The sequence below is a fragment of the Nocardioides sp. NPDC051685 genome (genome assembly GCF_044453405.1).
Taxonomy (GTDB): Bacteria; Actinomycetota; Actinomycetes; order Propionibacteriales; family Nocardioidaceae; genus Nocardioides.
This window is the reverse complement of the sequence record NZ_JBITCR010000005.1, coordinates 189225-532640: the sequence shown is the minus strand read 5'-3', so window position 1 is coordinate 532640 and position 343416 is coordinate 189225. Positions and strand designations below refer to the sequence as shown.

Annotated in this window: 334 protein-coding genes, 1 tRNA gene and 1 riboswitch (1 of these 336 cut by a window edge); of the genes, 100 read left to right on the top strand and 235 right to left on the bottom strand. The window is 69.8% G+C overall.

Features of this window, described 5'->3' with window-relative positions:
• Nucleotides 1-122: 122 nt before the first annotated feature.
• The 5 genes from fadD8 to ACIA03_RS18015 are packed head-to-tail and all read right to left on the bottom strand — an operon-like array spanning nucleotide 123 to nucleotide 5610.
• Entirely contained in the window at nucleotides 123-1718 is a 1596-nt protein-coding gene (gene fadD8 / locus ACIA03_RS18035; RefSeq protein WP_396984893.1) for a fatty-acid--CoA ligase FadD8, read from the bottom strand.
• Nucleotides 1719-1778: 60 nt separating this feature from the next.
• Nucleotides 1779-2495: a PaaI family thioesterase gene (locus tag ACIA03_RS18030; RefSeq protein WP_396984891.1), complete on the bottom strand. Its 717-nt coding sequence runs from the start codon at nucleotides 2493-2495 to the stop codon at nucleotides 1779-1781.
• Nucleotides 2496-3707 (bottom strand): NADH:flavin oxidoreductase, encoded by a 1212-nt coding sequence (locus ACIA03_RS18025; RefSeq protein WP_396984888.1) that lies wholly within the window; start codon nucleotides 3705-3707, stop codon nucleotides 2496-2498.
• Nucleotides 3704-4564, bottom strand: a complete 861-nt coding sequence (locus ACIA03_RS18020) for an SDR family oxidoreductase (RefSeq protein ID WP_396984886.1) — start codon at nucleotides 4562-4564, stop codon at nucleotides 3704-3706. The genes ACIA03_RS18025 and ACIA03_RS18020 overlap by 4 nt, the downstream gene beginning before the upstream one ends.
• Complete coding sequence (locus ACIA03_RS18015; protein WP_396984884.1) at nucleotides 4561-5610, bottom strand: LLM class F420-dependent oxidoreductase; 1050 nt, start codon at nucleotides 5608-5610, stop codon at nucleotides 4561-4563. Before ACIA03_RS18015 ends, ACIA03_RS18020 begins: the two co-directional genes overlap by 4 nt.
• A 166-nt stretch (nucleotides 5611-5776) precedes the next feature.
• Between ACIA03_RS18015 and ACIA03_RS18010 the strand changes: the two genes are divergently transcribed.
• The 3 genes from ACIA03_RS18010 to ACIA03_RS18000 are packed head-to-tail and all read left to right on the top strand — an operon-like array spanning nucleotide 5777 to nucleotide 8956.
• Complete coding sequence (locus ACIA03_RS18010; RefSeq protein WP_396984882.1) at nucleotides 5777-6727, top strand: Zn-ribbon domain-containing OB-fold protein; 951 nt, start codon at nucleotides 5777-5779, stop codon at nucleotides 6725-6727.
• A gap of 10 nt (nucleotides 6728-6737) precedes the next feature.
• Entirely contained in the window at nucleotides 6738-7793 is a 1056-nt protein-coding gene (locus tag ACIA03_RS18005) for a thiolase domain-containing protein (RefSeq protein WP_396984880.1), read from the top strand.
• On the top strand, nucleotides 7793-8956 hold the full coding sequence (locus tag ACIA03_RS18000) for a thiolase domain-containing protein (protein WP_396984878.1): 1164 nt from the start codon (nucleotides 7793-7795) through the stop codon (nucleotides 8954-8956). The genes ACIA03_RS18005 and ACIA03_RS18000 overlap by 1 nt, the downstream gene beginning before the upstream one ends.
• Before the next feature lie 80 nt (nucleotides 8957-9036).
• Here ACIA03_RS18000 and ACIA03_RS17995 read toward each other — a convergent pair whose 3' ends face one another.
• Together ACIA03_RS17995 and ACIA03_RS17990 are read right to left on the bottom strand one after the other, a co-directional pair.
• Nucleotides 9037-10092, bottom strand: coding sequence for an oxygenase MpaB family protein (locus tag ACIA03_RS17995; protein ID WP_396984876.1), 1056 nt, complete (start codon nucleotides 10090-10092; stop codon nucleotides 9037-9039).
• Between the two features lie 22 nt (nucleotides 10093-10114).
• A complete protein-coding gene (locus tag ACIA03_RS17990; RefSeq protein WP_396984874.1) occupies nucleotides 10115-11986 on the bottom strand; it encodes an acyl-CoA dehydrogenase family protein in 1872 nt (623 codons plus the stop codon).
• 100 nt (nucleotides 11987-12086) lie between these two features.
• Between ACIA03_RS17990 and ACIA03_RS17985 the strand changes: the two genes are divergently transcribed.
• Entirely contained in the window at nucleotides 12087-12725 is a 639-nt protein-coding gene (locus tag ACIA03_RS17985) for a TetR/AcrR family transcriptional regulator (protein ID WP_396984872.1), read from the top strand.
• An 8-nt stretch (nucleotides 12726-12733) separates the two neighbouring features.
• Here ACIA03_RS17985 and ACIA03_RS17980 read toward each other — a convergent pair whose 3' ends face one another.
• Genes ACIA03_RS17980 through ACIA03_RS17945 form a run of 8 tightly spaced genes read right to left on the bottom strand, consistent with a single transcriptional unit; the run spans nucleotide 12734 to nucleotide 20625 of the window.
• Nucleotides 12734-13828: an MlaD family protein gene (locus tag ACIA03_RS17980; RefSeq protein WP_396984870.1), complete on the bottom strand. Its 1095-nt coding sequence runs from the start codon at nucleotides 13826-13828 to the stop codon at nucleotides 12734-12736.
• Nucleotides 13828-14889, bottom strand: coding sequence for an MCE family protein (locus tag ACIA03_RS17975; RefSeq protein WP_396984868.1), 1062 nt, complete (start codon nucleotides 14887-14889; stop codon nucleotides 13828-13830). The genes ACIA03_RS17980 and ACIA03_RS17975 overlap by 1 nt, the downstream gene beginning before the upstream one ends.
• Nucleotides 14886-15908, bottom strand: coding sequence for an MCE family protein (locus ACIA03_RS17970; RefSeq protein ID WP_396984865.1), 1023 nt, complete (start codon nucleotides 15906-15908; stop codon nucleotides 14886-14888). Before ACIA03_RS17970 ends, ACIA03_RS17975 begins: the two co-directional genes overlap by 4 nt.
• 29 nt (nucleotides 15909-15937) lie before the next feature.
• Nucleotides 15938-16912 (bottom strand): MCE family protein, encoded by a 975-nt coding sequence (locus tag ACIA03_RS17965; RefSeq protein WP_396984863.1) that lies wholly within the window; start codon nucleotides 16910-16912, stop codon nucleotides 15938-15940.
• Entirely contained in the window at nucleotides 16909-17946 is a 1038-nt protein-coding gene (locus tag ACIA03_RS17960) for an MCE family protein (RefSeq protein WP_396984861.1), read from the bottom strand. The genes ACIA03_RS17965 and ACIA03_RS17960 overlap by 4 nt, the downstream gene beginning before the upstream one ends.
• Nucleotides 17946-18974 (bottom strand): MCE family protein, encoded by a 1029-nt coding sequence (locus ACIA03_RS17955; RefSeq protein ID WP_396984859.1) that lies wholly within the window; start codon nucleotides 18972-18974, stop codon nucleotides 17946-17948. The genes ACIA03_RS17960 and ACIA03_RS17955 overlap by 1 nt, the downstream gene beginning before the upstream one ends.
• Nucleotides 18971-19804, bottom strand: a complete 834-nt coding sequence (locus tag ACIA03_RS17950) for an ABC transporter permease (protein WP_396984857.1) — start codon at nucleotides 19802-19804, stop codon at nucleotides 18971-18973. The genes ACIA03_RS17955 and ACIA03_RS17950 overlap by 4 nt, the downstream gene beginning before the upstream one ends.
• Nucleotides 19804-20625, bottom strand: a complete 822-nt coding sequence (locus tag ACIA03_RS17945) for an ABC transporter permease (protein WP_141793333.1) — start codon at nucleotides 20623-20625, stop codon at nucleotides 19804-19806. The genes ACIA03_RS17950 and ACIA03_RS17945 overlap by 1 nt, the downstream gene beginning before the upstream one ends.
• A gap of 121 nt (nucleotides 20626-20746) precedes the next feature.
• On the opposite strand from ACIA03_RS17945, the gene ACIA03_RS17940 reads away from it, so the two are divergent.
• Entirely contained in the window at nucleotides 20747-21370 is a 624-nt protein-coding gene (locus ACIA03_RS17940) for a TetR/AcrR family transcriptional regulator (protein ID WP_396984854.1), read from the top strand.
• A gap of 9 nt (nucleotides 21371-21379) precedes the next feature.
• On the top strand, nucleotides 21380-21889 hold the full coding sequence (locus tag ACIA03_RS17935) for a GNAT family N-acetyltransferase (protein ID WP_396984852.1): 510 nt from the start codon (nucleotides 21380-21382) through the stop codon (nucleotides 21887-21889).
• Here ACIA03_RS17935 and ACIA03_RS17930 read toward each other — a convergent pair.
• A complete protein-coding gene (locus ACIA03_RS17930; RefSeq protein ID WP_160023311.1) occupies nucleotides 21880-23103 on the bottom strand; it encodes a cytochrome P450 in 1224 nt (407 codons plus the stop codon). The two genes, ACIA03_RS17935 and ACIA03_RS17930, sit on opposite strands and share 10 nt — an antisense overlap.
• Before the next feature lie 199 nt (nucleotides 23104-23302).
• On the opposite strand from ACIA03_RS17930, the gene ACIA03_RS17925 reads away from it, so the two are divergent.
• The 4 genes from ACIA03_RS17925 to ACIA03_RS17910 are packed head-to-tail and all read left to right on the top strand — an operon-like array spanning nucleotide 23303 to nucleotide 28943.
• Entirely contained in the window at nucleotides 23303-24466 is a 1164-nt protein-coding gene (locus ACIA03_RS17925) for a steroid 3-ketoacyl-CoA thiolase (RefSeq protein ID WP_396984849.1), read from the top strand.
• A 3-nt stretch (nucleotides 24467-24469) separates the two neighbouring features.
• The gene (locus tag ACIA03_RS17920; protein WP_396984847.1) at nucleotides 24470-26092 is read left to right on the top strand and encodes a GMC family oxidoreductase; all 1623 of its coding nucleotides are present in this window, start codon (nucleotides 24470-24472) and stop codon (nucleotides 26090-26092) included.
• Between the two features lie 11 nt (nucleotides 26093-26103).
• The gene (locus ACIA03_RS17915) at nucleotides 26104-27702 is read left to right on the top strand and encodes a succinic semialdehyde dehydrogenase (protein WP_396984845.1); all 1599 of its coding nucleotides are present in this window, start codon (nucleotides 26104-26106) and stop codon (nucleotides 27700-27702) included.
• Complete coding sequence (locus ACIA03_RS17910) at nucleotides 27699-28943, top strand: hypothetical protein (protein WP_396984843.1); 1245 nt, start codon at nucleotides 27699-27701, stop codon at nucleotides 28941-28943. The genes ACIA03_RS17915 and ACIA03_RS17910 overlap by 4 nt, the downstream gene beginning before the upstream one ends.
• Nucleotides 28944-28946: 3 nt before the next feature.
• On the opposite strand, the gene ACIA03_RS17905 is transcribed toward ACIA03_RS17910, so the two are convergent.
• From ACIA03_RS17905 to ACIA03_RS17850, 12 genes are all read right to left on the bottom strand, one after another.
• A complete protein-coding gene (locus ACIA03_RS17905) occupies nucleotides 28947-29372 on the bottom strand; it encodes a nitroreductase/quinone reductase family protein (RefSeq protein WP_396984841.1) in 426 nt (141 codons plus the stop codon).
• A gap of 239 nt (nucleotides 29373-29611) precedes the next feature.
• Nucleotides 29612-31222 carry an FAD-dependent oxidoreductase gene (locus ACIA03_RS17900; protein WP_396984839.1) on the bottom strand — a complete coding sequence of 537 codons (1611 nt, stop codon included), beginning with the start codon at nucleotides 31220-31222 and terminating at the stop codon, nucleotides 29612-29614.
• Nucleotides 31219-31629 (bottom strand): carboxymuconolactone decarboxylase family protein, encoded by a 411-nt coding sequence (locus tag ACIA03_RS17895; protein ID WP_396984837.1) that lies wholly within the window; start codon nucleotides 31627-31629, stop codon nucleotides 31219-31221. The genes ACIA03_RS17900 and ACIA03_RS17895 overlap by 4 nt, the downstream gene beginning before the upstream one ends.
• Nucleotides 31630-31652: 23 nt before the next feature.
• Complete coding sequence (locus ACIA03_RS17890; protein WP_396984836.1) at nucleotides 31653-32498, bottom strand: NAD(P)-dependent oxidoreductase; 846 nt, start codon at nucleotides 32496-32498, stop codon at nucleotides 31653-31655.
• Entirely contained in the window at nucleotides 32495-33241 is a 747-nt protein-coding gene (locus ACIA03_RS17885) for an SDR family oxidoreductase (RefSeq protein ID WP_396984833.1), read from the bottom strand. The genes ACIA03_RS17890 and ACIA03_RS17885 overlap by 4 nt, the downstream gene beginning before the upstream one ends.
• A gap of 283 nt (nucleotides 33242-33524) precedes the next feature.
• Complete coding sequence (locus tag ACIA03_RS17880) at nucleotides 33525-35009, bottom strand: aldehyde dehydrogenase (RefSeq protein ID WP_396984831.1); 1485 nt, start codon at nucleotides 35007-35009, stop codon at nucleotides 33525-33527.
• Entirely contained in the window at nucleotides 35006-35605 is a 600-nt protein-coding gene (locus ACIA03_RS17875) for a hypothetical protein (RefSeq protein WP_396984829.1), read from the bottom strand. The genes ACIA03_RS17880 and ACIA03_RS17875 overlap by 4 nt, the downstream gene beginning before the upstream one ends.
• A gap of 1 nt (nucleotide 35606) precedes the next feature.
• Nucleotides 35607-35801: a ferredoxin gene (locus ACIA03_RS17870; RefSeq protein ID WP_396984827.1), complete on the bottom strand. Its 195-nt coding sequence runs from the start codon at nucleotides 35799-35801 to the stop codon at nucleotides 35607-35609.
• Nucleotides 35798-37153, bottom strand: coding sequence for a cytochrome P450 (locus ACIA03_RS17865; protein ID WP_396984825.1), 1356 nt, complete (start codon nucleotides 37151-37153; stop codon nucleotides 35798-35800). Before ACIA03_RS17865 ends, ACIA03_RS17870 begins: the two co-directional genes overlap by 4 nt.
• A complete protein-coding gene (locus ACIA03_RS17860; RefSeq protein ID WP_396984823.1) occupies nucleotides 37150-37926 on the bottom strand; it encodes an SDR family oxidoreductase in 777 nt (258 codons plus the stop codon). Before ACIA03_RS17860 ends, ACIA03_RS17865 begins: the two co-directional genes overlap by 4 nt.
• Nucleotides 37927-38095: 169 nt before the next feature.
• Nucleotides 38096-39328 (bottom strand): cytochrome P450, encoded by a 1233-nt coding sequence (locus tag ACIA03_RS17855; protein ID WP_396984821.1) that lies wholly within the window; start codon nucleotides 39326-39328, stop codon nucleotides 38096-38098.
• 1 nt (nucleotide 39329) lies between these two features.
• Entirely contained in the window at nucleotides 39330-39878 is a 549-nt protein-coding gene (locus ACIA03_RS17850; protein ID WP_396984819.1) for a TetR/AcrR family transcriptional regulator, read from the bottom strand.
• 71 nt (nucleotides 39879-39949) lie between these two features.
• Here ACIA03_RS17850 and ACIA03_RS17845 point away from each other — a divergent pair, with 71 nt between their 5' ends.
• Genes ACIA03_RS17845 through ACIA03_RS17830 form a run of 4 tightly spaced genes read left to right on the top strand, consistent with a single transcriptional unit; the run spans nucleotide 39950 to nucleotide 41773 of the window.
• Nucleotides 39950-40543, top strand: coding sequence for a hypothetical protein (locus ACIA03_RS17845; RefSeq protein ID WP_396984817.1), 594 nt, complete (start codon nucleotides 39950-39952; stop codon nucleotides 40541-40543).
• Nucleotides 40536-41279, top strand: a complete 744-nt coding sequence (locus tag ACIA03_RS17840; RefSeq protein WP_396984815.1) for a metallophosphoesterase — start codon at nucleotides 40536-40538, stop codon at nucleotides 41277-41279. The genes ACIA03_RS17845 and ACIA03_RS17840 overlap by 8 nt, the downstream gene beginning before the upstream one ends.
• Nucleotides 41276-41539: a hypothetical protein gene (locus tag ACIA03_RS17835; RefSeq protein ID WP_396984813.1), complete on the top strand. Its 264-nt coding sequence runs from the start codon at nucleotides 41276-41278 to the stop codon at nucleotides 41537-41539. The genes ACIA03_RS17840 and ACIA03_RS17835 overlap by 4 nt, the downstream gene beginning before the upstream one ends.
• Before the next feature lie 6 nt (nucleotides 41540-41545).
• The gene (locus ACIA03_RS17830) at nucleotides 41546-41773 is read left to right on the top strand and encodes a hypothetical protein (protein WP_396984811.1); all 228 of its coding nucleotides are present in this window, start codon (nucleotides 41546-41548) and stop codon (nucleotides 41771-41773) included.
• Here ACIA03_RS17830 and ACIA03_RS17825 read toward each other — a convergent pair.
• Together ACIA03_RS17825 and ACIA03_RS17820 are read right to left on the bottom strand one after the other, a co-directional pair.
• Complete coding sequence (locus ACIA03_RS17825; RefSeq protein WP_396984809.1) at nucleotides 41748-42536, bottom strand: enoyl-CoA hydratase/isomerase family protein; 789 nt, start codon at nucleotides 42534-42536, stop codon at nucleotides 41748-41750. The two genes, ACIA03_RS17830 and ACIA03_RS17825, sit on opposite strands and share 26 nt — an antisense overlap.
• A 12-nt stretch (nucleotides 42537-42548) precedes the next feature.
• Nucleotides 42549-44156, bottom strand: a complete 1608-nt coding sequence (locus ACIA03_RS17820) for a GMC family oxidoreductase (RefSeq protein WP_396984807.1) — start codon at nucleotides 44154-44156, stop codon at nucleotides 42549-42551.
• 62 nt (nucleotides 44157-44218) lie between these two features.
• Between ACIA03_RS17820 and ACIA03_RS17815 the strand changes: the two genes are divergently transcribed.
• Nucleotides 44219-45058: an LLM class F420-dependent oxidoreductase gene (locus ACIA03_RS17815; protein WP_396984804.1), complete on the top strand. Its 840-nt coding sequence runs from the start codon at nucleotides 44219-44221 to the stop codon at nucleotides 45056-45058.
• A gap of 226 nt (nucleotides 45059-45284) precedes the next feature.
• On the opposite strand, the gene ACIA03_RS17810 is transcribed toward ACIA03_RS17815, so the two are convergent.
• The gene (locus ACIA03_RS17810) at nucleotides 45285-46118 is read right to left on the bottom strand and encodes an alpha/beta hydrolase (protein ID WP_396984927.1); all 834 of its coding nucleotides are present in this window, start codon (nucleotides 46116-46118) and stop codon (nucleotides 45285-45287) included.
• Between the two features lie 121 nt (nucleotides 46119-46239).
• On the opposite strand from ACIA03_RS17810, the gene ACIA03_RS17805 reads away from it, so the two are divergent.
• A complete protein-coding gene (locus tag ACIA03_RS17805) occupies nucleotides 46240-46692 on the top strand; it encodes a nuclear transport factor 2 family protein (protein WP_396984802.1) in 453 nt (150 codons plus the stop codon).
• A gap of 20 nt (nucleotides 46693-46712) precedes the next feature.
• Entirely contained in the window at nucleotides 46713-47126 is a 414-nt protein-coding gene (locus ACIA03_RS17800) for an RpiB/LacA/LacB family sugar-phosphate isomerase (protein WP_396984800.1), read from the top strand.
• Between the two features lie 4 nt (nucleotides 47127-47130).
• Here the strand turns inward: ACIA03_RS17800 and ACIA03_RS17795 are convergent, their stop codons facing one another.
• The 4 genes from ACIA03_RS17795 to hsaA are packed head-to-tail and all read right to left on the bottom strand — an operon-like array spanning nucleotide 47131 to nucleotide 50751.
• Nucleotides 47131-47712 (bottom strand): flavin reductase family protein, encoded by a 582-nt coding sequence (locus ACIA03_RS17795; protein ID WP_396984798.1) that lies wholly within the window; start codon nucleotides 47710-47712, stop codon nucleotides 47131-47133.
• 30 nt (nucleotides 47713-47742) lie between these two features.
• Entirely contained in the window at nucleotides 47743-48639 is an 897-nt protein-coding gene (hsaC, locus tag ACIA03_RS17790) for an iron-dependent extradiol dioxygenase HsaC (protein ID WP_396984796.1), read from the bottom strand.
• Nucleotides 48636-49556: a 4,5:9,10-diseco-3-hydroxy-5,9,17-trioxoandrosta-1(10),2-diene-4-oate hydrolase gene (gene hsaD, locus ACIA03_RS17785; protein ID WP_396984794.1), complete on the bottom strand. Its 921-nt coding sequence runs from the start codon at nucleotides 49554-49556 to the stop codon at nucleotides 48636-48638. The genes hsaC and hsaD overlap by 4 nt, the downstream gene beginning before the upstream one ends.
• Before the next feature lies 1 nt (nucleotide 49557).
• On the bottom strand, nucleotides 49558-50751 hold the full coding sequence (gene hsaA, locus ACIA03_RS17780; RefSeq protein ID WP_396984792.1) for a 3-hydroxy-9,10-secoandrosta-1,3,5(10)-triene-9,17-dione monooxygenase oxygenase subunit: 1194 nt from the start codon (nucleotides 50749-50751) through the stop codon (nucleotides 49558-49560).
• Between the two features lie 191 nt (nucleotides 50752-50942).
• Here hsaA and kstD point away from each other — a divergent pair, with 191 nt between their 5' ends.
• The 3 genes from kstD to ACIA03_RS17765 all read left to right on the top strand — a co-directional run bounded on the left by kstD (nucleotide 50943) and on the right by ACIA03_RS17765 (nucleotide 55166).
• Nucleotides 50943-52637: a 3-oxosteroid 1-dehydrogenase gene (gene kstD / locus ACIA03_RS17775; RefSeq protein ID WP_396984789.1), complete on the top strand. Its 1695-nt coding sequence runs from the start codon at nucleotides 50943-50945 to the stop codon at nucleotides 52635-52637.
• Nucleotides 52637-53521, top strand: a complete 885-nt coding sequence (locus tag ACIA03_RS17770; protein ID WP_396984785.1) for a MaoC/PaaZ C-terminal domain-containing protein — start codon at nucleotides 52637-52639, stop codon at nucleotides 53519-53521. Before kstD ends, ACIA03_RS17770 begins: the two co-directional genes overlap by 1 nt.
• Before the next feature lie 178 nt (nucleotides 53522-53699).
• The gene (locus ACIA03_RS17765; RefSeq protein ID WP_396984783.1) at nucleotides 53700-55166 is read left to right on the top strand and encodes an FAD-binding protein; all 1467 of its coding nucleotides are present in this window, start codon (nucleotides 53700-53702) and stop codon (nucleotides 55164-55166) included.
• 466 nt (nucleotides 55167-55632) lie between these two features.
• Here ACIA03_RS17765 and pulA read toward each other — a convergent pair whose 3' ends face one another.
• Both pulA and ACIA03_RS17755 read right to left on the bottom strand, forming a co-directional pair.
• The gene (pulA, locus tag ACIA03_RS17760) at nucleotides 55633-60954 is read right to left on the bottom strand and encodes a pullulanase-type alpha-1,6-glucosidase (protein ID WP_396984781.1); all 5322 of its coding nucleotides are present in this window, start codon (nucleotides 60952-60954) and stop codon (nucleotides 55633-55635) included.
• Nucleotides 60955-61076: 122 nt separating this feature from the next.
• Nucleotides 61077-62450 carry an alpha-amylase family protein gene (locus tag ACIA03_RS17755; RefSeq protein ID WP_396984779.1) on the bottom strand — a complete coding sequence of 458 codons (1374 nt, stop codon included), beginning with the start codon at nucleotides 62448-62450 and terminating at the stop codon, nucleotides 61077-61079.
• Nucleotides 62451-62748: 298 nt separating this feature from the next.
• Here ACIA03_RS17755 and ACIA03_RS17750 point away from each other — a divergent pair, with 298 nt between their 5' ends.
• On the top strand, nucleotides 62749-63327 hold the full coding sequence (locus ACIA03_RS17750) for a hypothetical protein (RefSeq protein WP_396984777.1): 579 nt from the start codon (nucleotides 62749-62751) through the stop codon (nucleotides 63325-63327).
• Here the strand turns inward: ACIA03_RS17750 and ACIA03_RS17745 are convergent.
• The 8 genes from ACIA03_RS17745 to ACIA03_RS17710 form a co-directional block, all read right to left on the bottom strand.
• Nucleotides 63324-64487: a lipid-transfer protein gene (locus ACIA03_RS17745; RefSeq protein ID WP_396984775.1), complete on the bottom strand. Its 1164-nt coding sequence runs from the start codon at nucleotides 64485-64487 to the stop codon at nucleotides 63324-63326. The two genes, ACIA03_RS17750 and ACIA03_RS17745, sit on opposite strands and share 4 nt — an antisense overlap.
• The gene (locus tag ACIA03_RS17740; RefSeq protein ID WP_350720193.1) at nucleotides 64484-64867 is read right to left on the bottom strand and encodes a MaoC family dehydratase; all 384 of its coding nucleotides are present in this window, start codon (nucleotides 64865-64867) and stop codon (nucleotides 64484-64486) included. Before ACIA03_RS17740 ends, ACIA03_RS17745 begins: the two co-directional genes overlap by 4 nt.
• Entirely contained in the window at nucleotides 64864-65268 is a 405-nt protein-coding gene (locus ACIA03_RS17735) for a Zn-ribbon domain-containing OB-fold protein (RefSeq protein ID WP_396984772.1), read from the bottom strand. Before ACIA03_RS17735 ends, ACIA03_RS17740 begins: the two co-directional genes overlap by 4 nt.
• Nucleotides 65265-65783 (bottom strand): MaoC family dehydratase N-terminal domain-containing protein, encoded by a 519-nt coding sequence (locus ACIA03_RS17730; protein ID WP_396984770.1) that lies wholly within the window; start codon nucleotides 65781-65783, stop codon nucleotides 65265-65267. The genes ACIA03_RS17735 and ACIA03_RS17730 overlap by 4 nt, the downstream gene beginning before the upstream one ends.
• Nucleotides 65780-67960 carry an acyl-CoA dehydrogenase gene (locus ACIA03_RS17725; protein ID WP_396984768.1) on the bottom strand — a complete coding sequence of 727 codons (2181 nt, stop codon included), beginning with the start codon at nucleotides 67958-67960 and terminating at the stop codon, nucleotides 65780-65782. The genes ACIA03_RS17730 and ACIA03_RS17725 overlap by 4 nt, the downstream gene beginning before the upstream one ends.
• 52 nt (nucleotides 67961-68012) lie before the next feature.
• A complete protein-coding gene (locus tag ACIA03_RS17720) occupies nucleotides 68013-68408 on the bottom strand; it encodes a hypothetical protein (protein ID WP_396984766.1) in 396 nt (131 codons plus the stop codon).
• Nucleotides 68392-70104 (bottom strand): right-handed parallel beta-helix repeat-containing protein, encoded by a 1713-nt coding sequence (locus ACIA03_RS17715; protein ID WP_396984764.1) that lies wholly within the window; start codon nucleotides 70102-70104, stop codon nucleotides 68392-68394. The genes ACIA03_RS17720 and ACIA03_RS17715 overlap by 17 nt, the downstream gene beginning before the upstream one ends.
• Nucleotides 70105-70192: 88 nt before the next feature.
• Nucleotides 70193-72316: an acyl-CoA dehydrogenase family protein gene (locus ACIA03_RS17710; protein WP_396984762.1), complete on the bottom strand. Its 2124-nt coding sequence runs from the start codon at nucleotides 72314-72316 to the stop codon at nucleotides 70193-70195.
• Between the two features lie 161 nt (nucleotides 72317-72477).
• Here ACIA03_RS17710 and ACIA03_RS17705 point away from each other — a divergent pair, with 161 nt between their 5' ends.
• A complete protein-coding gene (locus ACIA03_RS17705) occupies nucleotides 72478-73113 on the top strand; it encodes a TetR family transcriptional regulator (RefSeq protein WP_396984760.1) in 636 nt (211 codons plus the stop codon).
• Between the two features lie 3 nt (nucleotides 73114-73116).
• Here ACIA03_RS17705 and ACIA03_RS17700 read toward each other — a convergent pair whose 3' ends face one another.
• From ACIA03_RS17700 to ACIA03_RS17625, 16 genes are all read right to left on the bottom strand, one after another.
• Complete coding sequence (locus ACIA03_RS17700) at nucleotides 73117-74052, bottom strand: hypothetical protein (RefSeq protein WP_396984758.1); 936 nt, start codon at nucleotides 74050-74052, stop codon at nucleotides 73117-73119.
• Complete coding sequence (locus ACIA03_RS17695) at nucleotides 74049-75218, bottom strand: hypothetical protein (protein ID WP_396984756.1); 1170 nt, start codon at nucleotides 75216-75218, stop codon at nucleotides 74049-74051. The genes ACIA03_RS17700 and ACIA03_RS17695 overlap by 4 nt, the downstream gene beginning before the upstream one ends.
• A gap of 219 nt (nucleotides 75219-75437) precedes the next feature.
• Complete coding sequence (locus tag ACIA03_RS17690; protein ID WP_396984754.1) at nucleotides 75438-76226, bottom strand: glucose 1-dehydrogenase; 789 nt, start codon at nucleotides 76224-76226, stop codon at nucleotides 75438-75440.
• The gene (locus ACIA03_RS17685) at nucleotides 76226-77113 is read right to left on the bottom strand and encodes an SDR family oxidoreductase (protein ID WP_396984752.1); all 888 of its coding nucleotides are present in this window, start codon (nucleotides 77111-77113) and stop codon (nucleotides 76226-76228) included. The genes ACIA03_RS17690 and ACIA03_RS17685 overlap by 1 nt, the downstream gene beginning before the upstream one ends.
• 6 nt (nucleotides 77114-77119) lie before the next feature.
• On the bottom strand, nucleotides 77120-77314 hold the full coding sequence (locus ACIA03_RS17680; RefSeq protein WP_160023224.1) for a ferredoxin: 195 nt from the start codon (nucleotides 77312-77314) through the stop codon (nucleotides 77120-77122).
• A 24-nt stretch (nucleotides 77315-77338) separates the two neighbouring features.
• Complete coding sequence (locus ACIA03_RS17675) at nucleotides 77339-77848, bottom strand: pyridoxamine 5'-phosphate oxidase family protein (protein WP_396984749.1); 510 nt, start codon at nucleotides 77846-77848, stop codon at nucleotides 77339-77341.
• Between the two features lie 112 nt (nucleotides 77849-77960).
• Complete coding sequence (locus ACIA03_RS17670; RefSeq protein WP_396984747.1) at nucleotides 77961-78803, bottom strand: hypothetical protein; 843 nt, start codon at nucleotides 78801-78803, stop codon at nucleotides 77961-77963.
• On the bottom strand, nucleotides 78803-79375 hold the full coding sequence (locus tag ACIA03_RS17665; protein WP_396984744.1) for a hypothetical protein: 573 nt from the start codon (nucleotides 79373-79375) through the stop codon (nucleotides 78803-78805). Before ACIA03_RS17665 ends, ACIA03_RS17670 begins: the two co-directional genes overlap by 1 nt.
• Before the next feature lie 29 nt (nucleotides 79376-79404).
• Nucleotides 79405-80682, bottom strand: coding sequence for an MCE family protein (locus ACIA03_RS17660; RefSeq protein ID WP_396984742.1), 1278 nt, complete (start codon nucleotides 80680-80682; stop codon nucleotides 79405-79407).
• Nucleotides 80682-82037, bottom strand: a complete 1356-nt coding sequence (locus ACIA03_RS17655; protein WP_396984740.1) for an MCE family protein — start codon at nucleotides 82035-82037, stop codon at nucleotides 80682-80684. Before ACIA03_RS17655 ends, ACIA03_RS17660 begins: the two co-directional genes overlap by 1 nt.
• Nucleotides 82034-83380: an MCE family protein gene (locus ACIA03_RS17650; protein ID WP_396984738.1), complete on the bottom strand. Its 1347-nt coding sequence runs from the start codon at nucleotides 83378-83380 to the stop codon at nucleotides 82034-82036. The genes ACIA03_RS17655 and ACIA03_RS17650 overlap by 4 nt, the downstream gene beginning before the upstream one ends.
• A 79-nt stretch (nucleotides 83381-83459) precedes the next feature.
• Nucleotides 83460-84449: an MCE family protein gene (locus ACIA03_RS17645; protein WP_396984736.1), complete on the bottom strand. Its 990-nt coding sequence runs from the start codon at nucleotides 84447-84449 to the stop codon at nucleotides 83460-83462.
• The gene (locus tag ACIA03_RS17640; protein ID WP_396984734.1) at nucleotides 84449-85549 is read right to left on the bottom strand and encodes an MCE family protein; all 1101 of its coding nucleotides are present in this window, start codon (nucleotides 85547-85549) and stop codon (nucleotides 84449-84451) included. The genes ACIA03_RS17645 and ACIA03_RS17640 overlap by 1 nt, the downstream gene beginning before the upstream one ends.
• Complete coding sequence (locus tag ACIA03_RS17635) at nucleotides 85546-86688, bottom strand: MCE family protein (RefSeq protein ID WP_396984732.1); 1143 nt, start codon at nucleotides 86686-86688, stop codon at nucleotides 85546-85548. Before ACIA03_RS17635 ends, ACIA03_RS17640 begins: the two co-directional genes overlap by 4 nt.
• Before the next feature lie 7 nt (nucleotides 86689-86695).
• Nucleotides 86696-87538, bottom strand: a complete 843-nt coding sequence (locus ACIA03_RS17630) for an MlaE family ABC transporter permease (RefSeq protein ID WP_396984730.1) — start codon at nucleotides 87536-87538, stop codon at nucleotides 86696-86698.
• A 7-nt stretch (nucleotides 87539-87545) separates the two neighbouring features.
• Nucleotides 87546-88277, bottom strand: coding sequence for an MlaE family ABC transporter permease (locus tag ACIA03_RS17625; protein ID WP_396984925.1), 732 nt, complete (start codon nucleotides 88275-88277; stop codon nucleotides 87546-87548).
• 386 nt (nucleotides 88278-88663) lie between these two features.
• On the opposite strand from ACIA03_RS17625, the gene ACIA03_RS17620 reads away from it, so the two are divergent.
• Nucleotides 88664-89905 (top strand): phosphatidylserine/phosphatidylglycerophosphate/cardiolipin synthase family protein, encoded by a 1242-nt coding sequence (locus ACIA03_RS17620; protein ID WP_396984728.1) that lies wholly within the window; start codon nucleotides 88664-88666, stop codon nucleotides 89903-89905.
• A 106-nt stretch (nucleotides 89906-90011) separates the two neighbouring features.
• On the opposite strand, the gene ACIA03_RS17615 is transcribed toward ACIA03_RS17620, so the two are convergent.
• The 3 genes from ACIA03_RS17615 to ACIA03_RS17605 all read right to left on the bottom strand — a co-directional run bounded on the left by ACIA03_RS17615 (nucleotide 90012) and on the right by ACIA03_RS17605 (nucleotide 92816).
• The gene (locus tag ACIA03_RS17615; protein ID WP_396984726.1) at nucleotides 90012-90917 is read right to left on the bottom strand and encodes a DNA-3-methyladenine glycosylase family protein; all 906 of its coding nucleotides are present in this window, start codon (nucleotides 90915-90917) and stop codon (nucleotides 90012-90014) included.
• Between the two features lie 76 nt (nucleotides 90918-90993).
• On the bottom strand, nucleotides 90994-92382 hold the full coding sequence (locus ACIA03_RS17610; protein WP_396984723.1) for a serine hydrolase domain-containing protein: 1389 nt from the start codon (nucleotides 92380-92382) through the stop codon (nucleotides 90994-90996).
• A 17-nt stretch (nucleotides 92383-92399) separates the two neighbouring features.
• A complete protein-coding gene (locus tag ACIA03_RS17605; protein WP_396984721.1) occupies nucleotides 92400-92816 on the bottom strand; it encodes a MarR family winged helix-turn-helix transcriptional regulator in 417 nt (138 codons plus the stop codon).
• A gap of 52 nt (nucleotides 92817-92868) precedes the next feature.
• Here ACIA03_RS17605 and ACIA03_RS17600 point away from each other — a divergent pair, with 52 nt between their 5' ends.
• The 5 genes from ACIA03_RS17600 to ACIA03_RS17580 all read left to right on the top strand — a co-directional run bounded on the left by ACIA03_RS17600 (nucleotide 92869) and on the right by ACIA03_RS17580 (nucleotide 97581).
• Nucleotides 92869-93453, top strand: a complete 585-nt coding sequence (locus tag ACIA03_RS17600) for a TIGR03086 family metal-binding protein (protein ID WP_396984719.1) — start codon at nucleotides 92869-92871, stop codon at nucleotides 93451-93453.
• Between the two features lie 71 nt (nucleotides 93454-93524).
• Nucleotides 93525-94109, top strand: coding sequence for a TetR/AcrR family transcriptional regulator (locus tag ACIA03_RS17595; protein WP_396984717.1), 585 nt, complete (start codon nucleotides 93525-93527; stop codon nucleotides 94107-94109).
• A complete protein-coding gene (locus tag ACIA03_RS17590) occupies nucleotides 94106-95185 on the top strand; it encodes a glycosyltransferase (protein WP_396984715.1) in 1080 nt (359 codons plus the stop codon). The genes ACIA03_RS17595 and ACIA03_RS17590 overlap by 4 nt, the downstream gene beginning before the upstream one ends.
• 95 nt (nucleotides 95186-95280) lie before the next feature.
• On the top strand, nucleotides 95281-96801 hold the full coding sequence (locus ACIA03_RS17585) for an ATP-dependent DNA ligase (protein WP_396984713.1): 1521 nt from the start codon (nucleotides 95281-95283) through the stop codon (nucleotides 96799-96801).
• A 66-nt stretch (nucleotides 96802-96867) separates the two neighbouring features.
• A complete protein-coding gene (locus ACIA03_RS17580; protein ID WP_396984710.1) occupies nucleotides 96868-97581 on the top strand; it encodes a TetR/AcrR family transcriptional regulator in 714 nt (237 codons plus the stop codon).
• A gap of 186 nt (nucleotides 97582-97767) precedes the next feature.
• On the opposite strand, the gene ACIA03_RS17575 is transcribed toward ACIA03_RS17580, so the two are convergent.
• Nucleotides 97768-99048 (bottom strand): acetyl-CoA C-acetyltransferase, encoded by a 1281-nt coding sequence (locus ACIA03_RS17575; RefSeq protein WP_396984708.1) that lies wholly within the window; start codon nucleotides 99046-99048, stop codon nucleotides 97768-97770.
• Nucleotides 99049-99199: 151 nt separating this feature from the next.
• Here ACIA03_RS17575 and ACIA03_RS17570 point away from each other — a divergent pair, with 151 nt between their 5' ends.
• Nucleotides 99200-100522: a 3-oxoacyl-ACP reductase gene (locus ACIA03_RS17570; protein ID WP_396984706.1), complete on the top strand. Its 1323-nt coding sequence runs from the start codon at nucleotides 99200-99202 to the stop codon at nucleotides 100520-100522.
• The gene (locus tag ACIA03_RS17565; protein WP_396984704.1) at nucleotides 100522-101403 is read left to right on the top strand and encodes a MaoC/PaaZ C-terminal domain-containing protein; all 882 of its coding nucleotides are present in this window, start codon (nucleotides 100522-100524) and stop codon (nucleotides 101401-101403) included. The genes ACIA03_RS17570 and ACIA03_RS17565 overlap by 1 nt, the downstream gene beginning before the upstream one ends.
• A gap of 53 nt (nucleotides 101404-101456) precedes the next feature.
• On the opposite strand, the gene ACIA03_RS17560 is transcribed toward ACIA03_RS17565, so the two are convergent.
• Nucleotides 101457-102872, bottom strand: a complete 1416-nt coding sequence (locus ACIA03_RS17560; RefSeq protein WP_396984702.1) for an MFS transporter — start codon at nucleotides 102870-102872, stop codon at nucleotides 101457-101459.
• 90 nt (nucleotides 102873-102962) lie between these two features.
• Between ACIA03_RS17560 and ACIA03_RS17555 the strand changes: the two genes are divergently transcribed.
• From ACIA03_RS17555 to ACIA03_RS17540, 4 genes are all read left to right on the top strand, one after another.
• Nucleotides 102963-103769, top strand: a complete 807-nt coding sequence (locus tag ACIA03_RS17555) for a MerR family transcriptional regulator (RefSeq protein ID WP_396984700.1) — start codon at nucleotides 102963-102965, stop codon at nucleotides 103767-103769.
• Nucleotides 103770-103877: 108 nt separating this feature from the next.
• Nucleotides 103878-104747, top strand: coding sequence for a GNAT family N-acetyltransferase (locus tag ACIA03_RS17550; protein WP_396984698.1), 870 nt, complete (start codon nucleotides 103878-103880; stop codon nucleotides 104745-104747).
• A 56-nt stretch (nucleotides 104748-104803) separates the two neighbouring features.
• Entirely contained in the window at nucleotides 104804-105022 is a 219-nt protein-coding gene (locus tag ACIA03_RS17545) for a hypothetical protein (RefSeq protein ID WP_141793261.1), read from the top strand.
• The gene (locus tag ACIA03_RS17540) at nucleotides 105013-105426 is read left to right on the top strand and encodes a PIN domain-containing protein (RefSeq protein WP_396984696.1); all 414 of its coding nucleotides are present in this window, start codon (nucleotides 105013-105015) and stop codon (nucleotides 105424-105426) included. The genes ACIA03_RS17545 and ACIA03_RS17540 overlap by 10 nt, the downstream gene beginning before the upstream one ends.
• 6 nt (nucleotides 105427-105432) lie before the next feature.
• Here the strand turns inward: ACIA03_RS17540 and ACIA03_RS17535 are convergent, their stop codons facing one another.
• Complete coding sequence (locus ACIA03_RS17535; protein WP_045547187.1) at nucleotides 105433-105783, bottom strand: ArsC/Spx/MgsR family protein; 351 nt, start codon at nucleotides 105781-105783, stop codon at nucleotides 105433-105435.
• 271 nt (nucleotides 105784-106054) lie between these two features.
• Between ACIA03_RS17535 and ACIA03_RS17530 the strand changes: the two genes are divergently transcribed.
• Nucleotides 106055-106126 (top strand) — tRNA-Cys (locus tag ACIA03_RS17530).
• 17 nt (nucleotides 106127-106143) lie between these two features.
• Complete coding sequence (locus tag ACIA03_RS17525) at nucleotides 106144-106923, top strand: DNA polymerase beta superfamily protein (protein ID WP_396984693.1); 780 nt, start codon at nucleotides 106144-106146, stop codon at nucleotides 106921-106923.
• A 124-nt stretch (nucleotides 106924-107047) separates the two neighbouring features.
• Here ACIA03_RS17525 and ACIA03_RS17520 read toward each other — a convergent pair whose 3' ends face one another.
• From ACIA03_RS17520 to ACIA03_RS17500, 5 genes are all read right to left on the bottom strand, one after another.
• Nucleotides 107048-107461 carry a hypothetical protein gene (locus ACIA03_RS17520; protein ID WP_396984691.1) on the bottom strand — a complete coding sequence of 138 codons (414 nt, stop codon included), beginning with the start codon at nucleotides 107459-107461 and terminating at the stop codon, nucleotides 107048-107050.
• A gap of 244 nt (nucleotides 107462-107705) precedes the next feature.
• Complete coding sequence (locus tag ACIA03_RS17515; protein WP_396984689.1) at nucleotides 107706-110210, bottom strand: polynucleotide kinase-phosphatase; 2505 nt, start codon at nucleotides 110208-110210, stop codon at nucleotides 107706-107708.
• The gene (locus ACIA03_RS17510) at nucleotides 110207-111631 is read right to left on the bottom strand and encodes a 3' terminal RNA ribose 2'-O-methyltransferase Hen1 (RefSeq protein WP_396984687.1); all 1425 of its coding nucleotides are present in this window, start codon (nucleotides 111629-111631) and stop codon (nucleotides 110207-110209) included. Before ACIA03_RS17510 ends, ACIA03_RS17515 begins: the two co-directional genes overlap by 4 nt.
• Nucleotides 111632-111666: 35 nt before the next feature.
• Nucleotides 111667-112545, bottom strand: coding sequence for an acyl-CoA thioesterase (locus ACIA03_RS17505; RefSeq protein ID WP_396984685.1), 879 nt, complete (start codon nucleotides 112543-112545; stop codon nucleotides 111667-111669).
• A 15-nt stretch (nucleotides 112546-112560) separates the two neighbouring features.
• Entirely contained in the window at nucleotides 112561-113517 is a 957-nt protein-coding gene (locus ACIA03_RS17500) for a proteasome assembly chaperone family protein (protein ID WP_396984683.1), read from the bottom strand.
• 279 nt (nucleotides 113518-113796) lie between these two features.
• On the opposite strand from ACIA03_RS17500, the gene ACIA03_RS17495 reads away from it, so the two are divergent.
• Both ACIA03_RS17495 and ACIA03_RS17490 read left to right on the top strand, forming a co-directional pair.
• Complete coding sequence (locus ACIA03_RS17495) at nucleotides 113797-114996, top strand: thiolase family protein (RefSeq protein WP_396984681.1); 1200 nt, start codon at nucleotides 113797-113799, stop codon at nucleotides 114994-114996.
• A 1-nt stretch (nucleotide 114997) separates the two neighbouring features.
• Entirely contained in the window at nucleotides 114998-117091 is a 2094-nt protein-coding gene (locus ACIA03_RS17490) for a 3-hydroxyacyl-CoA dehydrogenase NAD-binding domain-containing protein (protein WP_396984679.1), read from the top strand.
• 97 nt (nucleotides 117092-117188) lie between these two features.
• On the opposite strand, the gene ACIA03_RS17485 is transcribed toward ACIA03_RS17490, so the two are convergent.
• The 4 genes from ACIA03_RS17485 to ACIA03_RS17470 form a co-directional block, all read right to left on the bottom strand.
• The gene (locus ACIA03_RS17485) at nucleotides 117189-117410 is read right to left on the bottom strand and encodes a hypothetical protein (protein WP_396984677.1); all 222 of its coding nucleotides are present in this window, start codon (nucleotides 117408-117410) and stop codon (nucleotides 117189-117191) included.
• 146 nt (nucleotides 117411-117556) lie between these two features.
• Nucleotides 117557-119455: a 1-deoxy-D-xylulose-5-phosphate synthase gene (dxs, locus tag ACIA03_RS17480; protein WP_396984675.1), complete on the bottom strand. Its 1899-nt coding sequence runs from the start codon at nucleotides 119453-119455 to the stop codon at nucleotides 117557-117559.
• Between the two features lie 10 nt (nucleotides 119456-119465).
• The gene (locus tag ACIA03_RS17475) at nucleotides 119466-119918 is read right to left on the bottom strand and encodes an NUDIX hydrolase (RefSeq protein ID WP_396984673.1); all 453 of its coding nucleotides are present in this window, start codon (nucleotides 119916-119918) and stop codon (nucleotides 119466-119468) included.
• Between the two features lie 189 nt (nucleotides 119919-120107).
• Nucleotides 120108-120839, bottom strand: a complete 732-nt coding sequence (locus ACIA03_RS17470; protein ID WP_396984671.1) for a haloacid dehalogenase type II — start codon at nucleotides 120837-120839, stop codon at nucleotides 120108-120110.
• An 86-nt stretch (nucleotides 120840-120925) separates the two neighbouring features.
• Between ACIA03_RS17470 and ACIA03_RS17465 the strand changes: the two genes are divergently transcribed.
• Together ACIA03_RS17465 and ACIA03_RS17460 are read left to right on the top strand one after the other, a co-directional pair.
• A complete protein-coding gene (locus ACIA03_RS17465; protein WP_396984669.1) occupies nucleotides 120926-121522 on the top strand; it encodes a CGNR zinc finger domain-containing protein in 597 nt (198 codons plus the stop codon).
• Between the two features lie 115 nt (nucleotides 121523-121637).
• The gene (locus ACIA03_RS17460; protein WP_396984667.1) at nucleotides 121638-121850 is read left to right on the top strand and encodes a hypothetical protein; all 213 of its coding nucleotides are present in this window, start codon (nucleotides 121638-121640) and stop codon (nucleotides 121848-121850) included.
• On the opposite strand, the gene ACIA03_RS17455 is transcribed toward ACIA03_RS17460, so the two are convergent.
• Complete coding sequence (locus ACIA03_RS17455; protein ID WP_396984665.1) at nucleotides 121847-123082, bottom strand: PucR family transcriptional regulator; 1236 nt, start codon at nucleotides 123080-123082, stop codon at nucleotides 121847-121849. The genes ACIA03_RS17460 and ACIA03_RS17455 overlap by 4 nt on opposite strands.
• Nucleotides 123083-123305: 223 nt before the next feature.
• Here ACIA03_RS17455 and ACIA03_RS17450 point away from each other — a divergent pair, with 223 nt between their 5' ends.
• Both ACIA03_RS17450 and ACIA03_RS17445 read left to right on the top strand, forming a co-directional pair.
• The gene (locus ACIA03_RS17450; RefSeq protein WP_396984663.1) at nucleotides 123306-125627 is read left to right on the top strand and encodes a molybdopterin cofactor-binding domain-containing protein; all 2322 of its coding nucleotides are present in this window, start codon (nucleotides 123306-123308) and stop codon (nucleotides 125625-125627) included.
• 8 nt (nucleotides 125628-125635) lie between these two features.
• A complete protein-coding gene (locus ACIA03_RS17445; protein ID WP_141793249.1) occupies nucleotides 125636-126127 on the top strand; it encodes a (2Fe-2S)-binding protein in 492 nt (163 codons plus the stop codon).
• Between the two features lie 4 nt (nucleotides 126128-126131).
• Here ACIA03_RS17445 and ACIA03_RS17440 read toward each other — a convergent pair whose 3' ends face one another.
• On the bottom strand, nucleotides 126132-126437 hold the full coding sequence (locus tag ACIA03_RS17440; protein WP_396984660.1) for an MTH1187 family thiamine-binding protein: 306 nt from the start codon (nucleotides 126435-126437) through the stop codon (nucleotides 126132-126134).
• 87 nt (nucleotides 126438-126524) lie between these two features.
• Between ACIA03_RS17440 and ACIA03_RS17435 the strand changes: the two genes are divergently transcribed.
• Both ACIA03_RS17435 and ACIA03_RS17430 read left to right on the top strand, forming a co-directional pair.
• Entirely contained in the window at nucleotides 126525-126752 is a 228-nt protein-coding gene (locus ACIA03_RS17435; protein WP_396984658.1) for a hypothetical protein, read from the top strand.
• Nucleotides 126749-127435, top strand: a complete 687-nt coding sequence (locus ACIA03_RS17430; protein ID WP_396984656.1) for a hypothetical protein — start codon at nucleotides 126749-126751, stop codon at nucleotides 127433-127435. Before ACIA03_RS17435 ends, ACIA03_RS17430 begins: the two co-directional genes overlap by 4 nt.
• A 77-nt stretch (nucleotides 127436-127512) precedes the next feature.
• Here the strand turns inward: ACIA03_RS17430 and ACIA03_RS17425 are convergent, their stop codons facing one another.
• Together ACIA03_RS17425 and acnA are read right to left on the bottom strand one after the other, a co-directional pair.
• Entirely contained in the window at nucleotides 127513-128562 is a 1050-nt protein-coding gene (locus ACIA03_RS17425; protein WP_396984654.1) for a hypothetical protein, read from the bottom strand.
• 183 nt (nucleotides 128563-128745) lie between these two features.
• Complete coding sequence (gene acnA, locus ACIA03_RS17420; protein ID WP_396984923.1) at nucleotides 128746-131436, bottom strand: aconitate hydratase AcnA; 2691 nt, start codon at nucleotides 131434-131436, stop codon at nucleotides 128746-128748.
• 285 nt (nucleotides 131437-131721) lie between these two features.
• Between acnA and ACIA03_RS17415 the strand changes: the two genes are divergently transcribed.
• Both ACIA03_RS17415 and ACIA03_RS17410 read left to right on the top strand, forming a co-directional pair.
• Nucleotides 131722-132093, top strand: coding sequence for a hypothetical protein (locus tag ACIA03_RS17415; protein WP_396984652.1), 372 nt, complete (start codon nucleotides 131722-131724; stop codon nucleotides 132091-132093).
• Nucleotides 132080-132505 carry a hypothetical protein gene (locus ACIA03_RS17410; protein ID WP_396984650.1) on the top strand — a complete coding sequence of 142 codons (426 nt, stop codon included), beginning with the start codon at nucleotides 132080-132082 and terminating at the stop codon, nucleotides 132503-132505. The genes ACIA03_RS17415 and ACIA03_RS17410 overlap by 14 nt, the downstream gene beginning before the upstream one ends.
• Here ACIA03_RS17410 and ACIA03_RS17405 read toward each other — a convergent pair.
• The gene (locus ACIA03_RS17405) at nucleotides 132502-133320 is read right to left on the bottom strand and encodes an arylamine N-acetyltransferase (RefSeq protein WP_396984648.1); all 819 of its coding nucleotides are present in this window, start codon (nucleotides 133318-133320) and stop codon (nucleotides 132502-132504) included. The two genes, ACIA03_RS17410 and ACIA03_RS17405, sit on opposite strands and share 4 nt — an antisense overlap.
• An 80-nt stretch (nucleotides 133321-133400) precedes the next feature.
• Nucleotides 133401-133832 carry a DUF6326 family protein gene (locus ACIA03_RS17400; protein ID WP_396984646.1) on the bottom strand — a complete coding sequence of 144 codons (432 nt, stop codon included), beginning with the start codon at nucleotides 133830-133832 and terminating at the stop codon, nucleotides 133401-133403.
• Between the two features lie 162 nt (nucleotides 133833-133994).
• On the opposite strand from ACIA03_RS17400, the gene ACIA03_RS17395 reads away from it, so the two are divergent.
• Both ACIA03_RS17395 and ACIA03_RS17390 read left to right on the top strand, forming a co-directional pair.
• Nucleotides 133995-135134 carry a sensor histidine kinase gene (locus tag ACIA03_RS17395; protein ID WP_396984643.1) on the top strand — a complete coding sequence of 380 codons (1140 nt, stop codon included), beginning with the start codon at nucleotides 133995-133997 and terminating at the stop codon, nucleotides 135132-135134.
• Nucleotides 135131-135787, top strand: a complete 657-nt coding sequence (locus ACIA03_RS17390) for a response regulator (protein ID WP_396984641.1) — start codon at nucleotides 135131-135133, stop codon at nucleotides 135785-135787. The genes ACIA03_RS17395 and ACIA03_RS17390 overlap by 4 nt, the downstream gene beginning before the upstream one ends.
• On the opposite strand, the gene ACIA03_RS17385 is transcribed toward ACIA03_RS17390, so the two are convergent.
• A complete protein-coding gene (locus ACIA03_RS17385; protein WP_396984639.1) occupies nucleotides 135784-136977 on the bottom strand; it encodes a class I SAM-dependent RNA methyltransferase in 1194 nt (397 codons plus the stop codon). The genes ACIA03_RS17390 and ACIA03_RS17385 overlap by 4 nt on opposite strands.
• Nucleotides 136974-138986: an APC family permease gene (locus ACIA03_RS17380; protein ID WP_396984637.1), complete on the bottom strand. Its 2013-nt coding sequence runs from the start codon at nucleotides 138984-138986 to the stop codon at nucleotides 136974-136976. The genes ACIA03_RS17385 and ACIA03_RS17380 overlap by 4 nt, the downstream gene beginning before the upstream one ends.
• A 121-nt stretch (nucleotides 138987-139107) precedes the next feature.
• On the opposite strand from ACIA03_RS17380, the gene ACIA03_RS17375 reads away from it, so the two are divergent.
• From ACIA03_RS17375 to ACIA03_RS17355, 5 genes are all read left to right on the top strand, one after another.
• Entirely contained in the window at nucleotides 139108-139770 is a 663-nt protein-coding gene (locus tag ACIA03_RS17375) for a potassium channel family protein (RefSeq protein WP_396984636.1), read from the top strand.
• A 2-nt stretch (nucleotides 139771-139772) separates the two neighbouring features.
• Nucleotides 139773-140444, top strand: coding sequence for a potassium channel family protein (locus ACIA03_RS17370; RefSeq protein ID WP_396984634.1), 672 nt, complete (start codon nucleotides 139773-139775; stop codon nucleotides 140442-140444).
• A gap of 119 nt (nucleotides 140445-140563) precedes the next feature.
• Nucleotides 140564-142258 (top strand): ABC transporter ATP-binding protein, encoded by a 1695-nt coding sequence (locus tag ACIA03_RS17365; RefSeq protein WP_396984632.1) that lies wholly within the window; start codon nucleotides 140564-140566, stop codon nucleotides 142256-142258.
• A gap of 236 nt (nucleotides 142259-142494) precedes the next feature.
• On the top strand, nucleotides 142495-144261 hold the full coding sequence (locus ACIA03_RS17360; RefSeq protein ID WP_396984630.1) for an ABC transporter ATP-binding protein: 1767 nt from the start codon (nucleotides 142495-142497) through the stop codon (nucleotides 144259-144261).
• Nucleotides 144262-144360: 99 nt separating this feature from the next.
• Entirely contained in the window at nucleotides 144361-144654 is a 294-nt protein-coding gene (locus ACIA03_RS17355) for an HU family DNA-binding protein (RefSeq protein ID WP_256206379.1), read from the top strand.
• Between the two features lie 66 nt (nucleotides 144655-144720).
• Here ACIA03_RS17355 and ACIA03_RS17350 read toward each other — a convergent pair whose 3' ends face one another.
• The 15 genes from ACIA03_RS17350 to ACIA03_RS17280 form a co-directional block, all read right to left on the bottom strand.
• The gene (locus ACIA03_RS17350; protein ID WP_396984628.1) at nucleotides 144721-146121 is read right to left on the bottom strand and encodes an ABC transporter ATP-binding protein; all 1401 of its coding nucleotides are present in this window, start codon (nucleotides 146119-146121) and stop codon (nucleotides 144721-144723) included.
• Nucleotides 146118-146945 (bottom strand): ABC transporter permease, encoded by an 828-nt coding sequence (locus ACIA03_RS17345; RefSeq protein WP_396984625.1) that lies wholly within the window; start codon nucleotides 146943-146945, stop codon nucleotides 146118-146120. The genes ACIA03_RS17350 and ACIA03_RS17345 overlap by 4 nt, the downstream gene beginning before the upstream one ends.
• Complete coding sequence (locus tag ACIA03_RS17340; RefSeq protein ID WP_396984622.1) at nucleotides 146942-147901, bottom strand: ABC transporter permease; 960 nt, start codon at nucleotides 147899-147901, stop codon at nucleotides 146942-146944. Before ACIA03_RS17340 ends, ACIA03_RS17345 begins: the two co-directional genes overlap by 4 nt.
• Entirely contained in the window at nucleotides 147898-149439 is a 1542-nt protein-coding gene (locus ACIA03_RS17335) for an ABC transporter substrate-binding protein (RefSeq protein ID WP_396984620.1), read from the bottom strand. The genes ACIA03_RS17340 and ACIA03_RS17335 overlap by 4 nt, the downstream gene beginning before the upstream one ends.
• Before the next feature lie 119 nt (nucleotides 149440-149558).
• Nucleotides 149559-151031 carry an ABC transporter ATP-binding protein gene (locus tag ACIA03_RS17330; protein WP_396984619.1) on the bottom strand — a complete coding sequence of 491 codons (1473 nt, stop codon included), beginning with the start codon at nucleotides 151029-151031 and terminating at the stop codon, nucleotides 149559-149561.
• On the bottom strand, nucleotides 151031-151828 hold the full coding sequence (locus ACIA03_RS17325) for an ABC transporter permease (protein WP_396984920.1): 798 nt from the start codon (nucleotides 151826-151828) through the stop codon (nucleotides 151031-151033). The genes ACIA03_RS17330 and ACIA03_RS17325 overlap by 1 nt, the downstream gene beginning before the upstream one ends.
• 2 nt (nucleotides 151829-151830) lie before the next feature.
• Nucleotides 151831-152775, bottom strand: a complete 945-nt coding sequence (locus tag ACIA03_RS17320; RefSeq protein ID WP_396984618.1) for an ABC transporter permease — start codon at nucleotides 152773-152775, stop codon at nucleotides 151831-151833.
• Nucleotides 152772-154325 (bottom strand): ABC transporter substrate-binding protein, encoded by a 1554-nt coding sequence (locus tag ACIA03_RS17315; protein WP_396984616.1) that lies wholly within the window; start codon nucleotides 154323-154325, stop codon nucleotides 152772-152774. The genes ACIA03_RS17320 and ACIA03_RS17315 overlap by 4 nt, the downstream gene beginning before the upstream one ends.
• A gap of 14 nt (nucleotides 154326-154339) precedes the next feature.
• Nucleotides 154340-155593 carry an MFS transporter gene (locus ACIA03_RS17310; protein ID WP_396984614.1) on the bottom strand — a complete coding sequence of 418 codons (1254 nt, stop codon included), beginning with the start codon at nucleotides 155591-155593 and terminating at the stop codon, nucleotides 154340-154342.
• Nucleotides 155594-155599: 6 nt separating this feature from the next.
• Nucleotides 155600-155722 carry a type B 50S ribosomal protein L36 gene (gene ykgO / locus ACIA03_RS17305; RefSeq protein ID WP_045547214.1) on the bottom strand — a complete coding sequence of 41 codons (123 nt, stop codon included), beginning with the start codon at nucleotides 155720-155722 and terminating at the stop codon, nucleotides 155600-155602.
• A 5-nt stretch (nucleotides 155723-155727) separates the two neighbouring features.
• Nucleotides 155728-155964 (bottom strand): 30S ribosomal protein S18, encoded by a 237-nt coding sequence (gene rpsR / locus ACIA03_RS17300; protein WP_396984611.1) that lies wholly within the window; start codon nucleotides 155962-155964, stop codon nucleotides 155728-155730.
• A gap of 13 nt (nucleotides 155965-155977) precedes the next feature.
• Nucleotides 155978-156154 (bottom strand): 50S ribosomal protein L32, encoded by a 177-nt coding sequence (gene rpmF / locus ACIA03_RS17295; RefSeq protein ID WP_396984609.1) that lies wholly within the window; start codon nucleotides 156152-156154, stop codon nucleotides 155978-155980.
• 34 nt (nucleotides 156155-156188) lie between these two features.
• A complete protein-coding gene (locus ACIA03_RS17290) occupies nucleotides 156189-157307 on the bottom strand; it encodes a GTP-binding protein (protein WP_396984607.1) in 1119 nt (372 codons plus the stop codon).
• Between the two features lie 79 nt (nucleotides 157308-157386).
• Nucleotides 157387-157650 (bottom strand): type B 50S ribosomal protein L31, encoded by a 264-nt coding sequence (locus tag ACIA03_RS17285; protein ID WP_008356583.1) that lies wholly within the window; start codon nucleotides 157648-157650, stop codon nucleotides 157387-157389.
• 79 nt (nucleotides 157651-157729) lie between these two features.
• A complete protein-coding gene (locus tag ACIA03_RS17280; RefSeq protein ID WP_396984604.1) occupies nucleotides 157730-158287 on the bottom strand; it encodes a helix-turn-helix domain-containing protein in 558 nt (185 codons plus the stop codon).
• A 73-nt stretch (nucleotides 158288-158360) separates the two neighbouring features.
• Here ACIA03_RS17280 and ACIA03_RS17275 point away from each other — a divergent pair, with 73 nt between their 5' ends.
• A complete protein-coding gene (locus ACIA03_RS17275) occupies nucleotides 158361-159926 on the top strand; it encodes an FAD-dependent oxidoreductase (RefSeq protein WP_396984602.1) in 1566 nt (521 codons plus the stop codon).
• A 4-nt stretch (nucleotides 159927-159930) separates the two neighbouring features.
• On the opposite strand, the gene ACIA03_RS17270 is transcribed toward ACIA03_RS17275, so the two are convergent.
• From ACIA03_RS17270 to rpmB, 5 genes are all read right to left on the bottom strand, one after another.
• On the bottom strand, nucleotides 159931-160473 hold the full coding sequence (locus tag ACIA03_RS17270) for a hypothetical protein (RefSeq protein WP_396984600.1): 543 nt from the start codon (nucleotides 160471-160473) through the stop codon (nucleotides 159931-159933).
• A gap of 7 nt (nucleotides 160474-160480) precedes the next feature.
• Nucleotides 160481-161188, bottom strand: a complete 708-nt coding sequence (locus ACIA03_RS17265) for a TIGR03943 family putative permease subunit (RefSeq protein ID WP_396984598.1) — start codon at nucleotides 161186-161188, stop codon at nucleotides 160481-160483.
• A 79-nt stretch (nucleotides 161189-161267) separates the two neighbouring features.
• On the bottom strand, nucleotides 161268-162254 hold the full coding sequence (locus ACIA03_RS17260) for a permease (protein WP_396984596.1): 987 nt from the start codon (nucleotides 162252-162254) through the stop codon (nucleotides 161268-161270).
• Between the two features lie 83 nt (nucleotides 162255-162337).
• Nucleotides 162338-162643 (bottom strand): 30S ribosomal protein S14, encoded by a 306-nt coding sequence (rpsN, locus tag ACIA03_RS17255; protein ID WP_396984594.1) that lies wholly within the window; start codon nucleotides 162641-162643, stop codon nucleotides 162338-162340.
• Complete coding sequence (gene rpmB, locus ACIA03_RS17250; protein WP_396984591.1) at nucleotides 162643-162879, bottom strand: 50S ribosomal protein L28; 237 nt, start codon at nucleotides 162877-162879, stop codon at nucleotides 162643-162645. Before rpmB ends, rpsN begins: the two co-directional genes overlap by 1 nt.
• A gap of 102 nt (nucleotides 162880-162981) precedes the next feature.
• Here rpmB and ACIA03_RS17245 point away from each other — a divergent pair, with 102 nt between their 5' ends.
• On the top strand, nucleotides 162982-163395 hold the full coding sequence (locus ACIA03_RS17245) for a transcriptional repressor (protein ID WP_160023058.1): 414 nt from the start codon (nucleotides 162982-162984) through the stop codon (nucleotides 163393-163395).
• Nucleotide 163396: 1 nt separating this feature from the next.
• On the opposite strand, the gene ACIA03_RS17240 is transcribed toward ACIA03_RS17245, so the two are convergent.
• The 7 genes from ACIA03_RS17240 to dut form a co-directional block, all read right to left on the bottom strand.
• Entirely contained in the window at nucleotides 163397-163732 is a 336-nt protein-coding gene (locus ACIA03_RS17240) for a PepSY domain-containing protein (protein ID WP_396984589.1), read from the bottom strand.
• Nucleotides 163732-164844 (bottom strand): PepSY domain-containing protein, encoded by a 1113-nt coding sequence (locus ACIA03_RS17235; RefSeq protein WP_396984587.1) that lies wholly within the window; start codon nucleotides 164842-164844, stop codon nucleotides 163732-163734. Before ACIA03_RS17235 ends, ACIA03_RS17240 begins: the two co-directional genes overlap by 1 nt.
• 81 nt (nucleotides 164845-164925) lie before the next feature.
• Nucleotides 164926-165450 (bottom strand): cell division protein FtsQ, encoded by a 525-nt coding sequence (locus ACIA03_RS17230; RefSeq protein ID WP_396984585.1) that lies wholly within the window; start codon nucleotides 165448-165450, stop codon nucleotides 164926-164928.
• 21 nt (nucleotides 165451-165471) lie between these two features.
• A complete protein-coding gene (locus ACIA03_RS17225) occupies nucleotides 165472-166224 on the bottom strand; it encodes a DUF3159 domain-containing protein (RefSeq protein WP_396984583.1) in 753 nt (250 codons plus the stop codon).
• Nucleotides 166225-166235: 11 nt separating this feature from the next.
• Complete coding sequence (locus ACIA03_RS17220; RefSeq protein ID WP_396984581.1) at nucleotides 166236-166607, bottom strand: OB-fold nucleic acid binding domain-containing protein; 372 nt, start codon at nucleotides 166605-166607, stop codon at nucleotides 166236-166238.
• Between the two features lie 10 nt (nucleotides 166608-166617).
• Nucleotides 166618-167205, bottom strand: a complete 588-nt coding sequence (locus ACIA03_RS17215; protein ID WP_396984579.1) for a DUF3710 domain-containing protein — start codon at nucleotides 167203-167205, stop codon at nucleotides 166618-166620.
• A gap of 127 nt (nucleotides 167206-167332) precedes the next feature.
• Entirely contained in the window at nucleotides 167333-167785 is a 453-nt protein-coding gene (dut, locus tag ACIA03_RS17210) for a dUTP diphosphatase (protein ID WP_396984577.1), read from the bottom strand.
• Between the two features lie 74 nt (nucleotides 167786-167859).
• Between dut and ACIA03_RS17205 the strand changes: the two genes are divergently transcribed.
• Both ACIA03_RS17205 and ACIA03_RS17200 read left to right on the top strand, forming a co-directional pair.
• Nucleotides 167860-168318, top strand: a complete 459-nt coding sequence (locus ACIA03_RS17205) for a DUF3093 domain-containing protein (RefSeq protein ID WP_396984575.1) — start codon at nucleotides 167860-167862, stop codon at nucleotides 168316-168318.
• Nucleotides 168319-168353: 35 nt separating this feature from the next.
• Complete coding sequence (locus ACIA03_RS17200; protein WP_396984573.1) at nucleotides 168354-168674, top strand: DUF4235 domain-containing protein; 321 nt, start codon at nucleotides 168354-168356, stop codon at nucleotides 168672-168674.
• A 156-nt stretch (nucleotides 168675-168830) separates the two neighbouring features.
• Here the strand turns inward: ACIA03_RS17200 and ACIA03_RS17195 are convergent, their stop codons facing one another.
• The 12 genes from ACIA03_RS17195 to pafA all read right to left on the bottom strand — a co-directional run bounded on the left by ACIA03_RS17195 (nucleotide 168831) and on the right by pafA (nucleotide 181695).
• Entirely contained in the window at nucleotides 168831-169121 is a 291-nt protein-coding gene (locus ACIA03_RS17195; RefSeq protein WP_378725909.1) for a DUF4193 domain-containing protein, read from the bottom strand.
• A gap of 265 nt (nucleotides 169122-169386) precedes the next feature.
• On the bottom strand, nucleotides 169387-170247 hold the full coding sequence (locus ACIA03_RS17190) for an inositol monophosphatase family protein (protein WP_396984571.1): 861 nt from the start codon (nucleotides 170245-170247) through the stop codon (nucleotides 169387-169389).
• Between the two features lie 25 nt (nucleotides 170248-170272).
• Nucleotides 170273-171379: a ferrochelatase gene (locus ACIA03_RS17185; RefSeq protein WP_396984569.1), complete on the bottom strand. Its 1107-nt coding sequence runs from the start codon at nucleotides 171377-171379 to the stop codon at nucleotides 170273-170275.
• A 134-nt stretch (nucleotides 171380-171513) separates the two neighbouring features.
• The gene (locus ACIA03_RS17180) at nucleotides 171514-171957 is read right to left on the bottom strand and encodes a PH domain-containing protein (protein WP_396984567.1); all 444 of its coding nucleotides are present in this window, start codon (nucleotides 171955-171957) and stop codon (nucleotides 171514-171516) included.
• Nucleotides 171958-172089: 132 nt separating this feature from the next.
• A complete protein-coding gene (locus ACIA03_RS17175) occupies nucleotides 172090-174870 on the bottom strand; it encodes a DEAD/DEAH box helicase (RefSeq protein ID WP_396984565.1) in 2781 nt (926 codons plus the stop codon).
• A gap of 30 nt (nucleotides 174871-174900) precedes the next feature.
• Nucleotides 174901-175815 (bottom strand): diacylglycerol/lipid kinase family protein, encoded by a 915-nt coding sequence (locus tag ACIA03_RS17170; RefSeq protein WP_396984563.1) that lies wholly within the window; start codon nucleotides 175813-175815, stop codon nucleotides 174901-174903.
• A gap of 17 nt (nucleotides 175816-175832) precedes the next feature.
• Complete coding sequence (gene tatC / locus ACIA03_RS17165; RefSeq protein WP_396984561.1) at nucleotides 175833-176678, bottom strand: twin-arginine translocase subunit TatC; 846 nt, start codon at nucleotides 176676-176678, stop codon at nucleotides 175833-175835.
• An 8-nt stretch (nucleotides 176679-176686) separates the two neighbouring features.
• The gene (tatA, locus tag ACIA03_RS17160) at nucleotides 176687-176980 is read right to left on the bottom strand and encodes a twin-arginine translocase TatA/TatE family subunit (protein WP_396984560.1); all 294 of its coding nucleotides are present in this window, start codon (nucleotides 176978-176980) and stop codon (nucleotides 176687-176689) included.
• A 38-nt stretch (nucleotides 176981-177018) separates the two neighbouring features.
• Nucleotides 177019-178053 carry a helix-turn-helix transcriptional regulator gene (locus ACIA03_RS17155; protein ID WP_396984558.1) on the bottom strand — a complete coding sequence of 345 codons (1035 nt, stop codon included), beginning with the start codon at nucleotides 178051-178053 and terminating at the stop codon, nucleotides 177019-177021.
• 79 nt (nucleotides 178054-178132) lie between these two features.
• On the bottom strand, nucleotides 178133-179116 hold the full coding sequence (locus tag ACIA03_RS17150; protein WP_396984556.1) for a helix-turn-helix transcriptional regulator: 984 nt from the start codon (nucleotides 179114-179116) through the stop codon (nucleotides 178133-178135).
• A 27-nt stretch (nucleotides 179117-179143) separates the two neighbouring features.
• A complete protein-coding gene (locus tag ACIA03_RS17145) occupies nucleotides 179144-180124 on the bottom strand; it encodes an FKBP-type peptidyl-prolyl cis-trans isomerase (protein WP_396984554.1) in 981 nt (326 codons plus the stop codon).
• Between the two features lie 209 nt (nucleotides 180125-180333).
• On the bottom strand, nucleotides 180334-181695 hold the full coding sequence (gene pafA, locus ACIA03_RS17140; protein ID WP_396984552.1) for a Pup--protein ligase: 1362 nt from the start codon (nucleotides 181693-181695) through the stop codon (nucleotides 180334-180336).
• Nucleotides 181696-181931: 236 nt separating this feature from the next.
• On the opposite strand from pafA, the gene ACIA03_RS17135 reads away from it, so the two are divergent.
• Nucleotides 181932-183386, top strand: coding sequence for a SulP family inorganic anion transporter (locus tag ACIA03_RS17135; RefSeq protein ID WP_396984918.1), 1455 nt, complete (start codon nucleotides 181932-181934; stop codon nucleotides 183384-183386).
• On the opposite strand, the gene ACIA03_RS17130 is transcribed toward ACIA03_RS17135, so the two are convergent.
• Nucleotides 183380-184327 (bottom strand): endonuclease/exonuclease/phosphatase family protein, encoded by a 948-nt coding sequence (locus ACIA03_RS17130; protein WP_396984550.1) that lies wholly within the window; start codon nucleotides 184325-184327, stop codon nucleotides 183380-183382. The two genes, ACIA03_RS17135 and ACIA03_RS17130, sit on opposite strands and share 7 nt — an antisense overlap.
• A 109-nt stretch (nucleotides 184328-184436) precedes the next feature.
• Between ACIA03_RS17130 and ACIA03_RS17125 the strand changes: the two genes are divergently transcribed.
• On the top strand, nucleotides 184437-184877 hold the full coding sequence (locus ACIA03_RS17125; RefSeq protein WP_396984548.1) for a VOC family protein: 441 nt from the start codon (nucleotides 184437-184439) through the stop codon (nucleotides 184875-184877).
• 66 nt (nucleotides 184878-184943) lie between these two features.
• Here the strand turns inward: ACIA03_RS17125 and prcA are convergent, their stop codons facing one another.
• The 4 genes from prcA to dop all read right to left on the bottom strand — a co-directional run bounded on the left by prcA (nucleotide 184944) and on the right by dop (nucleotide 188435).
• Nucleotides 184944-185765 carry a proteasome subunit alpha gene (prcA, locus tag ACIA03_RS17120; protein WP_396984546.1) on the bottom strand — a complete coding sequence of 274 codons (822 nt, stop codon included), beginning with the start codon at nucleotides 185763-185765 and terminating at the stop codon, nucleotides 184944-184946.
• 3 nt (nucleotides 185766-185768) lie between these two features.
• Nucleotides 185769-186599 carry a proteasome subunit beta gene (gene prcB, locus ACIA03_RS17115; RefSeq protein WP_396984544.1) on the bottom strand — a complete coding sequence of 277 codons (831 nt, stop codon included), beginning with the start codon at nucleotides 186597-186599 and terminating at the stop codon, nucleotides 185769-185771.
• 3 nt (nucleotides 186600-186602) lie between these two features.
• Nucleotides 186603-186800: a ubiquitin-like protein Pup gene (locus ACIA03_RS17110; protein ID WP_396984542.1), complete on the bottom strand. Its 198-nt coding sequence runs from the start codon at nucleotides 186798-186800 to the stop codon at nucleotides 186603-186605.
• Nucleotides 186801-186920: 120 nt separating this feature from the next.
• Entirely contained in the window at nucleotides 186921-188435 is a 1515-nt protein-coding gene (dop, locus tag ACIA03_RS17105) for a depupylase/deamidase Dop (protein WP_396984540.1), read from the bottom strand.
• A 223-nt stretch (nucleotides 188436-188658) separates the two neighbouring features.
• Here dop and ACIA03_RS17100 point away from each other — a divergent pair, with 223 nt between their 5' ends.
• Nucleotides 188659-189285, top strand: a complete 627-nt coding sequence (locus ACIA03_RS17100; RefSeq protein WP_396984538.1) for a GNAT family N-acetyltransferase — start codon at nucleotides 188659-188661, stop codon at nucleotides 189283-189285.
• A gap of 306 nt (nucleotides 189286-189591) precedes the next feature.
• Here the strand turns inward: ACIA03_RS17100 and ACIA03_RS17095 are convergent, their stop codons facing one another.
• From ACIA03_RS17095 to ACIA03_RS17085, 3 genes are all read right to left on the bottom strand, one after another.
• Nucleotides 189592-190533: a type IV toxin-antitoxin system AbiEi family antitoxin domain-containing protein gene (locus tag ACIA03_RS17095; RefSeq protein WP_396984536.1), complete on the bottom strand. Its 942-nt coding sequence runs from the start codon at nucleotides 190531-190533 to the stop codon at nucleotides 189592-189594.
• Nucleotides 190534-190773: 240 nt separating this feature from the next.
• On the bottom strand, nucleotides 190774-191115 hold the full coding sequence (locus ACIA03_RS17090; RefSeq protein WP_328530410.1) for a hypothetical protein: 342 nt from the start codon (nucleotides 191113-191115) through the stop codon (nucleotides 190774-190776).
• A 19-nt stretch (nucleotides 191116-191134) separates the two neighbouring features.
• Nucleotides 191135-191341, bottom strand: a complete 207-nt coding sequence (locus tag ACIA03_RS17085) for a hypothetical protein (protein ID WP_396984534.1) — start codon at nucleotides 191339-191341, stop codon at nucleotides 191135-191137.
• A gap of 166 nt (nucleotides 191342-191507) precedes the next feature.
• Between ACIA03_RS17085 and ACIA03_RS17080 the strand changes: the two genes are divergently transcribed.
• The gene (locus tag ACIA03_RS17080) at nucleotides 191508-192677 is read left to right on the top strand and encodes a DUF2157 domain-containing protein (protein ID WP_396984532.1); all 1170 of its coding nucleotides are present in this window, start codon (nucleotides 191508-191510) and stop codon (nucleotides 192675-192677) included.
• Nucleotides 192674-193135 carry a GDYXXLXY domain-containing protein gene (locus ACIA03_RS17075; protein ID WP_396984530.1) on the top strand — a complete coding sequence of 154 codons (462 nt, stop codon included), beginning with the start codon at nucleotides 192674-192676 and terminating at the stop codon, nucleotides 193133-193135. The genes ACIA03_RS17080 and ACIA03_RS17075 overlap by 4 nt, the downstream gene beginning before the upstream one ends.
• Nucleotides 193136-193198: 63 nt before the next feature.
• On the opposite strand, the gene arc is transcribed toward ACIA03_RS17075, so the two are convergent.
• The 3 genes from arc to ACIA03_RS17060 form a co-directional block, all read right to left on the bottom strand.
• Complete coding sequence (gene arc, locus ACIA03_RS17070) at nucleotides 193199-194962, bottom strand: proteasome ATPase (RefSeq protein WP_396984528.1); 1764 nt, start codon at nucleotides 194960-194962, stop codon at nucleotides 193199-193201.
• A 149-nt stretch (nucleotides 194963-195111) separates the two neighbouring features.
• Nucleotides 195112-196113 (bottom strand): tRNA (adenine-N1)-methyltransferase, encoded by a 1002-nt coding sequence (locus ACIA03_RS17065; protein WP_396984526.1) that lies wholly within the window; start codon nucleotides 196111-196113, stop codon nucleotides 195112-195114.
• 55 nt (nucleotides 196114-196168) lie between these two features.
• The gene (locus ACIA03_RS17060; protein WP_396984524.1) at nucleotides 196169-197341 is read right to left on the bottom strand and encodes a site-2 protease family protein; all 1173 of its coding nucleotides are present in this window, start codon (nucleotides 197339-197341) and stop codon (nucleotides 196169-196171) included.
• Nucleotides 197342-197417: 76 nt separating this feature from the next.
• On the opposite strand from ACIA03_RS17060, the gene ACIA03_RS17055 reads away from it, so the two are divergent.
• Complete coding sequence (locus tag ACIA03_RS17055) at nucleotides 197418-198299, top strand: RecB family exonuclease (RefSeq protein ID WP_396984521.1); 882 nt, start codon at nucleotides 197418-197420, stop codon at nucleotides 198297-198299.
• A gap of 95 nt (nucleotides 198300-198394) precedes the next feature.
• The gene (locus tag ACIA03_RS17050; protein ID WP_396984519.1) at nucleotides 198395-200602 is read left to right on the top strand and encodes an acyltransferase family protein; all 2208 of its coding nucleotides are present in this window, start codon (nucleotides 198395-198397) and stop codon (nucleotides 200600-200602) included.
• A 3-nt stretch (nucleotides 200603-200605) separates the two neighbouring features.
• Here ACIA03_RS17050 and ligD read toward each other — a convergent pair whose 3' ends face one another.
• Nucleotides 200606-201571 carry a non-homologous end-joining DNA ligase gene (ligD, locus tag ACIA03_RS17045; protein ID WP_396984517.1) on the bottom strand — a complete coding sequence of 322 codons (966 nt, stop codon included), beginning with the start codon at nucleotides 201569-201571 and terminating at the stop codon, nucleotides 200606-200608.
• Nucleotides 201572-201674: 103 nt separating this feature from the next.
• Here ligD and ACIA03_RS17040 point away from each other — a divergent pair, with 103 nt between their 5' ends.
• Together ACIA03_RS17040 and ACIA03_RS17035 are read left to right on the top strand one after the other, a co-directional pair.
• Nucleotides 201675-202190 carry a SigE family RNA polymerase sigma factor gene (locus ACIA03_RS17040; protein WP_396984515.1) on the top strand — a complete coding sequence of 172 codons (516 nt, stop codon included), beginning with the start codon at nucleotides 201675-201677 and terminating at the stop codon, nucleotides 202188-202190.
• A complete protein-coding gene (locus tag ACIA03_RS17035; protein WP_396984513.1) occupies nucleotides 202187-202987 on the top strand; it encodes a hypothetical protein in 801 nt (266 codons plus the stop codon). Before ACIA03_RS17040 ends, ACIA03_RS17035 begins: the two co-directional genes overlap by 4 nt.
• Before the next feature lie 4 nt (nucleotides 202988-202991).
• Here the strand turns inward: ACIA03_RS17035 and ACIA03_RS17030 are convergent, their stop codons facing one another.
• The 15 genes from ACIA03_RS17030 to ACIA03_RS16960 form a co-directional block, all read right to left on the bottom strand.
• Nucleotides 202992-204338 (bottom strand): RsmB/NOP family class I SAM-dependent RNA methyltransferase, encoded by a 1347-nt coding sequence (locus ACIA03_RS17030; protein WP_396984511.1) that lies wholly within the window; start codon nucleotides 204336-204338, stop codon nucleotides 202992-202994.
• An 85-nt stretch (nucleotides 204339-204423) separates the two neighbouring features.
• Nucleotides 204424-205344, bottom strand: coding sequence for a methionyl-tRNA formyltransferase (gene fmt / locus ACIA03_RS17025; protein WP_396984509.1), 921 nt, complete (start codon nucleotides 205342-205344; stop codon nucleotides 204424-204426).
• Nucleotides 205344-205889, bottom strand: coding sequence for a peptide deformylase (gene def / locus ACIA03_RS17020; RefSeq protein ID WP_396984507.1), 546 nt, complete (start codon nucleotides 205887-205889; stop codon nucleotides 205344-205346). The genes fmt and def (ACIA03_RS17020) overlap by 1 nt, the downstream gene beginning before the upstream one ends.
• A 55-nt stretch (nucleotides 205890-205944) precedes the next feature.
• Nucleotides 205945-208014 carry a primosomal protein N' gene (locus tag ACIA03_RS17015; protein ID WP_396984505.1) on the bottom strand — a complete coding sequence of 690 codons (2070 nt, stop codon included), beginning with the start codon at nucleotides 208012-208014 and terminating at the stop codon, nucleotides 205945-205947.
• A gap of 119 nt (nucleotides 208015-208133) precedes the next feature.
• Nucleotides 208134-209333 (bottom strand): methionine adenosyltransferase, encoded by a 1200-nt coding sequence (metK, locus tag ACIA03_RS17010; RefSeq protein ID WP_396984503.1) that lies wholly within the window; start codon nucleotides 209331-209333, stop codon nucleotides 208134-208136.
• 129 nt (nucleotides 209334-209462) lie between these two features.
• Nucleotides 209463-210674: a bifunctional phosphopantothenoylcysteine decarboxylase/phosphopantothenate--cysteine ligase CoaBC gene (coaBC, locus tag ACIA03_RS17005; protein WP_396984501.1), complete on the bottom strand. Its 1212-nt coding sequence runs from the start codon at nucleotides 210672-210674 to the stop codon at nucleotides 209463-209465.
• A 67-nt stretch (nucleotides 210675-210741) separates the two neighbouring features.
• Complete coding sequence (rpoZ, locus tag ACIA03_RS17000) at nucleotides 210742-211071, bottom strand: DNA-directed RNA polymerase subunit omega (RefSeq protein ID WP_396984499.1); 330 nt, start codon at nucleotides 211069-211071, stop codon at nucleotides 210742-210744.
• Between the two features lie 7 nt (nucleotides 211072-211078).
• Nucleotides 211079-211714 (bottom strand): guanylate kinase, encoded by a 636-nt coding sequence (gmk, locus tag ACIA03_RS16995; protein WP_396984497.1) that lies wholly within the window; start codon nucleotides 211712-211714, stop codon nucleotides 211079-211081.
• The gene (gene mihF / locus ACIA03_RS16990) at nucleotides 211711-212031 is read right to left on the bottom strand and encodes an integration host factor, actinobacterial type (protein WP_008356752.1); all 321 of its coding nucleotides are present in this window, start codon (nucleotides 212029-212031) and stop codon (nucleotides 211711-211713) included. The genes gmk and mihF overlap by 4 nt, the downstream gene beginning before the upstream one ends.
• Before the next feature lie 175 nt (nucleotides 212032-212206).
• Complete coding sequence (locus tag ACIA03_RS16985) at nucleotides 212207-212656, bottom strand: hypothetical protein (protein WP_396984494.1); 450 nt, start codon at nucleotides 212654-212656, stop codon at nucleotides 212207-212209.
• Nucleotides 212657-212782: 126 nt separating this feature from the next.
• Complete coding sequence (pyrF, locus tag ACIA03_RS16980) at nucleotides 212783-213610, bottom strand: orotidine-5'-phosphate decarboxylase (protein WP_396984492.1); 828 nt, start codon at nucleotides 213608-213610, stop codon at nucleotides 212783-212785.
• Nucleotides 213607-214650, bottom strand: coding sequence for a quinone-dependent dihydroorotate dehydrogenase (locus ACIA03_RS16975; protein ID WP_396984490.1), 1044 nt, complete (start codon nucleotides 214648-214650; stop codon nucleotides 213607-213609). The genes pyrF and ACIA03_RS16975 overlap by 4 nt, the downstream gene beginning before the upstream one ends.
• Complete coding sequence (carB, locus tag ACIA03_RS16970; RefSeq protein WP_396984488.1) at nucleotides 214647-217982, bottom strand: carbamoyl-phosphate synthase large subunit; 3336 nt, start codon at nucleotides 217980-217982, stop codon at nucleotides 214647-214649. The genes ACIA03_RS16975 and carB overlap by 4 nt, the downstream gene beginning before the upstream one ends.
• 3 nt (nucleotides 217983-217985) lie before the next feature.
• Nucleotides 217986-219122: a glutamine-hydrolyzing carbamoyl-phosphate synthase small subunit gene (gene carA, locus ACIA03_RS16965; RefSeq protein WP_396984485.1), complete on the bottom strand. Its 1137-nt coding sequence runs from the start codon at nucleotides 219120-219122 to the stop codon at nucleotides 217986-217988.
• 155 nt (nucleotides 219123-219277) lie between these two features.
• Nucleotides 219278-220234: an AIM24 family protein gene (locus tag ACIA03_RS16960; protein ID WP_396984483.1), complete on the bottom strand. Its 957-nt coding sequence runs from the start codon at nucleotides 220232-220234 to the stop codon at nucleotides 219278-219280.
• A 54-nt stretch (nucleotides 220235-220288) separates the two neighbouring features.
• Here ACIA03_RS16960 and ACIA03_RS16955 point away from each other — a divergent pair, with 54 nt between their 5' ends.
• The 3 genes from ACIA03_RS16955 to ACIA03_RS16945 all read left to right on the top strand — a co-directional run bounded on the left by ACIA03_RS16955 (nucleotide 220289) and on the right by ACIA03_RS16945 (nucleotide 221934).
• Nucleotides 220289-220477 carry a hypothetical protein gene (locus ACIA03_RS16955; protein WP_396984481.1) on the top strand — a complete coding sequence of 63 codons (189 nt, stop codon included), beginning with the start codon at nucleotides 220289-220291 and terminating at the stop codon, nucleotides 220475-220477.
• Nucleotides 220478-220643: 166 nt separating this feature from the next.
• Entirely contained in the window at nucleotides 220644-221660 is a 1017-nt protein-coding gene (locus tag ACIA03_RS16950) for a YhcG family protein (protein ID WP_396984479.1), read from the top strand.
• An 82-nt stretch (nucleotides 221661-221742) separates the two neighbouring features.
• Entirely contained in the window at nucleotides 221743-221934 is a 192-nt protein-coding gene (locus tag ACIA03_RS16945) for a type II toxin-antitoxin system VapB family antitoxin (protein WP_008356770.1), read from the top strand.
• On the opposite strand, the gene ACIA03_RS16940 is transcribed toward ACIA03_RS16945, so the two are convergent.
• The 3 genes from ACIA03_RS16940 to ACIA03_RS16930 all read right to left on the bottom strand — a co-directional run bounded on the left by ACIA03_RS16940 (nucleotide 221918) and on the right by ACIA03_RS16930 (nucleotide 224565).
• Entirely contained in the window at nucleotides 221918-222352 is a 435-nt protein-coding gene (locus tag ACIA03_RS16940; RefSeq protein ID WP_396984477.1) for a hypothetical protein, read from the bottom strand. The two genes, ACIA03_RS16945 and ACIA03_RS16940, sit on opposite strands and share 17 nt — an antisense overlap.
• 111 nt (nucleotides 222353-222463) lie before the next feature.
• Complete coding sequence (locus ACIA03_RS16935) at nucleotides 222464-224074, bottom strand: ABC-F family ATP-binding cassette domain-containing protein (RefSeq protein WP_396984475.1); 1611 nt, start codon at nucleotides 224072-224074, stop codon at nucleotides 222464-222466.
• Between the two features lie 140 nt (nucleotides 224075-224214).
• Complete coding sequence (locus ACIA03_RS16930; protein ID WP_396984473.1) at nucleotides 224215-224565, bottom strand: DUF2200 domain-containing protein; 351 nt, start codon at nucleotides 224563-224565, stop codon at nucleotides 224215-224217.
• A 105-nt stretch (nucleotides 224566-224670) separates the two neighbouring features.
• On the opposite strand from ACIA03_RS16930, the gene ACIA03_RS16925 reads away from it, so the two are divergent.
• On the top strand, nucleotides 224671-224811 hold the full coding sequence (locus ACIA03_RS16925; RefSeq protein WP_396984471.1) for a hypothetical protein: 141 nt from the start codon (nucleotides 224671-224673) through the stop codon (nucleotides 224809-224811).
• A gap of 29 nt (nucleotides 224812-224840) precedes the next feature.
• On the opposite strand, the gene ACIA03_RS16920 is transcribed toward ACIA03_RS16925, so the two are convergent.
• The 10 genes from ACIA03_RS16920 to ACIA03_RS16875 form a co-directional block, all read right to left on the bottom strand.
• Entirely contained in the window at nucleotides 224841-225155 is a 315-nt protein-coding gene (locus ACIA03_RS16920; RefSeq protein WP_396984469.1) for a class I SAM-dependent methyltransferase, read from the bottom strand.
• Between the two features lie 11 nt (nucleotides 225156-225166).
• Nucleotides 225167-226456 (bottom strand): dihydroorotase, encoded by a 1290-nt coding sequence (locus ACIA03_RS16915; RefSeq protein WP_396984467.1) that lies wholly within the window; start codon nucleotides 226454-226456, stop codon nucleotides 225167-225169.
• Entirely contained in the window at nucleotides 226453-227394 is a 942-nt protein-coding gene (locus tag ACIA03_RS16910; protein ID WP_396984465.1) for an aspartate carbamoyltransferase catalytic subunit, read from the bottom strand. The genes ACIA03_RS16915 and ACIA03_RS16910 overlap by 4 nt, the downstream gene beginning before the upstream one ends.
• Nucleotides 227391-227954 (bottom strand): bifunctional pyr operon transcriptional regulator/uracil phosphoribosyltransferase PyrR, encoded by a 564-nt coding sequence (pyrR, locus tag ACIA03_RS16905; RefSeq protein WP_396984463.1) that lies wholly within the window; start codon nucleotides 227952-227954, stop codon nucleotides 227391-227393. Before pyrR ends, ACIA03_RS16910 begins: the two co-directional genes overlap by 4 nt.
• Nucleotides 227955-228029: 75 nt before the next feature.
• Nucleotides 228030-229040, bottom strand: coding sequence for an NADPH:quinone reductase (locus ACIA03_RS16900; protein WP_396984461.1), 1011 nt, complete (start codon nucleotides 229038-229040; stop codon nucleotides 228030-228032).
• Between the two features lie 24 nt (nucleotides 229041-229064).
• Complete coding sequence (locus ACIA03_RS16895) at nucleotides 229065-230249, bottom strand: MinD/ParA family protein (protein ID WP_396984459.1); 1185 nt, start codon at nucleotides 230247-230249, stop codon at nucleotides 229065-229067.
• A 173-nt stretch (nucleotides 230250-230422) separates the two neighbouring features.
• Complete coding sequence (gene nusB, locus ACIA03_RS16890) at nucleotides 230423-230836, bottom strand: transcription antitermination factor NusB (RefSeq protein ID WP_396984457.1); 414 nt, start codon at nucleotides 230834-230836, stop codon at nucleotides 230423-230425.
• 3 nt (nucleotides 230837-230839) lie between these two features.
• Complete coding sequence (efp, locus tag ACIA03_RS16885; protein WP_396984455.1) at nucleotides 230840-231406, bottom strand: elongation factor P; 567 nt, start codon at nucleotides 231404-231406, stop codon at nucleotides 230840-230842.
• Between the two features lie 138 nt (nucleotides 231407-231544).
• On the bottom strand, nucleotides 231545-232132 hold the full coding sequence (locus ACIA03_RS16880) for a hypothetical protein (RefSeq protein ID WP_396984453.1): 588 nt from the start codon (nucleotides 232130-232132) through the stop codon (nucleotides 231545-231547).
• Between the two features lie 69 nt (nucleotides 232133-232201).
• Nucleotides 232202-232657, bottom strand: a complete 456-nt coding sequence (locus tag ACIA03_RS16875; RefSeq protein ID WP_396984451.1) for a type II 3-dehydroquinate dehydratase — start codon at nucleotides 232655-232657, stop codon at nucleotides 232202-232204.
• A 71-nt stretch (nucleotides 232658-232728) separates the two neighbouring features.
• Here ACIA03_RS16875 and ACIA03_RS16870 point away from each other — a divergent pair, with 71 nt between their 5' ends.
• The 4 genes from ACIA03_RS16870 to ACIA03_RS16855 all read left to right on the top strand — a co-directional run bounded on the left by ACIA03_RS16870 (nucleotide 232729) and on the right by ACIA03_RS16855 (nucleotide 235613).
• Nucleotides 232729-233334 carry a TetR/AcrR family transcriptional regulator gene (locus ACIA03_RS16870; RefSeq protein WP_396984449.1) on the top strand — a complete coding sequence of 202 codons (606 nt, stop codon included), beginning with the start codon at nucleotides 232729-232731 and terminating at the stop codon, nucleotides 233332-233334.
• 35 nt (nucleotides 233335-233369) lie between these two features.
• The gene (locus ACIA03_RS16865; RefSeq protein WP_396984447.1) at nucleotides 233370-234527 is read left to right on the top strand and encodes an acyl-CoA dehydrogenase family protein; all 1158 of its coding nucleotides are present in this window, start codon (nucleotides 233370-233372) and stop codon (nucleotides 234525-234527) included.
• Between the two features lie 187 nt (nucleotides 234528-234714).
• The gene (locus ACIA03_RS16860; RefSeq protein ID WP_396984445.1) at nucleotides 234715-235104 is read left to right on the top strand and encodes a helix-turn-helix domain-containing protein; all 390 of its coding nucleotides are present in this window, start codon (nucleotides 234715-234717) and stop codon (nucleotides 235102-235104) included.
• Between the two features lie 47 nt (nucleotides 235105-235151).
• The gene (locus ACIA03_RS16855) at nucleotides 235152-235613 is read left to right on the top strand and encodes a VOC family protein (RefSeq protein WP_396984443.1); all 462 of its coding nucleotides are present in this window, start codon (nucleotides 235152-235154) and stop codon (nucleotides 235611-235613) included.
• A gap of 77 nt (nucleotides 235614-235690) precedes the next feature.
• On the opposite strand, the gene aroB is transcribed toward ACIA03_RS16855, so the two are convergent.
• From aroB to ACIA03_RS16745, 22 genes are all read right to left on the bottom strand, one after another.
• Complete coding sequence (gene aroB, locus ACIA03_RS16850; RefSeq protein WP_396984441.1) at nucleotides 235691-236797, bottom strand: 3-dehydroquinate synthase; 1107 nt, start codon at nucleotides 236795-236797, stop codon at nucleotides 235691-235693.
• Nucleotides 236798-236799: 2 nt separating this feature from the next.
• Nucleotides 236800-237315 carry a shikimate kinase gene (locus ACIA03_RS16845; protein ID WP_396984439.1) on the bottom strand — a complete coding sequence of 172 codons (516 nt, stop codon included), beginning with the start codon at nucleotides 237313-237315 and terminating at the stop codon, nucleotides 236800-236802.
• Nucleotides 237315-238493, bottom strand: coding sequence for a chorismate synthase (gene aroC, locus ACIA03_RS16840; protein WP_396984437.1), 1179 nt, complete (start codon nucleotides 238491-238493; stop codon nucleotides 237315-237317). The genes ACIA03_RS16845 and aroC overlap by 1 nt, the downstream gene beginning before the upstream one ends.
• A gap of 45 nt (nucleotides 238494-238538) precedes the next feature.
• Complete coding sequence (locus ACIA03_RS16835; RefSeq protein WP_396984435.1) at nucleotides 238539-239216, bottom strand: prepilin peptidase; 678 nt, start codon at nucleotides 239214-239216, stop codon at nucleotides 238539-238541.
• Nucleotides 239213-240076 carry a shikimate dehydrogenase gene (locus ACIA03_RS16830; RefSeq protein ID WP_396984433.1) on the bottom strand — a complete coding sequence of 288 codons (864 nt, stop codon included), beginning with the start codon at nucleotides 240074-240076 and terminating at the stop codon, nucleotides 239213-239215. Before ACIA03_RS16830 ends, ACIA03_RS16835 begins: the two co-directional genes overlap by 4 nt.
• Nucleotides 240077-240089: 13 nt before the next feature.
• On the bottom strand, nucleotides 240090-241397 hold the full coding sequence (mltG, locus tag ACIA03_RS16825) for an endolytic transglycosylase MltG (RefSeq protein WP_396984432.1): 1308 nt from the start codon (nucleotides 241395-241397) through the stop codon (nucleotides 240090-240092).
• Nucleotides 241398-241597: 200 nt separating this feature from the next.
• Nucleotides 241598-242068, bottom strand: a complete 471-nt coding sequence (ruvX, locus tag ACIA03_RS16820) for a Holliday junction resolvase RuvX (protein WP_160022920.1) — start codon at nucleotides 242066-242068, stop codon at nucleotides 241598-241600.
• Nucleotides 242068-244740: an alanine--tRNA ligase gene (gene alaS, locus ACIA03_RS16815; protein ID WP_396984916.1), complete on the bottom strand. Its 2673-nt coding sequence runs from the start codon at nucleotides 244738-244740 to the stop codon at nucleotides 242068-242070. Before alaS ends, ruvX begins: the two co-directional genes overlap by 1 nt.
• Nucleotides 244741-244748: 8 nt before the next feature.
• Complete coding sequence (locus ACIA03_RS16810) at nucleotides 244749-245141, bottom strand: DUF6167 family protein (protein ID WP_396984429.1); 393 nt, start codon at nucleotides 245139-245141, stop codon at nucleotides 244749-244751.
• Nucleotides 245138-245686 (bottom strand): hypothetical protein, encoded by a 549-nt coding sequence (locus ACIA03_RS16805; RefSeq protein ID WP_396984427.1) that lies wholly within the window; start codon nucleotides 245684-245686, stop codon nucleotides 245138-245140. The genes ACIA03_RS16810 and ACIA03_RS16805 overlap by 4 nt, the downstream gene beginning before the upstream one ends.
• 12 nt (nucleotides 245687-245698) lie before the next feature.
• On the bottom strand, nucleotides 245699-247024 hold the full coding sequence (locus ACIA03_RS16800; protein WP_396984914.1) for a replication-associated recombination protein A: 1326 nt from the start codon (nucleotides 247022-247024) through the stop codon (nucleotides 245699-245701).
• A gap of 50 nt (nucleotides 247025-247074) precedes the next feature.
• Nucleotides 247075-248067 (bottom strand): ABC transporter permease, encoded by a 993-nt coding sequence (locus ACIA03_RS16795; RefSeq protein ID WP_396984425.1) that lies wholly within the window; start codon nucleotides 248065-248067, stop codon nucleotides 247075-247077.
• 102 nt (nucleotides 248068-248169) lie between these two features.
• Nucleotides 248170-249927, bottom strand: coding sequence for an ABC transporter substrate-binding protein (locus ACIA03_RS16790; RefSeq protein WP_396984423.1), 1758 nt, complete (start codon nucleotides 249925-249927; stop codon nucleotides 248170-248172).
• A 47-nt stretch (nucleotides 249928-249974) separates the two neighbouring features.
• Nucleotides 249975-250976 (bottom strand): ABC transporter permease, encoded by a 1002-nt coding sequence (locus ACIA03_RS16785; RefSeq protein ID WP_396984421.1) that lies wholly within the window; start codon nucleotides 250974-250976, stop codon nucleotides 249975-249977.
• Nucleotides 250977-251209: 233 nt separating this feature from the next.
• A complete protein-coding gene (locus tag ACIA03_RS16780; protein WP_396984419.1) occupies nucleotides 251210-252397 on the bottom strand; it encodes an ABC transporter ATP-binding protein in 1188 nt (395 codons plus the stop codon).
• Nucleotides 252397-253482 (bottom strand): ABC transporter ATP-binding protein, encoded by a 1086-nt coding sequence (locus ACIA03_RS16775; RefSeq protein WP_396984417.1) that lies wholly within the window; start codon nucleotides 253480-253482, stop codon nucleotides 252397-252399. The genes ACIA03_RS16780 and ACIA03_RS16775 overlap by 1 nt, the downstream gene beginning before the upstream one ends.
• A gap of 14 nt (nucleotides 253483-253496) precedes the next feature.
• The gene (locus tag ACIA03_RS16770) at nucleotides 253497-254543 is read right to left on the bottom strand and encodes an ABC transporter permease (RefSeq protein WP_396984415.1); all 1047 of its coding nucleotides are present in this window, start codon (nucleotides 254541-254543) and stop codon (nucleotides 253497-253499) included.
• A gap of 177 nt (nucleotides 254544-254720) precedes the next feature.
• Nucleotides 254721-256424 carry an ABC transporter substrate-binding protein gene (locus tag ACIA03_RS16765; protein ID WP_396984413.1) on the bottom strand — a complete coding sequence of 568 codons (1704 nt, stop codon included), beginning with the start codon at nucleotides 256422-256424 and terminating at the stop codon, nucleotides 254721-254723.
• A gap of 93 nt (nucleotides 256425-256517) precedes the next feature.
• Entirely contained in the window at nucleotides 256518-257531 is a 1014-nt protein-coding gene (locus ACIA03_RS16760; protein ID WP_396984411.1) for an ABC transporter permease, read from the bottom strand.
• Between the two features lie 245 nt (nucleotides 257532-257776).
• Entirely contained in the window at nucleotides 257777-259576 is a 1800-nt protein-coding gene (aspS, locus tag ACIA03_RS16755) for an aspartate--tRNA ligase (protein WP_396984409.1), read from the bottom strand.
• Entirely contained in the window at nucleotides 259573-260937 is a 1365-nt protein-coding gene (gene hisS, locus ACIA03_RS16750) for a histidine--tRNA ligase (protein WP_396984407.1), read from the bottom strand. The genes aspS and hisS overlap by 4 nt, the downstream gene beginning before the upstream one ends.
• Entirely contained in the window at nucleotides 260934-261626 is a 693-nt protein-coding gene (locus ACIA03_RS16745; RefSeq protein ID WP_396984405.1) for an MBL fold metallo-hydrolase, read from the bottom strand. The genes hisS and ACIA03_RS16745 overlap by 4 nt, the downstream gene beginning before the upstream one ends.
• 188 nt (nucleotides 261627-261814) lie before the next feature.
• Between ACIA03_RS16745 and ACIA03_RS16740 the strand changes: the two genes are divergently transcribed.
• A complete protein-coding gene (locus ACIA03_RS16740; protein WP_396984403.1) occupies nucleotides 261815-263053 on the top strand; it encodes a DUF349 domain-containing protein in 1239 nt (412 codons plus the stop codon).
• A gap of 157 nt (nucleotides 263054-263210) precedes the next feature.
• On the opposite strand, the gene ACIA03_RS16735 is transcribed toward ACIA03_RS16740, so the two are convergent.
• The 16 genes from ACIA03_RS16735 to xylA all read right to left on the bottom strand — a co-directional run bounded on the left by ACIA03_RS16735 (nucleotide 263211) and on the right by xylA (nucleotide 278857).
• Entirely contained in the window at nucleotides 263211-263366 is a 156-nt protein-coding gene (locus tag ACIA03_RS16735) for a hypothetical protein (protein ID WP_396984401.1), read from the bottom strand.
• A gap of 32 nt (nucleotides 263367-263398) precedes the next feature.
• The gene (locus tag ACIA03_RS16730; protein ID WP_396984399.1) at nucleotides 263399-265714 is read right to left on the bottom strand and encodes a RelA/SpoT family protein; all 2316 of its coding nucleotides are present in this window, start codon (nucleotides 265712-265714) and stop codon (nucleotides 263399-263401) included.
• A gap of 75 nt (nucleotides 265715-265789) precedes the next feature.
• Nucleotides 265790-266356, bottom strand: coding sequence for an adenine phosphoribosyltransferase (locus ACIA03_RS16725; protein ID WP_396984397.1), 567 nt, complete (start codon nucleotides 266354-266356; stop codon nucleotides 265790-265792).
• Nucleotides 266353-267591 carry a protein translocase subunit SecF gene (gene secF, locus ACIA03_RS16720; RefSeq protein ID WP_396984395.1) on the bottom strand — a complete coding sequence of 413 codons (1239 nt, stop codon included), beginning with the start codon at nucleotides 267589-267591 and terminating at the stop codon, nucleotides 266353-266355. The genes ACIA03_RS16725 and secF overlap by 4 nt, the downstream gene beginning before the upstream one ends.
• Nucleotides 267591-269285: a protein translocase subunit SecD gene (gene secD, locus ACIA03_RS16715; RefSeq protein WP_396984393.1), complete on the bottom strand. Its 1695-nt coding sequence runs from the start codon at nucleotides 269283-269285 to the stop codon at nucleotides 267591-267593. Before secD ends, secF begins: the two co-directional genes overlap by 1 nt.
• Before the next feature lie 7 nt (nucleotides 269286-269292).
• Nucleotides 269293-269661, bottom strand: a complete 369-nt coding sequence (gene yajC, locus ACIA03_RS16710; RefSeq protein WP_396984391.1) for a preprotein translocase subunit YajC — start codon at nucleotides 269659-269661, stop codon at nucleotides 269293-269295.
• An 87-nt stretch (nucleotides 269662-269748) separates the two neighbouring features.
• Complete coding sequence (ruvB, locus tag ACIA03_RS16705; protein ID WP_396984389.1) at nucleotides 269749-270831, bottom strand: Holliday junction branch migration DNA helicase RuvB; 1083 nt, start codon at nucleotides 270829-270831, stop codon at nucleotides 269749-269751.
• Nucleotides 270832-270837: 6 nt separating this feature from the next.
• Nucleotides 270838-271440, bottom strand: a complete 603-nt coding sequence (gene ruvA, locus ACIA03_RS16700) for a Holliday junction branch migration protein RuvA (protein WP_396984387.1) — start codon at nucleotides 271438-271440, stop codon at nucleotides 270838-270840.
• Nucleotides 271437-271919 (bottom strand): crossover junction endodeoxyribonuclease RuvC, encoded by a 483-nt coding sequence (gene ruvC, locus ACIA03_RS16695; RefSeq protein ID WP_396984912.1) that lies wholly within the window; start codon nucleotides 271917-271919, stop codon nucleotides 271437-271439. The genes ruvA and ruvC overlap by 4 nt, the downstream gene beginning before the upstream one ends.
• A 128-nt stretch (nucleotides 271920-272047) precedes the next feature.
• Complete coding sequence (locus tag ACIA03_RS16690; protein WP_396984385.1) at nucleotides 272048-272815, bottom strand: YebC/PmpR family DNA-binding transcriptional regulator; 768 nt, start codon at nucleotides 272813-272815, stop codon at nucleotides 272048-272050.
• Nucleotides 272816-272922: 107 nt separating this feature from the next.
• Nucleotides 272923-273495, bottom strand: a complete 573-nt coding sequence (gene pdxT / locus ACIA03_RS16685; RefSeq protein ID WP_396984383.1) for a pyridoxal 5'-phosphate synthase glutaminase subunit PdxT — start codon at nucleotides 273493-273495, stop codon at nucleotides 272923-272925.
• Nucleotides 273492-274388: a pyridoxal 5'-phosphate synthase lyase subunit PdxS gene (pdxS, locus tag ACIA03_RS16680; RefSeq protein ID WP_141793124.1), complete on the bottom strand. Its 897-nt coding sequence runs from the start codon at nucleotides 274386-274388 to the stop codon at nucleotides 273492-273494. The genes pdxT and pdxS overlap by 4 nt, the downstream gene beginning before the upstream one ends.
• A gap of 78 nt (nucleotides 274389-274466) precedes the next feature.
• Complete coding sequence (locus ACIA03_RS16675) at nucleotides 274467-275240, bottom strand: inositol monophosphatase family protein (protein WP_396984381.1); 774 nt, start codon at nucleotides 275238-275240, stop codon at nucleotides 274467-274469.
• Nucleotides 275237-275857 carry a phosphatidylinositol phosphate synthase gene (pgsA, locus tag ACIA03_RS16670; protein WP_165111565.1) on the bottom strand — a complete coding sequence of 207 codons (621 nt, stop codon included), beginning with the start codon at nucleotides 275855-275857 and terminating at the stop codon, nucleotides 275237-275239. Before pgsA ends, ACIA03_RS16675 begins: the two co-directional genes overlap by 4 nt.
• Before the next feature lie 437 nt (nucleotides 275858-276294).
• Entirely contained in the window at nucleotides 276295-277689 is a 1395-nt protein-coding gene (xylB, locus tag ACIA03_RS16665; RefSeq protein ID WP_396984378.1) for a xylulokinase, read from the bottom strand.
• 10 nt (nucleotides 277690-277699) lie between these two features.
• Nucleotides 277700-278857 carry a xylose isomerase gene (gene xylA / locus ACIA03_RS16660; protein ID WP_396984376.1) on the bottom strand — a complete coding sequence of 386 codons (1158 nt, stop codon included), beginning with the start codon at nucleotides 278855-278857 and terminating at the stop codon, nucleotides 277700-277702.
• Between the two features lie 140 nt (nucleotides 278858-278997).
• Here xylA and ACIA03_RS16655 point away from each other — a divergent pair, with 140 nt between their 5' ends.
• Entirely contained in the window at nucleotides 278998-280179 is a 1182-nt protein-coding gene (locus ACIA03_RS16655; RefSeq protein WP_396984374.1) for an ROK family protein, read from the top strand.
• On the opposite strand, the gene ACIA03_RS16650 is transcribed toward ACIA03_RS16655, so the two are convergent.
• Genes ACIA03_RS16650 through ACIA03_RS16635 form a run of 4 tightly spaced genes read right to left on the bottom strand, consistent with a single transcriptional unit; the run spans nucleotide 280176 to nucleotide 285774 of the window.
• A complete protein-coding gene (locus tag ACIA03_RS16650) occupies nucleotides 280176-282578 on the bottom strand; it encodes a glycoside hydrolase family 3 N-terminal domain-containing protein (RefSeq protein ID WP_396984372.1) in 2403 nt (800 codons plus the stop codon). The genes ACIA03_RS16655 and ACIA03_RS16650 overlap by 4 nt on opposite strands.
• Before the next feature lie 26 nt (nucleotides 282579-282604).
• Nucleotides 282605-283429 carry a carbohydrate ABC transporter permease gene (locus tag ACIA03_RS16645; protein ID WP_396984370.1) on the bottom strand — a complete coding sequence of 275 codons (825 nt, stop codon included), beginning with the start codon at nucleotides 283427-283429 and terminating at the stop codon, nucleotides 282605-282607.
• Entirely contained in the window at nucleotides 283429-284463 is a 1035-nt protein-coding gene (locus tag ACIA03_RS16640) for a carbohydrate ABC transporter permease (RefSeq protein WP_396984368.1), read from the bottom strand. The genes ACIA03_RS16645 and ACIA03_RS16640 overlap by 1 nt, the downstream gene beginning before the upstream one ends.
• Nucleotides 284464-284484: 21 nt before the next feature.
• The gene (locus ACIA03_RS16635) at nucleotides 284485-285774 is read right to left on the bottom strand and encodes an ABC transporter substrate-binding protein (RefSeq protein WP_396984365.1); all 1290 of its coding nucleotides are present in this window, start codon (nucleotides 285772-285774) and stop codon (nucleotides 284485-284487) included.
• Between the two features lie 161 nt (nucleotides 285775-285935).
• Here ACIA03_RS16635 and ACIA03_RS16630 point away from each other — a divergent pair, with 161 nt between their 5' ends.
• On the top strand, nucleotides 285936-286964 hold the full coding sequence (locus ACIA03_RS16630; RefSeq protein ID WP_396984363.1) for a LacI family DNA-binding transcriptional regulator: 1029 nt from the start codon (nucleotides 285936-285938) through the stop codon (nucleotides 286962-286964).
• A gap of 124 nt (nucleotides 286965-287088) precedes the next feature.
• Here ACIA03_RS16630 and ACIA03_RS16625 read toward each other — a convergent pair whose 3' ends face one another.
• From ACIA03_RS16625 to ACIA03_RS16615, 3 genes are read right to left on the bottom strand one after another with little or no spacing between them, the layout of a single operon-like run.
• Entirely contained in the window at nucleotides 287089-288357 is a 1269-nt protein-coding gene (locus ACIA03_RS16625) for a sugar ABC transporter permease (protein WP_396984362.1), read from the bottom strand.
• Nucleotides 288354-289103, bottom strand: coding sequence for an ATP-binding cassette domain-containing protein (locus tag ACIA03_RS16620; protein ID WP_396984361.1), 750 nt, complete (start codon nucleotides 289101-289103; stop codon nucleotides 288354-288356). Before ACIA03_RS16620 ends, ACIA03_RS16625 begins: the two co-directional genes overlap by 4 nt.
• Nucleotides 289100-290224 carry a sugar ABC transporter substrate-binding protein gene (locus tag ACIA03_RS16615; protein ID WP_396984359.1) on the bottom strand — a complete coding sequence of 375 codons (1125 nt, stop codon included), beginning with the start codon at nucleotides 290222-290224 and terminating at the stop codon, nucleotides 289100-289102. The genes ACIA03_RS16620 and ACIA03_RS16615 overlap by 4 nt, the downstream gene beginning before the upstream one ends.
• Nucleotides 290225-290414: 190 nt before the next feature.
• On the opposite strand from ACIA03_RS16615, the gene ACIA03_RS16610 reads away from it, so the two are divergent.
• Entirely contained in the window at nucleotides 290415-292574 is a 2160-nt protein-coding gene (locus tag ACIA03_RS16610) for an acyltransferase family protein (RefSeq protein WP_396984357.1), read from the top strand.
• On the opposite strand, the gene ACIA03_RS16605 is transcribed toward ACIA03_RS16610, so the two are convergent.
• Nucleotides 292564-292911 (bottom strand): hypothetical protein, encoded by a 348-nt coding sequence (locus tag ACIA03_RS16605; protein ID WP_396984355.1) that lies wholly within the window; start codon nucleotides 292909-292911, stop codon nucleotides 292564-292566. The two genes, ACIA03_RS16610 and ACIA03_RS16605, sit on opposite strands and share 11 nt — an antisense overlap.
• A gap of 62 nt (nucleotides 292912-292973) precedes the next feature.
• On the opposite strand from ACIA03_RS16605, the gene ACIA03_RS16600 reads away from it, so the two are divergent.
• Entirely contained in the window at nucleotides 292974-293372 is a 399-nt protein-coding gene (locus ACIA03_RS16600; RefSeq protein WP_396984353.1) for a MerR family transcriptional regulator, read from the top strand.
• Between the two features lie 13 nt (nucleotides 293373-293385).
• Here the strand turns inward: ACIA03_RS16600 and ACIA03_RS16595 are convergent, their stop codons facing one another.
• Genes ACIA03_RS16595 through ACIA03_RS16580 form a run of 4 tightly spaced genes read right to left on the bottom strand, consistent with a single transcriptional unit; the run spans nucleotide 293386 to nucleotide 297092 of the window.
• Complete coding sequence (locus ACIA03_RS16595; protein ID WP_396984910.1) at nucleotides 293386-293922, bottom strand: HIT family protein; 537 nt, start codon at nucleotides 293920-293922, stop codon at nucleotides 293386-293388.
• A gap of 40 nt (nucleotides 293923-293962) precedes the next feature.
• A complete protein-coding gene (locus ACIA03_RS16590) occupies nucleotides 293963-295255 on the bottom strand; it encodes an MFS transporter (protein ID WP_396984351.1) in 1293 nt (430 codons plus the stop codon).
• Nucleotides 295252-295980 (bottom strand): polysaccharide deacetylase family protein, encoded by a 729-nt coding sequence (locus ACIA03_RS16585; protein ID WP_396984349.1) that lies wholly within the window; start codon nucleotides 295978-295980, stop codon nucleotides 295252-295254. The genes ACIA03_RS16590 and ACIA03_RS16585 overlap by 4 nt, the downstream gene beginning before the upstream one ends.
• Entirely contained in the window at nucleotides 295977-297092 is a 1116-nt protein-coding gene (locus tag ACIA03_RS16580; RefSeq protein WP_396984347.1) for a galactosyldiacylglycerol synthase, read from the bottom strand. The genes ACIA03_RS16585 and ACIA03_RS16580 overlap by 4 nt, the downstream gene beginning before the upstream one ends.
• Before the next feature lie 64 nt (nucleotides 297093-297156).
• On the opposite strand from ACIA03_RS16580, the gene ACIA03_RS16575 reads away from it, so the two are divergent.
• From ACIA03_RS16575 to ACIA03_RS16550, 6 genes are all read left to right on the top strand, one after another.
• Nucleotides 297157-297639 carry a DUF2127 domain-containing protein gene (locus tag ACIA03_RS16575; RefSeq protein ID WP_396984345.1) on the top strand — a complete coding sequence of 161 codons (483 nt, stop codon included), beginning with the start codon at nucleotides 297157-297159 and terminating at the stop codon, nucleotides 297637-297639.
• 45 nt (nucleotides 297640-297684) lie between these two features.
• Nucleotides 297685-299217 carry a hypothetical protein gene (locus tag ACIA03_RS16570; protein ID WP_396984343.1) on the top strand — a complete coding sequence of 511 codons (1533 nt, stop codon included), beginning with the start codon at nucleotides 297685-297687 and terminating at the stop codon, nucleotides 299215-299217.
• Nucleotides 299214-299900, top strand: a complete 687-nt coding sequence (locus ACIA03_RS16565) for a response regulator transcription factor (RefSeq protein ID WP_396984341.1) — start codon at nucleotides 299214-299216, stop codon at nucleotides 299898-299900. The genes ACIA03_RS16570 and ACIA03_RS16565 overlap by 4 nt, the downstream gene beginning before the upstream one ends.
• Entirely contained in the window at nucleotides 299897-301345 is a 1449-nt protein-coding gene (locus ACIA03_RS16560) for a sensor histidine kinase (RefSeq protein ID WP_396984339.1), read from the top strand. The genes ACIA03_RS16565 and ACIA03_RS16560 overlap by 4 nt, the downstream gene beginning before the upstream one ends.
• Before the next feature lie 36 nt (nucleotides 301346-301381).
• Complete coding sequence (locus tag ACIA03_RS16555; RefSeq protein WP_396984337.1) at nucleotides 301382-302146, top strand: polyprenol monophosphomannose synthase; 765 nt, start codon at nucleotides 301382-301384, stop codon at nucleotides 302144-302146.
• Between the two features lie 76 nt (nucleotides 302147-302222).
• Nucleotides 302223-303767 carry a hypothetical protein gene (locus tag ACIA03_RS16550; protein ID WP_396984335.1) on the top strand — a complete coding sequence of 515 codons (1545 nt, stop codon included), beginning with the start codon at nucleotides 302223-302225 and terminating at the stop codon, nucleotides 303765-303767.
• Between the two features lie 3 nt (nucleotides 303768-303770).
• On the opposite strand, the gene ACIA03_RS16545 is transcribed toward ACIA03_RS16550, so the two are convergent.
• From ACIA03_RS16545 to thrS, 6 genes are all read right to left on the bottom strand, one after another.
• Entirely contained in the window at nucleotides 303771-304823 is a 1053-nt protein-coding gene (locus tag ACIA03_RS16545) for a M36 family metallopeptidase (protein WP_396984333.1), read from the bottom strand.
• A gap of 57 nt (nucleotides 304824-304880) precedes the next feature.
• Entirely contained in the window at nucleotides 304881-305588 is a 708-nt protein-coding gene (locus tag ACIA03_RS16540; protein WP_396984331.1) for a TetR/AcrR family transcriptional regulator, read from the bottom strand.
• 40 nt (nucleotides 305589-305628) lie between these two features.
• The gene (locus ACIA03_RS16535) at nucleotides 305629-307389 is read right to left on the bottom strand and encodes an FAD-dependent oxidoreductase (RefSeq protein ID WP_396984329.1); all 1761 of its coding nucleotides are present in this window, start codon (nucleotides 307387-307389) and stop codon (nucleotides 305629-305631) included.
• Nucleotides 307390-307425: 36 nt separating this feature from the next.
• On the bottom strand, nucleotides 307426-308421 hold the full coding sequence (locus ACIA03_RS16530) for a diiron oxygenase (RefSeq protein WP_141793088.1): 996 nt from the start codon (nucleotides 308419-308421) through the stop codon (nucleotides 307426-307428).
• Between the two features lie 114 nt (nucleotides 308422-308535).
• A complete protein-coding gene (locus tag ACIA03_RS16525) occupies nucleotides 308536-309546 on the bottom strand; it encodes a diiron oxygenase (RefSeq protein ID WP_396984326.1) in 1011 nt (336 codons plus the stop codon).
• 160 nt (nucleotides 309547-309706) lie between these two features.
• Nucleotides 309707-311701, bottom strand: a complete 1995-nt coding sequence (gene thrS / locus ACIA03_RS16520; protein WP_396984324.1) for a threonine--tRNA ligase — start codon at nucleotides 311699-311701, stop codon at nucleotides 309707-309709.
• Nucleotides 311702-311918: 217 nt separating this feature from the next.
• On the opposite strand from thrS, the gene ACIA03_RS16515 reads away from it, so the two are divergent.
• The 4 genes from ACIA03_RS16515 (at nucleotide 311919) to ACIA03_RS16500 (ending at nucleotide 316754) form a co-directional block, all read left to right on the top strand.
• Nucleotides 311919-312917 (top strand): hypothetical protein, encoded by a 999-nt coding sequence (locus ACIA03_RS16515; protein ID WP_396984322.1) that lies wholly within the window; start codon nucleotides 311919-311921, stop codon nucleotides 312915-312917.
• Between the two features lie 26 nt (nucleotides 312918-312943).
• Nucleotides 312944-314098 (top strand): zinc-binding dehydrogenase, encoded by a 1155-nt coding sequence (locus tag ACIA03_RS16510; protein WP_396984320.1) that lies wholly within the window; start codon nucleotides 312944-312946, stop codon nucleotides 314096-314098.
• Nucleotides 314099-314340: 242 nt separating this feature from the next.
• Complete coding sequence (locus tag ACIA03_RS16505) at nucleotides 314341-315639, top strand: DEAD/DEAH box helicase (RefSeq protein WP_396984318.1); 1299 nt, start codon at nucleotides 314341-314343, stop codon at nucleotides 315637-315639.
• Nucleotides 315640-315860: 221 nt separating this feature from the next.
• Nucleotides 315861-316754, top strand: a complete 894-nt coding sequence (locus ACIA03_RS16500; protein ID WP_396984316.1) for an SMP-30/gluconolactonase/LRE family protein — start codon at nucleotides 315861-315863, stop codon at nucleotides 316752-316754.
• Between the two features lie 18 nt (nucleotides 316755-316772).
• Here ACIA03_RS16500 and ACIA03_RS16495 read toward each other — a convergent pair whose 3' ends face one another.
• The 4 genes from ACIA03_RS16495 to ACIA03_RS16480 all read right to left on the bottom strand — a co-directional run bounded on the left by ACIA03_RS16495 (nucleotide 316773) and on the right by ACIA03_RS16480 (nucleotide 320221).
• The gene (locus ACIA03_RS16495) at nucleotides 316773-317732 is read right to left on the bottom strand and encodes a lipid kinase (RefSeq protein WP_396984908.1); all 960 of its coding nucleotides are present in this window, start codon (nucleotides 317730-317732) and stop codon (nucleotides 316773-316775) included.
• 82 nt (nucleotides 317733-317814) lie between these two features.
• Nucleotides 317815-318648 (bottom strand): alpha/beta fold hydrolase, encoded by an 834-nt coding sequence (locus ACIA03_RS16490; protein ID WP_396984314.1) that lies wholly within the window; start codon nucleotides 318646-318648, stop codon nucleotides 317815-317817.
• The gene (locus ACIA03_RS16485) at nucleotides 318645-319418 is read right to left on the bottom strand and encodes an MOSC domain-containing protein (protein ID WP_396984312.1); all 774 of its coding nucleotides are present in this window, start codon (nucleotides 319416-319418) and stop codon (nucleotides 318645-318647) included. Before ACIA03_RS16485 ends, ACIA03_RS16490 begins: the two co-directional genes overlap by 4 nt.
• Nucleotides 319419-319426: 8 nt before the next feature.
• Nucleotides 319427-320221 carry an isocitrate lyase/phosphoenolpyruvate mutase family protein gene (locus ACIA03_RS16480; protein WP_396984310.1) on the bottom strand — a complete coding sequence of 265 codons (795 nt, stop codon included), beginning with the start codon at nucleotides 320219-320221 and terminating at the stop codon, nucleotides 319427-319429.
• A 64-nt stretch (nucleotides 320222-320285) separates the two neighbouring features.
• Between ACIA03_RS16480 and ACIA03_RS16475 the strand changes: the two genes are divergently transcribed.
• The gene (locus ACIA03_RS16475) at nucleotides 320286-321191 is read left to right on the top strand and encodes a cation diffusion facilitator family transporter (protein WP_396984308.1); all 906 of its coding nucleotides are present in this window, start codon (nucleotides 320286-320288) and stop codon (nucleotides 321189-321191) included.
• Nucleotides 321192-321199: 8 nt separating this feature from the next.
• Here the strand turns inward: ACIA03_RS16475 and ACIA03_RS16470 are convergent, their stop codons facing one another.
• Together ACIA03_RS16470 and ACIA03_RS16465 are read right to left on the bottom strand one after the other, a co-directional pair.
• Nucleotides 321200-321862, bottom strand: a complete 663-nt coding sequence (locus tag ACIA03_RS16470) for a helix-turn-helix domain-containing protein (protein WP_396984306.1) — start codon at nucleotides 321860-321862, stop codon at nucleotides 321200-321202.
• Nucleotides 321859-323331, bottom strand: coding sequence for an APC family permease (locus tag ACIA03_RS16465; RefSeq protein WP_396984304.1), 1473 nt, complete (start codon nucleotides 323329-323331; stop codon nucleotides 321859-321861). Before ACIA03_RS16465 ends, ACIA03_RS16470 begins: the two co-directional genes overlap by 4 nt.
• Before the next feature lie 209 nt (nucleotides 323332-323540).
• On the opposite strand from ACIA03_RS16465, the gene ACIA03_RS16460 reads away from it, so the two are divergent.
• The 3 genes from ACIA03_RS16460 to ACIA03_RS16450 are packed head-to-tail and all read left to right on the top strand — an operon-like array spanning nucleotide 323541 to nucleotide 327539.
• Nucleotides 323541-325022 (top strand): APC family permease, encoded by a 1482-nt coding sequence (locus ACIA03_RS16460; protein ID WP_396984302.1) that lies wholly within the window; start codon nucleotides 323541-323543, stop codon nucleotides 325020-325022.
• Between the two features lie 8 nt (nucleotides 325023-325030).
• Nucleotides 325031-327019, top strand: a complete 1989-nt coding sequence (locus ACIA03_RS16455; protein ID WP_396984300.1) for a primary-amine oxidase — start codon at nucleotides 325031-325033, stop codon at nucleotides 327017-327019.
• Between the two features lies 1 nt (nucleotide 327020).
• Nucleotides 327021-327539, top strand: a complete 519-nt coding sequence (locus ACIA03_RS16450) for a hypothetical protein (protein WP_396984298.1) — start codon at nucleotides 327021-327023, stop codon at nucleotides 327537-327539.
• A 24-nt stretch (nucleotides 327540-327563) separates the two neighbouring features.
• Here the strand turns inward: ACIA03_RS16450 and ACIA03_RS16445 are convergent, their stop codons facing one another.
• Together ACIA03_RS16445 and ACIA03_RS16440 are read right to left on the bottom strand one after the other, a co-directional pair.
• Nucleotides 327564-328247 carry a TetR/AcrR family transcriptional regulator gene (locus ACIA03_RS16445; protein WP_396984296.1) on the bottom strand — a complete coding sequence of 228 codons (684 nt, stop codon included), beginning with the start codon at nucleotides 328245-328247 and terminating at the stop codon, nucleotides 327564-327566.
• 108 nt (nucleotides 328248-328355) lie between these two features.
• Complete coding sequence (locus ACIA03_RS16440) at nucleotides 328356-328670, bottom strand: DMT family transporter (protein ID WP_396984294.1); 315 nt, start codon at nucleotides 328668-328670, stop codon at nucleotides 328356-328358.
• A 10-nt stretch (nucleotides 328671-328680) separates the two neighbouring features.
• Nucleotides 328681-328744: riboswitch (guanidine-III (ykkC-III) riboswitch) on the bottom strand.
• A gap of 103 nt (nucleotides 328745-328847) precedes the next feature.
• Here ACIA03_RS16440 and ACIA03_RS16435 point away from each other — a divergent pair.
• The 4 genes from ACIA03_RS16435 to galK all read left to right on the top strand — a co-directional run bounded on the left by ACIA03_RS16435 (nucleotide 328848) and on the right by galK (nucleotide 333247).
• Nucleotides 328848-329423 (top strand): LysR family substrate-binding domain-containing protein, encoded by a 576-nt coding sequence (locus ACIA03_RS16435; RefSeq protein WP_396984292.1) that lies wholly within the window; start codon nucleotides 328848-328850, stop codon nucleotides 329421-329423.
• Between the two features lie 119 nt (nucleotides 329424-329542).
• Nucleotides 329543-331225: a VWA domain-containing protein gene (locus ACIA03_RS16430; protein ID WP_396984290.1), complete on the top strand. Its 1683-nt coding sequence runs from the start codon at nucleotides 329543-329545 to the stop codon at nucleotides 331223-331225.
• Nucleotides 331212-332042: a hypothetical protein gene (locus ACIA03_RS16425; protein ID WP_396984288.1), complete on the top strand. Its 831-nt coding sequence runs from the start codon at nucleotides 331212-331214 to the stop codon at nucleotides 332040-332042. Before ACIA03_RS16430 ends, ACIA03_RS16425 begins: the two co-directional genes overlap by 14 nt.
• 44 nt (nucleotides 332043-332086) lie before the next feature.
• Nucleotides 332087-333247 carry a galactokinase gene (galK, locus tag ACIA03_RS16420; RefSeq protein WP_396984286.1) on the top strand — a complete coding sequence of 387 codons (1161 nt, stop codon included), beginning with the start codon at nucleotides 332087-332089 and terminating at the stop codon, nucleotides 333245-333247.
• A gap of 108 nt (nucleotides 333248-333355) precedes the next feature.
• On the opposite strand, the gene ACIA03_RS16415 is transcribed toward galK, so the two are convergent.
• The 4 genes from ACIA03_RS16415 to ACIA03_RS16400 form a co-directional block, all read right to left on the bottom strand.
• A complete protein-coding gene (locus tag ACIA03_RS16415) occupies nucleotides 333356-334285 on the bottom strand; it encodes a patatin-like phospholipase family protein (RefSeq protein ID WP_396984283.1) in 930 nt (309 codons plus the stop codon).
• 74 nt (nucleotides 334286-334359) lie between these two features.
• Nucleotides 334360-334896, bottom strand: a complete 537-nt coding sequence (locus tag ACIA03_RS16410) for a nucleosidase (RefSeq protein ID WP_396984281.1) — start codon at nucleotides 334894-334896, stop codon at nucleotides 334360-334362.
• Nucleotides 334897-334915: 19 nt separating this feature from the next.
• On the bottom strand, nucleotides 334916-336130 hold the full coding sequence (locus ACIA03_RS16405; RefSeq protein WP_396984279.1) for an acyl-CoA dehydrogenase family protein: 1215 nt from the start codon (nucleotides 336128-336130) through the stop codon (nucleotides 334916-334918).
• Nucleotides 336130-337494 carry an acyl-CoA dehydrogenase family protein gene (locus tag ACIA03_RS16400; protein ID WP_396984277.1) on the bottom strand — a complete coding sequence of 455 codons (1365 nt, stop codon included), beginning with the start codon at nucleotides 337492-337494 and terminating at the stop codon, nucleotides 336130-336132. Before ACIA03_RS16400 ends, ACIA03_RS16405 begins: the two co-directional genes overlap by 1 nt.
• A 95-nt stretch (nucleotides 337495-337589) precedes the next feature.
• On the opposite strand from ACIA03_RS16400, the gene def (ACIA03_RS16395) reads away from it, so the two are divergent.
• A complete protein-coding gene (gene def / locus ACIA03_RS16395) occupies nucleotides 337590-338204 on the top strand; it encodes a peptide deformylase (RefSeq protein ID WP_396984275.1) in 615 nt (204 codons plus the stop codon).
• On the opposite strand, the gene lhgO is transcribed toward def (ACIA03_RS16395), so the two are convergent.
• The 3 genes from lhgO to ACIA03_RS16380 all read right to left on the bottom strand — a co-directional run bounded on the left by lhgO (nucleotide 338201) and on the right by ACIA03_RS16380 (nucleotide 340745).
• Nucleotides 338201-339385: an L-2-hydroxyglutarate oxidase gene (gene lhgO, locus ACIA03_RS16390; RefSeq protein WP_396984273.1), complete on the bottom strand. Its 1185-nt coding sequence runs from the start codon at nucleotides 339383-339385 to the stop codon at nucleotides 338201-338203. The two genes, def (ACIA03_RS16395) and lhgO, sit on opposite strands and share 4 nt — an antisense overlap.
• Nucleotides 339382-339729: a YciI family protein gene (locus ACIA03_RS16385; protein WP_396984270.1), complete on the bottom strand. Its 348-nt coding sequence runs from the start codon at nucleotides 339727-339729 to the stop codon at nucleotides 339382-339384. The genes lhgO and ACIA03_RS16385 overlap by 4 nt, the downstream gene beginning before the upstream one ends.
• Nucleotides 339730-339839: 110 nt before the next feature.
• Entirely contained in the window at nucleotides 339840-340745 is a 906-nt protein-coding gene (locus ACIA03_RS16380) for a patatin-like phospholipase family protein (protein ID WP_396984268.1), read from the bottom strand.
• Nucleotides 340746-340970: 225 nt separating this feature from the next.
• Here ACIA03_RS16380 and ACIA03_RS16375 point away from each other — a divergent pair, with 225 nt between their 5' ends.
• Together ACIA03_RS16375 and ACIA03_RS16370 are read left to right on the top strand one after the other, a co-directional pair.
• The gene (locus tag ACIA03_RS16375; protein WP_396984266.1) at nucleotides 340971-341660 is read left to right on the top strand and encodes a Pr6Pr family membrane protein; all 690 of its coding nucleotides are present in this window, start codon (nucleotides 340971-340973) and stop codon (nucleotides 341658-341660) included.
• Between the two features lie 127 nt (nucleotides 341661-341787).
• Nucleotides 341788-342741, top strand: a complete 954-nt coding sequence (locus tag ACIA03_RS16370; RefSeq protein WP_396984264.1) for a hypothetical protein — start codon at nucleotides 341788-341790, stop codon at nucleotides 342739-342741.
• 42 nt (nucleotides 342742-342783) lie between these two features.
• Here ACIA03_RS16370 and ACIA03_RS16365 read toward each other — a convergent pair whose 3' ends face one another.
• Nucleotides 342784-343416: the 3' portion of a GNAT family N-acetyltransferase gene (locus ACIA03_RS16365; RefSeq protein WP_396984262.1), read on the bottom strand. 339 nt of this gene lie beyond the right edge of the window; 633 of the gene's 972 nt are visible here — the last part of the coding sequence; its start codon lies beyond the right edge, outside the window — the gene reads right to left on this strand; it ends in the stop codon at nucleotides 342784-342786.

Genomic DNA, 343416 nt, shown 5'->3' with positions numbered 1-343416 from the left:
CGGCTCGGCCGACGTAGGTGACGGCTCGGCCGACGTAGGTGACGGCTCGGCCGACGTAGGTGACGGCTCGGCCGACGTAGGTGACGGCTCGGCCGACGTAGGTGACGGCTCGGCCGGCGGGGTCAGGCGAAGCGGGCCCGGAGGGCCTTCTTGTCGGGCTTGCCGAGGGCGGTCATCGGGATCTCGTCGACCTCGATCACCGACTTGGGCGCCTGCACGGAGCCCTTCCGCTCCTTGACCAGGGCCTGGATCTCGGCGACGACCGCGTCGTCGAGAGCCGCTCCGGGGCGTACGACGACGACGGCTGTCACGGCCTCGCCGAACTTCTCGTGCGGGGTGCCGATGACGGCGACCTGGGCGACAGCGGGGTGGGTCGCGATGACGTCCTCGACCTCGCGGGGGAAGACGTTGAAGCCGCCGGTGACGATCATGTCCTTGGTGCGGTCGACGATGTACCAGAAACCGTCCTCGTCCTCGCGCGCGACGTCGCCGGTGTGCATCCAGCCGTCCCGGAAGGTCTCCGCGGTGACCTCCGGCAGCTGCCAGTAGCCACCGGAGAGCAGGGGGCCAGCGACGCAGATCTCGCCCGGCTCGCCGGGAGCGACCGGGGCGCCGTCGGGGCCGATCAGGGCAGTGCGGACCAGCGCGGAGGGGCGCCCACAGGAGGTGAGCCGATGAGTGAGCGGCTTGCCGTCTTCGTCGACGTGGTCGGTCTTGGCGAAGTAGGTGATCGCCATCGGCGCCTCGGACTGGCCGTAGTACTGCGCGAAGATCGGCCCGAACCGGTCGATCGCCTCGGCCAGGCGCACCGGGTTGATCGCGGAGGCGCCGTAGTAGACGGTCTCCAGCGAGGACAGGTCGCGGGTGCGGGAGTCGGGGTGGTCGAGGAGCGCGTAGAGCATCGTCGGCACCACCATGAGCGAGGAGATCCGCTCGCGCTCGATGGTCTCCAGGACCTCCGCCGGGTCGAACCTCGGCAGCACGAACAGAGTCCCGCCCTTGATCACGACGGGCACGAAGAAGGCGGCACCTGCGTGCGAGAGCGGAGTGCACATCAGGAAGCGGGGCGCCTCGGGCCACTCCCACTCCGAGAGCTGCACCTGCGTCATGGTCGCGAACGACCCGGCCAGCCCGATCACGCCCTTCGGCTTCCCGGTCGTCCCGCCGGTGTAGGTGATCGAGGTGACGTGGTCCGACGGGAGCAACCGCGCGCTCAACGGCTCGACCGGATACGTCGCCGCGGCGGCGACCAGGTCGACCCCGACCTCGGCCAGCTGCGGCGGGACCGGCCCGATGGTGAGCACCCGCTTCAGCCCCGGACACATCTGGAGCAGCTCGACGGCGCGGTCGGCGAAGTAGGGATCGATGATCAGGCCGGTGATCCCGGCGTCGTTGATCACGTACGCCTGGTCCTCGGCGCTCCCGAGCGGATGCAGCGAGGTGCGCTGGAATCCCTGGGTCTGGCCGGCGCCGAGGATGAAGAGCACCTCGGGGCGGTTGAGCGCGAGGAGCGCGGTCGCCGAGCCGGTGCCGGCGCCGAGTGCCTCGAAGGCCTGGACGTACTGGCTGATCCGGGCCGAGACCTCCGCCCCGGTCAGACTCACCGGAGCTTCGGATGTCGAGCCTGTCGAGACCATCATGATCGGACGGTTCTTGTGGCGCTCCAGCGCCGAGACCATCAGATGACCGTTGTGGGGACCGATGCGGCTGGTATCCATGCCCGCACCCTACCGCGAAACTAGAACGTGTTCTAGCCCTCGGGATCGAGCGCGGTCGCCTCAGGCGTCGCCGACGTGCTCCCGATCGCCCTGGTCCACCGGCTGCCTGGCCCATCGGGGCAGGATGAAGATGCCCTCGGCCTCGACGCACAGGGTCGGCTCGGAGCCGTCGCCCGGCCGGGTGAGCAGCCGGCCGCGTACGATCGCCTTCACTCCCTCGGTCGACTCGATCCGCGCCTCGCCGCGCAGCGGGCCCAGCGGGGTGCCGTGCTTGTAGACGATCGTCAGGGTGCCGGTCATCCCCGGGCGGCCGCCCGCGGAGGCGGCCTCCCCGAGCAGCTGGTCCAGGATCAGCGCCGAGACGCCACCGTGGACCAGCCCTGGCGGGCCCTCGTAGGCCGGCCCGAGCGAGAAGTCGGCCCAGACGTCCTCGCCGTCACGCTGCACCGCCAGCGGCGGGGCGAAGGCGTTGCCCTTGCCGACCACCGGGTTGCCGTAGTTGCGGAAGCCACCGTCGGAGCCGAACCGGACGCCGTGCGGGCCGGGCAGCGCCTCGGCGAGCAGCTCAGCGGTCAGCGCCTCGACCCTGCTGCGTACGTCGTTGAGGACCGCGTCCGGGACCTGGGTGCGCACCACGGCGTCGACGAGGCCGCGCACCGAGTCGGTGAGGGGGACCAGGACCGCCTCGCGCTCCTTGATCTCGGCGTCGGTCATGTCGTCGTGGACGTATCCCGGAGCCGCTTGCGGGTGGTGGGCACGTCCGTAGTGCATCGACATCTAGGTCCTCGTCTCCTGGATCGGGTGAGCCTCACCGTAGACGTGCTCGTCGTCGAGGTGGCAGTGGGTCCCCGGGTAGATGGTCGACATGCACAGGTTGCAGTGGATGCACCTCGACACGGTCTCGGGATCGCGCCGCAGGCGGTTGACCAGGTCCGGCTCGCGCAGCAGCGCACGGGCCATCGCGACGTACTCGAAGCCCTCGTCCATCGCGGTCCGCATCCCGGTGAGGTCGGTGACCCCGCCGAGGAGCACGAGCGGCATGGTGAGCGCGCGGCGGAACTCACGGGCGTTGTCGAGGAAGTAGAGCGGCTTGTAGGGGTACTCCTTGAAGAAGCCCTTCCCCACCATCCGCATGCCCATCCTGATCACCGGGTGCAGCGGCATGTTGGCGGCCATCTCGCGGTAGGGGGCGTCGCCACGGAAGAGATACATCGGGTTCATGAACGAGGAGCCGCCGGTGAGCTCGAGCGCGTCGAGGTGCCCGTCGGACTCCAGCAGACGCGCGAACTCGACCGACTCGGGCATGTCGAACCCGCCGCGGTAGCCGTCGCGCATGTTCATCTTGGCGAGCACGGCGACCTGGCCGCCCACTGCCTCCCGCACGGCAGCCACGATCCGGCGCGGGAACGAGGCTCGGTTGGCCAGCGATCCGCCGAACTCGTCGGTGCGCGGGTTGAGGCGCGGGCTGAGGAACGAGCTGGGCAGGTAGTTGTGGCCGAGGTGGACCTCGATCGCGTCGAATCCGGCCTCGACCGCCATCCGGGCCGCGGCGCCATGCTGCTCGACGACCCGGGCGAGGTCCGCTGCGGTCGCGGCGCGGTTGAACGCCATCCCGAGAGCGTTGAACGACCGCGTCGGCGCCAGCGAGGGCACTCCGTTGGACTTCGCGTTCGACACCGGCCCGGCGTGGCCGATCTGGGCCGAGACCTTGGCGCCGGTCTTGTGGATCTCCTCGGTCAGTCTGCTCAGTCCGGGCAGGGCCTGCGGTCGCCAGTAGATGCAGTCGGCGTGCGTACGTCCCTCCGGGGCCACCGCGAGATAGGCGACCGTGGTCATCCCGACGCCGCCCTCGGCGACGGCGAGGTGGTAGTCGATCAGCCGGTCCGAGACCAGCGCCCCGGGTGTGGCGCCCTCGAAGGTCGCCGCCTTGATCACCCGGTTGCGCAGCGTCACCGGGCCCAGCGTCGCGGGAGCGAGCGGGTCGGTCATCGACGTTCCTTCCTGAACTCGCGCATCCGGCGCAGATAGCCGCGCAGCCGCCGGCCGGGCACCGGCCGCGGCCAGTCGTCGGCCCGGAACCAGGCGTCGCTGCCGCCGTCGACCACGACCACGCTGCCGACCATGAAGTCCGCGGCCGGGCTCAGCATCTGGATCACCCAGTCGGCGAGCAGACCCGGGTCGCCGTAGCCGCCGGCAGGCACAGGGAAGGACTTGATCGCCTTAGCCTCGCCCGGCGTCGCCAGCTGCCGCTCCAGCAGCGGCGTCAGCACCGCGCCCGGCGCGATCGCGTTGAGCCGGATCCCGGCGCCGACCCAGTCCGGCTCGACCGCGCGCCGACGCACCCAGCGGGTCACCGCCACCTTCGAGCCGCCGTAGGCCATCGCCGGGGCGCCCTTCCCGAAGAGCCGGTACGCCTTCACCGCCCGCTCCGCGTCGCCCCCGAGCAGCGCGGCGACCGCGCGGCCCGGGACCAGCGGCATCGTCGTGGTCGAGTTGCTGGAGAAGACCACGACCTTCGCGTTCCCGGTCGCGGCGAGCGCCTCGCGCCAGCCTTCGAGCAGCTCGACGACGCCGAAGTAGTTGACCTGGGTGATCATGGCCGGTCGGTCACGTCCCGGCGCTGGCCCGAGACCGGCCGCGAGGACGGCGCCGGCGAGCCGGCCGCCGGATGCGGCGAGCACCTTCTCGGTGGCGTCGCGGCGACCCTCCGGCGTCGACAGGTCTGCAACCACATCGGCCTCGGCGATGTCCACAGTGATGACCCGGTGTCCGGCGGCGGTGAGCCGCTCGACCACGGCGGCGCCCATGCCCGAGGCCGACCCGGTGACGGCATAGACCGCCGTCACCCGAGCACCTCGGCGATGCGATGGACGTCGGCGGCCGAGCCGAGGCTCAGCAGCAGCGTGGTCACGCCGGTCTCCTCCCACTGGGCCACCTTGTCGCGTACCTCGGCCTCGGTGCCGATGATGTGCAGGTCGTCGACGAGCTCGTCGGGGATGAGGGCGGTGGCCTTCTCCTTCTCACCGGTCAGGTAGAGCGCCTGGACCTGCCCGGCGAGCTCGGCGTAGCCCATCCGCTCGAAGACCTGGTTGTGGAAGTTCTGCTCCTTCGCGCCCATCCCGCCCATGTAGAGGGCCGCGAACGGCTTCATCGCCTCGAGCGCGGCCTTCTTCTCGTCCGCGTCCGCGACGACCTGGAGGTGGCAGGTCGCGGCGATCTCGAAGTCGTCGGCGGTACGCCGCGCGCCGGGGCGCGCGAAGCCCTCGGCCAGCCAGTCGGCGTACATCGGGGCGGACCGGGGCGTGTAGAAGATCGGGATCCAGCCGTCGGCGATCTCGGCGGTCTGGGCGACGTTCTTGGGGCCCTCCGCGCCGAGCCAGATCGGGATGTCGGAGCGCAGCGGGTGCACGATCGGCTTGAGCGGCTTGCCGAGCCCGACCGAGCCCTCGCCAGTGAACGGCAGCGGGTAGTGCGGCCCGTCGTTGGTCACCGGCGCCTCCCGGGCGAGCACCTTCCGGATGATCGAGACGACCTCACGTGTGCGGGCCAGCGGCTTGCCGAACGGCTGGCCGTACCACCCCTCGACCACCTGCGGGCCGCTCACGCCGAGCCCCAGGATGAACCGGCCGCCGGAGAGGTGGTCGAGCGTCAGCGCGTGCATGGCGATCGAGGTCGGCGTGCGTCCGGACATCTGCACGATCGAGGTGCCGAGACGCACCCGGGAGGTCTCCCGGCCCCACCAGGCCAGCGGCGTGAACGCGTCGCTCCCCCAGGCCTCGGCGGTGAAGATCGCGTCGAACCCGGCCTCCTCCGCGGCGCCGACGAGCTCGCCGACGCCGGTCGGTGGCTGTGCTCCCCAGTAGCCCAACTGTAGCCCCAACTTCACTCTCATCGACTCCTTCGTCCGAGGCTCCGCCGCCGATCGGCAGGGCGTACGGGTTGTGGCCAATACTAGAACGTGTTTCACTTTCTGTCATGAACGAGCGCCAGCGAGTGACCATCAAAGCCCTCTTGCCGCCAGCTCCGTATCCTGGCGCCTGCGCTACGGAGGTGGCGGCATGAGTCGCACCCTTCAGGCACCCGTGACGGTCGCCTTCGACTACACCAGATCCACAGGGCCGGTGATCGGCCGCTTCCTCACCGGGCTCCGAGACACCACCATCGTCGGCGGACGCCTCGGCGACGGTCGAGTCGCCGTCCCACCACCTGAGTTCGACCCGGTGAGCCACCAGGCCGTGACCGAGTTCGTCGAGCTGCCCGACACCGGCACGGTCACCTCCTGGACCTGGGTCAGCGAACCCGTCGCCGGCCAGCCGTTCGAGAGGCCGTTCGCGTACGCCCTGATCACCATCGACGGCGCCGACACCCCGTGGCTGCACGCGGTCGACGTCGCCTCCCCCGACGACATCGAGACCGGGATGCGAGTCCGTGCCCGCTGGGCCGAGGAGCGCACCGGCTCAGTCACCGACCTCGTCTTCGAGGCCGACGGCGGCGACCCAGCAGGCGCCCCGGCGCAAGCCGGAGGCGAGGACGTCAGCATGGTCGTCACCCCGGTCAGCCTCGACTACCACTACGCGGCCTCGCCGGAGGAGTCCTCGTTCTTCCGCGGCCTGGCCGAGGGCCGGATCCTGGGCCAGCGCTGCCCGAAGTGCCGCAAGGTCTACGTCCCGCCGCGGGGCGCCTGCCCGACCGACGGCGTGCCGACCGCGGAGGAGATCGAGCTCTCCCACGTCGGCACGGTGACCACCTTCTGCGTCGTGAACGTCCCGTTCCTGGGGCAGAAGATCAAGCCGCCGTACGTCTCCGCGTACGTCCTCCTCGACGGCGCCGACATCGCGCTGCAGCACCTGATCCTGGAGATCCCGGCCGAGGAGGTCCGGATGGGGATGCGGGTCAAGGCGGTCTGGAAGCCGCGTGACGAGTGGGGCACCAGCATCGAGAACATCAGCCACTTCGCGCCGACCGGCGAGCCGGACGCGGACTTCGACAGCTACAAGCACCACCTGTGAGGAGCGCTCAGTGAGAGACGTTGCCGTCGTCGGGTTCGCCCAGCGACAGATGAAGGACTTCGACGGGTCGCCGAGCATGGCGGAGCTGCTCGTGCCGATCCTGGCCGAGTGCTACGACCAGACCGGATGGACCAGATCAGACATCGGGTTCTGGTGCTCCGGCTCCTCGGACTACCTGGCCGGCCGGTCGTTCTCGTTCGTGAGCGCGATCGACGCGATCGGGGTGCTGCCGCCGGTCAACGAGTCGCACGTCGAGATGGACGCCGCCTGGGCGCTCTACGAGGCCTGGTTGAAGATCCAGACCGGCGAGGTCGACACCGCGCTGGTCTTCGGCTTCGGCAAGGCGTCGGCGGGAGTGCTGCGCCGGACGCTGACGCTGCAGCTCGACCCCTACACGATGACGCCGCTGTGGCCCGACACCGTCTCCCTGGCCGCGCTCCAGGCGCGCCTCGGGCTCGACGCCGGGCTCTGGGACGAGGCCGCACTGGCCGAGGTCGTCAACAGGTCGCTGACGGATGCGGAGAAGAACGAGTACGCCGTCCGTGCCGGCGGCTCCTCGGTGAGCGAGCTGCTCGCCCGGCCGATGTTCGCCGACCCGCTGCGCAAGCACGACTGCGCGCCGGTGACCGACGGCGCGGCGGCGATCGTGCTCGCCGCCGGCGACCGGGCGCGTGAGGTCCAGCAGCGTCCTGCCTGGATCACCGGCATCGCGCACAGCTCCGACGGCCTCGACCTCGGCACCCGAGACCTGACGGCGTCGGGCTCGGCGCAGCGGGCCGCGGCGGCCGTGGGCGGCACCGAAGGCGTCCAGGTCGCCGAGCTGCACGCGCCGTTCAGCCACCAGGAGCTCGTCCTGCGCTCCGCGCTCGGGCTGGGTGGTGACGTACAGATCAGTCCTTCGGGTGGGGCGCTCGCCGCCAACCCGATGTTCAGCGCCGGCGCGATCCGGATCGGCGAGGCCGCCAGGAAGATCTGGGACGGCTCGGCCGACAAGGTGCTCGGCCACGCGACCAGCGGGCCGGCACTGCAGCAGAACCTCGTGTGCGTGATGGAAGGACGAAACTGATGGGCAAGACCCCAGCCGCAGTGGTCGGGATCGGCCAGACCCACCACCGCGCCAAGCGCGAGGACGTCTCGATGGCCGGGCTCTGCCGGGAGGCGATGGACCGGGCCCTCGAGGACGCCGGGCTGACCCTCGACGAGGTCGACGCCATCGTCATCGGCAAGGCGCCGGACCTGTTCGAGGGCGTGATGATGCCCGAGCTCTATCTCGCCGAGGCGCTGGGCGCCGCCGGCAAGCCGCTGCTGCGGGTGCACACCGCCGGCTCGGTGGGCGGCTCGACCGCCATCGTCGCCTCCTCGCTGGTGCAGGCCGGCGTCCACAAGCGCGTCCTCACCGTCGCCTTCGAGAAGCAGTCGGAGTCGAACGCGATGTGGGCGCTGTCGGTGCCGGTGCCGTTCGTGATGCCGGTCCACGCCGGCGCCGGCGGCTACTTCGCTCCCCACGTACGCTCCTACATCCGCCGCTCCGAGGCGCCCTCGCACATCGGTGCCATCGTCGCGGCCAAGGACCGCAACAACGCGCTCAAGAACCCCTTCGCCCACCTGCACAACGAGGGCACCACGGTGGAATCCGTGCTGGCGAGCCAGATGCTGTGGGACCCCATCCACTACGACGAGACCTGCCCGTCCTCCGACGGGGCCTGCGCGATGGTGATCGCCGCCGAGGACGTCGCCAAGACGTACGACGCACCCGCCTGGATCCACGGCACCGTGATGCGTTCGGAGCCCACCTCGGCCGCCGAGCGCGACCAGGTCAACCCGCAGGCGGGCCGCGAGGCCGCGGCGGCGCTGTGGAAGGCGACCGGGATCACCGACCCGGCCCGCGAGATCGACTGTGCCGAGATCTACGTGCCGTTCGCCTGGTTCGAGCCGATGTGGCTCGAGAACCTCGGCTTCGCGCCGGAGGGCGAGGGCTGGAAGCTCACCGAGGCCGGCGAGACCGCCATCGGCGGCAGCCTGCCGGTCAACATGAGCGGCGGCGTGCTCTCCTCCAACCCCATCGGCGCCTCCGGCATGCTCCGCTTCGCCGAGGCCGCCCTGCAGGTCAGGGGGCGCGCCGGCGAGCACCAGGTCGACGGTGCCCGCCGGGCGCTCGGGCACGCCTACGGCGGCGGGTCGCAGTTCTTCTCGATGTGGGTCGTGGGGTCCGAGCAGCCGGCGAACTAGCCCTCGGTCCCCTGACGAACGCCTGGCTCCCGGTCGGTCCCCTGTGACCGACCGGGAGCCTCAGCGATCCGCGGCAGCCGTCAGCCCAGGGTTCCGAGCATGGGCTGGGACTCGATCAGACCCTCGTCGCTGGGCGCCTGGTGATCGTCGAAGACGCGTGCCCGCTGCCGGGCACGCAGCTCGAGATGAGCCAGGGCGGGTTGGACGTACCCGTAGCGTTCCCGCGCTTCTGCGGGCGTGAGCACGACCGGGTTCGCCGGCGGGATGCCTTGCCAAGAAGGCTCCACGATCGACAGGGCCTTCGGCGCGATGATGCCGAAGATCCATCGCTTCAGCGGATGACTCCGGTCGACGGCCGCCATCAGCACCTTCATGATCGAGATCACCACCACGTCCGTCGCCCGCGACTGGCGAATATCGGCGAGCCGACGCATGTGACGCGGCAGGGTGGCGATCGTCGCCCTACAGATCAACGCGTTCGCGACCGGGCGCATCACGCCCAGCAGCCCCCTGCGGGGAAGGACCGCGTCGGCGCCGTTCAGCAGGTGGTGCATCATCCGCTGGGTGGCTTCGCTCGCCGCGAGCCTGGGCCGCCACGCCTCGAAGTACGCGCGCACCTCCTCGCGCGAGCGGGGAACCGCCCGAGGGTCGCAGGTCTGGAACTCCGCGGCGATCGCACACTCGGCCCAGAACTGCTCGACCTCGGCATCGGAGAGCTTGCCGGGTCCGAACGTCTCATAGGCGGTGAGGACGGAGTGCCAGCCCGTGATCAGGATCCAGAGCTGGGAGTCGGGGTCGTTGGCGTCGTACCGGTTGCCGCTGACCGGCTCGATGCCGATCGCCTTGGAGTGGATCTTGACCAGCACGTCGGCCATCTTGGTGACCGTTCGGCTGTCGGCGAACGCCACCGCGGCGAAGTACTGGACCGTCCTCGCATAGCGGGTGTCGAGCCGGTCGTAGTTCGCACCGGTGTCGTGCACGGCGGCGAGGAGGTTGGGATCGAGCTCCTCGATCGTCACCGCTCGTACGATGCCCATCAGCGGGACCGCGGGATGGCCCCACACCTTCTGGGTGATCGAGTCCGGGCCGAAGAACCCGTAGTCCTCGTGCGGCGTGATCTCGCGGGTCTTCTTCATCGCTTGCTCCTTGCTGGTCGGTTCACGGGTTCATCACGTAGGTGCCGGCGGTGGCGCGCGCGTCCGCCCACACCCGGGCCGTGCGCTCGGCGTCGAAGGCGGGACGGCGCTGGATCGCGGTGGCGGCCTTCGCCTGGGCGCCGGTCAGCGACGGCTTGCGCGTCAGCGTCACGGCATGGGCGGAGATGTCGCCGACCAGGACCTCGAAGATGCTCTCGACGAGATCGTCGTCGATGCCCCAGATCGTGGCCTGCTGCAGGATGAGGTCGCCGTAGGCGACCGTGGTGAAGATGTCGCCGACGACCAGAAGCAGATCCAGGTCGCGCATCTGGGTCTTGGTCAGTGGTGTGGCTCCGAGCAGCGCCTGGAAGGCGTCGACCTGCTCCAGCAGGAGCTTCATGTTCGGCAGGTGGGCCCACTCGGCGTACACCGCACGCCAGTCATGGAAGGCCACCTTGCCCAGTCCCTGGGCCGGGCCCTGGGCGAAGAGGAAGGTGTCGTCCACCGGGTCGCGCCGGCGCGGCGGCAGGGCCGGCGCCTTGACGGACGGGAGTCTCGACCCGACCAGCGGCGCAGCAGCGCGGATGGCCGCGCGCGAGGCCTTGAACGCGCGCGCGAAGGCCGCGTCCGGCACCCGGCTCGGCCCGCCCGGCTTCCGGGCCGCGAGCAGTGCCAGGCTCGGGTCCGTCGGGCTGAAGAGGTAGCTCTGCAGGAACTTCAGCGCCAGGGCCATGTTCACGTGGACCGTGCCCTCGAGCCGAGGCAGACCCATCATGGCCACCGCGCCGACCGGGTAGTACATGTCGTTCTCGAAGCCGCGGGCTGCGATGCAGTCGGCGATCAGGTCGTAGACCTTCGCCCCCTGGCGGCTCACGCTCATCTTCTCGATCGCGTCGAAGAGCAGGTAGCGGCGGTCATCTGCGTTGCCCGAGCGCATGTAGTCGATGGCGCGCTCCCCGAAAAGCTCCATCGCGGCGAGCCGGACCCAGCTCTCGACGAACAGCGCCCGGACCTGCGGGAAGTCGGTGACCCTGGTGTCGAAGAGAACGCGGCTGTCGGCATGGGTGATGCCCTCGTGCCAGACGTGCTGGACGGCGCCGAGCGATCCGAATCCGATGTTGAACTTGCCGACGTTGACGGTGTTGATGGCAGCGTCGAACGCCTCCGACCCGACATGGATGATGTCCTCCTCGCGGATCGGGTAGTCCTCGAGGTCGAAGGCCGCGACGTACATCTGCGAGTTCACGACGTTCTTGCGAAGCTTGTACGCCTCGTGCTGGCTGTCGACGACGAAGAAGACGTAGCCGTCCTGGGTCTTGGGTCCGGTCGGCAACCCCTCGACGCGGCCGAAGACCGAGACCATGCCGGCCTTGTTGCCGTTGCCGATGTAGTACTTGCCGCCGTTGGCCAGGTAGCCGCCGTTCCCGTCGGGGGTCAGGACCATGTCGGAGGTGTAGACGTCCGCGCCGTGCTCGCGCTCCGAGAGGCCGAAGGCGAAGATCGCGCCCTCGTCCAGGAGCCGCGCAGCCCTGCGCTTCACCGCCTCGTTGTCGGACTGCCAGATCGGGCCGAGGCCGAGGATCGTGACCTGCCAGACATACCAGTAGGACATCCCGTAGAAGCCGAGGATCTGGCTGTACTTGGTGATGCGGGCCTCGTCCCAGCGCTTGTTCGGGTCGCCGTCGGCCTGGGCTGCCGGGGTCAGCAGCGTCGCGAAGACCCGCTCCCGCTTCTGGAAGGCGAGGAACTCCTCGTACCAGACGCGGTCGCGGTCCTGCTGAAGCAGCCACTCCTTGCCCTTGCCCTCGAAGAAGTCGATGGTCGCCTCGAAGATCCGGCGGGTCTCGTCATCGAACTCGCTGAAGTCGGGTTTGTGAGGGTTGAACAGCTGCATGTGCACGCTCCGTGTCGAGGGACTTCGCACAGATTAATACACTCGTGTAGGAAATTGCTACAGCGATGCAGGAACTGGCCGGATCCCCTACGCTTGGGGCATGTCTTCGACCGCAGCCGACCATGCGCAGCGCCGGCGCGCCCCACACCTGGGCCCGGAGCGCCGACGCCCCCAAGTGCTCGACGCTGCCAGGGCGATCGCGGTCGCGGACGGGATCGGTGCGGTGACCATCGGGGCCGTCGCCTCTGCGATGGGAGTGACTCGCCCCGTCGTGTACGCCTGCTTCGCGGACCGGGTCGAGCTGGTCGAGGCTCTCCTCGACCGGGAGTCGGCCGACCTGCTCGAGGCGATCCTCACCGCACTCCACAGCTCCGCGAACCCCGACGATCCCGAACGGGCCTTCGTCGACGGCTTCCGTGCGCTCCTCAACGCGGCGGCCGCTGCGCCGGAGACCTGGCGACTCGTCTTCTCCGGCGAGCCGGACCCGGCCATCGCCGAGCGCTTCCGCGCTGCCAAGGCCCGAGTCCAGACGGAGGCGACCGAGTGGATCAGACCCGCCATGGAGCGCTGGTGGCAGACCGCCGACCTGGAGCGAAAGCTCCCTGTCCTGATCGACCTCTTCCTCTCGGCCTGTGAGTCGGCGGTGCGGTCGCTCCTCGACTCGAGCAACGACTGGGGTCCCGACGACCTCGGCGCCTTCATGGGCAGGGCGCTCCACCGCGCGTTCAAGGACGCCTGAGAGTCCGCCTATCCGGTCGAGCCGGGTGCGTTCTCGGCTCCGCGCACGACCCTGTCGGGCGGCGCGGAGCAGTGGCCGTCCTTGTAGAGCGGCTCGGGGGTGGTGTCGGTGGCCGGATGCTTGGGGCCGCCGTAGTCGCACTGGTAGTCGTTCTGCAGGACGAGGCCGCCGTGGATCGCGCCGTCGTACATCGCATCCGCCAGCGAGCGGATGGCGTCGGGATACTCCGCCAGCAGCTCACGCAGGTGCGGGTCGCGCACGACGAGGATGTCGGTGAGGGCAGTGGTGCGGTCCACGGTCGGTGGCAGCGTACGGTCCAGGACGCCGACCAGACGGACGAGGTCGGCGAACTGCTCGGGGCCGCGGTCGAAGGCGCGGCGCAGCTCGGGGTCGGCCTTCTTCAGCTCGGCGGTGAGCAGGGCGAGGTCGTGCGCGGTGGCGCGTACGTCAGAGGCATGTCGATCGCTGATGCGGAGCAGGGACTCTGAGTTGACCAGTACGTGCGAGATGGTGGGCCACTCCTCGTCGAGGGTGACCAGCAGGACCTGGCTGCCCTCGACCAGGTCACCGAGCTCGTCCTCGCGACCGGCGAAGGTCGCGCGCAGCCCCGCGATCACGGCGTGCAGCTGCTCGGGGTCGACCTGGTCCATCAGCTTCTCGAGGCTGACCACCGTGCTGGCCAGGGTGGTGGGCAGGTCGACCGCCTCGGCTCGGACCCGGCTGCCGTCGTGCAGGTAGGGCCCGGAGGCGGTGGTCGGCTGGAAGTCGAGGTACTGCTCCCCCACCGGCGACAGGCTGCGCACCTCGGCCGGGGAGTCCTGAGGGATCCGGACGTCGGGCTCCAGCCTGATCCGCGCCCGGGCTCCGCCGTCGGTGGTCAGCTCGATCGTCTCCACCACCCCGGCCTTCGCGCCGCGGTAGGTCACCGACGAGCCTTCGTACAGGCCGCCGGTGCGCTCCAGGTCGACGGTGACCGTGGCCGGCCGGGACAGGAGCGGGATCTGCAGCGTGACCAGGAGGAGATACGCCGTCACCGCGACGAACACGACCATGGCCGCCCCGAAGCCGACGAAGAGGCGCCGGTCGGTCTCGCGCAGCGCCATCAGCCCACCCCTCCGAGCGGGCCGCCGTCGCCGAGGAGGTCGCCGAGGTCCCACCCGGGTTGCTGTGGCAGGACCGGTGACTCCAGGAGCGGCGGCAGCGGGTTCAGCGGATCCTGTTCGACGGAGTCGCCGACGTCGACGCGGAGCTGGATCGGCAGGTGGTCGGCGGGGATCACCTCGAGCAGCTGGTTGATCGCCGTGCTGAACGTGTCCAGACCCGGGCCGAGATCGCCACTGATCCGGCGGACCTGGGCGAGGATCGCCCCGGCGTCGCGGACCACGGCGACGGTGTCGTCGTCCATCCGGTCGAGCACCCCGTTGGCGTCGCGGGAGAGTCTCACCAGCCGGTTGAGCAGGGTGATGATCTGCTTCGTCTGCTGTCGAACCGTGCGGGCCGCCGGCCCGATCGCCGCCAGCGCCTCGGTGATGGTCTCCTTCTCCTGGGCCAGGGTCGCCGAGACGGCGTCGAGCGAGGTGAGGGCGCGGTCGATCTCGGCGGTGGTGCGGTTGGCCTCGGTGAGGAAGGTGGCGCTCCGGTCGAGCACCTGGGACAGATCGGTGCCGTCGCCGACGGCCCGGTTGAGCTCGTCGACGATCCGCCCGAGGTCGCCGATGCCGCCGCCGTTGATGAGCAGGGACGCCGAGGCGAGCGCGTCCTCGACGGTCGGTGCCGTCGTCGACCGCGCCGGATCCAGGCGTCCTCCCTCGGGGATCGTCCGGCCGCCCTCGGGTGTGGTCACATCGACGTAGACCTCGCCGAGCGGGGTGTCGTAGCGCAGCCTCGCCGCGGAACGATCGGTGACGCGTACGCCGTCGTGGAGGCTCATCTCGGCCACCGCCGAGTAGCCGTCGGTGGACAGGGCGGTGACCCGGCCGGCGTCGACGCCGTTGACACTCACCTTCGAGCCGACGCCGAGGTTGAGGGCATCGTCGAAGGCGGCCTCAACCGTGGTCGCGTCGTCCCCGGCGCGGGTGCCGGGCAGGGGCAGCGTACGGGCGTCGATGCCGCACCCGGTCAGCAGCAGGCCCGCGGCCGCGGACGTCAGGACGGCCCGCCTCATGGCCGACCACCCGTGTTCAGTGGGTCGGTCCCGACGATGTCGCACACGTCCGAGAGGGCCTCGCGGCACCGGCCGGCGAGCTCCTCGCTGAGCGCGTCGGTGAGCGGCACGCGCAGCATCACGCCTCCGGGGGCCCGCGCCTGCTCGACGTTCTGCAGGGCCAACGGGAGCACCTCGACGAACTCCTCGATGTCGTCGGTGTGCGCCAGGATCAGGTCGAGCACGGCGTCGACCTGCGTCAGCGCCGCCTGGAGATCCTTGTCGTTGGCCTGGGTGAACCTGGCGAGCGCGTCGATCGCCTCCCGGGTCGTACGCAGCGTGGCGGTGAACTCCGTGCGCTGCTCCGCGAGCAGATCGGAGGTCGCGGCGACGTTCTCGATGAACAGCTCGATCAGCGCGTCGTGGGCGACCATCGCGCTGGTCAGCTCGTCGGTCTCGTGCAGCGCGGTGACAGCGGAGTCGGTGTGGCCGTTGATCTCGCTCAGGGCGGCGGCGAGATCGGCCAGCGCGGCGCCCGCCCGCTGCCCGTTCGGCCCCAGGGTCGCCGACCCTGCCTGGAGGAACCGGCCGACGCTCTTCCCGTCGCCTCCGGCGATCCCGCTGCTGAACCGGTCCAGCGCGTCCAGGATGGCGTCGAAGTCGGCCGGGGTGCGGGTGTGTTCGCTGGCGATCAGGTCGCCGTCGGCGAGGACCGGCCCGCCGTCGTAGCGCGGGGTGAGCTCGACGTAGCGGTCGTTGGCGACCGAGCGGGAGACGATCAGCGCCTGGGCGTCGGCGGGCACGGTGACGCCCCGGTCGAGCTCGAGGTCCACCTCGACGCCTGCGCCTGCCGGGGTGATCCGCCTGACCTCGCCGATCTTGACGCCGAGCACGCCGACGTCGTTGCCGACGAAGAGGCCGGCGGTGTCGGCGAAGGTGACGGTCACCGAGTAGGTGCCGGCCAGCGGGATCGCCGCCGCACCCGCGCCGACGGCGGCGACCACGGCCACGGCCACCAGGATCGCGACATACCTGCCCATGTTTCTGCCCAGCTTCGACGCCATCGACATCAGCACAGTCCCCTCACCCGGCAGGTCAGCCCGTCGGGCAGCGCGCGGTCGTCGGGCCGGATGTCGATCCACGGGCCGTTGCCGGTGGCGTTGGCCAGGTAGCGCGCCGACGGACCGAGGACGTCGAGAGCGGCGCTGAGCTCCCTCTCCTGTGCGCGCAGCCCCTTGACGACCACGGCCAGCTTGGTCAGCGCGACCTCGAGGTCCTGCCGGTTCTCGGAGACGACCCGTTTCAGGGTGGTGGTGAGCCGCTGGGCGTCGGCCAGCAGCCGGCGGATCGCGCCGCGTCGGCTCTGCAGCTCGGCCATCACCGCGTTGGACTGCTTCATCAGCGAGACGATCTCGGTGCTGTTGGCGTTGAGCCGGCTCGTCACGTCGGTGGCCGCGCTGACCAGGGCGTCGGCCTGGTCAGCGCGGGTGAGCACGACCTCGGAGACCGCGGAGATGCCGTCGAGGGCGGCGGCGAGGTCGGGCTGGGAGCTGGCCATGGTGCGGCCGACCTCGTCGAGGGTGCCGGAGAGGAGCTCGGGGTCGAGCTGGTCGAGGGAGGCGCTGCCGCGGTCGACGATGTCCTGGAGGTTGTAGGGAACCCTCGTCGCCGAGAGGGCGATGGTGTCGTCGGCCAGCTCTCCCCCACCGACCGGCGTGACGGCGAGCAGGTGCGTGCCGAGCAGCGTGGCGACTTCGATCTCGGCCCGGGTGCGAGCCCCGAGCCGGATGTGGTCCTCGACGGTGAACTCCACGATCACGTCGTGGGCGCCGAGCGAGATCGAGCGCACCTCGCCGACCCGCGCGCCGGCCACGGTCACGTCCTCGCCGACCCGGAGTCCCGCGGTGTGCTCGAAGTGGGCCACGCAGACCCGCTCGCCGAAGCCGAGCGCCCCGGCACGGAAGACGAAGACGACCGCCAGCGCAGCGAGCACGACGGCGACGATCCCGACCTTGAGCGGGTCCATGGTTCGCAGTGGAGTCATCCGGAGCACACCTCGGAGTAGCGGTCGTCGGTCGGTGGCAGCGCCAGCACGAGCTCGTCGACGGAGAAGTCGTAGCGGCAGACGTAGATGTTGAGCGCGTTGCGGTAGGAGGTGATCCTGCCCAGCGTCTCGACCAGCTGGGCGAAGGCGACCACGGCACCCTCGAAGCTGGTCAGGTTGGCCGCGAAGGCGGTCACCGAGATCCGCAGGTTGCGGCTCAGCGTGCGTGCGGGAGCCTCGATCCGCGTACCGAAGTCTGCGCCGGTGGCCAGCAGCCCGGACAGCTCCTCGACGGAGGCGCCCAGGGCGTCGCGCTGCTCGGCCAGGCCCTTCATCAGCCTCTCCAGCTCGTGCACTGTGGTCTCGAACTCGTCCCCCTGGGCGGCCAGGTCTGCCAGGAAGGGAGTCAGGTTGGTCAGCACCCGGTCGAAGACCTGGTCGCGGGTGGCCACGAACCTGGTCAGCTCGGCGGTCTGCTCCAGCAGCACCGGGATGCTGCCGCCCTCGTCCTGGAGGACCTTCAAGATGGTGGCGGCGAGCTGGTTGACCTCGTCAGGCTCGAGTACGTCGAAGAGCGGCCGGAACCCGTTGAGCAGCTCGGTCAGGTCGAACCCGGCGCTGGTCCGGCTCGCCGGGATCCGCGCCCCTGCGGCCAGTGGCCTCCCGGACCCTCGGGTCTGCTCGATCCCGAGGAACCGCTGCCCGGCGATGTTCTGGTAGCGGACCGAGAGCCGTGCGCTGTCCAGGACCGGCTGCTTGCGGGACACGCTGAGCTCGACCCTCGCCCTCCCGGCGGCGGTGACCGTGATGTCGGTGACCTTGCCGACGCTGACCCCCGCGATGCGTACGGCATCGTCCTCGTGCAGGCCGTTCACGTCGGCGAACTCGGCGGTGTAGGTGGTCAGGTCGCCGGCGACCGGCGCCTTCAGCGTGCCGAGGACGAGCGCGAAGGCGAGCCCGGCGACGAGGGTGAAGGCGCCGAGCTTGAGGTAGGTCGCGGTCGGGCGTCCCGAGGAGCCGCGCAGTCCGGACATCAGCACTCTCCCCTCGTGCTGCCGTAGGTCGGGCAGTCGCGCTCGCGGGTGTAGTAGGGCGGCGCCACCCGGTGCAGGATCAGGTCGAGCACCGCCCGCCCGTCGTCGATCACGGTCGGGACCTCCCGGCCGATCTCGCGGTTGGCCCGGAAGCCCTCCACCACCGCGTCCTCCCGGTTGTCGGCGACGGCATCGGCGACCACCGCTGCCTGGTCCATCGCCTCGACCAGCTCGGCGCCGTGCTCGTCGAGGAACCTCTGCGCGTCCGTGGTCAGGGTGAGCCCGCCCGAGAGCAGCGCGGCGAGCTGCTCGCGCTTGGCCGCGATCGTCTCGGCGGTCGCGGTGCCGGACTCCAGGGCGGCGAACAGGTCGTTGGCGGAGGCCTGCAGGGTCTCCAGGTTGACCGCCAGCAGGGCCGCCGTGGACCGGATCGTGGGCAGGTCGGCCTCGGCCTGCTCCAGCACCCTCGCGGCGAGCTCGAGGGTCCGGTGGATGTCGTCGCCGCGGCCGTCGAGGCCGGCGGCCACCGCGGACAGCGCGGCGTTGAGGTCGGCCGGGCCGACCGCCTTGACCAGCTCGTCGATGCTGTCGAGGGCCTGCTGCAGCTCAACCGTGCCCTGGCGCAGGTCCTGCGGGATCGTGCCACCCGCCCACCTCCCCGACCGGGAACCGGTCGAGACCAGGTCGACGTACGCCGTGCCGAAGACGGTCGCCGGCAGCGCCCGCGCCGCCACGTCTGCCGGGAGCCGGTCCGCCGCGTCACCTTTCAGGCGGATCGCGACCGATGCCTTCGAGGAGTCGGATCCCCGGGAGATGCCGGTGACCGTGCCGATGATGACGCCGCCCATCTTCACGTCCGACCCGGTACGCAGCGAGGCACCCACGTCGACCATGGCGGCCCGGGTCGCGACGTCGTCGGAGAACGGGCGCCCGGCGAGCACGATCATCCCGGCGGCGAGCAGGCCGCAGGCCACCACACCGGCGGCGCCGCGTACGGCCAGGGTCTGGGGTCTGGTGGCGCGGCTCATCCGGAGATCCTGAACCCCGGGTCGCCACCCCACATGGCGACGGTGAACAGCATGTTGAGCACGACGATGACCACGAAGCTGGCCCGGATCGATCGGCCGGTGGCCTCGCCGACGTTGAGCGATCCGGCCGAGACCGATAGCCCGTACCAGCAGTGGATCAGCACCACGATCGCGGCGAAGATCAAGATCTTGACCAGCGAGAACCCGATGTCGCGCATCGTCAGGAACTCCAGGAAGTAGTGGTCGAACTGGCCCGGCGACTGGCCGAAGAGCATCACGACGGTCGACTCCGAGGCGATGTAGGAGCCGAGCAGGCCGATCACGTAGAGCGGCACGATGGCGATCATGGTGGCGACCAGGCGGGTGGCGACCAGATAGTTGACCGGCCGCACCGACATGACCTCGAGCGCGTCGACCTCCTCGTTGACCTGCATCGCGCCGAGCTGCGCGGTGAAGCGGCAGCCGACCTGCGCGCCCAGGGCCAGCGCGGCGACCAGCGGCCCGAGCTCCCTGGTGTTGGCGGTGGCCGAGATGAACCCGACCAGCGGCGCCAGGCCGACCAGCTCGAGCCCGTTGAAGCCCTCGATGCCGAGCGAGGTGCCGACCGAGACCGAGAGCAGCACCATCACCCCGATCGTGCCGCCGCCGACGATGATCGCGCCCTTGCCCCAGCAGATGTCGGAGAAGTGCTCCAGGCAGGTGCGCCAGTGGTGCACCAGCGTGGCCGGCACCGCCAGCAGGACCGACGCGCTGAAGGTGAGGAAGGAACCGAACGGCACCAGCGGGCTCCACCAGCCGGTCGCCGGGCCGTCGGTCTCGACCGCGGCCATCACGCACCACCGCCCGGGGCGAGGGCCAGGTAGCCCTGGGTGACGACCGCGTTCACCACGGCGAGCACGATCACGTTCAGCACGACGGTCTGGTTGACCGCGTCGGCCACGCCCTGCGGTCCACCGGTCGCCCCCAGCCCCTTGTGCGCTGCGACCGTGGTGCCGATCAGCCCGAACAGCACCGCCTTCCCCTCGGCCAGCCACAGGTCGGCGCTCTGGCTGAAGTTGGTGAACGCGTCCAGATAGGTGCCGGCCCCGACCACGCCGCGGCCGACGTTCATCACGTAGCCGGTCGCGATCGCGGCCACCGCGACGATCGCGGTCAGCATCACCGACAGGAAGACGGCGGCCACGATCCTGGGCGCGACCATCCGCTGGACCGGGTTGGTGCCCATCACCTCCAGGGCCGCGATCTCGTCGCGGATCGCGCGCATCCCCAGATCGGAGCAGATCGCCGAACCGACCACGCACGCGATGATCAGCGAGGTGACCAGTGGCGCGGCCTGGCGCAGCACCCCGACGCCGTTGACGGCGCCGCTGAAGGAGGAGGCGCCGATGCTGTTGGCCACCGCGCCGACCTGGATGGAGGTCACCACCCCGAACGGGATCGCGACCAGGATCGTCGGCAGCAGCGAGACCCGGGCCATGAACCAGGCCTGGTCCGCCGCCTGGGCCCAGTCGAACCGCCCGGTGAGGATGTCGACCACGGCGTGGGCACACGCCTCGGCGCCAAGGGCGATCGTCTCTCCCACCGTCCGGAGCCCGTCGGCCGTGCGGCGCCAGACCCCGGTGGCCAGCCGCTCGGGCAAGGTCGCAGTCACCCGGAACTCCTCCTCGTCGACAGCTATCGCCAATTACTACACGGGTGTAGATTCGCACACTGTGTGGCCTGTGTCACCCCCTTCGTCCGCTCGACCACGAGCCCTTTACCCTTCGGAACTGATGCCCACCGACCGACCTGCCGCCCGGCGGCGCTACGCCACCCGGATGCCCCTCGAGGAGCGCCGCGAGGAGCTCCTCGACGCGGCGCTGCGCGTGCTCGCCCGCGACGGCTACGGCCAGCTCACCATCAGCGCGATCGCCGCCGAGGCAGGCGTGACCCGACCGGTGGTCTACGACGCGTACGGCGGGATCGACCCTCTTCTGCACGCCCTGCTCGACCGCACCCAGCAGCGCGCGACCGCCGCGGCGCTGGCCCTCATCCCGGCCGGCGGGACCCCGGTCGAGCTCGACCGGTGGCTGCTCGAGGCGGCGGACGGACTGCTCCAGGCCGTCGAGGCCGACCCGGAGACCTGGCGCCCGGTCCTCGGCCTGACCGATGGCGCACCGCCCGCCGTGCGTGAGCGGATCGAGAGCACCCTGGTCCTGCTGCGCGGGTTCGTCGCCGACGTGCTCCGCACCAACCTCGACCCCGGGACCGAGCTCGACGTCGAGGTGGTCGCCCACTCGCTCGTCGCACTGGTGCAGGAGTTCGCGCGGCTGCTCCTGGAGAAGCCGGAGGAGTACCCGAAGGAGCGGCTGCTCGACGCGTACGCCGGGATGCTGGCGCTGCGTCGCCGAACGTAGCCTTCGGGCATGAGCTACGCAGGACTGAGCAAGCTGCTGGCCGTCCCCGACGGGTTCGAGGCGCCCCGGGTGCTCACCCACGGCGACCTGACGGCGCGGCCGCTGTCGCGCGACTGCCTGGCCGATGACGTACGCGCCATCAACGCCGACATGGACCTCATCAACGCGACCCGGGGCGGCGGCTGGCCGACGGGTCCGACGTCGGAGGAGGAGGACTACATCGACCTCGTCTGGCACGAGGGCGAGTGGAAGGAGAACAAGTCGTTCTCCTACGTCCTGGAGACCTCAGCGCTCGGCTACGTCGGGTGCGCCTATCTCTACCCGCTGGGCGTCCGGCAGGAGCTCAGCGAGGAGCTGGCGGCGTACGACGTCGATGTCAGCTGGTGGGTGACCACCGAGGCCTATGAGCAGGGGCTCTACGAGGTGGTCTACGAAGCGCTGAAGAGGTGGGTGCCGGCGAGCTATCCGTTCCGCCGGCCCCACTTCTCCAATGTCGTCGTGCCTGAGGCTCAGGCGTAGGTGACCGGCAGCTCCTTGATGCCGTTGATCCAGGCGTGACGCAGCCGGCGCGGGGCGCCGTTGGGCTTCAGGTCGGGCATCCGGTCGGCGATCACGTCGAACATGATCCGCACCTCCATCCGGGCCAGGTTGGCGCCGATGCAGTAGTGGGCACCGTGGCCGCCGAAGGCGAGGTGGGGGTTGTGCTCGCGGGTGATGTCGAAGGTGTCGGGGTCGTCGAAGACGTCCTCGTCGTGGTTGCCCGAGGCGTAGTAGAGTCCGACGCGCTGCCCGGCCTTGACGAGCTGGCCACCGACCTCTACGTCGTTGATCGCGGTGCGGTGGAAGACGGTCACCGGGGTTGCCCAGCGAATCACCTCGTCGACCATCGTGTCGGGGCGCTCGTTCTTCCACAGCTCCCACTGGTCGGGGTTCTCGAAGAAGGCCTGCATGCCGTGGGAGATCGCGTTGCGGGTGGTCTCGTTGCCGGCGACGGCGAGCAGGATGACGAAGAAGCCGAACTCGTCATCACCCAGCGCGCCGCCCTCCAGCTCGGCGTTGACGAGCTTGGAGATGATGTCGTCCTTGGGGTCCGCCTTGCGCTCGGCAGCCAGCGTCATGGCGTACGTCAGGATCTCGATGGAGGCGGCCTCGGGGTCCGCGTTGTAGTCCGGGTCGTCGTAGGCAAGCATCTGGTTGGACCAGTCGAAGAGCTTGCGCCGGTCCTCCTGCGGGACGCCGAGAAGCTCGGCGATCGCCTGGAGCGGGAGCTCGGCGGCGACCTCGGCGACGAAGTCGCCCTCCCCCTTGGCCAGCGCATCGTCGACGATGCTGTTGGCCCGCTCGACCAGACGGTCCTTGAGAGCGTTGATCGCACGCGGGGTGAAGCCGCGGCTGATGATCTGGCGCAGCTTGGTGTGGTCGGGAGCGTCATGGTGGATCAGCATCGCGCGCTGCAGCTCGACCTGCTCGCGGGTCATGTCCGGCGCGAACCTGATGATGACGCCGTTCTCGTTGGTGCTGAAGTTCTCGCTGTCCTTGGAGACGGCGAGGATGTCCTCGTGCTTGCTGACCGCCCAGAAGCCGGTGTCGAGGAACCCTGCTCGCGCCTCGGGCTTCTGCTCGATCCAGAAGACCGGAGCCGTACGCCGCAGCTCCATGAACTCCTGGAGCGGGACGCGCTCCTCGTTGAGCACGGGATCAGTCGGATCGAAATCCACGGGGAGAGCGGTCACGGGTGTGCTCCTTCGAGGTCTTTTCTGTAACACGTTCTAGTTTATGTTCACACAGCGCCCAGGATCACACAAGGGTTGCGCCAAACGAGAACACGTTCTACTTTGGACCAATCGAGTGTAACCGGTGTCACGTCATCAGGCGTGACGGTGCGCGCCCGCGCACCAGCGACTTGTCGAAACCCCCGAAGAGCGAGGTTCCATGGGCACGCCCGTCATCGTCGAAGCCGTCCGTACCCCCATCGGCAAGCGCAAGGGCTGGCTCGCCGGCCTGCACCCGGGCGTCCTGCTCGGGGCCGCCCAGGTGGAGGTGCTCAAGCGCGCCGGAGTCGACCCTGACCTGGTGGATCAGGTCATCGGCGGCTGCGTCTCCCAGGCCGGCGAGCAGTCCAACAACATGGTCCGCCGCGCCTGGCTGCACGCCGGGCTGCCGATCCACACCGGCTCCACGGTCATCGACGCGCAGTGCTCCTCGGCCCAGCAGGCCACGCATCTGATCAACGCGATGATCGCCTCGGACCAGATCAAGGTCGGCATCGCCTGCGGCATCGAGTCGATGTCGCGCATCCCGCTGGGCGCCAATGTCCCGAAGGGCGCCGGCGATCCGCGTCCCGCTGACTGGAACATCGATCTGCCCAACCAGTTCGAGGGCGCCGACCGGATCGTGAAGAACCGCGGCTTCTCCCGCAACGAGGTCGACGAGTTCGGGCTGTGGTCGCAAGTCAAGGCGCGTCACGCGCGCGACGCCGGACACTTCAAGAGCCAGATCTTCGCCGTCGAGGCCCCCATGCTCGACGACGAGGGCAACCCCACCGGCGAGGTGCGTACCGTCACCGAGGACCAGGGCATCCGCGACACCTCGCTGGAGAAGCTGGCCGGGCTGAGCCCGGTGCTCGAGGGCGGCACCCACACGGCCGGCACGTCCTCGCAGATCTCCGACGGCGCCTCGGCGCTGCTGCTCATGGACTCCGCGGTCGCCGCCTCGCTGGGGCTGAAGGCTCGGGCGCGGATCGTGACGTCCAACCTGGTCGGCTCGGATCCCTACTACCACCTCGACGGCCCGGTCCAGGCGACCGAGAAGGCGCTCAAGGACAGCGGGATGACGATCGGCGACATCGACATCGCCGAGGTCAACGAGGCCTTCGCCGGCGTGGTCATGTCCTGGGCCAAGGTGCACCAGGTCCCCGAGGAGAAGATCAACGTCAACGGCGGCGCGATCGCGCTCGGCCACCCGGTCGGCTCGACCGGCACCCGCCTGCTCACCGCGGCGCTCCACGAGCTCGAGCGCCGCGACGCCAGCACCGCCCTGGTCTCGATGTGTGCCGGCGGCGCGCAAGCCACCGCGACGATCATCGAGAGGATCTGAGCGATGTCGCGAACGTCCAAGGTCACCGAGGCCGAGTACGTCGTCGTCGGCGCCGGCTCGGCCGGCTGTGCCGTCGCCGGCCGCCTGGCCGCGGCCGGGAAGTCGGTTATCCTCCTCGAGGCGGGGAAGAACGACAAGCACAACTACCTGGTCACCAAGCCAGGCATGATCGGCCCGATGCACGCCGAGCCGCGGCTGAAGAAGCTCGTCGACTGGGGCTACCACACCGTCCCCCAGCAGCACGCCCGCAACCGCGAGCTCCCCCAGCCCCGCGGCAAGGTGCTCGGTGGCTCCTCCTCCATCAACGGCCTGCTGTGGGTCCGGGGCAACCGGGCCAACTACGACGCCTGGGCGGCCGAGGGCAACACCGGCTGGGACGCGGACTCGGTCAACGAGGCGTACCGGCGGGTCGAGGACTACGAGGGCGGTGGCTCCGACTACCGCGGCACGGGCGGGCCGATCAAGGTCATGAAGCACCCACGGCCGACCGAGGCGTCGCTCTCCTTCCAGCGCGCCGCCGCGGAGACCCTCGACGTGAAGGTGCTCGACGACTACAACGGCGCCGAGCAGGAGGGCGTCTCGACCTTCCAGCAGAGCGCGATCGACGGGCTGCGCTACTCCGCCTCGCGCGGCTACCTCCACGACCAGGAGCTGCCCAGCCTCACCACGCTCACCCGTGTGCACGTGTCCCGGATCGTCATCGAGAACGGGCGCGCCATGGGCGTCGAGATCCTCACCAAGCAGGGTCCGCAGACGATCTCGGCCACCGCCGAGGTGATCGTGTCGGCCGGCGTCTTCGGCTCGGCGCAGCTGCTGATGCTCTCCGGAATCGGTCATTCCGCCCACCTCGCCGAACACGGCATCCAGACCGTCCACGAGCTGCCGGTCGGCGACAACCTGCACGACCACATGTTCGTGCCGACCACCTGGGAGATGCCGACCGCCCTGCACCACGGCACGGCCGGCTACTTCGGCAAGGCGGTCCTCAAGGAGCAGACCGTCGGCCGGTCGATCCTCGGTCACACCGTCTTCGAGACGGTCGGGTTCGTCCGCACCTCGCTGGCCACCGACGTACCCGACCTGCAGCTGCACGTCCTCCCCTGGGCCTACCCCTCCCCCAACCAGGACGCGCCGATCCGGCACGAGGTCGACCCGCGGGCCGCGCTGACGGTGATGTCGTCGCTCATCTACCCGCGCTCGCGCGGGACGCTGCGGCTGCGCAGCGCCGACCCGACCGCCGAGCCGCTGATCGACTTCAACTACCTCGCCGAGCCCGATGACAAGCGCGTCCTGCTCGAGGGCGTGGAGATGATCCGGGAGATCATGGCCTCTCCCGCCTTCGGCGACCAGGTCAAGTCGGAGATCCACCCCGGCAAGGCGATCGACGCCGAGGCGATGAAGGACGAGGTCACCAACCGGGCGACCTCGATCTACCACGGTGTCGGCTCCTGCCGGATGGGCGTCGACGAGCGGGCCGTGGTCGACCCGCGGCTTCGCGTACGCGGCATCGACGGTCTCCGCGTCGCCGACGCCTCGATCATGCCGTCGATCATCGGCGGCAACACCAACGCTCCCGCGGTCATGATCGGTGACCGTTGTGCGACCTTCATTCTCGAGAACAGCTGATCGGAGCAGACATGAGCGCCGGACATTTGAGCCCTGACACCGCGAAGACAGCAGGCGTACGCCGCCCCGACTGGATCACCGAGGAGCTGCTGGGCGACCTGGTCTCGCGGGTCCCGTCCTCGACGGGTGCGTCCTGGAAGCTGACCGAGGTCTACACCGGTGAGGTGCTGGTGGCGCTGCCGCAGTCCTCACCGGAGGACGTGGAGCGGGCCGCCGCGGCCGGCCGGGCGGCCCAGCACGAGTGGGCCGCGACCCCGCTGCCGCAGCGGCTGGCCGTGTTCAAGCGTGCCCACGAGCTGATCCTGCGCAACCAGCACAAGATCGCCGACCTCATCCAGGCCGAGTCGGGCAAGGCCCGCCGGATCGCGTTCGAGGAGGTGTGCGACCCGCCGATGGTGATCTCGCACTACCTCAAGCGGGCGCCGAAGCTGCTCAAGGACAAGAAGCGCCCAGGGGTGATGCCGGTGCTGTCGAGCTCGATCGAGCGCCACCCGCCGCGTGGCCTGGTCGGGATCATCGCGCCGTGGAACTTCCCGTTCGCGACCGGTCTCTCCGACGCGATCCCGGCGCTCATGGCCGGCAACGCCGTGCTGCTGAAGCCTGACAACAAGACCGCGCTCTCGCCGCTGTTCGGGATCTCGCTGCTCGAGGAGGCGGGCCTGCCGAAGGGCCTCTTCCAGGTCGTCTGCGGCGAGGGCCCCGACGTCGGCCCGACGATGCTCGACAACGTCGACTACGCGATGTTCACCGGATCCACCGCCACCGGTCGCGTCATCGGCGAGCAGGCCGGGCGCAACCTGATCGGTGCCTGCCTCGAGCTCGGCGGCAAGAACCCGATGATCGTCCTCGACGACGCCGACATCGACGAGACCGTGGAAGGCTCGATGTTCGCCGTCTTCGGCAACACCGGCCAGATCTGCATGCACATCGAGCGGATCTACATCCCGGAGGCGAGGTACGAGGAGTTCCGCGACAAGTTCGTCGCCGCCGTCGAAGGGATGCGGATCGAGGCGGCGTACGCCTTCGGGCCCGACCTCGGAGCGCTGGTCTCCCCCGACCACCTGGCGCGGGTGCAGTCGCACGTCGAGGACGCGGTCGCCAAGGGAGCCACCGTGCTGACCGGCGGCAAGGCGCGCCCCGACATCGGGCCGACCTTCTTCGAGCCGACCATCCTGGAGGGCACCACGAAGGAGATGCTCCATGGGGTGACCGAGACGTTCGGGCCGGTGGTCTCGCTCCACCGCTACTCCACGCTGGAGGAGGCGATCGAGCTGGCCAACGACACCGACTACGGTCTCAACGCCTCGGTGTGGACGACGAACTTCAAGCGCGCTCAGGCGATCGCCGCGCGGATCGAGTCCGGCAACGTCAACATCAACGACGGCCTGGCCACCGCCTACGCCTCCAAGTCGACCCCGTCGGGCGGGATGAAGCAGTCCGGTGTCGGTGCCCGCCACGGCGACCAGGGGCTGCTGAAGTACACCGAGACCCAGAACGTCGCGACCCTGAAGAAGCAGGTCATGGGGCCGCAGGGCAAGCAGACCTTCGACGACTACGCCAAGCAGATGCAGATGTCGCTGCGGTGGATGCGGAAGCTCCACATCCGTTGACGCCCGTCTCCCGCTATGCCCAGCTGACCCGGGAGGAGCTCGCCGAGGTCGTCCGCGAGCTCCTCCTGATCGGCCAGCTGATCGACCGCGCGGGGATGGCGTGGTGCATCTCCGCCTTCGGGCGCGAGGAGATGCTGCGGATCGCGATCGTCGAGTGGGCCGCGGCCTCGCCGATCTACACCCGGCGGATGCAGAACGCGCTCGGCTATTCGCCGGTGGTGGCCGGGCAGGGTGACGTGCCGACCATCTTCAAGGGCCTCCAGCTCGACATCGGCGCGCCGCCGCAGTTCATGGACTTCCGCTACACCGTCCACGACGCCCGCCACGGCGAGTTCCACCTCGACCACTGCGGCGCGCTGATGGACGTGGAGCCGATGGGCGAGGAGTACGTCCGCGGGATGTGCCACGACATCGAGGATCCGACGTTCGACGCCACCGCCATCGCGACCCACCCCCGGGCCCAGGTGCGCCCGGTCCACCGGCCGCCGCGGACCCCGGCTGGCCGGACGCCGCACTGTCGCTGGACGGTGACCATCGACGATGCGCATCCCGAGGCGGTGGCGGTCCCGGAGCTGGCCGTCAACGAGCGCTCCCGCGCGGCCGGGCTCGAGCTCGCGCCGATCGATCCGTCAGAGGACGGCGCGGCCGACTACGCCGGGCCGCTGGTCTCCGACCTCGACCTCGCTGCGTTCTCCCACTCCGCACTGGCGCGGATCGCCGACGAGGTCTGTCTTCAGATGGCCCTGCTCGACCGTGGCTTCACGCTCGCGCTGGAGCCCCGGGTGACCTCGGCCGAGCAGCTCCTCGACATCCGTCGCAAGCAGCTGGTCGGGGTCGCCGGGATCGCGGGGGCCCGCCTCGCCCGTGCTCTCTCGCTGCCGGCGGACACCGAGGGCGCGCTGCGGATGCTCGCGCTCCACCCGATGCTCAACCCCGCGGCGTACGTCTCGGTCGAGGTCGGCTCCGACGCCCTGGCCGTCCGGCCCTCGGCCGCCGACGAGGACGGGGCCTGGGTCTCGCTGATCGGGCCGGAATGGTTCGTTCCGCTCCAGGTCGCGGTGCAGGCGCTCGACCCTCACCTCGACGTCGAGGTCGGTGCCGTCGAAGGCGGCTGGCGGGTCGAGGTCGTCTGCCGCCCCGAGCCCGCCCCCGAGGCGTCCGAGGTCGCGGTGGTGAGGTTCAGCACCGGCGCGGACTTCGCCTTCGAGCCGCGCCGGTCGCTGCCGATCACCCCGGTCTGACGCTCACCGGCGACACAGCGCGAGGACCGGGATGACCCGGTCGGTCTTCGCCTCGTACTCGCCGAACCCGGGGCTCATCGCCTTGAACCGCTCCCAGGCCGCGTCGCGCTCGGCGCCCTTCAGCTCGCTGACCTCGACCTCGACGACGCCCTCGTCGGGGGTCTCGATCTTGGTCACCGGGTGGGCCAGGAGGTTGTGGTACCAGGCCGGGTTCTCCGGCGCGCCGGCCTTGGAAGCGGCGATCAGCCAGGTGTCGGCGTCCGGATGGAGGTTGGCCACCGGGGAGACCCGCTCCTTGCCGGTCTTGGCGCCGGTGTGGTGCACGAGCACGAGCCCGCGCCCGAACGGCACCGAGGTCACGTTGCCGTCGTTCGAGCGGAACTCGTCGATGATCGACTGGTTCCAGTCCTTGTAGTCGCTGCCTGACATGGAGTGCCTTTCCCCGAGGATCGGTTTTCACCCACTCTTGCAGACCTCCCCAACGCCCACCGGACAAACGCCCACTCGGCGCAACTGCCCCGCTCCACAACGTCCACTCGGCGCAACTGTCCCAAGCGCTGCTCGGTGTCGGCTGGGACAGTCACGCCGACTCGACACCGAAATCCGGGGCAGTTGCGCCGACTCGACACCAAAATCCGGGACAGTCGCGCCGGGTCGGCGTGGAGTGGTCAGACGCGGGCCAGAGCCGCGATGCGGACCTGCTCCTCCCGGTCGGTCACCTTCGCGCGTGGCCGGCCGACCTCCTTGCCGGACTCGCGCTCGTGGGTGTCGAGGGTGTTCCAGCCGGTCTGGTCGACGACGATCACGCCGCGTGATGAGAGGAGGTCGTCGAGGGACTCGCCGGTGGGCTCGCGCAGGGCGCCGGCGGCGTGGTCGTCCAGGAGGGTGCGTACGGTCTCGGCGGCGCAGGCCCGGTTGGTGCCGATGACACCGCTGGGACCACGCTTGGCCCAGCCCGCGGTATAGGTCGCCTCGGCGCCGATCACGCGGCCCGCCTCGTGCGGGAAGCGGCCGGTGCCCTCCTCGCTGGGGACGCCGGCGACGCCGGCGGATCGGTAGCCGGTGGCTCGGACGACCAGCCCGGCCTCGATCTCCTCGCCGGTGTCGAAGCGCACCCCGGCGACGGTGTCGGCGCCGAGGATCTCGGTCGGGGTCAGGCCGAAGCGGAGGACGAGCCGCTTCGCGGCGTCCGTACGCGGCCGGGCGGCCAGGTCGCGGAGCAGATCGGCCTTCTGGAGTGTCGCGAAGGAGCCGGCGTTGCGCTCGGTCAGGTCCGGCTCGGTCGGCAGCCCGGCGAGGTCGGCCTCGTCGACCACGACGTCGATGCCGGGGTCGTCGGCGAGCGCCCGCAGCTCGGGGCTGGTGAAGGCCGCGTGCTCGGCGCCCCGACGGGCGGTGACGACGACCTCGCGGATGCCGCTGGCCGCCAGGGCCGAGAGCGCGCCCGGGGCCAGGTCGGAGACCGTCAGCGCCTCCTCGTCTGCCAGCAGCAGCCGGGCCAGGTCGAGGGCCACATTGCCGTTGCCGATGACGACGGCGCGCTCGTGGGCGAGCGGGAAGGTCATCGCGGCCCGGTCGGGATGACCGTTGTACCAGCCGACGAGCTCGGCCGCGGAGGTCGAGCCGGGCAGCTCCTCCCCCGGCAGGCCGAGGCTGCGGCCCTCGCCAGCGCCGGTGGTATAGACCACCGCGTGGTGGGAGCCGAGGAGCTCCTCGTGGGTGACGTCGCGCCCGATCTCGAGGTTGTAGCGGGTGCGCACCCGGCGGTGGCGGGCCGTCTTCGCGAACCCGGAGACGATCTCCTTGGTGTCCAGATGGTCGGGCGCGACGCCGTAGCGGACCAGGCCATAAGGAGTCGCCAGCCGGTCTATGACGGTGATCTCGACGTCGCAGCGGCGGGTGGCGGCGAGCTCCTCGGCGACGTACCAACCGGCCGGACCGGCACCCACCACGGCCACCTTGAGCGGGCCTCCGGGGATCTTGGCGCCCAGGGGCGGCAGCGGCGCGGGCTCCTCCTGCTCGCCGGTGAACTCGAAGAAGGCGGCGTTGATGTCGACATAGGGCGCGAACGCGTCCGGAACCTCGTAGTCCGGGAAGATCGCATTGACCGGGCAGGCGTCCTCGCAAGCACCGCAGTCGATGCACTCGTCGGGGTGGATGTAGAGCATCTCGGCGGCGCCGAACCCCGGCTCGTCGGGGCCGGGATGGATGCAGTCGACCGGGCAGACCTCCACGCAGGAGGCGTCGTTGCAGCAAGACTGGGTGATGACGTACGTCATGAGCGCTGAGCCTTCCGCCGGGCCTTCCGCTGGGCCTTTCCGATCGTCTCCTCGACGACCATGTTCATCCTGGCACCGTTCGGCCATCCGGCGTAGTGACTCAGGAAGACCACGATCTCGCGCAGCTCGTCCTCGGAGAGCTCGCCGTTGGCGTACGCCGCGGGGATCTGGATCCCGAGCACATCCGCGGCGCCCTGGCCGGCGAGCAGCCCGATCAGCAGGAGCCGGCGGTCGCGGGTGGTCAGGCCCGGACGCTGCCAGATGTCGCCGAAGAGATGATCGGCGGTGTAGCGGAAGAAGTCGCCCTCGCCATCGGCCATGTCGAAGCCGTAGACCTCCTCCATCTTGCGCAGTCCGCGGGCTCGGGCCGCAGGGAGGTCGGCGAACTTGTCGGTGTCGTCGTTCATGGTTCCGTGTTCCTCGTTCAGTCCTAGGGGAGCCCGAGCCCGGGTGCCAGCCGGTCGAGGGCGAGTCGGGCGAGCGGCACGTCGACGCCGAGCTCCTCGGCGAGCTCGATCGCGAAGCCGAGGTCCTTCTCCCCCAGCGCCACGACGTGGCTGAAGACGCCGTGCCAGAAGTCGTCGGGGGCGATCGGGGCGGTGGTGTCGCGGTAGAGGATCGCGCCGGGGCCGCCGGTGATCGCGTCGGTGTGGCGTACGACGTCGCCGAGCGCCACCAGGTCGAGCCCGGCCGCCTCGGCGAGCCGCTGGGCCTCGGTGGCCGCCGTGAACGAGGCGAAGTGGAGCAGGTTGCGGGCCAGCTTCAGCTTCGTCCCGGCGCCGATCTCACCGGCATGGACCACCTTGGTGCCCATCGCCGCCAGGACCGGGCCGGCCGCTGCGTACGCCTCCGGGCTGCCGCCCACGAGGATGGCCAGGGTGCCTTCGGCGGCTCCCATCGGGCCGCCGGAGACGGGCGCGTCGAGCACGTTCACGCCGTGCGGCTCGGCAGTCGCGGCCAGCTCGGCAGGCGTCTCCGGGGCGACCGTGGAGTGGACCAGCACCGTCAGCGGTCCCTGCTCCGCGCGGTCGGCGGCGAGTACCTCCGAGAGGACCTGGCGCACCTGGTCGTCGTCGCGCACCATCACGCTCAGCACATCGACGGCTGCCGCCAGCTCGGCGACCGAGACGGCCGCCTTCGCCCCGGCCGTGATCAGCTCCGCGACCGGCTCCTCTGCGATGTCGTGGACCCACAGCTCGATCCCGTCGGCCCCGGCGAGCCGGAGCGCCATCGGCCTGCCGATGTTGCCCAGCCCCACAAACCCTGTGCGTGTCACAGCCGGAACGTCCCTCCGCCGTCGACGGCGATGATCTGGCCGGAGATCCACGAGGACTCCTCGGAGAGGAGGAACTTCGCGGTCCCGACCATGTCCTCGGTGGTGCCGAGGCGCTTGATCGCCATGCCTTTCGTCATCTCCCGCGCCGCGTCGCCGGCCTGGGTGCGGGTCGCCTCGGTGTCGGTCGGCCCCGGCGCGATCGCGTTGACCCGGATGTTCATCCCGCCCAGCTCGTGGGCGAGCTGCTGGGTCAGCCCGTTGATGCCGACCTTGGCCAGGCCGTAGAAACCGGAGTAGAGGTAGGCGGCGGTCGAGGACTGGTTGACGATCGCGCCGCCGCCCCGCTTCTGCATCGCCGGGTAGACGGCCCGGGTCATCACCAGCGCGCCGTTGAGGTTCACGCTCATGAACTTCTCGTAGTAGTCCCAGTCGACGGTGACCAGCAGGTCGAAGGCCATGTCGCCGTAGATCGCGGCGTTGTTGATCAGCCCGTCGATCCCGCCGTACGCCTCGGTCGTCTCGGCGACCAGCGCGGCCGCCGAGGCGTGGTCGGAGACGTCGCAGCGAACGAACCGGGCGACCCCACCGGCCGCCTCGATCTCCTTGGCGACCTGCTGACCCTTCTCCTCGTTCAGGTCGGCGACGACGACCGCGGCTCCCTCGGCGGCCAGCCCTTTGGCGTACGCCTCGCCGATCCCCTGTGCCGCCCCGGTGACGACGACGACCTTGTCCTCGAACCTCATGTCCGACTCCTCTCCCCCGCCGACCCGGCGGGACTGTCCCGGACTTCCGTGCCGACTCGGCACATCTGACCCAGCTCCGCACGCCGACCCGGCGTGTCTGTCCCAGAATTTCCCGCCGAGTCGGCGCATCTGTCCCACTGCACCCAGGGACCCACAGACGGCCTGGGACATTGGCGCCGACTCGACAGCTCTAGACGGGGCAGTTGCGCCGAGTGGGGATAGATCAGCGGGACAGTTGCGCCGACTCGGGGCTTGACCGCGGGGCAGATGCGCCGAGTCGGCTTCATGCGGGCTCCGCGATCAGCTTGGTCTCGAGGTACTCCTCGAAGCCTTCGACGCCCATCTCCCGGCCGAGGCCGGACTGCTTGTAGCCGCCGAAGGGCGCGTCAGGGCCGAACCACTGGCCGCCGTTGACGCCGATGGTGCCGGTGCGGATCCGGGCGGCCACGGACTTCGCCCGCTCCAGCGACCCGGACTCGACCGAGCCGGAGAGGCCGTAGGGCGAGTCGTTGGCGATGCGTACGGCATCGTCGTCGCCGTCGTGCGGGATCACCGTGAGCACCGGGCCGAAGATCTCCTCGCGGGCGACGCGGGCGGAGTTGTCGAGGCAGGCCACGACGGTGGGCTGGATCCAGAAGCCCTCAGCCAGGTCGCCGTCCTGGACCGCTACGGTCCCACCGGTGGCGAAGCGGCCACCCTCCTCCTGCGCGAGCGCCAGATAGCCGAGGATCCGGTCGCGCTGGACCGCGGAGATCACCGGGCCGCAGATCGTGCCGGCATCGGCCGGGTCGCCCGCGCCGAGCGAGGCCATCGTCGCGGCGGCCGCCTCGACGGCAGCGTCGTAGGCGCCACGGGGTACCAGGAGGCGAGTGGTCAGCGCACAGCCCTGACCTGCGTGGACGGCCACCGAGAAGGCCGCCATCGAGGCGGCCGAGGCGACGTCGGCGTCGTCGAGGACGATCGCCGCGGACTTGCCGCCGAGCTCGAGGAAGACCTTCTTCAGGCTGGGCGCCGCGGCCGCCATGATCGCCCGGCCGGTGGCCGTCGATCCGGTGAAGGAGACCAGGTCGACCCGCGGGTCCTCGGCCAGCATCGCGGCCACCCGGTTGTCGCGCGGGGTGACGACGTTGAAGACGCCCGGCGGGAGATCGGTGTGGTCGGCCGCCAGCCGGCCCAGCTCCGCCGCCAGCCATGGCGTGTCCGGGGCGGGCTTGAGGATCACGGTGTTGCCCGCCGCCAGCGCCGGGCCGATCTTGGCCAGGTTGATCTGGTTGGGGAAGTTCCACGGCGTGATCGCCGCGACGACACCGACGGCCTCGCGCCGCACCGTACGCCGCGAGGAGATGCCCATCGTCACCCCGACGCCGAGGTCGCGTTCCCACTCGAAGGACTCGGCCAGGTCGATCGTCCACTTCAAGGTCTCGACCGGGGTGTCGAACTGCGGCCCCGCCACCAGGAACGCGGGCGCGCCGACCTCGGCGGTCGTCAGCTCGCGCAGCGCCTCGGCGTTGTCGAGGATCGCCTGGTGCAGCTGGCGCAGGCAACGGACCCGGAACGCCACATCGGTCGACCAGTCGGTCTCGTCGAAGGCCCGGCGCGCGGCGGCGATGGCGGCGTCCATGTCCCGGGCCGTCGAGTCGGGCGCGCGCCCGATCTCCTGCCCCGTGGCCGGGTTGAGGATGGCGTACGTCTCGCCGGATGCGGCCGCGCCGAGCTTGCCGTCGACGAGCTGCTGAGCGGGCGGGTTGGTGGGGTTTCTCGTCGTCACACGGACTCCTGGGTCACGAAGTTCCCGGCCGCGACAGGGGGCGGCCAGACGGTCGAGGGCAGGTCGGCGAGGCGGTAGTGGCCAGGCTGCTCCATGCCGTTCAGCGACATCCGCTCCAGCAGCCCGGCGGTGGCCTTCTTGGCTTTGACGATGTCGAGGAAGGTGGTCGCGGTGGACCCGAGGTCGAACCAGTCGCGCTGCCAGGCGAACTCCAGCACGTCGCCGTCGGGACGCGGCGCGACGCCGAACCAGGAGCCGCCGATCCCACAGATCTCGTACTCCTCGCCGGTCGCGTCGTCGACGATCCCCGCCCGCTGCCGCCAGAAACCGATCACCATGGCGTTGACGTCGTCGATCACCGTCGCCTGGTAGTCGTAGTGCCAGCCCTCGAGCCCGGCCATCTCGGTGCCGAGCGCCCACTCCCGGATCTGCTCGCGGCCGACGGCCATGAAGTGCTCGTCGGGGGTGTACATCCAGCCGTACGTCGCGTCCTCGGCGTACACGTCGGCCAGCGGCGCCCAATCACCCTCAGCCTCTGCTTTACGGTTAAGGTCGAGCCAGCGGGCCCAGAAGCCTTCGATCTCGGCGCGGTCCATCTCAGTCCTCCAGAATGAGTGCGAAAGCGGGGCAGTACTTGACGGCCGCACGCGCGGCATCGAGCTGACCGCCGGACGGTTCGGTGATGCGTACGACGACCTGATAGCTGTCGTCGTCGAAGTCGAAGAGCTCCGGCGCCTCGGCGAGGCACTCCTGATGCCCCTGGCAGAGCCCGAGGTCGGCTGTCAGCTTCATGACGACCGCCGCCGGTAGCGGACGCGGCAGGGCTGCTGGAGCTGGATCACCATCTTGGTGAAGTCGTCGGCGTAGGAGTGGACCGGCTGCGCCGCCTCGAAGGTGAAGTCGCGCAGGATGACCGAGAAGATCGCCTTCATCTGCATCATCGCGAACGCGTTGCCGACGCAGCGGTGCTTGCCGGCGCCGAACGGGATCCAGGTCCAGCGGTTCTGCATGTCCTCCTGGCGCGGGTCGAGATAGCGGCTCGGGTCGAACAGCTCGGCCTTCGGGAAGTCACCCTCGATCCGGTTCGAGACCCGCGGCGAGGCGGCGAGCAGGGTGCCGGCCGGGATGGTCTCGCCGAGCAGCTCGAAGTCCTCCCGCACCAGCCGCATCAGGATGATCAGCGGCGGGTGCAACCGCAGGGTCTCCTTCAGCGCCGCCTCCAGCACCGGGATCGAGCGCAGCGCCTGGAAGGAGACCTCCGAGCCGTCCGCGTAGAGGTCGTCGAGCTCGCCGACGACCTCGGCCATCACCGACGGGTTGCGCAGCAGCTCGATCATCGCCCACGACGCGGTGCCCGAGGAGGTGTGGTGGCCGGCGAACATCATCGAGATGAAGATCCCTGTGATGGTGTCGGTGTCCATGTCGATCGAGATCAGTACGTCGAGCAGGTCGCGCTCCTCGCGAGCGACCTTGCCCCGGGCGATCCGCTTGTCGACGATCGCCTGGACGAGGTCGACCAGCCTCTCCCTGGCGGCGTCGCGCATCCGGAAGTTCTCGATGTCGGCGTAGGCGTCGACGTACGCGATCGCGTCGGTGCCGTGCTCCAGCTCGTGGTAGTGCTGGGCGAACCCGGAGTCCAGCTCCTCGCGGAACGGCTTCCCGACGAGGCAGGCCGAGGTCGTGTAGATGGTCAGCTCGGCGAAGAAGTCGAGCAGGTCGATCTCGCCCTCATCGCCCCAGCCGGCGATCATCCGGCGGATCTCGGCCTCGATCGTCTGCGCGTGCCCGCGCATCATGTCGCCGCGCAGCGCCTGGTTCTTCAGCATCTGCTGGCGCTCCTCCGGCGAGGCGTCGAAGACGACGCCCTTGCCGAAGATCGGCGTCATGAACGGGTACGCAGCCGCCTGGTCGAGCACGTCGTCGGGTGCCCGGAAGAACGCCTCGTTGGCCTCGGCCCCGGTGACCAGGACGACGTCCTTGTCAGCGAGGCGAAAGCGGCCGAGGTCGCCGCACTCCTCGCGGACGCGGGTGAACAGCGAGATCGGGTCGACCCGCATCTCGGGCAGGTGGCCGGTGCCGCGGATGATCTCGGGGACGCTCGGGTCCTGGTCATCCAGGACGGTGGAGACGGTCGGGATCGTCATCGTGCCTCCTGCACAGGGGCTTCGGGGTTGACGTCGATGGTGCTGATGTGGACTCCTCGCTTGGCGGTCACGACCGACGTGATCGCGTCGGCCAGAGCCCGGGCCTTGAGGAAGTGCGGATGGCGGGCGAGGCCCCACCTGACCCACTGCTCCAGCACGAACCCGCCGAGCTCCGCGGGCCACTCGTTGCCGATGTCGGAGTGGGTGGGACCGGGTCGCACGATCGAGGCCCGGACCCCTGTGCCCTCGAGCTCCATCTGGAGCGCGTTGACCATGCCTTCCAGGCCCCACTTGGAGGCTGCGTACGCCCCCATGAACGGTCGCGGCTTCACCGCCACGTCGGAGGAGAGGAAGACCAGGTCGCCGCGCCGCCGCTCGATCATCGCCGGCCCGAAGGCACGCAGGACACGGTGGGCGCCGAGCAGGTTGACGTCGACCTGACCGGCGAACGTCTCGGTCGGGACGTCGACGGTCGCGCCCGGGTAGGTGACGCCGGCGTTGCTGACCAGGACCTCGACGTCGCCCAGGTCCGCGGCCGCCTTGGCAGCGAACTCGGCCACCGAGTCGTCGGACGTCACATCGAGCGGGTGCGCGACCGCCTCTCCCCCGTCGGCCCGGATCGCCGCAGCGACCTCCTCGACGCGGTCGACCCGCCGGGCGCCGAGCGCGACCGGGAAGCCGGCCGTCGCCAGCGACCTCGCGGTCTCCGCTCCGATCCCGGAGGAGGCGCCGGTGATCACCGCTGGGCGGCGGTCGGGCTGTGCGTACTTCATGCGTCCTCCCTGGATGCTGACCGAGGTAACTCGGCGAGTGCCCACTGACTTCGCGGAACTCCACGAAGTCGGTGACTGCCGACCGAGTTACCCTTCGACAGGCTCAGGACACCGCCTCGGTGGGCATACGTCGTGCTCACCGAGGTAACTCGGTCTGCATCCGCCCCACTCACCGCACCCTCCAGGCGAACGAGACGGGCAGCTCGGCGAACCCACGCACACTCGTGGAGTGCACGCGGACAGCGCGGCTGGCGTGGACCTCGAACCCCGACGTACGCCGCACCAGCTCCGCCAGCACGACCCGGGCCTCGAGCCGAGCGAGGTTGGCGCCGAGGCAGAAGTGCCGGCCGACGCCGAAGCTCATGATCCGGCCGAGCTCGTCGGGCGAGCGGTGGATGTCGAAGACGTCCGGCGCGGTGAAGACCCGCTCGTCGCGGTTGGCCGAGCCGAGCAGCACGAGCAGCTTCGACCCGGCCGGGACGACCTGGCCGTGAAGCGAGACGTCCTCGGCGACATAGCGGGCCAGCATCTGGCTCGAGGTGTCGTGGCGCAGGGTCTCCTCGATCCACGGGCCCACCAGCGTGGCGTCCCCGGGGTCGGCGAACACCTCGGCCTGCTGGGAAGCGTGCGCGCCGAGGTGGAACAGCGCGTTGCCGAGCAGCTTGGTCGTGGTCTCGTTGCCGGCCACGACCATCAGGAACAGGAACGCGATCACCTCGTGGTCGAGCAGCCGGTCGCCGTCGACCTCGGCCTCGACGAGCGCCGAGGTGAGGTCCTCGCTCGGCTGCCTGCGCCGCCGGGCGACCATCTCGGCGTAGTAGCCGATCAGCTCCAGCGCGGCGGTCATCCCGGCCTCGGGCACGTCGCGCACGCCGTCCTCCCGGTGCACCACCAGGTCGGCCAGCCGCCGCACCTCGTCGCGGTCGGCGGCGGGGACGCCCATCATCTCCGAGATGACGTCCATCGGGAGCTTGCCGGCGAGCTCGGCGATCCAGTCGGCCTCCCCTTCCTCCGCGGACAGCGCGGCCAGCGCGTCGAGGTAGTGGTCGGCGAGCGCCTGGATCTGCGGGGTCAGGCCGCGTACGCGACGGGGTGTGAACCCCGCCGAGACCAGCTTGCGCAACCGGGTCTGCGCGGCCCCGTCCAGCGCCAGGAACGACATCACCCGGTGGGCGTCGGCGTTCCAGGCGCTGGCGTCGAGCGAGACCCCCATCCGGTTGGAGAAGGTGACGTCGTCCTTCACCGCGGCGTGCACGTCGGCGTGCCGGGAGAGTGCCCAGAAGTCGTCGGCGGCGTTGTAGTAGAGCGGCGCCTCGTCCCGCAGCCGGGCATAGACCGGGTAGGGGTCCTCGTGGAAGTCGTAGTCGTAGGGGTCGAAGATCTCGGTGGTGGTGCTCGTCATCTCACTCCTCGCCGACGATCACGGCGACGACCGGGGCGAGCCGGTCGGCCATCTCGTCGTAGGTCATCAGGCCCATGCCCGCCTGCAGCAGCGCGCCCGAGAAGGCGAGCAGCAGGGCTTCGCGCACCGCCTCCCCGGCACCGTCGCCGAGCGCCGCCTCGAACCGGGCGGCGAACTCGGCCCCGATCCGCAACCGCAGCCGTTCGACGCCGGAATCGCTGCCCAGCAGCGCCGGGGTCACCGCCGCCGCGAGCTCCGGCTCCTCCGCGATCCGGGTCGTCAGGCTGCGTACGGCCTCCTGCACCCGTCCCGCGCGAGACCCGGTCGCCTCGGCCACCGGCGCCGCGCTCAGATGGCGCCAGAAGAGCTTGACGAAGAGGTGGTTCCTGGAGGCCAGGTAGGTGTACGCCGTCGCCGAGGAGACCCCGGCCCGCACCGCGACCGAGCGGATCGTCAGCGCCTCGTGCCCGACCTCGCGCAGCTCCGCCATGGCCGCGGCGAACAGTCGCTCGACCGTATCTGCCTGACGGGTGCTCGTTGCACTGGACACGTGTCCAGATTAGAACACGTTCTCGTTTCCGGCAAGGGCTGATCGGCACGGGTTCGGGGTACCGCACCCACATGCCGAGAACTGATGTGCTGGGCGAGGAGCTCCAGCGACAACGCGACGTCCTCAAGCTGGTCGGAGCGACGCTGAAGGCTGCCGAGATCCCGTTCGCGCTGGCCGGCGGGTACGCGGTCTGGACCCGGGGCGGTCCGGAGAGCACCCACGATGTCGACTTCGTCCTTCCCGAGGAGTGCATCGAGGACGCCGTGCGCGCACTGGTCCTGAACGGGATGGATCCGGTCGCCGCCCCCGAGGACTGGCTGGTCAAGGTCGGGAGGGAGACCGTGGTCGTCGACCTGATCCACCGGCTCCCGACAGGGCCCGTCGACGAGGAGCTGCTAGTGCGGTGCACCGACCTGCCGGTCGACTCCGTCACCATGCCCGTCATGTCGGCGACAGACCTGATCATCTCGCGCATGCTCGCCCTCAGCGAGCACGCCTGCGACCTCTCGCCGATCCTCGGCTGCGCCCGCGCGCTGCGCGAGCAGGTCGACTGGCGTCTGGTCCGGCAGGAGGCGAAGCGGAGCCCGTTCGCGCTGGCCGCGCTGGGCCTGCTCGATGCGCTCGACGTCATGGAAGGAAGCGGTATGGGAGGCGGCGATGCCTGACCCGATTCGTGTGGCAGCCGTGGGTGACGTACATCTGGCCGACGACCTGCGAGGACGCTACGCACCACTGCTCGAGGGCATCTCCGGCGAGGCCGACGCGCTGCTGGTGGCCGGTGACCTCACCCAGCACGGCACGGTCGAGGAGGCGCAGGCGTTCGCCGACGAGTTCGACGCCGCCGACGTCCCCGTCCTCGTCGTGCTCGGCAACCACGACTACCACTCCGGCGCCGAGCGCGACATCGCCCAGCTGCTGGAGGACCGCGGGATCACCGTCCTCGAGGGCACCTCGACCACCATCGAGACGGACGCCGGCCGCCTCGGCGTCGCCGGCGTCAAGGGCTTCTGCCTGGGCTTCGTCGGGCGCTGCGCGGCCGACTTCGGCGAGCCCGAGATGAAGGCCTTCACGGGGCACGGGATCGAGACCGCCTCCGTCCTGCGCGAGAGCCTCGACGGCCTCGCCGGCGAGGACCCGGACGTCACCGTCGCCCTCTCCCACTTCGCCCCCGTCGACGACACGCTGATCGGCGAGCCGAAGGAGATCTGGCCCTTCCTCGGCAACTACCTGCTCGGCGAGGCGATCGACGAGACCGGCGTCGATCTCGCCGTCCACGGTCATGCCCACGCCGGCCGCGAGAAGGGTCTCACCCCAACCGGGGTGCCCGTACGCAACGTCGCCCAGCCCGTCATCCAGGCAGCGTTCCGTGTCTATGACGTTGTCCCCAGGAGGTCGGCATGAACGAGCAGCTGGCACGAGATCTCGAGCGCGAGATCGCGACCGATCCGCGCACCCACGAGCTGGGAATCCGGCTCCAGGTACGCGGCGAGCACCTCGTCGTCTCCGGCGAGGTGGCCTCCGAGGAGCGCCGGGCCACGGTCCTCGAGGTCGTCAGGGAGCACGACACCGGGCTCGAGATCGTCGACCACATCATGCTCAGCGCCGAGCCGGGTCCGGGCGGACCCGCCCACGAGCAGATCGACCCACCACAGAGGAGCTGATCACCGATGAACAGCGCAGTCATCGCGGTCACGATCGGGATGATCGCGTTCTGGACCGTCCTGATGCTGATCGCCGCGTTCCTCGACCGGCGGCGCGGCCGCCAGATCGAGCACGACCTGACCGAGATGGAGCGCAAGCACCATCTCGACGGCAGGGACCGGTACGGGAGCTTCGACCACCGGCCCACTGAGCACCGGCCGATCCCGGTCAGGCGCCCGGTGGAAGCTTCGTGAAGTCGGGCTCCCGCCCCTCGGCGAAGGCGAGGAGCGCCTCGATATTGGCCGGCCCGCCGAGCAGCTCTGCGAACTTGGCGTTCTCGAGCTCACGAGCCGCCTCGATCCCGGGCCGCAGCGACGCGGTCATCGTCTCCTTGACCGCGATCAGGCTGCTGATCGGCCGCGCGGCGAGCGTGGCGGCATGCTCCCAGGCGGTGTCGAGGAGCTCGTCGGGCCCGGTGACCCGCCACACGAGCCCCATCTCGTGAGCCTCCTCCGCGCTGAACCACTCCCCCGACAGCAGCATCCAGGCGGCGTTCTGGCGCCCGATCAGCCGTGGGAACAGGAAGCTGGAGGCCGCCTCCGGGGCGACCCCGAGCGTCGTGAACGGCGTCTTGAACCTCGCCTTCGTCGAGGCGAGGACGAGGTCGGCGAAGCCGAGCAGCGTCACGCCGATGCCAAGCCCGAGACCGTTGACGGCCACGACCAGCGGCTTCGAGAACGCCGCCAGGGCGTCGACGAGGCCGATGAACCCGTGCGAGGTGCCGTCGTCGGCTCCCGCGGCGGTCTCCTTCATCTCCACGAGGTCGGTGCCGGCGGAGAAGGCCCGCCCGGACCCGGTCAGCAGCACGACGGCGACCTCCGGGTCGTCGTCGGCCTCGCGCAGCGCCTCGGCGAGGGCGACGTAGAGCGCCTGACTGAAGGCGTTGAGCTGGTCGGGACGGTTGAGGGTCAGCGTGCGGACGCGGTCACGGTCCTCGCTCAGGAGCAGGTCGGACATGTGCGGGTCCTCCTAGGCGCCCAGGATCAGGTCGGCGGCGCGCTCCCCGATCATGATCGAGGGCGCGTTGGTGTTGCCTCCGGTGATCGAGGGCATCACGCTCGCATCGGCGACGCGTAGACTGTCGATGCCCTTCACCCGCAGTGACGGGTCGACGACCGCACGCTCGTCCGAGCCCATCCGGCAGGTGCCGACGCCGTGGTAGACGCTGTGCACGATGTTGGGCAGCAGCTCGCGGGTCGCCCGGGCGTCGGCGTAGTCGGGCCCCGGCGTGATCTCGCCCTGGTTGTCGCCGAGGCCGACCATCATCTCGCGCACCTTCGCGATCCCGTCCAGGAGCACCTCGGTGTCCTTGCCCGACGTCAGGTAGGCCGGGTCGAGCAGCGGGTGCGCGAACGGGTCGGCGCTGGCCAGACGTACGGTGCCACGGCTCTCGGGATAGATCAGCGTCGGCAGGATGCACAGGCCGGGTTTGTTCGTCGGCGGCCGGATCGCCTTGGCGGCGTCCTGGTTCGGGAACGGGTAGACCCAGTAGAGGACGTGCAGCTGCAGGTCGGGGACCTGGCCGGCCAGGGCGCTGCGTACGAAGCCGAAGGCCTCGAACTGCGAGCCGGCCGCCCAGCCCTTGCGGGTGAGCCGCGACTTGGCGAAACCGGCGGCGAAGTACGCAGCCGTGGGCCGCCGCAGCGCCGAGTCCATCCGGAAGGAGACCGGCACGAAGAGGTGGTCGTGGAAGTTGTCGCCGACCGGGAGGTCGGCGTGGACCTGGATGCCGTGGTCGCGGAGGTGGTCGGAATGACCGATTCCGGAGAGCATCAGCAGGTGCGGCGAGCCGTAGACACCGGCCGACACGATGACCTCGCGGGTCGCCCGGATCGTCTGCTTGTCGCCGTCGGCGCCGACCACCTCGACGCCGGTCGCGCGCGAGCCCTCGATGCGTACGCGGGTGACCTGCGCCTTGGTCAGGACCAGCAGGTTGTCCAGCGGGTCTTCGCGCAGGTAGGCCTTCGACGCAGAGTATCTGCGTCCCTCGGACGCAGAAAGCTGGACGACGCCGACGCCCTCCTGCTCCTTGCCGTTGTAGTCGTCGAGCGCGCTGACCCCGAGCCGCTTGGGCGCCTCGTCGAGCCATGCCTGCGCGGCCGGGGTGAGGTCCTTCTGGTAGCGCACCTTGACCGGTCCGCCCTGACCGCGGAACTCGTCCGCGCCGCCCTCGAAGTCCTCCATCCGCTTGAAGGCCGGCAGCACGTCGTCGTAGGACCATCCGGTGGCCCCGTCGGCCGCCCAGTCGTCGAAGTTCTGCTTGTTGCCGCGCACCCAGAGCATGCCGTTGATCGAGGACGAGCCGCCCAGCACCTTTCCCCGCGTCATCGGGATGACCCGGTCGAGGGCGGCGCTCTGCGGGACCGACTTGTAACCCCAGTCGACCAGCTTCTTCAGCTGCGGCGTCGACAGCATCGCGGCCACCGCGCCGGGGAGCTCGAGGAGGTTCTTGATCCCGAAGGCGGTGTCCTTGGTGCCCGCCTCGATGACGATCACGCTGGCACCGCTCTCGGCCAGCCGGCGGGCGGTGGCACAGCCCGCGCTCCCGGCTCCTACGACGATGTAGTCGGCTTCCATCTTCACTTCTCTCTCCCGGCGATCCCTTCCGCAAAGACTAGAACACGTTCTACTGTTGTGTCATGCGCCACGGCATCGTCCTGTTCACCTCGGACCGCGGCATCGCGCCCGCCGAGCTCGCCGCCGCCGCCGAGGAGCGCGGCTTCGACACCTTCTACGTGCCCGAGCACACCCACATCCCGGTGCGCCGCGACGCCCTGCACCCCACCGGCGGCACCGAGCTCCCCGACGATCGCTACCTGCGTACGCTCGACCCCTGGGTCACGCTCGGGACCTGCGCCGCGGTGACCTCTCGGATCGGGCTGTCGACCGCGGTCGCCCTGCCGGTCGAGTCCGACCCGATCACGCTCGCCAAGACGATCGCGACCCTCGACCACCTCTCCGGCGGCCGGGTCTCGCTGGGCGTCGGCTTCGGCTGGAACACCGACGAGCTCGCCGACCACGGCATCCCGGGCGACCGCCGACGCACCGCGCTCAAGGAGTATCTCGAGGCGATGCGGGCGCTGTGGACCGAGGAGGAGGCCTCCTACCGCGGCGAGTTCGTCGACTTCGGCCCCTCCTGGGCCTACCCGAAGCCTCCGCAGGGCCGGATCCCCACGATCGTCGGCGCCGGCGGCGGCCCCCAGACGCTGCGCTGGATCGCCCGCAACGCCGAGGGCTGGATGTCGACCCCCACCGAGGCCGGGATCGGCGACAAGGTCAAGACGCTCCAGGACGAGTGGGAGTCGGCCGGCCGCGAGGGCAAGCCCGAGGTCCGGATCCTCGTCGCCAAGCGCCCCACGCCCGACGACCTGGCCGAGTGGTCCGTCGCCGACGAGCTGATCTGGGGCGTCCCCGACACCGAGCCCGCCGCCGTCCTCACCCACCTCGACAAGCTCGCCAGCCGCCTGGATCTGCCCTGACCCAGATCTGCCGAGTCGGCGCTGATGCCCCATCAGACATCGTCGAGTCGGCGCAACTGTCCCAGATGACGGCGCCCACTCGGCGCTCATGTCCCGAATCCATGGAACAGACGCGCCGACTCGACGCTCTCACGCGGGGCAGACGCGCCGACTCGGCATCCTCACGTGAGACAGATGCGCCGACTCGACGCTCTCATGCGGGGCAGACGAGCCGAGTGGACGAGTCTCAGGGGGATGCCAGTGCGTTCTCGAGGAAGCGAACGACGGCGGCCAGACCAGCCCGCGAGGCCGGCGAGATGCCCGGCAGGGTCATGTAGGCATGGGTCGCCAGAGCAGGTCGATGGAGAGCGACCTCCACCCCGGCCGTACGAAGCGCACCGGCGTATCGCTCGGCCTGCGGGCGCAGCGGGTCGAACCGGGCGGTCAGGATGAGGGCAGGCGGCAGATCAGCATGAGAACCGGCGCGGAGCGGTGAGACCTGCCACTCCCCGGCCCGCGACTCCTCGCCACCGAGGTAGTGCTCCACGATCCCACCCAGCCCCGGACCGCGCAGGCCGACGAGGTCGACGAGCGGGTAGATGAGCACCTGGCCGCGGATCACGGGCCCGCCCTCGTCACGGGCACGCAGGGCAACGACGGCCGCCAGGGTCCCGCCGGCGCTGTCGCCCAGCACCGCGATCCGCGCGGGGTCGGCGCCGAGGTCGTCGGCGTGCGCCACGGCCCACCTCAGCGCGCGCCAGCAGTCCTCGACCGCCGCCGGGTAGGGATCCTCCGGCGCCAACCGGTAGGCGGGCGCGACCACGACGGCGCCCATTCGGGCCGCGATCCGGCCGGCCATCCAGCGGGACTGCTCAGGCGAGCCCCAGCACCAGCCACCGCCGTGGTACGCCAGCACGAGCGGCCGGCCCGGCACAGCACCTCCGAGCGGGACATGGAGCCGCAGTCGGATCCCGTCGACCCAGATCTCGCGCGTCTCCACCCCGGGGTCGTCCGCCCCGAAGACCCGGGTCAGCCAGCGGTTCGCCAGCAGTGCTGCGCGCCGCCGGCGCAGGTCGACCATCCCGTCCACGCCGCGATCCTGCACCGTGTCGACGGTCTTCGTCGTGACGTACAGCTGACCGGTGGTGGAACGTCACCGCACAGCCGCCCATTTATAGAACACGTTCTACTATGATCGGGTCATGAGTGACATCAGCGAGATCGAGCAGCTCAAGTTCCGCTACGTACGCCTCCTCGACACCAAGCAGTGGGACGAGTTCGCCACCTGCTTCAGCGATGACGCCACCGCCGACTACGCCGGGCTCTCGTTCGCCTCACCCGGCGAGCTGGTCGGCTACATGCGCACCAACCTGCCTGCCGAGATCATCACGATGCACCACCTCCACCACCCCGAGATCACGGTCGACGGCGAGGAGGCCACCGGCCGCTGGTACCTCCACGACAAGGTCTTCGCCCCGGCCTTCGAGTTCGCCCTCGAGGGCGCCGCCTTCTACGAGGACCGCTACGTCCGTACGCCGCAGGGCTGGCGCATCGCCCACACCGGCTACCAGCGCACCTGGGAGCTCACCACGAGCCTGAAGGACCAGCCCAGCGCGAGGTTCGTCGGTCCCGGCGGACCAGCGACGCACGCCTGAGCACCGGTAGATTCACGGGCATGCGGATCGCCTTCGGAGCCGATGACGAGAACGAGACGACCCGAGCCGTGCTCGCGGAGCTGCGGGAGCGCGGTGAGGTCGAGGTCGTCGACACCGACTCCTGGCCCGACCTCGGCGCGGGCATCGGCCGCGCGGTCGTCGAGGGTCGCGCCGACGTCGGCGTGGTGATGTGCTGGACCGGCACCGGCACGGCGATCGCCGCCAACAAGGTCCCCGGCGTCCGCGCCGCCCTCGCCTGGGAGCCCTGGATCGCCCGCGGCGCCCGGCTGTGGAACGACGCCAACGTACTGGCGATGAGCCTCAAACGGCTGGCCCCCGACGTCGCCGTCGAGGTGACCCGGGCGTTCCTCGACGAGCCCACGCCAGACCCCGACGAGGCCGACGCCATCCGCCGCCTCGACGAGCTCCCCTGAGGCCTCAGCCCAGCTCGCGGTAGTTGCTGCGGAAGAAGAGCAGGGGCTCGGTGGCGCTGCCCTCCTCGAGGTCGAGGACGCGGCCGACGACGAGGTAGTGGTCGCCCTCCTCGTGGACCGAGTGGACGGCGCAGTCGAGATAGCCGACCGCACCGGACAGGTGCGGGTCGCCGTGATGGGCCGACGGGCTCCAGGAGATGTCGGCGTACTTGTCGGCGGCCCGCGAGGCGAACTGGTTCGAGACCGCCTCCTGGCCGGCGGCGAGGATGTTGACCGAGAAGTGCCCGGCACGCCGGATCCGGGCCCAGGCACGCGAAGACTTCGTCGGCGCGAACAGGATCAGCGGCGGCCGCAGCGACACCGACGAGAACGACTGGCAGGTCATCCCGACGGGCCCCTCCGCGGTCTGCGCCGTGATCACGGTGACCCCGGAGGCGAACCGGCCCAGCACCGTACGGAACCGGGCGTCCGCCTCCGCGTCGGCAGGGGTCTCCGGAGGAGACGGTGGCGCCTCGAAGTCGAAGCGACCGTGGAAGGACTCGATCAGCTCCGGATGCGGCCAGCTCTCGGCGGCATCGGGAGACATCCCGTCAGGCACCTCTATACGCATACCCGATCACTGACCTACGCCGAAGTCGTGGCCCCAGTACGAGACGGCCGTGGACTCGCGGGCGACCCACTTCTGGTCGTCGACCTGCAGTCCCTCCGTGCCGAACTCGATGTCGAAGCCACCCGGCGACTTCACGTAGAAGGAGACCATCTCGTCGTTCATGTGCCGCCCGAGGGTGGCAGACAGCTTCGCGCCGTACTTCTTCACCCGCTCCAGCGCCCGGCCGACGTCGTCGAGCTTGTCGACCTCCAGCATGATGTGGACGCACTTGGAGTCGTTGGGGAACGGCAGGAACGCCAGCGAGTGGTGGCGCGGGTTGATCCCGAGGAAGCGCAGCCAGATCTTGGTGCCGGGCTCCTTGCCGGCGAACTCGCCGGGCATGCTCATCGAGTCGCGCAGCCGGAAGCCGAGCGTGTCGCGGTAGAACTCCAGCGCCTGTACGTCGTCGGAGACCGGGATCACCACGTGGCCCATCCCCTGGTCGCCGGTCACGAAGGTGTGGCCGTAGGGCGAGACCGCGGGGCGGCGCTCGTAGGTGATGCCGTGGAAGAGCTCGAAGACGTTGTCGAAGGGGTCGCGGAAGCGCAGCAGCTCCTGCACCCGCCGCTCGGCGAGCTCCTCGGGCGTGCCCTCCTCCACCTGGACCCCGGACTTCTCCAGATGCTCGCGGGCCTGCGCCAGCGCGGTGTGGTCGGCAACCTCCCAGCCGACGCAGGCGAGCTGGTCGACCTCGCCGGGCTCGATCACGAGCCGGGCCGAGACCTCGTCGATGCGGTAGTAGAGGTTCTCCGGGTTCGGCCCCTTGGCCGTCACCAGACCGAGGACCTTCTCCGCGAAGGTACGCCACGCCTCCAGTTCGGTGCTGGTGACGCGTACGTAGCCCATGGACTTGATGTCGATCACTTCGTACGCTCCTTGTGCCGCTTCAGGCTGTGCCTTTTTAGAAACGTGACCGCGATCTCGCGGAACTCGTCGGCCGCCTCGATCTGTGCCCAGTGCCCACAGCGCGGGAAGACATGCAGCTGCGCCTTGGGGATCAGCTTCAGGGCGGGGAAGGCACCGTCGAGGGGGTTGACCCGGTCCTCGCGGCCCCAGGTGAGCAGGGTGTGGTGCTTGAGCTGGTGCGCCTCGCGCCACAGCATCCCGTCCTCGGCGGTCTCGGGGTTGTAGAACGACCACCCCATCGAGGCCATCGCCTCCCGCGCGCCGGGCGCGGTCGCGTCCGCGAATCGCTCCTCGACCAGCTCGTCGGTGACCAGCTTCTGGTTGACGACCATGGTCGAGATGAACGCCCTCAACGCCTCACGCGTGGGGTCGCCGGAGAAGTCCATCAGGCGTTGTACGCCCTCGGTCGGGTCGGCATGGAAGAGGTTGAGCGAGAGCCCGCCCGGCCCCATCAGCACCAGCCGGCCCACCCGGTCCGGGTAGGTCAGCGCGATCCGCATCGCCGTCCCGCCGCCGAGCGAGTTGCCCAGCAGATGTACCTTCTGCAGGCCCAGCTCGTCGAGGAGCGCGATCACGGCGTCGCCGGCGAAGCGGTAGTAGTTGCCCACCACCTCGGGCTTGTCGGAGGCACCGAAGCCGGGCTGGTCGACGAGGATCGTGCGGAAGTCGGCCGCGAAGCCCTCCAGCGCCGAGCCGAAGTTGGACCACGACGAGGCCCCGGGACCCCCGCCGTGAAGCATGACGAGGGGCAGTCGGTCATCGCCGACCGTGCCCTCTTCCTGGGGCGCCAGGTCGTAGCAGCGCAGCGAGATCTCCCCGGCCGCGGCGGTCTTGATACGGACGTCGCGGGCGACGTCCTCCTTCACCAGAGCCATCTCAGTACATCCCCGGGTCGACCTTGTGCCCGAACTCGGAGGCGCCGTACATCTGCAGCGCCCGCTCGGGATCGTTGGCGGCGTGGACACGGCCCGCGTGGGCGTCGCGCCAGGCGCGCTGGAGCGGGGTGCCGTTGGCCAGCGCCCGGCCGCCGGAGGCCTCGAAGAGCAGGTCGATCGCGTCGATCGCCCGCTGCGTACCGAGGACCTGGTCGCGGCGGATGCGCAGTCGCTGGGCGATCGGGATCTTCTCGCCGCGGGCGACGTAGGCCTGCTGCTCACGGATGTTGCCCATCAGCAGCGCCCAGGCGGCATCGATGTCGGAGGAGGCGGTGGCCACGCGCACCGCGGCGAACGGGTCCAAGGACGCCTTCTCCCCGAAGGAGGCGCGCACCCGGTTCTGCTGCATGGTCACGTGCTCCTCATACGCACCACGGGCCATGCCGATGATCGGCGTGGTGATCGTGGTGGTGAACAGCGAGTGGAACTGCAGCTTGTAGAGGTCGCCGGTGTTGACCGCCTGGCCCGGGCCCTTGCACCGCCCGGTCTCGGCCATCGAGAGCGTGAAATTCTCCGGGACGAAGACGTCCTCGACCACGATGTCGTTCGAGCCGGTGCCGGCCAGGCCGACGACGTTCCAGACGTCGACGATCTCGTAGCGCTCGCGCGGCACCAGGAACGTACGGAAGTCGACCACCTGGCCGTCGTCGTTGAAGACCAGGCCGCCGAGCAGCACCCAGGTGGCGTGCGCACAACCCGAGGAGAACGACCAGCGTCCGGAGAGCTGGAAGCCGCCCTCGGTCAGCGACGCCTTGCCCATCGGCGCATAGGACGAGGACACGCGCGTGTCGGGATCCGACCCCCAGACCGCCTGCTGGGCCTCGTCGTCGAAGAGCGCGATCTGCCAGGGGTGCACGCCCAGTACGCTGGAGACCCAGCCGGTCGAGCCGCACGCCGAGGCGATGTCGCGTACGCAGGTGTAGAAGTCGACCGGGTCGGCCTCGAGTCCGCCGAAACGGGCCGGCTGGAGCAGCTTGAAGAAGCCGACCTCCTCGAGCTCCTTCACGCTCGACTCGGGCACGACCCGGAGACGCTCGGTCTCCTCGGCGCGCTCCCTGATGGTGGGCAGCAGGTCCTGCACCCCGTCCCTGACGGTCTGTGCGTCCTTGTGGGGGCGCTGTGTCGGTTCGCTCACCGCTCTGCCTTCCTGCATGGTGTCCCAGATGTCCTCGGGCGGCGCGGTTCGTGCGCTGCCGATGGATCAATACTAGAACACGTTTCAGTTTTGTCGAGTCCCCGGGCGTGTTTCGTCGACTGTCATCTATGGTAGAACGTGTTTCAGTTCTTAGATAGCACCGGCTGATCGCACGAGGTTGAGGGAGCACCATGGGACGAACCGACGAGGAGACCTACGACGTCGTGGTCGTGGGCGCCGGAGGCGCCGGGATGACCGCGGCGCTCGCAGCCGCCCGCCGCCACGGGCTCGAGACCGTCGTCATCGAGAAGAGCGCCTACTTCGGCGGGTCGACGTCACGCTCCGGCGGAGGGGTCTGGATCCCCCGCAACCACGCCCTGCAGGCGGCCCACCAGCAGGACTCCCCCGAGGCCGCCAGCCTCTACCTCGAGTCGATCGTCGGCGACGTCGTGCCGGCCGAGCGCCGCGAGACGTTCCTGGGTCGCGGCCCGGAGGTGCTCTCGTTCGTCTGCGACAAGACCCCGGTGCGGTTCAGCTGGGTGCCCGACTACGCCGACTACCACCCCGAGGCCCCCGGCGGCCGCGGAGCGGGCCGCTCCGTCGAGCCGGTCCCCCTCGACGCCCGGATCATCGGCGACGAGCTCGACCGGCTGCACCCGCCCTACACGAAGTCTCCGGCCAACATGGTCGTCACCCAGGCGGACTTCCGGAAGATCAGCCTGGGCATGCGCACGATCAAGGGCCCGATCACGATGGTCAAGATCGCCGTCGCGCGGATCCTCGCGGGCCTGCTCGGCAGGAAGATGTACGCCATGGGCGCGGCCCTCGCGATCGGGCTGCGCAAGGGGCTGATCGACGCCGGCGTCCCGATCCGCTACGAGACCGAGCTCGTCGGCCTGGTCACCGAGGGCGGCCGGGTGGCGGGCGTCGAGGTACGCCGCGGCGAGGACGGTCCGACGACGGTGATCCGGGCCCGGCGCGGCGTGATCCTCGGCTCGGGCGGGTTCGAGCGCAACCTGGAGATGCGGGAGAAGTACCTGCCCGCCCCGACCTCGGTCGAGTGGACCACCGGCGCGTTCTCCAACACCGGCGGCGGGATCCTGGCCGGGATCGCGGCCGGTGCCGACACCGACCTGATGGACGAGTCCTGGTGGGGTCCGACGATCCCGTTCCCCGGGCGGCCGTGGTTCGCGCTCGCCGAGCGCAACCTGCCCGGCTCGATCATCGTGAACGGCGCGGGCAAGCGGTTCATGAACGAGGCGCTCCCCTATGTCGAGGCAGTCCACGAGATCTATCGCGGTCAAGAGACCGGCATCTCGCATGTCCCGGCCTGGCTGGTCTTCGACCAGCGCTACCGCAACCGCTACATCTTCGCCGGACTCGGCCCGAAGCAGCCCTTCCCGGGCCGCTGGCTCAAGAGCGGCGTCGTCGTGAAGGCGTCGACGGTCGAGGCGCTGGCCGAGAAGATCGAGGTGCCGGTCGACGGTCTGCGCGAGACCCTGGCCCGGTTCAACGCCTTCGCCGAGTCCGGCGTCGACGAGGACTTCCACCGCGGCGAGTCGACCTACGACAAGTACTACTCCGATCCCACCGTCAAGCCGAACTGCTCGCTCAACGTCATCGACCAGGCGCCGTTCTACGCGGTCAAGATGGCCCCCGGCGACCTCGGCACCAAGGGCGGCCTGGTGACCGACAAGCGGGCCCGCGTCCTGCGCCCCGACGGCTCCGCCATCGAGGGCCTGTACGCCGCCGGCAACGTCTCCTCGGCCGTCATGGGCCGCACCTATGCCGGCCCCGGCGCCACCATCGGCCCCGCCCTGGTCTTCGGCTATCTGGCCGCCGAGGACTGCGCTCTGAAGGCTGTCTCACCCGAGGAGGGCAACTGATGCCCATCGACCCCACCAAGGCCATCGGCGCCTCGCTGCCGTCGCAGTCGTTCTCGTGGACATCGTCCGACGTGCTGCTCTACCACCTCGGCATCGGCGCCGGCTCGCGTCCCGGCGACGCGACCGACCCGGCGGCCCTGCGCTACACGCTGGACTCCGACGCGCTCACCGTGCTGCCCTCCTTCGGGGTCGTGGCGCCGACCTTCCACGTGACCGAGCCGCCCTCGCTCGACCTGCCCGGCTGCGACATCGACCTGGCCTCGGTGCTCCACGGCTCCCAGGAGATCCACGTCGACGGCCCCATCCCCACCTTCGGCGACGCGGTCGTCTCGACCCGGATCGCCGAGGTCTGGGACAAGGGCAAGGCCGCCGTCATCGTCCAGGAGGGCGTCGCCACCACCCCGGACGGCGATGCGCTGTGGACGGTGAGGAGCTCGATCTTCGTACGCGGCGAGGGCGGCTTCGGCGGTGAGCGCGGACCTTCCACGTCGCTGCCCGTTCCTGACCGCGCGCCGGATGCGGTGGCTGCGTACGAGGTCACGGAGCAGCAGGCGCTGCTCTACCGGCTGTGCGGGGACCGCAACCCGCTGCACGCCGACCCCACCTTCGCCGCGAAGGCCGGCTTCCCCAAGCCGATCCTGCACGGGCTGTGCTCCTACGGGATCGTGCTGCGCGAGGCGACGGGGCTGCTGCTCGACGGTGACGCCACCAGGGTCGCAGGGTTCGGCGCCCGGTTCGCCGGGATCGTCTTCCCCGGCGAGACGATCTCGATCGAGGCGTGGGACGAGAAGCCGAGGATCCTGGTCCGAGCCACGATCTCCTCGGCGGATCCGGCCAGGGACGGTGCCCCGGTCCTTGCCGACTGCTACCTGGAGGTGCGATGAGCCACGCGACCTGCGCGCTTCGCGCGCTCACTCCCTCGCTCGGCGCGAGCGGACGAGCAAGCTCGCCGCTCGACCTCGCTCCGGTCGTCTGTAACACGCTGTTCGTAGGACTACTCGCCCTATCAGAACGACCGGATAGTCCTACGAACGACGTGTTACACGCGAAGGAGCGGGCAGCATGAGCGGCACAGCACTCCCCGACGTACTCACCCCCGCCGACGTCGAGGAGCGCTTCGGCGGCTGGTCGGAGGAGACCGACGTGATCGTGGTCGGCTTCGGCGTGGCCGGGGGTGCCGCGGCGCTGGAGGCGGCCAGGGCCGGGGCCCAGACGATCCTCCTGGAGCGCGCCGCGGAGCCCGGCGGCACCTCGGCGATGGCCGGTGGCCACTTCTACCTCGGCGGCGGCACCGCGGTGCAGAAGGCGGCCGGGATCGAGGACTCCGCCGAGGAGATGTTCAACTACATCCGCGCCGTCTCCAAGGACCCCGAGGAGGACAAGATCCGGGCCTACTGCGACGACTCGCCTCTGCACTTCGACTGGCTCGAGGCGCTGGGCTTCGAGTTCGAGCGCACCTTCTGGCCGGGCAAGGCGGTGATCCAGCCCGGCACCGAGGGGCTGATGTACACCGGCAACGAGAAGGTCCATCCCTTCCGCGACCTCGCCGTCCCGGCGCCGCGCGGCCACAAGGTGCCGGTCCCGGGCGACACCGGCGGCGCCAAGCTGGTCGTCGACCGGATGGCCGACCGGCTGGCCGAGACGAACGCCGTGATCCGCTACGAGACCGGCGCCACCAACCTGGTGGTCGAGGACGGCCGGGTCGTCGGCCTGGCCTGGCGCCGGTTCGACGAGCGCGGTGCGATCCGGGCCAAGGCGGTGATCCTCGCCGCCGGCGGCTTCGTCGGCAACGCCGACATGGTCGCCGAGCACACTCCCCGGCTCGGCGAGAAGCTCTTCCCGCTCGCCTCCACCTACGACGACGGCCTCGGGCTGCGCCTGGGCGCCTCGGCGGGCGGCAGCTGGCGGTTCATGGACGAGCCGTTCCAGACCGCGCCGTTCTACCCGCCCTCGATCCTGCTGACCGGGATCATCGTCAACAAGCTCGGCAAGCGGTTCGTCCCGGAGGACTCCTACCACGCCCGGACCGCGGCTTTCGTGATGGAGCAGCCGGACTCCGCCGCGTTCCTGATCGTCGACTCGGCGCACATCGAGCACCCGAAGATGCCACTGTGCCCGTTCATCGACGGGTGGGAGACCGTCGAGGAGATGGCGGCCGGCCTGGGCGTACCCTTCGACGCCCTGAACGCCACCCTGACCGCCTACAACACCCACGCTGCCAACGGCGAGGACCCGGAGCTCCACAAGGCGCAGGAGTGGACGCAGCCGCAGGACACCGGCCCCTGGGGCGCCTACGACCTCTCGCTCGGCAAGGCGATGTACGCCGGGTTCACCATGGGCGGTCTGGCGACCACGGTCGAAGGAGAGGTACGCCGTGAGGACGGCTCCGCGATCGCGGGCCTCTACGCCGCCGGTGCCTGTGCGGCCAACCTCGCCCAGGATGCCAAGGGCTACGCCTCCGGCATGCAGCTCGGTGACGGCTCGTACTTCGGCCGGCGCGCCGGCAGGCACGCCGCCGGATTGAGGTGACCGGCCTCACAACGCGGGCAGCTCCGGCGATCCCCGGATCGGCGGGACCGATGCCGGCCAGCTAGTCTGACCAGACGTCCACCAGGCGAACTGTTGCCATATCACATAATGCGTCGGACGTGAACGGCTTCGGTAAAGATCGGGACCTTCGACCCTACGCGCATCGTTACGCTGCCTGGTTACGTATACGCGACGCCACGGGCATCGCCGGTGTCTTGGCTCTCCCGACGCGTCCGCAGGCCATCGCTCCCCACTCGACGCCTGTCGCCGAACTAGCCGAGAGGAATCCCCATGTTCGACTTCCGGAGCCCGGCCGGCCTGATGATCATCGCCGCCCTGGTCGTCATCGCGCTCGTGGTGATCGGCGCTGTCGCCGGCAACAGCCCCTCCTGACCTGACGCCGAGCTTCCCGCCGAAGAAGCCGCAGGCCCCGGCTCGATGAGCCGGGGCCGCGTCTGTTCTGCGGTCAGCGGGTGAAGACCGCGACCGTCCGGGCCGGCACGGTGAACGTGCCCGAGCCCGGCTCGAACGAGGACGACTTCACGACCTCGTCCGAGCCGCCGGCCTGGGTCGGGTGCAGGCGGTAGCCCGCGCCCTCGGCGGCTCTCACCGTCTGCTGCTGCGTCGTCGTGGTCGCGTTGAAGACGACCATCAGCTCGCCCAGGCGCATGGTGATGACGCCGGGCGTCTCCTCCTTCCCCGAGAGCGGGAACCCGAGCTTCTCCTGGACCTGTCCGGCGGTGGCCAGGTGGAAGGCCGGCTCGTCCGTACGGATCTTCAGCAGGTCCTGGTAGGCGGCCGAGGCGCCCTCGATGTCCGCGCAGCCCGGGGTGGGCGCCGAGGCCAGCAGCGGCTTGGCATAGGGCCATTTGTCCTTGTTGTCGGTGGCCGGCGGCAGACCTCGACCGAAGCCGTTGCCGTCCGCGCAGTCCCAGTGGATGGCGTTGAACCAGTCGCCGGAGTCGTAGGAGTTGCGGTCCAGCGACTTCGAGCGCAGCAGATCGGTGCCGGCCTGGGAGAGCGCCGGACCCTGCGACAGCGCGGCCGTCGCCATGGCGAGCACCTGCATCCGGGAACGGTCGGCGGCGCTCGTCGAGGCGGGCAGCTTGAAGGTGAGCGCGTCGTAGAGCGACTCGTTGTCGTGGGCGTCGGCGTAGGCGAGCGCGTCCCCCGGCGCAGCCGCATAGCCGGCCGGTGCGCCGTTGTAGTCGACCTGGGCCCCCTTCACCTCGCGACCGTCGGTGTCGGTGAACGCGTAGTCGGCGAGGTTGCCGGACAGCCCGACCTTGATCAGGTCCTGGTAGTGCAGCAGCCGGGCCCGCTGCTCCGCCTCGGTGCCGTTGGCGGCCGAGGAGTTCGGGTCGGTGTAGAGACCGCTCGCGAAGCCCTGGACACCCGGGTCCGCGTCGAACGGGCCGCCGCCGCGTACGGCGTCTCGGGCGCGGTCGCTGAAGGTGGCGATGCCGGTGCCGGCCATGTTCTTCTGGGTGGCTTGCACGAAGCGGGCGTCGTCTGCGATCTCGCCGAAGTTCCAGCCCTCGCCGTAGAGGATGATGCTCCTGCCGTCGACGCCGTCCTTCTCGAGGGTGAGGGCGTCCAGAGCCTTGCGGACGGCCAGGATGTTGGCCTTGGGGTGGTGCCCCATCAGGTCGAAGCGGAAGCCGTCGACCTTGTAGCCCCTGGCCCAGGTCACGATCGAGTCGACGACCAGCTTGCCCATCATCGCGTTCTCGGGCGCGGTGTTGGCGCAGCAGGTGGAGTTGGCGACGGAGCCGTCGGCGAGGAGCCGCTGGTAGTAGCCGGGCACGATCTTGTCGAGCACCGACGTCTTCGCCTGGCCGCTGCTGGTGGTGTGGTTGTAGACCACGTCCATCACGACCCGCAGGCCGTCCTCGTTGAGCGCCTTCACCATCTGCCGGAACTCGACGGTCCGGTCGGTGCCGCCTGCGCCATCAGGGTCGGAGGCGTAGGAGCCCTCCGGGACCGTGTAGTGGTAGGGGTCGTAGCCCCAGTTGTACGCATCCTTGGCAGCCGCCGCGGCGACGCACTCCTGCTGCTTGTCGCTGTCCGCCTCGTAGGACGCGAGGTCGCAGTCCGGAGTCGTCTGGTCGGCCTTCTTCTCCGGGATCGTCGCGATGTCGAAGGCGGGCAGGAGGTGGACGTACGAGGTGCCGGACTCGGCCAGGTCGCGCAGGTGTCTCACTCCGTCGCTGTCCTTGTCGGCGAAGGCGAGATAGCCGCCCGGGTGGTCGCTGGTCTCGTCCTCGACGGAGAAGTCGCGGATGTGCAGCTCCTGGATCTGGGCGTCCTTCATCGCCGCTGCCTTCGGCTTCCTCAGCCTCGACCAGCCCTTGGGGGCGAGCGAGCTGTCGGCGAGGTCGGCGACGAGGCTGCGCTCGGAGTCGGCGGTGAGCGCGACCGAGTAGGGGTCGGTGACCGTGTTGGTGACGACCTTCTGCACGCTCGGCGCCCATACCTTCACGAGGTAGCGGTACTCCTTGCCGCGCCAGGCCGAGGCGGAGCCGGTCGCCGACCAGACGCCGCTGGCGTCGTCTCGGCGCATCGGCACCTTCTTCGTGCCGAGCTCGAGCTTCACCTCGTGGGCGGTCGGCGCCCACACCGACAGGGTGACCTTGTCGCCCTTGAACACCGGTCCGAGCGAGGCCTTCTCGGCCTTCGCGGCGTAGAGGTCGTCGAGGATGCCCTGGGTCTGCACGCCGGTGCCGGTGACCAGGGCGCCGTTGCCGATCCGCTGGGTGAGCACGACCTGGCCGGCGAGCGCCTCCCGGATCCGGTCACGGTCGCGGGTGTCGACGGTGAAGGCGGCGTACTCCTTCAGGTGCGGGAACTCCGCCTTCTGCTCGTCGGTGAGCGACGCGGGCTGGAGCCGCAGCCAGCGGCCCTCATCGGTGAGCGCACCGTCCTCGACCTCGATGCCACCGTCACGGTCGTAGACCAGCTGCGTCGACAGCGCCGAGCCGCTGGCCATCTCCTTCGGCAGCACGACCGTGTTCCGGTCGATCCACTGTGCGTGCGCCTTGGTCAGGTCGAGCTCGGGAGCCGAGCCGACCGACGGCAGCAGATAGCCGGTGTCGCCGGAGTTGAGCCACACCTCGTGCCCGTACGTCGTCAGGTCGAGCGAGCGGTCGTTGGGGACGTCCTTCTCGTCGCCCTTGTGGACGATGTAGCTGAGCGAGGTCGCGCCGTCGACCAGCGGCACCTCGAAGGTGACGCCGTAGGCGTCCTTCCCGGTGGGCTGGAGCGGCTTGGACCACTCGGTCGGGCTGGCGGCGCCGGTCCAGGTGTGCAGGCCCCAGCCGTCGTAGTCGCCGTCGGCGCGGTGCAGGTGGATGACCGCCTTGGACGTGTCGGGCGCCGGGTAGACGCCGTCGGGTCTGGTCGACTCCTGGCCGTCGCTGCCGGCCTCGACCCAGACCTCGCCGGTCTCGGCGAGATCGATCGTCCGCTCGCCGCCGTCGGCGCTGCCGTCCTTCTCGACCGTGTACGTCACCGAGGACGCACCGTCGGGCAGCTTGACCCAGGCGAAGGCACCGTAGGCGTCGCGGCCGCTGAACTCGCCGCCCAGATCCCCGGCCCGCAGGGTCCAGCCGGTGTAGTCGCCGTCTGCGCGGCGGTAGTGCACCACCGCGTAGTCACGGTCGACCGCGCTCGGTGTCTCGGCCTCAGGCGCCTGTCCGGCCGTGGTCTCGGCGAGGTCGCTCGCGGTGCGTCCGTCGCGGTCGACGACCACGGCCTTGTAGCGCAGAGCGGTGCCTTCGGCGACGGTCGCGGGGACGTACTGGGTGATCTTGTAGGGGGCGTGGTCGACCGAGCCCAGGGTGCGCCACTTCCCGTTGCCGATCTGGGCGGCGAAGACGACGCGGGCGCCCGAGGTCTCCCCCGGGTCGGCGGAGAGGGCGACCGTGCCGGTCGCACCGGCATCGGGAGCGGTCAGCGAGAGCGTGGGCTTCGCGGTGGCTGCCGGGAGCTCGGCCTCGGCACGTAGGACGACCGAAGAGAGCGCCGGAACGGTCAGCTCGGCCTTGCCGCCGGCGACGGTCACGGTGCCCGAACCGCCGTAGATCGTCTCGAACGCGGCCGACGCCACGGGCAGCGTGACGGTCTTCGCCTCGGCGGCGTTGTTGACCGCGACCACGTACTCGCGGTCCTCCCCGGTGCGCGAGAACGCGTAGACGGAGTCGGCGGCGTAGAGCTCCTTCTGGGTGCCGTCGGTCAGCGCGGGGTGGTCCTTGCGGAGCTTCGCCAGCGCGGCGATGGCGGCGTAGAGCGGGTGGCTGGTGTCATACGCATCCTGGGCATGGGTGCGGTCGGTGCCGATCTGGTCGTCGTCGAGGTAGTCGGCGACCTCGGAGCCGAACAGCGTCTGGCGGGCGTCCTTGTCGCCGCCGGCGCCGGTGAAGCCCTGCTCGTCGCCGTAGTAGACGACCGGATTGCCGCGGGAGAGGAACATCAGCTCGTTGGCGAGCCGGGCTCGCCGGACGAGCTCGGCGTCGGTCGCCCCGGGGTGGTCGGCCGCGAGGAAGGAGCCGATCCGGCCCATGTCGTGGTTGCCGAGGAAGGTGACCTGCTCGTAGGCGTTGGCCTTGTCGGAGGCGTACTTGTAGTCGTCGGCGAAGACCTTCGCCAGCCGGTCGGCCGGGGCGCCGAGCGAGGCGTAGGCGCGGGCGGCGTCCTGGAACGGGAAGTCCAGAGTCGCGTCGAGACGGCCGCGGGTGACGTACGGCGCGGTGACGTCGGTGTCGGCGGAGTAGACCTCGCCGAACATGAAGAAGTCCTCGCGACCCTGCTGGGCGGCGTAGGCGTCCAGAGCGGTCGCCCACTCGGTCCAGAAGTCGAGGTCGACGTGTTTGACGGTGTCGATACGGAAGCCGTCGATGTCGAAGTCGCGGACCCAGCGCTGATAGATCTTCGTCATCCCCTCGACCACCTCGGGACGCTCGGTCCACAGGTCGTCCAGACCGCTGAAGTCGCCGTACGTGGTCGACTCGCCTTCCCAGGTGGAGTCGCCGCGGTTGTGGTAGAGCGTCGGGTCGTTGAGCCAGGACGGCACCATCTCGCCGGTGTCGACCGGGGTGTAGGGGAACGAGTCCTCGTCGACCTTCACCTCGTCCGAGGACGGGTCGGCGTCGTCGAAGGGCCGGCCCTCCGTGTCCAGGTAGGGGAAGGCGCCCTTGGGGCGGTAGCCGTACTTCTTCTCGGCATAGTCGACGGTGTCGGCGGTGTGGTTGGTGATGACGTCGAAGAAGACCTTCATGCCCTTGGCGTGGGCCGCGTCGACGAGGGTCTCGAGGTCCTCGTTGGTGCCGAAGTGGGGGTCGACCTGGGTGAAGTCGGTGATCCAGTAGCCGTGGTAGCCGGCCGAGGCGTTCGCGCCCTCGCCCTGGACGGGCTTGTTCTTGAAGATCGGTGCCATCCAGATCGCGGTGGTGCCGAGGCCCTTGATGGTGGTGCCGAGGCCCTTGATGTAGTCGAGGCGCTCGGTCAGACCCTGCAGGTCACCGCCCTGGTAGAAGCCCTTGTCGGTCGGGTCGAACCCCGTCGACGTCCGCGAGCCCGTCAGGCCGCCCTTGTCGTTGGAGGCGTCGCCGTTGGCGAACCGATCGGGCAGGACGAAGTAGAACTGCTCCTTCGTCGCGTCGTGACGGGCCGGCTCGGCGGCCAGCTGGGCGTCCGACGGCGGCTTGGGCGCGGCGGCGGCCGCGGTCTCCGGCGTGGCCGTCTGCAGCGCCGTGGCCAGCAGTGCGGTCGCGATCACGGTCGCGGCCATCCGGGGCGCGCCGTGTGCGCCACTTCTTCGATTCACCGTTGAAGGCCTCTCTGGTTGTGCGGGGTGGGGTGACCGGCCGTCCGGCGCCCATGGGGGTCGACGCCGGACGGCCGGAAGCGGGATCAGCTGCAGCTCGTCGCGCCGACGTGCAGCGCGAGGGCGGTGTTGGCCCCGAGGGTGGCGGTGAACTGGCCGGAGCCGTTCACGCTGACGCTCCTGCCGCTCTGTACGTCGCAGTAGGTGCCCGCCGCCAGCGACGTCTGGAAGGTGCGGGTGAGCGAGAAGGCCTCGTGGTTGATCGCGACGTACGCCTTGCTGCCGCGCCCGAAGGCGATGGCGTCGGCGCCGTTGTCCCACCAGTCTGTGACGGCCTGGCCTCGGGCGGTGTTGCGGAAGGCGACCATCTTCTTGATCTCCGGCCAGGCGTGCTGGCACTTCCAGCCGTCCTGCCAGCAGGCGGTGACCGCACCACCGTTGGGCGGGCCGGCGTCCTTGTCGCTCCACTCGTAGCCGGAGTTGATGTCCGGGGAGCCGTAGGGCCAGGCCAGCATGAAGACGTTGGCCAGCGTGTAGTTGGCGCCGTCCTTGTAGTTGAGGGTGTCGCCGCCGCGCTCGGTGTCGTGGTTGTCGACGAAGACGCCCGAGCTGCCCGAGGCCATGTAGCCCCAGCCCTCCCCGTAGTTCTTCAGGTAGGCGAGGTTCTCGTTGTTGAAGACGCGCTTCAGGTCGCGGGCGTAGCGGAACTCCTGGACGTCGCCGTTGCCGAGGTACTCACTCGGCGAGACCGCCTCGCCCGCGCCGTAGATGGCCTCCTGCTTCCAGTAGACGTTCGGGTTGCTGAGCCGCGACTTGATGTTGGCCAGGTCGGAGGCGGCCATGTGCTTGGCGGCGTCGATCCGGAAGCCGTCGACGCCGAGCGAGAGCAGGTCGTTGAGGTAGCCGGCGGTCCTGCCGCGTACGTAGTCCTCGCCGGTGTCGAGGTCGGCGAGGCCGACGAGCTCGCACTCCTGGACGTTGAAGCGGTCCTGGTAGTTGCTGATCGTGGCCGTGCAGTTGTCGAGGTCGTAGCTCGAGTAGAGACCGGGGTAGTCGTACTTGCTGTAGGACGAGCCGCCGGTGCCGGTGCCGGAGCCCGCGGACATGTGGTTGATGACGGAGTCGGCGACCACCTTCACGCCGGCGGCGTGACAGGTGTCGACCATGTTCTTGAAGGCGGTGCGGTCGCCCAGACGGCCCGCGATCTTGTAGCTGACGGGCTGGTAGGACGTCCACCACTGGGACCCCTGGATGTGCTCCTGGGGCGGGGACACCTGGACGTAGCCGTAGCCGGCCGGCCCCAGAGTGCTGGTGCACTCCTTGGCCACCGAGGCGAAGTTCCACTCGAACATCACCGCGGTGACGTCCTTGTCCCCCGGCGGCGCGGCCTGCGCCGGGGCCGAGACCGGGATCGTGAGCGCGACAGCAGCTCCCGCCGAGAGGGCAAGTGCGGCAGCCATGGCCCTGCTGGAAGTGGAGGGTCTGACCATGGTTCCTCCTGCGTAGGGGATATGAATCTTGCTGCAAGATCTTGCAGAAAGACCGTAGGGTGATCGTCGTCACACGTCAACCCGCTGGTCCCTGTCGCTGCAAGAGCTTGCGCAAAATTTCAGTGCGGTCGGGCGACTGGCCAGCACCACTGAATCGTCAATTTGGCGTATCGACGGGGTCGCCAGCGAGACCTAACTTGGAAAGAACTCACGACACGCCCAGGAATGTCCCCGGCGCATGACCCGTGAAGAACGGGGAGGTGGCGCCATGCGCCGGATTCTCATGGCTCTGGCCCTCTGCGTCGGCCTGCTGGCCGCCGGCATCTCACCTGCCTCGGCGGTCCCCACCGACCTGGACTCCTGCCCGACCGACAGGCCGACGCTGTACGACGTGACCATCGGCAACACGAACGTGGCGGACATCGCCAGCGACGGCCACGTCTGGGCCCTCGACTCCTACCTCCAGCATGTCCAGGTGTGGAGGCTTGGGCAGAAGCACTACTGCTTCCGCATCGAGTACGACGGCACCTGGACCAGCTTCGCGGGAGTCAGCCCGGGCGGCACCGGAACGATCAGCGACGGCCTCACCGGCACCTTCTACGGCCTGCGCATCCTCCGGTTGACCGGCGAGTTCAACCCCCAGTATCCGCTCAGCGGCCACGTCGCGGACTTCGACTGGCAGTGCAACGCCGACGGCACCTGCACCGGGCCGCGGCCATCACCCGGCATGTACTTCTCGCCGATCACCAACGTCAACAGCACGTGGAGCGAGTTCCACGCCACCAGTGCGGCCAACGGCACCTGGCACGACACGACGTACGGCTATTCCGGCGACATCACCGACTAGCTGGAGAGCACCAGCCCGCTCGTGGGTACGCCGGTGCCCGCGGTGACGAGCACATGGGCGGCGCCGGCGACCTGGTTCACCGAGGTGCCGCGCACCTGGCGTACGCCCTCGGCGATGCCGTTCATGCCGTGCAGGTAGGCCTCGCCGAGCTGGCCGCCATGGGTGTTGACGGGCAGGCGCCCGCCGAGCTCGATGGCCCCGTCACGTACGAAGTCCTTCGCCTCTCCCCTGCCGCAGAAGCCGAGCTCCTCGAGCTGCATGAGTACGTAGGGGGTGAAGTGGTCGTAGAGGACGGCGGTGTCGATGTCGGCCGGGGCGAGGCCGGACTGGCGCCAGAGGTCCTTGGCGACGACGCCCATCTCGGGGATGCCGATCTCGTCGCGGTAGTAGGAGGTCATCACGTACTGGTCGGCGGCGCTGCCCTGGGCGGCCGCGGCGATGGTGACCGGCGGATTCGGCAGGTCGCGGGCCCGCTCGGGGCTGGTGACGACGATCGCGACGGCGCCGTCGGACTCCTGGCAGCAGTCGAGCAGATGCAGCGGGTCGGCGATCATTCGGGACGCCTGGTGGTCCTCGAGGGTGATCGGCTTCTGATAGAAGAACGCGGCGGGGTTGGTCGCGGCGTGGCGCCGGTCGGCGACGGCCACGGCACCGAAGTCTTCGCTGGTCACGCCGTAGTCGTGCATGTAGCGCCGCGCCTGCATGGCGACCGTCGCCGCAGGGGTCGAGAGACCGAGCGGGTAGGTCCAGGCGTTGTCGATGCCGTTGGTGTTGACCTGCTGGGCGGCCCAGGGCTGTACCTGGCCGAACCGCTGGCCCGAGCGCTCGTTGAAGCCACGGTAGGCGACCACGACGTCGGCGACGCCGGTCGCGACCGCCATCGCGGCCTGCTGGATCGTCGCGCAGGCCGCGCCGCCGCCGTAGTTGATCCGCGAGAAGAACCTCAGGTCGCCCAGGCCGAGCTCGCGGGCCAGCGCGATCTCGGAGCTGGTGTCCATGGTGAACGTGGTCAGCCCGTCGACGTCGCCCGGGGTGAGCCCGGCGTCCTCCAGCGCGGACCGGGTCGCCTCGACGCTCAGCTGGAGCTCGGAACGGCCGGACTCCTTGGAGAACTCGGTCGCGCCGATGCCGACGATCGCCGCCTTCCCGCTCAGGCTCATGCGGCGACCCTCACGGTCCCGGTCACATGGGCACCGAGGGAGACCGATCCGGTGACCTTGATGGTGGCGACGCCGTCCGCCACCTCGGTGACCTCGCCGGAGAACGACAGCGTGTCGTAGGGGTAGGCCGGGGCGCCCAGCCGGATCGCGATGCCCTTGATCTGCACGTCGGTGCCCGCCCAGTCGGTCACGTAGCGCTCGCACAGCGCCGTCGAGGTCAGGATGTTCATGAAGATGTCCTTCGAGCCGGCCGCCTGGGCACGGTCGCGGTCGTGGTGCACGTCTTGGAAGTCTCTGGTCGCCAACGCGGTCGAGACGACCAGTGTCGGGGTGATCGGAAGCTCCCAGGCGGGCAGCTTCTCTCCGGTCCGCAACGTCACGGTCGCCTCCAGATCGGGAGCGTCAGCTCCTCGTCGATGATGTTCCAGTCCACGACCAGGCGTTCGCCGATCCGCAGGCTCTTATCGCCCTCAGGTGGCACGCCGGTCACCTCCGCCACGAGGCGTACGCCCTCGGGCAGGTCCAGCAGGGCGACCACCAGCGGGAGCTCCTTGCCGGGCAGCTTCGGCGCGTGGATGACGGTGAACGAGTAGACCGTCCCCTCGCCGGCGGCCACGACATGACCACGGTCGTACGCGTCGCACTCGTGGCACGCCGGGCCGGGCGGGTGCCGCAGCGCCCCGCAGGCGTTGCAGCTCTGGATCCGGAGCTCCTGCTTGGCGGTGCCCTCGAAGAAGTACGCGTTGTCCCGGCCGATCACCGGGCGCACCGGGCCGCTCACGGCTTCCCCTTGGGGACGAACTTGAGGACGCGGAACAGCATCGTCGCGACCCGCTCGTCGCCCACGTACCAGGTGCTTCTCGAGGTCACGAAGTAGCCGACGCCCATCCCGGTGCCCTTCGGGCCGACTACGGAGTCGAGAGCCGTGGTGACCCGGACCTGCTCACCGACGCGGAGGTAGCGGTCGTAGCTCTGCTCGGAGTTGGTGCCAAGGACGCCGTGGAAGCCGGCGTCGGTGAGCACGTTCATCATCGCGTGGAGCGGATCGCGGTCGGGATGCTTCCCGCCCTGGCCGTACATCGTCCACACCTGGGCCATCGACGGCGGCGCCTCGCCCCGGTGGAACCGCTCGGACTCCAGGCCCATCGCCTCGAGCCAGTTGTTGATCGTGGGCTGGTTGACCAGGTCGCGGGCGTCGCGCTCGGCGGCCTCGCCCCACGCCGTGATCTCCTCGGCGGCGGCCATGATCTTCTCGTGGACCGCCTCGTCGACCAGCGTCTGCTTCTCCGCGCTCATCGGGGCACCCTCGGCATCCCGAGGCCGAACATCGCGATCAGCTCGCGCTGGACCTCCTGGACGCCACCGCCGAAGGTGAGCACCAGGTTCCGCTTCGCCTGGGCGTCGAGATAGTCGAGCAGGCTCTTCGTGTCCGGATCCCCGGGATCGCCGTGCCGGTGGACGAGAGCGATCAGGTCGGCGAGCAGGTGCTGGACCTGGTCGGCGGCGAAGACCTTCGACGAGGACGCGTCGGCGACCTCGATCTCCCCCGCTTCCGCGGCCTTGGCGACCTCCCAGTTGAGCAGCTCGTTGACGCGGAAGACGGCGGTGGTCTTCCCGATCAGTGCGCGTACGTCCGGACTGTCGGTGACACCCTGGGCGCTCGCCCAGCGCAGGACCCGGTCGCGCAGACCCTCGATCCGGCCGGCGGGGCCGAGCATGACACGCTCGTGGTTGAGCTGGGTGGTGATCAGCTTCCAGCCCTGGTTCTCCTCCCCCACCAGCATGTCGGCCGGGACGCGCACGTCGTTGAAGTAGGTCGCGTTGACGTGGTGCGAGCCGTCGGCGGTGATGATGGGCGTCCAGGAGAAGCCCGGGTCGGTCGTGTCGACGATCAGGATCGAGATGCCCCAGTGCTTCGGGGCGTCCGGGTCGGTGCGGACCGCGAGCCAGATGTAGTCAGCGGCGTGGCCGCCGGTGGTCCACAGCTTCTGGCCGTTGACGACGTAGTGGTCGCCGTCGCGCCTCGCGGTGGTGCGGAGACTCGCCAGGTCCGTGCCGGCCTCGGGCTCGGAGTAGCCGATCGCGAAGTGCACCTCACCGGCCAGGATCCGGTTGAGGAACAGCTTCTTCTGCTTGTCGGTGCCGTAGCGGATCAGCGTCGGCCCGACGGTCTGCAGGGTCACGGCCGGCAGGTGCACATCGGCGTACTGCGCCTCGTTGGCGAAGATCGTCTGCTCGACCTCGCCGAGGCCGTGGCCGCCGTACTCCTTCGGCCAGCCGACGCCCATCCAGCCGTCGTCGCCGAGCTGCTTGATGAGCTTCTGGTAGGTCGGCCCGTGCCGGTCCCAGGAGCCCTCGGGGCCGGGGTCGCCCGGCTCACCGTCGTGGGCGAGACCCGCGAAATAGGCTCTGACCTCGGCCTTCAGCGAACGCTGTGCCTCGGTGAGCTCGAGGTTCTTGGCATCGCCGGTCTCGACCGGGACGGCCGCGGCCGGGGTGTCGAGCAGGTGGGCGATGTCGGTGCCCCAGGTGGTGAACCCGAGCAGCGGGTAGGTCACGTCCACACCCATGCCGCCATGCAGGTGGTGGCAGGTGCGGAAGGCGTACGGCGCGACCTGGCTGGCCCAGTAGGCGGCGACCCTCAGGTCGGTCGGCGTCGAGCGGGCGGCATCGGTCGCGGCCACCGCGTTGTCGGCGGCGAGGTCGAGCGTGCGGGAGGCGACGTAGACGTCGGCCATCTGCAGCGCGACCGCCTGGAACTCCGCGAGCGCCCGGCCGAACTGCCGCCGGTTGCTGACGTAGCCGGCAGTCAGGTCGCGCGCGCCGGCGAGCACTCCTGCGGCCGTCGCGGCCAGCCCCGCGGTCGCGAGTCCGGTCAGGGCTTCGAAGGCACCGTCACCCAGCAGCTCGGCCGGGGCATCGTCGAGCACGACGGTGTGCTGTGCGACCTCGCCCGACGTGCTCGCGGGGGCCAGCGTCACTCCCGGACCGCCCGGGTCGACGAGCGCCACGACGGGCGCCCCGGTCTCGGCCGCGGTCGCGGTGACCAGGAGGCGCGAGCTCTCGGCGGCGTACGTCACCCCGTTCTTGCGACCGCTCACGGTGCCGTCGCGATAGGTCGCCGTCGGGGTCTCGGGTCGTCCCGGCTCCAGCCACGCCGGCGTCAGCAGCGTCTCGCCGCTCACCACCCCGGGCAGGATCGCGTCCTGCTGCTCGGGCGTCCCGTGGCCGGCGACCGTCAGCGCACCGACCGCGAGGGTCTCCCAGACCGGCACCCGGACCGAATGGCGACCGGTCTCTCGCAACAGCACCGCGATCTCGGTCAGACCGAACCCCTCACCACCCTGCGCCTCCGGCACGGGCAGTGCGGTCAGGCCGGCGCTCGCCCAGGCCGACCAGTCACCCCGGTCGGACTCGCGGGCAAGGACCTCGGCCACCACGCTGCGTACGGCATCGAGCGTCTCGTCTCCCATGCCGAAACTGTAACGTGTTCTACTTCCTCGCGCGAGGGTCGGCCCATAGATTTCAGATGATCAGGCTGCCCAGGTCGTGAACGATCTGCCGGCCGATCTCGGCGGCCCCTTGACCGGCTCCGGTGGCCACGCCGGCCGCGATCCCCGCGGCCGCACCCTTGAGGTAGTTGATGCCGCGGCGTACGACCGTGCGGTCGGGCTCGTCCTTGGCCACCTCTGCCAGGACCGCCTCACCTTCGACCACGGCCTCCCTCAGATCCTCCTCGGGCAACCCGAGGCCCTCGAGACTCTTCAGCACCTCGGCGACCACCTTCGCGATGTCCGCCTTGCTCGCCGGGTTGACCTGATATTGGACGCTCTCCCGGTTGCCCATCGACATCTGGCCGTTGAAGTCCCTGAAGAACATCGGGTTGTTGTGGATGTTCGTCTCGTCATGGCTGTCGCTCATCGACTTCCCCTTCTCGCTGCTGGACCTGCTCCACGGAACCGTTGCCGACGGCGACCTGCCCGGACACCGGCCCGATGAAGATCGGCGTGTTGTAGATGTTCGTGACGTGCGCGACGACCGCGTCCTGGGCGCTCACCGAGCTCGTCGTGATCGTCCGGAGCGCGGAGGTGAGCCCGATGACGCGTACGAAGTCGTTCTTGGTCACCGCGAGCCCGGCGGCCGCGGTCACGGCGCACCCGAGGATCTGACCGCTGCACTTGTCGAGGACCCGGAAACCGATGTCTGCCGCGTCCGTCACCGTGGTGTCCCTGACCTCGAGGAACGCATCGTGGATCCCGATGACACCGATGGCCCCGGGCCGCAGCAGACTGCTGTCCTCGACCACCAGCGTGCCGGTTCCCATGGCGATCAGGCCGAACGACTCCAGGTCCCGCAGCTCGGAGCGCTTCAGCACCAGGCTCGCCGTGCCCTGGACACCGCCACCGCAGCCGGCGTCCGCGATGACGCTCTGCGCGATCACGATCCGGGCCTCGTCCACGGCCGACAGCGCGAGCGCGCTGCACCCGATGACCGTCGCACCCGTGAAGGTCCCCGTCGACTTGCCGCGAGCGTCGAGGCCGACCGGCGTGTCGGAGACGCGCACGGCGTCGAAGGTCGCTGCGGCGTCGGCGAGAAGCCTGATCCCGGCGAAGCGCAGCCGATTCAGTCGGACGTCGCGGAACCGGGCCTCAGCGCCCTCGACAGCGATCCCCACCGCCGACCGCTCGACCGTGCAGCCACTGACATCGACCGCGCCCCACTGGCCGGCCTCGGCTCCGTCGCCTTTCACGAAGACACCGATCGCCTCGGCGTCCTGGATGACGCACTCCCGGAAGGTCCCGGCACCCCGCTCGGAGACGTTGATGCCGGTCTCCACGCAGCCCACGACGGCGCAACCACTCACCGTCGGGTTCGCCCCTGACCGCGACGAGAACCCATGCCGGGCCTGGCGGACCGTCACGTCGCGTACGGTGCCGGTGGCTCCCTCGGCGAAGCCGATCGCCGTGCCCGTGTCCTCGATGATCGTCGCCTCGATGTCGGCGCGTGCCCCGGCGCCGAGGACCGCCACCATCGTCTGGGCGCACGAGGAGAAGCGGCCAGCGGTGATCGTCACCGACGACCCGGCCTCGACCTTCACCGCGCTGAACCGCGGCCGCTCGATGCGGCACTCCCGCACTCCCACGCGGGCACCGTCGATCACCGCGATCGCGTTGTCCGGGCAGTCCACGAGCTCACAGTTCTCGATGGTCCCCGAGGCGTTCGAGTAGAGCACTCGGCCCCCGCGGAAGATGGAGCTCCGCGCCTCGACCCTGGCGCCCGGCGCGGCCCAGAGGGTGACGGGGCCGCGGGTCTCGACGTCGATCTCCCTCGCCTCGAGCGACCCTCCCCGGCAGACGACGCCTTCGCCGACGTCCGCGATCAAGCGCAGCGCCACCAGGCTGACGGTGCCGTCGCTGTCGAGCAGCGGGCCGGCCTCCGAGCGGATCGTCACCGATCCGGGCTCCTTGGCGACCAACGAGACGTTTCCGCGAACGACCAGCTGCTCGACGTACGTCCCCGGCGCGATCAGGATCCTGGTCTCGCCGAACGATCGGGCCGCCTCGTCGAGCGCCGACTGAATGGTGGGGTGGCCACGACGACCTGCCCTGCCCGTCACCCGCATCGTCCTGACCGACAAGGCGCCGCCTCCCTGGGTAAAGGTTGGACCCGAGCAGCCTAGCGGCTCGCGCCTGCGACGGCAGGAGCTATCGGGGCAGGCCGAGGATCTGCTCGGCCGCGACGTTGCGGAGCACCTGGGTGGTGCCGCCCGCGATCGAGAGACAGCGGGTGAGCTGCGACTGGTGCAGATCCTCGCGCACCTGGGGGTCGTCGGTGAGCGCCAGCGGACCGAGCAGGTCGACGACGAGCTCGGAGGCGTCCTGGCGGTTGCGTACGGTCAGCAGCTTGGCCACCGAGGACTCCGCGCCGGGGCCGCGACCCGCGAGCGCCTTGAGGGTGGAGCGGACGCCGAGCAGCGCGCAGACCGTGGAGAGCGCGACCGCGTGGCCGACCCGGGCCAGCTCGGCCCCACCACGGCCCTTGGCGAGCGCGACGGCGCGTTCGACGCTGCCGCCGAGGTTGGTCGAGGCCATCGCGACCCGCTCGTTGGCCAGCGTGGTGCGGGCCAGGCGCCAGCCACCGTCGACCTCGCCGACGACGAGCTCGTCCGGCACGAAGACGCCGTCGAGGAAGACCTCGTTGAAGAGCGCGTCCCCGGTCAGCTCGCGCAGCGGTCGGACATCGATCCCCTCGCTGCGCATGTCGACCAGGAAGTAGGTGATGCCCTTGTGCTTGGGGACGTCCGGGTTCGTACGCGCCAGGCAGATCGCCCAGTCGGCCTCGGCCGCGAGCGAGGTCCACACCTTCTGGCCGGTCAGCCGCCAGCCACCCTCGACCCGCTCCGCTCGGGTGGCCAGCGAGGCCAGGTCGGAGCCGGCACCGGGCTCGCTGAAGAGCTGGCACCAGACGATGCCGCCGCGCAGCGACGCCTCGACGAACCGCTCGCGCTGGGCGTCGGTGCCGTGCTTCAGGATCGTCGGCACCGCCCACCCGGCGATCTTGATGTCAGGACGGGCCACCCCGGCCGCGGCGAGCTCCTCGTCGATGACGAGCTGCTCGACAGGACCGGCACCGAGGCCGTACGGAGCGGGCCAGTGCGGCGCCAGGTAGGCCGCGTCGACGAGGGCATCTCGGCGCTCCGCCTCGGGAAGAGCGGCGATGGCGGCAACGGCTTCCTGCACTCGGGGACGGATCGCGTCGTCCCTGCCGTCGAGGTCGACACGGACCGAACGGCGGATGCCGGCCACAGCGCGCTCCGCCAGCGCGACCGCGTGGGCGTCGCCACCACCGAGGAGGCTGCGCAGGGCGACCGCGCGGCGCAGGTAGAGGTGAGCGTCGTGCTCGAAGGTGAAGCCGATGCCGCCGAGGACCTGGATGCAGTCCTGGGCAGCTCTGACCGCTCCGTCGAGCGCGATGACACCGGCGGCCTCGGCCGCGAAGGCCCACTGGTCGACATCGTCCTCGGCCGACGCGGCCGCGTCCCAGGCGGCAGCGGCCACCGCCTCGGCGGTCTCCAGCATCTGGGCGCACAGGTGCTTGATCGCCTGGAACGACCCGATCGGCGCCCCGAACTGCTCACGCACCTTGGCATACTCGACGGCCGTCGTCAGGCACCACTGCGCGATCCCGGACGCGTCGGCGGCGGCGAGCGTGAGGGCCGTACGCCGCACCGCCTCGCCGCGCAGGCCCGGGACCTCGACCGCCTCGCCGGCCTCGATGTCGACCCGCACCTCGGCGACCCGCCTGGTCAGATCGGGGCCCACTTGGGGACGTACGTCCACCTGCTCCGCGGCGAGGAGGAACCAGTGCTCCTCGCCGTCGGCGCCGCGGGCGCCCAGCAGCAGCCGGGCGGCTCCGCCGCCGTCGTAGACGACCGGAACCGTTCCACGGAGGCGCTCGTCGAGCTCGAGGGCCGGGTCGAGTGCGATCCCACAGCCACCGGTGGTGACGGCTCCGGCAAGGTCGTCGAGCCCGGCCGCTCCCGCGTGGAACGCAGCGACCGAGGTGCCGAGGAGCGGGCCCGGGACCAGCTCATGGGCGCACGCCTCGAGCGCGACCGCCGCGTCCAGCAGCGTCCCGCCGCCACCGTTCGGCTCGGGCGCCGCGATGCCGGCGACGCCGTACTCCTCGACGCCCCGCCACACCTCGTCGAAGTCCGCGGCGGCAAGGCCCTCGGCAGCACGCGCCAGCGCGATGCCACCCAGGCCCTTCGCCCAGTCGCGCAGGCTCTCGCTGAGGGCTTGGTGGTCGTCGGTGATGCCGATCGGCACTGGAACCTCCTACTATTTCCGCGGCCTTCTGGAATAGAGACTGATGTAGAACGTGTTACAAGTCTAGACTCACGGAGGAACGTGTTTCACTCTCGGGCGCCGATGCGGTTAGCCTGAGATCAGCAGATCGAGATCCGGTCATAGTTCTAGGGGGACAACCAGTGACGTCCGTCAGCACGGAGCCACGCGACACCAACGGCCCCGCCCCGGCCACCGCGCCCACCGGCGGGTCCGCGGCTCAGCGAGAGCGCCGTCGGCGAATCCTCGACGCCACGATCACGCTCGCCGCCGAGGGCGGCTTCGACGCCGTGCAGATGCGCGCCGTCGCCGAGCAGGCCGAGGTCGCGCTCGGCACCCTCTACCGCTACTTCCCCTCGAAGATCCACCTGCTGGTCTCCGCCCTGGCGCGCGAGTTCACCAAGGACGTCGAGCGCTCCGCCGTCCGCGCGACGCCGGGCGACACCGCCCACGAGCGGATCATGTACGTCCTCAACCGCCGCACCCGCGCCCTGCAGAAGCAGCCCAAGCTGACCGAGGCTCTGGTGCGCGCCTTCATGTTCGCCGACCAGTCGGTGACCGGCGAGATCCACGAGGTCGGCACCAGCCTGACCACCGTCATCGCCCGCGCCATGCACGGCACCCCCGACCACGGGGAGGTGACCGAGGAGGAGGCCGCCATCATCCGGATCATCTCCGACGTATGGCTCTCCGCCCTCATCTCCTGGGTCACCGGCCGCATGGACAGCGAGGACGTCGAGAAGTCGATCGACGTCGCTGTACGCCTCCTGCTGCGCTGAGGGTCACCTCGGGCAGTAGTCCCGGTCCTTCTTGCGTTCAGCCCAGTCCTCGGGTCTCATCGCCTGCTGGCACTCATGGATCCAGGTGAGCTGATAGGGGTGCCCCTCAGGGATGCCCGTGATCCCGAACTCGCGGCCGCCAGGAGCCTTGATAGTCATGAGCTCGCGCTTGCCATGGTCGACGTAGTCGACCTCGAGCACCCAGCGGCAGGTCGGCCCCGAGCTCGTCGCCGTGATCGGGATGACCACCGTCTCGCCCTTGGAGAGGGTCACCGTCCGGCTGGCGAAGTAAGGCGAACCGTCCTCCACTGAGGACAGCGTCGGTGCGGACACGTCCAGGTCCGTCTGCAGCAGGATCTTGTTCCCCCCTCCGCCCTGGCGAACGTCCTCCACGACCGTGCCCTCGCGCAGGATCGAGGTGCACGGTCCGGAGCGCTTGGGCCGCAGATCGGTGATCACCACGTCCTCGCTGTGCCGGCCGACCAGGGTGACCTCCCAGGTCACGTTTCCCACGGCGTACCACTCGTGCGTCGCCTGCCAGTCGAGATCGTTGACCGCGCGCAGCGCATGGTCGAAGTCCTTGAACGGCGCCGCGCGCGAACCGTCGGGGATCAGCACCGGCCCGCTCATCGCCTGCCTGCGTACGTCCACCAGCTGGATGCCGTTGCCCGGATCGCTCCATCCTTCGGGCAGGAGCCCGGTGAAGAGATTCTGCAGGCCGGAGCCGAACGTCGCTCCCAGCGAGACCAGGACCACGCCGACGACCCACGCGGTCGGCTTCTTCAGCAGCGACACCGTCCACGGCACGACACCCCGGCGGCGTACGTCGCCGGCCGGCGTCGGCGCCTCCGCCGCTGCCTCCGTCGCGGCCTCGTTCGGGGCCTCCGTCGCGACCTCCTTCGCGGCCTTCTCGGGCCCCTCGGGTCTCTGCCTGGTCATCGGTCCATGCTCCCCTCGGGTACGGGCTCAGCAGTCTCCGGCTCGGTCACGGTTCCGCCGGACAGTCGAAGCGCGAGCGCGACGGCGACCCCGGTCGCCCAGCCGAAGAAGACAGCAAAGCGCAGCGCGTCGGCGACGTTGTCGAACGCGCGGATATAGGCCGGCGGGTTGTAGGCCGGCGGGGCGAGCTCGGGGACCGGGAAGACAGCTCCTTCGACCAGCCCCACGACCACGGCGAGCACCGCGACCATGCCCCAGCACAGCATGACGACGCCGAGCATGCTCGGCTCCCCGTCGCGCTGCCAACGAGCCACCACCAGACGGATCGCGAGCCAGATGAGTGCCACCAGGACGACCGAGCTCAGCGTGCGCGGCAGCCAGATCAACGTGTCGAAGGTGCCGCCGAGCGAGTAGGGATCATCGGGCGCCGCAAGGCTGGCGTGGGCGAACCAGACCACGTGCACCCAGCCCTGGCGCGCATCGACGGCGGCATCGGAGTAGACGTCGGGACCGTAGTCCCACACGAAGCCACCGCCGAGCGCGAGAGCCAGGGTCGGGAGCACACCCCAGGTCGCGCCCCGAACGGCGCGCACCCGTCCCTGCGCACGGTTCAGCTTCGGCACCTTCGCCGAGGAAGGCGAGTCCTCGCGTTCGGCACGTGCCGAAACGGCGGCCGCGAGCTGGACCAACGTCACCACGTGCGCCGCCACCACGCCGCCGACCACTCCGAGGCTGAGGGCCAGCCAGATCCCGTCGTCAGGACGCGACCACGCCATCGCCGACAGCTGCGCGGCTCCGAAGGGAGACGCTACGACGTCCTCCACGATGACGCAGAGGTTCGTGAGTCCGCCGGCGAGGAGGGACGCGCCCAGCACCCGGCCGGCGACGGCGTAGGCGCCGTCACCTCCGGTTCGGATGCTCGCATAGACCAACCCGGAAAGGAGGACGACGAAGACCAGCGCAGGCCACGCGGACTCGGGCGCCGGGGCGTACTCGTACCTGACCACCGATCCCCAGAGGAACGACAGACCGTCGAGCACCCGGGCCAGGAAAGCCCCGAACCACGCGTGCCCGCGCGCCTGCCAGAGCGAGGAGACGCTGCCGGTGTCGACCGGGACGGCCAGAGCGAACGAGTAGAACCAGGCAAAGACGGCGACCACGGCCATGGTGGCGAGCGCACTGCGTCGTCGAGACAAGTTCTGTTGGCTTTCGGTTCGTCCCCGGTGACTGAAAACTGCGCATCGCAGTATGCCGGAGTCGAGCCTCCCGCGTGGCCGACTCACCCATGCCGAGGCGTCACCTCCGTCGGCCGAGACGGCACCGCGGCGACCTCTCGGCCGACGTATGTGACGTCTCGTCCGTCCTGGCCGACGCCTCGGCAGGGATCAGCCGCCGAACGCGTGGGTGGCGGTGGCGCCGCCGTCGATGGCGATCTCGGCGCCGGTGACGAAGCCGGACTCGTCCGAGGCGAGGTAGACGTACAGCGGCGCGATGTCCTCGGGGTGGCCGACACGCTTGAGGGCCACCTTGGACGCGCCGAACTCCATGGCGGCATCGTCGGCGCCGACACCGCGGGTCATCGACGTGTCGATCATGCCGGGGTGCACGGAGTTGACCCGGATACCGCTGGGGCCGAGCTCGAGCGCGGCGGCCTTGGTCATGCCGCGGATGGCGAACTTGGTGGAGGTGTAGCCGGCCACGAAAGCCATCCCCGCCAGCCCCTCGATCGAGGAGGCGTTGATGATCGAGCCGCCGCCGTGCTCCTTCATCGTCGCGATCACCGAGCGCATCCCGAGGAAGCAGCCGAGGGTGTTGACCCGCCACAGCAGCTCGAACTCCTCGACCGGCTGGGTGAGGATCTCACCGAAGCGGAGGATGCCGGCGTTGTTGGCGAGGACGTTGACCGGGCCGTACGTCTCGGCGGTCTGCGCCACCAACGCGGTCCAGGACTCCTCCGAGCTCACGTCGTGGTGCGCGAAGAGCGCCGACTCACCCAGCGAGTCGGCGAGCAGCTTGCCGGGCTCGTCGGCCACGTCGGCGATGACCACCTTGGCGCCCTCGGCCACGAAGGCCCGCGCGATGGCGGCCCCCTGCCCCTGCGCGCCACCGGTGACGATCGCGATCTTCCCGTCGAGGCGGAGCCCTCGACATCCAGCATCGTCGAGACGTGCCATCACTGCTCCTTGTCGTCCTTCAGCTTGAGCTGCATGATCGAGTCGGCCGAGAACCCGGCCGCGGGGTCACGGTCGGCGAACCAGCCGCCGACCTCCTTGTCGAGCGAGTCCAGGTCCCAGGCGGCGTTGTCGAACCGCTCGGCCACCGTGGGTGGCGCGAGGACCGCGATCATCCCGCCGTAGACGACGAAGACCTGCCCGGTGATCGCGGCCGCGGCCGGCGAGGCGAGGTAGGTGACCAGCGGCGCCACGTGCTCCGGACCGTAGGAGTCACCCGAGAGCACGCCCTCGGTCATCGCGGTCGCCGCCCGCGGGCAGATCGCGTTGGCGCGTACGCCGGAACGGCCCATCGAGCGCGCCGTCGACATCGTCAGCGCGGTGATCCCGGCCTTCGCGGCGCCGTAGTTGGCTTGTCCGGGAGGCCCGGACAGGAACGCCTCCGAGGAGGTGTTCACGATCGCCGCGTCGACCGGCGCGCCGGTCGACTTCGCCACCGACCGCCAGTGGGCCGAGGCGTTGCGGGTCAGCAGGAAGTGGCCGCGCAGGTGGATGCGTACGACGAGGTCGAACTCCTCGTCGGACATGTTGAAGAGCATCTTGTCGCGGGTGATGCCCGCGTTGTTGACCACGATGTCGAGGCCGCCGAAGCCGTCGACGGCGGCGGCGAGCATCGCATCGGCCGTGGCGCGCTCGCTCACGTCGCCGGCCGCGATCACCGCCTCGCCGCCGAACCCGCGGATCTCTTCGGCCGCCTCCTCGGCGGAGCCGGGCAGGTCGTTGAGCACCACCCGGGCCCCGGCCCGGGCGAGGGCGACCGCCTCGGCCCGTCCGAGCCCCGCTCCGGCGCCGGTGACGATGGCGATCTTGCCGCTCAGGTCAACGCTCACGTGGTGCTACTCCTCGATTCTCAGGGCCGCCTTGGGGCAGCCGGCCACGGCCTGCTCGACGCGGCCGCGGTTCTCGTCGGTCACCGTCGGGTCCTCGATCTGCAGGTAGTCGTCGTCATCGATCTCGAACACGTCGGGCGCGAACGCCTCGCACATCCCGTTGGACTCGCACAGGTCGAAGTCCGCGATCACCTTTGCCATCTCCGTCTCCTTTGTTCGTCGCCGTCATCCGGCAGAGCCCTGACCGGGCAGAGCGCCCAGCTTGCGATGGTCCCAGCTTGCGACCTTGTCGGGCTCGATGACGATGCCGACGCGCTTGTGGGCCTGCTTCGAGACCAGGTCCTCGCCGAGCTCGCCCAGGCGGTGTCCTGAGCTTGTCGAAGGGTCGGCACCGCCGGCCATCCGAGCCATCACCCGCAATCCGATGGCCTTGATCTCGTCGTAGTCCTCGACGAGTCGTGCCTTGCCGGTGATGCTCACCCCGCGCAGCTCGAAGTAGTCCTGGCCGTCCTCGACCAGGCAGGTGACCCGCGGGTCGCGCCGCAGGTTGCGGACCTTCTGGGAGGACCCGTACGTCCAGAAGACGATCTTCCCGTCGACGAGCACGTAGAACAGCGTCGTCAGGTGCGGCGCACCGTCGGCGCCGACGGTCGCGACCTGCACCTTCATCTGCGAGTCGAGGAAGTCCTCGATCTCGGTGTCGGTCAGCTGTACGGACTGGCGGGAGCCGGCCATGTGCCCTCCTCGAGCAGCGAAACTAGAACACGTTCTACCATATCAGGGACAGCGATGCCCCACGAAGGGACCTCATGCTGAGACCTGCCCATTGTCTCGGGCTCCGCTTCGACTAGGACGCGGCCTTCATCTCGGAGATGAGCCAGCCGCCGTCGTCCTTGACCAGCGTCAGCACCTCCCAGGTCGGACTGACCACGGTGTTCTTCGTCTTCGGCGCGGTCGCGCTCTGGTTGACGAAGAGCAGCACCTTCGCGGACTCCTCCGTCGCCGAGATGATCGAGGCGGCGCAGTCCTCGTCGATGCAGGCCTTGCCCTTCTCGGCCGACTTGGCACCCTCCTCGGAGAGCGGCGCCACATCGGCGTCGACCTTGATGCCGAGGTCGGCCTGCTCCTTGCGCTTGTCCTCGCCGGGCAGCGTCTTCTCGTAGTCCTTCTGCATCGCCGACGTCATCAGCTTCTTCGCCGCCGCGATGTCCTTCTCCGCACTGGCGGCCCGGTAGGACATCACGGTCTGGGCGAGTCCGACCGAGTGCTCCATGATGGCCGCCCGGGAACCGGCCGCGGTCAGCTCGCCGCCCGGTGCCACATCGTCCTTCGACGCCAGTTCCACGGCCAGCCAGAGCACGCCGCCGGCCACCAGGACGAGTACGCCGAGAACGGCCGTCAGCACGCGGCTACCGTCGCCCAGCCACCGCTCGGCGAACCCGGCGCGCTCCCCGGTCTCACCCTCACCCTCATCCTCAGGTTGAGACTCTGTTTCGGCCTCGGCCCCCGCCGGAGCAGCGTCCTCGTCGCGTACGTCGTGGTCCTCCTGGTCCTCCGGCTCCTCGGCCGGAGGCAGCAGGTCGGACCCGCAGTAACGGCACTTGATCGCGGCGGCCTTGATCGTCTCCGCGCAGAAGGGGCACTCCTTCTGGCCGGTGGAGACCGATCCGTTCGCTCGTACGCCTGTCATCAGTTGACTCCTGCCAGGTCGGACATGCGCCATCCGACCTTCGTCTTGGCCAGCGACACCTTGAAGCGGTACTTCGAGCACCGCGCTCCGTCGTAGGGGCAGGTGTCGCTCTTCTTCAGCTCAGTGGTCTGGCTGCTGGTCACGACCGAGTCCACGGCGACCAGCACGACCGCCTTCTTCGACCCGATCGCGCGGATGCCGACCTGCCTGACCTTGCCCTTGGAGATGGTCTGGGCGGGGATCGCCGCCTGCCGGATCTGCTCGGCGATGGCGGTGTACTCCTTGCCGAAGGTGCCGGTCGAGATCTCCTTGACCGCCTGGATCCGGGGATCCATGTCGCGGTAGTCGACGTCGAGGAAGGCGATCACGCCGTCCTCGGCGACCGACTTCACCTCGTCGTAGTCGGCTGCCGCGGCCTCGGCGGGCGTCGTCCAGGGCAGCACCCGGGCGCCACCGATGAAGACGGCCGCCGCCAGCACGACCAGGAGCACCACCACCGCCGCGAGCACGGTGTTGAGCCGCCCCAGTCTGGCGAGGGAGACCTTGACCTCGAGGGGATTGTCGGCACTCACTTCGACAGGCTCAGTACGTCGCATCGGATTCACTCCTCCCCCAGGATCATCGATCGCCAGGAGTCGTCGGACAGGGCGGAGACGAGGCCTCCGTCATCGGTCGGGGCGGACATCGTGACCGTCTTTCCGTCGGGAAGCTCGGTGCGCCCGGTCTTCGGGTCGTAGGTCGTGACGTACTTCCCCACCCCCTCGGGCTTCGGCACCATGTTGACGCCGCGCTGCATGATCGGGTGGTCGCCCTGATAGCCGGGCTGGGCGCGCTCGTCGGTGCACTTGGCCGGATAGAGCGGCTGGTCCTCCATCACGGTGCCGGGGATCCACTGGTCGGCGGGCTTGTAGCCCTTCTGGCACGGCGGGGTGGTGTAGACGTAGCCCATCGACAGGTGACCGTAGCCGTCGCCGGGCGAGCCGGTCCACCCTGTCGCCACGACACGAGGGAAGGTCACCAGCGTCTGCTCGATCGCCGGCAACCGGGCGGTGAGCACCTCGTTGACCGTGCTGAGGTTGGCCAGAAAGACCGGCAGCAGCGGCTGCAGCCCGTCGAGCAGCGACTGCACCTGGACCGCGGTCGCCTCGCCGCCCTGCAGGATCTCGCGCAGTTCCGGGTCCCGCTTGTCCAGGGTCGCGGTGACCTCCTCGAGCCCCTTGGCGAACTCGCGGATGTCGCCGCTGTGCTCCTTCTGCGTCTGGAGCACCGTCTGACTGGTGTTCAGCAGCCGGACGGTCTCCTTCTGGTGCGCCGTGGCCTCGTCGACCAGCGTGGAGCCCGAGTCGAGCAACGTACGCAGGTTCTCGGCGTTGCCGCGGAACAGCGTGCCCAGCTCGGCGACGACGGTGCTCAGGTCGTCTCCGTTGATCGAGGTGGTGAAGCTGTTGAGCTCGGTGAGCAGCTGGTCGGTGGTGCCGGGCATCGACTCGGGCCCGGCGGTCACGACGTCGCCCTCGGCGAGGTAGGGACCGGCGGCGGAGTCGGGGATGAAGTTGATGTACTGCTCCCCCACCGCCGAGAGGTTGTGGACCTCGACCTTGGCGTCCCGGGGCACCTCGGTGCCGGGGTCGAGCTCGAGCCCGGCGCGTACGCCCTCGTCGGTGACGGTCATCGAGGCGACCCGGCCGATGCTGATGCCGCGGTAGTTGACCTCGCTGCCCTCGTAGAGACCACCGGAGGCCGGCAGGTCGACCGAGACGTCCACGTGCCGACCCAGGACCCGGTCGACGACACCGAGGTAGGCGGCCGAGACGTAGAAGATCCCGACCGCGGCGAGCACGAGGAAGACGACCAGCTTGTTGCGTACGCTCCGGGTCATCAGCTGCCACCTCCGAGCAGTCCGAGGAGGCCGGCCAGGCCTCCGGTGGTCGGCTCGGCCGTGGGCGAGTCGGTGTCCGTCGGCGCCGAGAGACCCTCGGCGATCTCCGGGACCAGACCGTCGAGCCCCGGCGTCTTGGTCGAGGCCGAGCTCTTGGGCAGCAGGTCGGTGATGTCGGGCAGCTCGGGCGTCTTCTCGCCGGGCTTCGCCGCGGTGTCCTCCTTGCCGACCACCGAGCAGACGATCTGCATGTTCGTCAGGTCGCACAGCGCCTTGGCCAGCGGCTGGATCGCCTCGCACCCCTTGGAGTAGGACAGGCAGATCTGGAAGACCTGGGGCAGCAGGCCGGGCGACTTGCCGTTGGTGAGGCTGCCGACCAGCTTGCCGAGGTCGAGGTCCATGTGGAACAGCGCGTTGGAGTAGTCACCCATCGCCAGCCCGGCGGCGTTCTCGGGGAACGGGAAGCTGGCCGCCATCATCAGGCCCCTCGGCAGCGAGTCGCCCGCGTCGGCGAGCTCACGCAGTGTCGGGGCCAGCTCGTCGAGCGCCGTGGTCAGGTTGGCCCCGCTCTGGTTGATCACCCGGGTCGCGACCACCCCGAGCCGGTCGAGCGCCTTCATCATCTTCAACAGGTCGGCGTGCTGCTGGCGGAGCACCTCCAGCGCCGGCCCGAAGGAGTCGATGGCGGCCTCGATCTTCTCGGACTCCTTGTTGAGGGTGCGGGTCAGCCGGTCGACCTGCTCCATCGCCTTGATGATCGAGCCCTTCTGCTGGTTGAGCGAGGCGACCGTGGTCTCGAGGTTGCCCAGCAGCGCCCGCATGTCACCGGTGCGCCCGTCCATCATGGTGTTGAGCTCGTCGCTGATCGTCTTCAGCTGCCCGACGCCCCCGCCCGCCAGCAGGAAGGAGAGCGCGCCGAGCACCTCCTCGACCTCGGGGTTGCGGTTGGTGCGGTCGAGCCCGATGGTGGCGCCGTCGCCGAGCTTGCCGGCACTCGCGACGGTGGACCCCTCGGGCGCCACCAGGGCGATGTACTTCTCCCCCAGCAGGCTGGTCTGGCGTACGTTGGCCAGCGCGTCGGCCGGAAGCTCGATGTTCTTGCGGATGGTCATCGTGACCTTGGCGTGCCAGCCCTCACGCTCGACCTTGTCGACCTGGCCGACCGGGACGTCGTTGGCCATCACCTTGGTGCGCGGCACCACGTCGACGACGTCGTTGAACTCCGCGGTCACGACGTAGCCGTCGCCCTCGCCCACCTCTTTGCCGGGCAACGGCAGGTCATAGGCCTGTACGCCGCATCCGCTCGCCACGGCGACGACGCCGAGCATCGCCGCGGCGGCCCACAGACGTCTCATTTCTTTCCTCCCGACATCAGGTCCTGGAGCGACCCGCTGAGCTCGGTGATGCCGCCCTGGGTGACCACTTCGGGCTCGACCTCGGGCTGCTTGGCCTGGGTGCCGGTGTCGAGCGGCAGCCCGGTGCCGGTGTCGCGGTCGGTGGGCGCGCTGCCCTCGGTGAGCGCCTCACCGACCTGCGCGGTGGACCCGGTCGGCAGCAGCGCCTTGAACAGTGCACAGATCTCCTTGGCCCCCGGGATCTGGTCGTTCTCGACGACCATGCAGAGGATGTTGGACAGGTCGGAGCCGATCGGCCCGACCTGCAGCCGGAAGCCGACCGAACCGGAGGCAGGGTCGAAGGACTCGGCCAGGTTGCCGATCCCGAGCGGCGCCAGGTCGATGACGGTGCCGAGGGTCTCCTTCTCCTTGGCCAGGATGTTGAGCGTCTTGTTGAGCTCCTTGACGTCGCCGACCAGGGCGTCGGAGTTGTTCTCCACGAAGGACTTGGTCACCTTGACCGCCTGCGCGATCGCCACGAGCGCCTGGTCGAGCTCGTCGCTCTCCCCGGCCAGCTGGCCGGAGACGGTCGAGAGGTCGGTCAGGAACTTCTCGGTCGTGTCGTCGTTCTTCGCCAGCGTCCTGGTGACCTCGGAGAGCTGGGAGAGAGTGCTGAAGAGCTGCTCGGAGTTGCCGCCGAGCACCTGGGCCGCCTCCGACATGTCGGCGATCGCCTGATTGCCGATCTTGCCGTTGCCCTCCAGGGCGTCCGCCCCCTCGCGCAGAACGTCACTGAGGGCGCCGTTCTTGTTCGCCCCGTTGGGTCCCAGCGCCGTGGTCAGCTCGGAGAGGCTGGCGTAGATGCGGTCGAGCTCGACCGGGACCGCGGTGCGCTCGATCGGGATCTGACCACCGTCGGCCAGGGCCGGCCCGCCGGTATAGGCCGGGGTCAGCTGCACGAACCGGTCCGCGACCAGCGTCGGGGTGACGATCGCGGCCTTCACGTCCTTGGGCAGCTTGTAGTCGCTCTCGTACTCGATCACCGCGTCCACGTGGTCGCCCTTCGGCTCCAGCGAGGCGACCTTGCCGACCTTGACGCCCATGATCACCACGTCGGAGCCCTCGTAGATGCTCACCGCCTGCGGGAAGCTCGCGGTCACCAGCTTGGTGTCGGGCGCGGCCACCTCGGAGACGAGCAGCAGCCCGCACATCAGCACCAGCGCGACCGGCAGCGCCGCCCACTTGGACCTCAGGCTGGGACCCGAGGGCCGCTCCGTGCCCGCGGCCGGGACGTACGGCGCACCACGCCGTCGCGCGGCGATGCGCCGCGGCGAGTCGGTCAGTCGTTCGATGATGCTGGTCATCGCACCGCCTCCGTAGCGCAAGCGCCAGGATACGGACGCGGCCCGATGAAAGATCCCACTGTTCGCTCGCTTCGCTCGTTCATTGCACGATCCCTGGTCGTCGTCCGGGCACGAACTCACCGCTCACGATGCCGGTCAGGTTGGCGAGGTAGGCGTCGAACCAGGGGCCGGTGCCGATGATGTTGATCAGGATCGACGCGTACGGACCGTAGTTCTGGATGGTCTTGGTCAGGTCCTCGTCGCGGGCGTTGAGGAACTTCAGCGCCGTGTTGAGGGCATCGAGGGCGGGACCGATCTGCTTCTGGTTCTCCTTCACCAGGGCCTGCAGCTGCTCGGCCAGAGCGGTGGCGTTGACCAGCAGCTGGTGGATCGCCTGGCGGCGCTGGATCAGCTCGGCGAAGACCTGGTCGCCGTTGTCCATCACGCTGATGATGTCCTGCTTGCGCTGGTTGACGAGCTGGACGACCCTCTCCGCGTCCTGCAGCAGCGACTCCAGCTCGTCGCCGCGGGCGGCGATCGTCTGGGAGAGCGCGGCGATGCCCTGGAAGGCGCCCTGCACCTCGGGGCCGGCCTTGTCGAGCGTGCCCGACATGGTGGTCAGCGCCTTGGCGAGCTGCTGGGTGTCGATCGCCTCGGTCGTCTCGGCGAGGTCGCCGAAGGTGCCGACGATGTCGCTGCCGGCGCTGGTGCGGGCCAGCGGGATCGTCGAGCCGGCCTCGAGCGTGTGGCCGCCCTGTGGGGTGATGTCGAGGTACTTCTCCCCCAGCAGGTTGAGCACCCCGATCTTCGCCTCGCTGCGGTGGCCGATCTCGGTGCCCTCGACCGAGAAGGAGACGACCACCTTGGCGCCCTCGATCTCGATGTCGCTGACCCGGCCCACCCGGATCCCCGCGATCTCCACCCGGTTGCCGACGTGCAGGCCGCTGGTGTCGGAGAACTCGGCCTGGTAGGTGGTGCCGGCGAACCAGGGCAGCTTGCGCAGGTTGAACGCCGCGGTGAGCGCCAGCGCGATGACGACGATCGTGATCACGCCGGTGCGCTTGAGCTGGGTGTCGGAGTGGTGCGCCATCAGAGCTTGCACCTCTCGGCCCGGCTGTAGAACGCCACGTTGTCGAGCTGCTTCTGGATCGCCTTGACGGCCGGCGAGTTGTCGAGCAGCTCACCGAGCGAGGGCAGCTTGATCGAGAAGTCGAGGTCGCAGAGGTAGTAGTTGTACCAGGAGCCGTAGCTGCCGATCCGCGCCTGCGACTCCAGGGTCTCCGGGAGCCGCTCGAGGGTCTTGTCGAGGAGCTTTTGGTTGCCCGGCTTGTTGAGGATGTCCACCACGCGCTCGAGCTGCTTGATGTCCTCCTTCACGAACGGGCGTACGTCGGTGAGCAGCCCGGCCAGCTCGTCGGTGAGGTCGCCGATCGAGGAGATCGAGTCGCCGATCGCCTCCTTGTCGCGCGCCAGGTCCTTCATCCAGCCGCTGAGCTGCTGGATCAGCTCGGCCAGCTCGGTGTGATGCTCGTTGACCGTGTTGAGCGTCTTGGACAGGTTGGTGATCACGTCGCCGATCAGCTGGTCGCGCTCGGCCAGGGCGCTGGTCAGGTCGGCCGTCTCGGAGAGCAGGCTCGCGACCGTGCCGCCCTCGCCCTGCAGCACCCGGATCAGGTTGAGCGAGAGCTTGTTGACGTCCTTGGGCTGCAGCGCCTGGAAGAGCGGCTGGAACCCGTTGAAGAGCTCGGTCAGGTCGAGGGCCGGGGTGGTGTTGGCCATCGCGATGGTCTGGCCCTGCCGCAGCGGGGTGCCTTCCGATACCGGCTCCTGCTGGCCGGCGTCCTGGGTCAGCGCCAGGTAGCGGTCGCCGACCAGGTTCAGGTAGCGCACCTGGGCGCCGCTGGCGGTCGTCAGCGGCACCGTCTTGTCGACCCGGAAGGTGACCATCGCGTGGTCGCCGCCCTCGATCTCGACGGAGAGCACCTCCCCCACGGTGATGCCGGCGACGCGTACGTCGTCTCCCTCGCTCAGGCCCGAGGCGGTCGTGAACTCGGCACGGTAGGGCACCCGGTCCCCGAACCCGACGTTGCCCATGATCGAGGCCAGGGTGCCGGTGACCATGATCGAGAGGACGGTGAAGATGACCAGCTTCGTCCCGGCGACAGTGGTCTTCAGATCGCGCTTGTTCACTGAAGACCCCCGTTCCCGGGTGCCCACGGGACGTCCTCGGTGCCGTTCTTCAGCTCCATCGGGTCGGCCGGAACCTTCGGGTTCGGCAGCCCGTCGCACCACGGCCCGTGGCCGATCTCGCCCCACTCGGGACGGTCGTCACGGCCGTACGCCGGCTTCTGGGTGCCGTCGAGGACCATGGTCTGGCGCACGCGGTTCTGCTGGAAGACGGTCGCCAGCAGCTCGGTGTAGTCGTCGAGACCCCGGAGCAGGCAGGTGTACTCCGGGGAGTAGTCGGCGAGCAGCTTGAGGAGCGGTACGGCCAGCTCGGTCTCGTACCTGATCGCCTTCTCGTTCTCGGCGAGCAGGTCCTTCGAGGTCTCGGCGACGCCGGTGACGGAGGTGAGCAGGCCGCCGAGGCGCTCGCGCTGGGCGGAGACGGTCTTGGCGGTGGTCGTGGTGTTCTCGAGGACCTTGACCAGGTCGGGCGCGGCCATGGAGTAGGTCTCGGCGACGTCGGCCATGTCCTCGAGATCGCGTTCGAGTGTCGGGAGGTGGACGTTCATCTCTTCGAGGTAGTCGTTGAGCTGGACGAGGGTCTCGCCGAGCTTCTCCCCGTTGCCGGAGAGCGCGGTGGCGAGGGCGTGCAGGGTGCTGTTGAGGTCCTGGGGGCGGATCGACTTCAGCAGCGGGAAGAGCCGGGCCAGGATCACGTCGAGCTCGACGCTGGTGCGGACCCGGTCGGCGGGGATCACGGTGCCGTTCTCCAGGGCGCCGGTGCGCTTCCCCGCGGGGTCGATGAACTCGACGTACTTCTGTCCGAACAGCGTCGTCGGCTTGATCGCGACGCTGACGTTGGCGGGGATCTGCTCGGCCTGCTCGGGCTCGAGGCCGAGCTCGATGACCGCCTTCTTGCCGTCCTGGTGGATCTCGCGGACCTGGCCGACGATGACGCCGTGCATGCGGACGTCGCCGTAGCGCGGCAGCTGCAGGCCCGCCCGGTCGGCCTCGACGCTGACCGTGGTGAACTGCACGAAGGCCTTCTGGTAGATCGCCACGCAGAGCGTGATCAGCAGGGCGAGCGTCACCGTGAAGGCGATCCCGGAGACGAAGAGCTTGGTGTGCTCGGCGCGAGTGTCGCGCTGGATTCCCATCAACATCCGGCGCTCACCCCGTGATCCTGACCGTGGTCGTCGAGCCCCAGATCGCGAAGCTCAGGAAGAAGTCGGCGACGACGACGGTGACGATGGACGTACGGATCGCCTTGCCGACCGCGATGCCGACACCGGCCGGGCCGCCGGAGGCGGTGTAGCCGTAGTAGCAGTGGATCAGGATGATCGCGACCGCGAGGATGATCAGCTTGAGGAAGCTGTAGAGGATGTCGATCGGCGGCAGGAACGCCAGGAAGTAGTGGTCGTACGTCCCGCCCGACTGCCCGTACATCAGCGTCGTGATCAGCCGCGGACTGAGGTAGGAGGCGCACAGGGCGACGACGTAGAGCGGGATGACGGCCAGAAAGCCGGCGATCATCCGGGTGGTGACCAGGTAGGGCAGGCTCGGCACGCCCATCGCCTCGAGCGCGTCGATCTCCTCGCTGATGCGCATGGCGCCGAGGCGGGCCGTGTAGCCGCAGCCGACCGTCGCGGCCAGCGCGATCGAGGAGATCAGCGGCGCGACCTCGCGGGTGTTGAAGAACGCCGAGATGAACGCGGAGAACTTCGCGACGCCGATCTGACTCAGGCTGGCGTAGCCCTGGATGCCGACCTCGGAGCCGGCGAAGAAGGCCATGAACGCGATCACGCCGACGGTGCCGGCGATCATGGTCAGGCCACCGGCGCCGAAGGCGACCTCGGCCAGGATGTTGAGCACCTCCCGCTTGTAGCGGCGGATGGTGCGGGGCGCCCAGGCCAGGGCCTTGGCGTAGAAGATCAGCTGGTCGCCATAGCCCTCGACGGCCTGGCGCTGCTCCCTGACGATCTGGTTGCCCACCTGGGCGAGCGTGTTGGACACCGGTGGATCACAACCCGTCCTGAGGAACGATCTGGAAGTAGACCGCGGTCATGATGGAGTTGAGGACGAACAGCATCATGAACGCGATGATCACGGCCTCGTTGACCGCTCGGCCGACGCCGCTGGGGCCACCCTGAGCGTTGAGGCCGTTGTAGGCGCCGATGATCGCCGCCAGGAAGCCGAACACGGCCGACTTGACCATCGAGATGTAGAGGTCCGGCAGGCTCGCCAGCGCGGTGAAGCTCGACAGGAACGCGCCGGCCGAACCACCTTGGACGATCACGGTGAAGAAGTAGCCGCCGCCGATCCCCGTCGCGATCACGATCCCGTTGATCATCACCGAGACGAACAGGCAGGCGAGAACTCGCGGGATCACCAGCCGGATCACCGGGTCGATGCCCAGCACCTCCATCGCGTCGATCTCCTCACGGATCTTTCTCGAGCCCATGTCCGAGCAGATCGCCGACCCGGCGGCCCCGGCGATGATCAGCGCTGCCGCCATCGGCGCCGCCTCCCTGACCACCGCGAGCACGGCCGTCGCACCGGCGAACGACTGCGCCCCGAGCTGGCCGGCGAGGTTGCCGACCTGGAGGGAGATGACCGCTCCGAACGGGATCGAGACGAGGATCGCGGGCATCATCGTGACGCTGGTGATGAACCAGGCCTGCTCGAGGAACTCCCTCATCTGGAACTTGGTCGTGAACGTCCCCTTGACGACTTCTCCGGTCATCAAGCCCATCCCGCCGACGCCTCGGACAAGCGAGGCGAACTGCACTGCCATCCTTCACCTTCCGCGAGGTCTTGTGACTCGGCTCACGTTTCAAGCCTGTAGTAGAACACGTTTCAGTTCCGAGGGCAACGACCATCCCTGACGTGTCCGCGAACAGGGTGGGAGGTATTTTGCTCCAACGACTTACCAGCCAGTAGGTGACGGGAGTCACAGGATCCTCCACGCGCTGACAAGGCCTGTGAAGGGCGTTCTCGCATGCTGGTCCGGGGGCGTTCGGGCCCGCCGGGATCATCGGCATGGGGTATCGGTGGCGGCCAGCGCGGTGCACCGGTGTGTCTCGGCGCGATGAGCCGGTTAGATTGGGAACTGTGATGAGACTGTCGCCGGGGGGCGTCATGAGGTTCCTACGCCGCCTGCTCCTCGCCGTCTTCGGCCTGCCGTTCGCGCTGGCCGTTGTGATGAGCCTCGTCGACGGCTACCGCAGCCGCGGGAAGCGCGCCAAGCCGTTCCCCGTCACCCCGCCGCGCACCAACAGCGTCGGCGACGGCACGGTGACGACCTACACGTTCGGCAACGACCTCTACGAGGACATGATCGCCGCCATCGACGGCGCCAAGAAGCAGATCTTCCTCGAGACCTACATCTGGAAGGGCGACGAGGTCGGCCACCGGTTCAAGCAGGCGCTGGCCGACGCGACCGAGCGGGGCGTCGAGGTCTACTGCATCTACGACGAGCTCGCCAACCTCGTGGTGCCGGCCCGCTTCAAGCGGTTCCCCGAGAGCATGCACGTGCTGCGCTACCCCACCTACGCCGCGGGCTGGCGCTTCTTCGACCTCTCCCGCTACGGCCGCGACCACCGCAAGATCCTGGTCGTCGACGACACGGTCGGGTTCGTCGGCGGCTACAACATCGGCACCGCGTACGCCACCGAGTGGCGCGACACCCACGTGCGGATCACCGGGCCCGGCGTCTGGGACCTGCGCAGGGCATTCGCCGACTTCTGGAACCTCAACCGGCGGCGGCCGCACCCGTTGACCCACCCGACCGGCACCGAGGGCCCGTTGCTGATCGAGACCGCGCCCTCGTGGGACCCCGATCTCCGGTTCCACCGCAACGTGCCCCGGCTGTGGATGTTCCCGATCCGCTCGATGTATCTGGAGGCGATCAACCGGGCCTCCCGCAACATCTACCTGACCACCGCCTACTTCGTCCCCGACGAGGACTTCGTCGCCGCACTCAAGGCCGCGGCACAGCGCGGGGTCGACGTACGCATCCTGCTGCCGCTGAAGTCGAACCACGTCGTGGTCGACTGGATCTCACGCGGCTACTTCTCCCAGCTGCTCGACTCGGGAGTGCGGATCCTGCGGTTCAAGGACGCGATGATCCACGCCAAGACGGCCACCGTCGACGGCTTCTGGTCGACCGTCGGCACCGCCAACATCGACCGGCTCTCGCTGACCGGCAACTACGAGATCAACCTGGAGATCTTCGACCGCGACGTCGCCAAGCAGATGGAGGAGATCTTCTCCCGCGACGAGTCCAACGCGCTCGAGCTGACCTCGGCCGAGTGGGCCGCCCGCGACATCCACCGCAAGTTCACCGAGCTGGTCCTCACCCCGTTGCGCCCCCTGCTCTGAGCATCTGCCCCGAGGCCTGCCGAGTCGGCGGATCTGTCCCCGTGTCTCGCGAAGCGAAGCGAGCGAGAGGGGACAGATGCGCCGACTCGGCAGTAAAACCAGGAGATCAAGAAGGCAGATGCGTCCGAGGCGACATCTTCGGCCCCCGCCGAGGCCTCTTCCCAGCCCCCCGATAGATCAGCGCAACCACGCGAGCCCGATGCGGCCGAAACCGCTCCAGGTAGTCCCGCAGCCGGTCGTCGTCCCAGGCCGCGTTGGTCAGCGCCCAGCCGACATCCTTGGCGAGGTGGTAGTCGCCGAAGCTGACCGCATCGGGATCACCCAGCGCACGCTGGCGCACCTCGGCGACGGTCCACTCGCCGATGCCAGGAATGGTGGTGAGCCGCCGCTCGACCTCCTCGCCGGGAAGGCCTGCGGTGCGCTCGACCGCGGCTGCGACCCGGGCCGCGTGCAGGACGGCCTTGGAGCGGGCCGGGTCGACCGGCAGGCGCAGCCAGTCCCAGCTCGGGATCGTACGGAGCGTCTCCGGTGACGGCTGCAGGCGCAGTCCGTGGTCGGCGCCCGGGCCGGGCGCGACCTCGCCGAAGCGCCTGACCAGGTTGCCGAAGCCGCGGAACGCCTCGTTGTTGGTCACCTTCTGCTCGATGATCGAGGGCACCAGCGCCTCCATCACCAGCCCGGTGCGCCCGAAACGGGGCACCTCGAAGCGCTCCAGCAGCGTCACGAGCAGCGGGTCGTCGGTGCGGAACTCCTCGGGGCGGTCCTCGGCCCCGAGCAGGGCCGGCAGCTGCTCCAGCGCCCACTCGGCGCCCTCGCCCCACGCCTCGGACTCCACCTCGGCGTCGCGCTGGCGCAGCCTCAGTGTGGCGGGTCCGTGCGGCGTACGGACGGCTCGCCAGTGGTCGTCGCCGAGGATCTTGTACGTCGGGTCCCCGAGCCCGCGCCGAAGCGGCCGCAGCATCGAGGCGAGGCCGACGGCGTAGCCGGGACGGACCGTCCGCTGCGCACTCATGCCGCCACGTCCGTAGCGCAAGCGCCAGAATACGGACGTGGCGGCCTGAGGCCCGTTGTCGCTCGCTGGCGCTCGCTCATGCCTCGAGGTTAGCCCGCGGAATGACCCGACTCGTGGTCAGATGGGTCGCCCGGCCGGACCGGTCGCGGCCGGTGAACCCGAAGACGTGGTGGGCGCCGTGCAGGGCGTCGACGGTGACGACCTGGTCGGTGGCGTACGGCAGGACCTCGTAGGTCTGCGACTCGTCGCCGACGGCGGCGGCCTCGGGGCCGGGGATCTCCTCGACCCACAGCCGGCCGTCGGGGTTCCGGTGCAGCGTCCAGTCGACGATCCGGGCTCGGTAGGTGCCCAGCAGCCGGGCGGCGTCGAAGCCGGCCGGCGGCTGCTGCGGTGGCACGGGATCCGGGGCGATACGTACGCCGGCGAGGTCGTGGAGCAGGTGGCCGACGACGTCGTGGTAGAGCCCGTGGGTGTCGCCGCCGTTGGTCAGCAGCGCGACCGCCAAGCCGTGCTCGGGCACCATCCGGAAGAACGCTGACTGCCCGATCGTCTGGCCGTCGTGCCCCACGATCCCCTGACGGATGTCGTCGAGGGACCAGCCCAGGCCCCGACCGTCGGACCGGGTGGAGGCAGGATGGTCGACCTGCCAGGTGAGGACATCGACACAGGAGGCCGCTGAGACGACGCGGGTGCCATCGGCGGCCACGCCGCCGGCGAGATGCATGGCAGCGAAGCCGAGCAGGTCGCGTACGCGCATGGAGAGCATCGCGCCCACCGGGCCGCTGGCGCGGGCCATCCCCCAGGCCGGGCCCGGGCGCAGGATGTGGTCGGGAGCGGGGTCGATGTGGCCCATCGCGGTGCGGAACCTGATCGCGTCGTAGGCCGTCGTGGCGACATGGGTGAGGCCGAGCGGGGCGGCGAGGTGCTCGTGGAGGGCACGGTCCCAGGTGGTGCCGCGCACGACCTCGACCAGGCGGCCGAGCACGGCGAAACCCGCGTTGGAGTAGGAGAACCGCTCCCCCGGGGCGAAGATCTGCGGCAGGTCGCCCATCGAGGCGACGAACCGCTCGACCGCGTCGTCGCCGGGTCCGTGGTCGGTGAAGACGTCGCCCTCGAAGCCGGCGGTGTGGGAGAGCAGCTGGCGGACGGTGATCGTCCGGGTCGCCTCCTCGTCGGCGACCCGGAACGTCGGCAGGTGGCGGCTGATCTCGTCGTCGAGGCCGATCCTGCCCTCGTCGACCAGCTGCATCACCAGGTCGGTGGTCCACAGCTTCGTGATCGAGCCGACCTGGAACAGCGAGTCGGCGGTCGCCTCCACGCCGGTGTCGAGGTTGAGGATGCCGCTCGCGTGGTCGACGAGCTGGCCGTCCTGGAACACTCCGACGGCTGCCGCCGGCACGCGATGACGGGCCAGCAGGGCAGGCAGCTCGGACTCGATCCAGGTGCGGGCGGCGACGAGCGACATGGGGCGAGGATAGGCGCTCAGCGGTCGGCCTCGGCGAGAGCTGCCAGCGCCCGCTCGAACCCGGCCCGGTCGGTCGGCTCGAGATCGGCCAGCAGCTCGGTCTCCATCGCCCCGATGGCCTCGCGGCAACGGCGGAGGACCCGGGAGCCGGCGGGGGTCAACGACACGATCCGGTTGCGACGGTCGACCGGATCGGGCTCGCGCCGGACCAGGCCCTCGGCCTCGAGCCGGTCCAGGTTGCCGATCAGCCGGGTCTTGTCACGGCCCGTCGCCGCGGCGAGCTGTGCCTGCGTGGGCGCGTCCGACTCGGCCAGCGCGGTCAGCACCGCGTAGTCCCACATCTCCAGCCCCGCGGCGTCGAGGATCGGCTTCTCGCGAGCCATCACCTCGCGTAGCAGTCGGGACAGCAGGAAGCCGAGCTCGGGTCGATCCACCGCAGGATCTTAACCGTTCGACATATGATCTACCTCTGCTTACGATCAACTGGTGCTTACTTTTCAGGAGATGCTCACGGAGTACGACCAGGCCCTCGACGAGACCGGCTCGCTCGCTTCCCGGGTCGACGATCTGACCGTTCCCACCCCGTGCGCGGGCTGGGACCTCGCCGATCTGTTCGGCCACATGGTCGGCCAGAACCTCGGCTTCGCGGCTGCGGTCACCGACGGCGACGCACCGGTCGCTGCGTACGCGTCCGTGCCGATCACGCTCGAGAACCTCTCCCACAGGTGGCAGGAGTCGGCCACCCGCGTCCGGGACGCGTTCGGCGCAGCCGACCCGGAGGCGACGATCCATCTCGCCGAGTTCGGCTTCCGGCCGACGGTCACCGTCGCACTCGGGATGCAGCTGCTCGACGCCGCCGTGCACGCCTGGGACGTCGCGACGGCCCTCGGGCGCGACTACCGGCCACCGGGGGCCACCGTCACCGTGGTCCTCGACATGGCCCGGAAGATCGCGGCGAGGCCGGGCGGGACGCCCGTCTTCGCCGCGCCGCTCGACGAGCGCGGCGAGGACCCGTGGGGCGACGCGTTGCGCCTCCTCGGGCGCGACCCGGACGGACTGCGGTCCGCCTAGGGCTGCGCCGGCGTATTTGACGTCAGCGCCTATTGACATCAAACCCAATATTGACGTCAACTGTTCGTGACATGAAATCCAAGCGCGCGTACACGATGACCCGCCGAGCCGAGGCCGCGGAGCAGACTCGGCTGCGGATCCAGGACGCCGTGATCGCGTATGCCGAAGAGCGGCTGCTCCGGGACGTCTCGCTCGACGACGTGGCCCGGAGAGCGGACGTGAGCGTGCAGACCGTGCTGCGTCACTTCGGCAGCAAGGCGGGGCTGGTGACGGCCGCGACCGACTACATGAGCCGGCAGGTGCAGGTCGAGCGAGCGGCGCCGACCGGCGACCTCGACTCGGCCGTACACACGCTCCTCGACCACTACGAGCGGCGCGGCCGGCTGTCGCTGCTCCTGCTTGCCCAGGAGGACACCGACGAGCAGGTGCGGTCGATCACCTCCATCGGTAAGCGGATGCACCGCGAATGGGTTCGGGCGGTACTGGTCCCCGAAGGCGCCGACGACGAGCTCGTAGACCTGCTGGTGGTGGCCACCGACGTCTACACGTGGAAGCTGCTGCGCCGAGACAGGCAGCTGTCTCGACCACAGACCGAGCAGCGCATCAAGAAGCTGGTGGCCGCAGTCCTCGCCACTGCTGGGTCGGAGATCCGATGAGCACCATCTTGTTCGCCACCTGGGACGGAGGCGGCAACCTGTCGCCCGCGCTCGCGATCGCGTCGGAGCTACGCGATCGCGGCCACGACGTGCGGTTCCTCGGCCATGCCGGTCAGGCCGCACGAGTGAGAGAGGCCGGCCTGGGGTTCACGGCGTACGCCACCGCCCGACCGTTCACCTCCCAGAACCCCGGCACCAAGCTGCGCCTGATGGCGACACTCGGGGACCGCGCGATGGGACGCGACGTCGTCGCCGATCTCGCGGCGCACCCCGCCGACCTGGTCGTGGTCGACGCGCTCCTGTTCGCAGTGATGCAGGCGCTGCGTGACAGCGCACACCCTTACACAGTGCTGGAGCACTGCTTCGACGGCTTCCTACGCCGCGCGGCCCGGGGCCCGATGGGGATGGCGCTGCGACTGCGCGGTCTCGGTCCCCTCGACCTCATCGACGCGGGCCAGGCCCGGATCGTGACCACGCTCGAAGAGCTCGATGCCGGGCACGGCGACGTCACTCACGTCGGCGGGACCGTTCGGGGCGTGCCCGCCGAGCCGCGCGAGAGGCTCGTGCTGATCAGCCTGAGCACGTTCTCCTTCCCGGGCCTGACCAAGACCTGGCAGCGGCTGCTCGACGCCGTCGAGGGGCTTCCGGCACGCGTGGTGGCAACCACCGGGCCGGCCGTCGACCCCGACCGTCTCCACGCGCCTGCGAACGTCGAGGTGCACCGGTGGCTCCCGCACGCAGAGATCCTGCCGCGGGCCTCCCTCGTGGTCGGCCACGGCGGCCTCGGCACCACGACGGCGGCACTGGCCCACGACGTACCGCTGCTCGTGCTGCCGTTGGACATCGCCTCCGACCAGCCACTGGTGGGCCGAGCCGTCGAAGACGCCGGCGCAGGGCTCTCCCTGAGCCGCCGGTCCTCGCCCGCCCGCCTCCGAGCAGCGATCGAGGAACTGCTCGCGGAGGACCCGTACCGAAGCGCTGCCGCGGACCTCGGTGCCCGCATCCGGGAACAGGACGGCCGGAAGCGTGGCGCCGACGCACTGGAGTCACTGCTCAGCGACTCATCTCGGCGCTGAGCCCGGACACCACGTCATCACGCCGCGCCACGGTGCGGAGTCGGGGCGCGGGGCACTGGTGAGCAGGGAAGTCACCCGACGTTGTCGGTGCCGTGATGTTCACTGGACACATGCTGCTCGCCGACATCGTCTCCACCTCGAACGCCGTCGCGGCTACCCGGTCACGGAAGGCGAAGGTCGCCGCGCTGGCCGAGTGCCTCGGCGCGGCCACGCGCAACGAGCTGCCGGTGGTGACGGCCTATCTCAGCGGGTCGCTACTGCAGCGGCGTACGGGACTGGGGTGGCGTTCGCTCACCACGCTCCCGTCCCCCGCCACCGAGGCGTCGCTGACGGTGAGCGACGTGCACGAGGCGTTCGAGCGGATGTCCCTGCTGTCGGGATCGGGCTCACAGGTCGCCCGGGCGGCCGAGGCCGACGCGCTCTTCGGCGCCGCGACCGCGGCCGAGCAGGTGTGGCTGCGGGGCGTGGTCACCGGAGAGGTGCGCCAAGGAGCGCTCGACTCGCTGGTCCAGGAGGCACTGGCCGTCGCCGCCGAGGTGCCGTTGCCTGCCGTACGCCGCGCCGCGATGCTCGCCGGCTCGACCGTGGTGGTCGCCGGGCCGGCCTTCGACGGCGAGGAGGCGCTCACCGATGTCGGCCTGGTGGTGGGCCGACCCGTGCTACCGATGCTCGCATCGTCGGCCGGCTCGGTCGAGGAGGCCATGACCAAGCTCGGCGAGCCGGTCGTGGTCGACACCAAGCTCGACGGCATCAGGATCCAGGCCCACAAGTCCGGCTCGGAGGTACGCATCGCCACGCGCACCCTCGAGGACATCACCGCACGACTGCCCGAGGTGGCCGAGATCGTCGCCTCCTTCCCTGCCGAGACGCTCGTGCTGGACGGTGAGGCGATGACCCTCGGCCCGGACGGGCGGCCCCGGCCGTTCCAGGAGACCGCCTCGCGCACCGCGACCCGGTCGGCCGCCGAGGCGGTCGTGGCGCCGTACTTCTTCGACATCCTCCACGTCGACGGCCGCGATCTCATCGACGTCGCGCTCGACCAGCGTCTGACCGAGCTCGACCGGATCGTCCCCGAGCGGCATCGCTCCCCTCGGCTGGTCACCGTGGACACCGAGGAGGCCGCGCGGTTCGCGACCGACGCGCTCTCCGCCGGCCACGAGGGCGTCGTCGTCAAGGGGGTCGGGCTGCCCTGGGAGGCGGGGCGGCGCGGCTCGGGGTGGATCAAGGTCAAGCCAGTCCACACCCTCGACCTGGTCGTCATCGGCATCGAGTGGGGCTCGGGCCGCCGCAAGGGCTGGCTCTCCAACATCCACCTCGGGGCGCGCGGACCGGACGGGTTCGTGATGATCGGCAAGACGTTCAAGGGGATGACCGACCAGATGCTGGCCTGGCAGACCGAGCGGTTCACCGAGCTCGCCGTGACCGACCCGCACAGCGACTGGGCGGTCGAGGTCAGACCCGAGCAGGTGGTCGAGATCGCCTTCGACGGGGTGCAGCGCTCGACCCGCTATCCGGGTGGTGTCGCGCTCCGGTTCGCCCGTGTGGTGCGCTATCGCGACGACAAGACCGCGGCCGAGGCGGACACGATCGAGGAGGTGCGGAGGTTCCTCACCTGACCGGGGCGATGGGAGGCGCCACACGGATGGTGCAACTCCGAGTTGCACACCGCGTACAGTGTGCTCGTGAGCACCCGACCATCCACCTCCCGGTCCTCGTCGGCGCGCGGCGCCGAGTCCGACGGCCGCCGATCGGCCGCCGCGGCCCGGCGTCGCGCCCGCGAGGCAGACATCGTCGCGGCCACCCGCAGGCTCTTCGATGAGCGCGGGGTGAGCGACGCGCAGATCGAGGACATCGCCAAGGCCGTCGGCATCAACCGCGCGATCGTCTACCGGCACTTCACCGGCAAGGACGAGATCTTCGCGCTGACGCTGGTCGGCTATCTCGACGAGCTCCGCGAGCGGATGCTGATCGCGACCGAGGGCGACAGCGCACCCACCGACGTCGTCCGCGACGTCGTCGGCACCTTCGTCGACTACGGGATCGAGCATCCCGCTTTCGTCGACTGCGCCCAGACCCTGATGCGCCGCAGCGGCTCCGACCTGCTCGACGAGCTCTCCGAGAGCGCGCTGTTCCGCCTCGGCCGCGCCATGAACGGCTGCCTCACCATCCTCACCACGGTCTTCGAGGACGGCGCCGCCTCCGGCGAGCTCCACGTCAAGGACGCCAACCTGCTCGCCAACACGCTCTACGCCTCCGGCCTGGGCGCCCTCCAGCTCGCCCGCGTCGGCATCCTGGTCTCCGAGTCCGCCCCCGGCGTACCCACCGTCGGCTCCGTCTCCCCCGACCAGGTCCGCGACTTCCTCGTCACCTCTGCCCTGGCCCTCACCGCCAAGTAGCCCCCGCCGAGGCGTCAGGTACGTCGGCCGAGACGTCACGTACGTCCGCCGAAGCGTCACTCCCGTCGCCTGAGCAGTCACGTACGTCGGCCAAGGTGGCAGTCAGATGCCAACTCGGCCGACGGGAGTGACGCCTCGGCCGACCGGCGTGACGTCTCGGCCGACGCGGGTGACGCCTCGGGAGGGTTACTTCTCCAGGATGGCGACGACGCCCTGGCCGCCGGCGGCGCAGATGGAGATCAGGCCGCGGCCCGAGCCCTTCTCGTCGAGCAGCTTGGCGAGGTTGTTGATGATCCGGCCGCCGGTGGCGGCGAAGGGGTGACCGGCGGCGAGCGAGGAGCCCTTGACGTTGAGCTTCTCGCGCGGGACGGTGCCGAGCGGGGCGTCGAGGCCGAGCTTGTCCTTGCAGAAGTCCGGGGACTCCCAGGCAGCCAGGGTGGAGAGGACCTGCGACGCGAACGCCTCGTGGATCTCGAAGAAGTCGAAGTCGTCGAAGGTGAGGCCGTTGCGGGCGAGAAGGCGCGGGACGGCGTACGCGGGAGCCATCAGGAGGCCCTCGCCACCGGCGACGTAGTCGACAGCGGCGACCTCGGAGTCGACGAAGTAGGCCAGGACCGGGAGGTTCTTGGCAGCAGCCCACTCCTCGCTCGCGAACAGCACCGCCGAGGCGCCGTCGGTCAGCGGCGTCGAGTTGCCGGCCGTCATGGTCGGGTTCTCGCCCTTGACCCCGAAGACGGGCTTGAGGGTCGCGAGCTTCTCCACGGTCGAGCCGGGGCGGAGGTTGTTGTCCTTCTCCAGGCCGCGGAACGGGGTGATCTGGTCCTCGAACCAGCCGGCCTCGTACGCGGCGCCCAGCTTCTGGTGGGACGCCGCGGCCAGCTCGTCCTGGGCCTCACGAGTGATGCCCCACTCCTGCGCGGTCAGCGCGGCGTGCTCGCCCATGGAGAGCTTGGTGCGCGGCTCGACGTTGGCCGGGATGTTGGGGATGACGTCGGCCGGGCGGAGCTTGGCGAAGGCCTTGATCCGGTCGACGTTGGTCTTGGCGCGGTTGGCCTCGAGCAGGACCTTGCGGAGCTTCTCGCCCAGCGCGATCGGCGCGTCAGAGGTCGTGTCGGTGCCGCCGGCGATGCCGGAGTCGATCTGGCCGAGCGCGATCTTGTTGGCGATGTAGGTCGCCGCCTGGAGGCCGGTGCCGCAGGCCTGCTGCAGGTCGACGGCGGCCGTCTCCGGAGCGAGCCTGGAGCCGAGGACCGACTCCCGGGTCAGGTTGAAGTCACGGGAGTGCTTGAGCACCGCACCGGCGGCGACCTCGCCGATGCGCTCGCCCTCCAGGCCGAAGCGGGCGGCCAGGCCGTCGAGGACGGCGGTGAACATCTCCTGGTTGGACGCGGTCGCGTACGCACCGTTGGAGCGGGCGAAGGGAATGCGGTTGCCGCCCACGATGGCGACACGACGAGTGGTGGTCATGAGTTCATCCTTGTCTGATGAAGCGCTTTGGAGAAGGGTATGTCAGGGAGATCACGAAAAGTGGACACCGAGTTACACCTGTAGTTACAACTGGCCAGTAACATACCAACGTACGCCTCAGAGACCACGTCCAGAAGGATCAGAGCAGACCATGAGCGACAAGTACCAGAGCTTCACCCAGTCGGCTATCGGCAAGGTCCTCGTCAAGAACCTCGGGCTGCCGAGCCCCGCCAAGCTCGAGCGGTACGCAGCCGGTGCCCCGCTCGTGAAGGGCACCGTCCTCACCGGCGGCCGTGGTCGTCTGGCCGAGTCGCTGAGCGGGCTCCTCGGCGAGCTGGACATCGCCTCGACCGACACCGCGGCAACCGGCGCGAGGTTCAAGGGCCTCGTCTTCGACGCCACCGGCCTCACCTCGACATCCGACCTGGTCGCGCTCCAGGAGTTCTTCACCCCGGTGCTGCGCAGCCTGGAGAACAACCCGCGCGTGGTCGTGATCGGCACTCCGCCCGAGCAGGTCAAGGGCGGCGAGCGTGTCACCCAGCGTGCGCTGGAGGGCTTCACCCGCAGCCTCGGCAAGGAGATCGGCAAGGGCGGCACCGTGCAGCTCGTCTACGTCGCCGAGGGCTTCGAGGGCTCGCTGCTCTCCACCCTGGCCTTCCTGCTCTCCCCGAAGAGCGCCTACGTCTCCGGCCAGGTCGTCCGGATCGGCACCAAGAACGCCTCCCCCGCCGCCGAGCAGGTCGACCCGACGAAGCCGCTGACCGGCAAGGTCGCTCTCGTCACCGGCGCCGCACGCGGCATCGGCGAGGAGATCGCCAAGGTGCTGCAGCGCGACGGCGCGACCGTGGTCGGTCTCGACATCCCGCCGGCCGAGGACGACCTGAAGAAGGTCACCCCCGACTACATCACCGCCGACATCACCGCCGAGGACGCCCCGGCCACCATCGCCGCCTACCTCCAGGAGAAGTTCGGCGGCGTCGACATCGTCGTCCACAACGCCGGCGTCACGCTAGACAAGAAGCTCGCCAACCAGAAGCCCGACCGCTTCGGCAAGGTCCTCGACATCAACATCACCGCGCCGGAGCGGATCACCGCCGAGCTCCTCGAGCAGAAGCTGGTGCGCCCCAACGGCCGCATCATCGGCGTCTCCTCGATCGCCGGCATCGCGGGCAACCTGGGCCAGACCTCCTACGGCGCCTCGAAGGCCGCCGTCATCGGCTTCGTCGACTCGCTGGCCGAGGAGCTCCCCGACGGCATCACCATCAACGCGGTCGCCCCGGGCTTCATCATCACCCAGATGACCGCCGCGGTTCCGTTCGCGACGCGTGAGGTCGGCCAGCGGCTCAACGCGATGGCCCAGGGCGGCCTGCCGGTCGACGTCGCCGAGACCATCGCCTGGTACGCCTCCCCGGCCTCCACCGGCGTCAACGGCAACGTCGTGCGCGTGTGCGGCCAGATGATGCTGGGTGCCTGATGAGTGACATCTTCACCGGTAGGTCCGGTCCCGGATTGCTCATCAGGGCGGCGCTGCCCGCCATCCCGGGCGTCAACGCGCTCCCCGGGATCAAGAAGACGGGCGTCGCCTACGAGGAGCTCAGCCTCACCCGCGAGCCGGTCGTCCTCGAGCGGGACGCGGTCGACGCCTACGCCGAGCTGTGCGGCTTCCCGATCAAGGACACCGTTCCGCTCCCCTACCCGCACATGCTGGCCTTCCCGCTGCACATGGCGCTGATGTCCTCGCCGGACTTCCCCTCGCCCGCGATGGGGATGGTCCACATCGAGAACTCGATCAGCGGCTACCGCCCGATCGCGGTCGGCGAGGCCGTCGCGGTCACCGCGACCGTGGGTCAGCCCGAGCCGCACCCGGTCGGGAAGGCCTACCGGTTCCTCACCGTCGCCACCGTCGAGGGCGAGGTCGTGTGGGAGTCCACGTCGACGTACCTCGTCCGCGGGAAGCGCAACCCCGACGCCCCCTGGCTGGGTCCGACTCAGGGGCCAGACCTGATCGAGGTCGACCCCTCCGGGCCGGTCTTCCCACTGAAGGCCGACCTGGGCCGGCGCTACGCCAAGGTCGCGGGCGACTACAACCCGATCCACCTCTACCCGCTGACCGCGAAGGCGCTGGGCTTCAAGCGGCAGATCGCGCACGGGATGTGGACCAAGGCGCGCTGCATCGCGGCACTCGAGAACCGGCTCCCGGGCTCGGTGCGCGTGGACGTGGCGTTCAAGAAGCCGGTCTTCCTGCCCTCCTCGGTGGCCTTCGGGTCGCTGAAGCACCTGGACGGCTACGACTTCTCGCTCCACAAGCGCGGCTCCGACACGCTCCACCTGGTCGGACGCACCACCGCGCTCTGACCCGCAGCGTGATGCCCGGAGCGCAACTCCGGGCATCACACGGGCGCGGGGAGTCAGTGACGAGCCGACCGGCCGAGGCGGACGGCCACCACGGCCAGGGCGACGGTCCCGCCGACGAGCCAGGCCAAGCTGTGCGCGAAGGCCACGTCGATCCGGTGCTCGCCGAAGAAGACGAGGCCGATCAGCGCCACCCCGAGCGCGTTGCCGAGCTGCTGGACGGTCGAGAGCGAGCCGCTGACAGCGGCGGCGTGGATCGGTTCGACGCCGGCCATGACCGTGGCGACGAGGGAGCTGAGGCAGACGCCCATCCCGAGACCCGAGACCGCAAGGCCGGGGGTCAGCCACAGCACCGATCCGGTGGTGCCGATGTGCTCGACGGCGACGTACGTGAGCACGTGCCCGACTGCGAAGGCGACCGCGGCGACGGGCAGCACCCGGCGGCCGAACCTCGCGACGAGGGCGGCGGCGCGGCGGGTACCGACCATGTAGGTCGCCGCCATCACCGTGAAGACCAGGCCGGAGGCGAGCGGGCCGAGTCCGTGGCCGACCTGGAGGTAGAGGCCGAGCACGAGGAAGTATGACGCCATGCCGCAGAAGAGCAGGGCCTGGGCGAGGAGGCCGTCGCGTACGGCACTGCCGCGGAAGGCCGCCGGTTCGACGAGCGGGTGCCCGCCGCGAGCGGCGAGGGAACGAGTGCGGTGTACGAGCCAGGTCGCGAGCACGACGCCGGTGACGAGGCTGACCCAGGTCCATACCGGCCAGCCGAGGCGACGACCCTCGAGCAGCGGCAGCAGGACGGCCGTCGAGCTGACCACCACGAGCATCAGGCTGACCAGGTCGAGCGGGGCCTTGGTACGCGTGCGCGCGGCGGGCAGCAGCCGCGGAGCGGCCACGAGTATCGCCAGTCCGACCGGGACGTTGACGAGGAAGACGGCACGCCACCCGAGTCCGGCCACATCGGCCCGGATCAGCGCACCGCCGATCAGCTGACCGAGCGCAGCGGCAAGGCCCATGACCGTGGCGTACCCGCTCATCGCGTGGACCCGCTGCGCCCCGTCGTAGAGGTCGCCGATGAGGGCGAGCACCATCGGGGCGAGCATCGCGGCGCCGACGCCCTGGAGCAGGCGGCCGGCGATCAGGCTGGCGGTGTCGGGAGCGACGCCGCAGAGCACCGAGGCGACGACGAAGACGACCACGCCGGCGACGTACATCCGCCGTCGGCCCCAGCGCTCGCTCACCGGTCCGACCGCCATGAGCAGCCCACCGAAGGTGAGTCCGTAGCCGGCCACCAGCCATTCCAGGGCCGAGGGTCCGGCGCCGAGGTCGCCCTGGATCGACGGGAGCGCGACGTTGACGATGAAGAAGTCGAGCACCACCAGGAAGGTGCCGCTCAGCAGGGCCGCCAGCGGCAGCCAACTCATGGGCGCCGACCCGGCGGTCGAGCGCGAAGATGTCTGGAGAGAGGTCATGTGACCTTTCTCCAACCTCCCGTGAGGGGAGAGTCAACAGCAAGATATCTGGTTGACCCTCCAGCAGCGGGAGGGTGGAGACTGGCCGCCATGAACGGGCTGCTGAGCATCGGCGACTTCTCGCGAATGACGTTCCTGTCGGTGAAGACCCTGCGGCACTACCACGATGTCGGGCTGCTCGAGCCGGCCCTGGTCGATGACCGCAGCGGTTACCGCTACTACCGCCTCGACCAGGTGGGCACGGCCCAGCTGATCCGCCGGTTCAGGTCGCTCGACCTGCCGGTCGACGAGGTACGCGCAGTGCTCACCGCGCCGGACGAGAGCGCACGCGATGCGGTCATCGTCAGCCATCTCGAGCGGATGAGCGCCCAGCTCCGCGAGACCCAGGCGACCGTGGAGTCGCTGCAGAGGATGCTCACCACACCCGCTCAGCTCACCGTCACCTACCGCGACGAGCCGGCCGTCACCGCGCTCGCGATCGTCGAGCCCGTCGACGCCTCCGAGTGGATACCGTGGTGGCTGGGAGCTTTCAAGGAGCTGCACGCCGTTCTCCGGGCGAGTGGACTCAGCCGTTCCGGGCCGGATGGCGCGCTCTTCCCCACCGAGGTGTTCACCGACGAGCACGGCGAGCTCACCGTGTACGTCCCGATCCCGGCATCGTCCAGCCCGACCCTCTCCGGGCGGGCCCAGCTCGTCACCGTGCCGGCCGCGCGGGTCGCGGTGACCACGTACGACGGGCCGCTGGTCGACCTCGACCATGCCTACAGCGCCGTCGGCGCGTGGGTGTGGGAGCAGGCACGCGGGGGCGACGGACCGGTGCGCGAGCGCTACCTGCCGACCGGTGACGAGGACGACCTGCTCGCTCACGTCACCGAGGTCTGCTGGCCGGTCGCGTGATCGCCTGACGTCGGCTGCCTTAACCCGTGGCGGTCGGCGTCTCGCAGGTGAGACCGTGCTCCTGTGCCTGCCTCACTTCAGCTCCCTCCGCGTTATGCCGAGCGGCCCTTGTCCCTCGCTGACGCCGGCGCCGTGACCCGCGTGATGGCGGCGAACGAGCTGGCCACCATCGGCGAGGTCTTCATCGAGGAGGCCGACATCGTCGCCGACTGGCAGCGGCCCTCCTTCGACGTCGCTGCGGCCACCGTCGGTGTCCTCGGACCCGACGGCGAGGTCGTCGCCTATGCGGAGTGCTCCGGCGGAGCCCGCGCCGACGCGGCCGTCCACCCCGACCACTGGGGCCGCGGGATCGGCACCGCGCTGGCCGGCTGGATCAGCGCCCGCGCGGCGGAGCTCGGCGAGCCGGTCATCGGCATGCCGGTCCCCCAGGGCTCACCCGGCGACCGGCTGCTGGGGTCGCTGGGCTGGTTCCCACGCTGGGAGTCCTGGGTCCTGGCGCTGCCCGAGGACACAGCGATCCCCGTGCGCGAGCTGCCCGATGCGTACGCCATCCGGGCCGCCACCGCGCAGGACCACGAGCAGGTGTGGACCGTGATCGAGGACGCCTTCCTGGAATGGTCCGAGCGCGAGCGGGAGCCCTTCGCCGACTGGGTCGCCACCACCATCGAGCGTCCCGGCGCCGAGCCGTGGAACATCCGCGTGGTCACCGGGCCGGACGGCGACGTGGTCGCCACGGCGGTGCTGGTGATGACCGAGGACGGCCGGGAGGGGTACGTCAGCAAGCTGGCCACCCGCAAGGACCAGCGGAACCGGGGTCTGGCCCAGGCGCTCCTCGCCGACGCGTTCGGTGCCGCTCGGGCCCACGGAGCGACGCGCGCGACGTTGTCGACGGACTCTCGCACCGGCGCCCTCGATCTCTACCGCCACGTCGGCATGGAGGTCGAGTCCACCTGGATCCACCGCGCGACCCGCCCCTGATCCCACCTCGAGGGACTGCTCTCGGCTACCATCTTCCGTCCAGGAGGTGGACAGACATGTCCGACGTACTGATCCGAGGCCTCTCGGATGACGAGCTCACGCGCATCGACACCGAGGCGACGCGGCTCGGACTCACCCGCAACGAGTATCTCCGCCGGTGGTTCACACCCGACGCGCTGCGTCCGCTGCCACCGGCGCGACCCGTGGCCGGTGCCGACTTCGCGAAGTTCGCTCCGCTGGCCGACCGGGGTCTGATGCGTGACGCATGGTCGTAGTTCGACCCTGGCTGGTGCACCGGTCGGCGCTCGCCCGGATGTCTTCCAGCCCCGACGCTGAGAAGTGGTCCCGGCTGATCGAGCTGGGACAAGTACGCATCACCACCACGACCCTGCTCGAGATCGGCCACCTGGCCCGCTCGGAACGCGAATGGTCCGACCTCGTCGAGGACGTACCGGTGATCCACATGCCGCTCGCGACCCTCACCCCGCGTGCCGAGGCGCGGGCGCTGGAGATCCAGCGCATCGTGCTGCGCGAGGGTCGTCACCGGGCACCGTCGGTGCCCGACCTGCTCGTCGCGGCGGTCGCGGAGGAGGCCGATCTCACCGTGCTCCACGCCGACAACGACGTCGACCTCATCACCCGCACCACCGGTCAGCCGGTCGAGCGGCTGCGCGGCTGAGGCCGCTCAGAACAGCTCGCGCACCTTCTCGATCGGCCGGGCCAGTACGCCGCGGTCGCCCTTCAGCACGATCGGGCGCTGCATCAGCTCAGGGTGCTTCACCATCAGGTCGACCAGCTCGTCCTCGGAGAGGTCGCGGTTGCCGAGGTCGAGCTCCTTGTAGACCGGCTCGCGCTTGCGCAGCACGTCACGAGCGCTCAGACCGGTCTTCGCCAGGATGTCCTTGACCTCCTCGGCCCGCAGGCCGAGCACGTGGTAGTCGACCTTCTCGAAGTCGATGCCCTCCTCCTTGAGGAGGACGAACAGGTTCCGACACGTCGTGCAGGTCGGCTTCTCGTACACCGTGATCTGATCCACGCCCGCTACCTTAGCCCGCTCGGCTGGTGCGTTATCGCGGCAGCCGACCGGGCTGTGCGATATCGAAGCACGCTAGGCCGAGCGGCGGCGTCGAGGCATGGATAACCCGTTGGGCGCGCCGGTGGCCGCTCGATAGCCTGTCGGCCATGAGCACCCAGTCGATCTCCAAGCGCCGCTTTACCGGCCGCGTGCTGGATGCTGCGCTCGTCTGTTGCCACCCAGCGCGCTGATCTCTCCGAATCAGCCGGACACCGGCTGTCCAACCAGCCACGCGCCCGTGGCCGAGCGGCTCAGGCGGCGGACTGCAGATCCGCATACCCCGGTTCGAATCCGGGCGGGCGTTCTTATCGAGGAGCACACATGAACAACGTCGAGTACGGCGACCGAGACGCCGCCCTCAGCGGCGAGATCCTCCGCACCGTCGTCGGGAGCGGGGTCCACGGGATCGCCATCCCCGGCACCGACGACCACGACGAGCTGGGCGTCTACATCGAGCCCCCGGCGTACGTCCTGGGCGTCGGCAGCCACCGCGAGGACTACATCTGGCGGACTCAACCCGAGGGGGTACGCAGCGGCCACGGCGACACCGACCTGGTGCTCTACAGCCTGCGGAAATACCTCCGGCTGGCGCTCAAGGGGAACCCGACCGTGCTGCTGCCGCTCTTCGCACCCGAGGAGTCTCTGGTCACGGTCACCCCGCTCGGCGAGGAACTGCGAAGCCTGCGCGACGCATTTCTCTCGAGGCTGGCCGCGGAGCGGTTCCTCGGCTACATGAACGGCCAGCACGAGCGGATGCTCGGGCAGTCGCGCCGCAACGTACCCAACCGCCCCGAGCTGATCGAGCGCTACGGATGGGACGTGAAGTACGGCAGTCACGCGCTGCGGCTGGCGTTCCAGGGGCGTGAGCTCGCCGCCGAGGCTCGGCTCACTCTGCCCATGCCCGGCATCGAGCGCGAGCGTGTGCTGGCGGTCAAGCGCGGCGAGGTCCCGCGTGAGGAGGTCTCCGCCCAGATCACGCAGCTCGAGGCCGAGGTGCGCGGTCTGCTCGACTCCGGCCGCACGCCGCTGCCGCTCGACCCCGATCTGGCGCGCATCGACGCGTGGGCGGTCTCCGCCCAGCGCCGCCACTGGGGTTGGTAGCCCGACGTGGGAGTGCCGGTGTCTGCCAATGACACCGGCACTCCCGGGTCGGCAGCAGCCGTCCCTCCCACTCCGGCCCAGCGGCCATCGCCCTGCGAATCCGCACACTGATTGGGCGACTGAGTCACCGCGCACGGGCCGCTATGAAGAACTCGTCGCCCGATGCGTCACCCAGATCGAGCGCGAAGCGATCTCGCAGGTCTTCGACCATCGACCACGCGATCTCGAACTCGCCGTCGAGATCCTGATCCCCGAGGCGCGAGCGCAGCCAATGCTCATCGAGCCCGGGTAACCGCCAAGCCCCCGTGAGGGTGCCGCCGCCCTCACCGAACGCGGTCAGTTCCCAGACGACCGGGCATGTCCACGGAGTGGTCCGACCGGACGATCCCTCGACTGGAACATGGCGCGCACCTCGCCAGGCCTCGCGACGCGACGACGAATCCGCGCTCTTGCAGCGTGTGCGTCGGAGCCGCCGCAGATCGGCGTAGCGCGCGTCAACTGAAAAGTATTGGCGGTCCCCAAACTCCAGTTCGATCAAGACAACGCACCGCCACACCCTGTTGCACACGTCTTGCCCGAAGACTTCTGCCTCGATCCGTCTGATCTCGTTCGCATGCTCACGAACCCAGTTCGGTCGACCTGTTGCGCTGTACCTACCAGCCGCAGAGGTCATCAGCGCCTGCAGGACTGGCAAGTCCAACACATAGACGCTTCCTTTCAACCTGTTCCTCCGCCACCCGCCTCTCCAACCGGTGAAACCAACGCCCTTCAAAATGACCGCCTCATAGCCTCGGGTCGACCGGCTCCGACTCGAGCGCGAGGAGGGCGAAGACGGACTGGTGGACCTTCCACAGCGGGCCGTTGTCGACGAAAGTCGTGAGCGCCTCGAGGCCCAGACCGTGTTCGCGCTCGGCGAGATGGCGCTTCCGGCCGAGCGGGCGGTTGCGGAACAGGTCGAGGGAGCCGGTGTAGTCGGGGCCGTAGATGATCCGCAGGTACTCCCGCCCACGGACCTTGAGCCCGGGCTGCATCGCGCGCTCGGGCAGGTGGGCGGGCTTGACGACCATGCCCTCGCCACCCTCGGCGGTCAGGTCGAGCCACCAGCGCACGGCCTCGGCACGCTGATCTGCGGAGGCCAGGTCGACGAAGCGATGCCGGGTCGGCGTGATCAGGTCGCCCTCGAGCTTGGCCAGCTCGGCCAGGTGCCACTCGTGCGACTCGGTCAGCGCCAGCGCTCGGCCTTCGGCGGCCAGGATCTGGAACGGCGCCACCGTGACCGGCGCGTCGGCGGGCCGGACGTAGGAGCCGTACGCCGCGCGGTAGCGGCGCAGGTCGGCCTCTCGGTCCTGGATGCGGGTCAGCAGGTCGCCGACCTCCTGGCCACGTGCCGCCGCCTGCTCGAGCAGCGCGGATGCGGCAGGCAGGGAGGAGAGGCCGGCGGCTGCCGCGGAGGCGTACTGGTCCCGGATCAGGCCGCCGGCCTTCGCCGACCAGGGCAGCAGCTCGCAGTCGAGCGCGACCCAGTCGGTGGCCAGCGAGTCGAACAGCGGCTCCGCCGCCTCTCGAAGGCCGGCGACCAGATTGTCGGTGTCGTCGAAGAAGGAGCGCCCCGTTCGGGTGTAGATCGCCCCGGTCGAGCCGTCGGTGACGCCGAACCGGCGCGCCGCAACCTCCGCGGACCGGGCCAGGACCGCGATGGCGCGCGAGCCCATGTGCTTCTCCTCGCAGACCACGCGCGTGACACCCCACTCGGCGTACTCCTCGAAGGCCTTCTCGGGGTGCTCCAGGAAGCCGTCGACCGACGAGGTCTTCGCAGGTGACATGGTGGGTGGCAGGTAGATCAGCCAGCGCGGGTCGACGGCGAAGCGGCTCATCACCTCGAGCGCCGCGGCGGCGTTCTCCTCGGGGATCTTGACCTTGCCGGCGTGCTCGGTGGCCAGCCACATCGCTCCGCCTTCGGGCGGCATCACGTCGGTGATCCGCAGCGCGAAGCCGTCACGGGTCTCCTCGGGCAGCAGCGGGCGGACCGGCTCGTACCACTGCTGCTCGGCCGGCACCGAGACGAGCTCTCGCTCCGGGTAGCGCAGCGCGGTCAGCGAGCCTCCGAAGACGACGCCGGTGTCGAGGCAAATCGTGTTGTTGACCCATTCCGCGGTCGGCACCGGGGTGTGCCCGTAGACGACCATCGCCTTGCCGCGATAGTCCTCTGCCCAGGGGTAGCGCACCGGAAGGCCGTACGCGTCGGTCTCGCCGGTCGTGTCGCCGTAGAGCGCGAAGCTTCGGACCCGTCCTGACGTACGCCCGTGGTAGGCCTCCTTCAGGCCGGCGTGAGCGACCACGAGGCGACCCTCGTCGAGGACGTAGTGGGCGATCAACGAGTCCATGAAATCAAGCGCTGACTTGCGGAAACCCTCCTCGGTCGCGGCCAGCTGGTCGAGCGACTCGGCCAGGCCGTGGGCGACCTTGACCTTCGCTCCGCGCAGTGCCCGGACGAGCTTGGCCTCGTGGTTCCCGCTGACGCACAGCGCGGTCCCGTCCGCGACCATCCCCATCACGAGCCGGAGCACGCCCGGTGTGTCCGGGCCACGGTCGACGAGGTCGCCGACGAAGACGGCGGTGCGACCCTCGGGATGTGCCGCCGAGACCGCGGCGCCGTCGGCGTAGCTGATCTCGTAGCCCAGCTCTGTCAGCAGGGAGCGGAGCTCGGAAGCGCAGCCGTGGACGTCACCGACGATGTCGAACGGTCCGCGCAGATCGGACCGGTCGTTCCAGGGCGCCTCGCGGCGGATCGAGACGGCGTCGATCTCGTCGACGCCGTGCAGCACATGGACGCGGCGGAAGCCCTCCCTGCGGAGCCCGCCCAGGCCGCGCCTGAGCTCGCGCCTCTGCCGGCGCACGACATGGGGCCCGAAGTCCCGGTCGGGCCGGGTCGCGTTGCGCTCATGGGCGACGGGCTCGGGTACGTCGAGGACGATCGCGTCCACCAGCACGTCGTGGTCCTTGGCGAGCCTGACCAGCTGGGCCCGGTCCTTGGGCTGCACCGACGTCGCGTCGACGACGGTCAGCAGACCGCGCCGCAGCCGGGTGCCGACGATGTAGTGCAGGACATCGAAGGCGTCGCCGGTCGCGCTCTGCTCGTTCTCGTCGTCGGCGACCAGGCCGCGGCAGAAGTCGCTGGAGACGACCTCGGTCGGCAGGAAGTGCCGTGCGGCGAAGGTCGACTTGCCGCTGCCGGAGACGCCCACCAGCACGACCAGCCCGTTGCGGGGGACGTTGATCTCGCTCATCGGGTGAATACCGCCATCTGGGTCGGAGTGCCGTGGGTGTCGTCGACGTCGCCTATCCCGCGACGCTCTGCGCGATAGCCGTACGCCCCGGCGACCGCCTCGGTCCAGTCCGTGAACTCGGCGCGGGTCCACTCGAAGCGGTGGTCGGAATGACGCGTTCCGGCCAGCTCGTAGAGCTGGTTGTACTCCACGTTCGGAGTGGTCACCAGCACCGCCTTCGGGCGCGCGACGCCGAAGACCACCCGCTCCAGCGCGGCGAGCCGCGGAAGGTCGACGTGCTCGATGACCTCCATCAGCACAGCGGCGTCGTAGCCGACCATCCGCTCGTCCTCGTACGTCAGAGCGCTCTGGAACAGCGAGACCCGCTCGGCCTGCCGCTCGGAGAGGCGGTCGAGATGGAGGCGACGAGCCGCGGAGCGCAACGACCGGCTCGAGACATCGCAGCCGGCGACCTTCGAGAAGGACGCGTCGCGGACCAGTCGATCGAGGAACTGGCCGGGCCCGCAGCCCAGGTCGATCACGGTGCGCGCGCCGAGGTCGCGCAGAGCGGCGTGGACGGCCTCATGACGCTGCGTGTTGAGCGGCTTGCGTCGCTCCTCCGGCTGAGCGGTCTCCTCCTCGGCCGGCGGGTCCTCGGATCCGTCGGATCCGTCGGATCCGTCGGATCCGTCGGATCCGTCGGTCCCGTCGAGCTCGGCCAGCCGGGTGAGCGCGACCCGGGTCAGGCCGGCTCCACGACCGAGGTAGCGCCGGGTGATGAGCGCACGATCGGGATGGGCCGCCAGCCACCCCTCCCCGGAGCGGAGCAGCTTGTCGACCTCGTCGGGTCCCTGCCAGTAGTGCTTGGACTCGTCGAGGACCGGGAGAAGCACGTAGAGCTGCGAGAGCGCGTCCGCGAGCCGCAGCTCGCCGCTCAGGGTCAGATCGAGATAGCGCGACTCGCCCCATTCCGGATAGTCCGGGTCCAGGGCGATCGGCACGGCCGACACGGCCCAGCCGAGCGGCTCGAAGACCCGCCGGGCGATCTCGACCCCGCCGCGGCACGGCATGGCCGGGATCCGGATCTCCAGCGGGATCGCCGAGTCCGCGAGCTCGGGACGGGCCTTGCACACGCCCGCCCGTGCGGTCGAGAAGACGTCGGCCATCGCCACCGCGAGCAGCGACGACGCGGCGTAGGACCGGTCGTTGACGTACTGGCCCAGGGAGAAGTCGGGCACCCGCTTGCCGCGCGAGCGCGCGAGTGCCACCGGGTCGATCTCGAGCGTCACCGCCGCCGTCGTACGCTCCTCCGACGCCTCGGGGTAGAAGACCGTCGCCGTGCCGAACGCCTGCCGGAACGCCTGCACCCGATCCGGGTGCTTGTGGAGCAGGTATCCCAGATCGGTGGCAGGCGAATGGGTCGTCGAGACGGTCAGGATCACCCGACCAGTCTCCCTACGACCGCAACCGGTTTACCTCAGGCGCGAGGCGGGCGGATGAGGCCCTCCTGGGCCACCGTGGCGGCCAGGATGCCGTCGGCGGTGAAGACGCGGCCGATCGACAGGCCGCGGCCGCCGTGGGCCGAGGGGCTCTCCTGGTCGTAGAGCCACCACTCGTCGGCCCGGAAGGGGCGGTGGAACCAGATGGTGTGGTCGAGCGAGGCCATCTGGATGCCCTTGTTGTCGAGCGAGTGGGCCGCCAGGGAGGCGCCGAGCAACGAGATGTCGGAGGCCCAGGTGAAGGCCCCGCGCTGGATGTCGGGATCGTCGGGAAGCGAGGCACCCAGCCGGATCCACAGGCGCTGCTGCGCGGGACGGGCCGGGTCGGGCTCGAGGCCGAGCAGGGAGGTACCCACCGCGCGGATCTCCACCGACTCCCACTCACGTGCCAGCGAGACCGCGTCAGGGCTGCCCGAGTCGGCCATCAGCTTGAGGAAGTCGAGGCACTTCTCCGGCGGCGGGACCGACGGCATCGCGTCCTGGTGCTCGAACCCGGTCTCCTCACGCTGGAAGTTGGCGGTGAGGTAGTAGATGTCGCGCCCCTTCTGGCGCGCCCGGACCCGCCGGGTCTCGAAGGAGCGCCCGTCGCGGATCCGCTCGACGTCGTAGACGATCGGGTAGGACGGGTCGCCCGGCAGCAGGAAGTAGGAGTGCATCGAGTGCACCGTGAAGGCCGGGTCGGCGGAGCGCACGGCGGCCATCAGCGCCTGCGCGGCCACCTGGCCGCCGTAGGCGCGCCCGCGCGAGTTGCGGGTCGTGGTGGCACCGTGGAAGAGGTCCTTGTCGATCTCGACCAGGTCGAGAACGCCCACCAGCTCCGCCACTGCCTGATCCGCCGCTACGGCGTCGGTCGTCATGGGAGTGAGTGTCTCTCAGTCCTTCTCAGAGCCCTCATCCGGGTCGGGACCGTTGAGCCCGGCCAGGAACTGCTCGAACTGCTCGCCGAGCTCGTCACCGGTCGGCAGCGGCTCGTCGGGCGCCAGCAGCGAGCGACCGGACTCCTCGCCACGCTGGAAGGTGTCGTACTGCTGCTCGAGCGCGGCCACGACCTCCCGCACCTCGGCATTGTCCTCGATGTAGGAGGCGATCTCCTCGTCGCGGCGCTGCGCCTCGGCCTCCAGGTCGGAGACCGGGATCGTCAGCCGGGCCGCGCGCTCGAGCTCCTCGACGAGCACGACCGCCGCGGCCGGGTAGTCGCTCTGGGCGAGGTAGTGCGGCATGTGCACCACATAGCCGCCCGCCGGCAGGCCCCACTCCCCCAGCCGGATCTCCAGCATGGCCTGGGCCGAGGCCGGGATCCGGATCTCGCCCTTCCACGGGCTCTCCCAGACCTGGCCGGAGAGCTCCTGCGCCGCGTCGTTGGCGTGCCGTGTCGTGGTCAACGGCCGGGTGTGCGGCACCGCCATCGGCACCGAGGTCAGCGAGATGACCTCGGTCACGCCGAGGCGCTCGATGACCTCGCGTACGGCACCGGCGAAGGCCTCCCAGCGGTTGTCGGGCTCGGGACCGTGCAGCAGGAGGTAGGGCGTGTCGCCGGTGTCCTTGAGCAGCCGGACGACCAGCCGCGGTGCGTCGAAGGACTCGTAGTGGTCGCTGACGAACGAGATCGCCGGGCGGCGGGCCCGGTAGTCGTGGAGCTCGTCGACGTCGAAGGTCGCCACCACCGGCGCTCGCCTCGAGGTCTGGATCAGGTGGGCCGCGGCCCGCTCGGAGGCCTTGCCCGCGTCGAGGAATCCGTCCAGGACCACCACCAGCGGCAGCTGGTCGCCTCCCGCCTGGATGATCTCCTCGGGCAGGTCGTCCACGATGTGCACCAGTCGTGACGCCATCGGTGCCTCCTCCCGTTGCGTACGGACCTCGGGGGTCCCGCCGTCAATTGCCTCGCCCGGGGTCTCGACCCTGGGGCTCAACCTTCTCAATACACGCTTCCACATGACGACAGCGCAGCATCCTGGACGCCCAGGATATTCCCAAGCCGACTCGCGGAGGTCGGCGACCACGTCCGACCCGCCGATGTGACCTCCCCCTCGGTGCACCCGTTGTTACTAGCGGGTAATGTAGGCCGCGGGCACCATCCGTGCCCGCATCAACCGACATGGAGTGACACGGTGACCCGACAGCTGCGAGAAGTCGTCTTCGTCGACGGCGTACGCACACCTTTCGGCAAGGCCAAGGGCCAGTACGCCGAGACCCGCGCCGACGACCTGGTCGTCAAGCTCATCCGTGAGCTCACGCGCCGCAACCCCGAGCTTCCCCCCGAGCGGATCGACGAGGTCGCCATCGCCGCGACCACCCAGATCGGCGACCAGGGCCTGACCATCGGCCGCACCGCGGGCCTCCTGGCCGGACTCCCCCAGTCCGTGCCCGGCTACGCGATCGACCGGATGTGCGCCGGCGCGATGACCGCGGTCACCACGACCGCCGGTGGCATCGCCTTCGGTGCCTACGACGTCGCCATCGCCGGCGGTGTCGAGCACATGGGCCGCCACCCGATGGGCGAGGGCGTCGACCCCAACCCCCGGATCATCTCCGAGAAGCTTGTCGACCCCTCGGCGCTCGTCATGGGCAACACCGCCGAGAACGTCCACGACCGCTACCCGGCGATCACCAAGGAGCGCACCGACGCCTTCGCCGTCCGCTCCCAGGAGCTGGCGGCCAAGGCGTACGCCGACGGCAAGATCCAGCCCGACCTGGTTCCCGTCGCCACCCGCTCGGCCGAGAACGGCTGGGGCCTGGCCACCACCGACGAGCCGATGCGTCCCGGCACCACTCCTGCGGACCTGGCCAAGCTGAAGACCCCGTTCCGCCCGCACGGTCGCGTCACCGCGGGCAACGCGGCCGGCATCAACGACGGCGCGACCGCCTCCCTGCTGGCCTCCGAGGAGGTCGCCAAGGAGCTCGGCCTGCCGATCAAGATGCGGCTGGTGTCGTACGCCTTCGCCGGCGTCGCCCCCGAGGTCATGGCCGTCGGCCCGATCCCGTCGACCGAGAAGGCGCTGGCCAAGGCCGGTCTCACGATCGACGACATCGAGGCGTTCGAGATCAACGAGGCGTTCGCGATCCAGGTGCTCGCGTTCCTGGACCACTTCGGCATCGCCGAGGACGACTCGCGGGTCAACCCCTACGGCGGCGCGATCGCGTTCGGTCACCCGCTGGCCTCCTCCGGCGTGCGGCTGATGATCCAGCTCGCCCGGCAGTTCGAGGAGCGCCCCGAGGTCCGCTACGGCCTCACCACCATGTGCATCGGCCTGGGTATGGGCGGCACGGTCATCTGGGAGAACCCGAACTGGAACGGCAAGGAGGCCTGACATGACTGACATCAACACGCTCCTCGCCGACGTGGAGAAGCTCTACTCCGACGACGAGGTCGTCACCAAGGCGAAGCTGCAGAAGGTCAACCTGCCCTCCGGCAAGGTCCTCGGCCTGGTCACCCTCGACAACGGCCACGACCACACCCGCCCGAACACCTTCGGGCCGAAATCGCTGGTCGAGCTCAACACCGCCTACGACGCGGCGCTGACCGACCCGGAGATCGACGCGATCGCGGTGACCGGCAAGCCGTTCATCCTCGCGGCCGGTGCCGACCTGACCTCGCTGCAGGCCGGCGGCCCCGACGGGATCCGTACGATCGCCGAGCTCGGTCACGCGGTCTTCCGCAAGCTGGGCGACGGCGACGGCACGACGAAGAAGCCGTCGTTCGGCTTCATCAACGGGCTCGCGCTCGGTGGCGGCCTCGAGGTCGCGTTGCACGCCGACTACCGCACGATCCAGGACTCGGTGCCGGCCGTCGGCCTGCCCGAGGTCATGCTCGGCCTGATCCCGGGCTGGGGCGGTGGCTACCTGCTGCCGAACCTGATCGGTCCGGCCAAGGCCGCCAAGGTCTTCATCGAGAACCCGCTCAACAACGGCAAGGTGCTCAAGGGCACCGAGGCCAACGACTTGGGCATCGCGGACGCGATCTTCGGCGGTGCCGACTACCTCGAGCAGTCGCTGCTGTGGGCCGACAAGGTCCTCACCGGTGACGTGCAGGTCGAGCGTGAGGAGATCGACCGCGGCGAGGCCTGGGACGAGGCCGCCAAGAACGCCGGCTTCTTCGCCTGGGCCAAGACCGGCGACGCCTCCCCGGCTGCCAAGAAGGCCGTCGAGCTGCTCACCCTGGCCAAGACGGCGACGCGCGACGAGGGCTTCGCGGCCGAGGACGACGCTCTCGTGGCGATGTCCAAGACCCCGCAGCTGCTCGCCTCGCTCTACTCCTTCGACCTGGTGCAGAAGCGCGCCAAGCGTCCCGCCGGTGCGCCCGACAAGGCGCTCGCGCAGAAGGTCACCAAGGTCGGCATCATCGGTGCCGGCCTGATGGCCTCGCAGTTCGCGCTGCTCTTCGTCCAGCGCCTCAAGGTGCCGGTCGTCATGGTCGACCTCGACCAGGAGCGCGCCGACAAGGGCGTGGCGTACGTTCACGCCGAGCTGGACAAGAAGCTCGCCAAGGGCCGTGCCAGCCAGGACTCGACCAACCGTCTCAAGGCGCTGGTGACCGCTTCGGTCGACTACGCGGAGGCCTTCTCCGACGCGGACTTCATCATCGAGGCCGTCTTCGAGGAGATGGGCGTCAAGAAGACCGTCTTCGCCAACGCCGAGGCCGTCGCGCCGGAGACCGCTGTCTTCGCCACGAACACCTCGAGCCTCTCGATCACCGAGATGGCGGCCGACCTGAAGAACCCCGAGCGGGTCGTGGGCTTCCACTTCTTCAACCCGGTCGCGGTCATGCCGCTGCTGGAGATCATCAGCGGCGAGAAGACCTCGGATGCCGCGCTGGCCACGGCCTTCGCCACCTCCAAGTCGCTGAAGAAGACCTCGATCCTGGTCAAGGACAGCCCGTCCTTCATCGTCAACCGGCTCCTCGGCCGGTTCATGGGCGAGATCGCCAAGATCGCGGACGAGGGCACCCCGATCGACGTGGTCGAGTCCGCGTTCGCGGGCGTCACGCCGATGTCTCCCTACCAGCTGATCGGGCTGGTCGGGCCGGCGATCGCGTACCACAACAACGAGACCCTGGCGAAGGCCTTCCCCGAGCGCTTCTACCTCTCGGAGAACCTCCACAAGGTCGTCGAGGCCAAGAAGGCGTCGTTCTTCGGCGCCGACGGCCGCACGCTCGACCCGGAGGTCGAGGCGCTCCTCACCGTCGGCGACGTCGTCAAGACCGCCGAGGAGGTACGCCAGCAGACCCTCGAGGCGATCGCCGACGAGATCGGCCGGATGCTCGACGAGGGTGTCGCCCAGGCCGCCGAGGACATCGACCTCGGCATGATCACCGGTGCCGGCTTCCAGTTCTGGAACGGTGGCATCACCCAGCTCCTCGACCGCGAGGGCATCTCTGAGAAGGTCACCGGCAAGAAGTTCCACTGACCGACGACAGACCGCCCCCGACCGATCGAATCGGTCGGGGGCGGTCTGGTCTCCGCTGCCGAGAACCCAGGCGGCGAGAGGTCAGTCCTCGACGGGCTCAGGCCTTGTCGGTGGCGATCTTGCCGCCCGGGGTGGCCGGCGCCGAGGCACCCATGGTCTGCCGCACGCGAGCGGCCTGCTGGCGACCCGCGGACTGCACTGAGCCGCGGCGGCTCTCGATCCTCTTGCGGATCACCTCATCCGCCGCCCTGAGGTCGAACGGCGCAGACATCTGCTCAGGTGACCAACGGAACTCGGCCACGATGTCGTCATAGAGCATTTGAATCCCCCGAGTGCTTGTGGTGACGTACCGAGGGCCCTCGTCGCCCTCGACGGAGCCCACTCTAGGCCAGAACCGACCGAACTCCGCCACAGGCCCGGCCGGAGAGACCGATCCCGAGGGTCAAAATTCGACCTCTCGGCGGGTCAGAGACTGACGTCTCGGGGAAGCGCGGTGGAGGTCATGGCACCCAGGCGTTCGATCGTGTCCAGAGCGATCGACTGGGAGGTCAGGCCGATGCTCTCCAGGATCTTGGGGCGCTTGGCGTGGTCGAGGAACTCCTGCGGGATGCCGTGGATCTTCACCGGCGTGCGTACGTCGGCAGCGGTCATTGCCTGCAGGAAGGTGGCACCCACGCCGCCGGTGACACCGTTGTCCTCGATGGTGACGACGAGGCCGTGGTCGGCGGCCGCCTCGACGAGGGCCGGGTCGACCGGCTTGACCCAGCGCGGGTCGACGACGGTGACGCCGATGCCCTGGGCGATCAGCCGGTCCGCGACGCCGACGGCGACCTCGGCCATGGATCCGACGCCGATCACCAAGACGTCCTTGGTGCCGTTGCGGACCAGCACATCGGCCTCGCCGAGCTTGGCGATCGTGGGGATGTCCTCGGGCGGCGGGCCCTTCGGGAAACGTACGACGGTCGGCGCGTCGTCGACGTCGACGGCCTCGTCGAGCAGCTCGTTGAGGCGGGCGATGTCGCGCGGTGCGGCCAGGCGGAGGCCGGGAACGACCTGGAGGAGCGACATGTCCCACATCCCGTTGTGGGAGGCCCCGTCGTCGCCGGTGACCCCGGACCGGTCGAGGACGAACGTCACGCCGGCCCGGTGGAGCGCACAGTCCATCAGCACCTGGTCGAAGGCCCGGTTGAGGAAGGTGGCGTAGACGGCGAAGACCGGGTGCAGCCCGCCCATCGCCAGGCCCGCGGCCGAGGTGGCGGCGTGCTGCTCGGCGATGCCGACGTCGAAGGTGCGCTCCGGGAAGCGCGCCTGGAACCTGTCGAGACCGACCGGGTGCATCATCGCGGCGGTGATCGCGACGATGTCCTGGCGGCTCTCACCCAGTCGCACGATGGCGTCGGAGAAGTGGTCGGTCCAGATCCGGCCCTTCGGCTTCTCGGCGCCGGTCTGGACGTCGAAGGGACCCGGCGAGTGGAACTGGTCGGCCTCGTGGCGCTCGGCCGGGTCGTAGCCGTAGCCCTTGCGGGTGATCGCGTGCACGATCACCGGGCCACCGAACTTCTTGGCCGAGGCCAGCGCCTGCTCGACGGCGTGCCGGTCGTGGCCGTCGACGGGGCCGACGTACTTCAGGCCGAGATCCTCGAAGAGCCCCTGGGGCGCGACCGCGTCCTTGAGCCCCTTCTTCACCGCATGCAGCGCGTCGTAGGCCATCGCACCGATCCCCGGCACCGCGTTGAGGCGCCGCTTGACCATGTCGAGAAGGACCTCGTAGCGGGGATTGGTGCGCAGCGAGGTCAGCGCCGTGGCCAGGCCACCGATCGTCGGGGTGTAGGAGCGGCCGTTGTCGTTGACCACGATGACCAGCTTGGAGTCGTGCTGGATCGCGATGTTGTTGAGCGCCTCCCAGGCCATCCCGCCGGTCAGCGCGCCGTCACCGATCACGGCGACCACGTGGCGGTCCTCGCCGCGGATCGTGAAGGCCTTGGCCAGCCCGTCGGCGTAGGAGAGCGCGGTGGAGGCGTGGGAGTTCTCGACCACGTCGTGGTCGGACTCGGACTGGCTCGGGTAGCCGCTCATCCCGCCCTCGCGGCGCAGCGTGCCGAAGTCGCCGGCCCGGCCGGTGACGAGCTTGTGGACGTAGGACTGGTGGCCGGTGTCGAAGACGATCTTGTCGCTCGGGCTGTCGAAGACCCGGTGCATGGCCAGCGTCAGCTCGACGACACCGAGGTTCGGCCCCAGGTGGCCGGTGTTGGTGGCCACGGTCCGGATCATCAGGTCCCGGATCTCGCTCGCGAGGAGCTCCAGCTGGTCATCGGAGAGATCACGAAGATCCTGCGGCGCGGCGATGCGTTCGAGGAGACCCATGGCCCGGATTCTACGTCTCGACCCTGAGCGCCGCCGATCCGGATAGCGCCGCGTGCTGGGGCGATCCGAGGAAGGGCGTCAGCCCGATCCGGGCCGAGTCGCTGAGGTCCAGGTCAGGGACGGTGGCGGGGTCGACGAAGACGATCTGGCGGCCTTCGTGGCACACGATGTCGGCGTCGGTGAGGTCGACGCCGGCGGCGTACAGGTGGAGCTTGTCGTCGGACCCGGTCTCGGAATGGTGCACGTCGTGGACGGCGACCAGGTGCAGGTCCTCGGGGCTCAGCCGGACCTCGGTCTCCTCCTCGAGCTCGCGGACCGCGCCGGTCAGCGGGTCCTCCCCCGGCTCCAGATGGCCGCCGCTGAACGCCCACTTCTCCGGCGCGATCCGGGGGTGCTCGTCACGCTCCTGGAGCATCACCCACCCACGACGGTCGACAAGGATCACGGCGGCGAACTCGGTCATGAGGAGCGAGCCTAGTCGGCCCCGGGACACACCGACGCGCGCGGCCTCCGCACCTCGCTCGTCAGTACGTCACCGACCCGGTCGAGCCCGACGGGCTCCTCGACCAGCTCCGCCCACGGACGCGTCGACGCCGCCAGGAAGGCGACCTGCTCCCTTCCACCGCCGACCTGCCGAGCCTGCTGTAGATGGTCAACTGACGACGTGATGGGTCGACGGGCAGGCCTCTTCGGGTGCTGGGCAAAGCTTGTCGACCAGGTCGCCGAGGCTGTCCGCGTGAAGGTCGAAGCGGTCTGAGGGTCCGGGCGGGTTCCCCGCGGGCCGCGCGACGTAGGCCGCGCGCATGCTGTGCGCCTGGGCTCCCCGTAGGTCCCAGGCGTGGGCTGCCACCATGAGCACGCGCTCCGGCGCGCATCCGGCGGTGTCGATGGCCAGCCGGTACACCTCCGGCGCCGGCTTGTAGGCACCGACAGTCTCACCGGACAACACCTGGTGCCAGCGCAGCCCGGCTCCCGCGCTGAGCCGCAGCAGCGAGGCGCGGCTGGCGTTGGAGAGGGCCAGCACCGGGACACACCGCGCGAGCCGGTCGAGACTGGCCACGGAGTCGTCCCATGGCGGCAGACGCTGCCCGGCCGTAGCGATACGCGCGACGGTCGCCGGGTCCGTGCCGCCCACATGGTCGGCCACCCGAACGGCTGCTTCCCAGTCGATGACGTCGGTATTGACGTAAGCGCGGTCGCCGTGCGCGATGCGCTGCTGCTCGCGCTCGACGTGCTGTTCCCACACCGAGAGAAGCTCGCTGAGGAGGTCCTCGTCCGCTGCCGGCACCGCGCTGCGGAGCGCCGCCCGCAGGCCGCCCGGTTGGTCGACCAACGTTCCGAGAACGTCGAAGACGACGACATCGATGTCACTTATCCCCAGCATGTGCTCGCTCCTGCCCGTGCGGTCGTCACTGGTTCAACAGGTGACGAACGTTGCCAAGCAGGCGCGTCACCTGTCAAGCTGGTGACGTGGATTTCACGTTCGTGAGCGGCGACCCCGCGCTTGATCTGACTGGGACCGTCGGGTCCCGCCGGGACGAGGCAGTCGACCTCCTGCGCTCGCCTGCGGACCTCGAACGATGGGTGGCCGAGTGCCCCGGGCTCCCCGACGACGTCTCTGCCGATGAGGCCGGCTTCAGGTTGGCTCTCTCGCTGCGCGAGGCGATCTATCGGCTCGCCCTCGACCGCGTGCTGGATCGGCCGTTTGACCCAGTGAGCCTCCGGATCGTCAACGACACGGCCGCCGGCTCTCCGCCCGTGATCAAGCTGAGTGACTCGGGGCTGTGCGTGTCGGGAGATCTCCCTGAAGTGCTTTCCGAGTTGGCCAGGTGCGCCGTCGCGTTACTCGCAGACGCCCGCTCCTGCCTCAAGGAGTGCGGCCGCACCGACTGCACCCGCATCTATCTCGACCGGTCACGCGGTTCCCGGCGCACCTGGTGCGGGATGGAGGAGTGCGGCAACCGGGTCAAGGCCGCCGCCTATCGAGCACGCAGACTCGCGTCGGCAGCAGCCGGGCCGGAGCTCGGTAGCGGTCAGCGGCCCGGCCGACGTCAGCGTGAAAGGTGACGTCTGTCGATCCACAGGCCTTGACCATTGCTCCCCCGGCGACCGCGGAGCTGCCGACACTCCTGTGAGGCGTACGTTCCTTGACTGAGCACAAACCAAGGCAAAGACTGGCGTCATGGCACTGACCAAGAAGCAGAAGAAGGCGATCATCACCACCGGCGCGCTCGCGGCCCAGGCGGCGGTGGCGCCGGTCATCCTGCGCGACCTGCAGAAGCGCTCCGACGACGAGATCCGCGGACCGCGCCTTCTGTGGCGGCTGTGGGGCAGCACCAACCTGCTCGGTGCGGCGGTCTACTGGTTCTACGGCCGCAAGCCGGAGGCTGCCTAGGTCCTCGCCACGCCCCGAGGCTCGGTGAGGAGCCGGATCGCGAAGATCAGCTCCTCGACGTCGGCGAAGCGGCGCAGGTCGCACCCGGTGCGCTCGGCTATGCGCTCGAGGCGGTGGTAGGCGGTGTTGACGTGGACGTGGAGACGCTCGGCGGCCAGCTTGGCGTTGAGGTCGCAGGCGACGTACGCCAGCATGGTCTCGATCATCACCCGGTCGCGCGCGAGGTCCTCCTCGACGAACTGGCGCAGCGCCGGGCGCACCAGGCGGCGAGCGGTGGGATCCTCACGCAGCACCAGGTAGTCGATGGTCGAGATCATCGGCAGGGCCACGACTCCGGAGTCCGCACCGAGGACGTCGCGCGCGATCCCGGCCTCCGCGAACGCGGCGGGCGCGGCGTCCAGCCCCACGTGCACCGTGCTGGCACCGACAGCCAGCTCGAACCCCTCCCGCGCGAGCTGCCGGTAGATCCGCCGCAGGTCGGGCACGATCGTCCTGACGTCGTCGGTGGCGACGGGCAGGATCCCGACCAGCTGCTCCTGACGGATGACCGTGACCCCCTCGCGCGCCGGGCCCAGCTCGGTGCGTATGTGCCGAAGCGCCTCCCGCAGGCTCCGCCCGGGACGTAGCGGCCGCACCGGCACCGCGACCACGACGATGATCCGGTCGTCCGGCTCCAGCCCGCACCTGCGGGCCACCTCGAGCATGGGGCCCGGCCGTATGCCTCGTCCGGCGAGCAGGTCCTCGACGAGGTCCCGACGGATCCGGTCGCCCTCGGCGAGCTCGACCTGATGGGCAGCGAGGTAGGCCTCGGCCGCGACCGTGCTGCCGACCTCGATCACCTGCATCACGTGGGCTGCCACCGGGAGCGCCGCACGGCTGGTCTCCGGGTCCTCGGCGGCGATCTCGGCGATGCGCTCCCACAGCGCCACCTGACCGATGCGGAAGGCCTGCAGGAAGTCCGCGAGCGCGACCCCCTGGCGGACCCGGTGGGTCGCCTGGTCCACGGTGAACTGGAAGTCGTCGCGTACGGCGGCGCGTCCCTCCTCCAACGTGGTGAGCACGGCCAGGAAGACGGCTTCGGCGTGGTCGCCGACCTCCTTGCGCAGCTCGGGGTCGGGGCTGACGGCGTAGGCGGGGACCTGGTCCCAGTTGTGCTTCAGGAACAGCTCGACGATGTGCGGGAGGTCCTCCCTGATGCCCGCGACGATGCGTTTGATCGGATCCGTGCTCATCGCGCTCCCTCGTGTTGTCGCTGGCGGTTGCGGCGTCAACCAGAACAACGCACGAGTGTGGCGTCCGTCACGCCTCAGCGGGCTGTGATCTGTCTCCATCCGGCATGTCGGGGCCTCACACATTTCCCGACGCGCCCTTCCCAACCGAGATCTGCCTGGTGAATGGTGCTATGTGTCGGGGGTCACAAAACTCGGACCCTGCCCACGCCAGGAGTGATTACACATGGGGACGCACAACTCGGAGGGCCCTGCTCGGGTCTCCAGACGCTCGTTCGTCGGATACGTCGTAGGCGGCGCCACGCTGATCGCCGCCGCCGATCTGGGCCTGACGCCATCGGCCGCCCAGGCGGCGCCGATCCCGTCGGTGCCTCAGGTCCCCGAGCTCTACGACCTCAACGACTTCCTGACCCACTGTGCGACGCCGACCTCGAACCTGATCGCGATCGAGGTCGACGACAAGGGCCACGCCCACTTCGCGCTGCCGCGGATGGAGGTGGGCCAGGGCATCACCACGGCCGTCGCCATGCTCATCGCCGAGGAGCTGGAGCTTCCGGTCGACCACGTGCACGTCACGCTGGCGCCGGCCCGTCCTGAGCTGCTCTTCAACCAGCTCACCGGTGGCTCCAACACGATCATCTCGGTCTACACCCCGGTGCGCGTGGCGGCCGCCATCGCCCGCAAGGCGCTCCTCGATGCCGCCGCGATCCTGCTCGGCACGACCGTGGCTCAGCTGGTCGCCAAGGGCGGCGTGATCAGTGCCCCGGGTGGCTCCTCGGTGACCTACGGCGAGGCGGCCGCCAAGGCGGCGAAGCCCACCACGGAGAAGGTCGAGGTCGAGCTCAAGGAGACCTCGGAGCACACCATCGTCGGCAAGCCCCACCGGCGCGTAGACGCGCGCGACGCCGTCACCGGCAAGAAGAAGTTCGCGATGGATCTCGACATCCCGGACGCGCTGCCCACGATGGTCTGCCGGGCGCCCGAGCTCAACGGCACCCCGGATTCGATCAGGAACAAGGGCGAGGTCGAGAAGATGCCCGGCGTCACCCACGTCGCGATCATCCCCACCGGCGTCGCGGTCCGGGCCAAGACCTTCGGTCAGTGCATCGACGCCGTACGCGCACTGGACGTCACCTGGAACTCCGGCACCGTGACCACGATGTCAGCCAAGGACATCAAAGCCGAGCTCAAGGCCGGGCAGATCCCGCTGGCCGTTCCGAAGGTCGGCGCCACCGCCGTCGACGGCGAGTTCACCTTCAACTTCCGCAGCGGCTCGGCGCTGGAGCCGAACTGCGCGGTCGCCGACGTACGCGACGGGGAGGCCACCGTCTGGGGCGGCCTGAAGTCACCGATCGACGCTCAGGGCAGGATCGCGAAGGCGCTCGGCATCCCGCAGACCAGCGTGACGGTCAACGTCGTCCAGGGCGGCGGTTCCTTCGGCCGCAAGCTGTTCAGCGACGCGGCGGTCGAGGCCGCGCACGCCTCCAAGGCGTTCGGGGCGCCGGTCAAGCTGATGTGGCACCGCGCCGACGAGCCGCGCCAGGGCCGGGTGCACCCGATGGCGGTCTCCCAGGTCCGGGCGACGGTGCTGGCCGGCAGCGTGCTCACCTTCGAGCAGCGCCACGCCAGCGTGGCCTGCGACTTCACCCACGGTCTCGGGGAGCGACTCACGGCCGAGGCGGCGGCGCTGCCCTCGGGTCTGTCGAACCTGAGCTTCTCGGAGTCGATCTTCCTGCTCGCCACCGAGCTGCCCTACAACTTCGGCGTGGTCACCCAGCTGCTCAACGAGCCGAAGCCCGCGGTCGACCGGTTCAACACCAGCTCGGTGCGCAACATCTACTCCCCCGACGTCGCCACGGCCAGCGAGCTGATGGTCGACCAGCTGGCCAAGAAGCTGAAGCAGGACCCGGTCGCCTTCCGGCGCAGCTATCTCAAGAGCGACACCGTCAAGCGGGTGCTCGACCGTGCCGCCGAGCTCGGCGACTGGGGCCGCTCGATGCCCGCCGGCACGGCGCAGGGCATCGCCATCCACAAGGAGTACAAGGGCGCCACCGCCGTCTTCGTCGAGATCGACTGCCGCCCCGAGACGGTCAACCGCGAGGTGCGCGACGCGGTCACCGGGCCTCGGGTCACCAAGGCCGTCGTGGTCGCCGATGTCGGCCTGGTGATCAACCCGGCCGGGGTGAAGGCCCAGATGATGGGTGGCTTCTCCGACGGGATGTGCCAGGCGCTGACCTACAGCAACCACCTGGTCGACGGTCAGTTCCTGGAGGCCAGCTGGGACAACTCGGCCTACACCCGGCAGTGGAACGTGCCCTTCGAGTTCGAGTGCGAGGTGATGGAGTCGCACGGCGGCCAGCCGGGCGGTGTCGGTGAGGCCGGTGTGGCCGCCTCGATGGCCGCCGTCGCCTGCGCCTACACCCGCGCGACGGGCGAGATGCCGACGGAGTTCCCGATCAACTTCCACGAGCCGCTCCACTTCGAGCCCAAGTCCTTCATCCCGTCCGTCCCCGAGTCGCCGACCGACGGCCTCGCCTACACGTTCTGAGGTCTCCGATGCCTTCTCACACCTTCCAGCTCAACGGCGAGACCGTCACCGTCGACGTCGAGGACGACGTACGCATCCTGTGGGTGCTGCGCGACGTCCTCGGTGTCACCGGGCCCAAGTACGGCTGCGGCATCAACGTCTGCAAGGCCTGCACCTCGCACATCAACGGCAAGGCGTTCAACCCCTGCTCGGTGCGGGTAGCCGACATCGGCGCCGACGACGAGATCACCACCATCGAGGGTCTCGCCGACACCGCTCCGGGCGACGGCCTCCACCCGATGCAGGAGGCCTGGCTCGAGCACGACGTCGCCCAGTGCGGCTACTGCCAGCCCGGTCAGATCATGGCCGCGGTCGCCCTCGTCAACAAGGTCCGAGCCGAGGGCCGGGCCATCAACGAGGCCGACCTCGACACGATCCGCAACGTCTGCCGCTGCGGCACCTACTCCCGGATCCGGGAGGCCATCAAGACCGGACAGGACGCGATGGCCCGCGGTCTCTGACCGGTCAGTCCCCGGAGAGCTCCTGCTCGATCCGCTCGACCTTCGCGCTGAGCTGGCCGGTGTAACCGGGCCGGATGTCGGCCTTGAGCACCAGCCCGACCCGCGGGGAGACGGCGGCGACCGCGTCGACGCACTGCTTGATGACAGCCATGACCTCGTCCCACTCACCCTCCAGGTTGGTGAACATGGCGTTGGTCTCGTTGGGCAGTCCGGACCCGCGGACGATGCGGATCGCCTCCGCGACCGAGGCGGCCACCGAACCATCGGGGTCGTCGGTCGTTGTCGGGGCGATCGAGAAGGCGACAAGCATGTCGAAACACTATCCAAACGCCGAGTCGGCCTGCCTATAGTGGCGCCGCCGGGGGCCGAAGGTGTCACTGCCGGTAGGAAGGAACCGATGAGTGAGGGACTCGACCGGCTCGCCGCCACCCTGGGCGTGCCGGCCACGCGGCTCGCGCCGCTGGAGGCGTACGACGACCAGCAGCTGGGCAGGTTCGACGACCTGACCCGCAGCGCGATGACCGCGGAGGACAAGGCCTTCGAGGCCTCCCTCGACGAGGCGCTGAAGCTGGTGCCGAAGATGCTGCGCGGGGTGGTCCAGAAGATGCTCGGAGGTGGCCGATGACCGCACTGACCAGCGCGCTGGAGATCACCAAGCTCGCCCACGAGATGCACATCGACGAGGCCGAGCTCGCCTTCCTCACCACCACCTCCGCCGACGACCTCCGCGACCTGCGCGGGATCGTCTCGCACGCGATGTTCAGCCGCCACGAGTCTCGCGTGAAGGGGCTGGCCGCGGTCAGCAAGAAGCTCCCCGCGGCCGTCACCGCAAAGATCGCCGAGTTCGCGATGGGCCCGATGCTCAGCGCCCGGGTGGCCGCGGTGATGGACGCGTCCGACGCAGCGAAGCTGGCCGGCCACCTGAAGCCGGAGTTCCTCGCCGAGCTCTCCGTCCACCTCGACCCGAGCCGGGTGGCGGGCATCATCGCCAAGCTCGACCGGGCCCTGGTCGTCGACGTCGGCCGCCGGCTCCTCGCCGACGGTCACGTCCTGACCCTGGCCAGGTTCACCGGCGTCGTCGGCCCCGAGACCTCGCTCCAGGTGATGGACGGCGCCACCGGCCCCGAGATCCTGCAGGTGGCGCTCTTCCTCGACGACACCTCGGTGCTCGACCCGATCCTCGCCGGCCTGTCTGACGAGACCCTGGCCGAGGTGGTTGCCGCCATCGACGACCACGGCGAGGCGGCCGAGTCGCTCCTGGCCACCCTCAGTGAGGACAGCCGCGCCAGGATCGCGTCCCTGGCCTGAGGCGGATACGACGGGGAGTTCAGCATGGGTTACTCGGCGGTAATCCATGTCGATCTCCCCGTCGTATCCGACTCGAGTCACCCAGCTCGCCGGTGGAGCATCCTCGATCGCTGCTCGGATGTCAGGGCACGTCGTTCCTCGACCGTTGTAGTTGGTACCCACCAGGCCGGCGGCGTCACCGTCCAACGACCCGTTCGGTCTCGGCCTGCCCGCCGGCATGCGTCCCGGGTACGCCGCAGAAAGTCGGAAGGGTCGCGGCGATCGGCGGCGACCATGGTCACGTACTCCAGGCCCAGGCGACGGAAGGCTCCCTCGCGGCGGATGTCCTTGGCTCGCTGTCGTCCCTCGAGGTGGAGCGACCCGTCGTACTCGCCGACCACGCCGTGGTCCAGGTCGAGCAGGTCCGGCGTACCGATGTGGTTGCCAGCCTCGTCGAACACCGGATGGTTGCTGACCAGGTTCAGCAGGCCGATGCCCCGCCACAACAGCCGCATCTCGGTCTCCATCCGCGACCACGTGTTCTCGTCGCCGAGCGCGATCGCCTCGCGGCATCGGCCCACCCCGGTCCAGCCCGACAGGCGCAGGACGTACGCGTCGGCCTCCTCCTTCGAGACCATGTCCGACTGTGCGGCGAGGTCGAAGATCTTGACCGCCTCGACCAGCGTCGGAGCGAACCTCATCTCGAAGCAGACCGACCGCAGCGGGTGCGTGACCGACAGGCCGTCGACGACCCGCCGATCATCGCGCTGGCGCCGTTCGGCCGTGATGAACGCACCCGGAGGCGCGTCGACGCGGTGGTCGTCCACCAGGAGCGGGACCGGCAGCTCGCGGCCGAGGTGGACGCCCTCGAACTCGCCCGCGCCGAGCCAGCGCAGCGCCGCCCACCCGGTCACCGCATCATCCGGACCGAGCGCCACTGCGGCCTCGACGATCCGCTGCTCCGGAGTGTCAGCGGTGAACCGCGCAGGGAGGTAGTAGCCGTGACTCGTCCTCCGCCACCCTTTGCCGGCCACCTGACCACGCGTCGGCCCGACCTTCCCGGCGCGATCAATGCGCACAGGACGTACGAGCTCTGGCCGGCGTACGTCAAACACCGGAGGCTCGAAGGTCTCAGCAGGAACGGGCACGCCGGAATCATCACCCACCCCGAAATTCCCCGCAGAAGTTATCCACAGCCTCTACCACCGTCAGGTACGTCGGGGAGTTTTGCAGGGGCTACGCGCGGGTAACCCCTGCAGAACTCCCCGTCGTACCGGCAGATGCGCGAACGGCCCGCCACCCTTGCGGGTGGCGGGCCGTTCTCAGTCGGCTCAGGCGTTGACCAGGCTGCGCAGGACGTACTGCAGGATGCCGCCGTTGCGGTAGTAGTTGGCCTCACCGGGGGTGTCGATGCGGACGACCGCGTCGAACTCGACACCGGTGTCGGTGGTGACCTTGACCGTCTTCGGGGTGACGCCCTCGTTGAGCGCGGTGATGCCGGAGATCGAGAAGGTCTCCTCACCGGTCAGGCCGAGGCTGTCGGCGTTCTGGCCCTTCGGGAACTGCAGCGGGATGACACCCATACCGATCAGGTTGGAGCGGTGGATACGCTCGAACGACTCGGTGATGACGGCCTTGACGCCCAGCAGCGACGTGCCCTTGGCGGCCCAGTCGCGCGAGGAGCCCGAACCGTACTCCTTGCCGCCGAGGACGACCAGCGGGGTGCCGGCCGCGGCGTAGTTCTGCGCCGCGTCGTAGATGAAGCTGACCGGAGCGTCGGGCTGGGTGAAGTCGCGGGTGTAACCACCCTCGGTGCCCGGGGCGACCTGGTTCTTGATCCGGATGTTGGCGAAGGTGCCGCGGATCATGATCTCGTGGTTGCCTCGGCGCGAGCCGTAGGAGTTGAAGTCACGCTGCTCGACACCGTGCTCGATGAGGTACTTGCCGGCAGGCGAGTCCTTCTTGATGTTGCCCGCGGGGCTGATGTGGTCGGTGGTGACCGAGTCGCCCAGCTTCAGCAGCACGCGGGCACCCTCGATGTCGGTGACCGGCGACGGAGTCTTGGCCATGCCGTCGAAGTAGGGAGCCTTGCGGACGTAGGTCGACTCCTCGTCCCAGGTGAAGGTGTCACCGGTCGGGGTCGGCAGGTTCTTCCAGCGCTCGTCGCCCGCGAAGACGTCGGCGTAGTCCTTGGTGAACATGTCCGAGGAGATCGCGGTGGCGATGGTCTCCTCGACCTCGGCCGGGGTCGGCCAGATGTCCTTGAGGAAGACGTCGTTGCCGTCCTGGTCCTGGCCCAGCGGGTCCTCGAACAGGTTCAGGTTCATGTTGCCGGCCAGGGCGTAGGCGATGACCAGCGGCGGCGACGCGAGGTAGTTCATCTTCACGTCGGGGTTGATGCGACCCTCGAAGTTGCGGTTGCCGGAGAGGACCGAGACGACGGCGAGGTCGTGCTCGTTCACCGCGGCGGAGACCTCGGGGATGATCGGGCCCGAGTTGCCAATGCAGGTCACGCAGCCGTAGCCGACCAGGTTGAAGCCGACCTTCTCCAGGTAGGGCGTGAGGCCCGACTTGTCGTAGTAGTCGGTGACGACCTTCGAGCCCGGCGCGAGGGTGGTCTTGACCCACGGCTTGCGGGTCAGGCCCTTCTCGACGGCCTTCTTGGCCAGCAGCGCCGCGCCGATCATGACCGACGGGTTGGAGGTGTTGGTGCAGGAGGTGATCGAGGCGATCGTGACCGCGCCGTTCTCCAGCTCGAACTGCTGACCGTCGGCCAGGGTGACCGGGATCTTCGCGTCGGTCGCCTTGGAGGTGTACGTCGGCAGGTGACCCTCGAAGGAGGTCTTGGCGTCGGTGAGCGAGACGCGGTCCTGCGGGCGCTTCGGGCCGGCGATCGAGGGGACGACCGTGGAGAGGTCGAGCTCGAGCTTCTCCGAGAAGCGCGGCTCGGCGGCCGGGTCGTGCCAGAGGCCCTGCTCCTTGGCGTACTTCTCCACCAGCGCCAGCTGCTCCTCGGAGCGGCCGGTGAGCTTGAGGTAGTTGATGGTCTCCTCGTCGACCGGGAAGATCGCGATGGTGGAGCCGAACTCGGGCGACATGTTGCCGATGGTGGCGCGGTTGGCCAGCGGCAGCGCGGTCACGCCGGCGCCGTAGAACTCGACGAACTTGCCGACCACACCGTGCTTGCGCAGCATCTCGGTGATGGTGAGCACCAGGTCGGTGGCGGTCGAGCCCTCGGGCAGGTCGCCGTGGAGCTTGAAGCCGACGACGCGCGGGATCAGCATGGAGACCGGCTGGCCCAGCAGCGCGGCCTCGGCCTCGATGCCGCCGACGCCGAAGCCGAGGACGCCCAGGCCGTTGACCATGGTGGTGTGGGAGTCGGTGCCGACGCAGGTGTCGGGGTAGGCCTGCAGCTCGCCGTCGACCTCACGGGTGAAGACGGTGCGGGCGAGGTGCTCGATGTTGACCTGGTGGACGATGCCGGTGCCCGGCGGGACGACCTTGAAGTCCTCGAAGGCGGTCTGGCCCCAGCGCAGGAACTGGTAGCGCTCGCGGTTGCGCTCGTACTCGATCTCGACGTTGCGCTCGAAGGCCTCCGGGGTGCCGAAGACCTCGGCGATCACGGAGTGGTCGATGACCATCTCGGCGGGCGAGAGCGGGTTGATCTTGGTCGGGTCGCCGCCGAGCTCGGCCGCGGCCTCACGCAGCGTCGCCAGGTCGACGATGCACGGCACGCCGGTGAAGTCCTGCATGATCACGCGCGCCGGCGTGTACTGGATCTCCTTGTCGGGCTCGGCGGTCTCGTCCCAGCCCGCCAGCGCCTTGATGTCGTCGGCGGTGATGTTCGCGCCGTCCTCGGTGCGCAGGAGGTTCTCCAGCAGCACCTTCAGCGAGAAGGGCAGCGACGCGACGTCGAGGCCCTCACCCTTGACCGCATCCAGGCGGAAGATCTCATAGGACTTACCGTCCACGTCCAGGGTGCTCTTGGCACCGAAGCTGTCCTTGCTGGCCAACGCGTTCATCTCCTTGCTCGCGTCCACAGTGACGTACGTTCTCAAGTCTTTGAGGCCCATCCTGCCCCGGCTACCTACGCCGGGAAAACAAAGGCTCACCTAACCTTTTGCGGCAGACTCGCCGCCGATCTCTTGATATCAAGATACATGATGTCGAACGACAATTCGAATCACCCGGCGCGCCGTGTTGTGACGACCGCCGCTGACAGCGATCCTCGGATGCTCCATGATTGGTCCGACCGGGCCACCCGTCGGGCCGCAACTCGTCGGGCACGAAGTGATACGAGGAGAGCCTTGAGCACCCTGATCGCCGTCGTGGCGCTGGTGATCGCCCTGGCCGCCGGCGCTGTCGCCTGGCGCCTGCGGCGCGCCAACAAGGCGCTGCGTGCCGAGACCATCGGTCTGCTGTGGCGCCTGGAGCAGGCCGACCTCTCGGCCCCGCGCACCGCCTACGCCGAGCTCCCGCCCGAGGACCGGCTGCTGAGCATCCGCATCCTCAACCCCCTCGAGCTGGCCTCCGCACAGACCAAGGCCGCGACGATGCTGCACAAGGTGCGCCCGGCGCTGCTCTCGAAGATGGTCTACGACCAGGCCGCCGAGTCGCTGCGTGAACGGCTCGCCGACGAGGGCGTCGTGGCCGAGGTCAAGGTCCATGCTGGTCGCTAGCCTCACGCTGATCGCCGCTCTCGGCTCCGCCGTCGTCGTCGGCCTCGCCTTCGCCGAGCAGCGTCGCCTGGAGCAGGCCCTGGAGGACGTACGCCTCGGGGACCTCAAGGCGCGCACCTCCCGTGCCGAGGCGGAACGTGCCGCCGACTGGCTCGGTCCGATCACCGACCCGATCACGGCCCCGTTCGCCGAGGCCACCCGGTCGGTGGCCGGTGCGCTGGCTCGAGTGGTCCCCTACTCCGGCCGGCGCGGTCCACGCGTGCTCAACGCGATGCCGCCCACGACGACCGGTGAGCTGCTGGGCACCCTCGGCCCTCACCTCGACGAGGCCGTCCTGGATCGCCGGCAGCTGATCACCGACCTCTCCGACGACCCGACGATGGCGCTGCAGATCATCGTCGACGAGCGCTAGTCGAGAGCCTTCAGCCGCTCGCGCAGGCGGTCCCGCTCGTCGTCGGTGAGCGGCACCTCGAGCTCCTCGAGGTAGCCCATCACCTCGTCGAGCCCGATCTCGCGGTGCTCGGTCTCCTCGCCCTCGCGACGGATGGTGACGGTGTTGTGGGTGAGGCTGAGGTGTCGGTCCCGGAGGAGCTTGGTCGTGATCAGCCGGTGCCGGAAGTGCACCGTCGGGAAGGTGCTGGTGTAGTGGTGGCCGAGCGCGACGTCGCTGGGCACGACCAGCGCCTCGTCGTGGGTGTGCATCAGCTCCCACCCGTCGTCCTTGGCCCGCTCCAGCGCCCAGCCGTGCTCGCCCCACCGCACCCGGTGCCGGATGCCCCGGACCTCGTCGACCGCGCCGTCGACCAGCGGGATCGGCCGCCACACGCTCAGCCCGAACCCGGGATCGGCCAGCAGCCGCTCGCCGTCGAGGTCGACAACGACCACCAGATGCGTACGTCCGGCCGCGGTCGGGTCGGGACCGACCCGTGCCAGCCGCCGCTCGACGGCGAAGCCGAGCCGGTCCAGCACCGCCGCGAGCAGCGTGCCGTGCTCGAAGCAGTAGCCGCCTCTCCCCCGGCCCGCGAACTTCGCCTGCACGTCGGGCAGGTCGACGCCGGGATGCTGGTCGAGCAGCACATCGATGTTGTCGAAGGTGAAGGCACGCAGGTGCGCGTCGTAGATCTCCTCGAGCGCCTCCCTGGACGGGCCGGGTGGCTCGGCGACCCCGATCCGGTCCAGGTATGCCGTCAGATCGAGCCGGTCGGTGCCCCACAGGTCGTCGCTCACGGCAGCATCTCAACGCCGATGGCCGTGACGCGCAACCGATATCGGCTGGGCCGTCTTGCTTCGGGCTCTGCCTCGGCGCGTCAGGAGGCGGTGCGGGGCCAGGTCAAAGCGCACCGCACGATGATCGCGAGAAGGGTCAGCTCCAGCACGATGCCGAGGCCGTAGAAGTACAGCCAGGACGCGCCCACGATGTTGAACACCGTGACGGGAACGTAGAGCGAGGCCACGACGAGGTTGGTGTTGCGGGCAGCACGGGCGGGCAGCGTCGTCGACAGCACGACCATGAGGATCGGGATGGCCACGAGGATCAGCGCCGCGGTCGAGAAGGTCTGGGAGAGGTCGAACTCGAAGACCCTGCCGTCGAGGATGTCTTCGACGACGCCCGGTGTGAAGAAGTTGAGGATGTCCACGTAGGCGTAGAGGAACATGAAGCTGGTCCATGCCGCGGCGAGCTTGGCTCTCACCGGGATCGGCCGGTCGTCCAGTGTGGTGGTGGGTCGGGGTGTGCTCATCATGGGCTCCGTTCGTGTGCTGAGGATCGGTGGGTCCACGATCGCCGGGTCCGGCGGTGGGCACCTCCGCCCGGAGGTTGGAGCTCACCTGACCGATGGCATGATCTGTCTCTCGTACTTTCGGCCGGTACGCCGAGGCGCGCCGATCCCTACGCTGGAGCCGTGACACCTATCCGGCGCTCCATCTGGCACGAGCCGCGGCCCGGCGACGCCCCGCCGGTCGGTCGCCTCGACTGGCTGCTGGTGGGCGTGTTCGCGGCCGCCGCCGTGGTCGAGGGCATCGTCCGGCCGGGCTTGGTGTGGCGGCCCCTGGTCACGGTGCTGGCCCTGGCGCTGGTGCCTGCCCTGCTCTGGCGACGGGACCGCCCACTGATCGCGGCTCTGATCGGGTGGGGCGTCGCCGGGCTGCTCTCGGTCCTCCAGGTGGCTGTGCACTCCGACGACCTCGGCCTCTACTCGATGATGGCCGACCTGATCCTGCTCTACTCCCTGGCGCGGTGGGGATCGGGGCGGGAGATGGTCGCCGGGGCGGCGTTCGTGACCGTCGTCGTCGCGCTGGGGATGTACGCCTCCTCCGCGGGCTGGGCCGATCTCTTCGGCGGGAGCGTCCTCCTGCTGCTGATCGTCGCCCTGGCAGCGGTGTTCCGCTACCGCGCGGACCTCTGGCATCGCCAACGGCGCGAGATCCGCAATCAGGAGCGGGTCGCGCTGGCCCGCGAGCTGCACGACACCGTGGCCCACCACGTCTCGGCCATCGCGGTGCAGGCACAGGCCGGCAGCGTGGTCGCCGGCATCGCGCCTGAGAAGGCTGCCGAGGTCCTGGCTGCGATCGAGTCCGAAGCGACACGAACGCTGGCGGAGATGAGAGCCATGGTGCGGGTGCTGCGTGAGGAGGAGGCCGTCGCCTACTCACCGCAGCTGGGCGTGGCGGACCTGCATGAGCTCGCGCGCACCGACACGACGCCCACCGTCGAGGTCTCGCTGACCGGTTCGTTGAGCCCGCTCGCACGACCCGTGGACGCCGCGCTCTACCGGCTCGCTCAGGAGTCGCTGACCAATGCCGTACGGCATGCCCGGAGCGCGACCCGAGTCGGGATCGACGTACGCCGGGAGGGCGGCGCCGTGAGGCTGACGGTCAGCGACGACGGACAGGCCGCGCCGGGGCCGGTCCCGGCGCCCGGGTTCGGCCTGCTGGGCATGGCCGAACGCGCCCAGCTCCTCGGCGGATCGCTCTCCGCGGGGCCGGGTCCCGAGGGTGGCTGGGTCGTCGAGGCCGTGCTGCCGGTGGAGGCGTCGGCATGAGCATCCGTGTCGTCGTGGCCGACGATCAGGATCTGGTACGGACCGGGCTGGTGATGATCCTCGGCGCGCAACCCGGAATCGAGGTCGTGGGAGAGGCCGCAGACGGGCTCGCCGCGCTCGACCTGGCGACCCGGCTGCGTCCCGATGTCCTCCTCGTCGACATCCGGATGCCCGGGCTCGATGGCGTCGAGGTGACCCGGCGGCTGGCCGGGCCAGAGGTCGCTGACCCGATGGCGGTGGTCGTGATCACCACCTTCGACCTCGATGAGTACGTCCTCGGCGCCCTCCGCGCCGGCGCCCGCGGCTTCCTGCTCAAGGACGCCGGGCCGGCCCTCCTCGCGCAGGCCATCCACGCGGCGGCCGCCGGGGACGCCCTGATCGCGCCCAACGTCACCCGCCGGCTGCTGGCGACCTTCGCCGACCAGGCGCCGGCAGCGCCGGTCCAGCCCGTCGACCCGCTCACCGAGCGCGAGGAGGAGGTGCTCGCCCTGGTGGCGCGGGGCCGGACCAACGCCGAGATCGCCACCGAGCTCTTCGTCGGGCTGAGCACGGTCAAGACCCACGTCGCGTCCTTGATGACCAAGCTGGGCGCCCGCAACCGTGTCGAGATCGCGATGTGGGCCTACGACACCAGGCGTGTGAGAGCCGACTAGCGGGATCCGGCCCGCTCCAGCAGGGCGACCGCCTCGACGTGATGCGTCATCGGGAACAGGTCGAAGGCACGCACCGTACGCAGCCGGTAGCCGTGCTCGGCGAAGATGGCCACGTCACGAGCCAGCGCGGCGGGGTCGCAGGCGACGTAGGCGACCTTGCGAGGCGAACGGGCGACGACGGCCTCGACGACCGGACGGCGGGCGCCCTCGCGGGGCGGGTCGAGGACGACGAGGTCGAAGGGGCCCTCCTCGAGACGGCCCAGGACGGTGGCGACGTCGCCGGCGGTGACCTCGGCGGTGGGGACGTTGCCGACCGAGAGCGCGGAGGCGGTCGGGTCGCCCTCGACGGCGACGACGCGGCCGGTGGGACCGACCCGGTCGGCGAGGAAGGCGGAGAAGAGACCGACGCCGGCGTAGAGGTCCAGGACGCTCTCGCCCGGGGCCGGCGCGAGCGCGGACAGCACCGCCGAGACCAAGGCCGCGGGCGCGCCCGGGTGGACCTGCCAGAAGCCGTCGGCGGACACCTCGAACGAATGCTCCGCTCCCCCGACCTCCACCGTCTCGACGACCGTCCCCGCGCCCGGCTCACGGGCGTCGACGGTGGCGATCAGGCAGTCGTCGACGGGGATGACGTCGTGGGAGCGGTACTTCCGCATGCCTCGGCCGCCGCCCGGGGCGGTGGTGTAGCGCTGACGAGTCCGCCAGCGCAGCCCGTCCTCGTCGCCGGGGGCGGCTTCGACGACCAGGTCGGCGACCAGCGGGTCCTCGGCGGACAGGCCACCCAGACGGACCAGCTGCTCGCGCACCACCGTCGCCTTCAGCTCGCGCTGAGCGGGCACCGAGACGTGCTGGAAGTCGCAGCCGCCACACAGGCCCGGGCCGGCGTAGGGGCAGGGCGGAACGACCCGTTCCGGTGCTGCCGAGACCACCGAGACCGCGTCCCCGCGCCAGAACCGGTCACCGGCGGTTCCCTCGGTGATCTCGATGATCACGCGCTCACCGGGCAGGGCGTGGCGTACGAAGACCACGCGGGAAGCATCCTCGAAGGGCACCCGCGCCACGAAGTGACCGCCGTGCGCGACCGGGCCGACCTCGACCTCGAAGCGCCGCCCGACGTACGACTCGCCCTTGGACGCCTTCGGACGGGGCCGCCGCCCGCGCAGCGGCGCGGATCGCCGGGGACGGCTCATCGCCGGCCGCTTCCGCGGCGCAGGCCCGGCGCGAGCCAGTATTCCTCGCGCAGCTCCTCGGCGCGCTCCTTGCCGGAGGCGAGCTGGTAGGGCACCGAGATGACCATGACGCCCGGGGTGAAGAGCAGCCGGCCCTTGAGCCGCAGCGCGGTCTGGTTGTGGAGGAACTGCTCCCACCAGCGGCCCACGACGTACTCGGGGATGTAGACGGCCACGACGCCACGCGGGTTGGCGTCGCGGATGGCCGAGGCGTACTCGACGACGGGGCGGATCAGCTCGCGGTAGGGCGAGTGGAGCACCTTCAGCGGCATCGGCAGGTTGCGCTCGTCCCACTGCTTGAGCAGCTCGGCGGTGTCGGAGTCGGTGGTCGAGACGGTCACCGCCTCGAGCGCGTTGGGGCGCGTCGCCTGGGCGAAGGCGAGCGCACGCAAGGTGGGCTTGTGGAGCTTGGAGACCAGGACGATCGCGTGGACCCGGGTCGGCATGACCTTGTCCTGCTCGTCGGCGGCCAGCTCGCGGGCCACGTTGTCGTAGTGGCGCCGGATGCCGCGCATCCCCAGGTAGAAGACCAGCATCGCCAGGATCGTGATCCACGCGCCGGCGAGGAACTTCGTGATCAGCACGATGACCAGCACCGCCGCGGTGAAGCAGAGCCCGACCGTGTTGATCACCCGCGAGCGGACCATCCGGCGCCGCACCAGCGGGTCGCGCTCGGTCGTCAGCTCGCGGGTCCAGTGACGGATCATCCCGAGCTGGCTGAGGTTGAAGGAGACGAAGACGCCGACGATGTAGAGCTGGATCAGCCGTGTCGTCTCTGCCTCGAAGGCGACGATCAGCACGATCGCCATGATCGCCAGGAACCCGATGCCGTTGGAGTAGGCCAGCCGGTCGCCGCGCGCGCCCAGCGCCCGAGGTGCGTAGCCGTCCTTGGCCAGGATCGAGCCGAGCACCGGGAACCCGTTGAAGGCCGTGTTCGCGGCCAGGACCAGGATCAGCCCGGTCACCGCGACCACGACGTAGAACATCGGCGGGAAGAAGTCGAAGACGGCGTGGGCGACCTGGGCGATGGCCGCGTCCTGGTCGTGGGCGTCGTTCAGCGGCACCCCGTCGAGCAGCAGCCGGTGCTGCTCCCCCGGGTCGACCAGCTTGATCCCCATCAGGTTGGCCAGGATGATCACGCTCAGCATCATCGTGATCGCGATCAGCCCGAGGAAGCCGAGCGTCGTGGCGGCGTTCTTCGACTTGGGCTTCCGGAAGGCCGGTACGCCGTTGGAGATCGCCTCCACACCGGTCAGTGCCGCGGAGCCGGAGGAGAAGGCGCGGGCGAGCAGGAAGGCCAGCGCGAGCGCTCCCAGCGGCTCGGCCATCCCGGGCTCGGGGGCGATCTCGTACCTCGCGCTCTCCACCTGGGGCAGGTCGCCCATCGCAAGCCGGATGAAGCCGGTGACGGCCATGGCCGCGATCGCCAGCATGAAGAGGTAGGTCGGCACCGCGAAGGCGGAGCCGGCCTCCCGGATCCCGCGCAGGTTCATGGCGGCGAGCAGGACGACGAGCGTGACGGCGATGACGACCTCGTGCCCGCGTAGGACGGGGATGGCGCTCGCGGCGTAGTTGGCACCCGAGGAGATGGACACCGCCACCGTCAGGACGTAGTCGACGAGCAGGGCGCTGGCCACCGTCGTACCGGCCTTGGCGCCCAGGTTGACCGTCGCCACCTCGTAGTCGCCGCCGCCCGAGGGATAGGCGTGCACCGTCTGCCGGTAGGAGGCGATCACCGCGATCATCACGCAGACGACGACCAGCGCGATCTTCCAGGACCACACGTACGCCGAGGCCCCGGCGACCGAGAGCATGATGAAGACCTCGTCGGGCGCGTAGGCCACCGACGAGAGCGCGTCGCTGGCGAAAACCGGTAGCGCAATACGCTTCGGCAGCAGCGTCTCGCCCAGCTGAGAGCTTCGAAGCTTGCGACCGATCAGGATTCGCTTGGAGACATCACCGACACCCACAACCGCAGACGCTACGGCACATCGCGAGATCCGCGCGCTTCCGGATCACCGCGCGCGCCCGAACACGCCACTTTGGAGGGCGTAGGCGACGCACGGGCCGGGCGAATGCAATCATGACACGGTGCACGTAGTGATCATGGGCTGTGGCCGCGTCGGCTCGACCCTGGCCAGGGGCCTCGAGGACCGCAACCACACGGTGTCGGTCATCGACCAGAACCCGGAGGCGTTCCGACGGCTCGGGCCGAGCTTCAACGGCGATAAGGTCGCCGGGATGGGTTTCGACCGCGAGGTCCTGCTCAAGGCCGGGATCAAGCGCGCCGAGGCCTTCGCGGCGGTCTCCAGCGGCGACAACTCCAACATCATCTCCGCCCGGGTGGCGCGCGAGGAGTTCGGCATCCAGCAGGTCGTGGCCCGCATCTACGACCCCGGCCGCGCCGAGGTCTACCAGCGCCTCGGGATCAGCACCGTCGCGACCGTGAAGTGGACCGCCGACCAGGTGCTCCGCCGCCTCCTCCCCGCCGGCGCCGAGCCCGACTTCCGTGACATGTCGGGCAACATCCGCATCGACCAGGTGATCATGCCGGAGTCCTGGGTGGGCCAGCGCACCATCAAGTTCCAGCGCCAGTCCGGCAGCCGCATCGCCTGGATCGACCGGCTCGGCGAGGGCATCATCCCGGTCCGCGAGAGCGTGATCCAGGAGGGCGACGTGCTCCACATCGTGATGCGCGAGGAGAACACCGCGCAGGCGTACAAGACGATCAAGAACGGCCCCGAGGAAGATTGACGATGAGAGTTGCTATCGCCGGAGCCGGGGCCGTCGGCCGGTCCATCGCCAGCGAGCTGATCACCAACGGCCACGAGGTGCTCCTCATCGACAAGAACCCGGGCTCGATCAAGCCCGAGCGGGTCGCCGACGCGGAGTGGCTGCTCGCCGACGCGTGCGAGCTCTCCTCCCTGGAGGAGGCCAGGCTCGACAACTGCGACGTGGTGATCGCGGCGACCGGTGACGACAAGGCCAACCTGGTCTGCTCGCTGCTGGCCAAGACCGAGTTCGGCGTGCCGCGCACCGTGGGCCGGGTCAACCACCCCAACAACGAGTGGCTCTTCACCGAGGCCTGGGGCGTCGACGTCAACGTCTCCACCCCGCGGATCATGTCCGCGCTGGTCGAGGAGGCCGTCACCGTCGGTGACCTGGTGCGGCTGTTCACCTTCCGGCAGGGCCAGGCCAACCTGGTCGAGATCACCCTGCCCGCCGACTCGCCCTACGTCGGCCAGCCCACCGGGCTGGTGCCGTTCCCGGAGAACTGCGCGCTGGTCACGCTCCTTCGCGACGGTCAGGTCTACGTACCCACCCCCGAGCAGCCTCTCGAGCAGGGCGACGAGCTCCTCTTCGTCGTGCCCACCGAGAAGGAGGACGAGCTCGAGCGTCTTCTCGCCCCGACCGCCCACGGCGGCTGACCTCCGGATCTCGTACGTCGCAACCCCTCGATCTCGGCAGGACCCCTGATTTGCCCGCTTCTCCCCTCCTCCAGACGCTTCGTCCTGTCCGGGGAAGGCTGGTCGGCAGCCTGCTGCTGATGGTCGTCTCGACCGTCGCCGGGCTGGTGCCGCTCGTCGGGATCGTCGAGCTCGCCCGGATCCTGCTGCCCTCCGGTGCATCCGCCGATGCCGGTCGCGCCTGGCTCGTGGTCTGGCTGAGCCTCGCAGCGCTGCTGGTGCGGCTGGCGACGGTGCTGGGATCCTCCTGGCTCTCCCACGTCGCCGACCTCGACCTCTCGATCCATCTGCGGCGGCTGCTGGTCGCCCGGCTCGGCCGGGTGCCGCTGGCGTGGTTCACCGAGCGCAACTCCGGCACGGTCAAGAAGGCGGTGCAGGACGACGTCGCCGCGCTGCACCACCTCGTCGCCCACTCGGTCATGGAGCTCACCGCGGCGATCACGCTTCCTGTCGTCGTCGCGGTCTATCTGTTCGTGGTCTCCCCGCCGCTCGCCCTGGTCACCCTGGTGCCGCTCGCGCTCGGGCTGGTCGGGTTCCGGATCTCGATGCGGGGCGCCGGTGCGCTCTACCGCGACTACGACGCCGGGCTGGCCGAGCTCGCCGCGGCGACCGTCGAGAACACCGGCGGCATCGCGGAGATCAAGACGTTCGGCGCGACCGGCCAGGCCCACCGGCGGCTGGCCGAGGTCGCCACCCGGTTCGGCGGGTTCAACCGGGCCTGGATGCGCCACTCGGCCCTCGGGATGCTGCTGATGGAGCTCGCGCTGACGCCGGCGCTGACCCTGGTGCTCGTCCTCGGCGCCGGTGTCTGGATGCTCCGGGCGGGCTGGGTCACCGGTCCTGACCTGGTGCCGTTCCTCGTCCTCGGGCTGGCGATGACCGCGCCGGTCACCGTCGCCGGCTACGCCGCGCGCGAGCTGCGCGAGGCGACCGAGGCCTCCCGGCGGATCCAGCGGCTGCTCGCCGAACCGGAGCTGCCGCAGCCGTCTTCCCCTTCGCCGGTCCCGGCGTCGTCCCGCGTCGAGATGTACGCAGTCTCCTTCGCCTACTCCCCCGGCGCGCCGCCGGTCCTCCACGACATCGACCTGGTCCTCGAGCCGGGCACCGTGACCGCGCTCGTCGGCCACTCCGGCTCGGGCAAGTCGACGCTGGCCAAGCTGCTGCCGCGCTTCGCCGACCCCACCGCGGGCCGGATCACCATCGCCGGGACCGACCTGCAGGAGATGACCAGCGCTCAGCTCTACGAGCAGGTCTCCTTCGTCTTCCAGGACACCGGGCTGCTGCGTACCTCGATCCGGGACAACATCCGGCTCGCCCATCCGGAAGCGGCCGACGAGGACGTACGCCGCGCGGCGGAGGCGGCGCAGATCGCCGGCCGCATCGACGAGCTCCCGCGGGGCTATGACTCGGTGGTCGGTGAGGACGGCCAGCTCTCGGGCGGCGAGCGGCAGCGGGTCGCGATCGCCCGCGCCCTCCTCTCCGACACCCCGATCCTGGTGCTCGATGAGGCCACCGCGGCCGCGGACCCCGAGTCGGAGGCGCTCGTCCAGCGGGCGCTGTCACGCCTCGTCGCCGGACGTACGCTGCTGGTGATCGCCCACCGCCTCTCCACGGTCACCGCGGCCGACCAGATCGTCGTCCTCGACGAGGGCCGGGTCGCCGAGCGCGGCACCCACGAAGAGCTCCTCGCCCGGGGCGGGCGCTACGCGCGGCTCTGGGCCGCCGACCAGCGCGCCCACCCGGCGGGCGGCTGGGCCCAGGAGGAGCCGGCATGAGCGAGCGTCAGCGAGCGACAACAGGCATTAGGCCGCCGCTTCCGTACTCTCGCGCTTGCGCTACGGAGGCGGCGGCATGAGCGAGCGTCAGCGAGCGACAACAGGCATCAGGCCGCCGCTTCCGTTCTCTCGCGCTTGCGCTACGGAGGCGGCGGCATGAGCGAGCGTCAGCGAGCGACAACAGGCATCAGGCCGCCGCTTCCGTACTCTCGCGCTTGCGCTACGGAGGCGGCGGCATGATCACCATCGTCCGTCTGCTCGCCGACCTCGTCGATCACCCGCACCGGCGCCAGCTCGCCCGGGTGGTCGCGATGTTCGTCACCACCGGGGTGCTCCAGGGTCTGGCGTTCGCCTGTGTCGTCCCGGTCCTGGACGCCGCGCTGCGCCAGGACTGGGACGCCGCGACCACCTGGCTGGGTGTGCTCGCCGGCCTCTTCGTGGCCCATCACGTAGCCCTGACCGTCGGCAACCTGGACGGCTACGACCTGGCCTGCGACCTGCTCGACATCACCCTGGCCCGGCTCGGCGACCACACCGTGCGGCTGCCGCTGGGCTGGTACGACCAGGACCGCACCGGGCAGCTCTCCCGGATGGCGTCCAAGGGCGCGACCGACATCGCCTCGGTGCCGGGGCATCTGCTGCGGCCGCTGATCGCCGCCGTGGTCAGCCCGGTCACGGTGGTGGTCGCGATGGCGTTCCTGGAGTGGCGCCTGGCGCTCGCGCTCCTCGTCGGCGTCGTGGCCGTGCTGGCAACCACCCGGCTCCTCGCGGTGATCGTGGGCCGTGGCGAGGGCGCCTACGACGCCGCGATGGCGGAGGGCTCGGCGCGCGTGGTCGAGTTCGCGCTCAACCAGCCGGCGCTACGGGTCTTCGGGCGCACCGTCCACGGCAACGAGCTGGTCGAGGACGCGCTGCGCGAGCAGAAGCGGGCCTCCCGACGGCTGCTGGTCACCGGGTTCGGCGGCCTGGGGATCCAGCTGCTCTCCATCCAGGCGCTGCTCACCGTGGTGATCGCGCTGGCCGTCCATCTCAGTCTCGGCGGCACCCTCGACCCGGCCACGGCGATCGGGCTCCTCGTCCTCACCGTGCGGTTCGTGGAGTCGCTCATCGACTACGGCGAGCTCTCCAGCGCCCTGCGGATCGCCGAGGGGTCGTTGCGACGTGTCCTCGACGTGCTGGCCCTCGAACCGCTCCCCGAGCCGGCCACCCCTGGTGAGCCGGCCGACAGCGGCATCGAGCTGCGCGACGTGGCCTTCTCCTACGACGCCAGCTCCTGTGAGCACAGCACCCGGGTGCTCGACCAGGTCTCCCTCACCGCGGCGCCGCGCTCGCTTACCGCCGTGGTCGGGCCCTCCGGCTCCGGGAAGAGCACCCTGCTGCGTCTGGTCGCCCGGTTCCACGACGTGACGGCGGGCTCGGTGATGCTCGGTGGGGTCGACGTACGCGACCTGGGGACCGAGGCGCTGATGCGGCGCGTCTCGATCGTCTTTCAGGACGTCTACCTCTTCGAGGGCACCCTGCGGGACAACGTGATGATGTCGCGGCCCGACGCCACCGACGAGGAACTGAGGGAGGCCGCGCGGCTGGCCCGCGTCGACGACATCGTCGAGCGGCTCCCGCACGGCTGGCAGACCCGGATCGGCGAGGCCGGCTCCACGCTCTCCGGCGGCGAGAAGCAGCGGGTCTCGATCGCCCGCGCCCTGCTGAAGGACGCCCCCGTCGTGCTCCTCGACGAGGCCACCGCCGCCCTCGACGCCGAGAACGAGGCCGCGGTCCAGGAGGCGCTCACCGCGCTCTCGGCGGACCGCACGGTCATCGTCATCGCCCACCGTCTCCAGACCGTCGTCGCCGCCGACCAGATCGTCGTCCTCGACGGGGGCCGGATCGTCGAGCGCGGCTCCCACGCCGAGCTGCTGGCACACGGCGGCCGCTACCTCGACTTCTGGCGCGAACGTACGCAAGCCGAGGGGTGGCGGCTCCTCGAGGCCCCGCAGAGCCCGTAACCACGCGGGACACGCGGCGCGTGAACGTTGAACATCCCCAGGTCTGGCCTACGCTGGCGACGAGCCGCACCTCGTCAACCTCTGCGGCTCGGATCAACGATTAAAGGAGATCGCATGAACCGCACCGACCTGGTGAGCGAAATCGCCAAGCAGGCCGAGATCACCCAGACGCAGGCCTCCGCCGCCCTGGGTGCCGCCATCGAGGCGATCAGCGCGGCCGTCGCTGACGGCGACAAGGTCACGCTGCCCGGCTTCGGTACGTTCGAGTCGCGCGAGCGCTCGGCTCGCACCGGCCGCAACCCGCAGACCGGCGCCGAGATCAAGATCCCGGCCTCGAAGGGTCCGGCGTTCAAGGCCGGCTCCGCGTTCAAGGAGCGGGTCGCCAAGGGCTGAGTCCCTGGACACCTGAGAAGGGCCGGGTCGTCATCGACCCGGCCCTTCCTGTGTCTGCTCACCGTCTCAGAGCGCGATCTCCCGGTCGGCGACCGCAGCCGACAGGTCGGTGTCGTGGGTGACCAGCAGCAGCGCGGCCCCGCTCTCGTCGATCTCGCTCATCAGCGCATCGACGGTCTGCTCTTGGGTGACCAGGTCGAGCCGCGAGGTGGCCTCGTCGGCGAAGACGAGCGCAGGACGCGTCAGCATCGCCCGCACGACGGCGATCCGCTGCAGCTCACCGCCGGAGACCTGCCCCGGTCGGCGGCGCAGGATCTCGTAGGGCAGACCGAGCCGCTCCAGCGAGCCACGCACCTCGGCCTCGCCCACACCATGGCGCCGCATCACATCACCGAGCGCCTTCTCCAGGCTCACCTGCGGCGGGAAGGAGAGCGCCGGGTCCTGGTAGAGCTTCTGCAGCCTCCCCCGACCCACCCCTTCTCCGTACGTCACCGACCCCGCGTCGAGCCTGGTCAGCCCGAGCAGCGCGTTGCCGAGCGTCGTCTTGCCCGCGCCGCTGGGCCCGGTGATCGCGACCCGCTCACCGGCCCTGATCTCGAGGTCGAGGCCGTCGAAGACCGGCCCGTGGGCGTAGGACTTCGACAGACCCGAGGCACCGAGGAGGAGCTCGCTTCCGCCGGGCGCCTGCGAACGCATCCAGGGGTGGTGCCAGCGAGCCGGCTCGGCGGCCAGCAGCTTTCGCGTGTAGTCGCCCGCGGGCGTGGTCAGCACCTCCTCGGCCGGTCCGGACTCGACCACGGCCGCCTCGCGCATCACCATCACCTCTCCCCCGAGCCGGCGGGCCAGGCGCAGGTCGTGGGTGATGGTGAGCAGCAGGCCACCCTCGTCGAGGTGGCCTAGCAGCAGGTCGGCGAGCTGGTCGACCGACACCCGGTCGAGGCCCTTGGACGGCTCGTCGAGAATGAGCAGCCTGGCCCCACCGATGGTCGCCGCGGCGTACGCGACGCGCTGGGCCATGCCACCTGAGAGGGTGTGCGGGTAGGCCCCGCCCGCGCCGGCCAGCCCGACCTGGCCCAGCCGGTGATCAGCCGCCCGGGCCGCGGAGACGCTGCGTGGCGACCAGCCCGGTGCGCCTTCGGCGACCTGGGCGCGCACCCGCATCGTGGGATCGAGCGCGAGCGCAGGTTCCTGCGGAAGCAGGGCGACCCCGCGGCCCCACAGCCTCCGCCGGCCACCCCGGCCACCCCTGTCGGCGAGGTCGAAGGACTCGTCCCCGACCGTCAGCGACCCGACGGCTGCCAGCTCGGCCGGCAGCGTACCCATCAGCGCGTGGGCGAGCACCGACTTGCCAGACCCGCTCTCGCCGACGATCGAGAGTGCACGCCCGGTCTCGATCCGCACCTCGGGTACGTCGGCGAGGACGAGCGACCCGATGCGTACGACCACTCCGGTGGCTTTCAGGTTCATCGCCCCTCCTCCGGGGATCGCAGCCCGAGCAGGCAGACGGTGAGCAGGAACAGGACCCCGACCGGGGCCAGGGGCATCCACTGCGCCGCGTCGTAGAACGGGAACGACTCGGTGATCATCAGTCCCAGCTCCGCGCGTGGCGGCTGGAGGCCGACCTTGACGAAGCCGAGCGTCGACATCGCCAGGATCGAGGTGACCATGCCGAGCGACGCCAGCGTCACGAGCAGCGGACGCAGTGCCGGCCACAGGTGGCGACGGACGACATGGGTCCAGCCGAGCCGCAGCAGCCCGGCCGCCTCGACGGCGGGTGAGCCGAGCACCAGGGCGCTGCGTGCCCGCACCACCCGGAAGAACTCCACCCACTGCACCAGCGCGAGGCCGACGTAGAGCGCCACCATGCTCCCGGGCGCGGCCAGCGCCGAGACCAGCAGCACCACGAGCAGGGCCGGGATCGCCACGAAGGCCTCCGAGACCGAGCGCAGCAGCGCGTCGACCCAGCCACCGAACCAGGCCGAAGCGACCCCGGCGAGGCAGCCGAGGATCAGCGCGGTCGCCACACACACCAGTGCGAGCAGCAGCGAGACCCGGGTGGCGTGCGCGACCCGGGAGGCGACGCTACGCCCGTAGTCGTCGGTCCCGAGCGGGTCCGACAGCGACGGCGGCTGCAGGTAGCGACCCAGGTCCTGGCTCGCCGGGTCGGGCAGCACCAGCGGCCCGACCAGCGCGAACGCGGCGATCAGGACCAGTCCGCCGACCGCGGCAGTCCGGCTCCACGACCGCTGCGGCCGGGACCCCAGCGTCTGTTCCAGCATCAACATGCTCATGCCACCACCGCCCGTCCCCGCGGCCGCGGGTCGAGCCACGCGACGGCCAGGTCGACCAGCGTGTTGACCAGCACGATCAGCAGCGCCAGCACCAGCGCGGACGCCTGCAGCACCGGGATGTCCCGCCAGAAGACGGCGTGGACCAGCGAGTGGCCGAGCCCGTCCCAGGCGAAGAGGCTCTCCACGACGACGACTCCTTCGATCAGCACGACGAACTGCACCCCGAGGTACGGCACCAGCACGACCGCCGCGTTGCGCAGTACGTGTCTGACCAGCACCCACCTCTCGGCCAGCCCCTTGGTCTGGGCGAACTCCACGTACGCCGACCCGCGGACCTCCACCACGGCGTCCCTGGTCACCCGCGCGATGAGCCCGGAGAGCCCGAGCCCCAGCGTCAGCGCCGGCAGCACGATGCTCCCGCCGCCGTGCCCGACCGCCGGGAAGAGCCCCAGCTGCGCGGAGAGCACGATCATCAGCAGCAGCCCCAGCAGGAACGGCGGCACGGCCCGTACGCCGGCGACCCACAGCGACGCGAACCGGTCGGCGATCCCGCCGGCCCGGCGGGCGGCCGCGACGCCGATCCCGGCGCCCAGGACGACCGCGATGACGATCGCGAGCCCGGCGAGCTGCAGCGTGCCCGCCAGGTAGAACCCGACCTCCTCGAGCACCGGCTGGGAGGTGACCAGCGACCGGCCCAGGTCGAGCTGGAGGAGGTCGACGATCCACGCGCCGAGCTGCGCCCACAGGGGCTGGTCGAGTCCCAGCTCGTCGCGCACCTGAGCGGCCGCGGCCGCGTCGACCATGTCGTAGCCGTAGCGCCCCGCCGCGATCCGGTAGGCGATGTCCCCCGGCAGCCGCTGGGTGATCACGAAGCAGAGCGCCGAGACCCCGATCGCCACCGTGAGAGCCTGCGCCGCCCGCCGGACGATGACGCCCGCTACACCTCGGCTCCTCACGACGCGAGCTCGACGTCGGTGATCCGCCAGGTGGTCTCGAGGGAGTCCAGGACGAATCCGTCGACGCGGTCGCCGACCGCAGCGTTCATCCGGTACCACGCGACCGGCACCAGCGGAAGCTGCTCCTGGGCCGCGCGCACGATCGTCTCGCGGTGCGCGTCGCCGTCGGCGCCTTCGGCTCCCGTCGTCAGCGCGGCCACGGCCTCCGCGACGGCGGGGTCGCTCCAGCCCATGGCGCCCCAGTCGGACCCACCCTCACCGAAGGTGTCGGCGACGGTCGGCAGCGGGTCGGTGACCAACGCGAAGAACTGGGCGACGAGCGCCATCTGAAGAGTGCCATCGGCGTGCTTGGCCGGGATCTCGCTGGAGTTGGAGACCTCGACGTCCACCTGCACGCCGACCTTGGCGAGCTCGGCCTGGATGGCGGTCGCCAGCGCCGGCAGCTCGGGCCGGTCGGGGTACGTCAGCAGCTCGAGCCGCAGCGGCCGGCCGCCCTTGACAAGGGTGCCGTCGGCACCGGCCCTCCAGCCCGCCTCCGCGAGCAGCTCCTTGGCGCCGTCTGCATCGTAGGCCAGCGGCTCGAGATCCGCGTCCCATTCCTTCAGCGTCGGCGGCATCAGCTGGGTCGCGGCGAGCTCCTTCTCCCGCAAGACGGCCTCGGCGATCGCCTCCCGGTCGAGTGCCAGGCTGATCGCCTGCCGGACGCGTACGTCCTCCAGAGCCGGGTCACCGGCGTTCATCTTCATGTGGATCGTGCGCGGCTGCAAGGTCGAAACCATGTCCACGCCCTCGGTCTTCTCGACCCGCTCACGACCGGCCGGCTCCAGCCCGAAGACCACGTCGGCCTGGTCGCTGGTGGCCATCACCGCGCGGCTCTCGGCGCGCCCGACGGCCTGGAAGGAGACCTTCTCGACATCGGGCTCCTCACCACGCCAGCCGGCGACACGTACGGTCTCGATGCGGGAGGGCATCTGGACCGTCTCGATCCGATAAGGCCCGGTGCCGATGACGTCCTCGACCTTCCCGTCCTCGTCGTAGGCCGAGGGAGCCAGGATCGCGGTGCTGTAGTGGCTGAGCACCGCGGGCAGGGAGACGTAGGAGTCGGCGAGCTCGATCACGACCGAGCCGCCCTCCGCACGGATCGCCTCGACGCCGACGTCGGCCAGCGGGCTGGCGGCCTCGGCAGCAGCCTTGTCGAGCACGGCGACGACGCTCTCGGCGGTCATCGGCTCGCCGTCGTGGAACCTCGCGTCCTTCACCAGCTCGAAGGTCCAGGTCTTGTTGGCGTCGTCGGCCGACCACGTCGTGGCCAGGCCCGGGACGAGGGTCCCGTCCACGTCAGCTGTCACCAGCGTCTCGGTGACCTGGAGCCGGGTGAAGAAGTAGCCGTCCGCGGAGGACTCGAGGCTGTGCAGCTCGAACGGCCCTGCGATACGCAGGGTGTCCGAGGCGGTAGCCGGTCGTGAGCCGCATGCGGTCATGGCGAGACCGAGCGCGGCCACGGCCGCGACGACACGCACGTGGGGGCGGGTGAACATCTGATGTTGCCTTCCGGTTGGGTGGGCTAAATCTAAATGAGAACGATTCCCATTCACAGCGTGATTGCCCTCGTGAGACGTTTCTCACCGGGGAGACCGATCACCATCGCGCTCAGCTCCTAGACGATCCGGCCGTCGTCCACGACCACGACACGATCGGCGAGCCGAGCGGCCACGGCGGGGTCGTGGGTGATGACCATCAGGGCGCAAGCGGTCTCCCGCTGGATCCGATTCAGCAAGTCGAGCACGTCCGCCTGGGTCACCGCGTCCAGGCCGGAGGTGATCTCGTCACAGATCAGCAGATCGGGGTCGGCGAGCAGGGCCCGCACGAGCGCTGCCCGCTGCAGCTCGCCACCCGAGAGCGAGCCAGGGCGCCGGGCCGCCACCTCCGACGACACACCCAGATCTCCCAGCACCTCCAACGCTCGGGCTCGAGCGTCCGCGACATCCAGCCCGCGCAGCCGCTCGGCGGTGCGGGCAACCTGGGTGAGCACAGGGGTGAACTCGCTGAACGAGGCGCGGGCGTCCTGGAAGACGTACTGAATCCGGGCCAGGTCGGCGAGGGAGCGTCGACGGAGCAACGGGGAGAGCGCGGAACCGTCGAGGAGCACCTGTCCGGCTCGGAACGGCTGCAACCCCGCCACGCAACGCGCCAGCGTGGTCTTGCCGCTGCCGGAGCGTCCCATGACGGCGAGCCGCTCCCCTGCACCGATGTCCAGCGAGACGTCTTCCAGCGTGCTGTGCGGCCCGCGTGCGCTTCGATGGACCACCCACAGGGCACGCACCGACACCAGCGGGTCGCCGTCGGCGACGCCGGTCGGGCCAGTGGCCACCGGCCCTCCGTGGGCGGCGACCAACCGGCGCGTGTAGGCGGCCCGTGGCCGCTCGAGGACGTCCTCGACGCGACCGTCCTCGACGATCCGTCCGCGATGCATGACGAAGACGGCGTCAGCGATCATCCGTACGAGGTCGAGGTCATGGGTCAGTACGAGCACCGCGGCGCCGTTCTCCGCCACCGTCTTGAGCTCGTCGGCGACCTCCCCGCGCGTCACCGCGTCCTGCCCCGTCGTCGGTTCGTCGGCGACCAGCACCCGGGGGTTCCCGACGAGCGCCTGAGCGAGCACGAGGCGCTGCTGCTGACCGCCCGAGAGCTGGTGGGAATGGCGCCGCAGGAACGCCGCGTCAGTGGGCAACTGCGCCCGGCGCAGGGCCTCCCGGACGCGTTGGTCGACGAGCCGCGACCGCTCCCGGCGCGTGGAGGCGCGCACATGGACGCGGGCGATGTCGCGTAGCACGACACCGATCCGGCGCACCGGGTTCAGCACTGCCGAGGGGTGCTGAGGGACGTACCCGACGGACCCCGGCTCCACCGGCCGGTCGAGCGCGACCGCCTGGCCGCCGACCTCGACCACACCGGTGACCCGGCCCCGCTCGGGCACCTCGCCGAGCAGGGTCAGCGCCAGTGTCGTCTTGCCGCTGCCAGACTCCCCGACAAGGGCGGTGATCCGCCCGCCCGCGACCGTGAGCGAGGCCCCTGAGACGATCTCGCGCTCGCCGATGCGCACACTGAGGTCATGGACCCGTGCCGACATCACACCACCTCCGGGGCAACAGGACGACGCCGTAACCAGCGGTCGAACACGAGGTTCACCCCGACGCACAGCATCACGATCAGGATCGCCGGAGCCACCACGGCCCACGGCTGGACGAAGAGCCCGGCGCGGTTGCGGTCGACCATCGCCGCCCAGTCACTGACCTGGGGCGAGATCCCGACCCCGAGGAAGCTGGCCGAGGCGACCAGGTAGATTGCGCCCGCGAACCTCACCCCGAGATCGGCCGCAAGCGTACGCCGCATCGAGCGCGCCACGTGGGTGAGCCCGATCCGTGCCCGGCTCTCGCCCTGCAGCCTCATCGCCTCGACCGCCGGTCCCGCGGAGACGGAGAGCGCCGAGGTGCGGCAGATCCGGACCACGTCGGGCAGGTTGATCAGCACGACGACGCCGACCAGAACCCACCACACGCCCGGTGCGGTAGAGGCCAGCAGGAGCAGCACGAGCATCGAGGGGACCGCGAGCAGCAGGTCGAGGGGCCGCATGATGCTTTCGTCGAGCAGCCGGTTCGTGGTCATGCCGGCCACGAGACCCAGCGGCACCGCGAGTACGTAGGTGCCGGTGGTCGCCACCAGGGCGGCGACCACCAGCGAGCGGCCGCCAAGGAGCACCTCGTTCCACACATCCCGACCGGCATGGTCGGTGCCGAGCCAGTGCCCTCCGCCGAGCGTGAGCGCGATGTCCTTGCCGGTGTCGCCGGAGGCGAAGAACGGCCCCAGCAGCGCGAGCAGCACCGGCACGGCGACGAGCAGCCCCGGGACGGCGTACGTCCTCAGCATCCTCACCTCCCCACCTCCGCGGCGGGCGCCAGCGCATGGGCTGCCAGGTCGGCCAGCAGGTTCACAGTCACGGTCGTGAGCGCGAAGACCAGGGCGAGGCCCTGGATCACCGGGATGTCCCGGGCCGAGACGGCGTCGACGAGGGTGGTCCCCAGACCGGGGAGCACGAAGATGGCCTCGATGACGATGACGCCACCCAGCAGCCAGTCGGTCGTACGCGCGAGCTGCTGGACCGCCGGCGCGACCGCGTTCGGCAGGGTGTGCCCGATCCGGATCCGTGCGGGCGAGATGCCCAGGCGGCGGGCGTGGGTGGCGTACGCCGAGGACTTGGCGTCGATCATCCCCGCCCGCACCAGCCGGCTCAACGAGCAGAGCGGGCGGAGCAGGAGCACGAGGACCGGCAGCACGAGCACCGCCGGGTCGTCGAGCGGCGAGACGCCCACCCCGGTGGGCGGGAACCAGCCGAGCCGGACCGCGAGCACCGTGACCACGAGGATCCCCATCGCGAACTCGGGCGCCGAGTAGAGGCCGATCGTCACGCTGGTGATGACCCGGTCCACCCGACCGCCCTCGTGGTGGGCGGCCGTGATGCCGAGGAGCAGCGAGAGCGGGACCAGCAGCACCAGGGCCAGGAGAGCCAGCAGCACCGTCGGCCCGGCCGCGGTGACGACGATCTCCGACACCGACCGCGGACCCACGAGCGAGGTGCCGAGATCACCTCGCAGCACGGCGAGCATCCAGTCGCCCAGCCGCTCCCAGAACGGACGGTCGAGGCCGAGCCGCTCCCGCAGCGCCGCGATCACCGCCGGGTCGGGCTGGTCGCCCGCGATCGTGACCGCGGCGTCACCCGGCAGCGCCTCGGTCAGCGCGAACACGCCGACCGCGACCAGCCCGACCTGGACGACGGCCAGCAGCACCCGGCGCAGGAGGTAGCGCCGGCTGCTCACGCCAGCCAGACCCTGTCGAAGCGTGCCCAGTCGAGCGTGCTCGCCGGAGCGCTCTCCTCGATGCCGCCCACCGACTGTGCCGAGGCGACGACCCAGTCCGAGACACCCCACCACAGGAAGCCGCCCTCCTCGAAGAGCTTCTCCTGCATCTGCAGGTAGATCGCGGCACGCTCCTTCTCATCGGCCGCCGACTGCGCCTTCTCGTAGAGCGCGTCGAACTCCGGAAGCTTCCACATCGTGTTGTTGGTCGTCGAGGTGGTGAGCAGACGCTGGGAGATGTGGGACTCCAGCGGCATCGGGCCGGATCGATAGCTGGCGAGCACGCCGTTGGTCGCGATGTCGCTCCAGTAGGTGTCCTTGTCGCCGAGGCGTACGCGAAGGTCGAGACCGATCTTGGCCGCCTGGTCGCTGATGGCGAGCGCGGCCTCCTTCATCCCGGGTGAGGAGTCGGAGGTGTCGAAGTCGATCGTCATCCCTTCGGCACCCGCCTTCTTGAGCAGGTCGGCTGCCCGGTCCAGGTCCTGCCGGCGCTGCGGGATCTCGTCGGCGTAGTAGGTGAAGCCCTTGCCGAACAGGTCGTTGCAGAGCTCGCCCGACCCCTCGAAGACCGAGCGGACCAGCTCCTCGCGGTCGACCAGGTGGAACAGCGCCTGTCGCAGGTCGGGGTTGTCGAACGGGGGCCGGTCGACCTTCATCGCGACACCGTGGAAGTTGCTCCGCGGCAGCCGATGGATCTGGATCCGGGCATCACTCTCGTAGGTACGCGCGCTGGTGGGGCTCAACTCGTGGGCGTACTCCACCTGCCCGCCGACCAGCGCGTTCACCCGCGCGGACTCGTCGTTGCTGATCACGATCTCGAGCTCGTCCAGATACGGAGCCTGCTCCCAGTAGTCGTCGTTGCGGGCCGCCCGGAAGCTTCTCCCCGGCTCGAAGGAGACGAACCGGAACGGCCCGGTCCCGACCGGTTTCTCGAAGGAGGTCGTCCCCTCGGGGACGATGTAGGTGCCGAGGGCTGCCAGCGCGTTCGGGAGCTCCGCATACGGGCGCTTGAGCCTGAACTCGATGGTGCGATCGTCGATCTCGCGACTGTTGCGCAGGTCGATGACGCCCAGGCTGGCCTTGGCGCGCAGCGTGCTGTCGGGGGCCGCGATGCGCGCATAGCTGGACAGCACGTCGGCGGCACGCAGCGGCCTGCCGTCGTGGAAGAGCGCCTCGCGCAGCGTGATCCGCCAGGTGCGCAGGTCCTCGCTCGGCTCCCAGCCCGTGGCCAGCCGCGGTGTGGGTGCCATGTCGGAGTCGAAGTCGGCGAGCTTGTCGAACATGGCCTTGGCGCGAGCGATCTCGACGTAGAGGCCGGTCTCGTGCGGGTCGAGGACCTCGGCAGTGCCCTCACCGACGAATGCCGCCCGCAGCCGGCCACCGCGAACGGGCTCGCCGGGCGCACCGCCGGTTCGGTCCTCCGGGCCGCAGCCGACCAGCGGGACGGCCATGGCTGCGACGCCCAGGCCGAGGAAGGTGCGTCGTGGGAGGGTGTGGGGGAAATCAATCATAATGGGAATTATTATCATTCGGACTGGACCGGCAAGCCCTTTTCCACATGCTGGCGAGACACCCCGAGAACGGCAGCCGCCGATCCCAGCCCGATCAGCGCGCAGACCAGCGCGGGCACCCACGCCCAGCGATCGCCCCACACATCGATGGCGGCGCCGATGAGCGCGTTCGCACCCGCCCCGGCCACACCCGCGGCCAGGTAGTAGACGCCGAAGTAGGTGCCGGCCAGCCGCTCGCCGGCGAGCTCACCCACGATCTCGTACGCGAAGGGCTGGGCGAGCATCACCCCGATCGCGAGCGCGAGCACCGTGATCAGCACCGGCACCAGCCTCAGCACCCCCTCCCCGAGGTCGTGCGGGCGGCCGGCGGGAATGATCGCGGCCGCCACGCTGGTGGCCAGGAACCCCAGGCCCATCACCGCCAACCCGACCGCGATGCTCTGCTCGCGGCGAAGTCGCGCCCGGGCCACCCGGGTGATCCGCAGCTGCAGGAGCAGCGTGGCGACGGTCGAGACCAGAAACAGCGACGCGACCGTCGAGGAGGTCCCGGTGAATCTCTCGGCATGGATCGGGAGCACCAGATAGAGCTGGGTCTCCAGCGCGAACAGCCCTGCGACGGCGGCCGCGAAGCCGACGAAGCGGCGGTCGGTGAAGACGAGCCGCCAGTCGGCGAGCACCGAGCTACCCGACGGCTCCACCGGCCGGTGCGGCAGCACCGCCGCCTGCGCGAGCGTCAGCACCACGAAGATCCCCGCCGCCACCAGCGCCGCCACCCGGAAGTCGACCAGGAGCAGCGCGCTCCCGATCAGCGGGCCCGCGAGCGAGCCCGCTGTCGCGAACATGTTGAACAGCGAGAACGCCTCCGCCTTCCGCTCCCCCGCCTCGACGGCGATGTAGGCACGCACGGCGGGGTTGAACAGAGCGCCGGCCAGTCCGCTGAGCACCGAGCCGGCCAGCAGCAGCGGGAGCGAGGCACCCAGGGCGAAGATCCCGAATCCCACCGCCCGCAACCCGCAGCCGGTGATGATGACCGTGCGCGGCCCGATCCGGTCCGAGGCGGTCCCACCGACCAGGAACAGCCCCTGCTGGCTCAGGGTCCGCACCCCGAGGACGATGCCCACCGCCGACGCGGACATGCCCAGGTCGCCGCCCAGGTGCGTGGCGAGATAGGGGATCAGCAGGTAGAAGGCGGTGTTGACGCCGAACTGGTTGACCAGCAGCAGGCGGACGGCGATCGGGTAGGACCAGATGAGTCGCGCCGTGCTCACCCGCGCTCAGCCCTGGCGGGCCTTGAGCCGCGGGTTGAGCTTGTTGATCACGTAGACCCGGCCGCGGCGCCGTACGACCTGGGAGCCGGGCTGGTTCTTCAGCGACCGGATGGAGTTGACGACCTTCACGGGATCTATCCCTTCGTGCTCGTGTAGGGCAGCAGCGCGACCTCGCGGGCGTTCTTGATCGCCTTGGTGACGGCGCGCTGTTGCTGCGGGGAGATTCCGGTGACGCGGCGGGACCGGATCTTGCCGCGGTCGGAGATGAACGTACGCAGCAGCTGCACGTCCTTGTAGTCGACGTAGGTCACGTCCGGTGCCAGCAGCGGCTTGCGTCGCTTGCGGACGGGAGACGGCGGTCGTTTGGGCATCTGATCGTTCCTCTCAGCGGAGCTTGGCGGGGTCGACGTAGCCACGCTCGACGGCGCGGACCAGGCGGCGGGGCACGTCGTAGGTCTCTCCGTCGACGGTGACGGGCACGAGCGCGACCGGGGTCACCTTCCAGCTCGAGCGGCGGTGGCGGGTGTTGCTGCGCGACATCTTGCGCTTGGGTACGGCCATGGCGGCCTCCTTCGGTGGTTGATGCAGGTCCGGATCAGGCGGCGCGACCGATGGGGCCGAGCCAGTCCTCGAGGCCGTCCCAGGACTCCTCCCAGATCTGGCCGCGCTGAGCGATCTCCTGGTCGGTGAGCAGTGCGCGCTCGAAGGCGGCCGGGATCTGGTCGGCCTCGTCGTCGATGCCGACCACGACGATCCGGGTGAGCCGGTCGGTACGACCCCACTTCTGGGTCGAGCCCACGCTCGCCTGGCCACCGGCCCCGTCCCAGACACAGATGTCGTCGGGTCGCGTCGGCACCCAGAAGCAACCGCGCGAGCGGCGCGGGCCGCCGCCCAGGATCTCCAGCTCCTCCTGGAAGCGGACCGGGTGGATCGGGCGCTCCGAGCGCAGGTCGAGCCGCCAGGCTCCGCCCTCGGGCAGCGGTGGCAGCGGGTTGCGCCGCACCTCCGCCACCCAGGCCTCCACCGCGTGGTGGTGGTGCACACCGGCGACCAGGCCGGCGGCGTCCAGGAGCGAGGGGTCGGTCACCACCGGCGTACGCGGGCGGGCGAGGGTCGCGACCAGCGACTCCTCCTCGGGCTCGGGGGTCTCGGTGATGCAGACGACGTCGGCGTACTCCACGATCGCGCTGGCGACCTCGGCGACGCCGCGGCGGTCGTCCTCGGAGGTGGCCAGGCCGCGCTCGTCGAGGAGGTCGGGACCGAGCAGGTCCTCGGCGACCGTGGTCCCATCGAGCGCCGCCACGACGGCGGAGATGCCGATGTGCGGCGCCATCCGCGGCGCCCAGGCGAGCACCCGGCAGACCTGGACCGCCTCGGCGGCCACCGGGAGACAGGCGACGATGCTGCCCCAGCGCCCCTGGGCGGCGAGGCGCTCGAGGGTCGGCACGATGTCCTCGCGGATCGCGCAGGCGACGCAGGCGTGGGCGAGGTTGATCTCCTCGTGCTCGATCACCCCGGTCACGTCGCTGACGACACGGGTGAGCAGCTGGCGCTCGGGGTCGATGATGTGGCGGACGGTGACCGCATCAGGGAGTCCGAACTGGAGCGAGATGGTCGCCGAGAGCATCGCGCCCTCCTCGACCCCGCTCACCAGGATCACCGGCGTCTTGGGGCGGGAGAGGTTGCGCGGTGACCGCGGGCGGGGCCCGCTCATCGCGCCACCTCCGTAGCGCAAGCGACAGGATACGGACGCGGCGCGCTGAGAATCTCGACGGTCGCTCGCTGACGCTCGCTCATCGATCGCGCCCGTAGCGACGCTTGAACCGCTCGACCCGTCCCTCGGTGTCGACCACACGGCCGCGGCCGGTCCAGAACGGGTGGCTGGCGCTGGAGACGTCGACGTCGACGACCGGATAGGTCTCACCGTTCTCCCACGTGACCCGCTCGTGGTCGTCGGCGAGACGCTCGACGAGCGTCGACCGCATCAGGAAGAGCTTGTCCGCCGAGCGGTCGCGGAAGACGACCGGCCCGGAGACGGGGTGGATGCCTTGCTTCATGGGGACCTCCGCTGTGGTTAATGATAACGATTCTCATCTTAACCACATTGTGTCCCCTTCGCTCACATCGGGGCCAACATCACTCCTCGGCGGTATGGGTGTGCATGCGTACGCCGTCTCTGTTGAAGATGCTCAGCACCTGCGCCGGGCGGGACCCGGTCGCGAACATCGCGTGCGGCACCCGGGTGTCGAACTCGGCAGCCTCACCGCGGCTCAGCACCAGGTCACGATCGCCCAGCAGGAGCCGCAGCTTGCCGGAGATGACGTAGAGCCATTCGTAGCCGTCGTGGACCCGCGGCTCCGGCACCTCGGTCACCGGCTCGTAGGTGATCTTGAAGGTGCTCACCGGCGACCCTTCAGGAGTCAGGGGCGCGATCTCCATGCCGTCACGGCGGATCACCGGCCGGCGCACGCGCGGGTCCGGGACCGACGGCGTCACCAGGCTGTCGAGGCCGACACCGAGATGGCGGGTCAGCGGGATCAGCAGCTCCAGGCTCGCCTGCCGCTTGCCCGACTCGAGCCGGGACAGCGTGCTCGGCGACATCTCCGCCATCGCGGCCAGCTGCTCCAGGGTCCATCCCAAGCTGCGCCGGATCGCCCTGATCCGCGGGCCGACCTGCTTGAGCTCGTCGATCATGTGCTCCATCTCCCATTTGCCATTTCAGCAAGAACCCTTGCTGTTCTTTCATTGTGGCACTGAACTGGATGACATGAACACACACCCAGAACCCCTCGACGTGATCGTCATCGGCGGCGGTGCCGCCGGCCTCTCCGCAGCCCTCATGCTGGGCCGATCCCGCCGCCGGACCCTCGTGGTCGACTCCGGCCTCCCCCGCAACCGCTTCACGACGCACATGCACGGCGTCCTCGGCCACGAGGGCATCGACCCCGCCGAGCTCCTGCGCAGGGGGCGCGAGGAGCTGGCTGCGTACGACGTCGCGATCCGCCCAGGCCGTGTCGCTCGCCTCGACGAGACCGAGCACGAGGACGGGCACAGCGTGAGCGTCCTCCTCGAGGACGGCGAGCGGCTCACCGCCCGCGCCGCGATCGTCGCGACGGGCGTCACCGACGAGCTCCCCGACATCCCCGGCCTGGCCGAGCGCTGGGGCGCCACCGTGCTGCACTGCCCCTACTGCCACGGCTGGGAGGTCCGCGACCGGCGGATCGGCGTACTGACCACCTCACCGCTCGGCATGCACCAGGCGCAGCTGATCCGGCAGTGGAGCGACGACGTCGTCGTCTTCACCGCCGGGCTCGGCGAGGTCGGCGAGGCCGAGGAGCAGCGGCTGCTGGCGCGCGGGATCACGCTCGTCCCGGCCCCCGTCGTCGAGGTCGTCGGCGAGGGCGACCAGGTGACCGCGGTGCGCACCGCGGACGGGGCGACCACCGAGGTCGGCGCCATCTTCACCGCCGGCACCCTGCGTCCGCACGACGACTTCCTGGCCCACCTCGGCCTCGAGCGCACCGACACCCCGGCCGGCAGCTTCCTCGCCGTCGACGCGACCGGCAAGACCAGCAGCGACCGGATCTGGGCGGTCGGCAACGTCTCCAACCCGATGGCCAACGTCCCGATCAGCATGAGCGCCGGCACCATGGCCGGCAGCTTCGTGAACATGACCCTGGTGACCGACGACTTCGACCGCGCCGTCGCCGGGCCCACCGCGGTGGGCTTCTGGCAGGACAAGTACGCCGGCAGCGACCGGATCTGGTCCGGCAAGGTCAACACCGTGCTCGGCGACATCGCCGCCGGGCTCCGGCCCGGGACGGCCCTCGACCTGGGCTCCGGCGAGGGCGCCGACGTCGTCTGGCTGGCGCAGCAGGGCTGGCGGGCCACCGGCATCGACATCTCCGAGAACGCCGTCGCCCGCGGCCGGGTGGCCGCCGCGGCCGCCGGCCTCACCGAGGAGCGGGCGAGGTTCATCGTCTCCGACCTCTCCTCGCTGACCGACCTCGGCGGCGGCTACGACCTGGTCACCGCGAGCTTCTTCCACTCCCCCGTCGAGCTGCCCCGCACCGACATCCTGCGCCGGGCGGCCGAGCTGGTGAACCCCGACGGTCACCTGCTGGTGACCTCGCACGCCGCCGCGCCGCCGTGGGCCGACACCTCCGCGCACGCGCACCGGTTCCTCGACGCCAAGGAGGAGCTCGAGGCGCTCGACCTGCCCGAGGACACCTGGGAGACGATCGTCCTGGAGCACCGGCACCGTGCCGTGACCAGCCCGTCCGGGGAGCCGGCCACGCTCGAGGACTCGGTCGTCCTGCTACGGCGCCGCTGACCCGTCAGCTCGCCGCGCCGCAGCTCTCGGTGAGGAACTCACCGAGGCGCTCGTAGGCGATGTTCTGGGCCTCGCTGCGCTCGAGCGGGTCCTGGCCGCGGCCGGTGCGCAGAGCGTCCTCGATCATCATCCGGACACCCTCGGCAGCGGCCGCCGGCGTACCTTCCGGGACGCCCATCGACTGCAGGCTCGTCGCGGCCAGGCCCAGCGCGGTCTCGTTCTCGTCGTTCGGGGTGGACATCTGGGTCGCATGGGCGTTCGCCATGGTCTGTACGGCGCCGCAGAACTCCTCCAGAGACGCCACCGGTCCCGCCGCCACCGAAGCAGTCGAGGACGCGGCGCCCGACGAGCCGGACGCCGCCGGGGCATCGGAGCCTGCGAGGTCCCGGGTCAGCACGGCCACGCCGATCGCGACCGCGATCAGCACACCGGCGATGAGCGCACGCGGCGGGTGCGGGAGACGGTCGTGCCAGGTGGGCACCCCCTGCGCCTGTGCCCGCCGGGCGGGGTTGCCGGATCGCTTCGGATCACCGGCGGGACGACTCACCGGGCGCTCACTGGTAGGTGTTCGCGGGCGCCTCGCGCGGCTCGACGGAGGCGGCCTCGATGGCCGTCTCCGACTTCCCGCCCGGTGCGGTGCCCTCGACCCAGCGACCGGTGACCGCGACCCAGGAGTCGCGCTCCGGAGCGTCGTCGTAGTCCTCCACCCGCACCCGCGACGCGGTCGCGTCGGCAGCACAGCAGGCGATGGCGATGCGGGTGACGTACCAGTTGCCGTTCTCGTCGGTGCTGACGAAGCCGGTCAGGCGTACGTCGCGGTCCTTGATCGTCGAGCCGTCCTCGACGCCGGCACGCCACATGAACTCGGCGACCTCGACGTCGACCGGCCCGTCCGAGGCGGGCAGCGGGAGGATCTTCGCGTCGGGAGCGGCCGCGACCGGGTCGTCGGCACGCCTCTCTGCCAGGTAGGCGCCCAGGGACGGCGGGCTGGCCACGAAGACGATCACGCCGGGGACGATCGCCAGCCAGGTCATCGCCGGGACCTTGTGGTCATGGGCATCATGGTCGTGCTCGTCGCCCTCTTCTTCGGGGGCAGGGCGCAGCAGCATCCACACGGTCAGCCCGAGCAGCACCACGCCGGTGGCGACCAGGGGCCACTTCATCCAGCTGGTGACGTACCTCAGATAGCCGTCGCCGAGCGAGAGCCGCAGCAGCACGGCGCCGAGGAAGCCGACGACCAGGGCCTGAGTAGTACGTGTCACGCGGCCACCTCCGTAGCGCGAGCGCCATTGTACGGACGCGGCCGCGTGTTGATTGGATGGATCACTCGCTTGCGCTCGTTCACAGCAGCCACCATCCGATGCCGACGGCGGAGGCGACCGCCGTGATGATCACCAAGGGTACGAAGCGGAGCGCGAAGCCCATGCCGAACTGGCCGGCCTCCATCGAGGCGAGCTTGATGTCCATCGCCGGGCCGACCACGAGGAAGACCAGCTTCGCGGTGTCGGAGAACGCGGTGAACGAGGCCGCGACGAAGGCGTCGGACTCCGAGCAGAGCGCCACGATGAACGCGAACAGCGCCAGCGTGGCGATCCCCAGCACGGCCTGACCTGCGACGGTGTTGACCACCGAGCGGGGTACGAAGGTGTTGACCGCCGCGGCCAGCATCGCGCCCAGCACCAGGAACCCGGAGGCGTGCAGGAAGTCGTGGCTGACGTTGCCGAGGAAGGAGCGCTCGTGGGCGTGCTGGTCGCGTCCGACCTGGGTGAGCCGCTCGAGCAGCAGCCTGCCGCGGGCGAGCATGATCCAGCCGACCGCCACCGCGGTGATCAGGCTCGCCAGGAACCTGGCCAGCACCATCATCGGCTGGCCCGGGAAGGCGACCGCGGTCGAGACGAGCACGGCCGGGTTGACCGCGGGAGCCGCCAGCAGGAACGTCAGCGCGACCGCGGGCGTGACGCCCCGGCGGATCAGCGAGTTGGTCACGGGCACCGCGGCGCACTCGCAGCCCGGCAGCCCGATCCCGGCCAGGCCGGCGACCGGAACCCCGAGCACCGGGCTCCTCGGCACGATCCTGCTCAGCGCCTTCTCGGAGAGGAACGTCGAGATGACGGCGCTGAGCAGCACGCCACCGAGCAGGAACGGAGCCGACTGCACCACGATGGCTACGAAGATGGTGCCCCAGGTGTTGAACAGGTCGTGGTCCAGGAGCGGCAGCAGCCACCGCTGGGAGAGCAGGATGATCAGCAGGACGATCGCGACGACCTCGGTCTGCCCGAGCCTGAACCCAGACTTCTCGGCTGCCCGCACTGGGGTCTTCGTACTCATGGAGCGAGTGTTTAGCACAGCCCGATGACGGCGGGGTTGCGCCTCGCCGACTCGGAATGGTTTCGGTTAGGCTTTTGCCGAGGTCACCAGCTCGACTTGGTGATGCCCGGCAGATGGCCCTTGTGCGCGAGCTCGCGGAACCGGATCCGGGACACCCCGGCCTTGCGCAGGTAGCCCCGCGGCCGGCCGTCGACCTGGTCGCGGTTGCGCAGGCGTACAGGCGAGGAGTCGCGCGGCAGGCGGGACAGGGCGCGGACGGCCTCGGCCCGCTCGGCCGAGCCCGGCTCGGCGGCGCGGATCTCCTCCTTGAGCGCGGCTCGGCGCTCGGCGTACCTCTCGACGATCTGGCGACGCCTGGCCTCGGCCGCGATCTTCGACTTCTTGGCCATCAGACGTTCTCCCCTCGGGCGCGCATCTCGGCGACGACGGCGTCGATGCCGCGTACGTCGATCCGCTTGATCGCGTTGGTGCTGAGGCGCAGCGTGACCTTCCGGCCCAGCGTCGGGACGTAGTAGGTCTTCTTCTGCAGGTTCACCTCCCAGCGTCGCCGGGTCGCCTTCTTGGACCAGGGGCGGTTGTTGCCGAAGCCCGGGCGGGCGCCGGTGACCTGACACGTGCGTGACATGGCAGCCTTTCGTCTTATTGGGAATCGTTCCCATTATGACACATGGCGTCGGCGCGCCGCACTGGCCACGGGATCCATACCGATACCGACTAGCATGTGGCCATGGCACCAACCCAGCAGGTCAAGCGGCGCGCAACCAACCAGGGCGCCGCGGTGAAGGAGGCTCTCGCCGCGGAGGACACCTTCCGCAGCGCCCAGGACGTCTACGCCACGCTGCGGGCCAACGGCGAGAAGATCGGCCTCTCCACGGTCTACCGCCACCTGCAGATCTTCGTCGACGACGGCCTCGCCGACGTGATCCACAAGCCCGACGGTGAGTCCACCTACCGGCTGTGCGGCGACGCCTCCACGACCCATCACCACCACCTGGTGTGCCGCAGCTGCGGCAAGGCCGTGGAGATCGAGGGCCCAGCCGTGGAGACGTGGGCCGACAAGGTGGCGGCGCAGAACGGCTTCACCGACGTCAACCACACCGTGGAGATCTTCGGTCTCTGCGCAGCCTGCGCCGCCTCCTGACTCAGCTGCGGCTGCGCGCGGCGCCGATCACGGCGTCGACCACGAGGAACCCGACGAGGGTCACGCCCAGCATCGGGACGAACCACCCGACCACCACGGTGACCGCGACGACGGCGACCATGGCCTGCCAGGGCAGACGCCGCCAGGAGCCGCGCGGTGCGGGCCGGCCGAACCTCAGGCCACGTGCGTCGCGGGGCCGTCGCAGCCACCACATCCGGTAGCCGAGCAGGGTGGCGACGATCAGCCCGAGCGCCAGCGCCGCCAGCGCCAGCTGGTTGAGGACGCCGAACAGGATGCCCATGTGCGCGCCGATCACCCAGTCGGTCACCTTGGCCATCAGCGGCCAGTCGGCGAAGTCGACCCGGTCCAGCAGCTCGCCGGTCGCGGGGTCGACGCTGATGGCGTCGTAGCGGGTGGGCCAGTCACGCTTGTTCTCGGCCGCGGTCCAGGCGCTGCCCGGGTCGGCCGGAGGCACCAGGTAGAGCGGGTCCCCAGGCCGGCGTCCCGCGCGGTGTCGAGTACGCCGTCGATGCCCGCACCCGCGGAGAAGACCGCGTCCGGGTCGTCGGTGGCGGCGGCGGACGAGCCGTGATGGGTGTGCTCGGCAGCCGTCCCGTCGCCGTGCAGCGACGTCGCGGGTGTGGGTTCGGTCCACGACAGCGCCGTACGCACCTCGCCGATGTTCGTGCCGGCGAAGCGGGACCAGGTCAACCCGGAGACCGAGAGGGCCAGGACGCCCACCAGGAGCCACACTCCGATGACCGCGTGCCACGACATCGTCCGGGAACGGCCGGTGGCCTCGAGGTCGGGCGTCACCAGCCGCCGGACCCGCCGGTCACGGCGACGGCGGCCGAGCCACAGCATCAGTCCGCCCAGGGCGACCACCCACAGCCAGCTGGCCGCGAGCTCGCTGTAGTGACGGCCGAGGGCACCCAGGTGGAGGTTGCGGTGGAGCTCGTCGAGCCAGGCCCGGAAGCCGAGCCACTGCCCGTAGCTGCGTACCTGGCCCTCAACCTGGCCGGTGTAGGGGTTCACGAACACGGACATGGCGTAGTCGGCCGGGACGGTCTCGTCGGCGAAGACCACCCGGGTGCTGCGGTCGGCGGCCTCCGGGACGTCGACCCGGATCACGGCGCCCTCGGGGTGGGTGGCCCGGGCGGCGGCGACCTGCTCGGCGAGCGGGACCGTCCCGCGCGCCGGGGTGACGTGGGTGATGTCGTGGTAGGCGATCTGCTCGACCTGCGGGGCGATCGTGTAGAGCAGCCCGGTCACCGAGGCGACCAGGATGAACGGGGCGACCAGCACCCCGGCGTAGAAGTGCATCCGCAGCACGAGCGGGCGGATCAGGGGCCACCAGCCGACCCGGGACTGCGCCTGCGGCTGGAGCGGTGAACCAGCAGGCTCAGCCGGGTCGGTCAGCTCGGTGTGGAAATGGGTGGGAACGGACATGTGAGGCTTCTCTTCTCGCGAGTCTTTTCGGGTACGCAAGACAGCCACCGGGACTCACCCGGTGGTGCTCGCAGAGGGATCTCAGAGGCCGGCCGGCCTCGGCGGTCCCCTTCGCGGAGAGACATGGGCCCACAGGGCCGATCGCGGCACGAACGTCCGTGCCTCGGCGAGCAGGCGGCCGACGACCGCGGGTCGCGGCATCGGGAGGCTGCGTACGGCGACGGCGAGGGCCCTGCGGTGCAGCACCCAGACGACGACGGAGAGCACCGCAGCGCAGGCGTGGGCCAGGAGCATCGCGCCGCCGTCGCCCGTGCCGAGCGAGCCGTTCATGGTGTGCTGATGGGCGCTGCCGGGCGCCGCGGAGAACGCCGCGAAGACCTCATGGAGACCCAGCTGGGACAGCCCGGCAGCGGCCGCACCGCCCAGGATCCCGACCCGGCGCTGCAGCACCATGAGGCCCGCTCCGAAGACGGCTACGGCCGCTGCCGCGAGCCAGCCGGCGCTCGGCAGCGTGCCGCCGGCGGCCAGGTGGGCCAGGACCGCGCCGGTCATGATCTCGAGCGTCGCGAGCAGGGAGAGCCACACGCTTCCGCGTGTCGGTCTCACCACTCGCAGCTGCATCCCGACTCAGGCCTCCTGGGGGCGCTTGACGGGCGTGTGGTTGCGGGCGAGGAGCCAGATCATGGTGCCGTAGCAGGCGATCCGCAGCGCCCAGCCGAGGCCGGTGCGGAGGATGCCGAGGGCGAGGATCGCCCAGTCGCGGTCGATCGCGCCGCTCCAGGCCAGGAACCAGATCGGACCCTGGATGGCCGCTCCGATCGCGCCGGGCGCCAGGAAGAGCCAGGTCAGCCGCGTGCACAGCTTCACGATCTGCTTGTCCTGGTGCCACTCGAGCGGGTCGCCGCTGGCGACGCCGATGAAGAAGCCGAAGATCGGCCAGCCGATCAGGCACAGGCCGCCGACCACGACGGTGTAGCCGATGCTGATCAGGATGCCGGGCAGGAAGTAGGCGAGCGCCTGCTCCTCGGCCGTGCCGCCCATCGACTGGGCCAGCCGCACCACGGCGAAGCCGATGAGGATGCCGAAGATGGCGTTGCCGACGTACTGCAGGCTCGAGCGCTGCACCAGCCGAACCGCCAGGAAGACCGCCGCGGTCGCCGCCGAGGCGATCAGCGCGACCTTGAGGTCCTTGACCACCAGCCAGGCGATGGTGAAGACGAGGCCGGGCACGCCGGCCTCGAGCATCCCGCGCACACCGCCCAGCCCGGCCGACATCTGGCGGCGTACGACCGCCTCGACGGTGTCGACCGTCGGATGGTTGTGGTCGTGGTGCTCGTCGGCAGAGCCGTCGTCGCCAGGCGTCTCAGAGGTGGGGCTCACGTGTGGTTGGCTCACTCGTTGGGGTCCGGAATCAGCTCGTAGCGTGGATTGAACATGATGCGCTGGCCATCGGTACGGCCGATGCGGCCCTGCACCTGCAGGGACCGCCCCGGGCTGATCCCGGCGATGTGCCGACGGCCCAGCCAGATGATCGTCAAGGTGCCGGAGCCGTCGAACAGCTCCGCCTCCAGCGCCGGGACGCCACCGCGCGGCCGCAGCGTGATCGTACGCAACGTGCCCCGCAACCGCACCGTCTCACGGTCCGGCGCGTCGGCGATGGAGGCGACATCCTTGGCGACGTAGGCGGCCCGGATCTCGCTCGCGTCGATCGAGGCGGTGTTGGCCCACTCGCTGAGCTTCGCCCGCAGCCGTCCCTTGGACATCGCTAGCCGCTCACTTCTCGACGCGGCGTGCGTTGGGCGGCAGCTTCACCTCGAGAGCCTCGCCCTTCGGCTTGGCCTCCTCGCCACGGCGCACCACGACCTGCTCGAGGAGCTTCTCCCACTCCTTGCCGGCGGTCGGCTCCATCGCCGGCCGGCCGAGCATGGTGGCGCGGAGCATCCAGCGCGGGCCGTTGACGCCGATGATGCGGGTCTGCTGGACCGCCGGCTGGCCGTCGGCCAGCTTGACCTTCATCTGGGTGATCAGCTCGGTGCCCCACGGACCCTGCAGGTCGGCGGTCGCCCCGCCGCGCTGCTGGACGTCGTCGCGCAGCATCGGCAGCGACTCGGTCCACAGGTCACCGTTGCGGGGTGCGGCGAAGGCGCGCAGCTCCATGGCTCCGTCCTCGGCGGTCAGCATCACGGCCGCGATCTGGCCGGACTTCTCGTCGACCTGGAGGCGCAGCTCCTTGCCGGGCGCCGGGGCGAGCATCATCGACCCGAGGTCCACCCAGTCGCCGGTGATCAGCCCGTCGGGTGCCGAGTCGATGTCGAACGGCCCGATCTCGGGAGCGGCCGGAACCGGCCGCTCGTCGGCCACGGGCCGATCGTCGACGGATGCAGACGGCTCTCCCCGATGGGAGGGCGTGGACTTGCGACGGAACTTCACGACCATCTGCTTTCAGGTTGCGGTGAGTCTTGGAGGAGACTTATCTAACACGGATCCTTCAGCGGTTGGAGAAGCCCCCTGTAGAACCGTATCCCCCAGCGCCACGGACGGACTCCGGCAATTCGGCGACCTCCACGAAACTGGCCTGCTCGACACGCTGGATCACCAGCTGGGCGACCCGGTCGCCGCGGCGCAGCTCGATGGCCTCGACGGGGTCGAGGTTGATCAGCGCCACCTTCACCTCGCCGCGGTAACCGGCGTCGACCGTGCCGGGGGCGTTGACGATGGAGAGCCCGTGCTTGGCCGCCAGGCCCGAGCGCGGGTGGACCAGGCCGACATATCCCTGCGGCAGGGCGATCGCGATCCCGGTCGGCACCAGGGCGCGCTCGCCCGGTTTCAGGGTCACGTCCACGGTCGTGCGCAGGTCGGCACCGGCATCCCCCGGGTGCGCGTACGCAGGGGGCGGCAGCTCCGCGTCGAGACGCACCAGGGCTACTTCGAGATCAGACACAACCCGCACCTTAGATGCTCCCGAGGCTCACCCGATTCGTGACTGGCTTGACCGGCGTGAAAAACTCACGATTCGTGAGCACCCCGGCGTACGACGAGCGACTGACCGTGCCGCTGAGGTGGTGGGTCCAGGGCGTCATGTTCCTGGCGACCCTGTGGATCGCGGTCATCCTGTGGGTTCCGGCCGCGCTCGCCTGGGGCATCACCGCGGCGACCGTCAACCTGTTCGCGCTTGCCATGATCGTCTACGGCAACGCCAAGATCACGATCGCCGACGGCATCCTGCGTGCCGGGCCCGCCCGGATCGAGGCGCGCTTCCTCGGCGAGGCGATCGCGCTCGACGAGACCGAGGCACACCACCTGGCGGGGCGTGACGCCGATGCCAGGGCGTACCTGCTCCTGCGTCCCTACCTCAAGCGCGCGGTGCGGGTCACCATCGACGACCCGGCCGACCCGACGCCCTACTGGCTGCTCTTCACCCGCCACCCGGTGGCGCTCGCGAAGACGGTCAACGCGCTCCGAGCGAGTCTCTGAGGGCCTTCCTCGAGCCGATGGCCTAGGCTCGAGACATGTCCAAGTCCAAGAGTGCTGGGCCCAATTCTGGAGCGAAGGGCGACAAGGTCTGGGCGATCATGGCCCTCGTCAGCGGAATCGGGGCCGCCAAGGTCACCAACAAGGTCCTCTCCTCCGGCTGGAAGGCGTCCACCGGACGCAAACCACCGGCCAACCCCGCCGACCCCGACGTACGCCTCGTGGAGGCCGTGCTCTGGTCGGCCGCCACCGGCGCCACCGTCGCGCTCGCGCGGATGTTCGCCCAGCGTCGTGCGGCCAACTACTACGTGAAGTCGGTCGGTCGGTTGCCGAAGCAGCTGGAGAAGGACGGATCCTGATCGCCTGAGAGGCAGAAAGGCCGCACGGCTTGCCGTGCGGCCTTTGCTTTCAACCTGGCTTGCGCCGGGCTTTCCGCCGAGTCGGCGCGTTTGTACAAAGCGCTTGCTAGCGCAAGCTATACAAACGCGCCGACTCGGCGGCTTTTCAACTGCACATCACGCACAGTCAAAACAGATCATTCTCTTCTCGTCAGCCAGCTGGCTGCGGTGGTGGACCAGGAAGCAGCTCATACAGGTGAACTCGTCCTCCTGCTTCGGCTTGACCTCGACCGCGAGCTCCTCGTGGCTGAGGTCGGCTCCCGGAAGCTCAAACGACTCGGCCGCCTCGGCCTCGTCCTCGTCGACCTTGCCCGAGTTCTTGTCATGACGACGAGCCTTGAGCTCTTCGATGCTCTCCTCGGACTGGTCTTCTTCATTTTTACGCGGTGCGTCGTAGTCCGTCGCCATATGCGCCACTCCCCTTCTCACTCATCTTCAGTCCCCCCGCGCGCCCCCGAGGGCAGCGGCACGGCCCGTGATTGTGCACCATTAACGCGGATTTCGCACACTCAACCGGATCCGCGTCGCCGAAACGTTCTGTCATCTGGCGGTATTCCCTATCACGGGTATAGATGAGCAGCGAGTTTCGGGTGGGTGAACGCGGCTGTACCGACGGGGCTCCGGGACCTTCCCGGCCCCCGGCCGGTCATAGATCTACATCAACCGGCGGCTTTCAGTCGGGTACGACACCCGGCAGCGAGTCAACTGGCAGAAAACCAGCCTGAACAGCCGCTTTCCGTAGTTCATCGTACCCGTGGGCTGGTGCGACGATGACGAACCGGCGACCACCGATGCCGGTGGTCGCCTCCCAGCGAGCGCCGGCGGCTTCTGCGACCAGGCCGGCCGCGGCGTGGTCCCACAGGTGCAGGCCCTCCTCGAGGTAGCCGTCGAGGGTTCCCTCGGCGACCCCGCAGATGTCCAGGGCCGCCGAGCCGATGCGACGAACGTCACGTACGACCGGGAGCAGCCGGACCAGCGCTTCGGCCTGGACGCGGCGGAGACCGGCGTCGTAGGAGAAGCCGGTGGCGATGAGCCGCTGCGCGAGCTCGGTCGGCGGGCGCACCGTGATCGGCTCGCCGTCCTTGACCGCGGCGACCGATCCGTCGGGCTGCCGGAAGGCGGCGTAGAGGGTGCCCGCGGGCACGTCGATGACGGCGCCCGCGACGACCTCACCGGCGTATTCGGCGGCGATCGAGACGGCGTAGCGCGGCAGGCCGTAGAGGAAGTTGACGGTGCCGTCGATCGGGTCGACGATCCAGCGGACGCCGCTGGTGCCCGTCGTCTCCTCGCCTTCCTCACCGAAAAAAGCGTCCTCGGGACGCTGTTGGGAGATCAGCTGTCGGATGAGCGCCTCGGTATCCCGGTCGGCCTCGGTGACGACGTCGGTCGCGGTGGACTTGGTGGCCGCCACCTCGACCACACCGGCGGCCCGCTCGCGGACGAGATCGGCGGCCGCGCGGGCGGTCGCCACGGCGATCGCGAGCAGGTCTCCGGGCTTGGGTGCGAGCTGGGCCGGCGCTGGATGGTCTGTCATGGAGCCGACCCTATGCCGCCCGTGATCACCCCGAGTACTGGGGCGAGTCCTCACCGGACAGGGTAGGCAGCTGGGAACGCTGGTTGAAGCAGCAGCCCGCCGGGCAGCGGTCGGGTCCGGGGCCCAGGTCGCCGACCGTGGGCCGCTCAGGGGCCTCTCCGCGCTCCACGGCGGCGCGCTCGAGGAGCAGGTCGCGTACGGCGGCCACGAAGCGCGGGTCCTCCCCCGCTGTCGGGCTACGACGCGCGTGGATCCCGAGCTTCTCAGCGGTCGCCAGGGCCTCGGTGTCGAGGTCGTAGACGACCTCCATGTGGTCGGAGACGAAGCCGACCGGGCACATCACCACGGCCTTCGTGTTCTTCTCCGCCAATGCCTCGAGATGGTCGTTCACGTCCGGCTCGAGCCACGGGATGTGCGGGGCGCCGGAGCGGCTGCAGTAGACGAGGTCCCACTCGTGGGTGACCCCACGCCTCTGGGCCACCTGCTCGGCGATCACCGCGGCGACGTCGAGGTGCTGGGCGACGTACGCGTTGCCGTCGGGGCCGGCGTTGTCGTTCATCGAGGTCGGGATCGAGTGGGTCACGAACAGGATCCGGGCGCCGTCGCGCTCCGCCTCAGGAAGGTCCTCGATCGAGGCGATCACGCCGTCGACGACCGGGGCCACGAAGCCCGGGTGGTTGTAGTAGCGCCGCAGCTTGTCCAGCACCGGGGCGCTCTCGGCGCCGCCGGTCGTGTCGCACGCCTCGAAGAGGTTCTCGCGGTATTGGCGGCACGAGGAGTAGGAGGAGTAGGCGCTGGTCGCGAAGACCGCCGCCCGCTTGATCCCGTCGGCCCGCATCTGGGCGACCGTGTCGCTCAGGTAGGGGTCCCAGTTGCGGTTGCCCCAGTAGACCGGCAGGTCGATCCCGTGCTCCGCGAGGTCGCTGCGCAGCGCCGCCAGGAAGGCCCGGTTCTGGTCGTTGATCGGCGACTTCCCGCCCCGGTCGAAGTAGTGCTGCCCGACCTCGACCAGCCGCTCCCGCGGGATCCCCCGCCCCCGGGTCACGTTCTCCAGGAACGGCACCACGTCCTCGGTCTTCTCCGGCCCCCCGAAAGAGACGAACAACAGGGCATCGTAGGGAGAGGCATCCACCCGCCCATGATATTTCCCAGCCCCGCAGAGTCGAAATCTCGCGCCGAGAAGTCAGTTTTTGAGGCCGAGAGGTCAGGATCTGATCCCGAGGTCGAGGTCGCCCCTCCAGGCCCGGCCGCCCGAGGTGATCCACATCATCGCGAACGGCTCTCGGTCCACAGCAAGGTCGCCAACGCCTCGTTGTCGCGCCGGATGCGCCCGTTGGTACGAGGAAGCCAAGCAGCAGCGGTCAGGATGACCGCGATCCGTCCCTCGGAGTCACGGCACCTCACCCAAGTACGCCTGAACACCATGTCGACAACCGCGATGTCATCCCATTGGATCGTTCGGCTCCGGAATGGCCCGGTGAGCACCATCCCATCACTCGTGACGTTCATCCGGCGACGGAATCCGAGCAGCAGGCCTGTCGAGGCGATCGCGACGACAACGACTGCCGTCATATAGGCAGCTCCGACCAGCACCTGCTGGTAGACGGCGAACCCGACACCCCAGATGCCGAACCCCATCAGCAGGCTAACCGCCAAGACCGCGACCCATGTCCTGCCGACGAACGCTGTGACCAGACCACCGCTCTTCACGATGAGCAACATAGCGGCGGCGAGACCGCTCTGCGGCGGATCTACGCAACCTGCGGCGACCGAGCAACTCCCCGCGAGACACCGAACTGACATCTCGCCGTCAGAAATCGACGCCTCGCGGGCAGAAAGTGACTACTCGACCACGGAGGAGTAGGCCACGACGCCACGCTTGAGGAGGTCCATGGTCTGGCGGGCCGTGCGCCGAAGCGGGACGTCGCCGGCGGCGTCGGCGACCTGGCCGCACAGGTCGATGAGCTGCTTGACCCAGCGGACGAAGTCACCGGCGGCGAGCTCGACCTCGCTGAGGACGTCGTCGAGCTCGTCACCCTCGGCCCACCGGTAGGCGGCCCAGGCGAAGCCGAGGTCGGGCTGGCGGAGGAAGTCGAGCTTGTGGTCGCGCTCGAGGGCGTCGAGCTGGCCCCAGAGGCGTACGGTCTCGGCGATGACGTCCTTGACCCGGCCGCCGGGGAGGCGGGGCGGGGTGGCGTCGTCGGCCCGACGGGCCTCGTAGACCAGCACCGAGAGAGCGGCGGCGAGCTCGGAGGGGGTCAGGTCGTCCCAGAGACCCTCGCGGAGCGCCTCGGCGGCGACCAGGTCCATCTCGGAGTAGAGCCGCATCAGGTGGGTGCCACGCTCGGTGACGGTCTCGCCCTCGAGGTAGTCGAGCGCGACGAGCACGTCGCAGACCCGGTCGAAGGTGCGCGCGACGGTGTTGGTGCGCGCCTCCACCCGGCGCCGCAGCGTGTCGGTGTCGCGCGACAGCTTGAACCAGCGCTCGGCCCAGCGGGCGTGGTCCTCGCGGTCGGGGCAGTCGTGGCAGGGATGCATCTTCAGCTCGCGGCGCAGCTCGGAGATCTGGGTCTCCACCGAGCTCTTCCGCTCCTTGCGGGCGGTCGGCGACGCCTCGTAGGGCACCGGACGCAGATCGCGGGTCTTCTCCCGCAGCCGGGAGGCCATGTCGCGGCGCATCTGCGGGTTGCGGCCGTTGAACGACTTCGGCACCCGCAGCCGGGTCTGGGCGGCGATCGGCACGTTGAAGTCCATCATCGCCAGGCGCCGGGCCTGCCGGTCCTGGGTGATGACGTAGGGGCGCGGCCCGTCGGGGTCGAAGCCCGGGTCGACGATGACGGCATAGCCGGCGAACTTGCCCGTCGGCACGTCGATCACGTCGCCGATCTTCAGCTTGGAGAGCGACTCGATGATCTCCTCGCGGCGGTCGGCGCGCCGCTCACGGGAGGAGGACTTCTCGATGTCGGAGATCTTGCGGCGGATCGCGGCGTACGCCATGAAGTCGCCGCGATCGCACGTCGCCGCCTCCTGGTAGCCCTCGAGCGCGTCCTCCGCCTTGCGCACCTGGCGGGCCAGCCCGACGACCGCCTTGTCGGCCTGGAACTGGGCAAAGGACTGCTCCAGCAGCTCGCGCGAGCGCGCCCGGCCGAACTGGTGCACCAGGTTGACCGCCATGTTGTAGGACGGCTTGAAGCTGGAGCGCAGCGGATACGTACGCGTCGAGGCGAGGCCCGCGAGCTCGCGCGGGTTGAGGCCCTGCTGCCAGAGCACGACGCCGTGACCCTCGACGTCGAGGCCGCGGCGGCCGGCGCGGCCGACGAGCTGGGTGTATTCCCCCGGCGAGAGGTTGACGTGGGCCTCGCCGTTCCACTTCGAGAGCTTCTCGATGACCACCGTGCGGGCAGGCATGTTGATGCCGAGCGCCAGCGTCTCGGTGGCGAACACCGCCTTCACGAGGCCGCGCAGGAACAGCTCCTCGACGACCTGCTTGAAGGCCGGCAGCAGCCCGGCGTGGTGAGCGGCGACGCCGCGGGTGAGCCCGTCGACCCAGTCGTGGTAGCCGAGCACGTGCCGGTCCTCGTCGGGCAGGTCGGCGCAGGCCTCCTCGACGTAGGCGAAGATCTCGTCGCGCTCGTCAGGAGTGGTCAGCCGCAGGTTGGCCTGGATGCACTGTCCCACCGCGGCGTCGCAGCCGACCCGGGAGAAGACGAAGTCGATCGCGGGCAGCAGGTTGTCGCGCTGCAGCGCGGTGATGACTTCCACGCGCGACGGGATCCAGACGCGCCGCCCGTTGCCCACGCGACGGTTTCCGTTGCCCTTGCGCTTGTCCTTGGGCGTACGCCGGTCCGTCATCCGTCCGGCAGCCCAGTCGTCGCGCGCCAGCTTCATCAGCTCGCCGTTGACCGGGGCGCCCTCCTTGACGAACCCGGCCGCGGCGTCGACGTCGGAGGAGGCGAACAGGTCCATGATCCGGCGCCCGGCCATCACGTGCTGGTAGAGCGGCACCGGCCGCTTCTCCTCGATGATCGTGGTGGTCTCGCCGCGCACCGTGGTGAGCCATTCGCCGAACTCCTCGGCGTTGGACACGGTCGCCGACAGGGACACCACGGACACCGACTCCGGCAGGTGGATGATGACCTCCTCCCACACCGCGCCGCGGGAGCGGTCGGCGAGGTAGTGGACCTCGTCCATGACCACGAACCCGAGCCCCATCAGGGTGTGCGACCCCGCGTAGAGCATGTTGCGCAGCACCTCGGTGGTCATCACCACGACCGGCGCCTCGCCGTTGACGACGTTGTCGCCAGTCAGCAGACCGACCTTGTCGGAGCCGTAGCGCTTGACCAGGTCGTTGTACTTCTGGTTGGAGAGCGCCTTGATCGGCGTGGTGTAGAACGCCTTGCGGCCGGTGGCGAGCGCCAGGTGGATGGCGAACTCGCCCACGATCGTCTTGCCCGACCCGGTCGGCGCGGCGACCAGGACGCCCTTGCCGTCCTCGATCTCCCTGCACGCCTCGACCTGGAAGTCGTCGAGCCCGAAGTCGTAGAGCGCGGCAAAGTCCCGGAAGACGGGGTAGCCCTTGTCACGCTGGAAAGCGGCGTACTTCTCCGCTGGCGAGGCGTCCATGGTCCCGAGCCTATCGAGCGACACCGACACTCAGACGCTCGGCGGCACCAGTACGCCGAGAGCGGAAGGCACGCACTCGACATCGAGCGGCAGCGACCCCAGACGCTCCCCGTCGCTGTAGGCGACCACACCGGGGGCCGAGGCGGTGATCCGGCGGGCCCGGATGCGTTCGAAGGCCGGGTGGGTGAGGTGCTTGGCCTGGCGTACGCCCGGGAAGACGCGCAGGAACTCCAGCCGCGAGACCGGCTTGATGAGGATGGCGTCGAGCAGGCCGTCAGCGGGGTCGCACTCCGCCGCGATCCGCAGGCCACCGCCGTAGGACTCGGTGTTGGCGATCGCCAGCAGCATCGCCTCCTGCTCGCGCACGACACCGTCGATCTCGAGCCGGTAGGGCACCGGCTTCCAGCTGCGGATCACCGACAGCGCGGCGAGCGTGTAGCGGAGGTCTCCGTGCGGCCAGCGCATCGCGTTGGCCCGCTCGTTGACCGCCGCGTCGAACCCGGCGGCCAGCACCGTCGCGAACCAGGTCGCGCTGGCCGCTGCGGAGCCCGAGGCCGGTTGCACGGCACGCCCGAGGTCGATGCGCCGGGGCTCGTTGCGTACGACGACGTCGGCTGCCGCCAGCGGATCACCGGTCGGGATCCCGAGCGCCCGCGCGAAGTCGTTGCCGGTGCCGAGGGGGACGACGCCGAGACTGACCTCGGTGTCGGCCAGCGCCTGGACCGCGACGTGGACCATGCCGTCGCCGCCGAGGGTCACGACCGTGTCGACGCCGTCGGCAGCGGCCTTCCGGGCCAGTTCGAGGGCGTGGTCGGCGTCGTCGCCGATCAGGTGCTCGACGACGGCCCCCGAGGCCACGAGCCTCGCGGTGACCGCGTCGAGGATCTGGTCGGCGTTGCCGCGGCCGGCGGTCGGGTTGGCGAGCAGGGCGATCTGGCGCGTCACCTGCCGCATCGTAGTGGTCAGATCACCGACGGGACGTCAGGATCCCCGATCAGGTCCTTGCGCTTTCCGGCCTTGCGCTTGTCGTGGGAGCGGGTGATGACCTCGGAGATCCCGAAGAGCAGGACCATCGGGATGGCCATGATGCTCATCGTGAAGGGGTCACCCGACGGGGTCGCGACCGCGGCGAAGACGAAGGAGCCGACGATGATCCAGGCGCGATACTTCCCGAGCGCGGCACCGGGCAGGACCCCGATCCGGTTGAGCAGGATGCAGAACACGGGGATCTCGAAGGCGATGCCGAAGACCAGCAGCGTACGGCTCAGGAAGCTCAGGTATTCGCTGAACTCGACGATGTTCGTCAGGCCGTCGGGGACGAAGGCGAACAGGATCTCCAGGCCCTTGGGCAAGGTGACGTAACCGAGCACGATACCGGCCAGGAAGAGCGGCCCGGCCACGGCCACGAAGATGCGCGACATCTTCTTCTCGTGGGCGTGCAGCCCGGGCATCAGGAACGCCCAGATCTGATAGAGCCAGATCGGGCTGGTGCCGATGAACGCGGCCAGACCACACAGCTTGAGGTAGAGCATGAACCCGCCCGCGGCGCCGTTCACCGAGCTCAGCGAGGCGGCTCCGCTGTCCTTGTCCATCATCTTGACGGCCTGGGTGTAGGGGTCCATGACCAAATCGAAGAGCTGCTCGAAGAAGAACAGCGAGACGATGAAACCGACGATCAGGGCCAGGGACGCCTTGATCACCCGCGCGCGGAGCTCACGCAGGTGGTCGGAGAGCGCCATCCGGCCGTCGTCGCCGATGGGATGCTTGGGGGTGCCGCGCAGCAGCGCGACAACACCGGCGATGGACAATGTCGGCCTCAGTTGCCGGAGAGTCGCTCGCGCTCGGCCTTGATCTCGGCCTCACGACGCTCGAGCTCGGCGATGCGCTCCTGCTCGGAGGCGGTCAGCTCGGCCGGCTTCTCGGCCTTCTCGCCCTTCTCCTTCTCGTCCTCGTCGCGCAGGCCCTTGGTCTCGGTCTTGAAGATGCGCAGCGCCTGGCCGGTGCCTCGCGCGAGCTCGGGGAGCTTGGCGGCACCGAAGACGAGGATCACGATCGCCAGGATGATGAGCCACTCGGCGCCCTGCGGCATACCGATCATTGGAGTGAACATGAACTACCTCATCTACGACTAGGGGGAACGTCAGAAGTCTACGCGCCCGAACGGTACAGGCCGAGGGCCTGCCGTGCAGTCGCGGCAAACGATTCAGTGAACTCTGTGTCTGTCTGCGCCATCGGGCCGTCCTCGGTCTCGACGATTTCAGCATAGGGAGCCAACCGAAGCAGCAACCGGGTGAGCCAGCGCTGGTCGTAGACCCGCAGCCCCACCTCGAGCCCGCCGTCCGGCAGCTCCGCGGGGTCGATGACGGCATAGTATTCGCCGACCCAGCGCGCCTCCGGCGCCAGTCGCACCCGGACGACGGTGCCGGAGTCCGTACGCAGCAACGACTCGCCCTCACCATCGAGATTCGCGCCGTCGCCGGTCTCCGGCGCGACCACGATCGGCGTGTCCAGCACCTCGGCACCCCGGATCCGGTCGAGGCGGAAGCTGCGCGGCGCCTCGGCCCGGTGGCACCAGGCGTCGAGATACTCGATGTCGCGGATCGAGACCAGCGCACGCGGGTCGACGACCCGGGAGGACTCCTCGTCGCGCGCCGGGACCCAGTAGTCGATGCGGATCTGCCGACCCTGGTCGATCGCGGTCGCGATCGCGGCATGGATCTGGACGAGCGAGGTGTCGATCGGCTCCTCGCCCGGGTCGACGCTGCCGGCAGCGCCCTCGGCGGCCGCCTGCTCGAGCTTGGCCAGGGTGCGGTCGACGACCTCCTTGGTCTCCACACTCACCGCCCCACCCCTCAGCGCGCGCAACGCGACGATCACGGCGGTGGCCTCGATCGGGGTCAGCCGCAGCTGCCGGTCGAGGTAGTCGGCGTTGGAGATCCGGATGACCCGGTCGCCGTCGGGCTCGGTCAGCGCGTCGATGTCGACGTCGATCAGGTCGTCGGGGTAGCCGCCCGGCAGACCGCACATGAAGAGCACCTGCAGGTCCTTGACCAGCTGCTTCTCCTCGACACCGAGGTCGGCGGCAGCCTTGTCGAGGCGTACGTCGTCGTCCTGGGAGTAGAGGTAGGGCACCAGCGTCAGCAGCCGCCCGACCTGCCCCTTGGCACCGGTGTTTGCACTCACGCCACCACCTCCGTAGCGCACGCGCCAGAATACGGACGCGCTGGCGTGTTGATTGTCCGGTTCGCTCGCTGACGCTCGCTCACTGCGAGGCTCCGTCCAGGCGCGCGACCAGCCGCTCCAGCCGGGCGGCGACCTCGCGACGCAGGTCATCGGGCTCCTCGACATAGGCGTCGGGGCCGTGACCCAGCACCGCACCCACCAGATCGGCGGGCACCCGAGTCAGCACGACCCGGTCCCAGCCGTCGGAGCCGTCGGGGCCGGTCACCCCGGGCTCGATCGAGTCGGCGGCCCTCCGGAGGGTGTAGCCGCTCCCCTGCCGCAGCAGCAGGACGGCCTTGCCCGTGGGCGGGGCCGGCGCCAGGGTTCGTGCAATATCGCGTACGTCGACCTCGGCCGGCACCTCGAAGGCATCGAACTCGCCGACCGCCCGGGCCTCCCCCAGGACGCGGGAGAGCCGGAAGATGCGGGTGTCGTCGCGGTCGACGTCATGCCCGACCGCGTACCAACGGCCCGAGTAGCGCACCACGCCCCACGGCTGCAGCCGCCGGTGGGAGGGCTCGGCGGCGCGCGACCCGCGGTAGTCGAACTCGACGACCTGGCGGTCCTGGGTCGCGGCCACGAAGACGTCGAAGGAGCCCTCCTCCGCGGCCAGGCGGGGCTGCACGATCTCCAGCGCCGAGACATCGGTCTCGAGCCCGGCGGCGTTGAGCTTGCGTACGGCCTCGGTGGTCGCCTCCGCCATCGAGGCGTTCTCCCAGACCCTGGTGGCCAGCGCGACCACGGCGAGCTCGTCGGCCTCGAGGGTGATCGGCGGCAGCGCGAACTGCTCAGGGCTGACCCGGTAGCCGATCTCGTCCTCGAAGAAGGAGTCGATCACCCCGGTCTCGATCGGGACACCGAGACTGCGCAGCTCCTCCTTGTCGCGCTCGAACATCTTCTCGAACGCCTCACCGGCCGACGACGGGTAGAGGACCTCGCGGATCCGCTCCTTCGACACGTTGTCACGCTGCACGAGCAGCATGATGAGCAGGTTCATCAACCGCTCGGTCTTACCCGCCGCCACGGTGTGCTTCTCCCCCTAGAGACTCTTCTACTGCGGCGCCGGGGTGGCTTCGGCCTTGACGACGTCGATGACGAAGTAGAGCGTGCTGTTGGCCGGGATCCCCGGCGTGCCGCCCTGGCCCGGCTTCTCCTCTGCACCGTAGCCCAGCTCCGGCGGGATCTGCAGCAGAACACGACTGCCGACCTTGACGCCCTCCAGGCCGTTGGTCCAACCCGCGACCACCTGGTTGAGGGCGAACGGAACAGCCTTCTTGCTGAAGCTCTCGTCGAAGGGCTTCTTGGCGCCGTAGGTCATACCGAGGTAGTTGGCGGTGACCGTCTGGTCGGTGGTGATCTCCTCGCCGTCGCCCTCGGTGAGGATGACGCGCTTGAGCACGTCGTCGGCCTTCGGCTTGGCGATGCCGGTGAAGTCGAAGCCGGTCGGCTTGCCGTTCTTCTCGACGAGCTTCGGGAGCTCGCTGGCGTCGACGTCGTGCGGCGTCTTGTCGGCGGCGGCCTTGACCACGTCGACTACGACCAGCAGCGTGTCGTGGTTGCCGATGCCCATCTGCGGGTTGCCGCCCTCGCCGAGCAGGTCGGCCGAGCCGACGATCGCCTCGATCCGGTCACCGACCTTCGCGCCCTTCAGGATGGTGCTCCACGGCTTGGCCGCCGGGAGCTCCTCACCCTCGGGGGCCTGGCTCTCGTAGGACCACTTCTTGTCCAGGGTGGTCGCGTTGCCGATGTAGATCTTCGCGAACACGCCGCGGTCCTTCGGGATCTCCTCGCCGTCGCCCTCGGTCAGCGTCTTGACCTTGGGGTCCTTCGGGTAGGAGATCGCGGACTTCCACTTCAGCGTGGGCGCCTTGTCGACCGCGGTCGAGACCGTGACACCGTCGAAGCCGGAGACGGTCTCGTCGCCGTAACCCGTCTTCTTCTCGCCGCCACAGGCGACCAGAGCCGGGATGAGCAGGGTGACGGCCAGCGCGCTCAGCGCGTGACGCAGACGAAGCCGAGGAGCAGTGGGCACAGTGCAAACCTTCGTGGTCAAGGAAATAGACGACAGCGGAGCACACCATATCCGCACGGTGGTTGCCCCGCAGCGAAGCCACCCCGGCTCAGCCCTTGGACATCTCGACACGCCCGTCGCTTCCGGGTCGCTCCGCTCCCCGGAAGCGGGGCTGCTCGATCTAAATCGCCAACGCCGACAGTTCGCTTCGCTCGCTGTCGACTGGCGATTTACATCCCGTCGATGAGCCTCTGGACCCGCTCGTCGTAGGCGCGCAGCGGGTCCTTGCAGAGCACGGTGCGCTGGGCCTGGTCGTTGAGCTTGAGGTGGACCCAGTCGACGGTGAAGTCGCGGCGGCGCTCCTGCGCCTTCTTGATGAACTCACCGCGCAGCCGGGCACGCGTGGTCTGCGGGGGCACCGACTTGGCCTCGAAGATCTTCAGGTCGGTGGTCGCTCGCTTGACCGCGCCCTTCTTCTCCAGCAGGTAGTAGAGGCCGCGGTTTCGGTGGATGTCGTGGTAGGCGAGGTCGAGCTGCGCGACGCGCGCGTGGCCCAGCGGAAGGCCGTGCTTGGCGCGGTAGCGCTCGATCAGCTTCCACTTGATCACCCAGTCGATCTCGCGGTCGACCAGGTCGAGGTCGTCGGAGTCGATCGCCTTCAGGCCGCGCTCCCACAGGTCGAGCGCCGCCATCATGGTCGGGTCGGTGATCTCGCGGCGGTCGACGAACTCGCGCGCCTTGGTCAGGTATTCGTTCTGGATGTCCAGCGCGCTGGCCTCGCGGCCGTTGGCCAGCCGCACCTTGCGGCGGCCGGTGAGGTCGTGGGCGATCTCGCGAATGGCCCGGATCGGGTTCTCCATCGTCATGTCCCGCAGGACGACGCCCTCCTCGATCATCCGCAGCACCAGGTGGCAGCTCGCGATCTTGAGCATCGTGGTGGTCTCGGACATGTTCGAGTCGCCGACGATGACGTGGAGCCGCCGGTACTTCTCGGCGTCCGCGTGCGGCTCGTCGCGGGTGTTGATGATCGGCCGCGACCTGGTCGTCGCCGACGAGACGCCCTCCCAGATGTGCTCGGCACGCTGGGAGACCGCGAACCCCGCGCCTCGCGGGGTGTGGGTGACCTTGCCCGCGCCGACGATCAACTGGCGGGTGACCAGGAACGGGATGAGCACGTCGGCGAGCTTGCTGAACTCACCGGCGCGGCTGACCATGTAGTTCTCGTGGCAACCGTAGGAGTTGCCGGCCGAGTCGGTGTTGTTCTTGAACAGGTAGATGTCGCCGGCGATGCCCTCGTCGTGCAGCCGCTGCTCGGCGTCGAGGAGCAGGCCCTCCAGGATCCGCTCGCCGGCCTTGTCGTGCGTGACGGTCGAGATCACGTCGTCACACTCGGGCGTGGCGTACTCGGGGTGGGAGCCGACGTCGAGGTAGAGCCTCGCGCCGTTGCGGAGGAACACGTTCGAGCTGCGGCCCCAGCTCACCACCTTCCGGAAGAGGTAGCGGGCCACCTCGTCCGGGCTCAGCCGCCGCTGGCCGCGGAACGTGCAGGTCACGCCGTACTCGTTCTCGATGCCGAAGATGCGCCTGTCCATACTGAAACCCTAGACGGTCGGCGGTCACTCCGGAGGCGTTCGGACGTACGACACGACGAGCCGCGCCGCCCACCGGCACGCCGGCCCGCACGCCGGCCCGCACCGGGCGCCGGACGGGGCGAATCTCACATCGCTCACGAAGCCGGGGCCGTGGCGGCCCGGCCATAGGATTGCGGCCCGTGCCATCGCCCCCGCCCTCGTCCTCCTCGGCCACCGAGCCGGGCGTCCTCGCCGCCCTGCGCTCACCGAGGCTGCTGCGTACGGAGGTGCTGGCGGGTCTCGTCGTCGCGCTCGCGCTGATCCCAGAGGCGATCTCGTTCTCGATCATCACCGGGGTCGACCCACGGGTCGGGCTCTTCACCTCGTTCACCATGGCGGTGGCCATCTCGTTCCTCGGCGGGAGGACGGCGATGATCTCGGCCGCCACCGGCGCGGTCGCGCTCGTGATCGCCCCGGTGATGCGGGACCACGGTTACGACTACCTGATCGCGACCGTGCTGCTGGGCGGGCTGATCCAGATCGCGCTCTCGCTGGCCGGGGTGGCCCGGCTGATGCGCTTCCTCCCCCGCTCGGTGATGGTCGGTTTCGTCAACGCGCTCGCGATCCTCGTCCTCGACGCACAGTTCGTCCACATGATCGACGTGCCCTGGCCGGTCTATCCGATGATCGCCGTCGGCATCGCCGTCATCGTCGGCTTCCCACGGATCAACAAGGTCGTCCCCGCCCCGCTGGTGGCGGTCGTCGCACTCACCGCCTTCACCGTCGTCAGCGGGGTCGACGTACCGAACGTCGGCGACCAGGGCACGCTGCCCGACAGCCTGCCCAGCTGGTTCCTGCCCGACGTACCGCTCACTCTCGACACGCTGCGGATCATCGCTCCCCACGCCCTCGGCATGGCGCTGGTCGGCCTGCTCGAGTCGCTGATGACCGCCAAGCTCGTCGACGACATCACCGACACCCGCTCCGACAAGACCCGCGAGGCTCGTGCTCAGGGCCTCGCGAACCTGATCACCGGCCTCTTCGGCGGCATGGGCGGATGCGCGGTGGTCGGTCAGACGATGATCAACGTGAAGGTCTCCGGCGCCCGTACGCGCCTGTCCACCTTCCTCGCCGGCGTCTTCCTGCTCGTGCTGGTCGTCGGGTTCGGCCACATCGTCGCGCTGATCCCGATGGCCGCCCTGGTCGCGGTGATGATCATGGTCTCGGTCAGCGCCTTCGACTGGCACTCGATCCGCCCGGCGACCCTGCGGCGGATGCCACGCTCGGAGACGACGGTGATGCTCACGACCGTCGTGGTCACCGTCGCGACCCACAACCTCGCGATCGGTGTCATCGCCGGGGTCCTGGTCGCGATGACCCTCTTCGCCCGCCGCGTCGCCCATCTGACCGCAACGCACCGCGAGCTCGTCGACGGCCCCGACGGTCGCACGACCGCGGTCTACCGGGTCACCGGCGAGCTCTTCTTCGCCTCCAGCAACGACCTCTACACCCAGTTCGAGTACGCCGTGGACCCCGACGAGATCGTCATCGACCTCTCCGCCTCACACATCTGGGACGCCTCGACGGTCGCGGCACTCGACGCGATCACCCACAAGTACGAGACCAAGAACAAGTCCGTACGCATCGTCGGCCTGAACCGGTCCAGCGCCGACCGGCACGAGCGGCTGACCGGTCGGCTCGGCGGTCACTGACCGCCGCGCAGCGACACGTGGGCGGCCACCGGGCGGTGGTCGCTGCCGGACCGCGGCAGGACCTTCAGATCCGTCACGTCCGCACCACGCGCGAGGACATGGTCGAGCTGCACGACCGGGAACGCCGAGGGGAAGGAGAGCCGGAACCCGTGCTCCTTGCGCGAGACCTGCTCGGTGACCGGCTCCAGGCCCGGGTCGAGCAGGTTGCCGTTGAGGTCGCCGGCCAGCAGCACCCTCGGCGCCGGATCCGCGGCGATCGCCTCGCCGAGCAGCTCCGCGCTCCGGTTCCGGCTGCTCGCCGCGAGCCCACGGGGCCCCAGCCGGACCGAGGGCAGGTGTGCCACGTAGACCGCCATGTCGCCGTCCGGTGTGCGGACGACGGTGCGCAGGCAGCGGTCCCAGGACGCGTGGATCCCGGTGGGGCGGATGTCGACACGGGTGTGCTCGGTGATCGGGTAGCGCGACCACAGCCCGACGGTGCCCTGGGTCGCGTGATGCTCGAACGTCGGCCCCAGGGCCGCTTCGTACTGCGGAAGACGCTCGGAGGTGAGCTCCTCGAGCGCGACGATGTCGGGCTCCGCGGCGAGCAGGAGCTCGACGGTTCGGCCGACGTCCGGGTTGTCGTCAGCGACGTTGTGCTGCACCACCGTGAGGTCGTACGCCGCGGACCCGGCGGGCATCAGCTGCGGGCCGAACACGCCCGCCCAGGCGATGGTCGGGGCCAGCGCGAGCAGCGCCGCGAGGGCGGAGCGCCGCACGACCGCGCCCAGGAACAGCAGCGGGACGGCCAGGCCGAGCCACGGCAGCGACGTGGCGACCAGCGAACCCAGGTTGCCCCACCGGTTCGGCACCAGGTCGTGGAGCCCGATCACCACCGCGATCAGCGCGGCGGTGAGCGCGAGCAGCCTTCCCCGCCGCCACGGCGACCTGTCCACGTCCACGTTCAGCGACCCTAGCCAACCGGTCATGACCATGCAGAGCCCGTGTAGAGAAGCGCGTGCCGGCTCCGTTCCCAGGCAGAGACACCCGACCTACACGAGGATGAGAGTCATGACACACCAGCTGCGCTTCGACCACATCGGCGTCACCGTCGCCGACATCGACACCGCCACCACGTTCTTCGTCGGCCTCGGCCTGGAGGTCGAGGGCCGCACGTTCGTGGAGGGCGAGTTCATCGACACCGTCTGCGGGATCCCCGGTGCTCGCTGCGAGGTGGTGATGCTGCGCCCGCCGGGCGGCGGCACGGCGCTCGAGCTGGCTCGGTTCGTCCGGCCCGACCACACCCCCGGCTCACCCACGGCGATGGCCAACGAGCTGGGCCTTCGCAACGTCTGCTTCGAGGTCGACGACCTGGACGCGGAGCTGGAGCGCCTGGCCGAGGACGGCTACGGGCTCGTCGGAGGAGTCGGCGTGCACGAGAACATCGTGCGGATGGCGTACGTCCGCGGCCCGGAGGGCATCGTCGTCTCGCTCTGCGACCGGATCGGCTGAGGTCGGAGATGGAACGTGGGAGTGCTGAGGTCAGCTGGTGACCCCGGCACTCCCACGTCCGCGAGCTCAGTCGAGCGGCGGGGCGATCGGCGGCTCGCCGTCGTCGTCGGCCGGCGGGGCCAGGGGGGCCTCGTCGACCGGCTTCTCGGCGGCCGCCGGCTTGGCGGCCTCGACCTCCGCCGGCTTGGCGGTGACCGAGCCGAGGATCTCGACCAGCGTCGCCGGCCGGATCCTGCGGAACTTGCGCGGCTGGGTGCGGGTGCGGTCGAGGACCGCGACCTCGAGGTCCTTGGCGGCGATCTCGCGGTCGTCGGTGTCGGTGTGGCCGAGCGCGGCGACGGCCAGCTTGATCGCGTCCTCGAGCGTGGCGCCCTCGGAGTAGCGCTCCTTGAGGTAGCCACCGACCGCCTCGGCCGCACCGCCGATGGCGGCGAAACCGTGCTCGTCGACGACCTGACCGTCGTAGGTCAGCCGGTAGAGCTGGTCGTCCTCCGCGCTGTCACCGATCTCGCCGACGAACAGCTCGACCTCGTAGGGCTTCTCCCCGCCTGAGGAGAAGATGGTGCCGAGGGTCTGGGCGTAGGCGTTGGCCAGGCCGCGGCCGGTGACGTCGCGCCGGTCGTAGGCGTAGCCGCGCATGTCGGCGAGCCGCACCCCGGCGATGCGGAGGTTCTCGAACTCGTTGTAGCGCCCGACCGCGGCGAAGGCGATCCGGTCGTAGATCTCGCTGACCTTGTGCAGCGCCGCCGAGGGGTTCTCGGAGGCGAACACGATGCCGTCAGCGTACTGCAGCGAGACCAGGGCCCGGCCCCGGGCGATGCCCTTGCGCGCGAAGTCCGCACGGTCGCGCATCAGCTGCTCTGGTGAGACGTAGAAAGGGGTGCTCATCGATCAGGCCTCCAGCTCGGCGAAGGGACCGTCGGGCCGCTGGAGCCTCCCGGCGATGACAGCCTCCGCGACCGCGGCGACCTCGGCGTCGGGCAGGGTGTGCCCGCCGTCGGCGGTGATCACGTGGACCAGCGGGAACAGCTTGCGGGACAGGTCGGGTCCACCGGTGGCCGAGTCGTCGTCGGCCGCGTCGTAGAGCGCCTGGACCAGGACGGCGACCAGGGTGCCCTCGTCGAGATCGGCCCGGTAGAGCTTCTTCAGGGCGCCCTTGGCGAACAGCGAGCCCGAGCCGACGCCGGCGTATCCGGTCTGCTCGTAGCGGCCGCCGGTCGGGTCGTACCCATAGATCTTCCCCACCCCCGCGTCGGGGTCGAACCCGACGAAGAGCGGCACGACGACCAGGCCCTGCATGGCCATCGCGAGGTTGCCGCGGACGAGCGCGGAGAGCCGGCTGGCCTTGCCCTCGATGGAGAGCGTGGTGCCCTCGATCTTCTCGTAGTGCTCCAGCTCGGTCTGGAAGAGCTTGACCAGCTCGACCGCGAGCCCCGCGGAGCCGGCGATGCCGACCGCGGAGTATTCGTCGGCCGGGAAGACCTTGCGCATGTCGCGCTCGGCGATCAGGTTGCCCTGGGTCGCCCGCCGGTCACCGGCGATGATCACGCCACCGGGGAAGGTGGCCGCCACGATCGTGGTGCCGTGCGGGGCGATGTCGCCCAGGTTGCCCGGGACCGGGTGGCGGCCCGGGAGCAGCTCTGGGGACTGCGCGGTCAGGAAATCGGCAAAGGACGAGGTGCCCGGCGTCATGTAGGCCGCCGGGATGCGGGACTCCGACATCTGTTACTGCCCGCCCTTCTGGATGAAGGACTTCACGAAGTCCTCGGCGTTGGTCTCCAGGACGTCGTCGATCTCGTCCAGGATGTCGTCGACGTCGGAGTCCAGCGCTTCCTTGCGCTCGTTGACGTCGGACTCGGGCGCGGTCTCGACGGCCTCCTCGGTCTCGGAGGACTTCTTCGGCTGCTTCTGCTCCTGTGCCATGGCTCCAACCTATCCACTAGGACCGACAAACCTGAGGCAAGATTGCACGATTTCGCTGAGGGAGGAAGACGAAGTCGTACGTTGGGCCGCTCTGTGGCATGACGAGCCCCGCAAACGGGCTCAGCTACCGCCGGTCAGACGCTCGAAAAGATCCTGCGCGGTGTCGGATGCGTCGAGCAGACCACCGACATGCTTCTTCGTCCCGCGCAGCGGGTCGATCGTCGGCACCCGCTGCAGCGACTCGCGCCCAGGGAGGTCGAAGATGACCGAGTCCCAGCTGGCCGCGGCGACGTTCTCGGAGTATTTCTCCAGGCAGCGCCCACGGAAGTAGGCCCGGGTGTCGGTCGGCGGCTCGTGCATCGCCTTCTCCACCAGGTCGTCGGTCAGCAGCCGCTCGATCCGCCCGGCGCGGACCAGGCGGTGGTAGAGACCCTTCTCGGGGCGGATGTCGGCGTACTGCAGGTCGATCAGGTGGAGCTTGGGGTCGTCCCACTCCAGGCCGTCGCGGTCGCGGTAGCCGAGCAGGAGCTTGTACTTCGCGACCCAGTCGAGCTCGTTCGCGCACTCCATCGGGTCACGCTCGAGCCGGTCGAGCACCGACTCCCAGCGCTCCAGGACGTCCTTGGTCTGGTAGTCCGCATCAGAGCCGTAGCGCTCCTCGACGAACTTCTTGGCCAGGTCCAGATACTCCATCTGAAGCTGGACACCGGTCAGCTTGCGACCGTCCTTGAGCGTGATCAGCGTCTTCAGCGTCGGGTCGTGGGAGACCGCGCGCAGCGAGGAGACCGGACCGTCGACGCTGAGATCGCGGGTGATGTAGCCGTCCTCGATCATGGCGAGCACCAGCGACGTACTGCCGACCTTGAGGTAGGTCGAGACCTCGGCCAGGTTGGCGTCGCCGAGGATCACGTGGAGGCGGCGGTATTTCTCCGGGTCGGCGTGGGGCTCGTCGCGGGTGTTGATGATCGGCCGCTTGAGCGTGGTCTCCAGGCCGACCTCGACCTCGAAGAAGTCGGCGCGCTGGGAGATCTGGAAGCCGTGCTTGGGACGCTCCTGGCCGATGCCGACCCGCCCGGCGCCGGCGAAGACCTGCCGAGAGACGAAGAACGGGGTCAGGTGCTTGACGATGTCGGCGAACGCGGTGCTCCGGCGCATGAGGTAGTTCTCGTGCGCGCCGTAGGAGACGCCCTTGTTGTCGGTGTTGTTCTTGTAGAGATGGATCTGCGGGTTGCCCGGCAGCCGCGCCGCCGCGCGGGAGGCGTCGAGCATCACCTGCTCACCGGCCTTGTCCCAGCGCACGGCGTCGAGCGGGTTGGTCACCTCGGGGCATGAGAACTCCGGGTGGGCGTGGTCGACGTAGAGCCGGGCGCCGTTGGTGAGGATGACGTTGGCGAGCCCGAGATCCTCGTCGGTCAGCTGGCTCGGATCGGCCACCTGCCGCGACATGTCGAAGCCGCGCGCGTCGCGCAGCGGCGACTCCTCCTCGAAGTCCCAGCGCGCTCTCCTCGCCCTCAGGGTCGAGGATGCGTACGCATTGACGACCTGGCTCGAGGCCACCATCGGGTTGGCCTGGGGCTGTCCGGCCACGGAAATTCCGTATTCGACCTCCGTGCCCATCACCCGTCGTACGCTCATCCCGCCACCTCCGTAGCGCAAGCGCAAAAATACGGACGTGGCGGCATGAGGCCGACTGTCGCTCGCTGACGCTCGCTCATGCCTGCAAGGCTACCGGCCACGTGCACGACTGCACGTGAGCATCCATACGCCACGCTGAGGTTGCCCCCGGTTGTTCGGCTGGGCGGCACCGGGAGGAGACCTGGTGAAGGGAGTGTGGCAGCGGTCATGGTGAGGTTGGTCCATGGGCACTCCTGAGATCCGGCGCGCCACCGCCGACGACCTCGACGATCTCTTCTCGATCTGTCTGCTGACCGGGGCATCGGGCGAGGACGCCAGCGAGTTCTACGACGACCCGCGGCTGCCGGGAAACATCTACGCCGCTCCCTACATCGTGCTGCGTCTCGGGCTCGGGTTCGTCGCGGTCGACGCCGAGGGCGTCGTCGGCTATGTCGTCGGCACGCCGTTCACCCGCGCCTTCGAGAAGGAGTGCGAGGAGGACTGGTGGCCCGCGCTGCGCGTGGTCAACCCCGACCCGGGGCCCGACCACGACCGCGACGACTGGAACGCTCGCATGCGCTCCCACATCCATCGCCCGCCCCGGACGCCCAGCGAGCTGCTCAACGACTTCCCGGCCCACCTGCACATCAACCTGCTCCCCCGCGCCCAGGGGCAGGGGGTCGGCAAGGAGCTGATCGGGATGATGCTCGGCGCGTTCCACGTCGCGGGCGTACGCGGCGCGCACCTCGGCGTCAGCACCGCCAACACCCGTGCCATCGGGTTCTACCGTCGTGTCGGCTTCACCCCGCTCGTCGAGGGCGAGGACGCGATGATCCTCGGCGTCCAGTGGACCGGCGAGATGGAGGAGTGAGCCGCCATGGGACTCTGAGAGGCGCGTGTGGTGCCCCACATCGTGGACCGCACCTGTGGCGTCGCTCAGCTCGACCCGATCCGGGAGCAGGCCTGTGACGGTCTCCGCGGCCGGTCGTCGAGATCGTCGCCGTCGAGCCCTCCGACGTCGCCTGGCAGCTCTCGGTCGGGCAGGCGGTTCCTTCGTCAAGGTATGCAGGCCAAGGCACACATCCCTAGCGGAGGTCCGCACGGGATGTGTTACTTCGTCTGCATACCTTGACGAAGGAACACGACAACGCTCGGGCCGAACGGTCCTGCCGTCGGCTCAGCTTGCCCGTCGGAGCGCACGGCGTATGCGTGCCGCAGTGACAGCGGGGTTGGCGAAATCGCTCCAGATCAGACGGATCATCCAGAAGCCGGTGAGCTCGCGCAGCTCGTCCTCACGCCTCTTCTCCTCGAAGACGACATCGCCGGGATCCTGGCCCGGCTTGAGCAGGCGGCCGTACTTGACCCGTCCGTCGAACTCGCCCAGCAGTCCGAACTCGGGCCAGGCCCAGTCGGTCACTCCCGCGATGGAGCCGTCAGCTCGGCGCACCTCGTACTGGAGCTCGGGCTGCGGTAGGCCGAACGAGCGGAACAGGTGCTTGCCACGAGATTCTCCGATCGATCCCGACCGTCCATCGGCGAACGGAACCAGACCTCCCACGCGGTGCATGAACGGCCAGTGCTCGACGATCTCGTACGCCGCCTTCAGGCGGTCTCGATCGAACCTCCCGCTCCGCAGGCCGGCGTCCAGCAGGCACCAGGCGGTCTCCATGTCGACGCGAGATGCCGCTTCGAGCACGCATCGCTCAGGGAGAACCGCCTTCATCCCGTCGGCCGCCACCACTTCGTGGTCCAGGCTGAAGCCCTCGTGGTGGACGACGTCACCTTCGATCCGGCCGGCTCCGCCATCGAGACGAGTCACGTGCACCCGGTCCAGCGGCAGGTTCCAGATGTCGATGCCATGGGCGACAACGGCGGACGTATGGCTCAACGCCACGGCGTCGCCCAGCGACCGCATCACCGCCCGAGACCTGACCCGATGTCGCGCGACCTCGTCGAGCTCGAGCCAGGTGGCTCCCGCCGCGTACGCACCGCGACGGATGCGGTGCCACTCGCCCGAGCGCGTCATGCGAGTGATGTCCCGTTTCGCGTACCCCACCTCCAATGCCATCTGGGTGGTGAAGAAGCCGTCTCGCTCGATGTAGTACTCAAGTGCGTCCATGTACGCAACCCTCAGGCTGCGGCCGGGGCAAAGAAACCCCGATCCCCCGCCCTGTGGATAACTCGCGACCGAATCGGTGTGTGGATGGCAGATGGCCCGGCGTACGTCGTGTTCCTTCGTCAAGGCGGTGTCCTGAGCCTGTCGAAGGGTATGCAGGTCAAGGCACACATCCCCAGTGGAGGTCCGCACGGGATGTGTTACTTCGTCTGCATACCTTGACGAAGTAACCGCCGGCCCACCTCAGCGCTTGCGCGTACGCAGCGCGTGAGCGACGTTGACGCCGACGAGGCCGACCCAGGAGATCACCAGGGCGCCGAGGTTGTCGGTGACGCCGAGGGTGATGCTGATCGGGATGCCCGCGACGGCCGAGCCGGCGCCGAGGACGAACTGGAAGACCGAGGTGCGCGACTCGTTGCGCTCGGCGAGGGTGCGGGCGGCGGCGGTGGCACCGACCCGCTCCTGGACGGTCTTCTCGATGCGGTCGGCGAAGCCGGCGACCAGCTCGGCGTCGAACGCGTCCCCCAGCTCATGGCGGGTCTCCAACCCGGCCTCGATGTCCTTGCGCCCCATGTCGTCTGCCACGTCGTTCAACCTTAGAGGATCAGATGCCGGAGCCCGGGTTCCCGAAGTTGTTCTGGAGGTTGGTTCGCTCGCTCTGACCACGTGCGCCCTGGACGCCGGGGTCGTTGTTCGGGTTGATCACGCCACCCGGCTTGGCACGGCCGGAGAGCACCCAGACCAGGGCGACGACGGCGACCACGACGACAAGTGCCGCTGCTCCGAGCAGGATCAGCATCAACGCTGCCATACGCTCCCCATCCACTCCGCGCGAGCAATTCCCGCGACTACCCGAAGGTTAACGCCGCGACCCGGCCCGCGCAGCCGAAATGGCGTCAGGCGTCGAGGACGCAAGCGCCATGAGTTGAGTACGTAGGCTCACGCGCCGCGCCCCCGCGAGCCGCTGCAATGGTCCTATGGACACAGAAGTACGACCAGTCGCGCCGAGGCGGCTCGACTGGCTGAACAACGAGACCGCCCGCTGGGTGAGCGACGGCATCCTCACCGCGGACACCGCGGAGACGATCAAGGGGCAGTACGTCGCCTCCCACGCCGCCTCGTTGACGCGAGTCATCTCCTATCTCGGTGGCACGTTCCTGGGAGTGGGGCTGGTGTGGCTCGTGGCGACCAACCTCGACGCACTCTCCCCGCTGGTGCGGTTCCTCGGGATCGTCGTCATCTGGCTCGCGTTCACCGCCGCCGCGGAGACCCTCCCTCTCCCCCGGCCCCTGCGCGGCGCGTTCCGCGGCATCGCGGCGATGAGCTTCGGCGGCGTCGTCTTCCAGGCCGCGCAGAGCCTCCAGGTGCCCGCGTACGAGCCCTCCCTGGTCGGGCTCTGGGGACTCGGGGCGCTCGGCTACGCCTACGCGAGCACCGGCCTGGCGCCGCTGGTCGTCGGCATCGTGACCACGATGGTCTGGTTCGACTGGCAGGTGGTGGCGAGCAGCGAGAGCACGTTCGCCGGCGTCCTCGCGGTGCTGGTCGCGGGCGTGGTCGCCACTGCCATGGCCGCGCTGCACGATCGGGGCCGGGAGAACTTCGCCCAGGTGTGGCGGCTGGCGGGCGGCGTACTCGTTCTGGGTGGTCTCTTCGTCGCCGCCGTCCCGCAGATCGGCGACCACGACCTGGCATGGAGCCCGACGCTTCTCGTGGCGTTGGTGATCGCAGCGCTCCTCGTCGCGGCGGCGGTGGGTCTCACGGACGGGCTGTCGCGGTGGGAGGTGCTGGCCTCGGCGCTCATCGTGCCGATCGGGCTCGCGTTGGTCGCCTGGGACCCGCGGGTGGACGACGTCGGCTCCGTGTCCGGCGAGGCGTGGCTGTCCGCCTTCGTCAGCATCGCGGTGTACGTCGTCGCCGCCGGTGCGGTCGCCGTCGACGGCTCCGTGCGCGACCAGACGCTGCTGGTCGTGCTCGCCACCGGCGCCCTGGTCGTCTTCACGACCATGCAGAGCTTCGCCGTCTTCGCGCCGATCATGTCCGGCGCCACCCTGTTCCTCATGCTGGGCGTGCTCCTGCTCGCCACCGGCTTCGTCTTCGACCGCGCCCGCCGGGGCGTGGCCGCCAACCTCGGTGAGGCCCTCTCATGAACACACGCACCCGGGTGGCGCTCGTCTGCGTCCTCAACCTCGGCCTCGTCGGCATCGCCGTCGCCGGCCAGCTCTCGGCCCGCATCACCGGCGAGGAGATCCGGCTCCGCGTCGAGCCGGTCGATCCGATCGACCCGTTCCGGGGCGCCTACGTCGACCTCTCCTACACCGACATCAGCAGGCGTACGACCAAGGAGACCGGAGACGCGTACGTCTCGCTGACGCGACGTGGGCCGGTCTGGGAGGCGACCAGCGTCTCGACCGATCCCCCTGCCGAGGGGCCGTTCCTGAAGTGCCACGACGACGGCTGGCGGCTCAGCTGCGGCATCGAGAGCCTCTTCCTCCCGCAGGACCGGGCCCGGCAGATCGAGGCCGAGGTCAACGGCGGCGACGCCGTCGCGGTGGTGAAGGTCGACTCGCGCGGCAACGCGGCGCTGGTCTCGGTCCAGGCACGCTGAAAGCACATCCACACGGCGCAGGGCCCGCTCCCGGACGGGAGCGGGCCCTGCGTACAGGCTCTGCTACAGGTACTGACCCGTGTTGGAGACCTGCTCGATCGAACGGCCGGGCTCGGTGCCCTGCTTGCCGGTGATGAGCGTGCGGATGAAGACGATGCGCTCGCCCTTCTTGCCGGAGATGCGGGCCCAGTCGTCGGGGTTGGTGGTGTTGGGGAGGTCCTCGTTCTCCTTGAACTCGTCCACGCAGGCCTGGAGCAGGTGCTGCACCCGCAGGCCCTTCTGGGCGGCGTCCTCACCGGAGTCCAGGAAGGACTTGATGGCCATCTTCTTGGCCCGGTCGACGATGTTCTGGATCATCGCGCCGGAGTTGAAGTCCTTGAAGTAGAGGATCTCCTTGTCACCGTTGGCGTAGGTGACCTCCAGGAAGCGGTTCTCCTCGGACTCGGTGTACATCCGCTCCACGGTGGTGCGGATGAGCTCGTCGACCGTCGCCTGCTTGTCGCCGTTGAACTCGCCCACGTCGGTCGGGTGCAGCGGCAGCTCGGGGACCAGGTACTTCGAGAAGATGTCCCGAGCACCCTCGGCGTCGGGACGCTCGATCTTGATCTTCACGTCCAGACGGCCCGGACGCAGGATCGCCGGGTCGATCATGTCCTCACGGTTGGAGGCACCGATGACCAGCACGTTCTCCAGCGCCTCGACACCGTCGATCTCGGAGAGCAGCTGCGGGACGATGGTGTTCTCCACGTCGGAGGAGACGCCGGTGCCGCGCGTACGGAACAGCGAGTCCATCTCGTCGAAGAAGACGATCACCGGGGTGCCGGCCGCGGCCTTCTCACGAGCACGCTGGAAGACCAGGCGGATGTGGCGCTCGGTCTCACCAACGTACTTGTTGAGGAGCTCGGGGCCCTTGATGTTGAGGAAGTAGGACTTGCCGTCCGCCCCCGTCTTCGCGGCGACCTTCTTCGCCAGGGAGTTGGCGACGGCCTTCGCGATCAGGGTCTTGCCACAACCCGGAGGACCGTAGAGCAGCACGCCCTTGGGCGGCTTGAGCTGGTGCTCGATGAAGAGCTCCGGGTAGAGGTAGGGCAGCTCGACCGCGTCCTGGATCTGCTCGATCTGGCCGGCGAGGCCACCGATCGACTCGTAGGAGATGTCGGGCACCTCCTCCAGGACGAGCTCCTCGACCTCGGACTTGGGCACCTTCTCGTACACATATCCGCTGCGAGGCTCGAGCAGCAGCGAGTCGCCAGCACGGATGGTGTCGCTCAGCAACGGCTCCGCGAGGCGTACGACCCGTTCCTCGTCGGCGTTGGCGATGACCAGGGCGCGCTCACCGTCGGCGAGCAGCTCCTTGAACATCACCACCTCGCCGACCTTCTCGAACTCCATCGCGGCGACGACGTTGAGCGCCTCGTTGAGCATGACCTCCTGGCCATAGCGCAGCTCGTCGAGATCGACGTTGGGCGATGCGGTCACCCGGAGCTTGCGCCCGCCGGTGAAGACATCGATCGAGTCGTCCTCGTTGCGCTCGATGAAGGTGCCGAAGCCCGCTGGCGGCTGTGCCAGCCGGTCGACCTCCTCCTTGAGCTTGATGATCTGGTCTCGGGCATCCCGAAGCGTCACGGTGAGTCGCTCGTTCTGCGACGTCAAGGCGGCCAGGGAGCGCTGCGCGTCTGCGAGCCGCGCCTCCAGGCCACGCGAAGATCCGGGCATCTCGGTCAGTCTGTGCCGCAGGTCGGTCACCTCAGCTTCGAGGAAACGGACATGACTCTCGAGCTCCTCGGGGCTGCGCCCCTCGGAATGGAATCCATCGGATGTCGACATCAGCACACCTCCTCTACTCCCTCGACCCTACAAGGCAGAGGGGTAGGAGAGGAGAAGGATTTACAGGTGTTGGACACTATTCGGTGGACTTCGGCCGAGTTCGTGTCGACCCGTGGCACGTCGGAAACACGGACGACCTCCGAGCGGACTCAGTCCACCTCGGCGCCGTCCTCCGGCGTAACGCCCGGAACGACGTCCGCGACGGGCTCGGGAGCCGGCATGTCAGCCGGCCGCGGACCCGTGTAGTCGGACCCGTACGCCCCGGGCGCAGGTCGCCGCGTCTTGCGGGGCGCACGCTGGCCCGGTGCCAGCTTCCTGGCCGTGACGAGGAAGGCGGTGTGGCCGATCATCTTGTGACCCGGACGGACCGCAAGCCCCTCGACGTGCCAGTCGCGCACCAGCGACTCCCACGCCTGCGGCTCGGTGAACCCGCCGTGGGCACGGACCGTCTCGACGAAGCGGGACAGCTGGGTGGTGGTCGCGACGTAGGCGCAGACCATGCCACCGGGGTAGAGCGACTCGGCGGCCGCGTCGACGCACTCCCAGGGAGCGAGCATGTCGAGGATCAGCCGGTCGCAGCGGATCTGCTGGCGCGGGAGCTCCTCCTGGAGGTCGCCGAGGTTGAGCGACCAGTTGGGGTGGGACTCCCCTGCCGGGGTGCCGAAGAACTGGTCGACGTTCTTGCGGGCGACCTCGGCGAACTCCTCGCGGCGCTCGAAGGAGGTGACCTTCCCGAACGGGCCGACCGCGCGCAGCAGCGAGCAGGTCAGGGCGCCGGAGCCGACCCCGGCCTCCACCACGGAGGCGCCGGGGAAGATGTCGGCCATGGCGACGATCTGGGCGGCGTCCTTGGGGTAGACGACGGCGGCGCCGCGGGGCATGGAGACGACGAACTCCGACAGGAGCGGGCGGAAGACCAGGTATTCACCGCCGGTGGAGGCGGTGACTGTGAAGCCCTCCTCGCGGCCGATCAGCTCGTCGTGGTCGATGTGGCCCTTGTTGGAGAAGAAGCGCTTGCCCGCGACGAGCTCGAAGTTGTGGCGGCGACCCTTGGTGTCGGTCAGCCGCACCCACTCGCCCTCGCGGAGCGGCCCGCGGTGCACGCCCGCTCGGGCCTCGGCCGGAATGTCTGGGATATCAGCGCTTGACACCCGCTGAGGCTACCCGTTCCCCCGGTCAACCAGGCAAACCGCGACTCCGCCTGACTCAGGCTCCCGCACGGAAGGCGGCGTCGACGTCGGAGGTGACCAGGACGCCGTAGATCGAGCCGTCGGGCTCGACCAGGAGGTATTCGGGCGCCGGGGTCTTCGAGATCGCCTGGATCAGAGCCTCGCCGTCGATGTCGGCAGGCAGGGTGAGGCCGTCCTCGAGCCGGCGGGTGACCGTCGAGGTGGCCATCCACGGGCGGCGGTCCTCCGGAGTGGCCAGCAGCGCGCCCTCGTGGACGAGGCCGATCGGCTCGCCGCCGCTGGTCACGGTGACGATGCTGCCGGCCTCGGCCTCCTGGGCGCGGCGTACGGCCTCCGCCAGGGGGAGGTCGGCGGGCACGGCCAGGGTGCGGCGGGCGAGGTCGCGGGCGACGAGGAGCGGGAGGCGGAGGCGTACCTTCGCGGAGTTGATCGCCGCGGAGGCACCGCTCCAGAGGAAAACGCCGATGATGACGGCGAGGACGTAGCGGGTGAGATCGGGCTGGATGCCGATGATCTGACCCTGGATGAAGGGCCCCAGCAGCACGATGATCGCCAGCACCCGACCGGCCCAGCCGGCGACGATGCTGCCGCGGTTGATGTTGCCGGTCACGCCCCACACGCCGGCCTTGAGCACCCGGCCGCCGTCGAGCGGCAGGCCGGGGACGAGGTTGAGCACGCCGACGAAGAGGTTGGTGACCCACAGCCCCGCGACGATCAGCCCGATCAGGCCGTCGGGGGTGAGGAAGGAGACCCCGAAACCGACCGCGGCGACGGCCAGCGAGACCAGCGGTCCCACCACTGCGATCCAGAACTCGTCGCGCGGCCGCCTCGCCTCCTTCTCGACGGCGGTCGCGCCGCCGAGGAAGTGGAGCATGATCACGCCGACGGGGTAGCCCAGCCGTTTGGCGACGATCGCGTGGGCCGCCTCGTGCAGCAGCACCGCGCCGTAGAGGACGATCGCGAACGCGAAGCCGGCGACGTACGTCAACCAGCCCAGACCGGGCTCCACGGCATCGATCTGCGGGGCCATCAGCCAGGCGATCAGCGCCGCGATGAGGAACCAGGACGGCGTCACCAGGACGTCGCTGCCCGCGATGGAGCCGACCTTGATCGTGCCCGGGACTCGGGAGGTGGGCGCCGCCTCTTCGACCGGCTTGTCGCCGCCGGGGCGTGGGTCAGGGTCTGCCACATCCCGAGCGTACTGTAAAGACGGTTGCCAGGCCGGTTCGACCCGGTTGTCGGTGCTTGCGCATAGTGTCGGTGGCATGAGCACCTCACCAGCCGACGCGCGGTCGACACCGGTCGACGGCGTCACCGTGCTGGGATCGCTCTCGCCGAGCCGCGCGAGCGACTTCACCTCGTGCCCGCTGCTCTATCGGTTCCGCACCATCGACCAGCTCCCCGAGCCGCCCTCGGAGGCGGCCGTGCGCGGGACCGTGGTGCACAAGGTGCTCGAGGACCTCTTCGACCTGCCCGCTCCCGAGCGCACGCCCCGGCAGGCGAGGTCGATGGTGGAGCAGGCATGGGAGGACGTACGCAGCCTCGACCCGGCCCTGGCGACGCTGTTCACCTCGGGTGCCGACGGCGCCGAGGAGGGCTGGCTGGAGTCCTGCCGCGAGGTGCTGCGCCGCTACTTCGACCTGGAGGACCCGCGCCGGCTGGAGCCCGCCGAGCGCGAGCACTACGTCGAGGCACTGCTCGACTCCAAGCTGCTGCTGCGGGGGTTCATCGACCGTGTCGATGTCGCCGCCGACGGCCGGATCCGCGTGGTGGACTACAAATCGGGAAGGGTGCCCAGCGAGGCCTACGAGGCGAAGGCGCTGTTCCAGCTGAAGTTCTACGCCCTGGTGATCTGGCGCACCCGGGGCGTGGTGCCGGCGATGCTGCAGCTGATCTATCTCGGCTCCGGTGACATCCTGCGCTACGTGCCCGACGAGGCCGACCTGCTGGCGACCGAGCGCAAGGCCGAGGCGATCTGGCGGGCCATCCGCACCGCCCAGGAGACCGGCGAGTGGCTGCCGAGCCCGGGAAAGCTGTGCGGCTGGTGCGCCCACAAGTCGCTGTGCCCCGCCTTCGGTGGCACTCCTCCCCCGCTCCCGGCCACTCCAGGGCCTGTCACCGCGGGCGATGACCTCGATCTCGACTAGGGCCCTAGGCGCGTCTACCAGGATCGGCAGGTTGCGGGAGTTATCGTCGCGACGAATGTGACGGATGCGCTTGGCTGAGGGAGGTGCGGCTGCCCGTGAGCTCGACTACCGGGAGCGCGACCTCATCTCGGCAACGGCTCGACATCCAGGGTCTGCGCGCGATCGCGGTGCTCGCGGTCGTCGCGCTGCACGTCGGATTCGGGTCGTTGACCGGCGGATTCGTCGGCGTCGACGTCTTCTTCGCGATCTCCGGCTTCCTGATCACCCAGCAACTCATGCGCCAGGTACGCACCGAGGGCCGGGTGAGCCTGCTCGGCTTCTACGCGCGCCGGGCGCGCCGGATCCTGCCCGCGGCGACCCTGGTGCTGCTCGCCACGGTCGTCTACGCATCCGTCTTCCTTGGTTTCGTGCGCACCCGGGTGATCGCCGTCGACGCGCTGTGGTCGGCGGCGTTCGCCGCCAACTTCCGGTTCTCGGCGCTGGAGACCGACTACTTCTCGGCAGCCCTGCCGCCCTCGCCGCTGCAGCACTTCTGGTCGCTCGCGGTCGAGGAGCAGTTCTACCTGGTCTGGCCGCTGGTGATCCTGGGGTGCCTGTGGGCGATGCGGCGGCGCAGCCAGAACGCCGAGCCCGACCAGCGCGGGCGTCGGCGGGTGCTGGTCATCGCGCTCGGCGTCGGCATCGTGGCCTCGTTGCTGGTCTCGGCGGTGCTGACCCGGACCAGCCCGGAGGCGGCGTACTTCTCGCCCTTCACCCGGGCCTGGGAGCTCGGCCTGGGCGCGATCGCGGCGATCGCGTTCCGTGACGACGGTCCGCAGGACGCGACCGCGCGCTGGCGGGCACAGGTGCTCTCCGCGTTCGGGATGTTCTTCATCGTGTGCGCCTGCCTGCAGTTCAACGACGCGACCCCGTTCCCGGGCACGCCGGCGCTCGTGCCGGTCCTCGGCAGCGTGTTCATCATCGTCGCCGGCACGCTGTGGCACGGCCCGACGGTGGTCGGCCGGCTGCTGTCGGTGCGGCCGCTGCAGGTGATCGGCAACTGGTCCTACTCGCTCTACCTGTGGCACTTCCCGGTGCTGGTCCTGGCCGAGCTGCAGCTCGGCCGCGAGCTGCGCTGGTGGGAGCAGGTGCTCCTCGTGGCGCTGGCGTTCGGCCTGGCGGGGCTCTGCTACCGCTACGTCGAGGAGCCGTTCCGGCGCGGCACGCTGTGGCACCGTCCGGCGTTCGGTCGAGCGGCCACGCTGGGCCCGGTGGCGCTCTACCCGCTGAGCCTCACCCTGGTCGCGGTGACCTGTTTCGGGGCCAACGCCTACGCCACCGGCTCGGCCCGCGACGGCTACCAGCCGGCCATCACGCTGGCCGAGTCCGATGCCTCCGCGGGGCCGGAGAAGTCCAACCAGCCCGAACGACCCTCGTCGAGCGCCGCGCCGCCCGCCGCCGAGGCGCAGGAGCCCGACCCGCTCCCGGCGCTGGTGAAGGCCTCTGTGCTGGCGGCGCGCAAGAACCAGGCGATCCCCACCAACCTGAAGCCGGGACTCACCAACCTCTCCGACGACGTGGAGGAGGTCGGCGAGTGCAACTACTACTCGACGAACGTCCGCAAGCTGTGCCCGCGCGGTGACACCGACGCCGAGAAGACGATCGTGATCATCGGCGACTCCCACGCCCGCCACTGGACGCCGGCTCTGGAGGAGATCGCCGAGCGGTCCGGCTACCGCGCCTATGTGCTGGCGATGCCGCAGTGCACCGTCTCCCTGGTCACGCCCGACAAGATCGACAGCACCGACCCGATGACCTCGTGCGACGACTTCCACGACTTCATGCTCTCCTCGGTCAAGAAGCTCCGGCCCGACCTGCTGCTGATCTCCTCACGGCCGATCAGCGCCGCCTACCACGACTCCTCGGGCCGGCACACCGACCGTGAGGTCGTACGCCGTGCCGTCTACCGCGGCTACGAGCGGCTCCTGGCCCAGGTGAAGCCGGTCGCCAAGCGCACCGTGTGGCTGCGCGACGTACCTGCCCTCGAGTTCGACCCGGCCACCTGCCTGAGCAGCAACAAGACGCTCTCGCCCTGCACCTACAAGCCGCTCGAGAGCCAGCAGGACGGCGCCGACCTGCAGATGCAGGCGGCCAAGGCCGCCCGGGTCGAGACCGTCGACCTCGACGACATGTTCTGCGACTCCGTCGGCATCTGCACCACGGTCGTCGGCGACAAGATCACCCACCGCGACAGCCATCACCTGACCGCGACCTACTCCAAGGAGCTCGCCCGCACCCTCGGGGAGCGGCTCAAGGTCTGGTGACGGTCACCCGGCGTCGGGCTCGGGCGGTGTTTCGGCACCGTCGCGCTCGTCGCGGTCGGCCCATTCGAGCAGCGGCTCGATCGAGAACGGATGGTCGTCGATGTCGGCGTGCAGGTCGCCGATCTCCGCGAACCGTGCCGGCACCGTACGCATCGTGAAGTCACGCGGGTCGACGTCCTTGGTCTCCTCCCAGGTGATCGGGGTGGAGACCCTGCCATCCGCGACGCCGCGGATCGAGTAGGCACAAGCGATCGTGTGATCTCGAGTATTTTGATTGAAGTCGACGAACAGCTGCGCCGGGTCGCGATCCTTGCGCCACCACGCGGTGGTGACCAGCTTCGGTGCGCGGCGCTCGACCTCGCGGGCGAAGGCGTGCGCGGCGCGGCGTACGTCGGCGAAGCCGTGCTCCGCCGGGATCCGCACGTAGACATGCATCCCGGAGCCGCCGCTCGTCTTCGGGTAGCCGACGGCACCGAGCTCGTCGAGGATCTCGCGGACGACCCCGGCGACGGTCTGCACGGTCGAGAACGGGCAGTCCGGGCCCGGATCGAGGTCGATACGCCACTCGTCGGGCTTCTCGGTGTCCTCACGGCGGCTGTTCCAGGGATGGAACTCGACCGTCGACATCTGGACCGCCCAGATCACCGCGCCGAGCTCGGTCACGCAGAGCTCGTCGGCGGTCCGTCCCCAGCGCGGGAAGTAGAGACGTACGGTCTCGATCCAGTCCGGAGCCCCCTGCGGAAGCCGCTTCTGATGGACCTTCGGGCCCGCCAGCCCCTTGGGGAACCTGTGCAGCATGCACGGGCGCTCCCACAGCGCGTTGACGATCCCCGGACCGACGGCGAGGTAGTACTGCGCCACATCGAGCTTCGTCGCACCAGTCTCCGGGAAGTAGACCCGATCAGGGTTGGAGATCCTGACGACGCGGTTGTCCACCTCGATCTCCACCGACGGCGATGCCTTGGCCATGCTCGCCAGCGTAGGCGCTGCGATGATGTGGTGAGCCGAAAGTCGCTCATCCGGATCAGGACGGGGGTGTCACGTGAACCTCTGGCCGAGGCGTCAGGAGGGTGTGAGCACATCGACCGCGAGGCCACCCACCGAGGAGTTCGCCGACTTCGTCCACGCGACGGGCGGTGCCCTCTTCCGCACCGCACTGCTGCTGACGGGTGACCATCACCTCGCCGAGGACCTGACCCAGACGACGTACGCCCGGGTCTTCGCGTCCTGGCGCCGGGTCAGCAGGGCGGACAACCCGGCGGCCTACGCACGACGTGTGCTCCTCAACGGATTCATCTCCCATCGACGGCTCCGGCGCAACGCCGAGATGCCGACCTCCACGCTGCCGGAGGACCCCGGCAGCGATGGCGACCCCAGCGCCCGGATCGACCTGCTTGCCGCCCTCCAGCGGCTGTCGCCGACCGACCGGGCCGTGCTCGTCGCACGCTACTGGGAGGACCGATCCGTGTCCCAGACCGCTGCCGACCTCGGACTGACCGAGACGGCGGTCCGCACCCGCTCGAAGCGTGCCCTGGAACGGCTGCGCCCGCTGGTCGCGGACATCTTCCCGGAGAGGACCACCCGATGAACGAGCCAGAGACCAGCTTCCGTACGGCACTGCACGAACGTGTCGGCGACCAGCATCCCGACTACGCCCGGATCTCGGCCGGCGCCATCAGTGCGGGCTCACGCATCCGGCGACGCCGGCGCGTCGCCGTGACCGTCGGGGCGGCCGCGGCCGTCGGCGCCTTCACCGCGGGTGGAATCGGCCTCTCCCAGCTGCTGGCCACCACCGCGGTCGACGAGGCGCCTCTCGGCGCCGCCGGCGCACCGTCGGCCTCCCCGTCGGCGGCACCGCTCGCCGCAGGACAGAGCCTCGACCTCGGCGAAGGTGTCATCGGACAGGTCGTCACCAACGACGAGGCGAAGACGATGGACATCACCATCCGGACCGCCAGTGCTCGTTCGGGTGCCGGAACCGGGTTCACCATCGTCCTGACCGGGCAGGCCGGCGAGGTCGAGCAGGTGTGGAGCAACGGCACGCTGCTCGAGGACTACCCCGGGGTCACGCTCGCCACCGACGGCCTGCGCCAGGGGCTGGTCGAGGCGGCTCCCGTCGAGCAGCCGGCCGGTTGGAACTGCGAGTGGTATCTGACCGACGACAAAGCCACCTGCACCGCTGAGGACGGTGGTGTGGCCGGCCTGGTGATCCGCCCTGCGAAGGACTACCCGGACTGGAGCAAGAGCGCCGACAAGGCCGGCCCCGGCTCGGGGTCCTACATCACCCCGCTCCACGGCGACATCTTCATCAGCGTCCAGAGCGGGGAGGGCACCACCGACGCCGAGCTCGAGGCGCTCGCGAGCTCGCTCAGGTGGACCGACTGAGCCGCTACGGGGTGCGCCGCAGCAGGGCCAGGAACATCGCGTCGGTGCCATGCCGGTGCGGCCACAGCTGCACGGTGCCTGCCAGCGGCCCGGCGCTGTCAGGCACCGTGCCGAGGGTGGCGCCGATCGGCTCGAGGACGACATCGGATCGGTCCTCGAGCACCCTCCGCACCACACCCTCGGTCTCGGCCAGAACCGGCGAGCAGGTCGCGTAGAGCACCACACCGCCCGGCCGGGTCAGATCGATCGCCCGGTCGAGCAGGGAGCGCTGCAGGTCGACGAGTACGTCGAGGTCCGCCGTCGCCCGTCGCCACCGTGCCTCCGGGCGACGGCGCAGCGCCCCCAGACCGGTGCACGGGGCATCGACGAGGACCCGGTCGAACGTCGCGTCCTTGAACGGCGGCCTGGTCCCGTCGCCGGCCACGACCCCGGCGGACCCGTCCACGTGCGTGCCGGATGACCGGTCGGTCAGATTGGAGAGGACGAGTCCGGCACGGTGCGGCTGGCGCTCGTTGGCGACCAGCACAGCATCCTGCTGCGCCGCCAGGGCGGCCAGCAGGGCCGACTTGCCGCCCGGTCCGGCGCACAGGTCCAGCCAGGTCTCCACCCGGTCCTGGGGCCGGTCGAGGTCGGCCTCGGCCAGGGCGATGGCCACGAGCTGCGATCCCTCGTCCTGCACTCCCGCACGTCGCTCGGCGACGGCGGCGACCCCGGCCGGTGAGCCGGAGTCGAGCGTGACCCCGAAGGGCGAGTAGGGGGTCGGCGTGCCGCCGAGCTCGGCGACCGTGGCTCGCCCGGGACGGGCGACCAGGGTGACCGACGGCGGCACGTTGTCGGCCTCGAGCAGCGCGTCGACCTGGTCGCGACCGACCGCCTCGGCGAGCCGCTCGACCACCCAGCGCGGGTGGCTGAAGGCGACCGTGGCCCAGCCGTCGTGATCCTGGTCGCGGGCCGGCGCGACCTCGGCGACCCACTCGTCGAGAGACTTGCGGGTGACCTTGCGCAGCACGGCGTTGACGAATCCCGCCGGCCCCTGACCGACCTTCGACCGGGTCAGGTCGACGCTGGTCGAGATCGCGGCATGGTCGGGCACCCGCATGGAGAGCACCTGATGGGCACCCAGGCGCAGCACGTCGAGCACCTTCGCCTCGACCTTGGCCAGCGGCCGGTCGATGCACGCGGCCAGCACCGCGTCGTACGTCCCCTGCTGCCGCAGCGTCCCTGAGGCCAGCTCGGTGGCGAAGGCCGCGTCACGGCCATCCAGCCCGAGGCGGCCGAGGACGTGGGGCAGCACCAGGTTGGCGTACGCCTCGTCGACCCGCACCGCCTTGAGCACCTCGAACGCCGCCAACCGAGCCGGATCGGCGGGCTTGCTGCTGCCGCGCGCCTTTCCCGGCGGTCGCCGACCGGCCCCGGGACTCCTACCCGGCTGTGCTTTATTCGAAGGCGACACCGGACTCCAGACGTACGCCGCGGGCCCAGTCGGCCGCCGGCATCTCCTTCTTGCCGAAGGCCTTCACCCGGCCCAGACGCACGGCTGTGGTCCCGGTGCCGACGAGCACCTCGTTCTTGCGGACGACCAGCTCCCCAGGGGCAGCCTCGTCGTCGGTCATGGTGATCGGGCCGAGCTTGAACCGCTCGCCGTCGAGCAGCGTCCAGGCCCCCGGCGCCGGGGTGCAGGCGCGAACCTGCCGGTCGATGGCCACGGCGTTCCGGGTCCAGTCGACCTGGGCGTCCTCGACGGTGATCTTGTCGGCGTAGGAGACGCCGTCGGCCGGCTGCTCGCGCGCCTCCAGGGAGCCGTCCTCGATCCCATCGAGCGTGGACACCAGCAGCGTGGCGCCACCGGCGGTGAGCTTCTCGAAGAGCGACCCGGAGGTCTCGTCGGGCGCGAGCGCCTGGGTCATGGTGCCGAAGACGGGACCGGCGTCCATCGCCTTCACGATCCGGAAGGTGGTGGCGCCGGAGATCTCCTCGCCGGCCCAGACCGCGCGCTGCACCGGGGCGGCGCCCCGGTAGGCCGGAAGGAGCGAGAAGTGGAGGTTGACCCAGCCGTGCAGTGGGATGTCCAGCGCCGACTGCGGCAGCATCGCGCCATAGGCGACCACCGGGCAGCAGTCGGGCTCCAGCGCCTTCAGGGCCGCCTGGAACTCCGGCTCGCGGGGATGCTCCGGCTTGAGCACCGGAACCCCGAGCTCCTCGGCGCGCTGCGCCACCGGCGAGGGCACCAGCCGCTTGCTGCGTCCCTGGGCGGCGTCGGGCCGGGTGACGACACCGACCAGCTCGTGGCGGGAGGCGGCGATCGCGTCCAGGGAGGGGACGGCGACCTCGGGCGTACCTGCGAAGACGACCCTCATCAGAACCCGAACCCGTTCGTCGCGTGCGGCGAGATCTTCACGGTCGGCTTCTCCAGGCCGAACCACTCCGACTCCCGGATCTGCTTCATCGCCGCCTTGCGCGCGGCCTCGTCGAGCCGGTCGATGAACAGGATGCCGTCGAGGTGGTCGGTCTCGTGCTGGATCGCCCGGGCCAGCAGCTCGGAGCCCTCGATGGTGACCGGCTCACCGTGCATGTTGAAGCCCTTCGCGACCACCGACAGCGCGCGGCGGCAGTCGAAGGTGATGTCGGGCAGCGACAGGCAGCCCTCGCCCCCGTCCTGCGTCTCCTCCGACAGGGTGAGGTCCGGGTTGATCAGGTGACCCACCTGACCGTCGACGTACCAGGTGAAGACCCGCAGGCTCACTCCGATCTGCGGAGCGGCCAGTCCGGCGCCGGGCGCCTCGAGCATGGTGTCGGTCAGGTCGGCAACGAGCTTGCGCAGCTCCTTGTCGAAGTCGACGACCTCGATCGCTGGCTTGCGCAGCACGGGGTCGCCGAAGAGTCGGATGGGCTGGACTGCCACTGTTCTCCTAGATGGTCGAGCGTGTCGGGACCACTTTACGCGGCGCGGCGCCGGCTCAGAGGGTCGGCGGATCGACCTGGACCCGGACCGGGTCGAGCTTGCGCGCCGACCGCACCCGCTGCAGCTCCCCGAGCGCCTCGGTGAGCCTGCCGCCGAGCGATCGCGGCACGCGTACGACGGCGCGAAGCCGTGGCTCTCCGGTGGAGGTCGGCTCGGCGGGAACCGGCCCCAGCACCTCCGCGCCCGGCGGGAGCGCCAGCAGGGTGAGCGCGTCGTCGAGCGCCCCGGGTGTGCCGGTGATGGTGGCCAGCCGCGACGCCGGCGGGAGGTGGGCCTCCTGCCGCGCGGCCGCCTCCCGCCGGGCGAAGCCCGGCTGGTCCCAGCGCACCAGCGCCTGCAGCACCGGCAACGCCGGGTCGCCGACGACCAGCACCCGCCCACCGGGCCGCACCAGCCCGGCGGCGTTGCTCCAGCGTCGCAGCGCCTCCTCGTCCGTACGCAGGTCCGGCCGCCCCAGCAGGAGCCAGGTGTCGAGCAGCAGCACCGCGGCATAGCCTCCGTCGGCGACGGGCTCGGCGCCGATCGTCGCGACCACGATCGCGGGGGTCCCCGGAACCGTCTGCTTGACCGCCCCCGCCGAGGAGGTCACCACCCGCACCCCGGCGAAGGAGCGCCCCATCTCCTCGGCCGTACGCGCCTCGCCGATGATCGGCGCCCGCAGCCCGAAGCCTCCGCAGGCGCCGCACGCCCAGGCCGTCTCGACGTGACCGCACCAGCCACAGGTCGGCGGCGCGGCCGGTCCGCCGAGCTGCAGGGGTCCTTGGCAGGCCGAGCACCTGGCCGGCGTACGGCATCGGTCGCAGGCCAGCGAGGCCGCATATCCACGTCGCGGGGTCTGCAGCAAAACAGGGCCGGTGGTGAGCGCGGCCCGGACGATCTCGTGGGCCTCGCGGGGCACCCGCGAGGCGCGGGTGAGTGGGTCCTTCTCGAGGTCGAAGTCGGTGTCGCCGGTGATCTCGATGCTCACCCGCTCGCGGGCCAGCGCCCGGGTCGGGCGGATCTCCTGCGCCCAACCGGTCTCGGCCAGGAATCCGGCCTCCACGGTCCGGGCGAAGCCCCCCACGAGCGCGGCCGCCTGCTCCTGCTCGGCCCTCAACAGCAGTACGTCACGCGCGTGCGGGTAGGGCGAGCGCTGCTCGGCGAGCAGGTCGTCGCCGTCGTCCCAGACCACCACGAGCCCGAGGTCGCGCACCGGCGCGAAGGCGGCGGCGCGGGTGCCGATCGCCACCTTCACCGCGCCCCGGGCGACCCGCAGGAACTCCCGGTAGCGCGGCGCCGGCCCGGCGTCGGCGGCCAGCACGGCATGCTGCCCCTCCCCCAGCACCTTCGTCATCGCGGTGTCGAGCCGGGCGAGGTCCTTCCAGTCGGGCACCACGACCAGCGCGCCGCGGCCCGAGGCCAGCGTCGCCGCGGTGGCGTGAGCGATCAGATCGGCGTGGTCGGTGCCGGCCGCGGCGTGCCAGACCGCCCGCGGCGCTCCGCCGGAGGCCAGGTGCCGCAGGAACGCAGCCGCCGGCTCGTGACCGGCCCACGCTTCCGCTGCGGCAGCGGCGTCGAAGGGCCGATCCGCCGGGACAACCGCGGACGGCTCCTTCTCGGTCGAGGCGTGGCGGGGAGGGATCGCGAGCCGGAGCACGTCCGCCCGGGGACCGGCGTAGCGCCGGGCGACCGACTCGCTCAGCGCGGCCACCTGCGGCGTCAGCACCACCTCGGGGCTGACGACCCGCTTGAGCGGCTGCAGCTTCGCGTGCTCGGAGGCCTCCGCCCGGGCCACCACGAACCCGTCGACGTCCTTCGGCCCGAACCGCACCTTCACCCGCACGCCGGGCCGCGCCTCCTCGGCCATCGAGGCCGGGACTGCATAGTCGAAGGGCCGGTCCAGGTGGGCCATCGGCAGTTCGACCAGCACCTTGGCGACCGGATCGATCTCGGCGGTCTCCGCCTCGGCGGCTTTGCGCGCACGCGTGGCCGCTGCCTTCGCCCGCCCCTCCTTGACCCGGTCGCGGACCAGCCCGGGCAGCTCCAGCTCGGCTGCCCCGGCTGCCTCCTGCGGTCCCCGGCTCACAACCGTTATTCCTATCAGCCTGCGCCGACACACCGCCGAGTCGGCGCGTCCTGACCGAAAACCCAGCCGAGTCGGCGCGTCAGAACGCGCCGACTCGGCAAATTAGCGGGTGCGGTCGGTCAGGCGCCGGCAGCAGCCTTGAGGGCGTCGGCGCGGTCGGTGCGCTCCCAGGTGAACTCGGGGAGCTCGCGGCCGAAGTGACCGTAGGCAGCGGTCTTGGCGTAGATCGGGCGGAGCAGGTCGAGGTCACGCACGATCGCGGCCGGGCGGAGGTCGAAGACCTCCAGGACAGCCTTCTGGATGTTGGCCTCGGGCACGGTGTGGGTGCCGAAGGTCTCCACGAAGACACCGACGGGCTGGGCCTTGCCGATGGCGTAGGCGACCTGGACCTCGGCACGACGGGCCAGGCCCGCGGCGACGATGTTCTTGGCCACCCAGCGCATGGCGTACGCAGCCGACCGGTCGACCTTCGACGGGTCCTTGCCCGAGAAGGCGCCGCCACCGTGACGGGCCATGCCGCCGTAGGTGTCGACGATGATCTTGCGGCCGGTCAGGCCGGCGTCACCCATCGGGCCACCGACGACGAAGCGGCCGGTCGGGTTGATGTGGAGCTTGTAGCCGTCGAAGGGAACCGCCGACTTGAACTGCTCGAGCACCGGCTCGATGACGTACTTCTTGATGTCGGCGTGCAGCTGCTCCTGGGTGGTCTCCTCGGAGTGCTGCGTCGAGAGGACGACGGTGTCCACGCGGACGGCCTTGTTCTCGTCGTCGTACTCGATGGTGACCTGGGTCTTGCCGTCGGGACGCAGGTAGTCCAGCGTGCCGTCCTTGCGGACCGCGGTCAGCTTCTCGGCCAGCGTCTGCGCCATCTTGATGGGCAGCGGGAACAGCTCGGGCGTGTCGTCGCAGGCGTAGCCGAACATCAGGCCCTGGTCACCGGCACCCTGCAGGTCGAGCTCGTCGACCGAGCTGTCCAGGCGGTGCTCCTCGGCGGTGTCGACGCCCTGGGCGATGTCCTGGCTCTGGGCGCCGATGGCGACCTGAACACCGCAGGAGTGGCCGTCGAAGCCCTTGAGGGAAGAGTCGTAGCCGATGTCAAGGATCTTCTGGCGCACGAGCTGGGCGACCGGCGCGTAGGCGTCGGTGGTCACCTCGCCGGCGACGACGACCAGGCCGGTGGTGAGCAGGGTCTCGACGGCCACCCGGCTCTTGGGGTCGTGCTCGAGCAGGTAGTCGAGCACGGTGTCGCTGATCTGGTCGGCGATCTTGTCCGGGTGCCCCTCGGTCACCGACTCCGACGTGAAGAGACGTCCGGTCACGTGTAGCTCCGTTTCACAGGTTCGTGTGGGTTGTTCGGGTGGATAAACGTCAATCGTTCTGGTCGACAAACATAGACCCCGAACCCCAAGACCGCAGGCCCGGTCCTCATCGTGGCGCGTGGCGTGTCGTCAGTTTGCGGGTTGTTCATCCAGGCGTAAGGCGATCTGGTCCCAGATGACCTCTGCCAGAGCGGATTTCGCCCCTTCGGCCACGTCGACGTGGCCTCCGTCGGCACCCAGGATGACCGCCTTGTTGACCTCGCTGCCGAAGACCGCTCCCCCGCTGACGTCGTTGACGACGAGCAGGTCGCAGCCCTTCCGCTTCAGCTTGGCCGTGGCGAGCTCGATCACCGATCCGGTCTCGTCGCCGGTCTCGGCCGCGAAACCCACCACCACCTGACCGGGCTTGGTCCGGTGGTGGGAGATCTCGGCCAGGATGTCGGGGTTCTGCATCAGCTCGATGGTCGGCGCCGAACCATCGGCGGCCTTCTTGATCTTGGCCTCGCTCACCCCGGTCGGACGGAAGTCGGCGGGAGCGGCGGCCATGACCACCGCGTCCGCACCCTCGGCCGCGGAGACGACGGCGTCGCGCAGCTCGGCGGTGGTGCCGACACGTACGACCTTCAGGCCGGCCGGGTCGGGCAGCGTCACGTTCGCCGCGACCAGGGTCACCTCGGCACCGCGGGCGGCCGCGGCACGGGCGATGGCATAGCCCTGGAGGCCCGAGGATCGGTTGCCGAGGTAGCGGACCGGGTCCAGATACTCCCGGGTGCCACCGGCGGAGACGACGACGCGACGACCGGCCAGGTCCGCGCGCCCGCCATGAGCGAGTACGGCGCGGGCCAGCTCGAAGATCTCGGCCGGCTCGGGCAGACGGCCCTTGCCGGTGTCCTTGCCGGTCAGCCGGCCCTCAGCGGGCTCGATGACGATGTTGCCGCGCTCGCGCAGGGTGGCGACGTTGGCCTGGGTGGCCGGGTGCTCCCACATCTCGGTGTGCATCGCCGGCGCGAACACGACCGGGCAGCGCGCCGTGAGCAGTACGTTGCTCAGCAGGTCGTCCGCGAGGCCGTGGGCCGCGCGGGCGAGCGTGTTGGCGGTCGCGGGCGCGACCACGACGAGGTCCGCCTGCTGCCCGATGCGTACGTGCGGGACCTCGGTGATGTTCTCGAAGACGCCGGTGGCGATCTCCTTGCCCGACAGCGCCGCCCAGGTGGGGGCGCCGACGAACTCGAGGGCGGAGGCCGTGGGGACCACGGTCACGTCATGGCCGGACTCGGTGAACCGGCGAAGCAGCTCGGCCGCCTTGTAGGCGGCGATGCCGCCGGCGACCCCTAAGACCACTTTCGGCCGCCGCTCGTCGAGAGCGGCGGCCGGAGTGATGCTGTTGGTGGACAGCGGAAGACCTGGATCAGACGTCGGCGGCGGGCGCCTCGGCGGCAGCGGCCTGAGCAGCTGCGGCCTGGGCGGCCAGCTCGGCCGGGTCGATGTCCTCGCAGGTCAGCAGGTCCTCGTTGATCTCGCGCAGCGCGATCGAGAGGGGCTTCTCCTGGACGTGGGTGTCGACCAGGGGGCCGACGTACTCCAGGAGGCCTTCGCCGAGCTGGGAGTAGTAGGCGTTGATCTGGCGAGCCCGCTGGGCGCTGTAGAGAACCAGCTTGTACTTGCTGTCGGTCTTCGTCAGCAGGTCGTCGATCGAGGGGTTGGTCACGCCCTGGGCGTCGATCTGAGGGGCAGCCACGTGAGCCTCACTTGTCGGCTTGGTCGGATTTCTTGCTCGGGAGCCCGAGCGTCATCAAGGTTACCAACTCATCGGCTGCCTGATGAACTTCATGGTTGACGATGGTGACGTCGAACTCCTTCTCCGCCGCCAGCTCGACCCGCGCGGTCTCCAGGCGTCGCTCGCGCTCGGCCTCGGTCTCGGTGCCTCGACCGACCAGGCGGCGTACGAGCTCTTCCCAGCTCGGCGGGGCCAGGAACACGAAGATCGCCTCGGGCATCGTCTCGCGCACGAGCCGAGCGCCCTGCAGGTCGATCTCGAGCATCGCCGGGCGGCCCTCGGCCAGCGCCTTCTCCACGGGACCACGAGGGGTGCCGTAGCGCGCCATGTTGTGGACGGTGGCCCACTCCAGCAGCTCGCCGCCGGCGATCATCGCGTCGAACTCCTCGTCGGAGACGAAGAGGTAGTGCACCCCGTGGACCTCGCCCTCGCGAGGCTTCCGGGTCGTCGCCGAGACGGACAAGAAGACCTCGGGGTGGTCGTCGCGGACCGCCGCGGAGACGGTGCCCTTGCCGACCGCGGTCGGACCGGCCAGGACGACCAGTCGCTTCTCGTGGCCCTCGCCGGCACCGGCCGTGGTCTTCTCGTCCGCCATCAGACTCATCGGCGAGCGAACTCCTCGACCAACGCGGCCACCTGCTTGGGGCCGAGGCCCTGCACACGGCGGCTCATCGCGATGCCGAGGCGCTCCATCATCTGGGTTGCCCGCACCTCGCCGAGGCCGGGGTGGGAGGTCAGCAGGTCGATGACCTTCATCTTGCCGACGACCTCGTTCTTCTTCCCCTCCTCGATGACCTCGATGACGGACATGCCGCCAGTGCGGACCTTGTTCTTGACAGCAGCCCGCTCCTGGCGCGAGGCCGCGGCTTTCGCCAGCGCGGCAGCGCGCTGTTCAGGGGTGATGTCCGGAGGCAGAGCCACGAAGACTCCCTTTCACGATCAATATGTAGTCAACAGGGCAACCGGGTCGCGCGGTACAGGGATCGTGCCCCCCGGCTGAGCGCTGAAAGTAAGCGCTCGCGCCAATCTAGCCATTACGTTGCCGGGGCGGCAATCGGGGTCGCCTATCTGGTGTCCATCCGGTTCACTTCCAGGCTCACAGGGTCAACGACGTGTGACAGACGTCCCGGGCCTGCTGCTGGACGTGCACGGACGCCTCTTGGGTCTTCGTGCTGCTCACCTTCGTCGCCGCGTCGGCGATCTTCTTCGCCTCGGCGTCACTGACACCCTCGGGCGGCTCGCCGTTCTCGAAGTCGTCGACCGAGACGCCGGCGTCCTCCAGAGCGGTGCTGAGCCCGGAGATCGCGGTGGTGAGCGTCTTCCAGTCCTTCGCGATGTCGTCGGGCGCGTTGCGCTCGAGATCCTCGAAGACCGGCAGGGCGGCGATCAGTCCACCCGTGCCACCCTCCCCCAGCGTCTTGGTCAGCTCCTCCTGGTGCCCCTTCAGGGACTCGCAGTAGTCGTCGATCGGATCACCGCACGAGGTCAGGCCCGTGGCGAGGAGCGGCAGGACGAGGAGCTGGGCGGCCATCCGGAGACTGGTCATCGGGCCAGTCTCGCAGGCGTCGGGGTGGTTCCTTCATCAAGGTATGCAGGAAAAGGGACACATCCCGTGCGGAGTTCCGCGAGGGATGTGTCCCTTCGGCTGCATACCTAGACCAAGGAGCAGACGTCAGCCGAGCTCGTCGCGCAGCCGCAGCGCCTCGTCGCGCAGCGCGGCCACGTCGGGACCCTTGCGCAGCAGACCACGGCTGGTGCTGGCGACCACGTTGGCGTTGGCGGGACCGAAGATCCGGGCGAGGTCGCCCGGGGTGCCGCCCTGCTCACCGAAGCCCGGCGCCAGGATGGGGCCGTTGAACCCGAAGTCGTACGCCACGCCAGCACCGTCCGCGCCGTCGATCGTCGCACCGACGACCGCGCCGAAGGAACCCAGCGGTGTCTCGGCGTCGTTGAGCCGGCGCAGGTGGTCGAGCATGACCCGGCCGACGCTGCGGCCGTCCTCCACCGTCGCGTGCTGCACCTCGGGGCCCTCCTTGTTGGAGGTGAGGGCGAGCACGAACAGCCCGGCGTCGAACTTCGTCGCCGTCTCGACGAACGGCGTCAGCGACCCGAACCCCAGGTAGGGGCTCACCGTCACCGCGTCGGAGCCCAGCGGGCTCGCGGGATCGAGGTAGGCGTCGGCGTACGCCTGGCTGGTGGAGCCGATGTCGCCGCGCTTGATGTCGAGGAGCACAAGCGCACCGGCGGCCTTCGACTCGGCGATGACCCGCTCCAGCACGGCGACGCCACGGGAGCCGAAGCGCTCGTAGAAGGCGCTCTGCGGCTTGACCACGGGGACGTGGGGGGCCAGGCCCTCGACCGCGGTCAGGGCGAACCTCTCCAGGCCGGCGAGGTCGTCGTTCAGCCCCCAGTCGAGGAGCAGCGAGGCGTGCGGGTCGATCCCGGCACAGAGCCGTCCACGCTCGGCGAGGGCGGCGACATAGCGGGCACCAAAGCTCATCGGGCCACCCCGTTCGCGATCCGGCGGGCGTAGAACGGGCCCTCGTAGATGAACCCGGTGTAGCCCTGGAGCAGGTCGGCACCGGCCGCCAGGCGCTCACGCGCGTCCGCGGCCGTGGTGATGCCACCGACGCCGATAAGCGTCATCTCGGGGCTGACCCGGCTGCGGAGCAGCCGCAGCACGTCGAGCGCCCGCGCCTTGAGCGGGGCACCCGAGAGGCCACCGGCACCGGCCGCGGTGATCTCGGCGGGCGGCGAGACGAGGTGCTCGCGGCCGATGGTGGTGTTGGTCGCGATGATTCCGTCCAGACCGATCGCGGTGGCAAGGTCGGCGACCTCGACCACGTCGGAGTCGGCCAGGTCGGGTGCGATCTTGACCAGCAGCGGGACCCGGTGCTTGGTGACCTGGTCGGCGATGGAGCGGACGTGCTCCAGCAGCGGTTGCAGCTTCTCGACCGACTGCAGGCTGCGCAGCCCCGGCGTGTTGGGCGAGGAGACGTTGACGACCAGGTAGTCGGCGTAGGGGGCCAGCAGCCGCGCCGACTTGGCGTAGTCGGCCTCGACGGCCGCCTGGTCGTCCTCGGGGACGAGCTTCGTCTTGCCGATGTTGATGCCGAGGATCGGCCCGCCGCCGGCCGTGCCACGCCGCTCCAGGCGGCTGGCGAGCCTGGCGGCGACCGCCTCGGCACCGTCGTTGTTGAAGCCCATCCGGTTGATCACCGCGCGGTCGGCGGGCAGCCGGAAGAGCCGTGGCGCCGGGTTGCCCGGCTGGCCCTCACCGGTGACCGTGCCGATCTCGACGTGGCCGAAACCCAGCCCGCCCAGCGCGTCGATCCCGACCGCGTTCTTGTCGAAGCCCGCGGCCAGGCCGATCACGTTCGGGAAGGTGAGTCCCATCGCGTGCACGGGGGAACCCGGCGTACGCGTCCTGGACAGCGCCGGGCCGGCGGCCCGGATGGCAGCGAATGCCTGCTGGTGGGCGCGCTCCGGATCCGTCTTCGTCAGTACCTTGTCGAACAGGGTCCGGTAGGCCCTCGTCACTTGGCCGACACCCCACCATCGTGGTGGCCGACGACGTCGCGCCACTCCTGCAGGCTGCGTACGTCGATCTCACCGCGCCGCAGCGCCTCGATGCCCTGCACGGCGGCGCCGAGGCCCTGGACGGTGGTGATGCAGGCGATGTTCGCCATCACCGCGGCGGTGCGGATCTCGTAGCCGTCCATCCGGGCCGACTTGGCGTTGGAGGTGCCGTTGGGCGTGTTGATGACCAGATCGACCTCGCCGTCGAGGATCCGCTGAACGGTGGTCTTCTCGCCGTCGGGCCCGGTGCCCTCGGAGTGCTTGCGCATCAGCCGCGAGGGCACGCCGTTGCGGCGCAGCACCTCAGCGGTGCCCTCGGTCGCGAAGATCTCGAAGCCGTGGTCGGCGAGCACCTTGATCGGGAAGATCATGGTGCGCTTGTCGCGGTTGGCCATGCTGACGAAGATCCGTCCGGACGTCGGCAGCGGGCCGAACGCGCCGGCCTGGCTTTTGGCGAAGGCGCGGCCGAAGTCGGAGTCGAGCCCCATGACCTCGCCGGTCGACTTCATCTCCGGGCCGAGCACGGTGTCGACCTGCTGGCCCTCCGGCGTGCGGAACCGGTTGAACGGCATGACCGCTTCCTTGACCGCGATCGGCTGGTTGGGCGGCAGCGCCCCGCCGTCGCCCGTCGTCGGGAGCACCCCGGCCGCCCGCAGCTCCGCGATCGACTCGCCGAGCATGACCCGCGCCGCGGCCTTGGCCAGCGGGGTCGCGGTCGCCTTGGAGACGAACGGGACGGTGCGGGAGGCACGCGGGTTGGCCTCGATGACGTAGAGCACGTCGGAGCCGAGGGCGTACTGGATGTTGAGCAGGCCGCGTACGCCCACGCCCTCGGCGATCGCCCGGGTGGCGGTGCGGATCCGCTCGACCTCGGCGGCACCGAGGGTGATCGGCGGCAGCGCGCAGGAGGAGTCGCCGGAGTGGATCCCGGCCTCCTCGATGTGCTCCATGACGCCGCCCAGGAACAGGTCGGTGCCGTCGTAGAGGGCGTCGACGTCGATCTCGACCGCGTCGTCGACGAACTTGTCGACCATCACCGGCTTGTCCGGGGTGACCTCGGTCGCGGCCTCGATGTAGGAGCGAAGCGCCTCGTCGTCGTAGACGATCTGCATGCCGCGGCCGCCGAGGACGTAGGAGGGACGCACCAGGACCGGGTAGCCGATCTCGGCCGCGATCTCGCGGGCCTCGTTGAACGTGGTGGCCATGCCGTGCTTCGGCGCGACCAGGCCGGCCTTGTGGAGCACCCGGCCGAAGGCGCCGCGCTCCTCGGCGAGATGGATCGCCTCGGGGCTGGTCCCCACGATCGGCACGCCGTTGTCCTTGAGCGCCTGGGCGAGACCCAGCGGGGTCTGGCCACCGAGCTGGCAGATCACGCCGACGACCGGTCCGGCCTGCTGCTCGGCGTGGACGATCTCGAGCACGTCCTCCAAGGTGAGCGGCTCGAAGTAGAGCCGGTCGGAGGTGTCATAGTCGGTCGACACGGTCTCGGGGTTGCAGTTGACCATGACGGTCTCGTACCCGACCTCGCTCAGCGCGAGGGAGGCGTGCACGCAGGAGTAGTCGAACTCGATGCCCTGGCCGATCCGGTTGGGACCGGAGCCCAGGATGATCACGGCCTCCTTCTCCCGCGGCGCGACCTCGGTCTCCTCGTCGTAGGAGGAGTAGTGGTAGGGCGTACGCGCCGCGAACTCGGCCGCGCAGGTGTCGACCGTCTTGTAGACCGGGCGGATGTTCAGCGCGTGGCGTACGCCTCGAACGACGTCGGCCGTCATGCCGCGCATCTTGCCGAGCTGGTAGTCGGAGAAGCCGTGGCGCTTGGCGTAGCGGAGCACGTCGGAGGTCAGCTCCGGCGCCGCGATGATCTCCTGGGCGATCTCGTTGATCAAGAAGAGCTGGTCGACGAACCAGGGGTCGATCTTGGTCGACTCGAAGATCTCCTCCGGCGTCGCACCGGCGCGGATCGCGTCCATGACGCGCTTGAGCCGGCCGTCGGTCGGGGTCTTGATCTCCTCGAGCAGCGCCGGCTTGTCGAGCTCGACGACCTCCTGGGTCCAGTCGAAGACCGCCTCGGGCTTCTCCAGGGACCGCAGGGCCTTCTGGAGCGCCTCGGTGAAGTTGCGGCCGATCGCCATCGCCTCGCCCACGCTCTTCATGTGAGTGGTCAGGGTGGTGTCGGCGCCCGGGAACTTCTCGAAGGCGAAGCGCGGCACCTTGACCACGACGTAGTCGAGCGCGGGCTCGAAGCTCGCCGCGGTGGAGCCGTTCGGCCCGGCGGTGATGTCGTTCTCGATCTCGTCGAGGGTGTAGCCGATCGCGACCTTGGCGGCGATCTTGGCGATCGGGTAGCCGGTCGCCTTGGAGGCCAGCGCCGAGGACCGCGAGACGCGCGGGTTCATCTCGATGACGATGATCCGGCCGTCGGCCGGGTTGACGGCGTACTGGATGTTGCAGCCGCCGGTGTCCACGCCGACGGCGCGGATGATGCCGATCGCCAGGTCGCGGAGCTTCTGGTACTCACGGTCGGTCAGCGTCATCGCCGGGGCGACGGTGATCGAGTCGCCGGTGTGCACGCCCATCGGGTCGAGGTTCTCGATCGAGCAGACGATGACCGAGTTGTCCTTGCGGTCGCGCATGACCTCGAGCTCGTACTCCTTCCAGCCGAGGATCGACTCCTCCAGGAGCACCTCGGTGGTCGGGCTGGCCGCGAGGCCCGCGCCGCCCAGGCGGCGCAGGTCCTCCTCGTTGAACGCGAACCCGGAGCCGGAGCCGCCCATGGTGAAGCTCGGCCTGATGACCAGCGGGTAGCCGAGCACCTCGGCGCCCGCGATCAGGTCGTCGATGCTGTGGCAGATGACCGACTTGGCGCTCTCGCCGCCGAGCTCGGCGACGATCTTCTTGAACTCCTCGCGGTTCTCACCGCGCTGGATCGCGTCGATGCTCGCGCCGATCAGCTCGACGTCGTACTTCTCCAGGATCCCGCGCTCGTCGAGCGCCACCGCGCAGTTGAGCGCGGTCTGGCCGCCGAGGGTGGCCAGGAGCGCGTCGGGGCGCTCCTTGGCGATGACCTTCTCGACGAACTCCGGGGTGATCGGCTCGACGTAGGTCGCGTCGGCGAACTCCGGGTCGGTCATGATCGTGGCCGGGTTGGAGTTGACCAGGACGACCCGGATGCCCTCCTCGCGCAGCACGCGGCAGGCCTGGGTTCCGGAGTAGTCGAACTCGCAGGCCTGGCCGATGACGATCGGGCCGGAGCCGATCACGAGCACGGACTTGATGTCTTCGCGCTTGGGCATCGCTCAGACCTCCTTCGCCATGAGAGAGATGAACCGGTCGAAGAGGTAGGCGGCATCGTGCGGGCCCGCCGCTGCCTCCGGGTGGTACTGGACCGAGAAGCCCTTGAGCTTCCCGGTCTCGGCGTCCTTGAGCTCGAGGCCCTCGACGCAGTCGTCGTTGAGGTTGACGTGGGAGACGGTCGCGATGCCGTATTCGGTCTTCGTCTCCTCACCGATCGGCGCGTCGACGGCGAAGCCGTGGTTGTGGGCGGTCACCTCGACCTTGCGGGTGGTGAGGTCCATGACCGGCTGGTTGATCCCGCGGTGACCGTACTTGAGCTTGTACGTCCCGAAGCCGAGCGCGCGGCCGAAGAGCTGGTTGCCGAAGCAGATGCCGAAGTAGGGAAGGCCCTCGGCCAGCGCCGCCTTGAGCAGCTCCACCTGGCCGGTGGTCGCGGCCGGGTCGCCGGGGCCGTTGGAGTAGAAGAGCCCATCGGGGTTGGTCGCGAGGACGTCCTCGAGGGTCGCGGTCGCCGGAAGCACGTGCACCTCGATGCCACGCTCGGCCATCCGCTCCGGGGTCATCTCCTTGATGCCCAGGTCGAGGGCCGCGACGGTGAACCGCTTCTCACCCTTCGCCGGGACGACGTACGCCTCGGTGGTGCTGACCGCGTCCGAGAGGTTCGCGCCGCTCATCTCGGCGGAGGCGAGCACCTTCTTCAGCAGGGCCTCGGGGTCGGTCTCGACCGTCGAGATCCCGACGCGCATCGCACCGCGCTCGCGCAGGTGGCGGGTCAGGGCGCGGGTGTCGATCCCGCTGATGCCGACCACGGACTGGTCGCGGAGGTCGTCGTCGAGGGTGCGCTGGGCGCGCCAGTTCGAGGAGACCCGGGCAGGGTCGCGGACGACGTATCCGGCGACCCAGATCCGGCGGGACTCGGGGTCCTCGTCGTTCACGCCGGTGTTCCCGACGTGGGGCGCGGTCATCACGACCACCTGCTGGTGGTAGCTCGGGTCGGTCAGCGTCTCCTGATAGCCCGTCATGCCGGTGGAGAAGACCGCCTCGCCGAAGGTCTCACCCTCGGCGCCGAACGACTCTCCCCTGAACGTTCGACCATCCTCGAGTACGAGGAGTGCTTCTTTGTGGGCATGCAGCGGCACGCCGTACCTCCTTCTCCGCCTCACGGGACGGTGCTTAAAGGATGTCGGTCAACTTGTTGGTGACAGTATCAAGCAGATGCCGGTTGACGGCAGTTGGCGGCCGCCGCGTACGCCAGCATGTGACGTACGCGGCAGTCGCATCAGCTCGGACGCGCTCAGTTGTGCGAGTGGGGCGGCACGACCGCGCCCTCGGACGGCTGCACGATGACGAAGCCGGCGCCGTGGAAGGCGACCTGGAACGCCTCGCCGCTGCCGCGGCCGATGAGCGCGCCGGCGGTGAACGACTTCTGCAGGCTGGTCTGCAGACCGAGCGACCAGCCGACCACGGCGTTGGTGTCGGCGAACGTGGGCGCCTCGCCGGCGTTGAGGACGACCGGCTCACCCTCGGTGGTGACCGCGATCCAGCCGGTGCCGCGCAGCGTCGTGTTGAAGAGGCCGCCGGTGAGCATCCCGGCACCCTGGACCCGCTCGATGTTCCACTGCAGGCTGTTGGAGAAAGCGAGCACGTGGTCGCCGTTGATCGAGATGCCGGAGTTGTTCAGGTGGAGGATGTGGACCTCCTTGGCCGCGTCAGCCAGGAAGACGTCGCCCTGACCCTCGACACCCATCAGGCTGAGGCCCTCACCGGTCACGGCCCGCTTGAGGAACTTCCCCACGCCGCCGCCCTGGTACTTGAACTGCACGTTGCCCTGGTAGGCCACCATCGAGCCCTGGCGCGCCTGGAACGGCTCCCCGACGCGTACGCGCAGGAGCTTCTTGTTCTGCAGCACCGCGCCGCTGCCCTCGATCTCGGCGAAGCGACCGTCGATCAGGTCACCCGAGATCCCCGCGAACGGGTCGCCCGCGGGCTGGGCCTGGGCGGCCTGCTGCCCGTACTGCACCGACGCAGCCTGGGCCGGCTGCGCCTGGGCGCTGTCGCCGTACGCCGCCTGGGCGGCCGCCACCGAACCGACCTGCGTCGGCGCCTCCTGCTCCACCGTGGCCTGAGGGGGCGCCAGAGGCGCCGTCGACTGCTGCCCGCCCGTCGACACGTGCTCGGTCCACTGGCTCCCGTCGTAGTAGCGAAGCTCCGCCTGTCCGGTCGGGTCCGGGTACCACGCTGCGTCCGTCATCTCTAACCCTTGCGTTCACGGACCCACATCGGTCCTTCTCGCCTCCATCCTGGCATGCGCCTGATGCGCGACTCACCGGTGATCCACACGCTCGCCCGATTCTGTGACCGTGGCGACCAGGTTCGGGCGGCCGACGCCCACGACCCGCTATCCGGTGGGGGGCATGCCACGCTCGTGGTCGGCGGCGAAGCCGACCTCGGGCCCGGCGCGCCTGCTGAATCCGGGCCGGCGCAGATGATCTGATCGAGGCAACTCAGGCGATCACTCCGAAGTACCGGGCCAGCCAGGTCTGCGAGAAGGGGCCGCCAGTCGCGAGGGTAAGTAATAGCACCACAGGTGCCTCCAGTAGCGGCGAACATCCCGCCTGCAATCGCAGGCGGTGATTCGCACGCCTCAAAGGAGAACACCCATGTCCGATTCTGTCTCGCTGCCCGACGGCTATGCCACCTGGCTCAGCGACCTCAAGACTCACATCCGCAGCGCGCAGCAACAGGCATCAGTCGCACTCAATGCGGCCATGACCCTCCTCTACTGGGAAATCGGGCACGAGATCGTCGTCAAGCAGGAAGCCGAAGGCTGGGGTAGCAAGATCGTCGAGCGACTCGCAGGCGATCTGCGACGGGCCCTTCCGGGAATGACCGGTCTCTCACGCGCAAACCTGATGTACATGCGCTCGTTCGCGGCCGCCTGGCCGCGGGAGGCAATTGTCCAACGGCCGTTGGACAATTTGTCCTGGGGCCACAACATCGAACTGCTCAGCAAGCTGAAGAACACCGAAGAGCGTCTGGCGTACGCCGCCGCGGCCGTCGAACACGGCTGGTCGAGGAACATGCTCGTCCATCACATCAGCCTCCGATCCCTCGAGCGCTCGGGACGATCGATCAGCAACTTCGAACTGACACTCCCGCCCGCGACCTCTGATCTCGCCCGCGAGATCGTCAAGGACCCCTACAACTTCGAGTTTCTCGGCGTCGGCAACGAGGCGCGCGAACGGGTCATCGAACAGGCACTCGTCGACCACGTCACCCAGTTCCTGGTCGAGCTCGGCGTGGGATTCGCGTACGTCGGGCGTCAGGTGCCGCTCGAGGTCGGTGGGGAGGACTTCTTCATCGACCTGCTCTTCTATCACCTGAAGCTGCGCTGCTACGTCGTCATCGAGCTCAAGGCCGGGAAGTTCAGGCCCGAGCACCTCGGACAGCTCAACTTCTATCTGGCGGCGGTCGACGGGGAGATGGCGCACGCCGACGATGCCCCGACGATCGGGATCCTGCTGTGCCAGAGCCGCAACCAGGTCGTCGCCGAATACTCTCTGCGCGGTTCGACGCACCCCCTCGGCATCGCCGAGTATCAGCTGCAGGCCAGCCTGCCGAGCGTCGAGCGACTCCAGCAGGAGCTGAGCGGGCCGGGTGTGTGCGACACGATGTGACGGTTGTCGCAGGTCATTGCGTTGCATGGTGGGCACCGCTAGCGTTTCGATGTTTCATCCAGATTTCGTGCGGGGGTACGCCATGACCGAGACGTCGATCAGCATCGACAAGGAGCTGTTGGCCGAGGCGAGGAAGATCGCCGGGACGACAACCAACCAGGCTGCGATCGACCACGCGCTGCGTGACCTGGTCGAGCGCGAGGCCGCCTCCGCGGAGTTCGACCGCATCGTCGAGCGCGAGCTGGGCGACACGAAGGTCACGCTGGAGTTCTGATCTCACCGAGGGCGTCCAGCGGGATCGGCCAGAAGTCATGGTCGGTCGCGAGATGGACGACATCGAGCGGCACCCCGGCCACGGCGCAGGCCCCGTAGAGCTCGGCGGCGTTCTTCCTGTCCGAGCGGTTCGGTGGGCCACCGCCCGGCCGGCACAGCAGGAGCTCGACCCGGTCGAAGCCGTGTGCTTCGACCAGGTCGTGAAGCATCGTGGCGAGGTTGGCAGCGCCGTCGTCGGCGATCTCCACCGGCAACCCCTCGATCTGGCACAGCTGTGGGAACGGGACACCGTCGGGTTCGACCAACATGAACCACAGCCGTGGCTCGGGCCAGCCGAGGGGGTTGATCAGGTGTCGCCAGGCGGCCTCGACGTCGGCCTGGGTGCGGAGGGCTGGAGCGTACGGAGTCTTGTCGGTCATGGGTCTACGGCACCATGGCCTGCCGTGGAGGACAACGACGATCCGGGACCCTGTGGATAACTCGGTTCATCCACAGGGTTTCGCCCGGAAGTGGCCCGCCCGAGACCGGTTTCAGGGCACGAGCCGGTGCTCCGGCCCCGACCAGCGCCGGCGCAGCCAGCGGTCGTGGGAGGCGACCACGATGGTGCCCGGCGTGACCCCGATCGCCTCCTCCAGCTCGCCCGCCAGGGTCAGCGAGATGTGGTTGGTGGGCTCGTCGAGCAGCAGCAGGTCCGGGCCGGTGGCGATGGCGATCGCAAGATCCAGCCGGCGACGCTGACCGACGCTCAGCGCCCCGACGGGCCGGTTGAGATCCCGCGGGTGGACCAGGCCCAGGTCGCGCAGCGGCACCTCGGTGGCCAACATCTCCCCCACGGACTCCAGATAGACGTCGGCGACCTTACGACGCAGATCTCCGAACTGCGGGTCCTGGGTGAGCTCCTCGACGTGCCGGGCACTGACCTGAACCTCCCCCGAGGTCGGTTTGACGCGTCCGGAGATCACCCCCAGCAGCGTGGACTTGCCACTGCCGTTGGGCCCGGTGATCAGCAGGTGCTCCCCCGCCGTGACGTCGAGGATCGGCAGGCTGACCCGCTGCTCGACCACCAGGTCGCGTACGACGACCATCCGTCCGCTCGCACCGGCGGCCGACAGCGCGGCATTGAGCCGCAGCGGCGGAGGCGGCTTGCGTACCTGCGCCTCCTCGGCCTCCTCCAACCGGCGGTTGGCGTCCTTCTTGCGGCGGGCGACGGTGCGCTCGACGTTGCTGCCCTTGAACTTGTAGATGAACTTGTCGTTGTCGGTCGGGCCGCGGTTGTGGGCGATCGCGTCGTTGCCGATCTTCGTCGCGGTGCGCAGGCGCTTGAGCTCCTCCTGCTGCTCCGCGTACGTCTGCTCCCACCGCTCGCGCGCGGCCTCCCGCGCCTCCTCATAGGCGCTCCAGCCGCCTCCGAAGAGCCGACCACCGGCACCATCGGTGCCGAAGGCGGTCGGGTCGAGGTCGAAGAGCCCGGTGGCGACCTCGTCGAGGAACACGCGGTCGTGGGAGGCCATCAGCACGACGCCCGGGAGGTCACGCAGGAACTCCCCCAGCACCGCGACCGCCTCGTCGTCGAGGTGGTTGGTCGGCTCGTCGAGCAGCAGCGCGTCGGGCCGGCGGGTGATCGCGGTCGCCAGCGCCAGCCTGGTCCGCTGCCCGCCGGAGAGCGTGCTGATCGGCCGCTCCCGGTCCAGGCCGCTGAGGCCGAGACGCTCGGCGGCCAGGATGGCTCGCCGGTCGGCGTCCCAGGCGTCGTGGGCGACCGCGAAGTCGAGGGCGTTCGCGTACGTCTCGGCGACCTCGGGGTCGTCGAGCCGGTCGGCGAGCGTCTCGACCGTGGCGACGGCCTCACGCAGCGGGCGCAGGGTGGTGGCGAGCACGTCCTCGATGCTCGCGACGTCACGGAACGGCGGCTCCTGGGGCAGCCAGACGAGGTCGTCCGGTGCCTCGAGCGTGCCCGTGCGTTGGGCACTGGCCGGGAGCTGGCGTGCGATAGCGCGGAGCAGTGTGGACTTGCCGGCGCCGTTCTCCCCCACGAGCGCGATCCGCTCGCCCGGGGAGACGGTGAGGTCTATCCCGGTGAGAACGGAGCCGTTGCGGAAGGAGACGGAGAGGTCGCGGACGACGATCGGGTTCGTAGACACGAGAGCGCTGGCCTTCGGGTTCGAGGACGACCCGCCGGGCATGTGCCGCGGCCGCGGGTCGGGGTCAGCGCGAGATCTTCATGATGAGTAAAGCGTACGCGGCGGACGCCTGCGCCGTCCAACCGATTAACCGAACACGACTATGCGCGCAGGATCTTCTCCATGGCCTTGCCCTTGGCGAGCTCGTCGACCAGCTTGTCGAGATAGCGCACCTGGCGCATGACCGGGTCCTCGATGTCTTGGACCCGCACTCCACACACCACACCGGTGATCAGCTCCGAGCCCGGGTTGAGGTCGGCGGCGGCGAAGAACTCCTCGAAGCTCGTCCCTGCCTCGATGTGCTTGGTGATCGCCTCGTCGTCGAAGCCGGTCAGCCAGGTGATCACCTGGTGCAGCTCGGCCGCGGTGCGACCCTTCCTCTCCACCTTCGTCACGTAGTGCGGGTAGACGGAGCCGAAGGGCATCTTGTAGACGCGCTCGAGGTTATCCACCCTGCCGAGCCTAACCCGGGCGTTCAGCGACGAGCTGGTACGTCCCGGCGATGCGTACGAACGGCTCCTGGTCGCACAGCGCGAGCTCGAGCTCGAGGAGGCTCGGTGAGCGCAGCCTCGGGACCACCCGTGACCAGCTGGCGCAAGACCATGGCGGCGGGGTTGGCCTCCATCACCGAGAGCCGCCCGCCGGGGCGTACGGAAGCCGCCAGGCGGCGTACGTCCTCGGCGTCAGCGGGCCGGTAGCGCAGCACGAAATGGCACAGGACAAGGTCTCACTCGCCCTCGGGCAGGTCATCGACGCCACCGACGAGCGTGGTGAGCGAGGCGCCTGCCTCCGTCGCCCGCCGCTTCGCCTCGGCCAGCCACGACTCGGACGGGTCGAGGATCGTGACCTCGTGCCCGGCCAGCGCCAGCGGTAGCGCGTCCATCCCCTCACCGCCGCCGACGTCGAGGATCCGGAGCCCCTCCCCCAGCTCCGCGCACTGGCGCCGCAGGATCTCCTCGACCACGGTGTAGCGGATCCGGCCCCACGGGGTCGCGGTGTAGGCGCTCCACCGCGCGAGCTTGTCGGAGAAGACGTCGGTCACGGCGGTGGAGCCTAACCGGCGTAGGTCTGCTTCCCCCGCAGGTAGGTGGAGACGACACGACCGGTGAGCTTGCGGTCGTGCCAGGGGTTGTTGCGGGAGAGCGAGAGCGAGCGGTCGCGGTCCACGACGTAGGTCGCGGCCGGGTCGACGAGAGCCAGGTTGGCCGGCTCGCCGGCCGCGATCGGGCGGCCGTGGCCCTCGAGACCGGCGATGCGTGCCGGGTTCGTGGACATGACCCGGGCGACGCCGGCCCAGTCCAGGAGCCCCGCGGAGACCATGACGGTCGAGACGACCGAGAGCGCCTCCTCGAGCCCGAGCATCCCGAAGGCGGCGTCGACGAAGGCGTGCTCCTTGTCCTGGCGCGCGTGCGGGGCGTGGTCGGTGGCGACCGCGTCGATGGTGCCGTCGGCCAGAGCCGCGCGCAGGGCCTCGACGTCCTCGGCAGGACGCAGCGGCGGGTTGACCTTGAAGGTCGGGTCGTAGCCGGCGAGCAGGTCGGTGGTGAGCAGCAGGTGGTGCGGGGTGACCTCCGCGGTGACCGCCCAGCTGCCGTCCTTCTCGGCCTGCGCCTTCGCCCAGCGCAGCACCTCGACCGTGCCGGCCGTGGAGGCGTGGGCGACGTGGACGCGCGAGCCGGTGTGGCGGGCGAGCATCACGTCGCGGGCGACGATGACCTCCTCGGCGACTCCGGGCCAGCCGGGCAGACCGAGCCGCCCGGAGAGCTCACCCTCGTGGCAGCAGGCCGAGCCGTAGGGCGCCAGCGAGGGGTCCTGGGAGTGCTGAGAGATCACGCCGCCGAACGCCTTGACGTACTCCAGCGCCCGCCGCATCACCCGCGGATCGGAGACACAGCGGCCGTCGTCGGAGAAGACCGTGACCCCGGCGCGCGAGCGGTTCATCAACGCGAGCTCGGCCAGCTCCTCGCCGCCCAGACCCTTCGTCACCGCTCCGACCGGGAACACGTCGGCCATCCCTGCCTCGCGGCCGAGCTCCCATACCGAGACCGCGGCCTCGGCGGTGTCGGTGACCGGGGAGGTGTTGGCCATCGCGAGCACGGCGGTGTAACCGCCGGCGGCCGCCGCGGCGGCACCGGAGGCGACCGTCTCGGCGTCCTCGCGGCCCGGCTGGCGCAGGTGGGTGTGCAGGTCGACGAGCCCGGGGAGCAGGACCAGGCCGGAGGCGTCGACGACCTCGTCCGCGGTCGCGGAGACCGTGCCGATCTCCCGGATCACTCCCCCGTCGACGTAGACGTCGGTCGGCTCGGCCCCGAGGACGGAGGCACCCTTGATCAACAGACTCATGCGGACTCCTCGCCGGCGAGCAGGTGGTAGAGGACGGACATCCGGATCGCGACCCCGGCCGAGACCTGGTCGAGGATCCGTGAGGAGGCGGCGTCGGCGGCCTCGGGAGAGATCTCCAGGCCACGGTTCATCGGGCCGGGGTGCAGGATCGGCACGCCCTCGCGCAGCAGTCCGAGCCGCTGGCGGGTGAGCCCGTAGCCGACGGTGTACTCCCGTGAGGTCGGGAAGTAGCCGCCGCTCATCCGCTCCCGCTGGACGCGCAGCATCATCACCGCGTCGACCTCCGGCAGCACGTCGTCCAGCGAGTAGGAGGTGACGAAGCCGTCGGCCTTGGCCCACTCGGCGATGCCGGAGGGCATCAGCGTGGGCGGGGCGACGGCGACCACGGAGGCACCGAGCTTGCCCAGCGACTTCACGTTGGACCGGAACACCCGCGAATGGGTCAGGTCGCCGACGATCGCGATCCGCTTGCTCTCCAGGGAGCCGGGTCCACCGAGCTGGCGCTGCAGCGTGTAGCCGTCGAGCAGCGCCTGGGTCGGGTGCTCGTGCATCCCGTCGCCGGCGTTGATCACGGGGATGTCGAGCCAGCCCGCGACCTGATGGGCCGCGCCGGAGGCCGAGTGGCGCATCACCAGGCCGTCGACGCCCATCGCGGTCACCGTCAGCACGGTGTCGCGCAGCGACTCGCCCTTCGAGGCCGAGGAGCCCTTCGCCGACAGGTTGATCACATCGGCCGAGAGCCACTTGCCGGCGATCTCGAAGGAGGACCGGGTGCGGGTCGAGTCCTCGAAGAAGAGGTTGATCACGGTGCGCCCGCGAAGCGCGGGCAGCTTCTTGACCTCGCGCTTCTGGACGTCGTGCATCTCAGCGGCGGTCGTGAAGAGCTGCTGGATCTCCTCCGCACTCACGTCGTCGATGGACAGCAGATGGCGGGTCATGCCGGAACCCCCTCGAGCTCCACGATGCGTACCTCGTCGATGCCGTCGGTCTCCTCCAGGCGCAGCCCGACCCGCTCGGAGCGCGCCGTGGGGAGGTTCTTGCCGACGTGGTCGGCCCGGATGGGCAGCTGCCGGTGGCCGCGGTCGACGAGAACGGCCAGACGTACGACGGCGGGGCGGCCGTAGTCGGCCAGCGCGTCGAGCGCGGCCCGGACGGTGCGGCCCGAGAAGAGCACGTCGTCGACCAGCACCACGGTCTTGCCGTCGATGCCGCCGGGCGGGATCTCGGTGTGGTGCGGGGCGCGGGTGGGATGGGTGCGCAGGTCGTCGCGGTACATCGTCACGTCGAGTGCGCCGTGGGCGACCGGATGGCCCTCGGCGGCCTCGATCCGCGCGGCGATCCGCTTGGCCAGCGGCACCCCACGGGTGTGCAGGCCGAGCAGCACCAGATCTTCGGCATCTCGGTTGCGCTCCAGGATCTCGTGGGAGATCCGGGTCAGCGCCCGGGAGATGTCGCGGGCATCGAGCACGACACGACCATCGGTCGACGGCTCAGGCACTTGGACAGACAAGGGTCGATAGCTCCTTCTCCGCCTCACGGGACGGCTCGTTAAAGGATCAGCCCAACCCTATCCTCACTCCAGGTCGATCAGCACTTTCCCGACCGCACCCGCCTCGACCGCGTCGTGGGCGGCGGCGGTCTCCTCGAGCCGATAGTGGTGCAGGGGTACGCCGGCCTCCGGTCCCACACGCAGCGCCCCCGCCGCCACGGCGGCGGCGACGTCGTCGGCCGCGGCCTGGATCTGCTGCTCCTCGATGCCGTAGAGCTGGATGAACTGATAGCGCAGGTTGAGCGAGAAGGTCGCCCGCAGCGGCATGGTGAGCTCGTCGCCGCCGTTGTTGGCGTAGATCGCGATCGTGCCGCGCTTGGCAATCACGGCGCGGTCCAGGTCGTTGTTGACCGCCGGGGCGACCTCGACGATCTGGTCGACGCCGTCGGGCGCGATCTCCCGGATCGCCGCGGCCGGGTCGCCCTCGCGGTAGTTGACGATGTGGTGTGCTCCGGCGGCCTTCGCCAGCGCCGCCTTCTCCGGCGAGCTGACGGTGGTGATGACCTTCGCTCCCGCCCAGACCGCGAGCTGGATGGCGGCGTTCCCGACCGCGCCGGCGCCGCCGTGGACCAGGATGGTGAGGCCGTCGAACGACCCCGCGGCCACCCGCTCCACCGCACCGGAGGTGAGAGCGCGGTGGGCGGTCATCGCCGGGACGCCGAGCGAGGCGCCGAGGTCGTAGGAGGCTCCGACGGGGAGCTCGACGGCCTTGTGGGCCGGGACCGTGACGTACTCCGCCGCGGTGCCCCAGGCCTGACCGTGCTGGACCATGAAGAGCCAGACCTGCTGGCCGACGATATGGGTGGTGACGCCCTCGCCGATCTCCTCGATCACGCCCGCGCCGTCCTGGCCCGGCGTCGCCTCGGGAGTCGTGAGGGTCGCGCTCAGGCCGGCGCGTACCTTCCAGTCGGTGGGGTTGACCCCCGCCCGCACCAGTCTCACCAGGACCTCACCGGAACCCGGCTTCGGCACCGGGCGCTCGGTCAGACGCATGGCGGAGGAGGGACCGTTCTCGGAGTAGACGACTGCGCGCATGACTCCGACGTTAGCGGCCCATGGCTAGAGCGCGTGCGCCATCCCGGCGCAGGCCTTCAGCCACGACATCTTGGTGTCCTCCGAGAGCTGGGAGTACTGGATCGTGGACCCCGCGACGAGCATCGGGTCGAACGGGACCCGGTAGACCCCGCGGGTGCGCTGCTGGTAGACCTCGGTGAGGTCGCGGGCCAGGTTGGTGTCGACCTTCGGGGACGGGTCGGAGAGCACGGTGATCGTCTTCAGCTTGAGGTCGGCGTAGCCCGACTCCTGGAGCGCGTCGAGCATCCACAGGCCGCTGTAGCCGGTGTCCTCGCGCACCGTCGAGGTCACCACCAGCAGGTCGGCGGTGTCGGCGGCGGCCAGCCAGTTCTCGGCCCGCATGTTGTTGCCGGTGTCGACCAGGATCACCTTGTAGAAGCGCTCCAGCAGCTGGTGCACCTGCCCGAAGTCGTCGGCGTGGATCTGGCCGGTCACGTCCGGGCGCTCGTCGGAGGCGAGCACGTCGAAGTGGGCGTCGCCCTGGGAGCGTACGAAGGCACCCAGGTCACCGATGCGGGACTGGTAGACGTTGTTGAACGCGGCCAGGTTGTCGAGCAACTCGCGGGTGGTGTTGCGGTGGGTGCTCCGCATGCCGCGGATGCCGAGGGTGCCGCGGGTCTCGTTGTTGTCCCAGGCCACGATCCCGCCACCGCGTACGGTGCCGAAGGTGTAGCCGGCCGCGAGCACGCCGGTGGTCTTGGCGGCGCCGCCCTTGGGGTTGATGAAGACGATCGTGCGCGGTCCGTCGAAGTCGCGCTGGATCATCGCCCGGTCCTGCTCGTAGGCGACCTCGGCCGCGCCCATCCGCGGGCTGATCAGCCCGCCGGACATCTTGCGGATCGCGCCTCGCCAGCCCCAGGTCGCGGGACCGAACCCGGCCGACTCCGCGCGCCGGTCGAGGAAGTCGGTCGCGCTGGGGACCTCCAGCCCGTGGCCGCCGGGTGCTGGCGGCGTCACCGCCACCGCCGGCGGGGGCGGGGCGGGTGTCGTGGTGACCTGTGGGTTGGTGATGCGAGTCGCCTCCTGACTCGGGTCGGGACGGGGCTGGACAGGGGGCGTCGGCGGCCGGCCCGCCGTGTTCGGCGGAGGCGGCGTCACCCAGTGTGAGGGTGCTCCGGCCGGCCGGGTGCGCGAGTCCGGCTCGTCGTAGGGGTTGTTCTCCTGCGTCATGCGCTCTCCGAATACGGGTGCTGGTTTATGGCCGCCATCTCAGCCTCGAGTCCAAACATACGGTCCCGACCGAAGCAATCGTCGATAACCGGAAAACACACGCTTCGTGCCGCACCCTGAAATGACATCACGCCTGCCCGGAACGGTCCGGACAGGCGTACGTCACATGCCGGTCAGCGCTTCGCGACATCCTTCGCGACCGCGGCGAGCACGCCGTTGACGAAGGACGGCGAGTCGTCGGTGGACAGCTCGGTCACCAGGGCGGTCGCCTCGCTGATCGCGACCTCGGCGGCGACATCGCCGTCGAGGAGCTCCCAGACGCCGATCCGGAGCACGTTGCGGTCCACCGCGGGCATCCGGGTCAGGGTCCAGTCCCGGGCGTTGGCCGAGATCAGGGCGTCGATCCGCTCGGACTCGGCGACCACGCCACGGACGAGCTTGACCGTGAACGGGTTGTTGGGCACCTCGCCCTCGCGGATCTGCTGGTCGAGCAGGTCACCGGCGGAGAGCCCGCGGGCCTCGGCGGCGAAGAGCAGGTCGAGAGCACGCTTGCGGGCCTTGGTGCGGGCGGTGGCGACGTGAGCCACAGGTCAGCCCTTGACGCGGGAGAGGTAGGAACCGCCCTCGCGGGTGTCGACCTTGATCTTCTCGCCCTGCTCGATGAAGAGCGGCACCTGGATCTCGGCGCCGGTCTCCAGGGTGGCGGGCTTGGTGCGGCCGGTGGCCGAGTCACCCATGACGCCGGGCTCGGTGTAGGAGATGACGAGCTCGACCGACGGCGGGAGCTCGACGAAGAGCACGCGGCCCTCGTTGGTGGCCAGGATGACCTCCTGGTTCTCCAGGAGGAAGCCGGCGCTGTCGCCGATGATCTCCGGGCCGACCTCGACCTGGTCGAAGTCGGCGACGTCCATGAAGACGAAGTTGGAGCCGTCGTTGTAGAGGTACTGGAACGTACGACGGTCGACGGTGGCGGTCTCGACCTTGGTGCCGGCGTTGAAGGTCTTGTCGACGTTCTTGCCCGACTCGACGTTCTTCAGCTTGGTGCGGACGAAGGCCGGACCCTTGCCGGGCTTCACGTGCTGGAACTCGACCACCTGCCAGAGCTGGCCCTCGATCTTCAGCACCATGCCGTTCTTGAGGTCGTTCGTCGTCGCCATAACCGTCAGTCAGCCTTCGTCTCTTTGACCTGCACCGATGCAGGCTTCGTTGTCAATGTTCGTACACGTTCGCAGGGCCCCGAAGGACCTCGGAGAATCCTATCCGCGAGTCCGCACAGGGCCGAATCAAGCGCAGGGTCACACGAGGGCCGCGGTCTTCCCGACGAGATCCACCAACGACAGTACGCCGACCGCCAGCGCCACCGCGCGCAGCACCCACAGCGTGGCGTTCCCCACCGCGCCCGTCTCGGGCGGGACCGGCCAGCAGGCCAGGATCCGCCGCTCCGCGACCACGGTCAGCGCGGCCCCGTAGGCCGCGGGCACCGCCACGAACGCCAGCACCGAGACCAGAGCCGGTTGGAGCAGGCTGAAGTCGATGCCGTCGGTGTGGACGAGGAGGTTGCCCACCCCCACGCCGGCGGCGAGCGTGACGCTGAGGACCCGGAACCACCAGGGCCCGAACAGCAGCCACCGGACGAGCAGGTAGAGCACCGCACCGACGACACCGAGGATCGTGCAGATGGCGAGGAGGTTCAGCGAGCCGCTGAGGGTGAACCGCCCCATCTCGAACCCGTCGTCGCTGGTCACGCCGTCGGCCGCCGGACTGAGCCGGATGAGCAGGAACATCACGAGCCGTCCGCCGACGCCGCCGATCAGTGCCCCGAGCACCCCGCCGGCGAGCAGGACGCCCAGGACCCGTGCGAGACCCACCAGCAGCCGACCCATGGACCCACGGTGACCCCCGGAGCGGCACGTGTCGCGAGCCCGGAACGGCGATCGCCAATATGGGTCAGGTCAGGCGTCGCCGAGCTTCGCGGCGATGACCTCGAGCGCCTCCCGATAGCCGTCGATGCCCTTGCCCGCCACGACCGCGGTGGCGTGGGGAGTGATCACGCTGGTGTGCCGGAAGACCTCGGGCCGCTCGAGCGGCTCGGAGATGTGCACCTCGACAAGCGGGGCGGTCAGCTGCGCGCAGGCGTCGTAGATGGCGTAGGAGTAGTGGGTCCAGGCCGCGGCGTTGAGCGCGACCGGGATGCCCTTGTCGGCCGCGGCGTTGAGCCAGTCGACCATGTCGCCCTCATGGTTGGTCTGACGTACGTCCACGGCGAAGCCGAGCGCATGGCCCCAGTCGACGCACAGTGCGGCGAGCTCGTCGTGGGTGGTGTGCCCGTAGATCTCGGGCTGGCGCTTCCCGAGGCGTCCGAGGTTGGGTCCGTTGAGGACCAGGACTTTCTTCAACGCATTGCTCACGCCCCGAATCCTCGCACGATTTTCCGGAGCCGAATCTAAGCGCTCACTTACCTTTGTGCCAGACTGATCGCATGAACGAGCTCCGCACCAGCACCCAGGCACGCGGCGACCGCAGCCGTGCCCGTCTGCTCGACGCGGCGGTCCAGGCATTCTCCGCCAAGGGGTTCCACGGCACCAGCACCCGCGACATCGCCACCGCGGCCGGGCTGAGCCCGGCCGCGGTCTACGTGCACCACCGCTCCAAGGAGGAGCTCCTGCACGCGATCGCGGTCCGTGGCCACGAGGTGATCCTCGAGGCGGTCACCGAGGCGACCCGCGCCGACGCCACGCCCGCCGAGCGGGTCGCCGCGGCCGTACGCACCTATGTCCTCTTCCATGCCCGGTCCCACACCACCGCCCGGGTGATCAACTACGAGCTCGCGGCGCTGACCGAGGAGCACTTCCGCGAGATCGCGGGGCTGCGCCGCGCCATCGACACCGTCATGCGGGAGGTCGTCGAGGAAGGCGTACGCAGCGGCGACTTCGACACCCCCGACCCAGCCAAGGCCGCCACCGCCCTGCTCTCGCTCGGCATCGACCTGGCCCGGTGGTACCGCGACGACGGCTCCTGGACGCCCGAGGCCCTCGCCGACTTCTACGCCGACCTCGCGCTCCGCGTCGTCGGCGCCCGACCCTGACCCCTACAAGTTGCACCCGAGGAGATAGCACCGTCATGCGCCGCACCATCTACACCGAGGACCACCAGTCCTTCCGCGAGACCATCCGCTCGTTCATCGAGAAGGAGGTCACCCCCGTCTACGACGAGTGGTACGCGGCCGGGATCGTCCCCCACGACTTCTACCTCAAGCTCGGCGAGCTCGGCGTATGGGGCATCCAGGTGCCCGAGGAGTACGGCGGCGCCGGCATCGAGTCGTTCAAGTACTCCGCCGTCATCACCGAGGAGCTCGCCCGCGCCGGCGTCTCCTTCGGCGGTTCGAGCACCCACGTCGGCCTCTGCCTGCCCTACCTCCTCAAGCTCGCCACCGAGGACCAGATGGAGCGCTGGATGCCCGGCTTCGTCTCCGGCGAGGAGATGTGGGCGATCGCGATGACCGAGCCCGGCACCGGCTCGGACCTGGCCGGGATGACCACCAACGCCAAGCTCACCGAGGACGGCAAGCACTACGTCCTCAACGGCGCCAAGACCTTCATCACCGGCGGCGTCAACGCCGACCGGGTGATCGTCTGCGCCCGTACCGCCCCGGCCACCCCGGAGGACCGCCGCGGCGGGATCACCCTGCTCGCCGTCGACACCAAGCTGCCGGGCTATGAGGTCGGCCGCAAGCTCGACAAGCTCGGCCTCAAGGTCTCCGACACCGCCGAGCTCTCCTTCACCGACGTGCAGGTCCCGGTCGAGGACGTCCTCGGCGAGGTCGGCAAGGGCTTCTCCTACCTCGGCCAGAACCTCCCGGTCGAGCGTCTCGGCATCGCCGTCGGCGCCTACGCCCAGGCCGCGGCCGCCGTCGAGTTCGCCAAGGCCTACGTCCACGATCGCAAGGTCTTCGGCACCGCCGTCGCCTCCTTCCAGAACACCAAGTTCGAGCTGGCCGCGTGCAAGGCCGAGGTCGACGCCGCCGAGGCCGTGGTCGACCGGGCCATCGAGGCCGAGGATGCCGGCACGCTGACCGCTGCCGAGGCCGCCTCGGCCAAGCTGTTCTGCACCGAGGTCGCCCACCGGGTCATCGACCGCTGCCTCCAGCTCCACGGCGGCTACGGCTACATGAACGAGTACCCCATCGCCCGCCTCTACGCCGACAACCGCGTCAACCGCATCTACGGTGGCACCTCCGAGGTCATGAAGCTCATCATCGCCAAGGACATGGGTCTGTGACCTCGCCCGCCGCCGCTCGGCGTCCCTGACGTTCTGCAGGCCGATGCCGCGTGTCGTGCACCGAATCGTCAGGGGCGCGGGCCGCTCGCTCGCGCCCCTGACCGTTTGTAGATCCTCATGGCGTGTCGCGCATACAAACGTCAGGGACGCCGAGCGCTTGACCCGTGCAAGCACGTACGCTCGAGACATGACCCCGGGCGAGGACGAGAACCGTCGCCTGCTGCGGGCTCGCGACGTGATGGACCGGCACTACGCCGAGCCACTCGACGTCCCGGCGATCGCCCGGGTCGCCCATGTGTCTCCCGCGCACTTCAGCCGCCGGTTCAAGGCGGTCTTCGGGGAGACGCCGCACCGCTACCTGCAGCGCCGGCGGATCGAGCGGTCGATGGCGTTGCTGCGCGACACCGCGACGCCGGTCACCGAGGTCGCGCTCACGGTCGGCTTCACCAGCCTCGGCACCTTCAGCCGTACGTTCCGCGACATCGTCGGCACCTCCCCCAGCGACTACCGCGCCCGCGCCGAGAGCCTCGCCGTGCCCGGATGCGTGGCCCGCGCCTGGATGCGGCCGGCGAGCTGAGCAGTTTCGGAGAAGCGTACGGCGTCGGCGGGACGCAGACTGGTCGCATGCTGACCAACATCAACATCACCGGAATCTACGTGCTCGACCAGGACGAGGCGCTCGACTTCTACGTCGGCAAGCTCGGCCTCGAGGTCGGCAGCGACGTCGACATGGGCTTCATGCGCTGGCTCACCGTCCACCTCCCCGGTGACCCCGACCACGAGCTGCTGCTCGAGGTGCCCGACGGCTCCCCGGCCCACAGCGCCGAGACCGCCGCGCAGCTGCGCGACCTGGTCACCAAGGGCGCGATGGGCGCCGTGGTCATCTTCAACACCGACGACTGCGAGAAGCTCTACGAGGAGCTCTCCGCCAAGGGCGTCGAGTTCACACAGGAACCCGTCCGGCAGCCCTACGGCGTCGACTGCGCCTTCCGCGACCCCTTCGGCAACCACATCCGTGCCACCCAGCGTGTCGAAGGCCCGGTCGAGGTCACCGACGAGGACATCGCCCGCTGGTCCGGGAAGTGACCCGAACCTAGGATCTCGGTACGCCGCCTGCAGATCGCGCGGTCGCCGATCCGCTCGGCCTCCAGCAGAGGCGCGTCCTAGCCACCTACCACCGAGTACGCCTCCCGCAGCTGCTCCTCGCTGGGCCCGGTGAGGATGCGCGGGGTGGCGATGTCATGGAGGACGAGGAAGCGGAGGACGGAGCCGCGAGCCTTCTTGTCGACCCGCATGGCGCCGATGAGGTCGTCGAAGCCGGCCTCGATGCCGAGCTCCTTGACGGTGGTCGGGAGGCCGACCTTGGCGAACGTCGGCGCGTGCCGGGCGGCGACGTCGTCGGCGAGGACTCCGGCGAGACGGGCGAGCTCGGCGGCGTAGACGCAGCCGACGGCGACCGCGTCACCGTGGCGGATCGAGAAGCCGGAGTGCTTCTCGAGCGCGTGCGCGAGGGTGTGGCCGTAGTTGAGGGTCTCGCGGCCGGGGTGGCCGTCGGCGCCGCCGGTCTCCTTCAGGTCGGCTGCGACGACCTCGGCCTTGACTCGGATCGCGCGCTCGACGAGCTCGGCGAGAACCGGCGAGGAGGCGGTGATCTTGTCGGTCTCCTCGACCAGACGCAGGATCTCGGGGTCGGCGATGAAGCCGCACTTGACGACCTCGCCGAGCCCGGCGATCAGGTCGGCCTCCGGCAGCGTCGCGAGCAGCGCGAGGTCGCACAGCACGCCGGCGGGCTCATGGAACGCTCCCACGAGGTTCTTCCCGGCGCCGGTGTTGACCCCGGTCTTGCCGCCGACCGCGGCGTCGACCATGGCGAGCACCGTGGTCGGCACGTGCACGACGCGTACGCCGCGCAGCCATCCGGCGGCGACGAACCCACCCAGGTCCGTGGTGGCACCGCCGCCGAAGGTGACGACCGCGTCGGAGCGGGTGAAGCCCCGCTCCCCCAGCGCCTCCCAGCAGTCGTTGGCGACCGCGACGGTCTTCTGGTCCTCGCCGCTGGGCAGCCCGAGGCCGAGCACGTCGTAGTGCTTGAGCAGCTCCTCGAGCACCGGCTCGGCGTACTCGGCCAGCTCGGCGGCGTAGAGGAACGCCACCCGCTCGACGCTCTCGCCCAGGAGCCCCTGGAGCCGGCCGGCGAGGCCGGAGCCGATGACGACGTCGTACGCCGCGGCGCTCTCGACCCTGATGACGGTGCTTGCGGGCTCGGTCACTTCTACTCCGTGGTGTTCAGCGCGGTCAGGGCGGAGGCGAGCTCGGCGGCGACGTCGTCGGCCGAGCGGCCGTCGGTGTCGACGACGATCGTCGCGACCGACTCATAGATCGGGGCGCGCTCCTCCAGGAGCGCCTTGATGCGGCCGCGTACGTTGCCGAGGAGCATCGGACGGCCCGAGCCGAGACCGACCCGCTTGACCGCATCGGCCACCCCGACCCGCAGGTAGACGACGGTGTGCTCCTTGAGCAGGATCTGGGTCTGCTCGGCCAGGACCGAGCCACCGCCGAGGGAGACCACGCCGTCGTGCTCGGCGAGCGCCGCCGCGACCGCAGAGGCCTCGACCGCACGGAAGTGGGTCTCGCCCTCGTCGACGAAGATGTCCTGGACGCTCTTGCCGGCGGCGGCCGCGATGTCCTCGTCGGTGTCGCGCAGCGCGACCCCGAGCCGGGAGGCGAGCAGCGCCCCGACCGTCGACTTCCCGGCGCCCATCGGGCCGACGAGCACGACAGCCGGCATCACGAGTACCTCAGGTTCTCGAGGTAGGCCTTCGCGTTGCGGGCCGTCTCGGCGACCGAGTCGCCACCGAACTTCTCCAGCGCCGCCTCGGCCAGCACGAGCGCGACCATCGCCTCGGCGACGACGCCGGCGGCGGGCACCGCGCAGACGTCTGAGCGCTGGTGGTGGGCGACGGCCTCCTCACCGGTGGCGACGTCGACGGTGCGCAGCGCGCGGGGCACGGTCGCGATCGGCTTCATCGCCGCGCGAACGCGCAGGATCTCGCCGGTCGACATGCCGCCCTCGGTGCCGCCCGAGCGACCGGAGGCGCGGCGGATCCCGTCGGCGGAGGGAACGATCTCGTCATGGGCCTTGGACCCGGGGGTCGCGGCGAGCTCGAACCCGTCGCCGACCTCGACACCCTTGATCGCCTGGATGCCCATCAGCGCGCCGGCCAGGCGCGCGTCGAGGCGCCGGTCCCAGTGCACGTGGGAGCCGAGACCCGGCGGCAGCCCGTGGACGACCACCTCGACGACGCCACCGAGGGTGTCGCCGTCCTTGTGGGCCTCGTCGATCCGGGCGACCATCTGCTTGGAGCCGTCGGGGTCGAGCACCCGCACCGGGTCCTCGTCCAGGCGCGCGACATCCTCGGGCGTGGGGACCTCGCGGGTCGGCGTACGCACCCCGCCGATCTCGATGACGTGCGACACCAGCCGGACGCCGAGCGCCTGCTCGAGGAAGGCCGAGGCGACCGCGCCGAGCGCGACCCGGGCCGCGGTCTCACGGGCCGAGGCGCGCTCCAGGATCGGACGGGCGTCGTCGAAGTCGTACTTCTGCATCCCGACCAGGTCGGCGTGACCGGGCCGCGGCCGGGTCAGCGGAGCGTTGCGGGCCTGCTTCTCGAGCACCTCAGGAGCGACCGGGTCGGAGGCCATCACGGTCTCCCACTTGGGCCACTCGGTGTTGCCGACCTCGATCGCGACGGGACCGCCCTGCGACTCCCCGTGGCGTACGCCGCCGGTGATCCGCACCTGGTCCTTCTCGAACTTCATCCGGGCGCCGCGGCCATAGCCGAGCCGGCGCCGGGCCAGGGCATCAGCGATGTCGTCAGAGGTGATCCGGACGTGGGCGGGCAGACCCTCCATCACGGCCGTCAGGGACGGACCATGGGACTCGCCCGCAGTGAGCCAACGCAACATGACGCCAGTCTTTCATCCCGGTCATGCAACCCCGTGCACCCGGCCTCAAAGCGAGACGGCGAACACCCCGACGAGCATGCCCAGCAGCATGAAGGGCCCGTACGCCAACGGCTCGCGCATCGCCGTGCGCGAGCGTTGCGCGACCGCGCGTCCGATGCCCCAGACACCGAAGATCGCCAGCCCGGCCCACAGCCCGACGGCCAGCTGCTCCCAGCCGAGGCGACCGAGGACCAGGCCGACGAGCGCCGCCAGGCGTACGTCGCCGAAGCCCATCGCGTGCGGCACCAGCCGCCACAGCAGCCAGAACCCCGAGCGGGCGATCACCAGTCCGGCGAGAGCGCCAAGGGCTGTTGCGGTCTCGCGTGTCCAGAGCCACTCGGCGCCGAGCAGGCCGAGCCCGGCCGCGGTGGCCACCAGGATCGGCGCCTTCGGCAGCCGCTGGACGCGCCAGTCGACGTAGCCGAGCAGCACGCAGATCGGCGTGAGTGGCACCAGCACCACCATCAACCGCGACGGCTCGACCTGCCAGGCGAGCAGGCCGGCGACCACCGCGGAGAGGGCCACCGCGACCGGCAGGAGCGGTGACCAGCCGGCGACGGCGGCGTAGGAGACCACCGGCGGGTCGTCGGCAGGTTCGGGGAGCCTCCGAAGCAGTGCCGGCAGCCCGAGAGCGAGCAGACCGGCGACGGCCGCACTCACCAGCACGACCGCCCCTTGGCTCATGCCGGCGCCGGCTCCGTGCTGAGCTCCCTGCTGGCCAGCGCCTTCTCCCCCGCCGCCCGCATCGCGTCGAGCGGGGCGGTGCGGCCGGTGAAGAGCTCGAACTGCAGCACCGCCTGGTGCACGAGCAGGTCCAGGCCGCTGACCGCCACACCGGGCGCCACCGCCAGCAGCGGCGATGGCCACGGGTCGTAGACGACGTCGAAGACGACCGGCGTTGCGGCCCAGCGGTCGATGAGCTCCGGGGTCTGCGCCTTCGCCGGGACGGTGGAGACGACCACGTCGACACCACTGGTAACCGATTCCTGGGCGGCCGAGTCCAGCGGCAGCACCGAGACGACGGGCTTGCTCCGATGACGCGAGATCATCTCGATCGTCTCTCCCGCCGCGCCGGGGTTGCGGGCCAGCAGCGTGATCCGCGAGGCGCCCAGCTCGGCGAGCGCGAGCCCGGTCGAGGCAGCCGTGGCACCGGCACCCAGGACCACACCGTGGGAACACGAGAAGCCGTCGCCGGCCCGCTCCCGGATCGCCGCGACCGCGCCGGGCAGGTCGGTGTTGTCCCCCACCCAGCCGTGCGAGGAGCGCACCAGCGTGTTGACCGCACCCACCAGCCGCGCCCGGGGCGAGACCGAACGCGCCAGCTCGAACGCCTCACGCTTGAGCGGCATCGTCACCGACAGCCCACGCCAGCGGCTCGGCGGCCAGTCGCCGCCGAGGTCGGCGACGTACTTCGCCAGGCCACCAGCCTGCACACGCGTGGACGTGTAGGACCAGTCGGACATGTCCAGCTCGGCGTACGCGGCCTGGTGGAGAGCCGGGGAGAGCGAGTGACCGATCGGGTCACCCAGAACAGCGCACTTCACTCAGGTCTTCTCCTCAGCAGCTCTTCGACTCGGTTTCGCAGTAGTGCTTGTATTCCGCCTTGAACTTCAGGAACTGGTCGTAGTTCTTGGCGAACTTCGTCTCACCGGTCTTCAGGTTGACGGTCACGTAGTAGTACCAGGAACCATCCGCCGGGTTGAGCGCGGCCTGGATCGCGTCGTCGCCCGGTGCGCCGATCGGCCCCGGCGGCAGGCCCTTGTTGGTGTAGGTGTTGTAGGGCGAGTCGACCGACTGCACGTTCACCCCACCGAGCTCGGTGCTGCCGGACTTCCCGAGCGCGTAGTTGACCGTGGCGTCGATCTGCAGGAAACCAGCCTGCCCGGCCGTGCCGGGATTCTCGACCCGGTTGTAGATCACCCGGGCGATCTTGGCCTTGTCGTCGCCGCGACCCTCGGCCTCGACCAGCGAGGCCACGGTCATGATCTGCTCGGGGGTGCAGGCCTTGCCGCCGCCGCACTTCAGCTGCTTGGCGCGCGCCTCGATGTCGTTGTCGCCCAGCGCCTGCTCCCACCGGTCGACCATCATCGCCAGCATCTCGGTGGGTGTGGCGTCGGGCGGGAAGGCGTACGTCGCCGGGAAGAGGTAGCCCTCGACGTTGCCCTTGGCATAGTCGGGCAGTCCGATCGCCTCGGTGTCCTCGGCGGCCTTCTTGAAATCGGCCGGCTTCTTCTTCGTCTTCTCGGCGAGCACCTTGTAGATCGCCTTGGCGCGCGAACCTTCGGTGATGGTGACGTTGATCGTGTCGATGTTGTCCGGGTTGGCAAGGATCTCGACGACGTCGGCGGCCTTCATCTGCTTCTTCAGCGGATAGAAGCCGACCTGGACGGTCAGCCCTTCGGTGTTGGCCGCGTCGATGAAGGCATCGACCGACTCCACCACGCCGATCTCCTTCAGGTTGCGACCGACGGCCGAGACCGAGTCGCCCTCGTGCACCTCGAACGAGACCGGGTCGGTCCCGGGGCCCGGATAGTCCGCCGGCGGCGCGACCAGATCCTTGACGTAGTCGATGGCGCGATCGCCCACGACGTAGAACCCACCGAGCACGACGGCCATGGCCACCAGCACGGCCAGACAGCCGCCGAAGCGCCGCTTGCGCCGGGGCGGCGGCTCGTCGTCGAAGTATGGGTCGTGGTCCGTCGGACCGTCGTCGAAGAAGCTGGGGTGCTGCTGATAGGTCGGCCCGCCGTAGCCACCGGGCCGCTGCGGGGGCTCCTGCCGGCCGTAGCCCGGCGGGGGCGTGCCGGCACTGGGCATGGGACGCGGCCCCGGGCGGCGACCCGGCTGGCCCTGCTGGGGAGGCATCAGACCGGGGATCTGGCCGGGAATCTGACCGGGCCGCTGCGGCGGCATCCGGCGGGGGTCTCGGGGAGCCTGCCGAGGATCTTGGCGGGGATCCTGTGGCGGCTGCTGCCGGGGCGGGTAGCCACCGCGCGGATCGCGACCATATGACCCCGGACCAGGGCGACGCGGGTCGCGCGGGTCCGGGGGGTAATAGCGCTCACTCAATGACCGACCTCAACGATCTCTCCAGGCGCGGTCCCCGAAGCGCGCTCACTGTCCAATGCGTGTTGCAGGATCACAACCGCTGCGGCCATGTCCACGACTGCCCGGCGGTCCTGACCCTTGCGACCCCGGTCTCGGAGCATAGCCTCCGCGGAAACTGTGGTGAGCCGCTCGTCGACGAGACGAACCGGGACCGGAGCCACTCGCCGCGCCAAGGACGCGGCGAAGTCCCGGACCTTAGCAGTCGCCGGGTTCTCGCCTCCCTTGAGGGACCGGGGCAGCCCGACGACGACCTCGAGCATCGTCGACTCCTCGGCGATCTCGGCGACGATCGCCTGCAGCCGCGCGAGGTCCCCGCGACCCTTCTTGACCGTCTCGAGCGGCGTCGCCAGGAACCCCGTGGGGTCGCTCCTGGCGACGCCGATCCGGGCGTCGCCAGGATCGAGACCGAGGCGTACGCCGTGACGCATCAGGCTCCGGCCACCAGCGACTTGACCTTGGCGACGGCCTCGTCGATCTTGCCGACCTCGGTGCCTCCACCCTGGGCGAAGTCGGGCTTGCCGCCGCCGCGACCGCCGATGATCGGAGCGAGCTCCTTGATCAGGTCGCCGGCCTTGACGCCCTTGGCGATGCCCGCCGGGTTGACCGCGGCCACGACGGCGACCTTGTCGTCAGCGTCGCCGAAGAGCACGACGGCAGCCGGCGCGTCACCGAGCCGGGAGCGTACGTCCTGGGCGAGCGTGCGCGCGTCGCCGCCGCCCACACCCGGCACCCGCTGGGCGACGAGCCGGACGCCGTCGACGTCGACCGCGGAGGCCGCGATCGAGCCGCCGGAGGCGAGCAGCTGTGCCGTACGCGCCCGGGCGATCTCCTTCTCGGCGGCCTTGAGCCGCTCCATCAGGTCGGAGACCCGGCCGACGACGTCGTCGGACTTCGACTTGAGCAGCAGGTTGAGCTCGGAGACGACGTCGCGCTCACGGGCGAGGTAGTTGAAGCCCTCGACGCCCGTGTAGGCCTCGATGCGCCGGTTGCCGGAGCCGACCGAGGCCTCCGAGGTGACCACGATCGTGCCGATCTGGGCGGAGTGGTCCACGTGGGTGCCACCGCACAGCTCACGCGACCAGGGGCCGCCGATCTCGACGACGCGCACCTTGGAGTCGTCGTAGGTCTCACCGAAGAGCGCGATCGCGCCCCACTCCTTGGCGTCGGAGAGGGTCATGTAGTCCCAGGAGACCGGCAGGTCGGCACGCAGCGCGTTGTTGGAGACCTCCTCGATCTCGTGCATCTGCGCAGGCGTCAGGCCCTTGGTCCAGCCGTAGTCGAGACGCAGGTAGCCGGGGCGGTTGAAGGAACCCGACTGCAGCGCGGTCGGGCCGAGCACCTCGCGCAGCGCCGCGTGCACCACGTGGGTGCCGGAGTGGGCCTGGCGAGCACCGATGCGCCACTCCTTGTCGACCTGGGCGTGCACGAGCCCGTTGCCGTGGAACTCGCCGTCGACGACCCGGACCTGGTGGACCACGAGGCCCTTGACGGGGCGCTGCACGTCGACGACCTCGAGCCGGCCACCGTCGAACTCGATGATGCCCGCGTCGGCGGACTGACCACCGGACTCGGCGTAGAACGGGGTGCGGTCGAGGACGATCTCGCCGATCTCGTCGGGGCCGAGCACGTCGACCGCCTTGCCCTCCTTGAGGAGAGCCAGCGGCTTCGACTCGGTCTCGAGGGTCGTGTAGGCCTGCCAGTCGGTCGGCCCGTTGGTGTCGAGGATGCCGCGGTAGACCGACAGGTCGGCGTGCTGACCCTTCTTGGCCCGCGCGTCGGCCTTGGCCCGCTCGCGCTGCTCGGTCATCAGGCCACGGAAGCCCGCCTCGTCGACCTCGAGACCCGCCTCGGCGGCCATCTCGAGGGTCAGGTCGATCGGGAACCCGTACGTGTCGTGGAGCTGGAACGCCTTGGCACCGGTGAACGTGGTGGATCCGCTCGACTTCACCTCGGTCGCGGCCAGGTCGAAGATCTGGGTGCCGGCCGCGAGGGTCTTGCGGAAGGCCTCCTCCTCGGAGTCGGCGACGCGCTTGATCCGGTCCCAGCCGGAGAGCAGCTCGGTGTAGGTCTCCCCCATCTTGTCGCGGGAGACCGGGAGCAGCTCGGGCATCGCCGGGTCCTCGTAGCCGAGCAGGCGCATGTTGCGGATCGCGCGGCGCATCAGCCGGCGCAGGACGTAGCCGCGGCCCTCGTTGCCGGGGGTGACGCCGTCGCTGATCAGCATCAGCGAGGAGCGCACGTGGTCGGCGACGACCCGGAAACGGACGTCGTCCTCGTAGGAGGCGCCGTACTTCTTCCCGGTCAGCTCCATCGCCTTCTCGATGACCGGGAAGACCACGTCGGTCTCATACATGTTGGACTTGCCCTGCATGAGGTAGGCGACGCGCTCGAGACCGAGACCGGTGTCGATACCGGTCTGGGCGAGCGGGCCGTCGATGTCGACGTCGTACTTGGACCGCGCCGCGACGACGTTGTCCTGCATGAAGACGAGGTTCCAGAACTCCAGGTAGCGGTCGCCGGCGTCCCAGTCACGGTCGGCGCCGAACTCGGGACCGCGGTCGATCAGGATCTCCGAGCACGGGCCACCCGGTCCGGGCACGCCCATCGACCAGTAGTTCTCGCTCGGCGGCAGCCGGACGATGCGGTCGTCGGGCAGGCCGGAGATCTTCTTCCAGAGCGCGACCGCCTCCTCGTCACCGTTGAGCACGGACGGGTAGAGGACCGACTCGTCGAAGCCGAAGCCACCGTCGGCGACCGACTTCGTGACCAGCTCCCAGGCGAGCGTGATCGCGCCCTCCTTGAAGTAGTCGCCGAAGGAGAAGTTGCCGCACATCTCGAAAAACGTGCCGTGCCGGGTGGTCTTGCCGACCTCCTCGATGTCGGGCGTGCGGATGCACTTCTGCACCGACGTCGCCCGCTGGTAGGGAGGAGTGGCCTGGCCGAGGAAGTAGGGCTTGAAGGGCACCATGCCTGCGTTGACGAAGAGCAGGTTGGGGTCATCGAGCAGGAGCGATGCCGACGGCACCACCGTGTGCTCGCCGATCTCGGTGTTCTCGGCGAAATGCGCCGTGAAACGGCGGCGGATCTCCGCCGTGCTCAACCACTCCATCAGGGGTTACTGCCTTCCATGTTCTGCCTCGGGTCCTCGGTTGGCCCGTTCAATCCAAGTCTCTGCTGCTCGGCACCCGCGGCGCCAATCTGTTTAGGTCCCGCCGTGCGGGCCTCCGCGCTGCGCGCGGTCACTCCCTCGCTCGGCGCGGGCGGACGAGCAAGCTCGCCGCCCGACCTCGCTCGGGTCGTCTCGATCCACTCGCGGAGCTCGAGCTCCTTCTCGGCCTTGCCGGTGGCCAGCTCCTCGCGGAAGATCCGCGCGCCGACGCCGATCGCCTGGGCCCGGTCGCGCAGGCCGTCGGCGGTGAAGGCCTCCGCGGCCCGCCGCCCCTTGACCATCGCGTACACGCCCGCACCCGCACCGACCACGAACCAGATCGCGCCCCTCATGCTGTCTCCTTCTCATCGCGCACCTGGGCGCGCTGGCGCGCACGGTATTCGCGCAGCGCCTCGCGCATCTCGCTCTTCCGGTCCTTGCGTGCCCGCTTGACCTCGCGGTGCATCTCGTAGCGGATCTTGAACCGCACCTCGGGCGAGAGCGCCCGGCGCACCCCGTGGACCAGCGCGGCCCCGTGCACGATGGTCTCCCGGAACACCGCGTCCGCGAAGGCCGGTGCGGTCAACGTACGCTGCACCACCTGCTCCACCTCGGCAGGCTCGCCGTCCTCCCCGAGGGAGGTGATCACATACTCCTTCTCGGCAGCCTTCTCGTCGCGCCGCCGGCGCCTGACCTCGGGCTGCGTCAATCGCCTCTCCAGCGCCTCGAGCCGCTCGCGCAGCTCGGCCTCGCTGGCCTCGGCCTCCTCGAGCCGGTGCCGCGCACGGCGGCGCGCTCCGAGCGCGAGCAGCACGACCGACACCGAGATGAGGACCAGGACCCCCACTGCGGTCAGCGTCGCCACCAGCGCCCACCCGGGCGTGCTCGAGTTCGTCATGGTGCGCCTACCCTATCCATCCTGTCCGCGCACGATTTTCCGGACACGCTCCCAACGTTCCTTCACTCCGGCTTCGGCTCCGTGGGTGGTCGGCCGGTAGTACTCCGCGTCGGCGACCGTCTCCGGTGCGTACTGCTGCGTCGCGATGCCGAACGGCTCGTCGTGGGCGTACTTGTACGCCTCCCCGTGGCCGATCTTCTTGGCCCCCTCGTAGTGGGCGTCGCGCAGGTGTGGCGGGACGTTGCCGATCTTCCCGGCCGCGACGTCGGCGCGCGCGGCGAAGATGGCGTTGGTCACCGCGTTGGACTTCGGCGCGACGGCGAGCGCGATCGTGGCGTGGGCCAGGGTGAGCTGGGCCTCCGGCATCCCGATCAGCTGCACGGTCTGCGCCGCGGCGACCGCGGTCTGCAGCGCGGTGGAGTCGGCCAGGCCGATGTCCTCGGAGGCGAGGATCATCAGCCGGCGGGCGATGAACCGGGGGTCCTCCCCCGCCTCGATCATCCGCGCCAAGTAGTGCAGCGCCGCGTCGGCGTCCGACCCCCGCACGGACTTGATGAAGGCGCTGACCACGTCGTAGTGCTGGTCTCCCTGGCGGTCGTAGCGCACCGCCGCCTGGTCCACCGCGCGCTCGGCGGCCTCGAGGGTGATCTCCCCCTCGGACGCGGCACCCGCGGCCGCCTCCAGGTAGGTCAGCGACCTGCGCGCGTCACCGCCGGCGAGGCGTACGAGATGGTCGAGCGCCTCGTCGGTGATCGTCACCGACCCACCGAGCCCGCGCTCGTCCCCCAGGGCCCGCACGAGTACGCCACGGATGTCGTCGTCGGTCAGCGACTCCAGCCGGAGCAGCAGGGAGCGGGACAGCAGCGGCGAGATCACCGAGAAGAAGGGGTTCTCCGTGGTGGCGGCGACCAGCGTGACCCAGCGGTTCTCCACGCCCGGCAGCAGCGCGTCCTGCTGCGCCTTGCTGAACCGGTGCACCTCGTCGACGAAGAGCACCGTCTCCTTGCCGGTCGCGACCAGCTCGGCGCGGGCCGCGTCGATCGCCGCCCGGACCTCCTTGACCCCGGCCGAGACCGCGGAGACCTCGACGAACCTCCGGTCTGTGGAGCGGCTCACGATGGAGGCGATGGTCGTCTTCCCGGTGCCCGGCGGTCCCCACAGCAGCAGCGAGAGCGACTGCCCGCCCTCGACCACCTGGTGCAGCGGCGACCCGGCCGCCTTGAGCGAGCTCTGGCCCACGAGCTCCTCGAGCGTACGCGGCCGCATCCGCACCGCCAGGGGCGCGGCCGCATGGTCGCTGTGGCTCAGCGACCCGCCGCGCGAGGCGGCGGCCCCCATCTCAAACAACCCATCCACACGCCAACCCTAGTGGCCGCCACCGACAGGACTCAGGACAGGCGTACGCGGGGATCCAGGACGCTGTAGAAGACGTCGACCGCGAGGTTGGTGAGCACGATGATCAGGGCGGAGATCAACGTGGTCGCCTCGATGACCGGAAAGTCGCTCTGGCCGACAGCATCGAGGGCGCGAAGCCCCAGCCCGTTGATACCGAAGATCTTCTCGGTGAAGATGGTGCCGGTCAGCAGGGCACCGAAGTCGAGGCCGAAGATCGTCACGATCGGGACGACCGCAGCACGCAGGGCGTGCTTGTTGACGATCGTCCGCTCCGGCAGCCCCTTGGACCGCGCAGTGCGGATGTAGTCCTCGTTGAACGCCTCGATCATCGAGCCACGGGTGAACCGGGCGTACTTGGACGAGTTCACCAGGCCGAGCGCGAGCCACGGCAACAACAGTGCCCAGGCCCACTTCAACGGCGAATCAGCGATCGAGTGGTAGCCGTCCTGTGGAAAGAGCCCTGCGCCGACCGCGAGATAGAGGAAGGCAAGCAGGACGAACAGGTAGTAGGGGATCGACTCGATGACCAGCGTGGCCCCGATGACGGCCTTGTCCGCCGAGGTCCCCCGACGTCTCGCCGCGAACATTCCGATCGGCACACCGATGAGCAGGATCGTGACACCGGCCCCGACGGCGACCGAGACCGTCGGGGCGACCCGGTCCTTGATGTCGTCCCAGACATTGACTCGGTAGATGAAGCTGACCCCGAAGCACGGGGCATCGCAGTCGTACGCCTCGGATCCGAACGCGATCTCGCGGCCGGTGACGATCCCGGACATGTATTCGCCGTACTGCACATAGATCGGCGCCTCGAGATTGAGCGCCTCCCGGATCGCGTCCTGACGCTCAGCGGTGCACTTCGGCTCGGGACACATCGCGTTCGCCGGGTCGCTCGGACCATAGGTGAAGAGCGCGACGACCGCCACCGAGATCACGAACAGCACAAGCAGTGCCGAGATCAACCGTCGTACGACAAAACCGATCATGGGACGGAGGTCTCGCTTCCTGGAAGATGTTCACGGGCGTAGGCCCACAGTTGCTGTGCTGGTCCGGCCGGCGTGGGGATCGCCCACGCCGGCCGGATCACGTCACTTGAGGTACATGATGGAGAAGGCGGGCATGCCCTTGACCGGGTCGTTCACGACCCCGCCGACCTTCGAGCCCTTGATGAAGGCGTTGCCGTCGTAGCCGGCGTTGATCTCGACCATGTAGGTCTCCTGCATCCACTTGTCGAACTCGCCCCAGCCGGCCGGCACCTTGTCCGGCTCCATCTTCAGGATCTCGGCCTGCTTCGCGTCGGCGGCGGCCTCGTTGAAGTTGGTCGGGTTCGGCATACCCTCCTGGTTGGCGTTCGGGCCATACCACTGAGCAGGGAACCACGAGCCGCCCGAAGGCCAGTCGGAGCACCATCCGCCGTAGCGGAGGTTGATGGGCGCCTTCAGGTTGCTCTGGTCGTCACGGTAGGTCTCGTCGGTCGAGGCAACCGGGGTCGCCTTGAAGCCGGCTGCCTCGAACCCCTTGACCATCTGGTCCTTCTTCGCGACCGAGAGCTCGTCGTCACGCTCGTAGTACCACTTCAGCTCGAAGCCCTCGGCCCCGGCCTCCTTCAGCAGCGCTTTGGCCTTCTCCGGGTCGGTGGTCTGACCGTCCTGGCCCTTCGGGTACTGATACTCGACACGGCCGGCCGTGCCCGGGGGCAGCAGCGAGGTGCCGGGCTGGATCGTAACGCCGACGATCTCGCCGGCGGCCTTCCAGGCTGCCTGATAGGGGAAGGCCCAACTGATCGCCTCGCGGATCTTCTTGTCCTTGATCTTGGTCTGATCCGGCCGGTACATGAAGGTGCACGGCGAGGTGCCCTCGATCAGGTTCTCCGGCGCGTTCTCCTTGATGGACTTGTACGTCGGCGGGGTGACGTCGTCGTACGTCATCATCGACTGCGCAGCACCCTTATCGCCCGCGATCTGGTTCTCGAGCTTGGCGGTGTCCTGGCCGAAGCTGAAGTCGAAGGCGTCAGCGGCCTGGAACCGGCCGGGGTCGGTGTCGGGGTCCCACTGGTCGTTCTTGACCAGCTTCAGCGAGCTGCCGGGCTTGTAGGACTCGAACTTGTAAGGGCCGGTCGCCATCGGGTGACTCTCGTAGGCCAGCGGGTCCTTGTCCTTGGCCTTCGGAATCGGCGAGAAGACCGGGAACGAGGCGTAGTAGTCGAGCTCGGGGAACGGCTTCTCGAGGTGGATGACGATCTTGTTGCCGTCGCTCTCGACACCGTCGTAGGGCTTGGCGCCCTTGGCGAAGGGTCCCTTGTAGTCGCGACCGCCCTTGAAGAAGTCGAGGTGGTACGTCGGTCCGTCGGTCAGCACGTCCTGGGCGAAGGCCCGCTCGATACCGTATTCGACGTCGGCCGCGGTGACGTCGGTGCCGTCCTCGTACTTGATCCCGTCCTTGAGCGTGAACGTCCAAGTCAGGCGGTCCTCGGAGACCTGACCGAGATCGGTGGCGAGGTCCGGGACGAGGACCTCGTCCTGGGTCTTCTCGTCGTACTTGTACTGCGTCAGCGAACGAGTCACCAGCCCGGACATGATCGCACCGGAGTCGGTGTAATAGGTCCGAGTCGGGTCGAGGGTCGAAGGCGCCGCGTTGCTGAGAACCGTGATCGTGCCACCCTTCTTGGCATCGTCCGGGATCGGCAGTGGGCCCTCCGCGGTGGCATCCTTGCCGGAACCGGCAGCGCCACCTTCCTTGAACTCGCCGGTCTTGTCCGTGCCGCCGCCACCACCGCCGCCACAAGCCGCGGTGAGCGTCAGCGCAGCGATCGCACTGGCGGCGATCACTGTTCTCTTCAATCGCATCGTGGGTCTCCACCTTCCATAGTTGATGCCTCTCTCCGACGACGTGCTCACCGGAAAGACTTGGGGTCGAAGGCGTCGCGGATGGCGTCTCCGAGCAGGTTGAGCGCGAAAACCAGGACCACGATCCCGACGATCGGCGCGTAGAGGAACAAGGGGTACTCGTCGAACCAGTTCTGCGCCCGCAGGATCGTCTGGCCCCACGACGGCCTGCCGACGACGCCGACACCGAGGTAGGCCAACGTGGCCTCCGCGGCGATGATCGAGGGCAGTGTGAGCGAGAACGAGATCACGATCGGGGCCACGAGGTTCGGCAGCAGCTCCTTGAAGAGGATTCGATGTGTCGGCATCCCGAGCACGTGGGCGGCCTCGATGAACTCGCGCTCCCGCAGGGAGATCACCTCACCACGGATCAACCTGGCCAGGCCCATCCAGCCGAAGGCCGAGAGGATCACGATCAGCGCGATCAGGGATACGTTTTCAAGCATCGCCGGGTTCTCCCTCCACCGCGCCACGAGCATCGGCGCGATGGCGATCGCGACCAGCAGGAACGGCAAGGTCAGGAAGAGGTCGGTCACGAAGGTGATCACCCGGTCGCCCCAGCCCCTGCTGTATCCCGCGATCAGGCCGAGCACCACGCCCGCGACCGTCGAGACGATGGTGGTCACCGTTGCGACAAGCATGGATGTGCGAGCGCCGTAGAACCACTCCGCGAGCAGGTCGTTACCCGAGTTCGGCTCCAGGCCGAGCGGCGCCTCCCAGGTGAACCCGTAATTGGGCGGACCGATGACCGGGTAGTTGAACGAGTCGGTGTCGGCGACCGGATCCCCGGCACGCACCTCGACGCCGAAGAGCCGGCACAGCAGCGGCGCGAAGATCGCGATCAGGACGTAGAGCAGCACGATCCCGGCGCAGACCATCGCGACCTTGTCGGCGCGCAGCCGGTCCATCGCGATCCGCATCGGTGAGCGGCCGGCGACCTCGCCGGTGCTCGCTTCCGGATCGATCTCGGGCTCGGGGCTGCCCTGGATCAGCACTTCGGACACAGTCATACGCTCGGATCTCCGTTCGAACGCCTTGGGCTCGGTTCGCCCAAGACCCGATCACTCGGCGCAGTCCCCCACCAGCGCGCGGCCTCAAGTTATGCCAAGTTCGAGGGGCTCGGGCAGTGCTACAGATAACGGTTCGATACCGACGGTGACGTGTGACATATCCGTAACAAAGATGGTCCGCAGCCAAAGGCTGCGGACCATCTTTCGTAATCCTGATGAGATGCAGGAGATCCTCAGGCGCGACCTCGCGAGTTGTTCGCCAGGTCGTACCAGGTGTCGGCGTACCCAGGACCGTCGCCCGGGACCTCGGCCGGGCTGGCGCCCGGGTCCGGGGCACCGAACTCGTCGACGCCCAGGAGGGGCGCGGTGATCGGCTTCTCCGGGTGCTGGTGGATCTCGCCCGGGAAGTGGCAGGCCACCTTGTGCTTCTTGCCGATCTGCAGCAGCGGCGGCTCGACCACGGAGCAGATGTCCTTGGCGAGGGAGCAGCGGGTGCGGAAGTGGCAGCCCGAGGGCGGGTTGATCGGCGAAGGTACGTCGCCCTCCAGCCGGATCCGCTCACGACGGCCGCCGATCGCGGCCTGCTTCACGTCAGGCACGGCCGAGAGCAGCGCCTGGGTGTAGGGGTGGTGAGCGTGCTCGTAGATCGACTCGCGGTCACCGATCTCCACGATCTTGCCGAGGTACATCACCGCGACCTCAGGGCAGAAGTGGCGGACGATGGCGAGGTCATGTGCGATGAACAGGTAGGAGATGTCGAACTCCCGCTGCAGATCCTGGAGCAGATTGATCACCTGGGCTTGGATCGACACGTCCAGCGCGGAGACCGGCTCATCGGCCACCAGCACCTTCGGCTGCAGGGTCATCGCTCGAGCGATGCCGATGCGCTGGCGCTGGCCACCGGAGAACTCGTGCGGGTAGCGGTTGTAGTGCTCCGGGTTGAGACCGACGATCTCGAGCAGCTCCTGGACCCGGCCAAGCACCTTGTCCTTCGGCACGATCTTGTGGATCCGCAGCGGCGCGCCGATGATCGAGCCGACCGTGTGACGCGGGTTCAGCGAGGTCGACGGGTCCTGGAAGATCATCTGGATCTCCCGGCGCATCGGGTGCAGCTGCCTACCGGTGTAGTTGGCGATGTCGGTGCCCTCGAAGTTGATCTTGCCTTCGGTGGGCTTGTAGAGCCGCGTCACCATCCGCCCGGTCGTGGACTTGCCACAGCCGGACTCGCCGACGAGGCCCAGGGCGCTGCCCTTGGCCACCTCGAAGGAGACCCCGTCGACGGCCTTGACGTGCCCGACCGTACGCCGGATCACGCCACTGCCCTTGACCGGGAAGTGCATCTTCAGGTTCTCGACCGAGAGCACCGTCTCCGTGCTCGCCGGCGCCACCGAGGCCGCGGTGGCAGTCGTGGTCTCGCTCATCAGTCCTCCACCAGGTCAGGGGCGATCTCGGGCAGGATCTCTGCGGCGTAGATCTCGTCGGCGTTCTTGATGTGGCAACGCTTGGTGTGGTTGCCACCGGTGTTGGCCGGGGTGAGCTCGGGCAGAGTCGTCCGGCACAGGTCGCCACCGACCTTCGCGACGTGGTCGCACCGCGGCTCGAAGGCGCATCCCGGCGGCGCGTTGAGCAGCGAGGGCGGGTTGCCCCGGATCGGGATCAGCTTCGCCTCGGTCGACGCGGTCAGGTCCGGCACGCTGGAGAGCAGGCCCCAGGTGTAGGGCATCTCCGGGTGGGTGAGGATCTCCTTGCACGGGCCGTACTCGACCGCACGCCCGGCGTACATCACGAGTACGTCATCTGCCATCTCGGCCACGACACCGAGGTCGTGGGTGATGATGATGACGGCCGCGTCGAAGTCGCGCTGCAGGTCCTGGAGCAGGTCGAGGATCTGCGCCTGGACGGTCACGTCGAGCGCGGTGGTCGGCTCGTCGGCGATGAGCAGGCTGGGGTTGTTGATCAGCCCCATAGCGATCATCGCGCGCTGGCGCATACCGCCGGAGAACTGGTGCGGGTAGTCGTCCACGCGACGGTCGGGCTGCGGGATGCCGACGCGGTCGAGCATCTCGATGGCGCGCTTGCGCGCCTCCTTCTTGGTCACGTTGTTGTGGACCTGGTAGGCCTCCATGATCTGGTTGCCCACCGTGTAGTAGGGGTGCATCGCGGAGAGCGGGTCCTGGAAGATCATCGCCACGTCGCGGCCGCGACGCTTGCGCATCTCCTCGTTGCTCACCTTGAGCAGGTCCACCCCGTCGAGCAGGATCTCGCCGCTGAGGATCGCGTTGGTGCCGCGGTGCAGCCCCATGATCGCCGAGCTGGAGACCGACTTGCCGGAGCCGGACTCGCCGACGATGCCGAGCGTCGAGCCGCGCTCGAGCTCGAAGGAGAGGCCGTCGGTCGCCTTGACGATGCCGTCGGAGGTGGAGAAGTGGACCTTCAGGTCCCGCACCGAGAGGAACGCGCCGCCCTCGGTCGGCCTCGTCTGGGGAGTGTTGGAAAGATCAGTCATGGTTCAGTCCCTCCTCAGGCGACGCGTACGCGCGGGTCGATGAAGGCGTACAGGATGTCGACGATGATGTTCGCGATGATCACGAGCGCTCCGAGAAGGAGGACCAGCCCGACCACGGTGGGCAGGTCGAAGTCGCGGTTGGCGGTGACCGCCAGCTTGCCGAGGCCGTAGTAGTTGAAGACGCTCTCGGTGATGATCGCCCCGCCCAGGACGCTGGCGAAGTCGAGACCGGCCATCGTGACCAACGGTGTCAGGGCGGCCCGCAGCGCGTGCTTGAAGAGCACCTTGGGACCCTTGAGGCCCTTCGACCGAGCGGTGCGGATGTAGTCCTCACTCAGCGACTCGAGCACGAAGGCACGCGTCATACGTACGTAGCCGGCCATGTAGACGACCGCGAGGGTGAAGCCAGGAAGAATGAGCTGCACGAACCACTGCCAGACGCCGCCCTCGGCGATCGGGACATAGCCCGGCGCCGGGAACAACCCGAACTTGACGGCCACATAGTTCAGTAGCAGCGCACCGATGAAGAAGGTGGGGAATGCATACAGGACCAAGGTCGCACCGACGACGCCTCGATCGACCAGACTGCCCTTGGTGACCGCGGCCAAGACGCCGAACAGGATGCCGAAGACCATCCAGATGACGATGGCCACCATGGCGATCGAGATCGAGATCGGCGCCGCTTCGGCGATCTCGGCATTGACGGTGGTCTGGTTGTTCTGCGAGTAGCCCAGGCACGGAGCGGGGCACTCGGTGACCAGATCGGGAGCCGCCTTGCGCAGCTCCTCGTTCACCGGGTATTCACGCCCGACCACGACACCCTGCAGGAAACCGCCCCACACCTTGACCGTCGCGGCGGCCTTGTCGATCGGGGGAAGAGCAGGATCCGGATATCCCAGAGCCTCGCGCGTCTCGGCGATGCGGTCCGGCGGGCAGTTCCTCCCACACGCGAACTTGGCGGCATCAACCGGGCTCGCGAAGAAGAGCCCGATAACCACCGCGCTCATCGCGACGAGCATGAGAACGCCGACGATGACGCGGCGGATGATGTAGGCGACCATCAGTAGGTCTCACCTTCGTTGGATCGGCCCGCACACGCGCCATCGCTGACGCCGTCCGGGGAATCTTGAGACGTTCATAGGACAGAGGCGGGGCTCACCAGGGAACCCCGCCTCCGAGAGTCGGAGCGTCGCGCGTTCGTCACGACGCTCCGACCGGTACTTCGGAGTTTCGAGGAATCAGTCCTCGATGTCGATGCTGCCCAGCTCGGCGAACGAGCTCGAGGCAGTCGTGGTGGTGAAGTTCTTCACCTTCGAGCCGTACACCCAGTTGAAGGTCGCGATCTCGAGCGGGATGTAGGCGGTGTCCTCACCCATCGTCGCGTCGGCCTCCTGGAGGTACTTGTTCTGCTCCTCGATGGTGGCCGCCGAGCCCGCCTTGTCGAAGAGAGCGTCGACCTTCTCGTTCTTGTAGTTGCCGTAGTTCTGGCCGTTGGTCGACTTCTCGATCTGACGGCTGTCGAACAGGGCCGCGGTGACGGTCATCGCGGAGGGCCAGTCGGCACCCCAACCGCCCCACATCACGTCAGCCTCGTTGGACGGCTTCTGGATCTCGGTGTAGTAGACGTCGCCCAGCGGGTCGAGGGTGACCTTGAACCCAGCAGCCTCCCAGGTCTCCACCAGCGCTGCGGCCTGCTTGTCAGCGGTGTCGCTCTGCGGGTAGGTGAAGGTGATCGGGTAGGGCGTCTTCACGCCGGCCTCGGCGAGGAGCTTCTTGGCGCCCTCGACGTCACCGGCCAGGTTGCGGTCCTTGAACGACGGGTTCGGGACGTAGCCACCGACGGCCGGGTTCACGATCGAGTCGGCCGGGGTGTAGGCCTTCTCGCCACCGCCGGCGGCGATCCACGCCTCGACGTTGGTCGCAAGCGCCAGCGCGCGACGGACCTTCGGGTCCTTCATCTGGTTCTGGTTGGGGACCAGGTAGTCGACGTAGGGCGACTTGACCTGGACGTAGCGGTCCTTCACGCCGGCCTCGGTGAGGCGGGAGTAGAACTCCGGTGGCACCCGGCTCTGCTTGGGAACGATGTACTGCGAGTCAGGGCTGTCGGAGAACAGCTTCTCGTAGAGAGTCTCCGGCTTCTCGCCGTACTTGAACTCGATCTTGTCGGGCAGGGCCTCGCGCAGCGACTTGTCGTCGGTCTTGGGGTCGTACTCGTCGTTGCGAATCAGCGTGCCGCCCTTGGTGGCACTCCACTTGTCGACCTTGTAGGGGCCGTTCGAGAAGATGACGTCGTCGTTCTTGGCACCCTTGTCGAAGGACTTCTTGTAGGGGTCCATCATGTGCAGGGACGCGATCGCCAGCGGGAAGTCAGGCCACGGGGTCTTGAACTTGTAGGTGATCGTCTTGCCGTCGCAGGTGACAGCCTGGTCGAAGTCGGCCTGCTGCTCCGGAGTCGCGGTGTACGGACCGGGGTACTCACCCTTGAGGGCGAGCTTCGCGGTCAGGTAGAAGCCGGGACCGCCGGTGAGCTCGTCGGCCGCGAAGTTACGGGAGGCGCCGTAGGCGAAGTCCTCACACGTGATCTCGGAGCCGTCCTGCCACTTCACGCCGTCCTTGACCGTGAAGGACCAGACCTTGCCGCCCTCGGTCGAGGTGCCGGTGTCGGTCGCAAGGTCCGGGGTCGGGGTGCCAGAGACCTTCGGGTCCGTCGACGACGGGAAGGCCAGCAGCTGCCGGTAGACCAAACGCGTCGTGTCGGCGATGTCAACGCCCACGTAGATGCGCTGGGGGTCGAGGTGCTCAATGGCGTCCTCGCTGACCATCAGCAGCGCCTTGCTGCTCGACTCCCCGCTGTCCCCGCCACCGCATGCGGCAAGGCCCAGCGAGAGACCCAGCACGCCGGCAGCGCTGACTGCCACGTACTTTGCTCGCTTCTTGAGCATTCGTTTCTCCTTGGTGTTGTCACCGCCACGACGTGGCGCTGATATCGGTGGCCTCGGGGGCACACCCGCTTGTGTGTTACGGAGCCCCGAGGCTCACCTGTTTCCCTTAGGGTCGAGGGCGTCGCGCAACCCATCACCGAGAAGGTTGAACGAAACCACGATCAGTGCGATCAAGAACGCCGGCGCGAAGAAGTAGAAGAAGTCCGTCTGTGCGTACTTCAACGAGTCGGCCAGCACGTTTCCGAGCGTCGGCGTCGGGGGCTTCACGCTCACCTGCAGGTAGCTCAGTGCCGCCTCCGCAGAGATGTAGGCAGGCATCATCAGAGTCGCCAGCACCAGCAGCGGCGCCCACAGGTTCGGCAGGATCTCCTTGAAGTAGATCCGCATCCTGCCTGCACCCAGCACGACCGCCGCTTCCACGAACTCGCGCTGTTTGATCGAGAGCACCTGTCCCCTGATCACACGGGCCGTTCCGGTCCATCCGAACAACGCCAGCACGACGATGCAGTAGATCGCCTGGACCGTGGGCCCGTTCGGCAGCCCGGTCAGGTTCTGCACGATCACCAGTCCTAGCGAAGACAGCGCCAGGAGCATGAGCGTGGACGGGAAGGAGAGGGTCAGGTCGGTGACCCGGCCCAGGATGGCGTCGACCCAGCCACCGCTGAACCCGGAGATGATGCCGATGACCGCGCCGATGACCACCGAGAGGATGGCCGCGGTGAGCGCGATCACGAGCGAGAAGGTGACGCCGTACCAGAATCGGGAGAGCGCGTCGCGCCCGGTGCCCGGCTCGACGCCCAGGGGGTGGTCCAGGCTGGCACCACTCCATCCCCCGACGGGGAGCGTGTTCTCGTCAAGGAGGTTCTGGTTGAAACCGAAGGGGTCGAGGACCCCCGCCTTGACCAGGATCGGAGCCGAGATCGCGGCAAGGACGACGAGCACCACGATGACCAGTGACACCATCGTCAGCTTGTCCTTGCGGAGCCGCATCATCGCCAGCTTCATCGGCGACTTGCCGGCGATCACCTTCGCCTCTCCGGGAGAGACGGGAGGTGTCGATCCACCCGAGAGTTCTTCACCTTCGAACACGGTGGCCGATTCGCTCATGGTTCCTCTGTCTAGTCGTCATTTGTGGGTGCCGCCCTCGCATGGCAGCGTCCGACCCACGAGGTCGACGGATGGAACTCTATGTGATCCCTTTGCCCTGATGGACCCTCGACCGGTAACGATCCGATTTCAACCAGTGATACGGCAGATCGGGAGGCTTTGTTGGTATTCCCCGTGGAATGCCAAGAGTCTCCGGGACCGATGGACCGGTCCCGGAGACTCTGTTGGATTTTGCTGAGGTGACCTCAGTTCGCGGATTCGCCCTCGCCGGCGGCCTTCGCAGCTGCCGAAGGAATCGGGCGCGGCGCGTCGACGCCGGCCTCCTTGCGCTGCTCGGGGGTGATCGGCGCCGGGGCGGCGGTGAGCGGGTCGTAGCCGGCACCGGTCTTCGGGAAGGCGATGACGTCACGGATCGAGTCGGTGCCGGCGAGCAGGGCGACGACACGGTCCCAGCCAAAGGCGATGCCGCCGTGGGGCGGGGCGCCGAACTTGAACGCCTCGAGCAGGAAGCCGAACTTCTCCTCGGCCGCCTCCTCGCCGATCCCCATCAGGTCGAAGACCCGCTTCTGGACGTCCTCGCGGTGGATACGGATCGAGCCACCGCCGATCTCGTTGCCGTTGCAGACGATGTCGTAGGCCCAGGCGAGCGCGTTGCCGGGGTCCTTGTCGAAGGCCTCGACGTCCTGCGGGCTGGTGAAGGCGTGGTGGACCGCGGTCCACTCCCCCGCGCCGACCGCGACGTCACCGGACTCGACCGCCTCGGAGGCCGGCTCGAGCAGCGGCGCGTCGACGACCCACAGGAAGCTCCAGTCGCCGTCCTTGCGCAGGTCGAGGCGGTTGCCGATCTCCAGGCGGGCCGCGCCGAGCAGGGCGCGGCTCGACTTGGGTGTGCCGGCGGCGAAGAAGATGCAGTCGCCAGGGTTGGCACCGACGTGGGCGGCCAGGCCGGCGGCCTCGGTCTCGGAGAGGTTCTTGGCCACCGGACCGGTCAGCGAGCCGTCCTCCTGGACCAGGACGTACGCCAGACCCTTGGCGCCACGCTGCTTGGCCCAGTCCTGCCAGCCGTCCAGCTGACGCCGCGGCTGGCTCGCGCCACCGGGCATCACCACAGCGCCGACGTAGGGCGCCTGGAAGACGCGGAAGGTCGTCTCGGAGAAGTAGTCGGTGCACTCGGTGATCTCGATGCCGAAGCGAAGGTCAGGCTTGTCGGAGCCGTACTTGGCCATCGCGTCGGCGTAGGTCATCCGCGGCAGCGGGAGCGGGACGTCGTAGCCGATCAGCTTCCACAGCGCCGCGATGATCTCCTCGCCGAGCGCGATCACGTCGTCCTGCTCGACGAAGCTCATCTCGATGTCGAGCTGGGTGAACTCCGGCTGCCGGTCGGCGCGGAAGTCCTCGTCACGGTAGGCGCGGGCGAGCTGGTAGTAGCGCTCCATGCCGCCGACCATGAGCAGCTGCTTGAACAGCTGCGGCGACTGCGGCAGGGCGTACCACGAGCCCGGCTGCAGGCGGGCCGGGACCAGGAAGTCGCGGGCGCCCTCGGGGGTGCTGCGGGTGAGCGTCGGGGTCTCGATCTCGACGAAGTCGTGGCCGGCGAGCACCTCGCGGGCGGCCTGGTTGGCCTTCGAGCGCAGCCGGATGGCGTTGCCGGGCGCGGTGCGGCGCAGGTCGAGGTAGCGGTGCTTGAAGCGTACGTCCTCGCCGACCTCGACGTGCTCGTCGATCGGGAACGGGAGGGCTGCCGACGCGGAGAGGACCTCGAGGTCCTTGGCGACGACCTCGATCTCGCCGGTGACGAGGTGGGGGTTGCGGTTCTCCTCGGTGCGGGCGACGACCTCGCCGGTGACCTTGATGCAGTATTCGTTGCGCAGGTGGTGGGCGATCTCCTCGTCGCGGACGACGACCTGGACCACGCCGCTGGCCTCACGCAGATCGAGGAACGCGACCCCGCCGTGATCGCGTCGGCGGCCTACCCAGCCGGCGAGGGTCACGGTCTGGCCGACGTGCTCGGCACGCAGGGTGCCGGCGTCGTGGGTGCGGATCACTTCTTCTCCTCGTTGTTCGCGACGACCTGGGGCTTCAGGTCGCTCTCGTTCTGGGGCGTCCAGGTGGCCGGGTCGGCCGGGACCTGGTCACCGGTGCGGATGTCCTTGATCTCGTAGCCGACTCCACCGTCTTCCCGGGGAGTGGCGAAGAGGACGTACGGGATGCCGCGGCGCTCCGCGAAGCGGATCTGCTTGCCGAACTTGGCGGCGTTCGGCGAGACCTCGCAGGCAACATTGTGAGCGCGCAGTGCCTGGGCCGCCTCATCGGCGCTCGCGCGGCTCTCCTCGTCGGCGACCGCGACCAGCACGGTGCTCGGCACCTTGCGGTCCCCGTCGAGCACGCCCTTCTGCACGAGCGGCACCAGGACGCGGCTGACGCCGAGCGAGATCCCGACACCCGGGTAGGTCGTCCTGCCGTCGCTGGCGAGCGCGTCGTAACGGCCACCCGAGCAGATGCTGCCCAAGGACTCGTAGCCATCGAGGCGGGTCTCGAAGACGGTGCCGGTGTAGTAGTCGAGGCCCCGGGCAATGGAGAGATCGGCCACGACGCGTACGGACTCGGTGTTGAGCGGCGCGGTGGCGTTGATCAGCGTGGCCAGCTCGGCCAGGCCCTCGTCGAGCAGCTCGCTCTCGACGCCGAGGCCACGGACCTTCTCCACGAAGGAGTCGTCGGTGGCGGTGATCGTGGCGAGCTCGAGGCACTTGGCGGCCTGCTCGTCGCTCAGCCCGGCCTCGGAGACCAGCAGCTTGCCGACCTCCTCAGCCGGCATCTTGTCGAGCTTGTCGATGAGCCGCATGGTCTCCTCGACGTCGGGGGCGCCGAGACCGGCGTAGAAGCCCTGGATCAGCTTGCGGTTGTTGACCTGGAGCGTGAACCCGGGCAGGAACGTCAGCTTGCCGAGCGCCTCGAGCATGACCCGGGCGACCTCGACGTCGTGGTGGAACGGCAGCGTGTCGCGACCGACGATGTCGATGTCGGCCTGCGCGAACTCCCGGAACCGGCCCTCCTGCGGGCGCTCACCGCGCCAGACCTTCTGGATCTGGTAGCGGCGGAAGGGGAACTCCAGCTTGCCGGCGTTCTCGAGCACGTAGCGGGCGAACGGGACGGTCAGGTCGAAGTGGAGCCCCATGCCTTTGTCACGGCTGCTGTCGTCCTCCTGCAGCCGACGCAGGACGTAGACCTCCTTGGAGGTGTCGCCCTTGCGCAGCAGCTGGTCCATCGGCTCGACGGCGCGGGTCTCGATGTTGCCGAAGCCGTGCAGCTCGAAGGTGCGGCTCAGGGTCTCGATGACCTCGCGCTCGACGACGCGCTGGCTGGGGAGGAACTCCGGGAATCCGGAGAGGGGTGTTGGCTTGCTCATGCGGTGATCAGGTCCTGAAGAAACGGGTTGGTGGCGCGCTCGCGCCCGATGGAGGTCTGTTCGCCATGGCCGGGGAGCACCACGATGTCGTCGGCGAGGGGCAGCACCTTGGTGGTCAGGGACTGCAGCATCGTGGCGTGGTCACCGCCGGGGAGGTCCGTACGCCCGATGCTGCCCGCGAAGAGCAGGTCGCCGGAGAACATCACGTCACTGACCTCGGCGTGGTCGGGGTAGGGAGTCCGGAAGGTGATCGACCCCTCGGTATGCCCGGGCGTATGGTCGATCAGGAAGCGCATCCCGGCCAGGTCGATGGCCTGCCCGTCGCTCAGCTCGCGGACGTCGTCCGGCTCCACGAAGTCATAGGTCCCCTCCGGCATGCCGAGCAGCATCCGCGCCGACTCCGGCGAGATGCCCTGGAGCGGGTCGGCCAGGAGGTGACGGTCGTTGGGGTGGATCCAGGCGGTGGCGTCGTACGTCTTGGAAACCGGGGTCACGGACCACATGTGGTCGACGTGGCCGTGGGTGAGGAGCACGGCGACCGGCTTGAGGCGCTGCTCGCGAACGATCTCCTCGATCCCCTTCGCGGCGTCCTTCCCGGGGTCGATCACGACACACTCGGTGCCAGGACCGGTGGCGGCGACATAGCAGTTGGTGCCCCACGGACCGGCGGGAAAGCCTGCGATCAACACGAGAAACACCCTATCCAGCGGTACAGTGCAGCGCCGCATCGTGGCGTCTGACTACGATGGGCATCCCGAGGTGTGTCGGGACACCACGGGGACCTGCAAGTTGAGCCGACCGGGACTGTGACGAGCACGGTGTCCGGCGGGGGAGATTTCATAAGAGGTTAGCGCCTCATGCGAAGAGTAGGGACATTGTGACCAGCGAGCAGTGGGGTCGGGTCGAGGAAGACGGAACGGTCTACGTGAAGACCGCAGATGGCGAGCGTTCCGTGGGGCAATACCCGGAAGGCACGCCGGAGGAGGCTCTCGCCTTCTTCACCAACCGGTTCGACCAGCTCGCCTTCGAGGTCGAGCAGCTCGAGCGGCGCGTGCATGCGGGCAAGACGTCGCCCGACGAGGCGACCGGGGCGGTGAAGACCGTCGTCGAGAAGGTGACCGACGCCAACGCGGTCGGCGACCTGGCCTCGCTGGTGGCACGGCTGGAGGCGCTGGGCCCGGTCATCGCCACCCAGCGCGAGGCCCGCAAGGCGGAGCGGGCCGCGAAGGCGGCCGAGGCGAAGGTCGCCAAGGAGGCCCTCGTCGCCGAGGCCGAGAAGCTGGCCCAGAGCAACGACTGGCGCAACGGCGCCAACCGGCTGCGCGAGCTCCTCGACCAGTGGAAGGCGCTGCCCCGCATCGACCGCGGCTCCGACGACGCGCTGTGGCGACGCTTCTCGACGGCCCGCACCGCCTACACGCGGCGACGCAAGGCGCACTTCGCCGAGCTCAACGCCCGGCGCGAGGACGCCAAGTTGATCAAGGAGCGGATCATCGCCGAGGCCGAGCAGCTCTCCGCCTCGACCGACTGGGGTCCCACCGCCGGGCGCTACCGCGACCTGATGCGCGACTGGAAGGCCGCCGGCCCGGCCCCCAAGGACGTCGACGACAAGCTCTGGAAGCAGTTCCGGGCCGCCCAGGACGTCTTCTTCGGTGCCCGTGACGCCGCCAACGCGGCGCTCGACGCCGAGTTCGCCCAGAACGCCGTGGTCAAGGAGGGGCTGCTCGCCGAGGCGCAGGAGCTGCTCCCGCTGCTGGAGAAGGGCGACGACCTCGACGCCGTCAAGCGCTCCTTCCGCGACATCGCCGACCGCTGGGACGAGGCCGGCAAGGTCCCCCGCGACCGGATCAAGGAGCTCGAGGGCGCGATGCGCAAGGTCGAGCAGGCCATCAAGTCCGCCGAGGACGACCAGTGGCGCAAGTCCGACCCGGAGAAGTCCGCGCGAGCCGACGACATGATCGCCAAGCTCGAGGAGGCCATCGCCCAGGTCGAGAGCGACCTCGCCAAGGCCCAGGCCTCGGGCGACGCCCGGAAGATCAAGAGCCTCGAGGAGAACCTCGAGTCGCGTCGTCAGTTCCTGGAGATGGCCAAGCGCGCCAGCGCCGACTTCTCCTGACCCTCAAGCCGAGTCGGCGCAACTGCTCCAGAAAATCACGCCGAGTCGGCGCATCTGTCCCAGAGGTTTGGGACAGATGCGCCGACTCGGCGTCTTTATGCGGGGCAGACGCGCCGAGTCGGCTTCTGAATCTGGGGCAGACGCGCCGAGTCGGCGGTCACAGGCCTCCGAAGTAGTCGCCCTTGGCGACGTTGCCCTTCTGGGTCTGGCGCACGTCTTCGTGGTCGATGGGCTTCCCGCCCTTGCCCAGCGCGGTCCAGACGATGCCCGCGAGGAGGAGTACGCCTCCGATGATGAGGATCCAGGTGAACATGCCGAGCTCCTTCGCTGGGGATCACAGGACGATCACTGGGTGACGCGGTAGGCGTCGAACACACCGGGGACGGTGCGTACCTGCTTCAAGACGGTGTCAAGATGCTTGGAGTCGGCCATCTCGAAGGAGAACCGGGACTTCGCGACGCGGTCGCGGGTCGTGGTGAGCTGGGCGCTGAGGATGTTCACGTGGGCATCCGAGAGCGCCATGGTGATGTCGGAGAGGAGCCGGGCCCGGTCGAGGGCCTCGACCTGGATGTTGACCAGGAAGACCGAGTTGGAGGTGGAGCCCCACTCGACCTCGAGCAGACGCTCGGGGTGGGAACGGAGCTCGGCGGCGTTGGTGCAGTCGGTGCGGTGGACGGAGACACCCCCGCCCTTGGTCACGAAGCCGAGGATGTCGTCGCCGGGGACCGGGGTGCAGCACTTGGCGAGCTTGACCCAGACGTCCGGGGAGCCCTTGACGATCACCCCGGCGTCGGAGTTGGCGGTGGAGACCTTGCCGTGGCGCCTACGGCCGACGTTGATGGCTTCGGCGAGGTCCTCGGCGGCACCGTCGTCGCCACCGTGGTCCTCGATGACGCGGCGTACCACTGCCTGGGCGGAGAGGTGGCTCTCGCCGACCGCGGCGTAGAGCGCGTCGACGTCGGCGAGGTCGAAGTGGTCGGCCGCGAGCATCAGCGACTCGCGCGACATCAGCCGCTTGAGGGGCAGGCCCTCCTTGCGCATGAGCCGCGCGATCGCGTCCTGGCCCTTCTCGATCGCCTCGTCGCGGCGCTCACGGGTGTGCCACTGCCGGATCTTCGCCTTGGCCCGGTTGGACTTGACGAAGGAGGCCCAGTCCTTCGACGGGCCGGCGTTGGGCGACTTGGAGGTGAAGACCTCGACGACGTCGCCGCTCTCCAGCGTCGACTCCAGCGGCACCAGACGCCCGTTGACCCGGGCGCCGATGGTCTTGTTGCCGACCTCGGTGTGGACGGCGTACGCGAAGTCGACCGGGGTCGCGTCGGCGGGCAGCGCGATCACGTCGCCCTTGGGCGTGAAGACGTAGACCTCGGTGCGTTTCATCTCGAAGCGCAGCGACTCCAGGAACTCGCCCGGGTCGTTGACCTCCGACTGCCAGTCCATGAGCTGCTTGACCCAGCTCATGTCGTTGTCCATCGGCCGGTCGGTGTCGACACCGTTGCGGCCGTCCTCCTTGTATTTCCAGTGCGCAGCCACACCGAACTCGGCCCGGCGGTGCATCGCGAAGGTGCGGATCTGCAGCTCGACCGGCTTGCCCTGCGGGCCGATGACGGTGGTGTGCAGCGACTGGTACATGTTGAACTTCGGCATCGCGATGTAGTCCTTGAACCGCCCCAGGACGGGGTTCCATCGCGAGTGCAGGATGCCGAGGACGGAGTAGCAGTCGCGCTCGTCCTCGACCAGGATCCGGATGCCGACCAGGTCGTTGATGTCGGAGAAGTCCTTACCGCCGACGATCATCTTCTGGTAGATCGAGTAGTAGTGCTTCGGTCGGCCGGTGACGGTCGCCTTGATCCGGGCCTCGTGGAGGTCGCGCTCGACCTGGTCGATGACCTGGGCCAGGAACTTCTCCCGCGACGGGTTGCGGTCGGCGACGAGGCGGACGAGCTCGTCGTACATCTTCGGGTAGAGGGTCGCGAAGGCGAGGTCCTCGAGCTCGAACTTGATGGTGTTCATGCCGAGCCGGTGGGCCAGCGGCGCGTAGATGTCGAGCGTCTCGCGCGCGCTTCGCTCCTGGCTCTTCTGCGGGACGTAGCGCAGCGTACGCATGTTGTGCAGGCGGTCGGCCAGCTTGATCACCAGGACCCGGATGTCGCGCGACATCGCCACGACCATCTTGCGGATCGTCTCGGCCTGCGCCGAGTCGCCGTAGGTGACCTTGTCGAGCTTGGTGACGCCGTCGACGAGGTGGGCGACCTCCTCACCGAAGTCCCGGGTGAGCTCCTTGAGCGTGTAGGGCGTGTCCTCGACGGTGTCGTGCAGCAGCGCGGCCACCAGGGTCGGCTCGGTCATGCCGAGCTCGGCGAGGATCGTGGTCACCGCGAGGGGGTGCGTGATGTAGGGGTCGCCGCTCTTGCGCATCTGCGTGCCATGCAGACGCTCGGCGGTGACGTAGGCGCGCTCCAGCAGCGCCAGGTCGGCCTTCGGGTGGTTGGAGCGGACCGCCCTGAAGAGCGGCTCCAGCACAGGATTGCCCGGCGCACCCCGGCCGCCGATCCGGGCCAGACGCGCACGGACGCTGCGGCCCGACGGGGCCGGGCCACTGCTCTCCCGCGCCTCGATGTTGTGCGCACGAGGCTGCGCGACGATGCGATCCTCTGCCATAGCCAGAGTCTACCGGCCCGACCCGGAACGTTGGCTAGGTCGACACTTGCGGGTTGGACACGTGTGGACCGTCTGCTAGCTGGTGAGCAGGGCGTGGACCGGCGTGTTCGGCAGCTTGCTGCGCGGGTCGAGGAAGCCGAGCTCGAGCAGAACCGAGACGCCCGCGACGACGCCGCCGCAGCGCTCGACGAGCTCGATCGTGGCCGCCGCGGTGCCACCGGTCGCGAGGACGTCGTCGATGACCAGCACCCGCTCCCCCGGCGCGACCGCGTCGGTGTGGATCTCCAGGGTGGCCTCGCCGTATTCGAGCGAGTAGGAGACCGCGTGGGTCTCACGCGGCAGCTTGCCGGCCTTGCGTACGGGCACGAAGCCGACGCCGAGGTGCAGGGCCGCGGGGGCGCCGAGGATGAACCCGCGCGACTCCATGCCGAGCACCTTGGTGACGGTCACGGCACCGTCGGCGTCGCGCGCCGGAGCGGCGAGCGCCTCGACCACCTGGGCGAACCCGGCGTGGTCGGCCAGCAGCGGGGTGATGTCCTTGAACCCGACACCCGGCTCGGGGAAGTCGGGTACGTCGGCGACCAGCCGCTCGAGGGTCTCCTCAAGCGACCGGCCACCTGCGGCCGTCTCGGAGACCGTCACTTGCGCTTCGACCTCGACTCGCGCTTGGGCTGCGGGCGCCCGGCGGCGCCGCTGTCGGTGACCGCGCGGTGCTGGTCGGGTACGTTGCGGCCCCGGCCGGTCGCGGAGCTGTTGGGGCTGGTGCCCCGGCTCACGCCGGCCTCGTGGAGGTCTGCGGAGGACGACTCGCGCAGCTCGTCCGGCTCACCGTCGGGGACTGCCAAGCCCTCGTCGAAGACCGGCACCGCGGCGTACTTGTCGGCTTCCTTCATCCGCGCGGCAGCCCGCTTCTCGGCGTCGACGACGTCCTTCTCCTTCGACTTCAGGTGCACCAGCAGCGGGGTGGCGATGAAGATCGAGGAGTAGGTGCCGACGGCCATACCGATGAAGAGGACCAGCGAGATGTCCTTCAGCGAGGAGGTGCCGAGCTGGACGGTGCTGACGTAGAGGATCGCGACGACGGGCAGCAGACCGATGATCGAGGTGTTGATCGAGCGGACCAGGGTCTGGTTGATCGCCAGGTTGGCCGCGGCGGCATAGGTCTGCTTCTTCTGCGACAGGTTGCGGGTGTTCTCCTTCACCTTGTCGAAGACCACGACGGTGTCGTAGAGCGAGTAGCCGAGGATCGTCAGGAAGCCGGTGACCGTAGCCGGGGTCACCTCGAAGCCGACGATCGCGTAGACGCCGACCGTGATCACCACGTCATGGGCCAGGGCGACGACGGCCGCGACCGACATCTTCCATTCCCGGAAGTAGATCCAGATGAACAGGACCACGCCGACCAGGAAGATGCCGAGCGCGAGACCCGCCTTGGAGGCGACCCGCTGACCCCAGCTGGGGCCGATGCCGGTGCGGCTGACGTCGTCCCCGGCCACGTCGGCGGTCTTGGTGATCGCCTCCATGATCGAGTCGTCGGCCTCGGAGTTGTCGGCGATCGCCTTGGTCTCGATGACGATCGACTTGCTGCCGGAGGTGCGCACCGTGGCGCCGTCGGCGGCCTCGACCGCGGTGTCACCCACGGCCGCGCGCAGGTCGTCGGCGAGCTTCTGGTCGGCCTGCGCGACGGTGACCGTGTAGCGCGTGCCGCCGGTGAAGTCGATGCCGAGGTTGATGCCCTGGAGCCAGACCCCGAGGATCACGGCGACGAGCACGACCGCGGAGACCGCGTAGAAGAGCATCCGGCGACCGACGAAGTCGAAGGACTTCTCGCCGGTGTAGAGCTCCTTGCCGAGCCGGGAGAAGGAGAACTTGCTCATCAGGCCTTGCCTCCGACCAGAGTGGTGCCCTTGGGGGCGTCGACGGTGCCGATTGCGCGCTTGTCCATGCCGGAGAGCACGTGGCCCTTGTTGAAGAAGCCCCAGCCGGCCATCAGCTTGGTCATCGGGTGGGTGAACCAGAAGAACACCAGCACGTCGATGAGCGTGGTCAGGCCGAGCATGAACGCGAAGCCTTTGACCTCGTTGGTCGCGAAGACGTAGAGCACGAACGCGGCCAGGAACGAGACGCCGTCGGAGGCCAGGCAGGTGTTGCGGGCCCGGACCCAGGCGGTGTCGACGGCCACCCGCATCGAGCGGCCCTCACGCATGTCGTCACGCATCCTCTCGTAGAGGATGATGAAGGAGTCGGCGGTGATGCCGATACCGACGATCAGACCGGCCACGCCCGGCAGGTCCAGGGTGACGCCGGCGGTCTCGCTGAGCAGCAGGATCATCCCGTACGTCCCGGCACCCGCCACGAGCAGCGAGCCGATCACCACGATGCTCATCGCCCGGTAGTAGAGCACCGAGAAGAGCACCACGAGGATCATGCCGATCAGGCCGGCCCAGAGTCCGGCGCTGAGCTGGTTGCCGGCGAGGCTCGGACCGATGACCCGGGTCTGGATGCCGTCCTCGGGGAAGTCGAGCGGCAGCGAGCCGTACTTCAGGTTGTTGGCCAGCGCAGCGGCGGTCGCCTGGGTGAAGTCGCCGCTGATCTGGGCGCCGCCACTGATCCGCGAGTCGGCGGTCGGGGCGGAGATGACCTTGCCGTCCAGGACGATCGCGAACTGCTCGCCGCTGCCGGCGATCGCGCCGGTGGTGTCGGCGAAGGCCTTGTTGCCCTTCGACTTGAAGTCCAGGGTCACCACGTAGTTGGCCTGCTGCTGCGGGATGCCGTAGGCGGCCTCGTCGACCTCGGTGCCCTCGATGACCGCCGGGGTCAGCAGGTAGGGGACGCCGTCCTCGTCACAGGTCAGCAGCGGCTTGCCGGGGATGTCCTCGGCCGGCTCGGCACCCGGGGCGGGGCAGGTGAAGGCGCTGTAGGCGGTCGCCCACTCCTGCGGCACGTTGCGCATGAACTCGACCGCGTCATCGACCTTGACGACCGCGTTGTCGTTCTGCTTCGCGGGCTTGGCGCTCGCCGAGGGGCTCGCGCTCGGGTCGGCGCTCTCGGACGTCTTGTCCGAAGCGCTCGCCGTCTCCGACGGGCTGGCGGTCTCGCCACCGAACGCCGCGCGAGGCGAGGTGCCGGGGACGGCGCCGGTCGAGGGGTCCTGCACCATCGAGCCGGAGGCGTCGGCCGCGCCGCACTGCTTCTGCGGGCTGCAGGCGACCAGGCGGAAGCGGAGCTTCGCGGTCTGGCGGACGCGCTCGGCGGTCTCCTGCTGCACCTTGCCGGTGCCAGGGATGGAGACCTTGATGACGTCGTTGCCCTCGGTGGTCACCCGGCCGCCGGTGATGCCGGAGCCGTTGACGCGCTGGTCGATGATCGACTTGGCCTCGTCGAGGCTCTCCTTCGGGACCGAACCGCCCTCGGAGTTCTTGGCGGTCATCGAGATCTCGGTGCCGCCGCGCAGGTCGAGGCCCAGCTCGGGCTTCCAGGTGCCGGCGAACGCGATGCCGCCGAACATGATCGCGATCGCCAGGAAGAGCAGAGCGAGCGTACGCCCGGGGCGCGCGGTCTTGCGTGCCATGAGTTGGTCAGTCCTTCTTGTCGAGGTCCACGATGACGTTCTCGGCATCGGTAGAGGTCTCGTCGGCCGCGGCCTCGACCTCGGTCTCGCCGCCGGGCTCCTCGTCGGGCTCGTCCGCAGGCGCCTCGGTGACCTTCTGGGCCACCGCCTGGCGCACCACCTGGATGACGACGCCGTCGGCGATCTCGACCTTGATGTTCGTCGTGGTCTCCTCGACCTCGGTCACGGTGCCGAAGAGCCCTGCGGTCAGCATCACGCGGTCACCCGGCTGGAGGTTGAGCTGGAGCTCACGAGCCTGCTTCGCACGCTTCTGCTGCGGCCTGATCAACAGGAAGTAGAACAGGACGATGATGACGATAAAGGGAAGGAATTCCACGGGGGTTCGGCTCCGACAGTCTGAGTGGTCGCCGGCAGGCGCACGGCGACGTGCAAGTCTAACCAGGCACCTGGTTGGGACTGTGAATCAGGCCTCATCCCAGAGCGTGTCCCTCGACCAGGCAGCAGCCTCGGCGCTGGCCGGCACCGGCAGCCCCAGATGTTCCCATGCTGCCGGGGTCGCGACACGGCCCCGCGGCGTACGGGCCAGGAAGCCGGTGCGCACCAGGAACGGCTCGGCCACCTCCTCGACCGTCTCGCGCTCCTCCCCCACCGCCACGGCGAGGGTGGAGATGCCCACGGGACCGCCGCCGAAGCGGCGGCACAGGGCGTCGAGGACGGCCAGGTCGAGGCGGTCCAGGCCGAGCGGGTCGACCTCGTAGAGGTCCAGCGCCTTCTGGGCCACCTGCTGGGTGACCGTGCCGTCGGCCTTGACCTGGGCATAGTCGCGTACGCGGCGCAGCAGCCGGTTCGCGATCCGGGGGGTGCCGCGGGAACGGCCGGCGATCTCGGCGGCGCCGTCGTCCCTGAGGGTGACCTCGAGCAGCCCCGCGGAGCGGCGCACGATCAGCTCGAGGTCTTCTGGGTCGTAGAGCTCCAGATGGCCGGTGAAGCCGAACCTGTCCCTGAGCGGGCCGGGGAGGAGACCGGCGCGGGTGGTCGCGCCGACCAGGGTGAACGGCGGCAGGTCGATCGGGATCGCGGTCGCGCCGGGCCCCTTGCCGATGACGACGTCGACGCGGAAGTCCTCCATCGCGAGGTAGAGCATCTCCTCGGCCGGGCGGCTCATCCGGTGGATCTCGTCGACGAAGAGCACCTCGCCCTCGTTGAGGCCGCTCAGGATCGCGGCCAGGTCGCCGGCGTGGGTGATCGCGGGGCCGGACGTGATTCTCAGCGGCGCCGACATCTCGGCGGCGATGATCATCGCGAGGGTGGTCTTGCCGAGGCCCGGCGGCCCGGACAGGAGTACGTGGTCGGGGGCTCGCTCGCGTTGCCGCGCCGCCTCCAGGACGAGACTGAGCTGCTCGCGGACGCGCTGCTGGCCGATCAGCTCGTCGAGGCTCTTGGGGCGCAGCGCCGCCTCGACGGCCCGGTCGTCACCGTCCGCCTCGGCGATGGTGAGCGACGAGAAGTAGTCCTCCTCGGCTGCGGTCAGGTCGTCCTCGTGCATCGATCCTTATGCCTTCGAAAGAGTCCGCAGCGCTGCCCGGAGCAGCAGCGAGATGTTGGCCTGGTCGCCGGCCTCCGGCTCGATGGCGGTGACCGCCTTGTCGGCGTCGCGGGCGTTGTAGCCCAGGCCGATGAGAGCCTCGGTGACCTGGTCGCGCCACGGGGCGGCGCCCTGCTGCGCGGCTGCGGGCGCGGAGGCGGTGCCCGACGGCGTACCGATTCTGTCCTTGAGCTCCAGGATCACCCGCTGGGCGCCCTTCTGGCCGATGCCGGGGACCTTGGTGAGGGTCTTGGCGTCCTCGCCTGCGATCGCCAGGCGGATGCCGTCGGGCGAGAGGACCGCGAGCATCGCCTGGGCGAGCTTGGGGCCGACGCCGGAGGCGGTCTGGAGCAGCTCGAAGAGGGTGCGCTCGTCGGTGTCGGTGAAGCCGAAGAGGGTCAGCGAGTCCTCACGGACGACCAGGCTGGTCGGCAGGTGGGCCTCCTCGCCGGTGCGGAGCGTGGCCAGCGTGTTGGGGGTGCAGAGCAGCTCGATGCCGATGCCGCCGACCTCGACGACGGCGGTGGAGAGGCTGACGGCGGCGACCTTGCCGCGCACGGACGCGATCACTTCTTTGTCCTTCCGGCGGCGGCGAGCGCCGCCTCGATGCGGTTCTGGGCGCCTCCGCGCCACTGGTGGGTGATGGCCAGCGCCAGCGCGTCGGCGGCATCGGCGGGCTTCGGCGGGGTCGGGAGCCGCAGGATGCGGGTCACCATGGCAGTCACCTGAGCCTTGTCGGCCCGGCCGTTGCCGGAGACGGCGGCCTTGACCTCCGAGGGCGTGTGCAGCGCGACCGGGAGACCGCGCCGCGCGGCGCAGACCATCGCCAGACCGCTGGCCTGGGCCGTACCCATGATCGTGGAGACGTTCGAGCGCGCGAAGATCCGCTCGATCGCGACCGCGTCGGGCCGGTGCTCCTCGATCCAGGCATCGATCCCCTTCTCGATGGTCACCAGACGCTCCCAGACGGGAAGATCGGCGGACGTACGGATCACTCCGACGTCCACCATCGACAGCGGCCGGCCCAGCGAGCCGTCGACCACGCCCATCCCGCACCGGGTCAGGCCGGGGTCGATCCCAAGCACCCGCACGCCGTCACTCCCTCTGTCCTGATCGAACGCCTGTTCGTAGCGTACAGACTAGGGCTCGTCTCGCGTGCCCCTGACACGCCTCGACGTCAGGCGTCGACGGTCTCCATGACCTCGTCGGGGATGTCGGCGTTGGAGAAGACGTTCTGGACGTCGTCGAGGTCGTCGACGGCGTCGATGAGCTTGAAGACCTTCTCGGCGGACGAGGCGTCGGCGACCGGGATGTCCATGCTCGCGACGAACTGGACCTCGGCGGAGTCGTAGTCGATGCCGGCGTCCTGCAGGGCCGTGCGGACCGCGACCACGTCGGAGGGGTCGGAGACGATCTCGAAGGACTCACCGAGGTCGTTGACGTCCTCGGCGCCGGCGTCGAGGGTGGCCTCGAGGAGGTCGTCCTCGGAGACCTCCTTGCCCTCCTGCGCCTTGGCCACGACGACGACGCCCTTGCGGTCGAAGAGCCGGCTCACCGAGCCCGGGTCGGCCATGGTGCCGCCGTTACGGGTGACCGCGGTGCGGACCTCCATGGCCGCCCGGTTGCGGTTGTCGGTCAGACACTCGATGAGGAGCGCGACACCCTGGGGGCCGTAGACCTCGTACATGATCGTGTCGTAGCTGACCCCACCGCCGTCGAGCCCACCACCGCGCTTGACCGCGCGGTCGATGTTGTCGTTGGGAACCGACTGCTTCTTGGCCTTCTGGATGGCGTCGTAGAGGGTCGGGTTGCCGGCCGGATCAGGACCGCCGGTCTTGGCCGCGATCTCGATCGTCTTGATGAGCTTGGCGAAGAGCTTGCCGCGCTTGGCGTCGATCGCCGCCTTCTTGTGCTTGGTCGTTGCCCACTTTGAGTGGCCGCTCATCGTTGAACCGTCCTTTGCCCCACGTCGTCGTCTCTGCTTGTCGAGCCGCCTCCGGAGTCGTCACAGGGCAGCAGGTGCCCATTGTAACTACGTGGCGTGCTGCACCGTCAGCAGCAGGTGTCCAGGAAGAGCCGGTGCAGCCGGTCGTCGGCGTTGACCTCGGGATGGAAGCTCGTGGCCATCAGCTGGTTCTGGCGTGCGGCGACGGGGTGACCCTCGACGCTCGCCAGCACCTCGACGCCGTCACCGATCTCCTCGACCCACGGCGCCCGGATGAAGACGCCGTGGACCGTTCCCTCGAGGCCGGTGACCTCGAGATCGGTCTCGAAGGACTCGGTCTGCCGCCCGAAGGCGTTGCGCCGGACCGTGATGTCCAGCCCGCCGATGGTCTCCTGGCCTTCCGCCCCGTCGAGGAGGCGGTCGGCCAGGAGCACCATGCCGGCGCAGGTGCCGAGCGCCGGCATCCCGGTGCGGACGCGGTCGCGGAGGGGGTCGAGCAGCTCGAACGTACGGGCCAGGCGCCACATCGCCGTCGACTCACCGCCGGGGAGGACGAGGGCGTCGCACGCGTCGAGCTCCTCCCGACGGCGTACGGACGTCCCTTTCACCCCCAGGCGGTCGAGGGCGGCGAGGTGCTCGCGGACGTCGCCCTGGAGGGCGAGTACGCCGACGGTGGTCACCAGCCGCGCTCCGCGAACTGGATCGACCGGGCCGGCTCGTCGACGTTGATGCCGACCATGGCCTCGCCGAGGCCGCGGGAGACCTTGGCGATCACGTCGGGGTCGTCGTGGAAGGTGGTCGCCTTGACGATCGCCTCGGCACGCTGGGCCGGGTTGCCGGACTTGAAGATGCCGGAGCCGACGAAGACGCCCTCGGCGCCGAGCTGCATCATCATCGCCGCGTCGGCCGGGGTGGCGATGCCACCGGCGGTGAAGAGAACGACCGGGAGCTTGCCCTCCTTGGCGACCTCCTTGACGAGCTCGTAGGGCGCCTGCAGCTCCTTGGCCGCGACGTAGAGCTCGTCGTCGGCGAGCGCGCCGAGGCGGCGGATCTCGCGACGGATCGTACGCATGTGGGTGACCGCGTTGGACACGTCACCGGTGCCGGCCTCGCCCTTGGAGCGGATCATCGCCGCACCCTCGGTGATGCGGCGCAGGGCCTCGCCGAGGTTGGTCGCGCCGCACACGAACGGCACCGTGTAGGCCCACTTGTCGATGTGGTTCTCGTAGTCGGCCGGGGTCAGCACCTCGGACTCGTCGATGTAGTCGACGCCCAGGGACTGCAGCACCTGCGCCTCGGCGAAGTGGCCGATGCGGGCCTTGGCCATGACCGGGATGGAGACGGCCTCGATGATGCCGTCGATCATGTCGGGGTCGGACATGCGGCTCACGCCACCCTGGGCGCGGATGTCCGCGGGGACGCGCTCGAGCGCCATCACCGCCACCGCGCCGGCGTCCTCGGCGATCTTCGCCTGCTCAGGGGTGACCACGTCCATGATCACGCCGCCCTTGAGCATCTCCGCCATTCCTCGCTTGACGCGCGAGGTTCCCGTCTCATTCGTGCTTGTTGCCATGAGGCGATCGTAGGTCGGGATCGGACGTACGCCACCCTCGGAAAGGCCTGCTCAGGCCACTGTTGCCAAAGTGGACTGCTAGGAGGCCAGTGCTTCCACGGCCTCGGCCACCGCGGCCGGCGCGCCCGCCAGGGACCAGAGGACCCCGCCGGCCTCGACCTGAGCGGTCGTGCCGCCGACGCCAAGGACGAGGGCTGCACCCGGGAGGCGGTCCCAGTCGGGGACGGAGTGCTGGCAGAAGAGGTGGAGCTTGCCCTGGGCGATCGCGGTGAGGTCCATCGAGCCGGAGCCGAGGATCCGGATGGAGGCGGCCTGGCTGGCGACGCGGACGTAGGCCTCACCCACCGGGTGCCTCAGCTGGGCGGGGTGGAGGTAGGTCGTCAGGCAGGCCAGGGCGAGCGGAGTGTCCAGCACCGGGTCGAGGCGGACGCCGTTGCGGGTGGTGGGCAGCTCGGGCCCGCCGACATAGACGGCGTCCTCGGCCGGCGAGTAGATCGCACCCAGGACGAGGTCGTCGCCGTCGGTCAGTGCCAGCGCCGAGCACCACCATTCGAGGCCGCGGACGAAGTTGTAGGTGCCGTCGACCGGGTCGATGGTCCATACCCGGCCGGTCGCCGACTCCCGGGTGGAGCCCTCCTCCCCGAGGATGCCGTCGCCGGGGTGCTCGGCGGCGAGGCGGTCGACGATCGCCTTCTCGGCGGCCTTGTCGGCGGCGGTCACCACGTCGGAGACCGAGGTCTTGGTCTCGATCGAGTCGCCGATGCCCGCGTGGCGCATCTTCGCGGCGAGCGAGCCGGCGCCGCGGACGAGCTCTGCGGCCAGACGTACGTCTGCCTCGGTCGGCCTGGTCACGACGCCGCCTCCTCAGCGAGGGCCTGGCGGCGGACGGTCCAGACGCGCTGTCCGACGGTGACGGTCGAGGCGACGGCCAGGATCCACAGTGCGATGTAGATGAGCAGGTCGAGGTCGAAGATGCCGGCGAAGCCGGTCATCACCAGGACCAGGACGAGACGGTCGGCGCGCTCGGCGATGCCGACGTTGGCGGTGAAGCCCAGCGACTCGGCGCGGGCGCGGGCGTAGGAGGTGACCGCGCCCATCACCACGCACCACAGGGTGAGCGCGAGGTAGAGGTCGGAGTCGCCCGGACCGGCGAAGTAGAGCGCCAGGCCACCGAAGACGGCGCCGTCGCCGATGCGGTCGAGGGTGGAGTCCCAGAAGGCGCCGAACTTGCTCGTGCGGCCGACGGCACGCGCCATCGCGCCGTCGATCAGGTCGCTGAAGACGAAGCAGGTGATGAAGATCGTGCCGGCCAGCAGTTCGCCGCGGGGGTAGAACGCCAGCGCCCCGACCGCTACTCCGATGGTGCCGACGAGCGTCACGGCGTCGGGGCTGATCTTCAGCGCCACGAACAGCCGGACGATGGGCGCGAGGACGACTCCCTGGACGAAGCCTTTGATGTGATCCAACATGGCGCGGCCACGCTATCGGAAACTGCCGAGGCGTCACTGGCGCGCGCCGAAACGTCACTCACAATCTGCCGAGGCGTCGCTCACGTCGGGCGCGTCGGGCGCGTCGGGCGAAGCGTCGGGCGCGTCGGGCGCGTCGGGCGAAGCGTCGGCCGCGTCGGGCGAAGCGTCGGCCGCGTCGGGCGAAGCGTCACTCCCGTCGGGCGAGAAGTCAGTGGGTGACGTCTCGGCCGACCGAAGTGACGTCTCGGCCGACGTACGTGACATCTCGACCGACCGAAGTGACGCCTCGGCCGACGTACATGACGCCTCGACCGACGTACGCGACCCCTCGATCGACCCAGCCGACGCCTCGGCCGACCCAGCCGACGCCTCGGCCGACCCAGCCGACGCCTCGGCCGACCCAGCCGACGGCTCGGCCGACCGGGGCGACGGCTCGGCTAGACGCCTTCGGTCAGATCGCGGACCTCGGCGTAGCGGGAGCGGACGGCGGGGTCGGGGTCGGCCTCGTACGTCTCGGTGCCGGCCAACTCCCAGGAAGGGGGCTCCTCGCCGCCGACGAGGGTCCAGGCGGCCTGGCGGGCGGCGCCGTCGGCGACGTACTCCCCCGGCTCGGGGACGAGGACGGGGTGGCCGAGGACGACGGGGGCGAGGCGGCGTACGGCCTCGGAGCGGGCACCGCCGCCGACGAGGAGTACGCGGTTGACCGCGACGCCCTGGGCCTTCAGGGCATCGATGCCGTCGGCGAGACCGCAGAGCAGTCCCTCGACGGCGGCGCGTGCCAGGTGGGCGGGCTCGGCGGTGGCGAGGGTCAGTCCGTGGATCACGCCGCGGGCCGACGGGCGGTCGGGGGTGCGCTCGCCCTCGAGGTAGGGCACCAGGACGAGGCCACCAGACCCCGAAGGAGCCGAGAGCGCCAGCCGGGAGAGCTCCTCGTGGCTCACCCGGAGCAGCCGGGTGGTGGCGTCGAGGACGCGCGCGGCGTTGAGGGTGGCGACCAGCGGCAGGTAGCGGCCGGTGGCGTCGGCGAAGCCGGCCACGGTCCCCGACGCGTCCGAGGTCGGTGTCTCCGAGACCGCGCAGGCGACGCCGGAGGTGCCGATGGACACGACCACGTCGCCGGGCCGGGCACCCACACCGAGAGCCGCGCCGGCGTTGTCGCCGCAGCCTGGGCCGAGCAGAGCCTCGGAGGACGTACGTCCCGCCGCCGCCGACGGCGCGAGGACCTCCGGCAGCACGACATCGTCGCGCCCGAGGGCGCGCTTGAGCAGGTCACGGCGGTATTCGCCGGTCACCGCGGAGTAGTAGCCGGTGCCACTGGCGTCACTCCGGTCCGTACGCAGCGCCGCCAGCCCCGGCGCGCCGGCGAGCTTCCAGGTCAGCCAGTCATGGGGCAGGCAGACCGCCGCGACCCGGGCGGCGGCGTCGGGCTCGTGCTCGGCCAGCCAGCGCAGCTTGGTGGCCGTGAAGCTGGCCACCTGCACCGAGCCGACCGCCTCGGCCCAGGCCGCAGCGCCGAGCTCGGAATTGAGCGCGGCGGCCGCGGCGGCCGAGCGGGTGTCGTTCCACAGCAGCGCGGGACGTACGACCTCTCCGGCCTCGTCCAGACACACCATCCCGTGCTGCTGCCCGCCGACGGAGACCGCGGCGACGTCGTCGAGCCCGCCGGCCGCCTCGGCGGCCGACTCGAGCGCGGTCCACCACGCCGCCGGGTCCACCTCCGTCCCCTCGGGGTGGGGCGCGGCACCGGAGCGCACCAGCGCCCCGGTCTCCGCATCACGGACGACGACCTTGCAGGACTGGGTCGAGGAGTCGACCCCGGCGACGAGCGACATGCGTGGCAACCTAACGAAGCCCGAGCAGGTGGTCCATGGCGAGCTGGTCGAGATGCTCGAAGCCGAACCCGTGCGTGGCCATCGCGTCGATGTCGTAGGTCTCCTCTCGAAGCGTCGCCAGCGACTCGCCCTCGGCCAGGGTCGGCGTGGCCAGCTCCGAGAGCCCCGACGCCTCGAGAGCCGAAGCGACCTCGGGGTCGGAGCGGAAGGCGGCCGACTTCGCCTTCAGCGCCAGGTAGTTGCGCATGCAGCCCGCGGCGGAGGCCCAGACACCGGCCTCGTCCTCGGTGCGCGGCGGCTTGAAGTCGAAGTGGCGCGGGCCCTCGTAACCGTGGGTCTCCAGCAGGTCCACGAGCGCGAAGGCACCGCGGAGGTTGCCGGCACCGAAGCGCAGGTCCTGGTCGAAGCGGGGCCCGTGCTGGCCGTTGAGGTCGATGTGGAAGAGCTTGCCCGCCCACAGCGCCTGCGCGACCCCCGCCGCCATCGACATGCCGGCCATCTCCTCGTGGCCGACCTCGGGGTTCACGCCGACCATCTCGGGGTGCTCGAGGGTCTCGATGAAGGCGAGCGCGTGGCCGATGGTCGGCAGCAGGATGTCGCCGCGCGGCTCGTTCGGCTTGGGCTCGATGGCGAAGCGCATCTCATAGCCCTGGGAGATGACGTAGTCGCAGAGCAGGTTCACGCCCTCCTGGTAGCGGTCCAAGGCGGAGCCGATGTCCTTGGCGAACGCCGACTCGGCGCCCTCGCGCCCGCCCCACATCACGAACGTCTCCGCGCCCAGCTCGGCGGCCAGGTCGATGTTGCGGGCGGCCTTGGCCAGGGCGAAGCGACGTACGGAGCGGTCGTTGGAGGTGAACGCACCGTCCTTGAAGACGGGGTGGCCGAACAGGTTGGTGGTCACCATCGGGGTGACCAGGCCGGTATCGGCCAGCGCCTTGCGGAAGCTGGTCAGCGCGGCGTCCCGCTCGGCGTCGGTGGCCTCGAAGGCGAAGACGTCGTTGTCGTGGAACGTCACGCCCCAGGCGCCGAGCTCGGCGAGCTTGTGGACGGCGTGGGCCGGGTCCATCGGCGGCCGCGTGCCGGGGCCGAACACGTCGACGCCCTGCCAGCCGACGGTCCACAGACCGAAGGTGAACTTGTCGTCCGGGGTGGGGGTGTACTCCGTCATAGCCTTGCTTCCTCACTTTAGTTCACGACTCGGACTATCTAATCCAGATCAAACGCGATGGACGTCACATTGTCAACCGCTCCCACGCCTGAAAGCCCGGTCGGTTGACCTCAAGTTCAGAACTTGGTCTAATCCCATCCATGACGGTCCGAACCGAGCCTTCCCAGCATGCCGGGATGCGGGCGAGCAACCTCGCGCTCGTGCTCGGCGAGGTCGCCCGCACCGGCCCGGTCTCCCGAGCCCGGGTCGCCGTGCACACCGGTCTGACGAAGTCGTCGGTGTCCGGGCTGGTGACGGATCTGATCTCCGCCGGCCTGATCGGGGAGAGCGGTCCGGCCTCGACCGAGCGTGGCCGGCCGGCCACGGCGCTCACCCTCGCCCCTGGAGGCGCCGCCGGCCTCGGCCTGGAGATCAACGTCGACTACCTGGCCGCCATGGTCACCGACCTGACCGGCGCGCCGCGCTACCACCAGGTCGTACGCCGCGACAACCGCGACCGCGAGGTCGGCGACGTGGTCGCCGACCTCATCGAGGTGGCCAACACGGCCGCCGGCAGCGCGGCCGCCCAGGGTCTCCCCCTGGCCGCGGCATGCGTGGCGGTGCCTGGGCTGACCGTCGACGGCACGGTCGTGCGTACGCCCAACCTGGGCTGGACCCAGGTCGATCTCGCCGCCGCGATCCAGGAGGGCACCGGGCTCGAGGTCGACCTGGAGAACGAGGCCAACCTCGCGGCCCTCGGTGAGATGTGGTTCGGCGGCCATGAGCACGAGGGCGCGCCGCTGCGCGACTTCGTGCACGTCTCCGGTGAGATCGGTATCGGCGGTGGCATCGTCGTCGGGGGCGAGGTCTTCCGTGGGGCCCACGCCGGTGCCGGCGAGCTCGGCCATGTCGTGGTCGCCCCCGGCGGCCCGCGGTGCGGCTGCGGCGGCCACGGCTGCCTGGAGCGGATGGCCGGCCAGCAGGAGATCCTCGCCCGAGCCCAGCAGGCGACGATGGCCGACCTCACCCAGGCCTGCGCGGCGGGCGACCAGGCCGCACTCGATGCCGTCGCCGACGCCGGCCGTCACCTCGGGGTCGCGCTCTCCTCGGTGCTCACCCTCCTCGACCCCGCCGCGATCGTCCTCGGTGGCGCCTTCGCGACCCTCGCGTCCTGGCTCACCACGGCGACCGCGGCCTCGATCAGCCACCACACCGGTGCCGCCGAGCAGCCCAGGCTGCTGGTCTCCGGCCTGGGCAGCGACGCTGCCGTGCGCGGGGCGGCCGGGACCGTCGTACGCCGCGTCATCGCCGATCCCGCCGCCCACCTCGCCCGGCGCCCCTAGGACGTGACCGTCGCCGTGGTGATCCGCCGGTCGGCGGGGCCGACACGGTGGACCTCGCCGGTGATGGTGACCAGCGCCTTGTCGCTGCCGGACCCACCGGCGGCCGAGGCGGCCTCGACGCCGGAGAGCTCGGCGATGCCCTCGGCGACCGCGGTGGCGACCTTCTCCCCGGCCGAGGCGGCCACCCACACCTCCACGTCGCCGGGCTCGACGACGCGGGTGAGGCTGCGGTCGGTGAAGGCCAGCCGGGTCGTGGGCACCTCGAAGCGCACCGTCGCCGACTCGCCGGGACCCAGCGCGACCCGCTGGTAGCCGAGCAGCTGGGTGACCGGTCGCACCACGGAGGCCAGCAGGTCGCGCCCGTAGAGCTGCACCACGTCCACGCCCGCGACCTCACCGAGGTTGGTGACGGTCACCTCGACAGCGAAGGTGCCACCGGCCACGACCGATCGGTCGGCGGAGAGCCCGCTGTAGCCGAAGGTGGTGTAGGAGAGCCCGAAGCCGAACGGGCGCGCCGGGGTCGGGTCGGTGCTGGTGACCTCGGAAGGACCGCCCAGCAGCGGCTGCAGGTAGCTGTAGGGCTGGGTGCCGGAGACCCGCGGCATCGAGACCGGCAGCCGCCCCGACGGGTTGACCGCACCGGAGATGACGCGCGCCAGCGCCGGTCCGCCCTCCTCGCCGGGGAAGAACGCCTGCAGCACCGCGGCCGGACGGGTCTCCTCGTCGAGCGCCCAGCCGATGGCGTACGGCCTGCCGGTGACGACCACGAGCACGACCGGTGTCCCCGTCGCGACGATCTCGGAGACCAGCTCGCGCTGGACACCGGGGAGCTCGAGCGACTCGGAGTCGTTGCCCTCCCCCACCGTGCCACGGCCGAAGAGCCCGGCCTGATCGCCCACGACGACGACCGCCACATCGGCCGCGGAGGCCGCCGCGACCGCGGCCGGGAAACCGGAGCGGTCCGAGCCCTCGACCTCACATCCCGCGACGACCTCGTAGGAGGATGCCCCGAGCTCGGCCCGAAGCGCCTCGGCGATCGTGGGCAGCTCGATGCCGAGCGGCTCGTCGGGATAGCTCGCCATCACGTGGTTGACGAAGGAGTAGCAGCCCATCAGCGCCTCGGACCGGTCGGCGTTGGGGCCGATGATCGCCACCTTGGCCGGCGTCTCCCGCAACGGCAGCAGACCGTCGTTGCTGAGCAGTACCACCGACTCCTCGGCCAGCCGGCGCGCCAGCGCTCGGTGGGCCAGGGAGTCCAGGTCGACCGATGCCGGCGGCCCGTCCGAGAGACCGGCGACGAAGGACTCGTCCAGCAACCCGAGCGACTCCTTCTGCGCGAGCGCGCGGAGCACGGCCCGGTCGACGAGCGACTCGGAGACCTCGCCGGAGCGGATCAGCGCGGTGAGCGGCTCGAGGTAGGCATCTCCCGACGGCAGCTCCACGTCGACACCGGCCTCCAGGGCCAGCGCCGCGGCCCGCCCGCGGTCGGCGGCGACGGCGTGCATCACCGCGAGGAACGCCACCCCGAAGTAGTCGGCGACCACGACCCCGTCGAAACCCCAGGTCTGGCGCAGCAGCGTGGTGAGATGTTCGACCGAGGAGTGCTGCGGCACCCCGTCGATGTCGTTGTAGGACGCCATCACCGACCTCGCGCCGCCGTCCAGCACCGCCATCTCGAAGGGCGGCAGATAGATGTCGGCGACCTCGCGGGGCCCCGCGGAGACGGGCGCGTGGTTGCGGCCGGCGCGCGAGCCCGAGTAGCCGACGAAGTGCTTCAGCGTGGCGTGCACGCCGGCGGACTGCAGCCCCCGGACGTACGCCGTCGCGACCGTCCCGACGAGATAGGGATCCTCGCCGATGGCCTCCTCGCAGCGGCCCCAGCGCGCGTCGCGGATCACGTCGAGCACCGGGGCGAGCCCCTGGTGCACGCCGAGGGCACGCATGTCGGCGCCGATCATCGTGGCCATCTCCTCGACGACCTCGGGATCGAAGCTGGCGCCCCAGGCCAGCGGCGTCGGGAAGGTCGCGGCCTGCCAGACCGCCAGCCCGGTGAGGCACTCCTCGTGGACCAGGGCCGGGATCCCCAGCCGGGTCTGCGAGACCAGGCGTCGCTGCTCGGTCCACAGCCACGCGGCGCGCTCGGCAGGGTCGACCGGCCGGGTGCCGTACACGCGGGTGTAGTGGCCCAGGCCGTGGGCGGTGAGCTCCGAGAGGCGGCGGTCCTCGCCGCCCTCGATGTCGCGAGTCATCTCGTTGGCCATCGGCGCGACCACGTCGCCGCCGCGGTCGAGCCAGTAGCCCACGATCTGGGCGAGCTTCTCCGCCAAGGTCATCCGCGCGTGCAGGTCGCGCACGCGCTCGGAGACCTGCGGCCAGGCAGGCAGCGGTGCGTCGGTCATCGGTTCAGTCACAGGGGGTGTCCGTTCTAGCCCTTGACCGCACCCTGCAGGCCGCTGACGAGGCGGCGCTGGAAGGCGAGGAAGAGCACCAGGGCGGGGATCATCGCGAGCGTGGTGAACGCGAGGACCCCGGCGGTGTCGGCGGAGTGCTCGGTGGAGAAGTCGGCGACGCCGAGCGGGAGCGTGCGCATCTGGTCCTGGAGCAGCAGGAGCGGAAGCAGGTAGGCGTTCCACGAGGTGACGAAGGCCAGCACCCCGACGGTGATCATCCCGGGTGCCGACAGCGGCATCAGGACCCGCCAGAAGATGCCGATCCGTCCGGCACCGTCGATCAGCGCCGCCTCCTCCAGCTCCTTGGGCAGCGCCATCAGGAACGGCCGGAGGATGACCACCGTCATCGGCAGCGCGAACGCCGCCTGCGGGAGGGCCACTCCCCACCAGGTGTTCGCCATGTGCAGGTTGCGGGTGATGATGATGAACAGCGGGATGATCGCCACGGCCGCCGGGAAGAGCAGGCCGAGCACGAAGACCATGAACAGCGCCTCGCGCCCCCGGAACTGGTAGCGAGCCAAGGGGTACGCCGCCATCAGCCCGAACACGACGGTCACCGCCGTGGTGATGATCGCGATCATCGTCGAGTTGAGTGCGTACTGCCAGAACGAGGGGTTCGACAGCACGCCGGCGTAGTTGCTCCACACCCACGGGTCGGGCAGCCCGGCCGGCTTGTCGGCGAGCTGGGCGTTGGTGCGGAAGCCGCCCATCGCCCCGTAGAGGACCGGGCCGAGGGTGATCGCGACCACGATCAGCGCGATCAGGTAGACCCACAGGTTGCCGCGGATGGCTCGGGACATCACGCCACCGCCTTTCGCTTCGTACGAGGGGCGTCGTCGGAGACGTCACGACGCAGGATGAGGACCTGGTAGGCGAGAGCCATCGCGAACGCGATGACGAACAGGATCACCGAGGCCGCACCCGCGATGCCGTAGTTGTGCCGCTTGGTGCCCTCGTCGATGAGGTACGTCGCCATGGTGGCGGTCGCGTCCGCGGGACCGCCCTGGGTGAGCACCCAGATCATGTCGAAGCACTGGATGGAGCCGATCATGGACAGGAAGGCCCAGGTACGCATGGTGGGGCCGAGCAGCGGGATCGTGATCTGCCGCTGGGTCTGCCACCAGGACGCACCGTCGAGCTGGGCGGCCTCGTAGAGCTCCTCGGCGATGCCCTGCATCCCCGCCAGGAAGAGCAGCACGGCCAGGCCGAGATACTTCCAGGTCAGCACCAGGAGCACGATCCACAGGGCGTACTCCGGGGTCCCGAGCCAGCCCTGCTCGGGTGGGGTGAGCCCGATCTGCGCGGTGAACGCGTCGATGAAGCCGTACTGCGGCTGCAGCAGCTGCAGCCAGACCACCGCGGCGATGACCTCGGCGAGGACGTACGGCACGAAGATGACGGTCCGGAGCAGGCCCTGGCCGGCCATCCTGCGGTTGAGCAGCAGCGCGATCGCCACCCCCAGCGGGAGCTGGAGCAGGATCGAGCCCACCACGATGACCAGGTTGTGGCCGACCGCGCTGCGGAAGACCTCGTCGCCGAGGACCTCGGCGTAGTTCTCGAGACCGACGAAGTCGGTCAGGTCGCCGAAGCCCTTCCAGTCGTAGACCGAGAAGCGCACCGCGGTGACGATCGGCCAGGCTACGAAGAGGGCGATGAGGGCGAGCGCTGGGGTGACGAAGACAAGGATCTCCAGGCGTTTGCGCCAGGCGTCACCACGCCAGGTCGGATCGGCAGAGCCGGTCCCCCCGGGACCGCCGGGCGCCCGGCGTACAGCTCCTGTACGCCGGGCGTCCGATGTGGCGTGCCCTGGCGCCGCCGTCGCGGGTTCGGTCACGTCGGATGTCACAGGGTCAGCTCACTTTTCCTTGTCGGCGGCGGCCTGGGTGGCCTTGACGATGTCGGCGGCCGAGCCCTTTCCGGCGAACACGTTGACGATGGCGTCGTTCATCGCGCCACCGACGGACTGCCCGAAGGCGGTGTCGAAGTAGAGCTGGACGTACGGAGCGCTGTCTCGCACCTTGATCAGGTCGGCCAGCGCCGGGTCGGTCAGCGCGCCGGTCGCGTCGGGGTTGGTCGGCAGGCCCATCCCGTTCTTCGCGAAGCCCGTCTGGACCTCGGTGGAGAGGAGGTACTTCACGAAGTCGACCGAGGCGTCGGGGGCACCCTCGGAGACCGCCCAGGCGTCACCGCCACCCATCTGCGCGGCCGGGTCACCCTGGCCGCTCTCGATCTGCGGGAACGCGAACCAGCCGGTCTTGTCCCCCAACCCCTTCTTGTCCTCCGTGATCCCCTGCATCACTCCGGGCTCCCAGTGGCCGGCGAGCTCCATGGCGACCTTGCCGGTCGCGAGAAGGCCGGAGGCCGAGGTCGGGCCCTCCTGGGCACCGGTGGAGAGGAAGCCGTTGTTGAACGGCTTGTGGGCCACGATGTCGGCGAGGTCGTCGCCGGCCTTCTCGAAGCAGGCGTCGGCGAAGTCGAGGCTCTTGACCGCCGAGGTGAGGATGTCCTCAGAGCACTCCCGGACCGCGGTCCAGTAGTAGTAGTGCGCGGCCGGCCAGGCGTCCTTGGCGCCGACCGAGACCGGCTGGATCCCCGCCGCCTCGAGCTTGTCGACGGCGGCGTAGAAGTCCGCCATCGTCGTCGGCGCGGCGGTGATGCCGGCCTTGGCGAAGAGGTCCTTGTTGTACCAGAACCCGACGACGCCGATGGAGAACGGCAGCGCGTACGTCTTGTCGTCGACCTGCCAGCCGGCGACGGAGCCGCCGATCATGTCGATCTCGTCGCTCGCGTCCTCGGACAGGTCCTTGGTCAGGCCCGCCTCGACGTGGTCGGCGAGCTCGCCACCGCCACGCTCCATGTAGACGTCCGGGATCTGCTCGGGGTCACCGCTCTGGAAGGCGGCGTCGAGCTTGGTGAGCATGTCCTCGTGGGCGAAGGCCTGCACCTTGACGTCGACGCCGGGGTTGGCCAACTCGTAGTCCTTGGCGACCTGCTCGTAGTAGCCCTTACCGGGATCGTTGTTGGAGTTGTGCCACCAGATGATGGTGTTGTCGTCGCCACCGGAGTCGCCCGAGCCGCCACAACCGGTGGCGGCAATCATCAATCCGGCGCACAGCGCGGCGAGCGCTTGTGTCTTCCTCGACATCTTGGGACCTCTTCGTCACAGCTCTGGATGTATGGGTGATGTGACTGCCGCCACATTGTCGGGGTCGAGCATGGCGGGTCGAGGACGGTGGTGTCAATCGTTGTCGATAACGTTTTCGTAGATGGTTATCAACATGCCCCAAGTGGGCTACTGTCAGGGGCATGAGCACGCTCGACCAGCCCCGCCCCCGCCGGGTGACGATCACCGACGTCGCCCGCGAAGCAGGGGTCTCGGTGGCCACCGTCTCGAAGGTGATCAACGAGCGCTACGGAGTCAGCGAGGCGACGAGCGAGAAGGTCCTCGCGGTGATCGACCAGCTGGGCTACCAGTCCTCGCTGATCGCCTCGAGCCTGCGCCGCAAGTCCACCGGCGTCATCGGCGTGCTCGTCGCCGAGTTCGAGCCCTACTCGGCCGAGCTCCTCAAGGGCATCTCGGCGGCCCTGGACGGCACCGGCTACGAGCTCCTGGCACACGCCGGCCGCACCGGCGCCCACAACCACACCGGTTGGGAGCGCCGGTCACTATCCCGCCTGGGCCACACCCTGATCGACGGCGCGATCGTGGTCACGCCGTCGATGATCATCACCGACGAGACCACCATCCCGGTCGTCGCGATCGACCCTCACACCGGACCCGACGGCCCGATGACCGTCGACGCCGACAACATCACCGGTGCCCGGCTCGCCGTCGACCATCTGATCGGGCTCGGTCACCGGCGCATCGGGTTCCTCGGCGGCCGTCCCGATCTCCGCTCGGCGGCCCTGCGCGAGCAGGGTTACCGCGAGGCCCTCTACGACGCCGGCCTGAGCGTCTCCCCCGACCTGATCCGGGTGGGCGGCTACCACCCCGAGGTCGCCGAGGCACCGGCCCGCGAGCTGCTCTCGCTCCCGGCCGGCGAGCGACCCACCGCCATCTTCGCCGCCAACGACATCTCCGCGATCAAGGTCATCGAGGTCGCCGGCTCGCTCGGCCTGCGCGTGCCCGAGGACCTCTCGGTGATCGGCTTCGACAACGTACCCGAGGCCCGCGACGCCACTCCGCCGCTCACCACCGTCGCCCAGCCGCTCCACGAGATGGGCCGGGCCGCCCTCGGGCTCCTGCTCGAGCTGCTCGAGGGCAAGCAGACCGAGCGTCATCTGCGGCTGCCCGCCGAGCTGGTCGTGCGCAGCAGCACCGCGCCGCCGGCCTGAGCCTTCGTCAAGGCGGTGTCCTGAGCCTGTCGAAGGGTATGCAGCGAAAGGCGCACATCCCGCGCGGAACTCCGCTGGGGATGTGCGCCTTCGCCTGCATACCTTGACGAAGGAACGCGGGCCGCTACACGTGCCCCGTAGCCGACGCCCGCCTCCGGGAGAGCGCGTCGACACTGGCCGCGACCAGGAGCACCACGCCGGTGACCATCCAGACGGTGCCCTGCGGCTGGTCGAGCAGGCCCATGCCGTTGTCGATGACGGCCACCACGGTGCCACCGATGACGGCGTCGACGACGCGACCCTTGCCGCCGAAGAGCGAGGTGCCGCCGATGACGGCGGCGCCCACGGCGTAGAGCAGGGTGGTCTCGCCACCGGTGTTGGGGTTCACCGAGTTGGTCCGGCTGGCGATCATGATGCCGGCCATCGCCGCCATGGTGGAGCAGAGGACGAAGCACGACAGCCGCACCCGGAACACGTTGATCCCGGCCCTACGCGCCGCCTCGGCGTTGCCGCCGACCGCGTAGACGTGCCGGCCCCAGGCGGTGCGGGTCAGCATGAAGGTGAGCACGATCAGCAGGCCGACGATCACCAGCAGCGAGACGGGCACCCCCTTGAGCGAGGTCAGCGCCGGGTTGCGGCTGCGCTCGCCGGAGAGATAGCCGACCACCGCGAGCACGACGACCGTCAGCAGCGCGGTCTTCAGGGCCCACTGCAGGATAGGCTGCACGGTGAGGTTCTTGGCCCGGCGACGCGCATCGGCGACGTACGTCGTGGCCGCATAGCCCACGATGCAGGCGATGCCGAGCGCCCAGCCGAGCCAGACCGGCAGGTTGGAGTTGTTGAGGCCGTTGATGAAGTCGTTGCGGTAGGGAATCGTCCCGCCCTCACCGATCATCGTCAGCAGCACGCCCTGCAGGCCGAGGAACGCGGCCAGGGTGACCACGAACGACGGGATCCCGAGCCTGGCCACCAGCAGCCCGATGAGCAGGCCGATCACCGATCCGGCGATCAGCGCCGCCAGCAGCGCCAGGATCAGCGGCCACTCCTGCCGGGTCAGGAACACCCCGAGCACCCCGGCACAGGTGCCGCCCGCGAACCCCGCCGACAGGTCGATCTCGCCCAGCAGCAGCACGAAGACCAGGCCCATCGCGAGCACGGTGACGCCCGCCGACTGGCCGATCAGGTTGGCGAAGTTGAACGAGTTGGTGAACTGCTCAGGACGCAGCACGGAGAAGACCACGACCAGCGCGACCAGACCCAGCACGGCCGGCAGCGAGCCGACCTCACCACCTCTGAGCTTGGCCAGGTAGGCCCGGACGATCCCACCCAGCGAGTTGTCGGGCTCCGGATCCGGTGCCGCAGCGAGCGTCGGGTCATCGGTTTCGATACTCATGCCGCGCCTCCTTCGGGAACGACGCCGGTGGTGATCGCCTCCACGACCCGTCCGCGGGTCGTGGAGGTGGCCTCGATCTGGCCGACCATGCGACCCAGATAGAGGATGGCGATGTCGTCGGCGACCTCGAAGACGTCGTTGAGGTTGTGGCTGATCAGCAGGACGCCGAGGCCCCGGTCGGCCAGGCGACGCACCAGCCGGAGCACCTGCTCTGTCTGCGCCACCCCGAGAGCCGCGGTCGGCTCGTCGAGGATGACCATCTTCGAGTTCCACAGCACGGCCCGGGCGATCGCCACGGTCTGGCGCTGGCCGCCGGAGAGGGACGCGACCGGCGTACGCACCGACTTCAGCGTACGCACCGAGAGACCGTCGAGCGTCTCGCGAGCGCGCTGCTCCATGTTGTCCTCGTCGACCAGCCGCAGCCGTCTCATCTCCCGGCCGAGGAACATGTTGTGGACGACGTCGAGGTTGTCGCACAGCGCGAGGTCCTGGTAGACGACCTCGATCCCGAGCGCGGCGGCGTCCTTCGGGCTGGTCACCTTCACCGGCTCACCCTCGAAGAGGTAGTCACCGGCGTCGAAGAGGTGGATGCCGGCCACCCCCTTGACCAGGGTGCTCTTGCCGGCGCCGTTGTCGCCGACGAGCGCGGTGACCCGGCCGGCCTGCACCGTGAGGTCCACTCCGCGCAGGACCTGCACGGCGCCGAAGGACTTCTCGACGCCGCGCAGCTCCAGCAGCGGACTCACTGAGGCACGCCGTTCTCGGTGCACAGGTCCGCGATCGCGCCGGCGCACACCTCGGCGGAATCGGCCTGACCGTCCTTGATCACGGTCCCGACCGACTCCTTGGTGACCCAGACGGGCTCGGCGAGCACCGAGGGCACGTCCTTGCCGGCCTCGGTGTCCTTCACGGACCCGGTGGCCAGCGCCGAGGCGGCGTCCTTGTCGCCGCTGATCAGCGCGATCGCCAGGTCGGCGGCGGCCTTGGCCTCGAGCGCGGTGTTCTTGTAGACGGTGCCGCACTGGAAGCCCTGCAGGATGTTCTGCAGGCCCTCGACCGAGGCGTCCTGGCCGGTCACCGGGATCTTGCCCTGCACCTTGTTGGCCTTGAGCCGGGCGATGATGCCCCCGGCCATGGTGTCGTTGGCGGAGATCACGCCGTCGATCTTCCCGCCGTTGGAGGTGTACATCTGGTCGAAGACCTGCCCGGCCTTGGTCGCGTCCCACTCCCCCGACTGGTCGCCGACCAGCTTGTAGGTGCCGTCGTCGATCTTCGGCTTGAGCGCCTTCTCGTAGCCCGACTTGAACAGCGCCGCGTTGTTGTCGGTGGCCGCGCCGTTGACGTAGACGATGTTGCCGCCGGACTTGCCCGCGGCGGTGATGCACTCGTCCAGGCCCGCGCCCATCAGCTCGCCGACCTTCACGTTGTCGAAGGAGACGTAGTAGGAGGCACCACCGTTGAGCGTCAGCCGGTCGTAGTCGATGCTCGTCACGCCCGCGTCGGCGGCCTTCTTCAGACAGGCGGTGCCGGACTCGGAGTCGAGGTTGGTGATGATGATGACCTTGACGCCCTCGTTGATCATGCTGTCGCAGAGCTGGCCGAACTTGGCCGTGTTGCCCTGGGCGTTCTGGATCGTGGCCTTGAGGTCGGCGTCCTTGAACGCCTTCTCGAGGTTGGGCCGGTCCTGGGACTCCCATCGGGGAGACGTGGTCGCGTCGGGCAGGATCACCCCGACGTCGGTGCCGCCCGAGCCGCCCGAGCCGCCGTCACCTTCATCCGAGCCTCCGCCACATGCCACGAGCGATGCGGTCGACAGGGTCGCGACCGCGGCGACCGCGAAAAAGCGGCCGATCTTGTGCGTGTTCATCGTCGAACTCCTCAGTCCTGGGTGTGATCTAAGTCACGTCGGGTGCAACCTATCTCCTTCAGTGGTGATGTGAAGCGGTTCTGAGGAGATCTCGACGGCGGATTGATAACGGCCGTATGCCTTCACGTCACCACTGCTCGTTACGGTGCGACGGCCACCACCCCACCGACTCCACCAGAACAGCGATCACGTGACCGTCATCTCGGATTTCCGCACTCCCCCGACCACCCGAGCCGACAGCGAACCCAAGAGCCCCAAATCTGGGCAGACCTCGGGACACATCAGCGAGATCCACGGCCTGCGCGGCATCGCCCTGGCGCTGGTGGTCGCCTTCCATCTCTTCGGCAACGGCCGGGTCTCGGGCGGCATCGACGTCTTCCTGGTGATCTCCGGGTTCCTCGCCACCCGGTCGCTGGTGGGCAAGGCCGAGCGCGGCCAGGTGAAGCTGGGCGAGCACTACGGACGTACGTTCGCCCGGCTCGCCGCACCGGCCCTGATCGTGCTGGCCGCCACGGCCGTGCTGATGGTGGTCTTCATCCCGCAGACGCTGTGGACCCAGACCACCCGCGAGATCATCGCGTCCGCGACCTACCTGCTCAACTGGGAGCTCATCTCCAGCCAGCTCTCCTACGGCGCGGCGGGGCCGTCCTCCACCCCGGTGCAGCACTTCTGGTCGCTCGCGGTGCAGGGACAGTTCTTCCTGGTGTGGCCGCTGGTGGTCGTCGGCCTCGCCTTCGTGCTCCGTGTGGCCCGCGGACGGCTCGGCCTCGCCCGGGTGCTGTTCGTGCTGACCGCGGCCGCGTTCGCGGTCTCCTTCTTCTACGCGATCAAGGTCTCCGGGTCCGACCAGGCCGCTGCGTACTTCAACTCATTCACCCGCTTCTGGGAGATCGGCGCCGCCGCCCTGACCGCGCTCGCACTGCGCCGCGTGAGCCTGCCCGAGAGGATCAAGCCGTACGCCGCATGGACCGGTCTCGCCCTGGTCGGGAGCTGCGGATTCGTGATGGACGGCGCCGACCACTTCCCGGGGCCGCTGGCCCTGTGGCCGGTCACCGGAGCACTGCTGGTGATGGCCGGCTCGACCCCGTCGACACGAGGGCCCCGGCGCCTGCTGGAGGCCCGGCCGCTACGGTTCGTCGCCGACATCTCCTACGAGCTCTACCTGTGGCACTGGCCGCTGCTCATCGCCTGGCTCTACTACGCCGGCGACGAGCGGCTCACCCTCGCCTCCGCCGCGGGCGTGCTGGTCGTCTCGACCCTGCTCGCCTGGGCGACCAACCGGCTGGTGACCCGGCAGGTCCAGACGTACGTCATCAGGCCCGGCGGTCCACGGGCCCTGGTCGCCACCCTGGCTGCTCTCGTGGTCGCGGTCGGGGCCGGCTGGGGCGGCCTGGTCGCGATCGACCGCTCCGAGGACCGGGCGATCGCGGCGGCGGCCAGGCTCGCCACCGCCGACCCCTACACGACCGAGTGCCTCGGCGCGGCGTCGCTGGCGGCGAGCTCCGCAGGAGACGTCTGCCGCAACCCCGAGCTGCGTGGCGAGCTGATCCCGGCGGTGGCCGTGATCGGCGAGGACGATGACAACCGCAGCCAGTGCTGGTCCTTCGAGGAGCGGCCGGTGAGGTTCAGCGCCTGCCCGAACGGTGCCGTCGAGGGCTACGAGAAGCGCCTGCTGATGATCGGCGACTCCCACGCCGTCGCCCCGGTCGGCGCGCTCGACCTGATCGGCAAGCAGCGCAACTGGCGCATCGACGTCGCCGCCCGCGCCGCCTGCCACTGGAACGCCCGGCCGCTCGGCCGCAACGTCGCCGACAACCGCCCCGCCTGTGCGGAGTGGAACCGGCAGCTCGAGGCCTACCTGCGGGCACCTGAGCAGCAGGACCTCGACGCGATCATCGTCACCCACTCGGCCCGCAAGACGACCCAGCCGCTGGGCGGGGAGACGCCCTACGAGTCCACCGTCAACGGCCTGGTCGAGGCCTGGAGCCACCGTCCCTCGACCGACGTCCCGGTGATCGCGCTGGTCGACAACCCGATGTTCGAGCCCGACAACGCCGCCTATCTCCGCACCACGCTGGGCTGCATCCAGCGGCACTCCCCCGAGACCGCCGGCGAGGCGTGCGGGCGGCCGCGCGCGGACGTACTCGTCAAGGATCCGCATCGCGACGCCGTCGCCCGCGACCCCAACGCTCATCTGGTCGACATGACCGACCTCTTCTGCGAGGACAGGGTCTGCCCGGCGGTGATCGGCAACGTGATCGTCTACCGCGACGGCAACCACATCACCTCGCGCTACGCCCGCACGCTGGCGCCCTATCTCGGCCAGGAGCTGGCCGAGATCATCGGCTAGGGCCGATGGTCAGGAGCTCATCCAGGATGGCGATGTCGGTGGCACCGATGCCGGCGGTGCGCCACTCGATCTGCTCGCCCTCGGCGTCGACCTCATAGGAGAGGAACGGGCAGCAGGCCGCTTCGCGGCGAACCAGGTCGAGCACCCAGGCGCGTACGTCGGTTCGGTCGGCGAACCGGAAGGTCGTGGAGGTCTCGTCGGACTCGCGGGCCAGCAGTGCCTGGTCGAAGAGGCGGCGGTACTCGGCGAGACGCTCCGCGAGCGAGTCTTCGGCCGCGGTCATGTCGCAGGCCACAGGGGCGTTCGGGGTGGCTGAGATCGAGAGCAACGTGGTCATGCCCGTGACCGTAAACTCTGGACCATGGTCCAGAGTCAACCCTCGACGGAGAGTGGTGTGCGATGAGCGAGTCGCGGATGCGCATCGGGGAGTTCTCCCAGCGGGCGGGAGTCTCTGTCGACGCGGTGCGGTTCTACGAACGCCGCGGGGTGCTGCCTCCTGCGCCGCGGACCGATGGCGGCTATCGGACGTTCGACGACCACGACCTGGAGCGGGTGCGGCTGACCAAGCAGCTCCAGCAGCTCGGCCTGACCGTGGGTGAGGTCGTCGATGCCCTCACCTTCCACGGCGCCGAGGGCGAGGCGTGCGCAACGGAGCGCTGGCGCCTCGAGCAGGTCGAGGTCCGGATCGCGGCGCAGCTGGCCGAGCTCCGTCGCACCCGCCGCCTCATCCGGGAGACACTCGCGGCCTGCGAGGCCGGGCACTGCCTCCTCGCCGGCGGGGAGGGCACCGAGGGGTAGCGAGCGCAGCCGGCTACGCCCACGCCTGCGCGAGCAGCTCGCGGGTGTCGGTGAGCAGCTGCGGCAGGGTCTTGGTGCGGCCGATGATCGGCATGAAGTTCTGGTCGCCGATCCAGCGGGGCACGATGTGCTGGTGCAAGTGGGCGGCGATGCCGGCACCGCCGGCGGTGCCCTGGTTCATGCCGATGTTGAACCCCTCGGCCCGCGAGACGCCGGCGAGGGTGCGTACGGCCTGCTTGGTCAGCACCGCCATCTCGGCGGCCTCCTCGTCGGTGGTCTCGACGTAGCCGGCGATGTGACGGTAGGGGCAGACCATCATGTGGCCCGGGGCGTACGGGTAGAGGTTGAGCACCACGAAGCAGGTCTCGCCGCGGTGGACGACCAGGCCCTCGGCGTCATCGAGGGTCGGCACGCGGCAGAACGGGCACTTCGTCTCCGACGGGTCGCTGGGCTTGTTCTCCCCGCGGATGTAGGCCATCCGGTAGGGCGTCCACAATCGCTCCAGCCCGTCGCCCTCGCCGATGCCGTCCTGGGTGAGCACCCCGTCCATCTCCGTCACGCGGCACAGACTACTTAACCCCCTCACAGGGTCATGCGGGTGCTTCCCCGCCCCGCACCGCGCCCCGACGACGGGTGACGTGGAGGAGCAGCGCGAAGGCGGCGACCTGCAGCCCACCGATCACCCCGGCCAGGACCGGGACGTGACCGGTGACCAGCGCACCTGCCAGCCCGCCGCCGGCGAGCGCGCCGAGACCCTGGACTGCGGCGAAGACACCGTAGGCGGTGGCTCGCCGAGAGGCGGGGACGAGATCGGCGACATACGCCTTGACCGTCGAGTCCTGGATGCCGTAGGCCACGCCCCACACCACGACGCCGGCCAGCACCAGCCAGAGCTGGGAGGCGAAGACACACATCGGCACCAGCGCGACGAGGACGGGGACGACCAGGAGCACCCGGCTGCCCCGGCGGTCGAAGAGGTGGCCGGTGCCGAGCGCCGCGACGGCCTCGACCGCCATCGCGAGCGCATAGACGAGGGGGACGGCGGCCGCGAGGAGGAGACCGTCGTCGACCATCCGGAAGGAGATGACGCCGAACGTCATCAGACCGGCGGTCATCAGCGCGGCGGCCAGCGAGAAGAGGTGGAACGTACGCGGCAGGTCGCTGCCCGTCACGGCTCTGCCGAGCGCCGCGAGCGCGCTCGACGCCGGGGCGGCCGCGCCGAGGCCGTCGGCCGGGTCGGCCTCCGGCTCGGTCACGATCGGCGCCCGGCGGCGCAGCTGGGCCAGCAGAACGAGCGAGAGCGCACCGGGGACGGCGAGGAGGGCGAAGCCCGGCCAGATCAGCCCGGTCGCGGCGGCGACGCCGGCGAGCAGGAGCGGCCCGGAGAAGGCCCCGACCTGGTCCATCGCCTTGTGGACGGCGAACCCCTTGCCGCGGCCGGTGGAGGTGGCCATCCGAGCCAGCAGGGCCGACTTCGCCGGGCTCCGGACGGCCTTCCCGGTGCGCTCGAGCAGGATCAGGGTCGCGGCGACCGCGAGCCCGGCACCGCCGAGGAACGGCGCGACCGCGAGCAGCGGGACACAGACTGCGGTCATGGCGTAGCCGAGCACGGTCAGCCGCCAGTGGTTGTGACTGCGGTCGGCCCACACGCCGGTGGCCAGCCGCAGCACGAGCGCGATCCCCTCACCTGCGCCGGTGATCAGGCCGACGGTCAGAGCGGAGGCGCCGAGACTGCCCAGAAAGGGACCCGCCATCGCCCGCATGCCCTCGTAGACCATGTCGGCGCAGAGGCTGACGAGACCGAACGCGAAGACCGCGCGCCACGGCGTCCAGATCCGGGGCCCGCGCGTGGATGTCTCGTCGGAGGGCGATGTCTGCTTCACATGGACCTGTTCTCGCTGGGGACGTCACGCCAGTGGTCACCGAGAGGGCCGATGCTCGCCGAGGCCAGCGGGCCGGCCAGGAGCTGCTCGGTCGCGTCCAGCGTACGCCGCCAGTCTCCGTGCGGCGCACGCCGATCGGTGTCGTGGAGCAGGATCGTCCCACCGGGTCGCAGCGTGCGCAACACGGTGGCGACGACCGTCGCCGCGGTGGCCCCACGCTCCCACTCCCGGCCCCAGGTCGTCCACAGCACGGGTCTCAGGTCGAGGGCACGGCACGCGAGAACGGCCTCCCCGCTGAGCACCCCGTACGGCGGCCGGAACCAGGTGAGCACGGTTCCGCCGATGTCCTCGAGAGCGTCGCGCGCATCGCGGAGGTCGCGGACGAGCCGGGTGGGTGGCGCTGCCAGGGTGCAGCGGTGGGTCCAGCCGTGGATGGCCAGCTCGTGTCCTTCCTGCCGGATCCGCCGGATCAGGTCAGGGTGGGCGACCGCCTGCTCGCCGAGCACGAAGAAGGTCGCGTGCCGCTCGTGCGCGGCGAGGAGGTCGAGGAAGGCCGGTGTGCTGGCCGGGTCGGGACCGTCGTCGAAGGTGAGCGCGATGTGCTCTCGGCTGCTGACTCCCGACAGCCTCGGGTTCCACCGGCGGCGCAGCGGGCCGACCGCGGTGAGCGCGGGCCCGGCCGTGGCAATGGCGGCCCCCACACCGACCGCGGTGAGGGGGTTCATGCCGCCACGCTCGCGGGTACCCGCCCCAGCAGCAGGTCGACGACCTCCGGGGCGTCCTGCGGAAGGCGGTTGTGGCGGTCGGCCGGGCTGGCGCCCGCCAGCAGCCTCGACAGCTCCTGCGGCGTACGTGCCCAGGGGATCAGCCCCGCCGCCTCGAGGTTGACCGAGTTGGCGACGCCGTGGCCGGGCAGCGGCCGGTAGGTCACCACGGGCGCGCCGGAGGCCAGCGCCTCCAACGAGGTGAACCCGCCGGCGTTCTGCACGACGTGGTCGCAGGCGCGCATCAGGTCCGGGATGTCGTCACGCCAACCCAGCGCGACCACGCCCGGGATCCGGCCCAGGCGTCGTCGCAGCCGGGCGTCGGTGCCGCACAGGACCACCGGCGTCATCGGGCTGTGGGCGAGCAGGTCACGGGCAGTGGCCTCCAGCTGACCCATGCCCAGGGAACCGCCGGTCACCAGGGCCCAGGGGCCCTCGATGTCGCCGGGGAACGGTTCGCAACGGAGCGTCACCGATGACGGCTGACGCTCCGGGATGAGCGGCCGCACCACCTCCGTACGCCCGCCCCATGCGCGCGCCTCGGCCGCGGCGATCTCGTGGATGGCGAGGTTGAGGTCGACCCCTGGATGGATCCACAGCGCGTGCACGGAAGTGTCGGTGAGGTAGGTGGCCACCGGCACGTCCAGCGCGCCGCTCAGGCGGGCGTGTCCGAGCGCCTGCGCTCCGAAGGGATGGGTGGTGACCACGAGGTCGCACCCTCGCGTCGTCTCGATGACGCGGGTGGCCAGACACCCGAGCAGCCAGGTCACCAGCCGGTGGGCCGGTCGGCCCGGTTCGAGCAGGCGCAGGGTGCTGCCCCAGGAGCGTGGGCTGCAGCGCAGCTGCGCGTAGTAGACGGCGCGCAGGATCGGTCCGAGCCGCCACGGCAGCAGGGTCACGATGTCGTGGGTCTCGACCTCGCAGCCGGCGGCCGTCAGGACACGAGCGATCTCCCGGGCCGCGGCGTCGTGGCCGGCGCCGTAGCTGCCGGTGATCACCGCGACCCGGGGCGCCGCCGTGCCCGAGCTGAGAGCGAGCAGCGGGGCGGCGGGGAGGGGAATGGTCTGGGTCATGCCCGGAGGATGACTCCCGCCGGATGAAGGCCGGATGAAGACCGGAGCGTGGTACGACTTGTGCGTGTTCCATCCCACGGACCGCCTCGGTCGCCTCTTCGAGGTGACCATCATCGCCAAGGGCCTCACCGGCGTCGTCGAGCTGATCGGCGGCGTCCTGCTGCTCCTGGTCTCGCCGTCGATGATCGACCACTGGGTGGTCGCCCTGACCCGTGCCGAGCTGTCCGAGGACCCGAGCGACTTCGTCGCCAGATACCTGCTCCGGACCGCCGACGGCCTGACCGGCCATGCCGTCCTCTTCGGCGCTGCGTACCTGCTGGCACACGGAGCGGTGAAGGTCGTGCTGATCGTCGCGATCCTGCTCAACAAGCAGTGGGCCTACCCATGGATGCTCGTCGTGCTGGTCGTCTTCGTGGTCTACCAGCTCTACCGGATCATGCTGAGCCCGAGCGCCGGGATGATCGCTCTGACCGCCTTCGACCTCCTGATCATCGCGCTGACCTGGCGCGAGTGGCGTCACCGGCGAAGACAGGCTGCACAGCCCTAGCCCGTCTTAACGCTCTCTTCATGCACGTCTTCCTAGCGTGCTGGCATGACCACAGCTGTCGGCGATCCGGCCACCGCCCCGGCGACTGCCGCCCCAGCGAGGGTCCGGCGTCCGGAGATCGTCGTGGTCGTGCTGCTGGCTGTGGTGGCGATGGCTGCGTGGCTGCCGTTCCTGCACCGGCCGCTGACCGCGGACGAGAGCGGGTTCCTGCTGATCGCGCGACAGTGGCGAGGAGGCCACTCGCTCTATGGCGACCTCTGGGTCGACCGGCCGCCGCTGCTGATCTGGCTGTTCGCCGTGGCAGCACACCTCGGGCCGAGCGGTGCGACCACGGCCGGTTTCGTGGCACCCGGTGTCAGGATCCTCGGCGCGGTCGCCGCCGGGGTGTCGGTGGGACTGGCCGGCGTCCTGTCCGGCCTGATCGCACCTGCGGGCCGGGGCCGGCGTACGAGTGTCGTGCTGGCTGCCGCGTTGCTGTCCAGCCCGCTGCTCGCGATGCCGGAGGTCGACGGCGAGCTGCTCGCCGTGCCGTTCGTCCTGCTCGGTCTGGTGTGCGTGGTCGCCGCGCTGCGCGGGCCGTGGGGGTGGCGTACCGCTGCGCTCGCCGTCACGGCCGGCGCCGCCGGGACGGCCGCGGCCTTGGTGAAGCAGAACGTCATCGACGTCTTCGTGTTCGCGGCGGTCCTCGCCGTGGTCTCGCACGGGCGGGCGGACCGGCTCGGCCGCCGCGCAGCCGTCTTCATGGGCGGTGCTGCCGCCGTCCTCGGCGCGGCGCTCGCCGGAGCCTGGGCCCTGGGCACCTCGGCGAGCGGGCTGTGGGAAGCGGTCGTGGTCTTCCGAGGTCAGGCCGCCGAGGTGATCGACTCCTCGGCCTCCTCCGCCAACCTCGTACGCGGTGCCCAGATCGGCGCCGCGGCGCTGGGCAGCGGCATCGTGCTCGTGCTCGTCGTCGCGGTGGTGGCGGCGCTCAGGCGCCGGACGGCTCTGGTCTGGCCAGCGCTCGCCATGACCGCCTGGGAGACCTTCGCGATCGCAGCCGGCGGCAGCTACTGGCTGCACTACCTGACCGGGATCGTTCCTGGGCTCGTCCTGCTGGTGGCCATGGTTCGGCCGGGTCCACGCGCCAGCCGCATGCTGAGGCATGCGGTGGTCTATGCCGTCGCGGCGACCCTGACGGTGTGGACCTACCAGCTGATCGCCCCGGAGCCGGTGTCCCCGGAGGCGCGGGTGTCGACCTACCTGCGCGAGCACGCACACCGTGCTGACGGAGTCGTCGTCGGGTTCGGGCACGCCGAGATCGTCGCCGCCAGTGGCCTGAGCAGCCCATACGAGTACCTGTGGAGCCTGCCGGTGCGGGTCCGCGACCCACACCTCACCCGGTTGCGCGGCGTGCTGGCCGGACCGACGGCTCCGCGGTGGGTCGTCGTCGACGGAGAGAGCCTCGACACCTGGGGCCTGGAGGTCGACAACGCGCAGCAGTACCTGGTTCGGCACTACGTTGAACGGGTGACCTACGACAACTGGCACGTCTGGCAGCGCCGGAGTGCCGAGGGAACGAGCACGGAGGCGAGGCGATGAGGATCCTGGTCGCCGAGGACGACGTACGCCTGGCCGGCCTGCTCGAGGAGTCGCTGGTCGAGGCCGGCTGGGCGGTCGATGTCACCCACAACGGCCGGGATGCCTACGACCTCCTGCTCAGGGACGCCGGCATCGACGTGGCCCTCCTGGACTGGATGCTGCCGGGTCTCGACGGCGTCACCGTCGCCCGGCGGCTGCGCGACCTCGGGCTGGCGACGCCGATCCTGATGCTCACCGCCCGCGGCGACGTACGCGACCGGATCAACGGGCTCGACGCCGGAGCCGACGACTACCTGCCCAAGCCGTTCGACCTCGACGAGCTGCTGGCCCGCCTGCGCGCTCTCTACCGTCGTGGTGGCTTCAGCGGCGAGGCGCCCGCCCAGATCGGCGACCTGGTGGTGGATCCCGGGTCACGCCGGGTCACCCGTGGCGGGGTCGAGATCACCCTGTCCACCCGCGAGTTCGACATCCTCTATCTGCTGGCCTCGCACGCCGGACAGGTGGTCACCCGGCTGCGGATCCTCGACGAGGTCTGGGACGGCGAGACCGACCTGCGCAGCAACGTCATCGACGTCCACGTCGCGGCCATCCGCGGCAAGATCGACAAGCCGTTCGGAACCGACACGATCACCACCCTGCGGGGAGCGGGCTACCGGCTCGAGACCACGCCGGCGACACGATGAGCGCGCTGAGGGCACGTGTCTCCCGGCTGCCGCTGCGGGTTCGTCTCGTCGCTGGCTTCTCCCTCGCGAGCCTGGTCGTCCTCGTCGCGGCGGGGATCTTCGTCTACTGGCGCGTCGACTACGCCTTGGACCGCGGGCTCGACACCGAGCTCACCCAGGCCCGCCGTGCACTGGTGCCCCTGGTCGGACCCGACGGCCTGATCGGCAGCCGGTCCACGGCCGACGCCACCGGCGTCCCCTGGCAGGTCCTGAACGAGGACGGCACCGTCATCGACCGCGGCGGACCCGCCGGAACCACTCCTCTGATCAAGGAGCGGCAGCTGGACCGGGTGACCACGACACCGCGCACCTTCAACGTGGGTGACTTCCTGCCGGTCTCCGCGAAGCCCTACCGGCTGCAGGTGGTCCGGCTCGCGGGATCGCCGACGCACCACCTCCTGGTCGGGGTACGCCGCGACCACCGCGACGAGGCGCTGCGTGAGCTTCTCCTCCAGCTCAGCCTGGCCGGGATCGGCGCCCTGTGCGTCACCGCCCTGGTCGGCGACCGGCTGGCCCGCGCCGCCCTGCGCCCGGTCGAGCGCTATCGGCGCCAGGCCGCCGCGATCACCGCCGGCAACACCAGCCTCCGGCTCGAGGTTCCGCCCCAGCGCGACGACGAGATCACCCGCCTCGGCGAAACCTTCAACGACATGCTCACCAGCCTCGAGGCCGCGCTCGACCGCGAGCGCCAGTTCGTCACCGAGGCCAGTCACGAGCTGCGTACGCCGATCACGCTGCTGACCAGCCGGATCCAGCTCGCCCTGCGGCGACCACGAACCGCGGCCGAGCACGAGCGCATCCTCGCCGAGCTCACCGTCGACCTGGACCGGCTCGCCACGCTCTCGGAGCAGCTGCTGCAGCTCGGCCGCGCCGAGGGCAGCCACCCGGCCGGGCACGGCGACCTGGTGACCGTCACGACGCGTACGGTCAACCAGCGGCGTCTCGCCGATCCCGACCATGCCACCGCTCTCACCGTCGCGGTCCCCGAAGGGCCCGTGCCCGTACCGATGGCCGACTTCGAGCTCGAGCGGGTGGTCACCAACCTCCTCGACAACGCGGTCGTCCACGGTGCCCCGCCCGTCCAGGTGAGCGTCGACGAACCCGTCACCGGATGGGCTCGCCTGCTGGTCGCCGACGCCGGCCCCGGGATGCCCTCCGGGCTGCTGACCACGGCGACCCAGCGCTTCGCCCGCGCCGAGGAGGCGCGCTCGCGTCCCGGGTCGGGCCTGGGGCTGTCTCTGGTCAGCACCCTGGTCACCCGGGCCGGCGGCGAGCTGAGGCTGTGCCACGACGGCCGGCACACCACGCACGGCTCGCCCACGCCGGTCGCGTGTGCTCACGGGCCGGGGATGACGGTCACCGTGCTGCTGCCCACGGCCCCGATCCAACCTGACGGGCCCGCTTAATCCTGCCTTCATCCGTCCCCGCCTACGGTGCGGACCATGCGCTGCCTGATCCTGATCCCGACCTACAACGAGGCCGCCACGCTCCCGGCCCTGCTCTCGACGCTCTCCGGTCTCCGGCCGCTGGTCGAGAGCTCGGCCCTCGACGTCCTGATCGTCGACGACAACAGCCCCGACGGCACCGCGGACCTGGTACGTGCCCACGACGGATTCGGGGACTGGCTCTCCGTGCTCGTCCGCACGGCGAAGGACGGACTCGGGTCGGCGTACCGGGCCGGCTTCTCGGCCGCCCTCGCCCAGGGCTACGACGCGGTCGTGCAACTGGACGCGGACGGTTCCCATCCCGCCGCCGAGATCCCGGCCATGCTGGCGCTACTACGCACCCACGACGTCGTGATCGGGTCCAGGTACGTCCGCGGAGGCGCAACCGTGAACTGGCCCCTGCGCCGGCGCGTCCTGTCCTGGTGCGCCAACGCCTACGCGCGTCGCCTGCTCGGACTGTCCACGCGTGACACCACGGCGGGCTTCCGGGCCTGGCGCGCCCAGGCGCTCATCGACGCCGGAGTCGTCCGTACGACCTCCAACGGCTACGCCTTCCAGGTCGAGAACACCTGGCGCTGCGAACGACTCGGCCTGCGTGTTGCCGAGCATCCGATCACGTTCACCGAGCGCACCGCCGGCGTGTCCAAGATGAGCCCCGCGGTCGCTGCCGAGGCCGCAGCACTCGTGCTGCGGTGGCGCGTCAGCGAGCGCACGATGCCCAGACCGGCCCGATCCAAGGCGCTGCTTGGACAGCGGTCATAGTGTGGCTGTAACCCCACAACACTGGCGCGCACGCGGCTCCGCCGCGCCTTCGTCCAGACTTTCCCAGCGTGCCCTTGTGACCACTTCCGTCAATGACCGAACCTCTGCGTCGGCTCCCATGAGGGCCGGCGGCACCGGCGCACTCGACTCCGGCGGAGGCTGGGCGAACATCGCCGTCGTCCTCGCCGCCCTGATGGCGATGGCTGCGTGGCTGCCCTTCCTCCACCGACCGCTCACCCCGGACGAGAGCGGGTTCCTGCTGATCGCTCAGCAGTGGAGACCCGGCCACTCGTTGTACGGCGACTACTGGGTCGATCGGCCACCGCTGCTGATCTGGCTGTTCACCCTCGCTGACCACCTCGGGGCTGTCCACCTCACGGCTGCCGGAGCCGCCACGGCTCCCGTTCTCAAGCTGATCGGCGCCGTGGCCAGTGGGACGTCGGTGGCGCTGTCCGGTGTCCTGGCGGGCCTGGTGTCTCCGAGCCACCGTTCGGTGAGGATCATGACCGTCCTGGTGGCGGCGGCGTTGCTGTCGAGCCCGCTCCTCGGGATGCCCGGGGTCAACGGTGAGCTGCTCGCGCTGCCCTTCGTCCTCCTCGGCCTGGTGTGCGCGGTCGCGGCGATGCGCGGATCATGGGGGTGGCGTACGGCCGCGCTCGCTGCCGGCGTGGGGGCCTGCGGCATGGCTGCTGCGCTGATGAAGCAGAACGTCATCGACGTCTTCGTGTTCACGCTCGTCCTGCTCGCGGTCTCCCATCGTCAGGTACCCCGATGGCGGGGACGGGCCGCCGCGGTCGTGGTGGGCGCCGCGCTGCCGCTCAGCACGGTCATCCTCACCGCCTGGGCGCAAGGCACCTCGGCGCCGGGACTGTGGGACGCGGTCGTGGTCTTCCGGACCCACGCCTCGGAGATGATCGACGCCTCCGCCTCCTCCGCGACAGCCGTACGGGGCGCCCTGCTCGTCGCGGCGTTCTTGGGCAGCGGCGCGGCCGTCATGCTCGTGACGGCAGTTGCCGCGATCCTCGCCCGCAGGACGCCCCTGGCCTGGCCCGCACTCGCCATGACCGGCTGGGAGGTGTTCGCGATCGCCATGGGTGGCAGCTACTGGCTGCACTACCTGACCGGCATCGTCCCCGGCCTGGTGCTGTTGGTGGCCATCGTCCGACCCGGTCACGGGTCCAGGTTGGCGCTGAGGTGGGCCGTGGCCTACACGGTCGCAGCCGCCCTCGCAGTCTGGACGTTCCATGTTGTCATCCCTCCCCAGGTCACCCCGGAGGACCAGGTCTCGTCCTACCTGCGTGAGCACGCCGGCCCGGCCGACGGCGTCGTCGTCGGTTTCGGGCACCCCGAGATCGTCGCCGCCAGCGGTCTGCACAGTCCGTACGAGCACCTGTGGAGCCTTCCGGTGCGGGTCCGCGACCCGCATCTGGCCGGCTTGCGCGATGTGCTGGCCGGAGCCTCGGCACCGCGATGGATCGTCGTCGACGGCGACAGTCTCGACACCTGGGGGCTCGACGCCGGCAACGTGGAGCAGTATCTCCTCCGCCACTACGAGGAACGCGTCAGCTTCGACAGCTGGCACATCTGGCAGCGCCGAGGCCTCGAGGGGACGCGGCGCTGAGGGTCAGAAGGTGATCCCCCGCGCGGCGAACCGGTCGCGAACCAGGTCGGCGGCCGCCTGACCGTCGCGAGCGGCCGCAGCAGCGTACGTCTCTGCCGCGGCGGCCTGGAAGCTGGTGTCCGGCGCGTAGGAGAACTGCGAGTAGATCAGGGTGGTGTCCCAGGCGCGGGTGGAGAGGCCGAGGGCCTGGTAGCCCTCGCGGATCTCCCACAGCGCCTGGCTCCAGATCTGGCCGTCGTAGTGGACCTGGTTGCGGCGGTCCTCGAGGGTCAGGCCGGTGTGGAAGCTGCGGATGCAGTGCGGGGCGTCGGTGTAGGAGGTCGAGTCCCAGTCCATCGGGCACGACGGGTCGGCGGCGACCGGCCAGCCGAACTCCCCGGCGGCGTCGAGGCCGACCGTCACAGCGAGGTAGTCGCCGAACGACTCCCCGATCGAGCCCGCGTCGAGGCTGCTGCCGTAGCCGGGCACCTGGCTGGCGTGGACGGCGTGGCCGTACTCGTGGACGATCACCTCGGCGTCCTCGGCGTCGTCGACACCGCCCTTGCCCAGCCGGATCCGGAAGGGCTTGTCGGTCTGGTAGGAGTTGTCGCCGCCGTACTGGTTGATCTTGACCGAGAACGGCTCGTTCAGGACGCTCGGGAGCGTCTCGCCGAAGCCGAGGGTGTGCAGGTAGGTCTGCGCGCGGGTCACCCAGAAGTAGCCCATGACCTGCTCGAACTGGTCCTGGTGACGGTCGTAGGAGTAGCTGTTGGTGGTGGAGTACGCCGGTGTGCCGGTGCTCGACTCGACGACCGCGTAGTCACCGCGGAGGTAGCCCGAGCCGTCCAGGTGGGTGAGGGGCACCTCGGCGTAGGCGCTGTCCGGCACGGCGCTCGCGGCGTCCTTCTGGTCGGTCAGGTCCTGGTTGCCGCTGGACTGGACCGGGTTGACCATGAAGACGCGGGCGGTGCCCTCGGAGGAGCCGCTGCCCGGGGCCGCGGTGGCCTGGCCGAGCGGGACGGCGAGCCCGGCGGTGGCCGCCAGGCCCGCGGTGACGGCGATCGAGAGTCTGCGCATGTGGGGCATGGTCTTCTCCTGGAATGAACGGCCGCATGGCCGGGTGATACCGGGAGGTTATACCGCGAGGATGTCTTTGGACAGGAGTTCTTCCAGAGGAAGATCGGGGTCGAGCTCGATCCCGAAGCCGCGCGCGTGACCGTCGATGACGAACCAGATGGACTGGGCGGTGAGCCGCTCCAGCGTCTCGGCGGGCAGGCGTTCCCCGGTGCGGGTCAGCCAGCGGCGTACGGCACCGAAGACCGCGCCGACGAGACCGTAGATCAGCGGGTCGAGGGCCTCGGCCTCCTCCTCGGTGGGGTTGCCGCCGAGAGCGAGGACGGCGGTGCCGACGATGGTCGAGATCCGGCCGGCGAGCTGCTCCATCCCCTGCTGGAGGGGGCCGTCGTCGCCGCCTTCGATGTCGTGGTCGGCGGCGAGGTGGAGCGCGGGATGCGCCCGGGCCCAGTGGATGTAGGTGCCGATGATCCGCTCGATGATCTGCGGCACCGTGCCGTCGAGGGTGATCCCGGGCATCAGGTCGGACCAGAGCCCGTCGAGGATCGCCTGCTGCACGGCCCGGTCGAGGTCGGCGCGGTCCTCGAAGTGACGGTAGATGACCGTGCGGGACAGCCCGGCGCGCACCGCGATCTGCTGCACCTGGACGTCCGCACCCGGCTCACCGGCCTCGATCACCGCGATGGCGGCATCGATGATCTGCTGGCGGCGCTGCTCGTTGTGCTTGCTCCACCGTTCCTGCCGACCATCGCGCTTCTCACCGGCCACCCGCGTCTCCCCCTGCTCTCGTGCTCGTGTCGAGAGCGTCTCAGCGCTGCCTTCGACGTCCCAGAGCGTATCGGGGTTTCCGCTCCTTCGCGGCGATGCCCCTCATCTCCTCGACATCGGTGATCTTCACCCGTGGACGGCCGGACTCGGCGCCGCGCCGCTTCTCCTCACGGTCGATCGCCTGCCATCCGGCCAGGTCGACCATCCCGGGCTGGCGACTGCGTACGACCGCGGTGATCTCCCGGGTGTCCCCGACCGGAGCCGGGATCCGGTCCGCGTCGAGGTCGTCGAGCAGCTGCTCGACCGTCTCCTCGGCATCGGACTTGTTGGTGCCGATGAAGCCGTTCGGGCCGCGCTTGACCCAGCCCGCCACGTAGACGCCGGGGAGCACCCGGCCGCGCTCGTTGGGGACGGTGCCGGTCGCGGCGTCGTAGGGAAGATCGGCCACGGGCAGGCCCTTGTAGCCGACCGCGCGCAGCAGCATCCCCGTCTCCAGGACCTCGGTCTCGCCGGTCGGGACCGCCCGGACCACGCCGTTCTCGTCGCGCCGGAGTCGGTTGCGACCCACCTCGACCCCGGTGACCCGGTCCTCGCCCAGCACGCGCACCGGCGAGCTGAGGAAGCGGAGCACGATCGTACGCAGCTCCGGACGCACCTCGCGGCCGGCGATCTCCCTCAGCAGCCGGGCGGTGGTCTCCGCGCTTCGCGCGGTTACTCCCTCGCTCGGCACGAACGGACGAGCAAGCTCGCCGCTCGACCTCGCTCCGGTCGTCTCGCCGCCGGCCAGCGCCTCCTCGATCGGAAGGTCACCAGTGTCCACGACGACGTTGACGCCGGTGTGACCCATCAACCCGACCAGCTCCGGCACGGTGAACGCCGCCTCCCCGGGCCCCCTGCGCCCGAGGACGACGACCTCCCGCACCGCGCTGTCGCGCAGCACCGCCAGCGGCCCCGCGGCGATGTCGGTGCCCGCCAGCCGCTCGGGATCCTCGGCGAGGATCCGGGCGCAGTCGAGCGCCACGTTGCCGTTGCCGACGAGGACGACCCGCTCCGAGGGAATGGAACCGGCGTCGAGGTGGACGGGCAGGTCCTGCTTGTCCGGGTGACCGTTGTACCACCCGACGAAGTCCGTCGCGCTGAGTGAGCCGGGCAGGTCGTCACCGTCGATCCCGAGGGACCGGTCGCTCGCCGCGCCGACGGTGTAGACGACGGCGTGGTAGCGGGCGGTCAGCTCGGCGTGGGAGACGTCCTTGCCGACCTCGACACCCAGGAAGTAGCGGAACCCGGGCTGCGACTCGATCTGCGCGAAGAGCTTCTCGACCTGCTTGGTGCTCTGGTGGTCGGGCGCGACACCGGCCCGGACCAGGCCGTACGGCGTCGGCAGCCGGTCGAAGACGTCGACGGTGATCTCGGGGTGCTTGAGCAGCTCGTCGGCGGCGTACATCCCTGCCGGGCCGGCGCCGACCACCGCGACCCGGAACGGTCCGGTGCGGGTCAGCCGGCGCTGGGGGTGGACCAGGGCGAGCGGGGTGCGGTCCTTGTGCGGGAAGACCTCGAAGTACTCCGCGTTGATCGCCAGGAACGGCTGCTGCGCGGCCGTCAGGGTCGTGTGCGGCACGATCGCGTCGGCCGGGCAGGCCGTGACGCAGGCTCCGCAGTCGACGCAGCTCTTGGCGTCGACGTAGAGCATCTCGGCCTCGCCGAAGCCGGGCTCGCCGGGGGCCGGGTGGATGCAGTTGACCGGGCAGGCGACGACGCACGAGGCGTCCGCACAGCACGACTGGGTGACGACGTGAGGCACTGGTGACTACCGTTCTGGGACCACGGGCTCAGGGGATCAGTAGGACGCCGCGCGCGGCTCGGCACGGAAGCGCGAGGCGCGTCCGTCGATACCGGTCAGCTTCCACAGCAGCTTGGCGGGACCCTTGCGGATGCCCAGGTTGTCGGCCAGGAGGCGTACGTCACCGAAGAGGTCACGCAGCAGCTTCTCGGACTCCTCCGACTTCCACCAGATCTCGCGGGCGACCTCGTCCGGGATGCCCATGTCGTAGCGGGCCTGCTTGCTCGGGACCATGATCACGTCGCAGAGCAGGCGCATGATGATCGGGAAGACGTAGGCCAGCAGGGTCTTCTTCACCCGGCCGAGCTCGGGCACGTGCTGCTCGAGGTACTGGTGGGCGAAGCCGATGTGGCGAGCCTCCTCGGCGATGTGGATCTGCATGATCCGGTTGGCCGCGGGGTGGCTGCCGCCGGAGCGCATGGCGCCCTTCTGCAGGTGGTCGATCGGCTCCTCGCCGGCGAGGATGCCGGTGAAGAACGCCTCCGGGAACCAGGCGCCCGCCGAGGCCATGAGCGGCACGAGGACCTTGAAGTAGGTCGGCGCGCCCGCCACGTCGGGGTTCACCCGGTTGACGAACTCCTGGAACATCTGGGTGTGGTGGGTCTCCTCGGTCACCTCGTGAGTCGCGTAGCGGAACTCCGGGTTGTTGTTCTCCGACCAGACCAGGTGGTTCATGACGCCGCCGATGAGCAGCTGCTCGAACTGCAGGCCGACCTTCGCGACCTGGGCCCAGCGGTACATCCCGATCTCGATCTGGCGCTGCTTGGGCAGCGCCTTGTACCACGGGTGGGCGCCGATCTCGTCGGCGTCGTTGAGGATCCAGCGCTCGTCGTCGGGCAGCACCGCGAGCTCGTCGGAGTCCCAGTCGATGTCCTTGAACGGGTCGAAGTGCACCTCCACCGAGGCCTCGGACAGCGTACGAAGCGTGTCGAGGTAGGCCTGCTTGCCCTGGCGGACGTATCCGGTGGACTTCTCATCCTGAACGGCGGTCATGACGATCGCTCCTTCACCGTTGAGTTCTACGTTGAGCTGCTAACGACGTGACCCACGTTACCCGGACACGTGTCCCGATAACAAGAGTACGCGCGACATTGCGTCACAATTAGTTTAGGAACGCGCGGAGACGAGCGCGCTGCGGTGGCGCGAGGAGCCGCCGTCGATGCCCATCAGCCGCCACACCAGCCGCGCAGGCCCCTTCCGGATGCCCATGTTGTCAGCGAGCATGCGTACGTCACCGAACATGTCGCGCCGGGTCTTCGCGGACTCCTCCGAGCCCCACCAGATCTCCTTGGCGACCTCCTCGGGGATGCCCATGTCGGCCTGCGCCTGCTTGCTCGGGACCATGATGATGTCGCAGAGCGCGCGCATGATGACCGGGAACAGCGCCGCGAGGACCTGGCGCTTCGCGAAGCCCAGCTGCGGCCAGTGGTGCTCGAGGTACTGGTGGGCGAAGCCGATGTGGCGCGCCTCCTCGGCGATGTGGATCTGCATGATCCGGTCGATCAGCGGGTGGCTGCCACCCGAGCGCATGATGCTCTTCTGCAGATGGTCGATCGGCTCCTCACCAGCGAGGATGCCCACGAAGAAGAGCTCGGGGAAGTAGGACCCGACCATCGTGAAGACGGGGGCGAAGTTCTTCCAGAACCTCGACATCCCCGAGATCTCGTCGATGCCCGCCCAGGCCGTGTAGCAGTTGACCGCCTCCTGGAACATCTGGATGTGATGGGTCTCCTCGGTCACCTCGTGCATGGCGTAGCGGAACTCGGGGTTCCGGTCCTCCATCTTGATGAGGTGGTGGGCGACGCCGGCAATCAGGATCTGCTCGAACTGCCGCCCGACCTTCGAGATCTGCGCGTAGCGGTAGGCGCCGACCTGGATCTGGCGTTCCCGCGGCAGCGACTTGTACCACGCGTGCGCGCCGATCTCGTCGGCCTCGGTGAGGATGAGGCGGTCATCGTCCTCGACCCACCCGTTGGCCGGGTCGTCCCAGTCGATGTCGACGAACGCCTCGAAATGCTGGTCGAGAGAGGCCTGCGACAGCGTACGGAGCGTGTCGTAGTAGGCCTGGTCGCCCTGGCGCCGGTATCCAGCGGACTGCTCTTCCTTGGCTACGGTCATGGCGAGAGGTTAATAGGACATGAGTCCCAGATACAAGAGTACGCGCGACACCGTGTCGCGATGTTCTGCGCAGGCTGATCTCGACGCCCGACGGACCCTCCGCAGATGCCGTGAGGGCGGTGCGTGACACGTCACGCACCGCCCTCGCGGATCTGTCAGGTCAGACCTGCTCGTGGGACTCCACGGCATCGACGATCCGCTCGATCGCCTCGTCGACCGGGATGCCGTTCTCCTGGCGGCCGTCGCGGTAGCGGAAGCTGACCGCGCCCTTCTCGACGTCCTCGCCACCGGCGATCAGCATGAACGGGATCTTCTGGAGCTGGGCGTTGCGGATCTTCTTCTGGAACCGGTCGTCGGACTCGTCGACCTCGACCCGGATGCCCTTGGCCTTCAGCTTGCCGGCGACCTCGTAGAGGTAGTCGGCGAAGGCGTCAGCGACGGGAATACCGACGACCTGGACCGGCGCGAGCCACGGCGGCATCGCCCCGGCGTAGTGCTCGACGAGCACACCGAGGAACCGCTCGATGGAGCCGAACTTGGCCGAGTGGATCATCACCGGCTCCTGCCGGGTGCCGTCGGCTGCCTGGTACTCCAGCCCGAAGCGGGAGGGCTGGTTGAAGTCGTACTGGATCGTCGACATCTGCCAGGTGCGGCCGATCGCGTCGCGGGCCTGGACGGAGATCTTCGGGCCGTAGAAGGCAGCGCCGCCCGGGTCGGCGACCAGCTCGAGACCGGACGCGGTGGCGACGTCCTCGAGGATCTTGGTCGCGGTCTCCCACTGCTCGTCGGAGCCGATGAACTTGGCGTTGTCCGCGTCGCGGGTCGACAGCTCGAGGTAGAAGTCGTCGAGGCCGAAGTCCTTCAGGACGCCGAGCACGAAGTCGAGCAGGTGCTTGATCTCAGCGGGCGCCTGCTCCTTGGTGACGTAGGAGTGGGAGTCGTCCTGGGTCAGGCCGCGCACGCGGGTCAGGCCGTGGACCACGCCGGACTTCTCGTAGCGGTAGACCGTGCCGAACTCGAACAGGCGCAGCGGCAGCTCACGGTAGGAGCGGCCCTTGGCCTTGTAGATCAGGTTGTGCATCGGGCACGACATGGCCTTCAGCTGGTATTTCGCGCCCTCGAGCTCCATCGGCGGGAACATCGTGTCGGCGTAGTAGGGCAGGTGGCCGGAGGTGTGGAACAGGCCGTCCTTGGAGATGTGCGGGGTGCCGACGTAGGAGAAGCCCTCCTCGATGTGCCGGCGGCGGACGTAGTCCTCCATCTCCCGCTTGATCACCCCGCCCTTGGGGTGGAAGACCGGCAGGCCGGAGCCGAGCTCGTCGGGGAAGGAGTAGAGGTCGAGCTCGCGGCCGAGCTTGCGGTGGTCGCGGCGCTCGGCCTCCTCGATCCGGGCCAGGTGGGCGTCGAGCGCCTCCTTGGACTCCCAGGCGGTGCCGTAGATGCGCTGGAGCTGCTTGTTCTTCTCGTCGCCGCGCCAGTACGCCGCCGCGCTGCGCATCAGCTTGAAGGCGGGGATCCGCTTGGTGGTCGGCAGGTGCGGGCCTCGGCAGAGGTCCTTCCAGGCGATCTCGCCGTTGCGATCGAGGTTGTCGTAGATGGTCAGCTCGCCGCCGCCGACCTCTGCGCTGGCGCCTTCGGCGGCGTCGGCCGCGGAGCCCTTGAGGCCGATCAGCTCGAGCTTGTAGGGCTCGTCGGCCAGCTCGACGCGGGCGTCGTCGTCGGTGGTGACCCGGCGGGAGAACTTCTGGTTGGCCTTGATGATCTTCTTCATCCGGGACTCGATCTTGACGAGGTCATCCGGGTGGAACGGGGTCTCGACGTCGAAGTCGTAGTAGAACCCGTCGGTGATCGGCGGCCCGATGCCGAGCTTGGCCTCGGGGAAGATCTCCTGCACCGCCTGCGCCATCACGTGCGCGGTCGAGTGACGCAGGATGTCGTGGCCGTCCTTGGAGTCGATCAGGACGCCTTCGACGTCGTCGCCGTCGGCGAGCTCGTAGGAGAGGTCCTTGAGGCTGGGCTCGTCGGCGCCGGCGGCGACCCGCGCGGCGATCACGTCGGGATCGTCCGCGAAGAGCTCCCACGCCTTCGTGCCCGTAGTGACCGTCCGTTCCTCGCGCCCGTCGGGGGTGAGTACGGCGATCTTGATCTCGGACACGGATGCTCCTGTGGGTTCCAATGGCGTGTGGACCGCGACGCTCGCGCGGCGCTCCGATCGTATCCGTCGCCGGCGGCGTACTGCGAATGGGTGAACCCGTGTCAGATACGGTCGGAGAGCAGCTTCGGCTCCTCCCGCGGGAACCCGTGGGGGCATACGACTAGACTCTCCGACGCCTCAACCGGCGTCCCTCCCAGCCTCTGACGCGAAAGGCCACGTGCTTCCCACCACCGGCCCCAAGTCCCGTCTCGTCGACCCGTCCCGCCGGGTCCTCCGCCTCCAGCGACGTACGTCGATGGCGACCGTCCTGATCACCCTCGGCCTCGGCGCGCTGGCGATGCTGTTCCCGGCCACCGTCGTGGCGCAGCAGGCCGCCGACCGGTGGAGCAGCGGGCAGTGGGCGAAGGTGAGCGTGGTGGAGCGGTGCGAGTTCGACGGCGGCACCGGCGAGATCACCTCCTGCCGGGGCCGGTGGCGCGTCGACGGCGAGCAGGTCACCGGACGGATCCACGGCACCCTGCGCGACATCGGCCGCGACCCCGACCCCTCGAGTGCGACCTTCCGGATGTGGGTGGTCGGCACCGACGCCTACGGTGAGCATGCGATCAACCCCTGGCCGGCGCGCATCCTCGGGCTCGGTCGCGACCCGGTGCTCTGGGGCGGGATCGCGCTCACCCTGCTGGGACTGGTCGTGCTGCCGACGCGGCGGGCGTGGCTGCGTACGCCGGGCGAGGAGACGCTCACCGAGGACCTCGGCATCCGGCTGAGCACCCACCCGGCGCACGGGCGGGCGTGGCTGACGCCCGCCGGGCTGGTCCTCGGCCCGGCGATCATCGCGCTTGGCGCCTGGGTCGCCACGCGGCCCCATCTGCCGACGGTGCTCGTGCTGGCCGGGGGCCTGGTGGCGCTCACCGGGCTGATCCTCGGGCTCCGGCTGACCTGGCTCGGGCTGCAGCGCCCGGTGGCGGTGGACCTCGGGCTCTACGAGGGCGGCCTGGTCCTCGAGCATGCCCGGCACACCGACGTCATCCTCTGGGAGGACGTGACCTGGATCGACACCGGTGTTCTCGACGAGCGCCGGGCCAACCCGCGCATCGACATCACCCTGCACCTGGTCACCGGCGCCACGCTTCGGCTGCCGCGCGTCGACCACCAGCACTCGCTCACCGCTCACCTGCACCGGATCACCTCCGCCGGAACGCTGCCGACGGACTGAGTCGGAGTGAGGTAGCGTCGGCGCCGATGAACCAGATGCGCGCAACCGTGGTCCACAACGGCGAGCTCTCGGTGCGGTCGGTCCCGCGTCCCGAGCCCGGTCCGGGTCAGGTGCTGATCAAGGTGCTCCGCGCCGGGATCTGCGGCTCCGACCTGCACGTCCGGGAACACAGCGACGAGCTCAACAAGGTGGTCACCGAGATCGGCTACACCACCGCGATGACTCCTGAGCAGGAGATCGTCCTGGGGCACGAGATCCTCGGCGAGGTCGTCGCCTACGGCCCGGAGACGCGCGGTCGCTGGGAGGCGGGCACCGCGGTGGCGGCGCTGCCGGTGCTGCGTACGGACGGGGCGATCCACATGGTCGGCTTCGACATCGACTCCCCCGGCGGGTTCGCGGAGTACTGCGTCGTCCAGGAGGCGTTCACCTTCCCCGTCCCTGACGGCGTGGAACCGGACCGGGCCGTCTTCACCGAGCCCCTGGCCGTCGCCTTCCATGCCGTACGCCGCGGAGCGGTCTCCGCGCGACGCCCGGCCGTGGTCATCGGCTGCGGCCCGATCGGCCTGGCCGTCATCCTCATGCTCAAGGCGCAGGGGGTGAAGAAGGTGGTCGCCTCCGACCTCTCCCCCGCGCGTCGCGCGCTGGCGGTGGAGTGCGGGGCCGACGTGGTCGTCGACCCGCGCGAGTCCTCACCCTGGGACGCCTACAAGCAGCGTGGACCGGTGAACTCGCTGACCGACTACCTGGGCTTCGGGATCGACGCGATGCAGGTCGTCCGCCGCATCCCGCTGCTCCCCTGGGAGACCGTGCTGCTCAACGCCGACCGCCTCGGCCAGTCACCGACCGGCCCGGTGGTCTTCGAGTGTGTCGGCGTGCCCGGGATGCTGGAGCAGATCATGACCGCCGCGCCGCTGCACACCCGCGTCGTGGTGGTCGGGGTGTGCATGGAGCCGGACACGATCCGGCCGGCGATCGCGATCCACAAGGAGATCGACCTGCGGTTCGTCTTCGGCTACGACCCGGCGGAGTTCGCGCGCACGCTGGAGCTGATCGCCGGCGGCAAGGTGGACCCTTCGCCGCTGCACACCGGCACCGTCGGTCTGGACGGCGTCGCCCAGGCCTTCTCGGATCTCGCCGACCCGGAGACGCACGCGAAGATCCTCGTCGACCCGTGGGCGTGACCGTCCTGGTGAAGCCGAGTCGGCGCAACTGCATGCCTTGGAGCGAAGCGAAGCGAGCGAGGCGAGCGGTTGCGCCGACTCGGCGCGTGATCATCTAGACCCCGCGAGCGGACCGAGGATTCTGGTAGACGGGTCACCTACCAGTAGTATCTGATCCAACAGCGGCCCGTTCCGGTCTTGCCCCCGGCCGCTCTCGGTATCAACTCATTATGGCGAGACACCTCGCTTGAAAAGTTGACTCCTTGTCTCAGCAGAGCTTCAGCGCGCTCGGCGTGCCCGCAGACCTCACCGCCGTCCTCGATCACCACGGCATCACCTCCCCCACCCCGATCCAGGCCGCGACCCTGCCGGACTCCCTCGCCGGCCGCGACGTGCTCGGTCGCGGGCGGACCGGGTCGGGCAAGACGTACGCCTTCCTCCTTCCGCTCGTCGCCCGCCTCGCGGGTGGCCCGAAGGCGAAGGCGGGCAAGCCGCGGGCGCTGGTGCTCGCGCCGACCCGTGAGCTGGTCCGCCAGATCGAGGAGTCGCTGCGGCCGCTCGCCACGGAGGCCGGGCTGAGCGTGCAGACCGTCTTCGGTGGCGTCGGGCAGAACCCGCAGGTCATCGGCCTGCGCAAGGGCGCCGACGTCGTCCTGGCCTGCCCCGGCCGGCTCGAGGACCTGATCGCCCAGCGTCACGCCGACCTGTCCTCGATCGAGATCACCGTGCTCGACGAGGCCGACCACATGGCCGACCTCGGCTTCCTGCCCGCCGTGCGGCGCCTGCTCGCGATGACGCCGAAGGGCAGCCAGCGCCTCCTCTTCAGCGCCACGCTCGACAAGGGCGTCAACGTGCTGGTCAAGCAGTTCCTGCAGCAGCCGGTCGTCCACGAGGCCGACTCCGCGCAGTCCCCGGTCGCCGAGATGGAGCACCACGTCCTCCACCTCTCCGCCCGCGAGCACCGCATCCCTGTGCTCGCGGACCTGGCCGCCGCTCCGGGCCGCACGGTCGTCTTCACCCGCACCAAGCACGGCGCCAAGGGCGTCGCCCGCCAGCTCGGCCGCGCCGGCATCCCGGCCGTCGAGCTCCACGGCGACCTCTCCCAGAACGCCCGGGTGCGCAACCTGGAGGCCTTCCACTCCGGCCGGGCGACCACCCTGGTGGCCACCGACATCGCCGCCCGCGGCATCCACGTCGACGACGTCACCCTCGTCGTCCACGCCGACCCGCCCGCCGAGCACAAGGCCTACCTGCACCGCTCCGGTCGTACGGCCCGCGCCGGCGCCTCCGGCACCGTGGTCACGCTGATGCTGCCCGACCAGGTCAAGGACGTACGCACCCTGACGCGGGCCGCCGGGATCAAGCCGACGACCACGCGCATCGACGGTCCGAGCCACCCGATCCTCGTCGAGCTGGCTCCGGGCGAGCGCAGCCGCCCCGGCCCGTTCGTCCCGGTCGTGACCCAGCCCCCGCGCCGCCCGGCCGGCGAGGGCACCGGCAACCGGAAGAGCCGCCCCGGCTCGCGCGCCCGCAAGCGTCAGCGCGCCACCGGCTCCCGCTGATTCTCCCCCGCTGGTCGAGCCGTCCCCCACCGGCCGAGGCGTCAGCCCCGTCGGCCGAGACGTCGCGTACGTCGGCCGAGAGGTCACCTCGATGCCGTCTCGGCCGACGTAGGTGACTTCTCGGGCGACGGGGGTGACTTCTCGGGCGACGGGGGTGACTTCTCGGGCGACGGGGGTGACTTCTCGGCATGATGGGGTCAGTCGATCAGAGGAGATCTACCGTGGCCCGAGAGATCAGCACCGTTGTGGAGGACCTGCACTTCCTGGAGTGCCCACGATGGCACGAGGACCGGATCTGGTTCGTGGACTTCTACTCCTACAAGGTCTACTCGGCCCGGGAGGATGGGTCGGACCTGAAGGTCGAGGCGGAGGTGCCGGGGCAGCCGTCGGGGCTGGGCTGGCTCCCCGACGGCCACCTGCTGGTGGTGTCGATGAACGACCGCCGGATCCTGCGACGTGAGTCCGACGGCTCGCTGGTGACCCATGCCGACCTCAGCGGCCACGTCAGCCACCATCTCAACGACATGGTGGTGGACGAGCAGGGCCGGGCGTACGTCGGGAACTTCGGTTTCGACATCATGGCGGGCGCCGACGTGGCATCGACGGTGCTCCTGCGGGTCGACCCGGACGGGACGGTGACCGAGGTCGCCGACGACCTGTGGTTCCCCAACGGCAGCGTGATCACCGACGACGGCACGCTCATCGTCGACGAGACCTGTGGCAACCGGATCAGCGCCTTCGACATCGCCGAGGACGGGTCGCTGACCAACCGGCGTACGTGGGCGAAGTTCGGCGAGCTCACCACTCACACCGCGTTCGCGGACGCGATGGGCGACGCCGTCCTGGCGCCCGACGGCTGCTGCCTGGACGCCGAGGGCGCGGTGTGGACCGCCGACGCGGTCTTCGGCCGGCTGGTCAGGGTCGCCGAGGGCGGTGAGATCCTCGAGCAGATCGAGCCGGGCGGTGGCGTCTTCGCGTGCATGCTGGGCGGCAGCGACGGGAAGACGCTCTACGCCTGCGCCGCGCCCGACTTCTTCGAGGAGCCCCGCAAGGCCAACGCCGAGGCGCGGCTGCTGGCCATCCGGGTCGACGTGCCCCGGGCGGGACGCCCCTAGCCCCTGGCCCCTGGAGCCTCAGCTCTGGACGTCCGGCGGCGGCCCGTCGAGGCGGCCGGCGCGACTGCGGATCGGGACGGCCACGTGGAGCGCGTTGCTCTCGAGCGTGAAGTCTGTCGGCGTCTCGGTGACGATCTCGCCGTCGAGGTTGACCGGCATCGCCTCGTCGGTGGTGATCCGCACCGCGGTGGTGGTCACGTGGTGCACCTGCTCGTGCTCGATGAAGTGGCCGCTCTTGAGCAGCCGCGCGATCGAGACGTGGTCGCGCAGCCGCCCGCGGACGATCGCATAGACGTCGAGCAGGTCGTCGTCCACCGAGGCCGTGGGCGAGACGGTGTTGCCGCCGCCGTAGTGGCGACCGTTGCCGACCGCGACCTGGAGCAGGTCGTCGAGCTCCATCGTGTCGTGGTCGCCCTCGGGGAACTCCAGCCGCGCGGTGAACGGCTTGTGGTGGCGGTAGGCCCGCAGGGTCGCCACCGGGTAGGCCGCCGGCCCGATCAGCTTCTTCAGACGAGGATCCAGGGCCTCGGTCACCGCGACGGAGAGCCCGAAGGAGGCGACGTTGAGATAGGCGTGACCGTTGGCCCGGCCGATGTCGACGTTGATGATCTTCCCCTCGAGCATCTGCCGGACCGCGGTCTCCGGGTCCTGGTCGAGCTCGAGCGTGCGGGCGAAGTCGTTGGCCGTGCCGAGCGGCAGCACCGCGAGCACGACGTCGGTGCCGGCGATCCGGGCCGCCGCGGCGCCCACCGAGCCGTCGCCGCCGCCGATGACGAGCAGGTCGGGCTTCTCGGCGGCGACCTTGTCGAGCGTGGCCTCCAGCTCCTCCCCCGAGTGGACTGCGTAGGAGTGCACGTCCTCGATCCCCGCTGACCTGAGCATCTCCTCGGAGGACGCCAACGCGTCCTGTCCCCGGCGCGAGCCGGCGTTGACGACGAGGGCGACCCTCACGGAGTCGCGGGACAACAGCGATTGCATATCCACATCAGGAGCGTACGCAGCGCACCTGAGCCCGACCCGTCGCGTTCCTGTGCTGCGCCTGTGCACGTCGGTGAGCCCCTTAGGCCCGGCTCTGCCGCAGCAGCCACTCGGTGATTCCGGCAGCGAGCGCGGGCGGCTGGTCGAGGTGGACGAGGTGGCCGGCATCGGCGATGACCGTGAGCTCGGCACCGGGGATCATCTCGGCGAGTCGGTGCGCGCGGTCGACAGGGATCCAGGCGTCGTCGGCACCCCACACCACCAGAGTGGGAACCGCGATCCCCGGGTAGAGCGACTCGATCTCATCGGTGTAGCGCTCGTCGGCCTGGACGATCTGCCGGTAGAACGCCGCCTGGCCGACCTCGCCCAGCCAGGGCGTGATCAGGGCATCGAGCTGCCACGCGGCCAGCGGACGGTGGGCAGCGGTCTGGACGTACTCCGCCAACGCCCCACGGTGGATGTCGGCCGGCAGCCGGGTGAGGACGTCAGCACTCTCCTGCACCAGTCCGAAGAACGGTGACCCCCATGGCCTCAGCGCCACCACGTCGACCAGCGCCAGCGAGGAGGCCTCGAGACCGTGCAGCAGATGGGCACGCAGCGCCGTGGCGCCGCCGAAGTCGTGGGCGACCAGGTGTGGCCGGTCGAGCCGCCAGTGACGAACGAGCTCGGCGAGCACCTCGCCCTGAACCGCGAGCGAGACGTCGTGCTCGGCGTGCTTCGAGGAGGTTCCGTAGCCCGGCATGTCCCACAGGTAGACGGTGAACCAGCGCGCGAGCGCCTCGGCGAACGGCGCCCACAGCCACGACGACCAGGGGGTGCCATGGCAGAAGACCACTGCCGGGCCGGAGCCTGCGCTCCCCCACCGGACGTCTCGGCCCCGCCAGTTGAACGTCTCGGTCAGCTCCGTCGCGGTCACGACCTCGACGCTACCGCCACGCTACCGGGCGTCAACACCTCCGCGAAGACGCCGAACGCCGGCTCACCGGCCCGGTTGAGCGGGCGGTGCGCGGCAAGAGTCTTGAGAAGGCGTACGTCCTTCACCCCTGTCGCCGGATCGATGTCGATCACGGCGCAGCGCGGGATGGGGACCCCGATCCGCAGGGTCGCCTCCCCGACCCGGACCTCCCGGCCGACCCAGGCGTCCTCGGCGTAGGGCTCGTCGGTCTCGACCACCAGGGTCGCCCGGAACCGCGCCGCATCGACTGCCTCCTGGTCCACCTGCCGGGCGAGGTCGCGCAGCGACGCCGTGGTCACGACGGTGACCACGGCGGCGAAGACGACGTCGCCCCGGCGGGCACGGGCCAGCCGTACCGGCCGGCCGAGCCAGCTCGAGAAGAGCTCGGAGTGCGGGCCGCCGACCAGGTCCAGCTCGACCTCGCGGCCCCAGTAGTCGCAGGTGATGCGCTCCCCCGTCGCCTCCGGCTCGGCCGAGGCGGTCTCCCCGCCGGGCAGCTCGACGTCGAGCCGGTCGCCGACCAGCTCCGCGCGCACCGCGACCAGCGACGGGTTCTGGACGGTGCGCAGCACCCGGCCGCGAGCCGGATCCCCGGGATCGACCGAGATCAGGGCGAACCCACGGTCGCCCACCGGCCCCTGGGCGTCGAGCACCACCCGGTCGTGGGCCAGGTCCCTGGTCCCCTTGATCGGCGCGAACCCCGCGCGCACCACCCTCAGCTCATCGGTCACGGCCCCAGTCAACCAGCGTTGCGAAAAGCCTTCGCACCCTCGGACGCCAGCTCGGTGTAGCCGGTCGTGCCGGTGGCGAGCAGCTCCTCCGCGGCACGCTTGGCCGCACCGAGCGCGGCGAAGGCGAACGCGCCACCGACCGAAATCCGCGCCGCACCCGCCTCGGCCAGCTCCGGGACCGAGGGTCCTCCGCCCGGGAGCAGCAGCACGTTGACCGGGCGGTCGACCGCGTCGACCAGGCGGCGTACGTCCTCGACGGCGATGACGCCGGGCGCGAAGAGCACGTCGGCGCCGGCCTCCTGGTAGGCCTGGAGGCGAGCGATGGTGTCGTCGAGATCGTCGCGGCCGCGGATGTGGTTCTCGGCGCGGGCGGTGAGAACGAAATCGTCGCCGGCGGCCCCGGCCGCAGCGGCGACGCGCTCGGCGGCCTCCTCGACGGAGTAGATGGTGTCCTTCTCGACCCCGGTGTAGTCCTCGATCGACCCGCCCGCCAGCCCGGCGGCCGCGGCGAGCCGGAAGGTCTCCTCGACCTCGGCGGTGGTCGCCGCGAAGCCGGCCTCCAGGTCGGCCGAGACGGGCACCTCGACCGCCTCGACCAGCGCGGTCGCGTGGGCGATCACCTCGTCGCGGGTGACGTGGCCGTCGAGGCGGCCCAGGGTCGCGGCGTACCCGCTGCTGGTCGTGGCCAGCGCCGAGAAGCCCAGCGAGGCCAGGAGCTTCGCCGAGCCGGCGTCCCAGGCGTTGGGCATCAGCAGCGGGCGTCCGGGAAGGTGCAGCGACAGGAAATTCTCGGCGAGCGACATGCCGGCCACCCTGCCACGGGACGGTGCAACCGAGAACCGGATTTCCCGCCTAGGATCAATCGACATGGGCCACGATCACGACCACATCTCCCCCGCGGCGGACCGGCGCTACCTGATCGCCGCGATGGCGCTGCTGAGCGTGTTCCTGCTCGGCGAGGTGACGGTCGCGATCCTCGCCGACTCGCTCGCGCTGCTGGCCGACGCGGGTCACATGCTCACCGATGTCGGCGCGATCGCGGCGGCGCTGTGGGCGATGCGGCTGGCCGCGCGGCCGGCCCAGGGCCAGTGGACCTACGGCTGGAAGCGCGCCGAGATCCTCTCCGCCGCGCTCAACGGGATCACCCTGCTGGTCTTCGCCGCGGTCGTGGGCGTCGAGGCGATCCGGCGCCTGATCCACCCGCCCGACGCGGAGGGCTGGCCGATGTTCGTGGTCGCGCTCGTCGGCTGCGCGGTCAACATCCTCGCGGCCGCGCTGATGGCCCGCGCCAACCGCACCTCGCTCAACGTCGAGGGCGCCTACCAGCACGTCCTCTCCGACCTCTACGGCTTCATCGGCACCCTCGTCGCCGCCGTCGTCATCCTCCTGACCGGCTGGACCCGGGCCGACCCGGTGGCCTCGCTCGTGGTCGTCGCGCTGATGACGTACGCCGGTGTCCGTCTGCTCCGCGACAGCGGCCGGATCCTGCTCGAAGGTGCGCCGGCGGAGGTGGTCGTCGAGGACCTGCGCCAGCATCTGCTCGAGGTCGAGGATGTGGTCGAGGTGCACGACCTGCACGCCTGGACGGTCACGTCGGGTCTGCCGACGGTCTCGGCCCACCTGACCCTGCGTCCGGAGTGCTTCGTCAACGGCAGTGCGCCGAAGGTCCTCGACCGGGTCCAGGCCTGCCTGGCCGGTCACTTCGACGTCGAGCACTCCACCTTCCAGCTCGAGCCCGAGACCCACCTGGCCCACGAGCCAGGGATGCACTGAGCGGTGCCTCAGGGACGGGTCAGCACTGCCCGCAACCGGTCGACGTCCTCGCGAACCAGCGTGTACAGTCCGGCGGCGTCCTCGAGGCGAGGCGCCGGGACCGCGAGCGCGACACCGGCGACGAGCACGCCGGCGTCGTCCCGGACCGCGGCCGCCAGGGAGCCGTAACCGAGCTGCCCGTCGCAGACGACGTACGCCTCGGAGATGTCCGCCGCCGGTAGCAGCCCGAGCGCCGCGGCGCCCGGCTCGGTGGCGATGCGCGACGGGTCCGCCAGCGAGGCGGGGGTCAGCGGGAAGTCAGGGTCGACGTCGACCAGCTGCATCCGGCCTTCGCGGAAGGACGCCAGGTGTACGCCTGCCCGGATCCGGGCCCGCATCCCCGCCAGGATCTCCCCGGTCTCACGTTCGCGGTTCGGCGCAGCGTTCGACGCGAGCATCGCCACCCGGTGGCCCAGCGCGAACCCGGACAGGTCGGGCAGCCGGACGAGGTACTCGTCCTGGACGAGGAGGTTGACGATCCGGTAGGTCGTCGCCCGCGGGATACCGAGCGCCGCAGAGATCTGCTGCGCGGTGACGCCCGGACCCGCCCGCGCGATCTCCTCGAGCACGGAGAGCGCGCTCCGTACGGCATGCGGCTGGCGCCCGCTCAGATCGGCACCTCCCGCGTTCACTGGCCACCCAGCAGGTCGTCGGTGGTCGGCTCGTCGAAGAGCCCCATCCGGGCAAACTCCTCTCGTCTACGCACCCGCACGTGCAGATAGCCCAGTGCACCGGCAACGACGACAACACCCAGCAGGGCGAGGGCCAGCGGCTCGGTGCCGGCGACGACCGCGACGTAGACCATCAGCACACCGGCCAGCGCCACCGCCACCACGCCACAGGCCCAGACCACCGAGCGGGTCAGCTCACCGATCCGGCGCAGGAAGACCGGCGCGGCGATCGTGACCAGGCCATAGGCGACGATGTAGCCGACCGCGGAGACCACGATCAGGACGCTCATCGCCCGCCACGGCGAGAACCCGACCGCGAGCAGCACCAGCGGCAGTGCCACCGTGGCGGGGACGACGACCGCGAGGGCACCCAGCGGCGTACTCCGCAGCGGGTCGGTCAACCCGACCGCCCGCGGCAGGACACCTTCGCGGCCGAGGCTGAAGACCACCCGCGCCAGCGCGGTCGACGAGGCGATGGCGCAGGCCAGGAACGAGGCGGCCAGCCCGAGGTCGAGCATCCGGCCGAGCAGTGGCACCCCTGCCCCGTCGGAGAGCACGTTGAGTGCGATGTCGTTGTCGGCCACATGCAGGCCGAAGGAGACGCCGGCCGCCTCCTGAGCATAGGCGGAGAGCAGGTAGGTCAGCCCCACCACGATCAGGGTCCAGCGCATCGTGCGAGGGACGGTGAGGAACGGGCGTGCCGCCTCGCACCCCAGGGACGCCGCCGTCTCGAACCCGACAAAGGCGGTGATCGCGACCGCGGTCCCGGCCACCAGTCCGCCCGGGCCGGGCAGCCCGGTGCGGAACGGCGCGGTCAGCGCATCGGCGCCGACCCGAGACAGGACGGTCACCAACAGCACCAGCAACGCCGCGACCGAGACGGTCTCGACGACCAGGGTGACCCGCACCGAGATCCGGATACCTCGGCGCAGCACCACGAAGCAGACGAGACCGAGGACAACCACGCCTACGGCGGTCACCATCGGCGAGGAGGCGGCGACGCCGGCCGAGCCGAGGAAGGTCTGCACCGACAGCGCAGCCCCGACCAGCCCGAACATGGCCACGAACGCGTACCCCACGACCTGCCCGAGCGCGGTCACGTACCCGGCGCTCGGCCCCAGCCCCTTGGTGACGAACGTGTAGAGCGACCCGGGTGCCGCCATCCGGCGAGTGAACTGACCGACAGCATGGCCCACGCCCGCCACCAGCGCCCAGGCCAGCACGACGCAGACCAGCAGCGAGTGTCCGGACCGAACCGCGATCAGAGCCGGCATCGTCGCGGCCGCGGCGACCGGAGCGGTGGCCCCGACCGACTGGGCGAACACGTCGACGAACCCGACCGTACGCCGCTCCAGGCCGGCCATCGGCGACCTCTCGCCCACCTCAGGGACCTGCGGTGGGTCGATGATCGCCCTGTCGAGTGCGTTCATCGCTGCCTGCTTTCCATGTGACCGAGGGTTCGGATCAGGCTAAGTGCCCGGCAGTTTCACCCTGGTTACGCAGACGTCACACCGGGCGGCATCCCGGATGAGACCAGGAATCCCGTTCAGGCGGACCAGAGTGTTTGCGTCGGCGTGATGGGGGCGAAAGACCGGTCGGTGACGGTTGAACCACCTGCCCCCGACCCAGGGAGATCCACATGTCCACCGCAGACCCCGCCACACTCCCGGCGGCCGCCCCACCAGCCACCAAGCGACTGTCCGGGCAGCTCGGTGCCGGCTCGATCGTCTTCATGGTCGTCGCCGCCGCCGCACCGCTGACCGTCATCGGCGGTGGATTCCCGATCGCTGCCCTGCTCGGCAACGGGGCCGGCGTTCCGGCCATGTTCGCCATCGGCGGAGTGATCCTGCTCCTCTTCGCCGTCGGGCTGTCCACGATGAGCAGGTACGTCAACCGGCCCGGAGCGTTCTTCACCTACGTCGGCTACGGCCTGGGCCGACCAGCCGGCCTCGCGGCGGCGTGGCTGGCGATGCTGACGTACACGACGATCCAGATCGCTGTCTACGGCTTCCTCGGGCTCACGCTGCGCGGTTGGGTCGAGCAACAGACCGGGTTGGCGCTGCCTTGGTGGGCCTGGGCCCTGGCTCTTGTCGCTGTCGTCGGCGTGCTCGGCTACCGTCACGTGGAGCTGTCCGCGAAGGTGCTCGGGGTGCTGCTGGTCGCCGAGGTCGGGATCGTCCTGGTGCTCTCCGCCGTGATCCTGGTCCAGGGTGGGGCAGACGGAATCAGTGGCTCCTCCTTCACTCCGTCGGTGATGATGTCCGGCACGCCGGCGCTGGCGCTGATGTTCTGCATGGCCGGGTTCATCGGGTTCGAGTCGACCGCGATCTTCCGCGACGAGGCGCGCGACCCGGAACGGACAATTCCGCTGGCGACGTACGCCGCGGTCGCGATCATCGCCGTCTTCTACACGTTCACGTCATGGGCGCTGGTGCAGGGCTGGGGCGATGGGTTCACCGAGGAGATCCAGACCGACTATGAGGGCTTCATCGGCACCACCGCCGCACGCTACCTCGGTGGCGCGGGCGCGGAGATCGTCACCGTTCTGCTGATGACCAGCCTGTTCGCGTGCGTGCTCTCCTTCCACAACGTCATCACCCGTTACCAGCACTCGATGGCGCACGCGTCGCTGATGCCGGGGGCGCTCGGGCGGGTGCATGCCAGCCACGAGTCGCCGCACACCTCCTCCCTCGTGCAGACGGGCACCGCCGGTCTCTTCATGGTCGCCTTCGCCGTGCTCGGTCTGGACCCCTACCTCGAGGTGTTCACCTGGTTCTCCGGGGTGGCCACGTTCGCGATCGTGATCCTGATGGCGCTGACCTGCCTCGCAGTGATCGTCTACCTGGTCCGCGGCAGGATCAGCGCCGGGATCTGGCGGACCTGGGTCGCACCTGGGCTCGGGCTTCTCGGCCTGGTCGCGATCACCGTGATCCTGTTCATCAACTTCCCGATGCTTCTGGGCGACGTCGACGCCGCGGGAGCCCCACGCTTCGGCGCCCTCACGATCGCCTTCCTGGTCGTGATCGCCGCCTTCCCTGTGCTCGGGCTCGTCCAGGCGTACGTCCTGCGGCGCAGGCGCCCCGAGGCGTACGCGAACGTCATCGACAACATCTCCGAATGAGGACCCCCATGACTCTGCAGATCTCACCCACGGTCACGACGAACCCGGTCTCCTCCCTGAACGCCGCCGAGATCACCGCGGCCAGCAAGCTGCTGCACGAGGCGGGGCACGTGAGCGAGAAGACCAGATTCGCCTACGTAGGACTCGACGAGCCCCCGAAGGCGGATGTGCTCGCGGCGCTCGCCGACACCGGGCCGGTCCCGCCCCGCTGCGTACGCGCGCTGCTCCTCGACACCGCGACCGGGGTCGGACTGGACACGCGCATCGACCTCACCACCGGGACGGTCACTGCGACCGAGGTGGACAACACCCGAGGTCAGCTGCCGATCCTCGTCGAGGAGTTCACGGCGATCGACGCGATCGTCCAGGCCTCCCCCGAGTGGGCCTCCGCACTCGAGAAGCGCGGCTACGCGGTCACCGACGTGGTCACGGCGCCGCTGTCGCCCGGCTACTACGAGAACCCCGGCGAGGAGGGAAAGCGGATCATCCGGGTCTTCCCGTTCGGCTTCGCCGATCCCACCGACCACCCCTGGGCGCACCCGATCGACGGCCTGTGCGCCTACGTCGACATCGTGGCGGGTGAGGTCATCGAGCTGATCGACAACGAGGTGCTCCCGGTGCCCGTCGAGCCTTCGCAGTTCCACCTGGAATCGGGTCGCCCAGCGCCTCTGGAGGGTCTCAAGCCGATCGAGATCACCCAGCCCGAAGGCCCGTCGTTCCAGGTGAGCGGCGATGCCGTGACCTGGGCCAACTGGAGCTTCACCCTCGGCTTCGACGCCCGCGAGGGCCTGGTGCTGCACAACCTCGCCTACGCGGACCCGGACAAGGGCGGCGAGATCCGTCCGGTGGTCTACCGAGCGTCGATCGCGGAGATGGTCGTGCCGTACGCCGACCCTTCGCCGACCCGGTTCTGGCAGAACTACTTCGACACCGGCGAGTACATCTTCGGCCGCTTCGCGAACTCGCTGAAGCTGGGCTGTGACTGCCTCGGCGAGATCCGCTACTTCGACGCGACGCTGGCCGACGAGTTCGGCAACCCTCAGACGATCGAGAACGCCATCTGCATGCACGAGGAGGACTTCGGCACGCTGTGGAAGCACACCGACCTCTTCGTCGAAGGCGTCTCCGAGGTGCGTCGCCAGCGCCGCCTGGTGATCTCGTTCTTCACCACCGTCGGCAACTACGACTACGGCTTCTACTGGTATCTCTACCTCGACGGGAAGATCGAGTGCGAGGCGAAGCTCACCGGCATCCTGTTCCCGTCCTCCTACAAGGGCATGGAGACGTGGCCGTACGCCACCGAGGTCGCCCCCGGGGTCGGCGCACCGTTCCACCAGCATCTGTTCAGCGCCCGCCTCGACATGATGGTCGACGGGGTCGCCAACGCCGTCGAGGAGGTGGAGGCGGTCCGGCTGCCCGTCTCCGAGACGAACCCGTACGGCAACGCGTTCACCTACTCCTCCACCCGGCTCGCCTCGGAGGCAGAAGGCGCGCGGTCGGCCGACTCTGCGGTGGGTCGCACCTGGCACGTGGTCTCCACCGATCGCAGGAACGCCTACGGCCGACCCACCGGTTACGCGCTGCACGCCGAGCAGAACCCGACCCTGCTGGCCGACCCGTCATCCTCGATCGCGGCAAGGGCGGCGTTCACCACCAAGGAGCTCTTCGTCACCGCGTATTCCCCGTCCGAGCGCTACCCGGCCGGCGACCTGGTCAACCAGAACCCGGGCGGTGACGGGCTCCCCGCCTACATGGCGGCCGACCGGCCACTGGACGGAGCCGACCTCGTGCTGTGGCACACCTTCGGGCTCACCCACTTCCCGCGGCCGGAGGACTGGCCGGTGATGCCGGTCGACTATGCGGGCTTCAAGCTGGTGCCGTACGGCTTCTTCGACCGCAACCCGACGCTCAACGTGCCGGCAAGCGACGCAGCGCACTGCGGGTCGTCCTGCGGATGTGACGGCCCGGGCGATCAGCACTGTCACGCCGGAGACTGACGTGACTGCCCTGGCGGTGCTGACCCTGGTGCCTGCCGTGGTCGGTGTCGGTTGCTGCGCAGCCGGCACCGACCGGGGCGCTCGCCCGGTCGACGTCAGCGCCCTGGGCGCGATGGTGCTGATGCTGGTCGCGATGACCGACACGATGCTGCTCGGGATGAGGTGGGGTGACCCGGTGCTCGCGCCCGTGTGCTGGGCGCTCGTGCTCGGTGTGCTGGGCGCCACTCTCGTCGGCACGCGCGCTGTCCACGCGGACCGCCTTTCCCGCGGCCTGCATCTGATCGCGATGGCCGCCCTCACCGCGACGATGGGGCCACCCGCCGGGACGCATCACCTGCACCACCAGGCCGCTGCCGTTCCCGGGCTCGTCGTGCAGGCTGTCGCGGTGAGTGTGGTCGCCGGCTTCGTCGCGTACGCAGTGATCGAGTGTCGCCGTGCCAGGACGCCGGCTCTCGGCCGCCTCGAGCTCGGCAGCTCAACGGTCTCTCTCGCCGCGATGGCCGCCATGACCCTGCTCTGAGCCTCGAGGCCGGCTCCTTCGAGGTCAGGGTCGGGCCAGCGCGGCGAGCGCCGCCTCGCGGGCCTGCTCGATCGTGTCCTCGGCGACCCCGCACAGCCGCAGGCAAGCCGCGGCGATCGTGGCGACGGTCGAGGTGCCGACCCGGTCGTCGCGACGCAGGCTGACCACGCTCTCGACCATCTGCACGAGCAGCTCGCCGAGCCCGGGCTCGCCGGTGCTCGCCGAGACCCGCTCTCCGGCGACACGCTGCGCGACCCGCCCGTAGCGGGCGACCAGATCACCACGGAGGTGGCCGTAGCGGTCGTAGACGGGTGAGGCGATGACGTCGGGGAGCCGGTAGAGCATGCCGATGTTGTAGGGCATCGCGACCAGGGCGCTCATGTCGCTGACGGCGAGGGCGTAGAGACCGACGTCGGGCGTGACCGACCCCATCCCGGCCTCGATCTTCCCGGCCTGCTCGACCCGGTCCTGGACCGAGCGCTCGAGCAGCACCGCGAGGATCTCCTCCTTGCTGCCGAAGTGGTAGTAGATGGAGGCCTGTCTCAGCCCGGCACCCTCCGCGATCTCGCGGGTGGTGGTGCCGGCATAGCCGCGGCTCACGAAGAGCTCTGCGGCGGCAGCGAGGATCTGATCTCGGGGGTTCGCCGCAATCTTGCCGGGGAGCAGCCGTGGACGGCCGCGACCCGGACGCGGCGAGATCTGTGACACCGTGGCATCGCCTTTTTCTGTCATACGATAGATAACCTGGGAGAGGGCAAGTTTCGCACTCATATCGAAAGAGTCAAGCGCCGAGCGACGTGTCCGACCGCAAACCTGTCAGTGCGTGAGCTTGAGGCCGACGACACAGCCCACGAGCGCGACGATCAGCACGACGCGTACGGGACTGATCGCCTCCTCCCCCGCCAGCATCGAGTAGCCGACGGTGAGCGCGGCACCGATGCCGACCCAGACCGCGTAGGCGGTGCCGATCGACAGCGTGCGCATGGCCACCGCGAGCCCCACCAGGCTGCCGATCAGGGCAACGCCGAAGACGATCGACGGGACCAGCCGCGAGAACCCCTCGGTCCGGCCCAGGGCGAGTGCCCAGACGGCCTCGAGAACGCCGGAACCAACAAGAAAAAGCCAGGACATGACCACTCCAGACGGCCGTCTTGTCGCGCCTCCGGGTACGGCTCCCTCGTCCGGCAGCCGGTCTCGGCTGACGTCGTCGACCTTAGCAAACCTGTCACTCGATAGAAACTTGGCGATGGTAACGAACGGCGCGTTCTTCATCACGGGATCGGGACCGGGTGATGAGAGGATGCGCTGGTGACCTTCACCGTCGGCTTCGTCACCGGAGCCACCCCCGACAAGTGGGCCCGGATCTGGCGTGATCGCAGCCGCGAGCGGCTCGAGCTGGTCCCGGTCACCGAGGAGGACCAGGAGCGGCTGCTGCGCGAGGGCGAGCTCGACATGTGTCTCGTCCGCCTCCCCGTGGACCGCGACGGCCTCCACTGCATCCCGCTCTATGAGGAGCAGCCGGTCGCGGTGATGGGCCACGAGCACCTGCTCTCCCTGCTGGAGGAGGTCACCCTCGACGACCTTGCCGAGGAGCAGCTGGTCATCCCCGAGCGCGGGGGCTGGACGCCGTCCGCGGAGCAGATGAAGTGGCCTGCGATGAGCGAGAAGGACGCCGTCGAGACGGTCGCCGCCGGCACCGGCGTCGCGATCGTGCCGATGTCGATCGCCCGGCTCTACCACCGCAAGGACGCCGTCTTCCGGCCCGTGGTCGGCCTCGAGCCCACCACCGTCGGCCTGGCCTGGCTGATCGACAACGACGACGAGCGGGTGCAGACCTTCATCGGCATCGTCCGCGGCCGCTCGCGGAACTCCTCACGGGGCTGAGGGAGCGAATGCCGGGTGAACGCCCGGCGACATCTGCCTCGCCCGGTCCGATTCCCCGGAGAGCGGTCCGTACTCGTCCCTAGACTCTGCCGGACACTGGCAGAAGGCAGGCTCTACAGGTGAACCGCACGGGGTGGACGACCGTCGTCGCAGGAAGTCTGGGGCTGGTCCTGCTCGCGTGGTTCGTGGTCGCGAACGTGCTCCCCCGCGGGACCGGCCCCGACAAGCTGCCCGACCCGGTGACCCTGAAGGTCGCCGCCGGCTCCGAGCTCGACGACGTCCTGTGCGCCGGCGGCACCAGCAAGGCCGAGGAGTCGACCGGCACCCCGGTACGCTGCCGGCCCAGCGATCTGGTGAAGCGGCTGAAGAAGGAGACGAACGTCGAGCTCCAGCCGGAGCTCATCGGCACCCTCGAGGCCGCCGACGCGATCGTCGCCGACCCGGACCGCTACGACGCCGCCTGGTTCGCCTCCGACGACTACCTGCGCCTGGCGCTGGCCGCCAAGGGCACCGACGACCTGACCTCCTCGGCCCCGATCATGCGCTCGCCGGTCGTGCTCGGGGTGCACCACGACGTCGCGACCCGGCTGGGCTGGACCGGTGACACCCCGGTCTCGTGGGAGGAGATCGCCCGCCGCGCCGCCGACGGCGAGCTCGGGTTCCTGATGACCAGCCCGGCCTCCTCCAACTCCGGCCTGTCCACGCTCGCCGGCGTGGCCACCGCCTTCGACGCCGAACCGCCGCTGCAGAGCGAGGACGTCGGCGTCGTCCAGCACGACGTACGCCAGCTCTTCAGCGGGCAGCTCGGCCGCGCGGCCAGCTCCGGGTGGCTCTCGGACATGTTCCGCGAGAACCCGTCCGCCTACGACGCGATCTTCAACTACGAGTCGGAGCTGCTGGCGCTCTCCGAGCAGGTCGACGATCTCGACATCGTCTACCCCAGCGACGGCACCACCGAGGCCACCTACCCGCTCACGCTCATCGACGACAAGAAGCAGAAGGCGTACGAGGCGGCGGTCGCGTGGCTGCGTACGGCCGAGGTCCAGGAGGTGCTGAGCGCGACCAGCGGGCGCCGCCCGGGTCGCACGAGCGTGGCGCCCTCCCCCGGCGTACCGGACAACGACGTCAAGACCCTCCCGCTGCCCGACGATCTCGGCACCATCGACGAGCTGATCTTCACCTACTTCGACGAGTTCGCGCCCAAGACGCGGACGACCTATCTGCTCGACACCTCCGCGTCGATGGACGAGATCAAGCTGAACCAGCTGCGGCGTGCCTTCGAGGGGCTGGCCGGCGACGACACCTCGATCAGCGGCCAGTTCAAGCGCTTCCGCAAGGGCGAGCGGCTCTCGGTCTTCACCTACGCCGACGAGGCGAGGCCGCTCGGCTCCGTCGTCGTCCGGGACCAGCCCTCGCGGGACGAGGCGCTCGACGACCTCATCGACCGCGTCGGCGAGCTGGCCGGCCACGGCGGCACCGCCTACTACGACGCGATCGATGCCGCCTACGCCGACATCAAGGCCTCGCCCGAGGAGGGCGCGACCACCTCGATCGTGCTGATGACCGACGGCGAGCAGAACGGCGGGCAGTCCTACGCCCAGCTCGTCAGGAAGTACGAGTCGGCCTACCGCGATCTCGGGGTGCCGCTCTACGTGGTGCTCGTCGGCGAGGCCGCCACCTCGGACGACGCCAGCATCGACCAGCTGGTCGGCCTCGCCGAGCACACCGGCGGCCGCGAGGTCGTCGCCGAGGACGCCGCCGACCTCCGCAAGATCTTCCAGGAGATCCGTGACTACCAGTAGGCCAGGATCGAGGCTCGCCACGATCATCAACTCCGGCTGGGCCACCGCCGGAGCGGTCCTCGCCGTGCCGCTGGCCGGCGCAGCCGTCGCGACGAGCGCCTGGGGCTGGGCCGTCGGCGCGGTCGGCGCGCTCGCGATCGGCGCCGGCACCGCTGCCGCCCGCGCCAACCGTCGCGAGCGGCCTGGGCACCGACCGCCGCCACCCCGTGGGATCGAGGGGCGACCGATCCACACCTACTACTTCCTCTCCGAGACCCGCATCGCGATGCTGCACGCCCAGCTCTTCCGCGGCGAGGTCGGAACCGTCCTCCGCGAGGTCGTGCGGAGCTCCTCCGGCAGCGCGGAGGCCGGGATCGACGTACCGCCGGTCAAAGCGGTGACCAAGTACGTCCGTGACGTCGCGAGGAAGTACGCCCAGGAGGCACGGCCCACCAGGGAAACCCTGGTCGGCGACGTGCTGGCCGAGCTGCAGCAGCGAGGGCTGCTGCACGAGCCCGACGGCGAGCTCGACCGGGTGGCCGGACTGGTCGCGCAGACCGCTTCCGACGATCAGTTCCTCCAGTTCACCGTCGCCGGGCCGGATGTGCGGCAGGCGATCCTCGCCGTCCCGACGCCTGCGACCGACGGACGTGACAACACCGGAACGCTGGAGCAGAAGAGCCACGGACTCACCATCACGATGCACGTCGGCAGCCGCGGGAAGCAGGAGGACTTCGACGAGCTGGAGCACCGCGACAACGTCGTCGTGGTCGGCGTGCTCCGCAACCTCAGCACCACCGCCCGGACCGCGACCGTCCGGGTGATCGCCGTCTACTGAGACCCGGCGCGAGGCGAGCCGTGCCCACCCGGCAGACTTGCCCCATGCTCGAACCGACCGACCTCACCAGGCACGCGACCGAGGCGCTGCGTACCAACTTCGGCACCGAGGCCACGGTGGTCGGGAAGGCGCCGGGACGGGTCAACCTGATCGGCGAGCACACCGACTACAACGCCGGGCTGGTGCTGCCGGTGGCGCTCCCCCACGCGACGTACGCCGCGGCCGCGCCGCGCACCGACGGCGTCATCCGGATCGCCACGGCCCACGACCCGGAGCCGTTCATCAGCCACATCGACCAGCTCGGACCGGAGATCGACGGCTGGGCCGCGTACGTCGCCGGGGTGCTGTGGACCCTGCGCGAGGCCGGCCTTGCGACCGGTGGCCTGGATCTTCGGCTGGAGTCCTCGGTGCCCTTCGGCGCCGGACTGTCGTCCTCGGCCTCGGTCGAGTGCGCCACCGCGGCCGCGGCTCTCGGCATCGCCGGCCGGGCGTTGGACGCGGATGTGCGGCGGGCAGTCGTCGCGGCCGGGATGCGGGCCGAGACCGAGGTCGCCAAGGCGCCGACCGGCGGCATGGACCAGTCGGTCGTCACATTTGCCGAAGAGGGCGGCGCGCTGCTGATCGACTTCGACTCGGGCGAGCACCGTAACGTCCCGCTGGCCCTGGGCGAGCGCACCATCCTGGTCACCGACACCCGGGTCGAGCACCAGCTGACCGACGGCGGCTACGCCTCCCGGCGCGCCCAGTGCGAGAAGGCCGCCGCCGACCTCGGCCTGCGCTCGCTGCGCGAGGCCACCCTGGATCAGGTCGAGACCCTCGGTGACGACGTCGTACGCCGCCGGGCCCGCCACATCGTCACCGAGATCGCCCGCGTCGAGCCGACGGTCGACGCCCTGGGTGGCGGCGACTGGGCAGCGATCGGCGAGCTCTTCGCCGCCTCGCACGCCTCGATGCGCGACGACTTCGAGATCTCGGTCCCCGAGCTCGACCTGGCCGTGGCGACCGCGGTCGGCGCCGGTGCCGACGGCGCTCGGATGACCGGCGGCGGCTTCGGCGGCTCGATCGTCTCGATCCTCCCCACCGCCGCCGTCGAGGCGGTCACCGCGGCGATCGACAAGGCCTTCGCCGAGGCCGGCCACGGTGCACCCGGCCACCTGATCGCCAGCCCGTCCGCAGGCGCGATGTTCACCGAGGCGATGTCCTGAGCTTGTCGAAGGGTAACTCGGTGAGCGCGCACTGACTTCGTGGAGTTCCACGAGGTCAGTGGCCGCTGACCGAGTTACCTCGGTCAGCATCCCGCCCCTCCCAGCGCCTCAGACCAGGCCCACCTCGGCGAGCATCCGGGTCGCGGTGGCGACCGCGGCCTCCCGTGCGGCCCGCAACAGGTCGACGTGGGTCTCGGTGCGACCCGGGATCGGGTCGTCCGCGCCGGGCGCGAACGTCAGCGTGTGCACGCCGGCATGGCTGCCGGCCCTCATCTCCGCGACCGTGCTGCGGTAGCGCTCCGGGCGGGTCCGGTAGAGCTCGCCGAGTTCCGTGTTCACCCGGCGCAGGTAGCGCTCGATGACCCGGTCGGCCGGACCGTAGCTGGGCGCCGTGCCGAGCGGGCGGGTCACCAGCACGATCGCGTGCGTCGCCCCGAGCGCCGCCGCCGAGGCGACCGGCACCGCTTCGATCAGCCCGCCGTCGAGCCAGCGGCGGCCGCGTACGGTCACCGGCAGGCCGCCGGCCAGCGGCAGCTGGCTGGAGGCGATCACCGAGTCGGCGAGGTCGGTGGGATCGGTGAAGTCCGTGAGCGGGACCGCCTTCGCGGTGACCACGTCGGTGGCGACCGCGGCCAGCCGCGGCGCGCCGTCCCGCAGCGCCAGCGACCACTCGAACAGCTCCGAGGACCGGGTGGTGATCCCCCGGGTGTCCACCATCGACTTGCGCCGCAGCATCCGGCCGGCACCGATGTATTCGGGCGAGGCGAACACCGAGGCGTACGACTCGCTGAAGGCACCGATCGTCCCGGCCGCCACCGCGGTCGCGTTGGCCGCGCCGGCGGAGGTGCCGACCACCAGGTCGACCGCATCCACGAGGCCGTGGTCGGCGAGCACGGAGGCCATCGTCGCCGACAGCATCCCGCGCATCCCGCCACCCTCGATCACGAGGGCCAGGGTCGCCCCGTCACCGTTGTTCCCACTGTTCCCGCCCAGGCGGGACCGCAGCAGCTCCACCACTCCCGATTGCAATGCGTCCACACCGGGATTGTGGTGCTACCGGTGAGTAGGTCCTGGCATCGGGTCGCTCCGACACGCCGGGACAGGGGCGCACGTCACACGTTCGCGGCGAGCCAGGCCCCGAGGTCGCGGGCCGAGCGGTCGACGACCTTGGCCCAGTCGAGGGCGGTCTCGTCGGCGTTGTCCGAGACGTGCTTGACGATGCGCGCCGGAACACCGGCCTCCCGGGAGGCCCAGGCGACGGCGAAGGCCTCCATGTCGACCAGGTGGGCCCGCCGGGCGAGCTCGGCGCGTACGACCGTGTCGGTGACGAAGAGGTCGCCGGTGGCGCAGACGATGTCCGACTCACCCACCTCCAGCTCGTCCTCGACCTGGTAACCCAGCGCCCGGATGGCGGCGGACGAGAAGTCGTGGTTGAGCACGGTCCCGACCTCGTAGATCCCGATGTGGCCGTCGCGCAGCGCACCGCAGGACCCGATGTTGACGACCTGCCGGATGGTCCTGTCGGCCGCCAGCACACGCGAGACGGCCGAGGCGGCCGCCACCTTCCCGATTCCGGTGATCACCACCTTGAGCCCGGAAGGGACATGGGCCGCCTCGGCCTTGGTCGCTGACACCACGAGAACACTCATGGCCGCAGACCTTAATGCGTCACTTGAGCTCCGCCGAAGAGAGCCCGAGGACTCGTCGCGCCACGATCAGCTGCTGGATCTGCTGGGTGCCCTCGAAGATGTCGAGGATCTTCGAGTCGCGGGCCCACTTCTCCAGCAGCTCACCCTCGGAGTAGCCGATGGTGCCGGCCAGCTCGACGCAGGACAGGGTCACGTCGGAGCCCATCCGGCCGGCCTTGGCCTTGGCCATCGAGGCCTCCTTGGAGTTCGGCTGGCGGTTGTCGGCCATCCAGGCGGCCTGGAGCATCAGCAGGTAGGCGCCCTCGTAGTCCGACTCCAGCTGGATGAACTTCGCCGCGGCCGCCGACTGCAGGTGAGCCGGACGGTCGTAGTCGATCTCGACGCCGGCCTTCTCGAGCAGGTCGCGGGTGTAGTCGAGCGCCGCGCGGGCGCAGCCGACCGCCATCGAGGCGACAAGAGGACGGGTGTTGTCGAAGGTGGCCATCGCGCCGGCGAAGCCCTCCTTGACGTTGATCTCAGGCGAGCCGAGAAGGTTCTCGGCAGGCACCCGGCAGTCGGTGAAGGTGATCGTGGCGGTGTCGGAGGCCTTGATCCCGAGCTTGTGCTCGAGACGCTCGACCTTCATCCCGGGCGTGCCCTTCTCGACCACGAACGACTTGATCGCCGCCTTGCCGAGCTCCTTGTCGAGCGTCGCCCACACCACGACCGCGTCGGAGCGGTCACCGGAGGTGACGAAGATCTTCTCGCCGTTGAGCACGTAGTGGTCGCCGTCGAGCGTCGCGGTGGTCTTGATGTTGGCCGAGTCGGAGCCGGTGCCGGGCTCGGTGATCGCCATCGACGCCCAGACGCCGTCGAAGCGCTCGTGCTGCTCGTCGTTGGCGACCGAGGCGATGGCCGAGTTGCCCAGGCCCTGGCGCGGCATCGCCAGCGTCAGCCCGACGTCGCCCCAGCACATCTCCGAGACGGAGAGGACCGAGGACATGTTGGCCCCGTTCTTGACCTTGCCGTCGTCGGGCTTGGAGTCCCGGCGTACGCCGGTGGCGCCGGCGCCCTCGCCCTGACCGGACTCCGAGAGACCGTCGGCCATGGCGGCGAGCATGTCGAGCTCGGTGGGGTATTCGTGCTCGGCCTTGTCGTACTTGCGCGAGATCGGTCGCAGCATGTTCATCGCGACCTGGTGGACCTGCTCGCGCAGCGGCTTGAGCTTCTTGGGGTCTTCCAGATTGATGGCCATCAGACCAGCACCGTGCCTTCCATGATCCCGATCGCACGCAGGTCGCGGTACCACCGCTCCACCGGGTGCTCCTTGACGAAGCCGTGGCCACCGAGCAGCTGGACGCCGTCGAGGCCGATCTGCATGCCCTTGTCGGCACACAGCTTGCGGGCGAGCGCGATCTCCCGGGACGCGTCGATGCCCTGCGCCACCCGGCTGGCAGCCTTGTAGGTCACCAGGCGCATCGCCTGCAGCTCGATCGCGATGTTGGCGACCATGAACGCCACCGACTGACGGTGGGCGATCGGCTCGCCGAAGGCCTCGCGCTCCTTGACGTAGGGCGTCACGTAGTCGAGGACGGCCTGGCCGACACCGATCGACAGCGCGCACCAGGCGAGCCGGGAGAGCCGCACAGCCTCGGTGTACGTCGAGCCGTCGGTCTCGCCCAGGACCGCGGTCGCCGGGACCTTGACGTCGGTCAGGGTGAGCTTGGTCAGGGAGGCGGCGCGGACACCCATCGCCGGCTCGGACTCGATGCTCAGCCCGTCGGTCGAGGACTCGATGAGGAACAGGACCGGCTTGCCCTCGAGAGCGGCACCGACCACGAAGAGCTCGGCCTCGGCGCCACGGGCCACCAGCGACTTGGCGCCGTTGATCGTGTAGCCGTCGGCGGTCCGGGTGGCGGTGGTGGCCGGGGACAGCACGTCGAAGAGGACCTTGTCCTCGTTGAGCGCGAACGCGGCGGCGGGCACCGATCCCTCGGTGAAGGCCGGCAGGTAGGTCTGCTGCTGCTCGTCGGTGCCCCACAGGCCCAGCGCGGTCGCGACCGAGCCGGGCGCGAGCGCGGCGACGGCCAGGCCGAGGTCACCCTTGGCGAGCGCCTCGGCGACCAGGGTGCCGGCGACCGCGGAGCGGGTCTCGGAGATGCCGCCGAGCTCCTCGGGGACGCCTAGGATCGGCAGCCCGATCTCCAGGCTCGACTTGAGCAGCTCGTCGGGCGCGGCGCAGGCCTCGTCGGCCTCGGCCGCGGCGGGACGTACGACCTCGGCGGCGAACTCGGTGACCACGTCGACGAGCATCTGCTCGTCCTCGGTCGGGGTCAGGTCGAAGACGCCGTGGGGGATGGCGTTGGGCACGCGCACGCCCGGCGCGCCCTGCTTGCCCTTCTTCTTGAACGCGCGGCTGGTCGCCGCCATCGTCTTGAACCCGCTGCGGGTCACCGTGAAGACGACCTGCTCGGTCTGCTTGCGGACGCCGAGCCGGTCGAGCGCAGGACTCTGCGAGAGCTTGCGCAGACCGGCCACGGCGAACCCGATCGGATCACGCGACTCGCCGGACGGGACGCCGTTCGCGTTCCCGCCACGTAGGCCTTGGAGGATACTCATGGGTAGAACTGTAACTGGGAGTTACAACGCGGTCTACACTTGCCGGTGGTGATGGCGGTAACAAAGGACGTACGTCTTGTTTATAGGCTTGGCACATGGCCGACTCCTCGCTCGAATCCGCTGCCCCGCTCGCGCCCCACGGCGCCCTGCCCGAGGGCGGGAAGGTGCGGCCGATGACGCGTTGGGGCACCCCGGTCATGCACCGGCCGAAGAAGCAGGTCGAGGTCTTCGACGCGGCGCTGGCCGAGCTGGCCGCCGACATGGTCGCGACCATGTACGCCGCCGAGGGCGTCGGGCTGGCGGCCGACCAGATCGGCGAGGACGTCGCCCTCTTCGTCTTCGACTGCCCCGACGCCACGGGGCAGCGCACCGTCGGCGTGGTCTGCAACCCCGTGCTGACCCTGCCCGAGGGCGACGACCGCCACCTCGACGTCGACCTGGAGGGCTGCCTCTCCTTCCCCGGCGCCTTCATCGACTGCGGCCGACCCGACTGGGCCGCCGTCGACGGCCTCGGCCTCGACGGCCGGCCGGTCCACTTCGAGGGCAACGGCCTGCTCGCCCGCTGCCTCCAGCACGAGACCGACCACACCAACGGCACCGTCTTCGGCGACCGCATCTCCGCCAAGGCCCGCAAGAAGCTCACCAAGGAGCACGACCGCGTCGCCAACGACTACCCCGCCGACTGGCCCGTCGGCGAGACCGTCGGCTAGGAGATCCGGTCCACGACGTACTCGGCGATCGCCAGGCTCGAGGTCGCCGCCGGACTCGGCGCGTTGCGCACCGAGGTGACGCCGTCGGCATGGTGGATGACGAAGTCGTCGACCAGCGAGCCGTCGCGCTCGACGGCCTGGGCCCGCAGCCCCAGGCCCGCCCGCTCGACGTCGGCGGCGCCGATCTCGGGCACGTAGCGCTGGGCCTCGCGCATGTAGGCCTGCTTGGACAGTACGCCGCGAAGCTCGGTGAACCCGGTGCGCCAATGCTCGGCGGCGAACCGCCAGAAACCCGGCCAGGCCAGCGTGTCGACGACGTCGCGCGGCGTCAGTGACGTCCGGCCGTAGCGCCGGCGGCTGAGGGCCAGGAAGGCGTTCGGCCCGACCTCGAGGCCACCGCTCACCCGGCGGGTGAAGTGCACGCCGAGGAACGGGTAGCGCGGGTCGGGAACCGGATAGACCATGCCCCGGACGAGATCCTGCTTCGCCTCGCTGACCTGCATGTACTCGCCCCGGAACGGGATGATCCGGGGCGCCTTCGGACCGCCGGTCAGCTCGCCGAGGCGGTCGGACTCCAGGCCACCGCAGACGACCAGCTGATCGACCCGCGTGCGGCCCGCGGGCGTCTCGACCTCAGTCCCGCCGGTGACGCGGTGGATGCCGGAGACCTCCTGGCCGAGGCGTACCTCTCCCCCGGCCTCGCGGATGCCCCGGCCCAGCGCCTCGGCCACGGCCACGTAGTCGATGATCGCGGTCCGCGGCGAGTGCAGCGCGGCCAGCCCGGCGGCGTACGGCTCGATCTCCTTGATCTCCTCGGGGCCGACACGCCTCAGGCCCGGCACGCCGTTCGCGGTGGCCGTCTTCTCCAGCGCGTCGAAACGGCCCAGCTCGGACTCCTCGACCGCGACGACGAGCTTGCCGCACTCCTCGAAGGGGATCCGGTGCTCGGTGGCGAACTCCTTGAGCAGATCGCGGCCGCGCGTGCAGAGCCGGGCCTTGAGGCTGCCGGGCCGGTAGTAGATCCCGGCGTGGACCACGCCGGAGTTGTGGCCGGTCTGGTGGGCGCCGAGCGTAGCCTCCTTCTCGAAGACGACCACCGTCTCGGCAGGTCGGCGGCGCAGGATCTCCCGCGCCACCGCCAGCCCGACGATCCCGCCGCCGACGACCCCGGTCGTGGTCAACGCGCCTCAGCCCCGGGGAGCAGCTCGCGGACCTCCATGGTGGCCCGGCAGGCCGAGGCGCACTTGCCCGCCCACATCAGCGCCTCCTCGAGGGTGTCGACGTCGACGACGACGAAGCCACCGAGATGCTCCTTGCTCTCCGGGTAGGGACCGTCGGTGACCACTCCGGACTCGTCGACCGTCCAGGCGTCGTCGTGACCACCCTTGATCCCGCCGCCGAAGACGAACGCGCCGGCCGCGATGGCCTCCCGGGTCATCTCGGAGGCCGCCGCGGCGATGTCGGCCACCTCCTCCTCGCGGTAGTCCATCGCCTCGTCGCGGAACGAGATCAGATACCTGCTCATCTGCACCCTCCTGCCTTCGGGCAGCGCTCGTCGCCACCCCTCACTCGCTCCACGAACGGGCCCGGCCGCTTTCGACAGGTCCTCGGGAAGAACGTACGCCGCGGCTGCCCTCATCGCCTCCAGAACTCGGCGATCTTCTCGGCAGCGCGAAGGCCCTGGCGATGACCCGCCCGAGCCGCGGGCGGTCGGGTCGCCGGGTTCATCATGTTGTCGCCGAATGCCTCTCGCGAGCCGGCGTCGGGGAGGATCACCTCCACCCTGCTGCCGCCCGCGCACAGCTCGTCGAGCTGTGCGGAGAGGTCGCTGTGCCATCCCTCCGGATGCCGGGTCCGGCCGCCCAGAGGCGAGAGCACGAGCACGCTCTCGTACCCCGCCGCCAGGTCGGCGTTCTCGCTCGAGCGCCGGTAGCCGCCGTCGATGTAGCGGCGTCCGCCGATCGCGTACGCCGGGCCGCCTGCGCAGCTGGCTGCCACGGCGTCGACCAGGTCGACGCCGCTGTCGCGGTCGAGCTCGACGGGCTCACCAGTGTCGGCGTCCACAACGGTGAGGAGGATGTTGCTCTCCGGCCAGTGCGGGCGCGGCAGCCGGGCCGCGACGGTCTCGCGCCAGCGCTCCCGCCCGGCCGCGCCCGCGGTCGCGGCGAGCTCGATCGCGTCCGCGCCGATCCGGCGCCGCATGTCGGGCAGGTCGGCCGATGCCGCGATGATGGCGTCGGTCCGCTCGAGGTGGGCCCAGGAGATGGGGCCGCGCGGTCCTGACGGGGCCTGGGGAATCGGTGTCGAGAGGACGGCGGCGAGCAGGTCGGCGGGGCTCGCGCCGCTGATCTGGGCCGCGGCCGTCGCGCCGGCGGAGGTGCCGATGACCAGATCTGCCTCGGTCACGTCCAGCCCGCCCTCGAGCAGGCCGGCGATGACGCCGATCAGCCAGGCGTTGCCCGCCGATCCGCCACCGCCGAGGACCAGTGCGCGTTCGCCGGTGGGCCGGGGGCGTGTTGTCGTGTTCGTCGTCGTGTTCATGGGAGTCGCCTTTCGGGAGTTCTTCAGGCGCTCCCGGCGACTCCGCCCGGAACTGGGCTCAGCCGCGCGATCGTGGACGGCGGGGAGCACCCGCGGTGGATGTTGCGTACACGGGACTCACCTCCTGCTGTCGGATCACGATCGCGACGACGCTAGCACGGGACACGACGCCGCTCATCGCGAATTAGCGCCGTGGTCGGGTGTCCGTGGCTTTACGGTGAGCGGGTGACGAAGACCTGGTCGATCCTGCGCCTGGCGATGGCGGCGCTCATCCTCGCGGCCGTGCTGGCCGAGTTCCGCAACGCAATCAGCACTGGTCCGGCGGAAGGCTCCAGCACCGCGACGATCCTGGTGAACTTCTTCAGCTACTTCACGATCGAGTCGAACCTCTTCGCGCTGGCTGCCCTGGTCGCCGGCGCAGTGTGGGCGCTGACCCGCAGGACCCGCGAGCCGGAGTGGATCGCGGTGCTCTTCGCAGCCGCCACGACGTTCATGGCCATCACCGGGATCGTCTACAACCTGCTACTGCGCGGGCTCGCGCTCGCCACGACGCCGTGGGCCAACGAGGTGCTGCATCTGATCGGCCCGTTGTTCATCGTCGTCGACCTGTTCTTCGCTCCCCCGCACCGCCGGCTGCCCTGGCGTGCCGTGGCGGCCGTCATCGCGTTCCCGATCGTGTGGGTGATCTACACCCTGATCCGCGGCGAGTACGTCGTCTCCCCGCTCACCGGAGACGGCTGGTGGTATCCGTACCCATTCCTCAACCCGCACCTGCAGGACGGCTACCTGGTGGTCTCCTTCTACGTCGCCGGCATCGCGGCGACGTTCACCCTCGTCGCCTGGGGCGTCGTCTCCATCGGGCGACGGCGCGACACGACGCCGGCCGACCAGCCCATCGTGGACGCCGTGTCCTGAGCCCGGCGGGGCCCAGCCCTCCCGGATCATCCAGCGCTCGGGCGCGGGTGCCCCGAATAGGGGATTCAAATCACCGCTCGCGGGGCGCATCGTGAAGACGAGGTCTTCCTGCGATCGGAGCTCAACCATGCGTCTCCTCAACCCACTGCTGTCAGTAGCAGTCGTCCCGCTTCTCGTCGCGCTTCTCATCGCGCCCGCCGTGGCAGTGCCGCGACCGTCCTCGATCCCGCTTCCCGACGACTTCCAGCCCGAGGGCATCGCGATCGGCGAGGGCAACACCTTCTACGTCGGCTCGCTGCGGGACGGCGACATCTACCGCGGCGACCTCCGCAGCGGTGAGGGCTCGACCTTCATCGACCTCGAACCCGAGGACGGCCGGGTGGCGGTCGGCATGCGGGTCGACAAGGCACGCCACTGGCTCGTCGTGGCCGGCGGTCCGACCGGCCGTGCATGGGTCTACGACACCCGGGACGGGTCGACCGTCGACGAGCTCGAGCTCGGCCCGGCCGCGACCACCTTCAGCAACGACGTCGCGATCACCAGGGACGCGCTGTACTTCACCGACACGTTCGCGGCCCTGATCTACCGGGTCCCGATCCTTCCGGACGGATCGTTCGGCGCGACGGAACCGATCGAGGTGACCGGCGATGCCGCTCAGACCGGCGGGTTCGGGCTCAACGGCATCGACTCGACCCACCGAGGGTGGTTGATCGTCAACCACACCGCGCTCGGCATCCTCGCGCTGGTCGACCCGGAGACCGGCGTGAGCCAGGAGATCCCGCTGTCCGGCCCCCCTCTGGTTCCGGGCACCCTCGACGGGCTGCAGCTCGAGGGCCGCACCGCCTGGGTGGTGCAGAACTTCGCCAACTCCGTGGCCCGCGTGCAGCTCTCGCCGGACCTCACCAGCGGCGAGGTCGTCGAGGTGATCGAGTCCGACCTGTTCCGGGTGCCGACCACGGTCGACGTCCACGGCAGCACGCTCGCCCTGGTCAACGGCCGGTTCGACCTCGGCTTCCCGCCGCCGTTCGGTCCTGGAGCACCTCCCGGCACCGAGTTCGACGTGGTGCAGATCCGCCCGTGACATCCGTGGCCTCGACCGTCGCCGTGGCCAGTCGCAGGGGGCTCAGCCCTCCCGGATCATCCAGCGCTCGGGCGCGGGCAGCGGCTCCCAGCCGTACTTCGCGTAGAGCTCGTGGGCGTCCTCGGTGGCCAGCAGGGTCCGCCGGATCCGGTAGGGCTCGAGGTCGGCGACGACGCCCTCGATCAGCAGCTTGCCGACCCCCTGGCCGCGTACGCCCGGGTCGACGATCACGTCGCACAGCCAGGCGAAGGCGGCGAAGTCGCTGACCACCCGGGCGAAGGCGATCTGGTTGCCCGCCGCGTCGTAGACGCCGTAGCAGCGCGACCCCTTGTTGGCCGCGTCCTGCACCTCTCGCGTGCGGTCGCTCGCCCAGTAGGACTGCGCGATCATCCGGTGCACCCAGTCGGGGTCGATCCGGCTCTGGTCGGCGGAGAAGGAGTACGCCGCGGGCTTCTCGCTCGTCGCCGGCTCCGCGCTCAGCAGGCCGAGCAGGTCGTCCGGCTCGGGCTCGGGTCGCACGACCTGGGGCGCGACCGCGGGCGCCTCGACGGCCCCCGCGAAACCGGGACCGGGGTCCGGCGTACGACCCTCCTGGTAGGCCAGGGCGGCGCCGTTCGCGAGCTTGTCGGCAGCCTCGTTGAGCGGGTGCCCGGAGTGGCCCTTGATCCACTCGAA

What these genes read in the sequence shown, in the direction of transcription:
- fadD8 (WP_396984893.1), bottom strand. Translation starts at nt 1,718, where the DNA reads ATGGATACCAGCCGCATCGGTCCCCACAACGGTCATCTGATGGTCTCG.
- ACIA03_RS18030 (WP_396984891.1), bottom strand. Translation starts at nt 2,495, where the DNA reads ATGTCGATGCACTACGGACGTGCCCACCACCCGCAAGCGGCTCCGGGA.
- ACIA03_RS18025 (WP_396984888.1), bottom strand. Translation starts at nt 3,707, where the DNA reads ATGACCGACCCGCTCGCTCCCGCGACGCTGGGCCCGGTGACGCTGCGC.
- ACIA03_RS18015 (WP_396984884.1), bottom strand. Translation starts at nt 5,610, where the DNA reads ATGAGAGTGAAGTTGGGGCTACAGTTGGGCTACTGGGGAGCACAGCCA.
- ACIA03_RS18010 (WP_396984882.1), top strand. Translation starts at nt 5,777, where the DNA reads ATGAGTCGCACCCTTCAGGCACCCGTGACGGTCGCCTTCGACTACACC.
- ACIA03_RS18000 (WP_396984878.1), top strand. Translation starts at nt 7,793, where the DNA reads ATGGGCAAGACCCCAGCCGCAGTGGTCGGGATCGGCCAGACCCACCAC.
- ACIA03_RS17995 (WP_396984876.1), bottom strand. Translation starts at nt 10,092, where the DNA reads ATGAAGAAGACCCGCGAGATCACGCCGCACGAGGACTACGGGTTCTTC.
- ACIA03_RS17990 (WP_396984874.1), bottom strand. Translation starts at nt 11,986, where the DNA reads ATGCAGCTGTTCAACCCTCACAAACCCGACTTCAGCGAGTTCGATGAC.
- ACIA03_RS17985 (WP_396984872.1), top strand. Translation starts at nt 12,087, where the DNA reads ATGTCTTCGACCGCAGCCGACCATGCGCAGCGCCGGCGCGCCCCACAC.
- ACIA03_RS17980 (WP_396984870.1), bottom strand. Translation starts at nt 13,828, where the DNA reads ATGGCGCTGCGCGAGACCGACCGGCGCCTCTTCGTCGGCTTCGGGGCG.
- ACIA03_RS17975 (WP_396984868.1), bottom strand. Translation starts at nt 14,889, where the DNA reads ATGAGGCGGGCCGTCCTGACGTCCGCGGCCGCGGGCCTGCTGCTGACC.
- ACIA03_RS17970 (WP_396984865.1), bottom strand. Translation starts at nt 15,908, where the DNA reads ATGGGCAGGTATGTCGCGATCCTGGTGGCCGTGGCCGTGGTCGCCGCC.
- ACIA03_RS17965 (WP_396984863.1), bottom strand. Translation starts at nt 16,912, where the DNA reads ATGACTCCACTGCGAACCATGGACCCGCTCAAGGTCGGGATCGTCGCC.
- ACIA03_RS17960 (WP_396984861.1), bottom strand. Translation starts at nt 17,946, where the DNA reads ATGTCCGGACTGCGCGGCTCCTCGGGACGCCCGACCGCGACCTACCTC.
- ACIA03_RS17955 (WP_396984859.1), bottom strand. Translation starts at nt 18,974, where the DNA reads ATGAGCCGCGCCACCAGACCCCAGACCCTGGCCGTACGCGGCGCCGCC.
- ACIA03_RS17950 (WP_396984857.1), bottom strand. Translation starts at nt 19,804, where the DNA reads ATGGCCGCGGTCGAGACCGACGGCCCGGCGACCGGCTGGTGGAGCCCG.
- ACIA03_RS17940 (WP_396984854.1), top strand. Translation starts at nt 20,747, where the DNA reads ATGCCCACCGACCGACCTGCCGCCCGGCGGCGCTACGCCACCCGGATG.
- ACIA03_RS17935 (WP_396984852.1), top strand. Translation starts at nt 21,380, where the DNA reads ATGAGCTACGCAGGACTGAGCAAGCTGCTGGCCGTCCCCGACGGGTTC.
- ACIA03_RS17925 (WP_396984849.1), top strand. Translation starts at nt 23,303, where the DNA reads ATGGGCACGCCCGTCATCGTCGAAGCCGTCCGTACCCCCATCGGCAAG.
- ACIA03_RS17920 (WP_396984847.1), top strand. Translation starts at nt 24,470, where the DNA reads ATGTCGCGAACGTCCAAGGTCACCGAGGCCGAGTACGTCGTCGTCGGC.
- ACIA03_RS17915 (WP_396984845.1), top strand. Translation starts at nt 26,104, where the DNA reads ATGAGCGCCGGACATTTGAGCCCTGACACCGCGAAGACAGCAGGCGTA.
- ACIA03_RS17905 (WP_396984841.1), bottom strand. Translation starts at nt 29,372, where the DNA reads ATGTCAGGCAGCGACTACAAGGACTGGAACCAGTCGATCATCGACGAG.
- ACIA03_RS17900 (WP_396984839.1), bottom strand. Translation starts at nt 31,222, where the DNA reads ATGACGTACGTCATCACCCAGTCTTGCTGCAACGACGCCTCCTGCGTG.
- ACIA03_RS17895 (WP_396984837.1), bottom strand. Translation starts at nt 31,629, where the DNA reads ATGAACGACGACACCGACAAGTTCGCCGACCTCCCTGCGGCCCGAGCC.
- ACIA03_RS17885 (WP_396984833.1), bottom strand. Translation starts at nt 33,241, where the DNA reads ATGAGGTTCGAGGACAAGGTCGTCGTCGTCACCGGGGCGGCACAGGGG.
- ACIA03_RS17875 (WP_396984829.1), bottom strand. Translation starts at nt 35,605, where the DNA reads ATGGACCGCGCCGAGATCGAAGGCTTCTGGGCCCGCTGGCTCGACCTT.
- ACIA03_RS17870 (WP_396984827.1), bottom strand. Translation starts at nt 35,801, where the DNA reads ATGAAGCTGACAGCCGACCTCGGGCTCTGCCAGGGGCATCAGGAGTGC.
- ACIA03_RS17865 (WP_396984825.1), bottom strand. Translation starts at nt 37,153, where the DNA reads ATGACGATCCCGACCGTCTCCACCGTCCTGGATGACCAGGACCCGAGC.
- ACIA03_RS17860 (WP_396984823.1), bottom strand. Translation starts at nt 37,926, where the DNA reads ATGAAGTACGCACAGCCCGACCGCCGCCCAGCGGTGATCACCGGCGCC.
- ACIA03_RS17855 (WP_396984821.1), bottom strand. Translation starts at nt 39,328, where the DNA reads ATGACGAGCACCACCACCGAGATCTTCGACCCCTACGACTACGACTTC.
- ACIA03_RS17845 (WP_396984817.1), top strand. Translation starts at nt 39,950, where the DNA reads ATGCCGAGAACTGATGTGCTGGGCGAGGAGCTCCAGCGACAACGCGAC.
- ACIA03_RS17840 (WP_396984815.1), top strand. Translation starts at nt 40,536, where the DNA reads ATGCCTGACCCGATTCGTGTGGCAGCCGTGGGTGACGTACATCTGGCC.
- ACIA03_RS17835 (WP_396984813.1), top strand. Translation starts at nt 41,276, where the DNA reads ATGAACGAGCAGCTGGCACGAGATCTCGAGCGCGAGATCGCGACCGAT.
- ACIA03_RS17830 (WP_396984811.1), top strand. Translation starts at nt 41,546, where the DNA reads ATGAACAGCGCAGTCATCGCGGTCACGATCGGGATGATCGCGTTCTGG.
- ACIA03_RS17825 (WP_396984809.1), bottom strand. Translation starts at nt 42,536, where the DNA reads ATGTCCGACCTGCTCCTGAGCGAGGACCGTGACCGCGTCCGCACGCTG.
- ACIA03_RS17820 (WP_396984807.1), bottom strand. Translation starts at nt 44,156, where the DNA reads ATGGAAGCCGACTACATCGTCGTAGGAGCCGGGAGCGCGGGCTGTGCC.
- ACIA03_RS17815 (WP_396984804.1), top strand. Translation starts at nt 44,219, where the DNA reads ATGCGCCACGGCATCGTCCTGTTCACCTCGGACCGCGGCATCGCGCCC.
- ACIA03_RS17810 (WP_396984927.1), bottom strand. Translation starts at nt 46,118, where the DNA reads ATGGTCGACCTGCGCCGGCGGCGCGCAGCACTGCTGGCGAACCGCTGG.
- ACIA03_RS17805 (WP_396984802.1), top strand. Translation starts at nt 46,240, where the DNA reads ATGAGTGACATCAGCGAGATCGAGCAGCTCAAGTTCCGCTACGTACGC.
- ACIA03_RS17800 (WP_396984800.1), top strand. Translation starts at nt 46,713, where the DNA reads ATGCGGATCGCCTTCGGAGCCGATGACGAGAACGAGACGACCCGAGCC.
- ACIA03_RS17795 (WP_396984798.1), bottom strand. Translation starts at nt 47,712, where the DNA reads ATGTCTCCCGATGCCGCCGAGAGCTGGCCGCATCCGGAGCTGATCGAG.
- hsaD (WP_396984794.1), bottom strand. Translation starts at nt 49,556, where the DNA reads ATGGCTCTGGTGAAGGAGGACGTCGCCCGCGACGTCCGTATCAAGACC.
- kstD (WP_396984789.1), top strand. Translation starts at nt 50,943, where the DNA reads ATGGGACGAACCGACGAGGAGACCTACGACGTCGTGGTCGTGGGCGCC.
- ACIA03_RS17770 (WP_396984785.1), top strand. Translation starts at nt 52,637, where the DNA reads ATGCCCATCGACCCCACCAAGGCCATCGGCGCCTCGCTGCCGTCGCAG.
- ACIA03_RS17765 (WP_396984783.1), top strand. Translation starts at nt 53,700, where the DNA reads ATGAGCGGCACAGCACTCCCCGACGTACTCACCCCCGCCGACGTCGAG.
- pulA (WP_396984781.1), bottom strand. Translation starts at nt 60,954, where the DNA reads ATGGCCGCGACCGTGATCGCGACCGCACTGCTGGCCACGGCGCTGCAG.
- ACIA03_RS17755 (WP_396984779.1), bottom strand. Translation starts at nt 62,450, where the DNA reads ATGGCTGCCGCACTTGCCCTCTCGGCGGGAGCTGCTGTCGCGCTCACG.
- ACIA03_RS17750 (WP_396984777.1), top strand. Translation starts at nt 62,749, where the DNA reads ATGCGCCGGATTCTCATGGCTCTGGCCCTCTGCGTCGGCCTGCTGGCC.
- ACIA03_RS17745 (WP_396984775.1), bottom strand. Translation starts at nt 64,487, where the DNA reads ATGAGCCTGAGCGGGAAGGCGGCGATCGTCGGCATCGGCGCGACCGAG.
- ACIA03_RS17730 (WP_396984770.1), bottom strand. Translation starts at nt 65,783, where the DNA reads ATGAGCGCGGAGAAGCAGACGCTGGTCGACGAGGCGGTCCACGAGAAG.
- ACIA03_RS17725 (WP_396984768.1), bottom strand. Translation starts at nt 67,960, where the DNA reads ATGGGAGACGAGACGCTCGATGCCGTACGCAGCGTGGTGGCCGAGGTC.
- ACIA03_RS17720 (WP_396984766.1), bottom strand. Translation starts at nt 68,408, where the DNA reads ATGAGCGACAGCCATGACGAGACGAACATCCACAACAACCCGATGTTC.
- ACIA03_RS17700 (WP_396984758.1), bottom strand. Translation starts at nt 74,052, where the DNA reads ATGACCAGGCAGAGACCCGAGGGGCCCGAGAAGGCCGCGAAGGAGGTC.
- ACIA03_RS17695 (WP_396984756.1), bottom strand. Translation starts at nt 75,218, where the DNA reads ATGGCCGTGGTCGCCGTCTTTGCCTGGTTCTACTCGTTCGCTCTGGCC.
- ACIA03_RS17690 (WP_396984754.1), bottom strand. Translation starts at nt 76,226, where the DNA reads ATGGCACGTCTCGACGATGCTGGATGTCGAGGGCTCCGCCTCGACGGG.
- ACIA03_RS17680 (WP_160023224.1), bottom strand. Translation starts at nt 77,314, where the DNA reads ATGGCAAAGGTGATCGCGGACTTCGACCTGTGCGAGTCCAACGGGATG.
- ACIA03_RS17675 (WP_396984749.1), bottom strand. Translation starts at nt 77,848, where the DNA reads ATGGCCGGCTCCCGCCAGTCCGTACAGCTGACCGACACCGAGATCGAG.
- ACIA03_RS17670 (WP_396984747.1), bottom strand. Translation starts at nt 78,803, where the DNA reads ATGACAGGCGTACGAGCGAACGGATCGGTCTCCACCGGCCAGAAGGAG.
- ACIA03_RS17660 (WP_396984742.1), bottom strand. Translation starts at nt 80,682, where the DNA reads ATGACCCGGAGCGTACGCAACAAGCTGGTCGTCTTCCTCGTGCTCGCC.
- ACIA03_RS17655 (WP_396984740.1), bottom strand. Translation starts at nt 82,037, where the DNA reads ATGAGACGTCTGTGGGCCGCCGCGGCGATGCTCGGCGTCGTCGCCGTG.
- ACIA03_RS17650 (WP_396984738.1), bottom strand. Translation starts at nt 83,380, where the DNA reads ATGACCAGCATCATCGAACGACTGACCGACTCGCCGCGGCGCATCGCC.
- ACIA03_RS17645 (WP_396984736.1), bottom strand. Translation starts at nt 84,449, where the DNA reads ATGGCGCACCACTCCGACACCCAGCTCAAGCGCACCGGCGTGATCACG.
- ACIA03_RS17635 (WP_396984732.1), bottom strand. Translation starts at nt 86,688, where the DNA reads ATGTTGATGGGAATCCAGCGCGACACTCGCGCCGAGCACACCAAGCTC.
- ACIA03_RS17625 (WP_396984925.1), bottom strand. Translation starts at nt 88,277, where the DNA reads ATGGGCTTGATGACCGGAGAAGTCGTCAAGGGGACGTTCACGACCAAG.
- ACIA03_RS17620 (WP_396984728.1), top strand. Translation starts at nt 88,664, where the DNA reads ATGAGGTTCCTACGCCGCCTGCTCCTCGCCGTCTTCGGCCTGCCGTTC.
- ACIA03_RS17615 (WP_396984726.1), bottom strand. Translation starts at nt 90,917, where the DNA reads ATGAGTGCGCAGCGGACGGTCCGTCCCGGCTACGCCGTCGGCCTCGCC.
- ACIA03_RS17610 (WP_396984723.1), bottom strand. Translation starts at nt 92,382, where the DNA reads ATGTCGCTCGTCGCCGCCCGCACCTGGATCGAGTCCGAGCTGCCTGCC.
- ACIA03_RS17595 (WP_396984717.1), top strand. Translation starts at nt 93,525, where the DNA reads ATGAAATCCAAGCGCGCGTACACGATGACCCGCCGAGCCGAGGCCGCG.
- ACIA03_RS17590 (WP_396984715.1), top strand. Translation starts at nt 94,106, where the DNA reads ATGAGCACCATCTTGTTCGCCACCTGGGACGGAGGCGGCAACCTGTCG.
- ACIA03_RS17585 (WP_396984713.1), top strand. Translation starts at nt 95,281, where the DNA reads ATGTTCACTGGACACATGCTGCTCGCCGACATCGTCTCCACCTCGAAC.
- ACIA03_RS17575 (WP_396984708.1), bottom strand. Translation starts at nt 99,048, where the DNA reads ATGACCACCACTCGTCGTGTCGCCATCGTGGGCGGCAACCGCATTCCC.
- ACIA03_RS17570 (WP_396984706.1), top strand. Translation starts at nt 99,200, where the DNA reads ATGAGCGACAAGTACCAGAGCTTCACCCAGTCGGCTATCGGCAAGGTC.
- ACIA03_RS17565 (WP_396984704.1), top strand. Translation starts at nt 100,522, where the DNA reads ATGAGTGACATCTTCACCGGTAGGTCCGGTCCCGGATTGCTCATCAGG.
- ACIA03_RS17560 (WP_396984702.1), bottom strand. Translation starts at nt 102,872, where the DNA reads ATGACCTCTCTCCAGACATCTTCGCGCTCGACCGCCGGGTCGGCGCCC.
- ACIA03_RS17555 (WP_396984700.1), top strand. Translation starts at nt 102,963, where the DNA reads ATGAACGGGCTGCTGAGCATCGGCGACTTCTCGCGAATGACGTTCCTG.
- ACIA03_RS17545 (WP_141793261.1), top strand. Translation starts at nt 104,804, where the DNA reads ATGTCCGACGTACTGATCCGAGGCCTCTCGGATGACGAGCTCACGCGC.
- ACIA03_RS17540 (WP_396984696.1), top strand. Translation starts at nt 105,013, where the DNA reads ATGGTCGTAGTTCGACCCTGGCTGGTGCACCGGTCGGCGCTCGCCCGG.
- ACIA03_RS17525 (WP_396984693.1), top strand. Translation starts at nt 106,144, where the DNA reads ATGAACAACGTCGAGTACGGCGACCGAGACGCCGCCCTCAGCGGCGAG.
- ACIA03_RS17515 (WP_396984689.1), bottom strand. Translation starts at nt 110,210, where the DNA reads ATGAGCGAGATCAACGTCCCCCGCAACGGGCTGGTCGTGCTGGTGGGC.
- ACIA03_RS17505 (WP_396984685.1), bottom strand. Translation starts at nt 112,545, where the DNA reads ATGACGACCGACGCCGTAGCGGCGGATCAGGCAGTGGCGGAGCTGGTG.
- ACIA03_RS17500 (WP_396984683.1), bottom strand. Translation starts at nt 113,517, where the DNA reads ATGGCGTCACGACTGGTGCACATCGTGGACGACCTGCCCGAGGAGATC.
- ACIA03_RS17490 (WP_396984679.1), top strand. Translation starts at nt 114,998, where the DNA reads ATGACTGACATCAACACGCTCCTCGCCGACGTGGAGAAGCTCTACTCC.
- ACIA03_RS17485 (WP_396984677.1), bottom strand. Translation starts at nt 117,410, where the DNA reads ATGCTCTATGACGACATCGTGGCCGAGTTCCGTTGGTCACCTGAGCAG.
- dxs (WP_396984675.1), bottom strand. Translation starts at nt 119,455, where the DNA reads ATGGGTCTCCTCGAACGCATCGCCGCGCCGCAGGATCTTCGTGATCTC.
- ACIA03_RS17475 (WP_396984673.1), bottom strand. Translation starts at nt 119,918, where the DNA reads ATGACCGAGTTCGCCGCCGTGATCCTTGTCGACCGTCGTGGGTGGGTG.
- ACIA03_RS17470 (WP_396984671.1), bottom strand. Translation starts at nt 120,839, where the DNA reads ATGCTGGGGATAAGTGACATCGATGTCGTCGTCTTCGACGTTCTCGGA.
- ACIA03_RS17460 (WP_396984667.1), top strand. Translation starts at nt 121,638, where the DNA reads ATGGCACTGACCAAGAAGCAGAAGAAGGCGATCATCACCACCGGCGCG.
- ACIA03_RS17455 (WP_396984665.1), bottom strand. Translation starts at nt 123,082, where the DNA reads ATGAGCACGGATCCGATCAAACGCATCGTCGCGGGCATCAGGGAGGAC.
- ACIA03_RS17450 (WP_396984663.1), top strand. Translation starts at nt 123,306, where the DNA reads ATGGGGACGCACAACTCGGAGGGCCCTGCTCGGGTCTCCAGACGCTCG.
- ACIA03_RS17445 (WP_141793249.1), top strand. Translation starts at nt 125,636, where the DNA reads ATGCCTTCTCACACCTTCCAGCTCAACGGCGAGACCGTCACCGTCGAC.
- ACIA03_RS17440 (WP_396984660.1), bottom strand. Translation starts at nt 126,437, where the DNA reads ATGCTTGTCGCCTTCTCGATCGCCCCGACAACGACCGACGACCCCGAT.
- ACIA03_RS17435 (WP_396984658.1), top strand. Translation starts at nt 126,525, where the DNA reads ATGAGTGAGGGACTCGACCGGCTCGCCGCCACCCTGGGCGTGCCGGCC.
- ACIA03_RS17430 (WP_396984656.1), top strand. Translation starts at nt 126,749, where the DNA reads ATGACCGCACTGACCAGCGCGCTGGAGATCACCAAGCTCGCCCACGAG.
- acnA (WP_396984923.1), bottom strand. Translation starts at nt 131,436, where the DNA reads ATGAACGCGTTGGCCAGCAAGGACAGCTTCGGTGCCAAGAGCACCCTG.
- ACIA03_RS17410 (WP_396984650.1), top strand. Translation starts at nt 132,080, where the DNA reads ATGCTGGTCGCTAGCCTCACGCTGATCGCCGCTCTCGGCTCCGCCGTC.
- ACIA03_RS17400 (WP_396984646.1), bottom strand. Translation starts at nt 133,832, where the DNA reads ATGAGCACACCCCGACCCACCACCACACTGGACGACCGGCCGATCCCG.
- ACIA03_RS17390 (WP_396984641.1), top strand. Translation starts at nt 135,131, where the DNA reads ATGAGCATCCGTGTCGTCGTGGCCGACGATCAGGATCTGGTACGGACC.
- ACIA03_RS17385 (WP_396984639.1), bottom strand. Translation starts at nt 136,977, where the DNA reads ATGAGCCGTCCCCGGCGATCCGCGCCGCTGCGCGGGCGGCGGCCCCGT.
- ACIA03_RS17370 (WP_396984634.1), top strand. Translation starts at nt 139,773, where the DNA reads ATGAGAGTTGCTATCGCCGGAGCCGGGGCCGTCGGCCGGTCCATCGCC.
- ACIA03_RS17365 (WP_396984632.1), top strand. Translation starts at nt 140,564, where the DNA reads ATGGTCGTCTCGACCGTCGCCGGGCTGGTGCCGCTCGTCGGGATCGTC.
- ACIA03_RS17360 (WP_396984630.1), top strand. Translation starts at nt 142,495, where the DNA reads ATGATCACCATCGTCCGTCTGCTCGCCGACCTCGTCGATCACCCGCAC.
- ACIA03_RS17350 (WP_396984628.1), bottom strand. Translation starts at nt 146,121, where the DNA reads ATGAACCTGAAAGCCACCGGAGTGGTCGTACGCATCGGGTCGCTCGTC.
- ACIA03_RS17345 (WP_396984625.1), bottom strand. Translation starts at nt 146,945, where the DNA reads ATGAGCATGTTGATGCTGGAACAGACGCTGGGGTCCCGGCCGCAGCGG.
- ACIA03_RS17335 (WP_396984620.1), bottom strand. Translation starts at nt 149,439, where the DNA reads ATGTTCACCCGCCCCCACGTGCGTGTCGTCGCGGCCGTGGCCGCGCTC.
- ACIA03_RS17330 (WP_396984619.1), bottom strand. Translation starts at nt 151,031, where the DNA reads ATGTCGGCACGGGTCCATGACCTCAGTGTGCGCATCGGCGAGCGCGAG.
- ACIA03_RS17325 (WP_396984920.1), bottom strand. Translation starts at nt 151,828, where the DNA reads ATGCTGAGGACGTACGCCGTCCCGGGGCTGCTCGTCGCCGTGCCGGTG.
- ACIA03_RS17315 (WP_396984616.1), bottom strand. Translation starts at nt 154,325, where the DNA reads ATGATTGATTTCCCCCACACCCTCCCACGACGCACCTTCCTCGGCCTG.
- rpsR (WP_396984611.1), bottom strand. Translation starts at nt 155,964, where the DNA reads ATGCCCAAACGACCGCCGTCTCCCGTCCGCAAGCGACGCAAGCCGCTG.
- rpmF (WP_396984609.1), bottom strand. Translation starts at nt 156,154, where the DNA reads ATGGCCGTACCCAAGCGCAAGATGTCGCGCAGCAACACCCGCCACCGC.
- ACIA03_RS17290 (WP_396984607.1), bottom strand. Translation starts at nt 157,307, where the DNA reads ATGAGCGGGCCCCGCCCGCGGTCACCGCGCAACCTCTCCCGCCCCAAG.
- ACIA03_RS17285 (WP_008356583.1), bottom strand. Translation starts at nt 157,650, where the DNA reads ATGAAGCAAGGCATCCACCCCGTCTCCGGGCCGGTCGTCTTCCGCGAC.
- ACIA03_RS17280 (WP_396984604.1), bottom strand. Translation starts at nt 158,287, where the DNA reads ATGATCGACGAGCTCAAGCAGGTCGGCCCGCGGATCAGGGCGATCCGG.
- ACIA03_RS17275 (WP_396984602.1), top strand. Translation starts at nt 158,361, where the DNA reads ATGAACACACACCCAGAACCCCTCGACGTGATCGTCATCGGCGGCGGT.
- ACIA03_RS17260 (WP_396984596.1), bottom strand. Translation starts at nt 162,254, where the DNA reads ATGAGTACGAAGACCCCAGTGCGGGCAGCCGAGAAGTCTGGGTTCAGG.
- rpsN (WP_396984594.1), bottom strand. Translation starts at nt 162,643, where the DNA reads ATGGCCAAGAAGTCGAAGATCGCGGCCGAGGCCAGGCGTCGCCAGATC.
- rpmB (WP_396984591.1), bottom strand. Translation starts at nt 162,879, where the DNA reads ATGTCACGCACGTGTCAGGTCACCGGCGCCCGCCCGGGCTTCGGCAAC.
- ACIA03_RS17245 (WP_160023058.1), top strand. Translation starts at nt 162,982, where the DNA reads ATGGCACCAACCCAGCAGGTCAAGCGGCGCGCAACCAACCAGGGCGCC.
- ACIA03_RS17240 (WP_396984589.1), bottom strand. Translation starts at nt 163,732, where the DNA reads ATGGCCAAGGTGACCGACTGGGTGATCGGCGCGCACATGGGCATCCTG.
- ACIA03_RS17235 (WP_396984587.1), bottom strand. Translation starts at nt 164,844, where the DNA reads ATGTCCGTTCCCACCCATTTCCACACCGAGCTGACCGACCCGGCTGAG.
- ACIA03_RS17220 (WP_396984581.1), bottom strand. Translation starts at nt 166,607, where the DNA reads ATGTCCAAGGGACGGCTGCGGGCGAAGCTCAGCGAGTGGGCCAACACC.
- ACIA03_RS17200 (WP_396984573.1), top strand. Translation starts at nt 168,354, where the DNA reads ATGTCCAAGTCCAAGAGTGCTGGGCCCAATTCTGGAGCGAAGGGCGAC.
- ACIA03_RS17195 (WP_378725909.1), bottom strand. Translation starts at nt 169,121, where the DNA reads ATGGCGACGGACTACGACGCACCGCGTAAAAATGAAGAAGACCAGTCC.
- ACIA03_RS17190 (WP_396984571.1), bottom strand. Translation starts at nt 170,247, where the DNA reads ATGACAGACCATCCAGCGCCGGCCCAGCTCGCACCCAAGCCCGGAGAC.
- ACIA03_RS17175 (WP_396984565.1), bottom strand. Translation starts at nt 174,870, where the DNA reads ATGGACGCCTCGCCAGCGGAGAAGTACGCCGCTTTCCAGCGTGACAAG.
- tatA (WP_396984560.1), bottom strand. Translation starts at nt 176,980, where the DNA reads ATGTTCACTCCAATGATCGGTATGCCGCAGGGCGCCGAGTGGCTCATC.
- pafA (WP_396984552.1), bottom strand. Translation starts at nt 181,695, where the DNA reads ATGGACAGGCGCATCTTCGGCATCGAGAACGAGTACGGCGTGACCTGC.
- ACIA03_RS17125 (WP_396984548.1), top strand. Translation starts at nt 184,437, where the DNA reads ATGACACACCAGCTGCGCTTCGACCACATCGGCGTCACCGTCGCCGAC.
- prcA (WP_396984546.1), bottom strand. Translation starts at nt 185,765, where the DNA reads ATGAGCACCCCTTTCTACGTCTCACCAGAGCAGCTGATGCGCGACCGT.
- prcB (WP_396984544.1), bottom strand. Translation starts at nt 186,599, where the DNA reads ATGTCGGAGTCCCGCATCCCGGCGGCCTACATGACGCCGGGCACCTCG.
- ACIA03_RS17110 (WP_396984542.1), bottom strand. Translation starts at nt 186,800, where the DNA reads ATGGCACAGGAGCAGAAGCAGCCGAAGAAGTCCTCCGAGACCGAGGAG.
- dop (WP_396984540.1), bottom strand. Translation starts at nt 188,435, where the DNA reads ATGAGCGTACGACGGGTGATGGGCACGGAGGTCGAATACGGAATTTCC.
- ACIA03_RS17100 (WP_396984538.1), top strand. Translation starts at nt 188,659, where the DNA reads ATGGGCACTCCTGAGATCCGGCGCGCCACCGCCGACGACCTCGACGAT.
- ACIA03_RS17095 (WP_396984536.1), bottom strand. Translation starts at nt 190,533, where the DNA reads ATGGACGCACTTGAGTACTACATCGAGCGAGACGGCTTCTTCACCACC.
- ACIA03_RS17085 (WP_396984534.1), bottom strand. Translation starts at nt 191,341, where the DNA reads ATGGCAGCGTTGATGCTGATCCTGCTCGGAGCAGCGGCACTTGTCGTC.
- ACIA03_RS17080 (WP_396984532.1), top strand. Translation starts at nt 191,508, where the DNA reads ATGGACACAGAAGTACGACCAGTCGCGCCGAGGCGGCTCGACTGGCTG.
- ACIA03_RS17075 (WP_396984530.1), top strand. Translation starts at nt 192,674, where the DNA reads ATGAACACACGCACCCGGGTGGCGCTCGTCTGCGTCCTCAACCTCGGC.
- arc (WP_396984528.1), bottom strand. Translation starts at nt 194,962, where the DNA reads ATGTCGACATCCGATGGATTCCATTCCGAGGGGCGCAGCCCCGAGGAG.
- ACIA03_RS17055 (WP_396984521.1), top strand. Translation starts at nt 197,418, where the DNA reads ATGAGCACCTCACCAGCCGACGCGCGGTCGACACCGGTCGACGGCGTC.
- ligD (WP_396984517.1), bottom strand. Translation starts at nt 201,571, where the DNA reads ATGGCCAAGGCATCGCCGTCGGTGGAGATCGAGGTGGACAACCGCGTC.
- ACIA03_RS17035 (WP_396984513.1), top strand. Translation starts at nt 202,187, where the DNA reads ATGAACGAGCCAGAGACCAGCTTCCGTACGGCACTGCACGAACGTGTC.
- fmt (WP_396984509.1), bottom strand. Translation starts at nt 205,344, where the DNA reads ATGAGGGTCGTCTTCGCAGGTACGCCCGAGGTCGCCGTCCCCTCCCTG.
- gmk (WP_396984497.1), bottom strand. Translation starts at nt 211,714, where the DNA reads ATGAGTCTGATGGCGGACGAGAAGACCACGGCCGGTGCCGGCGAGGGC.
- ACIA03_RS16985 (WP_396984494.1), bottom strand. Translation starts at nt 212,656, where the DNA reads ATGACCAGTCTCCGGATGGCCGCCCAGCTCCTCGTCCTGCCGCTCCTC.
- pyrF (WP_396984492.1), bottom strand. Translation starts at nt 213,610, where the DNA reads ATGAGCTTTGGTGCCCGCTATGTCGCCGCCCTCGCCGAGCGTGGACGG.
- carB (WP_396984488.1), bottom strand. Translation starts at nt 217,982, where the DNA reads ATGCCCAAGCGCGAAGACATCAAGTCCGTGCTCGTGATCGGCTCCGGC.
- ACIA03_RS16960 (WP_396984483.1), bottom strand. Translation starts at nt 220,234, where the DNA reads ATGACGGACGCAGCGTGGTACCCGGACCCGACCGGACAGGCGGAGCTT.
- ACIA03_RS16955 (WP_396984481.1), top strand. Translation starts at nt 220,289, where the DNA reads ATGCGCCTGATGCGCGACTCACCGGTGATCCACACGCTCGCCCGATTC.
- ACIA03_RS16950 (WP_396984479.1), top strand. Translation starts at nt 220,644, where the DNA reads ATGTCCGATTCTGTCTCGCTGCCCGACGGCTATGCCACCTGGCTCAGC.
- ACIA03_RS16945 (WP_008356770.1), top strand. Translation starts at nt 221,743, where the DNA reads ATGACCGAGACGTCGATCAGCATCGACAAGGAGCTGTTGGCCGAGGCG.
- ACIA03_RS16940 (WP_396984477.1), bottom strand. Translation starts at nt 222,352, where the DNA reads ATGACCGACAAGACTCCGTACGCTCCAGCCCTCCGCACCCAGGCCGAC.
- ACIA03_RS16915 (WP_396984467.1), bottom strand. Translation starts at nt 226,456, where the DNA reads ATGAGTCTGTTGATCAAGGGTGCCTCCGTCCTCGGGGCCGAGCCGACC.
- ACIA03_RS16910 (WP_396984465.1), bottom strand. Translation starts at nt 227,394, where the DNA reads ATGACCCGCCATCTGCTGTCCATCGACGACGTGAGTGCGGAGGAGATC.
- ACIA03_RS16900 (WP_396984461.1), bottom strand. Translation starts at nt 229,040, where the DNA reads ATGCGCGCAGTCGTCTACTCCGAGAACGGTCCCTCCTCCGCCATGCGT.
- ACIA03_RS16895 (WP_396984459.1), bottom strand. Translation starts at nt 230,249, where the DNA reads ATGACGCAGGAGAACAACCCCTACGACGAGCCGGACTCGCGCACCCGG.
- efp (WP_396984455.1), bottom strand. Translation starts at nt 231,406, where the DNA reads ATGGCGACGACGAACGACCTCAAGAACGGCATGGTGCTGAAGATCGAG.
- ACIA03_RS16880 (WP_396984453.1), bottom strand. Translation starts at nt 232,132, where the DNA reads ATGGGTCGGCTGCTGGTGGGTCTCGCACGGGTCCTGGGCGTCCTGCTC.
- ACIA03_RS16870 (WP_396984449.1), top strand. Translation starts at nt 232,729, where the DNA reads ATGAACGAGCTCCGCACCAGCACCCAGGCACGCGGCGACCGCAGCCGT.
- ACIA03_RS16865 (WP_396984447.1), top strand. Translation starts at nt 233,370, where the DNA reads ATGCGCCGCACCATCTACACCGAGGACCACCAGTCCTTCCGCGAGACC.
- ACIA03_RS16860 (WP_396984445.1), top strand. Translation starts at nt 234,715, where the DNA reads ATGACCCCGGGCGAGGACGAGAACCGTCGCCTGCTGCGGGCTCGCGAC.
- ACIA03_RS16855 (WP_396984443.1), top strand. Translation starts at nt 235,152, where the DNA reads ATGCTGACCAACATCAACATCACCGGAATCTACGTGCTCGACCAGGAC.
- ACIA03_RS16845 (WP_396984439.1), bottom strand. Translation starts at nt 237,315, where the DNA reads ATGCCGGCTGTCGTGCTCGTCGGCCCGATGGGCGCCGGGAAGTCGACG.
- aroC (WP_396984437.1), bottom strand. Translation starts at nt 238,493, where the DNA reads ATGTTGCGTTGGCTCACTGCGGGCGAGTCCCATGGTCCGTCCCTGACG.
- ACIA03_RS16835 (WP_396984435.1), bottom strand. Translation starts at nt 239,216, where the DNA reads ATGAGCCAAGGGGCGGTCGTGCTGGTGAGTGCGGCCGTCGCCGGTCTG.
- mltG (WP_396984432.1), bottom strand. Translation starts at nt 241,397, where the DNA reads ATGCCTCCCCAGCAGGGCCAGCCGGGTCGCCGCCCGGGGCCGCGTCCC.
- ruvX (WP_160022920.1), bottom strand. Translation starts at nt 242,068, where the DNA reads ATGCGTCACGGCGTACGCCTCGGTCTCGATCCTGGCGACGCCCGGATC.
- ACIA03_RS16810 (WP_396984429.1), bottom strand. Translation starts at nt 245,141, where the DNA reads ATGAGGGGCGCGATCTGGTTCGTGGTCGGTGCGGGTGCGGGCGTGTAC.
- ACIA03_RS16805 (WP_396984427.1), bottom strand. Translation starts at nt 245,686, where the DNA reads ATGACGAACTCGAGCACGCCCGGGTGGGCGCTGGTGGCGACGCTGACC.
- ACIA03_RS16800 (WP_396984914.1), bottom strand. Translation starts at nt 247,024, where the DNA reads ATGGGGGCCGCCGCCTCGCGCGGCGGGTCGCTGAGCCACAGCGACCAT.
- ACIA03_RS16795 (WP_396984425.1), bottom strand. Translation starts at nt 248,067, where the DNA reads ATGATCGGTTTTGTCGTACGACGGTTGATCTCGGCACTGCTTGTGCTG.
- ACIA03_RS16790 (WP_396984423.1), bottom strand. Translation starts at nt 249,927, where the DNA reads ATGCGATTGAAGAGAACAGTGATCGCCGCCAGTGCGATCGCTGCGCTG.
- ACIA03_RS16785 (WP_396984421.1), bottom strand. Translation starts at nt 250,976, where the DNA reads ATGACTGTGTCCGAAGTGCTGATCCAGGGCAGCCCCGAGCCCGAGATC.
- ACIA03_RS16780 (WP_396984419.1), bottom strand. Translation starts at nt 252,397, where the DNA reads ATGAGCGAGACCACGACTGCCACCGCGGCCTCGGTGGCGCCGGCGAGC.
- ACIA03_RS16775 (WP_396984417.1), bottom strand. Translation starts at nt 253,482, where the DNA reads ATGACTGATCTTTCCAACACTCCCCAGACGAGGCCGACCGAGGGCGGC.
- ACIA03_RS16770 (WP_396984415.1), bottom strand. Translation starts at nt 254,543, where the DNA reads ATGGTCGCCTACATCATCCGCCGCGTCATCGTCGGCGTTCTCATGCTC.
- ACIA03_RS16765 (WP_396984413.1), bottom strand. Translation starts at nt 256,424, where the DNA reads ATGCTCAAGAAGCGAGCAAAGTACGTGGCAGTCAGCGCTGCCGGCGTG.
- ACIA03_RS16760 (WP_396984411.1), bottom strand. Translation starts at nt 257,531, where the DNA reads ATGAGCGAATCGGCCACCGTGTTCGAAGGTGAAGAACTCTCGGGTGGA.
- hisS (WP_396984407.1), bottom strand. Translation starts at nt 260,937, where the DNA reads ATGAGCAAGCCAACACCCCTCTCCGGATTCCCGGAGTTCCTCCCCAGC.
- ACIA03_RS16735 (WP_396984401.1), bottom strand. Translation starts at nt 263,366, where the DNA reads ATGTTCACCTGGATCCTCATCATCGGAGGCGTACTCCTCCTCGCGGGC.
- ACIA03_RS16730 (WP_396984399.1), bottom strand. Translation starts at nt 265,714, where the DNA reads ATGGCAGAGGATCGCATCGTCGCGCAGCCTCGTGCGCACAACATCGAG.
- secF (WP_396984395.1), bottom strand. Translation starts at nt 267,591, where the DNA reads ATGAGCAAGTTCTCCTTCTCCCGGCTCGGCAAGGAGCTCTACACCGGC.
- secD (WP_396984393.1), bottom strand. Translation starts at nt 269,285, where the DNA reads ATGGCACGCAAGACCGCGCGCCCCGGGCGTACGCTCGCTCTGCTCTTC.
- ruvB (WP_396984389.1), bottom strand. Translation starts at nt 270,831, where the DNA reads ATGCACGAGGACGACCTGACCGCAGCCGAGGAGGACTACTTCTCGTCG.
- ruvC (WP_396984912.1), bottom strand. Translation starts at nt 271,919, where the DNA reads ATGGGCGTGGTCGACGGCTCGCTGGGCCGGCCGCTGTCGATGGTGGAC.
- ACIA03_RS16690 (WP_396984385.1), bottom strand. Translation starts at nt 272,815, where the DNA reads ATGAGCGGCCACTCAAAGTGGGCAACGACCAAGCACAAGAAGGCGGCG.
- pdxS (WP_141793124.1), bottom strand. Translation starts at nt 274,388, where the DNA reads ATGGCAACAAGCACGAATGAGACGGGAACCTCGCGCGTCAAGCGAGGA.
- pgsA (WP_165111565.1), bottom strand. Translation starts at nt 275,857, where the DNA reads ATGTTGGATCACATCAAAGGCTTCGTCCAGGGAGTCGTCCTCGCGCCC.
- xylB (WP_396984378.1), bottom strand. Translation starts at nt 277,689, where the DNA reads ATGTCGCTCGTCGCCGGGGTCGACTCCTCGACCCAGTCCTGCAAGGTC.
- xylA (WP_396984376.1), bottom strand. Translation starts at nt 278,857, where the DNA reads ATGACGGAGTACACCCCCACCCCGGACGACAAGTTCACCTTCGGTCTG.
- ACIA03_RS16655 (WP_396984374.1), top strand. Translation starts at nt 278,998, where the DNA reads ATGACGGTCCGAACCGAGCCTTCCCAGCATGCCGGGATGCGGGCGAGC.
- ACIA03_RS16650 (WP_396984372.1), bottom strand. Translation starts at nt 282,578, where the DNA reads ATGACCGACGCACCGCTGCCTGCCTGGCCGCAGGTCTCCGAGCGCGTG.
- ACIA03_RS16645 (WP_396984370.1), bottom strand. Translation starts at nt 283,429, where the DNA reads ATGTCCCGAGCCATCCGCGGCAACCTGTGGGTCTACCTGATCGCGCTG.
- ACIA03_RS16635 (WP_396984365.1), bottom strand. Translation starts at nt 285,774, where the DNA reads ATGTCGAGGAAGACACAAGCGCTCGCCGCGCTGTGCGCCGGATTGATG.
- ACIA03_RS16630 (WP_396984363.1), top strand. Translation starts at nt 285,936, where the DNA reads ATGAGCACGCTCGACCAGCCCCGCCCCCGCCGGGTGACGATCACCGAC.
- ACIA03_RS16625 (WP_396984362.1), bottom strand. Translation starts at nt 288,357, where the DNA reads ATGAGTATCGAAACCGATGACCCGACGCTCGCTGCGGCACCGGATCCG.
- ACIA03_RS16615 (WP_396984359.1), bottom strand. Translation starts at nt 290,224, where the DNA reads ATGAACACGCACAAGATCGGCCGCTTTTTCGCGGTCGCCGCGGTCGCG.
- ACIA03_RS16605 (WP_396984355.1), bottom strand. Translation starts at nt 292,911, where the DNA reads ATGACCACGTTGCTCTCGATCTCAGCCACCCCGAACGCCCCTGTGGCC.
- ACIA03_RS16600 (WP_396984353.1), top strand. Translation starts at nt 292,974, where the DNA reads ATGAGCGAGTCGCGGATGCGCATCGGGGAGTTCTCCCAGCGGGCGGGA.
- ACIA03_RS16595 (WP_396984910.1), bottom strand. Translation starts at nt 293,922, where the DNA reads ATGGACGGGGTGCTCACCCAGGACGGCATCGGCGAGGGCGACGGGCTG.
- ACIA03_RS16585 (WP_396984349.1), bottom strand. Translation starts at nt 295,980, where the DNA reads ATGAACCCCCTCACCGCGGTCGGTGTGGGGGCCGCCATTGCCACGGCC.
- ACIA03_RS16580 (WP_396984347.1), bottom strand. Translation starts at nt 297,092, where the DNA reads ATGACCCAGACCATTCCCCTCCCCGCCGCCCCGCTGCTCGCTCTCAGC.
- ACIA03_RS16570 (WP_396984343.1), top strand. Translation starts at nt 297,685, where the DNA reads ATGACCACAGCTGTCGGCGATCCGGCCACCGCCCCGGCGACTGCCGCC.
- ACIA03_RS16565 (WP_396984341.1), top strand. Translation starts at nt 299,214, where the DNA reads ATGAGGATCCTGGTCGCCGAGGACGACGTACGCCTGGCCGGCCTGCTC.
- ACIA03_RS16560 (WP_396984339.1), top strand. Translation starts at nt 299,897, where the DNA reads ATGAGCGCGCTGAGGGCACGTGTCTCCCGGCTGCCGCTGCGGGTTCGT.
- ACIA03_RS16555 (WP_396984337.1), top strand. Translation starts at nt 301,382, where the DNA reads ATGCGCTGCCTGATCCTGATCCCGACCTACAACGAGGCCGCCACGCTC.
- ACIA03_RS16545 (WP_396984333.1), bottom strand. Translation starts at nt 304,823, where the DNA reads ATGCGCAGACTCTCGATCGCCGTCACCGCGGGCCTGGCGGCCACCGCC.
- ACIA03_RS16530 (WP_141793088.1), bottom strand. Translation starts at nt 308,421, where the DNA reads ATGACCGCCGTTCAGGATGAGAAGTCCACCGGATACGTCCGCCAGGGC.
- ACIA03_RS16525 (WP_396984326.1), bottom strand. Translation starts at nt 309,546, where the DNA reads ATGACCGTAGCCAAGGAAGAGCAGTCCGCTGGATACCGGCGCCAGGGC.
- ACIA03_RS16510 (WP_396984320.1), top strand. Translation starts at nt 312,944, where the DNA reads ATGAACCAGATGCGCGCAACCGTGGTCCACAACGGCGAGCTCTCGGTG.
- ACIA03_RS16495 (WP_396984908.1), bottom strand. Translation starts at nt 317,732, where the DNA reads ATGCAATCGCTGTTGTCCCGCGACTCCGTGAGGGTCGCCCTCGTCGTC.
- ACIA03_RS16480 (WP_396984310.1), bottom strand. Translation starts at nt 320,221, where the DNA reads ATGTCGCTCGCCGAGAATTTCCTGTCGCTGCACCTTCCCGGACGCCCG.
- ACIA03_RS16475 (WP_396984308.1), top strand. Translation starts at nt 320,286, where the DNA reads ATGGGCCACGATCACGACCACATCTCCCCCGCGGCGGACCGGCGCTAC.
- ACIA03_RS16465 (WP_396984304.1), bottom strand. Translation starts at nt 323,331, where the DNA reads ATGAACGCACTCGACAGGGCGATCATCGACCCACCGCAGGTCCCTGAG.
- ACIA03_RS16460 (WP_396984302.1), top strand. Translation starts at nt 323,541, where the DNA reads ATGTCCACCGCAGACCCCGCCACACTCCCGGCGGCCGCCCCACCAGCC.
- ACIA03_RS16455 (WP_396984300.1), top strand. Translation starts at nt 325,031, where the DNA reads ATGACTCTGCAGATCTCACCCACGGTCACGACGAACCCGGTCTCCTCC.
- ACIA03_RS16440 (WP_396984294.1), bottom strand. Translation starts at nt 328,670, where the DNA reads ATGTCCTGGCTTTTTCTTGTTGGTTCCGGCGTTCTCGAGGCCGTCTGG.
- galK (WP_396984286.1), top strand. Translation starts at nt 332,087, where the DNA reads ATGCTCGAACCGACCGACCTCACCAGGCACGCGACCGAGGCGCTGCGT.
- ACIA03_RS16410 (WP_396984281.1), bottom strand. Translation starts at nt 334,896, where the DNA reads ATGAGTGTTCTCGTGGTGTCAGCGACCAAGGCCGAGGCGGCCCATGTC.
- ACIA03_RS16405 (WP_396984279.1), bottom strand. Translation starts at nt 336,130, where the DNA reads ATGGCCATCAATCTGGAAGACCCCAAGAAGCTCAAGCCGCTGCGCGAG.
- ACIA03_RS16400 (WP_396984277.1), bottom strand. Translation starts at nt 337,494, where the DNA reads ATGAGTATCCTCCAAGGCCTACGTGGCGGGAACGCGAACGGCGTCCCG.
- def (WP_396984275.1), top strand. Translation starts at nt 337,590, where the DNA reads ATGGCCGACTCCTCGCTCGAATCCGCTGCCCCGCTCGCGCCCCACGGC.
- ACIA03_RS16385 (WP_396984270.1), bottom strand. Translation starts at nt 339,729, where the DNA reads ATGAGCAGGTATCTGATCTCGTTCCGCGACGAGGCGATGGACTACCGC.
- ACIA03_RS16380 (WP_396984268.1), bottom strand. Translation starts at nt 340,745, where the DNA reads ATGAACACGACGACGAACACGACAACACGCCCCCGGCCCACCGGCGAA.
- ACIA03_RS16370 (WP_396984264.1), top strand. Translation starts at nt 341,788, where the DNA reads ATGCGTCTCCTCAACCCACTGCTGTCAGTAGCAGTCGTCCCGCTTCTC.